The sequence below is a fragment of the Agrococcus sp. Marseille-P2731 genome, assembly GCF_900117395.1.
GTDB lineage: Bacteria > Actinomycetota > Actinomycetes > Actinomycetales > Microbacteriaceae > Agrococcus.
Genome location: NZ_FPEG01000001.1, coordinates 112,952 through 556,366, shown reverse-complemented (window position 1 = coordinate 556,366; position 443,415 = coordinate 112,952). Strand labels below are relative to the sequence as shown.

445 protein-coding genes, 5 tRNA genes, 7 pseudogenes and 1 riboswitch (2 of these 458 only partly in view) are annotated in these 443,415 nt (G+C 71.5%); of the genes and pseudogenes, 208 read left to right on the top strand and 249 right to left on the bottom strand.

Annotated elements, in window-relative coordinates:
- From hpf to BQ6202_RS02745, 7 genes are all read right to left on the bottom strand, one after another.
- A protein-coding gene (gene hpf / locus BQ6202_RS02775; RefSeq protein ID WP_072312944.1) for a ribosome hibernation-promoting factor, HPF/YfiA family crosses the window boundary here: on the bottom strand, positions 1-151 show its beginning. 536 nt of this gene lie to the left of the window's left edge; only the first 151 of its 687 coding nucleotides appear in the window; the start codon lies at positions 149-151; its stop codon lies beyond the left edge, outside the window.
- 60 nt (positions 152-211) lie between these two features.
- Entirely contained in the window at positions 212-916 is a 705-nt protein-coding gene (locus tag BQ6202_RS02770) for a ComF family protein (protein ID WP_072312943.1), read from the bottom strand.
- A gap of 72 nt (positions 917-988) precedes the next feature.
- Positions 989-2,689 (bottom strand): LpqB family beta-propeller domain-containing protein, encoded by a 1,701-nt coding sequence (locus BQ6202_RS02765; protein WP_072312942.1) that lies wholly within the window; start codon positions 2,687-2,689, stop codon positions 989-991.
- Positions 2,686-4,389: an MtrAB system histidine kinase MtrB gene (mtrB, locus tag BQ6202_RS02760; protein WP_072312941.1), complete on the bottom strand. Its 1,704-nt coding sequence runs from the start codon at positions 4,387-4,389 to the stop codon at positions 2,686-2,688. Before mtrB ends, BQ6202_RS02765 begins: the two co-directional genes overlap by 4 nt.
- 7 nt (positions 4,390-4,396) lie before the next feature.
- Positions 4,397-5,083, bottom strand: coding sequence for an MtrAB system response regulator MtrA (mtrA, locus tag BQ6202_RS02755; protein WP_072312940.1), 687 nt, complete (start codon positions 5,081-5,083; stop codon positions 4,397-4,399).
- Positions 5,084-5,209: 126 nt separating this feature from the next.
- Positions 5,210-7,015, bottom strand: a complete 1,806-nt coding sequence (locus BQ6202_RS02750; protein WP_072312939.1) for an ABC-F family ATP-binding cassette domain-containing protein — start codon at positions 7,013-7,015, stop codon at positions 5,210-5,212.
- An 82-nt stretch (positions 7,016-7,097) separates the two neighbouring features.
- The gene (locus BQ6202_RS02745; protein ID WP_072312938.1) at positions 7,098-8,018 is read right to left on the bottom strand and encodes a 4-(cytidine 5'-diphospho)-2-C-methyl-D-erythritol kinase; all 921 of its coding nucleotides are present in this window, start codon (positions 8,016-8,018) and stop codon (positions 7,098-7,100) included.
- A 123-nt stretch (positions 8,019-8,141) separates the two neighbouring features.
- Between BQ6202_RS02745 and BQ6202_RS02740 the strand changes: the two genes are divergently transcribed.
- Positions 8,142-8,531 (top strand): MmcQ/YjbR family DNA-binding protein, encoded by a 390-nt coding sequence (locus tag BQ6202_RS02740; protein WP_072312937.1) that lies wholly within the window; start codon positions 8,142-8,144, stop codon positions 8,529-8,531.
- 28 nt (positions 8,532-8,559) lie between these two features.
- Here the strand turns inward: BQ6202_RS02740 and rsmA are convergent, their stop codons facing one another.
- Positions 8,560-9,492: a 16S rRNA (adenine(1518)-N(6)/adenine(1519)-N(6))-dimethyltransferase RsmA gene (rsmA, locus tag BQ6202_RS02735; RefSeq protein ID WP_234946085.1), complete on the bottom strand. Its 933-nt coding sequence runs from the start codon at positions 9,490-9,492 to the stop codon at positions 8,560-8,562.
- 83 nt (positions 9,493-9,575) lie between these two features.
- Between rsmA and BQ6202_RS14845 the strand changes: the two genes are divergently transcribed.
- Both BQ6202_RS14845 and BQ6202_RS02725 read left to right on the top strand, forming a co-directional pair.
- Positions 9,576-10,607 (top strand): hypothetical protein, encoded by a 1,032-nt coding sequence (locus tag BQ6202_RS14845; protein ID WP_072312936.1) that lies wholly within the window; start codon positions 9,576-9,578, stop codon positions 10,605-10,607.
- Positions 10,608-10,742: 135 nt separating this feature from the next.
- Positions 10,743-11,312 (top strand): hypothetical protein, encoded by a 570-nt coding sequence (locus BQ6202_RS02725; protein ID WP_072312935.1) that lies wholly within the window; start codon positions 10,743-10,745, stop codon positions 11,310-11,312.
- 19 nt (positions 11,313-11,331) lie between these two features.
- Here BQ6202_RS02725 and BQ6202_RS02720 read toward each other — a convergent pair whose 3' ends face one another.
- Positions 11,332-12,273 carry a TatD family hydrolase gene (locus BQ6202_RS02720; RefSeq protein ID WP_083586856.1) on the bottom strand — a complete coding sequence of 314 codons (942 nt, stop codon included), beginning with the start codon at positions 12,271-12,273 and terminating at the stop codon, positions 11,332-11,334.
- A gap of 114 nt (positions 12,274-12,387) precedes the next feature.
- On the opposite strand from BQ6202_RS02720, the gene BQ6202_RS02715 reads away from it, so the two are divergent.
- Positions 12,388-12,927, top strand: a complete 540-nt coding sequence (locus BQ6202_RS02715; protein ID WP_072312934.1) for a hypothetical protein — start codon at positions 12,388-12,390, stop codon at positions 12,925-12,927.
- Positions 12,928-12,949: 22 nt separating this feature from the next.
- Here BQ6202_RS02715 and metG read toward each other — a convergent pair whose 3' ends face one another.
- Together metG and rsmI are read right to left on the bottom strand one after the other, a co-directional pair.
- Positions 12,950-14,488 (bottom strand): methionine--tRNA ligase, encoded by a 1,539-nt coding sequence (gene metG, locus BQ6202_RS02710; RefSeq protein ID WP_072312933.1) that lies wholly within the window; start codon positions 14,486-14,488, stop codon positions 12,950-12,952.
- A gap of 10 nt (positions 14,489-14,498) precedes the next feature.
- The gene (gene rsmI, locus BQ6202_RS02705) at positions 14,499-15,344 is read right to left on the bottom strand and encodes a 16S rRNA (cytidine(1402)-2'-O)-methyltransferase (RefSeq protein WP_072312932.1); all 846 of its coding nucleotides are present in this window, start codon (positions 15,342-15,344) and stop codon (positions 14,499-14,501) included.
- Positions 15,345-15,486: 142 nt separating this feature from the next.
- Between rsmI and BQ6202_RS02700 the strand changes: the two genes are divergently transcribed.
- The gene (locus BQ6202_RS02700) at positions 15,487-17,259 is read left to right on the top strand and encodes a dolichyl-phosphate-mannose--protein mannosyltransferase (protein WP_072312931.1); all 1,773 of its coding nucleotides are present in this window, start codon (positions 15,487-15,489) and stop codon (positions 17,257-17,259) included.
- 30 nt (positions 17,260-17,289) lie between these two features.
- Here BQ6202_RS02700 and BQ6202_RS02695 read toward each other — a convergent pair whose 3' ends face one another.
- Together BQ6202_RS02695 and BQ6202_RS02690 are read right to left on the bottom strand one after the other, a co-directional pair.
- Positions 17,290-17,760 (bottom strand): DUF2695 domain-containing protein, encoded by a 471-nt coding sequence (locus BQ6202_RS02695; protein WP_072312930.1) that lies wholly within the window; start codon positions 17,758-17,760, stop codon positions 17,290-17,292.
- 65 nt (positions 17,761-17,825) lie between these two features.
- Positions 17,826-18,725: a LysR family transcriptional regulator gene (locus BQ6202_RS02690; protein WP_072312929.1), complete on the bottom strand. Its 900-nt coding sequence runs from the start codon at positions 18,723-18,725 to the stop codon at positions 17,826-17,828.
- Between the two features lie 109 nt (positions 18,726-18,834).
- On the opposite strand from BQ6202_RS02690, the gene BQ6202_RS02685 reads away from it, so the two are divergent.
- Positions 18,835-20,283, top strand: a complete 1,449-nt coding sequence (locus BQ6202_RS02685) for an APC family permease (protein WP_072312928.1) — start codon at positions 18,835-18,837, stop codon at positions 20,281-20,283.
- 51 nt (positions 20,284-20,334) lie between these two features.
- On the opposite strand, the gene BQ6202_RS02680 is transcribed toward BQ6202_RS02685, so the two are convergent.
- Positions 20,335-20,922 (bottom strand): TetR/AcrR family transcriptional regulator, encoded by a 588-nt coding sequence (locus tag BQ6202_RS02680; RefSeq protein ID WP_072312927.1) that lies wholly within the window; start codon positions 20,920-20,922, stop codon positions 20,335-20,337.
- Positions 20,923-21,035: 113 nt separating this feature from the next.
- On the opposite strand from BQ6202_RS02680, the gene BQ6202_RS02675 reads away from it, so the two are divergent.
- Entirely contained in the window at positions 21,036-21,638 is a 603-nt protein-coding gene (locus tag BQ6202_RS02675) for an NAD(P)H-dependent oxidoreductase (RefSeq protein ID WP_072312926.1), read from the top strand.
- A 146-nt stretch (positions 21,639-21,784) separates the two neighbouring features.
- On the opposite strand, the gene BQ6202_RS02670 is transcribed toward BQ6202_RS02675, so the two are convergent.
- Positions 21,785-22,627 carry an aldo/keto reductase gene (locus BQ6202_RS02670; RefSeq protein ID WP_072312925.1) on the bottom strand — a complete coding sequence of 281 codons (843 nt, stop codon included), beginning with the start codon at positions 22,625-22,627 and terminating at the stop codon, positions 21,785-21,787.
- Positions 22,624-23,784, bottom strand: coding sequence for a bifunctional 2-methylcitrate synthase/citrate synthase (locus BQ6202_RS02665; RefSeq protein WP_072312924.1), 1,161 nt, complete (start codon positions 23,782-23,784; stop codon positions 22,624-22,626). Before BQ6202_RS02665 ends, BQ6202_RS02670 begins: the two co-directional genes overlap by 4 nt.
- Positions 23,785-24,045: 261 nt before the next feature.
- On the opposite strand from BQ6202_RS02665, the gene BQ6202_RS02660 reads away from it, so the two are divergent.
- Positions 24,046-26,100, top strand: a complete 2,055-nt coding sequence (locus tag BQ6202_RS02660; protein WP_072312923.1) for a BCCT family transporter — start codon at positions 24,046-24,048, stop codon at positions 26,098-26,100.
- A gap of 91 nt (positions 26,101-26,191) precedes the next feature.
- Here BQ6202_RS02660 and BQ6202_RS02655 read toward each other — a convergent pair whose 3' ends face one another.
- The 7 genes from BQ6202_RS02655 to BQ6202_RS02625 all read right to left on the bottom strand — a co-directional run bounded on the left by BQ6202_RS02655 (position 26,192) and on the right by BQ6202_RS02625 (position 33,208).
- Positions 26,192-26,758, bottom strand: coding sequence for a hypothetical protein (locus BQ6202_RS02655; protein ID WP_072312922.1), 567 nt, complete (start codon positions 26,756-26,758; stop codon positions 26,192-26,194).
- 145 nt (positions 26,759-26,903) lie between these two features.
- Positions 26,904-28,067, bottom strand: coding sequence for an acyl-CoA dehydrogenase family protein (locus BQ6202_RS02650; protein ID WP_072312921.1), 1,164 nt, complete (start codon positions 28,065-28,067; stop codon positions 26,904-26,906).
- Between the two features lie 81 nt (positions 28,068-28,148).
- Positions 28,149-29,288 carry an NADH:flavin oxidoreductase/NADH oxidase gene (locus tag BQ6202_RS02645; protein ID WP_072312920.1) on the bottom strand — a complete coding sequence of 380 codons (1,140 nt, stop codon included), beginning with the start codon at positions 29,286-29,288 and terminating at the stop codon, positions 28,149-28,151.
- Entirely contained in the window at positions 29,285-30,199 is a 915-nt protein-coding gene (gene prpB / locus BQ6202_RS02640; protein ID WP_072312919.1) for a methylisocitrate lyase, read from the bottom strand. The genes BQ6202_RS02645 and prpB overlap by 4 nt, the downstream gene beginning before the upstream one ends.
- Positions 30,200-31,708, bottom strand: a complete 1,509-nt coding sequence (locus tag BQ6202_RS02635) for an MmgE/PrpD family protein (protein WP_159433609.1) — start codon at positions 31,706-31,708, stop codon at positions 30,200-30,202.
- A 55-nt stretch (positions 31,709-31,763) separates the two neighbouring features.
- Entirely contained in the window at positions 31,764-32,429 is a 666-nt protein-coding gene (locus tag BQ6202_RS02630) for a class F sortase (RefSeq protein WP_072312917.1), read from the bottom strand.
- A gap of 17 nt (positions 32,430-32,446) precedes the next feature.
- The gene (locus BQ6202_RS02625; protein ID WP_072312916.1) at positions 32,447-33,208 is read right to left on the bottom strand and encodes a hypothetical protein; all 762 of its coding nucleotides are present in this window, start codon (positions 33,206-33,208) and stop codon (positions 32,447-32,449) included.
- Positions 33,209-33,382: 174 nt separating this feature from the next.
- On the opposite strand from BQ6202_RS02625, the gene BQ6202_RS02620 reads away from it, so the two are divergent.
- On the top strand, positions 33,383-34,051 hold the full coding sequence (locus BQ6202_RS02620; protein ID WP_072312915.1) for a hypothetical protein: 669 nt from the start codon (positions 33,383-33,385) through the stop codon (positions 34,049-34,051).
- A gap of 12 nt (positions 34,052-34,063) precedes the next feature.
- On the opposite strand, the gene BQ6202_RS02615 is transcribed toward BQ6202_RS02620, so the two are convergent.
- Positions 34,064-35,902: a DEAD/DEAH box helicase gene (locus BQ6202_RS02615; protein WP_234946084.1), complete on the bottom strand. Its 1,839-nt coding sequence runs from the start codon at positions 35,900-35,902 to the stop codon at positions 34,064-34,066.
- Between the two features lie 104 nt (positions 35,903-36,006).
- On the opposite strand from BQ6202_RS02615, the gene BQ6202_RS02610 reads away from it, so the two are divergent.
- Both BQ6202_RS02610 and BQ6202_RS14840 read left to right on the top strand, forming a co-directional pair.
- A complete protein-coding gene (locus BQ6202_RS02610; RefSeq protein ID WP_072312914.1) occupies positions 36,007-36,942 on the top strand; it encodes a hypothetical protein in 936 nt (311 codons plus the stop codon).
- Positions 36,939-37,172 carry a hypothetical protein gene (locus tag BQ6202_RS14840; RefSeq protein ID WP_072312913.1) on the top strand — a complete coding sequence of 78 codons (234 nt, stop codon included), beginning with the start codon at positions 36,939-36,941 and terminating at the stop codon, positions 37,170-37,172. Before BQ6202_RS02610 ends, BQ6202_RS14840 begins: the two co-directional genes overlap by 4 nt.
- Positions 37,173-37,257: 85 nt before the next feature.
- Here BQ6202_RS14840 and BQ6202_RS02600 read toward each other — a convergent pair whose 3' ends face one another.
- On the bottom strand, positions 37,258-37,731 hold the full coding sequence (locus BQ6202_RS02600; RefSeq protein ID WP_072312912.1) for a cupin domain-containing protein: 474 nt from the start codon (positions 37,729-37,731) through the stop codon (positions 37,258-37,260).
- Positions 37,732-37,872: 141 nt separating this feature from the next.
- Between BQ6202_RS02600 and BQ6202_RS02595 the strand changes: the two genes are divergently transcribed.
- The 3 genes from BQ6202_RS02595 (at position 37,873) to BQ6202_RS02585 (ending at position 41,008) form a co-directional block, all read left to right on the top strand.
- Positions 37,873-38,571 (top strand): GntR family transcriptional regulator, encoded by a 699-nt coding sequence (locus BQ6202_RS02595; RefSeq protein WP_083586850.1) that lies wholly within the window; start codon positions 37,873-37,875, stop codon positions 38,569-38,571.
- Positions 38,572-38,696: 125 nt separating this feature from the next.
- Positions 38,697-40,082: an MFS transporter gene (locus BQ6202_RS02590; RefSeq protein WP_072312911.1), complete on the top strand. Its 1,386-nt coding sequence runs from the start codon at positions 38,697-38,699 to the stop codon at positions 40,080-40,082.
- Positions 40,079-41,008: an ornithine cyclodeaminase family protein gene (locus tag BQ6202_RS02585; protein ID WP_072312910.1), complete on the top strand. Its 930-nt coding sequence runs from the start codon at positions 40,079-40,081 to the stop codon at positions 41,006-41,008. Before BQ6202_RS02590 ends, BQ6202_RS02585 begins: the two co-directional genes overlap by 4 nt.
- 60 nt (positions 41,009-41,068) lie before the next feature.
- Here the strand turns inward: BQ6202_RS02585 and BQ6202_RS02580 are convergent, their stop codons facing one another.
- Together BQ6202_RS02580 and BQ6202_RS14700 are read right to left on the bottom strand one after the other, a co-directional pair.
- A complete protein-coding gene (locus BQ6202_RS02580; protein WP_072312909.1) occupies positions 41,069-41,524 on the bottom strand; it encodes a GNAT family N-acetyltransferase in 456 nt (151 codons plus the stop codon).
- A gap of 265 nt (positions 41,525-41,789) precedes the next feature.
- Positions 41,790-42,794 carry a hypothetical protein gene (locus BQ6202_RS14700; protein ID WP_143143616.1) on the bottom strand — a complete coding sequence of 335 codons (1,005 nt, stop codon included), beginning with the start codon at positions 42,792-42,794 and terminating at the stop codon, positions 41,790-41,792.
- Between the two features lie 223 nt (positions 42,795-43,017).
- Here BQ6202_RS14700 and hrpA point away from each other — a divergent pair, with 223 nt between their 5' ends.
- Positions 43,018-47,139 carry an ATP-dependent RNA helicase HrpA gene (gene hrpA, locus BQ6202_RS02570; protein WP_072312907.1) on the top strand — a complete coding sequence of 1,374 codons (4,122 nt, stop codon included), beginning with the start codon at positions 43,018-43,020 and terminating at the stop codon, positions 47,137-47,139.
- An 88-nt stretch (positions 47,140-47,227) separates the two neighbouring features.
- Complete coding sequence (locus BQ6202_RS02565; RefSeq protein ID WP_268753736.1) at positions 47,228-47,458, top strand: zinc-binding dehydrogenase; 231 nt, start codon at positions 47,228-47,230, stop codon at positions 47,456-47,458.
- A 22-nt stretch (positions 47,459-47,480) separates the two neighbouring features.
- On the opposite strand, the gene BQ6202_RS02560 is transcribed toward BQ6202_RS02565, so the two are convergent.
- Positions 47,481-48,026 carry a hypothetical protein gene (locus BQ6202_RS02560; RefSeq protein ID WP_072312906.1) on the bottom strand — a complete coding sequence of 182 codons (546 nt, stop codon included), beginning with the start codon at positions 48,024-48,026 and terminating at the stop codon, positions 47,481-47,483.
- Between the two features lie 83 nt (positions 48,027-48,109).
- On the opposite strand from BQ6202_RS02560, the gene BQ6202_RS02555 reads away from it, so the two are divergent.
- The 4 genes from BQ6202_RS02555 (at position 48,110) to BQ6202_RS02540 (ending at position 51,125) form a co-directional block, all read left to right on the top strand.
- Positions 48,110-48,445: a DUF6804 family protein gene (locus BQ6202_RS02555; protein WP_072312905.1), complete on the top strand. Its 336-nt coding sequence runs from the start codon at positions 48,110-48,112 to the stop codon at positions 48,443-48,445.
- Between the two features lie 76 nt (positions 48,446-48,521).
- Complete coding sequence (locus BQ6202_RS02550; protein WP_072312904.1) at positions 48,522-49,724, top strand: MFS transporter; 1,203 nt, start codon at positions 48,522-48,524, stop codon at positions 49,722-49,724.
- A gap of 210 nt (positions 49,725-49,934) precedes the next feature.
- Entirely contained in the window at positions 49,935-50,495 is a 561-nt protein-coding gene (locus tag BQ6202_RS02545) for a pyridoxine/pyridoxamine 5'-phosphate oxidase (protein WP_072312903.1), read from the top strand.
- A gap of 24 nt (positions 50,496-50,519) precedes the next feature.
- The gene (locus BQ6202_RS02540) at positions 50,520-51,125 is read left to right on the top strand and encodes a GNAT family N-acetyltransferase (protein ID WP_072312902.1); all 606 of its coding nucleotides are present in this window, start codon (positions 50,520-50,522) and stop codon (positions 51,123-51,125) included.
- 33 nt (positions 51,126-51,158) lie between these two features.
- Here the strand turns inward: BQ6202_RS02540 and BQ6202_RS02535 are convergent, their stop codons facing one another.
- Complete coding sequence (locus tag BQ6202_RS02535) at positions 51,159-52,043, bottom strand: TIGR03620 family F420-dependent LLM class oxidoreductase (protein WP_072312901.1); 885 nt, start codon at positions 52,041-52,043, stop codon at positions 51,159-51,161.
- 155 nt (positions 52,044-52,198) lie between these two features.
- Between BQ6202_RS02535 and BQ6202_RS02530 the strand changes: the two genes are divergently transcribed.
- The 3 genes and pseudogenes from BQ6202_RS02530 to BQ6202_RS02520 form a co-directional block, all read left to right on the top strand.
- Entirely contained in the window at positions 52,199-53,029 is an 831-nt protein-coding gene (locus tag BQ6202_RS02530) for an aldo/keto reductase (protein WP_072312900.1), read from the top strand.
- Positions 53,030-53,033: 4 nt separating this feature from the next.
- Positions 53,034-54,053 (top strand): TetR/AcrR family transcriptional regulator, encoded by a 1,020-nt coding sequence (locus BQ6202_RS02525; protein ID WP_072312899.1) that lies wholly within the window; start codon positions 53,034-53,036, stop codon positions 54,051-54,053.
- 53 nt (positions 54,054-54,106) lie between these two features.
- Positions 54,107-54,643 (top strand): annotated as a pseudogene (locus tag BQ6202_RS02520) (MFS transporter); the annotation flags it as partial.
- A 75-nt stretch (positions 54,644-54,718) separates the two neighbouring features.
- On the opposite strand, the gene BQ6202_RS02515 reads toward BQ6202_RS02520, so the two are convergent.
- From BQ6202_RS02515 to BQ6202_RS02505, 3 genes are read right to left on the bottom strand one after another with little or no spacing between them, the layout of a single operon-like run.
- Positions 54,719-55,954, bottom strand: a complete 1,236-nt coding sequence (locus tag BQ6202_RS02515; RefSeq protein WP_072312898.1) for an RNA polymerase sigma factor — start codon at positions 55,952-55,954, stop codon at positions 54,719-54,721.
- The gene (locus tag BQ6202_RS02510) at positions 55,951-56,328 is read right to left on the bottom strand and encodes a YciI family protein (protein WP_072312897.1); all 378 of its coding nucleotides are present in this window, start codon (positions 56,326-56,328) and stop codon (positions 55,951-55,953) included. Before BQ6202_RS02510 ends, BQ6202_RS02515 begins: the two co-directional genes overlap by 4 nt.
- 49 nt (positions 56,329-56,377) lie before the next feature.
- Entirely contained in the window at positions 56,378-56,959 is a 582-nt protein-coding gene (locus BQ6202_RS02505; RefSeq protein ID WP_072312896.1) for a dihydrofolate reductase family protein, read from the bottom strand.
- A 175-nt stretch (positions 56,960-57,134) separates the two neighbouring features.
- On the opposite strand from BQ6202_RS02505, the gene BQ6202_RS02500 reads away from it, so the two are divergent.
- Entirely contained in the window at positions 57,135-58,130 is a 996-nt protein-coding gene (locus tag BQ6202_RS02500) for a DUF4349 domain-containing protein (protein ID WP_083586844.1), read from the top strand.
- A 136-nt stretch (positions 58,131-58,266) separates the two neighbouring features.
- On the opposite strand, the gene BQ6202_RS02495 is transcribed toward BQ6202_RS02500, so the two are convergent.
- From BQ6202_RS02495 to BQ6202_RS02465, 7 genes are all read right to left on the bottom strand, one after another.
- On the bottom strand, positions 58,267-60,540 hold the full coding sequence (locus BQ6202_RS02495; RefSeq protein ID WP_143143615.1) for a S9 family peptidase: 2,274 nt from the start codon (positions 60,538-60,540) through the stop codon (positions 58,267-58,269).
- A gap of 14 nt (positions 60,541-60,554) precedes the next feature.
- On the bottom strand, positions 60,555-62,291 hold the full coding sequence (locus BQ6202_RS02490; protein WP_072312893.1) for a DUF885 domain-containing protein: 1,737 nt from the start codon (positions 62,289-62,291) through the stop codon (positions 60,555-60,557).
- A gap of 123 nt (positions 62,292-62,414) precedes the next feature.
- The gene (locus BQ6202_RS02485; RefSeq protein WP_072312892.1) at positions 62,415-63,629 is read right to left on the bottom strand and encodes a PucR family transcriptional regulator; all 1,215 of its coding nucleotides are present in this window, start codon (positions 63,627-63,629) and stop codon (positions 62,415-62,417) included.
- A gap of 51 nt (positions 63,630-63,680) precedes the next feature.
- Entirely contained in the window at positions 63,681-64,871 is a 1,191-nt protein-coding gene (gene solA / locus BQ6202_RS02480) for an N-methyl-L-tryptophan oxidase (RefSeq protein ID WP_072313169.1), read from the bottom strand.
- Positions 64,864-66,981, bottom strand: coding sequence for a prolyl oligopeptidase family serine peptidase (locus tag BQ6202_RS02475; RefSeq protein ID WP_072312891.1), 2,118 nt, complete (start codon positions 66,979-66,981; stop codon positions 64,864-64,866). Before BQ6202_RS02475 ends, solA begins: the two co-directional genes overlap by 8 nt.
- Entirely contained in the window at positions 66,968-67,879 is a 912-nt protein-coding gene (locus BQ6202_RS02470) for an alpha/beta fold hydrolase (protein ID WP_083586976.1), read from the bottom strand. Before BQ6202_RS02470 ends, BQ6202_RS02475 begins: the two co-directional genes overlap by 14 nt.
- On the bottom strand, positions 67,872-69,341 hold the full coding sequence (locus BQ6202_RS02465; protein WP_072312889.1) for an MFS transporter: 1,470 nt from the start codon (positions 69,339-69,341) through the stop codon (positions 67,872-67,874). Before BQ6202_RS02465 ends, BQ6202_RS02470 begins: the two co-directional genes overlap by 8 nt.
- Before the next feature lie 184 nt (positions 69,342-69,525).
- On the opposite strand from BQ6202_RS02465, the gene BQ6202_RS02460 reads away from it, so the two are divergent.
- The 3 genes from BQ6202_RS02460 to BQ6202_RS02450 all read left to right on the top strand — a co-directional run bounded on the left by BQ6202_RS02460 (position 69,526) and on the right by BQ6202_RS02450 (position 71,823).
- The gene (locus BQ6202_RS02460) at positions 69,526-69,771 is read left to right on the top strand and encodes a hypothetical protein (protein WP_072312888.1); all 246 of its coding nucleotides are present in this window, start codon (positions 69,526-69,528) and stop codon (positions 69,769-69,771) included.
- Between the two features lie 123 nt (positions 69,772-69,894).
- Entirely contained in the window at positions 69,895-71,241 is a 1,347-nt protein-coding gene (locus BQ6202_RS02455; RefSeq protein ID WP_072312887.1) for a maltokinase N-terminal cap-like domain-containing protein, read from the top strand.
- Positions 71,242-71,487: 246 nt separating this feature from the next.
- Entirely contained in the window at positions 71,488-71,823 is a 336-nt protein-coding gene (locus BQ6202_RS02450; RefSeq protein WP_072312886.1) for a hypothetical protein, read from the top strand.
- A gap of 100 nt (positions 71,824-71,923) precedes the next feature.
- Here BQ6202_RS02450 and BQ6202_RS02445 read toward each other — a convergent pair whose 3' ends face one another.
- Entirely contained in the window at positions 71,924-72,265 is a 342-nt protein-coding gene (locus BQ6202_RS02445; protein WP_072312885.1) for a histone-like nucleoid-structuring protein Lsr2, read from the bottom strand.
- Between the two features lie 165 nt (positions 72,266-72,430).
- Between BQ6202_RS02445 and BQ6202_RS02440 the strand changes: the two genes are divergently transcribed.
- From BQ6202_RS02440 to wecB, 4 genes are read left to right on the top strand one after another with little or no spacing between them, the layout of a single operon-like run.
- Entirely contained in the window at positions 72,431-74,203 is a 1,773-nt protein-coding gene (locus BQ6202_RS02440; protein WP_072312884.1) for a glycosyltransferase, read from the top strand.
- Positions 74,204-74,229: 26 nt separating this feature from the next.
- Entirely contained in the window at positions 74,230-75,243 is a 1,014-nt protein-coding gene (locus BQ6202_RS02435) for an ABC transporter permease (protein ID WP_143143613.1), read from the top strand.
- Positions 75,230-76,081, top strand: a complete 852-nt coding sequence (locus BQ6202_RS02430; protein ID WP_072312882.1) for an ABC transporter ATP-binding protein — start codon at positions 75,230-75,232, stop codon at positions 76,079-76,081. Before BQ6202_RS02435 ends, BQ6202_RS02430 begins: the two co-directional genes overlap by 14 nt.
- A 20-nt stretch (positions 76,082-76,101) precedes the next feature.
- Entirely contained in the window at positions 76,102-77,250 is a 1,149-nt protein-coding gene (wecB, locus tag BQ6202_RS02425) for a non-hydrolyzing UDP-N-acetylglucosamine 2-epimerase (protein WP_072312881.1), read from the top strand.
- Between the two features lie 127 nt (positions 77,251-77,377).
- On the opposite strand, the gene BQ6202_RS02420 is transcribed toward wecB, so the two are convergent.
- From BQ6202_RS02420 to BQ6202_RS02410, 3 genes are all read right to left on the bottom strand, one after another.
- Positions 77,378-78,961: a hypothetical protein gene (locus BQ6202_RS02420; protein WP_072312880.1), complete on the bottom strand. Its 1,584-nt coding sequence runs from the start codon at positions 78,959-78,961 to the stop codon at positions 77,378-77,380.
- A gap of 59 nt (positions 78,962-79,020) precedes the next feature.
- Positions 79,021-80,268: a glycosyltransferase family 4 protein gene (locus BQ6202_RS02415; RefSeq protein ID WP_072312879.1), complete on the bottom strand. Its 1,248-nt coding sequence runs from the start codon at positions 80,266-80,268 to the stop codon at positions 79,021-79,023.
- A gap of 103 nt (positions 80,269-80,371) precedes the next feature.
- Positions 80,372-83,143, bottom strand: a complete 2,772-nt coding sequence (locus BQ6202_RS02410; protein ID WP_072312878.1) for a heparinase II/III domain-containing protein — start codon at positions 83,141-83,143, stop codon at positions 80,372-80,374.
- Between the two features lie 222 nt (positions 83,144-83,365).
- Here BQ6202_RS02410 and BQ6202_RS02405 point away from each other — a divergent pair, with 222 nt between their 5' ends.
- Entirely contained in the window at positions 83,366-84,781 is a 1,416-nt protein-coding gene (locus BQ6202_RS02405) for a glycosyltransferase 61 family protein (protein WP_072312877.1), read from the top strand.
- Positions 84,782-84,862: 81 nt separating this feature from the next.
- Positions 84,863-86,485, top strand: coding sequence for an adenine nucleotide alpha hydrolase family protein (locus tag BQ6202_RS02400; protein WP_072312876.1), 1,623 nt, complete (start codon positions 84,863-84,865; stop codon positions 86,483-86,485).
- 115 nt (positions 86,486-86,600) lie between these two features.
- Here BQ6202_RS02400 and BQ6202_RS02395 read toward each other — a convergent pair whose 3' ends face one another.
- The 4 genes from BQ6202_RS02395 to wecC all read right to left on the bottom strand — a co-directional run bounded on the left by BQ6202_RS02395 (position 86,601) and on the right by wecC (position 94,331).
- Positions 86,601-87,512, bottom strand: a complete 912-nt coding sequence (locus BQ6202_RS02395; protein WP_072312875.1) for a hypothetical protein — start codon at positions 87,510-87,512, stop codon at positions 86,601-86,603.
- Between the two features lie 69 nt (positions 87,513-87,581).
- A complete protein-coding gene (locus BQ6202_RS02390; RefSeq protein ID WP_072312874.1) occupies positions 87,582-89,669 on the bottom strand; it encodes a glycosyltransferase in 2,088 nt (695 codons plus the stop codon).
- Positions 89,670-89,846: 177 nt separating this feature from the next.
- Positions 89,847-93,002, bottom strand: coding sequence for a glycosyltransferase (locus BQ6202_RS02385; protein ID WP_143143611.1), 3,156 nt, complete (start codon positions 93,000-93,002; stop codon positions 89,847-89,849).
- A gap of 93 nt (positions 93,003-93,095) precedes the next feature.
- Positions 93,096-94,331 (bottom strand): UDP-N-acetyl-D-mannosamine dehydrogenase, encoded by a 1,236-nt coding sequence (gene wecC / locus BQ6202_RS02380; protein WP_072313168.1) that lies wholly within the window; start codon positions 94,329-94,331, stop codon positions 93,096-93,098.
- 184 nt (positions 94,332-94,515) lie between these two features.
- Between wecC and BQ6202_RS02375 the strand changes: the two genes are divergently transcribed.
- Positions 94,516-95,289 (top strand): DUF6270 domain-containing protein, encoded by a 774-nt coding sequence (locus tag BQ6202_RS02375; RefSeq protein WP_072312872.1) that lies wholly within the window; start codon positions 94,516-94,518, stop codon positions 95,287-95,289.
- 25 nt (positions 95,290-95,314) lie between these two features.
- Here BQ6202_RS02375 and BQ6202_RS02370 read toward each other — a convergent pair whose 3' ends face one another.
- The 3 genes from BQ6202_RS02370 to BQ6202_RS02360 all read right to left on the bottom strand — a co-directional run bounded on the left by BQ6202_RS02370 (position 95,315) and on the right by BQ6202_RS02360 (position 98,521).
- Positions 95,315-97,189, bottom strand: a complete 1,875-nt coding sequence (locus tag BQ6202_RS02370) for a glycosyltransferase family protein (protein ID WP_083586810.1) — start codon at positions 97,187-97,189, stop codon at positions 95,315-95,317.
- Between the two features lie 81 nt (positions 97,190-97,270).
- Positions 97,271-97,783, bottom strand: coding sequence for a hypothetical protein (locus BQ6202_RS02365; RefSeq protein WP_072312871.1), 513 nt, complete (start codon positions 97,781-97,783; stop codon positions 97,271-97,273).
- A gap of 96 nt (positions 97,784-97,879) precedes the next feature.
- Positions 97,880-98,521, bottom strand: a complete 642-nt coding sequence (locus tag BQ6202_RS02360) for an arsenate reductase/protein-tyrosine-phosphatase family protein (RefSeq protein WP_072312870.1) — start codon at positions 98,519-98,521, stop codon at positions 97,880-97,882.
- Positions 98,522-98,579: 58 nt separating this feature from the next.
- On the opposite strand from BQ6202_RS02360, the gene BQ6202_RS02355 reads away from it, so the two are divergent.
- The 6 genes from BQ6202_RS02355 (at position 98,580) to BQ6202_RS02330 (ending at position 104,683) form a co-directional block, all read left to right on the top strand.
- Positions 98,580-99,164 carry a VanZ family protein gene (locus BQ6202_RS02355; protein ID WP_072312869.1) on the top strand — a complete coding sequence of 195 codons (585 nt, stop codon included), beginning with the start codon at positions 98,580-98,582 and terminating at the stop codon, positions 99,162-99,164.
- Between the two features lie 134 nt (positions 99,165-99,298).
- Positions 99,299-100,888, top strand: coding sequence for a glycosyltransferase (locus BQ6202_RS02350; protein WP_072312868.1), 1,590 nt, complete (start codon positions 99,299-99,301; stop codon positions 100,886-100,888).
- Positions 100,889-100,966: 78 nt separating this feature from the next.
- A complete protein-coding gene (locus BQ6202_RS02345) occupies positions 100,967-102,502 on the top strand; it encodes a hypothetical protein (RefSeq protein ID WP_072312867.1) in 1,536 nt (511 codons plus the stop codon).
- A 52-nt stretch (positions 102,503-102,554) separates the two neighbouring features.
- Positions 102,555-102,986 (top strand): hypothetical protein, encoded by a 432-nt coding sequence (locus BQ6202_RS02340; RefSeq protein ID WP_072312866.1) that lies wholly within the window; start codon positions 102,555-102,557, stop codon positions 102,984-102,986.
- Positions 102,983-103,279 carry a transcriptional regulator gene (locus BQ6202_RS02335; protein ID WP_072312865.1) on the top strand — a complete coding sequence of 99 codons (297 nt, stop codon included), beginning with the start codon at positions 102,983-102,985 and terminating at the stop codon, positions 103,277-103,279. The genes BQ6202_RS02340 and BQ6202_RS02335 overlap by 4 nt, the downstream gene beginning before the upstream one ends.
- 75 nt (positions 103,280-103,354) lie before the next feature.
- Positions 103,355-104,683, top strand: coding sequence for a hypothetical protein (locus BQ6202_RS02330; RefSeq protein WP_072312864.1), 1,329 nt, complete (start codon positions 103,355-103,357; stop codon positions 104,681-104,683).
- A gap of 50 nt (positions 104,684-104,733) precedes the next feature.
- Here the strand turns inward: BQ6202_RS02330 and BQ6202_RS02325 are convergent, their stop codons facing one another.
- Positions 104,734-104,922, bottom strand: coding sequence for a hypothetical protein (locus tag BQ6202_RS02325; RefSeq protein WP_072312863.1), 189 nt, complete (start codon positions 104,920-104,922; stop codon positions 104,734-104,736).
- Between the two features lie 112 nt (positions 104,923-105,034).
- Here BQ6202_RS02325 and BQ6202_RS02320 point away from each other — a divergent pair, with 112 nt between their 5' ends.
- Positions 105,035-105,643, top strand: coding sequence for an NADPH-dependent FMN reductase (locus BQ6202_RS02320; protein WP_072312862.1), 609 nt, complete (start codon positions 105,035-105,037; stop codon positions 105,641-105,643).
- A 21-nt stretch (positions 105,644-105,664) separates the two neighbouring features.
- Here the strand turns inward: BQ6202_RS02320 and BQ6202_RS02315 are convergent, their stop codons facing one another.
- Positions 105,665-106,792 (bottom strand): glycosyltransferase, encoded by a 1,128-nt coding sequence (locus tag BQ6202_RS02315; protein WP_072312861.1) that lies wholly within the window; start codon positions 106,790-106,792, stop codon positions 105,665-105,667.
- A gap of 66 nt (positions 106,793-106,858) precedes the next feature.
- On the opposite strand from BQ6202_RS02315, the gene BQ6202_RS02310 reads away from it, so the two are divergent.
- Genes BQ6202_RS02310 through BQ6202_RS02300 form a run of 3 tightly spaced genes read left to right on the top strand, consistent with a single transcriptional unit; the run spans position 106,859 to position 109,006 of the window.
- On the top strand, positions 106,859-107,344 hold the full coding sequence (locus BQ6202_RS02310; RefSeq protein ID WP_072312860.1) for a hypothetical protein: 486 nt from the start codon (positions 106,859-106,861) through the stop codon (positions 107,342-107,344).
- Positions 107,345-107,396: 52 nt separating this feature from the next.
- Entirely contained in the window at positions 107,397-108,596 is a 1,200-nt protein-coding gene (locus BQ6202_RS02305) for a cysteine desulfurase-like protein (RefSeq protein WP_072312859.1), read from the top strand.
- 35 nt (positions 108,597-108,631) lie between these two features.
- Positions 108,632-109,006, top strand: a complete 375-nt coding sequence (locus BQ6202_RS02300) for a helix-turn-helix transcriptional regulator (protein WP_072313165.1) — start codon at positions 108,632-108,634, stop codon at positions 109,004-109,006.
- On the opposite strand, the gene BQ6202_RS02295 is transcribed toward BQ6202_RS02300, so the two are convergent.
- A complete protein-coding gene (locus BQ6202_RS02295; protein ID WP_072312858.1) occupies positions 109,003-109,530 on the bottom strand; it encodes a hypothetical protein in 528 nt (175 codons plus the stop codon). The genes BQ6202_RS02300 and BQ6202_RS02295 overlap by 4 nt on opposite strands.
- A gap of 95 nt (positions 109,531-109,625) precedes the next feature.
- Here BQ6202_RS02295 and BQ6202_RS02290 point away from each other — a divergent pair, with 95 nt between their 5' ends.
- Entirely contained in the window at positions 109,626-110,033 is a 408-nt protein-coding gene (locus BQ6202_RS02290; RefSeq protein WP_072312857.1) for a VOC family protein, read from the top strand.
- A 56-nt stretch (positions 110,034-110,089) separates the two neighbouring features.
- Here the strand turns inward: BQ6202_RS02290 and BQ6202_RS02285 are convergent, their stop codons facing one another.
- Positions 110,090-110,521 carry a TA system VapC family ribonuclease toxin gene (locus tag BQ6202_RS02285; RefSeq protein WP_072312856.1) on the bottom strand — a complete coding sequence of 144 codons (432 nt, stop codon included), beginning with the start codon at positions 110,519-110,521 and terminating at the stop codon, positions 110,090-110,092.
- Between the two features lies 1 nt (position 110,522).
- Entirely contained in the window at positions 110,523-110,765 is a 243-nt protein-coding gene (locus tag BQ6202_RS02280; protein ID WP_072312855.1) for a hypothetical protein, read from the bottom strand.
- A gap of 90 nt (positions 110,766-110,855) precedes the next feature.
- Here BQ6202_RS02280 and cydC point away from each other — a divergent pair, with 90 nt between their 5' ends.
- Complete coding sequence (gene cydC, locus BQ6202_RS02275) at positions 110,856-114,386, top strand: thiol reductant ABC exporter subunit CydC (RefSeq protein WP_083586807.1); 3,531 nt, start codon at positions 110,856-110,858, stop codon at positions 114,384-114,386.
- 220 nt (positions 114,387-114,606) lie between these two features.
- Here cydC and BQ6202_RS02270 read toward each other — a convergent pair whose 3' ends face one another.
- Positions 114,607-115,413, bottom strand: coding sequence for a M56 family metallopeptidase (locus tag BQ6202_RS02270; protein ID WP_072312854.1), 807 nt, complete (start codon positions 115,411-115,413; stop codon positions 114,607-114,609).
- An 8-nt stretch (positions 115,414-115,421) separates the two neighbouring features.
- Positions 115,422-115,778 (bottom strand): BlaI/MecI/CopY family transcriptional regulator, encoded by a 357-nt coding sequence (locus tag BQ6202_RS02265; RefSeq protein ID WP_072312853.1) that lies wholly within the window; start codon positions 115,776-115,778, stop codon positions 115,422-115,424.
- 208 nt (positions 115,779-115,986) lie between these two features.
- Between BQ6202_RS02265 and BQ6202_RS02260 the strand changes: the two genes are divergently transcribed.
- Positions 115,987-117,603, top strand: a complete 1,617-nt coding sequence (locus BQ6202_RS02260) for a cytochrome ubiquinol oxidase subunit I (protein ID WP_072312852.1) — start codon at positions 115,987-115,989, stop codon at positions 117,601-117,603.
- Between the two features lie 20 nt (positions 117,604-117,623).
- The gene (gene cydB / locus BQ6202_RS02255; protein ID WP_072312851.1) at positions 117,624-118,682 is read left to right on the top strand and encodes a cytochrome d ubiquinol oxidase subunit II; all 1,059 of its coding nucleotides are present in this window, start codon (positions 117,624-117,626) and stop codon (positions 118,680-118,682) included.
- Here the strand turns inward: cydB and BQ6202_RS02250 are convergent.
- The gene (locus BQ6202_RS02250) at positions 118,679-119,308 is read right to left on the bottom strand and encodes an isochorismatase family protein (RefSeq protein WP_072312850.1); all 630 of its coding nucleotides are present in this window, start codon (positions 119,306-119,308) and stop codon (positions 118,679-118,681) included. The two genes, cydB and BQ6202_RS02250, sit on opposite strands and share 4 nt — an antisense overlap.
- A gap of 127 nt (positions 119,309-119,435) precedes the next feature.
- Between BQ6202_RS02250 and BQ6202_RS02245 the strand changes: the two genes are divergently transcribed.
- On the top strand, positions 119,436-120,386 hold the full coding sequence (locus BQ6202_RS02245) for a GlxA family transcriptional regulator (RefSeq protein ID WP_200792177.1): 951 nt from the start codon (positions 119,436-119,438) through the stop codon (positions 120,384-120,386).
- A gap of 5 nt (positions 120,387-120,391) precedes the next feature.
- On the opposite strand, the gene BQ6202_RS02240 is transcribed toward BQ6202_RS02245, so the two are convergent.
- Both BQ6202_RS02240 and BQ6202_RS02235 read right to left on the bottom strand, forming a co-directional pair.
- Complete coding sequence (locus BQ6202_RS02240; RefSeq protein ID WP_072312848.1) at positions 120,392-120,601, bottom strand: hypervirulence associated TUDOR domain-containing protein; 210 nt, start codon at positions 120,599-120,601, stop codon at positions 120,392-120,394.
- A gap of 16 nt (positions 120,602-120,617) precedes the next feature.
- Complete coding sequence (locus BQ6202_RS02235) at positions 120,618-121,280, bottom strand: hypothetical protein (RefSeq protein ID WP_072313163.1); 663 nt, start codon at positions 121,278-121,280, stop codon at positions 120,618-120,620.
- Positions 121,281-121,367: 87 nt separating this feature from the next.
- On the opposite strand from BQ6202_RS02235, the gene BQ6202_RS02230 reads away from it, so the two are divergent.
- Both BQ6202_RS02230 and BQ6202_RS02225 read left to right on the top strand, forming a co-directional pair.
- Positions 121,368-121,664 carry a Dabb family protein gene (locus BQ6202_RS02230; RefSeq protein WP_072312847.1) on the top strand — a complete coding sequence of 99 codons (297 nt, stop codon included), beginning with the start codon at positions 121,368-121,370 and terminating at the stop codon, positions 121,662-121,664.
- A gap of 45 nt (positions 121,665-121,709) precedes the next feature.
- Positions 121,710-122,441 carry a 4a-hydroxytetrahydrobiopterin dehydratase gene (locus BQ6202_RS02225; RefSeq protein ID WP_072312846.1) on the top strand — a complete coding sequence of 244 codons (732 nt, stop codon included), beginning with the start codon at positions 121,710-121,712 and terminating at the stop codon, positions 122,439-122,441.
- Between the two features lie 39 nt (positions 122,442-122,480).
- On the opposite strand, the gene BQ6202_RS02220 is transcribed toward BQ6202_RS02225, so the two are convergent.
- From BQ6202_RS02220 to BQ6202_RS02205, 4 genes are all read right to left on the bottom strand, one after another.
- Positions 122,481-122,553, bottom strand: a tRNA-Ala gene (locus BQ6202_RS02220).
- Between the two features lie 299 nt (positions 122,554-122,852).
- A complete protein-coding gene (locus tag BQ6202_RS02215; protein WP_072312845.1) occupies positions 122,853-124,142 on the bottom strand; it encodes a hypothetical protein in 1,290 nt (429 codons plus the stop codon).
- Between the two features lie 63 nt (positions 124,143-124,205).
- Positions 124,206-124,865 carry a GNAT family N-acetyltransferase gene (locus BQ6202_RS02210; protein ID WP_072312844.1) on the bottom strand — a complete coding sequence of 220 codons (660 nt, stop codon included), beginning with the start codon at positions 124,863-124,865 and terminating at the stop codon, positions 124,206-124,208.
- 10 nt (positions 124,866-124,875) lie between these two features.
- Positions 124,876-127,146, bottom strand: a complete 2,271-nt coding sequence (locus tag BQ6202_RS02205; protein ID WP_072312843.1) for an LLM class flavin-dependent oxidoreductase — start codon at positions 127,144-127,146, stop codon at positions 124,876-124,878.
- 130 nt (positions 127,147-127,276) lie between these two features.
- On the opposite strand from BQ6202_RS02205, the gene BQ6202_RS02200 reads away from it, so the two are divergent.
- Positions 127,277-127,876: a 5-formyltetrahydrofolate cyclo-ligase gene (locus tag BQ6202_RS02200; RefSeq protein WP_072312842.1), complete on the top strand. Its 600-nt coding sequence runs from the start codon at positions 127,277-127,279 to the stop codon at positions 127,874-127,876.
- Positions 127,877-127,881: 5 nt separating this feature from the next.
- A pseudogene (locus BQ6202_RS15110) lies at positions 127,882-127,974 on the top strand (FmdB family zinc ribbon protein); the annotation flags it as partial.
- Positions 127,975-128,036: 62 nt separating this feature from the next.
- Here the strand turns inward: BQ6202_RS15110 and BQ6202_RS15105 are convergent.
- On the bottom strand, positions 128,037-128,225 hold the full coding sequence (locus BQ6202_RS15105) for a hypothetical protein (RefSeq protein WP_234946109.1): 189 nt from the start codon (positions 128,223-128,225) through the stop codon (positions 128,037-128,039).
- Positions 128,226-128,289: 64 nt separating this feature from the next.
- On the opposite strand from BQ6202_RS15105, the gene mscL reads away from it, so the two are divergent.
- Positions 128,290-128,724 carry a large conductance mechanosensitive channel protein MscL gene (gene mscL, locus BQ6202_RS02190; protein WP_072312840.1) on the top strand — a complete coding sequence of 145 codons (435 nt, stop codon included), beginning with the start codon at positions 128,290-128,292 and terminating at the stop codon, positions 128,722-128,724.
- 187 nt (positions 128,725-128,911) lie between these two features.
- On the opposite strand, the gene BQ6202_RS02185 is transcribed toward mscL, so the two are convergent.
- The 4 genes from BQ6202_RS02185 to BQ6202_RS02170 all read right to left on the bottom strand — a co-directional run bounded on the left by BQ6202_RS02185 (position 128,912) and on the right by BQ6202_RS02170 (position 134,598).
- A complete protein-coding gene (locus tag BQ6202_RS02185) occupies positions 128,912-129,106 on the bottom strand; it encodes a hypothetical protein (protein ID WP_072312839.1) in 195 nt (64 codons plus the stop codon).
- Between the two features lie 56 nt (positions 129,107-129,162).
- Positions 129,163-132,885 carry a hypothetical protein gene (locus tag BQ6202_RS14835; RefSeq protein WP_072312838.1) on the bottom strand — a complete coding sequence of 1,241 codons (3,723 nt, stop codon included), beginning with the start codon at positions 132,883-132,885 and terminating at the stop codon, positions 129,163-129,165.
- A 217-nt stretch (positions 132,886-133,102) separates the two neighbouring features.
- The gene (locus BQ6202_RS02175) at positions 133,103-134,164 is read right to left on the bottom strand and encodes a lipid II:glycine glycyltransferase FemX (protein WP_072312837.1); all 1,062 of its coding nucleotides are present in this window, start codon (positions 134,162-134,164) and stop codon (positions 133,103-133,105) included.
- A gap of 143 nt (positions 134,165-134,307) precedes the next feature.
- Entirely contained in the window at positions 134,308-134,598 is a 291-nt protein-coding gene (locus BQ6202_RS02170; RefSeq protein WP_072312836.1) for a DUF4287 domain-containing protein, read from the bottom strand.
- Positions 134,599-134,714: 116 nt separating this feature from the next.
- Between BQ6202_RS02170 and BQ6202_RS02165 the strand changes: the two genes are divergently transcribed.
- Complete coding sequence (locus tag BQ6202_RS02165) at positions 134,715-135,056, top strand: YciI family protein (protein ID WP_072312835.1); 342 nt, start codon at positions 134,715-134,717, stop codon at positions 135,054-135,056.
- A 40-nt stretch (positions 135,057-135,096) separates the two neighbouring features.
- Here BQ6202_RS02165 and BQ6202_RS02160 read toward each other — a convergent pair.
- From BQ6202_RS02160 to BQ6202_RS02145, 4 genes are all read right to left on the bottom strand, one after another.
- Positions 135,097-135,168, bottom strand: a tRNA-Arg gene (locus BQ6202_RS02160).
- A 95-nt stretch (positions 135,169-135,263) separates the two neighbouring features.
- Complete coding sequence (locus BQ6202_RS02155; protein WP_143143609.1) at positions 135,264-136,073, bottom strand: NlpC/P60 family protein; 810 nt, start codon at positions 136,071-136,073, stop codon at positions 135,264-135,266.
- A gap of 101 nt (positions 136,074-136,174) precedes the next feature.
- Entirely contained in the window at positions 136,175-136,975 is an 801-nt protein-coding gene (locus BQ6202_RS02150) for a C40 family peptidase (protein ID WP_072312833.1), read from the bottom strand.
- Between the two features lie 195 nt (positions 136,976-137,170).
- Positions 137,171-137,842, bottom strand: coding sequence for an iron-dependent transcriptional repressor DtxR (locus BQ6202_RS02145; protein WP_072312832.1), 672 nt, complete (start codon positions 137,840-137,842; stop codon positions 137,171-137,173).
- Positions 137,843-137,938: 96 nt separating this feature from the next.
- Between BQ6202_RS02145 and serC the strand changes: the two genes are divergently transcribed.
- Positions 137,939-139,054 carry a phosphoserine transaminase gene (gene serC / locus BQ6202_RS02140; protein ID WP_072312831.1) on the top strand — a complete coding sequence of 372 codons (1,116 nt, stop codon included), beginning with the start codon at positions 137,939-137,941 and terminating at the stop codon, positions 139,052-139,054.
- A gap of 78 nt (positions 139,055-139,132) precedes the next feature.
- On the opposite strand, the gene BQ6202_RS02135 is transcribed toward serC, so the two are convergent.
- Positions 139,133-139,804: a DUF3027 domain-containing protein gene (locus tag BQ6202_RS02135; RefSeq protein ID WP_072312830.1), complete on the bottom strand. Its 672-nt coding sequence runs from the start codon at positions 139,802-139,804 to the stop codon at positions 139,133-139,135.
- Positions 139,788-140,162, bottom strand: coding sequence for a cold-shock protein (locus BQ6202_RS02130; RefSeq protein ID WP_072312829.1), 375 nt, complete (start codon positions 140,160-140,162; stop codon positions 139,788-139,790). Before BQ6202_RS02130 ends, BQ6202_RS02135 begins: the two co-directional genes overlap by 17 nt.
- Positions 140,163-140,256: 94 nt before the next feature.
- Between BQ6202_RS02130 and BQ6202_RS02125 the strand changes: the two genes are divergently transcribed.
- The 6 genes from BQ6202_RS02125 to BQ6202_RS02100 all read left to right on the top strand — a co-directional run bounded on the left by BQ6202_RS02125 (position 140,257) and on the right by BQ6202_RS02100 (position 146,698).
- The gene (locus BQ6202_RS02125) at positions 140,257-140,571 is read left to right on the top strand and encodes a hypothetical protein (protein WP_072312828.1); all 315 of its coding nucleotides are present in this window, start codon (positions 140,257-140,259) and stop codon (positions 140,569-140,571) included.
- Complete coding sequence (locus BQ6202_RS02120) at positions 140,568-142,238, top strand: helicase-associated domain-containing protein (RefSeq protein ID WP_072312827.1); 1,671 nt, start codon at positions 140,568-140,570, stop codon at positions 142,236-142,238. The genes BQ6202_RS02125 and BQ6202_RS02120 overlap by 4 nt, the downstream gene beginning before the upstream one ends.
- A 55-nt stretch (positions 142,239-142,293) precedes the next feature.
- Positions 142,294-143,946, top strand: coding sequence for a DNA repair helicase XPB (locus BQ6202_RS02115; protein WP_072312826.1), 1,653 nt, complete (start codon positions 142,294-142,296; stop codon positions 143,944-143,946).
- A gap of 42 nt (positions 143,947-143,988) precedes the next feature.
- Positions 143,989-144,684: a response regulator transcription factor gene (locus tag BQ6202_RS02110; RefSeq protein WP_072312825.1), complete on the top strand. Its 696-nt coding sequence runs from the start codon at positions 143,989-143,991 to the stop codon at positions 144,682-144,684.
- Positions 144,685-146,280, top strand: a complete 1,596-nt coding sequence (locus tag BQ6202_RS02105) for a sensor histidine kinase (RefSeq protein WP_143143608.1) — start codon at positions 144,685-144,687, stop codon at positions 146,278-146,280.
- A 127-nt stretch (positions 146,281-146,407) separates the two neighbouring features.
- On the top strand, positions 146,408-146,698 hold the full coding sequence (locus BQ6202_RS02100; RefSeq protein WP_072312823.1) for a WXG100 family type VII secretion target: 291 nt from the start codon (positions 146,408-146,410) through the stop codon (positions 146,696-146,698).
- A 336-nt stretch (positions 146,699-147,034) separates the two neighbouring features.
- Here the strand turns inward: BQ6202_RS02100 and groL are convergent, their stop codons facing one another.
- From groL to BQ6202_RS14525, 3 genes are all read right to left on the bottom strand, one after another.
- Complete coding sequence (gene groL, locus BQ6202_RS02095; RefSeq protein ID WP_072312822.1) at positions 147,035-148,654, bottom strand: chaperonin GroEL; 1,620 nt, start codon at positions 148,652-148,654, stop codon at positions 147,035-147,037.
- A 108-nt stretch (positions 148,655-148,762) separates the two neighbouring features.
- A complete protein-coding gene (locus BQ6202_RS02090; RefSeq protein ID WP_072312821.1) occupies positions 148,763-149,320 on the bottom strand; it encodes a LytR C-terminal domain-containing protein in 558 nt (185 codons plus the stop codon).
- Positions 149,317-149,778 (bottom strand): DUF3263 domain-containing protein, encoded by a 462-nt coding sequence (locus BQ6202_RS14525; RefSeq protein WP_083586805.1) that lies wholly within the window; start codon positions 149,776-149,778, stop codon positions 149,317-149,319. The genes BQ6202_RS02090 and BQ6202_RS14525 overlap by 4 nt, the downstream gene beginning before the upstream one ends.
- Positions 149,779-149,864: 86 nt before the next feature.
- Here BQ6202_RS14525 and msrB point away from each other — a divergent pair, with 86 nt between their 5' ends.
- Positions 149,865-150,266 (top strand): peptide-methionine (R)-S-oxide reductase MsrB, encoded by a 402-nt coding sequence (msrB, locus tag BQ6202_RS02080; RefSeq protein ID WP_072312820.1) that lies wholly within the window; start codon positions 149,865-149,867, stop codon positions 150,264-150,266.
- Between the two features lie 13 nt (positions 150,267-150,279).
- Here the strand turns inward: msrB and BQ6202_RS02075 are convergent, their stop codons facing one another.
- The gene (locus tag BQ6202_RS02075; protein WP_072312819.1) at positions 150,280-150,918 is read right to left on the bottom strand and encodes a TetR/AcrR family transcriptional regulator; all 639 of its coding nucleotides are present in this window, start codon (positions 150,916-150,918) and stop codon (positions 150,280-150,282) included.
- A gap of 86 nt (positions 150,919-151,004) precedes the next feature.
- Here BQ6202_RS02075 and BQ6202_RS02070 point away from each other — a divergent pair, with 86 nt between their 5' ends.
- Positions 151,005-152,216, top strand: a complete 1,212-nt coding sequence (locus BQ6202_RS02070; RefSeq protein WP_083586803.1) for an MFS transporter — start codon at positions 151,005-151,007, stop codon at positions 152,214-152,216.
- On the opposite strand, the gene BQ6202_RS02065 is transcribed toward BQ6202_RS02070, so the two are convergent.
- Positions 152,134-153,090 carry a DMT family transporter gene (locus BQ6202_RS02065; RefSeq protein ID WP_083586801.1) on the bottom strand — a complete coding sequence of 319 codons (957 nt, stop codon included), beginning with the start codon at positions 153,088-153,090 and terminating at the stop codon, positions 152,134-152,136. The genes BQ6202_RS02070 and BQ6202_RS02065 overlap by 83 nt on opposite strands.
- A 40-nt stretch (positions 153,091-153,130) precedes the next feature.
- A complete protein-coding gene (locus BQ6202_RS02060) occupies positions 153,131-153,652 on the bottom strand; it encodes a GNAT family N-acetyltransferase (RefSeq protein WP_072312818.1) in 522 nt (173 codons plus the stop codon).
- Positions 153,653-153,727: 75 nt separating this feature from the next.
- Between BQ6202_RS02060 and BQ6202_RS02055 the strand changes: the two genes are divergently transcribed.
- Together BQ6202_RS02055 and BQ6202_RS02050 are read left to right on the top strand one after the other, a co-directional pair.
- Positions 153,728-153,799, top strand: a tRNA-Thr gene (locus BQ6202_RS02055).
- A gap of 93 nt (positions 153,800-153,892) precedes the next feature.
- Positions 153,893-154,126 carry a hypothetical protein gene (locus BQ6202_RS02050; protein ID WP_072312817.1) on the top strand — a complete coding sequence of 78 codons (234 nt, stop codon included), beginning with the start codon at positions 153,893-153,895 and terminating at the stop codon, positions 154,124-154,126.
- A 92-nt stretch (positions 154,127-154,218) separates the two neighbouring features.
- Here the strand turns inward: BQ6202_RS02050 and BQ6202_RS02045 are convergent, their stop codons facing one another.
- Positions 154,219-155,199: a DsbA family protein gene (locus BQ6202_RS02045; protein WP_072312816.1), complete on the bottom strand. Its 981-nt coding sequence runs from the start codon at positions 155,197-155,199 to the stop codon at positions 154,219-154,221.
- Entirely contained in the window at positions 155,199-156,116 is a 918-nt protein-coding gene (locus BQ6202_RS02040) for a DsbA family protein (protein WP_072312815.1), read from the bottom strand. Before BQ6202_RS02040 ends, BQ6202_RS02045 begins: the two co-directional genes overlap by 1 nt.
- A gap of 169 nt (positions 156,117-156,285) precedes the next feature.
- On the opposite strand from BQ6202_RS02040, the gene BQ6202_RS02035 reads away from it, so the two are divergent.
- Entirely contained in the window at positions 156,286-157,359 is a 1,074-nt protein-coding gene (locus BQ6202_RS02035; protein ID WP_072312814.1) for an ABC transporter ATP-binding protein, read from the top strand.
- Between the two features lie 102 nt (positions 157,360-157,461).
- On the opposite strand, the gene BQ6202_RS02030 is transcribed toward BQ6202_RS02035, so the two are convergent.
- Positions 157,462-158,241, bottom strand: a complete 780-nt coding sequence (locus tag BQ6202_RS02030; RefSeq protein WP_072312813.1) for a DsbA family protein — start codon at positions 158,239-158,241, stop codon at positions 157,462-157,464.
- Between the two features lie 34 nt (positions 158,242-158,275).
- On the opposite strand from BQ6202_RS02030, the gene BQ6202_RS02025 reads away from it, so the two are divergent.
- A complete protein-coding gene (locus tag BQ6202_RS02025; RefSeq protein ID WP_072312812.1) occupies positions 158,276-159,580 on the top strand; it encodes a DUF4032 domain-containing protein in 1,305 nt (434 codons plus the stop codon).
- On the opposite strand, the gene rlmB is transcribed toward BQ6202_RS02025, so the two are convergent.
- Positions 159,581-160,555 carry a 23S rRNA (guanosine(2251)-2'-O)-methyltransferase RlmB gene (gene rlmB, locus BQ6202_RS02020; protein ID WP_072312811.1) on the bottom strand — a complete coding sequence of 325 codons (975 nt, stop codon included), beginning with the start codon at positions 160,553-160,555 and terminating at the stop codon, positions 159,581-159,583.
- Complete coding sequence (cysS, locus tag BQ6202_RS02015; RefSeq protein ID WP_072312810.1) at positions 160,552-161,976, bottom strand: cysteine--tRNA ligase; 1,425 nt, start codon at positions 161,974-161,976, stop codon at positions 160,552-160,554. The genes rlmB and cysS overlap by 4 nt, the downstream gene beginning before the upstream one ends.
- 202 nt (positions 161,977-162,178) lie before the next feature.
- Here cysS and BQ6202_RS15100 point away from each other — a divergent pair.
- Positions 162,179-162,502 (top strand): annotated as a pseudogene (locus tag BQ6202_RS15100) (amino acid permease); the annotation flags it as partial.
- Positions 162,503-162,520: 18 nt separating this feature from the next.
- On the opposite strand, the gene ispD reads toward BQ6202_RS15100, so the two are convergent.
- Positions 162,521-163,687: a 2-C-methyl-D-erythritol 4-phosphate cytidylyltransferase gene (ispD, locus tag BQ6202_RS02005; RefSeq protein ID WP_072312646.1), complete on the bottom strand. Its 1,167-nt coding sequence runs from the start codon at positions 163,685-163,687 to the stop codon at positions 162,521-162,523.
- 91 nt (positions 163,688-163,778) lie between these two features.
- On the opposite strand from ispD, the gene BQ6202_RS02000 reads away from it, so the two are divergent.
- Positions 163,779-164,267: a DUF1648 domain-containing protein gene (locus BQ6202_RS02000; RefSeq protein WP_072312647.1), complete on the top strand. Its 489-nt coding sequence runs from the start codon at positions 163,779-163,781 to the stop codon at positions 164,265-164,267.
- Positions 164,268-164,365: 98 nt separating this feature from the next.
- On the opposite strand, the gene BQ6202_RS01995 is transcribed toward BQ6202_RS02000, so the two are convergent.
- Positions 164,366-164,854 (bottom strand): CarD family transcriptional regulator, encoded by a 489-nt coding sequence (locus BQ6202_RS01995; protein WP_072312648.1) that lies wholly within the window; start codon positions 164,852-164,854, stop codon positions 164,366-164,368.
- 196 nt (positions 164,855-165,050) lie between these two features.
- Between BQ6202_RS01995 and BQ6202_RS01990 the strand changes: the two genes are divergently transcribed.
- Positions 165,051-165,512 (top strand): hypothetical protein, encoded by a 462-nt coding sequence (locus BQ6202_RS01990; RefSeq protein WP_072312649.1) that lies wholly within the window; start codon positions 165,051-165,053, stop codon positions 165,510-165,512.
- Between the two features lie 7 nt (positions 165,513-165,519).
- Here BQ6202_RS01990 and BQ6202_RS01985 read toward each other — a convergent pair whose 3' ends face one another.
- Positions 165,520-166,206 (bottom strand): response regulator transcription factor, encoded by a 687-nt coding sequence (locus BQ6202_RS01985; protein ID WP_072312650.1) that lies wholly within the window; start codon positions 166,204-166,206, stop codon positions 165,520-165,522.
- Positions 166,203-167,351 (bottom strand): sensor histidine kinase, encoded by a 1,149-nt coding sequence (locus BQ6202_RS01980; RefSeq protein WP_072312651.1) that lies wholly within the window; start codon positions 167,349-167,351, stop codon positions 166,203-166,205. Before BQ6202_RS01980 ends, BQ6202_RS01985 begins: the two co-directional genes overlap by 4 nt.
- Before the next feature lie 165 nt (positions 167,352-167,516).
- Between BQ6202_RS01980 and phoU the strand changes: the two genes are divergently transcribed.
- On the top strand, positions 167,517-168,212 hold the full coding sequence (gene phoU / locus BQ6202_RS01975) for a phosphate signaling complex protein PhoU (protein ID WP_072312652.1): 696 nt from the start codon (positions 167,517-167,519) through the stop codon (positions 168,210-168,212).
- A gap of 75 nt (positions 168,213-168,287) precedes the next feature.
- Here phoU and BQ6202_RS01970 read toward each other — a convergent pair whose 3' ends face one another.
- Complete coding sequence (locus BQ6202_RS01970) at positions 168,288-169,034, bottom strand: phosphoglyceromutase (protein WP_072312653.1); 747 nt, start codon at positions 169,032-169,034, stop codon at positions 168,288-168,290.
- 33 nt (positions 169,035-169,067) lie between these two features.
- On the opposite strand from BQ6202_RS01970, the gene BQ6202_RS01965 reads away from it, so the two are divergent.
- The gene (locus BQ6202_RS01965) at positions 169,068-169,961 is read left to right on the top strand and encodes an SAM-dependent methyltransferase (protein ID WP_072312654.1); all 894 of its coding nucleotides are present in this window, start codon (positions 169,068-169,070) and stop codon (positions 169,959-169,961) included.
- Between the two features lie 179 nt (positions 169,962-170,140).
- Here BQ6202_RS01965 and BQ6202_RS01960 read toward each other — a convergent pair whose 3' ends face one another.
- The 5 genes from BQ6202_RS01960 to BQ6202_RS01945 all read right to left on the bottom strand — a co-directional run bounded on the left by BQ6202_RS01960 (position 170,141) and on the right by BQ6202_RS01945 (position 173,021).
- Positions 170,141-170,455 (bottom strand): GIY-YIG nuclease family protein, encoded by a 315-nt coding sequence (locus BQ6202_RS01960; RefSeq protein WP_072312655.1) that lies wholly within the window; start codon positions 170,453-170,455, stop codon positions 170,141-170,143.
- Between the two features lie 386 nt (positions 170,456-170,841).
- Entirely contained in the window at positions 170,842-171,900 is a 1,059-nt protein-coding gene (ygfZ, locus tag BQ6202_RS01955; RefSeq protein ID WP_072312656.1) for a CAF17-like 4Fe-4S cluster assembly/insertion protein YgfZ, read from the bottom strand.
- On the bottom strand, positions 171,897-172,514 hold the full coding sequence (locus BQ6202_RS01950; protein ID WP_072312657.1) for a heme-binding beta-barrel domain-containing protein: 618 nt from the start codon (positions 172,512-172,514) through the stop codon (positions 171,897-171,899). The genes ygfZ and BQ6202_RS01950 overlap by 4 nt, the downstream gene beginning before the upstream one ends.
- Before the next feature lie 3 nt (positions 172,515-172,517).
- Positions 172,518-172,640, bottom strand: a complete 123-nt coding sequence (locus tag BQ6202_RS15190) for a hypothetical protein (RefSeq protein WP_268753731.1) — start codon at positions 172,638-172,640, stop codon at positions 172,518-172,520.
- Between the two features lie 60 nt (positions 172,641-172,700).
- A complete protein-coding gene (locus BQ6202_RS01945; RefSeq protein WP_083586761.1) occupies positions 172,701-173,021 on the bottom strand; it encodes a hypothetical protein in 321 nt (106 codons plus the stop codon).
- A gap of 139 nt (positions 173,022-173,160) precedes the next feature.
- Here BQ6202_RS01945 and BQ6202_RS01940 point away from each other — a divergent pair, with 139 nt between their 5' ends.
- Genes BQ6202_RS01940 through BQ6202_RS01925 form a run of 4 tightly spaced genes read left to right on the top strand, consistent with a single transcriptional unit; the run spans position 173,161 to position 177,943 of the window.
- On the top strand, positions 173,161-173,805 hold the full coding sequence (locus BQ6202_RS01940) for a response regulator transcription factor (protein WP_072312658.1): 645 nt from the start codon (positions 173,161-173,163) through the stop codon (positions 173,803-173,805).
- A complete protein-coding gene (gene mshD / locus BQ6202_RS01935; RefSeq protein WP_072312659.1) occupies positions 173,805-174,659 on the top strand; it encodes a mycothiol synthase in 855 nt (284 codons plus the stop codon). Before BQ6202_RS01940 ends, mshD begins: the two co-directional genes overlap by 1 nt.
- Before the next feature lie 39 nt (positions 174,660-174,698).
- Positions 174,699-176,987, top strand: coding sequence for an RNA degradosome polyphosphate kinase (locus BQ6202_RS01930; RefSeq protein ID WP_268753732.1), 2,289 nt, complete (start codon positions 174,699-174,701; stop codon positions 176,985-176,987).
- Entirely contained in the window at positions 176,984-177,943 is a 960-nt protein-coding gene (locus BQ6202_RS01925; RefSeq protein ID WP_072312660.1) for an NUDIX hydrolase, read from the top strand. Before BQ6202_RS01930 ends, BQ6202_RS01925 begins: the two co-directional genes overlap by 4 nt.
- 130 nt (positions 177,944-178,073) lie before the next feature.
- Here BQ6202_RS01925 and BQ6202_RS01920 read toward each other — a convergent pair whose 3' ends face one another.
- From BQ6202_RS01920 to BQ6202_RS01895, 6 genes are all read right to left on the bottom strand, one after another.
- Positions 178,074-178,655 carry a DapH/DapD/GlmU-related protein gene (locus BQ6202_RS01920; protein WP_143143598.1) on the bottom strand — a complete coding sequence of 194 codons (582 nt, stop codon included), beginning with the start codon at positions 178,653-178,655 and terminating at the stop codon, positions 178,074-178,076.
- Positions 178,656-178,720: 65 nt separating this feature from the next.
- Positions 178,721-179,500, bottom strand: a complete 780-nt coding sequence (gene pstB / locus BQ6202_RS01915) for a phosphate ABC transporter ATP-binding protein PstB (RefSeq protein ID WP_072312661.1) — start codon at positions 179,498-179,500, stop codon at positions 178,721-178,723.
- A gap of 6 nt (positions 179,501-179,506) precedes the next feature.
- Positions 179,507-180,589: a phosphate ABC transporter permease PstA gene (gene pstA / locus BQ6202_RS01910; RefSeq protein WP_072312662.1), complete on the bottom strand. Its 1,083-nt coding sequence runs from the start codon at positions 180,587-180,589 to the stop codon at positions 179,507-179,509.
- Positions 180,590-180,592: 3 nt separating this feature from the next.
- On the bottom strand, positions 180,593-181,531 hold the full coding sequence (pstC, locus tag BQ6202_RS01905; protein WP_072312663.1) for a phosphate ABC transporter permease subunit PstC: 939 nt from the start codon (positions 181,529-181,531) through the stop codon (positions 180,593-180,595).
- Between the two features lie 110 nt (positions 181,532-181,641).
- Positions 181,642-182,763 carry a phosphate ABC transporter substrate-binding protein PstS gene (locus tag BQ6202_RS01900; protein ID WP_072312664.1) on the bottom strand — a complete coding sequence of 374 codons (1,122 nt, stop codon included), beginning with the start codon at positions 182,761-182,763 and terminating at the stop codon, positions 181,642-181,644.
- Between the two features lie 397 nt (positions 182,764-183,160).
- On the bottom strand, positions 183,161-183,790 hold the full coding sequence (locus BQ6202_RS01895) for a hypothetical protein (RefSeq protein ID WP_072312665.1): 630 nt from the start codon (positions 183,788-183,790) through the stop codon (positions 183,161-183,163).
- 70 nt (positions 183,791-183,860) lie between these two features.
- Between BQ6202_RS01895 and BQ6202_RS01890 the strand changes: the two genes are divergently transcribed.
- Together BQ6202_RS01890 and BQ6202_RS01885 are read left to right on the top strand one after the other, a co-directional pair.
- Positions 183,861-184,250: an ACT domain-containing protein gene (locus tag BQ6202_RS01890; protein ID WP_072312666.1), complete on the top strand. Its 390-nt coding sequence runs from the start codon at positions 183,861-183,863 to the stop codon at positions 184,248-184,250.
- A 48-nt stretch (positions 184,251-184,298) separates the two neighbouring features.
- Positions 184,299-184,374 (top strand) — tRNA-Lys (locus tag BQ6202_RS01885).
- A gap of 11 nt (positions 184,375-184,385) precedes the next feature.
- Here the strand turns inward: BQ6202_RS01885 and BQ6202_RS01880 are convergent.
- A complete protein-coding gene (locus tag BQ6202_RS01880; RefSeq protein ID WP_072312667.1) occupies positions 184,386-184,583 on the bottom strand; it encodes a three-helix bundle dimerization domain-containing protein in 198 nt (65 codons plus the stop codon).
- A gap of 228 nt (positions 184,584-184,811) precedes the next feature.
- Here BQ6202_RS01880 and BQ6202_RS01875 point away from each other — a divergent pair, with 228 nt between their 5' ends.
- The 3 genes from BQ6202_RS01875 to BQ6202_RS01865 all read left to right on the top strand — a co-directional run bounded on the left by BQ6202_RS01875 (position 184,812) and on the right by BQ6202_RS01865 (position 185,808).
- Complete coding sequence (locus BQ6202_RS01875; RefSeq protein ID WP_143143599.1) at positions 184,812-185,099, top strand: hypothetical protein; 288 nt, start codon at positions 184,812-184,814, stop codon at positions 185,097-185,099.
- Positions 185,096-185,314, top strand: a complete 219-nt coding sequence (locus BQ6202_RS01870) for a hypothetical protein (RefSeq protein ID WP_072312669.1) — start codon at positions 185,096-185,098, stop codon at positions 185,312-185,314. Before BQ6202_RS01875 ends, BQ6202_RS01870 begins: the two co-directional genes overlap by 4 nt.
- Before the next feature lie 203 nt (positions 185,315-185,517).
- Positions 185,518-185,808: a hypothetical protein gene (locus BQ6202_RS01865; RefSeq protein WP_072312670.1), complete on the top strand. Its 291-nt coding sequence runs from the start codon at positions 185,518-185,520 to the stop codon at positions 185,806-185,808.
- Positions 185,809-185,864: 56 nt separating this feature from the next.
- Here BQ6202_RS01865 and BQ6202_RS01860 read toward each other — a convergent pair whose 3' ends face one another.
- Positions 185,865-187,034, bottom strand: coding sequence for an RtcB family protein (locus BQ6202_RS01860; protein ID WP_072312671.1), 1,170 nt, complete (start codon positions 187,032-187,034; stop codon positions 185,865-185,867).
- Positions 187,035-187,323: 289 nt separating this feature from the next.
- Positions 187,324-188,256, bottom strand: coding sequence for an aldose 1-epimerase family protein (locus BQ6202_RS01855; RefSeq protein ID WP_072312672.1), 933 nt, complete (start codon positions 188,254-188,256; stop codon positions 187,324-187,326).
- A gap of 151 nt (positions 188,257-188,407) precedes the next feature.
- On the opposite strand from BQ6202_RS01855, the gene BQ6202_RS01850 reads away from it, so the two are divergent.
- Positions 188,408-189,310 (top strand): NAD(P)H-binding protein, encoded by a 903-nt coding sequence (locus BQ6202_RS01850; protein ID WP_072312673.1) that lies wholly within the window; start codon positions 188,408-188,410, stop codon positions 189,308-189,310.
- Between the two features lie 33 nt (positions 189,311-189,343).
- Here BQ6202_RS01850 and BQ6202_RS01845 read toward each other — a convergent pair.
- The 5 genes from BQ6202_RS01845 to BQ6202_RS01825 form a co-directional block, all read right to left on the bottom strand.
- A tRNA-Leu gene (locus BQ6202_RS01845) sits at positions 189,344-189,417 on the bottom strand.
- 92 nt (positions 189,418-189,509) lie between these two features.
- Positions 189,510-190,553: an iron-siderophore ABC transporter substrate-binding protein gene (locus BQ6202_RS01840; RefSeq protein ID WP_072312674.1), complete on the bottom strand. Its 1,044-nt coding sequence runs from the start codon at positions 190,551-190,553 to the stop codon at positions 189,510-189,512.
- A 19-nt stretch (positions 190,554-190,572) separates the two neighbouring features.
- The gene (locus BQ6202_RS01835) at positions 190,573-191,409 is read right to left on the bottom strand and encodes an ABC transporter ATP-binding protein (protein ID WP_072312675.1); all 837 of its coding nucleotides are present in this window, start codon (positions 191,407-191,409) and stop codon (positions 190,573-190,575) included.
- The gene (locus BQ6202_RS01830) at positions 191,406-192,467 is read right to left on the bottom strand and encodes a FecCD family ABC transporter permease (RefSeq protein WP_234946074.1); all 1,062 of its coding nucleotides are present in this window, start codon (positions 192,465-192,467) and stop codon (positions 191,406-191,408) included. The genes BQ6202_RS01835 and BQ6202_RS01830 overlap by 4 nt, the downstream gene beginning before the upstream one ends.
- Positions 192,464-193,579, bottom strand: a complete 1,116-nt coding sequence (locus tag BQ6202_RS01825) for an iron chelate uptake ABC transporter family permease subunit (protein ID WP_234946075.1) — start codon at positions 193,577-193,579, stop codon at positions 192,464-192,466. Before BQ6202_RS01825 ends, BQ6202_RS01830 begins: the two co-directional genes overlap by 4 nt.
- A 180-nt stretch (positions 193,580-193,759) precedes the next feature.
- Between BQ6202_RS01825 and BQ6202_RS01820 the strand changes: the two genes are divergently transcribed.
- Positions 193,760-195,136: an extracellular solute-binding protein gene (locus BQ6202_RS01820; protein ID WP_072312676.1), complete on the top strand. Its 1,377-nt coding sequence runs from the start codon at positions 193,760-193,762 to the stop codon at positions 195,134-195,136.
- 68 nt (positions 195,137-195,204) lie between these two features.
- On the opposite strand, the gene BQ6202_RS01815 is transcribed toward BQ6202_RS01820, so the two are convergent.
- Entirely contained in the window at positions 195,205-196,161 is a 957-nt protein-coding gene (locus BQ6202_RS01815; RefSeq protein WP_072312677.1) for a carbohydrate ABC transporter permease, read from the bottom strand.
- On the bottom strand, positions 196,158-197,051 hold the full coding sequence (locus tag BQ6202_RS01810; protein ID WP_083586951.1) for a carbohydrate ABC transporter permease: 894 nt from the start codon (positions 197,049-197,051) through the stop codon (positions 196,158-196,160). Before BQ6202_RS01810 ends, BQ6202_RS01815 begins: the two co-directional genes overlap by 4 nt.
- A 285-nt stretch (positions 197,052-197,336) precedes the next feature.
- Between BQ6202_RS01810 and BQ6202_RS01805 the strand changes: the two genes are divergently transcribed.
- Together BQ6202_RS01805 and BQ6202_RS01800 are read left to right on the top strand one after the other, a co-directional pair.
- On the top strand, positions 197,337-197,873 hold the full coding sequence (locus BQ6202_RS01805; protein ID WP_072312678.1) for a gamma carbonic anhydrase family protein: 537 nt from the start codon (positions 197,337-197,339) through the stop codon (positions 197,871-197,873).
- 116 nt (positions 197,874-197,989) lie between these two features.
- Positions 197,990-198,484 (top strand): SRPBCC domain-containing protein, encoded by a 495-nt coding sequence (locus BQ6202_RS01800; RefSeq protein WP_083586765.1) that lies wholly within the window; start codon positions 197,990-197,992, stop codon positions 198,482-198,484.
- A 141-nt stretch (positions 198,485-198,625) separates the two neighbouring features.
- Here BQ6202_RS01800 and BQ6202_RS01795 read toward each other — a convergent pair whose 3' ends face one another.
- From BQ6202_RS01795 to BQ6202_RS01785, 3 genes are all read right to left on the bottom strand, one after another.
- On the bottom strand, positions 198,626-199,513 hold the full coding sequence (locus tag BQ6202_RS01795; RefSeq protein ID WP_072312679.1) for a bifunctional methylenetetrahydrofolate dehydrogenase/methenyltetrahydrofolate cyclohydrolase: 888 nt from the start codon (positions 199,511-199,513) through the stop codon (positions 198,626-198,628).
- On the bottom strand, positions 199,510-200,859 hold the full coding sequence (gene glyA, locus BQ6202_RS01790; protein ID WP_083586953.1) for a serine hydroxymethyltransferase: 1,350 nt from the start codon (positions 200,857-200,859) through the stop codon (positions 199,510-199,512). Before glyA ends, BQ6202_RS01795 begins: the two co-directional genes overlap by 4 nt.
- Positions 200,860-200,909: 50 nt before the next feature.
- Positions 200,910-200,988: riboswitch (ZMP/ZTP riboswitch) on the bottom strand.
- Positions 200,989-201,168: 180 nt separating this feature from the next.
- Positions 201,169-204,684, bottom strand: coding sequence for a proline dehydrogenase family protein (locus BQ6202_RS01785; protein WP_072313138.1), 3,516 nt, complete (start codon positions 204,682-204,684; stop codon positions 201,169-201,171).
- A gap of 139 nt (positions 204,685-204,823) precedes the next feature.
- Between BQ6202_RS01785 and BQ6202_RS01780 the strand changes: the two genes are divergently transcribed.
- Together BQ6202_RS01780 and BQ6202_RS01775 are read left to right on the top strand one after the other, a co-directional pair.
- The gene (locus BQ6202_RS01780; RefSeq protein WP_072312681.1) at positions 204,824-205,762 is read left to right on the top strand and encodes a LysR substrate-binding domain-containing protein; all 939 of its coding nucleotides are present in this window, start codon (positions 204,824-204,826) and stop codon (positions 205,760-205,762) included.
- A 29-nt stretch (positions 205,763-205,791) separates the two neighbouring features.
- Positions 205,792-206,973 (top strand): AI-2E family transporter, encoded by a 1,182-nt coding sequence (locus tag BQ6202_RS01775; protein ID WP_072312682.1) that lies wholly within the window; start codon positions 205,792-205,794, stop codon positions 206,971-206,973.
- 6 nt (positions 206,974-206,979) lie between these two features.
- On the opposite strand, the gene BQ6202_RS01770 is transcribed toward BQ6202_RS01775, so the two are convergent.
- Positions 206,980-208,203 carry an MFS transporter gene (locus BQ6202_RS01770; RefSeq protein WP_072312683.1) on the bottom strand — a complete coding sequence of 408 codons (1,224 nt, stop codon included), beginning with the start codon at positions 208,201-208,203 and terminating at the stop codon, positions 206,980-206,982.
- A gap of 48 nt (positions 208,204-208,251) precedes the next feature.
- On the opposite strand from BQ6202_RS01770, the gene BQ6202_RS01765 reads away from it, so the two are divergent.
- The 4 genes from BQ6202_RS01765 to nagA all read left to right on the top strand — a co-directional run bounded on the left by BQ6202_RS01765 (position 208,252) and on the right by nagA (position 213,544).
- Positions 208,252-208,545, top strand: a complete 294-nt coding sequence (locus BQ6202_RS01765; protein WP_072312684.1) for a DivIVA domain-containing protein — start codon at positions 208,252-208,254, stop codon at positions 208,543-208,545.
- A gap of 10 nt (positions 208,546-208,555) precedes the next feature.
- A complete protein-coding gene (gene purU, locus BQ6202_RS01760) occupies positions 208,556-209,404 on the top strand; it encodes a formyltetrahydrofolate deformylase (protein WP_072312685.1) in 849 nt (282 codons plus the stop codon).
- 211 nt (positions 209,405-209,615) lie between these two features.
- Positions 209,616-212,336: an ExeM/NucH family extracellular endonuclease gene (locus BQ6202_RS01755; protein WP_072312686.1), complete on the top strand. Its 2,721-nt coding sequence runs from the start codon at positions 209,616-209,618 to the stop codon at positions 212,334-212,336.
- 83 nt (positions 212,337-212,419) lie between these two features.
- Positions 212,420-213,544 (top strand): N-acetylglucosamine-6-phosphate deacetylase, encoded by a 1,125-nt coding sequence (nagA, locus tag BQ6202_RS01750; RefSeq protein ID WP_234946076.1) that lies wholly within the window; start codon positions 212,420-212,422, stop codon positions 213,542-213,544.
- A 37-nt stretch (positions 213,545-213,581) separates the two neighbouring features.
- Here the strand turns inward: nagA and BQ6202_RS01745 are convergent, their stop codons facing one another.
- The 13 genes from BQ6202_RS01745 to BQ6202_RS01685 form a co-directional block, all read right to left on the bottom strand.
- Positions 213,582-214,301: a GNAT family N-acetyltransferase gene (locus tag BQ6202_RS01745; protein ID WP_072312687.1), complete on the bottom strand. Its 720-nt coding sequence runs from the start codon at positions 214,299-214,301 to the stop codon at positions 213,582-213,584.
- A gap of 230 nt (positions 214,302-214,531) precedes the next feature.
- Entirely contained in the window at positions 214,532-217,930 is a 3,399-nt protein-coding gene (locus BQ6202_RS01740; protein WP_072312688.1) for an error-prone DNA polymerase, read from the bottom strand.
- Positions 217,931-218,098: 168 nt separating this feature from the next.
- Positions 218,099-219,652 carry a DNA polymerase Y family protein gene (locus BQ6202_RS01735; protein ID WP_083586768.1) on the bottom strand — a complete coding sequence of 518 codons (1,554 nt, stop codon included), beginning with the start codon at positions 219,650-219,652 and terminating at the stop codon, positions 218,099-218,101.
- A gap of 127 nt (positions 219,653-219,779) precedes the next feature.
- The gene (locus BQ6202_RS15095; RefSeq protein WP_143143600.1) at positions 219,780-222,176 is read right to left on the bottom strand and encodes a beta strand repeat-containing protein; all 2,397 of its coding nucleotides are present in this window, start codon (positions 222,174-222,176) and stop codon (positions 219,780-219,782) included.
- An 83-nt stretch (positions 222,177-222,259) separates the two neighbouring features.
- Positions 222,260-223,561 (bottom strand): hypothetical protein, encoded by a 1,302-nt coding sequence (locus tag BQ6202_RS01725; protein WP_072312689.1) that lies wholly within the window; start codon positions 223,559-223,561, stop codon positions 222,260-222,262.
- Between the two features lie 132 nt (positions 223,562-223,693).
- Positions 223,694-224,383: a hypothetical protein gene (locus BQ6202_RS01720; protein WP_072312690.1), complete on the bottom strand. Its 690-nt coding sequence runs from the start codon at positions 224,381-224,383 to the stop codon at positions 223,694-223,696.
- Between the two features lie 96 nt (positions 224,384-224,479).
- Positions 224,480-225,256 carry a glucosamine-6-phosphate deaminase gene (nagB, locus tag BQ6202_RS01715; RefSeq protein ID WP_072312691.1) on the bottom strand — a complete coding sequence of 259 codons (777 nt, stop codon included), beginning with the start codon at positions 225,254-225,256 and terminating at the stop codon, positions 224,480-224,482.
- The gene (locus BQ6202_RS01710) at positions 225,244-226,146 is read right to left on the bottom strand and encodes an ROK family protein (RefSeq protein ID WP_072312692.1); all 903 of its coding nucleotides are present in this window, start codon (positions 226,144-226,146) and stop codon (positions 225,244-225,246) included. Before BQ6202_RS01710 ends, nagB begins: the two co-directional genes overlap by 13 nt.
- The gene (locus BQ6202_RS01705; RefSeq protein WP_072312693.1) at positions 226,143-227,543 is read right to left on the bottom strand and encodes a glycoside hydrolase family 3 N-terminal domain-containing protein; all 1,401 of its coding nucleotides are present in this window, start codon (positions 227,541-227,543) and stop codon (positions 226,143-226,145) included. The genes BQ6202_RS01710 and BQ6202_RS01705 overlap by 4 nt, the downstream gene beginning before the upstream one ends.
- On the bottom strand, positions 227,540-228,391 hold the full coding sequence (locus BQ6202_RS01700; RefSeq protein ID WP_072312694.1) for a carbohydrate ABC transporter permease: 852 nt from the start codon (positions 228,389-228,391) through the stop codon (positions 227,540-227,542). The genes BQ6202_RS01705 and BQ6202_RS01700 overlap by 4 nt, the downstream gene beginning before the upstream one ends.
- The gene (locus tag BQ6202_RS01695; RefSeq protein WP_072312695.1) at positions 228,388-229,335 is read right to left on the bottom strand and encodes a carbohydrate ABC transporter permease; all 948 of its coding nucleotides are present in this window, start codon (positions 229,333-229,335) and stop codon (positions 228,388-228,390) included. Before BQ6202_RS01695 ends, BQ6202_RS01700 begins: the two co-directional genes overlap by 4 nt.
- A 69-nt stretch (positions 229,336-229,404) precedes the next feature.
- On the bottom strand, positions 229,405-230,682 hold the full coding sequence (locus BQ6202_RS01690; protein WP_072312696.1) for an extracellular solute-binding protein: 1,278 nt from the start codon (positions 230,680-230,682) through the stop codon (positions 229,405-229,407).
- A gap of 47 nt (positions 230,683-230,729) precedes the next feature.
- Positions 230,730-231,905, bottom strand: coding sequence for an ROK family protein (locus tag BQ6202_RS01685; protein WP_083586771.1), 1,176 nt, complete (start codon positions 231,903-231,905; stop codon positions 230,730-230,732).
- 187 nt (positions 231,906-232,092) lie between these two features.
- Between BQ6202_RS01685 and BQ6202_RS01680 the strand changes: the two genes are divergently transcribed.
- Both BQ6202_RS01680 and BQ6202_RS01675 read left to right on the top strand, forming a co-directional pair.
- Entirely contained in the window at positions 232,093-233,079 is a 987-nt protein-coding gene (locus BQ6202_RS01680) for a 1-phosphofructokinase family hexose kinase (protein WP_143143601.1), read from the top strand.
- Positions 233,080-233,136: 57 nt separating this feature from the next.
- Positions 233,137-233,583: a GNAT family N-acetyltransferase gene (locus BQ6202_RS01675; RefSeq protein ID WP_072312697.1), complete on the top strand. Its 447-nt coding sequence runs from the start codon at positions 233,137-233,139 to the stop codon at positions 233,581-233,583.
- Positions 233,584-233,656: 73 nt separating this feature from the next.
- On the opposite strand, the gene BQ6202_RS01670 is transcribed toward BQ6202_RS01675, so the two are convergent.
- Entirely contained in the window at positions 233,657-234,469 is an 813-nt protein-coding gene (locus tag BQ6202_RS01670; protein ID WP_072312698.1) for an SDR family NAD(P)-dependent oxidoreductase, read from the bottom strand.
- Positions 234,470-234,535: 66 nt separating this feature from the next.
- Entirely contained in the window at positions 234,536-235,507 is a 972-nt protein-coding gene (locus BQ6202_RS01665; protein WP_143143602.1) for an AEC family transporter, read from the bottom strand.
- 196 nt (positions 235,508-235,703) lie between these two features.
- Here BQ6202_RS01665 and BQ6202_RS01660 point away from each other — a divergent pair, with 196 nt between their 5' ends.
- From BQ6202_RS01660 to BQ6202_RS01625, 8 genes are all read left to right on the top strand, one after another.
- The gene (locus BQ6202_RS01660; protein WP_072312700.1) at positions 235,704-236,729 is read left to right on the top strand and encodes a DctP family TRAP transporter solute-binding subunit; all 1,026 of its coding nucleotides are present in this window, start codon (positions 235,704-235,706) and stop codon (positions 236,727-236,729) included.
- Positions 236,730-236,748: 19 nt separating this feature from the next.
- Entirely contained in the window at positions 236,749-237,249 is a 501-nt protein-coding gene (locus BQ6202_RS01655; RefSeq protein ID WP_083586777.1) for a TRAP transporter small permease, read from the top strand.
- Between the two features lie 3 nt (positions 237,250-237,252).
- Positions 237,253-238,725 carry a TRAP transporter large permease gene (locus tag BQ6202_RS01650; RefSeq protein WP_072312701.1) on the top strand — a complete coding sequence of 491 codons (1,473 nt, stop codon included), beginning with the start codon at positions 237,253-237,255 and terminating at the stop codon, positions 238,723-238,725.
- Between the two features lie 27 nt (positions 238,726-238,752).
- Entirely contained in the window at positions 238,753-239,520 is a 768-nt protein-coding gene (locus BQ6202_RS01645) for an SDR family NAD(P)-dependent oxidoreductase (protein WP_234946078.1), read from the top strand.
- Positions 239,521-239,598: 78 nt separating this feature from the next.
- A complete protein-coding gene (locus tag BQ6202_RS01640) occupies positions 239,599-240,486 on the top strand; it encodes a PCC domain-containing protein (RefSeq protein ID WP_072312703.1) in 888 nt (295 codons plus the stop codon).
- A 36-nt stretch (positions 240,487-240,522) separates the two neighbouring features.
- Complete coding sequence (locus BQ6202_RS01635; protein WP_072312704.1) at positions 240,523-240,750, top strand: lipoyl domain-containing protein; 228 nt, start codon at positions 240,523-240,525, stop codon at positions 240,748-240,750.
- A 4-nt stretch (positions 240,751-240,754) separates the two neighbouring features.
- Positions 240,755-241,744: a thiamine pyrophosphate-dependent dehydrogenase E1 component subunit alpha gene (locus BQ6202_RS01630; protein ID WP_200792170.1), complete on the top strand. Its 990-nt coding sequence runs from the start codon at positions 240,755-240,757 to the stop codon at positions 241,742-241,744.
- Positions 241,741-242,745 (top strand): alpha-ketoacid dehydrogenase subunit beta, encoded by a 1,005-nt coding sequence (locus tag BQ6202_RS01625; protein WP_072312705.1) that lies wholly within the window; start codon positions 241,741-241,743, stop codon positions 242,743-242,745. Before BQ6202_RS01630 ends, BQ6202_RS01625 begins: the two co-directional genes overlap by 4 nt.
- A 28-nt stretch (positions 242,746-242,773) precedes the next feature.
- Here the strand turns inward: BQ6202_RS01625 and BQ6202_RS01620 are convergent, their stop codons facing one another.
- The 7 genes from BQ6202_RS01620 to BQ6202_RS01590 form a co-directional block, all read right to left on the bottom strand.
- Entirely contained in the window at positions 242,774-243,505 is a 732-nt protein-coding gene (locus BQ6202_RS01620) for a FadR/GntR family transcriptional regulator (protein ID WP_072312706.1), read from the bottom strand.
- Positions 243,506-243,573: 68 nt separating this feature from the next.
- Positions 243,574-245,382, bottom strand: a complete 1,809-nt coding sequence (locus BQ6202_RS01615) for an ABC transporter ATP-binding protein (protein WP_072312707.1) — start codon at positions 245,380-245,382, stop codon at positions 243,574-243,576.
- Positions 245,379-247,274 (bottom strand): ABC transporter ATP-binding protein, encoded by a 1,896-nt coding sequence (locus BQ6202_RS01610; RefSeq protein ID WP_072313147.1) that lies wholly within the window; start codon positions 247,272-247,274, stop codon positions 245,379-245,381. The genes BQ6202_RS01615 and BQ6202_RS01610 overlap by 4 nt, the downstream gene beginning before the upstream one ends.
- A gap of 384 nt (positions 247,275-247,658) precedes the next feature.
- Positions 247,659-248,210: a P-loop NTPase family protein gene (locus tag BQ6202_RS01605; protein WP_200792172.1), complete on the bottom strand. Its 552-nt coding sequence runs from the start codon at positions 248,208-248,210 to the stop codon at positions 247,659-247,661.
- 168 nt (positions 248,211-248,378) lie between these two features.
- Complete coding sequence (locus tag BQ6202_RS01600) at positions 248,379-250,175, bottom strand: bifunctional phosphoribosylaminoimidazolecarboxamide formyltransferase/inosine monophosphate cyclohydrolase (RefSeq protein WP_072312708.1); 1,797 nt, start codon at positions 250,173-250,175, stop codon at positions 248,379-248,381.
- Positions 250,172-250,798, bottom strand: coding sequence for a phosphoribosylglycinamide formyltransferase (gene purN / locus BQ6202_RS01595; RefSeq protein ID WP_072312709.1), 627 nt, complete (start codon positions 250,796-250,798; stop codon positions 250,172-250,174). Before purN ends, BQ6202_RS01600 begins: the two co-directional genes overlap by 4 nt.
- A 10-nt stretch (positions 250,799-250,808) precedes the next feature.
- Positions 250,809-252,398, bottom strand: coding sequence for a cell division protein PerM (locus BQ6202_RS01590; RefSeq protein WP_072312710.1), 1,590 nt, complete (start codon positions 252,396-252,398; stop codon positions 250,809-250,811).
- A 194-nt stretch (positions 252,399-252,592) separates the two neighbouring features.
- On the opposite strand from BQ6202_RS01590, the gene BQ6202_RS01585 reads away from it, so the two are divergent.
- A complete protein-coding gene (locus BQ6202_RS01585; protein ID WP_072312711.1) occupies positions 252,593-254,812 on the top strand; it encodes an NADP-dependent isocitrate dehydrogenase in 2,220 nt (739 codons plus the stop codon).
- 134 nt (positions 254,813-254,946) lie between these two features.
- Here the strand turns inward: BQ6202_RS01585 and BQ6202_RS01580 are convergent, their stop codons facing one another.
- From BQ6202_RS01580 to sucC, 5 genes are all read right to left on the bottom strand, one after another.
- Positions 254,947-255,816 carry an endonuclease domain-containing protein gene (locus tag BQ6202_RS01580; protein WP_072312712.1) on the bottom strand — a complete coding sequence of 290 codons (870 nt, stop codon included), beginning with the start codon at positions 255,814-255,816 and terminating at the stop codon, positions 254,947-254,949.
- Positions 255,817-256,057: 241 nt separating this feature from the next.
- Positions 256,058-256,930 (bottom strand): MBL fold metallo-hydrolase, encoded by an 873-nt coding sequence (locus BQ6202_RS01575; RefSeq protein WP_327021575.1) that lies wholly within the window; start codon positions 256,928-256,930, stop codon positions 256,058-256,060.
- Between the two features lie 21 nt (positions 256,931-256,951).
- Positions 256,952-257,122 carry a hypothetical protein gene (locus BQ6202_RS14980; RefSeq protein WP_200792174.1) on the bottom strand — a complete coding sequence of 57 codons (171 nt, stop codon included), beginning with the start codon at positions 257,120-257,122 and terminating at the stop codon, positions 256,952-256,954.
- A gap of 182 nt (positions 257,123-257,304) precedes the next feature.
- Positions 257,305-258,204 (bottom strand): succinate--CoA ligase subunit alpha, encoded by a 900-nt coding sequence (gene sucD / locus BQ6202_RS01570; protein ID WP_072312713.1) that lies wholly within the window; start codon positions 258,202-258,204, stop codon positions 257,305-257,307.
- Positions 258,205-258,215: 11 nt separating this feature from the next.
- On the bottom strand, positions 258,216-259,382 hold the full coding sequence (gene sucC, locus BQ6202_RS01565) for an ADP-forming succinate--CoA ligase subunit beta (protein ID WP_072312714.1): 1,167 nt from the start codon (positions 259,380-259,382) through the stop codon (positions 258,216-258,218).
- Between the two features lie 199 nt (positions 259,383-259,581).
- Here sucC and BQ6202_RS01560 point away from each other — a divergent pair, with 199 nt between their 5' ends.
- Positions 259,582-260,304, top strand: a complete 723-nt coding sequence (locus tag BQ6202_RS01560; protein ID WP_072312715.1) for a VIT1/CCC1 transporter family protein — start codon at positions 259,582-259,584, stop codon at positions 260,302-260,304.
- A 48-nt stretch (positions 260,305-260,352) separates the two neighbouring features.
- On the opposite strand, the gene BQ6202_RS01555 is transcribed toward BQ6202_RS01560, so the two are convergent.
- Genes BQ6202_RS01555 through BQ6202_RS01540 form a run of 4 tightly spaced genes read right to left on the bottom strand, consistent with a single transcriptional unit; the run spans position 260,353 to position 264,230 of the window.
- Positions 260,353-261,342 carry a cation diffusion facilitator family transporter gene (locus BQ6202_RS01555; RefSeq protein ID WP_234946079.1) on the bottom strand — a complete coding sequence of 330 codons (990 nt, stop codon included), beginning with the start codon at positions 261,340-261,342 and terminating at the stop codon, positions 260,353-260,355.
- Positions 261,339-261,833, bottom strand: coding sequence for a transglycosylase SLT domain-containing protein (locus BQ6202_RS01550; RefSeq protein ID WP_072312716.1), 495 nt, complete (start codon positions 261,831-261,833; stop codon positions 261,339-261,341). The genes BQ6202_RS01555 and BQ6202_RS01550 overlap by 4 nt, the downstream gene beginning before the upstream one ends.
- A gap of 58 nt (positions 261,834-261,891) precedes the next feature.
- Positions 261,892-262,548, bottom strand: a complete 657-nt coding sequence (locus BQ6202_RS01545; protein WP_234946080.1) for a response regulator — start codon at positions 262,546-262,548, stop codon at positions 261,892-261,894.
- 11 nt (positions 262,549-262,559) lie between these two features.
- Positions 262,560-264,230 (bottom strand): ATP-binding protein, encoded by a 1,671-nt coding sequence (locus BQ6202_RS01540; protein WP_159433604.1) that lies wholly within the window; start codon positions 264,228-264,230, stop codon positions 262,560-262,562.
- 161 nt (positions 264,231-264,391) lie between these two features.
- Here BQ6202_RS01540 and BQ6202_RS01535 point away from each other — a divergent pair, with 161 nt between their 5' ends.
- From BQ6202_RS01535 to BQ6202_RS01515, 5 genes are all read left to right on the top strand, one after another.
- Positions 264,392-265,438, top strand: coding sequence for a Bug family tripartite tricarboxylate transporter substrate binding protein (locus BQ6202_RS01535; RefSeq protein ID WP_234946101.1), 1,047 nt, complete (start codon positions 264,392-264,394; stop codon positions 265,436-265,438).
- Positions 265,435-265,980 carry a tripartite tricarboxylate transporter TctB family protein gene (locus BQ6202_RS01530; RefSeq protein ID WP_072312718.1) on the top strand — a complete coding sequence of 182 codons (546 nt, stop codon included), beginning with the start codon at positions 265,435-265,437 and terminating at the stop codon, positions 265,978-265,980. The genes BQ6202_RS01535 and BQ6202_RS01530 overlap by 4 nt, the downstream gene beginning before the upstream one ends.
- On the top strand, positions 265,980-267,647 hold the full coding sequence (locus BQ6202_RS01525) for a tripartite tricarboxylate transporter permease (RefSeq protein ID WP_083586780.1): 1,668 nt from the start codon (positions 265,980-265,982) through the stop codon (positions 267,645-267,647). Before BQ6202_RS01530 ends, BQ6202_RS01525 begins: the two co-directional genes overlap by 1 nt.
- A 128-nt stretch (positions 267,648-267,775) precedes the next feature.
- A complete protein-coding gene (locus tag BQ6202_RS01520) occupies positions 267,776-268,207 on the top strand; it encodes a glyoxalase superfamily protein (protein ID WP_268753740.1) in 432 nt (143 codons plus the stop codon).
- Between the two features lie 38 nt (positions 268,208-268,245).
- Positions 268,246-268,434: a hypothetical protein gene (locus tag BQ6202_RS01515; RefSeq protein WP_072312719.1), complete on the top strand. Its 189-nt coding sequence runs from the start codon at positions 268,246-268,248 to the stop codon at positions 268,432-268,434.
- A gap of 22 nt (positions 268,435-268,456) precedes the next feature.
- Here the strand turns inward: BQ6202_RS01515 and BQ6202_RS01510 are convergent, their stop codons facing one another.
- The 3 genes from BQ6202_RS01510 to BQ6202_RS01500 form a co-directional block, all read right to left on the bottom strand.
- Entirely contained in the window at positions 268,457-270,841 is a 2,385-nt protein-coding gene (locus BQ6202_RS01510) for an ATP-dependent helicase (RefSeq protein WP_072312720.1), read from the bottom strand.
- A 294-nt stretch (positions 270,842-271,135) separates the two neighbouring features.
- Positions 271,136-273,214, bottom strand: coding sequence for a lamin tail domain-containing protein (locus tag BQ6202_RS01505; RefSeq protein WP_083586783.1), 2,079 nt, complete (start codon positions 273,212-273,214; stop codon positions 271,136-271,138).
- Between the two features lie 148 nt (positions 273,215-273,362).
- A complete protein-coding gene (locus BQ6202_RS01500) occupies positions 273,363-274,334 on the bottom strand; it encodes a glycerophosphodiester phosphodiesterase family protein (RefSeq protein ID WP_072312722.1) in 972 nt (323 codons plus the stop codon).
- Positions 274,335-274,459: 125 nt separating this feature from the next.
- On the opposite strand from BQ6202_RS01500, the gene BQ6202_RS01495 reads away from it, so the two are divergent.
- A complete protein-coding gene (locus BQ6202_RS01495; RefSeq protein WP_072312723.1) occupies positions 274,460-275,437 on the top strand; it encodes a Bax inhibitor-1/YccA family protein in 978 nt (325 codons plus the stop codon).
- Positions 275,438-275,496: 59 nt separating this feature from the next.
- Here BQ6202_RS01495 and BQ6202_RS01490 read toward each other — a convergent pair whose 3' ends face one another.
- The 5 genes from BQ6202_RS01490 to BQ6202_RS01470 all read right to left on the bottom strand — a co-directional run bounded on the left by BQ6202_RS01490 (position 275,497) and on the right by BQ6202_RS01470 (position 280,272).
- The gene (locus BQ6202_RS01490; RefSeq protein WP_072312724.1) at positions 275,497-275,895 is read right to left on the bottom strand and encodes a VOC family protein; all 399 of its coding nucleotides are present in this window, start codon (positions 275,893-275,895) and stop codon (positions 275,497-275,499) included.
- Positions 275,896-275,991: 96 nt separating this feature from the next.
- Positions 275,992-276,996, bottom strand: coding sequence for a bile acid:sodium symporter family protein (locus tag BQ6202_RS01485; RefSeq protein WP_072312725.1), 1,005 nt, complete (start codon positions 276,994-276,996; stop codon positions 275,992-275,994).
- Between the two features lie 151 nt (positions 276,997-277,147).
- Complete coding sequence (sufU, locus tag BQ6202_RS01480; protein ID WP_072312726.1) at positions 277,148-277,612, bottom strand: Fe-S cluster assembly sulfur transfer protein SufU; 465 nt, start codon at positions 277,610-277,612, stop codon at positions 277,148-277,150.
- The gene (locus BQ6202_RS01475; RefSeq protein WP_072312727.1) at positions 277,612-278,898 is read right to left on the bottom strand and encodes an aminotransferase class V-fold PLP-dependent enzyme; all 1,287 of its coding nucleotides are present in this window, start codon (positions 278,896-278,898) and stop codon (positions 277,612-277,614) included. The genes sufU (BQ6202_RS01480) and BQ6202_RS01475 overlap by 1 nt, the downstream gene beginning before the upstream one ends.
- Positions 278,899-278,985: 87 nt before the next feature.
- Positions 278,986-280,272 (bottom strand): RNA polymerase sigma factor, encoded by a 1,287-nt coding sequence (locus BQ6202_RS01470; protein ID WP_072312728.1) that lies wholly within the window; start codon positions 280,270-280,272, stop codon positions 278,986-278,988.
- Positions 280,273-280,530: 258 nt separating this feature from the next.
- On the opposite strand from BQ6202_RS01470, the gene BQ6202_RS01465 reads away from it, so the two are divergent.
- Positions 280,531-281,901 carry an MFS transporter gene (locus BQ6202_RS01465; RefSeq protein WP_072312729.1) on the top strand — a complete coding sequence of 457 codons (1,371 nt, stop codon included), beginning with the start codon at positions 280,531-280,533 and terminating at the stop codon, positions 281,899-281,901.
- Between the two features lie 100 nt (positions 281,902-282,001).
- Here BQ6202_RS01465 and BQ6202_RS01460 read toward each other — a convergent pair whose 3' ends face one another.
- The 10 genes and pseudogenes from BQ6202_RS01460 to guaB (BQ6202_RS01415) form a co-directional block, all read right to left on the bottom strand.
- Entirely contained in the window at positions 282,002-282,451 is a 450-nt protein-coding gene (locus tag BQ6202_RS01460) for a YciI family protein (RefSeq protein ID WP_072312730.1), read from the bottom strand.
- Between the two features lie 143 nt (positions 282,452-282,594).
- The gene (locus BQ6202_RS01455) at positions 282,595-283,254 is read right to left on the bottom strand and encodes a hypothetical protein (protein ID WP_072312731.1); all 660 of its coding nucleotides are present in this window, start codon (positions 283,252-283,254) and stop codon (positions 282,595-282,597) included.
- Positions 283,255-283,334: 80 nt separating this feature from the next.
- Positions 283,335-284,906, bottom strand: coding sequence for a glutamine-hydrolyzing GMP synthase (gene guaA / locus BQ6202_RS01450; RefSeq protein ID WP_072312732.1), 1,572 nt, complete (start codon positions 284,904-284,906; stop codon positions 283,335-283,337).
- Positions 284,906-285,448, bottom strand: coding sequence for a DUF3817 domain-containing protein (locus BQ6202_RS01445; RefSeq protein WP_072312733.1), 543 nt, complete (start codon positions 285,446-285,448; stop codon positions 284,906-284,908). The genes guaA (BQ6202_RS01450) and BQ6202_RS01445 overlap by 1 nt, the downstream gene beginning before the upstream one ends.
- Before the next feature lie 33 nt (positions 285,449-285,481).
- The gene (locus tag BQ6202_RS01440; RefSeq protein WP_072312734.1) at positions 285,482-286,303 is read right to left on the bottom strand and encodes an SURF1 family cytochrome oxidase biogenesis protein; all 822 of its coding nucleotides are present in this window, start codon (positions 286,301-286,303) and stop codon (positions 285,482-285,484) included.
- Positions 286,304-286,327: 24 nt separating this feature from the next.
- On the bottom strand, positions 286,328-288,112 hold the full coding sequence (locus BQ6202_RS01435) for a glycerol-3-phosphate dehydrogenase/oxidase (RefSeq protein WP_072312735.1): 1,785 nt from the start codon (positions 288,110-288,112) through the stop codon (positions 286,328-286,330).
- Between the two features lie 36 nt (positions 288,113-288,148).
- On the bottom strand, positions 288,149-289,273 hold the full coding sequence (locus BQ6202_RS01430; RefSeq protein WP_072312736.1) for a GuaB3 family IMP dehydrogenase-related protein: 1,125 nt from the start codon (positions 289,271-289,273) through the stop codon (positions 288,149-288,151).
- A 476-nt stretch (positions 289,274-289,749) separates the two neighbouring features.
- Positions 289,750-290,134 (bottom strand): annotated as a pseudogene (locus BQ6202_RS15090) (PadR family transcriptional regulator); the annotation flags it as partial.
- Complete coding sequence (locus tag BQ6202_RS01420) at positions 290,131-291,024, bottom strand: DUF4097 family beta strand repeat-containing protein (protein WP_083586785.1); 894 nt, start codon at positions 291,022-291,024, stop codon at positions 290,131-290,133. The gene BQ6202_RS01420 and the pseudogene BQ6202_RS15090, both read right to left, overlap by 4 nt.
- A 285-nt stretch (positions 291,025-291,309) precedes the next feature.
- Positions 291,310-292,818: an IMP dehydrogenase gene (gene guaB, locus BQ6202_RS01415; RefSeq protein ID WP_072312737.1), complete on the bottom strand. Its 1,509-nt coding sequence runs from the start codon at positions 292,816-292,818 to the stop codon at positions 291,310-291,312.
- Between the two features lie 249 nt (positions 292,819-293,067).
- On the opposite strand from guaB (BQ6202_RS01415), the gene BQ6202_RS01410 reads away from it, so the two are divergent.
- Genes BQ6202_RS01410 through BQ6202_RS01395 form a run of 4 tightly spaced genes read left to right on the top strand, consistent with a single transcriptional unit; the run spans position 293,068 to position 297,202 of the window.
- Entirely contained in the window at positions 293,068-294,396 is a 1,329-nt protein-coding gene (locus tag BQ6202_RS01410; protein WP_072312738.1) for a branched-chain amino acid ABC transporter permease, read from the top strand.
- Between the two features lies 1 nt (position 294,397).
- Positions 294,398-295,414, top strand: coding sequence for a branched-chain amino acid ABC transporter permease (locus tag BQ6202_RS01405; protein ID WP_072312739.1), 1,017 nt, complete (start codon positions 294,398-294,400; stop codon positions 295,412-295,414).
- Positions 295,407-296,420, top strand: a complete 1,014-nt coding sequence (locus tag BQ6202_RS01400) for an ABC transporter ATP-binding protein (protein WP_072312740.1) — start codon at positions 295,407-295,409, stop codon at positions 296,418-296,420. Before BQ6202_RS01405 ends, BQ6202_RS01400 begins: the two co-directional genes overlap by 8 nt.
- Positions 296,417-297,202, top strand: coding sequence for an ABC transporter ATP-binding protein (locus BQ6202_RS01395; RefSeq protein WP_072312741.1), 786 nt, complete (start codon positions 296,417-296,419; stop codon positions 297,200-297,202). The genes BQ6202_RS01400 and BQ6202_RS01395 overlap by 4 nt, the downstream gene beginning before the upstream one ends.
- A gap of 280 nt (positions 297,203-297,482) precedes the next feature.
- On the opposite strand, the gene BQ6202_RS01390 is transcribed toward BQ6202_RS01395, so the two are convergent.
- The 3 genes from BQ6202_RS01390 to groES (BQ6202_RS01380) all read right to left on the bottom strand — a co-directional run bounded on the left by BQ6202_RS01390 (position 297,483) and on the right by groES (BQ6202_RS01380) (position 300,208).
- Entirely contained in the window at positions 297,483-298,778 is a 1,296-nt protein-coding gene (locus tag BQ6202_RS01390) for an ABC transporter substrate-binding protein (protein WP_072312742.1), read from the bottom strand.
- 153 nt (positions 298,779-298,931) lie between these two features.
- Positions 298,932-299,843, bottom strand: a complete 912-nt coding sequence (gene rarD / locus BQ6202_RS01385) for an EamA family transporter RarD (protein ID WP_159433605.1) — start codon at positions 299,841-299,843, stop codon at positions 298,932-298,934.
- Positions 299,844-299,911: 68 nt separating this feature from the next.
- Positions 299,912-300,208 (bottom strand): co-chaperone GroES, encoded by a 297-nt coding sequence (groES, locus tag BQ6202_RS01380; RefSeq protein ID WP_072312744.1) that lies wholly within the window; start codon positions 300,206-300,208, stop codon positions 299,912-299,914.
- A gap of 165 nt (positions 300,209-300,373) precedes the next feature.
- On the opposite strand from groES (BQ6202_RS01380), the gene BQ6202_RS01375 reads away from it, so the two are divergent.
- On the top strand, positions 300,374-301,555 hold the full coding sequence (locus tag BQ6202_RS01375) for a class I SAM-dependent methyltransferase (RefSeq protein ID WP_072312745.1): 1,182 nt from the start codon (positions 300,374-300,376) through the stop codon (positions 301,553-301,555).
- A 148-nt stretch (positions 301,556-301,703) separates the two neighbouring features.
- Positions 301,704-302,630 carry a hypothetical protein gene (locus BQ6202_RS14685; RefSeq protein WP_143143604.1) on the top strand — a complete coding sequence of 309 codons (927 nt, stop codon included), beginning with the start codon at positions 301,704-301,706 and terminating at the stop codon, positions 302,628-302,630.
- Positions 302,631-303,389: 759 nt separating this feature from the next.
- On the opposite strand, the gene BQ6202_RS01365 is transcribed toward BQ6202_RS14685, so the two are convergent.
- The 9 genes from BQ6202_RS01365 to glmS (BQ6202_RS01325) form a co-directional block, all read right to left on the bottom strand.
- Positions 303,390-303,698, bottom strand: coding sequence for a hypothetical protein (locus tag BQ6202_RS01365; RefSeq protein WP_072312747.1), 309 nt, complete (start codon positions 303,696-303,698; stop codon positions 303,390-303,392).
- A gap of 7 nt (positions 303,699-303,705) precedes the next feature.
- Positions 303,706-304,773 (bottom strand): hypothetical protein, encoded by a 1,068-nt coding sequence (locus BQ6202_RS01360; RefSeq protein ID WP_072312748.1) that lies wholly within the window; start codon positions 304,771-304,773, stop codon positions 303,706-303,708.
- A gap of 81 nt (positions 304,774-304,854) precedes the next feature.
- Positions 304,855-305,235, bottom strand: coding sequence for a DUF4190 domain-containing protein (locus tag BQ6202_RS01355; RefSeq protein ID WP_072312749.1), 381 nt, complete (start codon positions 305,233-305,235; stop codon positions 304,855-304,857).
- Positions 305,236-305,335: 100 nt separating this feature from the next.
- A complete protein-coding gene (gene tsaD / locus BQ6202_RS01350) occupies positions 305,336-306,412 on the bottom strand; it encodes a tRNA (adenosine(37)-N6)-threonylcarbamoyltransferase complex transferase subunit TsaD (protein ID WP_072312750.1) in 1,077 nt (358 codons plus the stop codon).
- Complete coding sequence (rimI, locus tag BQ6202_RS15085) at positions 306,409-306,870, bottom strand: ribosomal protein S18-alanine N-acetyltransferase (protein WP_327021576.1); 462 nt, start codon at positions 306,868-306,870, stop codon at positions 306,409-306,411. The genes tsaD (BQ6202_RS01350) and rimI (BQ6202_RS15085) overlap by 4 nt, the downstream gene beginning before the upstream one ends.
- Positions 306,867-307,466 (bottom strand): tRNA (adenosine(37)-N6)-threonylcarbamoyltransferase complex dimerization subunit type 1 TsaB, encoded by a 600-nt coding sequence (gene tsaB / locus BQ6202_RS15080; protein ID WP_234946082.1) that lies wholly within the window; start codon positions 307,464-307,466, stop codon positions 306,867-306,869. Before tsaB (BQ6202_RS15080) ends, rimI (BQ6202_RS15085) begins: the two co-directional genes overlap by 4 nt.
- Positions 307,463-309,400, bottom strand: a complete 1,938-nt coding sequence (gene tsaE / locus BQ6202_RS15075) for a tRNA (adenosine(37)-N6)-threonylcarbamoyltransferase complex ATPase subunit type 1 TsaE (protein WP_072312751.1) — start codon at positions 309,398-309,400, stop codon at positions 307,463-307,465. The genes tsaB (BQ6202_RS15080) and tsaE (BQ6202_RS15075) overlap by 4 nt, the downstream gene beginning before the upstream one ends.
- A complete protein-coding gene (locus BQ6202_RS01330) occupies positions 309,400-309,765 on the bottom strand; it encodes a holo-ACP synthase (protein WP_072312752.1) in 366 nt (121 codons plus the stop codon). The genes tsaE (BQ6202_RS15075) and BQ6202_RS01330 overlap by 1 nt, the downstream gene beginning before the upstream one ends.
- A 60-nt stretch (positions 309,766-309,825) precedes the next feature.
- Positions 309,826-311,673 carry a glutamine--fructose-6-phosphate transaminase (isomerizing) gene (gene glmS / locus BQ6202_RS01325; RefSeq protein ID WP_072312753.1) on the bottom strand — a complete coding sequence of 616 codons (1,848 nt, stop codon included), beginning with the start codon at positions 311,671-311,673 and terminating at the stop codon, positions 309,826-309,828.
- Between the two features lie 33 nt (positions 311,674-311,706).
- Here glmS (BQ6202_RS01325) and coaA (BQ6202_RS01320) point away from each other — a divergent pair, with 33 nt between their 5' ends.
- Positions 311,707-312,639 carry a type I pantothenate kinase gene (gene coaA, locus BQ6202_RS01320; RefSeq protein ID WP_072312754.1) on the top strand — a complete coding sequence of 311 codons (933 nt, stop codon included), beginning with the start codon at positions 311,707-311,709 and terminating at the stop codon, positions 312,637-312,639.
- A 12-nt stretch (positions 312,640-312,651) separates the two neighbouring features.
- Here coaA (BQ6202_RS01320) and BQ6202_RS01315 read toward each other — a convergent pair whose 3' ends face one another.
- On the bottom strand, positions 312,652-313,605 hold the full coding sequence (locus BQ6202_RS01315; protein WP_072312755.1) for an EamA family transporter: 954 nt from the start codon (positions 313,603-313,605) through the stop codon (positions 312,652-312,654).
- Between the two features lie 102 nt (positions 313,606-313,707).
- Here BQ6202_RS01315 and BQ6202_RS01310 point away from each other — a divergent pair, with 102 nt between their 5' ends.
- Together BQ6202_RS01310 and BQ6202_RS01305 are read left to right on the top strand one after the other, a co-directional pair.
- Complete coding sequence (locus BQ6202_RS01310) at positions 313,708-314,241, top strand: CGNR zinc finger domain-containing protein (RefSeq protein ID WP_143143605.1); 534 nt, start codon at positions 313,708-313,710, stop codon at positions 314,239-314,241.
- 109 nt (positions 314,242-314,350) lie between these two features.
- Positions 314,351-315,721, top strand: a complete 1,371-nt coding sequence (locus tag BQ6202_RS01305; protein WP_072312757.1) for an APC family permease — start codon at positions 314,351-314,353, stop codon at positions 315,719-315,721.
- Between the two features lie 69 nt (positions 315,722-315,790).
- Here BQ6202_RS01305 and glmM (BQ6202_RS01300) read toward each other — a convergent pair whose 3' ends face one another.
- From glmM (BQ6202_RS01300) to BQ6202_RS01285, 4 genes are all read right to left on the bottom strand, one after another.
- On the bottom strand, positions 315,791-317,143 hold the full coding sequence (gene glmM / locus BQ6202_RS01300; protein ID WP_072312758.1) for a phosphoglucosamine mutase: 1,353 nt from the start codon (positions 317,141-317,143) through the stop codon (positions 315,791-315,793).
- Positions 317,144-317,146: 3 nt separating this feature from the next.
- Positions 317,147-317,626 carry a 30S ribosomal protein S9 gene (rpsI, locus tag BQ6202_RS01295; protein ID WP_072312759.1) on the bottom strand — a complete coding sequence of 160 codons (480 nt, stop codon included), beginning with the start codon at positions 317,624-317,626 and terminating at the stop codon, positions 317,147-317,149.
- 20 nt (positions 317,627-317,646) lie between these two features.
- Complete coding sequence (gene rplM, locus BQ6202_RS01290) at positions 317,647-318,093, bottom strand: 50S ribosomal protein L13 (RefSeq protein ID WP_072312760.1); 447 nt, start codon at positions 318,091-318,093, stop codon at positions 317,647-317,649.
- Positions 318,094-318,285: 192 nt separating this feature from the next.
- Positions 318,286-319,710: a coiled-coil domain-containing protein gene (locus BQ6202_RS01285; protein ID WP_072312761.1), complete on the bottom strand. Its 1,425-nt coding sequence runs from the start codon at positions 319,708-319,710 to the stop codon at positions 318,286-318,288.
- A gap of 107 nt (positions 319,711-319,817) precedes the next feature.
- Here BQ6202_RS01285 and BQ6202_RS01280 point away from each other — a divergent pair, with 107 nt between their 5' ends.
- On the top strand, positions 319,818-320,477 hold the full coding sequence (locus BQ6202_RS01280; RefSeq protein WP_072312762.1) for an HAD hydrolase-like protein: 660 nt from the start codon (positions 319,818-319,820) through the stop codon (positions 320,475-320,477).
- Here BQ6202_RS01280 and truA (BQ6202_RS01275) read toward each other — a convergent pair.
- Positions 320,467-321,279, bottom strand: coding sequence for a tRNA pseudouridine(38-40) synthase TruA (gene truA, locus BQ6202_RS01275; RefSeq protein WP_072312763.1), 813 nt, complete (start codon positions 321,277-321,279; stop codon positions 320,467-320,469). The two genes, BQ6202_RS01280 and truA (BQ6202_RS01275), sit on opposite strands and share 11 nt — an antisense overlap.
- Positions 321,280-321,336: 57 nt before the next feature.
- On the opposite strand from truA (BQ6202_RS01275), the gene BQ6202_RS01270 reads away from it, so the two are divergent.
- A complete protein-coding gene (locus BQ6202_RS01270) occupies positions 321,337-323,118 on the top strand; it encodes a glycoside hydrolase family 15 protein (RefSeq protein WP_072312764.1) in 1,782 nt (593 codons plus the stop codon).
- 83 nt (positions 323,119-323,201) lie between these two features.
- On the opposite strand, the gene rplQ (BQ6202_RS01265) is transcribed toward BQ6202_RS01270, so the two are convergent.
- The 20 genes from rplQ (BQ6202_RS01265) to BQ6202_RS01170 form a co-directional block, all read right to left on the bottom strand.
- Positions 323,202-323,855 carry a 50S ribosomal protein L17 gene (rplQ, locus tag BQ6202_RS01265; RefSeq protein WP_072312765.1) on the bottom strand — a complete coding sequence of 218 codons (654 nt, stop codon included), beginning with the start codon at positions 323,853-323,855 and terminating at the stop codon, positions 323,202-323,204.
- 36 nt (positions 323,856-323,891) lie between these two features.
- A complete protein-coding gene (locus tag BQ6202_RS01260) occupies positions 323,892-324,881 on the bottom strand; it encodes a DNA-directed RNA polymerase subunit alpha (protein ID WP_072312766.1) in 990 nt (329 codons plus the stop codon).
- A gap of 98 nt (positions 324,882-324,979) precedes the next feature.
- Positions 324,980-325,378 (bottom strand): 30S ribosomal protein S11, encoded by a 399-nt coding sequence (rpsK, locus tag BQ6202_RS01255; protein WP_072312767.1) that lies wholly within the window; start codon positions 325,376-325,378, stop codon positions 324,980-324,982.
- A gap of 22 nt (positions 325,379-325,400) precedes the next feature.
- Positions 325,401-325,778 carry a 30S ribosomal protein S13 gene (rpsM, locus tag BQ6202_RS01250; RefSeq protein WP_072312768.1) on the bottom strand — a complete coding sequence of 126 codons (378 nt, stop codon included), beginning with the start codon at positions 325,776-325,778 and terminating at the stop codon, positions 325,401-325,403.
- A 149-nt stretch (positions 325,779-325,927) separates the two neighbouring features.
- Positions 325,928-326,041: a 50S ribosomal protein L36 gene (rpmJ, locus tag BQ6202_RS01245; protein WP_056734976.1), complete on the bottom strand. Its 114-nt coding sequence runs from the start codon at positions 326,039-326,041 to the stop codon at positions 325,928-325,930.
- 63 nt (positions 326,042-326,104) lie between these two features.
- Entirely contained in the window at positions 326,105-326,326 is a 222-nt protein-coding gene (gene infA / locus BQ6202_RS01240; RefSeq protein ID WP_072312769.1) for a translation initiation factor IF-1, read from the bottom strand.
- Between the two features lie 127 nt (positions 326,327-326,453).
- Positions 326,454-327,356, bottom strand: a complete 903-nt coding sequence (locus BQ6202_RS01235; RefSeq protein WP_072312770.1) for a BtaA family protein — start codon at positions 327,354-327,356, stop codon at positions 326,454-326,456.
- Between the two features lie 6 nt (positions 327,357-327,362).
- On the bottom strand, positions 327,363-328,481 hold the full coding sequence (locus BQ6202_RS01230) for a mannitol-1-phosphate 5-dehydrogenase (RefSeq protein ID WP_072312771.1): 1,119 nt from the start codon (positions 328,479-328,481) through the stop codon (positions 327,363-327,365).
- Entirely contained in the window at positions 328,481-328,912 is a 432-nt protein-coding gene (locus BQ6202_RS01225; RefSeq protein ID WP_072312772.1) for a PTS mannitol transporter subunit IIA, read from the bottom strand. Before BQ6202_RS01225 ends, BQ6202_RS01230 begins: the two co-directional genes overlap by 1 nt.
- A 7-nt stretch (positions 328,913-328,919) precedes the next feature.
- Positions 328,920-330,497, bottom strand: coding sequence for a PTS mannitol transporter subunit IIBC (locus tag BQ6202_RS01220; RefSeq protein WP_072312773.1), 1,578 nt, complete (start codon positions 330,495-330,497; stop codon positions 328,920-328,922).
- Positions 330,498-330,543: 46 nt separating this feature from the next.
- Positions 330,544-330,798 (bottom strand): HPr family phosphocarrier protein, encoded by a 255-nt coding sequence (locus BQ6202_RS01215; protein WP_072312774.1) that lies wholly within the window; start codon positions 330,796-330,798, stop codon positions 330,544-330,546.
- A gap of 79 nt (positions 330,799-330,877) precedes the next feature.
- Positions 330,878-331,633 (bottom strand): hypothetical protein, encoded by a 756-nt coding sequence (locus tag BQ6202_RS01210; RefSeq protein ID WP_143143606.1) that lies wholly within the window; start codon positions 331,631-331,633, stop codon positions 330,878-330,880.
- 47 nt (positions 331,634-331,680) lie between these two features.
- Positions 331,681-332,538 carry an ABC transporter ATP-binding protein gene (locus tag BQ6202_RS01205; protein ID WP_072313157.1) on the bottom strand — a complete coding sequence of 286 codons (858 nt, stop codon included), beginning with the start codon at positions 332,536-332,538 and terminating at the stop codon, positions 331,681-331,683.
- A gap of 29 nt (positions 332,539-332,567) precedes the next feature.
- On the bottom strand, positions 332,568-333,206 hold the full coding sequence (locus BQ6202_RS14675; protein WP_072312776.1) for an ABC transporter ATP-binding protein: 639 nt from the start codon (positions 333,204-333,206) through the stop codon (positions 332,568-332,570).
- A complete protein-coding gene (locus BQ6202_RS14670) occupies positions 333,203-334,303 on the bottom strand; it encodes a hypothetical protein (RefSeq protein WP_072312777.1) in 1,101 nt (366 codons plus the stop codon). The genes BQ6202_RS14675 and BQ6202_RS14670 overlap by 4 nt, the downstream gene beginning before the upstream one ends.
- Positions 334,300-334,698: a hypothetical protein gene (locus tag BQ6202_RS01190; protein ID WP_072312778.1), complete on the bottom strand. Its 399-nt coding sequence runs from the start codon at positions 334,696-334,698 to the stop codon at positions 334,300-334,302. Before BQ6202_RS01190 ends, BQ6202_RS14670 begins: the two co-directional genes overlap by 4 nt.
- Positions 334,686-335,228, bottom strand: coding sequence for a hypothetical protein (locus BQ6202_RS01185; protein WP_072312779.1), 543 nt, complete (start codon positions 335,226-335,228; stop codon positions 334,686-334,688). The genes BQ6202_RS01190 and BQ6202_RS01185 overlap by 13 nt, the downstream gene beginning before the upstream one ends.
- Before the next feature lie 97 nt (positions 335,229-335,325).
- Positions 335,326-335,916, bottom strand: coding sequence for a stage II sporulation protein M (locus tag BQ6202_RS01180; protein WP_072312780.1), 591 nt, complete (start codon positions 335,914-335,916; stop codon positions 335,326-335,328).
- Position 335,917: 1 nt separating this feature from the next.
- Positions 335,918-336,196: an uberolysin/carnocyclin family circular bacteriocin gene (locus BQ6202_RS01175; protein WP_083586794.1), complete on the bottom strand. Its 279-nt coding sequence runs from the start codon at positions 336,194-336,196 to the stop codon at positions 335,918-335,920.
- Entirely contained in the window at positions 336,196-336,480 is a 285-nt protein-coding gene (locus BQ6202_RS01170) for a helix-turn-helix domain-containing protein (protein ID WP_072312781.1), read from the bottom strand. The genes BQ6202_RS01175 and BQ6202_RS01170 overlap by 1 nt, the downstream gene beginning before the upstream one ends.
- Positions 336,481-336,635: 155 nt before the next feature.
- Here BQ6202_RS01170 and BQ6202_RS01165 point away from each other — a divergent pair, with 155 nt between their 5' ends.
- Together BQ6202_RS01165 and BQ6202_RS01160 are read left to right on the top strand one after the other, a co-directional pair.
- Entirely contained in the window at positions 336,636-337,109 is a 474-nt protein-coding gene (locus BQ6202_RS01165) for a helix-turn-helix domain-containing protein (protein WP_072312809.1), read from the top strand.
- Positions 337,054-337,476, top strand: coding sequence for an ImmA/IrrE family metallo-endopeptidase (locus tag BQ6202_RS01160; protein ID WP_072312782.1), 423 nt, complete (start codon positions 337,054-337,056; stop codon positions 337,474-337,476). The genes BQ6202_RS01165 and BQ6202_RS01160 overlap by 56 nt, the downstream gene beginning before the upstream one ends.
- Before the next feature lie 4 nt (positions 337,477-337,480).
- Here BQ6202_RS01160 and map (BQ6202_RS01155) read toward each other — a convergent pair whose 3' ends face one another.
- The 23 genes from map (BQ6202_RS01155) to rpsJ (BQ6202_RS01045) form a co-directional block, all read right to left on the bottom strand.
- Complete coding sequence (gene map, locus BQ6202_RS01155; protein WP_072312783.1) at positions 337,481-338,314, bottom strand: type I methionyl aminopeptidase; 834 nt, start codon at positions 338,312-338,314, stop codon at positions 337,481-337,483.
- Positions 338,311-338,892: an adenylate kinase gene (locus BQ6202_RS01150; RefSeq protein ID WP_072312784.1), complete on the bottom strand. Its 582-nt coding sequence runs from the start codon at positions 338,890-338,892 to the stop codon at positions 338,311-338,313. Before BQ6202_RS01150 ends, map (BQ6202_RS01155) begins: the two co-directional genes overlap by 4 nt.
- On the bottom strand, positions 338,893-340,224 hold the full coding sequence (gene secY / locus BQ6202_RS01145) for a preprotein translocase subunit SecY (protein ID WP_072312785.1): 1,332 nt from the start codon (positions 340,222-340,224) through the stop codon (positions 338,893-338,895).
- A gap of 61 nt (positions 340,225-340,285) precedes the next feature.
- Positions 340,286-340,750, bottom strand: coding sequence for a 50S ribosomal protein L15 (gene rplO, locus BQ6202_RS01140; protein ID WP_072312786.1), 465 nt, complete (start codon positions 340,748-340,750; stop codon positions 340,286-340,288).
- Positions 340,743-340,931 carry a 50S ribosomal protein L30 gene (gene rpmD, locus BQ6202_RS01135; RefSeq protein ID WP_072312787.1) on the bottom strand — a complete coding sequence of 63 codons (189 nt, stop codon included), beginning with the start codon at positions 340,929-340,931 and terminating at the stop codon, positions 340,743-340,745. Before rpmD (BQ6202_RS01135) ends, rplO (BQ6202_RS01140) begins: the two co-directional genes overlap by 8 nt.
- Positions 340,928-341,650 (bottom strand): 30S ribosomal protein S5, encoded by a 723-nt coding sequence (gene rpsE, locus BQ6202_RS01130; protein ID WP_083586796.1) that lies wholly within the window; start codon positions 341,648-341,650, stop codon positions 340,928-340,930. Before rpsE (BQ6202_RS01130) ends, rpmD (BQ6202_RS01135) begins: the two co-directional genes overlap by 4 nt.
- Positions 341,647-342,018, bottom strand: a complete 372-nt coding sequence (gene rplR / locus BQ6202_RS01125) for a 50S ribosomal protein L18 (protein WP_072312788.1) — start codon at positions 342,016-342,018, stop codon at positions 341,647-341,649. Before rplR (BQ6202_RS01125) ends, rpsE (BQ6202_RS01130) begins: the two co-directional genes overlap by 4 nt.
- Complete coding sequence (gene rplF / locus BQ6202_RS01120) at positions 342,018-342,554, bottom strand: 50S ribosomal protein L6 (RefSeq protein ID WP_072312789.1); 537 nt, start codon at positions 342,552-342,554, stop codon at positions 342,018-342,020. The genes rplR (BQ6202_RS01125) and rplF (BQ6202_RS01120) overlap by 1 nt, the downstream gene beginning before the upstream one ends.
- A gap of 6 nt (positions 342,555-342,560) precedes the next feature.
- Positions 342,561-342,959 carry a 30S ribosomal protein S8 gene (gene rpsH, locus BQ6202_RS01115; RefSeq protein ID WP_072312790.1) on the bottom strand — a complete coding sequence of 133 codons (399 nt, stop codon included), beginning with the start codon at positions 342,957-342,959 and terminating at the stop codon, positions 342,561-342,563.
- 81 nt (positions 342,960-343,040) lie between these two features.
- Entirely contained in the window at positions 343,041-343,601 is a 561-nt protein-coding gene (gene rplE / locus BQ6202_RS01110; RefSeq protein ID WP_072312791.1) for a 50S ribosomal protein L5, read from the bottom strand.
- Positions 343,594-343,965 (bottom strand): 50S ribosomal protein L24, encoded by a 372-nt coding sequence (gene rplX / locus BQ6202_RS01105; protein ID WP_072312792.1) that lies wholly within the window; start codon positions 343,963-343,965, stop codon positions 343,594-343,596. The genes rplE (BQ6202_RS01110) and rplX (BQ6202_RS01105) overlap by 8 nt, the downstream gene beginning before the upstream one ends.
- Positions 343,966-343,968: 3 nt before the next feature.
- Positions 343,969-344,337: a 50S ribosomal protein L14 gene (gene rplN / locus BQ6202_RS01100; protein WP_072312793.1), complete on the bottom strand. Its 369-nt coding sequence runs from the start codon at positions 344,335-344,337 to the stop codon at positions 343,969-343,971.
- A gap of 27 nt (positions 344,338-344,364) precedes the next feature.
- Positions 344,365-344,649: a 30S ribosomal protein S17 gene (gene rpsQ / locus BQ6202_RS01095; protein ID WP_072312794.1), complete on the bottom strand. Its 285-nt coding sequence runs from the start codon at positions 344,647-344,649 to the stop codon at positions 344,365-344,367.
- Positions 344,649-344,957 carry a 50S ribosomal protein L29 gene (gene rpmC, locus BQ6202_RS01090; RefSeq protein WP_072312795.1) on the bottom strand — a complete coding sequence of 103 codons (309 nt, stop codon included), beginning with the start codon at positions 344,955-344,957 and terminating at the stop codon, positions 344,649-344,651. Before rpmC (BQ6202_RS01090) ends, rpsQ (BQ6202_RS01095) begins: the two co-directional genes overlap by 1 nt.
- A complete protein-coding gene (gene rplP, locus BQ6202_RS01085; RefSeq protein ID WP_072312796.1) occupies positions 344,957-345,376 on the bottom strand; it encodes a 50S ribosomal protein L16 in 420 nt (139 codons plus the stop codon). Before rplP (BQ6202_RS01085) ends, rpmC (BQ6202_RS01090) begins: the two co-directional genes overlap by 1 nt.
- Positions 345,376-346,119 carry a 30S ribosomal protein S3 gene (gene rpsC, locus BQ6202_RS01080; RefSeq protein ID WP_072312797.1) on the bottom strand — a complete coding sequence of 248 codons (744 nt, stop codon included), beginning with the start codon at positions 346,117-346,119 and terminating at the stop codon, positions 345,376-345,378. The genes rplP (BQ6202_RS01085) and rpsC (BQ6202_RS01080) overlap by 1 nt, the downstream gene beginning before the upstream one ends.
- Positions 346,119-346,487 (bottom strand): 50S ribosomal protein L22, encoded by a 369-nt coding sequence (rplV, locus tag BQ6202_RS01075; protein WP_072312798.1) that lies wholly within the window; start codon positions 346,485-346,487, stop codon positions 346,119-346,121. Before rplV (BQ6202_RS01075) ends, rpsC (BQ6202_RS01080) begins: the two co-directional genes overlap by 1 nt.
- Before the next feature lie 27 nt (positions 346,488-346,514).
- Entirely contained in the window at positions 346,515-346,796 is a 282-nt protein-coding gene (gene rpsS, locus BQ6202_RS01070; protein WP_021010891.1) for a 30S ribosomal protein S19, read from the bottom strand.
- 12 nt (positions 346,797-346,808) lie between these two features.
- Positions 346,809-347,648, bottom strand: a complete 840-nt coding sequence (gene rplB / locus BQ6202_RS01065; protein ID WP_072312799.1) for a 50S ribosomal protein L2 — start codon at positions 347,646-347,648, stop codon at positions 346,809-346,811.
- Positions 347,649-347,667: 19 nt separating this feature from the next.
- The gene (gene rplW, locus BQ6202_RS01060) at positions 347,668-347,967 is read right to left on the bottom strand and encodes a 50S ribosomal protein L23 (protein ID WP_072312800.1); all 300 of its coding nucleotides are present in this window, start codon (positions 347,965-347,967) and stop codon (positions 347,668-347,670) included.
- Positions 347,967-348,698: a 50S ribosomal protein L4 gene (rplD, locus tag BQ6202_RS01055; RefSeq protein WP_072312801.1), complete on the bottom strand. Its 732-nt coding sequence runs from the start codon at positions 348,696-348,698 to the stop codon at positions 347,967-347,969. The genes rplW (BQ6202_RS01060) and rplD (BQ6202_RS01055) overlap by 1 nt, the downstream gene beginning before the upstream one ends.
- 2 nt (positions 348,699-348,700) lie before the next feature.
- A complete protein-coding gene (gene rplC, locus BQ6202_RS01050) occupies positions 348,701-349,351 on the bottom strand; it encodes a 50S ribosomal protein L3 (protein WP_072312802.1) in 651 nt (216 codons plus the stop codon).
- Positions 349,352-349,359: 8 nt separating this feature from the next.
- Positions 349,360-349,668: a 30S ribosomal protein S10 gene (gene rpsJ, locus BQ6202_RS01045; RefSeq protein ID WP_021010896.1), complete on the bottom strand. Its 309-nt coding sequence runs from the start codon at positions 349,666-349,668 to the stop codon at positions 349,360-349,362.
- Between the two features lie 303 nt (positions 349,669-349,971).
- On the opposite strand from rpsJ (BQ6202_RS01045), the gene BQ6202_RS01040 reads away from it, so the two are divergent.
- Complete coding sequence (locus tag BQ6202_RS01040; protein WP_072312803.1) at positions 349,972-350,925, top strand: arginase family protein; 954 nt, start codon at positions 349,972-349,974, stop codon at positions 350,923-350,925.
- 14 nt (positions 350,926-350,939) lie between these two features.
- Here BQ6202_RS01040 and BQ6202_RS01035 read toward each other — a convergent pair whose 3' ends face one another.
- From BQ6202_RS01035 to hutH (BQ6202_RS01010), 6 genes are all read right to left on the bottom strand, one after another.
- Positions 350,940-352,118, bottom strand: coding sequence for an FAD-dependent oxidoreductase (locus BQ6202_RS01035; RefSeq protein WP_072312804.1), 1,179 nt, complete (start codon positions 352,116-352,118; stop codon positions 350,940-350,942).
- Complete coding sequence (locus tag BQ6202_RS01030; RefSeq protein WP_234946083.1) at positions 352,115-352,834, bottom strand: methyltransferase domain-containing protein; 720 nt, start codon at positions 352,832-352,834, stop codon at positions 352,115-352,117. The genes BQ6202_RS01035 and BQ6202_RS01030 overlap by 4 nt, the downstream gene beginning before the upstream one ends.
- 19 nt (positions 352,835-352,853) lie before the next feature.
- On the bottom strand, positions 352,854-353,999 hold the full coding sequence (locus BQ6202_RS01025) for a type III polyketide synthase (RefSeq protein WP_072312805.1): 1,146 nt from the start codon (positions 353,997-353,999) through the stop codon (positions 352,854-352,856).
- An 81-nt stretch (positions 354,000-354,080) separates the two neighbouring features.
- A complete protein-coding gene (gene hutI, locus BQ6202_RS01020) occupies positions 354,081-355,229 on the bottom strand; it encodes an imidazolonepropionase (RefSeq protein WP_234946102.1) in 1,149 nt (382 codons plus the stop codon).
- 61 nt (positions 355,230-355,290) lie between these two features.
- Positions 355,291-356,946, bottom strand: coding sequence for a urocanate hydratase (gene hutU, locus BQ6202_RS01015; protein ID WP_072312807.1), 1,656 nt, complete (start codon positions 356,944-356,946; stop codon positions 355,291-355,293).
- Positions 356,946-358,577 carry a histidine ammonia-lyase gene (gene hutH / locus BQ6202_RS01010; protein WP_083586798.1) on the bottom strand — a complete coding sequence of 544 codons (1,632 nt, stop codon included), beginning with the start codon at positions 358,575-358,577 and terminating at the stop codon, positions 356,946-356,948. Before hutH (BQ6202_RS01010) ends, hutU (BQ6202_RS01015) begins: the two co-directional genes overlap by 1 nt.
- A gap of 92 nt (positions 358,578-358,669) precedes the next feature.
- On the opposite strand from hutH (BQ6202_RS01010), the pseudogene BQ6202_RS15250 reads away from it, so the two are divergent.
- Positions 358,670-359,326 (top strand): annotated as a pseudogene (locus tag BQ6202_RS15250) (IclR family transcriptional regulator); the annotation flags it as partial.
- 42 nt (positions 359,327-359,368) lie between these two features.
- Here the strand turns inward: BQ6202_RS15250 and BQ6202_RS15245 are convergent.
- Positions 359,369-360,058 (bottom strand): annotated as a pseudogene (locus BQ6202_RS15245) (IclR family transcriptional regulator); the annotation flags it as partial.
- A gap of 107 nt (positions 360,059-360,165) precedes the next feature.
- On the opposite strand from BQ6202_RS15245, the gene hutH (BQ6202_RS01000) reads away from it, so the two are divergent.
- The 6 genes from hutH (BQ6202_RS01000) (at position 360,166) to BQ6202_RS00975 (ending at position 367,803) form a co-directional block, all read left to right on the top strand.
- Positions 360,166-361,797 carry a histidine ammonia-lyase gene (gene hutH / locus BQ6202_RS01000; RefSeq protein WP_083586798.1) on the top strand — a complete coding sequence of 544 codons (1,632 nt, stop codon included), beginning with the start codon at positions 360,166-360,168 and terminating at the stop codon, positions 361,795-361,797.
- Complete coding sequence (gene hutU / locus BQ6202_RS00995) at positions 361,797-363,452, top strand: urocanate hydratase (protein WP_072312807.1); 1,656 nt, start codon at positions 361,797-361,799, stop codon at positions 363,450-363,452. The genes hutH (BQ6202_RS01000) and hutU (BQ6202_RS00995) overlap by 1 nt, the downstream gene beginning before the upstream one ends.
- Positions 363,453-363,513: 61 nt before the next feature.
- Positions 363,514-364,662: an imidazolonepropionase gene (gene hutI, locus BQ6202_RS00990; RefSeq protein ID WP_234946102.1), complete on the top strand. Its 1,149-nt coding sequence runs from the start codon at positions 363,514-363,516 to the stop codon at positions 364,660-364,662.
- Between the two features lie 81 nt (positions 364,663-364,743).
- Entirely contained in the window at positions 364,744-365,889 is a 1,146-nt protein-coding gene (locus BQ6202_RS00985; RefSeq protein WP_072312805.1) for a type III polyketide synthase, read from the top strand.
- Positions 365,890-365,908: 19 nt separating this feature from the next.
- Positions 365,909-366,628, top strand: a complete 720-nt coding sequence (locus BQ6202_RS00980) for a methyltransferase domain-containing protein (RefSeq protein WP_234946083.1) — start codon at positions 365,909-365,911, stop codon at positions 366,626-366,628.
- Entirely contained in the window at positions 366,625-367,803 is a 1,179-nt protein-coding gene (locus tag BQ6202_RS00975) for an FAD-dependent oxidoreductase (protein ID WP_072312804.1), read from the top strand. The genes BQ6202_RS00980 and BQ6202_RS00975 overlap by 4 nt, the downstream gene beginning before the upstream one ends.
- Before the next feature lie 14 nt (positions 367,804-367,817).
- Here BQ6202_RS00975 and BQ6202_RS00970 read toward each other — a convergent pair whose 3' ends face one another.
- Positions 367,818-368,771: an arginase family protein gene (locus BQ6202_RS00970; RefSeq protein ID WP_072312803.1), complete on the bottom strand. Its 954-nt coding sequence runs from the start codon at positions 368,769-368,771 to the stop codon at positions 367,818-367,820.
- Between the two features lie 303 nt (positions 368,772-369,074).
- Here BQ6202_RS00970 and rpsJ (BQ6202_RS00965) point away from each other — a divergent pair, with 303 nt between their 5' ends.
- The 23 genes from rpsJ (BQ6202_RS00965) (at position 369,075) to map (BQ6202_RS00855) (ending at position 381,262) form a co-directional block, all read left to right on the top strand.
- Positions 369,075-369,383: a 30S ribosomal protein S10 gene (rpsJ, locus tag BQ6202_RS00965; protein WP_021010896.1), complete on the top strand. Its 309-nt coding sequence runs from the start codon at positions 369,075-369,077 to the stop codon at positions 369,381-369,383.
- An 8-nt stretch (positions 369,384-369,391) separates the two neighbouring features.
- A complete protein-coding gene (gene rplC, locus BQ6202_RS00960; protein WP_072312802.1) occupies positions 369,392-370,042 on the top strand; it encodes a 50S ribosomal protein L3 in 651 nt (216 codons plus the stop codon).
- 2 nt (positions 370,043-370,044) lie between these two features.
- Positions 370,045-370,776, top strand: coding sequence for a 50S ribosomal protein L4 (gene rplD, locus BQ6202_RS00955; protein ID WP_072312801.1), 732 nt, complete (start codon positions 370,045-370,047; stop codon positions 370,774-370,776).
- Positions 370,776-371,075, top strand: coding sequence for a 50S ribosomal protein L23 (rplW, locus tag BQ6202_RS00950; protein ID WP_072312800.1), 300 nt, complete (start codon positions 370,776-370,778; stop codon positions 371,073-371,075). Before rplD (BQ6202_RS00955) ends, rplW (BQ6202_RS00950) begins: the two co-directional genes overlap by 1 nt.
- 19 nt (positions 371,076-371,094) lie before the next feature.
- Positions 371,095-371,934, top strand: coding sequence for a 50S ribosomal protein L2 (gene rplB, locus BQ6202_RS00945; protein WP_072312799.1), 840 nt, complete (start codon positions 371,095-371,097; stop codon positions 371,932-371,934).
- Positions 371,935-371,946: 12 nt separating this feature from the next.
- Positions 371,947-372,228 (top strand): 30S ribosomal protein S19, encoded by a 282-nt coding sequence (rpsS, locus tag BQ6202_RS00940; RefSeq protein ID WP_021010891.1) that lies wholly within the window; start codon positions 371,947-371,949, stop codon positions 372,226-372,228.
- A gap of 27 nt (positions 372,229-372,255) precedes the next feature.
- Positions 372,256-372,624: a 50S ribosomal protein L22 gene (gene rplV / locus BQ6202_RS00935; RefSeq protein WP_072312798.1), complete on the top strand. Its 369-nt coding sequence runs from the start codon at positions 372,256-372,258 to the stop codon at positions 372,622-372,624.
- Entirely contained in the window at positions 372,624-373,367 is a 744-nt protein-coding gene (rpsC, locus tag BQ6202_RS00930; RefSeq protein ID WP_072312797.1) for a 30S ribosomal protein S3, read from the top strand. The genes rplV (BQ6202_RS00935) and rpsC (BQ6202_RS00930) overlap by 1 nt, the downstream gene beginning before the upstream one ends.
- Complete coding sequence (gene rplP, locus BQ6202_RS00925) at positions 373,367-373,786, top strand: 50S ribosomal protein L16 (protein ID WP_072312796.1); 420 nt, start codon at positions 373,367-373,369, stop codon at positions 373,784-373,786. Before rpsC (BQ6202_RS00930) ends, rplP (BQ6202_RS00925) begins: the two co-directional genes overlap by 1 nt.
- Positions 373,786-374,094, top strand: a complete 309-nt coding sequence (gene rpmC / locus BQ6202_RS00920) for a 50S ribosomal protein L29 (RefSeq protein ID WP_072312795.1) — start codon at positions 373,786-373,788, stop codon at positions 374,092-374,094. The genes rplP (BQ6202_RS00925) and rpmC (BQ6202_RS00920) overlap by 1 nt, the downstream gene beginning before the upstream one ends.
- On the top strand, positions 374,094-374,378 hold the full coding sequence (gene rpsQ, locus BQ6202_RS00915; protein WP_072312794.1) for a 30S ribosomal protein S17: 285 nt from the start codon (positions 374,094-374,096) through the stop codon (positions 374,376-374,378). Before rpmC (BQ6202_RS00920) ends, rpsQ (BQ6202_RS00915) begins: the two co-directional genes overlap by 1 nt.
- Before the next feature lie 27 nt (positions 374,379-374,405).
- Positions 374,406-374,774 (top strand): 50S ribosomal protein L14, encoded by a 369-nt coding sequence (rplN, locus tag BQ6202_RS00910; RefSeq protein WP_072312793.1) that lies wholly within the window; start codon positions 374,406-374,408, stop codon positions 374,772-374,774.
- A gap of 3 nt (positions 374,775-374,777) precedes the next feature.
- A complete protein-coding gene (gene rplX / locus BQ6202_RS00905; RefSeq protein WP_072312792.1) occupies positions 374,778-375,149 on the top strand; it encodes a 50S ribosomal protein L24 in 372 nt (123 codons plus the stop codon).
- A complete protein-coding gene (gene rplE, locus BQ6202_RS00900) occupies positions 375,142-375,702 on the top strand; it encodes a 50S ribosomal protein L5 (RefSeq protein WP_072312791.1) in 561 nt (186 codons plus the stop codon). The genes rplX (BQ6202_RS00905) and rplE (BQ6202_RS00900) overlap by 8 nt, the downstream gene beginning before the upstream one ends.
- Positions 375,703-375,783: 81 nt before the next feature.
- Positions 375,784-376,182 (top strand): 30S ribosomal protein S8, encoded by a 399-nt coding sequence (rpsH, locus tag BQ6202_RS00895; protein ID WP_072312790.1) that lies wholly within the window; start codon positions 375,784-375,786, stop codon positions 376,180-376,182.
- Positions 376,183-376,188: 6 nt separating this feature from the next.
- Positions 376,189-376,725, top strand: a complete 537-nt coding sequence (rplF, locus tag BQ6202_RS00890) for a 50S ribosomal protein L6 (protein WP_072312789.1) — start codon at positions 376,189-376,191, stop codon at positions 376,723-376,725.
- Positions 376,725-377,096: a 50S ribosomal protein L18 gene (rplR, locus tag BQ6202_RS00885; protein ID WP_072312788.1), complete on the top strand. Its 372-nt coding sequence runs from the start codon at positions 376,725-376,727 to the stop codon at positions 377,094-377,096. Before rplF (BQ6202_RS00890) ends, rplR (BQ6202_RS00885) begins: the two co-directional genes overlap by 1 nt.
- Entirely contained in the window at positions 377,093-377,815 is a 723-nt protein-coding gene (gene rpsE / locus BQ6202_RS00880; protein WP_083586796.1) for a 30S ribosomal protein S5, read from the top strand. Before rplR (BQ6202_RS00885) ends, rpsE (BQ6202_RS00880) begins: the two co-directional genes overlap by 4 nt.
- Complete coding sequence (gene rpmD / locus BQ6202_RS00875) at positions 377,812-378,000, top strand: 50S ribosomal protein L30 (protein ID WP_072312787.1); 189 nt, start codon at positions 377,812-377,814, stop codon at positions 377,998-378,000. Before rpsE (BQ6202_RS00880) ends, rpmD (BQ6202_RS00875) begins: the two co-directional genes overlap by 4 nt.
- Positions 377,993-378,457 carry a 50S ribosomal protein L15 gene (gene rplO / locus BQ6202_RS00870; protein ID WP_072312786.1) on the top strand — a complete coding sequence of 155 codons (465 nt, stop codon included), beginning with the start codon at positions 377,993-377,995 and terminating at the stop codon, positions 378,455-378,457. Before rpmD (BQ6202_RS00875) ends, rplO (BQ6202_RS00870) begins: the two co-directional genes overlap by 8 nt.
- 61 nt (positions 378,458-378,518) lie before the next feature.
- On the top strand, positions 378,519-379,850 hold the full coding sequence (secY, locus tag BQ6202_RS00865) for a preprotein translocase subunit SecY (RefSeq protein WP_072312785.1): 1,332 nt from the start codon (positions 378,519-378,521) through the stop codon (positions 379,848-379,850).
- Positions 379,851-380,432, top strand: coding sequence for an adenylate kinase (locus tag BQ6202_RS00860; protein ID WP_072312784.1), 582 nt, complete (start codon positions 379,851-379,853; stop codon positions 380,430-380,432).
- Positions 380,429-381,262, top strand: coding sequence for a type I methionyl aminopeptidase (map, locus tag BQ6202_RS00855; RefSeq protein WP_072312783.1), 834 nt, complete (start codon positions 380,429-380,431; stop codon positions 381,260-381,262). Before BQ6202_RS00860 ends, map (BQ6202_RS00855) begins: the two co-directional genes overlap by 4 nt.
- 4 nt (positions 381,263-381,266) lie before the next feature.
- On the opposite strand, the gene BQ6202_RS00850 is transcribed toward map (BQ6202_RS00855), so the two are convergent.
- Positions 381,267-381,689, bottom strand: coding sequence for an ImmA/IrrE family metallo-endopeptidase (locus BQ6202_RS00850; RefSeq protein WP_072312782.1), 423 nt, complete (start codon positions 381,687-381,689; stop codon positions 381,267-381,269).
- Complete coding sequence (locus tag BQ6202_RS14500) at positions 381,634-382,107, bottom strand: helix-turn-helix domain-containing protein (protein ID WP_072312809.1); 474 nt, start codon at positions 382,105-382,107, stop codon at positions 381,634-381,636. The genes BQ6202_RS00850 and BQ6202_RS14500 overlap by 56 nt, the downstream gene beginning before the upstream one ends.
- 155 nt (positions 382,108-382,262) lie before the next feature.
- On the opposite strand from BQ6202_RS14500, the gene BQ6202_RS00840 reads away from it, so the two are divergent.
- The 20 genes from BQ6202_RS00840 to rplQ (BQ6202_RS00745) all read left to right on the top strand — a co-directional run bounded on the left by BQ6202_RS00840 (position 382,263) and on the right by rplQ (BQ6202_RS00745) (position 395,541).
- Positions 382,263-382,547, top strand: a complete 285-nt coding sequence (locus BQ6202_RS00840; RefSeq protein WP_072312781.1) for a helix-turn-helix domain-containing protein — start codon at positions 382,263-382,265, stop codon at positions 382,545-382,547.
- Positions 382,547-382,825, top strand: a complete 279-nt coding sequence (locus BQ6202_RS00835) for an uberolysin/carnocyclin family circular bacteriocin (RefSeq protein WP_083586794.1) — start codon at positions 382,547-382,549, stop codon at positions 382,823-382,825. Before BQ6202_RS00840 ends, BQ6202_RS00835 begins: the two co-directional genes overlap by 1 nt.
- A 1-nt stretch (position 382,826) precedes the next feature.
- Positions 382,827-383,417, top strand: coding sequence for a stage II sporulation protein M (locus BQ6202_RS00830; protein ID WP_072312780.1), 591 nt, complete (start codon positions 382,827-382,829; stop codon positions 383,415-383,417).
- Positions 383,418-383,514: 97 nt separating this feature from the next.
- Positions 383,515-384,057 carry a hypothetical protein gene (locus tag BQ6202_RS00825; RefSeq protein WP_072312779.1) on the top strand — a complete coding sequence of 181 codons (543 nt, stop codon included), beginning with the start codon at positions 383,515-383,517 and terminating at the stop codon, positions 384,055-384,057.
- Positions 384,045-384,443 carry a hypothetical protein gene (locus tag BQ6202_RS00820; RefSeq protein WP_072312778.1) on the top strand — a complete coding sequence of 133 codons (399 nt, stop codon included), beginning with the start codon at positions 384,045-384,047 and terminating at the stop codon, positions 384,441-384,443. Before BQ6202_RS00825 ends, BQ6202_RS00820 begins: the two co-directional genes overlap by 13 nt.
- Entirely contained in the window at positions 384,440-385,540 is a 1,101-nt protein-coding gene (locus BQ6202_RS14665) for a hypothetical protein (RefSeq protein ID WP_072312777.1), read from the top strand. Before BQ6202_RS00820 ends, BQ6202_RS14665 begins: the two co-directional genes overlap by 4 nt.
- Positions 385,537-386,175, top strand: coding sequence for an ABC transporter ATP-binding protein (locus tag BQ6202_RS14660; RefSeq protein WP_072312776.1), 639 nt, complete (start codon positions 385,537-385,539; stop codon positions 386,173-386,175). Before BQ6202_RS14665 ends, BQ6202_RS14660 begins: the two co-directional genes overlap by 4 nt.
- A 29-nt stretch (positions 386,176-386,204) precedes the next feature.
- Entirely contained in the window at positions 386,205-387,062 is an 858-nt protein-coding gene (locus BQ6202_RS00805; RefSeq protein ID WP_072313157.1) for an ABC transporter ATP-binding protein, read from the top strand.
- A gap of 47 nt (positions 387,063-387,109) precedes the next feature.
- Positions 387,110-387,865: a hypothetical protein gene (locus BQ6202_RS00800; RefSeq protein ID WP_143143606.1), complete on the top strand. Its 756-nt coding sequence runs from the start codon at positions 387,110-387,112 to the stop codon at positions 387,863-387,865.
- A 79-nt stretch (positions 387,866-387,944) separates the two neighbouring features.
- A complete protein-coding gene (locus tag BQ6202_RS00795) occupies positions 387,945-388,199 on the top strand; it encodes an HPr family phosphocarrier protein (protein ID WP_072312774.1) in 255 nt (84 codons plus the stop codon).
- A gap of 46 nt (positions 388,200-388,245) precedes the next feature.
- Entirely contained in the window at positions 388,246-389,823 is a 1,578-nt protein-coding gene (locus tag BQ6202_RS00790; RefSeq protein WP_072312773.1) for a PTS mannitol transporter subunit IIBC, read from the top strand.
- A gap of 7 nt (positions 389,824-389,830) precedes the next feature.
- A complete protein-coding gene (locus BQ6202_RS00785; protein WP_072312772.1) occupies positions 389,831-390,262 on the top strand; it encodes a PTS mannitol transporter subunit IIA in 432 nt (143 codons plus the stop codon).
- The gene (locus tag BQ6202_RS00780) at positions 390,262-391,380 is read left to right on the top strand and encodes a mannitol-1-phosphate 5-dehydrogenase (RefSeq protein ID WP_072312771.1); all 1,119 of its coding nucleotides are present in this window, start codon (positions 390,262-390,264) and stop codon (positions 391,378-391,380) included. The genes BQ6202_RS00785 and BQ6202_RS00780 overlap by 1 nt, the downstream gene beginning before the upstream one ends.
- Before the next feature lie 6 nt (positions 391,381-391,386).
- Positions 391,387-392,289 (top strand): BtaA family protein, encoded by a 903-nt coding sequence (locus BQ6202_RS00775; RefSeq protein WP_072312770.1) that lies wholly within the window; start codon positions 391,387-391,389, stop codon positions 392,287-392,289.
- Positions 392,290-392,416: 127 nt separating this feature from the next.
- Entirely contained in the window at positions 392,417-392,638 is a 222-nt protein-coding gene (infA, locus tag BQ6202_RS00770; RefSeq protein ID WP_072312769.1) for a translation initiation factor IF-1, read from the top strand.
- Positions 392,639-392,701: 63 nt separating this feature from the next.
- Positions 392,702-392,815: a 50S ribosomal protein L36 gene (gene rpmJ / locus BQ6202_RS00765; protein WP_056734976.1), complete on the top strand. Its 114-nt coding sequence runs from the start codon at positions 392,702-392,704 to the stop codon at positions 392,813-392,815.
- Between the two features lie 149 nt (positions 392,816-392,964).
- Positions 392,965-393,342 (top strand): 30S ribosomal protein S13, encoded by a 378-nt coding sequence (gene rpsM / locus BQ6202_RS00760; protein WP_072312768.1) that lies wholly within the window; start codon positions 392,965-392,967, stop codon positions 393,340-393,342.
- Between the two features lie 22 nt (positions 393,343-393,364).
- Positions 393,365-393,763: a 30S ribosomal protein S11 gene (gene rpsK / locus BQ6202_RS00755; RefSeq protein ID WP_072312767.1), complete on the top strand. Its 399-nt coding sequence runs from the start codon at positions 393,365-393,367 to the stop codon at positions 393,761-393,763.
- Positions 393,764-393,861: 98 nt separating this feature from the next.
- Positions 393,862-394,851: a DNA-directed RNA polymerase subunit alpha gene (locus tag BQ6202_RS00750; RefSeq protein WP_072312766.1), complete on the top strand. Its 990-nt coding sequence runs from the start codon at positions 393,862-393,864 to the stop codon at positions 394,849-394,851.
- A 36-nt stretch (positions 394,852-394,887) separates the two neighbouring features.
- Complete coding sequence (rplQ, locus tag BQ6202_RS00745; protein WP_072312765.1) at positions 394,888-395,541, top strand: 50S ribosomal protein L17; 654 nt, start codon at positions 394,888-394,890, stop codon at positions 395,539-395,541.
- Between the two features lie 83 nt (positions 395,542-395,624).
- Here the strand turns inward: rplQ (BQ6202_RS00745) and BQ6202_RS00740 are convergent, their stop codons facing one another.
- Complete coding sequence (locus BQ6202_RS00740) at positions 395,625-397,406, bottom strand: glycoside hydrolase family 15 protein (protein ID WP_072312764.1); 1,782 nt, start codon at positions 397,404-397,406, stop codon at positions 395,625-395,627.
- 57 nt (positions 397,407-397,463) lie between these two features.
- Between BQ6202_RS00740 and truA (BQ6202_RS00735) the strand changes: the two genes are divergently transcribed.
- The gene (gene truA / locus BQ6202_RS00735; protein WP_072312763.1) at positions 397,464-398,276 is read left to right on the top strand and encodes a tRNA pseudouridine(38-40) synthase TruA; all 813 of its coding nucleotides are present in this window, start codon (positions 397,464-397,466) and stop codon (positions 398,274-398,276) included.
- Here the strand turns inward: truA (BQ6202_RS00735) and BQ6202_RS00730 are convergent.
- Positions 398,266-398,925: an HAD hydrolase-like protein gene (locus tag BQ6202_RS00730; protein ID WP_072312762.1), complete on the bottom strand. Its 660-nt coding sequence runs from the start codon at positions 398,923-398,925 to the stop codon at positions 398,266-398,268. The genes truA (BQ6202_RS00735) and BQ6202_RS00730 overlap by 11 nt on opposite strands.
- 107 nt (positions 398,926-399,032) lie before the next feature.
- On the opposite strand from BQ6202_RS00730, the gene BQ6202_RS00725 reads away from it, so the two are divergent.
- The 4 genes from BQ6202_RS00725 (at position 399,033) to glmM (BQ6202_RS00710) (ending at position 402,952) form a co-directional block, all read left to right on the top strand.
- Positions 399,033-400,457, top strand: a complete 1,425-nt coding sequence (locus BQ6202_RS00725) for a coiled-coil domain-containing protein (protein ID WP_072312761.1) — start codon at positions 399,033-399,035, stop codon at positions 400,455-400,457.
- A 192-nt stretch (positions 400,458-400,649) separates the two neighbouring features.
- Positions 400,650-401,096, top strand: coding sequence for a 50S ribosomal protein L13 (gene rplM, locus BQ6202_RS00720; RefSeq protein ID WP_072312760.1), 447 nt, complete (start codon positions 400,650-400,652; stop codon positions 401,094-401,096).
- 20 nt (positions 401,097-401,116) lie between these two features.
- Positions 401,117-401,596 carry a 30S ribosomal protein S9 gene (gene rpsI, locus BQ6202_RS00715; RefSeq protein WP_072312759.1) on the top strand — a complete coding sequence of 160 codons (480 nt, stop codon included), beginning with the start codon at positions 401,117-401,119 and terminating at the stop codon, positions 401,594-401,596.
- Between the two features lie 3 nt (positions 401,597-401,599).
- A complete protein-coding gene (glmM, locus tag BQ6202_RS00710) occupies positions 401,600-402,952 on the top strand; it encodes a phosphoglucosamine mutase (RefSeq protein WP_072312758.1) in 1,353 nt (450 codons plus the stop codon).
- A gap of 69 nt (positions 402,953-403,021) precedes the next feature.
- On the opposite strand, the gene BQ6202_RS00705 is transcribed toward glmM (BQ6202_RS00710), so the two are convergent.
- Positions 403,022-404,392 (bottom strand): APC family permease, encoded by a 1,371-nt coding sequence (locus BQ6202_RS00705; RefSeq protein WP_072312757.1) that lies wholly within the window; start codon positions 404,390-404,392, stop codon positions 403,022-403,024.
- Between the two features lie 109 nt (positions 404,393-404,501).
- Positions 404,502-405,035, bottom strand: coding sequence for a CGNR zinc finger domain-containing protein (locus BQ6202_RS00700; protein WP_143143605.1), 534 nt, complete (start codon positions 405,033-405,035; stop codon positions 404,502-404,504).
- A gap of 102 nt (positions 405,036-405,137) precedes the next feature.
- Between BQ6202_RS00700 and BQ6202_RS00695 the strand changes: the two genes are divergently transcribed.
- Positions 405,138-406,091 carry an EamA family transporter gene (locus tag BQ6202_RS00695; protein ID WP_072312755.1) on the top strand — a complete coding sequence of 318 codons (954 nt, stop codon included), beginning with the start codon at positions 405,138-405,140 and terminating at the stop codon, positions 406,089-406,091.
- Between the two features lie 12 nt (positions 406,092-406,103).
- On the opposite strand, the gene coaA (BQ6202_RS00690) is transcribed toward BQ6202_RS00695, so the two are convergent.
- Complete coding sequence (coaA, locus tag BQ6202_RS00690; protein WP_072312754.1) at positions 406,104-407,036, bottom strand: type I pantothenate kinase; 933 nt, start codon at positions 407,034-407,036, stop codon at positions 406,104-406,106.
- 33 nt (positions 407,037-407,069) lie between these two features.
- On the opposite strand from coaA (BQ6202_RS00690), the gene glmS (BQ6202_RS00685) reads away from it, so the two are divergent.
- From glmS (BQ6202_RS00685) to BQ6202_RS00645, 9 genes are all read left to right on the top strand, one after another.
- A complete protein-coding gene (glmS, locus tag BQ6202_RS00685; protein WP_072312753.1) occupies positions 407,070-408,917 on the top strand; it encodes a glutamine--fructose-6-phosphate transaminase (isomerizing) in 1,848 nt (615 codons plus the stop codon).
- A 60-nt stretch (positions 408,918-408,977) separates the two neighbouring features.
- Entirely contained in the window at positions 408,978-409,343 is a 366-nt protein-coding gene (locus tag BQ6202_RS00680; RefSeq protein WP_072312752.1) for a holo-ACP synthase, read from the top strand.
- On the top strand, positions 409,343-411,280 hold the full coding sequence (tsaE, locus tag BQ6202_RS15070) for a tRNA (adenosine(37)-N6)-threonylcarbamoyltransferase complex ATPase subunit type 1 TsaE (protein WP_072312751.1): 1,938 nt from the start codon (positions 409,343-409,345) through the stop codon (positions 411,278-411,280). The genes BQ6202_RS00680 and tsaE (BQ6202_RS15070) overlap by 1 nt, the downstream gene beginning before the upstream one ends.
- A complete protein-coding gene (gene tsaB, locus BQ6202_RS15065) occupies positions 411,277-411,876 on the top strand; it encodes a tRNA (adenosine(37)-N6)-threonylcarbamoyltransferase complex dimerization subunit type 1 TsaB (RefSeq protein ID WP_234946082.1) in 600 nt (199 codons plus the stop codon). Before tsaE (BQ6202_RS15070) ends, tsaB (BQ6202_RS15065) begins: the two co-directional genes overlap by 4 nt.
- On the top strand, positions 411,873-412,334 hold the full coding sequence (gene rimI / locus BQ6202_RS15060; RefSeq protein ID WP_327021576.1) for a ribosomal protein S18-alanine N-acetyltransferase: 462 nt from the start codon (positions 411,873-411,875) through the stop codon (positions 412,332-412,334). Before tsaB (BQ6202_RS15065) ends, rimI (BQ6202_RS15060) begins: the two co-directional genes overlap by 4 nt.
- Positions 412,331-413,407, top strand: a complete 1,077-nt coding sequence (gene tsaD / locus BQ6202_RS00660) for a tRNA (adenosine(37)-N6)-threonylcarbamoyltransferase complex transferase subunit TsaD (RefSeq protein ID WP_072312750.1) — start codon at positions 412,331-412,333, stop codon at positions 413,405-413,407. Before rimI (BQ6202_RS15060) ends, tsaD (BQ6202_RS00660) begins: the two co-directional genes overlap by 4 nt.
- Before the next feature lie 100 nt (positions 413,408-413,507).
- On the top strand, positions 413,508-413,888 hold the full coding sequence (locus BQ6202_RS00655; protein ID WP_072312749.1) for a DUF4190 domain-containing protein: 381 nt from the start codon (positions 413,508-413,510) through the stop codon (positions 413,886-413,888).
- Positions 413,889-413,969: 81 nt separating this feature from the next.
- Positions 413,970-415,037: a hypothetical protein gene (locus BQ6202_RS00650; protein WP_072312748.1), complete on the top strand. Its 1,068-nt coding sequence runs from the start codon at positions 413,970-413,972 to the stop codon at positions 415,035-415,037.
- A gap of 7 nt (positions 415,038-415,044) precedes the next feature.
- The gene (locus BQ6202_RS00645) at positions 415,045-415,353 is read left to right on the top strand and encodes a hypothetical protein (RefSeq protein ID WP_072312747.1); all 309 of its coding nucleotides are present in this window, start codon (positions 415,045-415,047) and stop codon (positions 415,351-415,353) included.
- Positions 415,354-416,112: 759 nt separating this feature from the next.
- On the opposite strand, the gene BQ6202_RS14650 is transcribed toward BQ6202_RS00645, so the two are convergent.
- Positions 416,113-417,039 carry a hypothetical protein gene (locus BQ6202_RS14650; RefSeq protein WP_143143604.1) on the bottom strand — a complete coding sequence of 309 codons (927 nt, stop codon included), beginning with the start codon at positions 417,037-417,039 and terminating at the stop codon, positions 416,113-416,115.
- Between the two features lie 148 nt (positions 417,040-417,187).
- Positions 417,188-418,369 carry a class I SAM-dependent methyltransferase gene (locus BQ6202_RS00635; protein ID WP_072312745.1) on the bottom strand — a complete coding sequence of 394 codons (1,182 nt, stop codon included), beginning with the start codon at positions 418,367-418,369 and terminating at the stop codon, positions 417,188-417,190.
- A 165-nt stretch (positions 418,370-418,534) separates the two neighbouring features.
- On the opposite strand from BQ6202_RS00635, the gene groES (BQ6202_RS00630) reads away from it, so the two are divergent.
- The 3 genes from groES (BQ6202_RS00630) to BQ6202_RS00620 all read left to right on the top strand — a co-directional run bounded on the left by groES (BQ6202_RS00630) (position 418,535) and on the right by BQ6202_RS00620 (position 421,260).
- The gene (groES, locus tag BQ6202_RS00630; RefSeq protein WP_072312744.1) at positions 418,535-418,831 is read left to right on the top strand and encodes a co-chaperone GroES; all 297 of its coding nucleotides are present in this window, start codon (positions 418,535-418,537) and stop codon (positions 418,829-418,831) included.
- A gap of 68 nt (positions 418,832-418,899) precedes the next feature.
- A complete protein-coding gene (gene rarD / locus BQ6202_RS00625; protein ID WP_159433605.1) occupies positions 418,900-419,811 on the top strand; it encodes an EamA family transporter RarD in 912 nt (303 codons plus the stop codon).
- Between the two features lie 153 nt (positions 419,812-419,964).
- Entirely contained in the window at positions 419,965-421,260 is a 1,296-nt protein-coding gene (locus tag BQ6202_RS00620; protein WP_072312742.1) for an ABC transporter substrate-binding protein, read from the top strand.
- Positions 421,261-421,540: 280 nt separating this feature from the next.
- On the opposite strand, the gene BQ6202_RS00615 is transcribed toward BQ6202_RS00620, so the two are convergent.
- The 4 genes from BQ6202_RS00615 to BQ6202_RS00600 are packed head-to-tail and all read right to left on the bottom strand — an operon-like array spanning position 421,541 to position 425,675.
- On the bottom strand, positions 421,541-422,326 hold the full coding sequence (locus BQ6202_RS00615; RefSeq protein ID WP_072312741.1) for an ABC transporter ATP-binding protein: 786 nt from the start codon (positions 422,324-422,326) through the stop codon (positions 421,541-421,543).
- Entirely contained in the window at positions 422,323-423,336 is a 1,014-nt protein-coding gene (locus BQ6202_RS00610) for an ABC transporter ATP-binding protein (RefSeq protein ID WP_072312740.1), read from the bottom strand. The genes BQ6202_RS00615 and BQ6202_RS00610 overlap by 4 nt, the downstream gene beginning before the upstream one ends.
- A complete protein-coding gene (locus BQ6202_RS00605) occupies positions 423,329-424,345 on the bottom strand; it encodes a branched-chain amino acid ABC transporter permease (protein WP_072312739.1) in 1,017 nt (338 codons plus the stop codon). Before BQ6202_RS00605 ends, BQ6202_RS00610 begins: the two co-directional genes overlap by 8 nt.
- A gap of 1 nt (position 424,346) precedes the next feature.
- Positions 424,347-425,675, bottom strand: a complete 1,329-nt coding sequence (locus tag BQ6202_RS00600) for a branched-chain amino acid ABC transporter permease (protein WP_072312738.1) — start codon at positions 425,673-425,675, stop codon at positions 424,347-424,349.
- Between the two features lie 249 nt (positions 425,676-425,924).
- On the opposite strand from BQ6202_RS00600, the gene guaB (BQ6202_RS00595) reads away from it, so the two are divergent.
- From guaB (BQ6202_RS00595) to BQ6202_RS00550, 10 genes and pseudogenes are all read left to right on the top strand, one after another.
- On the top strand, positions 425,925-427,433 hold the full coding sequence (gene guaB / locus BQ6202_RS00595; RefSeq protein WP_072312737.1) for an IMP dehydrogenase: 1,509 nt from the start codon (positions 425,925-425,927) through the stop codon (positions 427,431-427,433).
- A gap of 285 nt (positions 427,434-427,718) precedes the next feature.
- Positions 427,719-428,612, top strand: coding sequence for a DUF4097 family beta strand repeat-containing protein (locus BQ6202_RS00590; protein WP_083586785.1), 894 nt, complete (start codon positions 427,719-427,721; stop codon positions 428,610-428,612).
- Positions 428,609-428,993 (top strand): annotated as a pseudogene (locus BQ6202_RS15055) (PadR family transcriptional regulator); the annotation flags it as partial. The gene BQ6202_RS00590 and the pseudogene BQ6202_RS15055, both read left to right, overlap by 4 nt.
- A 476-nt stretch (positions 428,994-429,469) precedes the next feature.
- On the top strand, positions 429,470-430,594 hold the full coding sequence (locus BQ6202_RS00580) for a GuaB3 family IMP dehydrogenase-related protein (protein ID WP_072312736.1): 1,125 nt from the start codon (positions 429,470-429,472) through the stop codon (positions 430,592-430,594).
- Between the two features lie 36 nt (positions 430,595-430,630).
- Positions 430,631-432,415 carry a glycerol-3-phosphate dehydrogenase/oxidase gene (locus BQ6202_RS00575; protein WP_072312735.1) on the top strand — a complete coding sequence of 595 codons (1,785 nt, stop codon included), beginning with the start codon at positions 430,631-430,633 and terminating at the stop codon, positions 432,413-432,415.
- Between the two features lie 24 nt (positions 432,416-432,439).
- Positions 432,440-433,261 carry an SURF1 family cytochrome oxidase biogenesis protein gene (locus BQ6202_RS00570; RefSeq protein ID WP_072312734.1) on the top strand — a complete coding sequence of 274 codons (822 nt, stop codon included), beginning with the start codon at positions 432,440-432,442 and terminating at the stop codon, positions 433,259-433,261.
- A gap of 33 nt (positions 433,262-433,294) precedes the next feature.
- Positions 433,295-433,837, top strand: coding sequence for a DUF3817 domain-containing protein (locus BQ6202_RS00565; protein WP_072312733.1), 543 nt, complete (start codon positions 433,295-433,297; stop codon positions 433,835-433,837).
- The gene (gene guaA, locus BQ6202_RS00560; protein WP_072312732.1) at positions 433,837-435,408 is read left to right on the top strand and encodes a glutamine-hydrolyzing GMP synthase; all 1,572 of its coding nucleotides are present in this window, start codon (positions 433,837-433,839) and stop codon (positions 435,406-435,408) included. The genes BQ6202_RS00565 and guaA (BQ6202_RS00560) overlap by 1 nt, the downstream gene beginning before the upstream one ends.
- A gap of 80 nt (positions 435,409-435,488) precedes the next feature.
- Positions 435,489-436,148, top strand: a complete 660-nt coding sequence (locus BQ6202_RS00555) for a hypothetical protein (RefSeq protein ID WP_072312731.1) — start codon at positions 435,489-435,491, stop codon at positions 436,146-436,148.
- 143 nt (positions 436,149-436,291) lie between these two features.
- Positions 436,292-436,741: a YciI family protein gene (locus BQ6202_RS00550; protein ID WP_072312730.1), complete on the top strand. Its 450-nt coding sequence runs from the start codon at positions 436,292-436,294 to the stop codon at positions 436,739-436,741.
- A gap of 100 nt (positions 436,742-436,841) precedes the next feature.
- Here the strand turns inward: BQ6202_RS00550 and BQ6202_RS00545 are convergent, their stop codons facing one another.
- On the bottom strand, positions 436,842-438,212 hold the full coding sequence (locus tag BQ6202_RS00545; RefSeq protein WP_072312729.1) for an MFS transporter: 1,371 nt from the start codon (positions 438,210-438,212) through the stop codon (positions 436,842-436,844).
- Positions 438,213-438,470: 258 nt separating this feature from the next.
- Between BQ6202_RS00545 and BQ6202_RS00540 the strand changes: the two genes are divergently transcribed.
- From BQ6202_RS00540 to BQ6202_RS00520, 5 genes are all read left to right on the top strand, one after another.
- Positions 438,471-439,757: an RNA polymerase sigma factor gene (locus BQ6202_RS00540; protein ID WP_072312728.1), complete on the top strand. Its 1,287-nt coding sequence runs from the start codon at positions 438,471-438,473 to the stop codon at positions 439,755-439,757.
- Between the two features lie 87 nt (positions 439,758-439,844).
- A complete protein-coding gene (locus BQ6202_RS00535; protein ID WP_072312727.1) occupies positions 439,845-441,131 on the top strand; it encodes an aminotransferase class V-fold PLP-dependent enzyme in 1,287 nt (428 codons plus the stop codon).
- The gene (gene sufU / locus BQ6202_RS00530) at positions 441,131-441,595 is read left to right on the top strand and encodes a Fe-S cluster assembly sulfur transfer protein SufU (RefSeq protein WP_072312726.1); all 465 of its coding nucleotides are present in this window, start codon (positions 441,131-441,133) and stop codon (positions 441,593-441,595) included. The genes BQ6202_RS00535 and sufU (BQ6202_RS00530) overlap by 1 nt, the downstream gene beginning before the upstream one ends.
- Positions 441,596-441,746: 151 nt before the next feature.
- A complete protein-coding gene (locus BQ6202_RS00525) occupies positions 441,747-442,751 on the top strand; it encodes a bile acid:sodium symporter family protein (protein ID WP_072312725.1) in 1,005 nt (334 codons plus the stop codon).
- Between the two features lie 96 nt (positions 442,752-442,847).
- Positions 442,848-443,246 (top strand): VOC family protein, encoded by a 399-nt coding sequence (locus BQ6202_RS00520; RefSeq protein ID WP_072312724.1) that lies wholly within the window; start codon positions 442,848-442,850, stop codon positions 443,244-443,246.
- Positions 443,247-443,305: 59 nt separating this feature from the next.
- Here the strand turns inward: BQ6202_RS00520 and BQ6202_RS00515 are convergent, their stop codons facing one another.
- Positions 443,306-443,415: the 3' end of a Bax inhibitor-1/YccA family protein gene (locus BQ6202_RS00515; RefSeq protein WP_072312723.1), read on the bottom strand. 868 nt of this gene lie beyond the right edge of the window; 110 of the gene's 978 nt are visible here — the last part of the coding sequence; its start codon lies off the right edge, out of view; it ends in the stop codon at positions 443,306-443,308.

Here is a 443,415-nt window from a genome sequence, read left to right as displayed (position 1 = left end):
CCGAGGTGTGGGGCACGGCGTGGCGAGTGAGCTTCACATCGAGGGCCGTCGCACGGGGCAGGAGCTGCGTGACCTTCGCGAGCTTCTCCTCGGCATATGCCCGGAACCGGTCTGTGATGTCTGCGCCCTTGGCGCCGAACGTGATGTCCATCGTGGCCTCCCGGAGTGATCGGCGTCGGCGCCTGCGGCTGCTGCGCCGACTTGCGTGCCGTCACTCTACCCCCGGGGTGCTGGACGCGAGCCGGTGGCCGTCGACCCGCAGCAGCGTGCGCGCGACCGCGGCGATGCCGACCGGCAGGCACCCCGCGGCACGCAGCGCACGCACGGCCTCGCGCGCCGTCGCGCCGCTCGTGACGACGTCGTCGACCACCACCACGGGCCGCCCGGCGAGCCGACGGGCGACTCGCGGCGGCAGCTCGAGCGAGCCCTCGGCGGCGCGAGCGCGCGCGGTCGCCGAGCGCTGCTTCTGCGCTCCGCCCGCACCAGCCGCGGCCTCGGCAGACGCCCGCGCGCGTCGCAGCGACCAGGAGCGCATCCCCGTCTGGCGCACCACGAGCGCGACCGGATCGAAGCCGCGGCTGCGCTGGCCGACGCGGCTCGGCGGCACCCGCACCAGCTCGGCGTCCGGCAGCGCCGCGAGCGCGAGCGCGAGCCCGGCGCCGAGCGCCCTCGCCTCGGCACGGGCGCCGTGCGCCTTGCACGCGACGACGAGGGCGCGCACCCGGTCGTCGTACTCGGCGGCGGCGACGAGCGGCAGCCCCTCGAGCTCATCGTGAAGCGGCCCCGCGAGCAGCAGCGACCGGCACGCCGAGCAGACGGCGACGTCGCGCGCCCCGCAGCCGGCGCACTCGACCGGCCAGACGACGCTGGCGGCCTCGCGCAGCGCCCGGCGCCACCACTCCCGCCGCTCCCCCACGCAGCGATGATGGCCGTCGGATGCCCGGGTGCGGGCGGCGAGGGCGGCCGGCTGTGGAGGAGCGGTCGCGCGCTACTGCTGCGTGGCGATGAGCGCCACCGGCTCGAGCCCCGCGGCCGGGCTCCAGACGCGGCCGCGCAGCGAGAGCAGGGCGTCGTCGGCGCTCAGCGCCCGCAGCGTCCCGGTGCCGTCGCTGCCGCCGACGATCGCCCGCACGGGCGTGTTGGGGATCGGCAGCTGCTCGGAGACGCCCCCGATGGTCAGGACGGCGATCTGCGACTGGTCCTCATCGGTCGCGAGCACCGCGACCTGCGTCGAGCTGACCCACGTGACGTCGGTGGCCGCGCCGTCGATCGCGGGCAGCGGGTAGGGCTCGCCGAGCGTGACCGGTCGGCCGTCGGCGTCGCGCACGACCGCGAGCACCCACACCGAGCTGCGGCCGCCCTCGCTCGTGACGTAGGCGAGCCGCGCGCCATCGCGCGAGAGCTCCATGGCGACGGGCCTGCCGGCGTCGGCCGGCAGGGTCAGCTCGTTCCGCTCCCCGTCGCGCCAGGTCAGCAGCTGCTGCGGGCCGGTCGTCTCGTGCAGCAGCACCCAGCCGCTGTCGTCGACGGTGGGCACGACCGACGCATCCGCCGAGATCACCACCGGCTCCGCATCCGGCACCACCCACGCGGCGGTCGTGCCCGTGTGCGCGACGCCGCCCTGCTGGCCGACGGTGTAGCTCGTCGCGCCGATGGCGCTCAGCGTCGCGCCGACGTCGGCGGCCGCCGGCGCGCCCCCACCGACCGAGCGCAGCGTCGATCCCTCGAGCACGAGCGGCCGCAGGTCGACCTCCCCGACGTCGATCGCGCCGGCGTCGGCGCTCGAAGCCCCGACTCCCTCGACCCCGTCGATCTGCACGCGCAGCTCGCGCACGCCCGCCTCGCGCAGCGACAGCGCCAGCTGCACCGCGAGCGGTTCGAGGCTGCCGGGCCCCAGCTGCGTCAGCTGCGCGAGGTCCAGGGTCACCGTCATCGTCGTGCCCTCGACGCGCAGCGGCCCGACGCGGCGGGCCTCGACCGAGCCGAACGTGGACACGGCCGGCGAGAGCCAGGTCGAGGGACCCGCGAGCACCGCGTCGATGATGCGCTCGTCGATGGTCGTGGCCGTGCGCTCGAACCAGCGCACCTCCGGCACCGTGCGGGTGCCGTCGGGCGTGAGCCAGTGCAGCGCGTGCGGCTGGAAGAGCGTGTCGAAGGTGGAGGCCGAGAGCACGATGCCGTCCGGCGCGCGCGTGATGCGCCACTCGCCGCCCACCTGCAGCAGCTCGAACTCCAGGATGCGGTCGCCACCGGCGAGCAGCGCCCCGCCGGCGCTCAGCTCCGACTGCGCGGTGAGCGCAGCGCTCGCCGCCGTCTCGTCCTCGCCCGTGAACGAGATCTGCGGCTGCGCGCCCGAGCGCACGATCACGCGCGCATCGGGATCCCAGCTCTCGGCGGCGCCGACGCCGAGGTACTCGCGAGCGATCGCGTAGTCATCAGCCGGGCTGATCGCCGCGCCCAGGAACCCCAGGATGATCTCCTCCTGCGTCGCGCCGGGCTGCGGCTCCTGCGCGAGGAACACGAAGTCGTTCGTCTGCTCGTTGGCATCGACCTGACCCTCGACCACGGGACCGGCATCGGGGATCGCGACGCAGCCGGCGAGCCCGAGCACCGCGAGCGCAGCCACGAGCGCGCGCCGCAGTGGCGAGCGGGTGACCCGCGCCCTGCGCATCGTCGTGGTGCGCGTCATCGCTCGACCTCCTCGGTGCCCAGCTCGACCGTCGGGTCGACGAGCGCGATCGGCGAGCTGTGCAGCTGCTCGGCGGTCGTCGTCGCCGGCTCTGGCGGCATCGCGACCGGCAGGACGAGCGGCTGCGTGTCGTCGGGCGCGAGGTCGATGGGCGAGGCGACGACCCGCGCGCCGGCGCGAGGCAGCGTCAGCCGGAACTGCGTGCCCTCCCCCGGCGCCGACCACACGTCGATCCAGCCGCCGTGCAGCGCAGCGTCGTCGCGGCTGATCGAGAGCCCGAGCCCGGTGCCGCCGGTGCGGCGCTGCCGCGAGGGGTCGGCGCGCCAGAACCGGTCGAAGACGCGGCTCGCCTCCTCGGCCGACATCCCCACCCCGTGGTCGCGGACGGCGATCGCCGCCGCATCCGTCGACGAGTCGACGATCACCTCGACCGGCTTGCCCTCGCCGTGGTCGATGGCGTTGCCCAGCAGGTTCTGCAGGATGCGGCGGATGCGGCGCGGATCGACCTCTGCCTCGAAGTGCCCGCCAGGCGCGATCAGGCGCAGCTCGATGCCGTGCTCGGCGGCGAGCGGCTCGACCGCCTCGATCTCGCGCTCGGCGAGCCGCACGAGGTTCGTGGGCTCGACCTCGAGCTGCGCGGCGCCCGCGTCGAAGCGGCTGAGCTCGAGCAGGTCGGCAAGCAGCTGCTCGAAGCGCTCGATCTGGGTGTGCAGCAGCTCGACCGTGCGGCTCGAGACCGGGTCGAACGACGCGCGCCGGTCGTGCAGCACGTCGCCGGCGAGCCTGATGGTCGTCAGCGGCGTGCGCAGCTCGTGCGAGACGTCCGACACGAAGCGCTGCTGCACGGTCGAGAGCGTCGCGAGCTCGTTGATCTGGCGCGAGATGGAGTCGGCCATGTCGTTGAAGGAACGGCCGAGCTTGGCCATCTCGTCGTCGCCGCGCACGGGGATGCGCACGTCGAGCTCGCCCGCGGCGATGCGCGCGCTCGACTCCGCGGCCGTCTGCACCGGCCCCACGATGAGGCGGGCGACCATCCAGCTGATGAGCCCGATGAGCGCGATGAGCACCAGGCCGCCGATCACCATCGTCAGCTGCATGAAGTCGAGCGTCTCCTGCGTCGACTGCAGGCTCGTCAAGAGGTAGAGCTCGTACTGCCCAGTCAGCGGCACGTCGACCGTCGTGCCGACGACGAGCCCCGGCTCCGTGCCGTTCGCCGACTCGATGCGCACCGATTGGTAGAAGGGCGCGTCGGATGCGTCGGCGACGGCCGTGCGCATCCCCTGCGTCAGCAGTGCGGCGTCGAAGGCCTGCGACTGCACGTCGTTCATCGACAGGACCGTCTCGTCCTGCGCATCGCTGCGGAGCATCGCGTACTCGGTGGTCGACCGGCTCGAGATGATGCCGTCGATGGCGTTGAGCGCGGTGTCCTGCAGCGCATCCACCTCACCGCTCGTGAGGTTCTGCGTCACCGCGTCGTTGAAGATCTGCTGCATCTGGTTGCGGGCCTGCACCGCTTCGACGAGCGCGTCGTCGCGGCGCGTCTCGAAGAGGTTCTGACCGACGGAGGCCGACATGTAGCCGAGCACGCCGACGAGGGCGAGCGTCGAGAGGACCATGCTCGCCGCGACGACGCGCGCCTGCATCGAGCGGCGGAAGACGCCCGTCGCCCACGCCCACAGCGGTCGGCGTCGCGCGGCCACCGCTGGCTCAGCCCTGCGGTGCGCCGGCGCGGTAGCCGACGCCGCGCACGGTCGTCACGACCACGGGGCTGTCGACGTCGCGCTCGACCTTGGAGCGCAGGCGCTGCACGTGCACGTTCACGAGGCGCGTGTCGGCCTTGTAGTGGTAGCCCCAGACCTGCTCGAGCAGCATCTCGCGCGAGAACACCTGGTTCGGCTTCGAGGCGAGCGTCACGAGCAGCTCGAACTCGAGCGGCGTGAGGGGGATCGGGGCCCCGCCGCGGCGCACCTGGTGGCCCTCGACGTCGATCTCCAGGTCGGCGACGCGGAGCGTGCCGGTATCGGCGCTGCGCTGCGGGCGCAGGCGCGTGCGCACGCGGGCGACGAGCTCCTTCGGGTTGAAGGGCTTGACGACGTAGTCGTCGGCGCCGGACTCGAGGCCCACGACCACGTCGGTCGGGTCGCCCTTCGCCGTCAGCATGATGATCGGCACGCCCGACTCGGCGCGGATCTCGGTGCAGATCTGGATGCCGTCCTTACCAGGGAGCATCAGGTCGAGCAGCACGAGGTCGGGTCGCACCTCGTGGAAGCGGCCGAGCGCCTCGGCGCCGTCGGCGCAGTACTCGAGCGCATAGCCCTCGCCTGCGAGCACGATGCCGATCATCTCGGCGAGCGCCGGGTCGTCATCGACGACGAGGATCGTCTGCTCCGACATGGGCGCTCCCTTCGTGGTCCAGCACGGGCGCTGTGGCCTCGGCGCGGCTCCCGCCACTGTATCCGAGCGCGCTCCGGGCGCCGCACCACCCCGCCGCGGCAGCCGCGGCAGCCGCGGCCGAGCGACTCAGCGCTCGAGGCCCTCGTGCGCCTCGAGCCAGGCCTCCTCGAGCGAGGCGATGCGCTCGTCGACCGCGGCGAGCTCGGCCTGCAGCGCGGCGAGCGCGTCGTAGTCGCCGTGGTCGGCGGCCTCGAAGCGCTGCAGCAGCGTCGCGCGCTGCTGCGACGCCTTCGCGAGGCGGCGGTCGAGGCTCGCGGCCTCCTTCTCGAGCGTGCGCCGCTCGGCGCCAGAGAGCGCCGGTGCTCCGCTCCCCTGGGCTGCGGATGCGCCGACCGCCTGCGTCGCCCGCGCGGCCGTGCGCTCGACCGAGCCCTTGCCCGAGAGCTCGAGGTACGCATCCACCCCGCCCGGCATGTGCCGGAGCCCGCCGTCGACGATGGCGAACTGGTGGTCGGTGACGCGCTCGATCAGGTAGCGGTCGTGGCTGACGACGATGAGGCAGCCGGCCCAGGAGTCGAGGACGTCCTCCATCGCGGCGAGCATGTCGGTGTCGAGGTCGTTCGTCGGCTCGTCGAGGATCAGCACGTTGGGCTCGTCGAGCAGGATCAGCAGCAGCTGCAGGCGGCGGCGCTGGCCGCCGGAGAGGTCCTTCACGAGGGTCGAGAGCTCGCCGGAGCGGAAGCCCAGGCGCTCGAGCAGCTGACCCGGCGTGAGCTCCTTGCCGCCGGTGGCATAGCTCGACTTCAGGCTGCCGACGACGGTGCGCACCGGCTCGTCCTCGTGCTGCTTGAGCTCCGCCAGCTCCTGCGTCAGCTCGGCGATCTTCACCGTCTTGCCGGTCTTCACGCGGCCCGCAGTGGGGCGGATGCGCCCGGCGATGAGGGCGAGCAGGGTCGACTTGCCAGCGCCGTTGCGACCGAGGATGCCGGCGCGCTCGCCCGGCGCGATGCGCCAGGTGACGTCGTCGAGGATCGTGCGGCCGCCGAGCTCGACGGAGGCGTCGATGACGTCGACGACGTCCTTGCCCAGTCGCGTGGCGGCGAGCTGCGCGAGCTGGATCGGGTCGCGGGCGGGCGGCTCGTCCTCGATGAGCTGCGTGGCCGCCTCGATGCGGAACTTGGGCTTCGCGGTGCGCGCGGGGGCGCCGCGCCGCAGCCACGCGAGCTCCTTCTTCATCAGGTTCTGGCGCTTCGACTCGGAGGCCGCGGCCATCCGGTCGCGCTCGACGCGCTGCAGGATGTAGGCCGCGTAGCCGCCCTCGAAGGGCTCGACGAGCGTGTCGTGGACCTCCCACGTGCCCGTGCACACCGCATCCAGGAACCACCGGTCGTGCGTGACGGCGACGAAGGCGCCGCGGCCGGTCGCGTAGCGCGCGTTCAGGTGGTCGGCGAGCCAGGCGATGCCCTGCACGTCGAGGTGGTTCGTGGGCTCGTCGAGGAAGAGCACGTCCCAGTCGCCGGCGAGGAGCCTCGCGAGCGCAACGCGGCGGCGCTGGCCGCCGGAGAGGTCACCGACGCGGGCGTGCCAGTCGAGGTCGCCGACGAGGCCGTTCAGGATGTCGCGGATGCGCGCGTCACCGGCCCACTCGTGCTCGGGGCGATCGCCGACGATGCTCTCGCCGATGGTGGTGTCGGGGTCGAGCGTGTCCTGCTGGTCGAGCACCCCGACCTCCAGGCCGCCGCGCCGGGTGATGCGGCCGCTCGTGGGCTCGAGCCGCCCGGCGAGCAGGCGCAGCAGCGTCGACTTGCCGTCGCCGTTGCGGCCGACGATGCCGATGCGGTCGCCATCCTCGAGGCCGAGCGAGATCGACTCGAAGACGACGCGGGTGGGGAAGGCGATGCCGACGCGCTCGGCGCCCAGGAGATGTGCCATATCGCTCCATTCTCGCGCACGGGCCGGGCGCTGCAAGCCGACCGGGGCGGTGACCGGTCGGGGGCGGGATGCGCCGGCGCGGTCAGTCGATGAGGCGCGCGCCGGCCACGGGGCCGGTCACCTTCACCGCGAGCACCTTCGCCGTCGAGAGCGAGATCTGCAGCTCGATCGCCGACTCGAGCCCGTCGCACAGGAAGGCGACGGTCGGGCCGGAGCCGGAGACGATGCCGGCGAGGGCGCCGGAGCGCTCCCCCAGCTCGAGCGTGCCCGCCAGCCGCGGCATGAGGCGGAGCGCCGGAGCCTGCAGGTCGTTCTGCAGCGCCTCGGCGAGCAGCCCCGCGTCGCCCGCGCGCAGCGCCTGCAGCACCCGCGCATCCACCGTCGGCACGTCGTGCGCTGGCGCGATGTCGGCGGCGTGCAGCGCGCGGTGCTCGTCGAGCGCGCGGTAGACGTCGGGCGTCGAGAGCCCGGCCTCTGCGTAGGCGAGCACCCAGTGGAACTGCCCCTTCGCGAGCGCCGGGCTCAGCTGGTCGCCGCGGCCGGTGCCGATCGCGGTGCCGCCCGCGAGCGCGAAGGGCACGTCGGCGCCGAGCTCGCGCGCGATCTCGTGCAGCGCCTCGCGCCCGAGGTGCAGCCCCCAGAGCTCGTCGCACGCCACGAGCGTCGCAGCCGCGTCGGCCGAGCCACCTCCCATGCCGCCGGCGATCGGCACGTGCTTCTCGATGGAGAGCGCGACGCCGCCCGAGACGCGACCTCGACGGGCGAGGGCCATCGCCGCGCGGATCGCGAGGTTGTCGGCACCGGTGGAGAGCTGGCGGTGCGGGATCGGCCCCGAGAAGCGCACCGAGAAGTCGCTCGCCTCGCTCGCCTCGACGAACTCGTAGAGGCTGACGGCCTGGTAGGCGGTGGCGACGTCGTGATAGCCGTCGTCCTGCAGCGCGCCCACGCCGAGGTGCACGTTGATCTTGCCGGGCGCTTTCGCCCGCACCGTGCCACGACTCACGAGAACAACCTACTGCGGGCTCGGGCGCCTCCCTGACAGCGGGCGCCGAGCATCGCGGCCGACGCCCGGCGCCTCGATGTGCGCGGCCGTCGACGCGTCGGAGGCCCGCGCTACCCTCGCCGCATGGCGCATCCGCTCATGTTCGACGCCGATGACCCGCTGCTCGCGCGGCTCCGCGAGCTGGCGCTCGCACTGCCCGGCGCTGCCGAGAAGGTGTCGCACGGCCGCCCCGCGTTCTTCACGACCAAGGTGTTCGCCTACTACGGCGGCATGACGAAGGAGGAGCATCGCGAGGGCGGCAACCCGCCGCGGCTGAGCGTGCTGCTCGACGCCGACGAGCGCCTTGCGCTGCTCGACGAGGGTGCGCTCGTGCCCGCCTACCTCGGGCCCTCCGGATGGGTCGCCATCGACCTCGAGGGCGCCGACTGGCAGCGGGTGGCCGAGCTGCTCGACTCGAGCTTCCGAGTCACGGCGCCGCGGCGGCTGGTCGCCGAGCTCGACGCGCGCGTCTGAGCCCGCGAGGGCGATGCCCGCGGGCAGGTCAGGCGCTCGGCGCGGCGGCTGCCTCGGCGATGCGGATGAAGTCCGGCAGCGAGAGTGCCTCGCCGCGCAGCGTCGGCTCGACGCCGGCGCGCTCGAGCACCTCGGTCGCCGCAGCCGACGAGCCGAACACCCCCGACAGCGCCTGGCGCAGCATCTTGCGCCGCTGCCCGAAGGCACCGTCGATCACCCGGAAGGTGCGGCGCCGCAGCTCCTCGGAGCCGAACGACGGTCCCTTGCGGAAGCCGACGAGCACGCTGTCGACGCCGGGTACCGGCCAGAAGATCTGCCGCGACACGTCACCCTCGAGCGCCCACTGCCCCCACCACGCGACCTTCGCCGACGGTGAGCCATAGGTCTTCGAGCCTGGCCGCGCGGCCAACCGGTGCCCGACCTCCGCCTGCACCATCACGAGGGCGCGCTCGATCGTGGGGAAGCGCTCGAGCAGGTGGATGAGCACCGGCACCGAGACGTTGTAGGGCAGGTTGGCGACGATCGCCTCGGGCGCGAACGGCAGCTCCTCGATCGTCAGCGCATCGTGCTGCACGACCTCGAGCCGGGCATCGGGCTGCTTCCGGGCAACAGTGTGCGGCAGCAGCTCGGCGAGGCGAGGGTCGATCTCGACGGCAGCCACGCGAGCACCCGCCTCGGTGAGGCCGAGCGTGAGCGAGCCGAGACCGGGCCCGACCTCCACGACGTCGCGCCCGGCGACATCCGCCGTTCGCACGATGCGGCGCACGGTGTTCGCGTCGACGACGAAGTTCTGCCCCCAGCGCTTCGTGGGCGTGAGGTCGAGCTCGGCGGCGAGCGCACGGATCTCGGAGGCGCCCAGCAGCGTCTCGGCACTGGGCCTGCCGCCGCTGGGCGTGCCGCCGCCGGGCTTGCCGCCGCTGGGCGTGCCGCCGCTCGGGCTGCCGCCGGTCATGTCGCTCACGCATCGAGCCTATGCCGAGCGCCACCGCACCCCGGCCATAGCCGCGCGCGCGATGATGGGCTCCCCAGCACCGAAGGATCACCATGCGCACCACCGACTCGCACGCCGGGCCTGGCTCCCGTCTCCCGCTCCGCCGAGCCTCGCTCAGCGCCACCTCGCCTCGGTCGCGGATGCTCGCAGCGCTCGCGCTCGTCGGTGCTGCCGCGCTCACGGTCGGCTGCGCGAGCCAGCTCGCTGCGCCCGGGGCGCCCACTCCGAGCGAGAGCACCGCGCGCGCCATCGGAGCCGAACCCGTGCCCATCGAGACGACGCAGCTGGAGGCGATGGGCTTCTTCGAGGAGGTCTCGGAGCGGGGCTACGCCGTGCGATGGGCGGCCGACCCCGAGACGGGCGAGTACGGCGAGTCGATCGTCGTGGTCCTGGGCGGCTCAGGTGGCGGCGGAAGCTGCATCCCGCAGCCGCAGGCGGCACTGCTCGACGGCGGCAGCGCGCCGTCGATCGTCGTGCCCTTCGACCCGATCGATCCCGAGATGATGTGCACGATGGACTTCCGCCTGCACGGCTGGGAGCTCGCGCTGCCGGAGGCGCTCGACATCGAGGCGACCGTGCCCGTGACCCTCGTCGGCATGCAGGGCGAGGATGCCGAGACCGAGCTGGAGCTCACGGCCAGCGATCTGTTCGTGCCCGGCGGCGGCGCCGATCCGCAGCCGAGCGAGGTCGACGAGGCACCGCAGGCGGCGGTCCCCGCCACCCCGTTCGACGCAGCCAGGCTGCCGCAGGCCCAGTCGGTCGTCGAGGGAGCGACGGCGCTGGACGTCTGGTGGATCGAGCCCGGCTCCTCGATCGCCGTGGTCATGAGCGGCTCGGGCACCGAGGCGTGCGTGCCGCAGCCCGTCGGCGCAGCGGCCGCCGGCCCTGGCGCCATCGAGGTCGCCTTCGCACCCGCTGTCGGCGACACCTGCACCGACGACCTGGTGGCCTACGGCTGGCAGCTCGATCTTCCCTCGGCCATCTCTGCCACCTTGCCCGTGCAGGTCACCGTGACCGGCACGAGCGATGCTGGGCCCGCCGTCGAGCGCACGCTCGAGCCCGGCGACGTGCTCGAGCTGCCCTGAGCGCGGCTCGCTCGCGCCCGCTTCCAGACGCGGCTGCCTGCCTGCGCCCAGGCGCCGCCCAGCCCCGTCCGGCACCGTAGGAGGCGCGGAACCACCCGCGAGCTTCGCGGGCCGCGCCCCGAAGGAGTGGACGACATGCGAAGGACCATCCCCCTGGCGCTCGTCGCCGTCATCGCGCTCGCTGGATGCGCATCGGCCGGCGGACCCGTCGACTCGAGCGCGCCTCCAGCCCCTGGTTCGTCCACGCCGACGACCAGCGAGAGCGCCGAGGCACCCAGCGCCGAGCCGAGCGACTCTGCCACCGCCGACCCGCAGCCGAGCGAGCTCTCGGGCGAGCCCTATCGCATCGAGGACGAGGCGATCCTCGGCACGGTCAGCCTCGACGACATCCCGCAGGGCGAGCCGCTCGTCATCTGGTCGGGCGTCGGCAACTCGCTCGTGCACGTCTTCGGCGCGGGCAGCAGCAGCACCGACTGCCAGCCGACGGGCGAATCGGCGGACGTCGACGGCGGCATGCTCGAGATCGACTTCGAGTGGGAGGACGGCGCCGCGGAGGCGATCTGCACCGCCGACATGCGCGTGTTCGGCTGGGCCTTCCCGGTGACGGGCGCGGATGCGTCGGTGACGCAGGCGACCGTCGACGAGTGGACCGACGACGCGGACGAGATCACCGTGGAGATCCAGCCCGCCGAGGGCACGAGCTGATCGAGCGCAGTCCCGGCGCTCAGCGCACCTCGTCCCAGCTGCCGTAGGCCCGCAGCGTGTTCCGGGCCGTCTCGGCCGCGAGCTCGTCGGCGTCGACGCCGAGCCGGTCGGCCATCGAGCGCACCGTGAGCGGCGTCAGGTAGGGGCTGTTGGGGCGGCCCCGGAAGGGCGTGGGCGTCAGGAATGGCGCGTCGGTCTCGACCAGGATGCGGCTGCGATCGGCGACACGAAGGGCCGCATGCAGGTTCTTCGCGCTCGAGAACGTCACGGTGCCCGAGAACGAGAGGTACCAGCCGTGGTCGGCGGCGATCCGCGCGAGGTGCTCATCGCCCGAGAAGCAGTGGAACACCGTGACCTCGGGTGCACCGACGCGCAGCAGCGTCTCGACGACGGCCTCGTGCGCGTCGCGGTCGTGGATCTGCAGGGCGATCCCGTGGCGCTTCGCGATGGCGATGTGCGCCTCGAAGGAGTCGTGCTGCGCCCGCCGGCCGTCGTCGCCGGTGCGGAAGAAGTCGAGCCCCGTCTCCCCCACCGCTCGCACGCGCGGCTGCGTGGCGAGCTCGTCGATGGTCGCGAGCGCGTCATCGAGCGTGCCGGCGCTGGCGTAGCCCGGGGCCTCGTTCGGGTGCAGGGCGACGGCGGCGAGCACGCGCGCATCCTGCGCGGCGAGGGCCGCCGACCACTGCGAGGACTCGACGTCGCCACCCACCTGGATCACGCCGGCGATACCCGCCTGCTCGGCCGCGGCCAGCGCATCCGCGTAGGTGAAGTCGTCGCCGTCCTTGATCTCGAGATGCGTGTGGTTGTCGTAGATCGGCACAGCGAGCGGCTCGGGGATCGGCGGCCGCGTGATGTCGCGCTTGCCGTCGCTGAACCGCTCGCGGATGTACTCGCCGCCGGGCAGCACCGCCTCGCCGGGCGCGTGCGGGATGGGTGCGGTTCCGTGGTGACTGTCGGGCATGGCTCCAGCCTACGAGCGAGCCTCCAGAGCGAAACCTGAGGTATCTTCCAGGTCGGACCATGCATCGGGTGCGAGCATCGATCGCACAGCAACCCACCAGGAGGACGATCCCGCATGCCCCCACGCCTCGCCTTGGCCGCCGCGCTCGGCGCCGCGATCGCGGTGACCGGATGCACGGCCGCGGAGCCGCTCGACACCGGCGAGCAGCCGACCGGTGGCGTGACGACGGAGGTCGACGAGCGCGGGGTCGCCGAGGGCTCTGCTGGCGCTTCGGACGCCGCGACGCTGCAGGCGACGCCGCTCGGCGGGCAGGAGCAGCCGCACGACGGCGAGCCCGGGCTGCCCGTGGACAGCGGGATGTCCATCGATGACGTGCTGCGCACCGGCGCCGTGGCGACGTGGGCCGGGGGCGGCGAGTCGATCGCCATCTCGCTGCCCGCGAGCGCGACGTGCTGGCCGACGGCGGGTGTGCCGACCGTGGTGGACGAGCGGCAGCTGTCGGTCGCGTTCGTGGCGCCCGAGGGGTGCGCCGGGGCCGACTCGGCGCGCACCTACGAGCTGGAGCTGCCCGACGGTGTCGACGCGAGCGGCGAGCTCGAGGTCGGGCTCGACGGGCTGGAGCATAGCTTCACGCTGACGCTGCCCGCGCGGTAGCTCCTCGACCGGTGGAGCGGCATCAGGCCTGCTCGACGCGGGGGAAGAGCGGCGGCACCGTCGTCACGCGCCCCGTGCCGCGCCACTCGTGCGCGCGCTGGATCGGCTGCGCGGCGACCTCGCCCTCGCCGCCGACCGCGGTCCACAGCTTCTGCGCGCTCCCCGGCATGACGGGAGCGAGCATGATCGCCGCCGCGCCGATGCCGTGCACGTTCGAGGCGAGCACCGCCGCGAGCCGCTCGCGCTGCGCCACGTCCTTCGCGAGCACCCAGGGCGCCTGCTCGGTGATGTAGCCGTTCAGGCGCTCGACGATCGACATCGCCGCATCGACCCCGTCGTGGATCTGGAAGGCGTCGATCGCGCTCTCGGCGCGCGCCACCGCATCCGTCACCAGCGTCGCGATGTCGGCATCGATCTCGACGTCGGGCACGACGCCGTCGCAGTACTTGTGCACCATCGCGATCACGCGCGAGGCGAGGTTGCCAAGGCCGTTCGCGAGCTCGGAGTGGTAGCGGGCGTCGAGGTCCTCCCACGAGAACGAGCCGTCGGAGCCGAACGCGATCGCCGACATGAAGTAGTAGCGGAACGCGTCGACGCCGAAGACCTCGGTGATCTGCTTCGGCTCGATGCCGGTCGCCTTCGACTTCGACATCTTCTCGCCGCCGACGAGCAGCCAGCCGTGGCCGAAGACGTGATCCGAGATCTCGATGCCGGCGGCCATCTGCATGGCGGGCCAGATGACGGCGTGGAAGCGCGCGATGTCCTTGCCGACGATGTGGGTCGCCGGCCAGCGGCGGGCGAAGCGCTCCTCGTCGACGCCGTAGCCGTTCGCCGTGATGTAGTTGAGCAGCGCCTCGAACCAGACGTAGACGACGTGCGTCTCGTCCCACGGCACCTTGATGCCCCAGTCGAAGGTGTTGCGGCTGATCGACAGGTCGGTGAGGCCCTGCTTCACGAACTGGCGCACCTCGTTGCGCACGTGCTCGGGCTGCACGTAGTCGGGGCGCTCGTCGTAGAGCGCGAGCAGCCGGTCGCCGAACTCGCTCAGCTTGAAGAAGTAGTTCGCCTCGCGCACCGTCTCGAGCGGCCGCGAGTGGATCGCGCACACCTGCTGGCCCTCGAACTCGCCGGTGCCGGGCACGAGGTCGCCGGGCGTCTTGTACTCCTCGCAGCCGACGCAGTAGTGCCCCTCGAACTCGCCGTGGTAGATGTACCCGGCCTCCTTGAGGCGCTCCAGGAAGATGCGCACGCCCACCTTGTGGCGCTCATCCGTCGTGCGGATGAAGTCATCGTTCGCGATGTCGAGCAGCTCGAGCTGCGGGATCCAGGCGGTCTCGACGAGCCGGTCGGTCCACTCCTGCGGGCTGACGCCGTTGGCGGCGGCGGTGCGCATGATCTTCTGCCCGTGCTCGTCGGTGCCGGTGAGCATCCAGGTGTCGTCGCCGCGCTGGCGGTGCCAGCGCGCGAGCACGTCGGTCGCGACCTCGTTGTAGGCGTGGCCGATGTGGGGCACGTCGTTGACGTAGTAGATCGGCGTCGTCACGGTGAAGCGCTCAGGCATGGGCTCAAGTCTAGGAGCCAGCCCCCGCGTGTGACGACGAGGGTCTCGGTTCCGCGAGCGCGGCCTGGTAGAGCGCGTTGCGCGCGTGCCCTGTCGCCTCGGCAACCTCGGCGGCCGCCTCCTTGAGCCGCATGCCGCCCTCCTTGAGCAGCAGCACCTGCTGGATCGCGGCGGCGAGATCGGTGAGCGCTGGGCGGGCACCCTCGAGCACCAGCACGATCTCGCCGCGCACGCCCTCGCGCGCCCACGGCAGCAGCTCGCCGGCGGTGCCGCGGCGCACCTCCTCGTAGCGCTTCGTGAGCTCGCGGCACACCGCCATTCGGCGCTCAGGCATGACGCGCTCGATCGACTCGAGCGACTCGATCAGGCGGTGCGGGGCCTCGAAGAGCACGAGGGTGCGCTCCTCGCGGGCGACGCCGGTGAGGAAGCGGTCGCGCTCCCCCGCCTTGCGAGGCAGGAAGCCGTCGAAGGCGAAGCGGTCGGTCGGCAGGCCGGAGAGTGCGAGCGCGGTCAGCACGGCGGAGGGGCCGGGCAGGCACGTGACGGCGACGCCAGCGGCGACCGCCGCCTGCACGAGGCGGAAGCCCGGATCGGAGACCGCGGGCATGCCCGCGTCGGTGAGCACGAGCACATCCTCGTCGCGGGCACGCTCGACGAGCGCCGGCGCGGCCGCCGACTCGTTGTGCTCGTGCAGGGCGACGAACTGCGCCTGCGTCTCGACGCCCAGCGCGCGCAGCAGCTGCTTCGTCGTGCGGGTGTCCTCGGCGGCGATCACGGTCGCGCCGGCGAGCGCCTCGCGCAGCCTGGCGCTCGCGTCGCCCAGGTTTCCGATCGGGGTCGCGCCGAGGATGATCACCCGTTCAGCGTATTGCCGCGCCCGCCTGCCCGCAGGTCGCCCCTCGACCGGCTCGGGATCGGGAGCGCGCGGCGCAGCGGCACGCGTCACGAGACCTCGGCGCGGCAGCACCCGCCAGCCGCGAGGTGCGACAATCGCCCGTGTGACCCTGCCGAACGACGCCGCCGCGCTGCGCGACGTCGACGACACACGGCCGGAGGCTCCCGACGCACCCTCCCGCTCTCGCCGCGAGCGCCTCACCGGGGCGTATCTCGGCATCGAGCGGCGCCTGCGCGAACCGCGCATCCGCCGCACCCTCGAGATCGCAGCGCCGGTCGCCATCGTCGGGGTCGCCGCCGTCGCGCGCCTCGCGGGGCTCGGGCATCCGCACCAGCTGGTCTTCGACGAGACGTACTACGTCAAGGAGGGCTGGTCGATGTGGCAGCTCGGCTTCGAGGGCGAGTGGGCCGAGGAGTCGAACGAGGGCTTCGAGGCGGGCGACGCGAGTGGGCTCACGACCGAGGCCGACTACGTGGTGCACCCGCCGCTGGGCAAGTGGATCATCGGCATGGCGATGGCGGTGTTCGGCATCGCCGACCCCTTCTTCTGGCGGCTGCCGAGCGCGCTCGCGGGCGTCGCGCTCGTCGCGCTGACGTATGCGGTGGCCCGCGGCCTGCTGCGATCGGTGGCGTTCGCGTCGCTCGCCGGCCTCTGGATGGCGATCGACGGCTTCGCGATCGTCATGAGCCGCGCGGCGCTGCTCGACGGCGTGCTCGCGGTGTTCGTGCTCGCGGGCGCCGGCGCGCTCCTGCTCGATCGGCGCGGCTCCCCGGCGCGCACGGTGCGGGCGCTCGCAGCGCGACGGCGGCGCTTCGGCGCCGCGATATGGGCGCGCCCGTGGCTCGTGATCGCCGGCATGCTGCTCGGCGCCGCCTGCGCGACGAAGTGGTCGGGGGCCGCCTTCCTCGCCGCCTTCGGCCTGTGGACCGTGCTCATGGATGCGCTCGACCGCCGCAGAGCAGGCTTCGCGCACCCGTGGCTGGGCACGCTGCTCACGCAGGCGCCGACGAGCTTCGTGCTGCTCGTGGGCCCGGCGCTCGCTGTCTACATCGCGAGCTTCGCCGGCTGGTTCGACGGCGGCTGGGGCTCGCAGCTCGCGCTCGAGCGCGTCGACCTGCGCTGGGGCGGGATGCTGGCGTGGGTGCCGCTGGGCCTGCAGTCGCTGTGGATGTATCACGCGCAGCAGCTGGGCTTCCACGTGGGCCTCGACAAGGACCACCCCTACCAGTCGCCAGCGCTCGAGTGGCTCTGGCTCGGCAGGCCGACGGGCTTCGAGATGGGCACGAGCGACGCGGGCGTGTGGTGGATCACCGCGCTGCCCAACGTGCTCGTCTGGTACGCCGCGATCATCGCCGCCGGCTTCCTGCTCTTCCACCTCGGCCGCACCCTCGATCGCACCGCCGGCTTCCTGCTGCTCGCGATCGCGGCGGGCTACGGACCCTGGCTCGCCTTCCCCGAGCGGACGATCTTCCTGTTCTACGCCATCGTCTTCCTCCCCTTCCTCGTGATCGGCCTCGCGTACGCGCTGCAGCTCCTCGTCGGTCGCCTCCGGCCAGCGGTGCCGCGCGGCGCGAAGGGCGCGGCCGGCACGCACGCTGTCGCGGTGGGGGCGGATGGGTCGGCTGCCGACGCGCAGGCACGGCTCGATGCCGACATGGAGTCCGTCGTGCCCTCCCCCGGGCTCGGGCGAGCGCACAGCGACGGCCCCAGGGGGGATGGCGACGTCGAGCGGCGCGCCGCCGGATGGGCAGCGATCCTCGTGCTGCTCGCGGCGAGCATCGCCGTGGCGATCTGGTTCATGCCGGTGGCCTACGGCATCACGCTGTCGGACGCGGCGATGCACCTGCGCTTCTGGCCACCGCGCCTGCCGCAGTAGGCACTCCCGCAGCACGATCCGCCCCGCGCCTCAGTACCAGCCTCGACCTGGCAGCCATCGCGGTCGCCAGAGCGTCGCCCAGTTGCTGCACGGCTGCGTCGAGCCGAGGCGGACGCCCGCACAGCGCGGCATCACGTCGGGCGGCTCAGGCTCGAGCAGCTCGAGCCCGTCGAGCTCGTCACCGTCAGGGCCGTCGTCGTCGATGGCCGCGGGCCGCTGCGGAACGGGCGGCACCCACAGGTGCCGCGCCGGCTCGACGGCGTTCATCAGGAACTCGCAGTCGCAGTGGCCGCCGCTCGCCGCCAGCCGGCGCTCGAGCGCGGTCGCTCGCGGGGCGACGAGGTCGCGATAGCGCTTGGCGAAGCGATGCCCATCGCAGCCGAAGGCGCTGACAGCACGCTGCAGGTAGCAGGCGAGGCACTCGCGCTCGAAGGGCGTCAGCCACTCGTCGAGCAGCGAGCGGACGATGGCTTCGGCCTCGGCGGCGATCGGTTCTTCCATGGGCGCACGGTGGCAGACCGGCGCGCCGCCGCGCGCCGTGCCGGGCCCGGCTGTGGACAGCGCCGCTACGGATGCGCCGCGCGGATCGAGCGCTTCGCCAGCTCGGCGATGATCCTCGTCGCCCGCGAGACCGAGGCGCCCTGCCGGGTCACGAGGGCGATCGTCTCCTCGAAGGGCTCGGCGAAGGGGTAGCTCGTCACGCCGTCCGGCAAGCCTCCCGAGCGCACGATCGACGCGCTCACGAGCGTCGCGCCGACGCCCTGCGCGACGAGGGAGAGCGCGCTCTCGACCTGCTCGACCTCGATCGTGGGGTCGATCCGCAGGCCCGCCGCGTGCGCTCGATCCAGCAGCTGCCGACGTGTGGGGTCGCTCCAGCCGCTGTGCGCGTCGTAGAGCACGACCCCGGCGTCGATCAGGTCCTGGATCGTCGCGGCGCCGCCGCCGGGCGCAGGCCCCGACGTCGCGAAGCGCACCTCGTCGACCACGAGCGGCTCGATCTCCAGCCGCTCGCTCGCGATCGGCAGCACCACGAGCCCCGCCTCCAGCTCGCCCGACTCCACCGCCCGTGCGACGAAGTGGGAGTTGAGCCCGACCATGCGGATGCGCACTCCCGGATGCGCGGCGTGGAAGCGGTGCACGAGCCCGGAGAGGCCGTAGAAGTTGGCGTTGCGCAGGACGCCGAAGGTCGCGACGCCGGTCTCGAGGGAGACGAGCGAGCGCATGGCAGCAGCCGCGTCCTCGGCGGCGCCCAGCGAACGGTGCGCGTACGGGAGCAGCTGCTCGGCTGCCGCGGTCGGCACCAGCTTTCGGGCCCCCCGGACGAAGAGCACCACGCCGAGCTCTGCCTCCAGCCGGCTGACGAGCTCCGACACCGAGGCCTGGGAGACGTCGAGCTCGTTCGCCGCCGCCGTCAGCGTCCCGAGCTCCATCGCCGCGACGAACGCGCGCAGCTGAGCGAGAGTCATAGGGCGACCCTAGTGCAGGTGGCGGCACAGCCCGGATTGCGCTGTCGCTGACCACGCGCGTAGCGTGACCGCAGGCCACCGGCGAGCGCCGGACGACGACAGGAGCCCCATGGACGACAACGCTGCCGATCCACAGTTCAAGAAGACGCTCGGCACGCTCGACGCGTACGCGCTCGGCTTCGGCTCGATGATCGGGTTCGGCTGGGTCGTGCTCACGGGCGGGTGGATCGACAACGCGGGCACGCTCGGAGCGGTGATCGCGATGGTGATCGGCGGCCTCATCATGCTGCTCGTCGGCCTCGTCTACGCCGAGCTGACCGCGGCCATGCCGAAGGCGGGCGGCGAGCACCACTACCTCATGCGCGGGATGGGCCCGCGGTGGGCGTTCGTGGGCTCCTGGGGCATCACCGGCGGATACATCGCCATCGTCGCCTTCGAGGCCGTCGCGCTGCCGCGCACGATCGCCTACATCGTGCCCGAGATCAACCAGATCCCGCTCTGGACGATCTTCGACTCGCAGGTCTACCTCGTGTGGGCGCTGATCGGCACGGTCGCCGCGATCATCATCACCATCATCAACGTCATCGGCATCAAGCTCGCGGGCATCGTCCAGACGTTCGTCGTGCTGTTCCTGCTGGCGGTCGGCGCCATGCTCGTGTTCGGGGCGACCACCAACGGGTCGGCCGCCAACATGGAGCCCTTCTTCACCAACCCGGCGGGTCTCGCGACCGTGCTCATCGTCATCCCCTTCCTCTACGTCGGCTTCGACGTCATCCCCCAGACCGCCGAGGAGCTGAAGCTCAGCCCACGCAAGATCGGCCGCCTCATCGTGGTCTCGGTGCTCATCGCGACCGCCTGGTACGTCATCGTCATCCTCACGACCTCCTCGTCGATGCCCGGCGCGGAGCTCGCGGCGTCCGACCTCGCGACCGCCGATGCGATGGCAGCGCTGTTCAACAGCCCGGTCATGGCCAACGTGCTGCTCGCGGGCGGCATCGCCGGCATCCTCACCTCGTGGATCGCCCTGCTGATCGGCGGTACGCGACTGCTCTACGCGATGGGACGCTCCGGCATGCTGCCGCGCTGGTTCGGGACGCTGCACCCGAGGTTCCGCACCCCGGTGAACGCGATCGTGTTCGTCGGCGCGATCTCGGCCATCGCCCCGTTCTTCGGGCAGGGGATGCTCGGCTGGCTCGTCGACTCGGGCTCGCCCAGCATCGTGATCGCGTACCTGCTGGTCTCGGTGGTGTTCCTGGTCCTCCGGAAGCGCGAGCCCAGGATGGATCGACCGTTCCGCGTGGGCTCGGCCCGCTCGGGCAAGGCCTTCGGCATCGCGGCGATCGTGACGACCGCCGCGCTGCTCAGCCTCTACATCCCCGGCATGCCCGCAGCGATCGCCCCGCAGTCCTACCTGCTGTTCGGGCTCTGGTGGGCACTCGGACTCGTCTTCCTCCTCCGCATCCCCTCGGGCATCGCCCCCGGCGAGGACACCGAGCACCGGCTGCTCGCACGCCTCGCCAGCCGGCGCGGCGAGCGGACCGCGCGCGACGCCGCCTGAGCGCGGCGGCTCGGCAGCCCCCGATCGACCCGCGCACGGGTCGGCCAGGGGCTACCCGTCGCTCGCGACCACGCGATCGAGCAGCGCGTCCACTGCCGACAGCGCGCCTTCCAGCGGCAGGTGCCCGGCCTGCGACAGCTGCGCCAGGCCGTGCACGGTGCCCCACATCGCGGCAGCCATGCTCGCGGCCGCCTGTCCCTCGATCTCCGGCAAGGCGGCGCGCACCGTGTCGGCCAGCAGCGCCTCCTCCGCGGCGATCAACGGCGCCATCGTCTCGGTGGGGCTGCCGGGCACGCAGACGGATGGGTCGTAGATGACCGCGAACACGTGCGGTCTGGCGGAGGCGAAGGTGACGTAGTCGTGGGCGAGCGCCCTCAGGCGCATCGCGGGCGCTCCGTCCCGGGTCGACGTCCGCTGCGACTCGAGCAGCGCGCTCATGCTGCGCTCGGCCAGGACCTTCAGCAACGCCTTGCGGTCACCGAAGTGGTGATAGGGCGCGTTGTGGCTGACGCCCGCCTCGCGCGCCACTGCGCGGAGGCTGATCTCGGCGGCCGGCTGCGTCTCGAGCAGGCCCATCGCGGCGCGCTCGAGCGCCTCCGGCAGGTTGCCGTGGTGGTAGGCCGAGGTCGATCTTGACACGTGCAAGATCCTACGGGACGCTTGGCGGTGTCCAGATAGTTGACACTGCCCAGATCTCGCACCTCGACGCGCGGCCGCCCTGCTCGCGCATCGCTCGCACCGAAGGAGCCCCCATGTCCGCCCTCGTCATCGACGCCCATCCGAACCCCGACTCGCTCGTCTCGGCCCTCGCATCCACCTACGCCGATGCGCATGGCGACGCCCGCATCATCCGCCTGCGCGATCTCGACTTCGACGTGCACCTGCGCTTCGGCTACACGCGGCGCATGCCGATCGAGCCCGATCTCGCCGCTGCGCGCGCCGCCATCCGCGACGCCGACCACATCGTGATCGCGACGCCCGTGTGGTGGCGCTCGACGCCCGCGCTGCTGCGGGGCTTCCTCGACCGGGCGCTGCTGCCGCAGGAGGACTACCGCTACAAGGGCTCCATGCCCGAGGGGCTGCTCGGCGGGCGCACCGGCCGCATCATCGCCACGAGCGACACCCCTGCGTGGCTCGCCGGCGTGCTGCCCGACACGCGGCTCGACCAGCTGCGCAGCGGCACGCTCAGCTTGTGCGGCATCAAGCCCGTGCGGATGCGGCGGCTGGGTCCGGTGCGGCACTCCAGCCCCGAGCAGCGGGCGTCGTGGCTCGCCCTCGTGGCGGCCGATGCGGCGAAGGACCGCGCGCGCTCGGCGCGGCGGGCGCCCCGGCTCGCGACCGCGGTCCCTCGCTAGCCGCGCCGCCCCACTCGCTCGCGTCGGCGGCAGCCGCATGCGAGAACGCGACCCCTTCTGCCACGTGCGACCCGGTGCACCGGGTCGGGTCTGGCAGAAGGGGTCGCGCTCTGCGGCGGAGCTCGCCGCCGGGGCGGAGGCGCGGGCTACGCGACCTCTGCGGGGTCGGCCGAGACGCGGCCAGCCGCGCCCTGGTCGAGCGCGTCGATCGCGGCGATGTCGTCGGCGCTCAGCTGCACCGACGCTGCGGCGAGGTTCTCGACCATGCGCGCCCGGCGGTTCGACTTCGGGAAGACGATGCGGCCGGCAGACAGGTGCCACGCGAGCACGACCTGCGCCCACGAGACGCCGAGGCGCTCGGCGATCGCACCGATCGTGCCGGAGGTGTAGTCGACCTTGCCCTGGCCGAGCGGCCCCCACGCCTCGATCTTGATGTCCTGCTCCGCCGCGAGCGCGGTCGTCGCGCGCTGCTGGAACTGCGGGTGCAGCTCGATCTGGTCGATCGCGGGCCGGAAGCCGGTCTCGAGGATCTCGGGCAGGTAGCGCTCGTCGAAGTTCGAGACGCCGATCGAGCGGGTGAGCCCCTCGTCGCGCATCGCGCCGAGCGTCTCCCACGTCTCGACCGGGCTGCCGTTCGCGGGCGTGGGCCAGTGGATCAGGTAGAGGTCGACGTGGTCGAGCCCCAGCTTCTCGAGGCTCTCGCCGAGCGCTGCGCGCGCCTCGGTCTCGCCGCGGCGGTCGTTCCACAGCTTCGTCGTGATGTAGAGCTCCTCGCGCGCGATGCCGCTCGCCGCGATCGCGCGGCCCACGCCCTTCTCGTTGCCGTAGATGGCCGCGGTGTCGATGTGGCGGTAGCCGGCCTCGAAGGCGTCGAGCACGATGCGCTCGGTCTCGTCGGGGTCGACCTTGAACACGCCGAAGCCGAGCTGCGGGATCATGCGCCCGTCGTTGAGCTGCAGGCTGGGGACGTTGTGGGATGCGGTGGTCATGCGGTCTCCTCGATGGTCGATGTGTCCTGGGGCAGTGCGGATGCGTCGACGCCGTCGACGTGGCGCTCGTCGGGCCCGCTGTAGGCCGAGAGCGGCCGGATGAGCGCGTTGTTGGCGCGCTGCTCGATGATGTGCGCCGTCCAGCCGGTGACGCGGGCGGCGACGAACAGCGGCGTGAAGATCGGCACGTCGAAGCCGATCAGCGCATAGGCCGGCCCCGACGGGAAGTCGAGGTTGGGCTTGATGGGCTTGCGGTCGGCCATCGCCTGCTCGAGCGCCGTGTACATCTCGAGCATGTCGGGCCGCTCGTAGTGCTCGGCGAGCCGCTCGAGCGCCGCGCGCATCGTGGGCACGCGCGAGTCGCCGTTCTTGTAGACGCGGTGGCCGAAGCCCATGATCTTGCGCTTCTCGTCGAGCGCGGACTGCATCCACGCATCCGCCCGGTCGGCGCTGCCGACCTCGCCGAAGACATCCATCACTGCTTCGTTCGCACCGCCGTGCAGCTGACCCTTCAGCGCACCGATCGCCGCGGTGACAGCGGAGTAGAGGTCGGCGAGCGTCGAGGTGACGACGCGGGCGGTGAACGTGGAGGCGTTGAACGAGTGCTCGGCGTAGAGGATCATCGACTGGTTGAAGGCCTCGACGACGAGCGGGTCGGCCTCCTCGCCGAACGACATCCAGAGGAAGTTGGCCGCGTAGTCGAGGTCGTCTCGCGGCTCGACGATCGCGTCGCCGTTCCGGCGTCGCTGCTCGTAGCTGACGATCGCCGGCAGCACCGCGAAGAGGCGGAAGGCCTTGTCGAGGTCGTCGGATGCGTCCTCGGCATTCGGGTCGTTGGCGCCGACGATGCTCACGGCCGTCCGCACGACGTCCATCGGATGCGCGGTCTCGGGCAGCGCATCCATCACTGCCCGCACGTTGTCGGGCAGGGCGCGCAGACCGCGCTCCTTGGCGCGCAGCTCGGCGAGCTGCTCGTCGGTCGGCAGGTCGCCGTGCCACAGCAGGTGGGCGACGGCCTCGAACGACTGCGTCGCCGCGAGCTCCTGCACGGGGTAGCCGCGGTAGAGCAGCGAGTTGGTGTCGGGGTTGACCTTCGAGATCTCGGTGGTGTCGGCGTAGACGCCAGCGAGTCCCTTCTTGATGTCGGGCTCGGCCATGGTGCTCCTGACGTGAACGGACGTGCGTCGTAGGGCGCGGCCGGTGCGGCCATCGCGCCTTCGACTCTAGGGCACGCGACCTGACGAACTCGTTCGTCAGGCGAACGAGCGGCCGCGCCGTCCCGGCTTCGTGCCGGCGGTCACGATGGCGCAACGATGCTGAGGATGATTGCAGCTCTTCCGAGGCGTCGCGGTAGGTTCTCGTCGCGCCCGAAAGGGCTGACCCGAGACGCAGCAGCCTGAAGAGACGAGACGTTCGCCATGCCCGAGAGCACTCCGCCCACGCCGCAGCAGGGACCGCCGCGCAAGCCGCGCACACCGGTCAAGCAGGTGGTGAAGGATCTCGCGGCGCCCCGCGTGCCAGACCCCGTGGTGCACCCCGCCCTCATCCCCGGCATCGGCGTCGAGCGCACCGGGCGCGTGTTCACCACGAACTGGCCGGTGTTCGTCATCGCCTCGGTGTTCGTCATCGGCATCATCCTGTGGGGGGTGCTCGCACCGGCGAACATCGCAGCGGTGGGCGGCGCATCCCTCACCTGGGTCTCGACCAACTTCGGCTGGCTCTTCGGGGCGCTCACGATCGCGGTCGTCGGCTTCATGCTGCTCGTCGGCTTCGGCCGCACCGGGGGCATCCGGCTCGGCGCAGACGATGAGGCGCCCGAGTTCTCGACCGCGTCGTGGATCTCGATGCTGTTCGCCGCGGGCCTCGGCATCGGCCTGCTGTTCTACGGGCCGATGGAGCCGCTCACCTACTTCATGGACCCGCCGCACGGCTTCGACGACGCCCCGCTCAGCCCCGACGCCATGCACTCGGCGATGGCGCAGACGATGCTCCACTGGGGGCCGATGGCCTGGGCGTACTACTCGCTCGTCGGCGGTGCGATCGCCTACGGCGCGTATCGCCGCGGCCGCTCGCCGCTGATCTCCGCCATCTTCACCCCGATCTTCGGGCAGCGGACCGAGGGATGGGCCGGCTCGATCATCGACACCTTCGCGATCATCGTGACGCTCGGCGGCACCGCCATCTCGCTCGGGATCGGCGCCCTGCAGATCGGGCGCGGCGTCGAGGTCGTGACGGGGCTCGGCCCGCTCGGCAACGGCTTCATCGTCGCTGCGATCGCCGTGCTGACGTGCCTCTTCATCATCTCCGCCGTCTCCGGGGTGAAGCGCGGCATCCGGCTGCTGTCGAACACCAACATGCTGCTCGTCGTGCTGCTGGGGCTGTTCGCGCTCGTCACGGGGCCGACGCTGCTGCTGTTGAACCTGATCCCCGCAGCCGCCGTCTCCTATGTCTCGGAGCTCGGCACCATGCTCATGCGCAACGTCACCCACGGCGAGGAGACCGCGAGCTTCATGGCGAGCTGGACGACCTACTACTGGGCGTGGTGGGTGTCGTGGACGCCGTTCGTCGGCATGTTCATCGCGAAGATCTCGCGCGGCCGCACGCTGCGCGAGTTCGTGACCGTCGTCATCCTCGTGCCCTCGGCGGTCTGCCTGGCGTGGTTCACGATCTACGGCGGCACGACGATGTGGATGGAGGCCGAGGGCTTGGCCGTCAGCGAGGCCGGCTCGTCGGAGGCGATCCTCTTCGAGGTGCTCGGCAACCTGCCGTTCGGGACGATCACCTCGGTGATCGCGATGATCGCAGTGATCATCTTCTTCGTGACGGCGGCCGACTCTGCCTCGATCGTCATGTCGTCGATGAGCCAGCGCGGCAAGCCCGAGCCGTCGACCTGGGCGACGGTGTTCTGGGGCCTGCTGCTCGGCGTGACCGCTGCGGTGCTGCTGGTCGGCGGCGGCGAGACCGCGCTCGGCGGCCTGCAGTCGCTCATGGTGGTGACGGCGCTGCCGTTCGCCTTCGTCGTGATGGGCGTCATGGTCGCCTGGTGGAAGGACCTGAGCACCGACCCGTACATCCTGCGCCGACGCTACGCCAAGGCCGCGATCGCTCAGGGTGTGCGGCTCGGCATCGAGGAGCACGGCGACGACTTCGTGTTCGGCTCGAGCGAGGTCGTGGCCGACGACGGCGCCGGCGCCTGGCTCGACACCGAGGATCCGGCGCTCACCGAGTGGTACACCGATGCGACGACCGGGCCGATCAGCTCGGAGGACGTGCTGCGCTCGCTCGAGCCCGGTCGCATCCAGCGCAAGGGCGAGGACCGCCCCGACCACACCGCATCCGGCGACAACGCGCTCACCGTCGGCGAGGAGCGCCGCGACCGCAAGCGGCACGAGCGCGACGAGCGCAGGCATGCGGATGCCTCGGGTGACGCTCGGGAGCGCGGCGACGAGTCGGTCGAAGGGCCGAGGGCCTGACGAGAGCGCGCCGACCGCTCGCGACGACGAAGCGCCCCGCCGGATGGCGGGGCGCTTCGCGTGCGGTGCGGTGCGGTGTGGTCGGCGCTGCTCAGTCGTTCGAGCCCGCGGAGCCCGCCGAGGGAGGCGATGCCGGGCTCTGCGGCGATGCCGGGCTCTGCGGCGACGGCGCCGAGTAGACGGGAGCCGGTGCGCTGGGCGCCGAGTAGACGGGGCTCGGCGCCGAGTGCTGCGGAGCCGGTGCGTAAAAGAGACGGGGGGGGGGGGCAGGGGCGGGCGCCGGCCGGGCCGGAGCCGGCGCCGCCGGGCGCGGCTGCGTCGTGGCGGGCGCAGAGTGCGCCGAGGCGGCTGAGTGCGCGACGACCGGCGATGCGGCCGACTGCGTCGCCGACGGGGCGGCCGCCGACTGGGTGGCCGACGCCGCGGCCGACGCGGCGTCGCTCGCCGAGACGGCCGAGATGATCGAGGCGTGCGTGCCGGTCGTCTTGATCTGCACGGCCCCGCCGGCGAGCACGTCGCCGCGCAGGGAGCCTGCGTCGACGACGCGCCCATCCGCGCCGCGGAGCTCCACCGCGTTGGCGATGCCTGCGGCGCTGGCTGCGATCGCGCCGAGCCCGAGGACTCCGACGGTGCCGATGGCCATCCACTTGGTGTTCATGACTTCCTCCTGCTGGTGCTGTGCTCCGGGACCGGGGCTCTGACTGCTTGAGAGCAACGATCGTCGGCGGCCGTGAGGCAGGGAGGAAGCCCGCGTGAGAGGCCTCTCATGGGGGCCTCTCGCGCCGGGAACGGGCCGGCAGCGCTCAGGCGATGCCGAGCGCGCGCGCGATGACGAGCAGCTGCACCTCGCTCGTGCCCTCGCCGATCTCGAGGATCTTCGAGTCGCGGTAGTGGCGCGCCACCGGGTACTCGTTCATGAAGCCGTTGCCGCCGAAGACCTGCGTGGCGTCGCGCGCGTTGTCCATCGCCGCGTCGCTCGCGGTGAGCTTGGCGAGCGCCGCCTCGGTCTTGAACGGCTTGCCGGCGTCGCGCAGGCGAGCGGCGTGGTGCCACGCCAGGCGCGCGACGTGGACGCGCTGCTGCATGCGCGCGAGCAGGAACTGCATGCTCTGGCGTCCCGCGAGCGGCTCGCCGAAGACCTTGCGCTGCTTGGCGTAGTCGACGGCCGCCTCGAGGCAGCCCTCTGCGGCACCGGTCGACAGCGCCGCGATCGCGATGCGGCCCTCGTCGAGGATGTGCAGGAATCCACCGAATCCGCGCCCGCGCTGGCCGACGAGGTTCGCGGCGGGCACCCGCACGTCCTTGAACGTGAGCGGATGCGTGTCTGAGGCGTGCCAGCCGACCTTGTCGTAGGGGGCCTCGACGGTGAAGCCGGGGGTGCCGTTCGGCACGTAGATCGTCGAGATCTCCTTGCGGCCGTCCGTCTCGCCCGTGACCGCGGTGATGGTGACGAACTTCGTGATCGACGTGCCGGAGTTGGTGATGAACTGCTTCGAGCCGTTGATGACCCACTCGTCACCCTCGAGGCGGGCGGTGGTGCGGGTGGCGCCGGCATCGGAGCCGGCTTCCGGCTCGGTGAGGCCGAAGCCGGCGAGCGCCTCCCCCGAGAGCAGCTGGGGCAGCAGCTCGGCCTGCTGCTCCTGGGTGCCGAAGCGGAAGATCGGCATCGCGCCCAGGCTGACACCGGCCTCGAGCGTGATCGCGATGGACTGGTCGACGCGCGCGAGGGCCTCGATCGCGAGGCAGAGGGCGAAGTAGTCGCCGCCCTGGCCGCCGAGCTCCTCGGGGAACGGGATGCCGAACAGCCCCATCTCCCCCATCTGCGCCACGACGTCCATCGGCAGGGTCTTCGTGCGATCGGCCTCGTAGGAGACGGGTGCCACGACCCGGTCGGCGAAGTCTCGCACCGCCTCGGCGAGCGCCAGCTCGTCGTCGCTCAGCTGATAGGTGTCCAGGTCGATGCTCATGGCGTCTCCCGTCGTTGGAAGCAGATGTGGGTGGCCCTCACGCTCCAGGGGTGGCGGGGCGTGGCGAGGCCGTCTGCGAGCCTATCGCCTCGACACGTGACGGGCCCGCGTGTACTGCGGCGGCCACACCGACGTGGTGACGGCGTCGGATGCGGCGGCGCCGTCCGGCGCGCCGGCCGCGGCGGGCAGGCGGTCGGCGTCGAGCGCAGCCTCGGCCGCGAGCGCCCAGTGGGGGTTGCGGAGCCACGGCCGTCCGAGCATGACCGCGTCGGCATCGCCGTCGACGAGCACCGCCTCGGCCTGCTCGGGCTCGTCGATGAGGCCGACGGCGTTGACCCGCGCGCCCGTCGCCGCGCGCACCGCGCGCGCGAAGGGCACCTGATAGCCCGGTCCGACCGGGATCTCCTGCCGCGGATCGAGCCCGCCGGAGGAGAGGTCGAACCAGTCGGCGCCGGCCTCCATGGCGACGCGCACGTGCTCGACGGTCATGTCGGTGTCGATGCCGCCGGCCACCCAGTCGCTCGCGCTCAGGCGCACCATCAGCGCCGCATCCGGCGCCGCCTCGCGCACCGCCTCGACCACCTGCCGCAGGAGCGCGACCCGCAGGCCGTCGCCGTCGGTGCCCCACGCATCCGCCCTGGTGTTCGACAGCGGCGAGAGGAACTGGTGCAGCAGATAGCCGTGGGCGGCATGCACCTCGACGGCGTCGAAGCCGGCGCTCACCGCACGCCGCGCTGCTGCTGCGAACTGCTCGGGCAGCGCCTCGATCTCCTCCGGCGCCAGCGCGCGCGGCGGGGCGTAGCGGCCGAACGCCGCGGTGCTCGGCGCCACGGTCGGCCAGCCGCCCTCGGCGGCCGGGACCGACCCTCGGCCGCTCCACTCGCGGTACGTCGAGGCCTTGCGCCCCGCGTGCGCGAGCTGGATGGCCGGCACCGCGCCGTGGTCGCGGATGCGCTGGGCGATGGGTGCCCACGCCTCGGCCTGCTGGTCGTTCCAGATGCCGGCGTCCTGCGGCGAGATGCGACCCTCGGCGACCGCGGCGGCCGCCTCGGTCATGACGAGGCCGGCCCCTCCGCGCGCGAAGGAGGCGAGGTGCTCGTGGTGCCACGCGCCCGGCACGCCGTCCTGCTGCTCGCAGGAGTACTGGCACATGGGCGAGACCCAGGCGCGGTTGCGCGCCGAGACGGGCCCGACGTCGACGGGCGAGAAGAGGTGGCTCATGCCTGGCTGTGGCCTTCCGGGACCTCGAAGTTGAACACGCCCTCGTCGAAGGCGCTGTAGGCGGCGTAGTCGTTGAGCTCGTAGAGGCGCGCGCGGGTCTGCATGCGCTCGACGGCGCCGTCGAGGGTGCCGGTGTCGCGCAGCCCGCCGAGCTCGCGCTCGATCGCGCCCATCGCGATGCGCAGCAGCGAGACGGGATGGATGGCGATGTTGACGCCGACGTCCTGCAGCTGCTGGTGGGTGAAGAGGGCGCTCTTGCCGAACTCGGTCATGTTGGCGAGGATCGGCACCCGCACGGCCGCGCGGATGGCCGCGAACTCCTCGAGCGTCGCCATCGCCTCGGGGAAGATGGCGTCGGCCCCGGCAGCCTCGAGCGCCTTGGCACGGTCGATCGCGGCGCCCAGCCCCTGCACGCCGCGGATGTCGGTGCGAGCCATGATCACCAGGTCGGGGTCTCGGCGCGCGCTGACGGCCGCAGCGATGCGCTGGGCGGCCAGCTCTGTCGAGACGACCTCCTTGCCGTCGAGGTGGCCGCAGCGCTTCGGGTTGACCTGATCCTCCAGGTGCAGGCCCGAGACTCCCGCATCCTCGAGCTCGTGCACGGCCCGGGCGACGTTCATCGCCTCGCCGAAGCCGGTGTCCGCGTCGATGAGCGTCGGCAGATCGGTCATGCGCGAGATCTCGCGACCGCGCTGCGCCACCTCGCTCAGCGTCGTCAGGCCGATGTCGGGCAGGCCGAGCTCCGCCGCCATGACGGCGCCGGAGATGTAGACGCCCTCGAAGCCGAGCTGCTGGATGAGCGGACCCGTCAGCGGCGTGAACGCGCCCGGGAAGCGCTGGATCGTGCCCGACGCCAGCCCCGCTCGCAGCGCCTTCCGCTTCTGGTTCGGGGTGACGGTCGTCGAGAGCATCTAGAACAGGCCCTTCGTGGTGCCGACGTCGACGGTGCCGGCCGGCGCGAGCACGTTCAGCTGGCGCACCTCGTCGGCGGTCAGCTCTGGCAGGCGCTCGACGAGCCCGAGGAAGCGGTCGATCTCGTCCGTCTCGATGATGCCCTGCGCGAGCGTGCGCAGCTTCTGCACGTACTCCGCGCGGCCGAACGGGCGCGCCCCGGCCGGGTGCGCATCCGCCACCGAGATCTCGTCCTCGATGACCTCACCGGAGGCGAGCGTGACCACGATGCGACCGCCGAACGCCTTCCTGTCGGGATCGGGGTCGTGGTAGCGCTCCGTCCACACCGGGTCCTCCAGCGTGGTGATCCTGTTCCACAGCGCGACCGTGTCGGGGCGCTGCGCGCGCTCCGGCGCGTAGGAGCTCACGTGGTGCCAGCCGCCGTCCTGCAGCGCCACGGCGACGATGTAGGGGATGGAGTGGTCGAGCGTCTCGCGCGAGGCGGTCGGGTCGTACTTCTGCGGGTCGTTGGCGCCCGAGCCGATCACGGTGTGGGTGTGGTGACTCGTGTGCAGCACGATCGAGGTGACGTTCTCGGGGTCGCGCAGCTCGGGGCGCTCCGCCGAGAGCTTGCGCGCCAGGTCGATCCAGGCCTGCGCCTGGTACTCGGCCGAGTGCTCCTTCGTGTAGGTGTCGAGGATGCCGCGCTTGGGCTCCCCCTGCGCGGGCAGCGGCACGCTGTAGGAGCCCTCCCAGCCGTCGAGCAGCCAGGCGATCACGCCGTCCTCGCCCTCGTAGATCGGCACGGGGCTCGTCTGCCCGCGCATCGCGCGATCGACGGACTCGACCGCCATCTTGCCCGCGAAGGCCGGGGCGTGCGCCTTCCACGTCGAGATCTCGCCCTTTCGGGACTGCCTGGTCGCGGTGGTCGTGTGCAGCGCCTGCCCCACCGCCTGGAAGATCGTCTCGGCCTCGAGGCCGAGCATCGTGCCGATGCCTGCGGCAGCCGAGGGGCCGAGGTGCGCGACGTGGTCGATCTTGTGCTTGTGCAGCGAGATCGCGCGCACCAGGTCGACCTGGATCTCGTAACCGGTCGCGATGCCGCGCACCAGTGCCCTGCCGTCGCAGCCGAGGTGCTGCGCGACGGCGAGGATCGGCGGGATGTTGTCGCCCGGGTGCGAGTACTCGGCCGCCAGGAAGGTGTCGTGGTAGTCGAGCTCGCGCACGGCGACGCCGTTGGCCCACGCCGCCCACTCGGGGCTCACGCGGTCGTCGATGCCGAAGACCGCGGCGCCGGGCTCGTAGGGGTGGCGCTGCGCCTGCTCGCGAGCCGAGATCACCGGGGGGCGGTTGAGCGAGGCGATCGCGACCGACGCGTTGTCGATGATGCGGTTCGCGATCATCTCGACGACGTCGGCCTCGACCTCGACCGGGTCGACGGCGACCTGCGCGATCTTCCATGCCAGCTGCTCCTCGCGGGGCAGGTTCTCGGCGCTCCTGTGGGCTCTGACCTCGTGCTGCTGCATGATTCCGACCCTATCGAGCGGCGCTGACCGGTGGATGCGCCGCGGGTCGGATGCCCTGCTACGCCGCCTCGACCAGCTTCGCGAAGACGATGAAGTTGTTCGGGAAGCCGTCGGTCGTGCCGCCCAGGTTGTCGCACGTGATGAGGCGCAGCTCGGCATCCGACGCCGGGTAGTAGACCTCGCGGGTCGGGAACTCGTCCTTCGCGAACGACTCGACCCGGTAGATCTCGAAGACCGCCGTCGAGCCGTCCTCGCGCTGCACCCGCACCTCGTCGCCGGGGACGAGCGACTGCAGGTCGTAGAAGACGCCGAAGTCGGAGGTGAGGGAGTTGACGTGCCCGAGCAGCACCGAGGTGCCGAGTTCACCGGGCGTGGGCGAGCCGTCGTACCAGCTGGCCGGCGAGCCCTCGGCGTCGGGCGGCACCTCGAGCGTGCGGTCGGCCCGGAGGCCGGTCTGGATCAGCTGCGCGTCGCGCTCGAGCGCCGGGATCTGCACGCTGACGGGCGTCGAGGCCTCCATGGCGAGGGGCGTCGCCTCCGGCTCCGCGCTGCTCGGAGGCTCTGGCGTCGGCGAGGGGCTGGCCGGCGCGGTGCTCGGCGCGACGGCGGATGACTCGGGCGCGGCCGCACCGTCGTCGGCGGTCGCGCAGGCGGTCAAGGACAGCAGGAGGGCCGCCGCCACCGCGGTGAGGCGGAGGCGACGGCCCGATCCGTGAAGCATCATCGATGCAGACTGATGGTTCAGCTGTCGGTCGCGGTGCGGCGACGGACCATGTAGACACCAGCAGAGAGCATGACGACGAGCGCGCCACCAGCAGCGACGGCGCCGAGCTCGACACCGTTCGATCCGGCGGTCACACCGGTGTCGACGCCACCGGCCGGAGCCATGGCGAGGGCACCGCAGAGCGCGGGCGACGTGGCTGCGAGCGGGAGCTCGGGCACCAGGTCGCTCGGCTCGGTCGCGCCCTCAGGCTGCGTGGCCGGGTCGAGACCGTGGACGACGACGACGGCGGTGCCGGCGGCGAGCGCGTCACGCGTCTCGTGGTTCATCTCGAAGGTCTCCTCGTAGGAGATGGTGTCGCCCGAGGGAGCCACCGCGAGGTCGAGGCCGGCTGCCGGGCTCTTGTCGGTGTCGCCGACCGAGAGCGTCGTGCCGATGTCGCCGTACGACGGGCCACCCTCGGTCGTGCTGATGATGCCGTCACCGTTGGTGTCAGCCTCATCCGACGGGCAGACGCCCTGGGCGCCGATGTGGATGTGCTGCACGTGCGGGTAGGCGGCGCCGTCGAACTCGGCTGCGAGGCCCGACGCGTTGATCGTGACGGTGGCCATGTCGCCGTCGACATCGATCCACGCTTCTCCGGTGGCGCCCGAGCTGTTGATCTCGCCGAGGTCCGACCAGTAGGAGCCGGTGACGTCGTGAGCCATCGCGGGAGCAGCGGTGAGCGCGATCATGCCGGCACCGAGGATCGGTGCGGCGAGCAGGATTGACTTCTTCTTCATGCTGATACCTCTTTCGAAGGATCGGGGGAGCAAGGGTTTGCGTCCCGTATGAGGCTCTTCGGCGCCGCCGCGCATCCGGATTGGTCGCGCCCGAGCTTTCTTTGCGGCAGATGCAATCCGTCTCGCGAAGAGCGACGAACGCTTCGTGTACGCATCCCACCGATCGGAGACCTCATGGCCCGCACCACCCGGATCGCGCTGCTCGTCGCCTCAGCGCTGCTGCTGACAGGCTGCGCGACGTCAGCGGCGACGCAGCCGGAGTCGGCGCCCGAGCCCTCGCACACCATGCCGGACGGCACCGTCATGTCGGGCGCGGAGCACGACCACGGCGCGGAGGGCGAGGAGCCCGCCGAGCACGGCGACGCCGAGCACGCCGAGCACGGAGACGACGCCCATGCCGCGAGCGCCGGCGACCCCTCCCCCGCAGCGCAGATGATCTGCGCCGGCCAGGTGGTGAACGCGGTCACGAGCCTGTTCGACCTCGAGGGCGAGGCGGTCGGCACCCCCTCGTGGGACGCCCCGATGTACTCCTGCACCTACGAGATCGACGGCGCACCGCTGCGCCTCTCGGTGCACGACACGGCCGACGTGGCGGCAGGCGAGGCGCACTTCACCGGTCTGCAGAGCACCCTCGCGGGCGCCGAGGAGATCGAGGGCATGCTCGGCCTCGGCCTCCCCTCCTTCTCGACCGGCGAGGGCATCGTGGCCTTCATCCGCGACGGCAAGACGCTGCTCGTGGACGCCACGGCGCTGCCCGACGGCTTCGCCGGATCCATGACGCATGACGGCGCGGCCTACGCCGTCGCATCCGCCGTGCTCAACTGCTGGGTCGAGCACGACTGAGCCCCGGCTGGGTCACCGACCCCGATCCATCACCTTCCGGAGGTAGTGGATCCGGTCGCGCAGCTGCTGCATCGACGCCTGCGCGACCGGCGGTCCGCCGCAGACGCGCCGCGACTCGGCGTGCACGAGCGCGTGCGCCTCGCCGCGGCGCTTCGCCACGATCGCGACGAGCGAGTTGAGCAGCTGCCGCTCCTCGCGCATGGTGCGGTAGAGCGGCTCGGGCGCAGCCTCGACCGGCGGGCGCTCGCGGATGCGCGCGGCCTGCCGAGCGTGCCGGCGCTTCAGCAGCTCGGAGACGTCCTCCGCGTCGAGGAGCCCCGGGATCCCGATGAAGTCGAGCTCCTCCTCGCTCGCGGGCTCGACGAGCTGCCCGAACTCGGCGTCTCCGAAGAGCACGCGGTCGAAGGTCGCGCTCGACTCGAGCGGCTCCCAGGTGAAGGGCGATGCCTCGCGATCGTCGCGGTCGCCCTGCTCGGCCGCGGCCATCAGGTCGTCGTCGAGCAGCTGGTCGTCGGCCTGCTCGCGGTCGAGCGCGTGGTCGCGCTGCCGCTCGAGCTCTGCGGCGAGCACCAGCAGCGGGGGCACCGAGGGCAGGAAGACCGTCGCGATCTCGCCGCGGCGGCGGGAGCGCACGAAGCGACCGATCACCTGCTGGAAGAAGAGCGGCGTGGATGCGTTGGTGGCGTAGACGCCGACCGCGAGCCGCGGCACGTCCACCCCCTCGGACACCATCCGCACCGCGACCATCCAGCGGGCGTCGCCGTCGGAGAAGGTCGCGATGCGATCAGAGGCGCCGGCGTCGTCGGACAGCACAATCGTGGGCGCCTCGCCCGAGATGGCGTGCAGCAGCTGCGCGTACTGCCTCGCCTGTGCCTGGTCGGTCGCGATCACGAGGCCGCCCGCATCCGGCACCGTCTGCCGCACGTGCGTCAGCCGCACGTCGGCCGAGCGCAGCACCTGCTGGATCCAGGCGCCGCCCGGGTCGAGCGCCGTGCGCCAGGCGCCGTTCGTGATGTCCTTCGTGTCGCCGTGGCCGAGCGTCGCCTTCATCTCGTCGCCCATGGAGGTGCGCCACTGCATCGTGCCGGCGTAGGCCATGAAGACGACCGGACGCACGACGTGGTCGCGCAGCGCCGCGTCGTAGCCGTAGGCGTAGTCGGTGCGCGAGGTGCGGATGCCGCGCTCGTCGCGCACGTACTCGACGAACGGGATCGGCGAGGTGTCGCTGCGGAACGGCGTGCCCGTCAGGGACAGGCGACGGGCTGCGGGGCCGAACGCCTCGAGCACCGCGTCGCCCCAGCTGAGCGCGTCGCCCGCGTGGTGCACCTCGTCGAGGATCACGAGGCTGGGAGCAGACCGCGTGATGCGCTCGTGCACGGATGCGCGGGCCGCGACCTGCGCGTAGGTCACGACGACGCCGTGGTACTGCCGCGGGTAGTCGCCGTCGGCGTTGGCGAAGTCGGGGTCGAGCCTGACGCCGGCGCGGTGAGCTGCGTCGGCCCACTGCTGCTTCAGGTGCTCGGTGGGGGCGACGACGGTGATGCGGTGCACGGCGCCGCGGCGCAGCAGCTCGGAGGCGAGGCGCAGGGCGAAGGTGGTCTTGCCTGCACCGGGGGTCGCGGCGGCGAGGAAGTCGCGCGGCTCGGTGCGGAAGTACTGCTCGAGCGCCTCCTGCTGCCAGGCGCGGAGCGGCTGGGCGGTGCCCCACGCGGCGCGCTCCGGATAGGCGGGCGAGAGGTGGTCGGCCGCCCAGGTGCCGAAGCCGGGGTGGGGGGCGTGCGGCCCGCCGGCGGAGGCGTGACCTGCGGCCTGGTGCCCGGAGGCTGGAGGCTGGGTGGTCTGGCTGGTCACTCGCTCCATCGTAGGCGCGAGCGCCCACTCGCCGCCCGCTGCGCGTGTCGCCCTGTGGGCCCGCATCCGATGCGCTTCGCAGGGCGTGCGCCTAGGCTGACCGCATGCTCTCCCTGCTCGGTCTCGCGGCACTCGTCCTCGGCGCGATCATCGCCACGCGCCGCACCCGGCCCACGTGGTTCGTGGTCACGACCTGCGTGCTGGTCGTCCTCGGCGGCCTGCTGGCGATCCTCAGCTACACGCGCGTCACCGACCCGCTCGGCGTCATGCCCAACAGCGTCATCGGCTGGGTCTACGTGGGCCTCTCGATCATCACCATGTTCAGCGCGATCTTCGTGCTCGAGCGACGCGGTGCGCGGGGCGAGGAGCTGCCCCCGCTGATCGGCGACAACCCCTTCGACGGCGACACCGACGATAGCGACGACCCTGCGCGCGGCACCGCGCCGGACCAGGCGTCCGCCGCCGCCGCTGGGCGCGACTGGGCTGCCGCCGGCGGGCGCGACGCCGCTGCAGCAGCCGTCCTGGGCGGTGCCGCAGCGACCGGCGCGGCCGGCGCGGCTGCGGCAGGTGCTCCTGCGAGCGCGAGCCTCGGCGCGGCAGGCACCGAGTCGTTCGCAGCGGAGGCAGCCAGCGAGCGCGCCCGGGTCTCGGCCGATGGCGAGGCCGCGCTCCACTCCGGCGACACCGCCCCGCACGCCAGCGCGGAGGAGCTGCACGCCAACGACGTCGGCACCGGCAGCGCCGACACCACAGCCACACCGAAGGAGGCAGGCATGACCAGGAGCGACGCAGGTCAGATCCCCGACGACCGGGTGCCAGAGGACCAGGCGCGCGAGTTCGGCGACCCCACGGGAGCGGACGCGAACCCCGCGATGGATGCAGGGCTGCGGGCCGCCCTCGGCGCAGGCGGCGGCGACCCGGGCGCCCACACCGACGAGCGCCCGGCCGAGCAGGAGCACGACGTGCCCGCAGCGAGCGACCCCGGCCCCGGCAGCGACGACCCCACCGCGTCCGACCTCGAGCAGGAGGGTCCCCGATGAGCGACTCGAACGACGGCCGCCCGGGCCCGAGCGAGCATGCCGACGACGGCACCACGGTGATCGGCGCCGACCCCGACATGGCGACCGACCCCGCGGACACCGACGTCGAGGCGTCGCCCGAGGGCGGCACCGAGGATCAGCGCGCGAGCGACGTCGGCGACCACGGCGCCGACGCCGACCGGGCCGGCGACCACTCTGCCGACGACCACCACGGGGCTTCGCGAGCCTGACGCATCCGCTCGTCTGCGCAGCTGCAGACACGACGACGCCCGCCGGATCGACCGGCGGGCGTCGTGCGCTGCGAGGCTGGTGGCGTCAGGCCTTCTCCTCGCCCTGGGTGTCGATCTCCTCCGCCCAGGTCGGCGGCTCGTCGCGACCGGCCTCCTCGTCCTCATCCGCGGCCTCGGGCGTCTCCTGCACGATGCCCGCCGCGTGGTGGGTGGGCGCGTAGATGGCGTAGAGCCGCATCGGCTCGTCGCCGGTGTTGATGACGTCGTGCCACGTGCCCGCTGGCACCTGGATGGCCCAGCCGTCGGTGACGTCCTGCTCGAAGGGCAGGTCGTCCTTCGAGGGGCCCATGACGACGCGGCCCCTGCCGGCGTCGAGGCGCAGGAACTGGTCGGTGCCGTTGTGCACCTCGAGGCCGATCGAGCGGCCCGGCTCGATCGACATGAGCGTCACCTGCAGGTGCGCCCCCGACCAGGCGACGGTGCGGTAGTTGGTGTTCTCGCGCGTCGCGGTCTCGATGTCGAACGCGTTGCGCTGCGGTCCGTTGTCGTGGATCTCCATGCTTCGCATCCTGCCCGGACCGCCTGGGTATCGCTAGGGAGCCGTGCCTCGTGTCGCGTGCGGAGCCTGCGGCTGCGGCGCGGAGGCGGCTGGGTACGCTGAGCGAGCCGACCGCGACGGGCGCCGGCACGGGGAGGCCGGATGACGAAGCGCGCAGGAGTCGATGGCGCCGGGCTCGAGCCCGTCGTGGCATCGCTCACCGCGCACTCGAGCCTGCGCGCGCAGGTGACCGAGGCGTTGCGCGAAGCGATGGTCGCCGGCACGATGGTGCCCGGCACCGTCTACTCGGCGCCTGCGCTCGCGCAGATGCTCGGGGTCTCCGCGACGCCGGTGCGCGAGGCGATGATCGACCTGTGCCGAGACGGGCACGTCGAGGCCATGCGCAACCGCGGCTACCGCGTCGTGCCCATCAGCGACGAGGAGCTCGACGACGTCGTCGAGCTGCGCGCGCTGATCGAGGTGCCGACGATCGAGCGGGTCGCTCGCGTCGCGAGGCCGGAGGACATCGCGGCGCTGCGACCGCTCGCAGCCGAGCTGGATCGCACGGCCGCCGAGGGGCTGCTGCGGGAGTTCATCACCGCCGACAACGCCTTCCACCTCGGCCTGCTCGCGCTCGCGGGCAACCGCGCGATCGTGCAGGAGGCCCGCCGCCTGCGAGGCCTCACGCGCCTCTCCGCCCTGCAGCAGCTGCACCGCGAGGGCCGGCTGACGCAGAGCGCGGCCGAGCACGGCCAGCTGCTCGATCTCATCGAGGCGGGCGATGCTCATGGGGCCGCCGCACTGATGGCGACGCACCTCGCGCATGCGCGCGGGGTCTGGGCAGGCAAGCCCGAGGACTGACCTCGTAACCGGGCCGCAACATCCCGGGAATCCCGCCGCATTCGGGCGGTGCAATTGTACGTTGTACTGTGGCAGACGCGTCGCTTCTGGCGCCGAGCGCAGTCAACGACGACGAGGAGTCCCCCATGGCCACCAAGACCGCCCCGCCCGGAACACGCGTCACCAACCGCAGGGTGCTGCTCGGCAGCCTCAGCGGCAGCGCCATCGAGTGGTTCGACTTCTTCCTCTACGCCACTGCCGCGGCGCTCATCTTCGACAAGCAGTTCTTCCCCACCGACGATCCCGCGCTGTCGCTGATGCTGTCGTACGTCACGCTGTCGCTCACCTTCTTCATCCGCCCCTTCGGCGGCATCGTCTTCTCGCACATCGGTGACCGCATCGGCCGCAAGAAGACGCTCGTGATCACGCTCTCGCTCATGGGCGGCGCCACGGTCGCGATCGGGCTGCTCCCGACCTTCGAGCAGGTGGGCGTGCTCGCGCCGATCCTCCTGCTGCTGTGCCGCGTGATCCAGGGCCTGGCGATCGGCGGCGAGTGGGGTGGCGCACTGCTGCTGGCCTACGAGTACGCGCCGAAGCACCGCCGCGGCTTCTTCGGCTCGGTGCCGCAGACGGGCATCACGATCGGCATGCTGCTCTCGACGATCGCGTTCGCCCTCGTCAGCATGCTGCCGGTCGACGCCTTCGACTCGTGGGGATGGCGCATCCCGTTCATCGCCAGCATCGTGCTCGTCTTCGTCGGCCTGTGGATCCGCAAGGGCCTCGCCGAGACGCCCGCCTTCCAGGAGGCGAAGGACTCCGGCAACGTCGCCAAGCTGCCCATCGCCGAGACGCTGCGCGACCACTGGCGCTCGGTGCTCGTCGCGATCGGCGCGAAGGTCGTCGAGACCGCTCCGTTCTACATCTTCGCCACCTTCGTGGTCAGCTACGCGACGGGCACGCTCGACTTCGAGCGCTCGACGGTGCTGAACTCGGTCAGCGCCGGCGCGTTCGTCAGCACGATCGCGATCCTGCTGATGGGATCGCTCTCGGATCGCTTCGGCCGTCGCCGCGTCTTCCTCGCCGGCGCCGTGCTCATCGGGCTCTTCGCGGCGCCGTTCTTCCTGCTGCTCGACCTGGGCATGGACTGGGCCGTCTACGCCGCCGTCATCATCGGGCTCGGCATCGTCTGGCCGCCGGTCACCGCGACGCTCGGCACCCTGATGTCCGAGATCTTCTCGACCCGCGTGCGCTACACCGGCATCACCCTCGGCTACCAGATCGGTGCGGCGCTCGCCGGCGGCACGGCACCGCTGCTCGCCACCTGGCTGCTCGTGACGTTCGGCGGCTCGTGGGTGCCGATCGCGATCTACCTCATCGCGGTCGCGATCATCTCGATCGTCGCCGTGACGCTGTCGCCCCGGGCGACGCGGCGCGAGGCGCAGCTCCTGGCCGCGCGCGGGCTCGACGACGGCTCGCTGGTCGCCGCGCAGCCCCGCGAGCGCGCCGCCGCTGAGGGCCGGGACAAGGCATGACGGATGGCGACGCAGCGCCGCTGACCTTCTCGGGCGATGCCGTGCGCGCCCGCATCTCGCCTCGGCGTGCGCGGCACCTGGTGGCACGGGCGCTGACCTCCGGCTTCTCCCCCGCCGACGATGCGCCCCGGAGCAGCGTCGACGCGGGCGGCGGGCACCTGCTGCTCATGCCGTCGACCATCGGCGAGTGGACGGGCGTGAAGGTCGCCTCCGTCGCGCCCGGCAACCCCGAGCGCGGGCTGCCGCGCATCCAGGCCACCTACCTGCTGCTCGACACCGCGACGCTGAGCACCGCCGCCATCATCGACGGCGTCAGCCTGACGTCGCTGCGGACCCCCGCGGTGTCTGCCGTGGCGGCGGATGCGCTGGCCGCGCCGGGCGCAGCACGTCTCGTGGTGTTCGGCAACGGCCCGCAAGCGATCGAGCACGCGATCGCCATGGCAGACGTGCGCCAGCTCACGAGCGTGCGGCTCGTGGGGCGCAACCCCGAGCGGGTCGAGGCGGCGTGCGCTGAGCTGCGCGCGCGCGGCGTCGACGCCGAGCCGGGCTCGGCCGGTGATGTCGCCGACGCTGACATCGTCGTCTGCGCGACGTCGGCGCAGGAGCCGCTGTTCGACGGCTCGCTCGTGCGCGACGGAGCCTGCGTGATCGCGATGGGCTCGCACGAGCCCGACCGGCGCGAGCTCGACGCCTGGCTCATGGGGCGCTCGCTCGTCGTGGTCGAGGAGGTCGGCGCGGCGATGCGCGAGGCGGGTGACGTGATCCAGGCCGTGGACGCAGGCGTCCTCGAGGCATCCGCCCTCATCGGCATCGACGCGCTCGCGCGCGGCGAGGTGGTGCGGGCGACCGACCGCCCGAACGTCTTCAAGGGCACCGGGATGTCGTGGGAGGACCTCGCGGTCGCGATCGGCGTCGTCGAGGACTGACGCGGGTGGTGGTGCGGGCGCGGCGTCAGCCAGGTGCGGCCGCCGCGTCGGCGCGCCGATTCAGCGTGGCGCGGGCGCCGCGTCGTAGGTCAGCCAGCGCGTCTTCGTCGCGACGCGGTCGTAGAGCCGCTGGGCGGTGCGATTGTCGTCGGCGGTGATCCAGCGCACGACCGAGGCGCCCTCCTCAGCCGCGATCTGCTGCAGCCGCACGACCAGGGCGTGCCCGACGCCGAGGCCGCGGGCGGATGCGTCGGCGAAGAGATCGTCGAGGTAGATGCCGGTCTGCCCCACCGATGGGCGCTCGAAGCGGCGCCAGTGGGCGAAGCCGACGATCCTGCCGTCAACCTCGGCGACGAGCGCGTTGGTCTGGTGCGCCGGGTCGAGCACCCAGCTCCAGACGCGGTCGGCGACGGCGACGTCGCGGGGGTTCTCGTAGAAGGTGCGGTAGCCGTGGAAGAGCTCCTCCCAACGCTGCCGGTCGTCCGCCGTCGCTGCCCGCACGCTGATCTCGCTCATGCGGCCACCGTACTGGCGCGATCGAGTCTGCGGCATGCTCCCGAGCGGCTCCCTCCGTGCCCTGACGGCTGCCGGGTGGCGCAGCCCTCACCCCGCATCCGCCCGATCCCCCCGATCCGCCCGTATCCGCCCTCCCGCGTGCGCCCCGTGGCGCAGCCTCCCGCGGCGCAGCCGCTCGCACGGAACGCCGACCCCTCGCGCCGATGCCGACCCGGTGCACCGGGTCGGCATCGGCGGGAGGGGTCGGCAATCGTTGTCCGGGCGGTCATGTCAGGCTCTCCAACGACGGTCGGATGCGCGGCACGCGGTACGCGGTGAGGATGCGCTCGAGCCTCTTCGGCCGCAGCACGTCGATCCACACCCAGTGCGCTGGATCTCCGACGAAGAGCAGGTCGTCGTCGCGCGCCTTCTCCTCGCTCAGCGCCTGCGCGCCGGTCTGCCCACCCTGCTGCGCCAGCGCGCCGTACTTGTGCGCACCGTCGAACTCGCCGAAGACGGGACGCCCGCCAGGGGTGCGCCAGAGCATGTCGACTCGATACCGCTTGCCGCTTCGCCCCGTCACCCAGACCTGCAGCTCCGGCGCGGCGAACCCGAGCTGGTGGATCCGCACGCGGCTCCAGGACTCGCCGACCGACTCTGCCGCCGCATCCGCGAATGCCACCGCCCACGCAGCCCGACGACGGCCGTGACTTCCCTGCCGGCCGAGCGCATCGAGCATCTGCGACTTCGAGACGACTCCCTTGCGCAGCGCCTCGTCGATCGCCGAGACGGCGGTCTGAGGATCGCGCTTCCGCGCGACCTCTGCGAGTGCGTAGGGCAGCGAGCACACGCGAATTCCACCCAGCATCACGATGTCGGCCGGGTCGAGCTCCACAGCGCTGTGCGCGATGCCGGCCTTCTTGCCCGCTGTCTTCGCGTGGCCCGTCGTGTAGACGACATCTGGCGGTATCCCGTAGGGGATGCCGTGGAGCGCCAGCGCGGACTCGCGCGCGAAGATCGGCTGCTTCCGCGCGGCATCCACAGCACGGATGCGGAGCAGGTAGCCGGCGTCGCGCGCGGCCGGGTCGGTGTCCGCTCCGCCACCGCCGACGCCCGAAGCGCCTGCACCGCCAACGATGCCGGACGCTGCGGCATCACCAGCGGGACGATCGGCGTAGACGCCTCGACGCATCCGCGTGAGCTGCGGCTCGCGATCAGGGCGGAGGCCGGGTGACCGGGCCGTGAGGTCGCGCGTGTGCCACAGCTGCGAGGGGTCGGGCGTCCGCTGCATCGGCGCACCATGGCAGGTGCGGCACCTGCTGCCGGGCGTGCCGTCGCGCGGCTGTGCACAGCCGATGACGCAACTGCGGACGCCGCGCACGATGCGCGACCCGTCGCGCCAAGGGCGACCCGGTGCACCAGGTCGGTCTTGGCGGGAGGGGTCGGCGAACCCGATGGCGGCGGCAGCGGGCGCGCGGGCGGCACCGCCGCCAGCGGTGCGCGAGAATGGCGGGATGCGCATCGAGTACCCGGCCGAGCTCCCGGTCAGCGAGGCGCGCGACACGATCATGGCGGCGATCCGCGACCACCAGGTGGTGATCGTCGCGGGCGCCACGGGTTCCGGCAAGACGACTCAGCTGCCCAAGATGCTGCTCGAGCTCGGCCGCACCAGCATCGGTCACACGCAGCCGCGCCGCCTCGCCGCCCGCACCATCGCCGAGCGCCTCGCGGAGGAGCTCGAGGTCGAGATGGGCAGCGAGGTCGGCTACAAGGTGCGCTTCACCGACCACGTGAGCGCCCGGACCCGCATCAAGGTGATGACCGACGGCATCCTGCTCGCCGAGATGCATCGCGATCGCGATCTCAAGTCCTACGACACGATCATCATCGACGAGGCCCATGAGCGCAGCCTCACGATCGACTTCCTCATCGGCTACCTCAAGCGCCTGCTCCCTCGCCGTCCCGACCTCAAGGTCATCGTCACCAGCGCCACGATCGACCCGGAGTCGTTCTCGAAGCACTTCGACGACGCCCCGATCATCGAGGTGTCGGGCCGCACCTTCCCCGTCGACATCCGCTACCGCCCGCTCGTCTCCGAAGGACAGGGGGCGGATGCGCCGGGCCGCGCAGGCGGGCCGGGCGGCACCGCAGGCGGCTCGGGCGGCAGCGACGACGACCGCGATGACGAGGACGCCCACGTCGACCTCGATCCGATCGACGGCATCGCGGCGGCGCTCGCCGAGATCGCGCGCGACGACACCGGCGACGTGCTGGTGTTTCTGCCGAGCGAGGCCGACATCCGCGACGCGCAGTCGGCGCTCGAGGGGCGGCTCGGCCCGACGACCGAGATCCTCCCGCTCTACGGCCGCCTGAGCGCCGCCGACCAGCACCGGGTCTTCGAGCGCAGCTCGCGCGCGGGCATCCGCCGCCGCGTCGTGCTCGCGACCAACGTGGCAGAGACCTCGTTGACCGTGCCGGGCATCCGCCACGTGATCGACACGGGCACGGCCCGCATCTCGCGCTACTCGGTGCGCAGCAAGGTGCAGCGGCTGCCGATCGAGGCGATCAGCCAGGCGAGCGCCAACCAGCGCGCCGGCCGCGCGGGACGCGTGGCGCCGGGCATCGCGATCCGGCTCTACAGCGAGGCCGACTTCGAGAAGCGGCCCGAGTTCACCGACCCCGAGATCCTGCGCACGAACCTCGCGGCGGTGATCCTGCAGGCCTCCTCGCTCGGGCTCGGGCCGCTCGCCGAGTTCCCGTTCCTGCAGCCGCCGTCCGCGCGCGACATCAAGGACGGCAACGACCTGCTGCTCGAGCTCGGCGCGATCTCGAAGACCGGCGGCATCACGAAGATCGGGCGCGAGCTGGCCCGGCTGCCCGTCGACCCGAGGTTCGGGCGGATGGCCGTGGCCGGCAGGGACGCGGGCGTCGCCCACGAGGTCGTCGCGATCGTCGCGGGGCTGACGATCCAGGATCCGCGGGAGCGGCCGCTCGAGCGGCGCGAGGAGGCGGATCGCTCGCACGCGCGGTTCGCCGACCCGACGAGCGACTTCATCACACTGCTGGCGCTGTGGCGGTATCTGCAGGAGCAGCAGGCGCGACTGTCCGGCAACCAGTTCAGGAAGCTGTGCAAGGCGGAGCACCTGTCGTTCCTCCGGGTGCGCGAGTGGCAGGACGTGGTGCGACAGCTGACGAAGGCGCTCGGGCTGCAGCGGGAGGCGCGGGGCGCGACGGACACTCCGGTCGCCCTTCGACAGGCGCAGGAACCGGAGCGCGCGGGCGCAGCCCGCTCGCGTCACGAGACCAAGGGGGCCGACCGGTCTCGTGACGCGACGCCGCTGCGCGACGGCGCTCCTCGACCTGCAGAGGGGCGCGACGGCGCTCCTGGAACTGCGAAGGGGCGCGACGGCGCTCCTCGACCGGAGGGCGTCAGCGTCGACGCGGTCGCCGTCCACAAGGCGCTACTCGCGGGGCTCCTCGGCCGCATCGGCGTCATCGACGAGACCGCCAAGCCGCAGCAGTCGCGCCCGGGCGAGAGCGCTCGCCAGCAGAGCCGGCGCACGCGCCAGCGCGCCGAGTACCTGGGTGCGCGCGGCGCCCGCTTCCAGGTCTTCCCCGGCTCAGCGCTCGCCAAGCAGCCGCCGCGCGCCGTCATGGCCGCCGAGCTCGTCGAGACGAGCCGGCTCTTCGCGCGCAACGCCGCATCCATCGACCTCGCGTGGGCCGAGCCGCTCGCGGGCGAGCTCGCCAAGCGCCAGGTGAGCGAGCCGCACTGGGAGCGCAAGCAGGGCGCCGTCGTCGCCTTCGAGCGGGTGACGCTGTTCGGCGTGCCGATCGTCGAGCGCCGCCGCATCCAGTTCTCGCGCATCGACCCGGAGCATGCGCGCGAGCTCTTCATCCGGCACGCGCTCGTCGACGGCGAGTGGGATTCGCCGCAGGACTTCGACCGCAGGAACCGCGAGCTGCGGCGCGAGATCGAGCGCCTCGAGGAGCGCCAGCGGCGCCGCGACCTGCTCGTCGGCGACGAGGCGGTGTTCGAGTTCTTCGACGCGCGCATCCCGGCCGACGTCGCCTCGACGCGCAGCTTCGAGGGCTGGTGGCGCACGGCCCGCGAGACGACGCCCGAGCTGCTGACGATGACGCGCGAAGACCTCACGGGCGAGGATGCGCGGGTCGACCACGAACTGTTCCCCACCAAGTGGCAGCAGGGCGAGCAGCGCCTGCGGCTGAGCTACCGCTTCGAGCCCGGCACGGCCGATGACGGCCTGACGGTGCACGTGCCGCTCGCGGTGCTGCCGCGGCTGAGCGAGGCGGGCTTCGACTGGCTGGTGCCCGGCATGCGCGAAGAGCTGCTGACGGCGATGATTAAGAGCCTGCCCAAGCACGTGCGCAAGCACGTCGTGCCCGCGGCAGACTGGGCGCGCGGGATGCTCGCCGAGCTGCCCGCGCAGCCGGCGGCGACCGGTGCCGCCGGCCCTCGCTCGCTCGCCGAGGTGCTCGCGACCCGCATCAGCCGCACCGCCTACGTGCAGGCCACCGACACCGACGTCGATTGGGGACGCATCCCCGAGCACCTCAAGCCCACCTTCGCCGTCGAGGACGCCCGCGGTCGGCGCCTCGGGCATGGCAAGGATCTCGAGGCGCTCAAGCGGCGCTTCGGCGCGCAGGCGACGGCGCAGGTCGCGAAGGTCGCCGTCAAGGTGACGAGCGACCTCGAGCGCGACGAGGTGGCGAGCTTCGAGCTCGAACTGCCGGCGCACATCGATGTCAAGCAGGGTGGCAACACCGTGCGGGCCTACCCGGGGTACGCGATCACCGGCCCTGCCAAGGCTGGCGGGGCCAAGGCCTCAGGCCCGAGCGTCGGCATCCGCCTGGCCAGCACGCGCGAGACCCAGCAGCGCGACCAGCGCGCCGCCGTGCGGCAGCTGCTGCTGCGGCAGGTGCCGAGCCCCGGCCCCTACGTGCAGTCGAACCTCACCGGTGCCGAGAAGCTGGCGCTCGGCGCGAGCCCCTACGCCTCGACCGACAGGCTCTTCGACGACCTGATGCTCGCGATCATCGACGCCGAGCTGGGTGGCGGCGCGCCGCCGGCGTCGGTCGCGGAGTTCGAGGCGCTGCGCTCGCGCGTCGCCGATGGCCTCGTCGACCGCCTGTTCGGGCTCGCGAGCCAGGTGGCGCGCATCCTGACCGCTGCTCGGAACGCCGACCGCGCGATCCGCGAGGGCGCGAGCCTCGCGCACATGGCGGCCCTCGCCGACGCCCGCGCGCACCTCGACCAGCTGATCTTCGACGGGTTCGTCAGCCGCACGGGGCTCGAGCGCCTGCCGCGCCTCGAGGTCTACGTGCGCGCGATCGAGCACCGCGTGAAGCGACTGCCGGAGACCGCCAACCGCGACCGCACCTGGATGACCGAGGTCGAGCAGGCCACTGCCCTCTTCACGGCGGCGGGCGGTGCGCTGCCGCTGCCGCAGGCGGTGACGGATGCGGTGCCCGGCACCGAGGGCGCGGCGAGGGCCGAGCGACTGGTCACCGCCCGCTGGCTGCTGGAGGAGCTGCGCGTGAGCCTCTTCGCGCAGCAGCTCGGGACCTCGGGCCCCGTGTCGACCCAGCGCATCCGCAAAGCACTGACCGCGTAGCGGACCCCACGCGCGTTCGACATCGTGATCGACACCGTCTCGACCGCCAGCGTGGCGGTGCTCGGGCGGATGCTCGCACCGGCCGGCCGTGTCGTCACGGTGGTCAGCACCAGCACCGGGAAGCTGCAGGGTCGACGCGCGGGCGATGCTCGCAGCCGCGCGCGCCACCGACCTCGAGCACGTGGCCGCCGAGCTGGCCGCAGGCAGGCTGCGCCCTGTGATGGAGCGCACCTATCCGCTGACCGAGAGCGTCGATGCGCTGCGCACGCTCGAGGCCGGTCGCGTGCAGGGCAAGCTCGTGGTGCGCGTCGGCGAGTGAATGCCGCGGTGCATCGGCGCGCTCAGCAGTACTGGTGCTGGAACAGCAGGACGGACAGCTTGACGGCCGCCTCCGACTGCCTGCCCTCCGTCCATGCGCCGTAGACGGCGATGACGTCGCGCGCGTTCGCGGCCATGGAATAGCCGCTGTGCAGGGAACCCGCGACGTCGGCGACGCGCTGGAAGCCGTCCGCCGTCTCCGTGGGCAGCTGCCCGGCAGCGACCTCGACCGCGAGCCCGCAGGCTTGCGAGATCGCCCAGTAGCCGTCCGGATCGCTCCACACCTCATCGCGGGCCGCGGCGGCATCGTCGAAGAGCTGCGGATGCGTGGCGCGCAGATCGACGAGGACGTCGTCCGTCACCTGGCGCAGCTGGGCAGGGGTCGGCGACTGCCGCAGCACGTCGTCGCCCGCTCGCGCCACGCCCCCGGAGACGATCCGGATCGCATCGTCGGCGGCCGAGCATCCGGCCATCGAGAGCGCGGCGCTCGCGACGACGATGGCTGCGGCGATGCCGCGTGCGCGGCGCGGACGAGGCGGATGCTGTCGGTTGGAGGGATGCGTGCGCACGATCGGTGCTCCTCGCTGCTTGGCCGAACCATAGACCCGGTGAGCACGCTCCGCCAGCCCCGTCCTCGTAGGCTGGGAGCACCATGGACGACAAGCGATACGGCCCCGCCTTCCAGCGCAACGCGCTCGCCCCCGGCATCCTCGCCGCGATCGCGCTGGTGGTGTCGCAGGCCTGGCTCGCCGGCACCTGGGATGAGCCGATGCGCTACGTCGTCGCGATCCTGGCGCTGATCGTCGCGTGGTTCGCGATCCAGGCGAAGCACTGGTGGTGGGTGCCGGTCTTCGTGGCGATCGCCGTCGCCTGGAACCCGGTCGCCCCGTTCGCGTTCGAGGGCACGATCTGGGCGGTCTCGCACTTCGTCGCGGCGCTCGTCTTCCTGGCTGCCGGGCTGCTGATCAAGACGCCGCGCACCGACTGACGCGCGACGCGCCGCCGCGCATCCGCCGCGTCGGCGCGACATCGCGCACGTCACTCGCTGGCCATAGGATCTGCTGGTGCATGCGTACGGCGAGGTCCTGAGGGTTCCGGGGCTGGCGCGCATCATCTTCGCGCAGCTCGTCGCCCGCTTCCCCGCCGGCATGTACTCGCTCGGCATCCTCATGCACATGGAGCACCAGCACGGCTCCTACACGGCCGCCGGTCTCGTGCTCGCGGCGTTCTCCGTCGGCATGGCCGTCGCCGGCCCCTTCGTCTCGCGCCTGATGAGCCGCTTCGGCACCGTGCAGGTGCTCGTCGTGACGACGCTCGTCTCGATCGCGGCGCTGCTGGCGATGTCGGTGCTCGAGGTGCCGCTGTGGGCCGACGTGCTCGCGGGCATCGTCGCGGGCGCCGCGATGCCGCCTGTCGTGCCGACGGTGCGCACGCTCTACCCGCGCATGGTGCCGCAGCGGCTGCTCTCGCCGCTGTTCTCGTTCGACGCGGCGCTGCAGGAGATCATCTGGGTGTTCGGGCCGGTGCTGCTGACGCTGCTGGTGTCGATCATGGGCACCGGTCCCACGCTGCTCGTGACCCTCGGCATCCAGTTCTTCGGCGCATTGCTGTTCATCGTCTCGCCCGAGGTGCGCAAGCTGCGCATCCCGCCGACGACCCGCAAGCTCGGCCGCGTGCTGCGCAAGCCGCCCGTGCTGCTGTCGGTCGTCGTGTCGGCGATGTTCATCGGCGGCTTCTCCGCCGTCGAGGCGGGCGTCGTCGCGACCTTCGGCGAGGGCGCGCTCGAGGCCGGCCTGGTGCTCGGCGTCTCGGCGCTCGGCTCGCTGATCGGCGGCTTCGCGCTCGGCGGCAAGGCCATCACGCCCTGGTCGGTCGCGATCCGCCTGTCGATCGTGCTGCTCGGCATGGCCATCGCGCTGCCGATGACCGAGGTCGTCGGGCTCTCGATCGCGCTGTTCATCGCCGGCGTCGGCACCGCGCCCGCGCTCGCGGCGTTCTCGGCGATCATCGCCGGCACCGTGAAGTTCGCCGACACCCCAGAGGCCTACGCCTGGATCGGCACCGGCCAGCTGCTCGGCGCGGCGCTCGGCTCTGCCGCCGCCGGCGTCGCGATCGACGCGGTCGGCAGCGTCGGCGCGATCTGGGTCGCGGTCGCGATGGTGGCGGTCGCGACCGCGATCGCTGCGGTGTTCCGTCGCCACCAGCCCGACCTGCGGCACGGCATCGGCGAGCCGCCGGACACGGCGCCGGTCGAGCTGCCTCGCTGAGCCGCGCCGGTCGCTCACCCGCAGATTGCCGACCCCTTGCGCCACGGGCGACCCGGTGCACCAGGTCGCGCTCTGCGGGAGGGGTCCGACTTCGCGGGCGGCGGGCTGCGGGCAGCGAGCGGCGGGCTGCGGGCAGCGAGCAGCGGGCTGTGGGCAGCGAGCGGCGGGCAGCGAGCGGCGAGCGGCGAGCGGCGGCGTAGGGTGGCGGGCATGAGCGAGCTCCGCGAGCGCCTCCGCGCGCTGCCCACGTTCCCCGAGACCATGCCGAGCTTCGACGCCGAGGGCGTGCCGACGCATCCGCTCGACCTCTTCACCCACTGGCTCGACGACGCGATCGCCAGCGGCGAGCGCCAGCCCAGCGCGTTCACGCTCAGCACGATCGGCGACGACGGAGCGCCGGCGAGCCGCACGCTCATCGTCAAGGACGTCGACGAGCGCGGCCTGCAGTTCTCGTCGAACCGCGGCTCGCGCAAGGCGGGCGAGCTCGAGGCGCGCCCCGTCGCCACAGCGCTGTTCTTCTGGCGCGCGCTCGGCCGCCAGGTGGAGGCCTCGGGCTTCGTGACCGATCTGGGTCCGGATGCGTCGCAGGCAGACTGGCAGGAGCGCCCGAGCTACGCAGGCGAGCAGAACCCCGACTGGGTGCTGTGGGCGCTGGACGCGACACGGTTCGTGTTCCTGCAGGCGACACTCGACCGGAAGCACGTGCGGGTGGAGTACCTGCGCGACGGCGACGGCTGGACCCACCGGCAGCCGACGACACCGGCCGGCTGAGCGCTCACGAGCCGAAGGACCGCCATGCCCGACGCCACCATCACGGTGCAGCGCGGCGACGCGCTCGGCGAGCCCTACCGCCGCCGCATCACCGAGGTCTACGTGCGCGCCTTCGCCGACGACTTCGCGGGCTTCTCCCGCGACACCTCGAAGCTCGCCGACGCCTTCGAGCACATGCTGCTGCTCGAGCGCTTCTTCGTCGCGCTCGTCGACGGCGAGCCCGCCGGCCTCGCCTCGCTCACCTCCGGCGCCGAGACGCTCTTCGACCCTCGCCCCGCCGAGATCAGGCGGCACCTCGGCCCGGTGCGGGGCCGCGTCGCGGCAGCGGTGATCCAGCGCTGGTTCATGCCGCCGGCGAAGGACCAGCGGCCGCACGTCGCCGAGATCGGCTTCGTCTCGACCGAGCCGGCGTTCCAGGGGCGAGGGGTCGCGACCGCGCTGCTGCGACACCTGCTCGCGCTGCCCGCCTACAGCGAGTACGTGCTCGCCGAGATCAAGGACACCAACGCCGCAGCCCTCGGGCTCTACGCGAAGCTCGGCTTCACGATCGACGAGCGACGCCCGATGCGGTTCGCGCGGCAGGCCGGGTTCCGCGAGCTCATCTCGATGCGGCTGGTGCAGGAGTCGTGAGTCCGGGCGATCGCTCGCGCGAGCGACGCCGCGTCAGCGCAGGCTGAGCTCCGTCGCGAGCGCCTCCAGGCCCGCCATCGGATCGTCGCGCTGCGGCAGCAGCTGCACGCAGACGTGATCGGCGCCGGCATCGAGCTGCGCCTCCACCGCCACGGCCAGATCTGCGGCCGTGCCGTGCGGTGCGAGCGCGTCGACAGCCTCGTCCGTCGCACCGTCGTCGAGCTCTGCAGCGGTGAACCCGTGGGACTCGAGCGTGCGGCGATAGTTCGCGAGCGCCAGGTAGCGCTCGAGGAATCCGCGCGCCGCCTCGCGCGCCGCCACTGCATCCGTGCCCAGCACGAGCCGCTGCTCTGGCGCGACCAGCGCCTCCGGACCGATCGTCTCGCGGGCGAAGCGCGTGTGCGTGGGGGTCGTCATGTACGGATGCGTGCCCGCAGATCGCGCGGCGGCCAGCTCGAGCGTGCGCGGGCCGAGGGCCGAGATCACGCGCCGCTCGGCTGGCACGCCCTCAGCGTCGAGGGTGTCGAGGTACTCCACGAGTGCAGCGAAGGGCTTCTGGTAGCGGTCGCCGATCGCCTCGCGGTGACCGATGCCGACACCGAGCAGGAAGCGACCGGGATGCGCCAGCTCGAGCCGGTGGAAGGAGGCGGCCACCTCGGTTGCAGGCGACGACCAGATGTTGACGATGCCGGTGGCGACCGTGACGTGCTCGGTGGCTTCCAGCAGCCGCTCGGCGATCTGCAGGTCGGCGGCGGGCGAGCCGCCGATCCAGATGGTGCCGTAGCCGAGCCGCTCGACCGCCGCCGCCAGCTCGGGCGTGAGGAGCGGGCCGCTGCGCCAGAGGCCGACGCGCCCGAGCTGCGGCGTGGTCGGGGCCGCGCTGCCGGAGGTCTGAGGGCTGGGAGCAGCAGACGTCATCGTGGTTCCAATCGCCGAGCGGTGTGATCGAGCGTGCATCGCCACCGTATCGGGGCAGCATCACCGCGGCATCGGTGCGCCCGCGGGCCGTCGCGGGCCGCCGCGAGCCGACCGCGACACCACGCGCCCGTCCGTCGCCTGACACAATCGACGGCATGCCCCGCACCCTCGAGCTCGACGACGGCAGCGGCAGCATCCCGGCGCTCGGCTTCGTGCTGTACAAGGTCGCGCCAGAGGAGACCGAGCGCGTCGTCGCGGCCGGGCTCGAGGCGGGCTACCGACTCATCGACGGCGCCGAGTTCTACGGCAACGAGGCGGCGCTCGGCGCGGCGCTCGCACAGGCGGTCGACGACGGCATCGACCGCGAAGCGCTGACGGTCACGAGCAAGTTCTGGGGCGACCCCGAGCAGACCCCGGAAGCGGCTCGCCGCGCCTTCGACGCCAGCGAACGAGCGCTCGGCACCCGCATCGACGTCTACATGATCCACTGGCCGCGCCCCGCCCGCGAGCGCTACGTCGACGTCTGGCGCGAGCTCGTCGAGCTGCAGCGCGGGGGCCGCGTGCGCACCATCGGCGTCAGCAACTTCACCGAGCAGCACGTGCAGCGCCTCATCGACGAGACCGGTGTCGCGCCCGCCATCAATCAGGTCGAGTCGCACCCCTGGCTGCCGCAGCACGCGCTGCGCGCCTTCCACGCACAGCACGGCATCATCACGCAGGCGTGGAGCCCGCTCGGCCGAGCCCGCGTGCTCCAGGACTCGACGATCGGGCAGATCGCGGGACGCCACGGCGTGAGCCCCGCGCAGGCGGTCATCCGCTGGCACCTGCAGCTCGGTGGCGCCCTCATCCCCAAGTCGACGCATCCGCACCGCCTCGCCGAGAACCGCGACGTCGAGGGCTTCAGCCTCACCGACGACGACATGGCGCAGATCGCCGCGCTCGAGACCGGCGAGCGCACCGGCACGCACCCCGACGATCGCCAGTGAGCGCATGACCGACCCTCGACACCCGGCCGACCTGCACCTGCCGATCGACGCCGCCAGCGTGGCCGATCCCGACCAGCATCCCGACACCCCCGCCCTCCCCCACGCCCACGCGGTGACGTGGGGCGTCGCCGCGCTGCCGCACCGCGGCCCCAAGCGGGAGCTCAGCACCGAGCGCATCGTCGAGGCCGCGATCGAGCTCGCCGACGCGGACGGGCTGGATGCGGTCAGCATGGGCAAGGTGGCGGCCAAGCTCAACGCGGCGCCGATGAGCCTCTACCGCTACGTCACCGGCAAGGACGATCTGCTGCTGCTGATGTTCGACACCGCGAGCGAGGTGACGGTGCCGGGCGCCGGCAGCACGTGGCGCGAGCGCCTCACCGAGTGGGCGATGTTCGTGCGCACGACCTACGACGCGCATCCGTGGCTGGCCGACCTGCCGCCGTCGTCGACGCCCACGACCCCCAACCGGCTCGCGATCATCGAGGACGGCCTCGCCGCGCTCGAGGGCGTGCGCATGCCCGACGCGGGCAAGCTGCCGACGCTGCTGCTGCTGCTCGGCTACATCGGCCTCTACGCGAAGGCGTCGAGCAACGCCGCCGTCGACGACGCGGTGCGGCAGGCGCTGCCGGCGCTCGTGACCGACGAGCGGTTCCCGCTGCTGGCGCCCGCCGTGCGCGCCGGCGTCTTCGAGTACCGCGAGACCGACGCCGACGTGGGCTTCGGCTTCGGCCTCCGGCGCCTGCTCGACGGCGTCGAGCGCTGGCTCGAGCGCAACGAGCAGGACGACCCGATCCATGCCCTGCCGACCGCGATCGCGAGCGACAAGCAGGTGCGCGAGGCGGCGAAGCTCGTCGAGCGGGCGCGCATCGAGCTGCGGCAGGCAGAGGCGAAGGCGGCGGATGCGGTGGCGAAGGCCACGGAGCGGCTGCGCGCGATCGACGCGAAGGCCGAGGCGACCGCCGAGCGCGATGCCGCCAGGGCTGCCCTCAAGGCCGCGAAGGCGGAGGCGAAGGCGCGGAAGTAGGGGCTTGGCCGCCCGCTTGACCCCGACGCGACGTCAGCGTGTGCAGTGGGGGCATGCACCCTCTCGCCATCGCCTACCTCGGCTCCCACTTCCTCTCGCTGCTCGGCAACGGCATCGCCGCGATGGCGCTGCCGCTCATCGTCCTGCAGGTCACCGGCAGCCCGCTCAGCATGGGGGTCATCGCCGCGTCGACGGCGGTGCCCGCCGTGCTGATCGGGCTGGTCGCCGGCTTCGTGCTCGACCGGTGGAACCGGCGCAACCTCTCCGTCGCATCCGATCTGATCTCGGCCGGTGCCATCGCGGCCCTGCCCGTGGTCGACGTGCTGTGGGGGCTCGAGCTCTGGTGGTTCGTGGTGCTCGGCATCATCGGTGCGTTCGGGGATGTGCCGGGAGCCACCGCGCGCGAGGTGCCCGTGGCGTCGGTGGTGCGGCGCAGCGGCGTCTCGCTCGATCGCCTGGTGGGGGTGCGCGAGACGCTCACCGCGGTCGGGCTGATCCTCGGGCCCGCGCTCGCGGGCACGTTCGTGGCGCTGCTCGGGCCGAGCGCGGTGTTCTTCATCACCGCGGGCACCTCGGCGGCCGCGGCAGTACTCACGCTCGTGATCCCTCGCGAGGCGGGGTGCGTCGAGCCGAGCGCCGAGGCGGCGTCCGCTTTTGTACACACATCACCGCGTACGCGTCTGCCCCGAGCGCGATCGCAGGTGTGCCGCCACTGCCGGGTCCCCCGCGAGCGCCGCCGCTCGCTCGTACGCAGCCGACGCATCCGCCCCCGATGCGGCGAGCAGGGCCGCGCGTGCGGCCCAGCAGGGCTGGAAGCCCTTGGCGTCCGCGGGCAGTGCCGCGAGGCCAGCCTCCGGCCCGTCGAGGTGCCCCGCGACGACCGCCGCCGCGACCTGAGCGCCCAGGCTCGGCGCCACCGCCAGCAGCGCGGCGTAGAGCACGCGCAGCGCGGCCCAGTCAGTCACCCCCGTGCGCACCCGATCGCAGTGCACCGCCTGGATCGCCGCCTCCAGCTGGAAGCGCCCGGGCGGCGCGGCCGCGCGGCCACTGGCAGCAGCGCCCGACATCCCCGCGCCCGACGCCCGCCGCAGGTACGACTCCCCCTCGGCGATCAGCGCCGCATCCCACGATGCCGGATCCTGCTCGTCGAGCGGCACGAACAGTGCTCCACCCGCGCCCGGCAGCCGCCGCGCCAGCATCAGCGTCGTCAGCGCCGCGAGCCCCCACGCCTCCGATTCGCACTCGAGCATCGTCGCGAGCGTCACCGCCAGGTACTGCGCCTCGCCCGCGAGCGAGGCCGCATCGCCCCGCCACGACAGCGCCGCGCAGCCATAGATCGCTTCGAGCACCGCGGGCAGCCGCTCGGGCATCGCCCGCCGGTCGGGCACGGCGAACGGGATCCGCGCATCCTTGATGCGCCGCTTCGCCCGCACGAGCCGCTGCGCCATCGTCGCGGGCGGCACGGCGAACGCGCGGGCGATGTCGGCGGCATCGAAGCCGAGCGCCGCCTGCAGCATGAGCGGCGTGCGCGCCGCCGCGTCGATCGCCGGGTGCGCGCAGACGAACAGCAGCTCGAGTCGCCGCTCGCCGATCGCGAGCGGGTCGTGCTCGGCGAGCGGGTCGACGTGCGCGCTGGCTTCGAGCAGCGGGGCGGATGCGCGCACGGCCGACGACTTCCACACGTCGCGCTGGGCGTTGCGAGCCACGGTGAGCAGCCACCCCTCCGGGTTGTCGGGCACGCCGTCGACGGGCCAGCGCGTGAGCGCCCGCTCGAAGGCGCTCGCCAGGGCGTCCTCGGCCAGCGCGAGGTCGCCGGTCGACGCCGCGAGCACCGCGACGAGCCGGCCATAGGAGGCCCGCGCCGCGCGCTCTGCGGCGACGCGGGCCTCCGCCGCGGTCATGCGTTCGGCACCCAGACCCCGTCCACCGCGAACACGGCGCCCGGGCGGATCTCGACGGTGCCCCAGTGCACGGGCGGCGCTTCGCGCGCGGCGGCGATCGCCGCATCCAGGTCTGGCACGTCGATCACGACCGTGCCGCCGAGCTGCTCCTTGGTGTCGGCGAACGGGCCGTCCTGCACCTGCAGGGCCCCGTCGCGCATCCGCACCGTCGTGCTCGCCGTCGAGGGCTGCAGCACCTCGGCGGCCACCAGCACGCCCGCAGCATGCAGTGTCGCTGCGTAGCTCGCGAACGCAGCCTGCCCCTCGGCCATGGTCTCGTCGCCGAGCGACTCGGTGTCGTGCTCCTCGTAGTGCAGCAGCAGTGTGTAGCGCATGGGTGCCTCACCTCTCGCGTGCAGCGCCAGTCGCAGTCAGACGGCGATGTCAGGCCACAGCGTACTGAGCGATGATCACGCCCGTGCCGGTCGGGATGCTGCGCTCGAGCCGTAGGTCGGTGCGGTCGCCCTCACCGAAGAGCCGCGTGCCCGAGCCGAGCACGATCGGGTGCACCTGCAGCACGTAGCTGTCGATCAGTCCGGCCGCGTGCAGCGCACGGGTCAGCTCGCCGCTGCCCATGATCGTGAGGTCCTCTCCCCCTTCGGACTTCAGCGCCGCGACGGTCTGCGCCCCCTCGCCCACGTGCAGCGCGGTGTTCGGGTAGGCGGCGGTCGCCTCGCGGTCGCGTGTCACGACGTGCTTCGTCGACTGCACGAGCACGTCGGTGAAGGGGTTCGGCTGGTCGAAGCTCGTCCAGAAGCCGAGCAGATCCTCGTAGGTGCGGCGGCCGAAGAGCAGCGCGCCGCCGCCGGCCATGCCCTCGGCAGCGAACTGCATCGACACCTCGTCCTGGTAGCCGTTGCCCCAGCCGCCGTGCGCGAAGCCGCCGCGGGTGTCCTCGTCGGGACGCCCCGGCGCCTGCATGACGCCGTCGAGGGTGATGCTCTGGAAGGCGGTGATGGTGGTCATGGTCGTTCCTCTCGTGGGGTGCCGGTGTGGCTCGTCGCAGTGATGACGAGCGGATGCGCGCACGATCGACACGGAGGACGGAGGAGTTCGATCATGGCTGGACCAGGCACCCCGACGCTCGAGTCGCAGCAAAGGTTGGGCTGTGCTTCGGGCGTCTCGCGCGCACGCTGGAAGCATGACCCGCAGAACCCTCTCGATGGCCGGCATCGTGATCGCCGGCACCGTCCTCCTCGCCGGCTGCACCGCCACGGGTGGCGGGCCGGGCGTGGCCGAATCCGCATCCTCACCCGACTGGGGCGGCGTGAGCCCCGAGCAGGCCCCAGGCGGCGACGCCGAGTCGAGCGCGCAGGACGCCGGCGCGGGCGACACCGGCGCGGCGGGCGCCCCTGGCCTCCCCGGCGCGGCCGTCGAGGATCGCGCCGTCATCGTCACCGGCAGCGTCGAGATGCGGGCTGGCGAGCCGCTGCGGGTCGCCGACGCCGTCAGCGACGCCGCGGAGGCTCGCGGCGGCACCATCGACCGGCGTGCCGAGGGTGCCTCGACCGACTTCGAGCCCGCCTGGGCGATCCTCACCGTGCGGGTGCCGGCCGCCGAGGTCGAGGCGATGCTCGACACGCTGCGCGGCCTCGCCGACGTCACGACGCTCGACCTCGGCGAGGAGGTGGTCACCAACCAGGTGCGCGATCTCGAGGTGCGGGTGAATGCCTCCCGCGCATCCGTCGAGCGACTCACCGAGCTGCTCACCACTGCCGCCGACACCGAGACGCTGCTCGAGGTCGAGGCGCAGCTCACGCAGCGCACCTCTGAGCTCGAGAGCCTGCTGTCGCAGCAGCGCGCGCTCGACGAGCTGGTGTCGATGTCGACGATCGAGGTGCGGATCAGCTCGACGACCGTGGAGGGACCGACCGGCACGCCGAGCTTCTGGGATGGCCTCGTGGCCGGCTGGCAGGGCTGCCTCGCCTGGGGCGCGACCTTCCTCTATGGCCTCGGCCAGTCGATGCCGGCGCTCGTCGTGCTCGCGGTGATCGGCCTGATCGCCTGGCTGGTGCTGCGCCGCATCATGCAGCGGATGCCGTCCCGGACCGAAGGGGGCCGGGCCGCGGCAGCGCAGGGCGCGGCTATCGTCAACCCGGTCGCCGACCGCGCAGCAGCACCGACCTCGGAGCGCTGACCTCCGCCTCGCAGCATGGAGCCGGAAGGCGGACCCTTCCCGCCAATGACGACCCTGCGCACCAGGTCCTTCGTGGCGCAAGGGGTCCGGCATCAGGGCGGCCGGCGGCAGGGCCGCCCGGCGGGACGGCAGCTCGTCAGCTCGGCGCGAAGCCCCGCGGCGGCCGCTCGTCGAGCAGGCTCCGCACGAGGTGATCCCAGAAGGTCATGCGCGCGTAGGCGTCGATGCGGTAGTGGTCGACGCCCGGCCAGATGCGCAGGTCGAAGCGCTTGCCAGCATCCATGAGGGCGCGGGCGAGCGCGAGCGAGTGGTCGACGGTCGCGTTCTCGTCGATCTCGCCGCACGCGATCAGCAGGTCTCCCTCGAGCCGGTCGGCGAGGTGCAGGTTGCCCAGCTCGCGGTACTCGGCGGATGCGCGGTCGGGCCCCGCACCCAGGTGCCAGTCCCAGGCGCCGAAGCGCATCTTCGCGGGGTCGTGCACGCCGGCGCTGCTGACAGCCGCGCGGTAGTCGTCGGGGAAGCGCAGCAGCAGGCGGGCGGCGTTGTAGCCGCCGTAGGAGTGGCCGACGGCGCCGACGCGCGTGCGATCGAGGCGCGGATCGGCATCTGCGAGCGACGCGATCGCCGTCACGTGATCCTCGAGCCCACGACTCGTGTGGCCCTGGCGGTGCGTCCACTGCCGGAAGGCGCGATCCCTGCCGGGGGTGCCGCGGCCGTCGACCATCACGGCGGCGAAGCCGAGCGCCGTGTAGGCGGGCAGGTTGCCCTGACGGCTCGACATGCCGCTCGCGCCGAGGTAGGCGTGCGGGGCGTGCGCGATCTGGAAGCCCGCGTAGACGTCCTCGACGATCGGGATGCGCTGCGCATCGTGCGGATGCTCGGGCATCGCGATGACACCCCAGAGCTCGGTCACGCCGTCGTCGGCGATCGCCCGGAAGGCGCGCGGGGCGACGTAGCCCGCGTCGAGCAGCGGCTGCACGTCGGTGCGCTCGAGCTCGAGCACGATGCGGCCGCCCTGCTCGGCGTCGCGCAGCACGATGACCGGCGGCTGGTCGACGGTCGAGACGTGGTCGACGAAGAAGCGGCCGGAGGGGCTCACGGGCTCGACCGGCGGGCGCCCCTTGCCGAAGACCAGGTGGAAGAACTGCGGCTGCGGCCCGGCGACGTCGTGGTCTGCGGGCTCGGGCGTCAGCAGTCGCTGCGTGCCGCCGTCGAGGCCGGCGCGGTAGACGCGGCGCCACAGCGGGTGCCAGCCGTCATCGGCGCCGCCGGCGACGAAGGTGACCTCGCGGCGCTCGACGTCGACGTGCAGGATGTCGCGCACGACGATGTCGCCGTCGGTGACGCGGTGCAGGCACTCGCCGCTGGCGAGGTCGTAGAGGGCGAGGTGCCCCCAGCCGTCGCGCTGCGAGAACAGCAGCGCCTCGCCCGACTCCGGCAGCACCCGCACGAGCGGCAGGTGGTACAGGAACTGGTTCGGCTCGTAGAGCGGCCCTTCATCGAGCACGACGGCGTCGCGGCGCTGCCCCGTCGCCACGTCGACCTCGACGATCACGGCTCCCGCGTCGCCCGGCGCGCAGCGCAGCAGGTAGAGGCGCGTCTCGTCGGCCGACCAGGTGACCTCGCTCGTGCCGTTGACGACGACGCGCGAGCCCAGCTCGTCCGTCACGTCGACGTCGACCGCGGTGCCGCTGTCGAGGTCGAGGATCCGGCACTCGCTCGGCGGCGGTGCACCTTCATCCTCGAGCTGCAGGCGCCACTCGTGGCACTCGGGGCGCGCCCCACCGCCCGGCGCGACGCTCTCGACCATGTGCTTCACACGCATCCGCCGCTCGTCGACGCGCATCGTGAGCGCGCGCCGACCGGAGGGCGAGTGCACGGTGGCGACGGGCGGCAGGTCGAGGCCCATGCGGCGGAAGGGCACGACCATGTTGGAGTCGGACGGCAGCGCTCCCCACGCGAAGCCCTCCTCGCCGTCGCTCGTCAGCCGCGTCTCGGCGTCGCCGTCGAGCAGCCAGAGGTCGTGGTCGCGGCGGCGCAGGCCGCGGCCGTCGGGCCCGAGCAGCACGCCGGCGGGCGCTGCAGCGATGTCGGGCTCGCGCACGCCGAGCGCAGCGAGCGAGGGGGCAACGGCGCGCGTGCCGGCGACAGGGTCGATGAGCACGCACTCCTCGACGCCGTCCTCGCACTGCCGGGTGTAGGTGAACGCATCGCCCTCGCCGAGCCAGGTCGGCTCGACGCGTCGGTTGTGCATGAGCGCGGGCAGGCGGTCGGGCGCGAGGGATGCGGCGAGGCGGTAGCGCTCGAGCATGGTCGGCGGCGTCGTGGCTGAGGACTGCTCGGTCGGCGACTGCTCGGTCGGCGAGGTCTCACTCGGCGACAGCATTGGCGACAGCACGGGCTCAGGCACGGGCTCCTGCACCATCAGGCCGCGAGCTCGCGACGCACGTGCTCGGCCACGAACGGCAGCGGCAGCCCCGCCGCGGCCAGCACCGCCTCGTGGAACGCGCGCACGTCGAAGCCGTCGCCGAGCGCGGCGCGCAGCTCCTCGCGCAGGTCGAAGAAGAAGTCGTCGCCCAGCTTGTAGGCGAGCGCCTGGCCGGGGATGTCGCAGGAGTAGCGCAGGGTCTCGGAGGCGATCTCCGCCTCGCCGAGGAACGCGTGCTCGCGCATGTAGTCGCGGGCGCGCTCGAGCTCCCAGCCGAGCGCGTTCATGCCGGTGTCGACGACGAGCCTCGAGGTGAGGAACGCATCCATCATCAGTCGCCCGAAGCGCTCCTCGGGCTCGACATACATGCCGATCTCGCCCGCGTAGCGGGCCGCATACTCGGCCCACCCCTCGCTGAAGGCGCTCAGCGACAGGTGCTGGCCGAGCGCGTGGCGGCCCGTCGACTCCTGCTTGCCCGCGATGTCGAGGTGGTGGCCCGGCATGAGCTCGTGGTAGGTCAGCGCCGCGATGTGCGGCAGCGCGGCCTTCGCCAGGTGTCGCGCGTTGAAGAGGTAGACGCCGACCTCGCGGTCGGGCTGCGGCGCCGCGTAGTAGCCGAAGGTCATCGAGCCCGCGACGGCATCGGGCACGGCGTCGACCGCGTAGGGCGCGCTCGGCAGCCTGCCGAAGTGGGCGGCCAGCTCGGGCTCGATGCGATCGATGGCCCGCTGGAAGTGCGCCGCGATGCCCTCAGCGTCGTGGGCCCTCCAGGCGGGGTCGTCGGCGAGGCGCTCGAGGTACTCCTGCGGCGTGCCGTCGAAGCCCTGGCTCGACATGAGCTCCCGCATCTCGCCGAGGATGCGCGCCATGCGCGCCAGCCCGCGATCGTGCACCTCCTGCGCCGAGAGGTCCTGCGTGGTGTGGATGCGCACGGTGCGCTCGTAGGCGTCGTGACCGCCCGGGAACTGACCGAGCCCGACGCGCTCGGGTGCCCGCGCCGCGTAGTCGGGCGCCTCGAGCACGGCGAGCACTGCGGCGAAGGCTGCGTCGACCTCTGCGACCGTGCGCTCCTCGATCTGCGCGAGGGATGCCTCCGACAGCGAGGCGCGCGACCGCTCCACGACGCCGTCGAGCACCGCCCGCCCCGCCTGCTGCAGCGCCTGCACGAGCGGGATGGCCGTCGCGAGCTGCCGGGCAGGCATCACGATGCCGCGCTCGGCCTGGCCGGCCGTGCGATCCGCGAGCTGCCGCACCAGGCGGCCGTAGTCGGCGAGCAGCCGCACGTGGCGCGCGACGTCGGCGTCGCCATCGATCGACGCGCGCGTCAGCGTCTCGTGCACGCTGCCGAGCAGGAACCCGCCGGAGTATGCCGACGGCGCGAACATGCTGGGGAAGCCGATGCCCATCGGGTCGAAGGTGAGCCAGTAGTCGTCGTCGTCGACATCCCAGCGCTCTGCCATCGCCGCCGCGGCCGCGAGGTCGAGCGAGAGCGGCATCGGCAGCGACGCGGGATCGACCTCGGCGATCCGGGCCAGGAGCGCCCGCGCCGCGCGCGCGCGCCGCGCGACCGCCTCCGGCCCGACGTCGGGGATCGTGAGCTCGACGTGGCCCTCGGCGGCACCGGGGTCGACGATGCGCCAGGCGTCGTCGAGGATCGCGCGGGCCTCGGCCTCCTGCGCGGTCCCGGCCACCGCATCCGCTCGCTGCTCGGTCGTGCCCGGTGCTGCAGCCATGCGCGTGCCCCTCGTCGTGCCGTCGGTGTGCCTCCGAGCACGCTATCGACGGGCACCGCGCGCACTCCTCCGCGAATCGTCGAGCATCCGGCCTGGCGATTGCGACAGATGGACGAACGCGCGTCAGTCGCGGGCGCCGATGCCGAGCAGGTCGGCGATCTTCAGCGTCAGGTGGGCGCGCAGCCGGTCGTCGCCGCTGGCGAGGTCGAGACCTGTGAGCTCCTGGATGCGCCGCAAGCGGTAGTAGAGGCTCGTGCGGTGGGCGAAGAGCAGCTCGGATGCGGCGCGAACGTCGCCAGCGGTGTCGAGGAAGACCTCGAGGGTGCGCACGAGGGGGTCGCCGCGGCGCTCGTCGGCGATGAGGGCGAGCAGCCGCGGGTTGGCGATCGCGCGCAGCGCGTCGTCGGGCACGTGGTCGAGCAGGGCGTAGACGCCGGTGCCGTCGATCGAGGCGATGGGCCCGACCGCGTCGACGCGCCGGCAGATGCGAGCGGCACGGCGAGCCTCGTGGGCAGCCTCCGCTGCCTGCGCCAGGTCGGTGCGCACGCGCGCGATGCCGACCCAGCAGCGCTCGGCTTCGGTCGCGCGCAGCACGTCGGTGCGGAGCGCCTCGCCGAGCGCGAGGAACGCCTCCTCGGCAGCGTCGGGCTGCGCCTCGGCGACGAGCAGCACCGCGTGGTCGCGGTGCTCCATCGAGAGCACGTCGTGAGACGCTCGCCTGCTGCGCGCCGCCGCGATGGCCGCGGCGAGCGCGATCGGATCCTCCTCGGCCGTCGGCTCGCCGCCGCGGTCGATCTCGACGTGCAGCACCGCGTAGGGCGACCCGGCGAAGAGTCCCTCGGCGCGCAGCGCGACGGCGGCAGCGGCCCGCTCCCCTGAGTCGGCGCCGAGCAACCGCTCGACGAGCTCGCGCTCGCGATCGCGCGATGCGGTCGCGCGCAGGAACTCGCCGTGGATCAGCACGCTCGCCTCGGCGGCAGCGCCCTCCAGCGCCGCGAGCTGCGCCTCGTCGATCGGCCCTTCAGAGGCGAGCAGCCACACGAACCCCAGCAGGGTCTCCTGCTGCAGGATCGGCTGCCCCACGCGCGGGTCGAGCAGGCCGAGATCCTCGCGCGGTGTGACGAGGTAGCGACCGGTGGCGTCGTCGCGACAGGCGTGCACGTGCTCCACGACCCCCGGTGGCACCGCGCGCCGCAGGATCGACTCGGCGCGGATCGGGTCGACGTCGCCGCGGTGCGAGCTGTGCGCGAGCAGCCGCAGTCGAGCATCGTCGATCGCGACGGAGCGGTCGAGCCGGAGCGCCAGCGACTGCACGAGCTGCTGGAGGTCGGCCGCCATGCTCGGAAGCATACCGACGCGCGCCTGCCCGGCCCGAGGCATCGACGGCGATCAGGCGGGCTGCGCGCGCAGCCTGAACACCGGCTCGAAGTCGGGATCGACGATCGCCGGCCGCGTGAGCCGGAAGGCGCCGATGTCGTGCGGTGTCGCCCCGACGGTGAGCAGGTCGGCGAGGATGCTGCCGACGAGGCTCGCGAACTTGCCCGCGTGCCCCGCGCCGTTGAATACGGCGACGTGCGGATGCCCCGGCAGGGTGTCGAGCACGAAGTCGCGGTCGGCGGGCATGTCGTAGACGCAGGTCTTGCTCATGAGCAGCGAGCCCGCAGCACCCGGCAGGTGCTGGGCGAGGAACGCGTGCAGCCGTCGCGGCTCGTCGTCGTCGCCCACGAAGACGCGCTGGTCGCTGTCGATGAAGTGGCCGCGCATGTCGCGCGCCACCTTCACGGCGGCCTCGCCGTAGACCGGGAAGCCGTAGTGCACGGCCTCCTCGCCGTGGTGGATCCAGATGGGGAACCGATCGGGGGCGAAGTCGGCCAGGTTCGGGCCGGAGAAGTAGCCGACCTGCTCCTGCGACAGCGTCAGCCGGAAGCGCAGGCCGAGATCGGGCATGAGGTCACCGAGCCACGACGCGGCCGCGACGACGAGGTGGTCGGCGTCGATCGGCCCGTCCGCGGTCTCGACGGTGACGCCGCGATCGCGCAGCCGCACCCCCGTCACCCGCGTGCGCGGGCGGAGCTCCACACCGGCCGCCATCGCGAGCGAGGTGTGCGCCGACACCGACCGGCGGATGTCGAGGATGCCGCCGTCGACCTGCGAGAGACCGACGACGTCGTCCTCGACGCGCCACTGCGGGTGGCGCTCGCGCACGTCGTCGACACCCAGGCGCTCGTAGCCGATGCCCGCCGCATCCATCGCCCGGGCGTAGCCGTCGAGCTCGTCGGCGCCGTGCGTGCCGGCGGCCGCGAGGTCGATGCCGCCGGTGCGCAAGTAGACCGGCAGCGCCGAGCGCTCCTCGACGTGCGCCCAGGCGTCGAACATGGCGTCGGTCAGCCGCGTGTAGGCCTCGTGGTGATAGGCGCGGCGGATGATGCGCGAGTGGTCGCCGGAGGAGCCGAGCGTGTGCACGAGGTAGAACTGCTCGAGCACGAGCACCCGCTCGGCCCCGGCCTCCGAGAGCCAGTAGGCGGCGGCCGAGCCGACGGCGCCCGCGCCGATGACGATGTGCGAGTAGCCCTCAGCCATGGTGACCGGCTTCTGCATGCGCGCCGACGGCGCTGGGCTCATCGTGGAGCCCCGTGTGGTGGGCGACGAAGGCGAGCCAGTCGGCATGCCGTGCCGACTCATCGCTGACGCCCGCGGCGCCGTGGCCCTGCCCGTCGTAGACGCGCATGAGCGGGCGGGCCGTGCCCTGCTGCGCGCGCTCGACAGCATCCACGAAGACGCGGATGTGCCACACGGGGCAGCGCGGATCGTTCGCGCCGCCCGTCATCAGCAGCGGCGAGTAGTCGGCGTCGACGACGTGGTGCACGGGGCTGACGGCACGCAGCCACTCCCGCTCGACGGGGTCGAGGGGGTCGCCGTACTCCTCGCGGCCGATCGCGTAGGTGATCGGGTCGCGGTGGTATTCGAGCAGGTCGGTGACGGGCACGTCGCTGACGACGGCGGCCCACAGCTCCGGCCGCTGCACGAGCGCTGCGGCGGTGAGGAGCCCGCCGTTGCTCTCGCCCTTCACGGCGAGGCGCTCCGGCGTCGTCCACCCCTCGGCGACGAGGCGCTCGGCGACGGCGTAGAGGTCGTCGAAGGTGCGCTGCTTCACCTCGCGGCGACCGCCGAGCCACCAGTCGGCGCCGAGCTCGCCGCCACCGCGCAGGTGCGAGAGCACGAAGATGCCGCCGGCGCGCACCCAGGCGGTGTTCGCGGCGTCGAGCGAGGGCAGGTAGCCGACGTGGAACCCGCCGTAGCCCCACAGCAGGGTCGGCTGCGGCTGCGAGCGGTCGAGGTCGGCGCGGTGCACCACGTGGGCGAGCACCTCGGCCCCGTCGCTGGAGGTGGCGCTGATCGTCGTGACCGTGAGGTCATCGACGGCGACGTGTGCGGGCTCGACGACCTCGAGCCGGCGCTCGCTCACGACGTAGCGGTAGGTCGCCCACGACGAGCGGAACGTCGAGTGCACGAAGGAGATCTCGTCGTCGCTGAAGACGAACATGGCGAGCGCCGGGTGGGATGCCCCGACGGGGTGCTCGCCGATGCTGCCGGGCTCGATGTCGATGTCGCCGAGCGGGCCGCCGTCGAGGTCGAGCAGCCGCAGCTGCGCCGCGGCGTCGCGCAGGAAGCCGAGCACGATGACGTCGCCGACGACCGCGACGGTGCGCAGCACGTCGTCAGACTCCGCGACGAGTTCGACCCAGGTCGACGCATCCGCAGCCGTCGCGATGGGGATCCGCACGAGTCGTCCGCGCGGGGCGCCGTCGTCGACGACCGCGAGCAGCGCATCGCCGTGGAGCACGCCGGTGCATCCGCCCGGCACGTCGCGCAGGAAGGGCACGAGCTCGCCGTCGGCGATGAGCCAGTCGAACCGCTGCGCGGTGTTGCCGGCCCGCAGCGCCGTGTGCCGCCCGTCGGGCGAGACGACGATCGCAGGCGAGATGACGCCGGCGGGCACGGCGATCGGCTCGGGGGCGGGCGCATCGAGCAGGTGCTGCCGGAGCAGGAAGGCGAGCGCGCCCTCGCGCACCTCGGCGGTCGTGAACCAGAAGCCCGTGGAGTCGGGCAGCCAGACGATGCCGAGCGCGTTGCCCGGCACGTCGATGGGAGTCGCGGTGCCGGTCTCGACGTCGACGACCGTGAGCGAGGCCTGCTCTGTGCCTGCCTCAGCGGCCGCGTAGGCGAGCATGCGCCCGTCGGGCGAGGCGCTGACGTCGACCAGGGTCACCATGGTGCCGCGCTCGGCGCTCAGGGCGTTCGGATCCACGAGCACCCGCGGCGCTCCCGTGGGGGCATCGCGCACGACCACGACGGGCTGGTCGTCGGAGTCGCGGACCGAGGCGCGCTGGAACCAGCGGCCGCCACGGCGCACGAGCGGGTGCCGGTGCGTGTCGGCCAGGTGCGCGGCGACGCTGCGCACGAAGCCCTCGCGGGCGGGCAGCTCGGCGAGCGCGGCGTCGGCGAGCGCGACGCGCTCCTGCTGCCAGGCGATCGTCTCTGGCGTGTCAGCGGTGAGATCCATGGCGATCCCTCTCTTCTCGGTCGGTCGGGTCTGGTCGGTCGGCCGGGGCTGCTCGGTCGGTCGGTGCTCGTCGGCCGGTCGGTCGCCGCCGACGTCAGCGCCGGCGGGTCGGTCAGGCGTCGGCACGGGCGAGCAGCGTCTCGACGATGCGGCGACGCGCATCGGGGTGCGAGAAGCCGTGGTGGCCGTAGGCGAAGGAGTGGAAGCGCGCGTCGGGGTTGCGCTCGGCCAGCACGCGCGCGAACGGCGCCTGCACATCCTGCTCACCGCAGAAGAGATCGAGCGGCGCGCTGATGCCGTAGTGGTCGAAGCCCCACGGCCGGCCCGCCAGGCGCAGCTCGGCGAGCAGCGCCTCCTTGCCGGCGCGCTCCGCCAGCATGCGGCGGTGCAGCGCCGCGACGTCGGGTTCCGTGCCCGGCGGCGGCCCGACCAGGTCAGGGTCGGCGAACCTGCTCGAGCGCTCGTCCGCTCCCCCACCTCGGCTGGCTCGCGCATCCATCGCCGCCAGCAGACCGGGCGCATGGCGCAGCAGCCGGTAGGCGAGCGCGGTGCTGCGCGAGGAGACCCGACGTGCGGCGGGGTCGAACCACGGCAGGGTCGGGTTGATGGGGGCGGCGCTCGCCACGTGATCGGGGAGGCCGGAGGCCACCACCATCGTCATCAGTCCGCCGTTCGACTCCCCGAAGCACGACATCCGCTCGACGCCGAGGTGGTCGAGCACCTGCGCGACGTCGTCGGCGTAGGCGATGGCGGGCCGCCCCGGTGCGAGCGTCGAGCCGCGCGCGCCGGGCCGGTTCGTGGCGATGAGCCGCACGCCGTGGTGCACGGCCTCGCGGTGGAAGATGCCGCCCTCGATGCTCGTCGAGCCGCCCCCGTGCAGGTACAGCACGGGCCGGCCGTCAGCGACGCCGAACTCCTGCCACGTCGTGCGGCGGCCGTCAGCGAGCACCATGGAGCGCTCGGGTGGATCGATGAGGGGCACGTCGGCGGTCGCCCCGTCAGCGGCGTCGCGCGCGTCAGGCATCGCGCGTCCCACCGGTGACCTTCGGGATCGCCGCGGTCGCACCCGCCCCTGACGCCTCGACGGCCTCGACGGCCTCGAGCCCCGCCTGCACCTCTGCCATCGCCGCGCGGTCGAGCGGGTACCGCCAGATGATGGCCGCGGCGGCGAGCAGGCCGAGGGCGGGCGCGATCGAGAACCCGAACGTGATGCCGACGACGGCCGCGGTGGTCTGCACGCCGCCCTCGGCGTCGAATCCGAACGCGCCGACGAGCCCGAGCCCCAGCGCCCCAGCGACGCCCAGGAGCGACTTCTGCAGGAACGCGAACATCGAGCCGTAGAGCCCACCGTGGTCGCGGCCGGTATGGAGGCGGCCGTAGTCGACGACGTCCGCGGACATCGTGTAGACGACGACGGATCCAGAGAGCACGAGCGTGACGATCGGGAACAGCAGGATGCAGCCGAGGAACGCGCCGGGGCCCGGCTGCACGAGCACGAAGGACGCGCACGCGATGGCGCCGAGGATGAGGGCGACGGCCCAGACGCGGTGGCGCTCGAAGCGCGCTGAGAGCGCGGTCCAGATCGGGATGCCGATGATGCTCGTCACGAGCGACGTCGCGAGCACCGCCGGCAGCTCGGCACTGAGCCCGAGGTAGACATCCATGTAGAGATAGGCGAGGCCGCCGCTCATGCCCGCGAGCAGGTTGACGGGCAGGAAGGCCGCGAGCAGGCGCATGAGCGGCGGGTTGCCGCGCAGCGCGCGCAGGGTCTCTCGCGCTCGCGAGCGCAGCGTCGCCGAGACGGACTCGGCCGTCGTCACCGCGCCGGAGGGCACCACGAGCAGCATGACCGCAGCCGCGACGGGCATCGCGACGAGGGCGATCACAGCGAGCACCCCGAGGCTGCGGAAGTCGATCTCGGTGGAGTCGGAGACGCCGAGCCCGAACGCGAGGGCAGGCACGAAGAAGAACAGCAGCTGGCCGACGACCTGGCCCATGCCGCGCCAGCCCTGCACGCGGGCGCGCTGCGCGTGGTCGGCGCTGAGGTTGTAGCTCCACGCCTGCAGCGGGATCTCGACCGTCTTCCACCCGAGGTACAGCACCGACATGCTGACGCCGAAGTAGACGACGGTCGGCTCGGCCGGCGGGTGCAGCAGCGCCCACATGCCGACGACCGAGATGATCGTGCCGCCGATGATCCAGCCGCGTCGCGACCCGGTGCGGGCATAGGTGCGGTCGGAGAGGCTGCCGATCAGCGGGTAGGTGATGGCGTCGAACATCTTCGTCACCAGCAGCGCGATCGCGAGGCCGCCGAGGGCGAGGCCCGCGTGCTTGGCGTAGACGCCTTGGATGACGCCTTCGGGGCCGTGCATGATGCCCAGCACGATCGTGGGGAGCGTGAAGGCGATGAGCACGCTGCGCGGGATGCGGGTAGTGCCCACTGCCTCCGCACCGCGAGGGCGCCTGCGGCGGATGGACTTCAGCATGGTTCTCCCTCGTGCTGCGGCGCAGCGTGCCGTCAGCGTACGAGCGCCCTCAGTGCCGAGGTGCGCGCGACGGTCGAAGACATCAGCCACCCGTTTCGACTGCTGTCGAAGAGCGCCGTCCAAGACCCGGATGACTCGGCAACCTCCCAGCCATCTGGGGGACAAATCGGGGTACATTCCGGAGATGCAGAAGGACCTCCCGAGAACCCAGCTCTACAGCAGTGCCGACATCGCCGCCGTGCTCTCCGACCTCCAGGCGAGCGTCTCCGGCTCGACCAGCCTCCATCGATGGTCGGCCACCACCGATCTGCCGCTCGACAGCGTCGTCGCCGGCAACGACCTCACCTACATCACGCTCTCCGCGCACGACGAGCTCGGCGCCCCCATCGTGCTGATGCTGCGCGACGGCGTGTGGCAGCGCGCCATCTGATGCAGCACGTCGACCGATGGCGGCGCAGCGATCGCAGCACGCCGATGACGACGAGCGGATGCGCGCACGCGCGGCGAGGAAGACGCAGAGCCAGCGTGCATCTGCACGCGGCATAGTGGCCCCATGAGCGCACCCACCGAGACCGACGCGCCCGCCTACGACGACGCATCAGTCATCGACGCGATCGCCGCGTGGATGCCGACCACCCGCTGGTACCCGCTGAAGGACCAGCAGGTGGACGTGACGCTCGAGCACGCCTACGACCTGGGCGACGCGGCGATCCTGCTGCTGCGCGCCGGCGACACCCTGCTGCAGGTGCCCGTCGCCTGGCGCGACGAGCGCACCGCCGCACCCATCGCGCAGCTCGGCGAGCGCTGGCTCGTCGACGCCTGCGCCGACAAGGCCGTCGTGCAGGCGCTCGTCGACGTCGCCACCGGCGCGCGCTCGGTCGACGGCCTCGAGGGCGACGCCACCGCCGAGCCCGCCCCCGCCGGCCACATCCACGTCATCACCGGCGAGCAGTCGAACACGTCGATCATCGGCGGTTCCGGCACCTCGGACGAAGACACCTGGATCGCCAAGGTCTTCCGCGTCGTCTCCCCCGGCGACAACCCCGATGTCCTCGTCACGGGAGCCCTGACCCGGGCCGGCAGCACGAGCGTCCCGAGCCTCCTCGCATCCATCACGGCCACCTGGCAGGCGGGCGAGGCGAGCGTCACCGGTCATCTGCTCGCCGTCTCCGAGTTCGTCGCGGGCGCCGACGACGCCTGGGACCTGTATCGCCGTCACGCTCGCGCGACGCTCCGCGGCGACGCGAGCCCCGTGCCCGACACCCGCGCGCTCGGGGCGACCGTCGCATCCGTGCACCAGGCGCTGGCGGATGCGATGGGCACGGCCCAGGCGCAGGACACCGACACGCTGCGGTTCGTGAGCGGCCTCGAGCAGCGCCTCGGCTGGGCTCGGCAGGAGGCCGCCGGAGCGCTCACCGGCCTCGAGGACGAGCTCGCCGACGCGGGTGAGCGTCTGCGCGCGATCGACTCGATCGGCGAGCTGCAGCAGATCCACGGCGACCTGCACCTGGGCCAGGTGCTGCGCGCCGCCGACGGCAAGTGGCGGGTGCTCGACTTCGAGGGCGAGCCGCTGCGGCCGATGCACGAGCGCATGGTGCGGGAACCGCGGCTGCGCGATGTCGTCGGCATGCTGCGCTCGTTCGACTACGCCGCAGGCTCCGCGCTGCAGCAGGAGCCCGAGGCGGACGGCACGGTCGCCGGCGAATGGGTGCAGGCTCGGCAGGCCGAGTTCCTCGAGGGCTACGCGGATGCGCTGGGTCCGGTCGACCCGCAGGACCCGGTGTTCCGGGCGCTGCTGCTCGACAAGGCGCTCTACGAGGTCGTCTACGAGCTGCGCAACCGCCCGGACTGGCTCCCCGTCCCCCTCGAGGCGGTCCGGGCCCTGCTCACGACCCCGTAGGTCGAGGAGCGCGCGTGCGAACCCCGTAGGTTGAGGAGCGCGCGGGCGCAGCCCGCACGCGTCACGAAACCGAAGGACCCGCGAATGTCCCGCCGCCTCATCACCCTCACCGCGATCGCGGCGGCCTTCTTCGTCCTGATCCTGACGATCGTCCTGCCCTCGCTCGCTGGTTGAGGAGCGCGCGGGCGCAGCCCGCTCGCGTCTCGAAGCCGCCCCGCGTCAGCGGCAGCCCTTACATTCGCTCGCATGACCCTCCGCCCCACCGAGTGGGATGTCCTGCACCCGCTCTCGGGGCAGCCGCTCGCGATCATCCGCCTGCTCTGGCTCGGCCCGAGGCGCGAGCCGTACTACCGCGCCGTCACTGCCAATCCGAGGCGTGAGCTCCGCAAGCTCGTCGGCTACTGGGGCACCCTCGACGACGCGCACACCGCGTGCTTGGCGATGCACGAGCGGGCCGCGGGTCGATCGGTCGATGGCGGCGATCGAGCACCGACGCTGCAGGTGCCGGCGCAGAAGCCACCACCCGCGACGCAGAGACCGGGCATGGCGGCGCGCCCGCAATTGCATTCGTCGCGCGCCTGAGACCGACAGCGACAGCCAGATCTGTGAGCAGAATTCGTACCCCAGAATGAGAGAAGCGCCGCCCCGACTCATGCGGGGCGGCGCTTTCGTGTGCTGTGGTTCAGCGGTTCTTGTACTGCTCCACGATGTCTGCGGGAATGCGGCCGCGGGTCGCGACCTTCATGCCCTGCGACTCAGCCCACTCACGAATTGCCGCGGTCTCCGAGTTTCCGCCGCTGGTGCGACCGGTGGTGGTTCCGCCGGTCTTGCGGCGCCCAGAGACGCGGCGCGATGCGCGCACGAAGCGCTCGAGCACGTCCGAGAACTCCTCGACGTGCTCGTTGGTCAGGTCGATCTCGTACTCGGCTCCATCGAATGCGAAGCGAATCGTGCGGCCTTCACCGTCAGCGATGCTTTCGCCCGAGAAGTCGTCGACGAGCTGAACGAGGGTCTTCTTAGCCATGACGAGGAATCTATCGCACCATCCGCTCGAATCCCGCATCCCATTCCGCGCAATTGCGACGAGAGCCAGGCAATCGCACAAATGCAAATGTGCGCGATCTTCACCTTTCCTCGGCGAATCCGCGCGAGCGGCGCACGCCGACAGCGAGGTGGGATGATTGCACGCATGCCCGCAGACGCCGACCGACGCCATGCAGCGGCCGAGATCCTCGGGCGCGCGCCCCGCCTGATCGGCAACGCGAGCATGGCCGCGACCACCGCAGCGCGCTCGGTCCTCGACGATCCGCTGACCTTCGGCATCCAGCTGGCCCGTCGCTTCCCGGCCGCCCGCGGACCGCTGCTCGCGGCTGCCCTAGCAGCGCGTGGCGCGGACCGTCGACTCGTCGAGACGTGGCTGTCCGGCGACATGGCTGCCACGCGCGCCCAGCTCGACGAGACGGCGCTGCGCGGCAGCCTCAGCCGGCTCGCGGCCGAGGTCGCGCAGGCCGCGGGACGCCCCGAGCTGGTCGTCGATGACGAGCGAGTGCACGCCGTCGCGCGGGCGCGCGCCGCCTGGCAGATCGGCGAGGCGACGCTGGCGATCTCCCTGCTCGAGCGCCACGCGCCCGGCTCGCGGCTGCACCGCGCCCTGCGCGCCGAGCTCGCGCTCATGACACCCGGCACCCGCCTGCGCTGGACGCCCCGGGGTGACGCAGCGCCGCTGGCCGCGGGCCGCGGCGTGCTCCACCTGCTGACGAACTCCCTCCCCCACACCCAGTCCGGCTACACCGTCCGCTCCCACGAGGTCCTGCGGGCGCAGCGCGCAGCCGGCCTCGATCCCGTCGCGATGACCAGGGTCGGCTACCCGGTCGTCGTCGGCGGGCTCGGCGCCGCCGCGGTCGACGTCATCGATGACATCGCGTACCACCGGGCGCTACCCGCCCGCCTCGCACCGACGCCTGACGGCCGCCTCGGTCAGCAGGCGGATGCGCTGGCGGCACTCGCGGGCCGGGTCCGGCCCGCGGTCCTCCAGACCACCACTCACTACCCGAACGCGGTCGTCGTGCGCGAGGTCGCCGATGCGCTGCGCCTGCCGTGGGCGTACGAGGTGCGCGGCATGCTCGAGCAGACCTGGGTCGCGGGCCTCGGCAGCGACGCGGCCCGCGAGCGCGCGACGCAGAGCGAGCGGTTCCGCCTGACCCGCGAGCGCGAGGCCGAGCTCGCGAGCGCGGCCGACGCGGTCTTCACGCTGTCCGGCAGCATGCGCGACGACCTGGCGGGTCGCGGGGTGCCGCGGGAGCGCGTGCACCTCGTACCGAACGGGATCGACCAGCGACTCCTCCAGCGCAGGTCGCCCACACCCGCGGCGGCCCGCGCATCCCTCGGGCTGCCCAGCGAGGGCTTCTGGGTCGGCTCCACGTCCTCCCTCGTCGACTACGAGGGCTTCGACGTCCTGCTCGATGCAGTCGCAAGTGCGCGCGCGGACGGCCACGACGTGCGCGCGTTGCTCGTCGGGGACGGCGCGTCGCGCCAGGCGCTCGAGTCGAGGGCGCGCAGCCGCGGCCTCGCAGAGCACGCGGTCTTCACTGGTCGCGTCGCTCGCGACGAGGTCGTCAACTATCGGGATGCGCTCGACGTCTTCGTGGTGCCCCGCCACGATCGCGAGGTGACGCGAACCGTCTCGCCGCTGAAGCCGATCGAGGCGATGGCCAGTGGCAGGCCGCTCGTCGTGAGCGCGCTCCCTCCACTCATCGAGACCATCGGCGACGCGCTCGTCGAAGCCGGCTTCACGGCTCCGCCGGGTGACGCCGACGCGTTGGCGCGACGTCTGGTGGAGCTGATGCACGACGAGCCCGCCCGGGCAGCCGCCGTCCGACTCGGACGGGCCCGCGCGGCAGAGCGAACCTGGGGTGCCATTGGCGCCACCTATCGCGCGCAAATCAATGCCGCCTCCGCATGATGCGTAGTGTGGGAACATAAACTCAGGTGCGGTTCACGCGCCGACGCCCCGCTCCCTCACAGATTGCTCAGCACCGCATGACATCAACGTCGCAGCGACCTGAGTCTCGAGGTCTTCGGACGCAGTGGCGACGTGCATGGTCCACCCGACGAGCAGGCGCTTCTGCGCTCTCTGCCCCGATGCGCCAGCAGCTCGAGACCAAGTACGGCGATCTGACGCACTTGCGCCGCGTCGGCACGCGGCCTCCGCTGCGAGAGTACTTCACCGAGCTCTTGGATCGCCGGCACTTCATCTGGGCCGCGGCCCGAGGCGAAGCAGTGACGCGCTACTCGAACGAGCGCCTGGGCGTCGCCTGGTATGTCTTGCGGCCGCTCCTCGATGCGGCGTTCTACGGCGTCGTCTTCGGCCTGATCCTCCAGGTATCGCGGGGCGTCGACAACTTCATCGCCTTCATCATCATCGGCGTCTTCATGTTCCAGCTGTCGTCGCGCGCGATCACCGGCGGCGTCACGCTCATCCGGAGCTCCAAGGCGATGATCCGGGCCTTCGCGTTCCCCCGAGCCGCGCTGGCCATCTCCATGGTCCTGCGTGAACTGATGAGCTCGATGCCAGCCATCGGCCTCATGTTCATCCTGATCATCGCGATCCCTCCGCACGAAGCGCCGAATGTGGCGTGGTCGCTGTTCCCGCTGATCCTCGCCTTGCAGCTCACCCTGAGCCTCGGCTTCGTCCTCCTGTTCGGGTGGCTGGGCTCGCGTGTCCCCGATCTGGCGCAGGCGATGAGCTTCGTCTCGCGGTTCCTCATGTACGGCTCGGCCGTCATCTTCCCGATCGAGCGCTTCCTCGATCACCCGACGATCCTGGCGATCATCCAGGCGAACCCGATCTACGTCGTGCTCAACATGTACCGAATGACGCTCATGGACGGCCAGGTGCCGTCGCTCGAGAACTGGCTGCAGCTGGCGGCATGGGCCTTCGGGGTCCTCGTGATCGGTTTCACGCTCTTCTGGTCGGATGAGGAGCGCTATGGCCGCGAATGAGCCCGAGATGGGCTGGCGACTGAGCGGTGAGCCGAAGGTGACGATCGCAGCCGAGAACATCAGGCTGCGCTACACGGTCAACCGCTCGAGCCGAGGTGCCTGGTGGCGCCGCGGCAGCAACAAGTCGGTCACCGGCCCAGTCCTGCGCGGTATCTCGATGGCTGCGCGTGAGGGCGAGATGATCGGGCTCGTCGGGCTCAACGGCTCAGGCAAGAGCTCGCTGCTGCGGGTGCTGGCGGGTCTGCAGCCTGCGACCTCCGGCAGCGTGGTCGCATCCGCGCAACCGCAGCTGCTGGGCGTCAGCGCCGCGCTCGTTCCCGAGCTCTCCGGCGAGGAGAACATCTGGCTCGGAACGCTCGCGATGGGCATGACGCCCGATGACGCGTACTTCGCCAAGGAGCGCATCGAACAGCTCGCAGGCATCGGCGATGCCATCAAGCAGCCGATGAACACCTACTCATCGGGCATGGGCTCCCGGCTCCGCTTCGCGATCTCTGTGGCGGCAGACCCCGAGATCCTCATGATCGACGAAGCGCTCTCGACAGGCGACGCATCCTTCGCAGAGCGCTCGAAGGAGGCCATGCATGGGCTCATCACGCGAGCCGGCACGGTCTTCCTCGTCAGCCACGCGGCGAAGACGATCGAGGACATGTGCACGCGAGCCATCTGGCTCGACGCGGGCCAGCTCATCGCCGACGGCCCGGCCGACGAGGTCGCGAACATGTATCGCTACTACGCGCACAGCATCGCGCTCGGCAAGGACGAGGCAGCGAAGAACGCGCTGCTCAGCGCCACCGAGTCCCATCCCCCTGCACTCAGCACCAACCGCGAGCACTGAAGCATCGGAACGGAGCACACATGGCACAGCACAAGGTCATGACGGTCTATGGCACCCGGCCGGAGGCGATCAAGGTCGCCACCGTCATCGAAGCGCTCGAGCAAGACGAGCGCTTCGAATCGATCCCCGTGGTCACAGGGCAGCACCGCGAGATGCTCGACCAGGTGAACACGATGTTCGGCATCACACCGAAGCACGACCTCAACCTCATGAAGCCCGGCCAGGCGCTCAACGGCATCGTGTCGCGTGCGATCGCAGGCATCGATGAACTCATCGTCGCCGAGCAGCCCGACGTCGTGATCGTGCAGGGCGACACCTCGACGGCGATGGCGGCGGCGATCGCCGCATTCAACCGGCAGGTGACGGTCGTCCATCTCGAGGCCGGGCTTCGTACGGGCAACATCGACTCGCCATTCCCGGAAGAGGCGAATCGCAAGCTCATCGGCCAGGTCGCGAAGCTGCACCTCGCCCCCACGCGCGGCTCTCGCGACAATCTCTTCCACGAGTCGGTGGAGCCCTCGACGATCGTCGTCACGGGCAACACGGTGATCGACGCCCTGCTCGAAGCAGCGACGTGGGACACCGTGCCGGGTGATCCTGCTGTCGCAGCGGCCGTGGCCAGTGGCCGCCCGATCATCCTCGCCACCACCCACCGACGCGAGAACCTCGGCGACAGCATGGATGCGATCGGTCGTGCCCTCGCAACCATCGCCGAGCAGCACAGCGACCACATCGTGATCCTTCCCGTGCACCGCAATCCGATCGTGCGAGAGTCGGTGCTGCCGCATCTGGAGGGCAAGGAGAACATCGTCGTCACCGAGCCGCTCCCGTACGCGGAGTTCACCAAGGTGATGGCTGCTGCCCGCATCGTGCTCACCGACTCCGGCGGCGTGCAGGAGGAAGCGCCGAGCCTCGGCAAGCCGGTGCTCGTAATGCGAGAGAACACCGAGCGCCCCGAGGCTGTCGATGCCGGCACCGTGCGCCTCGTGGGCACCGACTACGACCGCATCGTGTTCGAGGCGAATCATCTCCTCGAGGATGCTGACGCGTACGCGGCGATGGCGAACGCGGTCAACCCTTACGGCGATGGCCATGCCTCGGCCCGCTCGGTCGCGGCGATCGCCGAATTGCTCGGCGTCGGGACTCGCGAGGCGGACTTCAGCGTGTGATGTACGCCCTCGTTGCGACCCTGAGGTCGTACCCTCGGCCTAGAGTCGCTCTCGTGCGGGGCTGACGGTAGCGTCCTGAACCTCTCGACCTTCGCTTCGCGACAACGGACAGCTGCTCATCGCGGACCTAGCCGCGCACGATGAAGTCCGCTGCCAGTGCGAAGGACGCTGCGAGCAGCTCTTTGTCGTGGGCATGCGATCGGCGCTGGTCCTCTTGGAAACCTCGGACGGCAGATGCAGCCTTCGCTACCGCGTCAGCACCGAGGACGGCGCGAACCTCATCTCGGCGCAGTGCCCTCGCAACATCCTCGATCCAGATCCCATACGGGTCCTCGAGAGCGAGCGGACCGGAGACTCCTTGCGGCTCGCCGAAGACGCGCCCTGGAGTGGGTGTCTCAAGATCCACCACCGTGAGGTCACGGACGTTGGCCTGGGAGGGAGACTTGCTCGGGTCATCGAACGGCAAGTCCTTGAGGCCCGGCGCGAGCGACTCCATGACATCGAAGTAGATCTGCCGACCGTCCCGATGGTCTTGCCGATCTGTCACCGCATCGGTCAAGGCAGATTCCAGCGGTGAGAACACGATGCTGTGATGGGGCAGGTGTCCGAAGTGGAAGCGATTCCGGAATTCCCTGTAGTGCAACGTGAGCGGGTGCACGGCGGGCCTCGCCGCTTCGAGGACGCGGGAACTTGCGCTCACCGCTTCGCTCCACTGCTCGTAGTGTTCCGGCGACATCGACGCTCGTGCACGTCTGACCTGGTCACCTGCGCTGCTGCCGCTGTAGTACGGACGGAAGTTTCCCCCGCCCGCCCCATGCGCGTGCACAGCAGCCAGGTCGAGCGTCGTGCTGTGGAAGTACAGCGGCAAGTACATTCCAAGAGAGTCCTGCCGCCACGCGCGACGGGCGCGCAACGGTTCCGCGGCCCGTCGACCGGGCTGGGGTTGCTCCTCGAGGGTCAAGTCGTAGGCGCACGCCACCTGGGTCGCTACCTCGAGATCGAGCAGCTTCGAGGCGTTGGAGACCACTGAGACCCGAGGATGCTTCGGTGAGTACTCCTTACTGGCGAGGAGGAAGGCCAGGACGGTCCGCGAGTCGATGCCCCCGCTCAGGTCGACCTGCATCGAGACTCGGGAGTCGGCGAGCAGCGTCGAGAGCCGCCCGCGCCACACATTGACGTAGGTGTGCAGCGCCTCTTCGTACGACGGGTCACCTGCCATCGCTGCCATCTCGATCTCCGCTCCGCTGGCTTCCAGGACGACGGAGGCGAATGAGGGGACGAGTGTGATGTCTGCGATCGGGGTGGTGGAACTGGCGAGCTGGTCCGTGAAGCCGCGAGGAACGCCGAACGCGGCGACCAGCGCTAGCTCGCTGCGAAGCACCACGCCGCGTGCTCGGAGGTGCTCGACGAGATCGTGGAACGACGAGCTGATGACCCATGCGCCCGCTCGTCGGAAGAGAAACAGGCGTGCGAGCCCTCTCGAATCCGTCCCAACTCGAAACCCCGCCGCGGTCTGTTCCACGACGGTGTAGCAGCCGTCTCTCCCGCGCCCGACGCGCTCGCCGGTGCGGCGCTCGTAGTCGTCCGCCCCGTGCTGGCCGACCACGAGATCCGAACCCATCCAGCAGTACCCCCGGAACTGGGCCTCGGGAGGCAAGCCGAACGACGAGATCAGCAGCGTCGTGGGCGCTTGCACCCCCGGGTCGAGCATGGGCCTCGCGGATGCGGACCGCCTCGGCCCGCCGCCCAGAGCGCGCGCTCGAAACTGCATCAGCGCGGCGCTGGGGAAGGACGGACGGCCGACTGCAGCACTGCGAGATAGCGGTTGGCGATCGCGTCGTAATCTGCGTTTCGCGCCGCCCACGCCCGTCCTCGGTCGCCGACATCGAGCCGGCTCCCGTCCGCCTGCAACCGTCGCCACAGCTCGACAAGCGACTGCACATCACCCGGAAGCACGATGTCGCCGCTGCCTGCCTCCCGCACGAGCTGCGCACTCTCACCGGCGACGATCGCTGTCATGTGACGCCCTGAGGCCATGAGCTCGTACAGCTTCGATGGGACTGTCCAGGCAAACGGAGCCCAATCCCTCAACGAGACGATGCACGTGTCCGCCCAGGCGTAATGCTCGACCACCTCGGAACCCGGCACGCCTCCGAGGATCTCTACCGGATTGCCGAGAGCCCGGTTGAGCTCTCGAAGTCGTGGGAGCGCGACGCCGTGACCGACCAACCGCACCTGCAGCGGAACACCGGCGTCGCGCAAGCGCGCAGCCGCCCGAACGACGACCTCGAGACCCTGACTCCTGCCGATCGTGCCCATGTACAGTGCGCGCAGCTCGGGATGCCCAGTGGACCGCTCGGGCACTCCGCGATAGCGTGCGACGCTCGTGCCGTTGCGAATCACCGCAACTTCTGTCACGCCTCTCTCCAGCAAGACGGCCGCGAAGCTCTCCGTCGTCGTGACCACCCTCGCTGCATCCCGCTGCAGCCCTGTGATCTGTTCGTGAACCACGCGCTTGAGCGCCTGCACGAGTCCGCGCTTCGGAGTGAACCCAGCGACGTGCGAGACCAAGTCCGGCCAGGCGTCTCGCATCTCAGCGACCAGGGGGATCGAGTAGCGGCGAGCGAGCGCTCTGCCTGCGACCAGCGAGGGCAGCGCCGGCGCGGTCGCAACGATGACGTCCGGCGCGATGGCTCCCGAATCGATCAGGCGCCGCGCTCGTCGCGCGGTGGCAGCCGCGACCCAGACGTGGTCGAGCGTCCTCGTGTGCATCCGCCCGTCGTGGCGCAGGAAGGAGACCCGGAAGACACGCGCACCCGCCTCGTCTCGCTCTACCGACCCGGGCCCGTGCGCTTCTCTCATCTGCGGATCCAGTCGCCCGCTCGGGTAATGAGGCGGCGGGCAGATGACGTCGACCTCGTGGCCGGCAGACGTGAAGCGCTCGATGAGCGCACTCCACCGTCGTTGGGGCGCACTGTTCTCGGGAGCGTAGTAGTGAGTCAGCAGAAGGATCTTCATGGAGTCGCACCTCGCGCCGGGGAGTCGTCTCGTCGCATACCCCATCCTCTCGCGAGCGCCGCCCGCCCAGACCCCTCCCGTCGTCGACTGCGCGGGGCCCGCATCAAGCGCCCCTCGTCGCCGACGAGGCTCCGGCGCGATCGGTCGAAGCATCGCTGCTGATGGAGAAGCAGGTGACGAACGTGTGCTCGCTGCGTGCGGTCACGTGATACCCGAACGACCACGCCGGCGTGAGTTCGAAGTCCGAACGCGATCGCCAGCCTCGAAGAGGTTCGCGCTGCCCTCGCACCGGGGATTCCAGTGCGGCGTCGGACAGGCCCTCGACCGTCATCTCACCACCGTTCTCGAGCCTGAAGGCGACGACCCCCGGACGCGGCTCGGTCGGATCATCGAGTGTTCCCGGAAGGTTCCACCACACGTTGAAGTCGTGCAGCTCGCCATCCAAGCTGCGCACTTCGTCCTCGACTCGAAGACTCGAACCCGGAACGAGATGTATCCGTCGCTCGTGCCGCCAGTGACCGTGATCCACAGCCCCGGAGAGCCGGAACGCCCCGCCGATGGCGGCAGCCTCCTTGATCGCGGAGCCATAGGGAGCCCGACGGCGGCGCTCATGATCCTGCCGGTCGGCCTGCGCGGTGTTGTGCGCGACAGTTCCCTCGACGTACTGCCGCTCGGGGCGGCTGTAGAAGAAGCCCTTCTCGCGCAGGGGCGAATCGGCGGGCAGCGGGTCGAGATAGCCGAAGCGCCCAGCATCGATGAGAAGCTCTTGGCCGGCGTCGAACCAGGTGATCGAGAGATCGTCGCAGTGCTTGTGCGTCCGAGAGTGGAATCCGCCCATGAAGCTCAGATAGGCAGCCGATCTGTGGTCACCCCGTTGCTGTGGCTGCGGTGATCGCACGAAGGCATAGCCCGACTGCGGGAGCAGCATCAGCTCGACGGCGTTCGGCTCTCCGGCCGCCCCGCCCGAGCTGAGGAACCGCGTGTGCGGAGTTGCGCCGGGAGACGCTCTGCTGCTCTCCCGCTCAGGGGAGTCACCGATCTGCACCAGGCGACGGTCCGGCTGGATGAACCAGCCGAGCACCTCGCCCGCTCGCTCGAGCCTCTCACCCACCTCGGGATCATCGAGAAGTCCGTCATCCGTGGCGTCCTTGAACGACGACAAGAGCATGCGGTGGTAGTCGGGCGAATGTTCGAGATGGCCACCGTCGGCGGCGAACTGCGTCGTCACGACTTCACGAAGGCGCAAGGTGCCCTGGTCGGTGAGTACGCCCATCCCCGGAAGCGCATGAAGACGCTTCGCGAATGCGAGCTGACCGACGGCGGTGTAGAAGCCGTGGTTGGTGCGCGGGTTGAACGCCGCCGGCTCGAAGAGCTTCCGTTGATGGACGAGCGCGACGTCGATCAAAGGCTGCACGATGTCGTCCGCCAGACCTTCGAGCAGCGCCTCCTGCAGGAGGTAGGCCAGTCGAGGTGCCCGCAGACCCATGGCCATGTCGTACCAGGCCATCGTTCCGTGCGCGGCCCCGTCGAGGAAGGTCCTCGACCAATCTGCGGCGCGGCTCAGGCACCAGACGAGAGCATCGCGGTTCTCGTCCTGATCCCACGACTCGAGCAGGGGGACCATGAAGTCCCACGCGTGCAGCCTGAACCCCTGGGATCTGTTGTCACGGCACGCGAGGATCCAGTCGAACGGCGATGTGATCGCAACCGGTGGGAGCTTGCCGTCACGCCAACCCTCGCCCATGATGTCGTCGGCGGTGGCAGAGCCACCGCCCATCGCCGCGACCTTGCCGAGACCGCGCTCAGACCCGTCGAGGAGTGCCCGCGCGTGCCCAGCCTCGATGCCGCTTCGACCTACCCGAACCAGTTCTGCACCACCGCGCGGCATGACCCCTAGGTGTTCGAGGACCGCCAAGACCGCAGCGCCGTCGGTCGGGTCCTCGAGCAGATAGACGTCCGCACCAGGCTGCGCCGAGCGCTGCGCTCGCTCCAACAGCGCCTCGGTCGACGCGACGACGAAGTCGGCCTCAGAGACGAGCTCATCCTCGCGCTCGCCGCGCAGCCGCCAGACATCCGGAGGCCCCCATCTCGCCGGTACCTGCTCACCTGACCACCCGTACTTGTCGCGCTGGCGCTCCAGCCACGAATCCTGCCAATAGCCGCGGACGTCGTAGACGAACGGGATTCCGTACGCTCTGCATACCTCGCGCGCAGCCATCCCATTGAGGAAGTCTGAGGTAGCGATGATCGCCGAGGGGCGCACCTTGCGAACGACCGCTGCAAGTCTTGTCGTGGCGATGCGCAACCACTCGTCCAGCATGACCGAACCACGCAACGGGCCAGGCACCCGGTGATACGAGACCCCATCGACCGTGTCGATGTCGTAACCGGCGGCCTGCCCGAATCCCATCTGTGTCGCGACCGCGACCCGAGCACCCAGCTCCTGCGCCTGGGCGACGAGCGCGTGCGTGCGCCGCGTGAAGGTCGAGTCGACCTCAGGGAGCGAGGAGCCGACCACAACGAGGAGGCGGCCGGGCTCAGCCTTGTAAGGAGGCGTCAACGGATCCACCCGCAGTCCAGGATCGCCTCTCAGGACCGCCAGTTCTGCTGCCATGGAGGCAGCTCCGCTGACTGGCCGTTCCGGCTCGCGCTCTGCGACGACAGAGCCCACCGAGGCCGCCCGATCCAGATAGCCCTGCGCTCGCAAGAGAGCGGCAAGCTGACGCAGCTTCGCAGTCGGCCACTCAGTGATCAGACCCGTTGCCTGCAGCAACTCGTGCAACGGCACACCCTGCTCACTGGAGAGGAGTCCATCCACGATTTCCGGAAGCCATTGCTCCACCGCGAAGCGGTCATTGCCCTCGACGACGGTCAAGACGCTTCCCTTCCAGTTGCCACATTCCGCGCGGAACCCTGGCGAACGCGCGCAAGCGCGAGCACTCCGCCTCCTGCACCATATCTGGATCGCGCGGCCACCTCCTGCTGCGGGAGCACCCGCTCCCGGAGTCGGGAACGAGATTCCTGGGCCGAGTGCGAGCTGCACCCTGCTGGTCTTCGCGCAAAGCCCATTCATGACGGTGTTGCTAAGGTCATCTTCATGTCGCCAGCCGTCGAGGAAGTCCTGCCCGGCGACCGGGTGAACTTCGAGCGTCTGACGCCGACCGACTGGGGAGTCGACAGCGAATGCTTCGTCGAGCTGGAAGAGACCAAGTCCAAGACCGTTCGCTTGCGAAAGCGCGCAGAGGCAGGCTCGACGATCGAATGGCAGCACGACAACTCTGGTGAGAAGCTTCAACTCACCTTCCGACGCATCGGTCCGCATGGACAAGTCGGAGGCATGATCGGCTCGGCACACCGCTGGGTGCCAAGCGCTCTGCGTGCGCCGGTGCCACCCGAGGCAGAGGGTCACGGCGACACGCTCCAAGCCAGTCACCACCGGGAAGTCACCCTTGCGCCGTATGTCCGCAGCTACCTGGGGAGCGGAGTGTTCTCCACTCGGGGGTATGTCGGCGCATGGTCCAACGATTCGCCGGCGATCGAAATACTGGACTTCGCTCTCGGGCGCCAGTACTACAACCTGAGGCCACCCGTCGATGCCGCGCACAGACGCTCGGGGACCGTCATCTACCTCGGCCCGCCGCAGCGCGGTTGGGGCCATTTCCTGACCCAAGGACTCTCTCGTCTCTGGTATGCGCTGGAGCACCCGGAGACCCCGGTGCTGTGGGACGCGCCCGGATTGCTGCCCTATCAACAGCGAGTCCTCGAAGTCCTCGGAATGAGGAACGAGCAACACTTCCTGACGGAGCCGGTGGAATGGGAGCACGTGATCTTCCCGTTCCCTGGGCTGTGCATCGGAGAGTTCGCCTCTCGGCAGCACACGGACATCATCGGGCGCGTCCCGCCTTCGCCTCAGATCCCCGGCAGACGGGTATTCGTCTCTCGTTCGGGGTTGAAGGAAGAGATCTCCGATGATGAGCGAAGTCTCGACGACCTCGTGACGCGTCACGGCTTCACCGTGTTCCGGCCGGAGCAGCACTCGATTGCAGAACAGCTCGACGTCCTTTCCTCAGCGGAGGTGGTGCTGGGACTAGAGGGTTCCGCACTGCACACTCCTCTCCTCCTGCAAGATCCGATCGTGACCCGGTTCTGGGCCCTGACGCGGCACCGAGCGGGCGCCGGAGTCTTCGAACACATCCGTAGCGCGAAGCAGCTCCGATACGAGACGCTGAACTTCCTTCGCTCGTCCACCCGAGGCGGGCACAAGTCGCCGTTCGACCTCGACCTCGCCGCGTTGGACGACGCTCTGCGGCGCACGAGCGGGCTCACGGAGAACCTCGAGGAGCTCCAGGGGCGCATCGAGCACCCTTGGACTGGGCGCACCTCGTACGCGACGCACCTCCGCCATGCCCAGGTGCACTCGAGTGCGGACGAGGAGGTCATCGCTCGAGCGCATCTCGCGCTGCTCGAGCACGATGAGAAGACGGCCATCAAGCTCCTGAGGCTCGGGATATAGTCCGCTCGAGGACCCTTCCCGCATTCAGGACGGCGAAGCGCAGAGAGAACGAACCCTCGAGATCTAGCGGAAGCGGCTCATGTGAATGCCATCGATGAAGACAGCTCAGCAGACGATGCGCTGACGTTCCTCTTCTCAAGCTTCACGCGGCTTCCGCGGTCGTTCTTCCAGGGCTACGCCTTCTCCGGCCCTGATCTCGTCATCGGTCAAGAAGGCGCCCGGGCCTTTCTCGCCGAGCATGGTCAGCACGTGCTTCCCGGTGAGGACGGGTGCTACGTCAGTATCGTCCCGAGTGCTGATGGGCCTGTGATCGGAGTGGATCACGCCGGGTTCAAGAAGCTCTTCTGCTATGCCGCTGACGGCGTCTGGTGCGTATCGAACTCGCTCAGTCAGATGGCAGATCACCTTCGGTCTCACGGCGTGGCGCTCGCTCCTCACTCGGCGCAACTCGCCGCGCTCCGACTCCGAAGTACCTTCGTCGAGCAGTTGAGCACGCCAACCACCGTCTTCGCAGACATCCGTCTGATCCCGCGCGACACGATGCTGGTCCTCACTGAGCGCGGGCCGCGCACGACTCCGGCTCCGTCTCCGCCGCCTCCAGCCACCTACTCCGATGCGCTGCTCGCCTATATCGACGCATGGAGGGCCCGACTGCTGACGCTGATCAACGATCCGAGCATCGACGTCAGCGTCGACCTCTCGGGCGGGCTCGACTCTCGGGTGGTGTTCGCCCTCGCGGCAAGCGCCGCAGGCGATCGCCCCCTCGATGAGAGCATGCGGCTCATCTCGGGGAAGTCCGTCGCTCAACGGCCGGATTTCGTCGTCGCCCGCCAGATCGCTGATCGATACGGCGCCAAGCTGAACCGACCATCCCCCGGGTCCACCCCGAGCTACAGCCCGGCAGAGTCGTTCAAAGCCTGGCGAGATCTGTGCTTGGGGGTCTACCTGCCGATCTACATACCCAAAGCGCCGATCTCGCCGAGGCACGCGAACCTCTCTGGTCTCGGCGGTGAGAGCCACCGCACCTTCTACCCGCAGCAGCCTTCCCGGTCATTCGTGGAGTCGATCCCAGGGGACGCGGACCCTGAGTCCCTCGAGCTCTGGCGTTCCGATGTGACGTCGCTTCTCGAAGGATGGCGCCTGAGCGACTCGACTCGGCATCCCCTCGTCCGTCACTATCAAGAGTTTCGCGCGCGCTTCCACGGCGGACTCTTCGCGCAGACGAAGATCAACCTCACCCCGCTCGCCAGCAAGCTCCTGGACCCCCTCGCCCGCGCCTCCTTCCCCGAACGACGCTTCTACTTCGAGATTCTTGAGAACACGCTTCAGGGTCTGATGGACATGCCCTTCGACGTCGAAGCGAAGGCGGCCACTGCCAGCGAGAGGAACAGTCTCGTCCGGGTGTCTGCGGCCGACGAGATCGTTCCCGGGCGCGTCTTCTCGGGCGAGATGCCTCTCTCCGCGACGGAAGGTGGCGGCCCGACGCCACTTGAACGAATCGCCGACGAGTTCGAGGATGCAGCGTCGCCGTCCGTTCGTGAACTGCTCGGTCACCGGCTCGTCGAGGATGCGTCGTCGCTGCTCCAAGCCTCGGCAGAGACCGGCTCGTTTGGCCACGCTCGCCGAGCGAGCGATGTCAGCCGCGTGCTCACAGCGGCGATGGTGCTACACGATCGTGTGGGCCGCGCGCCGCAGCTCGATTAGAGGCGCATCCTCCCGCGGGCAGTCACCGAGCTCTCGGCTGCGCAGCCCACGTCAGCGGGCTCGTGCGCATCCCGAGGCGGGTCCTCTGCCCATGGCGCCGGCGGCCGCGCATGACCTAGGGAGTGGTGCCTTCGCGGCGCGCACGTTCCAGCGCACGGACGGACTCAGCGGTGGGTCCACGCAGGAAGTCCCGTGCGGCTAACGCTGCAGGCCAATCGCCGCCGGCGTCAGCGGCCATCGCGAGCAGGTCTCTGGTCGTCTCCGATGGCGGCGGCCTATGGCCCTCGCCCCACTCGCCGAGCAGCGTCCACACCTGTGCGCGGTCCTCCCCGAGCGTCTCCAACCACGGCTTCATGTGGTTGTCGAGGTGATTCGCGTCGCCGAGGTTCTGCACGTACGCGATCGTCGATCTGACCCCGCTTGCGTGAGCGGCAGCGCATGTGATGAGCGCTGGGACTTCCTGCACCGTCGACACCCCGGGCCACGCTGCTCCCACGTATTCTCTGACAGCAACTGGATAGAAGCGGCTGATGTCGGTCTGGGGGTTCAGCACGAGCGCCAGCGAATCCGGGAAGTGGGCCGAATACACGATGCTCGCGAAGCCGCCACCGGATGCGCCGAACAGCACAAGATGCTGCCGGCCGGTCGAGGCGGCGCGAAAGTGTCGGATGACGGCGGGCAGGTCCTGCTGCAGCGGCTGCGCCTCGTTGCCGACGTGCCAGCCGAGTCGCACCCCGCGATCGAGAGAGGGATCGGAGATGGAGAGCACGTTCGCGTTGAGGTTCGCGGTCGCGCCTACAGCGTTGAACACGGGCATGGTCGATACGCTCTGCGCTACCGCAGCGTGAAACACGACGATCGTGGTCTCGGCTCCGCGATCGAGGAAGAGGATGTCGAGAGGGCCGCCGTTGTAGCCGATGGTCGAGACCCCGCCCCGCGGCGGCGTCGCGAGGAGTGCTCCCAGAGAGTCGAACTCGTGGACGGGGTACTTGGCGAATCTCGAGAGATCTCGGACGAGTGGATCCACGCGACTCACCTTACTGCCGGGCGAACGCCGCTCACATGACCGCAGAGCTTGCCGCCCGCCGCGAGGGCACTAGCCGAGGAGCTCCCCGTACGTCCTGGAGATCGTCTGCGCGAGGACTCGCCAATCTCGATTCTCGACCACCCAATCTCGGGCGAGCGTACCTGTGCGCTCGACGAGCTCTCGATCATCGAGCAACTGCTCCAGCTCGAGCCGAAGACTGCCCGCGTCGCCCTTCTGGTGCAAGAAGCCGTTGGTTCCTGGGATGACGAACTCTGCAAGCGCGTTGACGTTCGCGGCGACGACAGCCTTGCCCATGGCCATCGCTTCGAAGGGCTTCAGGGGCGAAACCATCTCGCAGACAGGCAGAGGCAAGCGCGGGAACGGCGCGATATCGATCACCGAGTAGTAGCGCTCGACTTCTTCGTGCGGAACGCGTCCGGTGAACGTGATCACGCTTTCGAGCGAGAGGCCCTCCACCAGTGCCCGCAGCCTCTCCAGCTCGGATCCGTCTCCCACGATCAGCACGTGGAAGTCATCGCGCGAGCGCGCAAGGTCTGCTGCGGCCGAGATGATGAGATCGATGCCCTCGTAGTCCAGCACAGAACCGACGTAGCCGATCACGGTCTTACCAGTCACTCCCAGATCAGCCGCCAGCTGCTCATCGCGTCGCATGGGCACGAAGCGCTCGGTGTCGACGCCGTTGGGGACGATCTCGATCTTGCCCTCGTCGACACCCCTCGCGACGAGCTCCTCCTTGAGCGCTCGGGTGATCGTCAAGACGCGGGTAGCGCCCATCGCGGCCTCGGTCTCCATGCGCGCCATGAACTGGTAGCCGCTTCCGCGCGTCCACTCCGGGTCGCGGGATGCTCGAGTCACTTCCCAGAGACCCCGAACCTCGTAGATCGAAGGGATGCCCAGCTCCCGGGCCGTGCGCACCGCAGTGAGCCCGTTCCAGTGGTTGGAGGCGGCATGCAGCAGAGCGGGTCGCAGCTTCATCGACAGCTCGCGAAGGGAGCTCCCATACCGTTCGGTGTAGGGCAGGAGGGGATTCTTCTTCTCGATCTCGCGCGACTGCAGCAGCCTGCGATAGGTCACGTCACCGATCGTCTCCGCGATCGGGACATCAGGGATCGTCGCCTTCCCTGGCATGTCGTACGGATACCCGAGACGAGTGACGCCGTCGACGACCCAGCCTGATCGATTCAGCTCGGACAGCAACCCATGGGTCCGTGTCGCGTAACCCGCCGAGTGGTGCGGGAGCGAGTTGTGGAGCAGATAGAAGACGTGGTCGTTCTCAGGCGAGTAGCTGGTCGTCGCGCTGAGGGGAGGGAACGGATAGCCGGTCCTCAGGAGCTTGGCGTTGCTGTCGGCGTCCCGCCGATAGCCCGCTCGCAAGCCGCGCGCCCATGCATCCTCCGGCTGGATGCGCAGATAGGCGTCCAGGTACTGGATGGCTCGCTGGTCATGACCGCCCGCGCGTGCCCGTCGGATCGCACGCCGAAGCGCGTTCATCGGCACGGCCCGCACATCCGCCTCGGCCAAGAGACGGGTCGCGACGTCTCGGTTCCCTCGGGCGAGCAGCACGGTCAAGTGCGCGCGCATCAGATCGTTGGGCTTCAGCGTCGGCTGGAACGACTGCAGGAACTCGTCGGTGACGCGCTTCTCGTCGTACGCAGCGTTGATCTGCACGGCAGCCTGGCTCACCGGGTCCGAGTCAGATGCGATCGCGGCGAGGACAGTCTTCAACTTGTACGGAATCGCGTAGTCCAGTGCCGCCCGATGGGCGCCGGGATTGGCTGCGATGCTGTCGCTCAGGCGGGCCAGAGCCCAGGAGACCCGCCGCGACGACAGCTCCAGTTCCCTGACGAGCTCGAGGTACAGCTCGAGCGCATCGATCCTCGAGCCATCGCGGGCGAGCAGCTGCGCGAGCACTTCCTCCGCCGCGCCACCCTTCGAGTGCGTCACCAGGAACCGTGCGTACTCGAGAAGGACCTTCGGATCCGCTTGACCGTGCGCGATCGCCTCGCGATACGCGGCGAGAGCCTGCTCGAACCGACCCTTCGACGTCGCCAACGTCCGCGCGCGCTTCAATTCGTCGCTCACAGAGGACACGCTTTGCTCTGTCCGCTCATTACGCTTCAGTTCGAACTTCGCCATGATTCCCAATCATAGGTGTTGGATGTCTGCACCCGTCACCCGCTCCGGGCGACCGAGCGCCAGGACAACCATCATCCGTTCGTGGGCGAGCCGTCCACGACGCAGCAAGAGCACGATCCGCACCCCATTCGAGGTCCGGAGGCCATTCGGGCTGATACCGATCGCGCCCTCACCAGCTCAGGCGATGGAGGGCCGGACCCCGAGGGTCTCGTAGAGCGCTAGATACTTCCGCGCGTTGAGATCCCAAGTCCTCTCACTCCGCACCCATTCCGCTCCGGCCTGAGCCATCGACGCACGACGCTCGGGACTGGCGAGCAGTTCAGCGATCTTCAGCGCGAGATCGTGCTCGTCGCCGGCATGGAAGAGCTCTGCGGCTCCACTCTCGCCCGCGATCTCGGCCAGCGCATCGACATCCGAGAAGATGCACGGACGTCCGGTAGACATCGCCTCGAACGGCTTGAGCGGCGTGACGAGGTCGGTCACCGCTGCCCGCTTCCGAGGAACGACGAACAGGTCGATCGCTCCGTAGTAGTCGAGTACACGCTCGTGCTCGACGCGACCCGTGAAGGTGCACCTGTCGAGGCCCAGTTCGGCCACCAGCCGCTCGAGCGGCTCGCGCTCAGCGCCATCACCGACGATCAGCAAGCGGATCGGAGCGTCGCCCAATGCACGGGCGACTGCGATCAGCTCCTCGGCACGATCGCGCGCCTGGTCGCCTCCGAGCTCCGGATGCAGCGTCCCGATCTGTTGACGGAGGAACGCCGATGGCTCGAGAGCGCCCACGCCAGCAGGAGCGATCTCCGACGACGGATCGGCGTCCGGCTCGAGCGACCCGTCGCCCGCCTCTTCGATGGTCGCGGCTGCATCGAGGGCTGCGCGCGCCAGCTGCAGCTCGAACATCGCCCTGACGAGCGTGTCGATTCCTTCGTACTCGACGATCGAAGAGATGTAGCCGACGACGACTTCGTCGGCGCCGATACCGAGCTCACGTCGCGAGTCCTCATCGCGCACCATCACGGGGAACAGGCTCGGGTCGACCGCGTTCGGAGCCAGGCTCACCGACGGGACCGGATGGCCGCTGCGGCTGGCGACTTCCTTGATGTGCTTCTCCATCACCTGAGCGAGGGTGACGACAGCTTGCGACTCACCGCGGAACTGCGCTTCTCGATCGGCCCGCAACGTATACATCTCAGGCAGCCCGAACCTTGCGTCGAGGGCTTCGATGTCGTCCCAGCCGAGCGCTCGTGCAGTTCGAGAGAGCCAGCTCTCCTCCCAGAAGCCACGGGTCTCGTTGACGACCGGGATTCCGTAGGCTCGCGCGACCGGCAGGGCGATCATCGCGTTCATGAAGTCAGAATGCACATGCAGAAGCGATGGGCGAACGATGCGCACGACTTCGGCCAGCGCGTGGACGTTCGCTTCGAGCCAGGCATCCCACGCCACCGCGCCTCGCTGCGGACCGCCGATCAAGTAGTAACGAATGCCGTCGTGGGTGTACGTCTCCGTGTGTGCGTGCTCGCGCCCGCTCGCGCCGCTCTGGGCGACGACGACCGGTGTCACCCCAGTGCGTCTCTGAGCCTCGACCGTGTACTGCGTGCGCAGCGTGTACCCGGTCTGCGTCTCGGGCAGGGCCTTTCCGACGATGTGAAGGACGACGTCGGGCTCCGACGAATCCGTCATCTCGGGCAGCTCGAACTCTTGTTGGAGCTCCGCTCGGTAGAGCGCCAGCTCGCTCGCTCGGACTTCTGCTGCATGCAGGTCCGAGGCCTCCTGCGTTCGAGCAGCGATGCTGGAGACGAGGGAGAGAGACTCCGTCAGGTAGCCCGCGGCCCGGAAGGCCTTCGCGAGTCCCCTGCTCTGCGCGATCGGAAGGTCCTCGATCGCTGCTGGGAACGCACGTACGAACGGCAGCGCGTCGAGGGCTCGATCTCCGGCGCTCGCCGAACGGACTCTCGCTCCGGCTCGCTGGGGATCCACGACGCTCTCCAGGCGAGCGCCCAACTTGCGAGCAAGCGAGGCAACTGCGTCGAGGTTCCCGTCGGCCACGACCTCCAGCCGCACGCTCTGGTCCTCGAGCGCGGCAACGTGAGCTTGTAGCGTGAGCAGCTCTTCAGGGATGGCAGGGCCCGCTGCTGCGACTTCGACAGTCGCAAGGCGGTCTGCTACCTCCTGCAGCCGGGACATGGACGCTGCAAGGAGCGCATCGACGCGCAGCTTGTCCGCCGAACCGGCGTCGGCCGAGGACTCCAACGCAACCTCGACCGCCTGCAGGTCGCTGGCCTCGGCCTTCGACTCCTCCAGCTCCGAGACACGCATGACGAGCTGATTGACATCTCCGCTTCGAGTGTCCTCGATCTCGGTGATCCGCAGCGCCAGATCGACGAGCTCGCTCGACCGCGCCGACTCGAGCGCGACGATGCGAGTGTCGAGCACGCCAACCTCAGAAGCATGGCCGTCGCGGGAGTCTTCGAGGCCGGTCGCGCGCTCGTCGAGGCGTTCCAGGCCATCGACCACTCTCTCGCGAAGCTCCTCGAACGCTTCGAGCCGAGCACGCAGGCGGGCGGCGTCGTCAACCGCTTCCGACAGCGAGGATTCCAGCTCGGAGAGTCGGGCATCGAGCGGCTCGACGTCCCGCACGCGTGCATCTTCCAGTTCCGCGAGACGCATGACGAGCTGGTTGAGACCGCCGGCCCCCGCATCCTCCAGCTCTCGCACCGACTCCGCGAGTCGTTGCCGGTCCTCGACATCGATTCGACCGGCGACTTCCAGGTCCTGCAGTCTGTCGCTCAGCGCACTCAGCGCTGCAAGCGCGTCGGCGAGCTGGGTGCGCTCGTCCTCCTCCGGGCTGAGCCGCTCGACTGCATTCAGCCGGTCGGCGAGCTCGGGCAGCTCGCTCACACGTGCTTCGACACCAGCGATCGACCGCGCCAGCTCGGGCAGCTCGCTCACACGTGCTTCGACACCAGCGATCGACCGCGCCAGCTCGGGCAGCTCGCTCATGCGTGCTTCGACACCAGCGATCGACCGCGCCAGCTCGGGCAGCTCGCTCATGCGTGCTTGGACACCAGCGATCGACCCCATCAGCTCGGGCAGCGGTCCGACGCGAGCTTCGACGCCAGCGTTTGCTTCGGCAAGAGCGCCGAGGCGACGCTCGATGTTCTTGACCCGAGTGGCGCTGGCCCGCAACTGCGCCCGGTACCACCGGATGGCGAGCAAGGCGGTGGCCGCCAGCCCAAGAACACCCGCGCCCAAGCTCAGACCGAGCCAGATCAGGAGCGCCCTCTCCCCCGTCGCCAGATAGGTGAAGAGGAGGACGGCCGCGACGGCGAGCACAGCGATGAGCAGAACTGCGGCAGACACGAGCAGCCGCCGAGCGAGGTGTCTTGGCATGAGGTGGGGAGTTCCCTTCGAAGCTCGCTCAGTCCCTCAGCGCCAGAGGCCCTTGGTGTCGACGACGATCTTCTCGTGCAGCAGATCGCGGTCGATCAGCTTGAAGGGGTCGTGGTCGACGAGCAGCAGCACGATGTCGGCACGCTCGATGCCGTCTTCGAGGCTGACGAGCTCGACGTTGTCGCGCTCGGCCAGCTCCTTCGGCAGCTCGTCGACGTTCGGCTCGACGACGAGCACCGTGCCTCCCTCGAGCCGCTCAGCGAGCGCGCCGGCGATGTTCCGACTGGGCGACTCGCGCAGGTCATCGATGTTGGGCTTGAAAGCGATGCCCAGGGCGGCGACCGTGGGCGCCTTGAAGCGTGCTGCGCGCTCCAGCACCTTCTCGATCACGATCTCGGGCTTCGAGTCGTTGACGTTGCGCGCGGTAGCGATCAGCTTCGAGAACTCTCGATCGGCGGAGACGATGAACCACGGGTCGACGGCGATGCAGTGGCCGCCGACGCCCGGGCCGGGCTGCAGGATGTTGACGCGCGGGTGGTGGTTCGCGAGCTCGATGAGCTCCCAGACGTCGATGCCCTGACGCTCAGCGATGATCGAGAGCTCGTTCGCGAAGGCGATGTTGACGTCTCGGAACGCGTTTTCGGTGAGCTTGGCCATCTCGGCCGTCTTTGCGTCGGTGACGAGCAGTTCACCGTTGCAGAAGCTGGCGTAGAGCTCGCGCGTCATCTCGGACGCCTCGGCCGTGGTGCCGCCGATGATCCGGTCGTTCTCGACCATCTCAATCATGATGCGACCTGGCAGCACACGCTCGGGGGCGTGGGAGAAGTAGAGGGAGTTGGCCCGCCCGGGCTCATCGGTGAGGTCCGTGCGCTCCTTCAGGATCACCGCGGCCATGTGCTCGGTGGCCCCGGGAGGGGACGTCGACTCGAGGACGACGAGCTCGCCGCCCTTCAGCTTGGGCGCGATGCCGCGTGCAGCCGCCTCGATGTACGAGAGGTCCGCCTCGTGGTCGCCCTTGAACGGAGTCGGCACGGAGACGATGTAAGCGTCAGCCTCGGGCGTCTCGGTCTGTGCACTGAGCTTGCCCTGCGCGACGGTGCCGGCGACGACCGTCTCGAGGCCCTCCTCGACGAAGGGCACGCGTCCGGCGTTGATGGCGTCGACGTTCGCCTGCTTCACATCGACACCGATCACGGTCTTTCCCGCTTGCGCCAGCACCGCGGCTGTGGGAAGCCCGATGTAGCCCAATCCGATGACGCTGACAGTCTGCATGGGCGTGCTCGTGCTCACCGAGGTGCTCCTTGAGTTCGGAAATTTTGCGCTTTCTCTCACAGCGTATCGCGCGAGGTGGCGCGACCGAGTCCGCGGACCCACGCCTCTTGGCGGCTCAGATGGGACGTCGAGTAACCTGGGACGCCTGATCGCGCCAGCGAGCGCACGACCGCCTTGGAGTTCCGTGCCTGATCCTGCTTCGCCTGCCCCCCGCGTTCTTGTCTATGGCAGCTGCGTCGCACGCGACACCATCGAGTTCGCGGAGGCGGACACCGTCGACCTGCGCGGGTACGTCGCTCGCCAGTCGCTGATCTCCGTAGGGAGCGACGCTTCGGCGCACCTGCCGACGCTCGACGACGTGTCGTCGAAGTTCCAAGGGCGGATGATCCAGGCCGACTTCGCGGGCAGCCTGCCCGATCGACTGGACAAGCTCGCGCCCGAGGTCGACGTGCTGCTCTGGGATCTCGCAGATGAGCGGCACGGCGTGCACCGATTCCCTGACGGCACGGTCGTCACGCGCAGCATCGACACCATGAAGGTCACGTCGGTGTCAGCGGCGCTGGATGGGGCCGTGCTGGTCCCGTTCGGAACCGACGAGCACTTCGCGCTGTGGCGCGAGCGCGTCGAAGCGTTCACGACGCAACTGCGCGGTCTCGGCCTCTTCGACCGCACGGTCGTGCTCGACGTACCCTGGGCGATCCGCACCACCGAGGGCGACCCCGCACCGTGGAGCATGGGCGTGCGCGCGGGCGACGCCAACAAGCGGTACCGCCGCTACTACGACGAGCTGCGCCTGCGGGGGTTCCGCATGGTCGAGCTGCCGGAGGAGGTCGTGCTCGCCGATCCTCAGCACCGCTGGGGCCTCGCGCCGTTCCACTACTCCCCTGACGTCTACCGCGAGGTGCTGCGGCAGCTGCGTGAGGTGCACGGGTTCGACGGATTCGCCGAAGCGTCGTAGCCGCGCGCGAGTCATACGGCGTCGCTCAGACCCGCACGTGCTCCTCGGCCAAGCCGAAGCTCAGCACGTCGCTGTTCGCGAGGATCCGCTCGTCGTCCGTGTGCCAGGTGTGGCCCGCTCGGGCGCCGCGCAGCTGGATGAAGTTGAAGCGGTCGGCGCTGTAGATGCCACCCCCGCCGGCGAGGATCGCGCGCTGGAAGGTGGTGTCCTCCCCCAGCGTGCGGTCCTCGAACGGCGTCGACTCCCATGTCGCCCGCGGGCCGACCATCGTCGGACCGCCGACGAGGTCCGACCAGCGGTGCTCGCCGTGCGGGTTCTGCAGCACGGTCGCGTCGAACGCGGCGAGGTGGAGGTAGCGGGCTTCCTTGCCGACGAGCTCAGCGGCCGAGTAGTCGAGCGCGAAGCAGGAGTCGAGCAGGTAGTGGTCGCCGTAGATGTCGTCGTCGTCGAGCTTGGCGATCACGTCGCCGTCCGCCGCATGCACGAGCCGGTTCAGGTTCGCGCCCAGCGACGTCTCGCGGTCAGCGCGCAGCACGATGAGCTCGGCGATGCCCGCCGCACGCGCGAGCGCCTGCAGCTCGGTCTCGTCGGCATCGAACCCGTGCAGCATCAGCGCGAGCTGCACGTCGACGTCGACCTGCCGGCCGGCGGTCGCGATGATGCCCGGCACCAGGTGCGGGCGGATGGTCGGTGCGATGATGCTGACCTTCGGACGGCGCCACGCGGCAGGGTCGGCGAGGCCGACGGACTCGAGCACCTGCGTCGCGCGACGAGAGAAGGTGTGCTCGCGCCAGATGCGCCGCTGCGCCAGGTGCACCTGGCGGTCGCGCAGCTCTGGCGACCGCACGAGCGCGCGCAGCACGAGCGCCGCCTCCTCCTGGTCGTCGACGATCGAGATCTCGCTGTCGTCGAACCAGTGCTCGACCGCGGGGCTGCGGGTCGTCACGACCGGCGTGCCGCTCGCCAGGATCTCGAAGACGCGGCGCGCGAGCATCGTCGGGCTGTCGACCACCGAGTTCACGTTGAGCATCACCTTGTGCGCGCGATAGCCGGTGAGCATCTGGTCGTAGTCGAGCGAGCCGCGCACGAAGCCCTCGAACGCCTCCGGGAAGCGGTACTTCGGATCGTTCTCGAAGCGCGAGTAGATGTCGAAGCCGATCCCCCGGCGCTCCGCCACCTCGGCGGCCGCTCCGAGCAGCAGCTCCATCTGCGCCTGCCGCTCGGGGAACTTGTGCGACCAGTAGCTGCCGCCGAAGCCGATGTCGCGCACCTGGTGCAGCCCCTTCTGCCGCATCGGGTGGTGCAGGGCCGGCTGCGCAGCGAAGCCGAGCACGTCGATGCGGTCGTGCCCCAGCACCTCGCGGTAGCGCTCGACCATGTTCGCGTCGGTGGTGAACACGCGGTCGAACAGGCGCGCCGTCTCGAGGAAGTCCTCGAAGTGGGGCGGGTCCTCCTTGTTCCAGAAGACGGCGGGGATGCCCAGGTCACGGCAGTGCGCGACGAGCGCCCGCAGCGACTCGGGCGGCGCCTTCGGCCCGCTGAGCTGGAACTTCCACGCCCCGCGCGAACCCGACCAGGCCGACTCGACGAGCAGCAGGTCGATCGGCTGCTGCTCGAGCTGCTCGAGCCACTCCTTCGGCTTCAGCTCGACCACGTCGAACTCGTAGCCCCAGGCACTCGCCGAGAAGGTGTCCATGATCGTGCCGACGCGGATGCCCGCGCGGCGCGTCGGGCGCTCGGCGACCGGCCACGCGGGCATCGCGGTCGCGAGGCTCGTGGGCGGGGTCACAGCGCTGTTGCGCGCGGCGACGCCGCGGCGCTTCGACCACGACCGCAGCTGCCGCACACCGCCTCTGCGGAAGTGCCACAGGCCGGTTCGGAGTGTCTGCAGGGGCTTCACGCCCCTATCCTCTCGCGACCGTGCGCAGGGACCTGCGCGCCCGACCCGGCGGGGTCCCTGGCGTCGGCCCGGAGCTGCGGCTCACGCCGCCCAGGCACGACCGATCAGCAGCTCGCTGAGCACTCGCCCGAGCCTCGGCCCATACTGCTCGGTCGTCGCAGCGCGATGGCGTCGGCCCGAGTGCACGCCGGTCGGCACGAGCACTCGCGCAGTGCACGCGGCCGCGACCACGCTGCGCGAGAACGCCGCGTAGCCGCGCTCCCAGACCGAGACGAGCGCACCGGCACCCGTCGCCCGGGCGACGTGCTCGAGCGTGAGCGTGAGCTCTTCGAGCGTGAAGACGCGCTGGCGCCGCAGCAGCGGCACCGCGAGCCGTCGGAGGTGCTCGCGGTCGATGCCGATGATGATCTCGGCGGCTCGGGACTGCTCGCGGTGCACACGTCGAGACGGCTCGCGCGAGATGTCGAGCACTCGCAGCTGCACTGCAGAAGCGAACTCCTCGGCTCCCAGCGCATCCTCCACCTCACCGACGACGAGTGCGATCAGCCGGCGCGAGGCATCGGCATCGCCGTCGAAGACGACGAGCACGCGCACGGCGTGCTGGTCGGAGCGCGGCCATGCGCGTGGGCGAAGAGAGGAAGGCATCTCGATCTCGAATGTATCTCAACACCAGATCGGGAGCCCGCGCCCCTAGCCTCTCGCGAGCGCGCCGAGCGCGGTCGCGAGGCGATCCACGTGCTCGGCCACCGCATCCGCTGATCGCCTGTAGTGGTCGGGCGATCGACCGTAGGGGTCATCGATGTCGATGTCTTCGGATGCGCCGGGTGGCAGGAGCCCGCGGGAGCGTCCCGCGGCGCCGACGACCCGTCGCAGGAATGCGGGCACGTCTGGGCCCGCGGGCTCGATCGCTGGCCCGGAGCGCTCCGCCAGCCACTCGACCACGCGCGTCAGCTCGATGAGGGTGAACACGCGGTGGTTCGCCCGCGGCAGCGCCCGCACGACCGCGCTCCGGTGGTCACGTGCGAGCGCGAGCACCAGGTCTGCTTGCTGCACCTGATCCGGCAGCAGGCGACGCGCGACGTGGGCGGCGGAGTCGGTGATGCCGAGGCGCCGTGCTTCCGCCACGGCGAGCGCTTCCATCTCGGCGCCGTCGACCGCGATGGTGCCGGCGCTCGTGACCTCGATGGCGCCCGCCTCCGCGCCCAGCGCCCGCGGCAGGCGGGCGCGCAGCAGCTGCTCGGCCTGCGGCGAGCGGCAGATGTTGCCGGTGCAGACGGCGAGGATGCGGAAGGCGGCATCGCGCGCGGGCTCGAGCCTGGCGTGCTGGGGCATGGCTCGAACCTAGCGCCGACACTGGGCGCGTCACAGGGTGCCGCGGGAGGATCGACGCATGAGCGCCCTCGACCACGACGTGCCGGCGCGCGTCGAGCGAGGCGCGCCCCGCGCATCCGCACTCGCTGCGCCACGCCGCGGCGCCGCGCCGCTGCGTCGCGTCGGCATCGTCGGCCTCGCCGCTGCGGTGCCGGTCATCGCGCTCATCACGCTGTGGCCCACGCACTTCCTGCTGCGGATCAAGCCGCGGGTGGTGCAGGGCATCGAGTGGCTGCACGCCCGCGACATGTTCGAGTGGATCTACTGGACGCGGCTCGAGGTGCTCGCCAACGTCGCGATGTTCGTGCCGCTCGCGCTGCTGCTGGCCTTCGTGCTCGGCGCCCGGCGGTGGTGGCTCGCGCTCGTGCTGTGCCTCGCGGTGACCGTGGGCATCGAGGCGACGCAGCACTTCATGCCGGGGCGCGTGGCCTCGATGCGAGACATCGTCGCGAACGGCGCGGGGGCCGCGATAGGGGTCGCACTCGCTGCCCTGGTTGAGGGAACCTTAAGATTTGAACGACGTGTCGCGTCCAATCCGCTGAGGCTCGGACGACGTTCAGACGAACCTGGGGTTTCCTCAGGTGCAAACCCGCGCTCGCATTGATGCGCCAGACGTAAGTTTTCCTCACCGGAGCACCGGGCGACACAGGGTCGCGCTGAGACGCCCGGGAGGCAACGTCGTCGACGAGTCGGGTTCACGTCCCGGCTCGCTTCGCCGTGCCCGGAAAGGCACACCCAATGAGCGCACTCGCGAGCATCGCGGCCGCATCGGCGTCGACGGCGATCGACGCCTCGGCGACCACTCCGGCGACCATCGTCGATGCGACCTCCATCGCCTCGGCCGCCTGGAACCCCTACGGCGGCCTGCCGCTGCCCGTGCAGCTGGCGCTGCTCGGTCTGCTGCTCGTCGCGCTGATGGGCCTCGTGATGGTCACCGTGCTGCTGGTGCAGAGCGCTCGCGAGCGCCGCCGACAGGCGCGCGCGGTCGAGGGTGCCGACGAGTCGGGGTTCCTGTGGGTCTACGTCGTGCCCGCGCTCGACGAGGAGGTCACGATCCGCGACAGCGTGACACGCCTGGCCGCGGTCGAGGCGAGCAACAAGATCGTGCTCGTGATCGACGACGGGTCTGAGGACTCGACGCCGACGATCCTGGCAGCGCTCGCGCGCGAGATGCCCGGGCTGCACGTGCTGCGCCGCACCATGCCGAACGCCCGCAACGGCAAGTCGGCCGGGCTCGACGACGCATGGCGGCACCTGCACGAGGACGTGCTGCTGCGGCCCGAGTACCGCCGCTGGAGCACCGACCGCGTCATCATCGGCGTGGTCGACGCCGACGGCCGGATCGCCCCCGACTCCCCGCCCGCCATCGCCGCGGCGTTCGCCGACGAGCGGGTCGGCGGCGTGCAGTCGCTCGTGCGCATCTACAACCGTCGCCACGCGCTGACGTGGGCGCAGCACATCGAGTTCGCCATCACCGCGCACGTCTTCCAGCTCGGGCGCTCGCGCTGGGGCACCGCCAACATGGGCGGCAACGGGCAGTACGTGCGGCTCGCAGCCCTCGACGACGTCGTGGCCGAGGATCACCTGCCGCGCGAGATCGACCGTGGCCCGTGGCGCGATCGCCTCACCGAGGATCAGGACATCGGCATCCGGCTCGTGCGCGCTGGATGGCGCGGTGCGCAGACCGTGCTGACCGCCGTCGAGCAGCAGGGTGTGACCAGCCTGCGTCGCCTGTGGCGCCAGCGCATCCGCTGGGCGCAGGGCGCCTGGCAGTCGGTGCCGATGCTGCGCGGCGCCGGTGCGATGGATGCGTCCGTCGCGGCCCGCGTCGACCACGCCCACTACCTCCTCACGCCCGTGCTGCAGGTGGTGATGAGCCTCGGTCTCGTCGGCTCGCTGTGGCTGTTCGTGGTCGAGGGGGTGCCGTGGGCCGGTGGCGGCATGTGGTTCGTCGTCGCGTTCGTGGTGCTCGCGACAGCGCCGGTGTATGCCGCGCTCGTGACGATCGCGCCAGCCGGCGTGCTGCGGCCGCTCGTGGCGCTCGGCTACCTGCTCCCCTACCTCGCCTACACGTGGGTGCTGTGGCCGGTCTTCGCGATCAGCCTGGCGCGCGAGGCCGTGGGCGTGCGCAGCTGGGCGAAGACGGCGCGCGAGCCGCTCGACGCGCACCTGTCGGGGGTCGAGCACGACTTCGCGACCGGAGCGCTCGCGCTCGGTGCCGGGGTCGCTGCGACGGCCGCCGCGGCTGCCGTCGGGGCTGCGGCAGAGGCTGCGGCCGGTGCTGCCAGCGGTGCCCGCGCCGCCGCGCGCCCCACGAAGCTCGCCTGATCCGGCCCCGGCCGGGCACTCGTCTACGCTCGGAGGTGACGCGGCCGCCTGGCCCTCGCACCACCACCGGGAGCCCCCATGCTCGACGCCCTGCTCGGCAATCGCCACGAGCGCCGACGCCGGCAGGCGGTCGCTGACTTCCACCGCCGCGAGCAGCAGCTGCGCCCCGGCTACAAGGTGTGGGGCTACAAGAACGTCTTCGCGAAGGGCTTCGTCGTCACCGACGGGCCGACGCCCTTCACGCCCCGCGAGGGCTGGGACCACCTGACCGTCGGCCGTTGGCACGTGCGCCTCGACCCGGTGCTCGAGCGGCAGCTCGCGCGCTCGGCCGTCGGCGAGGTGCTCGTGCTCGGCCAGGCCTTCGACGACGCCGGCCCCAAGCGGCGCGACCGCGTCGCCGAGCGCATCCTGCAGGCGATGTCGCGAGCGCAGGGCTCCGAGGCGCAGACGGATGCGCTCGACGAGTCGATCGCGTGGGTCTCGGGCAGGTACGTGGTGCTGGTCGCCCGCGGCGAGCGCCTCGACGTCTACGGCGACCCGCTGGCCTCGCGCTCCGCCTTCTTCCACCGCGGCGCCGAGGGGGTCGCCCTTGCCTCGCACACCGAGATCCTGTCGCAGCTGGCCGGCGGGCTCGACAGCTCGCGCAAGCGCTGGGTCGCCGCGCACCCCGACTACCAGGATCCGGCGGGCAAGTGGCTGCCCGGCCTCATCACCGGCCACGACGACGTCGGCCAGGTCTTCGCCAACGCCCGCCTCAGCATCCGCGGCACCGACGTGCAGCACGAGCGCTTCTGGCCGCGCGCCGACCGCGTCGAGCTGCCGCCGCGCGAGGCTGCGGTGGCGTTCCGCGACGAGCTCGGGCAGCAGGTGCGCAACTGGATCTCGGTCGCCGACGTGACGGTGCTGACGCTCACCGCCGGGCGCGACTCGCGCGCCGTGCTCGAGGCGGGCCTGCTCGACCTGCGCGAGGCGGGCGCCGTCGCGCTGACCTATCACGCGCTGCACCGCCCGGAGAAGTCGACGCGCGACGACCTGCTCGCCGCCGACCGCATGGCCGCATCCGCCGACCTGCACCACATCACGCTCGACGTGCCGCAGCTGTCGCCGAAGTCCGAGTTCGCGAACCTCTACCACACGACCTTCCCCACCTGGCAGCGCTATGCGAACCTCGCGAACGCGATGTACCTCGCCGCGCCCGCGAAGGCCGCGACGATCTTCGGCGTCGGCGGCGCGATCATCACCGGCATGTTCCGCAACACCGACGACCGCGACCTGCGGCCAGCGCTGCTCGCGCGCAAGTTCACGTCCTCGTCGTTCGGGGAGGACCCGGAGCTGATCGCCGAGCTCGGGCGGTGGATGGCGTTCTGCGACTTCTCGGTCGAGGCGCTGCGCGGATATGACTTCTACGACCTGTTCCACTGGGAGCACCGGATGTCGAAGTGGGGCGCCGCGGGCTACTCGGAATACGACCTCGCGACGACCCCCGCGCCCGTGCTCTCGTCTCGGCGACTGCTGGTGGCGGCGCTGTCGCTGCCGAAGCAGCAGCGTGTCGACGCGCTCGTCTATCGGTTCATCGCGGAGGGCGAGGCGGCGTTCGCGGACTCCCCCGCCTGATCCGACGCGGAAGTAGTTGCCACGCCGGAAACGATCGCGTATGGTTTCCGACATGGAAACCATCGAGCAGACGCCCGACCCTCGTGATGCTGCCGCCAGGCTCGCCGCCGCCGCCGACGCGCAGCGCGCCGTGCGCGACCGCCCCTGGCCCATCTGGCTCTACCCGGCCAACGCGCTCCTCCTCGGTGGCGTGGCGCTGGCCGGGCTGATCCCCTCGTCGATGGTCGGGGCGATCGCCGTGCTGATCATCGCGAGCGCCATGGCCGCCCTGAACCTCTTCGCCGGCCGACGCATCGGCACCCCGTTCGCCATCCCGACGAGCCGCGGCTTCCGCATCCTCGTCACCGCATCCGCAGCCTTCGTGATCGGGGCACTGCTGGCGCGCGCGGCCGAGGTGGAGTGGGCGATCATCGCGTGCGCCGTCGCGGCGATGCTCAGCTACGCCATCGCCTCGGTGCTGCACCACCGGAGCACGCGCGCGTGACCGGCCAGCTCGATCCCGTCATCCACCCGACCCATCGCCTCAAGATCTGCGCGATGCTCGACGCCGGTGCCGAGGTGGAGATGGCGGTCGTCAAGGACGCGGTCGGCCTGAGCGCCTCAGCGCTCAGCAAGCAGGTCGCCGCGCTCGTCGATGCCGGCTACGTGGCGCAGGAGCGCGCGCAGCGGGATTCGCGCCGCATCTGGCTGACGCTGACGCCGCAGGGCAAGCGGGCGTATCGCGGCCACGTGCTTGCCCTGCAGGAGATCGTGGCGGGGGCCGCGCTGCCGTCGTGACGTCGGCGCTCCGCCCGCTCGGCGCGGCAGGTGCGCTCTCGAGCCGTCTGCCAAGATGCAGGCGTGGGAACGCTGATGCGCGAGATGCAGTCGCGGCTCGACTACCTCTGGTTCATCTACCGCAGCGAGCTCAGCTGGCTCGTCGCCCTCGGGCTCTTCGCGCTGTCGCTGCCGTTCGCGTGGCTGCCGGTCGAGCTGGTGACCGTCGGCGCGATCATCGGTGCCGCGGCCGCACTGGTCGGACTCGTCGGTGCAGGGCGCTCGATCTTCGTCACCTGGCGCCGAGCGAAGCTCGAGCAGATCGCGAGGCCCATCAGGGGCGATGTCGTCGCCGAGTGGACCCCTGAGGGAGGGCACAGCGCGATCGTGCAGCACGCGGGCGCCGACCGGACCGCCTTCTGGTGGGATCGCGACGTCAATGACGCGCTGCGCTGGCGATCGATCGGCCACGACCCCGTCGTCGGCCGCGTGCGCGCAGGCCGCTACCGCCTCCCCACCCGCCTGCAGGAGATCGCCGGCCGAGGGCTGCGCTACGGCAAGGTCGCCGGCAAGGCCCGCCGAGAGAATCGCAAGCTGCCCATCCGCTTCAACGGCCGACTCCTGCGGCTCGCCTCCGAGCCGACCGTCGAGGCGATCGAGCGCGGGGTGCTCGACTTCGAGCGCGTCACCTACTTCGACGGGGAGTGCAGCAACGAGCTGTGGACCGCCCGCGCTGTCGTGCCCGGCTGGAGCAGCGCAGCAGGCGGCGACGAGGCGCAGGGCGTGGTCGACCGCTACGCGTGCGACCGCGCGGGCCGGATGCTGGCGCTCGACTACGCCAACGTCGCCAACATCGTGGGCATCTCGGTGCTGGCAGTGACCACCGACGGCCACGCGGTGCTCGTGCGGCAGAGCGCCGGCAACTCCGTCGCTCCGAGCGCGTGGGCGTCGAGCGGCTCCGGCTCGCTCGAGCGGCGCGACCTGCACGCCGCAGGCTCAGCGGGCCACGCCGCTGAGGAGACGGTGAGCCATCCTTTCAACGCCGTGGGGCTCATCATCAGCGGCATGCTGCGGGAGCTGCGCGAGGAGTCACTCCTGACCGAGGAGGAGATCGACCCGGTGAGCGCTCGCATCACGGCCTACTGGCGCTGGGCGGAGCGCGCGATGAAGCCGGAGTTCGCAGGCATCGTGCGCCTGAAGGTCAGCGCCGCCGACCTCGACCGGCGGAAGCATCGCGGCACCGAGCGCGCCTTCAGCGCCCAGGTCGTGGCCACGCCGCTGCAGCCGCTCCTCGACGGCGTCGGGCGGGGCGAGAGCCCGCTCCATGGGCCCATGAGCCCGAGCTGCGAGGTCGCGATCCTCGCCGCTGCCGACTTCCTCGCCAGCCCAGAGGGCGTCGCCTGGAGGTCAGAGCCCACGGCCTGACCGGGCACGACCCTCCCGTAGCGATCGGTGGTGCGGGGTGCACCCGGCGCTCAGGCCGCGTGCGTCGACTTCGTCGTCACGGAAGCGCGCGCCGTCATCGGCGTCTCGCGCCACATCATGTCGCAGCTGCTGCAGTGCAGCAGCCCGTCCCAGGCGCGCACGCGGGGTGCCTCCAGCTCGCACAGCGGGCACTCCGCCACCTCGTACTCGACCCCGTTGTCGAGCGTGTAGATCGTCATGCGCTCATTGTGATCCTCGACCCTTGCGATGCCCTTGCGACACACTCCACGCCTGTGGAGAATCGGAGCCTCCGGTCACGGCGCACCCAGGTCGCCGGTGCATGCTGGCCACATGGCTGACACCTACCACCACGAACCCCCGTACACGATCGGCGTGATCTGTGGCAGCATCGCGGCCTCATCGATCAACCGCCGCCTCGCCAACGCGCTGATCAAGCTCGCGCCCGAGAGCCTCGAGCTCAGCTTCATCGAGATCGACACGCTCGCGCTCTACGACCGCGAGCGCGACGACGACTACCCGCCCGAGGCGGTCGCCCTCAAGCAGTCGATCTCGGCCGCCGACGGCATCCTCATCGTCACCCCCGAGTACAACCGGTCGATCCCCGGCGCGCTCAAGAACGCCATCGACTGGGCCTCGCGGCCCTACGGCGAGAACGCCCTGAGCCACAAGCCGGTCGGCATCATCGGCACCTCGCCCGGCGCGATCGGCACAGCCGTGGCCCAGCAGCACCTGAAGTCGATCATGTCGTTCTGCAACGCCCCGATCATGAACGAGATCGAGGCCTACATCCAGTTCACCGACGACCTCCTCGATGACGACGACTCCGTCGCGAACGAGTCCTCGAAGGAGTTCCTCACCACCTGGATGCAGACCTATGACGAGTTCGTGCGCCGCGTGCTCACCGTCATCCCGAAGCCCGACGGCTCCACCGCCGCATAGCGCGGCCCGCCGGCGCCGACCTCACAGCTCGTCGCGCGCCTCGGGCGGCAGCAGCTCCTCGATGAGCGCTGCCGCCCGCGGCGCACCGCCGTGCGCACGCAGCTCCGCGCCGACCGCGCGCGCCCGCTCTCCGAAGCCCGCCTCGCGCACCACCTGCCGCACGGCATTCCTCAGCCGGATGGGTCGCGGGCGTCCCGTGCGCAGGTCGACCCCCGCTCCCGCGCGCTCGACGCGCGCTGCGACCGCCGCCTGCTCCGGCGTCGCGCCGGCCACGACCAGCGGCACCCCCTCTGCGAGGAGCTCGAGCACTCCCTGCCAGCTGCCACTGGTCACCGCGACCGCTGCGTGCGGCAGCACAGCCGCCAGCGGCAGCGCTTCGGCCAGCCGGGCGTTCGGCGGCACTCCATCGCCCACGTCCTCGCCGGCCGTCATCCCAACGACGCGCACCTGATCGATCGCCAATGCGTCGAGCGCGGTCTGCAGCAGGTCGGCGCCGCCCTCCGCGGGCAGGTCGTGCGCGACGAGCACGACCGGCCGCGGCTCGTCGGCCAGCGTCTCGATCCAGAGCGGCGGCGCATCGTCATCGTGCCGCTCGTCGCGCAGCACGCCGACGAACACCACGGGCGCGGGCACCGCGTCGCGATCGAGCTCCAGCATCGGCGACCCGGTCGCGATGAGCGCGTCCGCTGCCGCGAGCGCCTCGCCGAGCAGCGCGGCTGCTGCCGTCGAGCGCCGATCGACGCGCACCTCGAGCAGCGCGCGCAGCCACGCGACCGCGCGCTGCGAGGCGCGCGTCGCTGCGGCGCCCGCGCGCGGCATCGGCGACGGCATCGGTTCGAGCACGACCGCCGCCCACGGCAGCCGCAGCTGCGCCGCCGCGAGCGCGGCCCCGGGCGTCGCCGCGTCCGTCACGAGCGCGTCGAGGGATGCGGCGGCGTGCACCGCGGCGATCACGTCGAGGGTCGCTCGCGGCTCGTGCTGGCCGTCCAGCCGCACCACTTCGCACCCGAGGCGGGCGAGCGCATCCGCCCCCTGACCCGTCGCGAGCGCCGTCACGCGGTGGCCACGCTCGAGCAGCGCCTCGGCCACGGCCACCATCGGCGGCACGTGGGCGAGATTCGCGGGAGCGGTCACGAGCAGGTGCGCCACCGCGCCACCGTACTGCCGCCACGTGGATGCTTGAGCGAAATTGCACAACGCTGTTACGATTCCTGAGTGACGCGCTCACTCCGGGTGCCCTTCCGCCCTGTCGCCGCATCGCCGCGCAGCCTCCCCGTGGCGCTCGGCGTCGCCGGCGCACTCCTCGGCCTCGCGCTCGGGGCCGTGATAGCGGTGGTCTGGCAGCCCTGCCTGGGCGTCGCGCCGCCGATCGACCCGCTCACCACTCCACGCTCGTGCGTCGAGGTCACGAGCGGCGGCAACACCGCGTGGATCAGCATGCTCATGTGGCCGCTCGCGCTCGGGCTCTGCGGGTTCGCCATCGCGCGGCTGCTGCGGCGCGGCGGCAGCAGCGCGCTCGTCATCGCGATCGCGCTCGGCCTGCTGGCGCTCCTCGCGAACCCGCTGTCGGAGTATGCGCTGCTCAACGCGTGGGCGCAGTCCTGGGACGAGCCGCCGGGCACCGGCGCGCTGACCGCCGCATCGCTCGTCTGCGGCGGCATCGTGCTGCTGGGCAGCGAGTGGCGCACGCGCGCGAGGTGAGAGAGTGGCAGCACCCGGCCCGAACCGAACGAGCCGCTGCCGAAGGAGCACCGTGAGCCTCGACGTCGCAGCACTGCGCGCCCAGTTCCCCTCGCTCGAGTCAGGGCTCGCGCACTTCGACGGGCCGGGTGGCACGCAGACGCCAGCAGTGGTCGGCGAGGCGATCGCCCGCACCATCACCGCGCCGCTGTCGAACCGCGGCGCCGTGGCGCCCAGCGAGCGCAACGCCGACGCAGCGGTCGCCGGCTTCCGCAGCGCCTACGCGGATCTGCTCGGCGCCGACCCCGGCGGCATCGTCTACGGCCGCAGCGCCACGCAGCTCACCTACGACCTCTCGCGCGCGCTCGCGAAGACCTGGCGCGCCGGCGACGAGGTGGTCGTGACGCAGCTCGACCACGACGCGAACATCCGCCCATGGATCCAGGCCGCCGAGCGCGTCGGCGCGGTCGTGCGCTGGCTGCCGCTCGATCCCGCGAGCGGCGAGCTCGACCTCTCGGCGCTCGACGACATCGTCAACGACCGCACGCGCCTCGTGGCCGTCACGGCCGCATCCAACCTCATCGGCACCCTGCCGCCGGTCGCTCGCATCGCGGCTCGCGCCCACGAGGTCGGCGCGCTCGTGCACGTCGATGCCGTGCACTACGCGGCGCACGCGAGCGTCGACATGGCGGCGCTCGGCGCCGACCTCCTGGTCTGCTCGCCCTACAAGCTCTATGGCCCGCATTGCGCCGCGCTCGCCGCAGCGCCGGCGCTGCTCGAGACGCTCGAGCCAGACAAGCTGCTGCCCTCGACGAACGCCGTGCCCGAGCGCTTCGAGCTCGGCACCCTGCCCTACGAGATCATGGCCGGCGCCACGGCGGCGGTCGACTTCATCGCGAGCCTCGGCGAGGGCGGCACCCGCCGCGAGCGACTCGAGAGCGCCAACGAGGCGGTCGAGCAGCACGAGCTGCGGCTGCGCGGGCGCATCGAGGAGGCGCTCTCCGGCTTCGGCGATCGCGTCGCGCTGCACTCGGTCGCGCGCGACCGCACGTCCACGCTGTTCTTCACCTTCGCCGACCGCGACCCCTTCGACGGCTACCGCTTCCTCGCCGAGCGCGACATCGTGGCGCCCGCCGGCAGCTTCTACGCCCACGAGCCCTTCTCTGCGCTCGGGCTCGACGTCGACGCCGGCATGCGCGTGGGCCTCGTGCCCTACAACGACGACGCCGAGATCGATCGGCTGCTGACGGGTCTGGCCGACTTCCTCGCGTGAGCGTCGACGAACGCCGTTTGCGCGACATCGTCGCGATGCGACGGGTGCGCGATCGGATCGACCGCGATTTCGCTCAGCCGCTCGACGTCGAGGCGCTCGCGCGCGGCGCGCACGTGTCCGCCGGGCAGCTGAGCCGCGAGTTCGTCCGCATCTACGGCGAGTCGCCCTACAGCTACCTCATGACCCGTCGCATCGAGCGCGCGATGACACTGCTGCGGCGCGGCGACCTGAGCGTCACTGAGGTGTGCTTCGCCGTCGGCTACGCCTCGCTGGGCACCTTCAGCACGCGCTTCACCGAGCTCGTCGGCGTGCCGCCGAGCGCCTACCGGCGCGACCACTCGCAAGCGGCCGCCGGCATCCCCGCGTGCCTCGCGCGGCAAGTGACGCGGCCGGTGCGCGAGCGCTCCTAGCTGCCGCCCTGCACTGGCTCGCTGGTGCCCCGCGCCCCCGCTTCCACGTCGGCGAGCTCGCCCTCGAGCGCATCCAGCAGCAGGTCGACGAGGCGCTCGCCGACGGTCGCGGCGGGCGTCGCCACGGCGTCGATGATCTTGGCGAGGATCCGCTCCACGGCGTCGACCCCCTCGTCGAGCACCTGCACGGTCGCTGCCGAGCCGTCGGCGGCGACGGTGACGACCACGTTGCCCGGCAGCGCGCTGTCGCGCGAGACGTTCCGCACCGCATCCGCCCTCATGTCGATGATCAGGCCCGGCTGCGCCTCGCGCCACCAGCGGTGCAGCAGCTTCGCGAGCGCGAGTACCCCGCCGACGATGAGGAGCGTCTCGGCGATGAACGCCTGGTTCGGGCGCCCGCCCCCGGGCATCGTCGTGACCTGCACCTCGTCGGGGGCGAGCGCTCCTCGGCCCTCGAGGTCGCGTCGCGCGTCGTCCAGCGCGCGGTGCTCGGCATCGTCGAGGGTCAGGCTGATCTGCTCCATGTCGCCCAGCCTCACCCTTGCGCATCGCGAGCGCAACGCCGGAGCCCGTCAGGGATCGAGGAGTGCGAGCCGCGGCCGGGTCTAGCGTTGCGGCCATGGACATCAGCATCCACTACGCCTTCCTGCCCCACACCGACGGCGAGGCCGCGCTCGGCTTCTACCGCGACACGCTCGGCTTCGACGTGCAGCAGGATGTCGGCTACCAGGACATGCGCTGGATCACCGTGGCACCGGCCGGCTCGCCCACCGCGATCGTGCTGCACCCGCCGGTGGTCGACCCCGGCGTCACCGACGAGGAGCGCGCCGTCGTGCTGGGCCTGATGGCCAAGGGCGTCTACACCGCGGTGACGCTCGCCACCGACGACCTCGACGGGCTGTTCGACCGCGTGCAGGCGGCGGGGGCGGATGTCGTGCAGGAGCCGACCGACCAGGACTACGGCGTGCGCGACTGCGCGTTCCGCGACCCGGCCGGCAACCTGATCCGCATCAACCAGCGCGCCTGAGGGCTGGGAGCGCTCGCGCGGAAGCGTCCGCCTGGCGGCTTCGCACGAGCGTCGGTTCAGCCCGCCGTGGGGTCGAGGGTGCGGACGTCGTATCTGGCGAAGCCGCGATCAGCCGTCACGACGGTGGCGCCCTGCTCGAGCGCGACGGCGGCGTAGTAGGCATCTGGCACGTCGTTGCCCCGCAGGCGGCGCTCGGCCACCAGCTCGCTGAATATCTGCCAGTGCCGAGCGCCGGGGCGGACGACCACGACCTGGGGCGATGCAAGCAGGGCTTCGGCGAACGCGAGCGCCTGCGCCGGCGTCGACGGCTGCTCGAAGACACGCGGATGAGTGACGATGCGAACCATCGCGCTCAGCGCGAGCTCGCTCACGCCGATCGCCTCGTGACCGGCCAGCGCTCCCTCGAGCCACGCGCGCATGGGCTTGCTGTGCGGCGCATCATCAGCGCGCTGCGCGCCCACCAGCACGTTGACGTCGAGGAACAGCACGTCAGCGGCTCTGCTCGCCGAGGATCGCAGCCATCGCATCCCGGTCGTGGAGGTCGACGCCCGGCATCAGCCCCCCGCTGTACCCGAAGTCCGGAAGCTCGGCAGGTTCGCTCGACGCGCCCTGCTCCCGCAGCGCGCGGCGCAGGGCGTCCTCGATCACCGCTCCGATCGTCTGATGCGTGCTCGCGGCGCGCAGCTTCGCCGCGGCCAGCAGCTCGGCATCGATGTTCACGGTCGTGCGCATGGCGGCACCATAGCATCAGCACGCAAACATCGATACATCACTCTTGGCGAGGGGGGGGAGGCGCATAGTCTCGGGTGAGACGATGGATGCGTGCGTCGCCCTCGGTCCGAGACTCCCGTCGACCAGATCGCAGCGCAGCAGCCGAGCCGCGACCCGTGGGTGATCGAAGCGGAGCGCACCGCGGCTGCACCCGGCTTCCGCAGGCCCGCGCTCGGGCCCGTGCCGCGCATCCGCATCTATGTGCTCGGAGTGCTCTCGGCCCTGCGCGCTGCCGGTCTCGTGCTGATCGCCGAGGCGATCGCGCGGGGCATCGCGGGGCTCGCCGCGGCCGACGCGAGCGCCCAGACCGGCTTCGGGCTCAGCGCGGAGGTGATCCGCCTCGTGGTGGCCCTCGGCATCGCCGGCGCACTGCTGCGGGCCGGTGCCGAGTGGGGCACCTCCGTGCTCGCGCGACGCATCGCCACCGATGTCAAGCGCGGCATCCGCGGGCGGCTGTGGCGGCAGATCGTGACCGGCGACCGAGCTGACGCCGCGACCGGGAGGGCCAGCGGCACCATCACCGGCGGCGGCACCGCCGTCCTCGCCGCTGACGGCCTCGACGACCTCGACGACTACTACGTGCAGACCATCCCGGCGGTCATCGCTGCGGCGGTCGTGCCGATCCTCGTCGGCATCCGCATCCTCGGCGCCGACTGGGTGAGCGCGCTCATCATCGTGCTCACCGTTCCGCTCATCCCCTTCTTCATGGTGCTGATCGGCAAGCACACGCAGCAGCGCACCGACGAGGCGCTCGGGGCCCTCACCCGGCTCGCCGACCACCTGGCCGAGCTCGCCCGGGGACTTCCCGTGCTCGTCGGGCTCGCGCGCGTCGACGAGCAGGCGAAGGCGCTGGAGCAGCTGCAGCGCGGCTACCGCGAGCGCACCCAGCAGACGCTGCGGTGGGCGTTCCTCTCGGCGCTGGCGCTCGAGCTGATCGCCACGATCTCGGTCGCGATCGTCGCGGTCTTCCTCGGACTGCGACTGCTGAACGGCACCATGACGCTCGAGCCTGCCCTGCTCGCGCTGATCCTCGCGCCCGAGGCGTTCAACGCGCTGCGCCAGGTCGGCACGGCCTTCCACGCCTCGCAAGATGGCCTCGCCGCCCTCGACCGCTCGCAGGCGATCATCGACCGCCCGGCGCGCGCCGACGTGCGCGCCCACCCGCCGGTCGAGGAGCGCGCCCACCCGCCGGTCGAGGAGCGCGCCCACCCGCTGGTCGAGGAGCGCGCCGCAGGCACGCGTCTCGAGACCACCCCCATCCGCCTGCACGCCCTCACCGTCCGCTACCCCGGGCGCGACACCCCCGCGCTCGCGCCCGTCACCGCCGACCTCACCGGCATCGTCTCCATCGCCGGCCCGTCCGGCGCCGGCAAGTCGACCCTGCTCGCCGCCCTCACGGGAGCCCTGCCCGACGACGCTGAGATCGGCGGCCGCATCACGGGCGTGCAGGCGGATGCGGTGGCCTGGGCCCCGCAAGCACCGCGCGCGTTCGAGACCACGCCCCGCGCCGAGCTGGCGCTCTACGGTGCCGACCCGCTCTCCGCGCTCGACGAGCTGGGGCTGCGTCGCGTCGCCGACAGCGCCGTCGCCGAGCTGAGCCCCGGCGAGCTGCGGCGGCTCGCCGTCGCGAGAGCGCTCGCCCGCTCGGACGCCGGCGCGACCCTGCTCGTGCTCGACGAGCCGACCGCGCATCTCGACCGCGCATCCGCCGACCTCGTGCGCGCCGCGATCGTGCGCCGCTCCGAGCGCGCCGTCGTGGTGCTGGCCAGCCACGAGCCAGAGACGACGGCCCTCGCGACGCTGACCATCCCCGTCGCCCCCGCCCCGCCGGTCGAGGAGCGCGCCGACGCAGTCATCCCGCCGGTCGAGGAGCGCGCCGACGCAGTCATCCCGCCGGTCGAGGAGCGCGCCGACGCAGTCGGTGATGAGCCGATCGGCATAGCGGCCCACCGAGCGGAAGATCCCGAACGCCCGCACCTCCCCCGCTGGCTCGCCTCGATCTCGCTCGCCGCCATCGCCGTCTCGATGGGCCTCGCGCTCACGGCGGTCTCGGGCTGGCTGATCGTGCGCGCGACCATCGAGGAGCACATCATGGTGCTGATGGTGGCGATCGTCGGGGTGCGGGCGTTCGGGATCTTCCGCTCGGTGGGCCGCTATGCCGATCGGCTCATCACGCACGACGCGGCGTTCACGGTGGTCGACGCGCTGCGGCTGCGGCTGTGGCGCTCGATCGCGGCGCGCGGCGCCGGCTCGCGCCGCCTGCTCGAGGGCGGCGCGCCCCTCGACTACCTCGTGACGCTCGCCGACGAGCTGCGCGACCAGCTGCCGCGCACGCTGCCGCCCATCGCGGTCGGCGTCGTCGTGATCGCCGGCACCGTCACCACCACCGGCTTCGTCGCGCCGCAGCTCACGGCGTTCGTCGCGATCGTGCTCGTGCTCGCCACCGCCGTCGCGGCGGCCGTCGCGATCGCCTCCGAGCGCGGCGCTGCCGCCGAGCGCATCGGTGCGCGCTCCGAGCTCGTGCGCGGCACTGCCGCCCTGGCCGCCTCGGCCGCCGACCTGCGCGGCAACGGCGTCGCCGAGAGCGCCCTCGCTCGGCTCGACGCAGCTGCAGGACGGCTCGCGAGCGCCGAGCGCCGCGCCGCCTGGGCGGCGGGCCTCGGCACCGCTGTCGTCACCGCTGCCGTCACGACGCTCGCCGTGCTCGTGCCGGTGCTCTCCTCGGTGCTGCCGCCCGGACTCTCCGGCGAGGGTGCCGCCGTCATCGCGCTCCTCTGCCTCGCCCTGCTCGAGCCGCTCACCGACCTCGTCACCGCCGTGCACCGCATCCCCGCCATGCGCGCCGTCCTCGCACGCCTCGGTCCGGTCCTCCGCCCCGCGCCGCAGCCGGCGTGGGGCGAGGCGACCCCCGCATCCCCCGTCACGCGGGCCGAGCTCGACGACGTCGCCGTGCGCTACCCCGGCATGTCGGCGCCAGCCGTCGAGGGCGTCTCAGGCGCGGCGTCGACGCAGCGCTGGCTCGTGCTCGAGGGCCCGTCGGGCTCTGGCAAGTCGACGCTGCTCTCGACCGTGATGGGGGCGCTGCCGGTCGAGCGGGGCGAGATCAGGATCAGTGGCGACGGCGGCGCGACACCGATCACCCACCTCGACGAGCGGGCCTGGCGCTCGCGCGTCGCGTGGTGCCCGCAGGATGCCTACGTCTTCGACTCGACCCTGCGTGGCAACCTGCAGCTCGCCCGCGCGCGCGACGACGCCGCAGACGACGCCGAGCTGCGCGCCGCGCTCGAGCGCGCCGGGCTGGCCACGCTGCTCGACACCCTCGCCGACGGTCTCGACACCCGCGTCGGCGCCGGAGGCTCCGCGCTCTCGGGCGGCGAGCGCCAGCGACTGGCCGTCGCCCGCGCGCTGCTCACGCGCGCCGATCTCATCCTGCTCGACGAGCCGACGGCGCACCTCGACGCGCCCACCGCATCCGCCATGATGGCCGACGTGCGGGCCGCCACCGCCGACCGCGTGGTGCTGCTCGTCTCGCACCGCGCCGACGACCGGCACGCGACGGATGCGGTGGTGCGGCTGCGCTGACCCGCCCGGCTCTTGACGCTCAACCGGCCATGCGGCACGCCGAGCCCCCACAGCGCTCCGCGCACCGCCCAGCCGGTTGAGCGTCGCCCCACCCGCCCACAAGGCCGCGGCGGCGCAGGCTCGCTGACCCGCCCGGCTCCCGACGCTGAACCGGCCATGCGGCACGCCGAGCCCCCACAGCCCTCCGCGCACCACCCAGCCGGTCGAGCGTCCCGCGCGCCTACGCCACGAGGCGCCGGAAGCGGTCGCTGCCCCGGCTCGAGCCCGCCGCGTCGCGCTCCGCCCCGGGCACACCGCTCGCACCGACCTGCAGGATCGCTCGCGCGAGCACCTCGTCGCGCACCTCGCGCCGCGCGTGATCGTCGGCCAGCATCTCGACGAGCGCAGCGACCTCGGCATCCGCGAGCGCCGCGACCGGGAACCACGGCAGCGCCGACCGCCAGGCCCGGAACGCCAGCAGCAGGATGTCGTGCCGCTGCTCGACGTGCGCCCGCTCGTGCGCGATCACCGCGACCAGCTCGTCGGCGTCGAGCCGGTCGAGCAGCCCCTGCGACAGCACCGTCACCGAGCCGGCCCCGCGCGGCAGGCAGTAGGCCACGGGCACCGCGTCGTCGAGCACCCGTGTGCGGGCGCGGGTCGGATGCGGTGCGCTCAGCAGGTCGAGCAGGCTCAGGTGGCGATGCCGCTGGCGCGTGACCTGCACGATCGTGACGCCCAGGTGCGTGAGCAGGTAGACGGCGAAGAGCAGCGCAGGCAGCAGCACGACCCACGGATGCGCGAGGCGCTCCGGCAGCGCCGGCGCGGCCGCGAGGCCGGTGAGCGCGAGCGCGCCGATCATCGCGAAGCCTCCGGCGAGGCCCACGCCCTGCCACACGAGCAGCGCGAGCACGGGCGAGCGCATCGGCCACTCGGCGCGCGACAGCCACACGGGCACCGGCCAGGCGAGCAGCAGCGACGCGAGCCACAGCAGCGCCGCCGCCCACACGAGTGCCACGTGCGGGATCACGAGCGCGCCGTCGAGCGGCATGGCTCGGCTCAGCTTCCGTCGCGCAGCAGCGAGCGCAGCAGCTCGGCGTCCTCGCTCGAGACGCTGCCGACGAAGCGCTCGAGCACCGCCGTGCGGTCGCGCGACTCCCCCAGCACCGAGTGCATGAGCTCGGCGACATGATCGGCGCGCGAGCCCACAGCGGCATAGCGGTAGGGGCGCACCGAGCGATCCGAGGCGACGAAGCCCTTCTTCTCGAGGCGCGAGAGCACGGTCAGCAGCGTCGTCGCGGCGAGCGTGCGACCGCTGCCCTCGAGCTGCTCCTGCACGTCGTAGGCCGTCAGCTGCGCCGGTGCATCCCACACGGCATCCATCACCGTGCGCTCCAGCTCACCGAGCGTTCCCATCACTGCCTCCGAGTCCTCGCGGGCCGAGCGCGCGACGCGCGCCGACCCATCCGTCTCGCCATTCTACCGGGTGTCGAACTTCTTCTACGCCCCACGAACTTCTTCTATCGGGTGTCGAACTAGTTCTACATGCCGTAGAATTGCAGCAGGCGGACACCCCGCCAGGAGCCCTCCGAGGAGCGCTCGCCCGCTGCGAAGGAGTGCTCGCGTGGAAGTCCTGGACATCGCACGGTGGCAGTTCGGCATCACGACCGTCTACCACTTCATGCTCGTGCCGCTCACGATCGGGCTCGGCATGGTCATCGCCATCATGCAGACGATCTGGGTGCGCACGGGCGACGAGCGGTTCCTCCGCATGGTGAAGTTCTGGGGCAAGCTCTTCCTGATCAACTTCATCCTCGGCGTCGCGACCGGCCTCGTGCAGGAGTTCCAGTTCGGCATGGCGTGGAGCGAGTACTCGCGCTTCGTCGGCGACGTCTTCGGCGCCCCGCTCGCGCTCGAGGGGCTGCTGGCGTTCTTCGCCGAGTCGACCTTCATCGGCATCTGGATCTTCGGCTGGGGCCGCCTGCGCAAGGGCCTGCACCTCGCGGCCCTGTGGTGCGCCGTGATCGGCTCGTGGTTCTCGGCCTACTTCATCATCGTCGCGAACTCGTGGATGCAGCACCCCGTCGGCGTCGAGCTCGGCCCCGACGGCCGGCCCGTCATGACCGACGTCTGGGCGGTGCTCACCAACAGCACCGCGCTCGCCGCCTTCACGCACACGATCTTCGGCGCCCTCATCGTCGCCGGCATGTTCCTGATCGGCATCAGCTGGTACCACCTGTGGCGGCGGCGCCACGACGAGATCGACACGACGGATGCGTCGGGCCGCGTCGTCGTCGGCGAGGCACCGAGCGTCGTCGGCCGCGACCGCACCGACCACGGCGTGTGGCTCTGGTCGCTGCGCTTCGGCGCGGTGCTCGGCATCGTCGCCTTCGGCGGCCTCACGCTGACGGGCGACTGGCAGGGCAAGCTCATGTACGAGCAGCAGCCGATGAAGATGGCCTCCGCCGAGGCCGCCTGCCACACCGGCTCGTCGTTCTCGATCCTGTCGCTCGGCGACCCGGGCACCACCGACTGCACGCAGGTCGTGACGCTCATCGAGGTGCCGGGCCTGCTCGGCTTCCTCGGCACCGGCGAGTGGGGCGCCGACATGCCCGGCATCTCCGACCTCGAGCCCGTCTACCAGGATCAGTACGGCGAGACGATCCCCGACGAGGCGCTCTACGGCTCCTTCGCCGGCAGCGAGGTGCAGTACGTGCCGCCGATGTGGGTGACCTACTGGGGCTTCCGACTCATGATCGGCCTGGGTGGCATCACGGCCTTCGGCGCGCTCGTGGCGCTGTGGCTGACGCGCAAGGGCACCGTGCCCTCCTCGCACTGGATCATGCGGCTCGCGATCCTCGGCATCCTCGCCCCCTTCGCCGGCAACATCGCCGGCTGGATCTTCACCGAGATCGGCCGCCAGCCCTTCGTGGTCGCCCCGAACCCCGACCCCTCCGGCATCGACGGCGTCTTCATGTTCACCGCTGCCGCCGTCTCCCCCGGTGTCACCGTCGGCGAGCTGCTCTTCTCCGTCATCACGCTCACCGCCATCTACGCCGCGCTCATGGTCGTCGAGCTGACGCTGCTCGTGAGGTATGTGCGCGGCGGGGTGGCGAGCGCGATGCCAGAGCTCGACCCCGCCCACGGCCGTGGGCACGGCGGCGACGATGACGACCACGACGCATCCGACGACCCCGACGGCCGCGGCCGCCGCGACGACGTGCTGTCGTTCGCCTACTAGCCCAGCGACGAGGAGCACCCATGGAACCGCTCGCCATCACCTGGTTCGTGCTGATCGCCGTGCTGTGGATCGGCTACCTGCTGCTCGAGGGCTTCGACCTCGGGGTGGGCATGCGGATGCTGTTCAGCAGTCGCGATGAGCGCGAGCGTCGCGTCATGCTCAACACGATCGGGCCGGTCTGGGACGGCAACGAGGTGTGGCTGATCACCGCGGGCGCCGGCACCTTCGCGGCGTTCCCCGAGTGGTACGCCTCGCTGTTCTCGACCCTCTACGTGCCGCTGACCTTCGCGCTCGTGGGCCTCATCATCCGCGCCGTCGCCATCGAGTGGCGCGGCAAGGTGCACACGCAGCGCTGGCGCTCGCTCTGGACGGCGTGCATCGGCCTCGGCTCGCTCATCGCCGCGTTCTGCGTCGGCGCGATGCTCTCGCTCACGTCGCTCGGGCTGCCGATCGACGGCAACGGCGACCGCGTCGGCGGGCCCTTCGCCTGGCTCGGGGCGCCGGCGATCATCGGTGGGCTCGCGGTCGTGGGCTTCGCGCTCGCGCACTCGGCGACCTTCCTGGCGCTGAAGGCCGACGGCCCGGTGCGCGAGCGCTCGGCGCGGTTCGCCGCGACGTGGGCGCCGTTGTGCCTCGCGCCGGCGGCCATCTGGGCCGTGTGGGTGCAGCTCGAGCACGGCGGCTCGATGCTCTCCTGGGGGCTCGTGCTCCTCGCGGTCGTCGGCGCGGTCTTCGGCTTCGCGCAGGCGCGCCGCCGCAAGGAGGGGCTCGCGTTCATCGGCTACGCCGCGTTCGGCCTCTTCGGCAGCGGGGCGGTCTTCGCGGGCATGTTCCCGCGCCTGCTGCCCTCGACCGTCGACCCGGCCTTCGACCTCACGCTCATGAACGCGGCGAACAGCCCGTACACGCTCGGCGTGATGACGATCGTGGCGGCCGTGAGCCTGCCGATCATCCTCGGCTACCAGGCGTGGAGCTACTGGATCTTCCGCCAGCGCGTGACGCCCGGAATGATCCCCGACGCGCACATCGTGCTGCCGGCGATCCTGCGCGACAAGGATGCGGGGGCGACGCGGGTTTAGTGCTGCTGGGCGCCGGCGACGGCCGAGCTGCCGAGATCGCTGCGCCGCATCGGCTCGCCCGCCTCGAGCGCTGCCACCCACTCCTCGACGGCGCCGACCGCGGCCCAGTTCGAGGCGAGGAGCGTCATGAGCGTGGTGTGGACCGTCTGCGCGTCGACAGCACCGACGTGGTTCGCGAGGTGCACCGCTCCGGTCGCGTCGGCGAGCACCTCGGTCTTCAGGCCGAGCCCCTCGCCCTCGACGGCCGAGGCCAGCACGCAGTTGTTGGTCATGTAGCCGACGAGGGTCACGGTGTCGACCTGCTGCTCCTGCAGCCACTGCGCGACGTCGGTGTCCGCGTAGACCGATCCGAAGCGCTTGACGACCGACTTCCATCGGTCGGTGCGTCGCTCCTCGACCGCGGGGTGGAGGGCGAAGCGCGGCCCCTCCGGATCGAAGACCGGCGCTCCGGCGCCCGCCGTGTGCTGGATCACCGCGACCGGGACGCCCGCGGCGTTCGCGGCGTCGATCGCGCCCACGATGCGCGGCAGCGAATCGCTGTGCGCCGGGTATCCGATCTCGAGCGGACCGCCGAAGTACTCCTGCTGGACGTCGATGACGACGAGGGCGCGGCGAGGCGAGGTCATGGCATGCTCCTTGGGCTGTCGACCGCCCGTGCGGCGGCCTCCCTCCATCGTCGCCCGCGACCCTCACCGGCACCAGTGGCCTGCACGCCGCCCTACGATGAGATCAGGCCAATCACGGGAGGCACGTGTGCGCATCGCGATCCACGCGTTCCCAGGGGTGACGATGTTCCACCTCTCGGTGCCGCAGATGGTCTTCGACGAGGTGGCGAGGCAGGGCCTCGCCGAGTGGGAGACGCAGGTGTTCGCCGAGCGGGCGGGACCGGTGCGCACCGCGGAGGGGCTCACGGTGGGCGGCGCACGGGGTCTTCGCGCGATGGAGGAGGCCGACCTGATCGTGCTGCCCTCCTGGCATGAGGACGGGCGCGAGACCAGCGCACGGCTCACCGCGGCGCTCGCACGCGCGCATCGACGCGGAGCGGTGGTCGTGGGCCTCTGCCTCGGCGCGATCCCGGTGGCCGACGCGGGGCTGCTGGCCGGCCGGCGAGCGGTGACGCACTGGCAGGCCTCCGATCTGCTCGCGAGCCGGCACCCCGACGTCGAGCTCGACCAGCAGGTGCTCTACGTCGACCACGGCGACGTGCTGACCTCGGCGGGCACGGCCTCCGGCCTCGATGCCTGCCTGCACGTCGTGCGGCGCAGGCTGGGTGCCGATGCGGCGAATCGCGTCGCTCGGAGCCTCGTGATCGCACCGCACCGCGAAGGCGGTCAGGCGCAGTTCATCGATCGGCCCCTGCCGGCGCGCTCCGCCGAGGGGCCGATCGCAGGCGTGCTCGAGTGGGCGCTGCAGCACCTGGGCGAGCCGCTGCGCGTCGACGACCTGGCGCGTCGCGCGCAGCAGAGCCGGCGCACGTTCCTGCGCGCGTTCCGAGCCACGACGGGCACCACCCCGGCCGCATGGCTCCGCGCGCAGCAGCTCGATGCAGCACGGCGGATGCTCGAGTCCAGCGATGCGCCGATCGAGCGCGTCGCCGCCGAGTGCGGGTTCGGCAGCGTCGTGACCTTCCGGCAGGCGTTCGCGGCCGCCTTCGGCACCACGCCCTCGTCGTACCGGCGGCGCTTCGACGCCCGGAGGGCGTGAAACGGTCAGCGCTTGCGGAGCGCCGAGCCCTTGTGCGCGGCCTTCGCGTCGGTCTTGTCGCTCTGCACCTCGTACTGCGGCTCGTCGTCGCTCGCGCGGCGCGTGCGACCGAGGAACTCGAAGTCGCTCGTGTGCACCTTCGTCACTTCGCCGGAGACGCGGCCGCCCTCCGAGTTCCAGCTGACCTTGTCGCCCACCTTGTAGTCGTCGCTCATGCGGCCATCCTGCCCGCTACTCCTCGCCCTCGAACAGTCCCCCGTCGAGCAGCCAGTGGTAGCGCAGCCGCAGCGCGCGCTCCGAGCTCGCGACGAGCGCGCCCACGACGAGCGCGACGTTGGCCCACGCGGGCAGGAGCAGCGGGCTCTCGAAGGTGCCGATCCGCTCGGCGATCGGCGGGATGCTCGTGAGCTGCTCGATGAGCTGCGGCACGCCGAGCACGAGCGCGACGAGGAGCACGAGCACCGAGAGCGCGCCGATCGTGCGGCTGAGGCCAGGACGCGTGCGGTGCAGGCGCAGGCGCCGCCCCTCTGCCGTCGCCGGGTCGGGCGTCAGCTGGCGCGCGTTGCCGGCCTCGTCCACGAAGTGGCAACGGCGCAGCCCGTAGCCGCTCGCCGCGACCTCGATCGCACCACCCGGCACCGGGAAGGCAGCTGGCAGCTTCGAGACGGCCTGGTTCACGCCGTCGCGATAGAGCTTCGCCGCGACGTCGCCATCGCTGTCGCCCCAGAGCGCGACGTCGACGCTCCAGGTCTCGACCGCACCGGTCTCTCCGCGCATCCGCGCGTGGAAGAGCGTGCGCGAGAGCAGCTGCCACCAGCGGAAGGGCTTGAGCTGGTGCCCGTCGCCGGGCTTCACCCGTCGTTCGGCTCGGCGTCGTTTGCGGTTGGCGCTCATCGGGTGCGTCTCCTGCATCGGCGTCGGTGGACCCGGCCAGGGTATCGAGCGCGGTCGGCCGCGACCTTGCGCGGATAGCCTGAGCCCATGATCCGTCACACCGTCGCCTTCACGCTCGCCCACGCTCCCGGCTCCGACGAGGAGCGCGACTTCCTGACCGCTGGCCCCGCGGTGCTGCGGGCGATCCCGGGCGTCGAGGACTTCACCGTCAGCCGCCAGACGAGCGAAAAGAGCGGCTACGCCTTCCAGTTCGCCATGACCTTCGCCGACGAGGCGAGCTACGCGGCGTACGACGCGCATCCGCACCACCAGGAGTTCGTCGCCACCCGCTGGGCGAACGAGGTCGTCGCGTTCGAGGAGCTCGACTTCACGCCCTATCGCTGAGCGCCCGCGCCGTGAGACGGTGTCGGCGACGAGAGGCTGCCGCACATGGACATGCTGTCAGGCACGAAGATCGCAGACGCTGAGCTCACCGACTGGCGCAAGCTGGCCCAGGGCCTCCACGCCCGCTACCGGGTGCACGACTTCGCTGCTGCCGCGCGCTTCGTCGCGGCGATCGGCGAAGCCGGCGATGGGCTCGGCCACCACCCCATCGTGGCGATCGGGCCGGGCTACGTCGACCTCAAGCTGATCAGCGATGACGCCGTCTATCGCGAGGCGCCGGGGGTCGAGCACATCGTCTCCTGGGTGACACAGCTCGACCTCGACGTCGCTTCCCGCATCACCGAGCTCGCCGCCGAGCATGGGCTCGAAGCCGACCCGGAGGCAGTGAGCGTCATCGAGCTCGGGCTCGACACCGCGCGCTCGGCGGTCATCGCGCCGGTGTGGGCCGCCCTGCTGACGGGGGACCCCGCCTCGCAGGGGCACGGGTCGCCGAGCGACGAGATCCGGGATGCGTCGGGACGGGTGCCGAACCTGTGGTTCGGGGATGCGGTGGAGACCGCGGATGCGGCAGGCACGTCAGATGCGGCGGTGCGGCAGCGCTTCCACGTCGAGGTCTACGTGGCGGCGGAGGTCGCGCCACGGCGGATCGCAGCGGCGCTGGCAGCGGGCGGCGCGGTCGTCGACGACAGCCAGGCGCCGGCGCTGACGGTGATCGCGGATCAGGACGGCAACCGGGCCGTCGTGTGCGTCGACACGTCGGCGGTCACGCAGTCCTGAGCAGCAGGAGAGCCCCGCCGAGGCGGGGCTCTCCGAGGGTGGACCCGGGGGGAATCGAACCCCCGACCTTCTCATTGCGAACGAGACGCGCTACCAACTGCGCCACGGGCCCGGACCGGATGATGCTATCCGACGCGGCCGGGTTCTGCGAAATCGCGCTCCTCGACACGCCCCTTCGACACGCTCTGCGCCTGCGGCGCGGAACGGCTCAGGGAGCAGCCGAGGCGCCTGCGGCGCGGAACGGCTCAGGGAGCAGCCGAGGCGCCTGCGGCGCGGAGCGGCTCGGAAGCAGCCGAGGCGCCTGCGGCGCGGAGCGGCTCAGGGAGCAGCCGAGTCGCCTGCGGCGCGGAGCGGCTCGGAAGCAGCTGCCCGCTGAGCCGGTGCGCGCGCAGCGCACACCGTGTCGAAGCGTCAGCCCACGCGTCGGCGGAAGGCAGCGACCACGTCGACACCGGAGAGGTCGTCGGCGACGACGCCCATCGATGCGAACCTCGAACCGGCGGCGGCCGGCTCGGCCGCTCGCGGCGCGACGCGGTGCTCGTCGGGCGCCGTCTCGATCGGGGCAGCGACGCGCTGCACGTCGAGCGCCTCGGCGGCCGCCACGCCCCGGCTGCGCTGCAGCTCGCGGATCGGCAGCGCCGGCTGGGTCTGCGCGAGGCGGCGCTCCTGATCGGTCAGCTCGGCGCGCTCATCGCCGCCGATGATGTCCTCGAAGCTCGGCTCGAGCTGCGTCACGCGGGCGAGCGGGCCCGAGATCGCGCGGCGATCCTCGGCGAGCTGCCGGCGGGCCCGGGCGAGCAGGTCGTCGCTCGGGTGCCGCGCCGGCTCGTACTGCGCAGGCAGGCGCTGCTCTGGCAGCGGGCGCGGCGTCCAGGCGCGAGAGGCGAGCACCTCGTCGGTGCGCTGCCCCGCGCCGCGACCGGCGCCGTGCGCGTTGCGCTGGCCGGCATCGTGGGCTGAGCGCTGCGTCACGCCGTGCTCTGCGCGCTGCGGAGCGCCGGCGCGCAGCTCGCGGCCCGCGCCGACGACCTCGCCGGTGCGCTGCGCGCTGCGCGCCACGACCTGCTCGGCCATGCGCGCCTCGGTCGCGACCGCCTCTGCGGCGACCTCGCGCGCCTCGACCAGATCGTGCACGCGGGGTGCGGTCGCCTCGGCGACCCGACGCATCCGCGTCGCCGACGCGTTGACGGCCACGAGCCCCGCGACGCTCAGCGCTGCCACCGCGGCGCCCAGCGCCAGCAGCACCTGCAGCCCCGGCACCAGTGCACCGGCGACGACCGCGGCGACGCCCAGCAGCACGAGCGCGAAGCAGGCGAGGCGCGTGCGGCGGAGGCGCTGCGCGCGCGACACGCTCGACTTCACGGCCGCGCGCACCTCGCGCTCGACCGCCTTGATCTGCTCGTCGAGCTCACGTGCGCGGGCGACGGCCTTCGCGTGCTCCATGGCCTGCTTGAGGCGCGCCTCCTTGGCGACCGCCTTCTGCTGCACGGCGACCGTGCGCGAGTCGGCCTCGATCTGCACCTCTGCCGGAGCCTCTGCCGACTCAGCCATGATGCGCAGCGTCTGCTGCAGGCGGATCGCGTTGCGCTCGGTCGCGAGGTACTCGCGCTTGCGGGTCCAGACCGGCACGAGGTACGCGATCCAGAGCACGACGGCGACGATGAGGAGGAGCGACGTCCCGAGACCTGCGAACTCTGGCATGTCCTGCACGGTAGTGGCGCGCGCAGCCCGATCATCGGAGGCCGCGCGGCAATTCGCTCACCCTCAGGTCGAAGTCGCACCGCGAGGGTCGCCGCCGACCTCGACCGGGTAGACCGAGCGGTCGAAGGGCGGCACACGGCCCGCCAGGAAGCGGTCGAGCACCGGCTCGGCGAGCTCCTCCCGCACGAGCGCGAAGCACAGGTGATCGCGCCAGTCGCCGTCGATGTGGATGTAGCGACGGCGGCAGCCCTCGTAGCGGAAGCCGAGCTTCTCGGCCACGCGAAGGCTCGCGGCGTTCTCGGGCCGGATGCACACCTCGACGCGGTGCAGCCCCATGCCGAGCATGAGGTGGTCGGTCGCGAGCGCGACCGCGGTCGTCGTCGCTCCCCTGCCGGCGAAGCGCCGGGCGATCCAGTAGCCGAGCGTCGACGAGGCGAGCGCCCCGCCCGTGATCGCGGCGACGTTCAGCTGCCCGGCGAACTCGCCGTCGACCTCGATCGCGAAGGCGAGGCCGGTGCCGGCGCGATCGGCGTCGAGCAGCGAGCGGATCGACGAGCGCGTGTCGAAGCGCCCGCTCGGCCGCGTGCCCGGCAGCGTCGCCTCCCAGCGCTCGAGCCACGGCCGGTTGACCTGCAGCTCGGTCTCGAGGGTCTTCGCGTCCCGCAGCTTGATGCCCCGGATGGTGACGTCGCCGTGGGAGAGGCGGGGGGCGCTGTCGAACACGAGGTCGAGCCTAGACGGCCGCGGGTGTCGCCTCGACGACGCTGAAGTTGTCGCGCAGCAGGTTGTCGGGGTCGACCCGCTGCTTGAGCGCCCGCAGGCGCGCGAGCGTCGCCGGCGGGAAGGCCTCGGTGAGGCGCTCCGGCCGCCGGTCGGTCTCGAACGACAGGTAGAGGCCGGATGCGTGAGGCGCGACGAGCGCATCCCACGCGGCATCGAGGCGCGCGCGGTGCGAGCCGAGCGCGACGACCGAGAACAGCGCCTCGCGGTGCGCGAATGCGGTGGCGTCGCTGGCGACGTCGCCGATGGCGCCGCCCATCGCGCGGATCTGGAAGAAGTGGTGCACGCCGGCGTCGAGGAAGGCCGCGAGCGCCGCCGCGACCTCCGGCGTGATCGAGCCGATGAGCGCCGAGCGCGTGGTCGGCTCGCCGTGCCCGCGGTGCGGGCCGCCGGCTGCGTTGTCGATGACGCCCGTGTAGCGCGTCTGCACGACCTGCTGCCCGACGAGCGGCCCGACCGCGGCGAACGGCTGCAGGTGCTCGACGATCGCCTCTGCATCGGGCTCGTCGACGGCGATCATCGCCTGCGCGACCCGGGGTCGGCCGCGCTGGTCGCCGCCGAGCAGCAGGAAGGGCGTGACCGCCCGGTCGCTCGCCTCGGTCGTCGCGCCCCAGCGCTCCAAGAAGTCGGCGGTGTCGCTCGCGTCGAACGCGAGCTGCGCGAAGCCCATCGTGCCGACCTCGTGCGCGACGAGCTCGAAGGCGACCGCCACTCCCAGGTTGGCGCCGGCGCCGCGCATGCCCCAGAAGAGCTCGGGCTCCTCGTCGCGGCTCGCGCGCACGAGCGAGCCGTCGGCGAGCACGAGGTCGATCAACTCGATGTGGTCGATCGTCAGGCCGTGCTCGCGGCCGAGGAAGCCGACGCCGCCCGCGGTCGCGAGCCCGCCGACTCCGACCCCGCCGTAGTCTCCCGAGCTGATCGCCCAGCCGTGCTCGTCGAGCGCCCGCGCCACCTGACCCCACGTCGCGCCCGCGCCGATGCGCACGAGGCGCCGCGAGGCATCCACCACGTCGATGCGATCGAGCGCACCCAGGTCGATGACGATGCCGCCCTCGTTCGTCGAGCGGCCCGAGATGCCGTGGCCCGCAGACCGGATGCCGAGCGGCACGCGGCCGCCGTCGGCACCCGCCGCGCCCTGCGAGCGCGCGTAGGCGAGCGCGTCCGCGACCTGCGCGGGGCTCGTCGGCCGCAGCACCACGCCCGGCGCGCCGCCGCGCAGGTAGGTGTGCTGGCGCTCGGCGTACTCCCACGAGCCGGGCTCGACGGCGCTCGCGCGCAGGCTGTCGGGGATCGCGTCGTAGTCGAGTGCCGGCGCGCGGCGTGCGATCGCCGCCGCGGCGAGTCGCGGCGCGACGGCGGTGCCCCGCTCTCCCCGCTCGGCGGCCACCCGCTCGCGCACCGCCGGAGCGACCTCCGCCATGAAGCGCTGCATGACGCCCGGGTCGTCGGTCGCGACGATGAACGTGCCGATGCCGTCCTCGATGGCCAGCTCGAGCATCCGCTCGACGCCGTCTGCGTCGGCCAGGTCGGCGCCGACGTTGAGCATGCGCCGGATCTCGTGCGGGGCGCGGTCGACGCGCGCTGCCGCCTGATCGATGGCGTCGTTGCCGCGTGCGAGGTCGCCGGGCTGCAGGTAGCCGAGGCTCGGCAGCCAGCCGTCGCCGAGCTCGCCCGTGAGGCGCAGCATGCGCGGCTTGTAGGCGCCGACGTGGATGGGGATCGGATGCGCGGGGCGCGGCCCGCGCTTGGCGCCGGCCGCGCGGTGGTGCTGCCCGTCGACGCGCACGCCGCCGCGCTCGCTCGTGTCCCAGATGCCGCGGATGATCGTGATCGCCTCCCGCAGCGCGTCGACGCCTTGGCCGGGTGTGAGCTTCGTGCCGCCCATCCCCTCGATCGCATCCCAGAAGCCGCCCGCGCCGAGGCCGAGCTCGACGCGGCCGCCGGAGAGCAGATCGAGGCTCGCAGCGGAGCGGGCGAGCACGGCGGGCGGTCGCAGCGGCACGTTGGCGACGTTGGGCGAGAGCCGGATGCTGCTCGTCTGCGCCGCCACCCAGCTCATCAGCGTCCACGTGTCGAGGAAGGCGGGCTGGTAGGGGTGGTCCTGGAACGTCGCCAGGTCGAAGCCGACGCGCTCGGCGAGCTGCGCGAGCTGCACGGGCTGCTGCGGCTGCTGGTTCGTCGGCGTGATGAAGACGCCGAACTCGATGTCGTGCCCGTAGTCCATCGCCGTGCCTCCCGGTCTGCGCCGCGTCGCCGTGCTGCGTCGCTGAGTGCAAGCGCGCCGGCGCGCGGAACATTCCGCCGAGCCCGGTGGCCCGGCTCCCCTCTCACGCGGAGCCGCTAGATTCCGGGCTGTGACCGACCATGAGACGACCATCGAGGACGCCAAGCGACAGCTGCGCCGCGAGCTCCGCGGCGCGCGCGCCGCGCGAGGCACCGGCTTCGCGGCAGAGCGCGCCGCCGGCATCGCCGCGAGCCTGCAGGAGCTCGTCATCTCGCTCGGCGCGAGAACGATCTCGGCCTACCTCTCGACGCCCGACGAGCCCGACACCCGACGCTTCCTGGCGTGGGCGGGCGAGCAGCGCATCCGGGTGCTGCTGCCCGTGATCCGCGAGGACGGCCTGCTCGACTGGGCCGAGCACGACGGCACCGAGACGGTCGAGTCGACGCTCGGCATGCCGGAGCCCACGGCCGACGCGCTGCCACCGACCGCGCTCGACGAGGTCGACCTCATGCTGATCCCCGCCACCGCGATCGGTCGCGACGGCTCACGGCTCGGCGGCGGGCGGGGATTCTTCGACAAGACGATGGCCGCCATGGCAGACTGTCCTCCGGTCTATGCGGTCGTGCACGACGAAGAGCTCTTCGACAGCGTGCCCCACGCCGACTACGACCAGCCCGTCGACGGCGTCGTCACGCAGTCCGGGGTCACCCGCATCATCACCAGGAGCTGAACGCCATGCCCGTCTATGCCTATGCCTGCACCGCGTGCGGCAACGCATTCGACGCCCGTCAGGGCTTCGACGAGCCGGCGCTGACCGTGTGCGAGAGCTGCGGCGGCGCGCTGCGCAAGCAGTACGGCTCGATCGGCGTGACCTTCAACGGCACGGGCTTCTACCGCACCGACTCGCGAGCGGCGGCCGGGAAGGGGCCGGGGTCGTCGTCGAGCGACTCGAAGCCTGCCTCCTCGAAGTCGAGCGAATCGAAGCCCGCGGCGTCGAAGCCCGCCGCCTCCAGCTCTGGCGCATCGAGCTCGTCCGGCTCCGGCTCCAGCTCGGGCTCCTGAGCTCCGGTCAATCCCACCACCACATCCGGTTCGTCCGCCTCAGCGCGACCTTCCACCACCACTCATCCTGAGGAGGGCCCCATGGAGGGCTTCAAGAAGTTCCTGATGCAGGGCAACGTCGTCGAGCTCGCCGTCGCCGTCGTCATCGGCACCGCGTTCACCGCGATCGTCGGCGCGTTCACCACTGCGATCATCAACCCGCTGCTCGAGCTGGCCTTCAACGCCAACGAGCTCGCGGCGGCGAAGGTCGGCATCTTCCCCGTCGGCGTCCTGATCGCGGCGATCATCAACTTCCTGATCATCGCGGCCGTCGTGTACTTCGTGCTCGTGCTGCCGATGGCCAAGATGAAGGAGCACCACGACCGTCGCCGTGGCATCCTGCCCGAGGAGCCCGCCGAGACCGACGTCGACATCCTCCACGACATCCGCGACCTGCTGCGTGCGCAGGCCACGAACGCCCAGCCTGGCAGCGGCCAGGGCGGCACGACCGCCGGCGGCACTCCCCCGGCGCTCTGACGCTGCGACGTGGAACGGGCGGCCCCGCGGGGCCGCCCGTTCTGCGTCTGCGCGAACCGCGTGGCACTCCCGCGCGCTCGGCGTCGCGAACGGAGGATCGATTCGAGATCGGTCTCCAACAGAGGACGCATCGCCCTCTCGCCACGCGAGCTCCTCGTCTCGCGTCAGCGCGAGCCGCGGCCGGGCGTCAGCCCCAGTGCGGGGGCACGTCGGCCCGCAGCCGCGCGTCGTTGTCGTTCGACTGCTGCCGCTCCTGCGGCGGCTCACCCGTGTAGCCGGGCGGCGGCTCCGTGGAGACGCGGCGACCGCGCCGATGGATCACGAGAGGCGGATGCGCGGCGTCGCCCGCGGCGGCGTCCGTCGCCTCCGCGGCGTCCTCCACGCGCGCTCCGTCAGCCGTCCCCGCCTCCGGCCCGACCGCGGCCGGGCCCCGCCCGCTCACGGCGTCGACGCATCCGCCCCGACGAGCTCGGCGATGCGGTCGGCGACGCCCTCGGGGTCGGTGAACAGCTCGAAGGCGTGCACGCGCATCGTGTGCCAGCCGAAGCGGCGCAGCACCTCTGGGCGCAGGCGCAGCGCCTCGCGCAGCGTGCGGTCGCCATCGTCGTGGTCGGCCTCGATCGCGGCGCAGACGCCGCCGTTCGCGACCACGAGCGGCAGTTGACCGTCGTAGGAGACGTCGGCGCGCAGCCCGCGGCGGCGCAGGCGCGTCGCGAGGTCGATCATGAGCGGGTCGCCGCCGTGATAGGTGTGCGGGCGGGCCCCGGCAGCCGCGTCGAGCAGGATCTCGCGCAGCTGCGAGGCGCCGTGCTCGAGCTTCTCGGGATCGAGCGCCGCCGCGTCGAACGCCGTGACGATCTGCAGCGCCTTGCGGGCACGCGTCATCGCCACCGCCAGCATCCGCTCACCGCCCGGCGCGCCGAGCGAACCGAAGTCTACGTTCCTGCCGTGCCTGGTGTGGCCGTAGCCGACCGAGAAGATCACCCGGTCGCGACTGAGCGCGCTCGCGTGCGTCACGTCGACGATCACGAAGGGCTCCTCGCGCTCGGCGACCACGAAGTCGGTCAGCGAGCTGTTCGTCGCGAGCGCCGCCATCACGGCCTGCTGCAGGCGCACCTCGTGCTTCTCGTTGGCGGTGACGACCATGAGCGAGTCGTGCGGGCGCTGGCGCGCGTGCTGGGTGACGAGCTGCACGACGCGATCCACCTCGGCGTCAGGGCTCTCGACCGTCGCCGCCCCCTGCTCGGGGAGGCCATAGGCGCCCTGCACGACCTGCGTCGTGAGCGAGGCGTGGCCGAGGTAGGCGCCTGCCCACGGCAGCGCCTCGATGCGGCCGCCGTAGAAGCGCTCGTTGACGGCCGTCACGAGGTCGGCACCGCCCGTGCGGTAGGAGCGGGTCAGGCGCATCGTCGGCAGCACGCCCGCGAGGCGCGAGAGCGCCGACTCGGCGTGCAGCTCGTCGGGCGTGGCGAGCTCCTCGCTCGGCCGCACGCCGAGCGTCGAGATGCCCACGTCGAAGGGCGACGGCGTCTGCGTCACCGAGTCGCCGACAGCGATCACCTGGCGCGCGCGGCTGATCGCACCCGCGGCCTCCGCCATCGTGACGGCTCCGGCGTCGGCGATGATCACGGTGTCGAAGGGGATGCGCTTGGGCACCCGGTGCAGGTCGTAGGGCGACGAGAGCCACACGGGCGCGATCGATCGCGTCAGGTGCGGCGCGACGCGCTGCAGCTCGTCGGCGTCGACCGGACCCGCCTTGATGAGCTGCTTGAGCGCATCCGCCTCGTTCGCGTGGTCGTCGATCGCGAGCCGCCACTGCTGCGCGAGCTGGTGCGCGAGCCGGGCGCTCGAAGCGTCGACGTGCGCCTCGTCGACGAGCGCGAAGTCCTGCTCGAGGCGGCGCAGCACGTCGGTGTTGCCGCGCAGCAGCGCGCGCTCCTTCGTCAGCATCGTCTGCAGCGCCGACTGCCACCAGGCGAGGTCGAGCTCGTGCTCGACCTGGTCGTCGGCGACGTGCCGATCGGCGAGGTCGGTGAGCAGCGCGTCGAGGCCGAGGCGCTCGATCGAGGCCATCAGCTCGGCGCGCTCCTGGATGTTCTGGAGCGCGTCGCTGGGGGCGGCGAGCTCGGCGATGCGCTCGGTCAGGTCGGCGAAGGGCAGGTCGACGCTCTTCGTGGAGGGGCTGAGCGCCGCGTCGAGCTTCGTGAGCCGCGCGGTGACGTCGCGCAGGCGGGCGTCGAGCGCCGCGAGGCCCGCCGGCACGGTCGGGATCGAGCCGTCGGGCGCGAACTTCGCCCACAGGCGCCGCTGCTGCTGCGCGGCGATGAGCACGTCGTGCAGGTCGGGCACGTGCGCGCCGGGCCGCACGTACTCCTCGGCGAGCTTGCGCAGCCGTCGGCGCTGCATGCCGCCGAGCGACTGCAGCGCCTCGCGGCGCGGGCCCGTCGCGGTGATGAGCTCGCCGAGCGGGCGGTCGTAGATCGACGGCGTCATCACGTCGAGCGTCGCGCGCACGTCGGTGAGCAGCGCCACCTGGATCTCGAGCTCCGAGAGCGTCGACGCGGGCCGCAGCTTCGTGTCGCCGATCACCTTCTTCGCATCCGCCTGCAGCGCGTGCAGATCGGTCGCGGCGAGCGCCTTCGCATCCTCGAAGGCGGCGGATGCGTCGTTGCTGGTGGCGAACGCGGCCCCGTACCAGGGGGTGTCGCCGGGGCCGTACTTGAACTGGCCGAGCGCGGCGGCCTTGCCCATCGTCGCGGCGACGCGCGGGCGATCGGTCGCGAGCTTGCGGGTGGCGTCCTCGCTGAGGCGCGCGCGGGTCGAGGGAGCGACGGGCAGCATCGCGAGGCGCGAGAGCTCCTTGAGCGCGTCGAGCACGCTCACCTGCAGCTCGGGGTCGACGCGTCGGAGGGCCGCGCGGTAGTCGAGCAGCACCTTGCGCAGGCGCAGCATCGCCTCGTCGATCTCGGTCGTCTCCGGTCGCTTCGAGCCCTCGATGCGGCGGATGGCGGCGATCAGGTCACGGCGCAGCGTCGCCTCGGAGACGGCGAGGGACTGCAGCTTGGTGGCGGCGAAGCGGTCCGCGATGTCGCGCAGCGCAGCGCGGCGGGGGCTGACGACGAGCACCCGCCGGTCGTCGCTGACGAGCGCGGCGACGAGGTTGACGATCGTCTGCGTGAGGCCCGTGCCGGGCAGCGCCTCCACCACGACCGAGTTGCCGGCCGCGGCCTCGGCGATCACCGCGTCCTGCTCGGCGTCGGCGTCGAGCACGAGGCGGTCGATCTCGGGATCGCGCTTGTCCTGGGGGGTCTCGTCGACGCCCGTGCGCCCCTCGCGCAGCCGCCACGCGGCCTGCTCGTCTCCGCGCACGGCGTCGAGCACGTCGTGCTCCTGCTGCTGCAGGTCGGCGGCCATGGGCTCGCCGACGTCGGCGAAGGTGGAGGCGAGCAGCCGTGCCTCCACGCTGAACCCCGGCACGTGCGCGGCTGCCTGCCGCAGCGCATCCAGCACCGCGTTGGGCGTGAAAGTGCCCTCGCCCGAGCCCAGCTGCACCAGCTGGCGCTCGTCGAGGCGCACGCCGTGGTTGGCGCGCAGGATGCTCGCGAGGCGCGGGTTGACGAAGGGGCGGCCGAGCAGCTGCAGCTCGAAGTCGCGGCCGCGGCGGCGCACCACGAGCGGGCGCAGCAGCACGGGGCCGTAGACGTCGCCATCGCCGTGCGGGAACCGAGCCATGCCGATCCCGAGGTGCACGGCGTCGATCGAGCGGGCGGCGGCGAGCTCGATGCCCTTCGAGGCGATCGCGGCGGCGGCGGAGCGGGCTGCGCGCAGCGCGAGGTCGTCCCGGATCAGGCTCGACAGTGCCGTCGGCCGACCGGTGATGAACTGCGCGAGACCACCCGGATGCGTCGTCGACAGCTCGATGCGGGTCGCGGTGGTGTCGATGAAGTCGGTGAGCGGGCTGCGGCCGCCGACGCGCCGGAGCGCCTCCGCCCATGCCTCCCACTCGCCCTCGCGCTTGGCGCGGCGAGCCTCGGGTGCGGGCACCGAGGGGTTGCCGGTCATCGAGCGCGGGCTCTGCGGCGCGCCCGCGACGTCGTCGACGACGTCGGCATCCTCGTCGACGGAGCCGTCTCCCTGGGTCTCGGTCTCGTCATCACGCACACCGCGAGGATAGTCACCGCACGGCGACCCGGCCCCGTGACACCACGGGAACCCGCAGAATCTCGCGGATCTGCATCCGTGACACCACCAGATCTTCGCCCTGCTCGCCGCGCCCCGGAGGATCTCGCCCTGAGCGCGCCCCCGCGTGGACTATCCAGCCGGAGGCGCGCTCACGCCTGCATCTTCCGGGCCGCGGCGCGAGAGCGGAGCAGGCGACTCAGAACCAGGCGTCGCCAGTGCGCCGCGTGTAGACGGCGCGCAGCCAGCGGCCCGCCTTCTGCCAGAGCGCGTAGCGGCCGGTCAGCGGCAGCTCGAAGGTCGGCATGTACTTGACCGGCTCCGGCGCCCACGCGGTCTTGAACGTGTAGAGCCCGCGGATGTCGCTCGTCTCCCACTCGGCCGGGTCGGGGATGTTCGCGAGCTCGTACATCGTGACGCCTTGGCTCTGCAGATCCTGCATGATCTTCCACTGCATGAGGTAGGGCGCGAAGATCTTCGCGTTCTCGCGGATCGAGCCCGCATCCTTGTACCAGGCGGTGTCGCCGAAGCGCATCACGAACGCCATCGACTGCACCTCGCCCTCGTAGTGCGCGACGTAGAAGTGCCCCTGGCCGACGGTCTTGTAGACGTCCCAGATGCGCTGGAAGTACTCCGGGTGCCGGAAGTAGCCGCCGGAGCGCACCTTCGTCTCGCCGATCAGGCGGTGCATCTCCGCCTCGTTCTCGGGAGTCATCTCGACCTTCGTGACCGTGACGCCGAACTTGTTCTCCGCCGCGCGGTAGGAGTTGCGCGCGCGCTTCTTGAATCGAGCGGCCACCTCGTCGAGGCTGCCCGTCAGGTCGACGGCGACCGCGTGCTGGTACTGGCTCGATGCGGCGCGCACCCAGCCGTTGCGCTCGAACGCCGCGATCAGCTCAGGATCCTCCGTCTGGAAGGTCTCCATCTTGAGCCCGAACCAGCGCTTCGGGTAGGCCTTCGCGTGCGCGGTGATCGCGTCGACGGCGGAGGGGTCGATGCCTGCCACCCGCGGCAGGAAGAGGATGCGGCCGGCGAGCGGCGCCGAGCGCTCGAAGAGCTGGATCGGCAGCTCGCGCGTCCCACCGCCGGTCGTCGGCACGGTGACGGTGTCGCGCAGCGCCCTCCAGGGGCTCGCCTCACGGGTCCTGGCCCACGCATCCGACTGCATGTAGTGCGCGCGCGGTTGCCCCTCGAGCACCTGCGCATCCCACGCGGCCCCGTCGGTCGCCTTGGCGGGCTTCGGCTCACGGGAGGTGCTCATGCGCTCGCTCTCTCATCATGGCGACGCTCGTTCGCTCGTGAACGTCGGGGGCGGATGCGGTGGCTCGCGCACCAGGGCACGGCACCGCCCTCGATGGTACCGGCGCGGCCGGCGCTGGTGCTTCCGCGCCGAGCGTTGCCGGATCAGACGGGCTTCGTGGCCTGTCCGTCGAGCCAGAGCGTGTCGCTCGCGTCACCGTGCGAGCCGGCCGAGCCGACGTGCTTCGCGGCGATCTGCGGACCCTTCTTGATGACGTGGACGAGCGCCATGCCGTGCCCGCGGCCGAGCCCGTAGTCGGCCTGCAGCCACGCCAGGATCTCGCCGGCCTTCACCTTCTCGTCGTCCAGGCCGCGCTGCTGCGCCTCGTCGATCAGCTCGCGGGGGGTCTTGCCGGTCTTCGTCTCGATCGCGTCGAGGTACGCCTGGAAGGACATGGCAGGAGCCTATTCCGCTCGAGGCGCTTCGGGAGGAGGATCGTCGCGAGCTCGCGACGCGGCGCGCTGGACGACGCCGGCGCCGAGCGGATGCGCGGCAGGACGAGGAGAGCACCATGACGAAGTTCCTGATCACGTTCCCGCCGAGCGCCATGCAGGTCACCCCCGAAGAGCTGCCGGCGGTGTCCGAGGCCTCGCACGCGGTGATCCGCGAGCTGAAGGCGGCGGGGGTCTACGTCTTCGGCGGCGGCATCGATGAGGCGGTCGCGCCCGTGCGGGTCGCGGGCGACGGCACGGTGACGGACGGTGGCCATGCCGAGACCTCGAGCCTCGCGGGCGGCTTCCTCGTGATCGAGGCGGCGACGCGCGAGGACGCGCTCACGTGGGCGGCCAAGGTGGCAGAGGGATGCCGCTGCCCGCAGCAGGTGCAGGAGTTCATGTACGACGCCGAGTCGTGAGCGGCACGGTCGGGCGAGCTGCGCCGTGACGACGCATCGGTGCCCCTGGAGGGACTCGAACCCCCAACCAGCTCCTTAGGACGGAGATGCTCTTCCATTGAGCTACAGAGGCCAGGCTCCACGAGTCTAACGCGCACCAGACGCGGAAGCGCCCGCCCTCGCGAGGAGGACGGGCGCTTCGCGTCGATCGAGCCGCGGGGGCTCAGATCACGTGATGTCGATGAAGACCGGAGCCGAGCCGCCGATGTTGACGCCCGCGACCACGGTGTTGTAGCCGGACCAGCCGCCGTGCACCGCACGGCCGCCGCCGATGTAGATCGCGACGTGGGCGCTGCCGGTGCCGCCGTTGGCGTAGTAGATGATGTCGCCGGGCGAGGCCTGTGCCATCGAGATGGTCGGGCCGAGGTTGAAGAGGTTGCCCATCCCCGAGTAGCCGAGGCCGACCGCGGCGATCGAGCGGCGCACGAGGGCGGTGCAGTCCTGCGCGACGCCGATCTGCGCGAGCGCGGCGTTGGCGACGGCGCTGCCGGAGACACCGGCGGAGCCCGCGGACGACGCGGAGGCCGACGACGACGACGCTGCCGAGGAGGAGGAGGAGGAGGAAGAAGAAGAAGACGAGGACGACGACGAGCCGCTGTTCGCAGCGGCCGCGGCAGCGGCCTCAGCCTCGGCCTGCTGCTCAGCGCGCTCCTCAGCGGCTGCGGCCTCGAGCTCGGCGAGGATCTGCTCGAGCTCCTCGGGCGTCGTGGCCTGCACGTCGAGGCGGTCGGCGCTGAGGCCGCTCTCGCCCGCGGTCACCACACCGGAGACCTGCTGCGCGTCGCGAGCCACGAGGGCCGAGAGCGACTCCTGCGAGTCGGCGCCCGACGAGTTGGCGAAGGCGGGCAGGGCCAGGGGGGTCGCGAGCGCCGCGGCGACGGCGATCACGCCGACCCGACGGGCGTTGCGCACGACGGAGGCGCGGGTGAAGCGCTTCGCGCCGGGCTCGTTGCCGGTCATCTCGGGGGAAGTCGTCACAGGTAGATGCTCCAAAACTTGTGTTGCGTCGATGTGTCGCCGGGGCGGCACATCGGCCTACGTTATCAAATCGTTATCGGTTTGTCACCAAGTTCAGAGGATCAGCCGAAGCGGCGAACCTCAGGGGTGCCGAACGCGGCGACCATCGCCGAGTAGCTCGAGTACTTGACGGGCTTGCCGCTGGTGGCGGCGTGGATGATCTGGCCGTTGCCAGCGTGCACGGCCACGTGACCGTTCCAGACCAGCAGATCGCCCGAGGCGACCTGCGAGGCGGGCACTGGCGTGCCGTAGCCCGCCTGGGCGCCCGACGAGTGCGGGAGGTAGTGGCCGGCCTGGCCGAAGACCCAGGCGGTGAAGCCCGAGCAGTCGAAGCCGGTCGACGGGCTCGAGCCGCCCCAGACATAGGGCGCGCCGAGCTGCGACTGGGCGATGCCGGCGATGCCGCTGTTGGCGGGGATGTTGACGGCGGCCGCTGCGGGGGCAGCGCTCGTGCCGGCCGCCGCGGCCGTCCCGGGTGCGCTCGCCTCGGCGTTCGCCGCTGCCGCCTCGCGCGCCTCGGCGAGCTCGGCCTGACGGGCCTCCTCCGCCTCGGCGGCTGCGGCACGGAGCTCCTCGAGCTCGGCAGCGGTGGTGCCGGAGATGCCGTCGCGGGCGACGGCGTCGATGCGCGCATCGGCTTCGACCGTCACGGTCTGCGAGTTCTCGGCGACGATGCTCGCGAGCTCGTCCTGCGTGAACTCCGGACCCTGCTGCGTGAACGCGGCGGCCGGCAGCGAGAGCGCGCCGACGAGGGCTGCGGCGATGGTGACGACGCCGACGCTCTTGGCGCCGCGACGCAGGGACCCGGTCGCGCTGCGAGCGGGGCTCGGCGAGACGGCGACGGCCGTGGTGTGGTGCTTCATGAAGTCGGTGTTCCCCCAGGACTTTCCTTCAGGCCCCCGCACCGCGATGTGCGGGGCTGACCTCGTGACAGTACCCGACCGTTACCAATTCGTCACAATCGCACCGCAGGGTATCGGCGAGCCTGCACGCGACCTGGACGGACCCTGGACGCAGGAGCCGCCGAGGCCGCGCTCGGCCAGCGCGGCGGGGCTTGCTCAGGCGTCGAGGTAGACGTGCTGCGCGAGCTCCGCGGGCAGATCGATCGCTGCGCCGCCGACGACGGCGAGCCGGATGCGCGTCCCGGCCTCGCTCACCTCGACGACCGCGCCCGGCAGCACACCCGCGGCCTGGAGCTCCGAGAGCCCTTCGATGTCGCCTTGGATCGGCTCCCCGAGCCTGCGCACGACCCGCGTGCCTCGCACATACGTCGCTGGCACGACGCCGTGCAGGAAGGCCTCTGCGGAGTCGAGGCCGAGCTCGGCGAGGCCCGGGATGGGCGTGCCGTAGGGCGACTCCGTGGGGTTGCCGAGCAGCGTGAGCAGCCGTCGCTCGACCTGCTCGCTCATCACGTGCTCCCAGCGGCAGGCCTCGTCGTGGGCGAGGCTCCAGTCGAGCCCGATCACGTCGGTCAGGAGCCGCTCGGCGAGGCGATGCTTGCGCAGCACGCGGGTCGCCAGGACCCTGCCCTCCTCGGTGAGCTCGAGGTGGCGGTCGGGCGCGACGACGACGAGGCCGTCGCGCTCCATGCGGGCGACCGTCTGCGACACCGTCGGGCCTGAGTGGTGCAGCCGCTCCGAGATGCGGGCCCGCAGAGGCGTGATGCCCTCCTCTTCGAGGTCGAGGATCGTGCGGAGGTACATCTCGGTCGTGTCGACGAGATCGGTCATCCGCACCCCCTTCTCCTGCGCGCACCGGCGTGAGCCGGCCGGGCACCCGCCCGACTGTGGCTCCACCTTATTGGCCCGCGCTCCTAGGATCGTCCTGTGAGCGACATCGTGATCCCCAGCGACCTCCTGCCCGCCGACGGACGCTTCGGCTGCGGCCCGTCGAAGGTGCGGCCCGAGCAGATCGAGCGCCTGCGGTCGAGCCTCGACCTGCTCGGCACCAGCCACCGCCAGGCGCCCGTCAAGTCGCTCGTGCGCTCCGTGCGCGAGGGGCTCTCCGAGCTGTTCTCCCTGCCGGAGGGCTACGAGGTGCTGCTCGGCAACGGCGGCTCGACCGCGTTCTGGGATGCTGCGGCGTTCGGCCTGATCGAGCGTCGCTCGCACCACCTCACGTTCGGCGAGTTCGGCGCGAAGTTCGGCAAGGCCGCAGCCGCTCCCTGGCTCGAGGCGCCGAGCATCGCCACGGCCGAGCCCGGCTCCCGGCCCGTGCTCGAGCCCGTCGAGGGCGTCGACGTCATCGCCTACCCGCACAACGAGACCTCGACCGGCGTCTTCCACCCCGTGGTGCGAGGCGCCACGGCAGCGGGGTCGGATGCGCTGACGGTCGTCGACGCGACCAGCGCGGCGGGCGGTCTGGCCGTCGACGTCGCCGAGACCGACCTCTACTACTTCGCGCCGCAGAAGAACTTCGCGGCCGACGGCGGGCTGTGGCTCGCGCTCGCCTCGCCGGCGGCCATCGAGCGCATCGAGCGCATCGCGGCATCCGACCGCTACATCCCGGACTTCCTGTCCCTGCAGCAGGCGGTGACCAACTCGCGCCTCGACCAGACGCTCAACACGCCCGCCCTCGCGACGCTGCTGCTGCTCGACGAGCAGATCCAGTGGATGCTCGCCGGCGGCGGGCTCGACGCGATGGCCGCGCGCACGGCCGAGTCATCGGCGTCGCTCTACGCGTGGGCGGAGCAGCGCGCCGAGGCCACGCCGTTCGTGGCGAACCCCGAGCACCGCTCGAACGTCGTCGTCACGATCGACTTCGACGAGACGGTCGACGCCGCGGCGCTGGCCAAGGCGCTGCGCGCCAACGGCATCGTCGACACGGAGCCCTACCGCAAGCTCGGCCGCAACCAGCTGCGGGTCGCGACCTTCGCGGCCATCGAGCCGAGCGATGTCGTGCAGCTGACGCGCTGCCTCGACCACCTGCTCGACGCCCGCTGAGCACTCCTCAACCGGGCAGCTGGACAGCCGACGCGCGTCGCGCGATCCGCGACCAGCTGGCCGGTTGAGCTGCGGGGGTCAGTCGCGGTCGGCGTCGGCGTCGTCGTCGGTGTCGGCGTCCTCGACGTCGAAGTCGTCGTCGAAGTCGTCCTCGAGGTCGGCCTCGAGATCCGAGTCGAGCTCCTCGTCGTCGTCGACATCGTCGCCCTCGAGGCCGGCGTCCTTCGCCGCGAGGTAGTCGGCGAGGCGCTCCGACCACGGCACCCATGCGGGCGCCAGCAGCGAGGTCTCACCGGGCAGCAGCGCCACCTCGAGCACGGTCGGGCCGCCCTCGAGCCCGCGCGAGAGCAGTACGGTCCACGACCAGTCCGGGTAGCCGGCGAGCTGCGAGGCGTGACGGATCGCCACCACCTGCGCCTGTCCGTGCGCGCCGCCCGTGGCCAGGGCATCCTGCACCTCGCCGACCGCCCCGGAGGGCGCGATCTCGTCGAGCGCTGCGAGCGCCAGCTCGAGCTCCTGCATGGTGGGGGTCGTCGGCACGGGAGCCTCGCGGTCGGCCGTCGCGATCTCCGCGGTCTCCGCAGTCTCGTGCTCGGCGGCCTCCGACTCGGCGGTTCCCGACTGCGCGGTCTCCGGCTCGGCGGTCATCGGCTCGGCGGTGACCGGCGGCCCGGATGCCGGCTCGGGCACCTCGCCCTCGCCGGCCTCGGGCTCCGGGATCTCGTGCTGGCTCTCAGGCATCGAGGTCATCGGCGACCCTCCGCAGCATCTGCGCGACCGTCGAGCCGTGCGCAGCGCTCGGGTAGCGGCCCCGTCGCAGGTCGTTGCCGATGGTGTCGAGCAGGCGCACGAGGTCCTCGACGATGATCGCCATGTCCTCGGTGTCGCGGCGCGCGGCCTTCACCGCGGTCGGACCGACGACGCGCACCGACAGCGCCTGGGGCCCGCGCCGCCCCTCGGCGACCCCGTAGTCGACCTTGGCGCCGGGCTTGATCACGACGCCCTCTGGCACCGCGGAGGCGTGGAGGAACACCTCACCGCCGTCATCACCGGCGATGAAACCGAAGCCCTTGGCCTCGTCGAAGAACTTCACCCTGCCCGTCGGCATGGCACCCTCCTGCTGCAGCTCACGCGCGGCGACCTGCCGCTCGCCCCAGGGTAGTGGGCACCGGCTGAGCCGTTCGCCGCGATATCCTGGCCGGATGCCGAAGGCCAGCACCAACCCGACGCAGCGCCCCAAGAAGCGCGCGACGCAGACCGCGCCCGAGCCGCGCTCGAAGCGCGACGCGTTCGAGCGCATCCTCGCCGTCCTGGTCGTGGTCTTCGCGGGCATCGCGGTGCTGGGCTTCGCGGCATCCCTCCTCCGCATCGCCTTCCAGCAAGGCAACGCGTTCTTCGACGGCATCGTCTGGCAGTACGCGTTCTGGCTGCCGCTCGTCTCCCTGCCGCTCATGATCGTCTGCGTCGTGGTCCTCGTCATCTCGAGCGTCCGCGGCAAGTCGCGCGACCGCCGATGAACGTCGTCGAGCTCGCCGCACGCATCCAGGCGATGCCGGACGACGCGCTCGACACGCTCGTCGTCGAGCGCCAGGTGCCGCCGCAGCTCGCCTCCACGTTCGACCTCGCCGAGCACCTGGTGGCGGATGCCTCCATCGCGCAGGCGCTCCGATGGCGGTCGGCGGCAGAGCTGGCGGCGCTCCGCGACGGCGGCTCCACGCCGAGGCTCGAGCAGCTGCTGCTGGCCGTCGACGGCGCTGCGCTGCCGCAGGTGCGGGCGCTCGCGACCAGCGCGCTCGCCGATTCGCCCAGCGCGAGCGCGGCGGCGGAGCGCGCGCAGCACCGAGCGCCCCCGCTCGAGAGCAGCACGGCGCCGCAGGCCGCGATCGACGAGACCATCAAGGTGGCAGAGCTCGTGCACCGGGTCGCCGATGCGCCGATCGTGCTGCGCAGCCGCTCGCAGATGCCCGCAGCGACCGGGCGCGACCTCGCTGCCGCCGTCGACGCCGACCCGGCACAGCTCGACGAGCGCCTCGAGCCGGCGCTGCTCGCTGGCCTGATCGATCGGCGCGACGGGCGCCTGCGCGCCACCGTCGACGCCGACGCCTGGCTCGCGGCGCCCGTGCCGGAGCGCTGGCTCGCGATCGCCAGCGCCTGGCTCGACGCGACGCCCGACGGCGATGCGGTCGCCGGCGACCCGCGCGAGCGCTTCCCGCTCGCCGATGCCGCAGTGCTGGCCGTGCGCGAGCGGCAGCAGCGGCAGGCCGAGCGCCTCGGGCTCGCCGACCGCGGCGCCCGCACCGCCCTCGCGGCCGATCTGCGCGAGCGCCCGGACGACGCGCTCGCGGCGCTCGCCGCCCACGTGCCTCCTGCCACCGCATCCGTCTACCTGCAGCCCGACCTGTCGGCCGTCGCGCCCGGCCCCCTCGAGGCGGCGGTCGAGGGGCGACTGCGGCGCATCGCGCGCATCGAGCGCGCTGGCATCGCCTCGCACTGGCGCATCTCGGCGCAGTCGGTCGCGGCGGGGCTCGCTGCCGGCGACGAGGTCGACGAGGTGCTGCGGTTCCTGGACGAGATCTCGCTCACGGGCCTGCCCCAGCCGGTCACCTACCTGGTGCGCACGACCGCCGCGAAGTTCGGCTCGCTGCGAGTGCGGCCGGTCGATCCGGTGGCGGAGGGCGGTGCGCGGTCGCAGGCGCGCAGCGACGACGAGCAGCTGATCCGCACGATCGCGGTCGACCGCGCGCTGATCAGCGCAGGGCCGCTGCAGACCGGGCCGCACCGGGTCACGTTCCGCACCAGCGCCGAGGAGGCGCTCGCTGCGCTGCTCGAGGAGCGCTACCCGGCAGTGCTCGAGGATGCGGCCGGCGAGCTCGTGCGGCGCGTCGCCGAGCGCGCGCCGCGGCCCGTGCGCGAGCGGCACCGCCTCGTCGCCCGGCTGCGGGATGCCGGCTTCGAGGTCGGTGAGCAGGAGCGCACCTGGCTCGAGCGGCAGCTGCAGGGAGCGATCCGCGACCGCGTGCCGGTGCGGCTGACCGTGACGACCGCGACCGACCCGGTCGACATCGAGCTCGTGCCGCTCGCGGTGGCGAACGGCCGGCTGCGCGCGAGGGATGCGAACCGCGACGTGGAGCGCACGCTCCCCCTCAGCGCCATCACGAAGGTCGCGGGGCTCGGCGCCGCCTGACGCCCGTCGGCCGCCGCCCCCACGAGTCCAGCCCGGGCCACTAGGCTGGAACGCTATGACTTCTCCAGGCCCGCTCATCGTGCAGTCCGACCGGACGGTGCTGCTCGAGGTCGCCCACCCCGACGCCGCGGCCGCCCGCCAGGCGCTCCAGGTGTTCGCCGAGCTCGAGCGCGCGCCCGAGCACATCCACACCTACCGCGTCACGCGCCTGGGCCTCTGGAATGCCCGCGCCGCCGGCCACACCGCCGACGAGATCGTCGGCACCCTCGACACCCACGCCAAGTTCCCCGTGCCCGCGGGCGTCTCCCACGACATCCGCGAGACCATCGGCCGCTACGGCCGCCTCGTCATCGAGCGCGACGACGAGGGCCTCGTGCTGCGCAGCGACGACCGCCCCGTGCTCGAGGAGGTGCGGCGCGCGAAGAAGATCCAGCCGCTGCTCGGCGGCCCCGTCGAGGGCGGCATCCGGGTCATCGACTGGGCGCGCGGCGAGCTGAAGCAAGAGCTCGTCAAGCTCGGCTGGCCGGCAGAGGACCTCGCCGGCTACACCCCCGGCACCCCGCTCGAGATCGACCTGGTCGAGGACGGCTGGAGCATGCGTCCCTATCAGTCGGATGCGGTGTCGCACTTCGCCGAGGCCGGCTCGGGCGTCGTCGTGCTCCCGTGCGGCGCCGGCAAGACCATCGTCGGTGCCGCCGCCATGGCCGCGACCGACACCACGACGCTCATCCTCGTGACGAACACCGTCTCGGCGCGGCAGTGGCGGGCCGAGCTGCTCGCCCGCACGAGCCTGACGGAGGATGAGATCGGCGAGTACTCCGGTCAGTCGAAGGAGATCAAGCCGGTCACCATCGCGACCTACCAGATCCTGACGGTCAAGCGCGGGGGCGAGTACGCGCACCTGGGCGTGCTCGATGCCCTCGACTGGGGCCTCATCGTCTACGACGAGGTCCACCTGCTGCCCGCCCCGGTCTTCAAGCTCAGCGCCGATCTGCAGGCGCGTCGCCGCCTGGGCCTCACCGCGACGCTCGTGCGCGAGGACGGCCGCGAGTCGGATGTCTTCAGCCTCATCGGCCCGAAGCGCTTCGACGCGCCGTGGAAGGAGATCGAGCAGCAGGGCTTCATCGCGCCCGCGGAGTGCTACGAGGTGCGCATCGAGCTCGACGAGGACGAGCGGCTCGAGTACGCCGCCTCCGGCGACCGCGATCGCTACCGCATCGCCGCCTCGAGCCCGCGCAAGATCGACACCGTCAAGCGCGTGCTCGCGCAGCACCCCGACGAGCCGACCCTCGTCATCGGGCAGTACCTCGACCAGCTCGACGACCTCTCAGCCGCGCTCGACGCACCGCTCATCACCGGCGAGACGCCGGTGTCCGAGCGAGAGGTGCTGTTCCAGGCGTTCCGCGAGGGTCGCGAGCGGGTGCTCGTCGTCTCGAAGGTGGCGAACTTCTCCGTCGACCTGCCGGATGCGTCCCTCGCCGTCCAGGTATCCGGCTCGTTCGGCTCGCGGCAGGAGGAGGCGCAGCGGCTGGGTCGCCTGCTCCGCCCGAAGGGTGGCCGCACGGCCAGCTTCTACACGATCGTGGCGCGCGACACCGTGGATCAGGAGTTCGCGCTCGGCCGCCAGCGCTTCCTCGCCGAGCAGGGCTACGCCTACACGATCCTCGACGAGCACGAGATCGGGACGACCGAGCACGCGTCTGCATGAGACGCTCAGGAACCTCTCAGCGCACGATCAGAGACTGATCGCATGACTGAGCCGAACGCCAAGGTCCTCGTCGTCGACGACGAGCCGCACATCCGTGACCTGCTGACCACGAGCCTCCGCTTCGCGGGCTTCGACGTGCGCGCCGTGGGCGCGGGCGCCGCCGCGATCTCCGCCGTCCTCGAGGACGAGCCCGACCTCATCCTGCTCGACGTCATGCTCCCCGACATCAGCGGCTTCGGCGTGACCAAGCGGCTCCGCGCATCCGGCTTCACCTCGCCCATCCTCTTCCTCACCGCGAAGGACGACACCGAGGACAAGATCACCGGTCTCACGGTGGGCGGCGACGACTACGTGACGAAGCCCTTCTCCCTCGACGAGATCATCGCCCGCATCAAGGCGATCCTGCGGCGCACCATGGCCGAGACCGATGACGCGACCATCCACGTCGGCGACCTCGCCATGAACCAGGACACGCACGAGGTCTCGGTCGGTGGCGAGGACATCGAGCTCTCCCCCACCGAGTTCAAGCTGCTGCGCTACCTGATGCTGAACGCGAACCGCGTGCTGTCGAAGGCGCAGATCCTCGACCACGTCTGGGAGTACGACTTCAACGGCGACGTCGGCATCGTCGAGTCCTACATCTCGTACCTGCGTCGCAAGATCGACGACCGCGTGAGCGAGCCCATGATCGTCACCAAGCGCGGATTCGGCTACATGCTGAAGACGCCGAAGTCGTAGGTGCGCAGGGGGCTCACCCGTCTGCTCGGCCGCATGTCGCTGGCCGGGCGCATCACCGCACTCATCGTCATCGTGATGACGTTCGGGCTGGCGCTGGCGGGCATCGGCACGCTGTCGATCATCCGCGACGCGCAGGTCACCGACGTCGACCGCCAGCTCGACCAGGCCATGCGCGCGTTCACGAGCGAGCAGGTGACGCGATCGGATTCTCCTGAGCAGTGCGACCTGGCGCAGCGCATGCCGAACACGTACTACCTGGGGCTGGCGGATGCGTCGGGCCTCGTGCTCTGCGACAACAAGCTGCCGGGGCCGGGCAACCCCGACCTGAGCGGGATCTCGCTCGGCACGATCGCGCAGGAGGACGGCGCGTTCACCCTCGAGTCGGTCGACGGGCAGACGCGCTGGCGCACGCTCGTCTCGCCGAGCACCGTGGAGGGCACGGGCGAGCTGCTGGTCTCGATCGTCGCCTCCGACCTCACGGCGAGCGAGGCGAGCTCCGCCACCTTCACGCTCGTCTTCGCGGGCTTCTCGCTGCTCGCGGTGGTGCTCGGCGCGGCCATGACGCGCATCCTCGCCGTGTCGACCCTGCGCGGCCTGCGCCAGACGGCGGCCGAGGCGCAGCGCTTCGCGGAGGGCAGCTTCGACACCCGCCTCACCGGCGAGCACCCGCGCACCGAGGTCGGTTCGCTGCAGCTCTCGCTCAACACCATGCTCGACCGCATCGAGGCCGCGCTCGAGCAGCGCGACGCCTCGGTCGCGCAGATGCGGCAGTTCGTGGGCGACGCAAGTCATGAGCTGCGCACCCCGCTCGTGGCGGTCCGCGGCTATGCGGAGCTCTACCGCATGGGTGCGATCACAGCCCCCGACGACGTCAAGGGCGCGATGGAGCGCATCGAGGGCGAGGCGAAGCGCATGGCGCGCCTGGTCGAGGACCTCCTGCAGCTCGCTCGCCTCGACGAGCGTCGCCCGCTCGACCTGCAGCCGCTCGACCTCGGGCCATTGCTCAACGACGCCGCGAACGACACCCGCGTCGGCACCCCTGATCGCCGCATCACCGTCATCGCGATCGATGCGGATGCGGTGGGCGCGGTCGAGGGCGTCGACGACGACGCCACGGAGCCCTCTGGCGTCTTCACGCCGCCGCCGCTGCTGCCGCCGGCGATCGTGGAGGGCGATGAGCACACCTTGCGGCAGCTGCTGTCGAACCTCATCGGCAACGCCACCCGCTACACACCGGACGGCACGCCGATCGAGCTGGGCCTCGGCGTCTCGGCGCGGCGCCGCGAGGCGGTCATGCTCGTGATCGACCACGGCGACGGCATCCCCGCCGAGCTGCGCGAGCGCGTCTTCCAGCGCTTCTTCCGCGCCGACTCGTCGCGCACCCGCGACACCGGCGGCTCGGGTCTCGGGCTCGCGATCGTGCGCGGCATCGTCCGCGCGCACTCCGGTCGGCTCGACGTCGTCGACACCCCCGGCGGCGGCGCGACCTTCCGCATCGCCCTGCCGCTCGCGGGCGAGGCGTCGGTGATGGCGCTCAGCCAGCGCCTGCGCGCCGACTCCACGGCGACCACCACGGGCGGCCGCACGCGGGGGTAGGTCGCGAGCTTGCGTGGTGGGCCGTGCGGCGCCCTCCACAGGGGGCGCCTCGCGGTGACCCCGATGCCTCCGGCTCCCCTACCTTCCCCCCACGAGCGCGGATGCTCCGCGCGGGAGTGAGGGGATCATGACCAGGTACGTCGTCGACGCCGACGCCATCCACAAAGCGCACATCGCGGTGCGGGGCACCGCCAGCAGGGTGCAGGCCGAGGTCTCGGCCATGCACAGCCACCTGCAGGCGCTGCAGGACTCGTGGAGCGGGCAGGCCTCCGTCGCGTTCCAGGGGGTCGTGCAGGAGTGGCGGGCCACGCAGGTGCGCGTCGAGGAGTCGCTCGCGAGCATCAACGAGGCGCTCGCGCACGCTGGCCGCCAGTACGACGAGGTCGAGCAGGGCAACCTGCGGATGTTCGCCGCGTAGCGCGGGCGCCGTCGCGAACGGAGGACGCGGGCCCGTGGATGCGCCGATCCGTCCTCCGCTCGGGACTGTGCGGCGCATCCGTCCTCGTCTCGCGACACCCGGCCGGTCGAGGAGCGCGCGAGCCGCAGGCTCGGGCTCCCGTCGGTCGAGGAGCGCGCGAGCCGCAGGCTCGCACGCGTCACGAGACGCGGGAACGACGAAGGGCCCCAGCATCGCTGCTGGGGCCCTTCGCGCGATGGAGCTCTGGGTCTCGTGACGCGAGCGGCTGCGCCGCGCGCTCCTCGACCCTGATGCCTCCGCGCTCAGGTCCGCGGTGCGGACCTGAGCGCTACGGCATCAGAAGTCCATGCCACCCGTGGGGTCGGCCTGCATGGGCGCCGACTTCTCGGGCTTGTCGGCGACGACTGCCTCCGTGGTGAGGAAGAGGCCAGCGATCGACGCGGCGTTGGCGAGCGCCGAGCGCGTCACCTTCACCGGGTCCGAGATGCCCGCAGCGAGCATGTCGACGTACTCGCCGGTCGCGGCGTTGAGGCCGAAGCCGACCTCGAGGCCACGCACCTTCTCGACGACGACGCCCGGCTCGAGGCCAGCGTTGAGCGCGATCTGCTTCAGCGGAGCGTCGACGGCCACCTTGACGATGTTCGCGCCGGTCACCTCGTCGCCCGTGAGCTCGAGGTGCTCGAAGGCGGTCTTCGCAGCCTGGATGAGCGCGACGCCACCACCGGCGACGATGCCCTCCTCGACAGCAGCCTTCGCGTTGCGCACTGCGTCCTCGATGCGGTGCTTGCGCTCCTTGAGCTCGACCTCGGTCGCAGCGCCGGCCTTGATGACGGCGACGCCACCGGCGAGCTTCGCGAGGCGCTCCTGGAGCTTCTCGCGGTCGTAGTCGCTGTCGGTGTTGTCGATCTCCGAGCGGATCTGGCGCACGCGGCCGGCGATGGCGTCGGCCTCGCCGGCGCCCTCGACGATCGTGGTCTCGTCCTTGGTGATGACGACCTTGCGCGCACGGCCCAGCATGTCGAGCGTCGTGTTCTCGAGCTTGAGGCCGACCTCCTCGGAGATCACCTGGCCGCCCGTGAGGATCGCCATGTCAGCGAGCATGGCCTTGCGGCGGTCGCCGAAGCCGGGGGCCTTGACGGCGACCGACTTGAAGATGCCACGGATCTTGTTCACGACGAGCGTCGCGAGCGCCTCACCGTCGACGTCCTCGGCGATGATGACGAGCTGCTTGCCCGCCTGGATCACCTTGTCGACGACCGGGAGGAGGTCCTTGATGTTCGAGATCTTGGAGTTGACGATCAGGACGTACGGGTCCTCGAAGACCGTCTCCTGGCGCTCGGGGTCCGTCACGAAGTACTGCGACAGGAAGCCCTTGTCGAAGCGCATGCCCTCGGTGAGCTCGAGCTCGGTGCCGAAGGTGTTCGACTCCTCGACGGTGACGACGCCCTCCTTGCCGACCTTGTCGATGGCCTCTGCGATCAGCGCACCGATCTCAGGGTCAGCGGCCGAGATCGAAGCCGTGGCGGCGATCTCCTCCTTGGTCTCGACCTCCTTGGCGTTCTTGAGCAGCTGCTCGGACACCGCGGCCGAGGCCTTGTCGATGCCGCGCTTCAGGCTGATCGGGTCGGCGCCTGCCGCGACGTTGCGCAGGCCCTCGCGGACCAGCGCCTGTGCGAGGACGACCGACGTGGTCGTGCCGTCACCGGCGACGTCGTCGGTCTTCTTCGCGACCTCCTTGACCAGCTCAGCGCCGATCTTCTCGAACGGGTCCTCGAGCTCGATCTCCTTGGCGATCGAGACACCGTCGTTCGTGATCGTGGGGGCGCCCCACTTCTTCTCCAGCACGACGTTGCGGCCACGCGGGCCGAGGGTCACCTTCACCGCGTCGGCGAGCTGGTTGAGTCCACGCTCGAGCCCGCGGCGGGCCTCTTCGTCGAATGCGATCATCTTTGCCATAGCAGTCTGGTCCCTCCTGGACGCCAGTACGTTCAATTGGCACTCCACCTGAGTGAGTGCCAATGCCAAGTCTGGCACTCGTACGGGTCGAGTGCAAGCAGCGCAGGGCTACGGAGCGGGAGTCTCGCTCGTCGGCGCGTGCTCGAGCTCGCCGTCGTCGCGCGGCTCGACACTCGGGGCGACGCCCACCGCATCCGCCGCCACCACGATCGTGATGGGCGTGCCGGAGAGCCGACCCTCGGAGAGCTGTACCTCACCGACGCCCAGCTGCGCAGCGAGGCCGCGCGCGACGGGCGCGAGCTCCTCGCTGTCGAACCACACGACGGTGCGCTCGCCCTGCTCCGAGCTCGTGGCGGTCGCGACGACATCCCACCCGGCGTCCGAGAGCGCCTGCCCGATGCCCGCTGCGAGGCTCGGCTCGGGCGAGGCGTCGAGCACGGTGATGGATGCGTCCAGCGCGGGGTCGATCGCGGCCGGGTCGGTCACGGTCTCTGCCGCGGCGGTCTCAGCCGGGACGACCTCGCGAGGCCGGAGCGTGTCGAGCGCGAAGAGGCCGACGGCGGTGAGCACGATGGCCGCGGCGAGCGCCGCCAGCAGGATGCCCCAGCGCGGCCAGCCTCCGCGCGCGGTCGAGCGATGCGCCCCGACGCGGTGCGAGCGCCTCATCGACCCTCGCGCAGGCGCAGCAGCCGGCGCACGAGCATGGGGTCGTGGCGCACCGCATCCTGCGTCTCGAGCAGGCCGTCGAGCACCTGGTAGTAGCGGGTGGTCGACCAGCCGAACTCGGCGCGGATCGCGCGAGCCTTCGCGCCGCCGTGCTTGACCCAGTCCGCCTCGAAGTCGAGCACGCGGCGGATGCGCTGCGCACGATCGTCGGCGGCCTGCGGTGCCGGGGCGGAATGCGCGCGCGCGTCGTGGCCGGGCGCATCGGGTGCCGACGCATCCCTCGTCTCGTCGGACCGCCCGGGAAGCGCTGCCACGGGCGCGATGTCGGTGGCCTGATGCACACTCGTGCGCGGAGCGGCAGCATCCTGCCCCTCGGTGCGCGACTCGGCGGTCGCGAACGCGAGGGCAGCCGCCTCGTCGGCGGAGCCCTGCCTGCGAGGCCGCGGCTGAGTGGACATGCTGTCGATCCTACGACTGCGCGCGGCGGCGCCTGTCGCGAAACGCCTGGAGCGAACAGGCGCGCCAGCGGTCGTACCCTGGAGTCATGAACGAGCGCATCGAACGGTCCGACTCCGAGTGGCGCGAGTCCCTCTCGCCCGAAGCCTTCAAGGTGCTGCGCGAAGCGGGCACGGAGCGACCGTGGACGGGCGCGCTGCTCGACGAGCAGCGCCAGGGCGTCTACACCTGCGGCGCGTGCGGGAACGAGCTGTTCCGCGACGAGACGAAGTTCGACGCCGGCTGCGGCTGGCCGAGCTTCTACGAGACCGTGCGCGAAGACGCGGTCGAGCTGATCGAGGATCGCACGCTCGGCATGGTGCGCACCGAGGTGCGGTGCGCGAAGTGCGGCAGCCACCTGGGCCACATCTTCGACGATGCACCGCAGACGCCGACGGGCGACCGCTACTGCATGAACTCCCTCGCGCTGAACTTCACCCCCGAGAGCTGAGCGACCCAGAGGGTCAGCTCTCGGCCTGCGCAGCGATGGCCGCTCGCGCGAGCCGTCGGCCGACGGCGATCGGATCCGCCGGCGTGCCGCGCAGGAACGCCGCGAGGGTGCCCGAGTAGGCCAGCTGGACGGCGTCTGCCAGATGCTGCGGGTCGCTCGCGAGCGGGCGGGCGAGCTGCAGGAGCCGCTCGCCGAGCAGCGCCGTGTCCTCTGCGAGCGCCGCGGCGATGGGTTCCGATGCGTCGCGCAGCTCAGCGCTCGCCGCGAGGAACGCGCACCAGCGCGCCGGCTGGTGCGCTGAGGGCTGCTCGGAGCGCTGCTGCTCGGAGCGGGGCGACTCGGTGCCCGCGACGCGGCGATCCCCGCCTCGGTAGTCGGCGAGCGCGTCGAAGATCGCGAGCAGTCGACCGGTGTCGTCGTCAGCCGCCAGCACCCGGCGATCCCAGACCTCGCGCCAATCGCGCAGGCGCGCCTGGAGCGCGGCCGCGACCAGGCCGTCCTTGGTGCCGAAGTGGGCATAGAGCGTCGCGGCTGCGACCTCGGCCTCGCGCAGCACCTCGTCGACGGGCGTCGCACGGATGCCGCGGTCGAAGAGCAGGCGGTCGGCGGCGAGCAGCAGTCGCTCGCGGGCGGCTGGTCGATCGACGTTCACGCTGCCACTGTAACGAGCGTTGCACTGCAACGTGCGTTCTGGTCTACTGAAACGCACGTTGCAGTCATCGAAGGAGAGGGGCTCGGATGCGCGGGCTCATCCTGAGCGGCATGGCGCTCATCGCGGCCACCTACGGGCTCGCGCGCTTCGGCTACGGCCTCTTCCTGCCGCAGCTGGGCGCCGCCTTCGCCCTCTCCCCTGCTGTCGCGGGCGTCGTGCAGTCCGGCAGCTTCCTCTCCTACTGCTTCGCCGCCGCGCTCGCCGCGCGCCTCGCGCCGCAGCCCCGCTGGACCATCGTGGCCGCTGGAGCCACCGCCGCTGCGGGTTCCGTCGGCATCGCGCTCGCGCAGAGCCCGGTCGCCCTGGCGGTGAGCGTCATCGTCGCCGGCGCCGGCGCGGGCTTCGCGAGCCCTGCGCTCGTCGCGCTCGTGCAGCGCGCGGTCCCCGCGGCGCGCGAGGAGCGCGCGCAGACGACCGTCAACGCGGGCACCGGGGTCGGCATCCTCGCCGCCGCACTGCTGCTCGTCGCGGCCGGCGACCACTGGCGCGCCGCCTGGGCAGGCATCGCGCTCCTCTCGGCAGGCGCGACCGTCGCGGTGCTGCTCACCGGCCGCCGCGCCGCGTCCGTCGGGCGACCGACGCCCGGGTCGCGACGCGGTGGTGCGGGCCTCGTGCGCGCCCTGGCCGCTCCGATCGCCGCCGCGCTGCTCGCCGGGGCGTCGAGCGCGGCGATCTGGACCTTCGGCAGCACCCTGCTCACCGACACCGCGCCGCTCGGCCCCGGCTCAGCCGTCCTGGCCTGGGCCATCCTCGGTGCCTTCGGTGCCGCGGGGGCGTGGGCGGCCCGCGTCGTGCAGGCGTGGAGCCTGCGAGTCGCGTGGGTCGCCACCACCCTCACGATGGTCGGCGCGACCCTCGCGCTCGGGCTCGGCCTCGGCTTCAGCGCAGACCCGGGCGTGCTCCTCGGCGCGGTGGCGCTCGTGGGTGTCGCGGCGTTCGGTGCCGGCTACACGGCGCTGAGCGGTGTGCTCATCGTGTGGGCGGCGCGGATCGACGCCCCGCGCGCTGCGCAGGGCACGGTCGTGCTCTTCATCGCGCTCGCGGTCGGCCAGTCGCTCGGCGCCGCGATGATCGGCGCGCTCATGGAGCCGCTCTCGCCCGCGGGTGCGTTCGCCGTCGCGAGCGCGCTGGGCGCCGCTGCCCTGCTGCCGGCGATCAGGCCCGGCGGGGGCGTCGGATCGCCGACACCGCTACCGCCAGGATCGTCAGGGCGGCGCCGAGCAGCGACCACGTCGTGACGGGGTGGTCGGCAGGCATGACGAGATCGAGCACGACCGAGGCGACGACCTGGCCGCAGATGGTCGCGAGGCCGAGCGCGAGCACGCCGAGGTGGTGCACCGCGACCGAGACGATCGCCATCACGATCACGCCCAGCACGCCGCCGACGTAGAGCCACGGCTCGGTCGGCAGCGGCTGCGCCTCGACGCCCGCGAGCGCCTGCACCCCGACGATGACCGCCAGCAGCGCAGTGCCGACCACGAAGTTCTGCGCGCTCTGCGCCACCGCTGATCCGGAGTGCCGCTGGACGAGGCCACCCATCGCCTGCTGCAGCGCCTGCAGCAGTCCCGCCACGAAGGGCAGCACGACGAGCCACACCGCGTCGACCTCGCCGGTCGAGACGAGCGCGAGCCCGACGGCCACGAGCGCGAGCAGCGCGCCGACGACCCGCGGCACGGTGATGGGCTTGCGCGCGAGGCCGCCGAAGGCCAGTCGGTCGACGGCGAGGCCGCTGATCGTCTGGCCGGCGACCTGCCCGACCGTGAACAGCGCGATGCCGATGATGCCCGCTGCGATGCCCTGCGAGGCGACGACGAAGGCCCCGATGCAGCCGGTGGTGAGGTACCACCACGGCATCGAGCCGTCGCGCACGACGGCGACGAGCCTGATGACGCCCGCGCGCGACTTCGGCGACACCAGCATGATGACCGAGAGGAAGGCGCAGCCGATCAGGAACGAGACGAGCGCCGCCAGCATGCCCTGGTCGAGCCGGACACCGAGCTCGCCGTTGACGCGCCCCTGGGTCGCGAGACCCGCGCCGGCGAGCACCGCGATGAGCGTCCACAGCAGGGGCCGGCGCGCGGCGGGCTGGTCGGTGCGTGGGATCTGGCTCACCGAGCAAGCCTAGAGCGGTATCAGACCCCTCGCGAGTGCGTCAGAGGGGTGGCAGCGACGGTGCCGGGTCGCTCGCGAGCCGCGCGAGCCGCACGACGTCGAAGCGCTCCGCGCGCCCGTGCCCGTCGACGTAGCGCAGCCGCTCGCGCTCGACGCCCTCCCGCACGAAGCCGGCGCGCTCGGCCACCGCGATCGAGGCGGGGTTGTTCGCACGCGCACCGAGCTCCAGCCGGTGGAAGCCCTCGGCGAAGAGCCGCCGCGAGAGGGTGTCGAGCGCGCGGCTCGCGAGCCCCGCGCCACGCGCGGCGGGAGCGAGCCAGTACGACATCCACGCGGTGCCGTGGCGGGCATCCCGCTCGGCTGCCATGACGCATCCGACCGCCTCGTCGTCCAGGGCGATCGCGAGCGCCTCGCCCGCGATCGCGGCGAGGTAGCGGCGCGCGTCGTCGACCGTCTCGAGCGGCGGCGCCTGCCGATGCAGATCGGCGGATGCGTGGAAGGCGGCGAGCACGGCGCCCGCGTCGCGCTCGGGCTGCCAGGGGCGGAGGCTCGGCGTCGGCACGGCTCCATCCTGCCAGCGCTGCGTGCACCGCCATCGGGCCTCGGTCGTAGGATCGAGGGGTGCCGCGAGGCACGCGCCTCCTTAGCTCAGTGGTAGAGCAACGCTCTTGTAAAGCGTAGGTCGTCAGTTCGATCCTGACAGGGGGCTCTGGGGCAGCGCGATGACGACGCACAGGGCCGGCGGCGTCCAGCTGGTCGGCGGGCCTCGCCCTCAGCGCGGTCGCGATGCAGACTGAGTCGCATGACGCAGCACGCTGGCGATGAAGACCCGGGTTCCTTCTGGCACCGCAGGAGACACGGGATCCGCTACCTGTACTCCGCTGCAGCAGCTGCAGGCGGCATCCTTCTCGCCGTGCGATACGCGAGCAGCGATGGCCCTGACGGCGAGTGGATGCTCGTCTGCGCACTGGTCCTCATCGGTCTCGGCGTCGTGTCTGTCCCGTTGTTCTGGTGGATGGACAAGCGCGGGCTGTGATCGAAGGGCGTGAACGCTGCCGAGTCAGCGTCAGCCGCACGACAGGTCGCGCCGGTGACCGCCTGGTGCTCAACGAGCCCGATGCTGCTCGACTACGAGGGGTTCGCGATGAAGGCCGCGAGCGCGTCAGGATCGCTGACGTCGCCCGCGAAGGTGATGCCGCCGACGATCACCGAGGGTGTGCCGCGCAGCGGCTCCGCGCCCTGCAGCGGCTGCTCGATCGCGCGCACCGTCGCCTGTCGCACCCACCACGCGAACTGCGCCGACTCGACGCACGTGCCGACGTCTGCGCCCTGCTCGGCCGCGAGCGCCGAGACCTCTGTCGCCTCGAAGGGGTGCCCCTGCAGGTGCGCGACGAGCGCGCTCTGGAACGGGCGGTAGGCCGCGGGGGCCGCATCGGCGACGCACGCGAGCGCGTTCGCACCGAGCGTCGACGCGTAGCCGCTGTCGATGGAGTCGCCAAGAGCCACCGGCAGGTAGGCGACGCGCGCCTGACCGCTGTCGGCCAGCTCGGTGAGCAGCTCGCCGCTCGCCTGCAGCAGCCGGTCGCAGTACTCGCACTGCGCGTCGATCACGACGAGCACCGCCCGCACGTCACCGTCGCGCGGAGCCGGCGACGGCTCGCCCGCAGCGGGCACCGGGTCGACCTCGACGACGCCCTCGCCGTCGAACGCGATGGCGTCGGCCATGTTGGCCGGCCCGTCGGCCGCGGCGAGGGTGACGATCTGCCCGCCGAGCCGCTGCTGGATGCCCTCGAGCTGCGGGTCGCGGATCACCCAGCGGCCCGAGACGAGCACCGTCTGCTCCTGCAGCTGGCGCTCGGTCGCGATCGCCTGCGCCTGGTCGGCGTCGGCGGCGAGGATCAGCTCGGTGTCGCTGCCGCACTGCGCGACCACCGGCGAGTCCTCCGTCTCGCGGTACTGCTCGACGAGCTCCGCGCATCCGCCCCCGGCCTCGAGGTAGGCAGCGCCCAGCTCACCGATCGTGGTGATCTGCGGCGCCGGCTGCGACGCGCACCCGGCCAGCAGGGTCAGCGCGAGCAGCGCGACCCCGACCGGCCGGGCGGCGCGCATCAGCCCTCGTCTGCGGGCTCGGTGGTCTCGGCCGGAGCCTCGGTCTCGGCGGGCTCCTCGCCCGTCTCACCGCTCTGCTGACCGGCTGCCGCCGTGACGAAGGCCGAGAAGCCTGCGGCGTCTGCCGCTGCGCCCGGGTACTGCTGACCGTTGACCAGCACCGTCGGGGTGCGGTCGGCGACGACGCCGTCCGTGCCAGGCAGCGGCTGCGTGCCCGCGCGCGTCGTGGCCTCGGTGACCCAGCTCATGAAGCGGCCGTCGTTGATGCACTCGGCGATCCCCGTCGTGGTGTCGATGCCCGCAGCCTCGGTGACGGCGATGATCTCGTCGTTCGAGAGGCCGGAGGAGGCCTCTGCCGGCTGGTTGTCGAACATCGCGGCGTTGAAGTCCCAGAAGCTGTCGGGCGCGAACTCGGCCACGCAGGCCGCAGCGGCGCCCGAGCGCGTCGAGAACTTCGTGCCGAGCGACGCGCGGTCCAGGATGGAGATCGGGTGGATCTCGACGGTGGCGGCACCGGTGCTGAGCAGCTGCTCGAGAGTGGCGGCGTTCGCCTCGTCGAAGTCACCGCAGATCGGGCACATGTAGTCCTGGTAGATCTCGATCTGGATGATGTCCTCGCGCGGCTCCGTCGGGGTCGGCTCCCCCTCCGCAGGGGTGGCGGCGGTGCGCTCGGCGACGAAGTCCTGGCCGATCACGATGCCGTTCGAGGCCATGTTCTCCGGCCCAGGCCCTGCGGGGCGGATGCTGTTGACGATCACGATGGCGACGATGGCGACGATCGCGACCGCGGCGACGATGATGCCGCCGATGGTGAGGCCCTTCTTGACGCGCTCCTTGCGGCGGCGCTCCTCCTGCATCTTGCGGGCCTGGTCGCGCGCCTGCGCGCGGCGCTCGTTCTTCGTCAGCTTGTCGCTCATGCGTCCTTGTCCTGTGTCGGCCGGGATCCGGCAGGAGACGCGATCCCATCACGCGCCATCTTCTAGGGTACCGGGCCTCGGGCATGCCAAGATGTCCCCGCGGGCGACGTCGCCCGCACCTGACACAACGGATCGTCCGGCACGTACCTGCCGGTGGAAGGAATCGACAATGGCGTCTGTGACGTTCGACAAGGCTTCCCGCGTCTACCCGGGCAGCACCAAGCCCGCCGTGGACCAGATCGACCTGGAGATCGCCGACGGGGAGTTCCTCGTGCTGGTCGGCCCCTCCGGCTGCGGCAAGTCCACCACCCTGCGCATGCTCGCGGGCCTCGAAGAGGTCAACGACGGGCGCATCATGATCGGCGACCGCGACGTCACCGACATGCCACCGAAGGATCGCGACATCGCGATGGTCTTCCAGAACTACGCGCTCTACCCGCACATGACGGTCGCCGAGAACATGGGCTTCGCGCTCAAGATCGCCGGCATCTCGAAGGAGGAGCGGGCGAAGCGCGTCGAGGAGGCGGCCAAGCTGCTCGACCTCGAGGCGTACCTCGGCCGCAAGCCCAAGGCGCTCTCCGGTGGTCAGCGCCAGCGCGTCGCGATGGGCCGCGCGATCGTGCGCCAGCCGCAGGTCTTCCTCATGGACGAGCCGCTGTCGAACCTCGACGCCAAGCTGCGCGTGCAGACGCGCACGCAGATCGCGTCGCTGCAGCGCCGACTCGGCGTCACCACGGTCTACGTCACGCACGACCAGACCGAGGCCCTGACGATGGGCGACCGCATCGCCGTGCTCAAGGACGGCCTGCTGCAGCAGGTCGGCACGCCGCGCGACCTGTACGGCGAGCCTGCGAACGTCTTCGTCGCCGGCTTCATCGGCAGCCCGGCCATGAACCTGATGGAGCTCAGCCGCCACGACCGCGGCGTGCACTTCGGCGACCACATCGTCGAGATCCCCCGCGACCAGATCTCGGGCGCGAAGGACGGCATCATCGTCGGCGTCCGCCCCGAGGACGTCTCGGTGGCCGAGCAGGGCCCCGGCCTGCCGGTGACGGTGGACCTCGTCGAGGAGCTCGGCGCCGACGGCTACCTCTACGGTCACGCAGACGTCGAGGGCAAGCGCGTCGACATCGTGGCTCGCGTCGATGGCCGCAACCACGCGAAGCTGGGCGACACCGTCTTCATCACGCCCGACCCGACGCACCTGCACGTCTTCGACAAGGAGACCGGCCAGCGCCTCTGAGGCGCAGACCGCTGCACCAGAGCGGCCCCGGGCTTCGGCTCGGGGCCGCTCTGGTGTCTGCGACGCAAGGCTCAGGGCGGATGCGCGAGTCGCGCGGGCGCGTCAGCGCTGCGACGCGATGAAGTCGGCGATCGCGCCGGGCTCACCGAGCCCATCCTCGAAGCGCTCGCCGTCGAGGTAGAAGGCTGGCGTGCCGGTGGGCGCGGGGACCTCGTCGACGACCGGGAGCGAGCGGTTCGACTCCCCTGCCGCCGCCGTGAAGGCGCGCAGCTCCACCCCCTCGACGCGCGCGGTGAGCTGCGCAGAGCTCGCCCCCGCCCCCGCGGCGATCTCGAGCAGCTGCGCGTCGGTGAGCCCCGGCTCGCCCGGCGCCGGCTGCGCCTCGAGCAGCGCTCGGTGGAACGCCCAGGCGGCCTCGGGGAACTCGTCGGCGACCGCCGCGAGCGCGTTCGCAGCTCGGGTGGAGTGCTCACCGGTCGAGGTGCTGTCGAGGAACGTGAGCGGGCGGACCTCGAGCGCGACCTCGCCCGCCGACACCGCGGCCTCGAGCTCGTCGCCGTGCGCGCTCATGAACGTGGCGCAGTGGGGGCACTGGTAGTCGACGTAGAGGATCGCGTGCGGCGCTTCGACGTCGGCCTCGACGCGCTCGGGGGCGGCCGCGGGCGTCTCCAGCACGCCGTCCGCCGTGAAGACCACGCCATGGCTGGCCATGTTGCGAGGCCAGACGAACCCGGTCGCCTCACCCGATGCATCCGGGCCCTGGCCCTGCTGCGCCTGCGGGGCACCGACCTCCGGCAGCGGCGGCGGCGTGATGCAGCCGGTGAGTGCGACCGCGATGACCGCGATCGTGGCGAGCGGGGCGAGAGAGACGAGGCGACGCATGGGATCAGGCTAGCGACGCGCCTACGATGGCGGCATGGCCTCTGACCTGCGGATCACCTCGTCGCTCATGGACGCCACGCTGCTCGACCTGCCGTGGGACCTGCCGCTCGACCAGTGGACCGACGACGACGTCGTGCAGCTGCCGAAGGGCATCTCGCGCCACCTCGTGCGCTTCGCGCGGCTCAGCGGCCGCGTCGTCGCGATCAAGGAGACGACGGCCGAGATGGCCAACCGCGAGTACGCCATGCTGCGCACGCTGCAGCGCCTCGACGTGCCCTGCGTCGAGCCGCTCGCCGTGATCGCCGAGCGCACCGACGCCGAGGGCGAGCCGCTCGCGGCAGTGCTCGTCACGCGGCACCTGCGCTTCTCGCTGCCCTACCGCGCGCTCTACTCCTCCTCGATGAAGGAGTCGACCGCCGAGCGGCTCGTCGACGCGCTCGCCGGCCTGCTCGTGCGCCTGCACCTCGTCGGCTTCTACTGGGGCGACGTGTCGCTGTCGAACACGCTGTTCCGGCGCGACGCCGGCGCCTTCGCGGCCTACCTCGTCGATGCCGAGACGGGCACGCTCGAGCAGGGCGGCCTCTCGGACGGCAGGCGCCTCGACGACCTCGAGGTGGCGCGCGTCAACATCGCCGGCGAGCTGCTCGACCTCGCCGCCGGTGATCGGCTGGACGAGTCGATCGACCCCGTCGCGGTGGCCGGCTCGATCGTCGCCAAGTACACCTCGCTCTGGCACGAGCTGCACAGCGACCAGGTGCTCCCGGCGGGCGAGCGGCATCGGATCCGCGAGCGCATCGAGCGCCTGAACGCGCTCGGCTACGACATCGGTGAGCTCTCGATCAGCACCGGCGACGGCGGCACGACGGTGGCGATCCGGCCGAAGGTCGTCGACCCCGGTCACCACCACCGGCGGCTGCAGTCGCTCACCGGCATCGACGCCGAGGAGAACCAGGCCAGGCGCATGCTCAACGACCTCGACGAGTACGTCGCGGTGCATCGCGACCAGCGGCCGAACGTCGGTGACGAAGCGCTCGCGAACGAGTGGTTCGAGCAGGTCTTCGCGCCGATCGTCCAGTCGATCCCGATCGAGCTGCGCGGCAAGCTCGAGGGCCCGGAGGTCTTCCACGAGGTGCTCGAGCACCGCTGGTACCTCTCGGAGCAGCGCCGCTGCGAGGTGTCGCTCGAGGAGGCCGCGGCCAGCTACATCGAGACGCAGCTCGCGTTCAGGCGCGACGAGGCCGCGCTGCTCGACGTGCCGCTCACCATGACGATGCCCGTCGTGACGCTGCAGGACAGCGACGACGAGGAGGACGAGCCGGACTGGCGCGACCTCGTCTGATCAGCGGGAGGCGCGGCGCTTCGCGACCTCGTACAGGGTGACGGATGCGGCGATGCCGGCGTTGAGGGACTCGGTCATCGACTCGATGGGGATCGAGACGATCGCGTCGCAGGTCTCCGCCACGAGGCGCGAGATGCCCTTGCCCTCGCTGCCGACCACCACGACGAGCGGGCCGTCGGCGAGCTCGAGCTCGTGGAGCGGCACGTCGCCGTCGCCGTCGAGGCCGATCACGAACATCCCCTCGCCCTTCAGCTCCTTGAGGGTGGCGGTGAGGTTCGAGGCCATCGCCACCGGCACGCGCGCTGCGGCGCCGGCCGAGGTCTTCCAGGCCGAGGCGGTGACGCCCACCGAGCGACGCTGCGGCACGATGACGCCCTGCGCGCCGAAGGCGGCGGCCGAGCGGATGATCGCACCGAGGTTGCGCGGGTCCGTGACGCCGTCGAGCGCGACGAACAGCGGGTTCTGGCTGCGGCTGCGCACGGTCTCGAGCAGGTCGACGGGGTGCGCGTACTGGTACGGGGGCACCTTGAGCGCGACGCCCTGGTGGACGGCGTCGTGGCCGGAGATGCGGTCGAGCTCTGGCCGCATCACCTCGAGCACCGGCACGCCGCGCTTGTTCGCGAGCGACAGGATCTCCTTGACGCGGTCATCCATCTCGAGACGCGCGGCGAGGATCAGCGAGGTCGCCGGGATCTTCGCCTTCAGCGCCTCGAGCACCGAGTTGCGGCCGGTGACCAGCTCGGAGTCGTCCTTCGCCGATGAGGGTTTGCGGTGGCGGGGCGGCTCGGGGCGACGGCCGCTCTTGCTCGAGGCGGCCTCGTAGCGCTCGCGCGCGGCCTTCCGCTGCCCAGCGGGGTGCCAGGAGCGATCCTCCGCCTTCGGCGTCGGACCCTTGCCCTCGAGCGACTTGCGGCCGTGCCCGCCGGTGCCCTTCAGCGGGCCCTTCTTGCGCGGGGGACGCTGCTGCTTGCTCATGCGATGCTCCAAGTGGTGGTGTCTCTGCCGTCCTCGACGAGGATCCCGGCTGCCGCGAGCGCGTCGCGGATGCGGTCTGAGGCGGCGAAGTCCTTCGCCGCGCGTGCCTCGCGGCGCTCCGCCAGCAGCGTCTCGACCAGGCTGGCCAGTGCGAACGACTGCGGTGCAGCGCGCTCGGCCGACACCCCAGACTGCCACACCGCGTCCTCCGGGTCGAGCCCCAGCACCTGCAGCATCGCCCGCACCTCCCCGGCGCGAGCGAGGGCGGCGGTGGTGTCGCCCGCGTCGAGGGCGACGTTGGCCGCCCTGGTGGCCTCGTGCAGCACCGCCACCGCCTGCGGGGTAGACAGGTCGTCGTCCATGGCCGCGCCGAACGCATCCGGCACCGGAGCGGCAGCGATGTCGCCCGCCCTCGCGGCCCGCTCGAGCAGCGACTCGATGCGACCGAAGGCGACCCCGGCCTCGGCGAGCGAGCCGCCCTCGAGGCTGCCCCCGTCGGTGCGCAGGTCGATGGTCGAGCGGTAGTGGCTCGCGACCAGGAAGTAGCGGGCGACGATCGGCCGCACCGAGCCGAGCAGATCCGCCGCGAAGATCGAGTTGCCGAGCGACTTCGACATCTTCTCGCCGTCGACGTTGACGAGGCCGTTGTGGCTCCAGACCTGCGCGAAGCCCAGCCCGGCCGCGCTCGACTGCGCCAGCTCGTTCTCGTGGTGCGGGAACCGCAGGTCGAGGCCGCCGCCGTGGATGTCGAAGGCATCGCCGAGGTACGTGCGGGCCATCGCCGAGCACTCGATGTGCCACCCGGGCCGGCCCGCGCCCCACGGCGACTGCCAGCTCGCCGATGCGGGCTCCTCGAGCTTCGCGGCCTTCCAGAGCGCGAAGTCGCGCGGGTCGCGCTTGCCCCGCGGGTCGGCGTCGGCGGCGGGCTCCATCTTGTCGATCGACTGCCGGGTGAGCGCGCCGTAGCGCTCCCACGAGCGCACGTCGAAGTAGACATCCGCCGAGCCGTCGAGCGCCGGGTAGGCGTGGCCGCGCTCGATGAGCAGGGCGATGAGCGCGTGCATCGCCGGCACGGATGCGGTGGCGCGCGGCTCGTAGGTCGGGGCGAGCACGCCGATGCTGCGGTACGCGGCCGTGAACTCGAGCTCGATGCGGTAGGCCAGCGCCCACCACGGCTCGTCGACCGCGTTGACGAGCACCTTGTCGTCGATGTCGGTGACGTTGCGCACGAAGGTCACGCGGTGACCCCGGTGCGTCAGCCAGCGGCGCCACACGTCATAGGCGACGGCGCTGCGCACGTGGCCGACGTGCGGCGACGACTGCACGGTCGGCCCGCAGACGTACATCGAGACCTCACCGGCATGCAGCGGCTGCAGGTCGACGACGGCCTGCTGCTTCGAGTCGTAGATGCGCACGGTCACGGTAGCCAAGGCTACTTGGCGCGCCGGGCCGGCCCCGTGCGGCCGCCCGGTGCGCTCCCCCGCCGCGCCGGCTGGTCGCCCTCGCACATCACGCGAACTCCGACCCCTCCCGCCAAATCCGACCTGGTGCACCGGGTCGGGCTCGGCGGAACGGGTCGGGAATCCGCAGGAGCGCGAGCGGGAGGCGGCGGGGACGCGGNACGCGCTCGGCTTCGGCTCGATGATCGGGTTCGGCTGGGTCGTGCTCACGGGCGGGTGGATCGACAACGCGGGCACGCTCGGAGCGGTGATCGCGATGGTGATCGGCGGCCTCATCATGCTGCTCGTCGGCCTCGTCTACGCCGAGCTGACCGCGGCCATGCCGAAGGCGGGCGGCGAGCACCACTACCTCATGCGCGGGATGGGCCCGCGGTGGGCGTTCGTGGGCTCCTGGGGCATCACCGGCGGATACATCGCCATCGTCGCCTTCGAGGCCGTCGCGCTGCCGCGCACGATCGCCTACATCGTGCCCGAGATCAACCAGATCCGCGGGAGCGGGAGAGCGCTAGTGCGCGCGGCGGATGAGCGCCGTCGCGACCGCCTGCACGCCCTCGCCACGGCCGATCGCGCCGAGCCCGTCGGTCGTGGTGCCGGAGACGCTCACGGGCGCGCCGACCATCGCCGACAGCGCCGTCTGCGCCTCGTCGCGGCGGGTGCCGATGCGGGGCCGGTTGCCGAGCACCTGCACCGAGACGTTCACCGGGGTCCAGCCGTGCTCGGCCAGCAGCTCGAGCGCCGCCCGCACGAAGACCGATCCTGCCGCGCCGGCGTGCTGCGGGTCGTCGACGCCGACGAGCCCTCCGATGTCACCGAGCCCGGCGGCGCCGAGCAGCGCGTCGACGATCGCGTGGCAGACGGCATCCCCGTCGGAGTGCCCGGCGAGCCCCTGGCCCTCCCACTCGAGCCCCGCGAGGCGCAGCGGCGCGTCGCCGCCGAAGCCGTGCACGTCGACCCCGACGCCGGTCCTGATGTCCATCGCTGCCCCCTTCGCCGATCCCCGCTCGCCCAGCAGCGATGCCGCTCGATCCGCGTCGGCCGCGGTCGTGATCTTGAACGCGAGCTCGTCGCCCGCCACCGGCACGACCTGCTCGCCGAGGGCCTGCACGAGCTGCGCGTCGTCGGTCGACGCGCCCCGCGCATCCGCCGCCGCCTCGTAGGCGCGTCGCAGCACCGCCGCCTCGAAGCCCTGCGGCGTCTGCATCGCGCGCAGCACCGAGCGGTCGACGATCGCGCCGAGCCCCGCGTCGCTCGCCTCGCGGATCGTGTCGACGACCGGAAGCACGGGCACGACCGCGAGCGCGCCCTCGCGCAGCGCCGCGCGCACGCGCTCGACCTGCGCAGGCGGCGTCAGGGCGCGCGCGGCGTCGTGCACGAGCACCCAGCGCGCGTCGCCCGCCGCAGCGAGGCCGGCGGCGACCGAGTCGGCTCGGGTCGCTCCCCCGGCGACCACTGCGGCGCCGACTCCGGCGCGCGCGGCGATCGCCGACGCATCCGCCTCGAACCCGACCGGCACGACCACGACGACGGATGCGGTGGACCCGGATGCGGCGAGCCCACGCAGCGCGTGCTCGAGGATCGTCGCGCCCGCGAGCTCGGCGAAGGCCTTCGGCACGCCACGGCCGAGCCGGGTGCCGCTGCCCGCGGCGACGACGATGATGGCGGTGTCGGTCACAGCGACAGCCTAGGTGGACGGCCGCGAGCGCGAGGCGACGGCGGTGCGGAGGCGCGCGCAGCTCGAGAGGCGGCCTCTAGGCTCGAGGGCGATGACCCGAGCAGCTCGCCCCGCCCGCACCTATGCCACGGGTGCGCTCACGCGGGTGACGCGCGGCATCGCACTGCTCGGCAGCGCCGCGACCGCCGCGTGGCTCGTGCTGCAGTACCCCTCGCTGCCCGACGTCATCCCGACGCACTTCGGCCCGGGCGGCGAGCCCGACGCCTGGGGCAGCAAGGCGAGCGTGCTGTGGCTCGCGGGCGTGGCGCTCGCGCTGGCTGCGCTCGTCGGCTGGATCTCGACGCGTCCGCGGTCGTTCAACTTCCCGGTGCCCGTCACAGAGCAGAACGCGCAGCGCCTCTACCGCGAGGGCGAGCGCACGCTGGTGTGGCTGCTGGCCGCGCTGACGCTCGTGTTTGCCGGCCTCGCGCTCATGGTGACCGGCGCCGGCGGTGTGGCACTGCTCGTCGTGGGGCTCGCCGGCACGATGGCGAGCACGCTCGTCGGCCTCGTGCGCCTGATGATCGTCACCGGCAGGTAGCGCAGGCACGCAGAGAGGCACCCGCCCTTGGGGAGCGGGTGCCTCAGCCCTGCACCGGATCGCTGCGGCAGCTCGCGCTGCGCGACGACCGGAGTGCGTCAGACTGCGGGCGCGAGCGCCTCGTCGAGGCGCGCGGCTGCGGCATCCTCATCGGTCTTCTCAGCGAGCGCGAGCTCCGAGACCAGGATCTGGCGCGCCTTCGCGAGCATGCGCTTCTCACCGGCCGAGAGGCCGCGGTCCTGATCGCGGCGGCTCAGGTCGCGCACGACCTCGCTCACCTTGATGACGTCGCCGGAAGCGAGCTTCTCGACGTTCGCCTTGTAGCGGCGCGCCCAGTTGGTGGGCTCCTCGGTGAAGTCTGCGCGCAGCACCTCGAAGACCCGGTCGAGGCCCTCCTCGCCGATCACATCGCGCACGCCCACCATGTCGACGTTGGCAGCGGGGACCTCGATCGTGAGGCCGCCCTGTGCGACGTTGAGCTTGAGGTAGGTCATCTCGACGCCCTTGACCTTGCGCACCTTGACCTCGGTGATCGTCGCAGCGCCGTGGTGGGGGTAGACGACTGTCTCTCCGACCTCAAAGTTCATCGAATGCTCCTCGTCATAGCCAGAACCTTGATTTTATCACAGCGTGTCGCTCGCCAGCGCCCGCCGACCGTGGTTGAATCACGCCCTTCTCGCGCCGGGCTGCGCCCCTTCGCGAGCGCGAAGCGGCCCGTACTAGACTCATCCAGACGGCGCCACCCGCACCTGATCGGCGTTCGTCACTGTCGAAAGGGTCCCCGTGCAGCCTCGCATCGCCGCCGCAGCAGCCGCAGCCGTCGTCGTCGCCTTCGCAGCGACCGGCTGCAACCTCCTCACGCCGCAGGCGACGACGATCGACTACGACCCGTCCGACGGCGTCTCGGGCCTGACGGGCACGGTCGAGATCCACAACGCGATGCTCATCGGCGAGCCCGGCGGCGACGCGCTGAGCCTCTCCACCACGTTCACGAACGCCGGCGAGGCGACCTTCGTCGAGGTGCGCTTCGAGGATGCGGTCGAGCAGGTGCGCGTCGCGGAGGGCGTCACGACCTACGGCTTCCCCGAGCAGCAGCTGGTGCTGCCCGCGCCGAGCGAGCTGACCTTCGGATCGCTCCACAACGTCTCGTTCACGGCTGACGGCGCCGAGCCGGTCGGCCTCGAGGTGCCGTCGATCTCGACCGAGGTCGTCGGCTACGAGACGCTCGCGCCCGTCGCCGAGTAGCAGCGGCTCAGCGCTCGAAGCGATACCCCAGCCCGCGCAGCGTCACGACGCGCGTCGGGTTCGAGGGGTCCTCCTCGATCTTCGCCCGCAGGCGCTTGACGTGCACGTCGAGCGTCTTCGTGTCGCCGAAGTAGTCGCTGCCCCACACCCGGTCGATCAGCTGCCCGCGCGTCAGCACGCGGCCGGCGTTGCGCATCAGGTACTCGAGCAGCTCGAACTCGCGCAGCGGCATCGCGACCTCCTCGCCGTCGACGTGCACGGTGTGGCTGTCGGCATCGAGCCGCACGCGGCCGATCTCGACCACGGAGTCGTCCTCGCCCTCCTCGTCGACCGCGCGGCGGCGCAGCACGGCGCGGATGCGCGCGATGAGCTCGCGGGTCGAGTAGGGCTTGGTCACGTAGTCGTCGGCGCCGAGCTCGAGCCCCACGATCGTGTCGACCTCGCTGTCCTTCGCGGTCACCATGATGATCGGCACCTGCGAGGTCTGGCGGATGTGCCGGCACACCTCGGTGCCGCTGCGACCGGGGAGCATGAGGTCGAGCAGCACCAGGTCGGCGCCCTGCTGCTCGAACATCTGCACCGCCGCGTTGCCGTCGGGCGCGTGGGCCGTCTCGTAGCCCTCGCGCTCGAGCAGGTAGGCCAGCGGCTCGGCGAGCGCCGTCTCGTCCTCGACGATCAGGATGCGCGTCGTCATGCAGTCTCCTTGTGGACAGGGGCGTGCGCGGCGGGGAGCCGCAGGGTGAAGGTCGAGCCCTGAGCAGGGCGCGACCAGAGCGTGACCTCGCCGCCGTGACTGACGGCGACGTGCTTCACGATACTGAGGCCGAGGCCGGTGCCGCCCGTCACGCGGCTGCGCGCTGGGTCGATCCGGTAGAAGCGCTCGAAGACGCGCTCCTGCTCCTCCGCCGCGATGCCGACGCCCTTGTCGGTCACGGCGATCTCGATGACGTCGTCGACGACGCGCACACCGACGCCCACGTGCGTGGCCTCCGGCGAGTACTGGACGGCGTTCGAGATGAGGTTCTGCACGGCCATCGTGACGAGCTCCTCCGAGCCGATCACCTCGGCCTCGTCGAGCACTCGGGGCATGATGCGGATGCGTTTGGCGTCGGCGAGCACGTGGTTGCGATCCACCGCCACGTCGACGATGCGCGAGATCGGGAAGCGCTCGGCCTCCTCGAGCGGGTCGTCGGCCTGGATGCGCGAGAGGTCGATGAGCTCCTTGGTCATGCGGCCGAGCCGGTCGGCCTCGACCTGCATGCGCTGCGAGAACGCCCGCACCCGCTCCGGATCCTCTGCTGCCGCCTCGATCGCCTCTGCGAGCAGCGCGAGCGCACCGATCGGGGTCTTCAGCTCGTGGCTGATGTTGGCGACGAAGTCCCGCCGCACCCCCGCGAGCCGCAGCTCTTCCGTGCGGTCGGCGACGAGCACGAGCATGAAGCGGTTGCCGAGCGGCGCGACGCGCGTGCGCAGCTGCATCTCGGTGCCGATCCCGATGCGGCCACGACGGTAGGTGAGGTCGAGCACCTCCGACTCCCCGGTGCGCCAGACGCGTCGCACCGCATCCGCCATCTCTCGCATGCGCAGCTCGCGGCCGTCGACGAGGTCGAGGGCGTCAGCGCCCGGCGACGACAGGATCACCTGGTTGGAGCCGTCGAGGACGATGCCCGCCGATTCGAGCACGTTGACCATCGCGACGATGCCGTCGGGGATCGGCTCGCTCGCGATCGCCATCACCTGGCGCCCTCGCTGCGCGGCGAGCCCCAGCAGATGCACGGAGCCGGCACCGAACGCGAAGCCGAGCAGGAGTGCGAGCAGCACGTACCAGGACGCATCCACCTGTCGATCGTATCCGGGCGGCGCGGCGCGAACCTCCCATCCGCACTGCCGCCCCCACAGGTTCAGGCGATGGACACTCGGCGGTAACCTGAGCGGGGAAGACTCGGAGTTCGACTCGTGCCCGGTCCCCCCGATGCAGCGAGGCACACCACAAGGAGCAGAAGCATGCGCGACGTATTCCAGCAGGAGCTCGCCGAGGTGCAGAACCGCCTCGTCGACATCGCCAACCACGTCGTGGTGTCGATCGAATCCGCCGTGCGCGCGTTCGGCGACTCGAACGTGCAGCTCGCCGAGCAGGTCATCGCGACCGACCCGGTGATCGACGACAAGGCCTCGTCCCTCGACGAGCTCGCGATCGACATCATCGCCCGCCAGTCGCCCGTCGCGCGCGACCTGCGCATCGTCGTCTCGGCGCTGCGCATCTCGGCCTCGCTCGAGCGCATGGGCGACCTCGCCCGCCACATCGCGATGCTCGCGCGCTACCGCTTCCCGATGCAGGTGGTTCCCGAGTCGCTGCAGCCGACCTTCGCCGAGATGGGCGCGCGCGACATCGAGATCGCCAAGATGCTGCGCGACCTGCTGGAGACGCAGGACCTCACGCTGGCCGAGCGCCTGCAGGACGCCGACGAGGTCGTCGACCAGCTGCACCGCGACGTCTTCGCGCACGTGCTCGGCACCGAGTGGGAGGGCGCGGCGCACACGACCGTCGACGCGACGCTCGCCAGCCGCTACCACGAGCGCTTCGCCGACCACGCGGTCGGCATCGCCAAGAAGGTGCAGTACCTCGCGACCGGCGACTGGGTCGGCGACGAGGATGCGCGGGCCGAGCTGGCATCGGAGCCGGTGCAGCCCGCCTCGTGACCTGACGGTCGCACGACCGACGACGAGGGCCCCGCAGCGCTGCGCTGCGGGGCCCTCGTCGTCGGTGCGAGCGGCTCAGTGCTTGCCCTGGTTCGCCACGGCGGCGGCGCCGGCTGCGGCGGCCTCGGGGTCGAGGTACTCCCCCGGGCCGAGCGGCATGTTGTCGTCGCCCAGCTTGTAGACGAGCGGGATGCCCGTGGGGATGTTGAGCGCGGCGATGTCGTCGTCGGAGATGCCGTCGAGGTGCTTGACGAGCGCGCGCAGCGAGTTGCCGTGCGCGGTGACGAGCACGGTCTTGCCGGCGTCGAGGTCCTCGGTGATCGTCGACTCCCAGTAGGGCAGGAAGCGGTCGATGACGTCCTTCAGGCACTCGGTCTTCGGCACCTCGCCGTCGATGTCGGCGTAGCGCGGATCGTCGGCCTGCGAGTACTCGTTGTCGTCGCTGATGGGCGGCGGGGGCGTGTCGAACGAGCGGCGCCAGATCATGAAGCGCTCCTCGCCGTACTGCTCGAGGGTCTCTGCCTTGTCCTTGCCCTGCAGGTCGCCGTAGTGCCGCTCGTTGAGGCGCCACGAGCGGTGCACCGGGATCCACGAGCGCTCGGCCGCGTCGAGCGCGATGTTGGCGGTCTGGATCGCCCGCGCGAGCAGCGAGGTGTAGAGCACGTCGGGCAGCAGGTCGCGCTCGCGCAGCAGCTCGCCGCCGCGCTTCGCCTCCTCTTGGCCCTTCTGGGTGAGACGGACGTCGACCCAACCGGTGAAGAGGTTCTTCTCGTTCCAGTCGGACTGGCCGTGGCGGAGCAGGATGAGGGTGCGCTCGGTCATGCGGCCAGCATAGTCAGCGCGCGTGGCGGGAGAATGGATGCCGTGGGCAGGGCTGGGAGCGCAGGAGCGAGTGTCGCGGGCACGCCGCAGGGGCGCATCACGCGCGGCACGACCGGCGTGAACCGGCTGCGGCGCGTCGACCGCTGGATCGCCGCGCACGCTGCGGCGCGCGTGCCCGGCTGCCTCGTGGTCGACCTCGGCTACGGCGCGAGCGCGACGACGAGCCTCGAGCTGCACGAGCGGCTCTCGCGCGCGAACCCCGCGGTGGAGGTGCTCGGGCTCGAGATCGATCCGGCGCGGGTCGCGCTCGCGACGGCCCAGCTCGCCGAGGCGCGCCTGGCCGGGCCGACGCGCTATGGGCGCGCCATCGCATCCGACGCCCGTGTCTCGTTCGCGCTGGGCGGCTTCGAGGTGCCGGCGCCGCGGCGGCCGCAGGTGATCAGGGCGATGAACGTGCTGCGGCAGTACGACGAGCACGAGGTCGCGGGGCACTGGGCGACGATGCTCGGGCGGCTCGGGCCCGGAGGTCTGCTCGTGGAGGGCACGTCCAACGAGGTGGGGCGCGTGTGCTCGTGGGTGGCGCTCGACGCCGAGGGGCCTCGGTCGCTGACGATCGCGCTGAAGGTCGACGAGCTGGGCAGCGACGCGATGGAGGCGCCGTCGGTCGTGCGCGAGCGGCTCCCGAAGGCGCTGATCCACCGCAACGTGCCGGGCGAGCGCATCCACGAGCTGCTCGCGGAGCTCGACAGGGCGTGGGCGATCGAGGCGCCGCTGGCCGACTTCGGCGCGGTGCAGCGCTGGGTGGCGACGGCGGGGCGGATGCGCGCGGCGGGCTGGCCGGTCACCGGAGGCCCCGCGCGCTGGCGGCTGGGCGAGCTGACGGTCGCGTGGTCGGCGGTCGCGCCCGCGCCCAGTCCCGCAGGTTGAGGAGGCCGCGGGCCGCAGGCCCCCGCAGCACCCCGCAGGTTGAGGAGGCCGCGGGCCGCAGGCCCCCGCAGGTTGAGGAGGCCGCGGGCCGCAGGCCCGCAGCCGTCACGAAACCGGAGCGCACCCCTCACGAGTTCGGCCTCATGACACGTGCGGGCTCCGCCCGCGCGCTCCTCGACCTACGTCACCCCGGGAGGCAGAGCGCGTTCCTCCCGCGCCCGCGCCCGCGACCCCGAGCCCGGGAGCGCATCCGCTCGCCCATCGATGAGCATCTGCCGCTTCCTGCGGCTCCAGCCCTGCACCTGCTTCTCTGCGGCGTACGCCTCGTCGATCCGGTCGAACCATGCGGCATAGACGAGCTCGACCGGCCGTCGTCGCTTCGTGTACTTCGCACCGGTCCCGGCGTTGTGCTCAGCGAGCCTGCGCTCGGCGTTCCAGGTGCTGCCGACGTAGAACGAGTCGTCAGCGCAGCGGAGGATGTACATGTAGGGCATGAGCGGAGGAAAGCGGATGCTCGGGGGCGCGCGCTCGTCGGGAGGGCGCGCTGTGGATGGGCGTCGTGCGGGCGCGGTCGGTCTCGTGACGCGTGCGGCTGCGCCGCGCGCTCCTCGACCTACGGAGAGCCCCGCAGGTTGAGGAGGCCGCGCGCCGCAGGCACGCAGCCGTCACGAAACCGGAAGCCTGCCGCTCCGGGTCCGGTCTCGTGACGCGTGCGGCTGCGCCGCGCGCTCCTCGACCTACAGAGAGCCCCGCAGGTTGAGGAGGCCGCGCGCCGCAGGCACGCAGCCGTCACGAAACCGGAGGGGTACCGCTCCGGGTTCGGTCTCGTGACGCGTGCGGCTGCGCCGCGCGCTCCTCGACCTACGGGGTGGGCGTCGGACTACGGGGTGGGCGCCGGGCGCTTGACGGCGCCGAGGCGCGGCAGGCGCGGAGGGCGGTTGACGTGCCCGGCAGACGGCGGCACCAGCAGCTGCTGCGCCGCCGCGACCGCGATCCCGTCAGCCGCGGTGACCACCAGGTCGCCATCGGCCGGCGCCGAGCGCTTCACGACCGCGAGGGCGATGGGGCCCAGCTCGTGGTGCACGGCCGAGGACGTCACCTGCCCGACCGCCTGGTCGCCCGCCAGCACCTGGTCACCGGCGGCGACCTGGCCGTTCTCGCTGCCGTCGAGGTGCAGCAGCACGATGCGACGGGGCGGTGCGCCGAGGTTGTGCACCTTCGCGACCGTCTCCTGCCCGCGGTAGCAGCCCTTCGAGAGGTGCACCGCGGTCGTCAGCCAGTCGAGCTCATGCGGGATCGTGCGGTCGTCGACCTCGGCGAGCGAGGGCCGCCCGGCCGCGATGCGCAGCGCATCCGCCGCCAGGCTGCCGACGAAGCGGTCGGGCGCGATCGCCGCCGCCTGGTCGGGGGTGAGGATGGCCTCGGACCACGCCCAGGGCTCGCCCGTCGGCTCGCCGTAGCGGGCGCCGCCCGGCGATACCTCCGGCCAGCCGTCGACCCAGGTCGGCGCGAGCGGGGCGACGCCCGCGGTGCCCACGACGACCACCTCCGGCCGCTCGATCTCGACCTGCTTGTAGAAGCGCATCCGCGTCAGCCACGTCTCGAGCGCGTCGCCCGTGCCCGCGTCGACGAGCACCCAGAGCGCGTCGCCCTCGCGCAGCAGGCGCAGCACGTGCTCGATGCGGCCCACCGGGGACAGCACGAGCGTCTCGGTGGAGGCGCCGTCGTCGAGCTGCTCGACGGCCTGGCTCGTGATCGAGTCGAGCCACGGCAGCGTGTCGGGCCCGCTCAGCCGCAGCACGTCGCGCGGCAGCAGCACGAGCCCACCGGCAAGCAGGCGGCGCTGCTCGGCGACGGGGTTGCCGACGTGCAGCGGCAGCCCGGAGGCTTCGTCGAGCACGGCGTCGGGGATGCGGGAGGCCAGCTCGGGCGCGGTCACGTCGCGCTCGCCTCGCTGCGCGTCTGGCGCCCGAGGCGCGCCGAGGCATGGCTCTCGAGCCCGCGGCCGAGGGCTGCGAGATCCCACGCCCACAGCAGGTGGTTCTCGACCAGGCCGTACATGCGGGTGGAGGCACTGTGATCCTTGGCGCCCGCGCCGCGCAGGACTGCGTCGGTCGCGAGGTCGATCCGCGGGCCGTCGATCGTGCCGAGGTAGAGCTCTGCGACTCCGGTCGGATGCGAGATGAGCGCCTGCAAGTCGAAGGCACCATCGGGGCGGCGCAGCCCCTCGACCGCATCGGCGTCGCCGAACGCGGGCGCGCCCTGCGCCGGCAGCATGCCCGGCCCCGCGTCTGCCTCGTGCGAGGGGCGCGCGAGGCGCCAGAAGCCGCTCTCGGCAGCCAGCGGTGTCAGCTCGTCGTCGAGCTGCCACGCGTAGGCCTGGTAGCTGAGGTAGGGGTGCCCGTGGTGCTCGAACGAGATGCGCTGGCCGAACTCGCGCTCGACGGTGCTCTCGCCGTCGGGGAAGGAGAGGACGCCGGTGCCCTCCCACGTGCCGATCAGCCACTGGAGCGGCCCCAGCTCGGCCGGGAGCGTCGGGTCGAGCTCGAGCATCGCTTAGCGCTGACCCCGGAAGAGGTTGCGGATGACGACGAACGAGGTGCCCAGGATCGCGAGCATCGCGAGGCCCAGCAGACCGGTGAAGAAGATCTCGAGTGCGACGACGGGGATGGCATCCATGGCTCGATCCTACCGCCTCGCGCACGCCACCGCCCGGGGACGAGCGGCAGGTCGGGGGCCTCAGAGCACGGTGAGCGGCACGAGGATCGCGCTCGCCACCGCGAGCACCACCACCGAGCCGAAGATCGCCGACGCCAGCCGCCCCACGAGACCCGGGACCGTCGGCCCACCGAGCTGGATCCCGAAGGCGACCAGCGTGCAGGCGCCCAGCACGATCGGCAGCCAGACGATGCCGTCGCTCGGCTGCAGCACACCGACCACCGCGGCGCCGATCGCTGCCAGCAGCCAGACCGGCCACACGCTCGCCCACCGCCAGGACAGCGCGCCGCCAGCGACGCCCCGGGAAGGAGCGTCGCCGCTGACGGCGGCGTCGTCGCTCACGACCGACCTGCAGTGCTCATGGCCAACATCATGGCGCAGGTGCGGTGCGCGCGCCCTGGGGGTGTCGGATGCGCCGCCGCGCAGGCGGAGCGGTCGCGGCGGGTATCAGACCGGCTTAGGATCGAGATCGGGAGGTTGGATGGCGCACGTCGTGGTCTTCACCCGCCGAGCCGAGGACGTGCTGCCCAGCCTGGAGCTCCTCGAGCACCGCGTGAGCACACTGCCGGTCTCGGCGGAGGCTGCCGCGCGCGCTCCCGAGGGCGACCTGCTCGTCGTCGACGGCGCTGTCGAGCTCGCCGCGGCGAAGGCCCTGTGCCGCCTGCTCGAGCACGACCCCTCCCCCGTGCTGCTGGTGCTGAGCGACGGCGGCTTCGCCGCGGTCACCGCCGAGTGGTCGGTGGCCGACATCGTGCTCGACTCCGCCGGTCCCGCTGAGCTCGAGGCGCGCATCCGCCTCGCCCTCGCGAGCGCCGCGCGCAGCGCCGAGCCCGTCTCGACGAGCGGCCTCACGATCGACGAGGCGAGCTATCAGGCCAAGGTCGACGGCAAACCGATCGACCTGACGTACAAGGAGTTCGAGCTGCTGCGGTTCCTCTCCGCGCACCCGGCGCGGGTCTTCACGCGCGAGCAGCTGCTGAGCGAGGTGTGGGGCTACGACTACTTCGGCGGCACCCGCACGGTCGACGTGCACGTGCGGCGCCTGCGCGCCAAGCTCGGCGACCTCGAGCGGCTCATCGGCACGGTGCGCGGGGTCGGCTATCGCTTCGAGCGGGAGGACGACTGATGGAGGCTGCGCGCGCGATCGAACTCGCCGAGGCACTGGGCGCCGCGAGCCTCGCCGCTGACGGCGTGCCGCCCTTCAACGACCAGGCGCTCGTCGAGCTGCGGCGCGGCGCCCGGTGCGCGATCGGCGACGCCGAGGCCCTCGCTGTCGTCAGCGACGCCGAGCGCGAGGTCGAGCTCGCCGTGCACCCCGCGCACCGCCGCCGGGGTCTCGGCAGCGCCCTCGCGGCGCGCGTCACCGACGAGCTCGGCGAGCTCGAGGCCTGGGCGCACGGCGACCTGCCCGGCGCCCGCGCGATCGCCGAGCGGCTCGGCATGCGGCGGGTGCGCACGCTGCTGCAGCTGCGCGCGCCGGTGCCGCCCGCGGGCGAGAGAAGCGACCGCCTGCCCGATGGGACCCGCGCGTTCGAGCGGGCCGACGCATCCGCCCTGCTCGCCCTCAACGCCGCAGCCTTCGCCTCGCACCCCGAGCAGGGCCGCATGAGCGCCGACGACCTGGCATCGCGCTTGGCCGAGCCCTGGCACGACGACGCGAACCTCGTGGTCGCGCCGGGCGACCACGGCCTCGACGCCTTCACCTGGGTCAAGCCCGCGACCGGCGAGGGCGAGGGCGATGTCGCCGAGCTCTACGTGCTGGGCGTCTCGCCAGAGCGGCAGGGCGCGGGTCTCGGTCGGCGGATGCTCGAGGCCACCTTCGTGCGGATGCGCGCGGTCGGCGCGACCACGGCGCACCTCTACGTCGAGGGCGACAACGACGCGGCGCTCGCGCTCTATCGCCGAGCCGGCTTCGAGCAGTGGGCGATCGACGTGCGGTGGCAGCGTGCTGCGACGACGGGCAGCAGCGACGCGCGATGACGTCGCGCGCCGTTCACCCGCAGTTGACACAATGACGGCATGACCGACGGCACTGCGAGCGACGCTCGCGCGATGGACACCGGCTCGACCGACACCGGCTCGATCGAGGAGCTGCGCCCCGAGCGCACCGCCCGCACGCTCGAGCAGGAGCGCACCTTCCACGACGCCAACGAAGCCGACTTCGACGGCGACGACTTCGACGAGGAGATCGCCTGGTCTGCAGAGATGCAGGGCGTCGAGACCGAGGACGGCCTGCCCGCCGACCGGTTCCTCGACCGCGAGCTCTCCTGGCTCGAGTTCAACCAGCGAGTGCTCGAGATGGCGGAGGACCCCGCGACGCCGCTGCTCGAGCGCGCAAACTTCCTCGCGATCTTCGCCTCGAACCTCGACGAGTTCTTCATGGTGCGCGTCGCCGGCCTCAAGCGCCGCATCGCCACCGGGCTCGCCGTGCCCACGAACGTCGGCATGGCGCCGCAGCAGCTGCTCGACGAGATCGTGCAGCGCGCGCACGACATGCAGCTGCGGCACGCCCACAGCACGCAGGACTCGTTCCTGCCGGCCCTGCACGAGGCAGGCATCACCGTCGTGCGCTGGGACGAGCTGAGCGACAGCGAGCGCGAGACCATGTCGCAGCGCTTCGACGACGACATCTTCCCCGTGCTGATGCCGCTCGCGGTCGACCCCGCGCATCCCTTCCCCTACATCTCCGGCCTGTCGCTGAACCTGGCGGTGCGCGTGCGGGTGCCCGGCGACGACGACGAGCAGTTCGCTCGGCTCAAGGTGCCGGCGGTGCTGCCGCGCTTCGTCGAGGTCGCGCGCAACGGCACGTCGCAGCGCTTCCTGCCCCTCGAGGACCTGATCTCGAACAACCTCGACGAGGTGTTCTCAGGGATGGAGATCGTCGAGCACCACGTCTTCCGCGTCACGCGCAACGAGGATGTGACGATCGACGAGGACGACACCGAGAACCTCATCAAGGCGCTCGAGCACGAGCTCTCGCGTCGCAAGTTCGGCCCGCCCATCCGGCTCGAGGTGTCGGAGGACATGGACGACGACACCCTCGAGCTGCTCGTCGACGAGCTCGGCATCACCGACAGCGAGGTCTACAAGCTGCCGGGGCTGCTGGACGCGACCGGTCTGTTCCAGGTCGCCGGCATCGACCGCCCTGACCTGCACTACACGAAGCGCGTGCCCGTCACCTCGCCTGCGTTCCTGCCGACCGACCAGGACGAGGAGACCGACTTCTTCCAGGCGATCACGCGCAAGGACGTGCTCGTCCACCACCCCTACGAGTCGTTCGCGACGAGCGTGCAGGCGCTGCTCGAGCAGGCCGCGGGCGACCCCGACGTGCTCGCCATCAAGCAGACGCTCTACCGCACCTCGGGCGACTCGCCCGTGGTCGCCGCGCTCATCCGCGCCGCTGCCGCCGGCAAGCAGGTGCTCGCCCTCGTCGAGGTGAAGGCGCGCTTCGACGAGCAGGCGAACATCCGCTGGGCGCGGCAGCTCGAGCGCGCCGGCGTGCACGTCGTCTACGGCATCGTGGGCCTGAAGACGCACTGCAAGCTGATGATGATCGTGCGGCGCGAGAACGGCAGGCTGCGCAACTACTGCCACATCGGCACCGGCAACTACAACCCCAAGACCAGTCGCATCTACGAGGACTTCGGCCTCTTCACCGACAACGACCAGGTCGGTCGCGACATCACGCGCCTGTTCAACGAGCTCTCCGGCTACGCCAAGGAGAAGTCGTTCCAGCGGCTGCTCGTCGCGCCCAGGCACCTGCGCAAGGGGCTGCTCAGCCGCATCGAGCGCGAGACGCAGGCCGCGCTCGCCGGCCGCCGCGCGCGCATCCGCCTGAAGGTGAACTCGATCGTCGACGAGCAGATCATCGACGCGCTGTACCGCGCGAGCCGCGCGGGCGTCGAGGTGCAGCTCTGGGTGCGCGGGATCTGCTCGATCAAGCCGGGCGTGCCGGGGCTGAGCGAGAACATCGTGCTGCGCTCGATCGTCGGGCGCTACCTCGAGCACTCGCGGGTCTTCGTCTTCTGGAACGACGGCGACGAGGAGGTCTTCATCGGCTCGGCCGACATGATGCACCGCAACCTCGACCGGCGCGTCGAGACGCTCATCCAGCTCACCTCCTCCGAGCACATGCGCGACATCCAGCAGCACTTCGACAAGGCGATGTCGGCGCAGACCGCGGGCTGGTGGGGCGAGCCCGACGGCACCTGGACGCGCCGCTTCGAGGCGGAGGACGGCACGCACCTCGACGACCTGCACCGCGACCGCATGATCCAGATCCAGCGCAGGAAGCGGTCGTCGCGATGAGCGCCGCGGCCCCCGTGCTCGCCGCCGGAGCACTGGTCTGGCGCCGCGTCGACGACGAGGTGCTCGTGCTGCTCGTGGAGCGCACGCAGCACCGCGACTTCTCGCTGCCGAAGGGCAAGCTCGACCCGGGCGAGACGCTGCCGGAGTGCGCCGTGCGCGAGATCGAGGAGGAGACGGGGCTTCGGATCGCGCTCGGCGCTCCCCTGCCGCAGAGCGAGTACCGGCTGCCCGACGGCCGCGACAAGGTCGTCTACTACTGGCAGTCGAAGGTCGACGAGGCCGAGGCCGCGGTCGCCGCGTCGCGCTTCGCGTCCAACGACGAGATCCTCGCGCTCGAGTGGCTGCCGATCGCGGAGGCCAAGCAGCGCTGCTCCTACCGCCACGACGTCGCCGTGATCGAGCGCTTCGAGGAGCGGCTCGCGGCCGGGCACGCCGAGACCTTCCCGATCATCGCGCTGCGGCACGCGAAGGCCACCAGCCCCTTCGACTGGGAGGGCACGGATGCGTCGCGCGCGCTGACGACGCGGGGCGAGCGGCAGGCGAAGCAGGCGGCGCCGGGCATCGCGGCCTTCGCGCCCGCGCGCATCCTCACCTCAGACGCGACGCGCTGCCTGCAGACCGTCGAGCCGCTGCGCCGCCTCACGGGCATCGAGCCGAAGGCGCGCGCCGAGATCAGCCAGGACGCGCACGAGCTCGACCACGGCAGCCTGCGCAGCGCGATCGAGCGCCGCGTCGCGAAGGCCGTGCGCAAGCGCCGCGGCACCGTGCTCTGCAGCCACGCGCCCGTCATCCCCGAGATCGTCACCGCGGTGGTGCATGCGGCGGATGCGCTGGAGTCGGAGCGCACGCACCGCGCGTCGATGCTGCACACGGCCGAGTTCACCGTCATGCACATCTCGGCGGGCGAGACGCCCGCGCTCGTGGGCCTCGAGACGCACGCACCGCGCGAGCCGTAGCCGCGCATCCGCCGCTGCCGGTGTCCTCAGCAGAGGACGGATGGGTGGCAGCGACCGATCCGTCCTCTGCTGCGTGACGCTTCGCCCATCCGTCCTCGATCCGGGACGGCTGGCAGCAGGAGCCGAGCGCCTACGACGCGCGGAAGCCGGTCTCGCGGATCACCCGCGCCGGCACCCCGGCCACGATCGTGTCGGCAGGCACGTCCTTCGTCACGACCGCACCGGCGCCGACGATCGCGCCGTCACCGATGGTGACCCCCGGCACGACCGTCACGCTGGCCCCCAGCCACACCTTGCGCCCGATCACGATCGGTGCGGGCTGCATGTCGCCGCGGTGCGCTGGATCGACGCCGTGGTCGAGCGTCGCGAGGGTCGAGCCGTGACCGATGAGCGAGCCGTCGCCGATCGTGATGCCACCGGTGTCCTGGAAGCGGCAGCCCATGTTGATGAAGACGTCGACGCCGAGGTGCAGGTTCTTGCCGAACTCCGAGTAGAACGGCGGGAACACCGTCACCGACGCATCCACTGCCCGGCCGGTGAGCTCGCCCAGCAGCTCGCGCACCTCGTCGGCGCTGCGGTAGGCGCCGTTCAGCGCAGCGGTGATGCGCAGCGCCTCCTGCGCGAGGTCGTGCATGAGCGCGTGGTGCGGTGACCCGGCGACGATCGTCTCGCGGCGGCCGACGTGCTCGAGGAACTCCTGCAGTGCGATCATGCGAGCACCCTACGCGCCGCGGGGGCGGCGAGCAGGGTGCTCAGCAGGACGATCGCCAGCGCGGATCAGCCGAAGCGGCCCGAGACGTAGTCCTCGGTGGCCTGCACGGTCGGGTTCGAGAAGATCTTCGTCGTCTCATCGAACTCGATGAGCTTGCCCGGCTTGCCGGTTCCGGCGATGTTGAAGAAGGCCGTCTTGTCGCTCACGCGGCTGGCCTGCTGCATGTTGTGGGTCACGATCACGATCGTGTACTCGGTCTTCAGCTCCTCGATGAGGTCCTCGATCGCGAGCGTCGAGATCGGGTCGAGGGCCGAGCAGGGCTCGTCCATGAGCAGCACGTCGGGGCTGACGGCGATGGCGCGCGCGATGCAGAGGCGCTGCTGCTGGCCGCCGGAGAGGCCCGAGCCGGGCACGCCGAGGCGGTCCTTGACCTCGTTCCAGAGGTTGGCTCCCCGCAGCGAGCGCTCGACCAGGTCGTCCTGGTCGCTGCGCGACATGCGGCGGTTGTTCAGCAGCACGCCCGCCAGCACGTTCTCGCGGATCGTCATGGTCGGGAACGGGTTGGGGCGCTGGAACACCATGCCGATCTGGCGGCGCACGTTCACGGGGTCGACGCCCTGGCCATAGAGGTTGGCGCCGTCGAGCAGCACCTCGCCGTCGACCCATGCACCCGAGATGACCTCGTGCATGCGGTTGATGGAGCGGAGCACTGTGGACTTGCCGCAGCCCGAGGGGCCGATGAACGCGGTGACCGCGCGGGGCTCGATGTCGACGGAGACCCCCTCGACGGCCTTGAAGGCGCCGTAGTAGATGTCGAGGTCGTTGATCTCGATGCGCTTGGACATGCTGCGTTACCTTCCAGACTTCGGCGCGAAGAAGTGCGAGATGACGCGCGCGCCGATGTTGAGGATCATGACGATGAGGATGAGCACGAGAGCGGCCGACCAGGCTCGGTCGAAGTAGGCCTGCTCCTGCACTCCGGGGCTGATGTACTGGTTGAAGGCGAACACCGGCAGCGTCATCATGCGGCCGTCGAACACGTTGTAGTTCATGTTCGTCGTGAAGCCGGCGATGATGAGCAGCGGCGCCGTCTCTCCGATGACACGGGCGATGGCGAGCGTGACGCCGGTGACGATGCCGGCGAGTGCCGTGGGGAGCACGACCTTCCAGATCGTCAGCCACTTCGGCACGCCGAGCGCGAGCGATGCCTCGCGCAGGTCGTTCGGGACGAGCTTCAGCATCTCCTCCGTCGACCGCACGACGGTGGGGATCATGAGGAGGCTGAGCGCGACCGCGCCGCCGAAGCCGCTGCGCACGCCCTCGCCCGCGAACAGGGCGAACAGGGCATAGGCGAACAGGCCGGCGACGATCGACGGGATGCCGGTCATCACGTCGACGAAGAACGTGATCGCCTTCGCCAGCGCGCCCTTGCCGTACTCGACCAGGTAGATGGCGGTGAAGATGCCGACCGGCACCGAGATGATCGCGGCCCAGAGGGTCACGAGCACGGTGCCGACGATGGCGTGCAGCACGCCGCCGCCCTCGCCGACCACGTTGCGCATCGTGTACGTGAAGAACTCGATGTCGAAGCGGGCCAGGCCGTTGGCGACGACCGTGATGATGAGGGAGACCAGCGGCACGAGCGCGAGCAGGAAGGCCCCGATCACGAGCCCCGTGACGAAGCGGTCGGTGGCCTTGCGGCCGCCCTCGATGAGCTGGCTGACGACCGTCACGGCCACCAGGTAGAGCACGTAGCCCAGGAGCGCGACGATGACGATGCTGAAGCTGGAGCCGGATGCGCCGGCGATGAGGCCCGCGACGGCGGCGCCGACAGCGATGCAGACGCCGAGCAGTGCCCAGGGGGCCCAGGCGGGCAGCTGGCCCGCGGTCAGCGGGTTCTGGGCCTGGCGGGTGGGAGCGATGGTGGTGGTCATGGCTCAGCGACCTCCGTCGACGGTCGTCTTGGCGATGATCAGGCGCGAGATGGCGTTCACGAGCAGCGTGATCGCGAACAGCACGAGGCCCGATCCGATGAGCATGTTGACGGTGATGCCGTGCGCCTCCGGGAAGCGGAGCGCGATGTTGGCAGCGATCGTCGAGGGGTTCTGCGAGCCGATCAGGACGAAGCTGACGGCGCCGGAGGAGGCGAGCACCATCGCGACGGCCATCGTCTCGCCCAGCGCACGACCGAGGCCGAGGATCGACGAGGCGATGATGCCCGAGCGGCCGTGCGGGAGGACGGCCATCGTGATCATCTCCCAGCGGGTGGCGCCGAGGGCGAGCGCGGCTTCCTCGTTGAGGCGCGGCGTCTGCAGGAAGATCTCGCGGCAGAGCGCCGTGATGATCGGCAGCACCATGACGGCGAGCACGATGGATGCGGTGAGGATCGTGCGGCCCGTGCCGGAGGCGGGCGGGGAGAACAGCGGGATCCAGCCGAGGTTCTGCGCGAGCCAGGCGAAGCCGGGCAGCAGGAACGGTGCGAGCACCGTGATGCCCCAGAGCCCGTAGATGACCGAGGGGATGGCGGCGAGCAGGTCGACCAGGTACCCGAGGAACTGGGCCAGCCTGCGGGGCGCGAAGTGTGTGATGAACAGCGCGATCGAGACGGCGAGCGGCACGGCCATCACCATCGCGAGGAACGCGGACCAGAGCGTGCCGAACGTCAGCGGCCAGACCCAGGTCCAGAAGCTCGAGCCCTCGGACTCGGGGATCGGCCCGATGATCGCGGGAACGGCCTGGGCGACCAGGAAGATCGCGACGCCACCGAGCGCCAGCAGGATGAGCACGCCCGCGGTGGTCGAGATCGCCTTGAAGACGATGTCGGCGGGCCTGTTCCTGACGGCGGACTTTGGCGCAGCCGGTGCAGCGGTAGTCATGAGGCTCCCTGCGAGCTCGGAGGACCGGATGAATGGGTCCGGCCGGGGCGATGAGACGCCCCGGCCGGACGGTGCGCGCCGTCAGCGGCGCGCGAGGTTCCGAACCAGTATTACTGGATCAAGTCGACGACGCTGAGGATCTCCTCGCGCAGCTCGTCGGAGATGGGCGCGTTGCCCGCGTTCTCGGCGCCGGCCTGCTGGCCCTCAGCCGAGGCGATGTAGCTCAGGTAGCCCTTGACGAGCTCGGCCTGAGCCTCGTCCTGGTACTCCGTGCAGGCGATCGCGTAGGAGATGAGGACGAGCGGGTAGACGCCGGCCTCGGTCGACGTGCGGTCCAGGTCGACCGCGATGTCACCCTCGTGACGGCCCTCGACGCGCGGCGACGCGTCGACGGCGGCCGCTGCGGCCTCCGCCGTGAAGGGCACGTACTCCTCGCCGACCTGCAGGGCGACGGTGCCGAGGTCACCGGCGCGCGAGGCGTCGGCGTAGCCGATCGTGTTCATGCCGTTGGTGACCGCGTCGACGACGCCCGAGGTGCCCTGTGCGCCCTCGCCGCCGTAGGAGGCAGGCCACGTCTCGAAGACGCCCTCGGTCCAGTCCGACTCAGCCGTCGCAGCGAGGTACTCGGTGAAGTTCTCGGTGGTGCCCGAGTCGTCCGAGCGGTGCACGGCGGTGATGTTGGCGTCCGGCAGCGTCGCGTCCGGGTTCTGGTCGGCGATCGCCGGGTCGTTCCAGTTGGTGATCTCGCCCGAGAAGATCTGGGCGATCGTCGCGGCGTCCATGTTGAGCGAGTCGACGCCCTCGACGTTGAAGATGATGGCGATCGGCGAGATGTAGATCGGCAGGTCGACCGGCAGCGTGTCGGCGACGCAGGCGCCGAACGAGCCCTCGAGCTCGTCGTCGCCGAGGTAGGCGTCCGAGCCAGCGAAGGCGACGCCGCCGGCGATGAACTGCTCGCGGCCAGCGCCCGAGCCTGCGGGGTCGTACGTGATGTTGACGTCTTCGTTCTGCGTCTGGAAGCCTGCGATCCAGGCCTCCTGTGCAGCACCCATCGACGAGGCGCCGGCGCCGGCGAGGTCGCCCGAGAGCGTGGACTCGGGAGCGGTGGACTCGCCACCGGTCTCGCCCGCAGGGGCCTCGGTGGCGGCGGGCTCGTTGGCAGCGCAGGAGCTGAGCAGGAGTGCGCCTGCAGCAGCGACGACCGCAGCGCGGCCGAGCTTCGTGAACTTCACGGATGGTTCCCTTCGGAATGATTCGGTGCAGGGCGCATCAGCGGCCTGGATTCGGCGCGAACGAGCGCGCCGGAGATCACGCTAGGGAAGCCGGGTGGCGGCGAGGCCCCGCACAGGTGAACAGCGGGTGAACACGGCAGCGGGCCGGTCGAGGCCGCTGCGCTGGCCTCGGTGGAGGCGCGAGATCGGCGCCGAAGCGGGGCCTAGACATGCGAGTGCCGGGCCGCGAACGCCTCTCGGCGGAAGGCCGCTCGCAGCGGCGAATAATGGAGCCCGGGGTTACGCGGCCCGGCCCCACCAATGTACCGAGGCGCGAGCCGACACGCAGGCGGGTGCGCTCACCGCGAACGCGGGAATGGGCGCGCCGGTGGGCGGCTCGGCGGCCCTCGGTGACCGCTCAGTCGAGCGAGTCGGCCCGCCACATGCGAGCGCTGATCAGGAGGTCGGCGGCGATGTCGGTCAGGCGCGCTGCGAGGCGGGTGCGGTCGCTCGCGCGCTCCGGGTTCGTCGCCTCGTCGGCGTGCGCCACCTGCACGGCGCCCGCGGCGGTCACGGTGGCGAACGCCGCCGCGCGCTCGAGCGCCATCGCGAAGTCGCCCGAGAAGACGCCGCGCAGGATCGTCTCCGAGAGCGAGCGCAGCTCCTCCGGCGTCGCCGGGGCGGGCACTCCCGCGACGACGGGCGCGGCCGTGTGCAGCGCATCCGCCCCCGCCTGGTAGAGGTGCGCGGTCTCGTCGGCGCGCTGCGTCACGAGCGCGTGCAGCAGGTGCACCCGCCAGAGCGTGCCGGGCAGCGAGTGGGCGCGGGCGTGCGACCAGAGCTCTGCGACGGTGTCGATGCCGTCCTCGCGCGCGACCTGCAGGATGCGCTCGACGACCTGCGGGTCGGCACCCGAGCGCACGCGGGCGAGCAGCGCCTGCGCCGTCTCGCTCGCGAGCTGGAGCCGCACGACCGGATCGACGTCGCCCTCCACCCGCTCGAACCAGTCGTTCGAGAAGCGGGTGGGGCGGTGGAAGTCGTCAGCCATGGGTTGCAAGTCTCCCACGCGCGGATGGGCGCGGATCGAGACAGCGGCGGCCGCGCCTAGGGTTGGCCGCATGGACGAGACGATCTCGGTCGAGGTGCGCATCGTGCCGCAGCGGCTCACGGTGCTGCCGGGTGAGCTCGCCATCGTGCAGACGGGTGACGAGGGCGCGGCCGACCCGGGCCAGGTGATGGCGCGGGTCGCGGCGCCTGATGGCGTGACGCTCGTCCGACGCGCTCGGGAGGGCGACGCGGAGCGGTTCGTCGCGCTCTTCTCCGGCGGCACCGCGCACGGCCTCGAGGCGCCCGGCATGACCGCCTCGCTGCTGGCGCCGCTCGCCGCGGCGGGCATCGGCGCGTTCGTCGTCGGCACGGCGACGGCCGATCTGCTGCTCGTGCCAGTGACCTCGATCGACGTCGCGACCGAGTCGCTCGCCTCGGCCGGCCACGCGATCGAGCGCTGAGCGCCAGGCGTCGCTCCCGGCCCGATCGCGCTACTACCCTGGAGGCACGGGCCTGTAGCTCAGTCGGTAGAGCGTCGGACTTTTAATCCGCTGGTCGTGGGTTCGAGCCCCACCGGGCCCACCACGACGCCGTCGCTACGACCGCTTGAGCCGCTTCTTCGTCGCCCGCTCCGTCAGCACGGTGAGGAAGTCCGTCACCGGGCTGTCGGAGATCGCGTCGAGCTCCTCGCTCGCCACCCGCTGGATCTCCGCGGCGTCCCACTCAGGGCGCGCGGCCGCCAGGCGGGCCGTCACCTGGGCGATGATCTCGTCGCGGTCGAAGTTCGTGGTCATGCTCTCAGTATCGAGCGCCCGGCGGGACCGCCGCCACGATGGTGCTCCGAATGGTGTGAACAGCGCCTATGAGAGCGGGCTCGGCCATATGGACCCCTTGCGCACCTCGGAGAAGCGCGTACCCTCAGCCCCACACGGGTTCCGGCTGAGCTCCGCGATGCACGCACATCCCGCGCCCCAGGCATCGCAGGCCGAAGCTCCCGACAGCGGACAGCGAAACGACCACACATGTCCGAATCCGCAGCCCGCGACGCCCATCGCTCACGGCAGGTGCCCATCGTGAAGCCTGCGCTCCACGCCCACAGCGTCATCGCCATCGACGAGCTCCTCGCCGAGCTCAACGTGCATGTGCGCGACCGCGCGCAGCTGCAGCCCTGGATCGAGCGGTCCGACATCCAGATGGCCCGCATCGTGAACGTCCCGAGCCTCACCTACATCCGCCTCACCCATCGAGATGAGCAGCATGTCCCGATCGTCGTCATGCTCGTCGACGGCATCTGGGAACGCGCGCTGTGACCGTCGGCGATCCCCTCCCCGGCAGCTCAGAGCAGGCGACGCGACTTCGCGAGCTCCTCGACGACCTCGCGAGATACCCGACCGGAACGCTCGCGGCAGACCCCGACCCCGCCGAGCTCGCCCTCTGCGCAGAGATCCAGGCCATCGTGCACGCGAGGCGCAGAGCGCGCGCGGCCGGGCAGGACAGCGAGCTCCGGCCCGGCGACCCCGCGTAGTCGAGCGCGCTCCGCGTCTCCGACGGGGATGAGCCGCGCGCAGGACCGACCGCCGTATCCTGGTGCGCAGCATCCGATCGATCGACGAGGCGGGCGATGGCCGACAAGGTCGACTACACGAAGGCGCTCGACCCCTACCGCGCCACGCGCGGCGAGCTGGTGCGAGCCGAGGCCACGACGGAGAAGCCAGCGCCGGTGACGGGGTGAGCGCCGGGCGCGCACCCGAGCCGCCCCACCGTTGGAGCGACAGCGCCGGCGAGTGGTCGCTCGTGCTCGGCATCATCGCGATCGCCTGCGCGTTCGTGCCGGTGATCGGCGACGTCATCACGCTGCCCTTCGCGGCCGGCGCGGTCGCGCTCGGCTTCGTCGGCATCCGCGCGGCCCACGGGCGGCGCGCCTGGCGATCGGTGCTCGCGATGCTCGGCGTCGCGCTCGGCGCGGCCGCGATCGCCACGGTCGTCGTGCTGCTGATCGCCACCTCGCACACCGGCTGACCCCGCACCCCTCCGCGCTGGTGGCGCAGGAGAGGTGCGAGGTCAGGCGTCAGCCGTCAGTCGCCCTTCACGTTGACGATCTGACGCAGCGTGTGCCGCACGCGCACCAGGTCTGACGCATCCGCCATCACCTCGTCGATCGGCTTGTAGGCCTGCGGGATCTCGTCGATGAAGGCGTCGGTGTCGCGGTACTCGATGCCCACCATCGCCGCGCGCAGCTCGTCGCGGGAGAAGGCCCGACGGGCGGCGCTGCGGGAGAGCCTGCGCCCGGCACCGTGCGGCGCCGAGTTGAGCGAGACCGGGTTGCCGAGCCCCTCGACCACGTAGGACGCGGTGCCCATCGAGCCCGGGATCAGCCCCGGCCGACCCTCGTCGGCCATGATGGCGCCCTTGCGCGACACCCACACCTGCTTGCCGAAGTGGCGCTCCGACTCGGTGAAGTTGTGGTGGCAGTTGATGCGCTCGAGCTCCTGGATCTCGGCCCCGACGAAGCGGCCGAGCTGGTTCGCGACGCGATCCATCATCTCCTCGCGGTTGAGCAGCGCGAACCGCTGCGCCCAGCGCAGCTCGGTGATGTAGCGGTCGAACTCCTCCGTGCCCTCGACGAGGTAGGCCAGGTCGGGGTCGGGCAGGTCGATCCACCACTGCTGCGCGAGGCGCTGGGCGACCTTGATGTGGTGGCCGGCGATCCTGTTGCCCACCCCGCGCGAGCCGGAGTGCAGGAACATCCACACTGCTCCCGCCTCATCGAGCGACACCTCGATGAAGTGGTTGCCGCTGCCGAGCGAGCCCAGCTGCAGCCGCCACTGCTTCGCGTAGGACGCGGGGTCGAAGTCGCCGTCGGACGCCAGCTGCTCGAGCTCGGCGATGCGCGGCTCGGCGGTCGCCTGCAGCTTGCGGTTGGCGTGACCCGCCGAGAGCGGGATGCTGCGCTCGATCTGCTGGCGCAGCTCGCCGAGCTCGCGACCCTCGAGGTCGCTGCGCTGCAGCTGGGTGCGCACGGCGATCATGCCGCAGCCGATGTCGACGCCGACGGCGGCCGGCATGATGGCGCCGAGCGTCGGGATGACCGACCCGACCGTCGCGCCGCGCCCGAGGTGGGCGTCGGGCATCAGTGCCAGGTGCGGGTGGATGAACGGCATCCGCGACGCGGTGCGAGCCTGCTCGAGGGTGTGGTCCTCGATGATGCTCGCCCACGACACGAGCCGCTTGGAGATGGTCTCCATGGTTCCTGTTCCTTGTGAGTTGCGATGACTGCCACAGGGTGCGGGCAGCCGCTCACGAGGAGGCGTCGTCCCGAACCCTGACGGTGCGGGACGCGAAGCGGATGGGCTACGCGGCGAGCGCCGGAGGGCATGGCGTGGGGAGGTTCGAGTGATCCCGAACCTCTGCCTGTCGTTCGCGCTTGACGCTCACGATCGCCACCTTCTCGACTGCCTGCCGTGCGGGGTGCACAGCCTTGCGACGCTATGCCATGCGGCGCGGGGCGTCAATGGGTGCGCGCGGGGATCCGCCTCAGAAGCCGACCGGGTCGATGCCCCAGTGGCCGACCCAGCGCTCCCCCGGCTCGAGCCAGACGAGGCCGGTGCCGCTGTTGAGAGCATTCGCGGGCGCCGACATCGGCTCGACGGCGGCGACGTGCTTCGGGCCGACGGCCGCCGGGAAGTCGCGGGGCGTGAACACGACCGCGAAGGGGAACGCGGAGTCCTGCCAGAGCTCGGCCCCGCGGCCGGTGTCGTCGATGAGCGACGAGGTGACCACGCCGTCCTCGAGCTCGAGCCCGGAGTAGTTGTGGTCGATGTCGAGCTCTGCCAGCCGACGGCCGCCGCGCAGGTCTGGCGCCGTCGCATCCATCGCATCGACCAGGGTCTCCTCGGTCGGGATGAGCCCTTCTGCGTTGAACACGCGCGCTGCCGGCACGGTGAGCGTGAGGCGCTCGGCCGGTGTGTCGCCGACGGAGAGATACGGATGCGCGCCGCACGACCACGGCGCCCGCTCCGTCCCGACGTTGACGGCCTCGTGGGTGACGAGCAGGCCATCGTCGGTGAGCTCGTAGGTGACGGAGGTGTCGAGCAGGAACGGGAAGCCGGTCTGCGCGTGGATGGTCGCCTGCAGCACGACCTTCGAGTCGGTGTGCTCGAGCACGCGGTATGGCGCGAAGCGCAGCAGGCCGTGGCTGGCGTTGCCGAGGTCGCGCTCGGTGATGGCCAGCTGCTGGCGCTTGCCGTCGAGCTGCCAGTCGCCGCGGGCGACGCGGCCGCCCCACGGCGCCAGCACGATGCCCTGCGCCTTGGCCGGGCGGGCCTCCTCCGGGAACGGCTCGACGAGGTCGACGCCATCGAAGACGAGCTCGCGCAGCCCCGCAGCGACCTCCGTGATCGTCGCGCGCAGCTGCTTGCCGTCGACGGTGCCCGAGAGGGAGAACTGCTGGCCGGTGGGTGCGCGCATGCCGCGAGCCTACTGAGGTCTGAGGTCTGAGGGCTGACGCAGGGTTCCCTGAAGCAGCCCGCGCACGGCACGGCGAGCGGCTTCGGCGTCGTATCGTCGAGAGTCCAGCATTCGGGAGTCGACCGGCCCCAGCCACCCAGGAGAGACACGCATGACCGAGGCCCCCGCACTGGCTGATGGAGCGCTGCCCGATGGCGCGCGCTCAGCCGCTGCGCCGGCGCTTCCCGAGCTCGCGATCACCGGCGCGACCGGCACGGTCGGGCGGCTGACGGCAGAGGAGCTCGCACGGGGCGGTGCGGCGCTGCGGCTGCTCGCCCGCGACTCGGCCAGGGCCCCGCAGCTGCCGCGCGCCGCGATCATGGCCTGCACCTACTGCGACGACGAGCTCGCGCGGGCTGCGCTCGTCGGCGTGCGCACCCTGCTGATGGTGTCGGCCGACGAGGAGCCCCAGTGGCTCGAGCAGCAGCTCGGCTTCGTCGCCGCCGCCGTCGACGCCGGCGTCGAGCACATCGTCTACCTGTCGACCCAGGGCGCCTCGGCGACCTCGACCTTCACCTTCGGCCGCTCGCACTTCGCGACCGAGGAGGCGATCCGCGCGAGCGGCATGGCCTGGACCATCCTGCGCAGCGCCTTCCCTCTCGACCTCGTCGCCCTGCTGCCGGGCGCGGACGACACCGTGCAGGGCCCCGCGGGAGAGGGCCGAGTCGCGGCCGTCGCCAAGCTCGATGTCGCCCGAGCTGCAGCTGCCGTCCTGCGGGATCCCGCAGCGCATGCCGGCCGCACCTACGAGCTGACCGGGCCGCGAGCGCTCTCGTTCCACGAGATCGCCGCGACCCTCACCGCGGCGACCGGCCGACGCATCCGCTATCTCGACGAGACCGTCGAGGAGGGCCGTCGCTGGCGAGCGGCGACGGGAGCGAGCGAGATGCGCGTGGAGGCCTGGGTCTCGACCTACACGGCGATCGCTGCGGGCGAGAACGAGCATGTAAGCGGCGACGTCGAGCTGCTCACCGGCCGCCCGCCGGTCGCGCTCGAGGAGCTCGTCGGGCTCTGAGCCCCTCGCGGCCGAGGCCGCCCGGGCGACGCGTGCCCCCGCTGGGGTTCGAACCCAGACTGCGCGGAGTTTAAGTCCGCTGCCTCTGCCGATTGGGCTACGGGGGCCGGGCGCTCGCCCGCCACTACGGTACGCCGAAGGGCGGGGCGCCGAGGCGCACCCGCCCTTCGAGGCGCTGCCGAGATGGCAGACGTCGCGGTCAGAGCTTCGCAGCGGCCTCCGCCAGCTGCGGCACCAGCTCGTCGAGCACGACCGGGATGCTGAGCGCGCTCGCCGCACCCCATGCGCCGGCGAGGTCGGAGGCGGGGTCGATGAAGACCGCCCGGCCGTCCTGCACGACGCTCAGCGACGAGAGCAGCGCATCCTGCTCGGTCTCCTCGAGCGTGTAGCCGATGGGCAGGATGACCGCCGTATCGGCGTCGAAGGCAGCGACGCTCTCGGCAGAGGCATTGGCGAAGAAGCCGGAGGACTCGAGGTCGGCGATCGCCGGGTTGTTCTCGAAGCCGAGCTCTGCGAGCAGGTCGAAGCGGCCGTCGCCCGGGAGGTAGGCGCCGTAGGCGTCGCCGAACTTGGCGACGGATGCCGTGGTCAGGCCCGCGAACTCGGGGTTGGCCTCGGCGGCCGCGGTGATCTCGCCCTCGACCTCCTCGATGAGCGCCTGCGCCTCGTCGGCCTTGCCGAGCGCCTCGCCGACGAGCGTCAGCTGGTCCGTCCACTCGGTCGCGAACGCACCAGCGCCCTCGGGTCCGTAGATGGTGGGGGCGATGTCGCTGAGGTTCGTGAACTCCGCCTCGTCGTTGCCTGAGCGGGTGTTGAGGATCACGTCGGGGTCGAGGCCGAGGATCTGCTCGTAGTTGAGCGACTCGTCGCCGCGCTCGATGAGCACCGGCTCCTCATCGCCGAAGAGCTCGGCCGCCCAAGGTCCGACGCCGTTGCTCTCGGCGCCGAAGCCCTGCCAGTCGAAGACGGCGACCGGCGTGACGCCGAGGGCGAGCGCCATCTCGGCATCCGACCAGCCGAGCGCGACGACGGTGAGCTCGCCGTCCTCGGGCTGCGGCACCTCGACGGCGCCGAACATCGTGTCGACCGTCGCGAGGGGGCCGTCACCCGCGGGCGCCTCGCTGCCGGTGGGCTCTGTGGAGACCTCGGGCGTGGAGGCCGAGCAGCCGGCGAGCAGGCCGATGGCCAGCGCGCCGGCGATCGCTGCGGTGGCCGCGCGAGCGCGGCGAGTGCGGAGTGTCATGGGTTTCCTTTCGGTGGGTTCAGTCGCCCGCGGCCTGCGGCATCGCCGAGACGGCGCCGTGGGCGAGGGGAACGATCATGGGCGTGTGCGACTCGGGGTCATCGAGCACGCGGCTGCGCACGCCGAACACGCGCTCGACGAGCTCGACGGTGACGACCTCGGCGGGCGTGCCCTCGGCGACGATCGCGCCGTCGCGCATCGCGATCAGGTGCGTGGCATAGCGCGCGGCCTGGTTGATGTCGTGCAGCACGGCCACGAGGGTGCGCCCCTCGTGGTGCAGTCGGCGGCACAGCTCGAGCAGCTCGATCTGGTGCGCGATGTCGAGGAAGGTGGTGGGCTCGTCGAGCAGCACGAGCGGGGTCTCCTGCGCGAGCACCATCGCGATCCAGACGCGCTGCCGCTGCCCGCCGGAGAGCTCGTCGACGCGACGCTTCGCGAGATCCTCGGTCGACGTCGCCTGCAGTGCCGCGCGCACGGCCTGCTCGTCCTCCGCCGACCACTGCTGCAGCAGCCCCTGGTGCGGGTACCGGCCGCGGCTCACGAGGTCGACGACCGTGATGCCCTCGGGTGCGATCGCGGTCTGCGGCAACAGGCCGATGGTGCGGGCCACCTCGCGCGTGGGCTTCGAGCGGATGTCGTCGCCGTCGAGCACGATCTGCCCGTGCGTGGGCGGCAGCAGCCGGGCGAGCGAGCGCAGCAGCGTCGACTTGCCGCACGCGTTCGGGCCGATGATGACCGTGAACGAGCCGTCCGGGATCGCGACGTCGAGCCCGTCGATCACGTGGCGGTCGCCGTAGCCGATCGAGGCGCCGCGGGCCTCGAGGCGGGAGCCGCCGTCGGCGGGGTGCACAGTCATCGCTGCTCCTTCATGCCGCGCGAGAGCAGCCAGACGAGGTAGGCGCCGCCGAGGCACGCGGTGATGACGCCGACGGGGTACTGCGAGGGCGCGATGACGCGCTGCGCGAGCACGTCGCTCGCCAGCAGCAGCAGCGCGCCGACGAGCGCCGACGCCATGAGCGCAGGGCCCGTGCCGCGCACGAGCCGCTTGGCGATCTGCGGTGCCGCGAGCGCGACGAAGGTGATGGGCCCGGTGATCGCGGTGACGATCGAGACGAGCCCGACGCCCACGACGAGCAGCATGATGCGCGTCGGCTCTGCCCGCACACCCAGCATGCGGGCATGGTCGTCGCCGAGCTCGAGCACCGTGAGCCGCCGCGAGAGCAGCATGCACGCGGGCGTCAGCACTGCGAGCGTCGCGATCACCGGCAGCACCTCCGGCCAGCGCGCCTCGTTGAGCGTGCCGGCGCCCCAGATGGCGGCCGTCACGGCCTGCTCGAGGCTCGCCCGCACGAGCAGGTAGGCGTTGACCGCGCTCAGCACCGCGCTCACCGCGATGCCGACCACGATGAGCCTGAAGCCCTGCACTCCGCGCTTGAAGGCGAGCGCATAGACCGCGAGCGCCGTCGCGAGGCCACCGATGAAGGCGCCGACGGACACGGATGCGGCGCTCGCGCCGAGCACGAGGGTCACCACGAGCGCGCCCGTGTAGGCGCCGGTCGAGAAGCCGATGATGTCGGGGCTGCCGAGCGGGTTGCGCGTCATCGACTGGAAGATCGCTCCGGAGATCGCCAGGCTCATCCCCCCGACGATCGCGAGCACCACGCGCGAGAGCCGCCACTCCCGCACCACGCGCACGGTGCTGTCGTCGCCCTGCCCGAGCAGCGCCGCGAGCACCTGGGGCACCGAGAGGTCGGAGTCGCCGAAGGTGAGCGCGAGCGCCGAGAGCGCCGCGATCGCGACGAGCAGCGCCGCGCACACCGCGAGCGCTCGTCCGTCGAGCAGCAGCCGGATCCCGGCGGGGCCGCGAAGCATCCGGACGCGCGAGGGCCACAGCGCCATGCTCGCGCCGCTCACAGCGACCGCATCCTCGTGCGGCGCACGAGCGCGATGAGCACGGGCGCACCCACGAACGCCGTGACGACCCCGACGGGCAGCTCGCTGCCCACGAGCACGCGACCGAGGACATCCGACAGCAGCACGAGCGCAGGACCGGCCACGAGGCTGAAGGCGATGATCCAGCGGTGGTCGACGCCGACCGTGAACCGCGCGACGAACGGCACGACGAGGCCGACGAACGTGATCGGGCCGACCGCCGCCGTCGCGGCGCCGCACAGCAGCGTGATGGCCACGAAGCCGACGCCGCGCACGAGCGGGATGTTCGTGCCGAGCGCTCTCGCGACCTCCTCGCCCATCGTGAGCGCGTTGAGCGAGCGAGAGAGCAGCAGCACGGCGACTGCGGCGACGACGATGAGCAGCCAGACGGCGTGCACGCTGTCGAACTGCCTGCCCTGCAGCGAGCCGGCCGACCAGAAGCGCACGCGGTCGAAGACCGTGGGGTTCGCGAACGTGATCGCCTGGCTGAAGCCAGAGAGGACGGCCCCGATCGCGACACCCGCGAGCACCAGCTTGACGGGCGTGCCCGCCGCCGGCCCGGTCGTGCCGACCAGGTAGACGACGGCTGCGGCGATGCCGGCGCCCACCACGCCCCAGACGATCTGGCCGGATGCGATGCCTGCGCCGAAGAAGCCGGTGCCGACGACGACGGCGAAGTAGGCGCCGGCGTTGACGCCGAGCAGGCCGGGGTCGGCGAGCGGGTTGCGCGTGAGGGCCTGCATGACGACACCCGCGAGGCCGAGCGCGAGCCCGGCGAGCACGGCGAGGATCGTGCGGGGCACGCGGTAGTCGCGCACCAGCAGGTCGTTGGTGGTGGTCCCGTCGCCCATGAGCGCGTTCAGGACGATCTGAGGAGAGAGGTCGCCCGAGCCGACGAAGAGGCTGAGCGCCGACGAGGCCGCGAGCAGGAGGAGCGACGCCACGACGGCGAGGACGCGGGTGCGGGTGCTGCGGCGACGACCGGTGCGGCGACGGCCGGCAGCGAGCGCGTCGGCGCTCGCATCCGGTCGTGCGGTCGAGGTGTCAGGCAGGAGGGGGCTCCACGGTCGGGCCAGGCGATCGTGGAGGACCACGGTGCCGAAGTAAGGCGAGCCTAACCTGTCTGCGCCTGCGCGTGCACGCCGCGCATCCGCCCGCGCTCGTCGACGGAGGAGGAGAACCTGAGAAGTGGCCGATACCCGCGGGGTACAAAGGGGCGTACCGTCCGCGAGAGGAGCGGTCGTATGGTGACCGCTGCAGGAGAGAGGGTTGACATGCGATCACGCTTGGGCGCCGCTGGCGCCGCTGCGGCTGCGACAGCACTGCTGCTGACCGGCTGCGGAGGAGGCGGCACGCCTGCCGCGGAGGCCGACTTCGGCGCTGAGCCGACCGGCACGCTGAGCGGCTGGGGCTTCGAGAACACCGATGACGTCGGGCAGGCTCGACTCGATCACGCGGCTGGAGCGCTCGAGGGCGTCACCGTCGAGCTCGACCAGACCGCGTTCGACGCGCAGAAGTTCACCACCCTCTCGGTCTCGGGCGGCATGGCCGACGTCGTGCAGATGGATCGCCAGTTCGTGCCGACCTATGCCGCGCAGGGGCTCATCATGCCGCTCGACGCGTGCTTCGAGGCCAACGACCTCGACCCGCAGTCGCACTGGTACCCGCAGGTGACGAGCGACATCACCTATCAGGATCAGATCTGGGCGGTGCCGCAGTTCTACCAGCCGCCCGCCATCCTCACGAACGCGCGCGTCATGGAAGAGGCCGGCGTGAGCGCCGAGGATCTCGATCTGAGCGACCAGGAGGCGATGATCGCCGCCGCGGAGGCGATGACCGTGATGGAGGGCAACAGCGTGACGCGCGTCGGCTTCGACCCGCAGGGCGTGCCGAAGGCCAACCAGTGGATGCTCGCGTTCGGCGGCGGCACCGTCGACGAGGAGGGCGCACCGACGCTCGACCGCGCCGAGAACGTCGAGGCTGTCGAGTTCCTGCAGGAGCTCTACGAGGTGCAGGGCGGCTACGCCGAGGTGAGCGGCTTCGTCGACTCGATCGACATCTTCGGCGACGGCAACAGCTATGCGAACGACACCGTCGGCGCCGCGGTCTTCGACCAGTGGTACCTCAACGTGCTGACGCCCTACGCCGACGACGTCGAGATCGGCGCCATCCCGATGACGACGACCGAGGGCGAGCCCTTCTCCGCCACCGGAGGATCGGCGTTCGTGATCCCGGCGGGCGCGCAGAACCCGGCTGCCGCGTGCGCCTGGGCGCTCGAGCTGACCAGCGAGGAGGCCTGGACCGCAGCTGCCGACGCCCGCGCGGCGACGACCGAGGAGGACGAGGGTCGCAACGGCATCAACACGGGTCTGTTCACCGGCTCGCCCGCGGCCGACGAGATGATCCGCGACGAGTATGCCGCGGCCGACGGCTACGAGGGCTTCGAGCAGGCCATCGACGTCTACTACGACGTCGCGGCAGAAGGCGCCTCGCTCGGCGGCTCGGCCGCTGGGCAGCAGATCCGTGGCGAGCTCGAGAGCGCCGTCACCTCTGCCCTGCTCGGCGAGTCCTCGCCGGCTGACGCGCTCGCGGAGGCGCAGCAGGCGGCGATGTCTGCGTACGAGCAGGCGGCCGACGTCAACGAGGGCTGAGCCAGGCACTCACCTGACGCACACGAGAGCGGGGGCGGCTTCGGCCTCCCCCGCTCTCGCGTGCCGCCTCAGCCGGTCTTGCCAGAGGTGGCGATGCCGTGGATGAACGAGCGCTGCCCGAAGGCGAAGAGGATCAGCATCGGCAGCGTCACGATCAGCGCTGCGACCATGACGTACTGGTAGTCGCCGTGCCCGCCGGACTCCGGTGCGTACTTCGTCATCGCGCTGGCGATGCCGAGCGGCACGGTGTACCCCTCGGCCGACCCGGTGTTCAGGTAGATGAGCGCCCCCTGCAGGTTGTTCCAGCTCGCCTGGAACTCGAAGAGGAACACGATGACGAACGACGGGAGCGACAGCGGGAACGCGATGCGCCAGAACTGCCCCCACGCGCTCAGCCCGTCGACGCGCGCCGCCTCGAACAGCTCCTTCGGCAGCCCGAGGAAGAACTGCCGCAGCAGGAAGATGTAGAAGGCCGAGCCGAAGAGGTTGGCGCCCCACAGCGGCACGTTCGTGCCCACGAAGCCCAGCTGGTTCCAGATCAGGAACTGCGGCACGAGGGTGACCGCGCCCGGCAGCATCATCGTCGCGAGCAGCACACCGAAGAGCACCTTCCTGCCCGGGAAGCGGAACCGAGCGAAGCCGAACGCCACCATGGCGCTCGCGATCGTCACGAACCCTGCGGCCAGCACGGCGATCAGCACGCTGTTGCCGAGCCACGAGAGCAGCGGCAGCTCGTTGAAGACGTCGACGTAGTTCTGCGGCACCCAGGTCTCGGGGATCAGGCGGTTGTCGAACACCTCGCCACGCGGCTTGAGGCTCGCGGAGACCAGCCACACGAGCGGGTAGAGGAACAGCGCGCTGCAGCCCAGCAGCAGCAGCCAGCGCACCACCTGGCCGGCCCAGCCCCATGCCGAGAGCCGCGGCCCGCGATCGCGCGAGGGCTTGGCTGCCGCCTTCGCGAGGTCGCCAGAGGTCATCGGGGCAGCCGCGGCCGCCTTCGCGCTGACGTCGGTCGAAGCGGTCATCGCTCATCCCCCTCGTAGTAGACGAATCGGTTGCCGACCCGCATCTGGATCATCGAGATGATGAGGATGATCAGGAACAGCAGCCACGCCATGGCGGCTGCGAAGCCGAAGTTGAACTGCCGGAAGGCCTGCTCGAACAGGTAGATCGCATAGAACAGCGATGCATCCGTCGACCCGGTCCCCGTGGTCCGATGGAAGAGCAGGAAGGCCTGATCGAAGATCTGGAAGGCCGCGATCGTGAGCACCAGCACGTTGAAGAGCACCGCCGGAGAGATCAGCGGCAGCGTCACGTGCCAGAAGCGGCCCCACGGCCCGGCGCCGTCGATCGACGCCGCCTCGTAGAGCTCCTTCGGCACGTTCTGCAGCGCGGCGAGGAAGATCACCATCGTGCCGGCGACGCCCCAGATGGTCATCAGCACGATCGACGGCTTCACCCAGTCCGGGTCGAGCAGCCAGTCGGGCCCGTCGATGCCGATGGATGCGAGGCCGCGGTTGATCGCACCCGTCGAGCCGTTCAGCAGCAGCAGGAAGACGGATGCGGTGGCGACCGTCGGCGTCATCTTCGGGAGGTAGAAGATGGTGCGGAAGAAGCCGGCGCCGCGCCGAACGCTGTTGAGCAGCAGCGCGAGCCCCAGCGCGAGCGCGATCTCGAGCGGCACAGCCAGTACGGCGTAGAAGAGCGTGTTGCCGAGCGCCGTCGCAATCTTGGGGTCGGTGATCAGCGACTCGTAGTTCGCGAAGCCCGCGGGCCGCGCGGTGTCGGTCGCCAGCTGGTAGTAGCTGAAGGAGATGACGAGGCTGTAGATCATCGCGCCGAGCGTGAAGATCAGGAAGCCCAGCACCCACGGCGAGATGAACAGGTAGCCGGCGAGCGCCTCGCGCCGCCGCATCGGGCTCGCGCGCTTGCGCTCGCGTGGGCGCCCGCGCTTGCCGCTCGCAGGCAGGTCGTCTGCTGATGCCGACGGGTCCACGGGCGGTGCGGCAGCTGCAGACGAGTTCGACACCGATGTCCTCCATTCGAGCGATCCGGGAGAAGCGCTGCTCTCCTTGTACCCCCTTTCTCTGAGAAGCGCATCCCGTTCTTCTCCAGCGGCGCGCGTGCGGGGGCTGCAGCGTGCAGCGCATCCGCTCGCGCTGACCGCGCCATCAGCGGAGTCCCGGCGTACGCTGACCCCATGACCGTCCACGAGCGAGCCACGATCATCCCGCTGCCCGACCGGGTGCCGCACCTGCCCAAGTCGGCGCTCGTGATGCCGGGCGTCGTGATCGCCGGGGCCGTCTCGCTCGGCGAGCGCGTCGGGATCTGGCCGGGCGCCTCGCTGCGCGCCGAGGAGGAGGCCGTCGTGATCGGCGACGACTCCAACGTGCAGGACTCCTGCTCGCTGCACGTCGACCACGGCTCGCCGCTGACGATCGGTGCGCGCGTCTCGATCGGCCACAACGCCGTCGTGCACGGCTGCACCGTCGAGGACGACGTGCTCATCGGCATGCACGCGACCGTCATGAACGGTGCCGTCATCGGCTCGGGCTCGATCATCGCCGCCGGAGCGCTCGTCACCGAGGGCACCGTCATCCCCGAGCGCTCGCTCGTCGCCGGCGTGCCCGGCAAGGTGCGGCGAGAGACGACCGACGACGAGGTGCTCGCGATCGCCCGCAACGCCGAGACCTACGCGAAGCGCATCCGCCTCTACGTCGACGCGATCGGGCGCTGAGGCAGCAGCGGGAGGCGCTGAGGGCGCCAGCTCGCGGCGCAGCGCCGGCCGGTGACGCCACCCTGGCGGTGCACGGGTGCGGATGCGTAGGCTCGGCTGCACCGGGAGGAGACCGCATGGGCATCGAACGGACGGGCAGCGTGACCGAGCACGGGCAGATGTGCGAGCTGACCCTGGAGCGGCAAGTGACGGCCGACGCGATCGCGGTGTGGCCGTTCCTGTCGGAGTCGCGGGAGCTGGGTCTCTGGTTCGCCACCTACGTCGGCGACCCCGACTCGGGCGAGGTCGTGCTGGCGATGACCGCCGAGGAGGGCGACGCGACGAGCGCCGTCGAGATCATCGACTGCACGGCCCCCGAGCACCTGGTCGTGCAGACGACGGATGAGGCCGGCAGCTGGAGCCTCGAGGTCGAGCTGGTGGATGGCGGGCGCGAGCCCGGCTCCGGCACGCTGATCCGCTTCACGCAGCACGAGCTGCCGCTGACGATGCTGCCCGACGTCGCCGCGGGCTGGGAGTGGTACCTCGACCGCCTCGTCGCCGCGATCGGAGGCCAGCCCATGCCGGAGTGGGACGACTACTACCCGGCGCTCCGCGACGCCTACACGGCCTGACCCGGCGCTTCGACACGGTGAGCGCCTTCGGCGCGCACCGGCTCAGCGGGCTACTGCTCCCTGAGCCGCTCTGCGCCCGAACGGCTCCCAGCCGTCCCCTGAGCCGCTCCGCGCCCGAAGGGCGCAGAGCGTGTCGAAGGGTCAGCGCGAGCGCACCGACTTCTCTGCCATCTGCACGACGTTGTCGAGCAGCATGACGCGCGTCATCGGGCCCACGCCGCCGGGCACGGGCGAGACCCAGCCAGCGACCTCGCGCACACCGGGGTCGACGTCGCCCAGCAGCTTCACCTTGCCCGTCTCGGCCGAGAGGCCGCGCGTGATGCCGACGTCGAGCACCGCGGCACCGGGCTTCACCCAGTCGGCCGTGATGAGCCCCGGCACGCCCACAGCTGCCACCACGATGTCGGCCTCGCGCACCTGCGCGGCCAGATCGGGCGTGCGGGAGTGGCAGAGCGTCACGGTCGCGTCGATGCCCTTGCGGGTCAGGAGCAGCCCGAGCGGACGGCCGACCGTCAGCCCGCGGCCGACCACCGCGACGGTGGCGCCGGCGATCGCGATGTCGTGGCGGCGCAGCATCTGCACGATGCCCGCCGGGGTGCACGGCAGCGGCGAGTCGATGGGGCCGTCGACGCCCAGCACGAGCCGGCCGAGGTTGGTCGGGTGCAGGCCATCGGCATCCTTGTCGGGGTCCATCAGCTCGAGCATCGCGTGCTCGTCGTGCCCGGGCGGCAGCGGCAGCTGGATGATGTAGCCGGTCACCTCTCGCGCCGAGTTGAGGTCCTCGATCGCCGTCCGCACGTCGGCGCTCGACGCGTTCGCCGGCAGGTCCACGCGGATCGACTCGATGCCCACCTCGGCGCAGTCGCGGTGCTTGCCCTTCACATAGGACTGGCTCGCCGGGTCCTCGCCCACCAGCAGCGTGCCGAGGCCCGGGTGCACGCCCTTGGCGCCGAGCGCATCCACTCGCTCCTTGAGCTCGAGCTTGATGGCCGCCGCGGTCGCGTTGCCGTCGAGCAGGCGCGCCGTCATCGGGCGGAGCCGCTGCCGTCGACCGACGAGCCGAGCTCGTGCACCGCCTCGGGCTGCCCCGAGGGGCCGAAGCCCGCGTAGAGCGGGAAGGCGTCGGCGAGCTTCGCGACGCGGGCGCGCAGCGGCTCGAGGTCGGCCTCGGCTGCATCGGCGCCGAGCTGCAGCGCGAGCGCGATCACGTCGGCGACCTCGGTGAACTCGGTGTCGCCGAAGCCGCGGGTGGCAAGCGCCGGCGTGCCGATGCGGAGGCCCGACGTGACCATCGGAGGCCGCGGGTCGTTGGGCACGGCGTTGCGGTTCACGGTGATGCGGATCTCGTGCAGGAGATCCTCGGCCTGCTTGCCGTCGATCGCGGCGTCGCGCAGGTCGACGAGCACCAGGTGCACGTCGGTGCCGTTCGAGCGCACGGTGATGCCCGCATCCGCCACATCCTGCTGCATGAGGCGGTCGGCGAGGATGTGCGCGCCGCGCAGGGTGCGCTCCTGGCGCTCCTTGAACTCGGCGGAGGCCGCGAGCTTGAAGGCGGTCGCCTTCGCCGCGATCGCGTGCATGAGCGGGCCGCCCTGCTGGCCGGGGAAGACGCCGGAGTTGATCTTCTTCGCGATGTCGGCGTCGTTCGTCAGGATGAAGCCCGAACGGGGGCCGCCGATGGTCTTGTGCACCGTGGACGAGACGACGTGCGCGTGCGGCACCGGGCTCGGGTGCACGCCGGCGGCGACGAGGCCCGCGAAGTGGGCCATGTCGACCCACAGCAGCGCGCCGACCTCGTCGGCGATGGCGCGGAAGGCCGCGAAGTCGAGCTGGCGCGGGTAGGCCGACCAGCCGGCGACGATCACCTTCGGCTTGTGCTCGATGGCGAGGCGGCGCACCTCCTCCATGTCGACGCGGCTCGTCTCGGCGTCGACGCCGTAGGCGACGATGTCGTAGAGCCGGCCGGAGAAGTTGATCTTCATGCCGTGCGTGAGGTGGCCGCCGTGGTCGAGCGAGAGGCCGAGCACCGTGTCGCCCGGGCGCGCGATCGCGTGCAGGACGGCGGCGTTGGCGGTGGCGCCCGAGTGGGGCTGCACGTTGGCGAACTCGGCGCCGAAGAGCGACTTGGCGCGGTCGATCGCGAGCTGCTCGGCGACGTCGACGTACTCGCAGCCGCCGTAGTAGCGGCGGCCCGGGTAGCCCTCTGCGTACTTGTTGGTCAGCACGCTGCCGGCGGACTCGAGCACCGCGACCGGCACGAAGTTCTCGCTCGCGATCATCTCGAGGAAGTCGCGCTGGCGGTTCAGCTCCTGCTGCAGGACCTCGGCGATCTCGGGATCGACCTCGGCGAGGGGCGAGTTGAACGTGCTGGGCATGCGGTCGGTCACGGGTGCTCCTTCGCTGATGCGCTCGCGCGCGTCGCTGGCGGTGTCGCCCAGGCGCGCGGCTCGAGATCGGCCGCTCCCCGGTGGTGCTCCACCTGTGCGCCAGTCACGGCCTCCCACCATGATATCTCGCGACCGCTCCCCCCGCGCCTCCGCACAGGGACCCCTTCTGCCATCGGGGACCCCGTGCGCCGGGTCCCTCGTGGCGGAAGGGGTCCCCACGAACGAGGACCCCTTCTGCCATCGGGGACCCGGTGCACCGGGTCCGCGATGGCGGAAGGGGTCCTTCGCTGGCGTGCGCTAGATCAGCGCGTCGGTCAGGTGGTTCGGCGTGCCGAAGCGGTGCGCCGTGATGGCGATCGCCTGCTCGCGCAGGAACGGCAGCATCTCGACCCGGCCGGCCTCGACGAGTGCGTGCGACACGATGGCGAGGTCGGGGCGCCCGTCGACCGCCTCGGCGAGCGCGCGCACGCCTTCGGCGACGGCGTCCTCTGCCGCGAGATAGCGGATGCGCCCCTGGCCCAGGCCCGCAGCAGCGCGCCGGAAGGCGGCGTCGTCCTGCACCTCGACCGGCACGTTCGCCGCGGCGAGCGCAGCCCGCACCGCGGGTGCCGGCTCGATCGCCGTCGAGACGCGCACCGAGGCTCCGGCGCGCAGCGCTGCGACCACCGATCGCGCGAGCTGCACGATGCGGCCGCCCTCCGCGAGGCGGATGGTGACGCCCGGCATCGGCAGGTGCCGCAGGATGTCGCGCTCGGCCAGCAGCTGCTGCTCGTCGCGCGCCACGCCCAGGTCGGTCGCCCACACCTGCTGGTCGGAGCCGGCCGACCGCCACAGCGCCGCGGCCTCGGCGACCGTCACCGACGCATCCGCCGACCTCGCCAGCGACTCGATGGCGTCGACGACCGTCTGCACCGACAGCAGCTCGATCGGCGCGAGCTGCGCAGCCTCGGCGCTCACCCACTCGACGAGCGGCATGAGGTAGCTCGGGCCGCCGGCCTTCGTGGTCGGGCCGACGACCGAGCGCTTCCAGCCGCCGAAGGGCTGGCGCTGCACGATCGCGCCGGTGATGCCGCGGTTGACGTAGAGGTTGCCGGCCTCGATGGTGTCGAGCCACCGGCCGATCTCTGCCGGGTTGAGCGAGTGGATGCCGGAGGTGAGGCCGTAGTCGACCTCGTTGACGATCGCGATCGCCTCCTCCAGCGTCTCGACGCGCATGATGCCGAGGATCGGCCCGAAGTACTCCGTCAGGTGGTACTCGCTGCCGCGCTGCACGCCTGCGCGCAGGCCCGGCGTCCACAGCTTGCCCTCGTCGTCGAGCTGCTTCGGCTCGACGATCCACGACTCGCCCTCGCCGAGCGTCGTCAGGCCGTCGAGCAGCTTGCCCTCGGCGGGCGCGACGATCGGGCCCATCTGGCTCGTGGCCTCCCACGGGTAGCCGACCTCGAGCGAGCGCACGCCGTCGACGATCTGGTTGTGCAGGCGCTTCGAGCGGCCGGCCTGGCCGACGAGGATCACCAGCGAGGCCGCCGAGCACTTCTGGCCGGCGTGGCCGAAGGCGCTCGAGACGATGTCCTTCGCCGCGAGGTCGAAGTCGGCGGAGGGGGTGACGATGATGGCGTTCTTGCCGCTCGTCTCGGCCAGCAGGCTGAGGTCGGGGCGGATGCGTCGGAAGGCCTGCGCGGTCTCGAAGCCGCCGGTGAGGATCACGCGGTCGACGCGCTCGTCTCCGATGAGCTGGTCGCCGAGCGAGCGCTCGCCGAGCTGCACGAGCTGCAGCACGTCCTTCGGCACACCGGCGGCCCAGAGCGCCTCGACCATCGTGGCTCCGGTGCGCGCGGTGGCGCGGGCGGGCTTGATGATGACGGATGCGCCGCTCGCGAGGGCTGCGAGGGTCGAGCCCGCGGGGATGGCGATCGGGAAGTTCCACGGCGGCGTGACGACGATCAGCCGCGAGGGCACCGCGGTGGCGCCGTCGACGCGGTCGAGGTCGCGCGCGCGCTCGGCGTAGTAGTGCGCGAAGTCGATCGCCTCGGAGACCTCGGGGTCGGACTGGTCGAGCGTCTTGCCCGCCTCGCTCGCGGCGACCTCCATGAGCTCTGCGCGGCGCACCTCGAGCTCGTGACCGACGCGGTGCAGGATCTCGGCGCGCTCGGCGCCCGAGAGCGAGCGCCACGCGTCGTTGGCGGCGATGCCGGTCTCGATCACGGCGTCGAGCGCTGCGGCGTCGTGCAGGGTCGCGGCAGCGACGGCGTCTGCGCCCAGGCTCGAGCCCTGCGCGCGCTCGCGGATGCCTGCTGCCCAGGCCTGGTTGGCGGGCAGCGAGGGGTCGGTGTCGGGCGCGTTGTGGAACGCGTCGGTCGCTGCCGGCTCCGGCGCCTGCGTGCGGTCCTGCACGCGGTGCGTGCCGGGCGCCTGCGCGGCGAGCGCGTCGAGCGACGCGAGGAAGCGGTCGCGCTCGCGGTCGAAGAGGCCGCGGTCGTTCGCGAGCTCGAAGACGGCCGACATGAAGTTCTCGCGGCTCGCACCCTCCTCGAGGCGGCGGATCAGGTAGGCGATCGCCACGTCGAACTCGGCCGGGTGCACGACCGGGGTGTAGAGCAGCAGGCCGCCGACGTCGCGGCGCACGACCTCTGCCTGGCCCTGCGCCATGCCGAGCAGCATCTCGAACTCGAGCCCCGCGGTGATGCCGCGCTGCTTCGCGAGCAGCCACGCGAAGGCGACGTCGAAGAGGTTGTGGCCGGCGACGCCGAGCTCGACGTTGCCGATGCGCTCAGGCGTCAGCGACCAGGCGAGCACTCGCTTGTAGTGCGTGTCGCTGTCCTGCTTCGTGTGCCAGGTCGCGAGCGGCCAGTCGTGGATCGAGGCCTCGACGCGCTCCATCGGCAGGTTCGCGCCCTTGACGAGGCGCACCTTGACGCCTGCCCCGCCCTGCGCGCGGCGCTCGGCGGCCCACACCTGCAGGCGCTGCATCGCGGGCAGCGCGTCGGGCAGGTAGGCCTGCAGCACGATGCCGCCGCGGTACTGCTCGAGGCCCGGCGTCTCCAGGATCCGCGTGAAGACCGCCATGGTCATCTCGAGGTCCTTGTACTCCTCCATGTCGAGGTTGATGAAGGTCTTCGTCTCGGCTGCGCGGCGATAGAGCGGCAGCAGCCGCTCGATCACGTGCTCGACGGCGGCGTCGAAGCCGAACGCCTGGTGCGGCGCGGTCGTGGCAGAGACCTTGATCGAGACGTAGTCGACGTCGTCGCGCTCGATGAGCGCCATGGTGCCCTCGAGGCGGCGCTTCGCCTCGCGGTCGCCGAGCACGGCCTCGCCGAGCAGGTTGACGTTCAGACGGGCGCCGGTGGCGCGGATGCGCTTGATCGCGGCACCGAGGCGGGCGTCGGTCGCGTCGATGATGAGGTGGCCGACCATCTCGCGCAGCACGCGGCGCGCGATCGGGACGACGACCTGCGGGGCGAGGGGCGCGACGCCGCCGCCGAGCTTGAGCGCCTGGCGCATCGGCCAGGGGAGGAACGAGGGCGCATCCCCGGCGATCTCGCGCAGCGTGCGCGCAGCGACGTGGACGTCCTCGGGGCGCACGACGCCGTCGACGAAGGCGACCGCGAAGTCAAGGCCCTTCGGGTCGCGCAGCACGCCGGCGAGCTGCTCGGCGCTCGAGTCGGAGGGGATCTGCTCCGCCTGCTCGAGCCAGGTGCGCACCTGCTCGACGATCTGCGGCGCGAGCGCCTGGAGCTCTGCGAGCTCGGCCGCGTCCACGGTCGTCTCGGTGCCGGTGATCTCGGCGTGCTTCGGGGTGGCGGCTGCGCCCATGCTGCTGCCCTTTCCTGCGGTGATGGAGGTGCGCACGACGGTGCGCGCAGCGCCAGTCTGCACCCATCCACCATTCAGGTACAGTGACGGTTGGCGACGAGTATCCGTCGCTTTTCGCGATGCTTCTCGAAGGGCGCGCATGCTCGACATCCGACGGCTCAGACTGCTGCGCGAGCTGCGCCTGCGTGGCACGATCGCAGCGGTCGCCACAGCGCTCGCCTACGCGCCGAGCGCCGTCTCCCAGCAGCTCTCGGCGCTCGAGCGAGAGGTCGGCGTGCCCCTCACGCGCAAGCAGGGGCGGCGGCTCGCACTCACTCCGCAGGGTGAGCTGCTCGCCCAGCACGCCGAGGGCATCCTCGCCCAGCTCGAGACGGCCGAGCGCGCCGTCGCGGTGTCGCTCGGTCGCCCGATCGGCACCGTGCGCATCGCCGTCTTCCAGTCGGCGGCGCTGTCGCTCGTGCCCGGCATGCTGCGGATCCTCGCGGAGACCGCTCCGGAGGTGCGCATCGAGATGGTGCAGCGCGAGCCCGAGACCGCCCTCTACGACACGCACGTGGGCGACTTCGACCTCGTCGTCGCCGAGCAGTACCCGGGGCACGCGGCCCCGCAGCACCTCGGGCTCGACCGCGAGGTGCTCATGACGGATGCGCTGCGACTGGCGGTGCCACCCGGCAGCCGCATCGGCTCGCTCGCCGACGCATCCGCCCACCCCTGGGTCATGGAGCCGCAGGGCGCCGCATCGCGGCACTTCGGCGAGCAGCAGTGCCGCATCGCCGGCTTCGAGCCCGACGTGCGCTTCGCGACCGCCGATCTGCAAGCGCAGATGCGGCTGATCGAGACCGGGCACGCCGTCGGGATCATGAACGACCTCACCTGGGTCGGCACGCCCGTGCGGTTCCGCGCGCTGCCGCTGCCGGGGGCGCCCCGGCGCGAGGTCTTCACGGCCGCCCGGTCGGCCTCGAGCGGCTCGCCCGCGATCACCGCCGTGCGCGAGGCGCTGCGCGGCGCGGTGCCAGCGGATGCCGCGGCCGACGAGCGAGCGCCCACGGCGCCGTCGCTCCCAGCCGCCGATCGGTAGGTTTGGGCGCACGCTTCGGAGGGGGAACCATGGGCCTGTTCACACGCACGCAGCCGACACCCGTCGCTCAGCGGCCCGTCCGGCCACCGTGGTCGCTGTGGGCCGACTCGTTCGGCCGACTCGCGACGCGGGCCCTCCAGATCATCCTGGTGCTGCTGGTCGTCGCCGGGCTCGTCTACGCCATGACGCAGCTCACGCTCGTCATCATCCCGGTGATCCTCGCGCTCATCCTCGCCTCGGCCTTCGCTCCCCTGATGCGCTGGATGCGCCGCAAGGGCGTGCCGTCGGTGCTCGCGACGGTGATCTCGCTGCTCGCCATCGTCGTGGTGCTCGGCGGCGTGGTCTGGCTCATCGTCAACGCGGTGCGCGACCAGTTCGGCGAGCTCGCGGAGCAGGCGCAGGAAGGATTCGACCGGGTGCTCGAGTGGGTGGCCACCCTGCCGTTCGCCCCCACCGACGAGCAGATCACCGAGGCGCGCGACGCTGTGATCGACTTCGTCACGAGCGCCCAGTTCGGCTCCGGCGCGCTCGCGGGCGTCAGCGCCGCCGCGAGCTTCCTCACCGGGCTCGTGCTGATGATCGTCGTGCTGTTCTTCTTCCTGAAGGACGGCCCGCGCATCTGGGAGTTCCTGCTGCGGCCCTTCGAGGGCGAGTCCTACGCCCGCGCCGAGCGCATCGGCGACCGCACCGTCGACACGCTGGGCGGATACGTTCGCGGCACGGCCACCGTCGCGCTCGTCGACGCCGTCGGCATCGGCGTGGTGCTGTGGATCCTCCAGATCCCGCTCGCCCTGCCGCTCGCGGTCCTCGTCTTCCTGCTCGCCTTCATCCCGCTCGTGGGCGCCACCCTCGCTGGCATCCTCGCCACGCTCGTGGCGCTCGTGTCGACCGGCGAGGTCGTGACCGCCCTGATCGTGCTGGGCGCCGTCATCGTCGTCAACCAGCTCGAGGGCAACTTCCTGCAGCCGGTCGTGATGGGTCGCTCGCTCAAGCTGCACGCGCTCGTCATCCTCATCGCCCTGACCATCGGCACCGTCCTCGGTGGCGTTGTCGGCGCCGTGCTCTCGGTGCCCGTCGCCGCGGTCGCGTGGGGCATCGTGCAGGTGTGGGACGGCGAGGACACCCCCGCGCGGATGTTCCGGCAGAAGCGGCCGGAGGTCGTGGAGACGGGTGCGGCTGCGCGCGCGTCGCAGCGGCGCCACCGCCGCTGAACCGCGTCAGCGGGCCGTGAGGTCGCGGCGGTGCAGCGCCGCGTCGACCGCGACGAGCACGAGGGCGACGACGAGCCCGGCGCACAGCGCCCAGGGCAGGAACGCGACGCCGATCGAGTCGAGCACGAGCGCGCCCAGCAGCGCGCCGGCACCGATGCCGACGTTGAAGCCCGTCGTGTACCAGGCGGTGGCCTGCTGCAGCAGCCGCTCGGGCGTCGCCTGCAGCTGCCTCGTCTGCAGCAGCGCCGGCAGGGCGCCGAGCGCGAAGGCCCACACCAGCACCGCGGCGATCGTGAGCAGCGCGAGCTGCGAGAGGCCCAGCAGCACCATCGCCACGATGCCGGCGAGCATCATCGCGAGCGTCGACGCGGTGGGGCGCTTGCCGAGCCAGAGCGCGATCGCGAGCACCGCGACGATGCCGACGACGCCGTAGCCGAGCAGCGCGCCCGAGAGCCACGACTCGGGCACCCCCGCGTGCTGCACGAGGAAGGGCGAGATGTAGGTGTACAGCGCGTAGTGGCCGAGCATCACGAGCGTGGTCGAGATGATCGCGAGCGCCACGCCGCGCAGGCTCTTCCCCGGCTCGGGGCTCGGCAGCGCGATGGATCCCGTGGAGGTGGTCGCCTGGTCCCGCAGGTGATCGACGGGCGGCAGCATCCGCCAGACGGCCACGGCGACCACGATGCAGACGGCACCGAAGAGCGCGAACGACCAGCGCCATCCGATCACCTGCCCGAGCAGGGTGGCCAGCGGCAGGCCGAGCACGTAGGCGAAGGAGCCGCCCGCTGAGGTGAGCGCGACGGCGCGCGCGAGCTGGTGGGGCGGCACGAGGTAGGCGGCGTACGCGCCCACGACCGTCCAGAAGACACCGTGTGCGAGGCCGCCGAGCACGCGGAAGGCGATCATCCACTCGTAGGTCGGCGCCAGCGCCGAGCCGAAGCAGCTGACGGCGAAGACCGCGAGCACGGTGAGCACGAGCAGGTGCCTGGGCACGCGGCGCGTGAGGCGGATGAGCGTGGTCGACGAGGCGACGACCGTGAACGCGAAGATCGTCACCAGCAGGCCGATGGCGCTCTCGCTCACGGCGAGCTCGCGGCTCATCGGCAGCAGCAGCCCCATGGGCAGCATCTCGACGGAGATGTTGGTGAAGATCGCCAGCGCGAGCACGAGCAGCGGCGCCATCGGGAAGGACCGGGCGGCGGATGCGTGGGGTGCGGTGGGGGCTGACATGGTGCGGCGCAAGCCTAGTGCTGGCGCCGCCCGCCCTAGGATCGGCGCATGCTGACACCGCAGGAGATCGTGACGAAGCACTTCTCGATGACGCGGTTCGCGCCGGGCTATGAGGCCGACGAGGTGGACGACTACCTGGATCGCATCGTGCTGACGCTCCGCGGATACCTCGAGGGCGACGGTGCAGCGATCGAGCTCCTCTCCGACGACGTCGCCGCCGCGCGATTCGCGACCACGCGGTTCCGCGAGGGCTATGCGGCCGGGGAGGTCGACGCCTTCCTCGACGAGGTGCGCGCGACGCTCCGCTCGCACGAGCAGTCGGCCGGGCTCGCCCCCTCCTAGACTCGACCGGGTGAGCAACCACTGGATCCTGTCGTTCGTCTGCGAGGACCGGCCGGGCATCGTGCACGCCATCTCCGGTGCGATCGTCGCCAGCGGCGGCAACATCACCGAGTCGCAGCAGTTCTCCTCTGCCGACACCGACCGCTTCTTCATGCGGCTGCAGGTCGAGGCCGACGCCGAGCGCACCGACTTCGAGTCGCGGCTCGCACCGATCGTCGAGCGCTACGGCATGCAGTGGCAGCTCGACGACGTCGGCCGGCCACTCAAGACGCTCGTATTGGTGTCGAAGGCTGCGCACTGCCTCAACGACATGCTCTTCCGGCAGCGCGCGGGGCAGCTCTCCGTCGACATCCCGCTCGTCATGTCGAACCACGCGGAGCTCGGTTCGCTCGCCTCCTTCTACGACGTGCCCTTCGAGCACTCGCCAGTCGTCGACGCTGGATCGAAGGCCGCGTTCGAGCGCCGGATCCTCGAGGTCGTCGAGGCGGAGGGCATCGAGCTCGTCGTGCTCGCCCGATACATGCAGATCCTCTCCCCCGAGCTGTGCGACGCGCTCGCCGGGCGACTGATCAACATCCACCACTCCTTCCTGCCGGGCTTCAAGGGCGCCAACCCCTATCGGCAGGCGCACGCGCGCGGCGTCAAGCTCATCGGCGCGACGGCCCACTTCGTGACGAGCGACCTCGATGAGGGCCCGATCATCGAGCAGAACGTCGTGCGCGTCGATCACGCGCACTCCCCCGCCCAGCTGATCGCGATCGGGCAGGACGAGGAGTCGCGCACGCTGTCGCGCGCGGTGCAGTGGTTCGCCGAGGATCGCGTGCTGCTCGACGGGCAGCGCACCATCATCTTCCGCTGACCTCCGCTTCGGCACGGTGTGCGCATCCGGCGCGCACCGGCTCAGCGACCCACGTTCCCTGAGCCGCTCCGCGCCGGCAGGGCGCTGAGCGCGTCGAAGGGTCGCGACCCTTGCGCCGTTCGTCACCCGATGTTCAACTGAGGCCCCGGGCGCGCCGTGGGTGGCCTTCACTACCGTCGGCAGTGTCCCTGCACCTCAACGGAGTGGAACCATGCGCGCACGCACCATGCTCGGCACCGCCACCATCGCGTCCCTCGCCCTCGCCGGCCTGGTCGCGACGCCGGCGATGGCGGCTGACCATCCGGTCATCGACGAGTCCTCGGCGAACATCGACCTCAGCTGCGAGTCGCAGGCGATGGCGATCGGCGCCGTGCAGGGCAGCGGCGAGGCGACCCCGCTCGCCGGCCAGACCGTGGTCGTGCGCGGCACGGTCGTGGGCGACTGGCAGGTCGGAGGCTTCAACGGCTTCACCGTGCAGGACGCCGGCGACGGCGACGCCGCGACGAGCGACGGCATCTTCGTCTACGCACCCGGTGCAGCGGAGGTCGCCGAGGGCGACGCGGTGACCGTCAGCGGCGTCGCGGGCGAGCACTTCGGCATGACGCAGCTCTCGAGCGCCACCGTGCTCGCCTGCGGCGAGGGCGCGATGCCGGCCGCGACCGAGCTCGAGCTGCCGATCGACGACCACGAGCGCTACGAGAGCATGCTCGTCACGCTGCCGCAGGATCTCGCGATCCTCGAGTACTTCAACTACGGCCGCTACGGCGAGGTCGTCGTCGGCACGGAGCGCCAGATGCAGCCCACCGCCGTCGCGGCGCCGGGGTCCCCCGAGGCGGCAGCGATCCGAGAGGCCAACGCGATGAACCGCCTCACCATCGACGACAGCCGCACGGCGCAGAACGCCGACCCGGCCATCCACCCCGGCAACCTCGAGGAGTTCACGCTCGAGAACACCTTCCGCGGAGGCGACCTCATCACCGGCATCACCGGTGTGCTCGACTACCGCTTCGACCTCTGGCGTCTGCAGCCGACCGAGGCGGGCACCTTCACGTCGGTCAACAGCCGCGGACCGGCACCCGAGATCGCCGGCGCGACGCTCGAGGTGACCTCGTTCAACGTGCTCAACTACTTCACGACGCTCGGCAGCCGCGGCGCGCAGACCGCTGAAGAGCTCGCGCGCCAGGAGGCGAAGATCGTCGCCGCCCTCACCGAGCTCGACTCCGCCATCATCGGTGTGAACGAGATCGAGAACAACGACGGCGAGGCGCTGGATGCGCTGGTCGCCGCGCTCAACGAGGCCGCCGGTCCGAACGACGACGGCTCGGCTCGTTGGGCGGGCATCGACACCGGCACCGTCGGCACGGACGAGATCACGACCGCACTGCTCTACCAGCCCGCCCTCGTCACCCCCGAGGGCGAGCACGCCGTGCTCGACGAGACCGTCGACGCGCGCTTCGACACCTCGGCCAACCGCCCCGCGATCGCGCAGTCGTTCGTCGACACCGCGACCGACCGCGTCATCACCGTCGCCGTCAACCACCTGAAGTCCAAGGGCTCGGCGTGCGAGGGCGACACCGGCACGCCCGAGCAGGGCAACTGCAACGAGGTGCGCACGGATGCCGCGGCCGCGCTCGCCGACTGGATGGCGAGCGAGCCCACCGGTGTGGAGGCTGACGGCTCGCTCATCATCGGCGACCTGAACTCCTACGACCACGAGGATCCGATCACCACGCTCGAGGCCGCAGGCTGGAGCGACCTGCTCGAGCAGTTCCAGGGCGAGGAGGCCTACACCTACGTCTTCGACGGTCTGCTCGGCTACCTCGACTACGGTCTGGCCGATCAGGCGCTGCAGCCGCACGTCGTGGGCGCCGCCGCATGGCACGCGAACGCGGACGAGCCGAGCATCATCGACTATGCGATGGCCTTCAAGGCCGACGCGCAGGATGCGCTCTTCGCACCCGACCCCTACCGGTCGAGCGACCACGATGCCGTCGTGATCGGGCTCGCGCTCGAGGCCGCCCCGCCGACCGAGACGGTGGTCGAGACCTACGCCGGCGCGAACCGCTTCGAGACGAACGCCGAGACCTCGCGCGCCACCTTCGCGGCTGGCACCGACGTGCTGCTGGCCTCCGGCGAGCTGTTCCCGGATGCGCTGGCCGCAGGCCCCGCGGCGGCGAGCGTCGACGCGAGCCTCCTGCTGACGCGCGCCTCGGTGCTGCCCACCGCGACGGCCGAGGAGCTCGAGCGCCTGCAGCCCTCGACCGTCACGATCGTCGGCGGCGCCCCCTCGATCTCGCCCGCCGTCGTCGCGCAGGTGCTCGACATCGTGCCCGGCGCGACCGTCGAGCGCATCGCGGGTGCCAACCGCTACCAGACGGCGGCCGAGCTGGCCGAGCGCTACTTCGGCGACGCCACCACCGCGTTCGTCGCCAGTGGCCAGGTGTTCGCCGACGCCGTCTCTGCCAGCGGCACGGCTGCAGCGCTGGGCGACATCCCCGTGCTGCTCACGCCGCGCGATCGATCCGACGAGGCGACGCTCGAGGCGTTCGAGTCACTGGGCATCGAGTCGGCGACCGTGCTGGGCGGACAGCCCTCGGTCTCGGACACCGCGTTGCGCGCCTACCGCGCGACGGGGGCGACGGTCACCCGCATCGCCGGCTCCGACCGCTACGCGACCAACGCCATGCTGATCGACGCCTACATCACGCCGGGCGACGAGCAGGCGATCGCCGTCGCATCGGGGCAGAACTTCCCCGATGCGCTCTCGGCCTCCATGGTCGCCGGTGCGCACAGCGCCCCGGTGGTGCTCGCGGTGCGCAGCTGCGTGCTGCTCTCGGTGGAGGAGCAGATCGCGAAGCTCGCCCCGACGGCTGTCTACAACGTCGGCGGCCTTCCCTCGCTGCACCCGGAGGCCTGGCGCACGAGCTGCTGATCGGATCCTGATCGGCCGCAGGGGCCCGTGCTCGAGTGCTGCTCGAGGCGGGCCCTCTGCGTCCTCCGCGTAGGCTGACGAGCGTGACGGAGCGCATGCTGCTGACGGTCGACCGGGCTCTGGCCGAGGGCGTCCTGGTGCCGGATGCGTGGGTCGAGACGGCAGACGGCATCATCACCGCAGTCGGGCAGGGAGCGCCGCCGCGCGCCCCCGATCTCGAGCTGCGAGGCGTCACGCTCGTGCCCGGCTTCGTCGACCTGCACTGCCACGGCGGCGGCGGCTCGGCGTTCGACGACGGGGCACCCGACTGGGAGGCCGTCGACCGCTTCCACGGCGAGCGCGGCAGCACCAGCAGGGCGGTCTCGCTCGTGACGGCTCCGCTCGACGAGCTGCTGCCGCGCGTCGCCGCCGCCGCCCGTCGCTGTGCGGTCGACCCATCGCTGCTCGGCATCCACCTCGAGGGCCCGTTCCTCGCCGACAGCCACCGCGGCGCCCACGACGCCTCGGCGCTGCGCGCGCCGACGCCCGATGCGGTCGAGCAGCTGCTCGACGCCGGCGAGGGCCGCATCCTGCAGGTCACGATCGCGCCCGAGCTGCCCGGGGCGCTCGACGCGATCGGCAGCTTCGCAGATGCGGGCGCGCGCGTCGCCGTCGGCCACACGGGCGCCGATGCAGCCACCGCTCGCGCCGCGTTCGATGCTGGCGCGACGCTCCTGACGCACGCCTGCAACGCCATGCCGCCGTTGCACCACCGCGCCCCTGGCCCGCTGGCTGCAGCGCTCCTCGACGAGCGCGTGACGCTCGAGGCGATCGCCGACGGCCACCACGTCGCCCCCGAGATGCTCGCGCTGCTGCTGCGCTCGGCGCCGGGCCGCATCGCGCTCGTCACCGACGCGATGGCGGCCGCGGGCATGCCCGACGGCGACTACCGCATCGGTGCGCTCGACGTGCGGGTCGTGGGCGGGCTGCCGCGCCTGGCGGCAGATGGCACGATCGCCGGCTCGACGCTCACGCTCGACCGGGCGGTGCGGGTGCTCGTCGCTGCCGGCGTGCCCTTCGAGGTCGCCGTCGATGCGGCGACGCGAGCACCGGCGAATGCAGTGGGTCGCGACGACCTCGGCCGCATCCGGGTGGGTGCCCGAGCCGATCTCGTGGCGCTCGACGCGCGGCTCGAGGTCGTCGGGGTGTGGCGCGCTTCGACACGATGAGCGCCTGCGGAGCGCACCGGCTCAGCGAGCCGCAGGTCTAGTCCTCGTCAGGCTCGGCGACGACGTCCCACGTGCCGAAGCACGCCAGCCCCGCCGAGCGCGCGAGCGCGATGGAGGCTCCGTTGTCGAGCTGGCAGCGGTACTGCGGCTCGTAGCCGAGCGAGAGCGCATGGGCGCTCATCGCCCGCACCGTCTGCCGGGCGAGTCCGCGGCCCCGGAATCGCGGCAGCGTCAGCACCCCCAGGTCGGCGAGCGCCGTCTCGGGCCACGGGTACATGCTGGCGGCGCATGCGAGCTCGTCCTCCACGAAGGCGCCGAACACGAGCCAGTGATCGAGCTCGACGAAGGCGTCGTCGAGGTCGCTCTCGGGGGCCTCTCGCTCGAACGCCGCGAAGGCCGTCGCGTCGGCGACGGTGAGCTGCCGCACGTGTGACGGCGCGGTCGCCTGCACGAGCAGCTCATGCCCCTCGGCGGGCAGGTAGAAGAGCGCATCGGCGCCGTGCAGCGAGAGGTCCGCCCGCTGCAGCGCCGCCGCGAGCTGCGCCGAGCCGACGGTGCCGCCGTGCACGAGGCCGAGCGCGCGCGCGATCGAAGGAGTGGCGGAGACGATGCCGGCACCGTCGGTGGGCTCGAGCACCGCCAGGCGCCGATTCTGCGGCAGGGTCTCGTCGACGACCACGCCGAGCTCGCCGTTCGAGACGGGTGTGGCATCCGCAGACAGGGGCAGCCAGTACTGGGTGACAGTGCTCGAGAACATGGGTTCGCCTCCGATGTGCGGGGGATGCCGACCACGCAGCACCGCAGGGTATCGGTGGTGTGACGGGCGCACGCTTCGACACGGTGAGCGCCTGCGGCACGCACCGGCTCAGCGACCGCGCTTCGACACGGTGAGCGCCTGCGGCACGCACCGGCTCAGCGACCACGCTTCGACACGGTGAGCGCCTGCGGCACGCACCGGCTCAGCGACCCGTCGCCAGCTGAGCCCGCCTAGCGGAAGTCGCGCGACCCCGAGCTCGGCACCTCGAAGCGCTCGAGCCGATCGGCGAGCAGCGCGATGACCCCCTCGGGCGTCCGCTGCAGCATGCCTTGCACGATGAGCGCTGGCGAGTGCCGCGCGACCTGCCGCGAGTGCGCCCACAGCCCCTTCGAGATGATGACGTTCAGCATGCCCGTCTCGTCCTCGAGGTTCATGAAGGTGACGCCCTGCGCCGTGCTCGGCCGCTGCCGGTGCGTGACGACGCCCGCCGCCTGCACGCGCCGGCCGGGCTCTGCCTCAGCGAGCGCCGCGATCGGCAGCACGCCGCGGCCGTCGAGCATCGCGCGCGCGTGCCGCACCGGATGATCATCCGTCGCGACACCCGTCGACCAGATGTCGAGCGCCACCTGCTCGGAGGCCGACAGCATCGGCAGCAGCGGCGGCTGGATGACCAGCTGCGAGCCCTCGAGCTGATCCTCGCGCTCCGCCGACGCGGGGCCCGCGAGCCACAGCCCCTCCCGCCGGCTGACGCCCAGCCCCTCGAGCGCGCCAGCGGTCGCGAGCGCCTCGAGCTCGCCGCGGTCGAGGTCGGCGCGGCGCGCGAGGTCGTGGATGTCGCGCAGCGGCGCCGCCTCGCGCGCGGCGACGATGCGCTCGGCGGCCGCCTCGCCCACGCCCGCGACGCTCGTGAGCCCCATCCGCACGGCGAAGCCCGCGTCGCGCCGATGCCGGTCGCGCATCGCGAGCGTCTCTGTCGCGACCTTCGGCACGGGCGGCTGCTCCCGCTCGAGGCACGCGTCGACGCCTGGCCTGCGCTCGCCGTGCCGCTCGAGGCCAGCGACGATGCCCGACCGCGCCACGTCGGGGCGCAGCGTCTCGACGCCGTGCCTCGAGGCATCCTTCACGAGCGTCTGCGGGGACCAGAACCCCATGGGCTGGCTGCGCAGCAGCCCAGCGAGGAACGCCGCCGGGTAGTGCAGCTTGAGCCACGACGAGGAGTAGACGAGCTTGCCGAACGCGAGCGAGTGCGACTCGGCGAAGCCGAAGCCCGCGAAGGCCTCGATCTTGCGGTAGATCGACTCGGCCGTCTCGTCGTCCACACCGTTCGCGGCCATGCCCGCGAAGAGCTTCGCCTTGAGCGCCTCGATGCGCTCCCGCGATCGCTTCGAGCCGATCGCGCGGCGCAGCTGGTCGGCCTCGCCGGCGTCGAAGCCGCCGACCGCGACCGACATCTGCATCAGCTGCTCCTGGAACAGCGGCACCCCGAGGGTGCGCTCGAGGACCGGCACGAGCAGCGCGTGCGGATAGGTCACCGGCTCGGCACCGGTGCGGCGGCGGATGTAGGGGTGCACCGCACCGCCCTGGATGGGGCCGGGGCGGATGAGCGCGATCTCGATCACCAGGTCGTAGAAGCTGCGCGGCTTCAGCCGCGGGAGGGTGGCCATCTGCGCGCGCGACTCGACCTGGAACACGCCCACCGCATCCGCCTCGCACAGCATGTCGTAGACCCCCGCCTCCTCGGCGGGGATCGACCCGATCGACCACTCCTCGCCGAGGTGCTCGCGCGCGAGCTCGAGGGTGTGCGACATGGCGCCGAGCATGCCGAGGCCCAGCAGGTCGAACTTCACCAGGCCCATCCACTCGCAGTCGTCCTTGTCCCACTGCAGCACCGTGCGATGCTCCATGCGCGCGGGCTCGATGGGGCAGACCGTGCCGACGGGCTGCTCGGTGAGCACCATGCCACCCGAGTGGATGCCGAGGTGGCGGGGCGCGTGCAGGAACTCGCCGGCGAGCAGCGCGACCGGCTCGGGGATGCCGCTGTCCTCGTCGATGCGCGAGTAGGACTCGACCGACTTCGACCAGGCGTTCTGCTGCCCGACGGCATAGCCGAGCGCCTTCGCCGCGTCGCGCACCGCCGACTTCGGGCGGTAGGTGATGACGTTGGCGACCTGCGCGGCGTTGCGGCGGCCGTAGCGCTCGTAGACGTGCTGGATCACCTCTTCGCGCCGGTCGGCGTCGAAGTCGATGTCGATGTCGGGCTCCTCGGTGCGCATCATCGAGATGAAGCGCTCGAAGGGCAGGTCGTAGCGGATGGGGTCGACGGCGGTGATGCCGAGGATGAAGCAGACGGCGCTCGCGACGGCCGAGCCGCGGCCCTGGCAGAGGATGCCGCGGCTGTGGGCGAACTCGGCGATCTCGAACACGATGAGGAAGTAGCCGGCGAAGCCCTTCTCGTCGATGAGGCGCAGCTCGTGGTCGAGCCGCCCCCGCACCGAGGGGCTGGGTGCGCCGTCTGCGCCGGTGTCGTAGACGCGCGGCAGCCGCTCGTCGACGAGCGCCCGCAGCCAGCTCATGGGGGTGTGCCCCGGTGGCACCTCGGTCTTCGGCAGGGCGGGGGATGCGGCGCGCAGGTCGAAGGCGAGGTCGCGCCCGAGCGCCGCGGCCGTGTCGACGGCGCCGGGGAACGCGCGGAAGCGACGGGCCATGACGGCGCCCGAGCGCAGCGACGGCACGCCGCCGGCGGGCAGCCAGGCGTCGAGCTCGTCGATCGAGCGGCGGGCGCGCACGGCCGCGACCGCGTCGCCGAGCTGCTGCCGGGCGGGGCTCGCGATGTGGGCGTTGGTGGTCGCGATCATCGGCAGCCCGCGGCGCTCGGCGAGGTCGGCGAGCACCCGGTTGCGCTCGTGGTCGCGCGGGTCGCCGATGTCGCTCAGCTCGACCACGACGCGATCCCGACCGAAGAGCGACGCGAGCCGGTCGAGCTCGTGACCGGCGGCATCCGCCCCGTCTGCGTCGGCACCGAAGCGGTCGAGCGCCTGGCGCACGGTGCCCTTGCGGCAGCCCGACAGGATCATCCACTCGCCGCGCGCGGTCTCGGCGAGCCGCTCGAGCTCGAAGATGGGCCGCCCCTTCTCGCCCGGCCGGCCGCGGCTGTCGGTCGAGAGGTAGCCGTCGGTGAGCGCCGAGGCGAGCGCCGAGTAGCCCGTCGGGCCGGTCGCGAGTGCGACGAGGTGGCTGCCGTCGGGGTCGGGGATGCCGTGCTGCGGGGTCTCGAGGCCGAGCGAGAACTCGGTGCCGAAGACGGTGGGCAGCTGCGCCTCTGCGGCGGCCTCGGCGAAGCGCACCGCGCCGTAGAGCCCGTCGTGGTCGACGAGCGCGAGCGCCTCGAGGCCGAGCCTGCGCGCCTCGTTCACGAGCTCTGCCGGGCTCGAGGCGCCGTCGAGGAAGGAGTAGTGCGAGTGGGCGTGCAGCTCGGCGTAGGGCGTCGAGGCGCTCGGCACGCGGATGCGCGGGCGCCGCGCCTCGTCGAGCTCCTCGGCGCGCGGGGTCTTGCCCGCCCCGACGTCGCGGTCGCTGAGGATGCCCTCGAGCTCGCGCCACGGCATCGCCGGGTTGTTCCAGCCGGCCATCGCTCCCCCTTCCCCTGCTGCTGCGCCTGCCTGCGCCTGCCTGCGCCTGCCTGCGCCTGCCTCGTCCGCCTCATCCGCCGTTCTTCAACCGGTCTCCCGGTGGTTCGACCGGGCTATCCGGTCGAACCCCCTCCATGCCGGTTGACGGTCGCCGGCGTGCTGCGCCCCTCACGCATAACGGCCCTCGGCGAGCCAGGCGCCGTCGGCGTGCAGCAGTACCCAGGCCTCGCCCTCGCCGTCGAGCAGCTGCAGCCGGTGCACGACGTCGCCGAGCTCGCGCCGCCTGATCGGCCACGGCCCCGCCCACGTCACCACCCGCCGCCGCGGCGCGGCGGGCGGCGAGAAGACGGCGGGGGATGCCTCGCGCACGTCGAGCGCGCTGGGCTCGACGGCGAGACCGGCGGCATCGACGAGCAGCACCGGCAGCGGCGGGCGGAAGACGACGGAGGGCCGCGGTGCGGGCAGCGCGCCCGGCCAGGGTCCGACCGGCTGCGGCGGTGCGGCGTCGCCCCACGGGGTGAGCACGCCGCGCTCGGCCAGCAGCCTGCCGCCGCCGGTCGCCGCGGTGAGCACTGCCTCGCGCCCCAGCATGCTCTGCAGCCGCTCGAGCGCGTGCTTCGTGCGGTCGTCGATGTCGCCGCCGCCCCACAGCCCCGGCATGTGCTCGGTGTCGGCGTCGAGCCGCTCTGGCAGCGCCTCGACCTCGACGAGCGCCGAGCCGAGGTCGCTCTCGGCGAGCTGCCAGCGCATCCGGTCGACGATGTCGCTCGCGCGCAGGAAGCCAGGCTGCCGCCAGAGGCGCTCGCTCACCCGCCCCTCCTCGGCGCGCAGCAGGATGCGGATCTCGCTGCACACGAGCCGCTGCTCGGCCAGCTGCCGCACGAAGCGCTCGACCGGCTCGCGCACCGCGAGCGCCAGCTCTGCCACGCCCTCGATGCCGGGCTCGAACACGAGCCGCAGCACGCGCTCCTCCCCCAGCCCCGCCTCGTCGACGCGGCGGTCGTCGAGCCCGCGAGCACGGGAGAGGGCGATGAGCCCCGCGGCGCCGAAGCGATCGCGGATGCTCGCCTCCGGCAGCTGCGCGAAGTCGCCCAGCGTGTGCACGCCGAGCCGGTGCAGCATGCCCGGCAGCTCATCGTCGCCCAGCACCCCGACGGGCAGCGCGCTCAGGAACTCCTGGCTGCGCCCCTCGGGCACGATCGTGTCTGCGGCCGCGGCGAGCTCGGCGGTGAAGCGATCATCGGCGACGCCGAACGCCGCCGTCAGCCCCAGCGCCGCGAGCGCCGAGCGCACCGCCTCGATCGCGCGCGGCTCCGAGCCGTAGAACCTGCTGGCCCCCCGCATCCGGAACGCCAACGCCCCGTCGCCGATGGGCTGCGCGGCGGGCACGACCGCGAGCACCGCGCGCACGACCTGCTCGAAGGCGAGCGCCTCGCCCACCGGGTCGGCGGGCGCGAGCGCGAGCATGGGCGAGGCCGACTGCGCGTCGCGCACCCGCATGCCGACCCGCACGCCATCGGCTCGAGCCCCTGCGTCGCAGGCGACGACCCGCAGCGCGTGGGTGATCGCGCCCGGCACGCCGGCCTCGCCGCCAGCGGGCAGCGCGCCGGTCTGGCGCGCGACGACGACCGCCCAGTCGGGCACGCGCAGCACGCCGATGCGGCTGTCGCGCTGCGGGGTGGCGCGCGACTGCGCGCCCCGCTCCATCGTCTGCTCTGCCATGCATCCATGATCGAACACACGTTCGAACGCAGTCAAGCGGATGCGGTGTGTCGCGATCAGCCTGCACCGCACGCGGGCATGCGGAGGTGCGGGACGCTGTCGTACGCGCCCCGCACCTCCCTGCACATCACTGCATGCTGCGGACGCGACGTGCGCCCAGCATCAGCAGTGCACCGAGCGCCAGCAGACCGAGCGCCATCAGCAGGGCTGCGGAGTGCTCCGCGCCCGTCTGCGGCAGCATCGCCGCCGAGCCGCCCGCGGCCGACGGGTTCGCCCCGTCGTCCGCCGGGCGGTCGATCACCGGGAGGTCGGCCTTGCCGTCGTCGCCCGGAGTGCTGGGCTCACCGGGCATGTTCGGCTCGCCAGGGGTGCCCGGCTGGCCGGGGGTTCCCGGCTCACCCGGGGTGCCCGGCGTACCCGGCTCACCCGGCGTACCAGGCTCACCCGGGGTACCCGGCTCACCCGGCGTACCAGGCTTACCCGGGGTACCCGGGGTACCCGGGGTACCCGGGGTACCCGGGGTACCCGGGGTACCCGGGGTACCCGGGTCACCCGGCGTACCAGGCTCACCAGGCGTACCAGGCTCACCCGGGGTACCAGGCTCACCCGGGGTACCCGGCTCACCCGGGGTACCCGGCTCACCCGGGGTACCCGGCTCACCTGGGGTTCCCGGGCCCGTCACCGCGCTGCAGTCGCTCGACGACGCATCGCCGATGAGGCCGATCGCGTTGCAGGAGACGTTCACCGGCACCGAGACGCCGATGCTGCCGAGCAGGCCCGAGAGCAGCCCGTCGTCACCGGAGGTCGAGCCGTTGCCCGACCCAGTGGTCGCGGAGGAGTCGACCGTGGACCCCTCGCTCGTCGCGTCGCCCAGCACGGCGATCGCGTTGCCACCGACAGCCACGGGAACCGCGGCCTCGATGACGGTCTGCAGACCGCCCAGCAGGCTGTCGTCACCGGAGGTCGACGGAGCATCCGACGAGCCGGAGCCCGTCGTCGCGCCAGCGTCCGAACCGGTGCTCGTCGCGTCACCGACGACGCCGACAGCGTTGCCGCCAGCGACGATCGGCGCCACGACATCAGCGACCACCTGCGTGCCACCCAGCAGGCTGTCATCACCGGAGGTCGACGGAGCATCCGACGAACCGGAGCCCGTCATCGCGCCAGCGTCCGAACCGGTGCTCGTCGCGTCACCGACGACGCCGACAGCGTTGCCGCCAGCGACGATCGGCGCAACCACATCAGCGACCACCTGCGAACCACCCAGCAGGCTGTCATCACCCGAGGTCGACTCGGCAGCATCCGACGAACCGGAGCCCGTCATCGCCCCAGCGTCCGAACCGGTGCTCGTCGCGTCACCGACGACGCCGACAGCGTTGCCACCAACGACGATGGGCGCCACGACATCAGCGACCACCTGCGTGCCACCCAGCAGGCTGTCGTCACCGGAGGTCGACGGAGCATCCGACGAACCGGAGCCCGTCATCGCCCCAGCGTCCGAACCGGTGCTCGTCGCGTCACCGACGACGCCGACAGCGTTGCCGCCAGCGACGATGGGCGCCACGACATCAGCCACCACCTGCGTGCCACCCAGCAGGCTGCCGTCACCGGAGGTCGACTCGGCAGCATCCGACGAACCGGAGCCCGTCATCGCCCCAGCGTCCGAACCGGTGCTCGTCGCGTCACCGACGACGCCGACAGCGTTGCCGCCAGCGACGATGGGCGCCACGACATCAGCCACCACCTGCGAACCACCCAGCAGGCTGTCGTCTCCCGAGGTCACCGGCGCATCCGACGAACCGGAGCCCGTCATCGCCTCAGCCGACGAGCCCTCGCTGTGCGCGTCACCGCCCACACCGACAGCATTGCCGCCCGTGATCACGGGCGCTGCGACGTCGTAGACCTCCTGCGTGCCGCTGCCGACACCGTCGTCACCCGAGGTGGCAGCAGGAGCGCTCGCTCCTGCATCCCCGGTCGACGCGGTGCTGCTCGAGTCGGTGCTCGTCGCATCGCCCAGCACCGCGACCGCGTTGCCCGAGATGTTCACCGGCACCGAGACGTCGCCGAGCAGCTGGGTGCCGCTCAGCACGCTGTCATCACCGGACGTCGATGCCGCCGCGGCGTCGCCGCCGCCTGAGCTCGTCGTCGCGGTCGAGCCCTCGCTCGTCGCGTCGCCGAGCACGCCGACCGCATTGCCTGCGATCGTCACCGGCAGGTCGACGTCCACGAGCGCCGTCGTGCCCGAGAGCACGCCGCCGATCCCGGAGGTCGAGACGCCGGCCGACGGCGCTTCCGCCGACGAGTCCGACGTCGTGTGCGCATCCGTCGACTCGGCATCGCCGAGCAGACCGAGGGATGTGCCGCTGATCGTCACCGGCAGCGAGACATCCACCACCGCCTGGTTCCCTGCACCGAGGCCGTCTGCGCCCTCGGTCTCTGTCGCACTGGCGATGCCAGTGCCTGCGGCCCACAGGCCGCCCGCGACCGCTGCTGTGCACAGCGCTCGCCACATGAGCTTGTTCATTGCTCTGCCTTTCCTGATTGGAGTGATCCGCCATCCCGCTCCGGGACGGCTGTGCATGCCGCGCGAGCGCGGCAGGGGATCGCTCAATCAGGACTTGCGGTGTGCTCCTCGACGATCGAGGCGGGGGCGCGATCGTTCGCGATCGCGCCAGCCTGCCCGCCCGAGAGCTCGGGCAGCAGGTGGTCATGGGTGTCCGCCACAGCGGCGGCGGCTCCGGCGGCAGCGCCGCTCGCGCCAGCCGGCGCAGCCGGCGCGACCGCGGGAGCAGCGGGCGCCTCGATCGGCACGGCGCGCTCGCCGACCGTGGGCAGCGCTCCAGGCTGCGGAGCCTCGACCGTCGTGACGGCGGCAGGCATCGGCGCGAAGGTGAGTGCCGCCATCACGCGGAGCGCGAGGGTGTCGGCAGCGTCGGGGGCGTCGGATGCGTCCACGGCGCTCGCGTCGTCGGCCTGCGTCGTCGGGGCGGGAGCCGGGGTCTGGAGGATCGGCGCTGCGGGTGCCGGCGTAGCGGGGATCGGCTGCGGCGACGGGCTCGGGACTGCGGGGGTCGGGACTGCGGGGCTCGGGCTCGAGGGGACCGGCACCACAGGGTTCGGAGCTGCGGGGCTCGGGTTCGGCGTGACTGCCTCGACCACGTCCACGACCGGGTCGAGCACCGGGTCCAGCGCCTCTTCGACGACGTCGACGACGGGCTCGGTCACCGGCTCCAGCGTCTCCTCGACGGCGTCGACGACCGGCTCGGTCACCTCAGTGACCAGATCGCCGACGGGCTGCGTCACCTCGGTCACCAGATCGCCGACCGGCTGCGTCACCTCGGTCACCAGATCGCCGACCGGCTGCGTCACCTCGGTCACCAGATCGCCGACCGGCTGCGTCACCTCGGAGACCAGATCGCCCACCGGCGCCGTCACCTCGGAGACGACATCGCCCACCGGCACCGTCACCTCGGAGACCAGGTCGCCAACAGGCGCCGTCACCGCAGAGACCAGATCGCCGGCCGGCTGCGTGACCTCGGTGACCGGCTCCGCCACCGCTGCGACCACGTCGCCGACGGGCGCTGCCATGTCGCCGACGAGATCTCCCGCAGGCTCCGCGACCTCTTCGACGAGGTCGCCGACCGGCTCCGCCACTCCGCCGACCAGCTCGCCGACGGGCTCCGTGACCTCTCCGGCCAGGTCGCCGACCGGCTCCGTCACACCACCGACCAGGTCGCCGAGGTCCTGCACGAGCCCTGTGGTGGATCCGCCGACCGCCTCATCACCGGCCGCATGCGCAGGCATCCCGCCTGCGAAGAGGAACAGCGCCGCGGCTCCGATCGTCGCGGTGCCGCTCGCGAGCGCGAGGCGCAGCAGGCGGGGCTGCCTGCGCGGTGCGCTCGCGTCCATTGCGGTCCTCCGAAGTCATGCCTTCTCGGGTGTTCTCTGGTCACGCTAGGCCGCTGGCATGGGAGAAGCGAGGAATCTCAGAGCATTCACAGCAATTCTGCTCGCCTCCCAGTTCTGCGGAGTGTGAAAGATTCACGCGGCCGATCTGCGCGCTTCCACCGCCCGCATCCCCGGCCCACCCGTCCTGTCGATGGGGATCCTCGCGAAGCTCGGAGCCCCGCCGGTCGCCACCTCGACGACGAGGCCGCCGGCAGCGATCCGCCCGTCGCCGTCGGCGAGCCCCTGCCACTCGGCGCGCACGCTGCGCACCACGGTCGCTGCCCCATGCCACGGCCCCGCGATGAGCAGCGTCGACGAGGCCTGCCGCAACCGCGCGGCGAGCCGAGCAGCATCCGTCGGCGTCACCCTGCCGGGCGAGGCGGCGAGCACCACCGGCATCGCCTCGGCCAGGCTCGCCACCACATCGAGCCACGAGCGGCCCGGATGCGGCACGAGCGCCACGCGGTCGATGGGCACCCCGAGGTCGCGGGCCGCCTCGATGCCGAGATCGGGGAGTCCGACGATCGCGCCCCAGGCACCTGCCGGCATCACCGCCCCCAGGCACGCGAGCGCGAGCCCTCGCGACTCGATGCTGTGCACGGCACCCGCACGCAGGCGCCGCACCACCTCGTCCAGGCCCTCCAGCATCGACTCGTCGGGCACCGGCGCCTGCTGCGTGGTGGCCTGCTGCATGCCGCGGAGCCGCGCGCGCAGCGCTTCGACCGTCGCCGTGCGGTCGTCTCCCGTGCGGCGCTCGAGTCGTGCTGGAACCCGTGTGCTCACACTCCATGATCGAACGTGTGTTCGATCGCTGTCAATCGCGCGCGGCGTGTCGCCACGGCCTCGCCGACGGCCTCCGCCGGCCGCAGCGCGCGCGCATCAGCGCGCTCGCAGCGCCTCGCTCGCAGCAGCCGCCTCGCGGTAGTAGTCCTGCATCCGCAGCCCGCCGGCCGCCGCCTCGTCGACGATCACGGTCGCCCGCCGATGCAGCTGCAGCACCGATCCCGGCCACATCGCCGACAGCGACCCCTCCACCATCTGCGCCACCGCCTCCGCCTTCCGCTCCCCCGTCGCGACCAGCAGCACGCGGTCGGCATCCAGGATGGTGCCGAGCCCCTGCGTGATGCAGTGCGTCGGCACGTCGTCGGCGCTCGCGAAGAAGCGCGCGTTGTCCGCCCGCGTGCGCACCGACAGCGACTTCACCCGCGTTCGTGAGCTGAGTGACGAGGTCGGCTCGTTGAACCCGATGTGCCCGTTCGCCCCGATGCCGAGCAGCTGCAGGTCGATGCCGCTGATCGCGATCCGCCGCTCGTAGCGCGCGCACTCCGCCGCGAGGTCGGCGGCGTCGCCCTTGGGCACGTGCACTCGCGCGGGATCGAGGCCGAGCGGCGCCGTCACCTCCCTCGCGATCACCTCGCGGTACGACTCCGGGTGCCGCCTGGCCAGCCCGACGTACTCGTCGAGCGCGAACGCCGACACGCGCGAGAGATCGAGGCCCGCCTCCCTCCTGGCGGCGAGCGCGCGGTAGGTCGCGAGGTGGCTCGAGCCGGTCGCGACGCCCAGCACCGCATCGGGCATGGCCTCCACGACCTCGGCGACCCGCGCGGCGGCGAGATCGCCGGCAGCTGCGGCGTCCGCGACGATCACGACCTCCATGCGGCGCTCCCCATGATGGCGGCGCCCACAGCACCCGGCTGCGCACCGGGTGGCAGCAGGCGGATGCGCGCGGGCACGTCGAGCGCGCCCAGCAGCGGCGAGTCCTCGGCCCAGGCGGCGATCCGCCCCTGCACCCCGTCGAGCAGCGGGGCGCCGAGCCCGCTGATCCCGCCGCCGATCAGCACGGCGTCGACGCCGGTCGTGAGCACGAGGCTGCGCACCGCGTGCGCGATCCCGTCGATGAACGCCCGCCACTCGCGCTCGCCCCGCTCCTGGCCGCGCTCGGCGGCGGCCAGCATGGCGGCGGCGGGGATATCGCCCGCCCAGCGCTGTGCGAGCGACCAGCCGGAGGCGAGCGTCTCGAGGCAGCCGAGCTGCCCGCAGCGGCATCGGCTGCTCGCACCCGGCACGGGGATGTGACCGATCTCGCCCGCCATGCCGCTCGCGCCGCGCAGCACGCGGTCGCCGAAGGCCAGCCCTGCGGCGATGCCGGTGCCGAGCCCGACGTAGGCGATCACCGCAGCGGGCTCTGCCATCAGGTGCCGGGCGCCGAGCACCGCGGCGCGCACGTCGTTGTCGACCGTGACCGCGACGCCGAGGCCCTCGCTCACCGCGCTGCCGATGTCGAGTGCCTCGATGCCGAGGTTGACGGCGCCGCGCACGAGCGTGCGGTCGTCGCCGACGATGCCGGGCACCCCGAGACCTGCGCCTTCGAGCGCCGAGCGCTCGACGCCGGCGACCGCGAGCGCCTCGCGCGCCGCCGCGACCGCAGAGGCCACGACGCCGTCGCCGCGACGCGTCGCCACCTGGTGCGAGCCGAGCACGCGCCCATGCTCGAGCACGACGGCGACCGTCGTGGTGCCGCCGATGTCGATGCCGAGCGCGCTCATCGCGCGAGCATCTCGCGCAGCGCGAGCCCGCAGGCGCGCGAGGCGCCGAAGGTCGCGACGTCGGCGAGGCGGCCGGCAGACCACCCCGCGTCGACGACGAGCAGGTCGTGCCGCTCGCGCAGCGCCGCGATGCTCGCGGCTGACTCCGGCCCGCGCTCGAGATCCTTGCCGAGCACGATGACGGGCCCTGCTTGCAGCTGCGGCACGGCGCCCGGCTCGACGACGACCGATCCTTCGAAGGGATCCCACGGCACCGCGCCCGCGGCGATGTTCGCGGCGCGCTCGAGCCGCACCACCGCTGCCTCGCCGCGATGCTGCGCGATCCACCGCAGCGCCTCCTCGGTCACGGAGAAGGTCGAGCGGATGCGCGCCAGGTCGTCGGCGGTCGCGTCGCCGAGCGCGCTCAGCGGCAGGGGCGGCGGCGCAGCGGCCGCCCGGGCGCGCGTGCGACGGGCGGCGTCGCGCACCCGCTCGGCGTCGAGCCTGCCCTCCTCCACCGCGGCGAGCACGGCGCGCTCGATCGCGGCGATGCCCTCGGCGCCCGTGGCCGTGCCGAGGCACAGCAGGTCGCAGCCCGCCGTGAGTGCGCGCACCGCGGCCTCCGGGATGCCGATCTCGGCACTGGCCCCCGCCATGTCGAGCGCGTCGGAGACGATGAGCCCCTCGTAGCCGAGCTCGCCGCGCAGCAGCTCGGTGAGGATCGCCCGCGAGTGCGTCGCGGGCACCGCATCGATCGCCGGGACCAGGATGTGCGAGGTCATGATGGCTGCGGCTCCCGCCGCGATCACCGCGCGGAACGGCTCGAGCTCGCGGGCGCGCAGCAGTGCGACGTCGGCGTGCACGACGGGCAGCCCGACGTGCGAGTCGACCGCGGTGTCGCCGTGGCCGGGGAAGTGCTTCGCGGTCGCGGCGACGCCCACGCCCTGCGCGCCCTCGACCCACGCGGCCGCGTGGCGCGCCGCGAGCTGCGCATCCGCGCCGAAGCTGCGCACCCCGATGACCGGGTTGTCGGGGTCGACGTTGACGTCGGCGACGGGCCCGAAGGTCATCGTGGCGCCGACGGCGCGCACGTGCTCCCCCACTCGTGCAGCGATCGAGCGGGTCCAGTCGAGATCGTCCGCGCGGCCGAGCACCGCGGCGCCCGGGAAGGGCGAGCCGGTCGCGTAGTGCACGCGGGTCACGTCGCCGCCCTCCTCGTCGAGCGCGACGATCGCGTCCGCGCGCACGGCGCGCACCGCATCCGACAGCCGGCGCAGCTGCTGCGGGTCGACCACGTTCTCTCCGTAGAGGCAGCAGGAGACGAGGCCCTCGGCGAGCAGGCCGGCCATCCAGGCCGGCAGCTCGGTGCCGACGAAGCCCGGCATGAGCGTGGCGCGTGCGTCTGCGAGCAGGCTCATCCCTTCACCGCCCCGCCTGCGAGGCCGCTGGCCATGCGGCCCTGGATGAGGAGGAAGAACACCACGACCGGGATCGCCATGAGCGTGGAGCCGGCCATGATCGCCGCCCAGTTGGTCGTGCCGTTGAGCGTGAGGAAGGTGCGCAGCCACACGGGCAGCGTCATGAGATCGGGTCGGGTGTTGACGATCAATGCCATCAGGAACTCGTTCCAGGCCTGGATGAAGGCGAAGACGCCGGTGGCCACGAGGCCGGGCGCGAGCAGCGGGAAGGTGATGCGGAAGAACGCGCCCACGCGCGAGCAGCCGTCGATCTGCGCAGCCTCCTCGAGCTCGATCGGCAGCCCGTCGACGAAGCCGCGCAGGGTCCAGATCGTGAAGGGCACGACCGTCGCCGAGTAGATCAGGATGAGCGCGATGGCCGTGTTGAGCAGCTGCCAGGCGTCGAGCACGCGGTAGAGCGAGACCATCATCGCCTCGAGCGGCAGCATCTGGATCGCGATGATCGCGACGATGAAGCCCTTGCGGCTGCGGAAGCGGAAGCGCGAGATGGCGACCGCGGCGAAGAACGAGAGCACCGCGGCGACCAGCACGGTCGCGAGGGTGACCACCAGCGACATCCCGAGCGCCGGCAGGAACGGCGTGCGGCCCGGATCGAAGAGCACGGTCTCGTAGTTGCGCAGGGTGAACGACTCCGGCCACAGCTGCAGCTCGCGCGAGCGCACCTCGTTGTTGGGCTGGAAGGAGGTCTTGACCATCCAGTAGACGGGGAACGTGGAGCAGACGAAGACGAAGACCGCGACGGCGCACCACAGGACGGTCGCGGCGCGGCGCCGCTGCTTGTGCCTCACGACTCGCTCCTGAGCATGTTCCGCATCAGCGGGAAGGCGAGCACGAGCAGCACGAGCATCGTGATGATGGCGAGCGCGCCGCCGATGCCGAACTCGCCGCCGGCGATCGCGGTCTGGTAGATGTACACGCCGAGCGTCGAGGTCTCGGAGCGGATGCCGCCGATGTCCTGCAGGGCGAAGATCTGGGTGAAGACCCGCAGGTCCCAGATCAGCTGCAGGATCGTGGCGATCACGAGGATCGGCGCGAGCTGCGGCAGCACGATCGACGAGAAGCGCCGCGCGGGGCCCGCGCCGTCGAGCGCGGCCGCCTCGAGCTGCTCCTCCGGCACCTGCGTGAGCCCGGCGAAGACCATGAAGGTCACGAACGGCACGGCGCCCCAGACGATGATGATCGTCGCGACGGTGAAGAAGCCCATCGGGTCGATGAGCCACGAGCGGCGGTCGAACTCGCTCAGCCCCAGCACGTCGCGCAGCAGCGAGTTCACGACGCCGTACTCGGTGTCGAACATCCACCCCCAGACGATCGTGGCGGTGAGGGCCGGCATCGCCCAGGCCAGCAGCAGCCCGACGCTCATGAGCACCCGGAACGGCTTCGGCAGCCGCTGCATGAGCAGCGCGAGCGCGATGCCGATGAGCATCGCCGACACCACGCACACCAGCGCGAAGGCGACCGTGCGCCCGAGCACCGTCCAGAACTCGCCGTCGCCGAGCACGGTGACGTAGTTGTCGAACCACACCCACTCGGCCGGCTGGCCGAAGACCTGCGCGCGGCCGAACTCCTGGAAGGAGAGCAGCGCCAGCTGCACGAGCGGCCAGCCGATGACGACGGCGACGATGGCGGTCGCCGGTGCCAGCAGCACGAGCGGCAGCACGGTCGCGCGCCGCCTGGGGCTTCGCCGCGGCGTGGGCAGCGCTGCCTGCGCTGCGGCCTCAGCCTCGATCATGGGGTCTCCTCGGTGTGGAGGCACGGCGGGTCGTGACCGGCGCGGATGCGTCGGTCACGACCCGGCGCGTCAGCCGTTCAGGATGGATTCGATCTGGGCATCGGCAGCCTCGGCGAGCGAGCGCACGTCGCCGCCCTGCGCGATGCTGACGAAGAGGTCCTGCAGCAGGCCGGAGGCCTCGACGTCGGCCCAGCGGGGCGACGCGGGGGTCAGGCGGGCGTTGGCGGCCGCCTCGGTCGTCGCCTGCGCCACGGCATCGGTGCCGAGGGTGTCCGCGAGCGAGACGCGAGCGGGCACGAGCCCGTTCTGGCCATAGATCGTCTGGAACTCGTCGCCCAGGATGATCTCGAGCGCATCGACCGCGAGCTCGGGGTGCTCGCTCGCCGCCGAGATGGCGATGTTCGAGCCGCCGGCGAAGACCTGCGCCGCGCCGCCGTCCATGCCGGGCAGCGCGTACACGCCCAGCGTCTCCTCGGCCCCCGGGCAGCCCGGCGTCTCAGCATCGGCCGGTGCCAGGATCGACCACTTCACCCAGCTGGGGGCCGAGAGCTGCAGGCTGGTGCCGTCGCAGTAGCCCACCTGCGGGTTCGTCTCGTTGCCGTCGATCGGTGCGCGCGAGGCCTCCTGCATCACCTGCTGCACCTGCTCGAGGCCCGCGACCGAGGCGTCGCTCGAGAGCTGCGCATCCCATCCCTCGCCCTCGGGCACGGCGATCTCGCCGCCGTGCTCCCAGATGAAGGGCAGGCCGTTGTACCAGTCCTGCCCCGGCCACCAGAGGCCGGAGGCGTCGGGGTTCGCCTCCGCGAGCGCGGTGGCGTTCGAGACGTACTCGTCGAGCGTGGTGGGCGCCTCGAGCCCCGCCTCCTCGTAGACCGCCGTGTCGTAGAAGACGAGGCGCGAGCCCGAGTAGAGCGGCGGGGCGTAGAGCGCGCCGTCGGCCGTGCCGATCTCGACGAAGCCGGGCAGCAGGTCGTCTGCCTGCAGCCGCTCGGCGTGCTCGGTGAGGTCGAGGAAGGCGCCGGCGGTCGTGAAGGCCGGTGCCTGCGTGTTGCCGATCTCGACGATGTCGGGGCTGTCGGAGCCAGACAGCGCCGTCGTCAGCCGGTCGACGAGCCCGTCCCACGACTGCTCCTCGATGATGAGGGTCGAGCCCGGGTGCTCGTCCTCGAAGGTGTCGATCAGCAGCTGCCGAGCGTCGTCGGGCGTGTCGGTGCCGACCAGCCAGACGCGCAGCTCTGCGCCCTCTGCCGCCGGCGACTCGGTCTCGCCGTCACCGGCTGCGGCGCTGCAGCCCGTGATGGCGAGCACTCCCACGGCGCCGAGCGCCGCGATCGCGTTCTTCTTCATGGATGATCCTCTCCTCGGCGACGGCGGCGCCGTCGCGGTGTCCGGGGCTACGAGACCCCGAGCTCTCCGGTGCGCACCAGCAGCGCAGCACCACGCACGACGACGTCGTCGCCGTGCTCGGTCATGGCGACCACCAAGCCGTCGCCCTCGTCGAGCGTGCGCTCGCGCAGGGTGGCGGCCGTGGCCTCCAGCAGCGGTCCCTCGATCAGCGCTGGCGGCCCGCTCATGACGATGCGTCGCACGTCGATCGCGCCGACGATCGGCGCGACCGCGATGCCGAGGCGGCGACCCGCCTCCTCCAGCACGCGCTCGCGACCGGCCTCGCCCGCCGCGTCGATCGCGGCGCGCAGCCGGGGCGCGGCGAGCCAGGCCTCCAAGCAGCCGTCGCGGCCGCACGCGCAGCGCGGACCCCCGTCGGTGCCGATGGTGACGTGGCCGATCTCGCCCGCGGCGGAGCGATCGCCGCGCACGGGAGCGCCCGCGACCGCCACGCCGGCGCCGACGCCGAGGCCGATGCGCACGACCAGCAGGGTCTCGGCACCGGAGCTCGAGAGCTCGGCCAGCAGCGCGATGTTGGCGTCGTTCGCGACGTGCACGGGCAGCTCGAGCGCGTCGGCGAGGCGATCGCGCAGCGGCAGCTCGTGCCAGCCGAGGTTCGGCGCCTGGTGCACGACGCCTGCCGCGTCGACGATGCCGGGCGTGCCGACGCCGACGCCGAGCACCACGCGATCGGCGCGCGCCACGAGCGCGCGGGCGAGCTCGATCGCGTGCTCGAGCGCCGCATCCCCCGTCGCCTCGCCGATCTCGCGCTCGAGCCGCTCGACCACCGTGCCGTCGAGCCGCACGATGGCGCCGCGGAACCGGTGCGGCTCCGAGAGGTCGAGCCCGACGAGCTGGAAGGTGTCGTGCGCGAGGTCGAGCAGCGTGGCGGGCTTGCCCGGCCGGGCGCCGTCGCGAGGACCGAGCTCGACGAGCAGGCCCTCCTGCAGCAGCTCGGCGACGAGGTCGGAGACGGTGACGCGCGTGAGCATCGTGGCGCGGGCGAGGTCGGCGCGCGAGCCGGGGCCGTCGTCGAGCAGGGTCTGCAGCACCAGGGTGCGGTTGTGCGCTCGCGCGTGCTCCGGCAGGACCTTCTGCCGTCGCCTCGCCCCCATCGCGAAGGCATCGTGGGGCAGCGCGATCGCTGCATCCCTCCGCGCCCGCGGCTGCGTCCCCATCGACATCGGCATGTTTGTTAGTACACCTTCCAAACAATCAAACCGCAAGGCTTGGCCGATCACGAAACGGTAACGATGGCCGGGCGTCGCGTCTCCCGCCACGATCCGGTCGGCGAGCGCGAGCGGATGCGTGAAGAATGTCAGCAGTCACGGCGCGACCGCGCAGGGCGGTCGCGGCATCGAGGGGTGGAGCATGAGCGGAGCGGACGGCGAGGGGGCTGCTCGGGAGCGCGAGCCCGGCGAGCGCGGCGTCGGTGGGCGCAGCTCCTCCCCCATCCTGTGCGTGACGACGAACCCCGCGATCGACATCACCTACGCCATGGAGGAGCTGCGCCCCGGCACGAGCCACCGCGTCGAGACCGGCCTGGCCAGGGCCGGCGGCAAGGGCGTCAACGTCGCGCGCGTGCTGCACCAGCACCACGAGCCCGCCGTGGTGATCGCACCGATCGGCGGTCCCGTGCGCGTGCTCTTCGTGCACGACCTCGAGCGCTCCGGGATCCCCCACCGCCTCGTCGAGGTCAGCGCGCCGACGCGTCGCACCACCGCGATCGTGACGCCGGCCGGCACCACCAACCTCAACGAGCGCGGCCAGGCGATCGGCGCCGACGACTGGCAGCGGCTGCTCGAGATCGTGCGCGCCGAGGCTCCCGCATCCCGCATCATCGTCTCCTCGGGCTCACTGCCGCCCGAGACCCCGTTCGGCTTCTGCGCCAGCGTCGTCGACGTGGCGGTCGCCGCCGGCAGGCCCTGCATCATCGACGTCGGCGGCGAGCAGCTGCGCGCCGCCATGGCCGCCGGCGCGACCGCGGTCAAGCCCAACCGGCACGAGCTGCTCGAGGCGATGGGCGGCACCGACCCGCTCGACGCCGCCCGACGGCTCGCCGCCGCCGGCACCGGCACCGTCTTCGCCTCGCTTGACATCGAGGGCATGCTCGCGGTGCTGCCCGACGGCCGCGCGTGGCACGCGCAGCTCGACCGAGTGCTCGACGGCAACCCGACCGGCGCCGGCGACGCGGCGGTCGCCGCCCTCGCGCTCACCATCGCCGAGGGCGAGACCCTCGAGGCGCAGCTCGCGCGCGCGGCGGCGTGGTCGAGCGCCGCCGTGCTCGCCCCGCAGGCGGGCTCGATCGTCGATCCCGCCGAGCTCGAGCCGCGCATCCGCATCACCCCGATCGGCTGATCGCGGGGCCGCCCAACGTTCATTCTGGCTGGCGGGATGCGCTGGTACGGTGTGCGCATGGAGAACCTGCGCCTCGAAGAGCTGTCCGCCGCGAACGTCGTCGCAGCCAACGGCATGACGCTCAAGCGCGGCCAGGAGGCCTTCCTCGCGGCCAATGCCCGACTCGAGGAGTTCGTCAACACGCAGAGCGCGTGGCAGCGGGTCGTCTTCGACGCCGACGAGCCGGTCGCCTTCGTGATGGCCAACTTCGACCCGGAGGTCGATCGCGACGAGTACCGCTCGAGCATCCTGCGGATGTACGTGGCGGGCACCGCGCAGCGTCGCGGCGTCGGCACCTTCACCGTCCACCAGGTCGCCGAGGAGGCGCAGCGCAGGGGCTTCGACAGCGTCTACGCCGTGTGGGAAGAGGGCGACCAGGGACCCGGCAGCTTCTTCCAGGCAGTCGGGTTCGAGGTCATCGGCGAGAACGAGTATGGCGAGGCCATCGGGCGCAAGACGCTCTGAGCCGGCCGCGACCGCGACGTCGTGGCGCTCGACTCCCTCGACCGCCTCGCGCGCCCCTAGCCCGGCGCCGCCATCAGTGCGCGACGGGCGCCGCCGCCTGCTGCACGAGGCCGCCGTCGACGGGCAGGTTCACGCCGTTGACGTACTTCGCCTCATCCGAGGCCAGGAAGAGCGCGGCGTGCGCGACGTCGAAGGGCTCGCCCATCCGCTTGGTCGGTGACAGCGCGTTGCGCGCTGCGAGCATCTCCTCCACGGAGGCGTAGCTGCCGCTGATCTGCTCGTGGATCATGGGCGTCTCGATGTAGCCGGGCGAGACGCAGTTGGCCCGGATCCCCTGAGCGGCGTACTCGAGGGCGAGGTTCTGGGTGAACTGGACCAGTGCCCCCTTCGTGGCCGAGTAGCTCGGGTAGTTGTAGCCGATGTAGCGCATCCCGCCGACCGACGCGACGTTCACGATCGCGCCGCGGCCGCGCCCGAGCATCCCCGGCAGGACGTGCTTGCAGGTGAGGAAGACGCTCGTGAGGTTGACGCGGTGCACCAGGTCCCACTCCTCGAGCGTCATCTCCATCGGGCCGCCCATGCGGGCGATGCCGACGTTGTTGTGCAGCACGTCGATGCCACCGCCGAAGGCCTCTGCCTCCTGCACCGCGGCCGCGACGCTCTCGGGGTCCGTCACGTCGCCGACGACACCCAGCACCTCGGCGGATGGCTGCAGCTCGCGCACTCGAGCGGTGGCGTCGGCCACCGCGTCGGCGTCGCGATCCACGATCGTCAGCGCCGCAGCCTCACGGGCATAGACGATCGAGGTCGCGAGCCCGTTGTTGAGCCGCGCGCCCTTCGATCCTCCACCGAAGACCACCACCGACCGATCTGCCAGCCTGCCCATGCCGCGCTCCCATCCGCGCGACCCGGTCGCCGCGCGGGATCAGCCTCTGGTATTACCAGGCCGAAGTCAAGCCAGCAGGGCCATGCAGAGCGCAGCGATCGCCGGAACGGAGAGCATCGAGATCGCGTTGGTCGCGAGCGTGACCGTCGCGACGGACTGGCGATCGACGAGCGTCCCGACGAGCGCGAAGGCGCTCGCCGACGTCGGCATCGCGGCGAGGATCACGAGGCCGACGACCCAGACCGAGTCGAGGCCCGGTGCGAGCGCGATTGCCAGCAGCGCGGTGACGAGCGGCAGCAGCACGATCTTGCCCACCGCGGCGATGGCGACCGGGCCGATCGCCGCGACCCCCTGCCGCAGCGCCCCGAGGGCGCCGCGGAGCGTCAGCCCGATGGCGAACAGCGCTGCCGGGGCTGCTGCGGCTGCGAACGTGCCCGTCACCTCCGTCACGAGGGCCGGCAGCCGGATGCCCAGCAGGTTGACGGCGGCGCCCGCCGCGACGCTCCACAGGAGCGGGCTCTGGAGCGTCGAGCGGCGGATCGCCGCCCCGATCCCCTCGGACCCTCCTTCACCCGCGCGGGCACGAGCGAGCAGCACAGAGGCCATCACCGGGTAGGCCACGAGGAACACCAGGTTGTGCACGAGCTGTCCCACCACAGCGATGAGACCTGCGGTCGGCCCCAGCACGCCCAGCACCACGGGGATGCCGAGATAGGCGACGTTGCCGAAGCTCCCCGCCATGGCGAGGTGCATGGGCGAGCCCGGCCGGCGTCGCATGCTCAGCCGCAGCGCGGCGCCGAGCAGGCCCATGACGATGCCGAGCGAGAGGACGATCGTGACGACGAACTGCCAGGGGACGCCCTCGGCGAGCTCGGACTCCGCCGTCAGCGTGAACAGCAGCGCAGGCAGCGCGACGTAGAAGACGAACGCCGTGATGCCCGGCTCAGCGGTGCGGAAGGGGCGCGCCCAGCTGGCCGCGAAGCCGAGCGCCATGCCGAAGAACAGCGGCAGCGTCTGCCCCACGACCTCGATGAACATCGTCCCCACTCACGTCCCACTCGATCACCCGAGCCCCCATCATGCACGGCGGCGCGACGCGCGCAGCCCGCCGCGCTCGACTTGACACGATCCTGGTACTACCAGATGATTGCTCCGTCAGGCGTGATCTGATCTCGGCACCCACAGGAGCCGACCTCACCATCACGGACCTGTTGCTCACTTCAAGGAGGAAGTCATGAAGCATCGATCCACACTGCTCGCACTCGGGGCAGTCTCGCTCCTGGCACTCACCGCCTGCTCGGGCGGGACCGGCGGAGCAGGCGGCGGCGACGACGCCGCGGCAGGCGAGACCTACGAGTGGGACATGACCATCACGGTCAGCGACACGTCGAGCTGGTACATGGGCGCCGAGGTGTTCGCCGAGCAGCTCGACGAGCTCTCCGACGGCCGCATGCAGCTGAGCATCTACGCGAACGAGCAGCTCTCCGGCGGCGACCCTGCCGCCGGCGTCGAGCAGCTCATGAACGGCGACAAGACGTTCTCGTACAACTCGACGATCATCTACTCCGGGATCGACCCGCGCTTCGGCGCGATCAACGCGCCCTTCCTCTACGACTCGTACGAGCAGGCTGAGGCCGCGATCGAGGCAGGCGGGCTCGAGGCCTACACCGAGCTCTCGCGCGAGCACGGGGTCGAGCTGCTCGGGTTCGGCGAGTCCGGCTTCCGCCAGGTCACGACGAGCTCCACCCCCATCAGCGGCCCCGCGGACCTCGCCGGGCTCAAGATCCGCGTGCCCGGCTCATCGCTGTTCCTCGACATCTTCACGGAGCTCGGTGCCGACCCGATCACGATGAACTTCGCAGAGGTCTTCACCTCGCTGCAGAGCGGCACGATCGACGGCCAGGAGAACCCGTACGACGTCATCTACTCCAACGGCCTCACCGAGGTCCAGGACTACATGTCGGTCTGGAACTACGTCTACGACCCGCTCATGCTCGGCATGAACCAGGCGACCTTCGATGGCCTCTCGCCCGAGGACCAGGAGATCGTGCGCCAGGCCGCAGCGGCAGCCAACGAGGCGCAGATCACCGAGAACCGCGAGCGCGGCGAGGAGCAGCTGGCCGAGATGCGCGAGGAGATGACCGTCTCCGAGCTCACGCCCGAGCAGACGACCGACTTCCGCGAGACGATGGAGCCGATCTACTCGAAGTACGAGTCGATCTGGACCACCGAGCTGCTCGACGCCGTCCGCCCCGAGTAGTCGAGACGGACTGCCGCTCGTGTTCGACAAGCTCCTGACCCGCGCCGAGAACGTCCTCGTGGCGACGACCTTCGCCATCATGACGATCGTCGCGTTCGTCAACGTCGTCAGTCGCTACGCGCTCCACGGGTCCCTCTCCTGGACCGCTGAGATCGTCACGGCGCTCGCCGTGTTCATGATCATGATCGGCACGAGCGCCGCAGTCCGCCTCGACATCCACCCCGGTTTCACCCTCGTGCGGGACACCGCACGAGGGTGGGCCCGAGCGGTGGTCGTGATCGCCATCGGCGTCCTCACGCTCGCCTTCTTCGTGCTGCTGGCATGGCTGGGGCTCGATCAGGTCACCACGCAGATGGGCCAGGGGCGAGCGACCCCCAGCCTCGCCCTCCCCCAGTGGACGCTCTCCCTCGCGATCCCCATCGGGGCGACGCTCGGCGCGATCCGCGTCATCCAGAACACCATCGCGACCGTTCGCACCCCGGCTCCCGCCGTCGTCGACGCCCAGACCAAGGAGGCCTGAACCATGGTCGAGCTCGTGCTCCTCGGGAGCTTCGTCGTCTTCCTCTTCCTCGGGGTGCCCATCGCCTTCTCGATGGGCCTGTCGGCGATGCTGACCATCGTCACCGAGCAGAGCGTCACCGCCCTGTTCCCCACGACCGGCATCATGTTCGCCTCGATGGCGTCCGAGACGCTGCTGGCGATCCCCTTCTTCATCCTCGCCGGCGTCATCATGGAGATGACCGGCATATCGACGCGGCTGGTCGCCTTCGCGGATGCGCTGTTCGGACACCGCAAGAGCGGCATCGCGCTCACCACGATCATCGCCGCGATGGTGTTCGCCTCCATCTCGGGATCCGGCCCGGCCACCGTCGCGGCGCTCGGCGGCATCCTGATCCCCGCCCTGGTGCGCCACGGATACTCGAAGCGCCACGCCGCATCGCTCATGGCGAGCGCGGGCGAGATGGGCATCATCATCCCGCCCAGCATCGCGTTCATCGTCTTCGCGGTCGTCGCGAGCGACTACGAGCGCGTCTCGATCACCCGGCTCTTCGCCGCGGGCGTGGTGCCCGGGATCCTCCTGGCGGTCGCCTTCTACCTGGTGGCCCGCTACCTCCCCCGCCACACGCAGGCCGTGGCGGAGAACGCGAAGCACCACCTGACGACGGCCGCCGATCGTCTGGGAGTCGGACCCTCGGCGAAGCAGCGAGCGATGTCCATCGACTCGCGCGCCGACGACGTCCCCGCAGGTGCGCACGAGGCGGCCATCGACCTGCTCGATCACCCGGACGAGTCCGACGTCCGAGTCGGCGTCCGCACCCAGCGCGCATCAGGCGGCGAGATCTGGCGCGCCTTCGTCAAGGCCCTGCCCGGCCTCATCATGCCGGTCATCATCCTCGGCGGCATCTACGGCGGCATCTTCACGCCGACCGAGTCGGCTGCCGTCGCCGTGGTCTACGCGCTCGTCGTGGGGATCTTCCTCTCCCGCGAGATCAAGTTCGGTGACTTCTTCCGCATCTTCTCGGCAGCCGGCGCGCAGTCGGCGCGCATCATGTTCATCATCGCGACGGCCTCGCTGTTCGCGTACGTGATCACGAAGTACCGCATCGCGTCCACCATCACCGACGGCATCCTCTCGATCACCGACAACGCGATCGTGATCATGCTGCTCGTGAACGTCGTGCTCCTGATCGCCGGCATGTTCCTCGACGCGGTGAGCGCGTTCTACCTCTTCGTGCCGCTGATCGTGCCGCTGCTCCTGGAGGTCGGCTACGACATCACCACGATCGGCGTGTTCATGACGATCAACCTGGCGCTCGGCCTCGTGACGCCACCCGTCGGGCTCGACCTCTTCGTCGCCGCCGGCATCGCGAAGATCAGCTTCGGCGAAGCCGTCAAGGGCATCTGGCCCTTCCTCGGCACCGGCGTCGCCGTCCTGCTGCTAGTCGCCTTCGTGCCCGCGATCAGCAACTTCCTGCCCGATCTCATGGGCCTCTAGCCCCGTGCCCGACGAGAGGAACCTCCCGTGACACTCCCCATGCAGGGCCAGGTCAGCATCGTGACCGGCGCCGCGCGCGGCATCGGCTTCGCCGTCGCCCAAGAGCTCGCTCGGCAGGGCTCCCACGTCGTCATCGTCGACATCATCGACGGAGCCGACTCTGCGGCCGAGATCGAGCGGGATGCGGGCGGCGGCGTCCGTGCGATCGCGAAGGTCGCCGACGTCCGCTCCCCCGAGCAGGTGCAGGCGGTCGTCGACCAGACCGTCGAGGAGCTCGGTCGGCTCGACGTCCTCGTCAACAACGCCGGCACCGTCGGCCGCATCGACCTCGAGTCCATGGACGACGAGACGTGGGAGCGCGACCTCGCGACGAACCTCCGCGGCACGTACCTGTTCACCAAGGCCGCGATCTACCCGCACATGCGCGACGCCGGCTACGGCCGAGTCGTGAACGTGAGCTCGATCTCCGGCATCATGGGCGGCCCATTCGCGGCCGGGGACGGCGGTGGCCGCAGCGGGCCGGCGTACGCGGCCTCGAAGGGCGGCGTCATCGCCTTCACGAAGTGGGTCGCGAAGGAGGTCGGTGAGCTCGGCATCACGGTCAACACCGTCGCTCCCGGCCCGATCGCGACGCCGATGACGGATGCCATGACCTACTCGTTCGACGCGCAGGCGATCAAGCGGATGGGCACCCCGGAGGACATCGCGGGCGCCGTCGGCTACCTCGCCTCTCCTCGCACCGGCTTCGTGACCGGCGAGACGCTCAAGGTGTGCGGCGGGGCTGCCATCGGCTGAGCAGCGCACGCCCCGTCTCCATCAGCCGACGCGCCACCCCTGCCGACGCTGATCCAGCCACAAGCTGAAAGGACCACCATGCCGCTGCCCAGCATCGTGCCCACCATCCACCACTTCGGCCCTGCGCACCCCGAGCGACTCATCGCCGTCGAGGCCGGTGCCGAGGGCCACCTGATCCGGTTCGAGCGCACCATGCCGCTCGGGGAGGCGCTGCACGACGCCCTCCGCGCACGCGGCGCGTCGAGCGGCTTCGCCGAGCTGTTCGGCATCCGGCTGGCATCCGTCCGCTTCGTCCACCCCTCCATCGGGGACACGGTCCGGCGCGCCGTCAGCTTCAGCGCGGCGCAGCGGCAGGACGCCGTCGAGCTCGTGCAGGCGTCGGCCGTGATCGGCTCGCGCTTCGGCGAGGACTTCACCCACTGCCACGCGATGTGGCGTGACCGCGACGGCGCCCTGCACGGCGGCCACCTGCTGCCCGACACCCTCGTGGAGCCCGGCAGCGGCTACGCCATCCTCAACACCGTCTTCGGCGCCGAGCTCGTCAGCGACGACGACGCAGAGACGCTCATGCCCACCTTCACCCCGCACGCATCCGACCGAGCCCGGTCGGGATCGGAGGCGCTCGTGCCCACCATCATCGCCCGTGTCCTGCCCAACGAGGACCTCACCGAGGCCGCCATCGCGCTGACGCGCAGGGCAGGCTTCGCCAGGGCCGTCGTCAGGGCGGGCACCGGCTCGCTCATCGGCGCGGACTTCGCTCCCGTCGACGGCGGCCGCCGCCGCATCGTCGACGGCCCCGCGACCGAGGTGATCTCGGTCAACGGCGTCGTGGATGCGGAGGCGCGGACCGCGGCGCTGACCGCGACGCTCGTCGACCGGCAGGGCCAGCTGCACGCAGGCGTGCTGACCGCGGCAGCCAATCCCGCCGCCGTCACCTTCGAGCTCGTCCTGCAAGAGATCCGCTGACGCGGCACCCAGACCATCAAGAGAGAAGGAAGCACCATGGACATCGCACTCAACGCAGAGTTCCTCGGCGACGAGGAAGAGGCAGACCTGGTGGAGTGGCTCGTCGAGGACGGCAGCGCCGTCGAGCAGGGAGCCCCCATCGCGCAGTTCGAGACGTCGAAGCTCGTCAGCGAGTTCGTCGCCCCGGCTGCCGGCACGATCACCCGGAAGGCGGGCGAGGGCGATGTCGTGAACCTCGACGACGTCTTCGCGACGATCGCGTAGCCCCATGACGACATTCGACCTCACCGAGCACGGGCTGCCGGCCCTGGAGCTCATGGCGCGCATCCGCGAGTTCGAGCGGCGCATGCCGCTGCTGTCCGAGGAGGGGCTGATCCGCGGATCCACCCACCCCTCGGTCGGCATGGAGGCGGTCGCCGTCGGCGTCTCGATGACGCTCGACGCGAAGGACGCGATCGCCAGCAACCACCGCGGCCACGCGCACACCCTCGCCAAGGGCGCCGACTTCGGCCGCACGATGGCGGAGATCCTCGGACGTGCCGACGGCTACTGCGGCGGCAAGGGCGGCTCGATGCACATCGGCGTCAAGGAGCTGGGGGTGCTCGGCACCAACGGCATCGTCGGCGCCGGCATCGGGCTGGCGACGGGCTCGGCGCTGGCGGCGAAGACGCTCGGCGACGGCTCCGTCGCGGTCGCGTACTTCGGCGACGGTGCCGCGAACCAGGGTGTGCTGGCCGAAGCCTTCAACCTCGCCGCGATCTGGAACCTCCCGGTCATCTTCGTGTGCGAGAACAACCACTACGCGCAGTCCGCCTCCTTCGAGCAGATGACGGCGCAGACCGATCTCACGCAGCGCGGCATCGCCTACGGCGTGCCGAGCGTGGACGTGAACGGCATGGACGTCGCCGAGGTCTACGAGGCGTCCGCGGCAGCCGTGGCCCGCGCACGGGCGGGTGAAGGACCGACGTTCATCGTCGCCGACACCTACCGCTACCTCGGGCACATGGCGGGCGACACCGAGATCTACCGCTCCGCTGAGGAGGTGCAGCAGTGGCGCGACCGCGACCCGATCGCGAAGATCGCCGCTCGCCTGATCGACGCGGGCGTGCTGACGCAGGAGCAGTTCGAGCAGCTCGAGCTCGACATCGTGGCGGACGTCGATGCCGCCGAGCAGTTCGCTCGCAGCTCACCCTTCCCCGAGGTCGCGACCGCGTTCGTCGACGTCTACGCAGCCCAGACCCAGGAGGCCATCCGATGACTGCCACTGCCACCGGCACCGCCACGAAGAGCATGACCACGTGGCGCGCGGTGAACACTGCGCTGCACGACATCCTGGCGGACACCCCCGAGGCGTTCGTCATCGGCGAGGACATCACGACTTGGGGCACGGGCGGCGGCATCTACGGCGTCACGCGCAAGCTGGTCGACGCCTTCGGCCGCGACCGCGTGCTCGACACCCCGATCAGCGAAGAGGTGCTCATCTCGGCCGTGGCTGCTGCCGCGGCACGGGGTGCGCGCCCGATCCTGGAGATCATGTACTCGGACTTCAGCCTGCTGGGGTTCGACGGCATCATCAACCAGGCGGCGAAGTCGCGCTACATGTTCGGCGGTCAGTTCGACGTGCCGCTGGTGATCCGGTCGAACGGCGGCTCGGGCATCGGCAAGGCCGCCCAGCACTCCCAGTCGCTCGAGACCCTGTTCGCGCACATCCCCGGCCTCGAGGTGGTGCTGCCGGGAACGCCGGGCGATGCGTACGGCCTGCTCCGCACCGCGGTCCGCTCCGACAACCCGACGATCTTCCTGGAGCACAAGAACCAGTACTACGACAAGGGACCGGTGGACTTCGAGCCGATCCCCTTCGGGCAGGCTCGCGTCGCCCGCGAGGGCGACGACGTGACCATCGTGGCGACGCAGCTCATGACCGCCCGTGCGCTGGAGGCGGCTGTCGAGCTCGAGAAGGACGGCATCAGCGTCGAGATCGTCGACCCCCGCACGCTCTACCCGTTCGACATGGAGTCGGTGCATCGCTCGGTCAAGAAGACGCGCCACCTCCTCGTCGCTCACGAGGCGGTGCGGGACTACGGCTGGGGTGGCGAGTTCGTCGCGCAGGCGGTCGAAGCCGCGTGGGACGACCTGGACGCCGCGCCAGCGCGACTGGGTGCGGCGCGCACGCCGATCCCGTACTCCGCAGATCTGGAGAGCGCCGTCGTGCCGCAGGCGACCGACATCGCAGCGGCGGTGCGCAAGCTGCGCTCCTAGCGCTCGGGATGCTGGAGGGGGCGGGGGCTCAGCGCTCCCCGCCCCCTTCTGCTGCGCGGAGCTCCTTGAGCCAGTCGAAGTGCAGATCCATCGCGCGCACCGCCGCTTCGACGTCGCGCGCGAGGATCGCATCGTAGATCGCCTGGTGCCGCTCTCGCAGCACCACCCGATCGTTGCTGAGCGAGACCTGCTGCAGCGTGCCGCGCAGGACGGCGTGGAGCATCCTCGAGAAGAACACCAGGCCCTGGGATCCCGACGCGGCGAAGATCGCGCGGTGGAAGGCGTTGTCAGCCTCGAAGAGCTCGAACCCGTCGTCGGACTCGTGCATCCTGCGGACCGCGACCCCCAGCTGCTCGAGCGCCTCCGCATCCGTCGTCGCGCACGCGTCGATCGCCGCCTGTCGTTCGAGCGCGGTGCGGACCGAGACCAGCGACTCGATCGTCATCTGCTCCGAGAGCATCGCGAGCACCAGGACATCGCTGACGGCCTCCGGCTTGATGCCGCTGAAGAAGGTGCCCTCGCGCTCGCGTCGCTCGAGCACGCCGAGCGAGACCAGCTGACCGATGCGATCCCGCAGCGCCGTGCGCGAGACGCCGAGCTGCTGCGCGAGCTCGCGCTCCGACGGCAGACGGGTCCCCGGTTCGATGTCGCCGAACAGCTCGAGCAGCTCGCTGAACGCGTTGTCGTTGAGCAGCTGCGTCACGAAGTGGTGCTCGGACACCGCACCGCCCGGCGCGATCTTGGATCGGATCCCGGCCACAGGCCCCCCTCGTCGACGTCCTTCAGCCTAACCCGCGACCCAGCCACCGGCCGCGCGGCCGGCGGCGGCTACACGAGCGAGTCGCGCCAGGCCCGATGCAGCGAGGCGAACTTCCCGCCCTGTGCGATCAGCTCGTCAGGGCTGCCGTCCTCGATGATGCGCCCGTGCTCCATCACCAGCACCCGGTGGGCGATCGCCACGGTCGAGAGGCGGTGCGCGATGATGATCGCCGTGCGGTCGGCGAGCAGCGTCGTCAGTCCCTCCTGCACCAGGCGCTCCGACGGGATGTCGAGCGAGGCGGTCGCCTCATCGAGGATCAGCACGCGCGGGTCGGCCAGGAAGGCGCGCGCGAACGACAGCAGCTGCCGCTGGCCGGCGCTCACGCGCCCGCCGCGCTTGGCGACGTCGGTGTCGTAGCCATCGGGCAGCGCCGTGATGAACTCGTGCGCACCGACCGCGCGGGCCGCCTGCTCGATCTCCTCGGCGGTCGCGCCCGGCCTGCCGAGCGCGATGTTGTCGGCGACGGTGCCGGAGAACAGGTAGGCCTCCTGCGTCACCATCACCACCGCGCGGCGCAGGTCGTCGTTGGCCAGCTCGCGCAGGTCGACGCCGTCGAGCCGCACGACGCCGGCGCTCGGGTCGTAGAAGCGCGAGATGAGCTTCGCGAGCGTCGACTTGCCGGCGCCCGTGGTGCCGACGAGCGCGATCGTCTGGCCGGAGGGGATGTGCAGCTCGAAGTCGGGCAGCACGACCTTGCCGGATTCGTAGGCGAAGCGCACGTCCTCGAAGTCGATCTGCCCGCGCGAGGTCGGCAGCGCCTTGGGGCTCGCCGGCTCACGCACCGTGGGCTCCTCCTCGAGCACGCCCGAGATCTTCTCGAGCGCTGCGGAGGCCGCCTGGTAGCCGTTGAAGAACATGCCGATGCCCTGGATGGGCTGGAAGAAGCTGCGAGCGTAGAGCGCGATGCCCAGCAGCGCACCGATCTCGAGCGAGCCGTCGACGACGCGGAGCCCGCCGACCAGCACGAGCGTCGCGAGCGTGACCGCGCCGATCGCCATGATGCCGGGCTCGTAGATGCCGAAGATGTTGATCGTGCGGAAGTTCGCGTCGCGGTAGTCGTCGACGCGCTGGTCGAACTCGCGCTGGTTCGCCGGCTCCTTGCGGAACGCCTTCACGGCGCGGATGCCCGTCATCGTCTCGACGAAGTGCACGATCATGCGCGCGCTCGTCGTCCGCGTCTCTCGGAACAGCTTCGTCGAGCGCACCTGGAACCAGCGGGTCAGGATGACCGCGGGGATCAGCGCGAGCGCCACGATCAAGCCCGACAGCGGGTCGAGGATCGTCATCGCGACCGCGGTGAAGCCCATGAAGAGGATGCCTCGCACGAGCTCGTTGAGGCCCTGGTCGAGCAGGTCGCGGATGGATTCGAGGTCGCTCGTCTGGCGTGCGATGATGCGGCCGGAGGTGTAGCTCTCGTGGAACTCGAGGCTGAGCCGCTGCGAGTGGTCGAAGAGCCGACGGCGCAGGTCGAACAGCACCGTCTGGCTGATGCGGGCGACGCTCACCGTGTAGAGGAACATCAGGACGCCCGACAGGATCGCGGCGGCGATGTAGACGATCGTCGCGCCCCACAGTGGCATCCAGTCGGCCTGCTCCATGATCGCGGGCAGAGCCTGGTCGATGCCGAAGGCGATGATCATCGGGCCCGCGATGCTCGCGGCGACCGAGACGACGACGAGCAGCATCGTGAGCACGACGCGACCGACGTGCGGCCGCAGGAGGGAGCCGAGCAGGCGCCGCGAGCGGGCGCGGATCTGCCGCGACTCCTCCTTCGTGTAGTCGGAGCGGTCTTCGCCCTGCACACCGGTGACGGTCATCGGGACACCTCCTCGTCGTCGTGCTGCTCGTGGCTGCCGAGCGCATCCACGTCGACCACCTGCATCGTGCCCGTGACCGCCTCGATGCTCTGGCGGCCGCGCTCGGTCTCCTCGAGGCTCGAGATGACGAAGCGGTAGTGCTCGTTGCGCGCCAGCAGCTCGGAGTGGGTGCCGACGTCGTCGATGCGGCCGTCCCGCATGAGCGCGACGCGGTCGGCGAGCTGCACCGTGCTCGGCCGGTGCGCCACGATGAGCGCGGTGGTCGTCCCGAGCACGCTGCGCAGCGCCTCCTCGACGAGCGCCTCCGTCTCGACGTCGAGCGCCGAGAGCGGGTCGTCGAGCACGAGCACCGCGGGCGCAGCGGCGACGGCGCGAGCGAGCGCGAGGCGCTGTCGCTGGCCGCCCGAGAGCGAGAGGCCCTCCTCGCCGATCTCGGTGTCGAGGCCCTTCGGGAGGTCGCGCGCGAAGCCCGCCTGCGCGATGGCGAGCGCGCGCTCCAGCGCCTCCTCCGACGCTTCCGGCGCGCCGAGCAGCACGTTGTCTCGCACGGAGGCGGAGAACAGCGTCGCGTCCTCGAAGGCCATCGCCACGTGGGTGCGGAGCTCCTTGAGCGTGAGGTCGCGCACGTCGACGCCGTCGAGCAGCACGCGGCCGCCCGTCACGTCGTAGAGCCTCGCCGGCAGCGCGGTCAGCGTCGTCTTGCCGGAGCCGGTGATGCCGATGAGCGCCATCGTCTCGCCGGGCTCGAGCGCGAGCGTGGCGCCGTCGACGAGGTCGCGCTCGTGGGGCTGCGCGTCCTGGTAGCGGAACCGCACGTCCTCGAAGACGAGCGAGCCGTGCGGGCGCGCGATGGTGGTGGGCTCCTCGGGGTCGACGATGGTGTTCTCGGAGTCGGTGATCTCGTGGAAGCGGCGGGACGCGTTCGAGGCGTCGATCAGGAACGCGAAGAGGAAGCCGATCGACTCGATCGGCCAGTTCAGAACCATCGCGATGGCGAAGAACGCGGCGAGCGTGCCGACCGAGAGCTGCCCGTCCGCGGCCAGGCCGACGCCCACGAAGAGGCACACGGCATAGGAGATGTAGGGCACGATCGTGAGCCACATCCACAGGTGGCCGTCCATGCGGGCCTTGTCGATCTCGGTCTCGCGCAGCCTCGATGCCTGCTTCGTGAAGCCCTCGAGCGCGTGGCGCCCGCGGCCGAAGGCCTTCAGCACGCGGATGCCGTGGATCGACTGCTCGACGGTCGTCGCGAGGTCGCCGGCCTGGTCCTGGGCCGAGCGCGACACCAGGTGGTAGCGCTGCTCGAAGCGCAGTGCGACGAACGCGATGGGCGCAGAGAGCACGACGAAGATGCCGGCGAGCAGCGGGCTCCAGAAGAAGAGGATGACGATGCCCACGACGAGCGTGATCGAGTTGACCACGAGCAGCGGTGCGCCGAAGGCGGCGAAGCGCCGCAGCATGCCGAGATCCTGCACGGCGCGGCTGAGCAGCTGGCCCGACTGCCAGCGGTCGTGGAACGCGACCGGGAGCGCCTGCAGCTTGCGGTAGAGCGCGCTGCGCATCGTCGCCTCGACCTGGGTCGACGGCAGCGTGACGAGGAAGCGGCGCAGGAAGACGAAGAAGGCCTCGCCGAGCGCGAGCACGAGGATCAGCGCCGCGACGGGCCACACGGCGGCGGCGTCTGCGTCGGCGAGCGGACCGTCGACGAGCGCGCGCATCACCATCGGCGTCGCGAGGCTCAGCAGCGCGGACAGCAGCGCGGCCAGGGTGCCGAAGAGGAAGCGCGGCAGCACGGGCCGGATGTACGGCAGCAGCCTGCTGAGCGCGCGCAGGTGGCCGATCGGCCGCTGGTCGGGGGCGGTGGGCGAGTCCTGGTGGGACGTCGAAGACATGACGGGATCCTTCTGGCCGCCGACGACGAGCCGGCGGTGGGAGCGGGACGACTGCGGTGTCGCGAGGTGCTGGTGGTGCTGCGGCACGGATGCCGCTGGTCGATGCTCGGTGCTGCCACCGACATGCGAGGCGCGAGCGAGGCTCGCGGGCTGCGTCGCTAGCTGGCGGCCGGACGCCCGGAGCGCGCGAGGAGGCCGGCAGCAGCGATCGGTGTGGTCGTCGTCGTGCTCATGGCATCCTCCTCGGTCGGCCGCTCCCCTGCGGTGCGGACAGCCTTCGAGTCTAAGCAGAGGCCCGTCGCGGCGTCTAGCCCTGATCGAAGATTCTCAATCACTTTTGCTTTGTCCCCCAAGCGCCCTCGCTCGGGGACCCGCCCGCCGACCTCAGGATCCGAGCTGCGCCAGCAGGGCCTCGGCGTCGCGAGGCATCGGGAGGACGAGCACGGGCGGTGCCGACGCATCCGCGTGCCAGCGCCGGATTCGCTCGCGCTTCGAGCGCCACGAGCGGATGTGCCACCACAGGATCGAGTCGCGGGCGAGCGTGCGGCCGAGCGTCTCGACGTTGCCGTTGCAGACCGCCTCACGGGTGCGGATGCGCTGGGCGCTGCGACGCAGGAGCCGCGCGAACGAGGTGAGGCGCGGGTAGTCGAGCGCGACGATCACGTCGACGCGCTCGAGCGCGAGGTGGTTGTGGATGCCGTAGACCGAGTCGAGCACGTAGGCGTCGCGCTCCAGCACCGGCAGGATGCGCCGGTCGAGCTCATCGCGCGGCGGCTGCACCCAACCCGGCTCCCAGCACAGCTCGTCGATGAGCACGAGGGGCAGGTCGAGGCGCTCGGCGAGCGCTGCGGCGAGCGTCGACTTGCCCGAGCCGGTGACGCCGAAGCACAGCACGCGGCTGGCCGCTCGCACGTCGTCGATGCTCCCGGCGCTCACGCGAGCGAGCGTAGCGGCTCGCCCGCGGCTTCCGCAGCGGCTCTGCACAACGCAAGTCCGCGCGCCTCGAGACGCGGCGGAACGCGAGCTGGACACCGGAGCGCCGCAGCCCTCGCGCGCCGGGCTTGCGTTGTGCTCGGCGCGGGCGCCGCAGCGGCGCGGCGCGCGTCAGTGCGCGAAGTGGCGCTCTCCGGTGAAGTACATCGTGACGCCCGCGGCGTTCGCGGCCGCGATGACCTCCTCGTCGCGCACCGACCCGCCCGGCTGCACGACCGCCTGCACACCCGCGTCGAGCAGCACCTGCAGGCCGTCGGCGAAGGGGAAGAACGCATCCGACGCCGCCACGGAGCCGGCCGCCCGGTCGCCTGCGCGCGCCACGGCGAGGCCGCACGAGTCGACGCGGTTGACCTGGCCCATGCCCACGCCGACCGATGCCCCGCCGGAGGCGAGCAGGATCGCGTTCGACTTGACCGACCGCACCGCCCGCCACGCGAACTCGAGGTCGGTGAGCACCGCATCCGACACGTGCGAGCCCGAGACGCGGCGCCACGTGTGCGACGAGAAGCCGTCGAAGGTGTCGGGCTGCTGCACGAGCACGCCGCCGGAGACCTGGCGCAGCTCGCTGGCCTCGCGCGCGTAGCCCTCCGGCAGGCGCAGCAGGCGGATGCTCTTCTTGGCCGTCAGCAGCTCGAGCGCCTCGGGCTCGAAGTCGGGCGCGACGACGACCTCGGTGAAGATCTCCTTCACCGACTCCGCCATGGCGCGAGTGACGACGCGGTTCGCGGCGATGACCCCGCCGAAGGCCGACACCGGGTCGCAGGCGTGCGCGCGCTGGTGCGCCGAGGCGATCGCATCGTCGGCACCCGGTGCCGCGATCGCGATGCCGCAGGGGTTCGCGTGCTTGATGATCGCGACCCCGGGCTCCGTGAAGTCGAAGGCGGCGCGCAGGGCCGCGTCGGCGTCGACGTAGTTGTTGAACGACATGGGCTTGCCGTGCAGGAGCTCGGCCTGCGTGATCCCCCTGCCGCCCGGCAGACCGAAGATCCCCGCCTGCTGGTGGCTGTTCTCGCCGTAGCGCAGGCCCTGCACGAGGGTCGCGGCGCCGACGGCGCGCAGCAGGCCCGTGGCGCTCGAGGTGTCGGGCACGGCGGATGCGGCGGCGGGCTCGGGAGCGGCGGGTGCGGTGGTCTCGTGACGCGTGCCGCCTGCGGCGGCGCGCTCCTCGACCGTCGAGGCGGAGGCGGCGGCGCGCTCCTCGACCGGCGAGGCGGGGGCGGCGGCGCGCTCCTCGACCGGCGAGGTCGGCGTGGCGGCGGCGGCCGCAGCCGACACCTCGTCGACGGGCTCGCCCGCGAACCAGCGCGCGACGGCGCGGTCGTAGCCGGCGGTGTGCGCGAAGGCGTCGCGCGCGAGCGCACGCCGCTGCATGAGCGAGAGTCCCGTCGCCGCAGCCCGCTCGATCAGGGGGTAGACGCGCGGATCGGTGACGATCGCCACGTTCGCGTGGTTCTTGGCCGCAGCGCGCACCATGGCCGGGCCGCCGATGTCGATCTGCTCGACCACGTCGGCATCGGCGGCGCCGGAGCGCACCGTCTCGACGAAGGGGTAGAGGTTGACGACGACGAGCTCGAACGGCGCGATGCCGAGGTCAGCGAGCTGCGCCTCGTGGTGCTCGAGCCGCAGGTCGGCAAGCAGGCCGGCGTGGATCGCCGGGTGCAGGGTCTTCACGCGGCCGTCCAGCGCCTCCTGGAACCCCGTCACCGAGGCGACCTCGGTGACCGCCAGCCCCGCATCTGCCAGCATCTTCGCCGTCGAACCGGTCGAGACCAGCTCGACGCCGGCCGCGGCGAGCGCCGTGCCGAGCTCGACGATGCCGGACTTGTCGCTCACCGACAGCAGCGCGCGCCGGAACGGCACCTGCTCGCGCTCGCGGTAGAGGCTCGGGTCGTGCTGGGGTCCGCTCACTGTGCTGTCCTTGGGGTGTCGGGGCGGTCGAGGCGGTGCTCGAGGCCGTGGTCGGCGAGGTCGATGGTGCCGTCGGCGATGTCGGTGATGACGCTCGCGAGCAGCTCGCGCTCGACCAGCTTGATGCGGTCGTGCAACGCGTCCGGGCTGTCGTCGGGCTCGATCGGCACGCGCTGCTGCGCGAGGATCGGCCCGGTGTCGACGCCGCTGTCGACGATGATGACGGATGCGCCCGTCTCGGTCACGCCCGCGGCGAGCGCGTCGCGCACGCCGTGGGCGCCGGGGAACTCCGGCAGGAAGGCGGGGTGGGTGTTGAGCAGCGCCGGCTCGAAGCGGGCGACGGCCTCGGGCGACAGCAGGCGCATGAAGCCCGACAGCACGACGAGGTCGGGCTCGAAGGCCGCGACGCGGTCGGCGACGCGGCGCGACCACGCCTCACGGGGCGCCGAGAAGGGCTCGACGAAGGTGGGGATGCCGGCTGCCGCAGCCGTCTCGATGCCGCCGCACGCGCGGTCGGCGCCGACGGCGATGATCTCGGCGGGCACGCGCCCGGCCTTCGTGCGCTGCAGCAGATCGGCGAAGTTGGTGCCGCTGCCGGAGACGAGGACGACGAGACGCAGCACGCCGTCCAGCCTACCGAGGGTCGCGGGGCGAGTCGGTGCCGGATGCCTCGGGCGACGCCGCGCCGACCGCGGTCGGCCCGCCGTGGTCGCCCGTCGCGCCGCCCGGCGCAGCGGCGCCGTCGGGTGCAGCGGCCTCGCCGGGTGCAGCGGCTTCGTCGGAGCCAGCGGCAGCGGTTGGTGCAGCGGACTCGGCGGGCGGGCTCGCATCGTCGCGGTCGTCGCCGTCGTCGTCGCCCACGACCTCGCCGACCGCCCCGGCCTCGGCGTCGTCCTCGTCCGACTCGTCGGGCTCGCGATCCGCCGCCGCTCCCCCTCCGCCGCCGAAGCCGAAGAAGTCGCGGATCCTCGACCCCTCGCCCTCCGCCGCGAGCGGCAGCGCGAAGCCGCCCGCGAGCGCGCCGACCCCCTTGCCGCCGGCCAGCATGCCGATGAGCAGGCCGACCCCGACCTCGAGCGCGCCCCACGCCGCGACGAGCACCGCATCCGGCCCCGTCACCGCCAGGCGTCCGGGTCCGATCGCGCCGGCCGAGAGCATGGCGGCGATGCCCAGCAGCGCGCCGGCGAGCACGCCACCGCCGACCGCGGTGATCGCGAGCTCCCACCAGTGCACCGGCCGGGCAGCGCTGCCCGCGAGCAGGCTCTGGCGCACGAAGACGCCGACGAGCACGGCGGCCAGCACCGGCAGCACGACGACGGCGGCCATCCAGGGCTGCGCCTCCGGGTCGATCGCGGCCAGCAGCGGCAGCGCGGGCACCGGGCCGAGGTCCGTGCCGAGCGGCGAGACGCTCGAGCCCTGGCCGATCATGAAGCCGGGCCCGACGGCCCAGGACGCGCCCCAGACGATCGCGGTCGGCGCGAGGGCGAGCTGCACCAGGAAGATCGCGATGACGCCGACGGCGGTGACCCCGAGCGACTCCAGCAGCAGCAGGCCGTCCGTGAACCGCAGGAGCAGGCCGAGGCCGACGAGCCCCGCGCCGACGCCCAGCACGCCGACGAGCCCCGCGAACCCGGCGCGGAACGCCGCGCGGATCGAGCGCAGCCACCGCTCCTCGACCGTGAGCGCGGCGGCGATTGCGAGCAGCCAGCGGTGCTTGTGGGCGGCGAGCACCGCGGCGCCCATGCCGAGCAGCGCGACGAGCGCTGGCAGCACGGCCGCCTGCGCGAGGTCGGGGCTCGCGACCCCGTGCTGCGCGCTCGAGCCGACCAGCAGGCCGATGGTGCCGGTCGCGACCGCGCCGAGCAGGATCGCGATGGACGTGTCGAGCAAGGGCAGCGTGGCGAGCCTCCCGCCGCTGCGCCAGTGCAGCCAGAAGGTGATGAGGCCGATGCCCCACGCGCCTGCCGAGAGCACCCACGAGCGCCCGGCCTCCTCGAGGCCCACGGCGAGCACGGTCTCGCGGCCGGGCGTGATGCCGATGTCGACGCCGTGCCCGAGCAGCCAGGCGTCCGCCGCGATGCGCCACTGCACCAGGGGGTCGCCGCCGAAGCCCTGATCGATGCCCCAGACGGCGACGCAGACGAGCGCGCACAGCACGATGCCCGCCGCCGCGATGGCTGCGGACTCGACTGCCTGGCCGATGCCGGCCCATACGCGACGCACGGCAGGCACTGTATCGACGCATCCGCCCCCGAGGCCGTCGCCTCGCCGGGCAGCACGAGGTGCCCGGCGCCGCTCGAGCGGCGCTGGGATCGCGCACCGCCGACGGGCGAGACGGTAGGTTGGACGGGCACGGCGCGGCCCGCGCACCGATCGTGGCCGCCCTCCATCACTTCACTGCGAGAGGTTCGAGCCGCATGGCCAAGATCATCTACACGTACACCGATGAGGCGCCGATGCTCGCGACGCACTCGTTCCTGCCGATCGTGAGCGCGTTCGCCGCCGCGGCCGACGTCGAGGTCGAGCGCCGCGACATCTCGCTCGCCGGGCGCATCGTCGCCGCGTTCGCCGACCGCCTGCCCGCCGACCAGCAGGAGCCGGATGCGCTGACCGAGCTGGGCGAGCTGGCGAAGACGCCAGAGGCCAACATCATCAAGCTGCCGAACATCTCGGCATCCGTCCCGCAGCTGAAGGCCGCCGTCGCCGAGCTGCAGCAGCAGGGCTTCGACCTGCCCGACTACCCGGACGAGGTCACGACCGACGAGGAGCGCGACATCCGCGCCCGCTACGACTCGGTCAAGGGCTCCGCCGTCAACCCGGTGCTGCGCGAGGGCAACTCCGACCGCCGAGCGCCGCGCTCCGTGAAGGAGTTCGCCCGCAAGCACCCGCACTCGATGGGCGCGTGGGCCGATGACTCGAAGACCGCTGTCGCGACGATGAGCGCAGGCGACTTCCGCTCGAACGAGCAGTCGGTCACCATCGCCGCCGATGATGCGCTGCAGATCCGCTTCGTCGGCACCGACGGCGAGACGACCGTGCTGAAGGACGGCCTGGCCGTGCTCGAGGGCGAGATCGTCGACGCGACGTTCATGTCGGCGAAGGCGCTCGACGCGTTCCTCGCCGAGCAGGTGCAGCGAGCCCGCGACGAGCAGGTGCTCTTCTCCGCCCACCTCAAGGCGACCATGATGAAGGTCTCCGACCCGATCATCTTCGGCCACGTCGTGCGTGCGTTCCTGCCCGAGGTCTTCGAGCAGTACGGCGCCCAGCTCGAGGAGGCCGGGCTCTCTCCCGAGAACGGCCTCGGCTCGATCCTCTCGGGCCTGTCGGAGCTCGACGAGCCGACCGCCGCCGGCGTCCGCGCCGCGGTCGAGCAGGGCCTCGCCGACGGCCCGCGCCTCGCCATGGTGAACTCCGACAAGGGCATCACGAACCTCCACGTGCCCTCCGACGTGATCGTGGATGCGTCGATGCCGGCCATGATCCGCCAGTCCGGTCACATGTGGGGCCCGGATGGCGAGGAGGCCGACACGCTCGCCGTGATCCCCGACTCGTCCTACGCCGGCATCTACCAGGTCGTCATCGAGGACTGCCAGGCCAACGGCGCCTTCGACCCGACCACGATGGGTTCCGTGCCGAACGTCGGCCTCATGGCGCAGAAGGCCGAGGAGTACGGCTCGCACGACAAGACCTTCCGCATCGAGCGGGCCGGCCGGGTAGAGATCGTCGACGGTGCCGGCGCGGTGCTCACCTCGCACGAGGTCGAGGCGGGCGACATCTGGCGCGCCTGCCAGACGAAGGACGTGCCGGTGCGCGACTGGGTGAAGCTCGCGGTCACGCGCGCCCGCGCCTCCTCGACGCCCGCGATCTTCTGGCTCGACAAGACCCGCGCGCACGACGCCGAGCTCATCAAGAAGGTCGAGCAGGAGCTGCCGAGCCACGACACCGAGGGCCTCGACATCCAGATCCTCAGCCCCGAGGAGGCGACGAAGGTGTCGATCGACCGCATCCGCCAGGGCCTCGACACCATCTCGGTGACCGGCAACGTGCTGCGCGACTACAACACCGACCTGTTCCCCATCCTGGAGCTCGGCACGAGCGCGAAGATGCTGTCGGTCGTGCCGCTGCTGAACGGCGGAGGCCTGTTCGAGACGGGTGCCGGCGGCTCGGCCCCGAAGCACGTGCAGCAGCTGGTGGAGGAGAACCACCTGCGCTGGGACTCGCTCGGCGAGTTCATGGCGCTGGCCGAGTCGTTCCGCCACCTGTCGGTGACGACGGGCAACGACCGCGCCGGCGTGCTGGCCGAGACGCTCGACGCCGCGACCGGCTCGTTCCTCAACGAGAACAAGTCGCCATCGCGCCGCACGGGCGAGCTCGACAACCGCGGGAGCCACTTCTGGCTCGCGCGCTTCTGGGCCGAGGAGCTCGCGGCGCAGACCGATGACGCCGACCTGGCCGAGACGTTCGGACCGGTGGCCGAGCAGCTGGTCGCGCAGACCGAGACGATCGAGCGCGAGCTGCTCGCGGTGCAGGGCAGCCCGGTCGACCTGGCCGGCTACTACCGCGTCGACGCCGACCTCGCGGACGCCGCGATGCGCCCGAGCGCCTCGCTGAACGCGATCCTCGCGCCGCTGCGCTGACCCTTCGCCGCCGCTGGGTTGACCCCCAGAGGCGGGCGCAGCACGAAGGGCCCGGCTCCGGCCGGGCCCTTCGTGCTGCCGGAAGATCTCCGGACCTCAGCGCATCCGCTGGGACTATCCCGCTGGCACACGGCTCAGGCAGAGATCTTCCGGCGCCGCGGCACTCGGTGCCCGCCGCGACGCACGATCGCGAGGATGTCCTGCTCGATCTCTGCCCACTCGTCGTGGATCTGGCGGTAGCTCAGCCGCAGCACGACGAAGCCGCGGGCGGTGAGCCGGCGGTCGCGGCGCCTGTCGCTCTCGTAGGCCTCCGCGGCCGTGTGGTGCTCCTTGCTGTCGCACTCGATGATCAGGCGCTCGCCGACGAGCAGGTCGACGCGCACTCCCTCCGTGACCCGCACCTGGATGCGCGTGGCGACCTGCAGCGAGCGCAGCCGCAAGCGCACCATCGACTCGCTGCCGGATTCCGAGCGGCCGTCGGCGAGGTCGAGCAGCGTTCGCACCGCGAGCGGCGCATCTCGCGCCCACCGCTCGAGCGCGGCCCGGCTGGCGAGGCGCCGCTGCAAGATCGAGTCGATGATCACGACGATCTCCTCACGACTACCGCATCGCAGCGCGCAGCGGAAGGCGACCTCGAGGTCGTCGGCCGCCGCGGTGATCGGCGCCTCGAGCCCGAAGGAGCGACAGCTGGGCAGCCGAGCGCCGCGCGTGCCATCGGGCCGAACCTTGCGTCGCCGCCGGTGCTCGGGCAGGCGCACGTGCGCGCCCTTGCCCTCCGGCACCCAGACGCCATGCAGGCGAAGCGCGCTGAAGCAGGAGAGGCAGCCGCCGGCCGCGACAGCCGCGCGCGCCGATGCGTCCGATGCAGAGGTCGCGAACCAGCCTGGTCGCACGCGAATGAGCTCACCGAGCTTCAGCGACACCTCGATCTGCCACCTGGTCGCACCTGCGGCCATGAGCTGTGCGGCAGACACGATCCCCAGCTGCTGCGTCAACGTCTCCATCGGCGCACCGTGCCACGTGCCAGGGCGGCCTGGCGCCGCAGCTCGAGCGGCTGTGGAGAGCCGTCCATCCTCACGCGGCGGAGGCCCGCGCACTGCCTATCCGGGAGTTCCCAGAAATTCCCCGACCCTGAGCGCATCCGCCCGGATTATCCAACCCGAGCCGCCCACAACCGGAGATCCTCCGGCGCCACACCGCTGATCAGCCGCCCCACCGCCGATCAGGCCCGGCCTGTGCCAACGCTCAGGTCAGGTCGTCGTGCTCGCCGGTCACCCAGGCGATGTGCCGGTCGGCCGAGCGAGCGACGGCGCCCGGGCCGTCCTCGACGAGCTGCCCAGGGATGTTGCCGTAGAGGCGGCGGAACCTGAGCGTCGCGGCATGATCGGCGAGCCGACGCACGACGCCGGCGGAGAGCGGGATGTTGTTCGGGTACGAGCGCATGAAGGCGACGCTCGCGCGGTCGGGCTTCGGCTGGATCGTGTCGCCCGCGAGCAGCGAGCCCGCGCCGCCGCTCCCCTGCTCCCAGAGCACCACCGCCGCACCCGGGAAGTGACCGCCGAAGCGGATGAGCCGCACGCCCGGCAGCAGGTCGACCTCGTCGTCCCACAGCTCGATCCGCGCGTGCTCGCGCTGGATCCAGGATGCGTCGCGCGCGTTGACGAGCACGCGCGCGTCCAGCGCATCCGCCCACGCGCACTGCACGCCGAACATGTGCGGATGCGAGGCGACGACCGCGCTCAGCCCACCGAGCTCGCGCACCTGCTCGACCGCGGCATCCGTGATCGTGCCCAGGGGGTCCCAGAGCAGGTTGCCCTCGGCGGTCTGCACCAGCAGCGCTCGCTGCCCGATGCCGACCGCCGGCTCAGAGGTGAGCGCCCAGAGCCGCGGCTCGAGCTCGACGACGTCGATGCGCATGCCCTCGCGCTGCTGCACGTCGACCGAGGTCCAGCGCTGGCCGTGCAGGGGTACCCACTGCCGCTCGTCGGCGCAGATCGGGCAGGTCTCCGGGAGCGGCTCTTGGCTCTCGACACCGCAGGTCGCGCACAGCACGGTCATGCCAGGACCCGGCGCACCCGCATCCGGCATGCCCGCCACCACCGCGCCCGCATCCACCACGATCAGCTCGACGTCGCGACCCTACTGGCCGTCCTCGTCGCTCGCCTCGTCCTCCTCGGGCTCGAAGGTCGAGGCCTCGTCCGTGGTCGTCGCGCCCAGGCCATCGGGGTCGGCGGGGATCGTGCCGTCCTCGCCCAGGCCGCCGGGCTTCTGCGTGCCCTCGGAATCGTGCTGCTGCTCGTGCTCGCTCATCGCGTCCTCCTGATCAGCGTCCGGCCTCGCGGAGGGCCGGAGCGTGCCGCCACGATAGCCCCGCCAGCCCTGAGCGAGCCGAGTGCGACGAGCGGATGGGACGGGCACGATCGCGGTGCCCGCGCGACGACGAGACGGGCCCCGGCCGAAGCCGGGACCCGTCTCGAGGCGATGCGCTCCGATCAGAGCGACTCGATGATCTCCCGCATGAGGCGAGCGGCCTCGGTCGGCGTCTTGCCGACCTTGACGCCGGCGGCCTCGAGGGCCTCCTGCTTGGCCTCGGCCGTGCCCGACGAGCCCGAGACGATGGCGCCTGCGTGGCCCATCGTCTTGCCCTCGGGCGCCGTGAAGCCGGCGACGTAGCCGACGACCGGCTTCGTCACGTTGGCCTTGATGAAGTCGGCCGCGCGCTCCTCGGCGTCGCCACCGATCTCGCCGATCATGACGATGGCCTTGGTCTCGGGGTCGGCCTCGAAGGCCTCGAGCGCGTCGATGTGCGTCGTGCCGATGACCGGGTCGCCGCCGATGCCGATGGCGGTCGAGAAGCCGATGTCGCGCAGCTCGAACATCATCTGGTACGTCAGCGTGCCCGACTTCGACACGAGGCCGATCGGGCCCTTGCCCGTGATGTTCGCCGGAGTGATGCCGACGAGCGACTCCTCGGGCGTGATGATGCCGGGGCAGTTCGGGCCGATGATGCGGGTCGTGCCCGCAGCCTTGGCGTGCGCCCAGAACTCGGCGGAGTCCTGGACGGGGATGCCCTCGGTGATGACCACGAGCAGGCCGATGCCTGCGTCGACGGCCTCGATGACGGCGTCCTTAGCGAAGGCCGGCGGCACGAACACGATCGAGGTGTCGGCGCCGGTGGCCTCCATGGCCTCGGCGACCGAGCCGAAGACCGGCAGCTCGACCTGCGAGCCGTCCTTCGCGACGTGCGAGACGGTCGTGCCGGCCTTGCGGGCGTTCACGCCGCCGACGACCTGGGTGCCGGCCGCGAGCATGCGGGCGGTGTGCTTCGAGCCCTCACCGCCGGTGATGCCCTGGACGATGACCTTGCTGTCCTTGTTGAGGTAGATCGACATCTCTTGCTCCCTTACGCCGCAGCCAGCTCGGCGGCCTTGTCGGCGGCCTCGTCCATCGTGTCGACGACCGTCACCAGCGGGTGCGCGGCGTCAGCGAGGATCTTGCGACCCTCCTCGACGTTGTTGCCGTCGAGCCGCACGACCAGCGGCTTCGTGGCGGTGTCGCCGAGGATCTCGAGCGCCTGCACGATGCCGTTCGCGACGGCGTCGCACGCGGTGATGCCGCCGAACACGTTCACGAACACGCTCTTGACGTCCTCGTCGTTCAGGATGACGTCGAGACCGGCAGCCATGACCTGGGCGGATGCGCCGCCACCGATGTCGAGGAAGTTGGCCGGCTTCACGCCGCCGTGGCGCTCGCCCGCGTAGGCGACGACGTCGAGCGTCGACATGACGAGGCCCGCGCCGTTGCCGATGATGCCGACCTGGCCGTCGAGCTTCACGTAGTTGAGGTCCGACTCCTTGGCCTTCGCCTCGAGCGGGTCTGCGGCAGCCTTGTCCTCGAGCTCGGCGTGGCCGGGCTGGCGGAACTCGGCGTTCTCGTCGAGCGAGATCTTGCCGTCGAGCGCGACGATGTCGCCGCCCTCGGTGAGCACGAGCGGGTTCACCTCGACGAGCGTGGCGTCCTCCTTGACGAAGACGTCGTACAGCTTCACGAGCACGGGAGCGATCTTTGCGACCAGCTCCTCGGGGAAGCTCGCGGCGCGAACGATCTCGTCAGCCTTCTCGGCGGTGATGCCGACGGCGGGGTCGACCTCGACCTTCGCGAGCGCCTCGGGGCGCTCCTCTGCCAGCTGCTCGATCTCCATGCCGCCCTCGTACGAGCACATGGCGAGGTAGGAGCGGTTCGCGCGGTCGAGCAGCACGGAGAAGTAGTACTCCTCCTTGATGGCGGCGCCTTCAGCCACCATCACGCGCTGCACCGTGTGGCCCTTGATGTCGAGCCCGAGGATCGCGGAGGCCGCGTCCTTCGCCTCTGCAGGGCTCTTCGCGACCTTCACGCCGCCCGCCTTGCCTCGTCCGCCGGTCTTGACCTGTGCCTTCACGACGACGACAGCGCCACCGAGCTCCGCGGCTGCTGCCTCGGCCTGCTCGGGGGTGTCGGCGGTGATGCCTCGCAGCACGGGGACGCCGTGCTGCTCGAAGAGGTCTCTTGCCTGGTACTCGTAGAGATCCACGCGTCATCCAATCGATGTCTGGTGAGCCATGTGTGGTGTGGGATTCGCCGCGTCAAGCCTAGCCCTGCCACCGATGCACCCCCGTGCGCTTTCGGCCCGCCGAACCGCCAAGATTCGGCTTTCTTGCGGCTTTCGCACGAGCCTCGCCTTGCTTGCGGCGGCCCCTGCGAGCACCGACCATGGTGGCAGGAGGAACTCCATGGATCCCGCACTGCAGCGTCGGCCAGACCTGCCACCGCCGGTCGAGTCGATGACCTCGAAGCTCAACTGGCTGCGCGCCGGCGTGCTCGGCGCGAACGACGGCATCGTCTCGACCTCCGCCCTGATGGTCGGCGTCGCGGGCGCCGGAACCTCTGCCGCCGGGATCCTGACCGCGGGTGTCGCGGCGCTCGTCGCCGGCGCGTTCTCGATGGGCGTCGGCGAGTACGTCTCGGTCTCGTCGCAGCGCGACAGCGAGCGAGCGGCGATCCGCCGCGAGCAGGTGCTGCTCGACGCCGCACCGGACGCCCAGGTCGACCAGCTCGCCCACATGTACGAGCTGCGCGGCCTCACCCCGCGCACGGCGCACCTGGTGGCCGTCGAGCTCACCGACGCCGATCCCCTGCGCGCGCACCTCGACGTCGAGTACAAGCTCGACCCCGAGGACCTGAACGACCCGTGGTCGGCGGCCGGCGCATCCGCCCTCGCCTTCACGCTGGGCTCGCTCGTGCCGCTGCTCGCAGCGCTCCTCTCCCCCGCCGCGTGGATGCCGTGGCCGATCGTGGTCGCCACCGTCCTCGCGCTGGTCGCGACCGGCGTGGTCTCCGCGCGCATCGGGGCCTCGAGCAAGCGCGCCGCCATGGTGCGCGTGCTGCTCGGCGGCGGCATCGCCCTCGCGGCGACCTGGGCCATCGGCTCGCTCATCGGCACACCGGTCCACTAGCGCTCGGTCCTCGGGCAGGCCCGCGAGCAGGATGGCGCCGCGGCCACGTCAGCGGCGACCTCGCCGCTGCTCCTCCTCGTCGGGCAGCGCCAGCTCGGTGACGACGGTCACCGAGACATCCTGCACGCGCCAGTCGACCTCCTTGAGATCCTCGATCATGCGCTCGACATCCGTCACCCGCACCTTCGCGCGCTTCGGCACGACGTGCGCGTCGACGTGCAGCACCTGGCCCTCGTCGCGGATGCGGCTGGCGGCCTCGCGCACCCAGCGGCGTCGGCGCATGGCATCGTCGATGCGCCCCTGCACGGGGTCGGGCTCGGACTGGTCGACGACGGTCGCGCGCATGTCCATCAGGTCGAGCACCGCCGCCCGGGTGTTCTTCAGCCCGTCCTTCAGGATGCCGAGCGAGATGAAGAGGGCGGCAGCGCCATCGAGCCACCACAGGCCCATGCCGATGCCGAGCACACCGACGATCGAGCCGACGTTCGTGGTCCAGTCGGCCTGCGCCATGTCGGCGTCGGCGTAGAGCAGCTTGCTGTGCAGCTGCTTCGCGAGCTGCATCTTCATGCGTCCGTAGATGAGCGGACCGATGACGATCACCGACATCACCGCGATCATGGCCCAGCCCTGCCAGAAGGTGATGCCGAACAGCTGCATCGTGCCGATCGGAGGGTGCTCCTGCTTGACGAGGCCGCTGATCGCCTCGAAGCAGAGCGAGCCACCGACGCCCAGCAGCGCGACGCCTGACACGAGGTGCCCGATCCCCATCGCCCGGTGGTAGCCGTAGGGGTGCTTCGCGGTCGCCGATCGGCGGATGAAGGGCAGCGCCACGAGGAAGGCGATCTGCGGGATCGTCGACAGCAGGTCCTCGAACCAGGCCGTGCGCATCGCCTGCGAGCTGCCCATCACGAGCGCCACCAGCACGATCGTGCAGGTGGTGAAGCCCAGCACGGCCCACTCGAGGTTGCGCGCCTTGCGCAGCGCCCGCGCCTGCTCCTCGGGCATCGGCCGGCCACCGATCTCGTGCACGCGGCTCACTGCGCGACCGCCGTCTCCGCGTCGAGGTGGCGCTCGAGCGCCGTGAGGAACGCGTTCTCACCCAGTGGCGCGAGCATCACGAGGCCCGCCGTCGAGCCATCGGGCTGCACTGCCTGCGCATAGCTGCGCGTGACGGCCGCGCGGTCGACCCAGGGCGTCGCATCCGAGATGCCGCCGATCACCAGGTCGAGCTCGCCCGCTTCGAGCAGCCCGACGAGCTGCTCCTCGCTGCCCTCGGTCCACTCCACGCGCGCACCGATCGACTCGGCGAAGGAGGTCACGAGCGCGGGTTCGGTGCCGGTCGGATGCGTGCCGCCCGTCTCCGCATGCGGCGGGTTGGGCGTCACCCCGGCCTCGAGCACGCCACCGGAGACCCGCTCCAGGGTGCCGTCGGGGTCTGCGGGGATGGTGATGCCGCACCCCGCGAGCGCTCCGACGACGAGCGATGCCGCCGCGCCTGACGCGAGCGCGCGCCCCCACCGCTTCACCATGCGGGCATCGTAGCCACGGGAGCGCACGGCGGCCTGACAAGTGGCGCCGCGCGCTGACTCAGCGAGCGCTGTAGCGCAGCTCTGGCCGCCCGGTGCCGCCATAGCGGGGCGCGACGGCCGCGCGCCCCTCCACCACGAGGCGGTCGAGGTAGCGGCGAGCGCTCACGCGCGACATCCCCAGCCGCTCCCCGACCTCGGCCGCGCTCACGGTCTCGTCGACCGCCGCGAGCAGCGAGGCCACGCGGTCGAGTGTCAGCTGCGAGCCGGCGGAGCCAGGCTTCTGCCGCTCGCTCGGCTGCAGCATCGCATCCACCGCGCGCTGGTCGAGCGGCTGCGTCGCCAGGTGCTCCACCTGCGCGAGCTCGGCGCGGATCGCCTCGAGGCGCTCGCGCATCGCCTCGAGCCCGAACGGCTTGACGAGGTAGTGGCGCACGCCGAAGGTGCGCGCCGCCCGCACGGTCTCGAGGTCGCGGGCGGCGGTCACGGCGACCACCTCGCCCGCGAAGCCGCGCGCGCGTGCGACCCGCAGCACCTCGATGCCGGATGCGTCGGGCAGGTGCACGTCGAGGAGCACGAGGTCGGGGCGCACGGCCTCGATCGCCTCGAGGGCGTCGCGCCCGGTGCCGGCCTCGCCGACGACCGCGAAGGCGCCGTGGCGCTCGACGAAGCCGCGGGTGACGATCGCGACGGCCTTGTCGTCCTCGACGATCAGCACGCGCAGCAGCCTCACGGCAGCGCCCCCCGGTCACCGGCTGACGCCGGTGCGCGCACGGTGCCGGCGGTTCCCGCGCCGAGCACCGCATCCGCGTCGGCCGCGACCGGCAGTCGGGCGATGAAGCGCGCGCCTCCGAGCGGGGATCGCTCGACCGTCGCCGAGCCGCCGAGGCGCTCCGCGACGCGACGCACGAGCGTCAGCCCGTAGCCGCGCGCGCCCCCGGCCGGGCGCTGCTTCGTCGAGAACTCGACGTCGAAGATCGAGTCGCGCAGCTCCTCCGGCACGCCCTCGCCGTCGTCGTCGACTGCGATCGTGACCACCCTGCCCGCATCCGTCTCCGCGTCGCGCAGCGCGATCTCGACCCTGCCGCCTGCAGTCGCGTCGAGGGCGTTGTCGATGAGGTTGCCCAGCACCGTCAGCCAGTCTCCGGCGACCTCGACCGACGGTGCCGGCTGCAGCGACGCATCCGCCGCCACCACCAGCTCGACGCCGCGCTCGCGCGCCTGCGCGCGCTTCGCGAGCAGGAGTGCCGAGACCTCGAGCTCGAGGATGGCGGAGGTGCCCGAGGCGGGCTCGAGCGCGTCGAGCGCACCGCCGGCGCCGGCGCGGCGGATGACGCCCATGGCGGCCTCGGTCTCGCCCAGCTCGAGCAGCCCGCCGAGCGTGTGGAGCGTGTTCGCGAACTCGTGCTGCTGCGCGCGCAGCGTCTCGGTCGAGCCCTTGGCCCCGGCGAGGTCGCGCAGCGCCGCGTCGAGCTCGGTGCGGTCCCGCAGGATCAGCACGGTGCCGACGTCGCGGCCGTCGACCACGACGGGGTCGGCGCGCACGACGAGCACGCGCTCGCCCGCGAGCACCAGCTGCTGCTCGCCCGCGTCGGCCAGCAGCGGCTCGACCTGCGCGTCGAGCACCTCGGTGACCGAGACCCCGGCGAGATCCTCGCCCTCGCGCCCCAGCAGTCGCAGCGCCGCGTCGTTGCAGAGCACGATCGCGCCTCGCTCGTCGAGCACCACGAGGCCCTCGCCGATGCCGTGGAGCGTGGCGTTGCGCGTCTCGAGCATCGCCTTGATCTCGTCCGGCTCCACGCCGTGGATCCTGCGCCGCACGACTGCGGCGGCCCACGTGGCCAGCAGCACCCCGACGATCGCCGCGACGGCGAGGCACAGCGCGAGCACCCAGATGTTGGCCGCCCACTCGGCGTGCAGCTCCGACTCGAGGATGCCGACCGAGACCTGGCCGATGATCTCGCCCTCCGCGCCGAACACCGGCACCTTCGCCCGCCACGACGTGCCGAGGGTGCCCGTCTGCGTGTCGGTGAACAGGCCCCCGGTGATGACCGCATCCGCCGGCGTCGAGGCGACCTCGCCGATGCGGTCGGGGTTCGGATGGGAGAAGCGGATGCCGCCGACGTCGGTGACGACGACGTAGGTGACGTCGGATGCGCTCCGGACGGTCTCGGCGATCGGCTGGATGACGATCGACGGATCGCGGTCGTCGAAGGCGTTGATGACGGTGGGCAGCTGCGCGACCGAGTAGGCGACGCCGACCATGCGGTCCTGGTAGGCGTCGCGGATCGCGCGCTCCTGCAGCCAGGCGGCAGCGATGCCGGAGCCGACGATGACGACGAGCATGATGGCGCTCTGCAGCAGCACCAGCTGCGTGCGCAGCCTCATCGCTCGTCTCACGGCCCCATCGTAGGCCGCCGGCCGTCCCTCCGACGCTGACCGAAACGACCGAAACGCTCCCTTTCGACCACAACGGCACCGCGGCGGCGGCCTGCGACTACGGTCGCCACAGATCGTGACCCGGCATGGAGCCGGGCGCTCAAGGAGGAGACGTGCGATCCATGCACCCGAGCACCACGCGCAGCACGCGCACGCAGACCATGTTCCGAATCGGCCTGGCGGGCGCAGCAGCCCTGACCCTCGCCGCATGCTCGACGGGCGGCACCGCTCCGGCGGGCTCCGAGGGCGCAGAGGGCGGGGCACCCGCGGCGATCAGCGCCGTCAACGTCATCGCACCGGCCGACCCGGGCGGCGGCTGGGACCAGACCGCCCGCACCCTCGGCCAGGTGCTCACGGAGACCAGCCTCGTCGGTTCGGCACCGGTGTCGAACATCGGCGGCGCCGGCGGCACCGTCGGCCTCGCCTCGCTCGCGACGGAGACCGACCCCAACACGCTGATGATCACGGGCTCCGTGATGGTCGGCGCGGTCGAGACCAACGCATCCGAGAACCGCATCGAGGACATGACGCCGATCGCGAAGCTCACCGAGGAGCCGCTGGTCATCGTCGTGCCCGCCGACTCGGAGTACCAGACGCTGCAGGACCTCGTCGACGCGGTCGTCGCCGAGGGCCAGGGCGTCGCGGTGACGGGCGGCTCGGCCGGCGGCATCGACCACATCCTCGCGGGCCTGCTCCTCACCGAGGCGGGCGTCGCCCCGGCCGAGGTGCCGGGGACCCTCAACTACGTCGCCAACTCCGGCGGCGGCGAGGCGCTCACGATGCTGCTCGGCAACACCGTGCAGGCCGGCATCTCCGGCGTCGGCGAGTTCTCGGAGTCGGTGCTCTCGGGTGACCTGCGGGCGCTCGCCGTCTCCAGCGACGAGCCCGCCGAGGCGCTGCCCGACGTGCCGACCATCCAGGACGAGGGCATCGACATCACGCTGACCAACTGGCGCGGCATCATCGCGCCGGGGGACATCACCGACGAGGAGCGCACCGCGCTGGTCGACCTCGCCACGCAGCTGCACGACCAGGACGCCTGGGCCGAGCAGCTCTCCACCAAGGGCTGGACGGACGCGTTCATGCCGGGCGACGAGTTCGACGCCTTCCTCACGGAGGACATCTCGCTCACGCAGGAGACCCTGCGCACGATCGGCCTGATCGAATGACCGCCTCGACGACCGCCGGTGCACCCTCGGGTGCGCCGGCGGCGTCGCGTTCCCTGCGCATCGAGTCGATGGCCTTCGTCGGGCTGCTCATCGTGCTCTCGATCGCCGTCCTGATCGCGACGACCACCATCCGCGAGCCTCCCGGCTCGACGAACACGCTCGGCGCACGCGTCGTGCCCTACGCCGTCGGCGGCCTGATGCTGCTGAGCGCGATCGCGGTGCTCATCGGCCAGCTGCGCGGGCGCTACGGCCACGCGGAGGAGGGCGAGGATGTCGACCTCGAGCACGGCACCTCCTGGGGTGTCACGGGCATCATCGTGCTGAGCTTCCTCTCCCTCATGCTCACCATCCCGCACCTGGGCTGGCCGCTCGGCGTGGCCATCCTGTTCACGGGCGCCTCGCTCGCGCTCGGTGCGAAGCGCTGGTGGGTCGCCGCCCTGATCGGGCTCGCCATGGGCGTCATCACGCAGATCGTGTTCGGCACCCTGCTCGGCCTGACGCTGCCTCCCACCGGCACCCTGACCTCCTGGATCGGCATCTGATGGACACCTGGTCCCTGCTGCTCGACGGCTTCGCCACCGCCCTCCAGCCCATCTACCTGCTGTACGCGCTGCTCGGCGTGCTGCTCGGCACCGCCGTAGGCGTGCTGCCAGGCATCGGCCCGGCCATGACGGTCGCGCTGCTGCTGCCCATCACCTACGTGCTCGAGCCGACCGCGGCGTTCATCGTCTTCGCCGGCATCTACTACGGCGGCATGTACGGCGGCTCGACCACGTCGATCCTGCTGAACACGCCCGGTGAGTCCGCGTCGATCGTCACCGCGCTCGAGGGCAACAAGATGGCGCGCGCCGGTCGCGGCGCAGCCGCGCTCGCGACCGCGGCGATCGGCTCGTTCGTCGCCGGCACGATCGCGACCGTGCTGCTGACGCTGCTCGCTCCGCTCGTCGCGCGATTCGCGGTCGGCCTCGGTCCCGCCGACTACTTCGCGCTGATGGTGATCGCCTTCCTCACGGTCGGCGCGCTCCTGGGCGACAGCATGTGGCGCGGCATGGTCTCGCTCTCGCTCGGCCTGTTCGTCGGGCTCATCGGCGTCGACACCCTCACCGGTCAGACCCGCTTCACCCTCGGCATCCCGCAGCTGGGTGACGGCATCGACGTCGTGCTGGTCGCGGTGGGCCTGTTCGCCCTCGGCGAGGCGCTCTACGTCGGCTCGCGCCTGCGCGGCGGCGAGCTGCCGATCATCCCGATCACGCGCGGCTGGCGCACCTGGATGCGGCGCTCCGACTGGGCGCGCTCCTGGAAGCCGTGGCTCCGCGGCTCCTTCATCGGTTTCCCGATCGGCTCGATCCCCGCTGGCGGTGCCGACGTCGCGACGTTCCTGTCGTACGCGACGGAGCGGAGCCTCGCGAAGCCCGAGTACCGCAAGCAGTTCGGCAAGGGCGCCATCGAGGGCGTCGCCGGCCCCGAGTCGGCGAACAACGCGGCGGCCGCGGGCGTGCTCGTGCCGCTGCTGACGCTCGGCATCCCGACCACGGCGACGGCGGCGATCATCCTGAGCGCCTTCCAGGGCTACGGCATCCAGCCGGGCCCCCGCCTGTTCGAGAACCAGCCGGAGCTCGTGTGGGCGCTCATCGCGAGCCTCTACATCGGCAACGTGCTGCTGCTCGTGCTCAACCTGCCGCTCGTCGGCATCTGGGTGAAGCTGCTGCAGATCCCGCGCCCCTACCTCTACGCGGGCATCCTGGTCTTCGCGGGCCTGGGCGCGTACGCGGCGAACTTCACGGTGTTCGACATCGGCGTGCTGCTGGTGCTCGGCGTGCTCGGCTTCTTCATGCGGCGCCTCGGGTTCCCGATCGCGCCGCTCGTGGTGGGGGCCATCCTCGGTCCGATGGCCGAGGAGCAGCTGCGCAAGGCGATGCAGATCGGGCAGGGCGATCCGACCTACCTCGTGCAGAGCCCGTTCTCGATCGTCGCCTACGCGGTGATGCTGCTGATCATCGTCGGTGCGATGTGGCTCAAGCGCCGCCGCGCGCGCTACGAGGCTTCGCTGCCGTCGCTCGAGACGACCGCGATCGCCGCGCTCGACGAGGAGATCGAGTCGCAGGAGCCGCACCCAGAGCTCGACCGCGGTCGTCTCTCGACGACGGCGCTGCCGAAGATCCGGGGCGACGGCCCGAACCACCCGGAGGGGCCGAGCGTCGGCGAGTAGCACCGCCTCGTCGGCACCGACCACGCACACGACGGATGCCGTCCCGCGCACTGCGGGACGGCATCCGTCGTCTCCGGGGGGTACCGCGAGCACCACCGCATCGTCGCGTGTCGGTGCCCGGGCGTAGCATCGCGCGCAGCGCGCTCGACGGCGAGCGCTCGACGATGGGAGCAGTCATGGAGTACCGCATCGAGCTGATCTTCGTGCCGGTGAGCGACACGGATCGAGCCAAGGCGTTCTACGGCGAGCGGCTCGGCTGGCGCGTCGACCACGACCAGACCGTGCAGGAGGGCCTGCGGTTCGTGCAGGTGACGCCGCCGGGCTCGGCGTGCTCGATCGCGTTCGGCGAGGGACTGACGGAGGATGCGCCCGGCAGCCTGCGCAACGTGCAGGTCGTGATCGACGACGCCGACGCCGCTCACGCCGAGCTGCGCGCTGCCGGCATCGAGGCGAGCGAGGTCGACGAGCAGGCGTGGGGCCGCTTCGTCGGGTTCTCCGACCCGGACGGCAACCGCTGGACCTTGCAGCAGCTGCCCGACTACAGCAGCGCCACCTCGTAGCGCGTGACGGATGCGCCGGCGCGTGACAGGCTGGGGGCATGCAGGAGCAAGAGCGTGGGCACAGCCGCGAGCAGGACGCCGTGCCACCGGAGCTCGATCCGTGGTTCGACCGCTACGACGACGACAGGCCGCCGCGCACGCTGCGGCGCCGTCTTCAGCCGGTCATCTGGCTCGTCGGCGCGGTGACGCTCGTCGCGATGGTGCTGCTGGTGACGCCCGGCCTCTGAGCCGGCTCGCTCGTCGCTCCCGCTAGAAGCTGATCTTCTCGATCGGCGCGATCTTCACGAGCAGCCGCTTGCGGCCGACGCCGTCGAAGAGCACCTCGGCGACGCGCTTCTTGTCGACACCGGTGATGGCCTGCACGCGGCCCTCGCCGAAGTCCTTGTGGCGGATGCGGTCGCCTGGTTCGAGCACCATGGCGCTGTTGTCGCGCACCTCGGTGATCATGTTGGCGAACACCTTCTTGGGCCCCTTGGGCAGCGGCTTCGGCGCGTCGCGGAAACCGGTCACGAAGGACTCGCGCGGCTCGTCGCGCCAGCGGCCGCCGAGCGCGCGCGGCTGCGCGCCGCGGGTCGCGGTCGGCGGCGTGCGCCAGTCGATCAGCTCGGCCGGGATCTCCTCGAGGTAGCGGCTGGGCGCAGCGGGCGACACCTCGCCGAACTGCGCGCGCGTCATCGCGAGCGAGAGGTGCAGCCGCTGGCGCGCTCGGGTGATGCCGACGTAGAACAGGCGGCGCTCCTCGGCCGGCCCGCCGGGCTCCATCGCCGCCATCCGGTGCGGCAGCAGCTCCTCCTCGACGCCGGTGATGAACACCGCGTCGAACTCGAGGCCCTTCGCCGTGTGCAGGGTCATGAGCGAGACCTGGCCGCCGGAGCTGTCGAGCTCGTCGGCCGCGGCGACGAGCGCCGTCTCGGTGAGGAAGTCGATCAGGGTGCCCGAGGGGTTCTGCCGGCGGTACTCGCGCGTCACCGCCACCAGCTCCTCGACGTTCTCGAGCCGCGCGGCATCCTGCGGGTCGGGCGAGCGCCGCAGCTGGTCGGTGTAGCCCGAGCGGCTCATCAGCTCGCGCAGCACCTCACCGGGGTCGGCGTCGGGCCGGGCGCTCCACTCGTCGAGCAGCGTCGCGAGGTCCTTGATCGCTGCCGCCACCTTCGGGCCGAGCGCGATCTCGTCGACGCGACGCATCGCATCCCGCAGCGTCATCTGGTGCTCGTCGGCGAAGGCCTGCAGCGCGGCCTCGGTCGCGGGGCCGATGCCGCGCTTGGGCACGTTCATGATGCGGCGGAGGCTCAGCGAATCAGCGGGGTTGGCCACCGTGATCAGGTAGGCCATCGCATCCTTGATCTCGGCGCGCTCGTAGAACTTGGTGCCACCGATCACGCGGTAGGGCACCGCCGTGCGGATCAGCACCTCTTCGAGCGCTCGGGTCTGCGCGTTCGTGCGGTAGAAGACGGCGATGTCGCTGTAGGACATGCCGCCGCTCGTGAGCTCGACGATCTCGTCGGCGACGAACTGCGCCTCGTCGTGGCCCGAGTAGCCGGTGAAGCCGATGATCTTCGCGCCGTCGCCCGAGTCGGTCCAGAGGTTCTTGGCCCGCCGGTCGAAGTTGTTGCCGATGACGGCGTTCGCCGCCGAGAGGATGTTCTGCGTCGAGCGGTAGTTCTGCTCGAGCATGATCACCCGGGCGCCCGCGAAGTCGCGCTCGAAGTCGGTGATGTTGCGGATGTCGGCGCCTCGGAACGCGTAGATCGACTGATCGGAGTCGCCCACGACCGTCAGCGATGCGCCGGGCAGGTCGCTGCGCAGATCGGGCAGCTGCATGCGGGTGACGGGCTGCGTGAGCTCGCGGATGAGGGCGTACTGCGCGGCGTTGGTGTCCTGGTACTCGTCGACCAGCACGTGGCGGAAGCGCTTGCGGTACTGCGCGGCCACGTTCGGGAAGGCGCGCAGCAGGAAGACGGTCTGCGAGATGAGGTCGTCGAAGTCGAAGGCGTTCGCGCGCCGCAGCTCGGCGTCGTAGTCGCGCCACAGCTCGAGGAAGGCCGCGTCGAGCGGGTTCTCGAGGCTCGCGGTGCGGGCCCAGGAGTCGACGTCGTGCAGCTCGTTCTTCGCCTTCGAGATGCGGGCGGAGACCCCGCCCGGCGTCAGCCCCTGGATGTCGGCGCCGCGCTGCTTGATGAGCCGCTTGATGAGGGCCCGCACGTCGCCGGAGTCGTAGATGGTGAAGGACTGCTTGAAGCCGAACTCCTCGGCCTCGCGGCGCAGGATGCGCACGCACGCGGAGTGGAACGTCGAGATCCACATGCCGCGCGATTCCTCGCCGATGAGGTGCTCGACGCGCTCGCGCATCTCGGCCGCGGCCTTGTTGGTGAAGGTGATGGCGAGGATCTGGCTCGGCCACGCCTCGCGGGTGGCGAGCAGGCCGGCGATGCGGTGGGTGAGGACTCGCGTCTTGCCGGAGCCGGCGCCGGCGACGATCAGCAGGGCCGGTCCGCGGTGCTCGACGGCCTCGCGCTGCGGCGGGTTCAGGCCAGCCAGCAGGTGCTCCGGGATGCCGTCGCCGCGCGGCCCGGTCGGGCCGGGACGCTGCACCGCTTCGAAGCCGTCGTCGCCCAGCCCCCACAAGTCGCTCATCACCCCGATTCTACGTGCGCCCGCCGACACGCGCCGTCGGTCCTCCGCCGGTCGAGGCCTCCCTTGGTCGAGGAGCGCGCGGCCGCAGGCCGCACCCCTCCGTCGGTCGAGGAGCGCGCGGCCGCAGGCCGCACCCCTCCGTTGGTCGAGGAGCGCGCGGCCTCGGGCCGCACGCGTCTCGAGACCTCGGCCATGGTTTCGTGACGCGAGCGCCTGCGGCGCGCGCGCCTCAACCAGCGGGTGACGCGAGCGCCTGCGGCGCGCGCTCCTCAACCAGCGGGTGACGCGAGCGCCTCAGGCGCTGCGGCGTCGACCGAGCACGAGGCCCGCACCCGCGAGCAGCAGGAGCAGCGCGCCGGCCATCAGCATGACGGGCGCGTCGGCGCCGGTCTGCGGCAGCGTGCCGTCGCCGCCGACCTGGCCGCCCGACGAGCCTGCGCCCTGACCGTCGTCGCCCTGACCGTCGTCGCCCTGGCCCGCGCCGGGGTCGGTCGGCTCGCCGGGCGCCGTCGGCTCGGCCGGCTCAGCCGGCACCGTCGGCTCGCCGGGCTCGGTCGGGTCGACCGGTGCCACCGCCGCGCACTCGTCGCCCGCCGCGATCCGCAGCGAGACACCCTCATGCGCTGTGTCCGAGATCCACGCGACCGTCGGCACCGCGGCCGGGTCGGTCTCGCACCAGTCGATCGCGAGGCCCTCGTTGGTGTAGCCGGCCTCCATGGTCGGCGCCGCGTGCACGGCGCGCTGCGCCGTCAGCTGACCATCGACGAAGGCGAGCTCCGCGTGGCGGTTGTCGCACGCCTCGTCGCACAGCGCCCACAGGGCATTGCCGCCCGCGGCCCAGTCGAGGCCCATGACGACCTCGAGCGCCGCGCCCGGGTCGGCCTCCTGCAGCAGCGTGATCTCGCCCGATGCCTCGAGCACCGCGACGTAGACCATGCCGGTCTGCTCGACCGCGAAGGCGAAGACGCCGCCGGAGTGCTCGCCGTAGGCGTCAGGGTCATACGCAGCGCCGGATGCGTCGAGCACGCCCAGTCGGGTCGCGTCGGCGTCCGAGATCCACTCGATCGCCTCGGGCCCGAGGTTCGCGCCCAGCTCGCCCAGCACCGAGGTGAGGTTCCACTCGTGCGTCGTGGTCGAGGTGCCGTCGGCGCCGAGCTCGACGCGCAGGATCGACGGGCGGCTGACGCTCTTGGCCGCGTTGTCGCGCTCCGTCGCCAGGAAGATCGCGCCGTCGCCGGCGACCGAGATGCCCTCGGCGTCGGGCTGCCCCGACCCATCCGCGTAGGTCGGGATCCAGGACTGCGCGATCGAGAAGACGCCGTCAGCGCCCTCGGTCAGCTCGAAGATCTCGGCGTTGTCGTTGTTCACGGCGAACAGCGTGCCGTCGGCCGCGTAGTCGAGGCCCGACATGTCGTCACCCCACGTGCCGGCGGCCACCGCATCCGTCACCGTCTGGGCGAACGGCCACGGCTCGGCCTCGACGACCGGCTCGTCGACCGTCGAGCAGTCGTTGACGAGCTCGAAGGTCGACGTCGCCGCCTGCACGAAGCCGCCGGTCATGTCGGCGCAGCGCGCGTAGGTGACGTCCGCGTGCGACTCCCAGCTGAACTGGTCGACGACCGCGCCAGCAGCGTCGCGCAGGGTCACGGAGTCGCCGCCGCCGAGGCCGAAGTCGGTGGTGTAGGCGGTGCCGTCGGTGATGATCGCGCGGTAGCCGCCCGACTCGATCGTCGCGCCCTCCGGCAGCACGATCGGCTCGTGCTCCGGGTCGCCGTCGACGAGCGTCCAGCCAGAGAGATCGACCGTGTTCACGGTGTCGGTGTTCGCGAGCTCGACCCAGTCGCCGCGCGCGTCGCCGTTCGACTCGACCTCGTTGATCACGATCGGCGACGCGGCGAAGCGCGCGACGTTCGCGGCGCCGGGCGTCGGCTCGGTCGGGCCGAAGGCGCCGGTGCCATCGGGCACGCGCCCCTCGCTGATCACATGCTCGCTCCAGGTGTGCTCGGCGACGAGCGTGCCGCTCGCGGTGAAGATGCGCACCGCGTCCTGCTTGCCGAGGCCCATGCCTGCGAGCGTGTCGGGCTCGAAGGCGACGATCTCGCCGGGCTCGATCACGGTGCCGGCCGGGAGCTCGACGAACTCGGCGTCGGGCGCATCCTTGCTGTCGCGCGCGATCCAGCCCGACATGTCGACGGGCGCGGAGCCGATGTTCGTCAGCTCGAAGAAGTCGGGGGCGCCCTCAGCGCTGTTGGACTGCACCTCGTTGATGACGATGTCGGTGTCGGCCGCGGATGCGGCGGGGGCGATGAGGAGGGATGCTGCGAGCGCCGCGGGGATCGCGGCGGCGAGCATGGCTGGGGTGCGACGGCGCATGGGGTTCCTTCGATGGGTGGGACCCGCTCAGCCAACGCGTGCCGGACGACGTGCAGGTGCTCCCCGGCGAACGCCAGGTGAACGCGAGATGGCAAGTCGTCGTGCAGTGTCCCCCGCCGTGGCAGCGGGTGCCGCCCATCGCAGGACCTCAGCGCTGGATCCGCCGCCACAGGTCGGGGTGGTCGGCGAAGACCGCCTCCAGGCCGAGCTCGGCGAGCATCCCCCACTCCTGCTGCCAGTTCCCCCACGCGGCCGGATGCTCGCCCAGCCGATGCTCGGGCTCGAGGAAGGCGTTCTCGGGCCGCAGCGTCCAGGTGATCGTGCCGAGGCCAGCCGCGCGCGCACGCTCGACCACGTCGCTCGTGCGCAGCTCGCCGCCGCTGCGGTCGAAGAGCACCGACTTCGCGACGCTGATGGCGTCCACCCGGGCACCGAGCGCAGCGAGGCCCGCGTCGCTGCGCTGCTCGGCATAGGTGGTGGATGCGGAGGGCCCGTCGACCAGGTCGGCGGCGGTGCCGTCCTCCTCCATGAGGTAGACCAGCCGGGCCTCGACCCCGGCTGCGCGCACCTCGTGCAGCGCCGCCTCCTCGAACGACTCGACCGTCAGCGCGCCGGGCGTCGCCCACCGGGTGCCGGCCACCGCATCCGCCACCATCGCCGCGAGCGGCAGGCCGATCGCTGCGTGATGGCTGGCGTGCTTGAGCTCGGCGACGACATCGAGCCCGGTCTGCTCGGCGATCGCGAGCAGCTCGGTGAAGCGCAGGATGCCCTCAGCGCCGTCGCGTCGCGCGCTCGCCGGTCGCAGCGCCGGCAGTCGCTCGCGAGCGCGGAGCGTCGCCACCTCCGACCACGCGAAGTCCTCGACGAACCAGCCGGTGAGCCGGGTGCCGTCGATCACCTCGGTGCGACGCCGATCGGCAAACTCCGGCCGACTCGCGACGTCGGTCGTCTCGCCGAGCTCGTTGTCGTGGCGCACGACGAGCACGCCGTCACGCGTGGCGACGAGATCGGGCTCCACAGCATCAGCGCCCAGCTGCGCTGCGAGGCGCACCGCCGTCTCGGTGTGCTCGGGCGCCCAGCCGGAGGCGCCGCGGTGGGCGATGACGCGCGTCGGATGCACGGGGCCAGGCTAGCGGCGGTGCGCGGTGGGCGAACGGCCCGTGATCCACAGCAAAAACCGACGGTCGCTCGATACGCTGACCGTGTCCGTCATCACGACGGCCACACCATCTTGGAGGAAACCCCTTGGCAGGCAACCCGGCGTTCCGCAATTCCCCCGCGTTCAGCGAGAATTCTCAGCGCGCTGCACAGGCCACCCCCGGTGGCCAGCAGGCTCCCTACGGCCAGGCTCCGTATGGACAGGCGCCCTACGGCCAGCAGCAGTTCGGGCAGCAGCCCAGCGGCCAGCAGTCCTACGGCCAGGCGCCGTACGGTCAGCAGCAGCCCGGCGTGCCCACCCCCGAGCAGCTGAACCAGCAGTTCAACGCTCCGGCGGCGGGCCCGGTCGAGACCGAGCGCCTGACCTACGACGGCGTCATCATGAAGACGGCGCTCACGCTCGGCGTGACTGCGGTCGGCTTCCTCATCACGCTCGGCATGGTGATGCTGCAGGGCACTACGACGCCCTTCTTCGTGCTCACCTACGGTGGCGCGCTCGTCGGCTTCGTGCTCGCGCTCGTCAACATCTTCAAGAAGGAGCCGAGCCCCGCGCTCATCCTCGGCTATGCCGCGGCGCAGGGCCTGTTCCTCGGCGGATTCTCGGGCATGCTCGAGTTCGGCATGCAGCTCGACGGCATCATCTTCCAGGCGCTGCTCGCCACCGCCTGCGTGATCGGTGTCACGCTCGCCGGCTACGCGTTCCGCATCTTCCGGACGTCGCCGAAGCTCAACAAGATCTTCTTCATCGCGATCATCGGCTACGGCGTCTTCTCGCTCGTGAACTTCGGCATGATGCTCTTCGGCGCGACCGGCGACCTCGCCTTCGGCATGCGCTCGGCCCCCAGCCCGCTGTTCGGCATCCCGTGGGGCGTGCTCCTCGGTGGTCTCGCGGTGCTGCTGGGTGCCTACTCGTTGGTCATGGACTTCGAGGGCATCGAGATGGGCGTCAAGCGCGGCGTGCACAAGAAGTACGGCTGGTCCGCTGCCTTCGGCCTGGTGCTGACGATCATCTGGCTCTACGTCGAGATCCTGCGCATCATCGCGATCGTACGAGGCAACAACTAGCTCGAATCCTCACGACAGAGGGCCCCGGCATCGCGCCGGGGCCCTTCGTCGTCGCAGCGCTACACCTCGCGCGACGAGAGCACGCAGAACTCGTTGCCGTCGATGTCGGCGAGCACCGTCCAGCTCACGTCGGGCCCCTGGCCGACGTCGATGCGCGTCGCACCGAGCGACTCGAGGCGCGCGATCTCCGCATCGCGGTCATCGCTCGTGTGCGGGGCGAGATCCATGTGGATGCGGTTCTTGGTCTGCTTCTGGTGGTCGACGCGCACGAACACGAGGCCCGGCGGCACCTGGTGGAACTCGAGCTTCGCGCTCAGCTCGCGTGCCCACTTCGGCACGATGACGACCTCGTCGGCCGCCTCGTACATGACCTCCCAGTCGAGCGCGGCGGCCCACCAGCGGGCGAGCCTCGACACATCCGTCGTCTCGATCACGTTCGAGTACCAGCGCAGCGCCATCGCCGCCTCCCCACTTCGGTTGCAGCAGACGATACGCCCCGCCGCCCACGCGCTGCAGCAGCACGGGGTGACGGGGCGCGACCGGCGCGGTGAGGATCAGCTGACGACGGCCTCCGGCGCGTCGTCCGCCACGGCGTCCTTCGGCGGGCGCCGCGACCAGAACGAGGCCAGCAGGGCACCCGAGACGTTGTGCCAGACGGAGAAGATCGCAGCGGGCAGCGCCGCCTCCGGTGAGAAGTGCGTGCGAGCGAGACCGGCGGCAAGGCCCGAGTTCTGCATGCCGACCTCGATCGCCACAGCGCGCTGCGCCGAGGTGTCGAGCCCGACCGACTTCGCGGCGAGGAAGCCGAGACCGTAGCCGACGCCGTTGTGCAGGATCACGACGAGGGCGACGAGCAGGCCCACCGACAGGATCGTCGCCGCCGAGCCCGCGACCACCGCGAGCACGACGAGCGTGATGCCCGTGACCGACACCAGCGGCAGCCACGGCAGGACGGCCGCCACGACCTTCGGGAGCAGCAGGCGCAGCACGACGCCTGCGATCACCGGCAGCAGGACGATGAGGATGATCGACTGGAAGAGGGCCCAGGCATCGACCGGCAGGTAGGAGCCGGCGAGCCACAGCACCAGCAGCGGCGTCAGCACCGGCGCGAGCAGCGTCGAGGCGGTGGTCATGGCCACCGAGAGCGCGGTGTCGCCCTTCGCGAGGTAGACCATCACGTTCGACGAGGTGCCACCCGGCGCGGAGCCGACGAGCACGACGCCGACGAGCAGGGCGGGCGGCAGCTGGAACAGGGTGGCCAGACCGATGGCGGCGAGCGGCATGACGACGTACTGCGCCACGACACCGATGACGAACGCCTTCGGCTTCTTCGCGATCACCGCGAAGTCCACGGGCTGCAGCGTGAGCCCCATGCCGAGCATGATGACGCCGAGCAGCACGTTGATCCACGGCCCGAGCGGCAGGAACACCTGCGGCACGGCGATCGCGATCGCGCCGGCGACGAGCACGACGAGCGGGAACCACGTGCCGGCGACGCGACCGATGCGCTCGCCGATCGGCGCTGTGGTGGGCTCGCTGCTCGGGCTGGTGCTCGACATATCTGACCTCCTGGGTGACGGAACCCATCCCATCACAGCGGGCATGCCGGATGCGTCGGTGCAGTCAGCGAGCGGTGCTGGTGCGCCCGAGTGGTGCTGGCATGCCGGCACCGCTCACACGCAGCAGCACCGGTCGGCTCGTGCGCGGGGGTCAGCGCTCGGGCTCGGCGAGCGCCTCGACGAGCGCCTCCTCGAGGGCGACCCACGCGAGCATCGCGCACTTCACCCGCATGGGGAACCTCGCGACGCCGGCGAAGGCGACGGCGTCGCCCAGCAGCTGCTCATCGGGCTCGATCGCACCGCGCGCGCGCAGCAGCTCGCGCAGCGCCTCGATGCGCTCGCGGACCGCCTGGACGGTCAGCCCCGGCGCCTCCTCAGCGAGCACCGACGCGGACGCCTGCGAGATCGAGCATCCCTGCCCGATCCAGCCGAGCGCATCCACGACCGGTCCCTCACCCTCGCCGCCGAGGCGCACGCGCAACCGGATCTCGTCGCCGCAGGTGGGATTGCGCAGGAACCGCTCGGCGTCGAACGGCTCGAGCTCGCCCTCCCCAGCGCGCCGCTTCGCGTGCTCGAGGATCAGCTCCTGGTAGAGGCCGGCGAGCGGGTCTGCCATCACGCGGCCCCGAAGTAGGCGCGCACGCCGGCGAGCGCGTCGAGGAAGCGGTCGACCTCGTCGTCGGTCGTGTACAGGTAGGCGGATGCGCGGGTCGTCGCGGCCACACCCAGGCGGCGGTGCAGCGGCTGCGCGCAGTGGTGGCCGACGCGCGCGGCGATGCCCTGCGCGTCGAGCACCTGGCCGACGTCGTGCGCGTGCACCCCGTCGACGATGACGCTGGCGATGCCGGCGCGCTCCTGCCCGGGCGGCGGGCCGACCAGGCGCACGCCATCGATCGAGGCGGCGCCGGCCGCGAGCCGCTGCCCGAGCACGAGCTCGTGCTGCTCGATCGCGGCCATGCCCACGCCCTCGAGGTAGTCGACCGCGGCGGCGAGGCCGACGATGGCCCCCACGGGCTGCGTGCCCGCCTCGAACTTCTGCGGTGCGGGCAGCCACTCGTGCTCGGTCATCGTGACCGTCGTGATCATCGATCCGCCGACGCGCGCGGGCGGCAGCGCTGCCCCGAGCGCCTCCGCGAGGTAGAGCACGCCGATGCCGCCGGGCCCGAGCATCTTGTGGCTCGAGAAGGCAGCCGCGTCCACCCCGAGCGCACGCAGGTCGACCGGGCGGTGCGGCACCGACTGGCAGGCGTCGAGCACGACGAGCGCGCCCACCGCGTGCGCCGCCTCCACCACCGCAGGGACATCGGCGATGAGCCCCGTCACGTTCGAGACGTGTGCGAGCGCGACGACGCGCGTGCGCTCCGTGATGAGCGCGCGCAGCGCATCCGTCGACCACACGCCGTCGTCGTCGACCTCGACCCAGCGCAGGCGCGCGCCGGTCTCGTCGGCCAGCCGCTGCCACGGCAGCAGGTTGGCGTGGTGCTCGGCCTCCGTGACGACGATCTCGTCACCCGCGAGGATGCGGAGCGCCGGGTCGACGGCGCCGGCGCGGTTCGCCGCCGCGAGCGACAGCGCCACGGTGTTGAGCGCGTCCGTCGCGTTCATCGCCCAGGAGATCTCGGTCGGGCGGGCGCCGACGAAGCGGGCGATGCGCTCGCGCGCGCTCTCGTAGTCGTCGGTCGCGAGCGCCGCGAGGGTGTGCGCGCCGCGGTGCACGGCGGCGTTGCGCTGCGTGCGGAACGCCCACTCGGCCTCGAGCACCTGCCGCGGCTGCTGGCTCGTCGCGCCCGAGTCGAGGTAGACGAGCGGCACGCCCCCGGGCTGCTCGGCGAGGATCGGGAAGTCGTCGCGCAGCAGCCGGATGCGGTCCTCGGTCAGGGCGTGCTGGGTCGCGGTCGTCACTCCTCCAGGGTAGTAGCCCGTGCGATCACCCCCATATGCGAGGGTGTCAGCGCGAACCGGCGACGCGTGAGCTCGACCGCGCGTCGCTCAGCGTCCGGCCGCGGCACGAGCCAGCAGCACAGCGCGCTCTCGGGCGTTCCCGGTGCGCGCTGCCGCGAGCGCGAAGGCCGCGCTGGCCTCCGCGTCGCGCCCGAGGCGGGCGAGCAGCTCACCGCGCACCGAGGGCAGCAGGTGGCCGACCGCCAACGACCTCTCGCCCGCCAGCGCATCCACGATCGCGAGCGCCGCAGCCGGGCCGCGCCCCTCGCCCGCCGCCATCGACACCGCGACGGCACGGTTGAGGGCCACGATCGGCGATGGCGCGATCTGCGCGAGCCCGTCGTAGGCGGCGATGATGCGCTCCCAGTCCGTCGATGCGAGGTCGGGTGCGTCGGCGTGCGTCTCGGCGATCACCGCCTGCAGCGCGTAGGGGCCGAGGCCGCGACCGAAGCCCTCGGCCCGCCGGAGCGCCGCTCTCCCCCGCCGGATGGCGCCGCGATCCCAGCGGCGGCGATCCTGGTCGGCGAGCAGCACCGGCTCGCCGCGCTCATCGACGCGGGCGGGGAAGCGCGCCGCGGTGAGCTCGAGCAGCGCCAGCAGGCCGTGCACCTCTGGCTCGTCCGGCTGCAGCGCCGCGAGGATGCGCGCGAGCCGGATCGCCTCGCGCGAGAGCTCTGGCCGCATCCAGTCGTCGCCGGCAGTCGCTGCGTGCCCCTCGGTGAAGATCAGGTAGAGCACCGCGAGCACAGCACCGATGCGCTGCTCGCGCTCGGCTCGCGGCGGCGTCTCGAAGGGCACCCGCGCGTCGGCGAGCGCCTGCTTCGCGCGCACGATGCGCTGCTGGATCGTCGCGACCGGCACGAAGAAGAGCCGCGCGATCTCGGCGGACTCGAGGCCGCCCACCACTCGCAGCGTCAGTGCCACGCGAGCCTGCGGGCTGAGCACGGGATGGCATGCGGTGAAGACGAGCCGCAGCACGTCGTCGTCGACCTCGTCCGGATCCCAGGGCACCGCATCCCCTGCAGTCGCCTGCTCGCGCTCGAGGTCCTGCCCCATCGCCTCGAGCCGCTCGGCGAACCGCTCCTGGCGCCGCCAGCCGTCGATCGCCTTGCGCTTCGCGACAGCGGTGAGCCAGGCGGCGCCGTTGCGCGGCACGCCCTGCGCGGGCCACTGGGCGAGCGCGTCGGCGAGCGCGTCCTGCGCCACGTCCTCGGCCAGCGCGAAGTCGCGGGTGAAGCGGGTGAGCGTCGCGACGATGCGAGCGGATTCGATGCGCCAGACCGCGACGACGGCGCGCCGGGCGGAGTCGGTCTGACTGCTGTCGTCGCGCGCCACCTCTGCACCCCTCCCGCTCCTGCCCGATCGACCCTACGCGGCGCGTCGCGGCCGCTCGTCGCGCGTCCGGCTCGCGCGCCGAGGCAGTGTGGTGCCACCCCACTGAGATGGCATCGCGATGGCGCAGACGCCCATCGCCTCACCACGCCCACCCTGCGACGCTTGCCCACGGGCCTGGCTGCCTCGCTCGGGAGCCTGCAAGGCCGGCCCAGCACCGCACGCACCGCACGCACCGAACGCACCGCACGAAGGAGTGCCATGAACATCGCCATCGCCGACGACATCGACCGCTCGGGGCTCGATTCCCGCACGCAACGACGGCGAGCGGTCATCGGCAGCTCGGTCGGCACGATCATCGAGTGGTACGACTTCACGCTCTACGGCCTCGCCTCGGCGCTCGTCTTCGCCCCGCTCTTCTTCCCCGGTGCCGGCGAGTTCGCCGGCCTGATGGGCGCCTTCGCGGGCTTCGCTGTCGGCTTCGGCGCCCGCCCGATCGGCGGTCTGATCTTCGCCCACTACGGAGACCGCGTCGGCCGCAAGGCGACGCTGCTGGCGACGCTCCTCATGATGGGCATCGCGACGACCGTCATCGGACTGCTGCCCACCGCCGAGTCGATCGGCATCTGGGCGCCGATCCTGCTCATCGTCCTGCGCATCTTCCAGGGCGCCGGCGCTGGTGCCGAGTTCGCCGGCGCGATGACCATGGCGAGCGAGTCCGCGCCGGCTCGCAACCGCGCGTTCGTCGCAGGCTTCCCCGGCGCATCCGTCTACGTCGGCATGGCGCTCGCGACCACGGCGTTCGCGCTCATCAGCCTCATGCCCGTCGAGCAGTTCCAGGCTTGGGGCTGGCGCGTCCCGTTCATCGCGAGCATCGTCATCGTCGCCTTCGCCCTCTTCTTCCGCCTGCGGGTCAAGGAGACCGCGGCGTTCGAGAGCGCCGAGCGCCAGGGCGAGGTGCAGCGCGCGCCGCTCGCGCAAGCCGTGCGCTCGCACTGGCGAGTGCTGCTGGCTGGCATGGCGCTGTTCGTGTTCGCGCTCCCGTGGGTCTACGTCGTCCAGACCTTCTCGGTCTCGTACACGACCGGCACCCTCAGCGTCGACCCGACGCATGCGCTCGTCGCGCTCATCGTCGCCGAGCTGCTGACGATCCCCGCAACCCTCGGCTTCGGGCGACTGGCCGACCGCATCGGCCGCAAGCCCGTGCTGATGGGTGCGGCGCTGTTCGGGGTCGCCTTCGCGTTCCCGATGTTCATGCTGTTCACCACCGAGCAGACGATCCTGGTCGCCATCGGCCTGATCCTCGGTCTCGCCGTGATCCAGGGGGCCACGATCGGCGTGAGCGCCGCGCTGCTGGCCGAGCTCTTCCCTACCCGCATGCGCTGGAGCGGCATCGCGATCTCGCGCGAGATCCCCGCGGCGCTCGTCGGCGGCACGGCGCCGCTGGTCGCGACCGCGCTCGTCGCGGCGACGGCCGGCACGCCGTGGCTCGTCGCCGGCTACCTCGTGGCGCTGAGCGTCATCGGCGTCGTGGGCATCGCCTGCCTGCCGGAGACCCTGCATCGCGCGAGCGTCGACGCCGACGAGGGGGCAGCGGTCGGCACCACTGACGAGTCGACCGTCTCGGTCTGACGGAGCGCCGCCCTCGCCCGCCGGCTGCAGCGCCGCGGTCTGCTCGCGCCCGCGGGCGCGCCGAACCTCCTCGGAGTCGGCGCACCCGCGGCGCCGCGCCTCAGCCCGCGGTACCGCCGGGGCTCTCCGCGGCCGTCTTGGCGGCCTGCTCCTCGCGCCAGCCCTCTTCCTTCTGCACCCACTCGTTGTCGGCCGGGAAGTCCTCCGGGCCTGTCACCCGACGCACCTCGAGCTTGGAGCCCGGGCCCAGCGGGCAGCGCTTCGCCCACTCCGCCGCCTCCTCCTTCGAGGCGACCTCGAGGATCCAGAAGCCGTTGAACAGCTCCTTCGTCTCGCCGTAGGGGCCGTCGGTGACGAGCGGCTGGTCGGTGCTGAAGTCGACGACGAAGCCCTCGCTCGCGTCGCTGAGGCCCTCGCCCGCGATGAGCACGCCGGCCTCCATCATCGACTCGTTGTACTTCCCCATGGCTTCGATGACCTGCTCGAAGGGGAGCTCCTGGTAGGCCGCGACAGCCTCGTCGTTCGAGCGCATGATGAGCATGTACTGCATGATCGTCCTCCTTGCCTGCGGGGTCGCTGCTCGACCCTCTCACTCAGGACGTCGAACGGGGACCGGCCGGATCGACATCGCGGCAGCAATCTCTCACATCGCGACTTCGGACTCCATCGATGGCACCGAGCCGGCGCGCCCGGTCAGCGCGATCTGGCGGGCCACGCACCTGCGGCGATGCGCCAGCCGGCAAGGATGGCGGCGGCAGCGGCGATGCCGGTCGGCAGCGTGCCGAACGAGGATGCCGCGGCTGAGACCACGAGCAGCGCGAGCGCCGCGGCGAACGTGACGAACGCGGCCCTGCGTGGGCGGCCGCCGGCGCGCATCCGCAGCGCCGAGCCCGCCAGCATGCCGGCGGTCGCCGTCATGAGCGCAGCGACCATGGCCCGCTCGACCCACATCGACACGCGACTGTCGTCGTGCGCGACACCGACGGCGTCGCTCAGGATGGCGTCGCCGAGCAGCCATGCGAAGAGGATGAGCGAGGGCAGCACCGCGATCAAGGCGATGAAGCCGAAGCGCTCGGCGCGGAGCCTCGCGCGATCCCAGGTCGCGCGCACGATGAGCGCGACGGCACCGAGCGCGAGCCCGCCGAGCACCGCGCTGCTGACGCCGGCCGCCACGAGCGCGGCTCCGCCGTCGCAGGCCCAGACACCCGCCTCCAGCACGCAGCCGAAGCGCAGCCGCTCCTGCAGCCACCCCGCGGGCACGAGCGCCAGGAGCGCCGCCGCGGCGAAGCCGCCGACCAGCGTCCAGAGTGCTGCGGTGCGCGCCGCTCGCTCGCGGGAGACCTGCGGTGCCATGCGCCCATCATCCACCCGATCGGCTGAGCCACGATGTCGTTCGCGGCGGCCGAGGCTGCGACGCGCTCAGTGCGCTGCGCTCACTCCCACTCGATGGTGCCCGGCGGCTTCGACGTGACGTCGAGCACGACGCGGTTGACCTCAGCCACCTCGTTCGTGATGCGGTTCGAGATGCGGGCGAGCACGTCGTACGGCAGGCGCGTCCAGTCCGCCGTCATCGCGTCCTCCGAGGAGACCGGGCGCAGCACGATCGGGTGGCCGTAGGTGCGACCATCGCCCTGCACGCCGACCGAGCGCACGTCGGCCAGCAGCACGACCGGGCACTGCCAGATCTCGCCGTCGAGGCCGGCCGCAGTGAGCTCGGCGCGCGCGATCGCGTCGGCGCGGCGCAGGATGTCGAGCCGCTCCTCCGTCACCTCGCCGATGATGCGGATGCCGAGCCCGGGTCCCGGGAACGGCTGGCGCGAGACGATCACGTCAGGCAGCCCGAGCTCGCGGCCGATCGCGCGCACCTCATCCTTGAACAGCGCCCGCAGCGGCTCGATGAGCTGGAACTGCAGGTCGTCCGGCAGCCCGCCCACGTTGTGGTGGCTCTTGATGTTGGCGGTGCCCGAGCCCCCACCCGACTCGACGACGTCGGGGTAGAGCGTGCCCTGCACGAGCCAGCGGATGGGCTCGCCCTCCTCGGCGGCCTCGAGCGCGAGCTCGCGCTCTGCCTGCTCGAAGGCGCGGATGAACTCGCGCCCGATGATCTTGCGCTTCTCCTCCGGGTCCGTGACCCCGGCGAGCGCCTCCATGAATCGCTGCCGCGCATCCACCGTCACGAGCCGCACGCCGGTCGAGGCGACGTAGTCCTGCTCGACCTGCTCGCGCTCGTCCTGCCGCAGCAGCCCGTGGTCGACGAAGATGCAGACGAGCTGGTCGCCGATCGCCTCGTGCACCAGCGCCGCCGCGACCGCCGAGTCGACGCCGCCCGAGAGGCCGCAGATGACGCGATCGGTGCCGACCTGCTCGCGGATGCGCGCGACCTGCTCCTCGATGATGGAGCCGGAGTCCCAGTCGCCCGGGAGGCCGGCGATCTCGTGCAGGAACGACTCGAGCACGCGCTGGCCGTGCTCGGAGTGCCTGACCTCCGGGTGCCACTGCACGCCCGCCATCTTCCGCTCGCGATCCTCGAACGCGGCGACGGGCGTGTCAGCGGTGCCCGCGAGCACCGTGAACCCCGCCGGTGCCTCCGCGACCGAGTCGCCGTGGCTCATCCAGACCGTCTGCGCGCTCGGCTGACCGTCGAGCAGCGTGCCGGACGCGCCCACCGTCACCGCCGTCGAGCCGTACTCGCGGTTGCCGGTCTGCGCGACGGTGCCGCCGAGCTGCGCGGCCATCACCTGGAAGCCGTAGCAGATGCCGAAGGTCGGGATGCCGAGCTCGAGGATGCCCTCGTCGAGCCGCGGCGCGCCCTCCGCGTAGACGCTCGAGGGGCCGCCCGAGAGCACGATCGCGGCGGGATCCTTCGCGCGCACCTCGTCGGCCGAGATCGTGGAGGGCACGATCTCGCTGTAGACGTCGGCCTCGCGCACGCGGCGAGCGATCAGCTGCGCGTACTGCGCACCGAAGTCGACCACGAGCACTGGCCGCTGAGCGGTGTCGGACATCAGGCCTCCTGAGGCGTGGTGGCGGTGGTGGATGCGTCGGCTCGAGTCGCCGAGGAGCGCTCGGCCCGCTCGGCCTCGAGTCGGGCGACGTCGGCGACCGCGGCGCGGTGCATCGGGCGCTCGACGAAGAAGGAGAGGAAGGGCACGACGCCGCCGAGCGCCATCGCGACCAGCCGCTTGAAGGGCCAGCGGAGCAGGCTCCAGAGACGGAAGCTCGCGAACAGGTAGACGACGTAGATCCAGCCGTGCACGATCAGGATCGTCAGCGAGACGTTGAAGCCCTCGCCGAGCGAGACGATCTCGCAGCCCATGCCGCCGGGCACGAACATGGAGTACCACTGGCAGCCGGCCGCGGGCACGACCGCTTCGAGCGCGAGCGGGCCGCTCGCGCCGAAGGCGAAGACCTCGACGTGGGTGGGCGAGTACTTCAGCACCATCTCGGCGACGAGCAGCAGCAGGAAGATGCCCGTGATCCACGACATCACGCGGTAGAAGGAGGTGGCGGTTCGGATCTGCGGCAGCTGCTCGATGGGGCGGGGCACGGGCACCAGTCTATCGGCGCGGCTCGACGCGCCTCAGACCGCTGCCGCCTCGGCGTCCTCGATCGCCTCGACCTCGCGCTCGAGCGCGTCCTTCACCAAGCGATACCAGAGGTAGAACGCGAACACCATGAAGGCGACCCACTCGACGGCGTAGAAGACGTTGAGCCAGTTGAGCTGGGTGTCGGTCACCGGGCGCTCGTGCACGATCGGCTCGTCGCCCGGCACCGTCGCGCCACCCTCGGCGACGACGGTCGGGTCGAAGACGAGGTAGCCGCTGTAGACGAGCCCGTTCCAGTCCTGCCACTCGTTGATGAGGGCAGCCACCGACATCGCTTCGCGCTCGCGCTCGCGCACGTCGCCCTGCGTCGGCGCCTCCGTCGGCATGTAGCGCCCGCCGAGCTCGGCCTGACCCACGGTGGCCGCGTCGGCGCGCAGCGCCTCGACCGCTGCGTCGGCGCGCTCCTGGGTCGCGCTCCACGACAGCGCGACGGCGAGGGATGCGTCGCGCCCGTCCGGCTCCGCGACGAGCACGCGCCCGATGACCCACCAGCCGAGCCGGCCGTCCTGGTTGCGACCGGCGAGCGTGCGGTAGTCGGCCGCCACGTCGTCACCGGACACGGTCACCATGCGGCCTCCCGCATCCGACAGCATCGGCTCGCCCGGCGTCGCCACCGACCGGAGCGGCACGGCGGTCTCGGTGTCGCGCTCGTCTGCCTGCCCCTGCTCGACCGCGCGGTCGATCTGCCACTGGCCGAGCAGGGCGAAGACGGCGGCGACGAGCAGGCAGAGCGCGAGCACGCCGATCCAGCGCGGTCGTCTCGCGACCTGCTTGAAGGTTGGCGTGGGGGTGCTCATGGGCACCCCCAGCCTACCGTCGCCTCAGGCAGCCGGCTCGGGGCGCGTGCCGACCGTGTCTGCCGTCGGCAGCGCGTTCAGCGACACGATCTCGGGCGCCTCGAGTCGCGCGCGGTCCGCCGATTCGTCGTCGGGCAGCTCCTGGCTCTGCAGCTCGGCGGCGACGCGCTTGTTGTAGGTGTTGATCTCCTTCTCGACCCGCGCGTCGTCCCAGCCCAGCGCATCCGCCATGATGCGCGCGGCCACGGGGGCAGCCGCCACGCCGCGATCCCAAGCCTCGATCGAGATGCGCGTGCGGCGAGCCAGCACGTCGTCGAGGTGGAGCGCGCCCTCGTGGGTGCAGGCGTAGCGCACCTCGGCGCCGATGTAGTCGTCGGCGCCCGGCAGCGGCTCGGCGAGCGTCTCATCGTTGCGGATCATGTCGAGCAGCTCGTCGGTCAGCACGCCGTAGCGGTTCAGCAGGTGCTCGACGCGGTGCTTGTGCAGGCCGAAGGCGCGGGCGATCTTCGATCGCTTGTTCCACGCCGCGCGGTAGCCGGTCGCGCCGAGCAGCGGGATCTGCTCCGTGCACGACTGCGGCACCTTGCCGTCCATGGCGCTGACGGCCTCGTCGATGGCGTCCTTGGCCATGACGCGGTACGTCGTCCACTTGCCACCCGCGACGAGCACGAGGCCCGGCACGGTGTGCGAGACGTGGTGCTCGCGCGAGAGGTTCGCGGTCGACGAGCCGTCGCCCGCGGCCAGCAGGGGACGCAGGCCCGCGTAGACGCCTTCGACGTCGGCGCGCGTCAGCTTCGTGGCCAGCACGCTGTTGACGTGGTCGAGGATGTAGTCGATGTCTGCCGCGGTCGCCGCGGGGTGGGCCAGGTCGAGGTTCCAGTCGGTGTCGGTCGTGCCGAGGATCCAGTGGCGGCCCCACGGGATGACGAAGAGCACGCTCTTCTCCGTGCGCAGCAACAGGCCCATCTCCGAGTGGAACCGGTCGCGCGGCACCACGAGGTGCACGCCCTTGGACGCGCGCACCTTGAACTCGCCGCGCTCCCCGACCATCGCCTGCGTCTCGCCCGTCCAGACACCGGTCGCGTTCACGACCTGCTTCGCTCGGATCTCGAACTGCTCGCCGGTCTCGTAGTCGTGCGCCTGCACGCCGACCACGCGCTCGCCGACCTTGAGGAAGCCCTCGGCGCGCACGCGGCTCGCGACGTGCGCACCGTAGAACGAGGCCGTGCGCGCGAGCTCAGCGACGTAGCGCGCGTCGTCGACCTGCCCGTCGTAGTAGGTGAGCCCGCCGACGAGCGCGTTGGGGTCGAGCGAGGGGATCTGCTTCAGCATCTGCTTCTTGGACAGGTGCCGATGCATCGGCACTCCCGGCCGCATGAAGCCCGTGTAGCTGAAGGCGTCGTACATCGCCATGCCTGCGCCGATGTAGGCGCGCTCGACGACCGGCGTGGTGAGCGGGTAGAGGAACTTGACGGGCTTCACCAGATGCGGAGCGAGCCGCTGCAGCAGCAGGCCACGCTCGAGCAGCGCCTCGCGCACGAGGCCGAAGTTCAGCTGCTCGAGGTAGCGGATGCCGCCATGGATGAGCTTCGACGAGCGGCTCGAGGTGCCGGAGGCGAAGTCGCGCGCCTCGATGAGTCCGACGCGCAGGCCGCGCGTGACCGCGTCGAGCGCTGCGCCGGCACCGACGATGCCGCCGCCGATCACGAGCACGTCGACCTCGCGGTCGCGCATGCTGGCGATCGCTGCCGCGCGCTCCTCAGGGCCGAGCTTCCTCGACCGGCTCACGTTGTTGGTGGTCTCAGCCATGGATCCTCCTTCAATGCGCCGCCCGGCGTGGGCGGTCTAGCGCGGGGGGTTCGCCTCGACGACCACGTCGATCCGCTGGAACTCCTTGAGATCCTTGTAGCCGGTCGTCGACATGGCCTTGCGCAGCGCGCCCATGATGTTCGCCGTGCCGTCAGCGACGGGCGACGGACCGTTCAGCACCACATCGAGCGGGCCGACCTGGTCGACCTGCACGCGGTTGCCGCGCGGCAGCTTCTGGTTGTGCGCCTCGGGGCCCCAGTGCCAACCGCGGCCAGGCGCGTCCGTCGCTCGCGCGAGGGCGGTGCCGAGCATCACGCCGTCGGCGCCGCACGCGAGCGACTTCACGACCTGACCGGAGGTGCCGAGCGAACCGTCGGCGATGACGTGGACGTAGCGGCCGCCGGACTCGTCGAGGTAGTCGCGGCGCGCGGCGGCGACGTCGCTGACCGCGGTCGCCATCGGAGCTGCGACCCCGAGCACGCGCTCGCTGGTCGAGGCTGCTCCGCCGCCGAACCCTACGAGCACGCCCGCCGCACCGGTGCGCATGAGGTGGAGTGCCGCCGTGTAGGTCACGACGCCGCCGACGACGACCGGCACGTCGAGCTCGTAGATGAACTGCTTGAGGTTGAGGGGGGTGCCCGCCTCGGCCGAGACGTGCTCGGCGCTGACCGTCGCGCCGCGGATCACCATGAGGTCGACGCCAGCGGCGAGCACGGTCTCGTAGTGCTGCTGCACGGCTTGCGGGCTGAGGCTCCCGGAGACGACCACGCCCGCGTCGCGCACCTGCGCGAGGCGGTCGCGGATGAGCTCAGGCTTGATCGGCTCGGCGTAGATCTCGCGCATGCGGCCGGTCGCCTCGACAGCGGGGAGCGCCGCGATCTCGGCGAGCAGCGGCTCGGGGTCGTCGTAGCGCGTCCAGACGCCCTCGAGGTTGAGGACACCCAGGCCCCCGGCCTTGCCGAGCGCGATCGCGGTCGAGGGGCTCATGACCGAGTCGGTCGGTGCGCCCATCACGGGGATCTCGAACTTGAACGCATCGATCTGCCACTGCAGGGACACCAGGTCGCTGTCGCGCGTGCGGCGCGAGGGGACGATGCTGATGTCGTCGAAGCCATAGCCCGTGCGGGCGCGCTTGCTGCGGCCGATCTCGATCTCCGTCACGGTGTCAGCCTATCGCCGCCTCGCCCGGCCGCCGCTCAGACTGTCCACACGCGAGCGGCGTCGACAGGCTCGTCGACAGGCTCAGAACAGGCTCTTGATGCGCAGCAGGGCCGCCTCGAGCTCCTGCCGCACCGTCGCCGCCTTCGCCGGGGTCATGTGCTCGGCACGCTCCCGACGCACCGCCTCGCGCACCTGCTGCCGGAAGTCGCTGAGCGCCAGGTCGATGTCGTGCACCGCCATCCGCGCCGCCGCCTTCGGAGCCGGTGACGCACTCTGCGCAGATGACGCATCCGGTGCCGATGGCGCCCCAGGCGCCGCCGGCCACTCGGGTCCCGCCGCCCACTCCAGCTCCTCCGGTCGCGTCGCCGGCTCCGCCCACTCCGCCTGCTCCGCCTGCTCCGCCCACTCCGCAGCCGCAGTGGTCTCGGGCGCCGGGGGACGCGACGCGCTCGGCGTCGCGGGTCGCGCGCTCGATCGAGCATCGCGCTCCGCCGCCGCCAGGTCTGCGCGCAGGGCCTGCATGGCCGACTTCACGCCCGCCCGGACATCCGAGGCCAGGCGCCGCACCGAATCCGTGATCTCGGCCTCGAGCGAGTGCAGCTCGCCCTCGCGGGCGCGCAGCTCGGCGCGGCCCGCCTCGGTGATCGCGTACGTGGTCTTGCGCCCGTCGACCGCCTTGGTGAGGAGGCCCTCCTCCTCGAGCTTCGACAGCCGCGGGTAGATGGTGCCCGCGCTCGGCGAGTAGGTGCCGCCGAAGCGGTGCTCGAGCGCCTGCATGAGCTCGTAGCCGTGCCGCGGGGCCTCGGCGAGCAGGCTCAGCAGGTAGAGGCGCAGCGCGCCGTGACCGAAGACGGGTGTCACTCGCCCCTCCGCACGACCGTGATGTCGCCAGAGACCGTGCTGGCACTGAAGTCGAAGGCGTTCGCACCGTCGACGACCTCGCGCCCGCCGCGCTTGGGCATCGCGACGCCTGCGATGGCCCCGCGCCCGGAGACCGTGCGCGTGGTCGCGCGCACGCCCTGGCCGGCGTCGATGCGCACGGTGACGTCGCCCGAGACCGAGTTGGCCGAGATGCTGCGGGGCGAGCCGTGCACGTCGAGCAGCACGTCGCCGCTGACGGTGTCGATGCCGATCGCCTCCAGTGCCCCGGAGGCGGTGACGCTCGCCGAGACGCCGTGCACCGAGAGCCGGCCGGCGCCGCCCGAGACCTCGATGTCGCCCGAGACGGTGTTCAGGTCGAGGTCGCCCGTGTGCGACTCGACCTGGATCGCACCCGAGACGGTGCCCAGGCTCGCGCGATCGCGCAGCCCGGTGACGAGGGCGGATGCGCCCACCTGGCCCAGCGAGAGCGCCACCTGCCTGGGCACGACGATGCTCAGCTCGACCCGGGCGCGGACGCCCACCAGGGCCTTCACCGATTCCCACACGTCGTCCCAGCTGACCTTCGGGTGCGAGATCGAGAGGCGCCCCTGCTCGAGCGTCACCGTGAGGTCGCGCCCTTCGACGCGGTGCACCTCGACGCGCGCGGTCGGCTCGTCGTGGCCGATGATGTCGACGCTGCCGCCGACGATGCCGACGCGCAGCGCCCGCACCGCGTCGATGTCGATCACGCGGCTCTCGCCCTCGCCGATCGTCCAGCGCTCGGTGATGCTGTCGGCGCCCGATGCCGCCGCCCCAGAGGCGCTGCGCGGCTTCGCGCTCTCCGATGCGTCGACGCCCTCAGCCTCGCCGCTTCCCCACTGCTGCTCCATGGTCGCTCCTCGGATCGTCGCGGCGACCCGGCGCCACCGCTCGCGATATATCGCGTCTTGTGCGACACACGCTATATCGCGTCTGAGCGGAGTGCAAGAGGCCAGCGCGGTGACGACGAGACGTGGTGCGGGCGTGCGCAGAGCGGCGGCTCAGCGCGACAGTTGCTGGCGCTCGTGCTCGCGTTCACGCCCGGAAGATCTCCGGCTCAGCGGCCTTCCGCGTGGACTATCCCGTTGGGTGGGCGGAGGGAGAGAAGATCTCCGGGACGCTCCCGAGCAGCGCGCTCAGCGGCGGTAGTTCGGCGCCTCGACCACCATCTGGATGTCGTGCGGGTGCGACTCCTTGAGGCCCGCTGCGGTGATCTGCACGAAGCGGCCCTTCTGCTGCAGCTCCTCGATCGTGCGCGCGCCGGTGTAGAACATCGACTGGCGCAGGCCGCCGACGAGCTGGTAGGCGACCGTGCCGAGCGGGCCGCGATAGGGCACCTGGCCCTCGATGCCCTCGGCGATCAGCTGCTCGTCGCTCGGCACATCCGCCTGGAAGTAGCGGTCGCGCGAGTAGGAGGTCTTCTTGCCGCGGGTCTGCATCGCGCCGAGCGAGCCCATGCCGCGGTAGGTCTTGAACTGCTTGCCGTTGACGAGCACCAGGTCGCCGGGGCTCTCGTTCGTGCCGGCGAGCAGCGATCCGAGCATCACCGACGAGCCACCGGCGACGAGCGCCTTCGCGATGTCGCCCGAGTACTGCAGGCCGCCGTCGGCGATGATCGGGATGTCGGTGCCCGCGTCGTGCGCGGCGCGCGCGGCGTCGTAGATGGCCGTGACCTGCGGCACGCCCACGCCGGAGACGACGCGCGTGGTGCAGATCGAACCCGGCCCGACGCCGACCTTCACCGCGTCGACACCCGCCTCGATCAGCGCAGCCGCGCCCTCGTACGTCGCGACGTTGCCGCCGATGATGTCGATCTCCTCGAAGCGCGCGTCGCCCTTGAGCTTCGCGACCATGTCGAGCACGCCCTGGCTCTCGCCGTTGGCGGTGTCGACGACGATGACGTCGACACCGGCCTCCGCGAGCGCCTCCGCGCGCTCGAAGGCGTCGCCGAAGAAGCCGATCGCCGCGCCGACGCGCAGGCGACCGTGCGCATCCTTCGTCGCGTTCGGGTACTGCTCGACCTTGTCGAAGTCCTTCACGGTCATGAGGCCGCCGAGGCGCCCCTGCTCGTCGATGAGCGGCAGCTTCTCGAGCTTCGTCTGCTCGAAGAGCTTGAAGGCCTCCTCGCGCGAGATCCCGACGCGCGCCGTCTTCAGCGGCGACGGCGTCATCACGTCGCGCACGAGCGTCGTCGCGAACTCCTCGCGCGGCACGAACCGCATGTCGCGGTTGGTGACGATGCCGACGAGCACGCCCTCCTCGTCGACGACCGGCAGGCCGGAGACCTTGAACTCGCCGCAGATGCGGTCGACCTCTTCGATCGTCGCATCCGCGTGCGTCGTCACCGGGTCGGTGATCATGCCCGACTCCGAGCGCTTGACGCGATCGACGATCGAGGCCTGGTCGGCGATGGAGAGGTTGCGGTGCACGATGCCGATGCCGCCCTGCCTCGCCATCGCGATCGCCATGCGATCCTCGGTCACGGTGTCCATGGCGCTCGAGACGAGCGGGATGGACAGGCGGATGCGGCGCGAGAGCCGCGTGCCGGTGTCGGCCTCGCTCGGGATCACGTCCGTGCGGCCCGGCAGCAGCATGACGTCGTCGTAGGTGAGTCCAACAGGTCCGAACGGATTGCGCATTTCCATCGCCTCCATCGTATCTATTCGGTAACGGTCCCGCGCCAACCCGGTGAATTCGGCTCAGTTGTCGCCCGATCGGGCCTGAGCCGCCCGCCGTGGCCGCTACTGTGGCACCACCGATGTAACGGGCACGGTGCACGCGGCATTCCCAGGGCAGTGCTGCCCCCCTGACATGGAGGACATGTGAAGACGTCCAGCAGACCTCGACGGAGAGGGCTGCGGCGAGCGATCGCGGTCGCTCTCGCTGTCCTCGGCATGGTCGGCGGTGGAGCAGTCGCGGCCAACGCCGCAGACCTCGCGCTGACGGAGCAGCCGGCTCCCTTCAACTTCAACGGCATCGTCAAGGACGGCCAGGAGCCGATCGAGGGCGTCGAGATCACGGTCTCGGGCAACGGCGTCGACGAGACGGTCGCGACCGGCGAAGACGGACGCTGGATGGTCGGGGTCCCCGAGCAGGGCACCTACACGGTGTCGATCGACACCGCGACGCTGCCCGAGGGCGTCACGCTCCGCGATCCCTCGTTCGAGAGCCGAGAGCTCACGATCGCGACGTCGACCTCGCAGGGCGTGCTGTTCCCCTTCGGCTCCCCGGCTCCCGCCCCGAGCGAGGGTGCGGGCGGCGACACCGGCGGCGAGGGCACCACCCCGCCGCCCGGGTCCGAGCCCACCGGCGCAGGCGCAGGCGCCTCGAGCAACGACTTCGGGGCTCAGGTGCTCGCGCGACTGATCTCCGGCCTCAGCTTCGGCCTCCTGCTCGCGCTCGCGGCCATCGGCATCACGCTGATCTTCGGCACCACGGGCGTGAACAACTTCGCGCACGGCGAGCTGCTGACCTTCGGCGGCGTCATCTTCTACGCCACCACGACCCTGATGGCCTGGCCCGCCTGGATCGCGGTGATCGTCACCCTCGTCGCCTCCGCCGTCTTCGGCTGGTTCCACGACTGGGCGATCTTCAAGCCGCTGCGCCGGCGCCGAGTCGGCCTCGTGCAGGTGCTGATCGTGACGATCGGCCTGTCGATCGCGCTGCGCTACTTCTTCCAATTCCTCATCGGAGGCGGCACCGAGGGCCTGGCCGTCGACCGCGGCCCGGTCGTCCAGGTGGGACCGGTCGCGATGACGACGTCGAACATCGTGAGCACGGCGATCGCGGCCGTGGTCCTGCTCGCCGTCGGCTGGTTCCTCACCCGCACGCGCATCGGCAAGGCCACGCGCGCGGTGAGCGACAACGCGAGCCTCGCCTCGGCCTCCGGCATCGACGTCGACCGCGTGATCCGCATCGTCTGGGTGCTCGCGGGCCTGCTGACCGGCGGCGCCGGCATCCTTTACACCTACTTCATCGGCGGCAACATCAAGTGGGACATGGGCTTCACCATCCTGCTGCTGCTGTTCGCCAGCGTCACCCTCGGCGGGCTCGGCAGCGCATTCGGCGCGCTCGTCGGCGCCGTCTTCGTGGGCCTCGTGACCGAGTTCTCGACGCTCTTCATCGCACCTGACCTGCGCTACGCCGTCGCGCTGCTGCTGCTCATCCTCGTGCTGCTCTTCCGACCGCAAGGCATCCTCGGTCGCCGGGAAAGGATTGGTTGACATGGACTTCCTCGCGATCCTGAACAACGCCGCGGGCGAGATCCTCTCCCCCACCACGGCCGCCTTCGCATTGGCGACCATCGGGCTGAACATCCACTTCGGCTACTCCGGCCTGCTGAACTTCGGCCAGGCCGGGTTCATGGCCGTCGGCGCCTACGCCTTCGCGATCTTCACGATGATGGTCGACCCGACCGCCACGCTCGGCTGGCCCGTCTGGCTGTCGTTCGTCTCGGCGATCCTCGTCGCGATCGTCGCCGCGGTGATCTTCGGACTGATCCTCGGCATCCCGACCCTGCGGCTGCGCGGCGACTACCTCGCCATCGTGACGATCGCGGCGGCCGAGATCATCCGCTTCACCGTCCGCACGCAGGACCTGACGGAGATCACCGGCGGCTCGCAGGGCCTGACGGGCCAGAGCTACAAGGGCGACATCACCGCCCTCAACCCGCTCACCGGCACCACCTACGGCTTCGGCCCGTGGACGGCGACCGCCTACGACACCTGGGTGCGCATCATCGCCTGGTCGATCGTCGTCGTCGCGCTCATCCTCGTCTGGCTGCTCATGCGCAGCCCGTGGGGCCGCGTCATCAAGGGCATCCGCGAGGACGAGGATGCCGTGCGCTCGCTCGGCAAGAACGTCTACAGCTACAAGATGCAGGCGCTCGTGCTCGGCGGCACCATGGGTGCGCTCGCCGGCGTGCTCTACGTGCTGCCGCGAGCCGTGCAGCCCGACAACTTCGCGACCACGATGACGTTCTACATCTGGACCGCGCTGCTGCTGGGCGGTGCAGCGACCGTCTTCGGCCCGGTGCTGGGCTCCATCCTCTTCTGGGTGCTGCTCTCGTTCACCGGCGGCGTCATCAACGGCCTGCACTCGATGGGCGTCTTCGGCGACATCTCCGGCTCGCAGGCCGGCCAGCTGCGCTTCGTGATCGTCGGACTCGCCCTCATGGCGCTCGTGATCTTCAGACCACAGGGCATCCTCGGCAACAAGAAGGAGCTGTCGTTCAATGTCTGAGACGGCCACCCCGCAGGCGACACCGCCCGCCACCCATCCCCTCGTCGACGGCCAGGTCGGCCCCGGATGCGCGAAGGTCGATCCGATCGTCGTCGCAGACGGCGTGATCCGGCAGTTCGGCGGCCTGACCGCCGTCGACGTCGCGCACGTCGAGATCCCGCGCGGCAGGATCACCGCGCTCATCGGACCGAACGGCGCCGGGAAGACCACGTTCTTCAACCTGCTCACCGGCTTCGACCGGCCCAACAAGGGCACCTGGTCGTTCGAGGGACAGTCGCTCGCGCACGTGCCCAGCCACAAGGTGGCGCGCCGCGGCATGGTGCGAACCTTCCAGCTGACGAAGTCGCTCGGTCGCCTGACGGTGCTGCAGAACATGCTGCTCGGCGCGCGCGACCAGCGCGGCGAGGGCATCTTCGCGGCACTCATCAAGCCGCTGTGGAAGGCGCAGGAGCAGGCGAACATCGAGAAGGCCGACGCGCTGCTCGCGCGCTTCAAGCTGGATGCGAAGCGCGAGGACTACGCCGCGTCGCTCTCCGGCGGCCAGCGCAAGCTGCTCGAGATGGCGCGGGCGCTCATGAGCGACCCGACGCTCGTGATGCTCGATGAGCCGATGGCCGGTGTCAACCCGGCCCTCACGCAGTCGCTGCTCGACCACGTGCGAGGCCTGAAGGACGACGGGATGACCGTGCTGTTCGTCGAGCACGACATGCACATGGTCCGTCACATCTCCGACTGGGTGATCGTGATGGCGGAGGGCAAGGTCGTCGCAGAGGGCCCGCCCGAGACGATCATGCAGAACCAGGCGGTCGTCGACGCCTACCTCGGTGCGCACCACGACACCGACCTGGGCACGCTGACCAACCAGCAGGTGGCGCAGATCCACGAGGACGCGGAGGAAGAGGTGCCGATCGACCCCGATGCATCCGCCCCCGCCGAGGCACGGGCCGACGCTCAGGACGACGCTGCTCCCACCGCGCGCTCGACCGACCGAGAGGATGAGCGATGACCCCCACCCCAGTGCTCGAGACGAAGGACCTTGTCGCGGGCTACCTGCCTGGCGTGAACATCCTGAACGGCTGCTCGATCGTCGCCAACCAGGGCGACCTGATCGGCATCATCGGCCCGAACGGCGCGGGCAAGTCGACGCTGCTGAAGGCGGTCTTCGGCCAGGTCGGCATCCGCGAGGGCAGCGTGCTGCTGCACGGCGAGGAGATCACGGGGCTGAAGGCCGACCGGCTGGTCGGCAAGGGCGTCGGCATGGTGCCGCAGAACAACAACGTCTTCCCATCCCTCACCATCGAGGAGAACCTCGAGATGGGGCTCTTCCAGCAGCCCAAGCTGTTCCGGGAGCGCTTCGAGTTCGTCGGCGGCCTCTTCCCCGAGCTCGTGAAGCGGCGCAAGCAGCGCGCGGGCAGCCTCTCGGGCGGTGAGCGCCAGATGGTCGCGATGGGCCGCGCCCTCATGATGGACCCCGCGGTGCTGCTGCTCGACGAGCCGAGCGCCGGCCTCAGCCCGGTGCGGCAGGACGAGACCTTCCTGCGCGTCGCCGAGATCAACAGCCACGGCGTGACCATCGTGATGGTCGAGCAGAACGCGCGCCGCTGCCTGCAGATCTCGCACCGGGCGTACGTCCTCGATCAGGGCACGGATGCGTACACGGGCACGGGCCGCGAGATGCTCAACGACCCGAAGGTGATCCAGCTCTACCTCGGCACCCTCGCGACCGACGTCGAGGAGAAGGCTCGCACCGAGTCGCAGCCGACGGTGCAGCCGCCAGCGGGCGTCTAGCCGGGCACAGCAGCGCGGGCCTCTCCTCGGAGGGGCCCGCGCTGCTTGGTCTCGTGACGGCAGCGCGCTGCGCGCGCGGCCTCCTCGACCAGCGGAAGGATGACAGCGCGCTGCGCGCGCGGCCTCCTCGACCAGCGGAAGGACGGCAGCGCGCTGCGCGCGCGGCCTCCTCGACCAGCGGAAGGACGGCAGCGCGCTGCGCGCGCGGCCTCCTCGACCAGCGGGCACACGCGAAGAGGGCCCCGCCGCAGCGGGGCCCTCCTCGGTGTGATGCGTCAGGTCACTCGACGAGCGAGCCGAACTCCGTCGTCACGAGCGAGTAGGTGTTGTCGGCGCCGTACTGGTAGATGCCGATGTACGCCTCCGACGGGTCGCCGTTCTCATCGAAGGTGATGGGGCCGGAGTAGCCGTCGTAGTCGATGTCCTCGCCAGCCTCGATCAGCTCGAGGCAGTCGGCGATCGTCGTGCACTTCTCACCCTCGGCAGAGACCGACTGCAGGTTGTCGCGGATGGTGATCGCGTCGGCGCTGCCGCCCTGCACAGCGGCGAGCGCTGCCAGCACGACGGCGTCGTACGACTCGGGAGCGTACGAGAAGTCGTCGAGGTCGGGGTTGATCGCGAGCAGGCGCTCACGGAAGTCATCCTCGGCCGTGTTGCCCGGCAGGGTGCCGTACGCGCCCTCGAGCGCGCCGGGGGCGAGCGTCGTGTAGCTGTTCGACAGGTTGCCGTCAACGAAGTACATCCCCGTGCCGGGGAAGCCGTTCGTGATGAGCTCCGGCAGGATCTGCGCCGTCTCGGCGAAGGCGAGGATCGCGATCGCGTCGGGGTTGCCAGAGACGAGGTCGGCCACCTGGCCCGAGAAGTTCGAGTCGCCCGGGTTGTAGAGCACGCTGCCCGTGACCTCGCCGCCGTTCTCCACGAAGGTGTCGGTCACGTAGCCCTCGAGGCCCGTGCCGTACGGGTCGTTGAGCGTGATGAAGCCGACCGAGGTCGCACCGTTGGCGAGGATCTGGTTCGCGAGCACGCGGCCCTGGAGCGCGTCGTTCGGAGCGGTGCGCCAGTAGAACCCGTCGTCCTCGTACTCGATGAAGTCGGAGGCCGTGTTCGCGGGCGAGATCTGCACGACCTGCGCGTCGATCAGGCGGTCGATGAACGTGAGCGAGACGCCCGACGATGCCGCGCCGATGATGGCGTCGGCGCCGAGACCGATCAGCTCGTCCGCCGACTGCGTGGCGATGTCGGTCGTGGTGTCACCGGAGTCACGGTGCTCGAGCGTGATCTCGAACTCGAGACCTGCCTCCTCGAGCTCCTGCACCGCGAGGTCGACACCGGCGAACTCGGGCGGGCCGAGGTACTCGAGGTTGCCCGTCTGCGGCAGGATCGTGCCGATGACCAGGCTCGTGTCGGTCTCGCCGCCGCCTTCAGCGGGAGCGCTCTCGGAGGCGCCGGTCGACTCGGACGGCGCCGGGGTGCCGCCACCGCTGCAGGCGGCGAGCAGCAGCACACCCGCGGTCGCTGCGCCGAGCGCCGCGAGCCTGCGGGGGCTGCGCCCCTTGGTGCGAATGAAGGACTGCATTGTGCTCCTCAGTTGCATGGATGCACGCTGGCGCGTGCGTTGTTGCAACAGTAGGCGAGGAAGGCCCACTTTTCTGCCGTTCCGCGTCACGACCTTGTAACGGTCTTGCGTCAAACGCCCCCCGCCATACCCGGGGCATGACGGCGGATGCGCTCAGGCAGCAGGCGGGATCGGCCGGTGCCGACGGAGCTGGCGGCCGAGGAGGTCGGACGAGACCAGCAGCACCGACGCCCACACGCACGCGAAGCCGATCCACCGCTCGAGCGGCATCGGCTCGTGCATGACGAAGGCACCGAACAGGAACGTCATGCTCGGTGCGAGGTACTGCGTGAAGGCGACCCAGGTGAGCGGGATGCGACGGGTCGCGGCCGCGAAGGCCAGCAGCGGCACCGCGGTGACGACGCCGAAGCCGGCGGCGCCCAGGATGCCCGTGAGCCCGTTCGCACCCAGCGTCACCCCGTGGGCTGCGAAGGCGAAGGCCATCATCGCCAGGGAGGCGGGCAGCACCGCGACGGTCTCGATCGTGAAGCCCGACAGCGCATCCACCGAACCCCCGACGCGCTTCTTGATGAGGCCGTAGGTGCCGAACGAGAACGCCACGAGCAGGCCGACCCACGGCACCTCGCCGTAGCCGACGATCATGACGCCGACCCCGACTGCGCCGAGGCCCACCGCGATCCACTGCAGCACCCGCAGGCGCTCCCCGAGGAAGATGACGGCGAGCACGACGCTCACGAGCGGGTTCAGGAAGTAGCCAAGGCTCGTCTCGAGCACGCGGTCGGAGAGCACCCCGATGACGAAGGCCGTCCAGTTGACGAGCACCGCGTGGCCGGCGGCCACGAGCGTCCAGGTGTCGCGGCGGCTGCGGAGCACCTGGCGCATGCGTGCCCAGCCGCGCGTCATGGCGACGAGCGCGAAGGCGACCACGACCGACGAGATGACGCGCCAGCCGATGAGCTCGAACCCCTCGATGCCGCGGGTGAGCTGCAGGTAGATGGGGAGGAGGCCCCAGACGAAGTAGGCGAACAGCGCATAGCCGAGACCGGCGCGAGCGAGCTGCCCCATCATCCCTCCCTGGAAGATGCGAAGGCGGCTCCCCTGTGCAGGGGAGCCGCCAGTGCGTCAGTGGTGCGTCAGCGCTCCACGATGGCGAGCACGTCGCGCGCCGAGAGCACCAGGTACTCGTCGGCGCCGTACTTGATCTCGGTGCCGCCGTACTTCGAGTAGAGCACCCGGTCGCCGACCGACACGTCCATCGGGACGCGGTTGCCGTTGTCGTCGATGCGGCCGGGGCCGACGGCGACGACTTCGCCCTCCTGGGGCTTCTCCTTGGCGGTGTCAGGGATGACGAGACCGCTTGCAGTGGTCGTCTCAGCCTCGACCTGCTGGATGACGATGCGGTCCTCGAGCGGCTTGATGGAAACCGACACGGTTGCCTCTTTCTGTCAGACTTTGGGGTCCGTCCGGACGGGCCGGACAACACCCCAAGCCTAGGCGCTCGATTGGCACTCGGTCAACATGAGTGCCAGCCGTTCGCCTCCGGCGGACCTCCGGCGGCCATCGGCGTCCGGTTCGCGCGGTGCTTGACTGGAGCCATGGATGCCGATGCCCTGCGACTGCTGCTGTCGACCGAGGGGCTCGCGCTGCTCGAGCGCGTCGAGGCGGGCGATGGCGATGGCATCGAGGGGCGCGACGACGTCGTGCGCGCCGTCTCGCGCCTGCGGGCGGAGGGTCACGACGCCCAGCTCGTGGCCGCCGTGCTCACGCAGCTGCGACTGCGCCGCCGCGCCCGCGCGAAGTTCGGCGAGTTCGCGAGCGGCATGCTCTTCACCGAGGCGGGCCTCGAGCAGGCGACGCGGCTGCGCGTCGCCGCGCACCATGCGGGGCGGATGCGCGAGGCCGGCATCGCGTCGGTCGCCGACCTGGGCTGCGGCATCGGCGCCGACGCGCTCGCGTTCGCGACGCTCGGGCTCGAGGTCACGGCGGTCGAGCGCGACGAGGTGACCGCGGCGGTCGCGTCGTACAACCTGGCGCCGTGGAACGCATCCGTGGTGCACGGGGATGCCCTCGAGACCGCAGTCGACGTCGAGGCCCTGTGGTTCGACCCCGCCCGCCGCGACGAGCGGAAGCGGCTGAGCGACCCCGGCGACTGGTCGCCCGCGCTCGACGCGGTGTTCGCGCGCGCGACGGAGCAGCCGGCCGGCATCAAGCTGGCGCCCGGCATCGATCGGGCGCTGCTGCCTGCGGATGCGGAGCACCAGTGGGTCATGGACGGGCTCGAGACCGTCGAGGCCGTGGTGTGGACGGGGCGGCTCGCGCGCGCGGGCGTGGCCCGCAGCGCGCTGGTGCTGAGCGACGCCGGCGCGGCGGAGCTGACGGGCGACCCCTCGCACCCCGAACCGGGCGAGCTGGGCGCGTTCCTGTACGAGCCGGCGGGGGCGGTGATCAGGGCAGAGCTGATCGGTGCGCTCGCAGAGCGGCTGGGCGCGACGGGCGTGAGCGAGGGCATCGCCTATCTGAGCGGGCCGGCGCACGTCACGACGCCGCTCGCGCAGGCCTTCCGCGTGCGCGAGACGCTGCCGCTCGACGAGCGCGGCATCGCGCGGCGGCTGCGCGAGCTCGGCATCGGCGAGCTCGAGATCAAGAAGCGGGGGGCCGACATCGACCCGGCCGCGTTCCGGAAGCGGTTGAAGCTCGCGGGCTCCGAGCGGGCGACGCTCTTCGCCACCCGCATCAGCGGGCGGCACCGGGCCGTGCTCGCCGACCGGGTGCCGTAACACGGACGCTTGTTGCCCGATTGTCACGCCTATTGCATCACAGCACAGGCTCTGCTTGCCTTTGATCCCCTAGCAACGTAGCAACGGAGTTGACGTCATGAGAGCAACACCTCTTCTGGTCCTGCCACTGTCCGCGAGCTTAGCCTTATTGCCGACACCCATCTTTCCTGAGGCGGACTCAGTCCTCTCGTCGATCGAGGCCGTCCACGCGGTCGCTCCTTCACTTTGGGACGTTGTGCCGTTCGACGAACGATTGGATGGCGCCGCGGGCGAAAGCCAGAGTTCCTCTGTCACTGCAGGCTCCGACGTCAGCGTCACGTCGGATCACGAATCAGTAACTATCGGCTTGGACTACGGTGCCGCTCCAACCGAGATAGTGGTTGCCACGCCGATTGCAGCCGCGAGTGACGCGGAATTTGACCTGAACTCCGGTGCCTCGGTCAGCCAGAGTGACGAGCTCGCAATCGATCAGGTGACTGAAGCGACGGAATCTAGCGTGCGCATGACTTCGGTGCTCGACAATTCGAGCGCTCTCGATCGCCTGCAGTACACATTTGAAGGCGCGGTGCTGTTCGAGGCCGAAGACGGCTCAGTCGAAGTCGGTCTTGCGGGAGATGAAGTGGGCGCACTCATCATCGGGCAAGTCGAGCAGCCGTGGGCAATCGACGCCAACGGAACTCCCCTCGATACACATTACTCTGTCGACGGAGACAACCTTACCCAACACGTGGAGCTGCAGGCTGACACTGCGTTCCCGGTAGTCGCCGATCCGCATTTCGTGTGGACAAACAACACGAACAACTTTGAGATCAAATGGACACGATCGGAGACTGTGGCACTAGCCAACGGGGGCTACGGGCCCGCTATCGACTTCGCGGCCTCATGCGGCGCCTTCAAGTTCCTGCCCCCGGCTGTGAGGGGCGCATTGTTTGCCACCTGCCTAGACGCGTACGCGAGATTCGTGACTGCCGCCAAAATTCAGAAGGCTAGCGGTATCGGGTGCATCAAGATCAACGGAGACACGTCACCTGTTTGGGTGTTAGGGCCACTTCCGTACACCTGCGTCAAGTCGTGAACTTACCCGCCTGACCCGTGCCCGCCTGACCCCTTCCTGCTGCCTGTCGGAGGGGAACTGTCTCGCCTTGAGGTCGCCTCCGTCAGGTCTTCAGCGGTGACGCGGCTTGGACATGGCCGGCCTAGTGGATTTGGTGGTTCCGCCTCGCTCAGCTCAGAGGCTTGTACGACACAGCGATGCTCGGCCGTCGTAAGTGACGACTACTGCGGTTTCGATGGGGCTTACTGAGGCGCGAGAGGGCGAGCGTCGCCACCATGTGACCAGCAAGAACAGCATGGGTAGTGTTGTCAGTCGACCATGGTGCAGGCGCATCAACGAGGTGCCATCGTGAGGTTCTGACTACGCTCCGTTAGTCAAAGACCTCGCGTAACCCGCCACGGTAGATGTCCTGGCAGCATCAGGAGGTCGCTGGCACTCGCACCCGACAGCGCCGACCGGGCCTATCGCCAGCGATCGAGGGTTTCTTGCGCATGCTGGAACACCTCAGGCTTTGCAGAGTGGCCGCGAGATGCGAAGCAGCGCGACACTGCTGCCAAACACCCTAGGTTCAAGGCCTTGCTCTCACAGCAGTGAGTTCGGTTCAAGCGGCGCACTGTCGAGACGGGCCCGACAGCCTCTCGCCCGCACGAGTGCGCTCCGAGCTCCGAGCGCAACGTCCATCGCAACGTACAACGGCGTCCGGTACTCGATCTTGGCGATCAACGGCGTGCGGCTGAAGTTTGCGTGGGCCTCGCGGTGATCGCTGCAGCTCGGGCGCGCTCAGGCTGCGAGCAGCTGCGGCAGCCAGATGTTCGCGGCGATGATCAGGTGCACGACGGCGATGACCGTCGCGACGGCGCCGATGATGGTCGCGATCAGCGGCCATGGCCGCGCCTGGCGGTCGCGGCGGAGCGCCACGGCACCGCAGGCGATGCCCGCGATCGCCGCTGGAAGGCCGAGCCCGCTCGCGAAGGCGAAGAGGAGCCCCAGCGCCGAGAAGAGCACCGAGGCCCAGGTGACGGTGCTCCATGCCTTGTGCGCGACGGCACCCGACCCGGTGGGATCGGGCGCCGTCGCGCCATCCGTCATCACCGGATCACAGTCCCGCGTACTGGATCCAGGCGATGACGCTCGAGACGTTGAAGATGAACAGCGCCAGCGAGGCGACCGCCGCGATCGCACCCACGATGCCCAGGATCAGCGGCCAGGGCTTCGCCTCGGGGTTCTTCTTCATCGCGACGAAGCCGAGGATCGAGCCCGCGGCCGCCGGCAGGAAGCCGAGCCCGAAGACGAACGTGAGCAGGACGCCGAGGCCGGTCAGCACCATCGACCAGATCGTGATGCTCTTGAGCTTCTTCTCGCCCGGCTGGCCGTACGGCGCCTGCGCGTAGCCCGTCTGCTGGCCGTAGCCGCCCGCGTTCGCGTCGCCGTACTGCTGCTGCGCCTGCTGGCCGTAGGCGGGCGGCTGCCCGTAGGCCTGCTGGCCGTACGCCTGCTGGCCGTAGCCGGCGTCAGCCGGAGCGCTCGCCTGGCCGTAGGCCTGCTGGCCATAGCCGGCATCAGCCGGAGCGCTCGCCTGGCCATGGGACTGCTGACCATAGCCGGCATCAGCCGGGGCGCTCGCCTGCGGCTGGCCGTACGCCTGCTGCTGGCCATAGGGCTGCTGCTGACCGTAGGGCTGCTGCTGTGCGTAGGGATCCTGGCCCTGGCTCGCCTGCTGACCGTATCCAGCCTGCTGACCGTAGGAGGGAGCGCTCTGGCTCTGCGCGCTCTGTCCATATCCGGTCTGCTGCCCATAGGGCTGCTCGGCGCCGGCCTGCTGACCATATGACGGGGCGTCAGCCTGCTGGCCGTATGACGGCGCGCTGCCCTGCTGCCCATACGACGGCGCATCAGCCTGCTGGCCGTACGAGGGCGTATCCTGCTGCTGCCCGAACGCGGGCGCCTGCTGGTCGCTGAAGCTCGCGGCGGGAGCCTCGTGCGCCTGACCGAACGACGGCGCCTGCTCGGCCTGCTGACCGAAGTCGGCGGTCGGCGCCTGACCGAAGTCTGCGGCGGGCTGCTGGGCATCCCCGTGCTGGGCATCGCCGCTCTGGGCGCCGTCCTGCTCGGGCTGATCGGGCCGACGGAAGCGGTCGTCGGCAGGCGGGAACTGGTCGCTCACGGGATCCTCCTTGCGAAGCGCGGATGCGCGCACCCACCGTACCGCCCGGCAGGCGGCGGAAGGCTGAGATCTGAGGGAGCGTCAGAAGCCAGGCAGGCTCTGCACGAACGACGCGAAGGCGCTCACCCCGAGCACGATCATCGCGAGCAGCGCGACCAAGGTCACCCCGCCGAGCACGATCCCCCAGATCGCGAGCAGCTTGCCGTCGTCGCCCGTGCGCTTGATCTGCGCGAGCGCGATGCAGCCCAGCACGATCGCCGCGATCGACCCGAGCCCGAGCAGCACCGTGGTGCCGGCGGCGGCGGCGCCGATCGCGAGCAGCGCCATCAGGTTGGTCTTCGGTCCCGGATGCGTCGGCGCGCTCCAGGCAGGCGGCTGCGCGAAGGCGGGCCGGGGCGGGAAGGCGGGCTGGCCCTGCTGCGGAGCGCTCCACCCCTGCTGGGGGTATGCGGTCGCGTTCATGCCGTGCCTCCCTGGCGTCGCTGGTGTCGCTGGCGAACTGGGCGCGGCCGGTGGCTCGCGATCCCACTCCGATCCTGCCAGGCCGACCTGGGCATCCGACTCAGCCCGTGACCTGCACGACGCTCGCCTCGAGGGTCGACTCGGCGGCGAAGCCGGGCAGGCTCGGGGCGTCGCCGCGAGCGACGAGCATCGCACCGACAGCGGCGATCATCGCGCCGTTGTCGGTGCACAGCTGGAGCGGCGGGATGCGCAGCGTCACGCCCGCCGCGGCGCAGCGCTCGGCAGCGACCTCGCGCAGGCGCCGGTTCGCCACCACTCCGCCACCCAGCAGCAGGCGCGGGATGCCGTGCTCGGCGCAGGCGTCGAGCGCCTTCGCCACGAGCACGTCGACGACCGCTTCCCGGAAGCTCGCGGCGACATCGGCGATCGGCAGCTGGATGCCCGCCGCCTCCGCTCGTTCGACGTGGCGGGCGACCGAGGTCTTGAGCCCCGAGAAGGAGAAGTTGAAGCGGTGCTTGGCGCGATCCTTCGGCGCCGTCAGCCCGCGCGGGAAGGCGATCGCCGCGGGATCGCCGCCGACTGCCGCCGCGTCGATCGAGGGCCCGCCCGGGTAGCTGAGCCCGAGCAGCCGCGCCGTCTTGTCGAACGCCTCGCCAGCCGCGTCGTCGATCGTCTCCCCCAGCAGCTCGACATCGCCGGCGAGGTCGCGCACCAGCAGCAGCGAGGTGTGGCCGCCGGAGACGAGCAGCGCGATCGTCGGCAGCGCCAGCGGCTCGCCCGAGAGCACGTCGGCCGCGACGTGGCCGACCAGGTGGTTGACGCCGTAGAGCGGCAGCTCGCGAGCGGTCGCGAGGCCCTTGGCCGCGCCGATGCCGACCATGAGCGCGCCAGCGAGCCCGGGCCCTGCCGTGACGGCGATCGCGTCGATGTCGTCGAGGGTGAGGGATGCGTCGTCGAGCGCCGCGCGGATCGTCGGCTCCATCGCCTCCAGGTGCGCGCGGGCGGCGATCTCTGGCACCACGCCCCCGAACCGGGCGTGCAGCTCCATCGACGACGCGATGCGGTTGGCGAGCATCTCGGTGCCGCGCACGATGCCGACACCGGTCTCGTCGCAGCTCGTCTCGATGCCGAGCACCACCGGCGCCTCGCTCCCCCGACCCGCGCTCGCCCAGCTCATCGCTCCGCCTCCCGCTTCATGACCACCGCATCCACGTCCTCCGGCTGGTAGTAGCGCGCCCGCACGCCGATCTCTGCGAAGCCGACCGAGGCGTACAGCGCACGAGCCGTCGGGTTGTCGGCGCGCACCTCGAGGAACAGCTCGCGCACTCCGCGGCGCTCGGCCTCGGCCAGCAGCTCGGCCAGCAGCGCGCGCCCGATGCCGCGCCCGCGCGCCTCGGCCGCCACCGCGATCGTCTGGATGTCGCCCTCCACGCCGACGGCGCGCAGCCCCGCGTAGCCGAGCGCCCGTCCTTCGGCGTCCTCGGCGAGCACGTAGCGGCCCCACTCGCTCGCGATCTCGGCGCGCATCGTCTCGCGCTCCCAGGCGCTCGGGCCGAAGGCGGCGTGCTCCAGCCCCATGATGGCGTCGAGGTCGGATGCGCCGGCAGTCCTGATCGCGGGGGTCCCGTCGGTCACGTCTGGCTCACCCGCTTCTGGCGGGCCGACGGCACCGCGTCGGCCTCGCGCAGGTAGAGCGCCTGGACGACCTCGGCCGCTCCGCGGGATGCGGCGAGGGCGAGCAGCGCGGCGTCCACCGCGTCCGCGTCGATGCGCTCGAGGTCGGCGTGCGCACCGCTCGCGCCGGCCTGCGCGGGCGGCGGCACCGCGTCGGCGGCGGCGAGGAAGGGGCCATCGACGACGAGCCCGTCGAGCACGATGCTCCACGCGCGCTCGCGACGCCGCACATCCGTCGTCACCTGGGCGCTGCCCCTCGTGACGCCGGCGTGGCTCGCGATGCCCCGGCACGGCACGCCGAGACCGAGCGCGGCGGCCCGCGCGGCAGCGATGCCCACGCGCAGCCCCGTGAAGGCGCCGGGCCCCATGCCTGCGACGACCAGTCCGATCGACGCGCGTCGACCCTCGAGCGCGCGGGCGAGCATGCCACCGAGGTGCTCGGCGTGCCGACGGGTGTCGGCGGCATGCTCGCGGAAGACGATCGCCTCGCCGTCGACCACGGCCACCGAGGTGCCGAGCGAGGTGTCGATCGCGAGGATCAAGGGCCGATCGGTCATGCCGTTCCCTCCTCTGCCTGCGCAGCAGGTGCCGATGCCGTCGCGCTCGCGAGCGCACGCACGCGCGCCGCCGGCCACCCTGGCCCGTGCCCGCTGATGCGCACGGCGCGCGGCGACTCGAGCGCATCCGGGTCGTCGTCCGCGTCGCCTCCCGCAGGGGTACCCCGATCGATCTCGACCCGCAGCCATGACTCGAGCGCGTGCTCGAGCGGCGCGCCCCACTCGGCGACGGTGATCGCGCCGTCGAGGTCGAGGTCGAGGTCGTCGAGCTCGGCCTCGTCGTCGGCATCGGCGAGCAGCCGGTAGGCGTCGACGTGCTGCAGGTCGGGCCCGGCCGCCGTGCGGTGGGTGCGCGCGAGCACGAAGGTCGGGCTCTGCACGGTGCCGCGCGCACCGAGCGCCGCGCCGATGCCGCGCGTGAGCGTGGTCTTGCCTGCGCCGAGCGACCCGATGAGCAGCACGGCGTCGCCCGCGCGCAGGCCTCGGCCGAGCCTCGCGCCGAGCGCCTCCATCGCATCCGCGTCAGGCACCGAGCCGGCCAGCTCGACCGCCACGCGCGCACCGAGCATGCCGGTGAGCTCGGGGGCGGACGCGTGCGCGAGCTCCACGGGATCGCCGACGGCGGCGTCGTGGTCGCCGAGGTCGAGCACGAGCTGATCCATCGCCACGCGACCGCAGATCGGCAGCGCCTCGCCGCGCAGCATCACCGAGCGCCCGGTCGTAGCGCGGGCGACCCCGTCGGCGTAGCCGAGCGCCACGAGCGCGAGGCTCGTCGGTCGATCGGTGACGTACTCCCCGCCGTACGAGACGGCCAAACCCGCCTCCACGCGCTTGACGCCCACGACCTCTCCGCGCAGCCGCTGCGGCGTCCCGTCGAGCCCCAGCTCGAGCACGCGGCGTGGCGCGCTCGCATCGGGGGTCGGCACCGCGAGCTGCTCCGCCACCCGCTCGTCGGCGTCGAATCGCCGCACCGCGCCCATCCGCGTGACCGTCTCGTAGCCGATGGTGCCCGCGGCCAGCGCCCACGCGTCGGCGCTCGGCTCCCCCTCGGCCGGGTCGCCCCACAGCACCCCGTCGCCCGACCGTGGTGGCTCGATGCGCAGCCGGCCCGCCTCGATCGCGACGACGCGCGCCGCCTCGCCCGCGACGAGCACCGGTGCGCCCGGCGCGGGCAGCAGTCCGTCGTCGAGCCCGATCGCGGCGATGCCGCTGGTGAAGCGCGCCGCGACGCGCATGGCCGGCACCAGCCCGAGCGCCGCAGCTGCCGATCCGTCGCCAGCGCCCGGGCCGTCGGGATCGATGCCGTAGGCCGCCATGCCGAGCCGCACCATGTCGAAGCGGGCCTCCGGCAGCGCCAGGGCGCCCTGCGAGTTCGCCAGGTGGCGCGTCAGGGCCCCGATGGGTGCGGCCTCCACGAGCGCCGCCGCGAAGTCGGCCAGCTGCGCCAGGTCGGCCTCTCGCGAGGTGCCCGCGAGGTGCGACATGATGCCCCGGATGCGCGCACCGGCGCGCGCGAGCTCGATCGCGCGCGCGAGCACCGCGGCGCGATCGCCGCGTGCCACGCCGTTGCGGCCGAGCCCGGTGTCCAGCTTCAGGTGGACCGGGGCGCCCGCGCCCGCGGCGGCCTCGAGCTGCGCGAGCGACGAGACCGCGACCTCGATGTCGTGCGCGGCGGCGAGCGAGAAGTCGGTGCGCGCACCGTGCAGCCAGGCGAGCACGGGCGCGTCGATGCCGGCGCGCCGCAGCGAGAGCGCCTCCGCGAGGTCGACGACGCCGAGCATCGCAGCACCGCCATCCAGCATCGCCTCGGCCGCGCGCACCATGCCGTGTCCGTATCCGTCTGCCTTCACGACGCCGCAGACGGGCACGCCGAAGCGCGCGGCGAGCGTGCGGACGTTCGCGGCGATCGCCGCGCTGTCGATGTCGATGCGCATCAGGACTCCGCGATGACGGTCGCGGTCGCGACGCCGGCGTCGTGGCTCATCGAGACGTGCAGCCGCGTCGCGCCGATGGCTGCCGCGCGCTCAGCGGCCGCTCCGCGCAGCTCGAGCGAGGGCTTGCCGTCGGCGGCCTGCAGGACGACGTAGTCGACCCAGCGCGCACCCGCGGCGGTGCCGATCGCCTTCTGCGCCGCCTCCTTGGCGGCGAAGCGAGCGCCGAGCGACGCGAGCGAGCGCGGTTGACCGTCGGCGAGCAGCTCCTCGCGCGCGAAGAGTCGCTCGCGCAGGCGCGGCGTGCGCGTGATGGCGCGCTCGAAGCGCGCGAGGTCGACGACGTCGACACCGAGCCCGACGATCACGCCCGGCTCGTCTCGCCCGGCCCGGCCACGCTCGCCTCGGCCACGATCAGACCGACGGGCTCACTCGACCGTGACGGACTTCGCCAGGTTGCGCGGCTGGTCGACGTCGAGCCCCTTCGCGGTCGCGAGCTCGAGCGCGAAGATGTGCAGCGGCACGACCTGCAGCACGGGCTCGAGCATCGGCAGCGTGAGGGGCACCCGCAGCACCTGGTCGGCGTACGGCATGACCGCCGCGTCGCCCGCCTCGGCCACCGCGATGACGCGGGCGCCGCGAGCGCGGATCTCCTGGATGTTGCTGATGATCTTCGAGTGCAGCAGCGGCTCGTTGCGCGGGCTCGGCACCACGACGAAGACGACCTGGCCGGGCTCGATGAGCGCGATCGGGCCGTGCTTCAGCTCGCCACCGGCGAAGCCCTCCGCGTGGATGTAGCTGATCTCCTTCAGCTTGAGCGCGCCCTCGAGCGCGACGGGGTAGCCCACGTGGCGACCGAGGAACAGCACCGAACGGGTGTCGCTCATCCAGTGCGCGAGCTCGTGCACCGCCGCCTGCTCCGAGAGCACCTGCTCGAGCTCCTCGGGCAGCTCCTTGAGCTCGCGCACGACCTCGGCGATCGCCTCGTCGGTCATCGTGCCGCGCACCTTGGCCAGGTGCAGGCCGAACAGCAGCTGGCCGATGACCTGGGCGAGGAAGGCCTTCGTCGAGGCGACCGCGACCTCGGGGCCGGCGTGCGTGTAGAGGACCGCCTCCGACTCGCGCGGGATGGTCGCGCCCTGCGTGTTGCAGATCGAGAGCGTGCGGGCGCCCTGCGCCTTCGCGTGCTGCACGGCCATCTTCGTGTCCATCGTCTCGCCGGACTGCGAGATCGAGATGACGAGGGTGCTGGCGTCGAGCACGGGGTCGCGGTAGCGGAACTCGTGGGCCAGGTCGACCTCGACCGGCACGCGCGACCAGGTCTCGATCGCGTACTTGCCGACGAGGCCCGAGTAGTTCGCGGTGCCGCACGCGACGATCACGATGCGGGAGATGCCCCGCAGCGCCTCGTCGTCGAGCACGCCGAGCTCACCCAGGTCGACGCCGGTGTCGGTCAGGCGGCCGCGGAGCGTGTTCGCCACGGCCTCCGGGCCCTCGGAGACCTCCTTCGCCATGAACGACGACCAGCCGCCCTTGTCTGCGGCCGAGGCGTCCCAGTCGACCTCGAAGCGCTTGGGCTCGACGGGCTCGCCGTCGAAGTCGGTGACGGATGCGCTGTCGGCGGTGATCGTGACGATCTTGTCGTTGTCGAGGGCGGCGGCGCTGGGGGTGAACTTGACGAACGCGCTCACGTCGCTGCCCAGGAAGTGCTCGCCCTCGCCGTAGCCGACGAGCAGCGGCGAGTTGTGGCAGGCGCCGACGACGACGCCCGGCTGCTCTGCGTGCACGGCGAGCAGCGTGAACTGGCCCTCGAGGCGCTGCACGACGCGGCGCATGGCTTCGGTGAGGTCACCGGTCTCGCGGAACGCGCGGCCAACGAGCTTGGCGGCAGCCTCGCTGTCGGTCTCGCTCAGGAAGGTCTCGCCGTCGGCCTCGAGCTCGGCGCGCAGCGCCGCGAAGTTCTCGATGATGCCGTTGTGGATGAGCGAGAGCCTGCCGTCGTCGCCCAGGTGCGGATGCGCGTTCTCGTCGGTCGGGCCGCCGTGCGTCGCCCAGCGGGTGTGGCCGATGCCGGCGCCCTCGTCGGGCAGCGGCGCATCCTCCAGGCTGCCCCGCAGCACGGCGAGCTTGCCGCCCTTCTTGCGCAGCGCGACGCTGTCGCCGTCGAGCACCGAGATGCCCGCGCTGTCATAGCCGCGGTACTCGAGCCTGCTGAGGCCTTCGAGCAGCACCCCTACGGTGCCGCGCTGACCCGTGTACCCGACGATTCCACACATGCCGATGATCCTACCGGCGGTAGGCTCCCACCCGTGTCACACCCCATCCAGTCGCCGTTCGTCGAGATCGAGCGGGCCGACTGGGCTCGCCTCTCGCCGCGCACCCCGAACCCGCTCACCGAGGATGAGGTGCGCAGGCTCCGCGGTCTCGGCGACCGGCTCGAGCTGCGCGAGGTGGCAGAGGTCTACCTGCCGCTGTCGCGGCTCGTGAGCCTTTACCAGGAGTCGGCCGCGCGCCTCCACCGCGACACCTACGGCTTCCTGGGCGCGACCGCGCATCCGACCCCCTTCGTCATCGGCGTGGCCGGCTCGGTCGCGGTCGGCAAGTCGACCACGGCCCGGCTGCTCGAGGAGCTGCTGCGGCGCTGGGAGGGCTCGCCCCGCGTCGAGCTCATCACCACGGACGGCTTCCTGCACCCGAACCGCGTGCTCGAGGAGCGCGGGCTGATGGAGCGCAAGGGCTTCCCCGAGTCCTACGACCGACGAGCGCTGCTGGGCTTCGTCTCGCGGGTGAAGTCGGGCGAGGCCGAGGTGCGGGCTCCGGTCTACTCCCACCTCACGTACGACATCGTGCCGGGCGACGAGATCGTGGTGCGCCGGCCCGACATCCTGATCGTCGAGGGCCTCAACGTGCTGCAGCCGCCGCCCGCGGGCTCGCACCTGGCCGTCAGCGACCTGTTCGACTTCTCGATCTACGTGGATGCGCGCACGAGCGCGATCAGGGAGTGGTACATCGACCGCTTCTGGGCGCTCAAGCAGAGCGCGTTCCAGGATCCGCAGTCGTACTTCCACCGCTTCGCGGACATGTCTCGCGAGCGCGCGCGGATCCACTCGGAGGACATCTGGGACTCGATCAACGGCCCGAACCTCGTCGAACACATCCTGCCGACGAGGCCGCGGGCCGACCTCGTGCTGCGCAAGGCCGACGACCACACCATCCGCTCGGTCCTGCTCCGGAAGCTGTGATCGCGACGGCCCCTAGGCTGGCGGGATCCCTCCGACGGTAGCGGGCCCGCGCGTCCGCCGCGGCCTCCCGACCTGCCCGAGCCGCACGAGCAGCACGCCCGCGATGATCGCCGCGGCGCCTGCCCACTGCATCCCCGTCGGGAGGATGGCGAGCAGCAGCGCGGTCCAGAGGATGCCGAACATCGGCTCCGAGTAGCCGACGAAGCTCGCGAGGGTCGCGCCGAGCCGCCGCGCGCCGAGGATGCCGAGCACGTACGAGAAGGCGGTCGCGAGCAGCACGAGCATCAGCATCGCCGCCCACCACGGCACCGTCGCGCCCGCGAGCACCACCGGCGAGGCGTTGGCGGCGAAGGGCAGCAGCCCGGTCGCCGAGGCGAGCCCGAGCACGACCGCGCCCACGATGAGGCCGAGCCCGGCGAGCGCGATGGGCGGCAGCTCCGAGTCGGCCTTGGAGGCGGCGGACCAGTAGCCGGCGTTGCCGACGGCTGCGCCGAGGGCGAGCAGCACCCCGAGCGGGTGGAGCGCTTCGCCGCCGATGCCGGAGACGAGCCCGAGGCCGATGAGCGCCACACCGGCGCCCGCCAGCGTGAGCATCGCGGGCGCCCGGCGAGTGGTCGCCCAGGTGAAGAAGACGAGCAGCACCGGGCCGAGGAACTCGATCAGCAGGGCGAGCGAGGGATCGATGTAGGCGACCGCGGCGAAGAACGCGAGCTGGCAGACAGCGACGGCCAGCACGCCGAGCACCACCACCTCCTTCCACGACCGCAGCACCGCATCCCACCTGCCGCGCAGCAGCAGCAGGGTGGGCGCGAGGAGCACGAGCGCGCCACCGCCGATGCGCAGGAGCGTGACCGCGCCAGCGCTCCAGCCTGCGTCGAGGAGCGCGGACGCGAAGATGCCCGAGAGCGCGAAGGAGGCCGCGCTCGCGAGCGCGAGCGCGAGGCCGACGGGGCGACGAGACGGCATGGTGACCCGCTACTGAGGACGACTACGATCGTGCTCACCACGTCGGGGCACGTTGTCACGACCGTATGGCTTGACGGCCATGAGCACAACCGAGGACGATCCGTGACGCTTCCCCACCCCCGAGAGCTCGTGCGCACCCTGGAGTTCACCGCCGCGCTGTGCAATCGGCGCCGCGAGGGAGCGCTCGACACCGTCGCGGCGCTGAAGGCGATGTGCGCCGACTACCGCTTCCCGGGCGCGAGCGGTGCGACGAGGGCGGATGCGGCGGCCGCCTGGGCGCACCTGCGCACCCTCGAGGCGATGTGGGACGCGGATCGAGACGAGATCGCAGCCACGGCGAACCGGGTCTTCAAGCAGTGCGACGCCCGCCCGCACCTCGTGCGCCACGACGACTTCGACTGGCACCTGCACGGGCTGCCGGCGGGCGCGCCGATCGCTGACGCGATCGCCGTGAACGCGGCCATGGCCCTCGCGGATCTCGTGCGCACCGAGGACACCGCCCGGCTCAAGCGCTGCAGCGACGATCGCTGCCTCCGGATGTTCTTCGACCTCTCGCGCAACCGCTCTCGACGCTTCTGCTCCACGACGTGCCAGTCGCGCACCAACGTCGCCGCCTTCCGGGCCAGGCAGGCCTGACGCCGCGGGGCCCGGCTGCGCGGTGGGTTCGGCACGCTCACGGCCCGGGTCGCGAACCTGTGGAATCGATAGGCGCGCGCTCAGCGAAGCCGTGCCACTCTTAGCGACTATGGCGCAGTCCACAGTCGCAGAACCATCGCCCTCCGGCACGAAGCTCAAGCGCGGGATCACCACCCTCCTGCTCTTCTTCTTCATCGTCGGTGACACGCTCGGCGCAGGCATCTACACACTCGTCGGCACCATCGCGCAGGACGTCGGCGGCGTCATCTGGCTCCCGCTCGGCCTCGCGCTCATCCTGGCGCTGCTGACCGCTGGCACCTACGCCGAGCTGATCACGAAGTACCCGCACGCGGGTGGCGCGGCCAGGTTCGCCGAGCGCGCGTTCAACAAGCCCTTCGTGACCTTCCTCATCGGCTTCCTCATGCTGTCGTCGGGCATCACGACCTCCGCCGCACTGGCCAACGCGTTCGCCGGCGACTACCTGCAGGCGCTGGTGCCGGGCATCCCGACCATCCCGGTCGCGATCGGCTTCATCGCGCTGCTCGTCATCATCAACCTGCGCGGCGTGCGAGAGTCGCTCATCGCCAACGTCGGCGCGACCGTGATCGAGATGACCGGTCTCATCATCATCATCGCGGTCGCCGCGATCGTGTTCGGCTCCGGCGGCGGCGACCCCTCTCGCCTCACGACCTTCGCCGAGGGCGTGCCGCCCATGACGGGCGCGTTCGCAGCCACCATCACCGCCTTCTTCTCGTTCCTCGGCTTCGAGGCTGCGGCGAACATGGCCGAGGAGGTCAAGGACCCCAGCCGCTCCTACCCCCGCGCGCTCTTCGGCGCGATCCTCACCGCGGCGGTCGTCTACCTGGCCATCGCGCTGGGCGCGGCGATCGTGGTGCCGCTCGACCAGCTCGCCAACTCCGAGGGTCCGCTGCTCGAGGTCATCGAGGCCTCCGGCCTCGCCTTCCCGCCGTGGCTCTTCGCCATCATCGCGCTGGTCGCGATCGGCAACGGCGCCCTGCTGTTCATGGTGATGGCATCGCGCGCCACCTACGGCCTGGCCGAGGCCAAGCTGCTGCCGCGCGCCTTCGGCGCGGTGCTCCCGAAGCGCCGCACGCCGTGGGTCTCGATCGTCGTGGTCGGCGTCGTGACGATGGCGATGTCCTTCGTCGGCGACGTCGGCACGCTCGCCGACACCACCGTGCTGCTGCTCGTGCTCGTGTTCATCTCGGCGAACATCTCGGTGCTCGTGCTGAAGAAGGACAAGGTGGCGCACAAGCACTTCACGGCGCCCCGCATCGTCTCGGTGCTCGCGCTCATCGCCTCGGTGGCGCTGCTCACGCAGCAGAGCCTCCAGACCTGGCTGATCGCCGGGTGCTACGTGGTGGTCGGCAGCGTGCTGTTCATCATCGCTCGCGTCGCGCGGCAGCGCGCGATCCGCGCCGGCACCAACGAGCCGACGCGCAGCATCCCGCTCGAGTGATGCACGCAGCGAGAGGGGCGGGGATCCAGTGGATCCCCGCCCCTCTCGTCGTTCGCTGCGAAGTCGTGCTCAGGCGCTGACGCTCAGCTCAGCTCGCACGAGGTCGGCGAGCTCGTCGGCGATGGTCTCGGCGATGTGCTGCTCGGAGGCCTCGACCATGACGCGCACGATCTTCTCGGTGCCCGAGGGGCGCAGCAGCACGCGGCCCTGCTCACCGAGCTCAGCCTCCGCGCGCGCGACGGCGTCGGCGATCGGCTGGTTGCCGCGAAGGCCGAGCCTGTCGACGCCGGTGACGTTGATGAGCACCTGCGGGAAGACCTGCATCACCGCGGCCAGCTCGCTGAGCGACTTGCCGGTGCGCGCCATCTCTGCGGCGATCTGCAGGCCGGTGAGGATCCCGTCGCCCGTGGTGGCGTGCGCCGAGAAGATGATGTGGCCCGACTGCTCGCCGCCGAGCGAGAGGTCGTACTCACGGAGCGCTTCGAGCACGTAGCGGTCGCCGACGGCCGTCTGGACGAGCGAGATGTCGTGCTCGTCCATCGCGACCTTCAGCCCCAGGTTCGACATCACGGTCGCGACGAGGGTGTCGTCGGCCAGCAGGCCGCGCCGCTTGGTCGCGACGGCGAGGATCGCCATGATCTGGTCGCCGTCGACGACGGTGCCCTGCGCGTCGATCGCCAGGCAGCGGTCGGCGTCGCCATCGTGGGCGATGCCGAGGTCGGCGCCCGACGAGACGACGAGCTCGCGCAGCTGCTCGAGGTGGGTCGAGCCGACCTCGCGGTTGATGTTGATGCCGTCGGGGTCGTTGCCCATCACGGTCACCCGTGCCCCGGCGTCGGCGAAGGCCTGCGGGCTCACGCCCGCAGCCGCCCCGTGCGCGCAGTCGAGCGCGACGTGCAGCCCCTCGAGGCTGACGTCGAGCGTGCCGAGCAGGTGCACGAGGTAGCGGTCCTCGGCGTCGGCGAAGCGACGGATGGTGCCGACCTCGCTGCCGATCGGGCGCAGCGGAGGCCCGCCGAGCGCCGTCTCGATCTCGTCCTCGACCGCGTCGGGCAGCTTGCGGCCGCCCGTCGCGAAGAACTTGATGCCGTTGTCCGGCGCCGGGTTGTGCGAAGCCGAGACCATGACGCCGAAGTCGGCGTGGATGCTCGCCACCAGGTAGGCGGCGGCCGGCGTCGGGATCACCCCGGCGTCGAGCACGTCGACACCGCTCGAGGCGAGGCCCGCCGAGACGGCGGCGGCGATGAACTCACCCGACACGCGCGGATCGCGCGCGACGACGGCAACAGGGCGCCGCCCATCCTGCCGGGCGTGACGCCCGAGCACGAGAGCGGCGCCCTGTGCGAGCGCCATCGCCGATTCCGCCGTGATGTCGAGGCCTGCCAGACCCCGAACCCCATCCGTGCCGAACAGGCGCGACATGGATCAGCGCTTCGAGTACTGCGGCGCCTTGCGAGCCTTCTTGAGGCCGGCCTTCTTGCGCTCGATGACGCGAGCGTCGCGCGAGAGGAATCCGGCCTTCTTGAGCTCCGGGCGGTTGTTCTCGACGTCGATCTCGTTGAGCGCACGAGCGATGCCGAGACGCAGCGCGCCGGCCTGGCCCGAGGGGCCGCCGCCCGAGATGCGGGCGATCACGTCGTAGCTGCCCGTGAGCTCGAGGAGCGTGAACGGGTCGTTGATCAGCTGCTGGTGCAGCTTGTTCGGGAAGTAGTCCTCGAGCGAGCGGCCGTTCACGGTGAACGAGCCGGAGCCGGGGCTCAGGCGCACGCGGGCGATGGCCTGCTTGCGACGGCCGACGGCCTGGCCGCCGATGTTGACGACGCGGGGCGCCTTGGGAGCCTCAGCTGCCGGCGTCTCGGTCGAGAAGCTCTCGGGAGCCTCGATGGAGTCTGCGATCTTCGCCATGTCTGGTGTCTCCTCGCGCCCTACTGGGCGACCTGGTCGAACGTGTAGGGGGTCGGCTGCTGCGCCGCGTGCGGGTGCTCGGGGCCTGCGTAGACCTTGAGCTTCTTGATCTGAGCGCGGCCGAGCGAGTTCTTCGGCAGCATGCCGCGGATCGCCTTCTCGACGGTGCGCACAGGCCAGCGCTCGAGCATCTCTGCGTAGTTGGTGGCCTTGAGGCCGCCCGGGTAGCCCGAGTGGCGGTAGGCGACCTTCTTGAGCAGCTTCTGGCCCGTGAGCGCCACCTTGTCGGCGTTCACGATGATGACGAAGTCGCCCATGTCCATGTGGGGGGCGAACGTCGGCTTGTGCTTGCCGCGGAGCATGGCAGCCGCGTGGCTTGCCAGGCGGCCGAGCACCACGTCGGTGGCGTCGATGACGATCCAGTTGTGCTGGACGTCCGCCGCCTTGGGCGAATACGTGCGAGTCATTGATGCCTCACTGATCGAATGGATGGTCGTGAATCCCACTCCGAGGTGTTCTGCTCGCGATGCGGCGAGAACGATCCGGTGGAGGGCTCATTCGGGCACGCGCAGGCTGCACGCACCAAGGATCGAGCATACTCGCGCGGAACCGCGGCGGTCAAGCCCCGAACCACGGCGATCCGGGTCCGAGGGGCGGGATCAGCGGTCGATCGAGGGGTCGTAGGCCTCGTCATCCTCGTGCCACACGACCTCGATGACCTCCTCGCGCGTCGCCGGCTCCTCGACCGGCTCGCCCTCGAGCGCCTGGTCGACCTGCAGGGTGAGATCGGCGAGCGGATCCTCGTCAGCGGCGGATGCGCTGTGCGAGTCGGGGACGACGACGCGGTCCTCGGCGGCCACAGCGGGCACGCCCGCCCCTGCCGGCTCCTCCCCCGAGCGCTGCCCGTCGGGGGCCGCCGCGCCGGGCGTCGCAGCGCCCGCCGCGCCCGCGGAGGACCAGGTGCGCGGGTCGGCGGCGTCCGCGACGTGCATGAGCGACTGCACCTCCGCCATGAAGCCGTTCAGCTGCGTCTGCTGGTAGCGCAGCGACCGCGTGCGGTCCTCGGCATCGCGCAGCACATCCTTCGTGTGCTTCGTCACCGCGTCGACGATGGCCTGCGAGCGCTGCCGCGCCTCGTCGAGCATCGACGACGCGCGCGCCTTCGCGCTCGCCTCGATCTGCGCCGCCTGCGCCTTCGACAGCTGCTCGTAGGCCTCCGACTGCTCGGCGACGTGCGTGGCGTGCGCGAGCGCCGACGCGACCTTCTCGTTGGCGTCGGCCGTGATGCGCTCCGCGTGCGCGACCGCCTGGCTGTGCAGGCGCAGGAACTCCTGCTGCGCGTCGTCCTGGCGGCGCGTGATCGCGGCGTCGAGCTCGATCCGCCGCGCCTTCGCCTCGCGCACGATGCGGTCGGCGTCGAGCTTCAGGTCGTCGGTCTCGCGCTGCACCTGCGCGCGCATCGCGGCGGCTGCGCGCTCGGCCTCGCCCAGCAGCACCTGCGCCTCGCGGTCGGCCTGCGACACCTTCTCGCCCAGCGAGCCGAGCTCGATCTCGACGCGCGCCCGGTGGGCGGTCTGCTCGGTCTCGCTGCGGCGGCGGGTGAGCTCCGCCTCGTGCTGCGCCTCCTGCAGCACGCGAGCCGCCTCCTCCTGCGCATCCCGGCGGATGCGGTCGCGCTCCTCGTTGGCGTCGTCGAGGATCCGCTCCGATGCGTTCGACGCGTTCGTGACGAGCGTCGAGGCCTGATCCTCGGCGACCCGCAGGATCTCGGCGAAGCGCACGCGTGTCTGCCGGCCCTCCTCCGCATCCCCCGCATCCGTCGCCTCGTCGTCGCCCTCCTCGTCGAGGGTCTGCACCTGCTGCGCGAGGCGCAGCATGCGGGCCTCTGCCTGATCGGCGCGCGCGATGGCCGCGTCGAGGTCCTCGGAGAGGTGCTGGATGCGCGCCTCGGTCGCGATCGCCGCGGCCGAGCTCGCCTGCTCGGCCTGGTCGAGCTCCGCCCGCAGCCCTGCGAGGGCGCCGTCGACCTGCTCGCGGTCGTAGCCGCGGAAGACCTGGTCGAATGCGGGCTGCTGCTCTGACACGTCGTGACCTCCGGCTCGTCGCCGCGCTCCCCGTCGGCGGCGTCCAGTCTAAGCCGCGGGCGAAAGGCCTGGCCAGGCCGATCAGACATCTGGGACGATGGAGGGACATGAATCCCAGCGGCATCATCTTCGACCTCGACGGCACCCTCACCGACTCCAAGCGCGGCCTGCTCGCCAGCCTGCGGCACATGCACGACGCGGTCGGGTGGGAGCAGCCGACGGAGGACGTGCTGCTGCGCTGGCTCGGCCCGCCGCTCGTGACGGTGCTCGCCGAGGAGGGGCGCACCCCCGACGAGATCGACACGGCGCTCCTCGCCTTCCGGCGCAGGATGGCCGACGGCGGCCTCGTCGACTCCACGCTCTACCCGGGCATCGCGCAGCTCATCGCCGAGCTCGACGAGCGAGGCACGCCGCTCGCGGTGGCGACCCACAAGATCCAGCGCGACGCGGAGGCGGTCGTCGAGCACTACGCGCTGCGCCCGCGCTTCCGCGGCGTGCACGGGCGCCTCGACGGCGAGGCCGGCCACTCCAAGGCCGAGGTCATCGCCCGCGCCGCGGCGTCGATCGACCTGCCGCACGCGCAGCTCGTCATGGTCGGCGACCGGGTGAACGACATCGCCTCTGCGCACGAGCTCGGCATGCCCTCGATCGGCGTCGCCTACGGCTACGGCGGGCGCGACGAGCTCGAGGCGGCAGGCGCGACCCGTGTGGTCGACTCCGTCGACGAGCTCGCGGCACTGCTGGCCGGCGAGCGCGTCAGCGGCTGAGGTCGGATGCGCTGCGGCGCGCTCTGGCGCGCTCGGCCTGCAGCGCGAGCTCGGCGTCGGGCGGATAGCCCACCGCCACGAGCGTGAGGCCGTGCGCCGGCATGAGCCCCGTGAGCGCTGAGCGCCGCCGCTCCTCCAGGAGCGCGATCGCCTGCGCGAGCCCGAGCCTGCCCTCCCCCACCCGCACGCACGCGGCGACGAGCGCGCGCACCATCGAGTGGCAGAACGCGTCGGCGGTGAGCGAGGCCGTCAGCACCTCGCCCTCCTCCGCCCACGCGAACGCGCGCAGATCCCGGATCGTCGTCGCACCCTCGCGCGGCTTGCAGAACGCCGCGAAGTCGCGCAGCCCGACGAGTGCTGCCGCCGCTCGCCGCATCGCCTCGACGTCGAGCGCCTGCGGCACGTGCGCCGCGGTGCGCCGCTCGAGCGGGTCACCGGCGGGGCTCGCGACGATCCGGTAGCGGTAGGAGCGCGAGACGGCCGAGAAGCGGGCATCGAACCCCTCTGGCGCCGCGCCCACCTGCCGCACCACGAGGTCACCCTCCGGCGCCGCGAGCCTCGACAGCCGGCGCGCGAGCTGCGGCACGATCGCGATGCGCTCCGGCACGTCTGCGTGGGCCACCTGACCGCTCGCGTGCACCCCCGCATCCGTGCGCCCCGCGACCGTCACCCGCACCGGCTCGCGCGCGATCGTCGACAGCGCCCGCTCGAGCTCGCCCTGGCAGGTGCGGAGCCCCGGCTGCACCGCCCAGCCGGCGAACCCGCCGCCATCGTAGGCGAGGTCGAGGCGCATGCGAGGCATGCCGCAAGCCTATTGATGCGGAGACTGCGCCCAGCCCGCGCGGCTAGCCTCGCCGGGATGCCTACTCCCACTCCCATCGAGGACTACGCCCTGATCGGCGACCGCACCACCGCTGCGCTCGTCGGTCGCGATGGCTCGATCGACTGGCTCTGCCTGCCGCACTTCGACTCCCCCGCGTGCTTCGCCGCACTGCTCGGCGACCGCGAGCACGGCCACTGGCGCATCGGCCCCATCGGGCCGGCGACGTCGACCCGCCGCTACCTGCCCGGCAGCCTCGTGCTCGAGACGACGCACGAGACGCCGACCGGCACGGTGACGGTGACGGATGCGATGCCCACGGGTGATGGGCGCGCCGACGTCGTGCGCGTCATCACCGGCGTCAGCGGCGAGGTCGAGCTCGAGCAGAGCCTCGTGGTGCGCTTCGGCTACGGCAGCGTGCCGCCCTGGTTCCGCCGCATGGAGGAGGACGGCGCCGAGATCCTCGTCGCCATCGCCGGCCCGGACCGCCTGGTGCTGCGCGGGCCGCAGCTGCCCCTCGCCGACGACCACCGCCACCGCTCGAGCTTCACCGTGCGCGAGGGCGACCGCGTCGTGCTCGACCTGGCCTGGCAGCACTCCTGGCTGCCGCTCGCTGCGCCGGTGGGAGAGTCCGAGATCGTCGCGACCACCATCGCCGAGTCGTCCGAGTGGCTGCGCGCCCTCGAGTACGACGGCCCCTACCTCGAGGCGGTGCGCACGAGCGTGCTCGTGCTGCGCGCGCTCACCGACGAGGTCACTGGCGGCATCCTGGCGGCGCCGACGACCTCGCTGCCGGAGGACCCCGGTGGCGAGCGCAACTGGGACTACCGCTTCACGTGGCTGCGCGACGCATCCCTCACCGTCGACGCGATGCTCGCGGTGCGCCTGAGCGGCAAGGTCGCGCTGTGGCGCGACTGGCTGCTGCGCGCGATCGCCGGCGACCCGCAGGACATGCGGATCATGTATCGCCGCGACGGCGGCCGCGAGCTGCCCGAGCTCGAGCTCGACCACCTCCCGGGGTACGGCGGCGCCCGGCCGGTGCGCGTCGGCAACGGCGCGGCGGAGCAGCGCCAGCACGACGTGCTGGGGCAGCTGATGCTGACACTGCAGCGTCTGCGGCAGCTCGGCCTCGACGACTCCCAGGACTCCTGGAACATGCAGCGCGCGCTCCTCAACGAGCTCGCCACGCACTGGCAGAAGCCCGACCAGGGTTTGTGGGAGATGCGCGGCGAGCCGCAGATGTTCACCCACTCGCGCGCGATGATGTGGGCCGCCTTCGACTGCGGCGTGCGAGCCGTCGAGCAGGACGGCTGCCATGCCGACACCGAGCAGTGGATCCAGATCAGGGATGCGCTGCGCGAGGAGGTGCTGACGCGCGGCTTCGACGAGACCACCGGCTCGTTCCGACAGCACTACGCCACCAGCGAGGTGGATGCCTCGCTGCTGCAGCTCCCGACCATCGGCATCGTCGCGGCCGACGATCCGCGCTTCCTCGGCACCATCGCTCGCATCGAGCAGGAGCTGCTCGTCGACGGCATCCCGCTGCGCTACCGCACGACGGGTGTCGACGGGCTCTCCGGCGACGAGCACCCGTTCGTCCTGTGCGGCTTCTGGCTCGTCACCGCCTACGCTCAGGCGGGCCGGCTCGACGACGCGACCGCGCTCATGGATCGCCTGGTGGCGCTCAGCAACGACGTGGGTCTCTTCGCCGAGGAGGTCGACCCGGCCACCGGCCACCACTGGGGCAACTTCCCGCAGGCCTTCTCGCACCTGGGCTTGGTGCTCGCGGCGACCGAGATCGCCAAGGCCTCAGCCGCCTGATCCGGTGCGCGGTCCGCGACCGGACGCGACACGACGAAGGGGCTCCGCGCGATGCGGAGCCCCTTCGTCGTCAGGCGACGTGCTTACTTGCCGTCGCGCTGCGTGTTCTCGGTCGAGGCAGCCTGGGTCGCGGCGTCCTGCGCCACGTCCTGTGCCTCTGCGGCCTCGGCGTTCGCGGCCTCGGCAGCGGCCTCGTCGGCCGCGACCTCTGCCTCGGGCGCCTGCTCGGTGACCTCGGTCTCCGTGGCCTCCGTCTCAGCCTCGGGCGCCTCGGTCTCCTCGACCTCGGCGTCAGCGGCCGTGGCCTCAGCGGCCTCCTGGTCGGCAGCAGCCGACTGCGCAGCAGCGGCGGCCTTCGACTTCGACGCCTTCTTCTGCACCGGCTCGAGCACGAGCTCGATCTGCGCCATGGGGGCGTTGTCGCCCTTGCGGAAGCCGAGCTTCGTGATGCGGGTGTAGCCGCCCTCGCGCTCGGCGACGAGCGGAGCGATCTCGGTGAAGAGCTCGTGCACGACGCCCTTGTCGCCGATCACGGCGAGCACGCGACGACGAGCGTGCAGGTCGCCGCGCTTGGCGAAGGTGACGAGGCGCTCAGCGATCGGGCGGAGGCGCTTGGCCTTCGTCTCGGTCGTCTTGATCGACTTGTGCGTGAAGAGCGCAGCCGCGAGGTTCGCGAGCAGCAGGCGCTCGTGCGCAGGACCGCCTCCGAGGCGGGGACCCTTGGTGGGCTTGGGCATGGTTCGTATCCCTCTAGTTCTTCAGTCGGCCCGCGTTCAGCGAGCGTCCTCGTCGTAACCGCTGTAGAAGTGGGCGCCGTCGAAGCCGGGCACCGCGTCCTTGAGGGACAGGCCGAGCTCGACGAGCTTGTCCTTGACCTCGTCGACCGACTTCTGGCCGAAGTTGCGGATGTTCATCAGCTGCGTCTCGCTCAGCGCCACCAGCTCGGACACCGTGTTGATGCCCTCGCGCTTGAGGCAGTTGTACGAGCGCACGGACAGGTCGAGCTCCTCGATCGGGGTCGCGAGCTCGCCGGAGCCGATGGCCTCGGCCGGAGCCTGACCAATCTCGATGCCCTCGGCCTCGGCGTTCAGGTCGCGCGTCAGGCCGAACAGCTCGACGAGCGTGCGGCCGGCCGAAGCGATGGCGTCGCGCGGCGTGATCGACGGCTTCGCCTCCACGTCGACGACGAGCGAGTCGAAGTCGGTCCGCTCACCGGCACGCGTCGCCTCGACGCGGTAGGTGACCTTGAGCACGGGCGAGTAGATCGAGTCGATCGGGATGACGCCGGCCTCGGCGAACTCGTCGCGGTTCTGCGCTGCAGAGACGTAGCCGCGGCCGCGCTCGATCGTGAGCTCCAGCTGCAGCTTCGCCGAGTCGTTCAGCGTCGCGAGCACGAGCTCGGGGTTGTGGAGCTCGACACCGGCCGGAGCCGTGATGTCGGCGGCCGTCACCGTGCCCGCGCCCTGGCGCGAGAGGTAGGCGACGACGGGCTCGTCGTGCTCGGACGAGACGACGAGGCGCTTGATGTTCAGGATGATCTCGGTGACGTCCTCCTTGACACCGGCGATCGTCGAGAACTCGTGGAGCACGCCGTCCAGGCGGATGCTGGTGACAGCAGCGCCGGGGATCGACGAGAGGAGGGTGCGGCGGAGCGAGTTGCCGAGGGTGTAGCCGAAGCCAGGCTCGAGCGGCTCGATCGTGAACCGCGAGCGGTGCTCGGAGACGATCTCCTCGGTGACAGTGGGGCGCTGGGCGATCAGCACGTGTCGGTTCCTTTCGGTCGCGAGTCCGCTATATGACTCGCGTGTTCAATGACGGCGGATGGCCGGGCAGGGGTGAGCCCCCTGCCCGGCGGGAACGACTAGTTGCGGCGCGGCTTCGGCGGGCGAACGCCGTTGTGGGCCTGCGGCGTCACGTCGTGGATCGCGCCGATCTCGAGGCCAGCGGCCTGGAGCGAGCGGATCGCCGTCTCACGGCCCGAGCCTGCGCCCTTGACGAAGACGTCGACCTTCTTCATGCCGTGGTCCTGCGCCTGGCGAGCGGCCGACTCGGCGGCGAGCTGAGCGGCATACGGGGTCGACTTGCGCGAGCCCTTCATGCCGACGCCGCCACCCGAGACCTGCGAGACGACGGCCCCGGTGGTGTCGGTGATCGAGACGATCGTGTTGTTGAACGTCGACTTGATGTGGGCGTGGCCCACGGCGATGTTCTTCTTGTCCTTCTTGCGCGGCTTGCGGACCGCGGACTTGGGAGCTGCCATGTTGTTCTACCCTCCACGCGGCCTAGCGGCCGGCCTTCTTCTTGCCGGCGACCGTCTGCTTCTTGCCCTTGCGGGTGCGCGCGTTCGTCTTGGTGCGCTGGCCGCGGACGGGGAGGCCGCGGCGGTGGCGGATGCCCTCGTACGAGCCGATCTCGACCTTGCGACGGATGTCGGCGGTCACCTCGCGGCGGAGGTCGCCCTCCACCTTGAACGTGCCCTCGATGTGGTCGCGGAGCGTGACGAGCTGCTCGTCCGTGAGGTCCTTGACGCGAGTGTTGCGGTCGATGCCGGTGGCCTCGAGCGTCTGGATCGACCGGGTGCGGCCGACGCCGAAGATGTACGTCAGTGCGATCTCCACGCGCTTCTCGCGCGGGATGTCGACACCTGCGATGCGTGCCATCGTGTGTCTCCTAAGGAGTGGATGAGAGGTATGGAGCAGCGGAGGTGCCTGGGCCTCTCCCCAAGGTGTCGCCCTCTTCCGAGGACTCTGACCGCTGCTGTGTGCTGTTGTTCAGTTGTGTCCCGCGCCGGTGGCGCGAGCGCCGGGCGTCAGCCCTGGCGCTGCTTGTGGCGGGGGTTCTCGCAGATGACCATCACGCGACCGTGCCGGCGGATCACCTTGCACTTGTCGCAGATCCTCTTGACGCTGGGGTTGACCTTCATGTTCTCTTCCTCGCTGGCCTCGTGCTCGCGCGGCGCGCGAGCCGTTCCTTGTCCAGCAGCCGGTTACTTGTAGCGGTAGACGATGCGTCCGCGACTGAGGTCGTAGGGGCTGAGCTCCACGATCACTCGGTCCTCCTGGAGGATGCGGATGTAGTTCTGCCGCATCTTGCCGGAGATGTGCGCGAGCACAACGTGTCCGTTCGAGAGCTCGACGCGGAACATCGCATTGGGGAGCGCCTCGATCACCGTGCCTTCGATCTCGATGACGCCGTCTTTTTTGGCCATAGCCTTCTTCTGCAAGTTTCTCGGTTGCCGGTCATGCGAGTGACGTGCGCAGAGGGCGCACGACACCAACGGTCAACTCTACGCGTATCCGGCGCTGACGTGCAAGCCGGGCGTGTCGAGGCGTCGCTCAGCCGGTCGAGCGCTGCACGACGATGCTCCCCCAGAGCATCGCGCGATCGCGCCGCGCGCGCTTCGCCGCGTCGTCATCCATCGTGGTCGCGAAGGAGCGCGCGATCACCGGCCCGCCCGGCACGACGGCACGCAGCGCCGCCTTCCGGAGGTCTCGCACCCAGCGCTCGTCGGCGCCGTCGATGACGTTCGAGAGCGTCACGGCGTCGTAGGCGCCGTGACCGACGCGCTCGAGGTGCTCGAGCAGCGGCTCCTCGATCCAGGTGATCGCGTCGGGCGACACCCTGGGCGGCTGGTGCCCCGGCATCTCCTCGCCGAGCAGCAGCCTCCAGGCGAAGGGGTTCTCCTTCGGCGCGTGCTTGCGCAGCGCTCGGGCGATCCGCCCTCGGATCGCCTCGTCGAAGTGCGGCGGGATCGGCGTGGCGAAGTCGCGCAGGACGAGCGCCGAGAGCGTGCCCGCCGGCCCGAGCATCGTCTTGAGGATCGACGCGAGGGTGCGGTTGTCGAGCCTCGTCTTCCACGCCTCCGCCGCCTTGAGCGGATCGCCCTCCTGCAGGAACTGACGCATCCGCCGCCGCGCCCAGGCCGGGCTCGCCGCCTTGATCATGCCGCGTCCGAGGTCGATGAGGCGCTCGGCGGCGCCCGGCTCGAAGTCCGCGCCCGCGACGCGGCGCCGCGCGTACTGCAGCTGATGGTGGTTGGAGCCGATCGCCGTCACCCGGTGGCCGGCGTCGGCGAGGGCTGCCGCCAGCTCGCCTGCGCCGCCGGAGACGAGCACCCGGCTGGCTGGCGCGAGCTCCTCCAGCTCGATGCGGGGGTCCGACCAGTCCCAGCCGTGCAGCAGTCGCTGCCGGGGGCGCGCGCTCGAGCGCCCCCGGCTCCGAGTGCCGCGGCTCAGCACGCTCGGCTAGCCCTTGGCGGCGGCGACGAGCGCCGTCAGCTCGTCGTGCAGCGCGCCCGGCTCCACGCCGCTCACCTGCTCGACGAACGCGCCCGGCTCGAGCTCGGCGAGCAGCCGCTGCAGCTCGAGGGCCTGCTCGTCGTCGGCGGCATCGAAGCGCAGCGCGGCGGCGTAGGCGGCGACGAGACCGTCGGCGCGCTCCCCGCGCTCGAACAGCTCGACGGCCGGCTGCACGAACCGCTCGTTGCGCGAGAGCTTGCGCAGGGGCTGCCGCCCGATGCGCTCGCAGGTGTCGGGCAGTGCCGGGTTCTCGAAGCGCTCGATCGCGCGCGCCACGTAGGCGGCATGCTCGGCGGCGTCGAAGCCGAACTTCGCCAGCAGCAGCCGGCTGGTGTCGGCGAGCGCTGCCTCGACGGCGGCGCGGATCTCTGGCTCCTGCAGCGCTTCGGCGATCGTCGGGACACCGGCGTTCCAGCCGGCGTATGCGGTCGTCGCGTGACCGGTGTTGACGGTGAAGAGCTTGCGCTCGATGAAGGGGGCGAGGTCGTCGACGAAGTGCGCGTCCGGGATCGTCGGCGCCGCGCCGGCGAACGGCGTGCGGTCGATGGACCACTCGAAGAAGTCCTCCACGACGACGTCGAGACCGGCGGGGTCCTGCGGCGGGATGATGCGGTCGACCGCGGTGTTGGCGAACACCGCGCGCTCCGCCAGCTCCGGCGCTCCTTCGAGCACCCAGTCCCGCAGGGTGTCCGTCGCGCCGATCGCGTTCTCGCACGCCATGACCGCGACCGGGTCGCCCGTGCGCTGCGCGAGCCCCGCTCGGATGACCGGCGCGATGAAGCGCATGACCGTGGGGCCGACGGCGCACGTGACGACGTCGGCCTCAGCCACGGCTCGCGCGGCGCCCTCCGGATCGGCGCTGGAGTCGATGCCGGTGAAGCCCGTGACCGTGTGCACGGTCGCATCCGGCCCGACCTCGCGCACCTGGTACGCATCCGCCGTCTGCAGCATCTCGATCAGCGCTGCGTTGACGTCGACGAAGGTGACCTCGTAGCCGGCGCGGTGCAGGATCAGCCCGACGAAGCCGCGGCCGATGTTGCCCGCGCCGAAGTGGACGGCCCGCATCACTCGTTGACGTCGCCGAGCAGCTCGAGGATCGCTGCGGGATCGGCCGCCTGCTCGAGCTTCGCCACCTCGTCCTCGTCGGCGAACACGATCGCGATCTTGGACAGGATCTCTAGGTGGCCGCCGTCCTTGCCTGCGATGCCGATCACGAACTTCACCGGGTTGCCGTCCCAGTCGATCGGCGTCTCGTAGCGAGCGACGGACAGCGCCGAGTCGAGGATGGAGTCCTTCGACTCGTTCGTGCCGTGCGGGATGGCGAGCAGGTTGCCCATGTACGTGGACACGCTCTGCTCGCGCTCGCGCATGGCGTCCGCGTACTCCGGGGTCACGGCGCCCGCGGCGACGAGCATGTCGGCCGCCTCCTGGATCGCCTCGTCCTTCGTCGAGGCCTTCGGGGTCGTGGTGATCTGCTCGAGGGTGAGGACGGCCATGGTGCTCCTATTCGCTCTGGTTCGACTCGCCGACGAGCTTGACGACGTCGTCGTACTTCGGGCTGTTCATGAAGTTGTCGACCGACACGTGGGTGGCGTGGTCGTTGCGCTGACGAGCGCGGGCGGTGAGGTCCTGGTGCGTGACGATCAGGTCTTCCGTGCCGTCGAGGTTCGCGATCGAGACGTTCGTCACGTCGACGCCCTCGATGCCCGCCTTCTTGATCTTGCTGCGCAGCACGCTCGCGCCCATCGCGCTCGAGCCCATGCCTGCGTCGCACGCGAAGACGATCCTGCGGATCGGCTCGGCCGCGACCGCGGGCTCGTTCGTCTCGACCGCCGTGGCTGCCGCCGCGCCGCCGGCGGCAGCGCCACCCGCCGCGAGGTTCGAGAGGTGCTCGGACTTCCGGCCCTTCGCCGCCTCGGTCTTGGCGATGGCCGCCGAGAGGTCACCGGCGCCCTCGCGCTCGAGGTCCCGCTTGCGCGAGGCGCGCAGGATGACGGCCGCGACCGCGAAGGTGACGGCCGTCGCGATGACGACCGAGAGCAGCACGCCGACGAGGTTGCCGCCGCCGACCAGCGCTGCCTGGACGCCGACCGCGAAGATGCTGCCAGGGGCGGCCGGGCCCGCGAGGCCCGTGCCGAGCAGCATGTTCGTCGCGACGCCCGAGGCGCCGCCGAGCACGAGCGCGATGATGAGCGTCGGCTTCATCAGCGCGTAGGGGAAGTAGACCTCGTGGATGCCGCCCGCGAACGAGATGATCGCGGCGCCCGGTGCGGTCGCCCTCGCTGCTCCGACGCCGAAGACGGCGAAGGCGAGCAGCAGCCCCAGGCCCGGGCCGGGGTTCGCCTCGAGCAGGAACAGGATCGACTTGCCGTCGGTGGCGACGTCGGTCGTGCCCAGTGGCGTGAGGACGCCGTGGTTGATGGCGTTGTTGAGGAAGAAGACCTTCGCGGGCTCGATCAGCAGGGACGCGATCGGCAGCAGGCCCGTCTCGACCAGCCAGCCGACTGCCCCGCCGACGACCGTCATGATCCAGTTGACGACCGGAGCGACGACGTAGAAGCCGAACAGGCCCATGAGGAACGCCACGATGCCGGCCGAGAACATGTTGACGAGCATCTCGAAGCCGGCCTTGACCTTGCCGTCCCACAGCTTGTCGAGCTGCTTCATGACCCAGGCCGACAGCGGGCCGAGGATCATCGCGCCGATGAACATGTGGACCTGGCCGAGCTCCGCGGCACCCTCAGCGGGCGGGTTGGCCTCGTTGAAGGCGGCGATGAGCAGGTCGGAGCCCGCGATCGCGCCCATGACGGCGAACGCGCCGACAACGGCGCCTCGCGTGTCGTACACCATCCGGCCACCGGTGCCGGCGATCAGGATCGGCAGCAGGTAATGGATCGTCGGGCCGACGATGGAGGCGAGGTCGGCGTTCGGGAACGGACCGACATCGATGAAGAGCGCCGTGATGATGCCCCAGGCGATCAGCGCGGGGATGTTGGGCATGATCATGCCAGAGAGGAACGTGCCGAACTTCTGGATGGCGACGCGAGCGCCACCCGAGGTCGGTGCTGCCGTGGTGGTCATCGATGACTCCGTGCTGGGTGGGTGATGCGGGGTGATGCCGAGGTGGTCAGGCGTCGTGGTCGGTCGCGAGCAGCTGCTCGAGCTCGTCGAGCGCCGACTCGTCGTCGGAGTCGATCGTGACCGTGTCGCCCTTGCTGACGCCCAGCGAGATGACCGAGAGGATGCTGGCCGCGTTGACCTGCTTCTCGCCCTTCGTGATCGTGACGGGGCTGCCGGCCTTCGCCGCCGCCTGCGCGAACAGCGAAGCAGGGCGTGCGTGCAGGCCGTTGGCAGACTCGACGGTGACGGTGCGCTCAGCCATGGTGCTCCTTCGAAGATCAGGGCCGGGCGGCCCGTAGTGCGAGTCACGCTACCACCGGCGGGGGTGCGATCCGGTCAACTCAGCGCGGCTGAGCAGCGCGCATCCGGAGCCCCGCCGCGAGCGCCGCCGCGAGCGTGCAGATGGCGATGGTCGCGACGGCGATCGCCAGGGCCTGCGCGGAGATCGGCAGCAGCAGCGCCCCGCCTCCGGCACCCGCCTCGCCGACCGCTCGCAGCGCCTGCCCCGGCAGCGCCCAGCGCGCTGGATCGAGCTGCAGCTGCGCCAGGAGCCCGGCGAGCGCCGGCTCGACAACGACGGGCATGCCCACGCCGACAGCGATCGTCAACAGGGGTGAGCGCGTGGCGTGCGCGAGGCACAGCATCCACAGGCCCCAGATCGCCGTCACGACGACGTGCGCGCTCGCCGCCAGCGCGAACGAGCCTGGGTCGAAGCCTGCGAGCGCTCCCGCGCTCACCGCGGCGACGGTGGCCGCGAGCAGGCCGAGGAGGACGCTCGCCCCGAGCATCGGCACCCCGCCCGCCAGCGCTCGCGGCAGCGCGCGCGGCTCGCTCAGCACCGGCTGCAGCCACCCGCCATCGCGATACGGGCCGGCGATCGCGACCGCGGCGAGCAGCGCCACCGCGATCGGTGTGGCTGCGCCCCTCGAGATGCTCATGGTCGAGAGCTCGAGCGGTTCGACGCCGGAGAGCTGCGTGGCGATGCCGCCGCTCGTGATGCCCCCTGCCAGCGAGCCGACGACGGCGAACACCAGGACCCAGCCCTGCCGTCGCCCCCGCAGCAGGCCGCGCAGCTCGGCCGTCATGCTCGCGCGCATCCTGCGCCACCTCGGCCTCCCAGCCCGGCCGTCGTGCGAGCCCGCGCTCACGGCGCCGCCTCGATCGCCGTCGCGAACGCCGCGCTCAGCGTCGTGCGCCTGGGAGTGAGCTCGGTGACCAGCACTGCGGCGTCGGACGCCACCCTCGCGATCTGCTCGGGTGTCAGCGCCCGGACGGCGACGGCTCCTGATGCGCGCGACCGGACCGTCGCGCCAGCGGCGCGCAGCGCATCCGCGAGCCGGGCTTGATCGAGCGAGCGGACGATCGTGACCTCCGCGGCGCCCGCTCGCAGGAACGGCTCGGCCGCCCCGGCATACCGCACCCTGCCCTCGTGCAGGCACACCACACGATCGAGCAGGGGCTCGATCTCGTCGAGTGCATGGGCAGACAGCAGCACCGCGCCGCCGTCGTCGGCATGCGCGCGCAGCAGCTCGGCCAACCATCGCCTGCCCTCGGGATCGAGCCCGTCGAAGGGCTCGTCGAGCACCAGGATGCCGGGGCTCGCCACGAGTGCTCCGGCGATCGCGAGCCTTCGTCGCATGCCGAGCGAGTAGGCGCGCACCGGCTGGGACACCGCGGTGAGGCCGACGCTCTGGAGCACGCTCGCTGCTGCGGTCGCGTCAGCACCCGCGCGGAGCGCGAGCGTGCGGATGTGCTGCTGCGCGGTCACCCACGGGGCCGCCCCGAGCGAGTCGGGGCAGAACCCGACGGTGCGCAGAGGCTCGTCGAGCTCTGCGTACGGGACGCCCGCCATCCGCGTGCGTCCTCCACCGCGCTCGAGGCCGAGCATGCATCGGATCGTCGTGGTCTTGCCAGAGCCGTTCACACCGATGAAGCCCGTCACCGCGCCCCAGGGTGCGTGGAACGACACCTCGTCGAGGACGACGCGATGGTCGTAGCGCATGCTGAGCTCCTCCACCTCTATCGCCGGTCTCACGCGTGCCCTCCTGCGCTCGGCGACGAGGCTGGCTCCGGCATGGCCACTCGGATAGGCCGCGCACGCCACGAGCGCTGCGCATGATCGACGAGCAGCACGACGCGGGTGGCCGACCATGCCTCGATCCTCGCCGCGAGCCGTGCAGCCGCGGCGGAGTCGAGGCCGAGGAACGGCTCGTCCAGCAGCAGCACGCGCCGGTCGCCCAACGTGGTGAGCGCGTTCCACGCCCGCCGGGCCTCTCCGGTCGACATCCGCCCCGCAGGCTCAGCCAGCAGCGGCCGCAGACCCTCCAGGTCGAGGGCCTGGATCGCCGCGCCCGCTGAGACCCCTGCTGCTCGCGCGAAGAGACCGGCGTGCACGCGAAGCGTCACGGGAGCGAGGAACGAGACGGCGCAGCGAGTGACGGCCCGAGCGCGACGCGCCTCGTCGCTCCCCGCGGGCCAGCCGCCGACGCGGACCGAGCCGGCGCGCGGCAGGAGGGAACCCGCGAGCACATCGATGAGCGTGGACTTCCCCGAACCGTTCAGGCCTTCGACGAGCACGAGCCCCGGCGCGTCGACGCGCAGGTCGGGCAAGGCGACCGCGCGCGCTCGCCCTGGCAGGGTTCCCGCGCCCTGCACCTCGAGCTCGCTCACCGCAGCCGCCGGACGAGCACGACGTGCACGGCGCCCACCAGGACCGCGAGCACCAGCAGCTGGAGCGCGTCTGGCACCTGCTGCGTCGCGACCACCAGCGCGGGCGTCGCGCACGCACCGTAGACGAGCAGCCGCGCGAGCGCGTCCGTCGGGACGGGTTCGAGGATCACCGCGATGCCAGCGGCGAGCAGCGCGCAGCTGACGATCGCACCCGACGGCCACGCGAGTTCCTCGTCGAGCACGCCGCCCAGCACCGCACCGACCGCTGCCCCGACCGGCACCGCGATCAGCAGCAGCCCACCGACGGCGCTCGCGCTCAGCACCCACGGCCGTGCTCCCACCGAGCAGAGCGCCCGGCCGAGCCTGAGGCCGGGCCTCCCATCGAGGAGCAGGACATCGCCGCTGCACCAGACGGCGATCGCGAAGACCGCGAGGTGGACCGCTTGGGCAGGCACAGCCGGAGCGGCCAGCGACTCCTGCACCGCGACCCCAGCGCCGCACAGCGCACACACCGCCGCCAGCTTGGTCGCCGCCCGGACGAGCGGCCGTCGCGCCCATGCGGTTCGCGCGAGTGCTCGAGCCAGGGCGACGGCGGCCAGTGCGCCGACGAGGGTCGCGGAGAGGACGGTCAGCGACGCCGACGACGCACCGCGCACGCCCAGCACGAGGGATGCGAGCAGCCCGACCAGGGCGGCCAGGAGCGCACCGGGTGCCGCTGTGAGCAACGACGCGCGTCGCTCTATCCCGCGCTCGAGGCCGAGCGCGTGCAGCAGCGCGCGCTCCCTCAGCAGCGCAGCGGCCAACCCTGACGGACCGCCGAGCAGCTGGCACAGGCTCGGCAGCACCGCGACCGCCGCGCCCACTGCTGCTGCCACCGCTCCTGCACCCCACGCGCGGGTCGCGGTGTCGAGCGCGACGGCGACCAGGAGAGCGACTCCGCCGCCACCCGTGACGGCAGCGACGACGATCGGCGCGCGGAGCTGCCACAGCAGGGCCGGAGGCAACCATGCGGGCATCGTGCTCACGAGGATGACCTCGACCGTGCGCGCGGCCTCGCCCTGTCGCCATGGGACCCGCATGAGGCCGGGCGCCGTCATCGGCTCGAGCGAGCGGGTCTGCGCTCCCAGCCCATGCCGTGGTAGACGACCGTGAGGATCGAACCGAGGAAGAGGAAGCCCGCGCAGGCCGTCGCCCACTCCACGAGCCCCAGACCGATCGCGGCGGATGCCACGAGGCTGAGCGCCATCGTGGGGATGCCGGTGCCGATCAGGCGCAGCCGGCCGCTGACGATCGCCGGCAGCGCGGCGGCCAGCGCGAGCGCGCCCAGCGCGATCGACAGCGCGGTCGCGAACCAGACGCGACCAGCGGGCAGGTCGGACACCGCGATGCCGGCGAGCACGGCCGCGCTCAGGACGAGGGAGCCCGCCGCCAGCAGCCTGACGCCGGTCGCGGTGTACGGGAAGAGGCCGAACAGCTTGGCTACCCGAGGCACAGCAGCCCCCCGATGATGATCCCGGGAACCGCGGCTCGCAGGTACGCGCGCCACGAGGAGCGCGCAGCGCTGAAGGCAGCAGGGGCCGCCGCGGCGACCACGAGCGCGATGATCCAGAGCGGCCAGGATCGTTCCACGGCCACGACGCCGGACGCCAGGGCCCACGCCTGCTGACCGAGCACGAGGGCACCGTAGACGATCCCGGCGACACCCACTCGAAGCCTTCCACCGATGGCGGCTGGGCCGAGCAGCCGCTCGAGCACGCTCGCGAGCACCGCCAGCAGGACCAGGACGAACAGCTGCAGCGCGAGGGCTCCGACAGCGCCCATGGAGACCGCCATGCCAGCCATGGCCGGATCGTCGAGCTCGGTCACCTGCTCGCTCAGCAGGGTCTCCGCCATCGCGATGGCCGCCGGCAACCGCAGCAGCAGCAGCGCTGCCGCGATGCCGAGGATGATCGCCCAGGCGCCGGCGGACGTCGTTCGCCTGCGCGCGATGGGCTGCGCTTGGGACAGGTGGTCGGTGATCATGGTCCTCCTCAGGAAGGGCACGCGAGGGCGTGCCCTGTACGGGTCGGTCTCGGTCGGATCGGAGCTGCACGGCAGCCGCGCGCCAGCTGGGCCGTCATCAGGTGAGTGCGGAGATTGCCGCGGTCTCGATCGCGGCGCCGAGCAGGATGAGCGCTGCGCCGATCAGCCCGACGCCGAGCGCAGGCGGGATGGCGACGGTGTACCCGTGGGCGAACCGCGCCCGAGGCCGGCCCAGCACCTGGCGGCATGCGTGCACCGTCGGCAGCACGCCTGCCGTCGCTGCCATCACGATGCCGGCGAGCTCGAACACGATGTACGCACTCACGCGATCGAGGGTCAGCGGGAGGCCCAGCGACGCGACGACCGACGCCCCGGTGAAACCGACGATCATCGCGCTGACCGGCAGCGAGAGCAGCGTCGGTATGCCCAGCAGCGGGATGCCTGCGGTCAGCAGCCCCGCGACCGACAGGTTGCGCGCGGCGATGCCCAGGAACGATGGGTCTTCGACCAGCGGGCCGATGTCGACGTCGCCAGCCGCGACTGCCGCGACGTTCAGCGACGTCAGCGCTCCCGATGCCAGCCATGCGACGCAGGCGACGCCGGCGAGCAGCCCGGTCACGAGCGCGGCCGACAGCGCGATCGATCCGCGCATCGTGCGCGCCTTCTCCCCGCCGTCGACCGCGTCCATGTCAGGCGATCGCCACTGCGCGCAGCTTCTTCCTCAGGTATGCGGCCACCACCCCGGCGATTGCGCTGATGACGCCGCCACCGAAGATGGCGATGACGACGGCGAGCGCCGCCCCGCCGATCTCGATCGCCCTGACGATCTGCGACGCTGCCGCGCCGGAGATCCCGAGCGATCCAGCCACCCACGCGAGCGAGAATCCCGCGATCGCGATGCCGACGATGCTGACGGCTGCGGAGGCGCTCCAGACCGCGGCGCGCCCCTTCTTGGTCTTGATCTCCATCATGCTCCTTCTGTGTCTCGCCCGAGCGTCGGGCGCTCGCTCCGCTCGGAGCGAGGTCGGTGCGCGTCGCGTGCGACGGCGGCCTCATCTGCATCCCGCAGGCTGGTCGCGAGGATGCCTGTCAGTCGGGCGACGAGCTCGGGCGACGGGACGACCGCCCCCTGCTCGATGCTGTGCACGATCGATTCCGGGAGCGCGGCTCGCTGGGCGAGCTCGGCTGCGCTGACTCCGGCGCTGCGCCGAAGCGCGGCGAGCGAGGCACCGATGCGCGATTCGACCGTCATGTCGGAAACAGTGCCACGTTTTCCACGCACGCGCCAGGAGTTCTCCACAGTTGGCTCCAGATATCACGGCGTTATGTCGAAGATCTGTCGAAGAGTGCCCGCGGACACCCATCAGCGTGCGGATAACCTAGGCACGAGAGAGACGAGGCTGACGGATGTCCATCCACCTACGGGGCGCGAGCGCAGCCGAGCGCGCCCACTACGCAGCCCTCGTCCGGCCCGCGCGGCTTCGACGCGGCCTCAGCCAGAAGGCGCTCTCGGAGCTCGCCGGCGTCGATCGCACGACGGTCAGCAACATCGAGCGCGGGGCGGGTGCTCCGCAGGAGGACGTCCTGCGCCGCCTCTTCTCCGCGCTCGGGCTCGCGACCGACGCGCAGCAGCTCGATCCCGAGATCGAGCTGTGGACGGCGGTCATGGCCGAGCTGCTCTCGCACGTGCCGGGCGATCGCAGGCACCTCGCAGCGGATGCGGCGATCGCGACGCTCGCAGCGCACGTGCGCGCCGGCGCGGTGTCACCGGGTGGGGCTACGGTGACCGCCATCCACCAGGAAGGCATCAGCGAGGAGGACGTCCGTGGACTTGCGGCTCGGCGTGGCGTCCCTCGACGGGAGCAGCCCCACGCTGACTGAGCTGCTGCGGCTGTGCCGTCAGCTCCAGGTCGATGTCACCTGCGCTCCCCTGCCGGCCGACTGGCTCGGCGCCTACGACCACCCGCGCCGACGCATCCTGCTCGCCCGCGGCCTGACTCCCATCGAGCAGCGCTCGGTGCTGGCGCACGAGCTCGGCCACGCCGTGTTCATGCATGCTGGCACCTCCGCGGCAGGCGAGCGGGCCGCGGAGCGCTTCGCGGCGCGCGTCCTCATCGACCCGCAGCAGCTGGCTGCAGCGTGCACGTGGGCGCACGATGATCAGGAGCTCGCGGAGGAGCTCGGCGTGACGGCCGACGTGCTCCGCGCCTATCGCGATCTCGTGCTGGGAGGTCGTACCGCGGCGTAGTCGCTCAGCGCTCGGGGATCGGCACCGGCACGATCCCGTAGGGCGCGAGGCCCGCCAGGCCGCCGTCGAGCGCCGTGAGCACCCAGATGCCGTCGCTGTGGACCGCGACGGAGTGCTCCCACTGGCAGGCGTCGCTGCCGTCGGCGGTCCGCACGGTCCAGCCGTCCGCATCCGTCGCCGATCCCGTGGAGCCGGCGTGGATGATGGGTTCGACCGCGACGCACAGGCCAGGCTTGACCGCGGGACCCACGACCCGCGTGCGGTAGTTGAAGACCGGCGGCTCCTCGTGCATCGCCCGCCCGATGCCGTGGCCGATGTAGTCGTCGCTGATGCCGAAGTCGCTGTTCGCCTCGACGTGATCCTCGACCGCGGCGCCGACGGCGCCGAGCTGCTTGGCAGAGGCCAGGGCGGCGATCCCGTCCCAGAGCGCCCCCTCGGTGACCTCGCTCAGGTGGGCGCGCGCATGCGCGACCGCTGGGTCGCCCCCGGGCACGAGCACGGTGATGGCAGCGTCGCCGTGGAAGCCGCCGATCGTGGCGCCGCAGTCGACGGTGACGAGATCGCCCGGCTCGATGGGGCGCGCATCCGGGATGCCGTGCACCACCACATCGTTGATGTTGACGCAGAGCGTGTGCTGGTAGCCGGGTTCGAGCTGGAAGTTCGGCACCGCGCCGTGCTCGCGGATCACGCGCTCCGCGAGCGCGTCCAGCGCGAGCGGCGTGACGCCCGCAGCGATCTCGCGCTCGACGGCTGCGAGCGCCAGTGCGGTGATGCGCCCGGGCTCGCGCATCGAGGCGAGCTCGCGGCGCGACTTGTAGAGCCCGCGTCGGAGCATCAGGCGGAGATGCCTCGCTCGGCGAGGCCGGCGAGGATGCGCTCGGTCACCTCGTCGACGGCACCGATGCCGTCGACCTCGACGACGAGGCCGCGCTCGCCGAAGATGGCGATGAGGGGCGCCGTCTCGCGCTCGTAGACCTCGAGGCGGTGGCGGATGACCTCTTCGCTGTCATCGCTGCGCCCCTGCTCCTGTGCTCGCGCCAACAGGCGGCGCACGACCTCGTCGGTGTCTGCGACCAGGCGCACGACGCCATCGAGCTGCTCACCGCGACGCAGGTTGACGCCGTCGAGGAACTCCACCTGACCGGCAGTCCGGGGGTAGCCGTCGAGCAGGTAGCCACCCTCAGCGTCGGTCTGCGCGAGGCGGTCGTCGATCAGCTCGTTCGTCAGCGAGTCGGGCACGTACTCCCCCGCATCGAGCATGGCGGAGACGCGCTGACCGAGCTCGGTCTGCTCCTTGATGTTCTGGCGGAAGATGTCGCCGGTCGACACGGCGGGGATCCCGAGCGTGTCGGCGATCCGAGCGGCCTGCGTGCCCTTGCCAGCCCCGGGCGGGCCCACGATGAGGAGGTTCGGCATCTAGCGGATGAGCCCTTCGTAGTGGCGCTGCTGCAGCTGCGCGTCGATCTGCCGGACCGTCTCGAGGCCCACGCCGACGATGATGAGGATCGAGGCACCGCCGAACGGGAAGTTCTGGTTCGCGCCGACCGTCGACAGCGCGATCAGCGGGATGAGCGCCACGATGCCGAGGTAGAGCGAGCCCGGCAGCGTGATGCGCGTCAGGACGTAGTCGAGGTACTCAGCGGTCGGGCGACCTGCGCGGATGCCGGGGATGAAGCCGCCGTACTTCTTCATGTTGTCGGCCACCTCCTCCGGGTTGAAGGTGATCGCCACGTAGAAGTAGGTGAAGCCGACCACGAGCAGGAAGAACACCAGCATGTAGAGCGGCGCGTCGCCGGACGTGAGGTTCGCCTGCACCCACAGGACCCACTCGGGGGGTGCGGTGCCGTCGGTCGGCGTGCTGAACTGCGCGACGAGCATCGGCAGGTAGAGCAGCGAGGAGGCGAAGATCACGGGGATGACGCCGGCCATGTTGACCTTGATGGGGATGTACGTCGACTGCCCGCCGTACATGCGTCGACCGACCATCCGCTTCGCGTACTGCACGGGGATGCGGCGCTGGGACTGCTCGACGAACACGACGGCGGCCATGATGATGACGCCGACGACGAGCACCATGGCGAAGGTGTTGGGGCCCTCGGTCTGGAAGATCTGACCGAGCGCCGTCGGGAAGGTCGCGGCGATCGAGGTGAAGATCAGCAGCGACATGCCGTTGCCGATGCCTCGCTCGGTGATCATCTCGCCGAACCACATGATGAGGCCGGTGCCGGCGGTCATGGTGAAGATCATCAGCGTGATCGACCACCAGGAGTCGTTCGTCAGCAGGTTCTGGCACTGCGGGAGCGCCGTGCCGCCGGTCTGGGAGAACAGCGCACCGGAGCGGGCGACCGTGATCAGCGTCGTGGACTGCAGCACGGCCAGCGCGATCGTCATGTAGCGCGTGTACTGCGTCAGCTTGGCCTGACCCTGCTGGCCCTCCTTGTGGAGGGTCTCGAAGTGCGGGATCACCACGCGCAGCAGCTGCGTGATGATCGACGCGGTGATGTAGGGCATGATGCCCAGCGCGAAGATGCTCAGCTGCAGCAGGGCGCCGCCCGAGAAGAGGTTGACGAGCTGGTAGAGACCAGTCGCCGTCTGGTTGGCTGCGATGCACTCCTGCACGTTGCCGTAGTCGACGAACGGCGCGGGGATGAACGACCCGAACCGGAACAGCGCCACGATGGCGAGCGTGAAGAGGATCTTCCGACGCAGATCGCGCGTCTTGAAGATCCTTGCGATGGCACTGAACACGTGCAGCCTTCCAGAGAATGGCAATCGGGGCGGTCCGCGCACGGACCGCCCCTCAGCCTACTTACTTGACCGAGCCGCCTGCGGCCACGATCTTCTGCTCAGCCGCGGCCGACACCTTGTCGACCGTGATCGTGAGCGCCACCGTGAGCTCGCCACCGGCGAGCACCTTGACCAGCTGGTTCTTGCGGACCGCGCCCTTGGCGACCAGATCCGCGACGGTGACCTCGCCGCCGCCGGGGAACAGCTCGCTCAGCTGGCCCACGTTGACGACCTGGTACTCGGTGCGGAACGGGTTCTTGAAGCCGCGCAGCTTCGGAGCGCGCATGACGCTCGTCAGCTGGCCGCCCTCGAAGCCGGGACGCACGGAGTAGCGGGCCTTCGTGCCCTTGGTGCCTCGACCGGCCGTCTTGCCCTTCGATGCCTCACCGCGACCGACGCGCGTGCGGGCGGTCTTCGCGCCCGGCGCCGGCCGGAGGTGGTGGACCTTGAGCGACGGCAGCTCGGCCGACTCGTTCTTGTCAGTCATTCTCGATCTCCTCGACCTTGACGAGGTGCCGCACCGTGTTGACGTAGCCGCGGTTCTGCTGGTTGTCCTCGCGCTCGACCGACTGGCCGATGCGCTTGAGGCCCAGCGAACGCAGCGTGTCGCGCTGGTACTGCTTCTCGCTGATCACGGACTTCGTCTGCGTGATCTTCAGCTTGCTCACTTGGATGCCGCCTTCGCGATCTCGGCCTCGTGCTTCGTGTGCTCCGCCTCGGCACGGAGCAGGCGCTCCGGCACGACGCGGTCCACGTCGAGACCACGACGGGCAGCGACGGCGCGCGGCTCTTCGAGCATGCGCAGCGCCTCCACCGTCGCGTGGACGATGTTGATGGAGTTCGACGAGCCCAGCGACTTGCTCAGCACGTCGTGGATGCCGGCGCACTCGAGGACGGCGCGGACCGGGCCGCCCGCGATGACGCCGGTACCGGCGGCAGCGGGACGCAGGAGCACGACGCCAGCGGCGGCCTCGCCCTGCACCGGGTGCGGGATCGTCTTAGCGATGCGCGGAACGCGGAAGAAGTTCTTCTTCGCCTCCTCGACGCCCTTCGAGATGGCCGTCGGGACCTCGCGCGCCTTGCCGTAGCCGACGCCGACCATGCCGTCGCCATCACCCACGACCACGAGGGCCGTGAAGCTGAAGCGGCGACCGCCCTTAACGACCTTCGAGACGCGGTTGATCGTCACGACGCGCTCGAGGAACTGGTTCTCCGTGCGGTCGTCGCGACGGCCGCGCTCGTTGCGCGTGCCGCGGTCGCGGCTGCCGCGACGCTGCTCGCGGGGCTCGTCGCGGTGGTCGGCCGACTGGCCGGCCTCAGCCGCGGGAGCACCAGCAGCCTGCTGCGTGGTGTCCGTCACCTGCGTGTCCTTGTTCTCTTCGCTCACAGTCCCAGCCCTGCCTCTCGTGCGCCGTCGGCGATCGCGGCGACGCGACCGGCGTAGCGGTTGCCGCCGCGGTCGAAGACGACCGACTCGACGCCTGCAGCCTTCGCACGCTCAGCGATGAGCTCGCCGACGCGCTTGGCCTTGGCCGTCTTGTCGCCGTCGTGTCCGCGGAGGTCAGCCTCCATGGTCGACGCCGAGGCGACGGTGATGCCCTGCGAGTCGTCGACGACCTGCACGAAGACGTGACGTGCCGAACGGGTGACGACCATGCGCGGCACCACAGCGGTGCCGACGACCTTCTTGCGGAGGCGTGCGTGACGACGGCCGCGGGCAGCCGACTTGCTCTTGCCTCGGGTACCGATGCCCATCACTTACCAGCCTTTCCAGCCTTGCGGCGGATCTGCTCGCCTGCGTAGCGAACACCCTTGCCCTTGTAGGGCTCGGGCTTGCGCAGCTTGCGGAGATTCGCGGCCACTTCGCCGACGGCCTGCTTCGAGATGCCGCTGACGGTGACCTTGTTGTTGCCCTCGACCACGAACGTGATGCCGGCAGGCGGCTCGACGTTGATCGGGTGCGAGTAGCCGAGCGCGAACTCGAGGCCCGTGCCCTTCGCCGCCACGCGGTAGCCGGTGCCGACGACCTCGAGCGACTTCGAGTAGCCGTCCGTCACGCCGACGATGTCGTTGGCGATCAGGGTGCGGGTGAGGCCGTGCAGCGAACGCGACTCGCGCTCGTCGTCGGGCCGGGTGACCTGCACCTGGCCGTCGGCGACCTCGACCTGGATCGGCTTCGCGATGCGGGTCGTGAGCTCGCCCTTGGGGCCCTTGACGGTGACGACGTCGTCGTTCACCGAGATGTCGACACCCGAGGGGATGTCGATGGGGAGACGTCCGATTCGTGACATGTCAGATCACCACACGTAGGCGAGGACTTCCCCGCCCACGCCCTTCTGCTCGGCCTCACGGTCGGTGAGGAGCCCAGAGCTCGTGGACAGGATGGCGACGCCGAGGCCGCCGTGCACCTGGGGGATCTCGGTCGATCGCGCGTAGACGCGCAGACCGGGCTTCGAGACCCGCTTCAGGCCGGCGAGCGCGCGCTCGCGGTTCGGGCCGTACTTGAGGTTCAGCGTCAGCGACTTGCCGACGCGAGCGTCCTCGATCTTCCAACCCGAGATGAAGCCCTCGCGCTCGAGGATCTCGGCGATGCTCGCCTTGAGGTTCGACGACGGCAGCGTGACCTCGTCGTGCATCGCCGTGTTGGCGTTGCGCAGACGCGTCAGCATGTCGGCGACCGGATCGGTCATCGTCATGGTGTTCTCCGTTCTGGTTTCGCTGCCCGTTCCGCGGGCAGCGACCTTGAATTCAGCTCGGCGCCGGCGGCGCCGATGGGGTCAGGACTTGAAGGGGAAGCCGAGCGCCTTGAGCAGCGCGCGACCCTCGTCATCCGACTTCGCCGTCGTGACGACGGTGATGTCGAAGCCGCGGACGCGGTCGATCTTGTCCTGGTCGATCTCGTGGAACACCGACTGCTCCGAGAGGCCGAACGTGTAGTTGCCGTTGCCGTCGAACTGCTCGGGGCTCAGGCCGCGGAAGTCGCGGATGCGCGGGAGCGCGAGCGTCAGCAGACGGTCGAGGAACTCCCACATGCGGTCGCCGCGCAGCGTGACGTGCGCGCCGATCGGCATCCCGTCGCGCAGCTTGAACTGCGCGATCGACTTCTTGGCGGCCGTGACCTTCGGCTTCTGGCCGGTGATCAGCGTGAGGTCGCGCACAGCGCCCTCGATCACCTTCGAGTCGCGCGCGGCCTCACCGACGCCGGTGTTGACGACGATCTTGGTCAGGCCGGGCACCTGCATGACGTTCGAGAAGCCGAACTCCTCCTGGAGCTGCTTCAGGACCGTCTCGCGGTACTGCTGCTTGAGCCTCGGCAGGCGCACTGCGGTGTCAGTCATTGCTCTTGATCTCCTTGCCCGACTTCGTCGCGACGCGGACCTTCTGCGGGATCGAGACGCCGTTCTTCTCGACGGTCTTGACCTCGGCGCGGACGCGCGTGGGCTTCTTCGACTCGGGGTCGACGAGCGCGACGTTCGACACGTGGATCGGGGCCTCGTGGGTCTCGATGCCACCCGTGCGGGTGCCGCGGTTGGTCTGGCCGACCTTGATGTGCTTGGTGACGAGGTTGACGCCCTCGACGATCACGCGGTTCTGCTCGCGCAGGACCTCGATGACGCGACCGGTCTTGCCCCGGTCGCCGCCGCGCGACTCGCGCGCTCCGGCGATGACGACGACGAGGTCGCCCTTCTTGATGCTGGCCATGGGTCAGATCACCTCCGGTGCGAGCGACACGATCTTCATGAAGCGCTTGTCGCGGAGCTCGCGACCGACGGGTCCGAAGATGCGAGTGCCGCGAGGGTCGCCATCCGTCTTCAGGATGACGGCTGCGTTCTCGTCGAACTTGATGTACGAGCCGTCGGGACGGCGCGTCGACTTCACCGTGCGGACGACGACGGCCTTGACCACGTCGCCCTTCTTCACGTTGCCGCCGGGGATGGCGTCCTTGACCGTGGCCACGATGGTGTCACCGAGGCCGGCGTAGCGACGGCCGGAGCCGCCGAGCACGCGAATGGTCAGGAGCTCCTTGGCGCCGGTGTTGTCGGCCACCTTGATGCGGGATTCCTGCTGGATCATTGTCTAGATCTCCTTCGAGGCCGAGGCCTACTTGGCCTTCTCGAGGATCTCGACGACGCGCCACCGCTTGGTGGCGGACGTCGGACGGGTCTCTGCGATCAGGACGCGGTCGCCGATGCCGGCGGCGTTCTGCTCATCGTGGGCCTTCACCTTCGAGGTCTTGCGGAGCACCTTGCCGTAGAGCGGGTGCTTGACGCGGTCCTCGACCTCGACGACGACGGTCTTCTCCATCTTGTCGGAGGTGACGTAGCCGATGCGCGACTTGCGGTAGCCGCGCTGGACGGTCTCGTCCTTGGGCTGCTCAGTAGCCATCAGTTGTCCTCAGCCTTCTCAGCCTTCTCGGCCTGGTCGGCCTTCTTCGACTTCTTCTTGTCCGCAGCCTTCTCGACCGGCGCCGGCGAGGCGCTGATGCCGAGCTCGCGCTCGCGGATCACGGTGTACAGCCGCGCGATGTCGCGCTTGACAGCCCGCAGGCGGCCGTGCGACTCCAGCTGGCCGGTGGCCGACTGGAAGCGCAGGTTGAACAGCTCTTCCTTGGCCCGCTTCAGCTCGACGACGAGACGCTCGTCATCCAGGGTGGCGAGCTCGGCGGGCATGAGCTCCTTGGAACCGATCGCCATTATGCGTCAGCCTCCTCGCGCTTGATGATGCGTGCCTTGAGCGGCAGCTTGTGGATGGCTCGCGTCATCGCCTCACGCGCGAGCTGCTCGTCGACACCGGCGACCTCGAAGAGGACGCGGCCGGGCTTGACGTTCGCGACCCACCACTCGGGCGAGCCCTTGCCGGAACCCATGCGGGTCTCAGCGGGCTTCTTCGTGAGGGGACGGTCGGGGTAGATGTTGATCCACACCTTGCCGCCGCGCTTGATGTGGCGCGTCATGGCAATACGTGCGGCCTCGATCTGACGGTTCGTGACATAGGCAGGCGTCAGGGCCTGGATGCCGTACTCACCGAACGACACCGCCGTGCCGCCGGTGGCCTGGCCACGGCGCTTCGGGTGGTGCTGCTTGCGGTGCTTGACTCGACGGGGAATGAGCATTACTTCGCCTCTGATCCTGCTGCGGCCGGAGCTGCGTCGCGACGGGGTCCACGACGCTCGCGCTGCGGCGACTTCTGGTTCGCCTGCTCGCGAGCGAGCTCGCGGTTGGTGAGCTCACCGTTGTAGATCCAGACCTTGACACCGATGCGACCGAAGGTCGTGCGGGCCTCGTAGAAGCCGTAGTCGATGTTCGAGCGCAGCGTGTGCAGGGGCACGCGGCCCTCGCGGTACTGCTCGCTGCGGCTCATCTCGGCGCCGCCGAGGCGACCCGACACCTTGATCTTGACGCCCTTGGCGCCGGCGCGCTGCGCCGACTGCAGGCCCTTGCGCATCGCGCGGCGGAACGCCACGCGAGCGCTGAGCTGCTCGGCGATGCCCTGCGCGACGAGCTGCGCGGAGCCCTCGGGGTTCTTGACCTCGAGGATGTTCAGCTGGATCTGCTTGCCGCTGAGCTTCTCGAGGTCGGCACGGATGCGCTCGGCCTCGGCGCCGCGGCGGCCGATCACGATGCCCGGACGGGCGGTGTGGATGTCGACGCGCACGCGATCCTTGGTGCGCTCGATCTCGATGCGTGCGACGCCTGCGCGGTCGAGGCTGGTCGTCAGCATCTTGCGGATGCGGATGTCCTCAGCCACGTAGTCGGCGTAGCGCTGTCCCGGCTTCGTCGACTCGGCGAACCAGCGCGACACGTGGTCGGTGGTGATGCCGAGGCGGAAGCCGTACGGGTTGACCTTCTGTCCCATTACTTCTCGTCCTCCGTGGTCGGCGTCGCGAGCACGACGGTGATGTGGCTCGTCCGCTTGTTGATGCGGAACGCGCGACCCTGTGCACGCGGTCGGAACCGCTTGAGCGTGGTGCCCTCATCGACGAACGCGCGGGCCACGTACAGGTCCTGCTCGTCGAGGAACTCGTTCGCAGCGTCTGCCTTGACCCGAGCGTTGGCCACCGCCGAGGCGACGAGCTTGTACACGGGCTCCGAGGCGCCCTGCGGGGCGAACTTCAGGATCGCGAGGGCCTCTTCGGCCTGCTTGCCGCGGATCATGTCGACGACACGGCGGGCCTTCTGAGGGGTCACGCGGATGTGACGAACGCGAGCGATCGACTCAACCATTGCCTTCTCCTTCTTCCGTCACCGCGCTTAGCGGCGACGGCCCTTCTTGTCGTCCTTCACGTGGCCGCGGAAGGTGCGGGTGGGCGCGAACTCGCCCAGCTTGTGGCCGACCATCGTCTCGGTGACGAAGACCGGGATGTGCTTGCGACCGTCGTGGACGGCGATCGTGTGGCCGAGCATGGCCGGCACGATCATCGAACGGCGCGACCACGTCTTGATGACGTTCTTGCTGCCGGCCTCGTTCTGCCGAACCACCTTGGTGAGGAGGTGGTCGTCGACGAACGGACCCTTCTTGAGGCTGCGGGGCATCGGACTCTCCTACTAGCGCTTCTTCTTGCCGGTCGAGCGGCGACGGACGATGAGCTTGTCACTCGGCTTGTTGGGGCGGCGGGTGCGACCCTCTGCCTGACCCCACGGGCTGACGGGGTGGCGGCCACCGCTCGTCTTGCCCTCGCCACCACCGTGCGGGTGGTCGACCGGGTTCATCGCGACACCGCGGACGGTCGGGCGAACGCCCAGCCAGCGCTTGCGGCCAGCCTTGCCCCAGTTGATGTTCGACTGCTCGGCGTTGCCGACCTCGCCGATCGTGGCGCGGCAGCGCGCGTCGACGTTGCGGATCTCGCCCGACGGCAGGCGGAGCTGCACATAGGGGCCGTCCTTGGCGACGAGGCGCACCGAGGCGCCGGCCGAACGAGCCATCTTCGCGCCACCGCCCGGGCGGAGCTCCACACCGTGGATCACCGTTCCCGTGGGGATGTTGCGCATCGGCAGGTTGTTGCCAGGCTTGATGTCGGCGCCAGCACCGGACTCCACGACGTCGCCCTGCTTGAGCTTGTTCGGAGCCAGGATGTAGCGCTTCGTGCCGTCCTCGAAGTGCAGCAGCGCGATGCGCGCCGTGCGGTTGGGGTCGTACTCGATGTGCGCGACGCGGGCGTTCACGCCGTCCTTGTCATTGCGACGGAAGTCGATGACGCGGTACTGGCGCTTGTGGCCACCGCCGATGTGGCGGGTGGTGATGCGTCCCGTGTTGTTGCGGCCACCGGTCTTGGGCAGCGGGCGCAGCAGGGACTTCTCGGGCGTCGATCGGGTGATCTCAGCGAAGTCTGCGACGGACGAGCCGCGACGACCCGGGGTCGTCGGCTTGTACTTGCGAATAGCCATGTTCTCGTTCCTTCAGTCCTCAGCCGACAGCCGTGAAGATGTCGATCGAACCGGACTTCAGCTTCACGATGGCGCGCTTGGTGTCCTTGCGCTTGCCAGTGCCGAAGCGGGTGCGGCGCGTCTTGCCGACGCGGTTGAGGGTGTTGACGCGCTCCACCTTGACGCCGAAGATCTTCTCGATCGCGAGCTTGATCTCGGTCTTCGAGGCGCGGGGGTCGACCTCGAAGGTGTAGCTGCCCATGTCGATGAGCGCGTAGCTCTTCTCGGACACGATCGGTCGGATGATGATGTCGCGAGGGTCCTTGTTGTAGCCGCTCATCAGTTGTCCTTCTCTGCCTTCTCGGCCTTCGGTGCCTTGGCGGGCTTCTCAGCCTTCGCCGGCTTCTCAGCCTTGGGCTCCTCGGAGACGACCTCGACCGTCGAACCCGTCTTCGCGGCGACGAACGCCTCGTAGGCCGGCTTCGAGAACACGATGTCGTCGCTCACGAGCACGTCGTAGGCGTTGAGCTGGTCCCAGGGCAGCACGTGGACCTCGGGGAGGTTGCGCACCGACAGCAGCGCGGTCTCCTCGGAGCGGTCGAGCACGAGCAGCACGTTCTTGGCCACGCCGAGCACCGCGAAGGTGTCGACCGCGACGCGAGTGCTGGGAGCATCGGCCGGGAACGCCTCGATGACGTGCAGGCGGCCACCGCGAGCGCGGTCCGAGAGCGAGCCGAGCAGCGCTGCGGCGATCATCTTCTTGGGGGTGCGCTGCGAGTAGTCACGCGGCGTCGGGCCGTGGACGATGCCACCGCCGGTCATCTGGGGTGCGCGGATCGAGCCCTGACGGGCGCGGCCCGTGCCCTTCTGCTTGAAGGGCTTGCGGCCGGCGCCGGAGACCTCGCCACGACCCTTGGTCGAGTGCGTGCCCTGGCGTGCAGCTGCGAGCTGCGCGACGACCACCTGGTGGATCAGCGGAACGTTCGTCTGGACGTCGAAGATGCTGGCGGGCAGCTCGACCGAGCCTGCCTGCTTGCCCTTCGCGTCGACGATGGCGACCTGTGCAGTCATGCTCAGGCTCCCTTCACAGCGTTGCGGACGTACACGAGACGACCGCGAGCACCGGGGACGGCGCCCTTGACGAGCATGAGACCCTGCTCGACGTCGATCGAGTGGATCGTGAGGTTCAGCGCCGACACGCGGTCGGTGCCCATGCGGCCGGCCATGCGCATGCCGCGGAAGACGCGGCTGGGCGTGGACGAGGCACCGATCGAGCCGGGCTTGCGGTGGTTGCGGTGCGCACCGTGCGATGCCGAGACACCAGCGAAGTTGTGGCGCTTCATGACACCTGCGAAGCCCTTGCCCTTCGAAGTGCCGACGACGTCGACCTTCTGGCCGGCGGCGAACAGGTCGACCGCCAGCTCCTGGCCGAGCTCGTAGGCATCGGCGTTGTCGGTGCGGACCTCGGTGAGGTGGCGGCGCGGCGTGACGCCAGCGGCCTCGAAGTGACCGGCTGCCGGCTTGTTGACCTTGCGCGGGTCGATCTGGCCTGCGGCGATCTGGATGGCTGCGTAGCCGTCCTTCTCGGGCGTGCGGATCTGCGTGACCACGTTCGGCGTGATCTCGAGCACCGTGACGGGGACGAGCTTGTTCTGCTCATCCCACACCTGGGTCATCCCGAGCTTCTTGCCGAGCAGGCCGCGAGTCGTCGTGATCTTCGACATGGCGTTCCTTAGAGCTTGATCTCGATGTTGACGTCAGCGGGCAGGTCGAGGCGCATGAGCGAGTCGACTGCCTTCGGCGTCGGGTCGATGATGTCGATGAGTCGCTTGTGCGTGCGCTTCTCGAAGTGCTCGCGGCTGTCCTTGTACTTGTGAGGTGAACGGATCACCACGACCACGTTCTTCTCGGTCGGCAGCGGCACAGGGCCCACCACCGTCGCGCCCGCACGGGTCACGGTGTCGACGATCTTGCGCGCCGACGAGTCGATGACCTCGTGGTCGTACGACTTCAGTCGGATGCGGATCTTCTGTCCCGCCATGGCTGACTCTCTTCCTGTCGACGCAGCCGTTCTAGGCTGCTCGCAACGCACTCTCGAGTGCACCGCTGTTCTTCTGTCAATGCCCGCATGGGGCGCGCACCGACGTCGCGCACGGCGATACCGCGCTCGGCTTCGGTGAAGTTCTGTTGGAGCTGCCCGCGGCCCAGGATCGATCTCGAACCTGTGCACAGCCAGAGCAGTGAGCGACGTGGAATCGTCGCGTTTGCAACCTGAAGAGTCTCTCACGGATGTCGACACCCGTGCAACCCGGGCGTGTCGCGCCGCGCTTGCTAGCGTCGCGGCATGGCTCCCTCGTCGTCCTCCGTCCCCTCCGGGGGCCTCCCGCATGACCCGTCCTGGCCGCGCAGCGGTGACTGGCCGAGCCTGGCGGATGCGCCTGGTCGCCTCGACGCGGTGCTGGTCGGGCTCGGCACCCACGAGACCTCGCTCAGCCCGACGAGCGCACACACGACACCCGCTGCGGTGCGGGAGGCGCTGCGCCGCTCCTCGCCGCACGCCTACGCCACGGCCGCGCCGGTCGGCGGACTGCGCGTCGCCGACGCCGGGGACGCATCCGACCCCGACGGCGACGAGGAGGGCGCCACTGCGCTCGTCGCCCGCGCCGCCGCTCGCGCGCGGTTCGTGATCGTGCTCGGCGGCGACAACGCGGCCACGGTGCCCGCGGCGCTCGGCAGCTGGGGAGCGTCGATCGAGACCGCCGGACTGATCACGCTGGATGCGCACCACGACCTGCGCGACGGCCGCTCGAACGGCTCGCCCGTGCAGCGGCTGCTCGACGCCGGCCTGGACGGCTCGCGAGTGGCGCAGATCGGGATCCAGGACTTCGCGAACTCCCGCGCCTATGCCGAGCGGGCGCGGCAGGCGGGGATCAGCGTGTTCCTGCGCGACGACCTCGAGCAGCGTGGCCTGCACGAGGTCGCTGCCGAGGCCGTCCAGGTCGCGCGGGCGGCCGGCGGGCCCGTGCACCTCGACGTCGACGTCGACGTCTGCGACCGCTCGGTGGCGCCCGGCTGCCCCGCCTCGGTGCCCGGCGGCATCAGCGCGTGGCAGCTGCGGGCGCTGATCCGCGCCATCGTCGCCTACGACGAGGTCACCTCCATCGACTTCACCGAGGTCGACGCCGCGGCCGACGCGGCCGACGGTCGCACCGTGCGGCTGACGGCCCTCGGCGTGCTCGAGGCGCTCGCAGCGCTCGCCGATCGCGACGACCGCTTCCCCAAGCTGCGGGCGGTCTGACGCGGCCGCTGCGCTCAGAGCCCGCGCATCGTGAACGCTGCGACGAGCGCTGCCCTGCTCGGCGGCAGCACGAGGGTGCGCGCGAGCGTCAGCCGAGCGGCGTGCAGCACAGGGCCCGCCGGTGCGCCCATCGCCATGTTCCACGCGGCGCGACGCATCGCGAGGGCGGCGGCGCGGCGACGCTCCCTCGCATAGCGGCCGAAGGGCGCTGGGACGTCGTCGACCCACGCGTCGGCGATCGCTCGGTCGAGCGCGAGGGCGTCCAGCCAGCCGAGGCTCATGCCCTGGCCCCCGATCGGGCTCACCTCGTGCGCGGCGTCGCCCGCGAGCGCCACCCGGCCGCTCTCGAACCGCTTCGCCATGCGCTGCCGAGCGCGGAAGGCGCTGGGCACCGTGCCCTCCGGCAGCCGCTCGACCGCCCGCCCGCCACCCGGCATCGACAGCCGCTCGCCGAGGATCTGCTCGAGCCGTCCCGCCGACACCTCTTCCTCGGGCGATGCGAGCCGCGCCACCCACCGTCGCCGACCCCCCGGCAGCGGCAACGACTCGATGACGCCGCCGGGCTCCAGGTGCAGCAGCGCGGAGGCCCCGGTTGGATCCGCGTCCCCAGCGGCTTCGGGCGCGTCGACATCGGCCATCGCATAGCCAGCGCCCCCGCGCCGCTCGGTGCGCTCGATGTGCAGCAGGTCGCGGACCCGGCTGTGCACGCCATCGGCGCCGACCGCCCAGCGCGCATCGACGCGTCCGCCCGACGCCAGTGCCAGCTCGACGCCCCGGGGGTGCTGCTGCAGCGCGGTGACCTCGGCGCCCGCGCGCAGCGCCGCGGGCGCGAGCGCCGCCAACCGCTCCCGCAGCAGCGCCTCCGTGCGCTCCTGCGGGAGCGCGTGGATGGCGCGGTCGCCGAAGTCGAGGCGCCCCAGCCGGCGGCCGCCGCTGAGCGCCGCACCCGATCGGATCACGAGCGCCTCCGCCCGCACCGCATCGCCGACGCCGGCGGCGTCGAGCGCCAGCATGCCGGGCGGGTGGATGCCGAACGCGCGCGAGACCGATGCGGGCTCGGTGCGGCGCTCGAGCACGACGACGTCGAGCTGGCGCTGCGCGAGCAGGCAGGCCAGCAGCAGGCCGACCGCACCGGCACCGACGATCGCGACATCGTGCCGCGAGGCCGGCGCGCTCGCGCGCCGGCCCGTCACGGCGCGCGCCAGCTGAGCTCGAGGCGCGCCGGCGGTCGCGAGCGCGCCGTCCAGCCAGGCGGCATGGCCGGCGCGAGCTCCGCCGCCGTGTGGCTGCGCCGGATGGACGCGAGCCCGTCGACGCGGATGAGCGTGTCGCGCAGCAGCGTGGGCTGCAGCGGCAGCGTCGCCGCGGCGAAGGCCGCGTACGCGAGCGGCGAGCGCGCGATGTCGCCGTGCACGACCGCGCCACCGGGCGCCGTCAGCCGCTCGGAGTCGACCAGGATGCTGCCGAGCTCTGCTGCCGTCAGGTGATGCAGCACGTGGTTCGAGACGACGAGGTCGAAGCGCTCGCCGGTCGCGACGAGCTCGCGGGTCGAGACCCGGCGCAGCTCGAGCCCCGCGAGCGGCGGCTGCGCGCGAGCAGCGGCGATCGCACGCTCATCGGGATCGATGCCGACCGCCGTCAGCCCGCCGCCGTCTCGCTCGGCCCAGCGCAGCATCCGACGCGGGAGGTCGCCGCCCCCGGTGCCGACGTCGAGCAGGCGGAGGGCCTCGCCGCCCCTCAGCCGCGGCCGGATCCAGCGACGGTACAGCGAGCGCTGGTCGGAGACGACCGCGTTCACGATCGCGAAGCGGTCGAAGGTGCGGGCGAGCGTCACGGGGTCGCAGTCCGCGTCGTCCATCAGCTCGTGCGCGCCCGGGTCGCGCTCCCGCAGGCTCGACAGCATCCGCATGCCCGAGAGCATCGCCAGCTCAGGCCCGGACGGTCAGCAGCGCCGACTCGACGGTGAGCCCCGGCCCGAAGGCCATCGCCGCCACCCGGTCGCCGTCCTGCGCGGACTCGTCGCTCAGGATGCGCTGCAGCACGAACAGCACGGTGGCGCTCGACATGTTGCCGTAGTCGCGGAGCGTCTCGCGGGCGGGCACGAGCTGCGCCTCGGTGAGGCCGAGCGTCGCCTCCACCTTGTCGAGGATGCTCCGGCCGCCCGGGTGGATCGCCCAGTGCTCGATCGGCTCGCCCGCGCGACCCTCGGCGAGCGCGGCGCTCAGCTGCGGCTCTGCCTCGAGCAGCGGCGCGATCGCACCGGTGACGTGCTCGCCGATGAGCGACGGCACGGCGTTGGAGAGCACCATCTCGAAGCCGTGGTCGCCGATCTTCCACGCCATGTCGCCCTCGCCCCGGGGCGTCGTGCGGGTCGCGAACCCGTCGAGCTGCAGCGCGCGCTCCCCGTCCTGCGGCGGCCGCGCGGTGACCAGGGCCGCGCCGGCGCCGTCGCCGAAGAGCGAGGTCGCGACGATCGTGTCGGGGTCGTTCGACGTGCGCAGGTGCAGCGTGCACAGCTCGACGCTGATGACCAGCACCACCGCCGCGGGATCGGCTTCGCAGAGCTGGCTCGCCAGGCGCAGCGCAGGCAGCGAGGCGTAGCAGCCCATGAAGCCCAGGTGGTAGCGCTGCACGCCGGGGCGCAGGCCCAGGTCGCGCGCGACCACGAAGTCGGGACCGGGCGCGTAGAAGCCGGTGCACGAGACGGTGATGACGTGCGTGACGTCCTTGGCCGCCACATCCGGCACCGCATCGAGCGCCGCGCGACCGGCGCCGACGTAGAGCTTGGTCGCCTCGAGCGCGTAGCGGTCGTTGCGCAGGCGCGTGCCCGGATCGAGCAGCAGGCCCGACTCGCGGTCGAAGAACTCGGGCTCGGAGGCCACGGGCCCGTCGAAGGTCAGCTCGTCGATCACCGTGTAGCGGCGCTCGATGCCCGAGACGCCGAAGGACGTGCTCACGAGTCGCTGCCCGAGCCGGGTGAGCCCCGGCTGCGCGGCGAACACCTCCGCGACCTCGGGCTGCGAGAGCCCCGTCGTAGGCACCAGCGTCGAGAGGCCTCGGATCGTCACCGTCATGAGGCGAGGCTATTGGGGGACACTGTGCGTTTCCCACAGCGCGGCCCCTCCGCGGCGCCGCACCGCGAGGTGGACGAGCGCTCAGAACGCACGCGCACCTGCGCGCCACACCGCGTGCACGAGCGGCACGCCGGGGCGATAGGCCAGGTGCGAGACCGAGGGCGCGTCGAGCACCTGCACATCGGCCCTGGCACCGGGTCGGATGCGCCCCACCGGCAGCAGGGCACGTCCCGATCGGTCGGTGCTCGGCTCGTCGAGGCCGAGCGCGATCGCGCCGCCCAGCGTCGCGGCGCGCACCGCCTCCTCGATCGTCAGGCGCATCTGCAGCACGGCGGTCGCGACGCAGAACGCCATCGACGTCGTGTAGCTCGTGCCGGGGTTGCAGTTGGTGGCGATCGCGACGACAGCGCCGGCGTCGAGCAGGCGCCGCGCCGGCGCGAGCGGCATGCGCGTCGAGAGGTCGCACGCGGGCAGCGCGGTGGCGACCGTGCCACGTCGGCCCGCCGCCGCGCCGTCCCAGGTCGCCGCGAGCATCCGCACCTCGTCGTCGTCGAGGAACGCGACGTGATCGACGCTCGCCGCGCGCAGCTCGACGGCGAGCCGCACGCCCGGGCCGGGCCCCAGCTGGTTGCCGTGCACGCGCAGCGCCAGTCCGCGGGCCCGCGCCGCCTCGAGCACCCTGCGCGACTGCGACTCGTCGAACGCGCCGCGCTCGCAGAAGACGTCGACCGCGTCGACGTGCGGCTCTACCGCGTCGAGCATGTCGCCGGTCACCAGGTCGAGGTAGTCACCGGGCTCGGAGCCCTCCGGCACGAGGTGCGCGCCGAGGAACGTGACCGAATCGGCGCGCGCGCCGGCGAGCCGGGCGCTCCGCAGCTCGTCGGCGACGGTCAGCCCGTAGCCCGTCTTCGTCTCGAACGCGGTCGTGCCGCCGCGCAGCATCTCATCGGCCAGGCGATCGAGGTTGGCCGCGAGCGCCTCGTCGCTCGCCGCTCGCGTCGCGGCGACCGTCACCCCGATGCCGCCGGCGGCATAGGGCTCGCCCGCCATGCGCGCCTCGAACTCGGCGGAGCGATCGCCGGCGAAGAGGAGGTGCGTGTGGCTGTCGACCCATCCGGGCAGCACCGCCCGCCCGCCCACGTCGACCGAGACGTCGGCGGCCGGGGCGGCCCTCGCCTCGCCGACCCACGCGATCGCGTCGCCCTCCATGACCAGCGCGGCGCCGTGCATCCGCCCCCGGTCGTCGTTCGTCGTGAGCTCGCCGATGCCGGTGAGCAGCGTGGACGCCACCTCAGCCCCGCCGCATGGGGATCGCCACGTCGTGGGCCTCGGCGAAGGCGGTCGCCTCGTCGTAGCCGGCGTCCACGTGGCGGATCACGCCCATCTCCGGATCGTTCGAGAGCACGCGCGCGAGCTTCTCGGCGGCGAGCGGCGTGCCGTCGGCCACCGTCACCTGGCCGGCGTGGATCGAGCGGCCGATGCCGACGCCCCCGCCGTGGTGCAGCGACACCCAGCTCGCGCCGGACGCCGTGTTGACGAGCGCGTTGAGCAGCGGCCAGTCGGCGATCGCGTCGGAGCCGTCGCGCATCGCCTCGGTCTCGCGGTATGGGCTCGCGACCGAGCCCGAGTCGAGGTGGTCGCGGCCGATCACGATCGGCGCGCTCAGCGTGCCGTCGGCGACCATCTCGTTGAAGCGCAGGCCCGCGCGGTGGCGCTCGCCGGCGCCCAGCCAGCAGATGCGGGCGGGCAGGCCCTGGAACTGCACGCGCTCCTGGGCAAGGCGGATCCAGCGGTGCAGGTGCGCGTCGTCGGGGAAGAGCTCGAGGATCGCCTCGTCGGTGCGACGGATGTCCTCGGGGTCGCCGGAGAGCGCCACCCAGCGGAAGGGACCCTTGCCCTCGCAGAAGAGCGGGCGGATGTAGGCGGGCACGAAGCCGGGGAAGGCGAAGGCCTCGTCGAAGCCGCCGAGCTTGGCCTCTGCGCGGATCGAGTTGCCGTAGTCGAAGACCTCGGCCCCCGCCGCCTGGAAGCCCACCATCGCCTCGACGTGGCGCGCCATCGATGCTCGAGCCCGCTCGGTGAAGCCGTGCGGATCGCGCTCGCGCTCGGCGTGCCAGTCGTCGAAGGCGACGCCGCTGGGCAGGTACGCCAGCGGGTCGTGCGCGCTCGTCTGGTCGGTCACGATGTCGATCGGCGCACCCATCGCGAGCAGCTCCGGCACGACGTCGGCCGCGTTCGCGTGCAGGCCGATGCTCAGCCCGCGGCCCGCGTCCCGCGCCTCGACGGCGCGCGCCAGCGCATCCGCCACGTCGCTCGCCTCGACGTCGAGGTAGCGGTGCTCGATGCGCCGCTGGATGCGGCTGCGGTCGACCTCGACGCAGATCGCGACGCCGTCGTTCATGGTGACCGCGAGCGGCTGCGCCCCACCCATGCCGCCGAGGCCCGCGGTGAGCGTGATGGTGCCGGCGAGGCTCTCGCGGCCGAGCTTCGTGGCCACCGCCGCGAAGGTCTCGAAGGTGCCCTGCAGGATGCCCTGCGTGCCGATGTAGATCCAGGAACCGGCGGTCATCTGTCCGTACATGGTGAGGCCAGCGGCTTCCAGCCGCCGGAACTCGGGCCACGTCGCCCAGTCGCCCACGAGGTTCGAGTTCGCGATCAGCACGCGCGGTGCCCACGGGTTCGTGCGCATGACGCCCACCGGGCGACCCGACTGCACCAGCAGCGTCTCGTCGTCCTCGAGGTCCCTGAGCTCGCGGACGATGGCCTCGAAGCTCGCCCAGTCGCGCGCCGCCTTGCCGGTGCCGCCGTAGACGACGAGCTCGTCGGGGTGCTCGGCGACCTCGGGGTCGAGGTTGTTCATGAGCATCCGCAGCGCGGCCTCCTGCTGCCAGCCCTTCGCCGTCAGCTCGCTGCCGCGCGCTGCGCGGACGGTGCGTGCGCCTTCCATCATCGGTCTCCTTCGGTCTGCGCCGACGACGTCGTCGTCTCGGCGGTGTGCGTGCGGTCGCGGCGAGCGGCCCAGGCCTCGACGGTGTCGAGCAACCCCGCCTCGATGAGCGCAGCCCCGCCGACGGTGAAGGCGAGGGATGCCTCGATGTCGCGGGCGAGGAACCGGTCCGGCCCGATGCCGGGCACCAGCGCGCGCAGGCCCGCGATCACGCGTCCCGTGCGGGGGCCCGGTGGTGCGTCGCGCAGCTCGATGCCGCGCGCCGCCGTCATCAGCTCGATCGCGAGCACCCGGCCGAGCCCGTCGACTGCGCGGCGCAGCTTGCGGGCGGCGCCCCAGCCCATCGACACGTGGTCCTCCTGCATGGCGCTCGAGGGGATCGAGTCGACCGATGCCGGTGCCGCGAGCCGCTTGAGCTCTGAGACGATGCCGGCCTGCGTGTACTGCGCGATCATGAGTCCGGAGTCGACGCCCGGGTCGTGGGCGAGGAACGGCGGCAGGCCGAAGCTGCGGGCCGGGTCGAGGAAGCGGTCGCTGCGGCGCTCGCTCATGGAGGCGACGTCCGCGATCGCGATGGCCAGGAAGTCGAGCACGGCCGCGATGGGCGCGCCGTGGAAGTTGCCGTTCGAGACCACCCGGCCGTCGGCGAGGACGACGGGGTTGTCGATGGCGCTCGACAGCTCGATCTCCGCCACGCGCGCCGCGTGCGCCGCGGTGTCGCGGGCGGTGCCGTGCACCTGCGGGGCGCAGCGGAGCGAGTAGGCGTCCTGCACCCGGGTGTCCTGCGGACCCTTGTGGCTCGCGACGATCGGGCTGTCGGCGAGCAGCGCTGCGATGTTCGCCGCGCTGGCGACCTGCCCGGGGTGTGGCCGCAGCGCCATGAGCTCCGGCGCGAAGGGCGCATCCGTGCCGAGCAGTCCCTCGACGCTCATCGCGGCGGTGAGGTCGGCGGTGTCGAGCAGCTTGTCGAGGTCGGCGAGCGCGAGGCACAGCATCGCGAGCATGCCGTCGGTGCCGTTGACGAGCGCGAGGCCTTCCTTCTCGGCGAGCACGACCGGCGTGAGGCCGGCCTCCGCGAGCGCCGTGGCCGCATCCATCGTCACCACCTCGCTCGTGCCGGGCTCCGCGCCCGCGCGGTCGACCTGCACGATGCCCTCCCCCATCGCCGCGAGCGCGACGTGCGAGAGGGGCGCGAGGTCACCGGAGCAGCCGAGCGAGCCGTACTCCCCCACGATGGGCGAGATGCCGGCGTTGAGCATGCCGGCGTAGAGCTCAGCCGTCGCGCGGCGGATCCCCGTGCGGCCCGTCGCGAGCGTCTGCAGCCGCAGCAGCATGAGGCCTCGCACGACCTCGCGCTCGACCGCCTCGCCGCTCGAGGCGGCGTGCGAGCGGATGAGCGACTGCTGCAGGCGGGTGCGGTCGGCGGGAGCGATCGCGGTGTTCGCGAGCGCACCGAAGCCGGTCGAGATGCCGTAGTGCGGATGCGGGTCGGCGGCGAGCCCGTCGATCACCCGACGTGCGTCGTCGATGCGGGCGAGCGCGGTGGCACTGAGCTCGACGCGCGCGTCGAAGCGTGCCACCTGCACCACGTCGTGGCGGGTGAGCGGGGAGTCTCCGATGACCACTGGCATGGCCCCATTCCACCGCTCGGGCCGTGCCGACGCATCCGCCTGCGCCATACTCATGTCTGAGATCTCAGACGAGGCGGACGAGGGGCGGGCGCATGGCGGTGCCGCGGATGCCCGCAGCGCGCAGCGCACTGCGGGTGCTGTCGCTGCTGGCGGAGCAGGCGGGGCCGGTGCGCGCCTCGACCATCGCGCGCGAGCTCGGGCTGCCGCGCTCGAGCGCCTACCAGCTGCTGCAGGTCATGCGGGACGAGGGCTTCCTGGTGCACTACCCAGAGCTGGGGGCATGGGGCCCGAGCGCCCGCGTGCAGCAGATCGGCTCGCGCGTCGCCGCCGCGACGAGGCTCGAGCGGCTCGCCCAGCCCGTGCTCGACCGGCTCGTGCGAGCGTCGCCGGTGCCGGCCACGAGTCATCTCGCCGTGCTCGCCGGCAGCGACGTCGCCTATGCGGGGCGCGGCGCCGGGCCACGCTCCCCGGCGACCGTGTCGCGCGTCGGGGTGCGGCTCCCCGCGGTGCGCACCGCGACGGGCAGGGCGATGCTCGCAGCGCTCGGGCCCGACCAGGTGCGCGCGCTGATCCCCCACGACCGCGACCTGGTGGGTGAGCAGCCCTCGACGCGCGCCGCGCTGGCGTCGATGCTCGCCGCCGCGCGCCGCCGCGGCTGGGCGGTCGAGGACGGCGAGGTGGATCCCGCCTACGCGTCGGTCGCGGCCGCTGCTCGTGACGCCGCGGGCCAGCCGGCCGCAGCGATCGGACTGACGTTCCGCATCGCGGACCTCGCGCCCGACGCGCGCGCCGAGCTCGGCGCGCGCGTCGGGCGCGAGGTCCGCGATGCGGAACGTCAGTCCGATCGCTGCGGCCGGCTGGCCCGCGGCGTCACGAGCAGCGGCCGCGACCGACGCGTAGGCGGGATCCACCTCGCCGTCCTCGACCGCCCAGCCGCGGCGGCGCGCGGCGGCGAGCATCGACGCCAGCGCGGCGCGCGTCGAGGGCTGCTCACCCACCAGGTCGCGGTCGTGGGGGATCAGCGCGCGCACCTGGTCGGGCCCGAGCGCTGCGAGCATCGCCCTGCCCGTCGCGGTGCGCACCGCGGGGAGCCGCACCCCGACGCGCGACACGGTCGCCGGGGAGCGTGGCCCGGCGCCGCGCCCCGCATAGGCGACGTCGCTGCCGGCGAGCACGGCGAGATGACTCGTGGCCGGCACCGGCGACGCTCGCACGAGCCGGTCGAGCACGGGCTGGGCGAGCCGCTCGAGCCTCGTCGCGGCGGCGACGCGCGAGCCGATCTGCTGCACGCGGGCGCTCGGGCCCCATGCCCCCAGCTCTGGGTAGTGCACCAGGAAGCCCTCGTCCCGCATGACCTGCAGCAGCTGGTAGGCGCTCGAGCGCGGCAGCCCGAGCTCGCGCGCGATGGTCGAGGCGCGCACCGGCCCCGCCTGCTCCGCCAGCAGCGACAGCACCCGCAGTGCGCTGCGCGCTGCGGGCATCCGCGGCACCGCCATGCGCCCGCCCCTCGTCCGCCTCGTCTGAGATCTCAGACATGAGTATGGCGCAGGCGGATGCGTCGGCACGGCCCGAGCGGTGGAATGGGGCCATGCCAGTGGTCATCGGAGACTCCCCGCTCACCCGCCACGACGTGGTGCAGGTGGCACGCTTCGACGCGCGCGTCGAGCTCAGTGCCACCGCGCTCGCCCGCATCGACGACGCACGTCGGGTGATCGACGGGCTCGCCGCCGACCCGCATCCGCACTACGGCATCTCGACCGGCTTCGGTGCGCTCGCGAACACCGCGATCGCTCCCGCCGACCGCACCCGCCTGCAGCAGTCGCTCATCCGCTCGCACGCCGCCTCGAGCGGCGAGGCGGTCGAGCGCGAGGTCGTGCGAGGCCTCATGCTGCTGCGGCTGCAGACGCTCGCGACGGGCCGCACGGGGATCCGCCGCGCGACGGCTGAGCTCTACGCCGGCATGCTCAACGCCGGCATCTCGCCCATCGTGGGGGAGTACGGCTCGCTCGGCTGCTCCGGTGACCTCGCGCCCCTCTCGCACGTCGCGCTCGCGGCGATGGGGGAGGGCATCGTGCAGGTCGACCGCGCGGGCGCGGAGCCCGGCACGAGCGAGGTGGTGACGATGGATGCGGCCACGGCGCTCGCGGAGGCCGGCCTCACGCCGGTCGTGCTCGCCGAGAAGGAAGGCCTCGCGCTCGTCAACGGCACCGACGGCATGCTCGCGATGCTGTGCCTCGCGCTCGCCGACCTCGACAAGCTGCTCGACACCGCCGACCTCACCGCCGCGATGAGCGTCGAGGGACTGCTCGGCACGGATGCGCCCTTCGCGCCGGAGCTCATGGCGCTGCGGCCACACCCCGGGCAGGTCGCCAGCGCGGCGAACATCGCAGCGCTGCTCGCCGACAGCCCGATCGTCGCGAGCCACAAGGGTCCGCAGGACACCCGGGTGCAGGACGCCTACTCGCTCCGCTGCGCCCCGCAGGTGCACGGCACCGCCCGCGACACCGCGGCGCACGCGGCGCGCGTGGCGGAGATCGAGCTGTCGAGCGCCATCGACAACCCCGTCGTCCTCGCCGACGGCCGGGTGGTCTCGAACGGCAACTTCCACGGCGCGCCCATCGCGGCCGTGCTCGACTTCCTGGCCATCGCGATCGCGGACGTCGCCTCCATGAGCGAGCGCCGCAGCGACCGCTTCCTCGACCCGGCCCGCAGCTTCGGCCTGCCGCCGTTCCTCGCCCACGACCCGGGCGTCGACTCCGGACTCATGATCGCGCAGTACACGCAGGCCGGCATCGTCTCAGAGCTCAAGCGGCTCGCGGCACCGGCATCGGTCGACTCGATCCCCTCGAGCGCCATGCAGGAGGACCACGTGTCGATGGGCTGGGGCGCCGCCCGCAAGCTGCGCCGCGCAGTCGACGGGCTCGGCCGGGTGCTCGCGATCGAGCTGATGACGGCGGCGCGCGGCATCGAGCTGCGCGACGCACCACCGGGCCCCCGCACGGGACGCGTGATCGCGGGCCTGCGCGCGCTGGTGCCCGGCATCGGGCCGGACCGGTTCCTCGCCCGCGACATCGAGGCATCCCTCGCCTTCACCGTCGGCGGGGCTGCGCTCATCGAGGCGGGGTTGCTCGACACCGTCGAGGCCTGGGCCGCTCGCCGCGACCGCACGCACACCGCCGAGACGACGACGTCGTCGGCGCAGACCGAAGGAGACCGATGATGGAAGGCGCACGCACCGTCCGCGCAGCGCGCGGCAGCGAGCTGACGGCGAAGGGCTGGCAGCAGGAGGCCGCGCTGCGGATGCTCATGAACAACCTCGACCCCGAGGTCGCCGAGCACCCCGACGAGCTCGTCGTCTACGGCGGCACCGGCAAGGCGGCGCGCGACTGGGCGAGCTTCGAGGCCATCGTCCGCGAGCTCAGGGACCTCGAGGACGACGAGACGCTGCTGGTGCAGTCGGGTCGCCCGGTGGGCGTCATGCGCACGAACCCGTGGGCACCGCGCGTGCTGATCGCGAACTCGAACCTCGTGGGCGACTGGGCGACGTGGCCCGAGTTCCGGCGGCTGGAAGCCGCTGGCCTCACCATGTACGGACAGATGACCGCCGGTTCCTGGATCTACATCGGCACGCAGGGCATCCTGCAGGGCACCTTCGAGACCTTCGCGGCGGTGGCCACGAAGCTCGGCCGCGAGAGCCTCGCCGGCACCATCACGCTCACCGCGGGCCTCGGCGGCATGGGTGGGGCGCAGCCGCTCGCGGTCACCATGAACGACGGCGTCGCGATCTGCGTCGAGGTCGACCGCAGCCGCATCCAGCGGCGCATCGAGCACCGCTACCTCGACGTCGAGGCGAGCGACGTGGCGGATGCGCTGGCGCGCGCCGTCGAGGCGCGGGACGCGGGCCGCGGGCTGAGCATCGGCCTGCACGCGAACGCGGCCGACGTCGTGCCGGAGCTGCTCGCGATGGGTGCGCCGATCGACATCGTGACCGACCAGACGAGCGCGCACGACCCGCTGGCGTACCTGCCCAGCGGCGTCGCCTTCGACGACTGGCACGCCGAGCGCGAGCGCGATCCGCACGGCTTCACCGAGCGGGCTCGAGCATCGATGGCGCGCCACGTCGAGGCGATGGTGGGCTTCCAGGCGGCGGGGGCCGAGGTCTTCGACTACGGCAACTCGATCCGCGCAGAGGCCAAGCTCGGCGGCTTCGACGAGGCCTTCGCCTTCCCCGGCTTCGTGCCCGCCTACATCCGCCCGCTCTTCTGCGAGGGCAAGGGTCCCTTCCGCTGGGTGGCGCTCTCCGGCGACCCCGAGGACATCCGTCGCACCGACGAGGCGATCCTCGAGCTCTTCCCCGACGACGCGCACCTGCACCGCTGGATCCGCCTTGCCCAGGAGCGCGTGCAGTTCCAGGGCCTGCCCGCCCGCATCTGCTGGCTGGGCGCCGGCGAGCGCCACCGCGCGGGCCTGCGCTTCAACGAGATGGTCGCCGACGGCACGCTGAGCGCGCCGATCGTGATCGGCCGCGACCACCTCGACTCGGGCTCGGTCGCGAGCCCATACCGCGAGACCGAGGCGATGCGCGACGGCTCCGACGCGATCGCCGACTGGCCGCTGCTCAACGCGCTCGTCAACACGGCGTCCGGCGCGAGCTGGGTGTCGCTGCACCACGGCGGGGGCGTCGGCATCGGCCGCTCGATCCACGCCGGCCAGGTGACGGTGGCCGACGGCACGCCGCTCGCCGCCGAGAAGCTCGCGCGCGTGCTCTCGAACGATCCGGAGATGGGCGTGATCCGCCACGTGGACGCCGGCTACGACGAGGCGACCGCCTTCGCCGAGGCCCACGACGTGGCGATCCCCATGCGGCGGGGCTGAGGTGGCGTCCACGCTGCTCACCGGCATCGGCGAGCTCACGACGAACGACGACCGGGGGCGGATGCACGGCGCCGCGCTGGTCATGGAGGGCGACGCGATCGCGTGGGTCGGCGAGGCGAGGGCCGCCCCGGCCGCCGACGTCTCGGTCGACGTGGGCGGGCGGGCGGTGCTGCCCGGATGGGTCGACAGCCACACGCACCTCCTCTTCGCCGGCGATCGCTCCGCCGAGTTCGAGGCGCGCATGGCGGGCGAGCCCTATGCCGCCGGCGGCATCGGGGTGACGGTCGCCGCGACGCGAGCGGCGAGCGACGAGGCGCTCGCGGCCAACCTCGATCGCCTGGCCGATGAGATGCTGCGCGGCGGCACGACCGCGTTCGAGACGAAGACGGGCTACGGGCTGACCGTCGCCGACGAGCTGCGGAGCGCCCGGCTCGCCGGCGCGCGCGCCGATTCGGTCACGTTCCTCGGCGCGCACCTCGTGCCGGAGGGCTCCGAGCCCGGTGACTACCTCGACCTGGTGACCGGCGACATGCTCGACGCGGTAGAGCCGCACGTCGACGCGGTCGACGTCTTCTGCGAGCGCGGCGCGTTCGACGAGTCGCAGTCGCGCAGGGTGCTCGAGGCGGCGCGGGCCCGCGGACTGGCGCTGCGCGTGCACGGCAACCAGCTGGGGCCCGGCCCGGGCGTGCGGCTCGCCGTCGAGCTGCGCGCGGCGAGCGTCGATCACGTCGCGTTCCTCGACGACGACGAGGTGCGGATGCTCGCGGCGACCTGGGACGGCGCGGCGGCGGGCCGACGTGGCACGGTCGCCACCGCGCTGCCCGCGTGCGACCTCTCGACGCGCATGCCGCTCGCGCCGGCGCGGCGCCTGCTCGACGCCGGCGCTGTCGTCGCGATCGCCACCAACTGCAACCCCGGCACGAGCTACACGACGTCGATGGCGTTCTGCGTCGCGACCGCCGTGCTGCAGATGCGCCTGACGATCGAGGAGGCGGTGCGCGCCGCGACGCTGGGCGGCGCGATCGCGCTCGGCCTCGACGAGCCGAGCACCGACCGATCGGGACGTGCCCTGCTGCCGGTGGGGCGCATCCGACCCGGTGCCAGGGCCGATGTGCAGGTGCTCGACGCGCCCTCGGTCTCGCACCTGGCCTATCGCCCCGGCGTGCCGCTCGTGCACGCGGTGTGGCGCGCAGGTGCGCGTGCGTTCTGAGCGCTCGTCCACCTCGCGGTGCGGCGCCGCGGAGGGGCCGCGCTGTGGGAAACGCACAGTGTCCCCCAATAGCCTCGCCTCATGACGGTGACGATCCGAGGCCTCTCGACGCTGGTGCCTACGACGGGGCTCTCGCAGCCCGAGGTCGCGGAGGTGTTCGCCGCGCAGCCGGGGCTCACCCGGCTCGGGCAGCGACTCGTGAGCACGTCCTTCGGCGTCTCGGGCATCGAGCGCCGCTACACGGTGATCGACGAGCTGACCTTCGACGGGCCCGTGGCCTCCGAGCCCGAGTTCTTCGACCGCGAGTCGGGCCTGCTGCTCGATCCGGGCACGCGCCTGCGCAACGACCGCTACGCGCTCGAGGCGACCAAGCTCTACGTCGGCGCCGGTCGCGCGGCGCTCGATGCGGTGCCGGATGTGGCGGCCAAGGACGTCACGCACGTCATCACCGTCTCGTGCACCGGCTTCTACGCGCCCGGTCCCGACTTCGTGGTCGCGCGCGACCTGGGCCTGCGCCCCGGCGTGCAGCGCTACCACCTGGGCTTCATGGGCTGCTACGCCTCGCTGCCTGCGCTGCGCCTGGCGAGCCAGCTCTGCGAAGCCGATCCCGCGGCGGTGGTGCTGGTCATCAGCGTCGAGCTGTGCACGCTGCACCTGCGCACGTCGAACGACCCCGACACGATCGTCGCGACCTCGCTCTTCGGCGACGGCGCCGGCGCGGCCCTGGTCACCGCGCGGCCGCCGCAGGACGGGGAGCGCGCGCTGCAGCTCGACGGGTTCGCGACCCGCACGACGCCCCGGGGCGAGGGCGACATGGCGTGGAAGATCGGCGACCACGGCTTCGAGATGGTGCTCTCCAACGCCGTGCCGTCGCTCATCGGCGAGCACGTCACCGGTGCGATCGCGCCGCTGCTCGAGGCAGAGCCGCAGCTGAGCGCCGCGCTCGCCGAGGGTCGCGCGGGCGAGCCGATCGAGCACTGGGCGATCCACCCGGGCGGCCGGAGCATCCTCGACAAGGTGGAGGCGACGCTCGGCCTCACCGAGGCGCAGCTCGTGCCCGCCCGCGAGACGCTCCGCGACTACGGCAACATGTCGAGCGCCACCGTGCTGTTCGTGCTGCAGCGCATCCTGAGCGACGAGTCCGCGCAGGACGGCGACCGGGTGGCGGCGATGGCCTTCGGGCCGGGGCTCACCGTCGAGTCGGCGCTGCTGACCGTCCGGGCCTGAGCTGGCGATGCTCTCGGGCATGCGGATGCTGTCGAGCCTGCGGGAGCGCGACCCGGGCGCGCACGAGCTGATGGACGACGCGGACTGCGACCCCGTGACGCTCGCCCGCACCTTCGACCGCTTCGCGATCGTGAACGCGGTCGTCTCCGACCAGCGCTCGCTGTACCGTCGCTGGATCCGGCCGCGGCTGAGGGGCGGCGAGGCCCTCCGCCTGCTCGACGTCGGCACCGGGGGCGGCGACCTCCCGCGTCGGATGCTGCGCTGGGCCGAGCGAGACGGCGGCGGGCTGACGGCGGTCGGCATCGATCCCGATGAGCGTGCGATCGCCGCTGCTCGCGCGCAGCCGCCGCTCGCGGGGCTCGAGCTGCGCCGGGTCTCGACCCGCGAGCTCGTCGCGACCGGCGAGCGCTTCGACCTCGTCGTCTCGAACCACGTGCTGCATCACCTGACGGCAGCAGAGCTCGGCAGCATCCTGGTCGACTCCGAGCGGCTGACGGCGCCCGGTGGCGCGGTCGTGCACGGCGACATCGCGCGCTCGCCGCTCGCGTACGCGGCCTTCGCCGCGGCGACGCTGCCGCTGCAGCCCACGCTGCTGCGCGACACGCTCATCCGCGTCGACGGGCTCGCGTCCATCCGGCGCAGCCACACGGCGGCGGAGCTCGCGCCGGCCATGCCGCCTGGCTGGACGGCGCGCTCGCGACCGCCGGCGCGCCTCGAGCTCAGCTGGCGCGCGCCGTGACGGGCCGGCGCGCGAGCGCGCCGGCCTCGCGGCACGATGTCGCGATCGTCGGTGCCGGTGCGGTCGGCCTGCTGCTGGCCTGCCTGCTCGCGCAGCGCCAGCTCGACGTCGTCGTGCTCGAGCGCCGCACCGAGCCCGCATCGGTCTCGCGCGCGTTCGGCATCCACCCGCCCGGCATGCTGGCGCTCGACGCCGCCGGCGTCGGCGATGCGGTGCGGGCGGAGGCGCTCGTGATCCGATCGGGTGCGGCGCTCAGCGGCGGCCGCCGGCTGGGGCGCCTCGACTTCGGCGACCGCGCCATCCACGCGCTCCCGCAGGAGCGCACGGAGGCGCTGCTGCGGGAGCGGTTGGCGGCGCTCGCGCCCGCGGCGCTGCGCGCGGGCGCCGAGGTCACCGCGCTGCAGCAGCACCCCCGGGGCGTCGAGCTGGCACTGGCGTCGGGCGGACGCGTCGATGCGCGCTGGGCGGTCGGCGCCGATGGCGTGCACAGCCGGGTCCGCGACCTGCTGCACATCGAGCGCACCGAGCGGCGCGGGGGCGCTGGCTATGCGATGGCCGATGTCGACGCGCCCGAAGCCGCTGGGGACGCGGATCCAACCGGGGCCTCCGCGCTGCTGCACCTGGAGCCCGGCGGCGTCATCGAGTCGTTGCCGCTGCCGGGGGGTCGGCGACGGTGGGTGGCGCGGCTCGCATCGCCCGAGGAAGAGGTGTCGGCGGGACGGCTCGAGCAGATCCTCGGCGAGCGGCTGTCGATGCCGGGTGGCGGGCGGGCGGTCGAGCGGCTGCCGGAGGGCACGGTGCCCAGCGCCTTCCGCGCTCGGCAGCGCATGGCGAAGCGGTTCGAGAGCGGCCGGGTGGCGCTCGCGGGCGACGCCGCGCACGAGGTGAGCCCGATCGGGGGCCAGGGCATGAGCCTCGGCTGGCTGGACGCCCTCGCGCTCGACCGAGCGATCGCCGACGCGTGGGTCGACGACGTCCCAGCGCCCTTCGGCCGCTATGCGAGGGAGCGTCGCCGCGCCGCCGCCCTCGCGATGCGTCGCGCCGCGTGGAACATGGCGATGGGCGCACCGGCGGGCCCTGTGCTGCACGCCGCTCGGCTGACGCTCGCGCGCACCCTCGTGCTGCCGCCGAGCAGGGCAGCGCTCGTCGCAGCGTTCACGATGCGCGGGCTCTGAGCGCAGCGGCCGCGTCAGACCGCCCGCAGCTTGGGGAAGCGGTCGTCGCGATCGGCGAGCGCTGCGAGCGCCTCGAGCACGCCGAGGGCCGTCAGCCGCACGGTGCGACCGTCGGCCGCGTCGGCCGCGGCGTCGACCTCGGTGAAGTCGATGGAGGTGACCTCGTCGTAGGCGACGATGGCGCGGATCAGCGCCCGCAGCTGCCACGCGCTGATGCCGCCGGGCACCGAGGCGGGGCAGCCGGGCGCCACCGAGCGGTCGCAGACGTCGACGTCGACGTCGAGGTGCACGGGCCCGCCGGCCGCCCGCGCGACCTGGACGGCCTCGGCAGCGACCTCGTGCAGGCCACGCTGCTCGAGGTCGTCGCGCAGGAACACGCTGATCCCCGCCTGCCGCGCCCGCTCGGCATAGGCGCGGGAGTTCGCGAAGTCCTGGATCCCGATCTGCGCCACTCGCGAGCCGTCCAGGCCGGCGTCGAGCAGCCGCTGCACGGGCGAGCCGTTCGAGCGGCCGTCGCGCAGGTCGTGGTGCGCATCCAGCGTGATCAGTCCGGCGGTCTCGATCGACGCTCCCCAGCTGCCGAGCGCCGCGGGCACCGTGGCCGCGTTGTCGCCGCCGAGCACGATCACGAACCGCGCGCGAGCGGCGGCGCGGGCGACGAGCGCAGTGGCGCCCTCCTCGTCGCCGTCGGGGTCGGATGCGTCCCCGGCGTCGGCGACGCGCAGTCCGCCGACCGGCGCGGCCGTGGCGTAGGCGTGCGGCGAGGAGCGGCGCAGCGCCTCCCGCACCGCAGCGGGTGTCGTGTGTGCGCTCGTCGGGCTGAGCGAGGTCTCGTGGGTGCCGAGCCCGACCAGCACCGCGTCGAGGCGACCAGGCGCATCCGCCAGGCTCGGCCAGTCACCGCTGCGCGGCCAGGACGGGTCATGCGGGAGGCCCCCGGAGGGGACGGAGGACGACGAGGGAGCCATGCCGCGACGCTAGCAAGCGCGGCGCGACACGCCCGGGTTGCACGGGTGTCGACATCCGTGAGAGACTCTTCAGGTTGCAAACGCGACGATTCCACGTCGCTCACTGCTCTGGCTGTGCACAGGTTCGAGATCGATCCTGGGCCGCGGGCAGCTCCAACAGAACTTCACCGAAGCCGAGCGCGGTATCGCCGTGCGCGACGTCGGTGCGCGCCCCATGCGGGCATTGACAGAAGAACAGCGGTGCACTCGAGAGTGCGTTGCGAGCAGCCTAGAACGGCTGCGTCGACAGGAAGAGAGTCAGCCATGGCGGGACAGAAGATCCGCATCCGACTGAAGTCGTACGACCACGAGGTCATCGACTCGTCGGCGCGCAAGATCGTCGACACCGTGACCCGTGCGGGCGCGACGGTGGTGGGCCCTGTGCCGCTGCCGACCGAGAAGAACGTGGTCGTGGTGATCCGTTCACCTCACAAGTACAAGGACAGCCGCGAGCACTTCGAGAAGCGCACGCACAAGCGACTCATCGACATCATCGACCCGACGCCGAAGGCAGTCGACTCGCTCATGCGCCTCGACCTGCCCGCTGACGTCAACATCGAGATCAAGCTCTAAGGAACGCCATGTCGAAGATCACGACGACTCGCGGCCTGCTCGGCAAGAAGCTCGGGATGACCCAGGTGTGGGATGAGCAGAACAAGCTCGTCCCCGTCACGGTGCTCGAGATCACGCCGAACGTGGTCACGCAGATCCGCACGCCCGAGAAGGACGGCTACGCAGCCATCCAGATCGCCGCAGGCCAGATCGACCCGCGCAAGGTCAACAAGCCGGCAGCCGGTCACTTCGAGGCCGCTGGCGTCACGCCGCGCCGCCACCTCACCGAGGTCCGCACCGACAACGCCGATGCCTACGAGCTCGGCCAGGAGCTGGCGGTCGACCTGTTCGCCGCCGGCCAGAAGGTCGACGTCGTCGGCACTTCGAAGGGCAAGGGCTTCGCAGGTGTCATGAAGCGCCACAACTTCGCTGGTGTCTCGGCATCGCACGGTGCGCACCGCAACCACCGCAAGCCCGGCTCGATCGGTGCCTCGTCCACGCCCAGCCGCGTCTTCCGCGGCATGCGCATGGCCGGCCGCATGGGCACCGACCGCGTGTCGGCGCTGAACCTCACGATCCACTCGATCGACGTCGAGCAGGGTCTCATGCTCGTCAAGGGCGCCGTCCCCGGTGCTCGCGGTCGTCTCGTGTACGTCCGCAACGCTGTGAAGGGAGCCTGAGCATGACTGCACAGGTCGCCATCGTCGACGCGAAGGGCAAGCAGGCAGGCTCGGTCGAGCTGCCCGCCAGCATCTTCGACGTCCAGACGAACGTTCCGCTGATCCACCAGGTGGTCGTCGCGCAGCTCGCAGCTGCACGCCAGGGCACGCACTCGACCAAGGGTCGTGGCGAGGTCTCCGGCGCCGGCCGCAAGCCCTTCAAGCAGAAGGGCACGGGCCGCGCCCGTCAGGGCTCGATCCGCGCACCCCAGATGACCGGCGGTGGCATCGTCCACGGCCCGACGCCGCGTGACTACTCGCAGCGCACCCCCAAGAAGATGATCGCCGCAGCGCTGCTCGGCTCGCTCTCGGACCGCGCTCGCGGTGGCCGCCTGCACGTCATCGAGGCGTTCCCGGCCGATGCTCCCAGCACTCGCGTCGCGGTCGACACCTTCGCGGTGCTCGGCGTGGCCAAGAACGTGCTGCTCGTGCTCGACCGCTCCGAGGAGACCGCGCTGCTGTCGGTGCGCAACCTCCCCGAGGTCCACGTGCTGCCCTGGGACCAGCTCAACGCCTACGACGTGCTCGTGAGCGACGACATCGTGTTCTCGAAGCCGGCCTACGAGGCGTTCGTCGCCGCGAAGACGGGTTCGACGGTCGAGGTCGTCTCCGAGGAGCCCAAGGCTGAGAAGCCGGCGAAGGCTGAGAAGCCCGCCAAGGCACCGAAGGCCGAGAAGGCAGAGAAGGACAACTGATGAGCGGCTACAACAAGGACCCTCGCGACATCATCATCCGACCGATCGTGTCCGAGAAGAGCTACGCGCTCATCGACATGGGCAGCTACACCTTCGAGGTCGACCCCCGCGCCTCGAAGACCGAGATCAAGCTCGCGATCGAGAAGATCTTCGGCGTCAAGGTGGAGCGCGTCAACACCCTCAACCGCGTCGGCAAGACGCGCCGCACCCGCTTCGGCACTGGCAAGCGCAAGGACACCAAGCGCGCCATCGTGAAGCTGAAGTCCGGTTCGATCGACATCTTCACGGCTGTCGGCTGAGGACTGAAGGAACGAGAACATGGCTATTCGCAAGTACAAGCCGACGACCCCGGGTCGTCGCGGCTCGTCCGTCGCAGACTTCGCTGAGATCACCCGATCGACGCCCGAGAAGTCCCTGCTGCGCCCGCTGCCCAAGACCGGTGGCCGCAACAACACGGGACGCATCACCACCCGCCACATCGGCGGTGGCCACAAGCGCCAGTACCGCGTCATCGACTTCCGTCGCAATGACAAGGACGGCGTGAACGCCCGCGTCGCGCACATCGAGTACGACCCCAACCGCACGGCGCGCATCGCGCTGCTGCACTTCGAGGACGGCACGAAGCGCTACATCCTGGCTCCGAACAAGCTCAAGCAGGGCGACGTCGTGGAGTCCGGTGCTGGCGCCGACATCAAGCCTGGCAACAACCTGCCGATGCGCAACATCCCCACGGGAACGGTGATCCACGGTGTGGAGCTCCGCCCGGGCGGTGGCGCGAAGATGGCTCGTTCGGCCGGCGCCTCGGTGCGCCTCGTCGCCAAGGACGGCCCCTATGTGCAGCTCCGCCTGCCGTCGGGCGAGATCCGCAACGTCGACGCGCGCTGCCGCGCCACGATCGGCGAGGTCGGCAACGCCGAGCAGTCGAACATCAACTGGGGCAAGGCTGGCCGCAAGCGCTGGCTGGGCGTTCGCCCGACCGTCCGCGGTGTCGCGATGAACCCGGTCGACCACCCGCACGGTGGTGGCGAGGGCAAGACGAGCGGTGGCCGCCACCCCGTCAGCCCGTGGGGTCAGGCAGAGGGTCGCACCCGCCGCCCCAACAAGCCGAGTGACAAGCTCATCGTCCGTCGCCGCTCGACCGGCAAGAAGAAGCGCTAGTAGGAGAGTCCGATGCCCCGCAGCCTCAAGAAGGGTCCGTTCGTCGACGACCACCTCCTCACCAAGGTGGTTCGGCAGAACGAGGCCGGCAGCAAGAACGTCATCAAGACGTGGTCGCGCCGTTCGATGATCGTGCCGGCCATGCTCGGCCACACGATCGCCGTCCACGACGGTCGCAAGCACATCCCGGTCTTCGTCACCGAGACGATGGTCGGCCACAAGCTGGGCGAGTTCGCGCCCACCCGCACCTTCCGCGGCCACGTGAAGGACGACAAGAAGGGCCGTCGCCGCTAAGCGCGGTGACGGAAGAAGGAGAAGGCAATGGTTGAGTCGATCGCTCGCGTTCGTCACATCCGCGTGACCCCTCAGAAGGCCCGCCGTGTCGTCGACATGATCCGCGGCAAGCAGGCCGAAGAGGCCCTCGCGATCCTGAAGTTCGCCCCGCAGGGCGCCTCGGAGCCCGTGTACAAGCTCGTCGCCTCGGCGGTGGCCAACGCTCGGGTCAAGGCAGACGCTGCGAACGAGTTCCTCGACGAGCAGGACCTGTACGTGGCCCGCGCGTTCGTCGATGAGGGCACCACGCTCAAGCGGTTCCGACCGCGTGCACAGGGTCGCGCGTTCCGCATCAACAAGCGGACGAGCCACATCACCGTCGTGCTCGCGACGCCGACCACGGAGGACGAGAAGTAATGGGACAGAAGGTCAACCCGTACGGCTTCCGCCTCGGCATCACCACCGACCACGTGTCGCGCTGGTTCGCCGAGTCGACGAAGCCGGGACAGCGCTACGCCGACTACGTGGCTGAGGACATCCGCATCCGCAAGATGCTGACGACCAGCCTCGACCGCGCAGGCGTCGCACGCATCGAGATCGAGCGCACCAAGGATCGCGTGCGCGTCGACATCCACACCGCCCGTCCGGGCATCGTGATCGGCCGCCGCGGCGCCGAGGCCGAGCGCATCCGTGCCGACCTCGAGAAGCTCAGCGGCAAGCAGATCCAGCTGAACATCCTCGAGGTCAAGAACCCCGAGGGCTCCGCGCAGCTCGTCGCGCAGGGCATCGCCGAGCAGCTCAGCGCTCGCGTGGCGTTCCGCCGCGCGATGCGCAAGGGCCTGCAGTCGGCGCAGCGCGCCGGCGCCAAGGGCGTCAAGATCAAGGTGTCGGGTCGCCTCGGCGGCGCCGAGATGAGCCGCAGCGAGCAGTACCGCGAGGGCCGCGTGCCCCTGCACACGCTGCGCTCGAACATCGACTACGGCTTCTACGAGGCCCGCACGACCTTCGGTCGCATCGGTGTCAAGGTCTGGATCTACAACGGTGAGCTCACCAACCGCGAGCTCGCTCGCGAGCAGGCGAACCAGAAGTCGCCGCAGCGCGAGCGTCGTGGACCCCGTCGCGACGCAGCTCCGGCCGCAGCAGGATCAGAGGCGAAGTAATGCTCATTCCCCGTCGAGTCAAGCACCGCAAGCAGCACCACCCGAAGCGCCGTGGCCAGGCCACCGGCGGCACGGCGGTGTCGTTCGGTGAGTACGGCATCCAGGCCCTGACGCCTGCCTATGTCACGAACCGTCAGATCGAGGCCGCACGTATTGCCATGACGCGCCACATCAAGCGCGGCGGCAAGGTGTGGATCAACATCTACCCCGACCGTCCCCTCACGAAGAAGCCCGCTGAGACCCGCATGGGTTCCGGCAAGGGCTCGCCCGAGTGGTGGGTCGCGAACGTCAAGCCCGGCCGCGTCCTCTTCGAGGTCGCCGGTGTCGACGAGCAGCTCGCGCGTGAGGCGATGACGCGAGCCATCCACAAGCTGCCGCTCAAGGCACGCATCATCAAGCGCGAGGAGGCTGACGCATAATGGCGATCGGTTCCAAGGAGCTCATGCCCGCCGAGCTCGCCACCCTGGATGACGAGCGTCTCGTCGTCGAGCTGAAGCGGGCCAAGGAAGAGCTGTTCAACCTGCGCTTCCAGTCGGCCACCGGCCAGCTGGAGTCGCACGGCCGCCTGCGGGCTGTCAAGCGCGACATCGCGCGGCTGTACACCGTGATCCGCGAGCGCGAGCTCGGCATCAGCGCCTCGCCGGCGCCGGTCGAGAAGGCTGCGGACAAGAAGAAGTCGAAGAAGGCCGACCAGGCCGAGAAGGCTGAGAAGGCTGAGGACAACTGATGGCTACTGAGCAGCCCAAGGACGAGACCGTCCAGCGCGGCTACCGCAAGTCGCGCATCGGCTACGTCACCTCCGACAAGATGGAGAAGACCGTCGTCGTCGAGGTCGAGGACCGCGTCAAGCACCCGCTCTACGGCAAGGTGCTCCGCAAGACCTCGAAGGTGAAGGCCCACGATGAGCAGAACGCCGCCGGCATCGGCGACCGCGTCCTGATCGCAGAGACCCGTCCGACGTCCGCCACCAAGCGGTGGCGCGTCGTCGAGATCCTCGAGAAGGCCAAGTAGGCCTCGGCCTCGAAGGAGATCTAGACAATGATCCAGCAGGAATCCCGCATCAAGGTGGCCGACAACACCGGCGCCAAGGAGCTCCTGACCATTCGCGTGCTCGGCGGCTCCGGCCGTCGCTACGCCGGCCTCGGTGACACCATCGTGGCCACGGTCAAGGACGCCATCCCCGGCGGCAACGTGAAGAAGGGCGACGTGGTCAAGGCCGTCGTCGTCCGCACGGTGAAGTCGACGCGCCGTCCCGACGGCTCGTACATCAAGTTCGACGAGAACGCAGCCGTCATCCTGAAGACGGATGGCGACCCTCGCGGCACTCGCATCTTCGGACCCGTCGGTCGCGAGCTCCGCGACAAGCGCTTCATGAAGATCGTGTCGCTCGCACCGGAGGTGATCTGACCCATGGCCAGCATCAAGAAGGGCGACCTCGTCGTCGTCATCGCCGGAGCGCGCGAGTCGCGCGGCGGCGACCGGGGCAAGACCGGTCGCGTCATCGAGGTCCTGCGCGAGCAGAACCGCGTGATCGTCGAGGGCGTCAACCTCGTCACCAAGCACATCAAGGTCGGCCAGACCAACCGCGGCACCCGCACGGGTGGCATCGAGACCCACGAGGCCCCGATCCACGTGTCGAACGTCGCGCTCGTCGACCCCGAGTCGAAGAAGCCCACGCGCGTCCGCGCCGAGGTCAAGACCGTCGAGAAGAACGGCGTCTCGATCCCGCAGAAGGTCCGCGTCGCGACGAAGTCGGGCAAGGAGATCAAGAGCAATGACTGACACCGCAGTGCGCCTGCCGAGGCTCAAGCAGCAGTACCGCGAGACGGTCCTGAAGCAGCTCCAGGAGGAGTTCGGCTTCTCGAACGTCATGCAGGTGCCCGGCCTGACCAAGATCGTCGTCAACACCGGCGTCGGTGAGGCCGCGCGCGACTCGAAGGTGATCGAGGGCGCTGTGCGCGACCTCACGCTGATCACCGGCCAGAAGCCGAAGGTCACGGCCGCCAAGAAGTCGATCGCGCAGTTCAAGCTGCGCGACGGGATGCCGATCGGCGCGCACGTCACGCTGCGCGGCGACCGCATGTGGGAGTTCCTCGACCGTCTGCTGACGCTCGCGCTCCCGCGCATCCGCGACTTCCGCGGCCTGAGCCCCGAGCAGTTCGACGGCAACGGCAACTACACGTTCGGCCTCTCGGAGCAGTCGGTGTTCCACGAGATCGACCAGGACAAGATCGACCGCGTCCGCGGCTTCGACATCACCGTCGTCACGACGGCGAAGTCGGATGACGAGGGTCGCGCGCTGCTCAAGGCGCTCGGCTTCCCCTTCAAGTCCTGACCCCATCGGCGCCGCCGGCGCCGAGCTGAATTCAAGGTCGCTGCCCGCGGAACGGGCAGCGAAACCAGAACGGAGAACACCATGACGATGACCGATCCGGTCGCCGACATGCTGACGCGTCTGCGCAACGCCAACACGGCGATGCACGACGAGGTCACGCTGCCGTCGTCGAACCTCAAGGCGAGCATCGCCGAGATCCTCGAGCGCGAGGGCTTCATCTCGGGTTGGAAGATCGAGGACGCTCGCGTCGGCAAGTCGCTGACGCTGAACCTCAAGTACGGCCCGAACCGCGAGCGCGCGCTCGCCGGCCTGAAGCGGGTCTCGAAGCCCGGTCTGCGCGTCTACGCGCGATCGACCGAGATCCCCCAGGTGCACGGCGGCCTCGGCGTCGCCATCCTGTCCACGAGCTCTGGGCTCCTCACCGACCGTGAGGCCGAGCAGAAGGGCGTGGGCGGGGAAGTCCTCGCCTACGTGTGGTGATCTGACATGTCACGAATCGGACGTCTCCCCATCGACATCCCCTCGGGTGTCGACATCTCGGTGAACGACGACGTCGTCACCGTCAAGGGCCCCAAGGGCGAGCTCACGACCCGCATCGCGAAGCCGATCCAGGTCGAGGTCGCCGACGGCCAGGTGCAGGTCACCCGGCCCGACGACGAGCGCGAGTCGCGTTCGCTGCACGGCCTCACCCGCACCCTGATCGCCAACGACATCGTCGGCGTGACGGACGGCTACTCGAAGTCGCTCGAGGTCGTCGGCACCGGCTACCGCGTGGCGGCGAAGGGCACGGGCCTCGAGTTCGCGCTCGGCTACTCGCACCCGATCAACGTCGAGCCGCCTGCCGGCATCACGTTCGTGGTCGAGGGCAACAACAAGGTCACCGTCAGCGGCATCTCGAAGCAGGCCGTCGGCGAAGTGGCCGCGAATCTCCGCAAGCTGCGCAAGCCCGAGCCCTACAAGGGCAAGGGTGTTCGCTACGCAGGCGAGCAGATCCGCCGCAAGGCTGGAAAGGCTGGTAAGTGATGGGCATCGGTACCCGAGGCAAGAGCAAGTCGGCTGCCCGCGGCCGTCGTCACGCACGCCTCCGCAAGAAGGTCGTCGGCACCGCTGTGGTGCCGCGCATGGTCGTCACCCGTTCGGCACGTCACGTCTTCGTGCAGGTCGTCGACGACTCGCAGGGCATCACCGTCGCCTCGGCGTCGACCATGGAGGCTGACCTCCGCGGACACGACGGCGACAAGACGGCCAAGGCCAAGCGCGTCGGCGAGCTCATCGCTGAGCGTGCGAAGGCTGCAGGCGTCGAGTCGGTCGTCTTCGACCGCGGCGGCAACCGCTACGCCGGTCGCGTCGCCGCGATCGCCGACGGCGCACGAGAGGCAGGGCTGGGACTGTGAGCGAAGAGAACAAGGACACGCAGGTGACGGACACCACGCAGCAGGCTGCTGGTGCTCCCGCGGCTGAGGCCGGCCAGTCGGCCGACCACCGCGACGAGCCCCGCGAGCAGCGTCGCGGCAGCCGCGACCGCGGCACGCGCAACGAGCGCGGCCGTCGCGACGACCGCACGGAGAACCAGTTCCTCGAGCGCGTCGTGACGATCAACCGCGTCTCGAAGGTCGTTAAGGGCGGTCGCCGCTTCAGCTTCACGGCCCTCGTGGTCGTGGGTGATGGCGACGGCATGGTCGGCGTCGGCTACGGCAAGGCGCGCGAGGTCCCGACGGCCATCTCGAAGGGCGTCGAGGAGGCGAAGAAGAACTTCTTCCGCGTTCCGCGCATCGCTAAGACGATCCCGCACCCGGTGCAGGGCGAGGCCGCCGCTGGCGTCGTGCTCCTGCGTCCCGCTGCCGCCGGTACCGGCGTCATCGCGGGCGGCCCGGTCCGCGCCGTCCTCGAGTGCGCCGGCATCCACGACGTGCTGAGCAAGTCGCTGGGCTCGTCGAACTCCATCAACATCGTCCACGCGACGGTGGAGGCGCTGCGCATGCTCGAAGAGCCGCGCGCCGTCGCTGCCCGTCGTGGTCTCGACGTGGACCGCGTCGTGCCGGAGCGCCTGCTCCGTGCCGAGGCGGAGCACACGAAGCACGAGGCCGAGATCGCGAAGGCGGCATCCAAGTGAGCAAGCTGAAGATCACGCAGACGAAGTCCGTGATCAGCGAGAAGCAGTACCAGCGCGACACGCTGCGTTCGCTGGGCCTCAAGCGCATCGGCCAGTCGGTCGAGCGCGAGGACAACCAGCAGAACCGCGGCTACGTCAACACGGTGCGGCACCTCGTCAAGGTCGAGGAGATCGAGAATGACTGACAAGAACGAGTCGGCCGAGCTGCCGTCGCTCAAGGTCCACCACCTCCGGCCGGCGCCGGGCGCGAAGACCGCCCGCACGCGCGTCGGTCGCGGTGAGGCATCGAAGGGCAAGACGGCCGGTCGAGGCACCAAGGGCACGAAGGCCCGCTACTCCGTGCGTCCCGGCTTCGAGGGCGGCCAGCTGACGAGCGTCATGCGCGCTCCGAAGCTGCGCGGCTTCAAGAACCCGTTCCGCACCGAGTACCAGGTCGTCAACGTGGGCCAGCTGAGCGAGCTGTTCCCCGGCGGCGGCGAGGTCACCGTCGCGGATCTGGTCGCCAAGGGCGCGGTCCGCAAGAACCAGCTGGTCAAGGTGCTCGCCGGTGGCGAGCTCACGGTGGCGCTCACGATCACGGTCGACAAGGTGTCGGCCGCGGCTGAGCAGAAGATCGTGGCCGCAGGCGGCTCGGTCAAGTAAGTAGGCTGAGGGGCGGTCCGTGCGCGGACCGCCCCGATTGCCATTCTCTGGAAGGCTGCACGTGTTCAGTGCCATCGCAAGGATCTTCAAGACGCGCGATCTGCGTCGGAAGATCCTCTTCACGCTCGCCATCGTGGCGCTGTTCCGGTTCGGGTCGTTCATCCCCGCGCCGTTCGTCGACTACGGCAACGTGCAGGAGTGCATCGCAGCCAACCAGACGGCGACTGGTCTCTACCAGCTCGTCAACCTCTTCTCGGGCGGCGCCCTGCTGCAGCTGAGCATCTTCGCGCTGGGCATCATGCCCTACATCACCGCGTCGATCATCACGCAGCTGCTGCGCGTGGTGATCCCGCACTTCGAGACCCTCCACAAGGAGGGCCAGCAGGGTCAGGCCAAGCTGACGCAGTACACGCGCTACATGACGATCGCGCTGGCCGTGCTGCAGTCCACGACGCTGATCACGGTCGCCCGCTCCGGTGCGCTGTTCTCCCAGACCGGCGGCACGGCGCTCCCGCAGTGCCAGAACCTGCTGACGAACGACTCCTGGTGGTCGATCACGCTGATGATCTTCACCATGACCGCCGGCACCGGCCTCATCATGTGGTTCGGCGAGATGATCACCGAGCGAGGCATCGGCAACGGCATGTCGCTGCTGATCTTCACCTCGATCGCCGCGACCTTCCCGACGGCGCTCGGTCAGATCTTCCAGACCGAGGGCCCCAACACCTTCGCCATGGTGCTCGTCGTCGGCGTCATCATCATGGCCGCCGTCGTGTTCGTCGAGCAGTCCCAGCGCCGCATCCCCGTGCAGTACGCGAAGCGGATGGTCGGTCGACGCATGTACGGCGGGCAGTCGACGTACATCCCCATCAAGGTCAACATGGCCGGCGTCATCCCCGTGATCTTCGCCTCCTCGCTGCTCTACCTGCCGATGCTCGTCGCGCAGTTCAGCACGCCGACCGACGGCACCGCACCCCCCGAGTGGGTCCTGTGGGTGCAGGCGAACCTCACGTCCGGCGACGCGCCGCTCTACATGCTGGTGTTCTTCCTGCTCGTGGTCGGCTTCACCTACTTCTACGTGGCGATCACCTTCAACCCGGAGGAGGTGGCCGACAACATGAAGAAGTACGGCGGCTTCATCCCCGGCATCCGCGCAGGTCGCCCGACCGCTGAGTACCTCGACTACGTCCTGACGCGCATCACGCTGCCGGGCTCGCTCTACCTCGGCATCGTGGCGCTCATCCCGCTGATCGCGCTGTCGACGGTCGGCGCGAACCAGAACTTCCCGTTCGGCGGTGCCTCGATCCTCATCATCGTCGGCGTGGGCCTCGAGACGGTCCGGCAGATCGACGCGCAGCTGCAGCAGCGCCACTACGAAGGGCTCATCCGCTAGATGCCGAACCTCCTCATCGTGGGCCCGCCCGGGGCTGGCAAGGGCACGCAGGCCGCTCGGATCGCCGACACGCTCGGGATCCCCGCCGTGTCGACCGGCGACATCTTCCGCCAGAACATCAAGGAGCAGACCGAGCTCGGTCAGCGCGTCTCCGCCATGCTCGATGCGGGGGAGTACGTGCCCGACTCGCTGACGAACGAGCTGATCGACGACCGCCTCGCGCAGACCGACGCTGAGGGTGGCTACCTGCTCGACGGCTACCCCCGGACTGCCGGTCAGGTGGAGTTCCTCGACGGCGTCAACCTGCGTCGCGGTGAGCAGCTCGATGGCGTCGTGCGCCTGGTCGCAGACACCGACGAGGTCGTGCGCCGCCTGTTGGCGCGAGCACAGGAGCAGGGGCGCAGCGATGACAGCGAAGAGGTCATCCGCCACCGCCTCGAGGTCTACGAGCGCGAGACGGCGCCCCTCATCGCCATCTTCGGCGAGCGCGGCCTCGTCGTCGAGGTCGACGGCATCGGTGCCGTCGACGAGGTGACCGAGCGCATCCTCGCCGGCCTCGCCGAGCGAGGCATCTCCGCCTGATGCTCCGACGCGGGCTCTACAAGTCGCGCCGCGAGCTCGCCTCGATGCGCGAGCCCGGGCGCATCACCGCACTGGCGCTCGCAGCCGTCGAGCGCGAGATCGCTGCGGGCGTCACGCCGCTCGCGCTGGACGCGCTCGCGGAGCGCGTGATCCGCGAGCACGGCGCGGTGCCGAACTTCCAGCTCGAACCCGGCTACCAGCACACGCTCTGCGTCAACATCAACGATGTGGTGGTGCACGGCATCCCGGATGCGCGCCCCATCGAGCCGGGCGATCTCGTCACCGTCGACTGCGGCGCCACGATCGGCGGCTTCCACGGCGACGCTGCCATCACCGTGCTCGTGCCCGGGGGCGACCCAGCGGTCGCGCATGCGCGCGCCCACCTGAGCGAGGTCACCGAGGGGGCGCTCTGGGACGGGATCGCCGCCCTGGCCTCTGCCAAGCAGCTCGGCGCCGTCGGCGCCGCGGTCGAGGATCACGTCGAGGCGAACAGCGACTTCGGCATCAGCGACGACTACATCGGCCACGGCATCGGGCGGGCGATGCACGAGGAGCCGCCGGTCTTCAACTACCGCACGCGGGTCGTGGGTCCCGCGGTCAAGCCTGGCCTGTGCGTCGCGGTCGAACCCATCATCCACGCCGGCTCCACGGGATCGGCGACGGATGCGGACGGCTGGACCGTGCGGACCGCCGACGGCAGCGACGCCTGCCAGTGGGAGCACTCCGTCGCGGTCCACAGCGACGGCATCTGGGTGCTCACGGCGCTCGACGGCGGCCTGGCGGGCCTCGCGCCCTACGGGATCGTGCCGGTGCCGATCCCCGAGCGCTGAGCGACTACGCCGCGGTACGACCTCCCAGCACGAGATCGCGATAGGCGCGGAGCACGTCGGCCGTCACGCCGAGCTCCTCCGCGAGCTCCTGATCATCGTGCGCCCACGTGCACGCTGCAGCCAGCTGCTGCGGGTCGATGAGGACGCGCGCCGCGAAGCGCTCCGCGGCCCGCTCGCCTGCCGCGGAGGTGCCAGCATGCATGAACACGGCGTGGCCGAGCTCGTGCGCCAGCACCGAGCGCTGCTCGATGGGAGTCAGGCCGCGGGCGAGCAGGATGCGTCGGCGCGGGTGGTCGTAGGCGCCGAGCCAGTCGGCCGGCAGGGGAGCGCAGGTGACATCGACCTGGAGCTGACGGCACAGCCGCAGCAGCTCAGTCAGCGTGGGGCTGCTCCCGTCGAGGGACGCCACGCCGAGCCGCAAGTCCACGGACGTCCTCCTCGCTGATGCCTTCCTGGTGGATGGCGGTCACCGTAGCCCCACCCGGTGACACCGCGCCGGCGCGCACGTGCGCTGCGAGCGTCGCGATCGCCGCATCCGCTGCGAGGTGCCTGCGATCGCCCGGCACGTGCGAGAGCAGCTCGGCCATGACCGCCGTCCACAGCTCGATCTCGGGATCGAGCTGCTGCGCGTCGGTCGCGAGCCCGAGCGCGGAGAAGAGGCGGCGCAGGACGTCCTCCTGCGGAGCACCCGCCCCGCGCTCGATGTTGCTGACCGTCGTGCGATCGACGCCGGCGAGCTCCGAGAGCGCCTTCTGGCTGAGGCCGCGTCGAAGCCGCGCGGGCCGGACGAGGGCTGCGTAGTGGGCGCGCTCGGCTGCGCTCGCGCCCCGTAGGTGGATGGACATCCGTCAGCCTCGTCTCTCTCGTGCCTAGGTTATCCGCACGCTGATGGGTGTCCGCGGGCACTCTTCGACAGATCTTCGACATAACGCCGTGATATCTGGAGCCAACTGTGGAGAACTCCTGGCGCGTGCGTGGAAAACGTGGCACTGTTTCCGACATGACGGTCGAATCGCGCATCGGTGCCTCGCTCGCCGCGCTTCGGCGCAGCGCCGGAGTCAGCGCAGCCGAGCTCGCCCAGCGAGCCGCGCTCCCGGAATCGATCGTGCACAGCATCGAGCAGGGGGCGGTCGTCCCGTCGCCCGAGCTCGTCGCCCGACTGACAGGCATCCTCGCGACCAGCCTGCGGGATGCAGATGAGGCCGCCGTCGCACGCGACGCGCACCGACCTCGCTCCGAGCGGAGCGAGCGCCCGACGCTCGGGCGAGACACAGAAGGAGCATGATGGAGATCAAGACCAAGAAGGGGCGCGCCGCGGTCTGGAGCGCCTCCGCAGCCGTCAGCATCGTCGGCATCGCGATCGCGGGATTCTCGCTCGCGTGGGTGGCTGGATCGCTCGGGATCTCCGGCGCGGCAGCGTCGCAGATCGTCAGGGCGATCGAGATCGGCGGGGCGGCGCTCGCCGTCGTCATCGCCATCTTCGGTGGCGGCGTCATCAGCGCAATCGCCGGGGTGGTGGCCGCATACCTGAGGAAGAAGCTGCGCGCAGTGGCGATCGCCTGACATGGACGCGGTCGACGGCGGGGAGAAGGCGCGCACGATGCGCGGATCGATCGCGCTGTCGGCCGCGCTCGTGACCGGGCTGCTCGCCGGCGTCGCCTGCGTCGCATGGCTGGCATCGGGAGCGCTGACGTCGCTGAACGTCGCGGCAGTCGCGGCTGGCGACGTCGACATCGGCCCGCTGGTCGAAGACCCATCGTTCCTGGGCATCGCCGCGCGCAACCTGTCGGTCGCGGGGCTGCTGACCGCAGGCATCCCGCTGCTGGGCATACCGACGCTGCTCTCGCTGCCGGTCAGCGCGATGATCGTCGGTTTCACCGGGGCGTCGGTCGTCGCGTCGCTGGGCCTCCCGCTGACCCTCGATCGCGTGAGTGCGTACATCGTGTTCGAGCTCGCCGGCATCGTGATGGCAGCGACGGCAGGCGTGCTGCCGACGGTGCACGCATGCCGCCAGGTGCTGGGCCGGCCTCGGGCGCGGTTCGCCCACGGGTACACCGTCGCCATCCCGCCTGCGCTCGGCGTCGGGCTGATCGGCGCAGCGCTCATCCTGCTCGGCGCCGCGATCGAGACCGCGGCAATCTCCGCACTCACCTGATGACGGCCCAGCTGGCGCGCGGCTGCCGTGCAGCTCCGATCCGACCGAGACCGACCCGTACAGGGCACGCCCTCGCGTGCCCTTCCTGAGGAGGACCATGATCACCGACCACCTGTCCCAAGCGCAGCCCATCGCGCGCAGGCGAACGACGTCCGCCGGCGCCTGGGCGATCATCCTCGGCATCGCGGCAGCGCTGCTGCTGCTGCGGTTGCCGGCGGCCATCGCGATGGCGGAGACCCTGCTGAGCGAGCAGGTGACCGAGCTCGACGATCCGGCCATGGCTGGCATGGCGGTCTCCATGGGCGCTGTCGGAGCCCTCGCGCTGCAGCTGTTCGTCCTGGTCCTGCTGGCGGTGCTCGCGAGCGTGCTCGAGCGGCTGCTCGGCCCAGCCGCCATCGGTGGAAGGCTTCGAGTGGGTGTCGCCGGGATCGTCTACGGTGCCCTCGTGCTCGGTCAGCAGGCGTGGGCCCTGGCGTCCGGCGTCGTGGCCGTGGAACGATCCTGGCCGCTCTGGATCATCGCGCTCGTGGTCGCCGCGGCGGCCCCTGCTGCCTTCAGCGCTGCGCGCTCCTCGTGGCGCGCGTACCTGCGAGCCGCGGTTCCCGGGATCATCATCGGGGGGCTGCTGTGCCTCGGGTAGCCAAGCTGTTCGGCCTCTTCCCGTACACCGCGACCGGCGTCAGGCTGCTGGCGGCGGGCTCCCTCGTCCTGAGCGCGGCCGTGCTCGCCGGCATCGCGGTGTCCGACCTGCCCGCTGGTCGCGTCTGGTTCGCGACCGCGCTGTCGATCGCGCTGGGCGCGCTCGCGCTGGCCGCCGCGCTGCCGGCGATCGTCAGCGGCCGGCTGCGCCTGATCGGCACCGGCATCCCCACGATGGCGCTCAGCCTCGTGGCATCCGCCGCGATCGGTCTGGGGCTCGTGGAGTGGGCGACGGCCTGCGCGGGCTTCCTCTTCCTCGGTTCGATCCTCACGGTCGTCTACCACGGCATGGGCTGGGAGCGCAGACCCGCTCGCTCGAGCCGATGACGGCGCCCGGCCTCATGCGGGTCCCATGGCGACAGGGCGAGGCCGCGCGCACGGTCGAGGTCATCCTCGTGAGCACGATGCCCGCATGGTTGCCTCCGGCCCTGCTGTGGCAGCTCCGCGCGCCGATCGTCGTCGCTGCCGTCACGGGTGGCGGCGGAGTCGCTCTCCTGGTCGCCGTCGCGCTCGACACCGCGACCCGCGCGTGGGGTGCAGGAGCGGTGGCAGCAGCAGTGGGCGCGGCGGTCGCGGTGCTGCCGAGCCTGTGCCAGCTGCTCGGCGGTCCGTCAGGGTTGGCCGCTGCGCTGCTGAGGGAGCGCGCGCTGCTGCACGCGCTCGGCCTCGAGCGCGGGATAGAGCGACGCGCGTCGTTGCTCACAGCGGCACCCGGTGCGCTCCTGGCCGCCCTGGTCGGGCTGCTCGCATCCCTCGTGCTGGGCGTGCGCGGTGCGTCGTCGGCGTCGCTGACCGTCCTCTCCGCGACCCTCGTCGGCGCACTGGCCGCCGTCGCCCTGGCTCGAGCACTCGCGCGAACCGCATGGGCGCGACGGCCGCTCGTCCGGGCGGCGACCAAGCTGGCGGCGGTGTGTGCGCTGTGCGGCGCTGGGGTCGCGGTGCAGGAGTCGCTGGCCGCTCCGGCTGTGCCTGCCCAAGCGGTCCACCTCGCGGTCTTCGCGATCGCCGTCTGGTGCAGCGGCGATGTCCTGCTCCTCGATGGGAGGCCCGGCCTCAGGCTCGGCCGGGCGCTCTGCTCGGTGGGAGCACGGCCGTGGGTGCTGAGCGCGAGCGCCGTCGGTGGGCTGCTGCTGATCGCGGTGCCGGTCGGGGCAGCGGTCGGTGCGGTGCTGGGCGGCGTGCTCGACGAGGAACTCGCGTGGCCGTCGGGTGCGATCGTCAGCTGCGCGCTGCTCGCCGCTGGCATCGCGGTGATCCTCGAACCCGTCCCGACGGACGCGCTCGCGCGGCTGCTCGTCTACGGTGCGTGCGCGACGCCCGCGCTGGTGGTCGCGACGCAGCAGGTGCCAGACGCGCTCCAGCTGCTGGTGCTCGCGGTCCTGGTGGGCGCCGTGCACGTCGTGCTCGTCCGGCGGCTGCGGTGAGCGAGCTCGAGGTGCAGGGCGCGGGAACCCTGCCAGGGCGAGCGCGCGCGGTCGCCTTGCCCGACCTGCGCGTCGACGCGCCGGGGCTCGTGCTCGTCGAAGGCCTGAACGGTTCGGGGAAGTCCACGCTCATCGATGTGCTCGCGGGTTCCCTCCTGCCGCGCGCCGGCTCGGTCCGCGTCGGCGGCTGGCCCGCGGGGAGCGACGAGGCGCGTCGCGCTCGGGCCGTCACTCGCTGCGCCGTCTCGTTCCTCGCTCCCGTGACGCTTCGCGTGCACGCCGGTCTCTTCGCGCGAGCAGCAGGGGTCTCAGCGGGCGCGGCGATCCAGGCCCTCGACCTGGAGGGTCTGCGGCCGCTGCTGGCTGAGCCTGCGGGGCGGATGTCGACCGGAGAGGCCCGGCGGGCGTGGAACGCGCTCACCACGTTGGGCGACCGGCGCGTGCTGCTGCTGGACGAGCCGTTCCTCGGCCTCGACTCCGCCGCGGCTGCACGGCTCGCGGCGAGGATCGAGGCATGGTCGGCCACCCGCGTCGTGCTGCTCGTCGATCATGCGCAGCGCTCGTGGCGTGCGCGGCCTATCCGAGTGGCCATGCCGGAGCCAGCCTCGTCGCCGAGCGCAGGAGGGCACGCGTGAGACCGGCGATAGAGGTGGAGGAGCTCAGCATGCGCTACGACCATCGCGTCGTCCTCGACGAGGTGTCGTTCCACGCACCCTGGGGCGCGGTGACGGGCTTCATCGGTGTGAACGGCTCTGGCAAGACCACGACGATCCGATGCATGCTCGGCCTCGAGCGCGGTGGAGGACGCACGCGGATGGCGGGCGTCCCGTACGCAGAGCTCGACGAGCCTCTGCGCACCGTCGGGTTCTGCCCCGACTCGCTCGGGGCGGCCCCGTGGGTGACCGCGCAGCAGCACATCCGCACGCTCGCGCTCCGCGCGGGTGCTGACGCGACCGCAGCAGCGAGCGTGCTCCAGAGCGTCGGCCTCACCGCGGTGTCCCAGCCGGTGCGCGCCTACTCGCTCGGCATGCGACGAAGGCTCGCGATCGCCGGAGCACTCGTGGCGAGCCCCGGCATCCTGGTGCTCGACGAGCCCTTCGACGGGCTCGATCCCGAGGGCAGGCGATGGTTGGCCGAGCTGCTGCGCGCGCATGCCGACGACGGCGGCGCGGTGCTGCTGTCTGCCCATGCACTCGACGAGATCGAGCCCCTGCTCGATCGTGTGGTGTGCCTGCACGAGGGCAGGGTGCGGTATGCCGGGGCGGCCGAGCCGTTCCTGCGAGCGGGCGCCGCGGAGGTCACGATCGTCCGCTCGCTCGATCAAGCCCGGCTCGCGGATGCGCTGCGCGCCGCTGGCGCGACGGTCCGGTCGCGCGCATCAGGAGCCGTCGCCGTCCGGGCGCTGACACCCGAGCAGATCGCGAGGGTGGCGTCCGACGCCGCAGTGCTGGTCACCGAGCTCACTCCCAGGCGCACGACGCTGAGCGCGGCGTTCGCGACGGCGATCGAGGCGGCGCCGTGAGCGCGGGCTCGCACGACGGCCGGGCTGGGAGGCCGAGGTGGCGCAGGATGCGCGCGAGCATGACGGCCGAGCTGCGCGGCCTGCTGCGGGGGCGACGGCAGGGCTGGGTCCTGGTGTTCGCCGTCGTCGGCTCGCTGGCAGGGGGCATCACGAGCGGCGGCATCGCCACGCAGCTCTCCGGCGTCGAACCGCTCGAGCTCTCGACCATGAGCATCTCGAGGGGCGCAGCCACACCGATCGCGGTGGCGCTGCTCGCCGCGGTCGCGATCGCCGGCCCGTATCGCGATGGCGGGTGGCTGCAGCCGGTGCTGAGCGAGCCGCGCGCGCTGCCGCGAGCGCTGGCGGGCGGGGTGCCGATGCTCGGGGCGAGCGTCCTCCTCGGCCTGCTCGCGGCCACCGTCGCCGCGGTGAGCGCGGGAGCGCTCGCAGGCTTCGACCCAGGCTCGTTCGCGCTGGCGGCGAGCGCGCACGTCGTCGTGACGGCGATCTGGGGCCTGTGGATGCTGTGCCTCGCGCACGCCACGCGCTCACCCCTGTTGACGATCGCTGTCGGCGTGGGCATGCCCGTCGTTGTCGAGCCGGCGCTCGCCGGGCTCCTGGCGCAGCTGCAGCTCGATCCAGCGCGCTGGGCGCTGCCGGGGCAGGCGCTGCGAGCGGTCGGCGAGGCGGGTGCCGGAGGCGGGGCGCTGCTGCTGCCGATCTCCGCGCAGGCCCTGGCGATCGCCGTCGCGACCATCGCCATCTGCACGCTCGCGGCGGCGCTCGCGGCGGGGCTCCGGATGCGCGCTGCTCAGCCGCGCTGAGTTGACCGGATCGCACCCCCGCCGGTGGTAGCGTGACTCGCACTACGGGCCGCCCGGCCCTGATCTTCGAAGGAGCACCATGGCTGAGCGCACCGTCACCGTCGAGTCTGCCAACGGCCTGCACGCACGCCCTGCTTCGCTGTTCGCGCAGGCGGCGGCGAAGGCCGGCAGCCCCGTCACGATCACGAAGGGCGAGAAGCAGGTCAACGCGGCCAGCATCCTCTCGGTCATCTCGCTGGGCGTCAGCAAGGGCGACACGGTCACGATCGACTCCGACGACGAGTCGGCGCTCGACGAGCTCGAGCAGCTGCTCGCGACCGACCACGACGCCTGACCACCTCGGCATCACCCCGCATCACCCACCCAGCACGGAGTCATCGATGACCACCACGGCAGCACCGACCTCGGGTGGCGCTCGCGTCGCCATCCAGAAGTTCGGCACGTTCCTCTCTGGCATGATCATGCCCAACATCCCCGCGCTGATCGCCTGGGGCATCATCACGGCGCTCTTCATCGATGTCGGTCCGTTCCCGAACGCCGACCTCGCCTCCATCGTCGGCCCGACGATCCATTACCTGCTGCCGATCCTGATCGCCGGCACCGGTGGCCGGATGGTGTACGACACGCGAGGCGCCGTTGTCGGCGCGTTCGCCGTCATGGGCGCGATCGCGGGCTCCGACCTGCTCATCGCCGCCTTCAACGAGGCCAACCCGCCCGCTGAGGGTGCCGCGGAGCTCGGCCAGGTCCACATGTTCATCGGCGCGATGATCCTCGGCCCGCTGTCGGCCTGGGTCATGAAGCAGCTCGACAAGCTGTGGGACGGCAAGGTCAAGGCCGGCTTCGAGATGCTCGTCAACATGTTCTCGGCCGGCATCGTGGCGTTCCTCATGGGCCTGTTCGGCTTCTACGTCGTCGCTCCGGTCGTCAACTGGATCATGACGGTCGTCGGCGGGGCAGTCGGCTGGCTGGTCGAGACGGGCCTGCTGCCGATCGCGTCCCTGCTGATCGAGCCCGCGAAGGTCTTCTTCCTCAACAACGCCATCAACCACGGCGTCCTCACGCCACTGGGCACGACCGACGTCGCCACCGACGGCAAGTCGATCCTGTTCCTGCTCGAGGCGAACCCCGGCCCGGGCCTGGGGCTGCTGCTCGCCTTCGCCGTCTTCGGCGTCGGAGCAGCGAGGGCGACCGCACCGGGCGCCGCGATCATCTCGTTCGCGGGCGGCATCCACGAGGTCTACTTCCCCTACGCGCTGATGAAGCCGACGCTCATCATCGCGCTCGTGCTCGGCGGCGCCTCGGGCGTCGCGACGAACATGCTGCTCGGCACGGGCCTCGCGGGCCCGGCCGCCCCTGGCAGCATCTTCGCGGTCGGCGTCCAGGCAGCGCTGGTCGGCGGCGGCAACCTCGTCGGCGTGCTGCTCTCGGTCGTCATCGCGACGGCCGTCACCTTCGCGGTCGCGGCCGTCATCCTGCGCGCCTCGCGCAAGCGGGACCTCGAGCGCGAGGGCGCCGGTGACCTCTCGGCGGCCATCGCCAAGACCGAGGCGGCGAAGGGCCGGAAGTCCGAGCACCTCTCGAACCTCGCGGCGGGTGGCGCTGCCGCCGGCGGCGCGGCGGCAGCCACGGCGGTCGAGACGAACGAGCCCGCGGTCGCGGCCGAGCCGATCCGCAGGATCGTCTTCGCGTGCGACGCAGGCATGGGCTCGAGCGCGATGGGCGCGAGCGTGCTGCGCAGCAAGATCAAGAAGGCGGGCATCGAGGGCGTCGACGTGACGAACGTCTCGATCGCGAACCTCGACGGCACGGAAGACCTGATCGTCACGCACCAGGACCTCACCGCCCGCGCTCGTCAGCGCAACGACCACGCCACCCACGTGTCGGTCGACAACTTCATGAACAGCCCGAAGTACGACGACGTCGTCAAGCTCGTCGGCGAGTCGAACCAGAGCGAATAGGAGCACCATGGCCGTCCTCACCCTCGAGCAGATCACCACGACCCCGAAGGCCTCGACGAAGGACGAGGCGATCCAGGAGGCGGCCGACATGCTCGTCGCCGCGGGCGCCGTGACCCCGGAGTACGCGGACGCCATGCGCGAGCGCGAGCAGAGCGTGTCCACGTACATGGGCAACCTGCTCGCCATCCCGCACGGCACGAACGAGTCGAAGGACTCCATCCTCGACTCGGCGCTGTCCGTCGCTCGCTACGAGACGCCGATCGACTGGGACGGCAACCCGGTGAAGTTCGTGATCGGCATCGCAGGCAAGGACGGCGGCCACCTAGAGATCCTGTCCAAGATCGCGATCGTGTTCGCCGACGAGGACGAGGTGGCGAAGCTCGAGCAGGCGGCCGATCCCGCAGCGATCCTCGAGCTGCTCGGCGACGTCAACGAGTGATGCGGGCCGTCCACTTCGGCGCGGGCAACATCGGCCGCGGCTTCGTCGGGCTGATCCTGCACCGCGCCGGCTACGAGGTCACCTTCGTCGACGTCAACGCAGCGCTGATCGAGATGCTGCAGACGGCGGATGCGTACCAGGTGCGCGAGGTCGGGCCGGATGCGACCGTGCACACGGTCACGGGCTTCACCGGCATCGACTCCAGCGCCGATCCGGAGGGCGCCGCGCGAGCCGTGGCTGAGGCCGACGTCGTCACGTGCGCCGTCGGCCCCACGGTCATGCGCTTCATCGCGCCGGTCATCCGAGCGGGGCTCGCGCAGCGCACGGGCGACCCGGTCGCGGTCATGGCGTGCGAGAACGCGATCGGCGCGACGGACACCCTGCGGGACTGGGTGCTCGAAGGAGCGCCGGAGCTGGCGGAGCGCGCGGTGTTCGCCAACACCGCGGTCGACCGCATCATCCCGCCGCAGGACCCCGCCGGTCTCGACGTCGTCGTGGAGGACTTCTTCGAGTGGTCCATCGACCGCACGCCGTTCGCCGGCGCGGCGCCGACGATCCCGGACGCGCACTTCGTCGACGACCTCGCCCCCTTCATCGAGCGCAAGCTCTTCACCGTCAACACCGGTCACGCGACGACCGCATACGCCGGCTGGAACGCCGGTGTCCCGACGATCGCCGAAGCGCTGCAGGAGCCAGAGATCCGCGCCGCCGTCGAGGCAGCGCTCGCCGACACCAGCCGGCTGCTGCTGGCGAAGTTCGGCTTCGACGCCGCCGAGCATGCCGCCTACGTGGCGCGCGCGATCGAGCGCTTCGAGAACCCGGCACTGCCCGACACCTGCGAGCGCATCGGGCGGCAGCCCCTGCGCAAGCTCTCGCGCAACGAGCGGTTCGTGCAGCCGGCCGTCGAGCTGTTCGAGCGCGGGGAGCGCGCCGACGGTCTCGTCGCCGCCTACGCCGCCGCGCTGCGCTTCGATGCCGCCGACGACGAGCAGGCCCTCGAGCTGCAGCGGCTGCTCGCCGAGCTCGAGCCGGGCGCGTTCGTCGAGCAGGTGAGCGGCGTGGAGCCGGGCGCGCTGCACGACGAGCTGACGGCGCTCGTCGCCGCCGCCAAGGGCTAGCCGAGCGTGCTGAGCCGCGGCACTCGGAGCCGGGGGCGCTCGAGCGCGCGCCCCCGGCAGCGACTGCTGCACGGCTGGGACTGGTCGGACCCCCGCATCGAGCTGGAGGAGCTCGCGCCAGCCAGCCGGGTGCTCGTCTCCGGCGGCGCAGGCGAGCTGGCGGCAGCCCTCGCCGACGCCGGCCACCGGGTGACGGCGATCGGCTCCAACCACCATCAGCTGCAGTACGCGCGGCGCCGCGTCGCGGGCGCGGACTTCGAGCCGGGCGCCGCCGAGCGCCTCATCGACCTCGGACGCGGCATGATCAAGGCGGCGAGCCCGGCCTGGGCGCGGCGGCGGATGCGTCAGTTCCTGCAGGAGGGCGATCCGCTCAAGGCGGCGGAGGCGTGGAAGACGAGGCTCGACAACCGCACCCTCGCGTCGATCCTCAAGACGATGCTCGGGCCGGCGGGCACGCTCTCGGCGCTCGTCCTGCGCGACTTCGCCACGCCGATCCCGCCGCACTTCGACGAGGCGATCCGAGGGCGGATCGCCCGAGCGCTGCGCAAGCACGCGCCGAAGGAGAACCCCTTCGCCTGGAGGCTGCTGCTCGGCGAGGAGATGCCGGGGCACCAGCCGCCCAGGGTGTCGCCCGACGCGATCACCTGGATCGAGGAGCCGCTGCTCGAGCACCTCGAGCGCGTCGGTCACGGCGCCTACGACGCCGTGACGCTCTCGAACGTCATCGACGGCGCCGACGAGCGCTGGGTGCGAGACCTCCGGAAGGCGGCGCTGCGTGCCGTCGTGCCGGGCGGGCCGGTGATCGCGCGCTCCTTCGCGACCACGATGGATGACGACGCGGCGAAGCGCGCGCGGCGCGATCGCGCGATGCTCTGGGGGAGCATCGTCGTGCAGCGCTCGACCGGCTGAGCGACGCCTCGACACGCCCGGCTTGCACGTCAGCGCCGGATACGCGTAGAGTTGACCGTTGGTGTCGTGCGCCCTCTGCGCACGTCACTCGCATGACCGGCAACCGAGAAACTTGCAGAAGAAGGCTATGGCCAAAAAAGACGGCGTCATCGAGATCGAAGGCACGGTGATCGAGGCGCTCCCCAATGCGATGTTCCGCGTCGAGCTCTCGAACGGACACGTTGTGCTCGCGCACATCTCCGGCAAGATGCGGCAGAACTACATCCGCATCCTCCAGGAGGACCGAGTGATCGTGGAGCTCAGCCCCTACGACCTCAGTCGCGGACGCATCGTCTACCGCTACAAGTAACCGGCTGCTGGACAAGGAACGGCTCGCGCGCCGCGCGAGCACGAGGCCAGCGAGGAAGAGAACATGAAGGTCAACCCCAGCGTCAAGAGGATCTGCGACAAGTGCAAGGTGATCCGCCGGCACGGTCGCGTGATGGTCATCTGCGAGAACCCCCGCCACAAGCAGCGCCAGGGCTGACGCCCGGCGCTCGCGCCACCGGCGCGGGACACAACTGAACAACAGCACACAGCAGCGGTCAGAGTCCTCGGAAGAGGGCGACACCTTGGGGAGAGGCCCAGGCACCTCCGCTGCTCCATACCTCTCATCCACTCCTTAGGAGACACACGATGGCACGCATCGCAGGTGTCGACATCCCGCGCGAGAAGCGCGTGGAGATCGCACTGACGTACATCTTCGGCGTCGGCCGCACCCGGTCGATCCAGACGCTCGAGGCCACCGGCATCGACCGCAACACTCGCGTCAAGGACCTCACGGACGAGCAGCTCGTCACGCTCCGCGACCACATCGAGGGCACGTTCAAGGTGGAGGGCGACCTCCGCCGCGAGGTGACCGCCGACATCCGTCGCAAGGTCGAGATCGGCTCGTACGAGGGCATCCGCCACCGCCGCGGCCTCCCCGTCCGCGGCCAGCGCACCAAGACGAACGCGCGCACCCGCAAGGGCAAGAAGCAGACGGTCGCCGGCAAGAAGAAGGCCGGCCGCTAGGCCGCGTGGAGGGTAGAACAACATGGCAGCTCCCAAGTCCGCGGTCCGCAAGCCGCGCAAGAAGGACAAGAAGAACATCGCCGTGGGCCACGCCCACATCAAGTCGACGTTCAACAACACGATCGTCTCGATCACCGACACCACCGGGGCCGTCGTCTCGCAGGTCTCGGGTGGCGGCGTCGGCATGAAGGGCTCGCGCAAGTCGACCCCGTATGCCGCTCAGCTCGCCGCCGAGTCGGCCGCTCGCCAGGCGCAGGACCACGGCATGAAGAAGGTCGACGTCTTCGTCAAGGGCGCAGGCTCGGGCCGTGAGACGGCGATCCGCTCGCTCCAGGCCGCTGGCCTCGAGATCGGCGCGATCCACGACGTGACGCCGCAGGCCCACAACGGCGTTCGCCCGCCGAAGCCGCGCCGCAACTAGTCGTTCCCGCCGGGCAGGGGGCTCACCCCTGCCCGGCCATCCGCCGTCATTGAACACGCGAGTCATATAGCGGACTCGCGACCGAAAGGAACCGACACGTGCTGATCGCCCAGCGCCCCACTGTCACCGAGGAGATCGTCTCCGAGCACCGCTCGCGGTTCACGATCGAGCCGCTCGAGCCTGGCTTCGGCTACACCCTCGGCAACTCGCTCCGCCGCACCCTCCTCTCGTCGATCCCCGGCGCTGCTGTCACCAGCATCCGCCTGGACGGCGTGCTCCACGAGTTCTCGACGATCGCCGGTGTCAAGGAGGACGTCACCGAGATCATCCTGAACATCAAGCGCCTCGTCGTCTCGTCCGAGCACGACGAGCCCGTCGTCGCCTACCTCTCGCGCCAGGGCGCGGGCACGGTGACGGCCGCCGACATCACGGCTCCGGCCGGTGTCGAGCTCCACAACCCCGAGCTCGTGCTCGCGACGCTGAACGACTCGGCGAAGCTGCAGCTGGAGCTCACGATCGAGCGCGGCCGCGGCTACGTCTCTGCAGCGCAGAACCGCGACGAGTTCGCCGAGGCCGGCGTCATCCCGATCGACTCGATCTACTCGCCCGTGCTCAAGGTCACCTACCGCGTCGAGGCGACGCGTGCCGGTGAGCGGACCGACTTCGACTCGCTCGTCGTCGACGTGGAGGCGAAGCCGTCGATCACGCCGCGCGACGCCATCGCTTCGGCCGGCCGCACGCTCGTCGAGCTGTTCGGCCTGACGCGCGACCTGAACGCCGAGGCCGAGGGCATCGAGATTGGTCAGGCTCCGGCCGAGGCCATCGGCTCCGGCGAGCTCGCGACCCCGATCGAGGAGCTCGACCTGTCCGTGCGCTCGTACAACTGCCTCAAGCGCGAGGGCATCAACACGGTGTCCGAGCTGGTGGCGCTGAGCGAGACGCAGCTGATGAACATCCGCAACTTCGGCCAGAAGTCGGTCGACGAGGTCAAGGACAAGCTCGTCGAGCTCGGCCTGTCCCTCAAGGACGCGGTGCCCGGCTTCGACGGCGCCCACTTCTACAGCGGTTACGACGAGGACGCTCGCTGAACGCGGGCCGACTGAAGAACTAGAGGGATACGAACCATGCCCAAGCCCACCAAGGGTCCCCGCCTCGGAGGCGGTCCTGCGCACGAGCGCCTGCTGCTCGCGAACCTCGCGGCTGCGCTCTTCACGCACAAGTCGATCAAGACGACCGAGACGAAGGCCAAGCGCCTCCGCCCGATCGCTGAGCGCCTCGTCACCTTCGCCAAGCGCGGCGACCTGCACGCTCGTCGTCGCGTGCTCGCCGTGATCGGCGACAAGGGCGTCGTGCACGAGCTCTTCACCGAGATCGCTCCGCTCGTCGCCGAGCGCGAGGGCGGCTACACCCGCATCACGAAGCTCGGCTTCCGCAAGGGCGACAACGCCCCCATGGCGCAGATCGAGCTCGTGCTCGAGCCGGTGCAGAAGAAGGCGTCGAAGTCGAAGGCCGCCGCTGCTGCGCAGTCGGCTGCTGCCGACCAGGAGGCCGCTGAGGCCACGGCCGCTGACGCCGAGGTCGAGGAGACCGAGGCGCCCGAGGCTGAGACGGAGGCCACGGAGACCGAGGTCACCGAGCAGGCGCCCGAGGCAGAGGTCGCGGCCGACGAGGCCGCTGCCGAGGCCGCGAACGCCGAGGCCGCAGAGGCACAGGACGTGGCGCAGGACGCCGCGACCCAGGCTGCCTCGACCGAGAACACGCAGCGCGACGGCAAGTAAGCACGTCGCCTGACGACGAAGGGGCTCCGCATCGCGCGGAGCCCCTTCGTCGTGTCGCGTCCGGTCGCGGACCGCGCACCGGATCAGGCGGCTGAGGCCTTGGCGATCTCGGTCGCCGCGAGCACCAAGCCCAGGTGCGAGAAGGCCTGCGGGAAGTTGCCCCAGTGGTGGCCGGTGGCCGGGTCGACCTCCTCGGCGAAGAGACCCACGTCGTTGCTGAGCGCCACCAGGCGATCCATGAGCGCGGTCGCGTCGTCGAGCCGGCCCGCCTGAGCGTAGGCGGTGACGAGCCAGAAGCCGCACAGGACGAACGGGTGCTCGTCGCCGGAGAGCCCGTCGACACCCGTCGTGCGGTAGCGCAGCGGGATGCCGTCGACGAGCAGCTCCTGCTCGATGCGAGCGATGGTGCCGAGGAAGCGCGGATCGTCGGCCGCGACGATGCCGATGGTCGGGAGCTGCAGCAGCGAGGCATCCACCTCGCTGGTGGCGTAGTGCTGTCGGAACGAGCCGGTGGTCTCGTCGAAGCCGCGCGTCAGCACCTCCTCGCGCAGCGCATCCCTGATCTGGATCCACTGCTCGGTGTCGGCATGGCAGCCGTCCTGCTCGACGGCTCGCACGCCGCAGTCGAAGGCGGCCCACATCATCGCGCGCGAGTGGGTGAACATCTGCGGCTCGCCGCGCATCTCCCACAAACCCTGGTCGGGCTTCTGCCAGTGCGTGGCGAGCTCGTTGAGGAGCGCGCGCTGCATGTTCCAGGAGTCCTGGGAGTCGTCGAGGCCGAGCTGCCGCAGACGCTGCAGTGTCAGCATCAGCTGCCCCAGCACGTCGTGCTGGCGCTGCTCCGCCGCGCCGTTGCCGACGCGCACCGGCCGGGCGCCGCCGTACCCCGGGAGGTGGTCGAGCTCGAGCTCGGGCAGCTCGCGGCCGCCGTCGCGGCGATACATGATCCGCATGTCCTGCGGGTCGCCGGCGATCGCGCGCAGCAGCCAGTCGCGCCACAGCGCGACCTTGCCGCTCAGGCGCACCGCGAGCATCGCGTCGACGGTGAGGGATGCGTCGCGCAGCCACGTGAAGCGGTAGTCCCAGTTGCGCTCGCCACCGGGGTCCTCCGGCAGCGAGGTCGTCGGCGCCGCCAGGATGCCGCCAGTGACCTCGTCGGTGAGCGCGCGCAGCACGAGCACGCTCGTGCGCACCGCCTCGAGGTAGGGGCCGTCGTACTCGAGGGCGCGCAGCCACTCGGACGACTCGGCGATGGTGGTCGCGACGATCTCGGACTCTCCCACCGGCGCAGCGAGCGGCAGCCAGGAGTGCTGCCAGGCCAGGTCGAGCACGACGCGGTCGCCCTCGCGCACGGTGAAGCTCGAGCGGTGGCGGTGGTCGTCGGCGAGGGGCAGCTGCGGCCCGCGCAGCACCAGGCGGTCCGGGCCGGCGATGGCGACGAGGATCTCGGCGCCGTCCTCCTCCATGCGGCGGAACCAGGGCGGCACGCTGCCGTAGCCGAAGCGCACCACGAGGCTCTGCTCGAGCTCGACCTCGCCGCTGACGCCGGTGATGACGCGCACGACGTCGGCGCGCCCATCACCCGTGGGCATCGCATCCGTCACCGTCACCGTGCCGGTCGGCGTCTCGTGCGTCGTCTCGAGCACGAGGCTGCCGGGCAGGTAGCGGCGGGTCGACGTCGCCGGCCCGATGGGGCCGATGCGCCAGTGGCCGTGCTCGCGGTCGCCGAGCAGTGCGGCGAAGCACGCGGGGGAGTCGAAGTGCGGCAGGCAGAGCCAGTCGATCGAGCCATCGCGACCGACGAGCGCAGCGGTGGTGCGGTCGCCGATCAGGGCGTAGTCCTCGATGGGAGTGGGAGTAGGCATCCCGGCGAGGCTAGCCGCGCGGGCTGGGCGCAGTCTCCGCATCAATAGGCTTGCGGCATGCCTCGCATGCGCCTCGACCTCGCCTACGATGGCGGCGGGTTCGCCGGCTGGGCGGTGCAGCCGGGGCTCCGCACCTGCCAGGGCGAGCTCGAGCGGGCGCTGTCGACGATCGCGCGCGAGCCGGTGCGGGTGACGGTCGCGGGGCGCACGGATGCGGGGGTGCACGCGAGCGGTCAGGTGGCCCACGCAGACGTGCCGGAGCGCATCGCGATCGTGCCGCAGCTCGCGCGCCGGCTGTCGAGGCTCGCGGCGCCGGAGGGTGACCTCGTGGTGCGGCAGGTGGGCGCGGCGCCAGAGGGGTTCGATGCCCGCTTCTCGGCCGTCTCGCGCTCCTACCGCTACCGGATCGTCGCGAGCCCCGCCGGTGACCCGCTCGAGCGGCGCACCGCGGCGCACGTGCCGCAGGCGCTCGACGTCGAGGCGATGCGGCGAGCGGCGGCAGCACTCGTCGGGCTGCGCGACTTCGCGGCGTTCTGCAAGCCGCGCGAGGGTGCGACGACGATCCGGGATCTGCGCGCGTTCGCGTGGGCGGAGGAGGGCGAGGTGCTGACGGCCTCGCTCACCGCCGACGCGTTCTGCCACTCGATGGTGCGCGCGCTCGTCGCCGCGTGCGTGCGGGTGGGGGAGGGCAGGCTCGGGCTCGCGCAGGCGATCGCGCTCCTGGAGGAGCGGCGGCGCTCAGCGCTCACGGGGCTCATGCCGGCGCACGGCCTCACGCTCGTGGCGGTGGGCTATCCGCCCGACGCCGAGCTCGCGCTGCAGGCCGAGCGCGCCAGAGCGCGCCGCAGCGCATCCGACCTCAGCCGCTGACGCGCTCGCCGGCCAGCAGTGCCGCGAGCTCGTCGACGGAGTCGACCACACGGGTCGCGCCTGCCGCCTCGAGCTCGTCGCGCCCGCCGTAGCCGTAGGCGACGCCGATCGAGGGCATGCCGAGCTCGTGCGCAGAGGCGATGTCGTTCACCCGGTCGCCGACCATGACGAGCTGCGCGTGCGGCAGGTCGATCGACGCCGCGGCGCGGGCGATGACCTCGGCCTTGGAGTGGCCGGCCTCGCCGTCGAGGCGCCCGTGCACGCCGCGGAAGCGCGGGCGCAGCGCGTAGTGCTCGACGACCGCCTCCGCGTCGCGCTGGATCTTGTGGGTCGCCACCGCGAGCGGCGTGCCTCGCTCGTCGAGCTCGGCGATGAGCTGCGCGATGCCCGGGTAGAGCGTGGAGTCGACGAGGCCGCCGTCGGCCATCCTGCGCCGGAAGGCGAGGAGCGCCGTGTCGATCTCGTCGGGGGTGCGCCCCTCCTCGGCGAGCACCGTCACGAGCGGCGGGCCGAGCCAGCGCAGCAGCACGTCCTCCGTCGGCTGCTCCCACCCGACCGCGTCGTGCATGTGCCGCAGGCTGGCGAGCAGGCCGCGCTTGGAGTCGGTGAGGGTGCCGTCGAGGTCGAAGATGATGCCGCTGGGATTCATGTCCCTCCATCGTCCCAGATGTCTGATCGGCCTGGCCAGGCCTTTCGCCCGCGGCTTAGACTGGACGCCGCCGACGGGGAGCGCGGCGACGAGCCGGAGGTCACGACGTGTCAGAGCAGCAGCCCGCATTCGACCAGGTCTTCCGCGGCTACGACCGCGAGCAGGTCGACGGCGCCCTCGCAGGGCTGCGGGCGGAGCTCGACCAGGCCGAGCAGGCGAGCTCGGCCGCGGCGATCGCGACCGAGGCGCGCATCCAGCACCTCTCCGAGGACCTCGACGCGGCCATCGCGCGCGCCGATCAGGCAGAGGCCCGCATGCTGCGCCTCGCGCAGCAGGTGCAGACCCTCGACGAGGAGGGCGACGACGAGGCGACGGATGCGGGGGATGCGGAGGAGGGCCGGCAGACACGCGTGCGCTTCGCCGAGATCCTGCGGGTCGCCGAGGATCAGGCCTCGACGCTCGTCACGAACGCGTCGAACGCATCGGAGCGGATCCTCGACGACGCCAACGAGGAGCGCGACCGCATCCGCCGGGATGCGCAGGAGGAGGCGGCTCGCGTGCTGCAGGAGGCGCAGCACGAGGCGGAGCTCACCCGCCGCCGCAGCGAGACCGAGCAGACCGCCCACCGGGCGCGCGTCGAGATCGAGCTCGGCTCGCTGGGCGAGAAGGTGTCGCAGGCCGACCGCGAGGCGCAGGTGCTGCTGGGCGAGGCCGAGCGCGCAGCCGCCGCGATGCGCGCGCAGGTGCAGCGCGAGACCGACGACCTGAAGCTCGACGCCGACCGCATCGTGCGCGAGGCGAAGGCGCGGCGGATCGAGCTCGACGCCGCGATCACGCGCCGCCAGGACGACGCGCAGCAGGAGTTCCTGCGCCTGCACAGCCAGGCGGTCGCGCACGCGGAGCGCATCACGGCCGACGCCAACGAGAAGGTCGCGTCGGCGCTCGCGCACGCCACGCACGTCGCCGAGCAGTCGGAGGCCTACGAGCAGCTGTCGAAGGCGCAGGCGGCGCAGATCGAGGCGAGCGCGAAGGCGCGCGCGTCGTCGATGCTCGACGAGGCGCGGCAGCGCTCGCAGGCCATCGTCGACGCGGTGACGAAGCACACGAAGGATGTGCTGCGCGATGCCGAGGACCGCACGCGGTCGCTGCGCTACCAGCAGACGCAGCTGAACGGCTTCATGGCGGAGGTGCAGTCGCTCATGCACGTCGCGGACGCCGCCGACCCGCGCACCTGGTCCTCCGCGGGCGCGGCGGGCGCTGCGACGCCCGGCGCGGCGGCCCCCGACGGGCAGCGCTCGGGGGAGGAGCCGGCAGGGGCGGGCGTGCCCGCTGTGGCCGCCGAGGACCGCGTCGTCGTCCCCGACTCGCACAGCGCATCCGCCGCTGACGAGGATCCGCTCGCCGATCTCACCCTGCAGGTCGACCAGGCGCTCGAGGGCGAGCCGGTCGAGGAGCCGGCGACGCGCGAGGAGGTCATCGAGGTCGTGTGGCACGAGGATGACGAGGCCTACGACCCCTCGATCGACCGCTGATCCCGCCCCTCGGACCCGGATCGCCGTGGTTCGGGGCTTGACCGCCGCGGTTCCGCGCGAGTATGCTCGATCCTTGGTGCGTGCAGCCTGCGCGTGCCCGAATGAGCCCTCCACCGGATCGTTCTCGCCGCATCGCGAGCAGAACACCTCGGAGTGGGATTCACGACCATCCATTCGATCAGTGAGGCATCAATGACTCGCACGTATTCGCCCAAGGCGGCGGACGTCCAGCACAACTGGATCGTCATCGACGCCACCGACGTGGTGCTCGGCCGCCTGGCAAGCCACGCGGCTGCCATGCTCCGCGGCAAGCACAAGCCGACGTTCGCCCCCCACATGGACATGGGCGACTTCGTCATCATCGTGAACGCCGACAAGGTGGCGCTCACGGGCCAGAAGCTGCTCAAGAAGGTCGCCTACCGCCACTCGGGCTACCCGGGCGGCCTCAAGGCCACCAACTACGCAGAGATGCTCGAGCGCTGGCCTGTGCGCACCGTCGAGAAGGCGATCCGCGGCATGCTGCCGAAGAACTCGCTCGGCCGCGCTCAGATCAAGAAGCTCAAGGTCTACGCAGGCCCCGAGCACCCGCACGCGGCGCAGCAGCCGACCCCCTACACGTTCGACCAGGTCGCCCAGTAGGGCGCGAGGAGACACCAGACATGGCGAAGATCGCAGACTCCATCGAGGCTCCCGAGAGCTTCTCGACCGAGACGCCGGCAGCTGAGGCTCCCAAGGCGCCCCGCGTCGTCAACATCGGCGGCCAGGCCGTCGGCCGTCGCAAGCAGGCCATCGCCCGCGTGCGCCTGAGCCCCGGCTCCGGCTCGTTCACCGTGAACGGCCGCTCGCTCGAGGACTACTTCCCGAACAAGCTGCACCAGCAGCTGATCAACGACCCGTTCACGCTCCTCGAGCTCACGGGCAGCTACGACGTGATCGCCCGCATCTCGGGCGGCGGCCCCTCGGGCCAGGCCGGCGCGCTGCGTCTCGGCATCGCTCGTGCGCTCAACGAGATCGACGTCGAGAACAACCGCCCGGAGCTCAAGAAGGCCGGATTCCTCTCGCGCGACGCTCGCGTCATCGAGCGCAAGAAGGCCGGCCTCAAGAAGGCTCGCAAGGCGCCGCAGTACTCGAAGCGCTGATCCATGTCGCGCCTGTTCGGCACGGATGGGGTTCGGGGTCTGGCAGGCCTCGACATCACGGCGGAATCGGCGATGGCGCTCGCACAGGGCGCCGCTCTCGTGCTCGGGCGTCACGCCCGGCAGGATGGGCGGCGCCCTGTTGCCGTCGTCGCGCGCGATCCGCGCGTGTCGGGTGAGTTCATCGCCGCCGCCGTCTCGGCGGGCCTCGCCTCGAGCGGTGTCGACGTGCTCGACGCCGGGGTGATCCCGACGCCGGCCGCCGCCTACCTGGTGGCGAGCATCCACGCCGACTTCGGCGTCATGGTCTCGGCTTCGCACAACCCGGCGCCGGACAACGGCATCAAGTTCTTCGCGACGGGCGGCCGCAAGCTGCCCGACGCGGTCGAGGACGAGATCGAGACGGCGCTCGGCGGGCCTCCGCTGCGCCCGATCGGCAGCGAGGTCGGCACCATCCGTCGCTTCGCCGACGCCGAGGACCGCTACCTCGTGCACCTGCTCGGCACGCTCGACGTCAGCCTCGAGGGGCTGCACGTCGCGCTCGACTGCGCGCACGGGGCGGCTGCGGGCGTGAGCCCGCAGGCCTTCGCCGACGCCGGGGCACGGGTGACCGTGATGGGCAACGACCCCGACGGCATCAACATCAACCGCGAGGTCGGCTCGACCCACCTCGAGCAGCTGCGCGAGCTCGTCGTCTCGTCGGGCGCCGACCTCGGCATCGCCCACGATGGCGACGCCGACCGCTGCCTGGCGATCGACGCGCAGGGCACCGTCGTCGACGGCGACCAGATCATGGCGATCCTCGCCGTCGCGACCAAGCGGCGCGGCCTGCTGGCCGACGACACCCTCGTCGCGACCGTGATGTCGAACCTGGGGCTGAAGGTCGCGATGGACGAGCACGACATCTCGCTCGTCCAGACGGCCGTCGGCGACCGCTACGTGCTCGAAGCGCTCCGTGAGTACGACCTCTCGCTCGGCGGCGAGCAGTCGGGCCACATCATCTTCTCGGCGCACGCCACCACGGGCGACGGGATCCTCACCGGCCTGCAGATCGCCGCAGAGATGGCGCGCACCGGCAAGTCGCTCAGCGAGCTGGCCGCGGTGATGCAGGTCTTCCCGCAGGTGCTCATCAACGTCACCGGCGTCGACAGGCTCGGCCTTCGCGGCAACCAGCCGATCGCCGACGCCGTCGCGCGCGCGGAGGCTGAGCTCGGTGAGCAGGGCCGCGTGCTGCTGCGCCCCTCGGGCACCGAGAAGATCGTGCGCGTCATGGTCGAGGCCTCCGAGCAGCACATCGCCGAGACCATCGCCGACGAGCTCGCCGACCTCGTGCGAGCTGAGCTGAGCGTCAGCGCCTGAGCACGACTTCGCAGCGAACGACGAGAGGGGCGGGGATCCACTGGATCCCCGCCCCTCTCGCTGCGTGCATCACTCGAGCGGGATGCTGCGCGTCGGCTCGTTGGTGCCGGCGCGGATCGCGCGCTGCCGCGCGACGCGAGCGATGATGAACAGCACGCTGCCGACCACCACGTAGCACCCGGCGATCAGCCAGGTCTGGAGGCTCTGCTGCGTGAGCAGCGCCACCGAGGCGATGAGCGCGAGCACCGAGACGATGCGGGGCGCCGTGAAGTGCTTGTGCGCCACCTTGTCCTTCTTCAGCACGAGCACCGAGATGTTCGCCGAGATGAACACGAGCACGAGCAGCAGCACGGTGGTGTCGGCGAGCGTGCCGACGTCGCCGACGAAGGACATCGCCATCGTCACGACGCCGACCACGACGATCGAGACCCACGGCGTGCGGCGCTTCGGGAGCACCGCGCCGAAGGCGCGCGGCAGCAGCTTGGCCTCGGCCAGGCCGTAGGTGGCGCGCGATGCCATCACCATGAACAGCAGGGCGCCGTTGCCGATCGCGACCAGCGCGATGATGGCGAAGAGCCACGGCGGGAAGGCGAGGCCGGAGGCCTCGATGACCTCGAGCAGCGGACCCTCGGAGTTGGCGAGCTGGTCGAGCGGCACCACGATCGCCGCGCCCAGCGCGATGGCCAGGTAGACGACCGCCGCGGTGAGGATCGCGCCGAAGAGCGCGCGGGGGTAGGAGCGGCTGGGGTCCTTGACCTCCTCGGCCATGTTCGCCGCAGCCTCGAAGCCGAGGAACGAGAAGAAGGCGGTGATGGTGGCTGCGAACGCGCCCGTCATGGGCGGCACGCCCTCGGCGAAGGTCGTGAGGCGAGAGGGGTCGCCGCCGCCGGAGCCGAACACGATCGCGGCGACCGCGATGATGATGATGAGACCGGTCATCTCGATCACGGTCGCGCCGACGTTGGCGATGAGCGACTCTCGCACGCCGCGCAGGTTGATGATGACGAGCAGCGCGATGAAGCCGATCGCGACCGGGATGGTCGGGATGCCCGGCACCAGCGCCTGCAGGTAGTCGCCGGCGAACGCGTTGGCCAGTGCGGCGGAGGTCGTGATGCCCGACGACAGCATGAGGAAGCCGATGAGGAAGGTCACGAAGGGCTTGTTGAACGCGCGCTCGGCGAACCTGGCCGCGCCACCCGCGTGCGGGTACTTCGTGATCAGCTCGGCGTAGGTGCCAGCGGTCAGCAGCGCCAGGATGAGCGCGAGGCCGAGCGGGAGCCAGATGACGCCGCCGACGTCCTGCGCGATGGTGCCGACGAGTGTGTAGATGCCTGCGCCGAGCGTGTCACCGACGATGAAGAAGAAGAGCAGGAGGGTGGTGATCCCGCGCTTGAGCTTCGTGCCGGAGGGCGATGGTTCTGCGACTGTGGACTGCGCCATAGTCGCTAAGAGTGGCACGGCTTCGCTGAGCGCGCGCCTATCGATTCCACAGGTTCGCGACCCGGGCCGTGAGCGTGCCGAACCCACCGCGCAGCCGGGCCCCGCGGCGTCAGGCCTGCCTGGCCCGGAAGGCGGCGACGTTGGTGCGCGACTGGCACGTCGTGGAGCAGAAGCGTCGAGAGCGGTTGCGCGAGAGGTCGAAGAACATCCGGAGGCAGCGATCGTCGCTGCAGCGCTTGAGCCGGGCGGTGTCCTCGGTGCGCACGAGATCCGCGAGGGCCATGGCCGCGTTCACGGCGATCGCGTCAGCGATCGGCGCGCCCGCCGGCAGCCCGTGCAGGTGCCAGTCGAAGTCGTCGTGGCGCACGAGGTGCGGGCGGGCGTCGCACTGCTTGAAGACCCGGTTCGCCGTGGCTGCGATCTCGTCTCGATCCGCGTCCCACATCGCCTCGAGGGTGCGCAGGTGCGCCCAGGCGGCCGCCGCATCCGCCCTCGTCGCACCGCTCGCGCCCGGGAAGCGGTAGTCGGCGCACATCGCCTTCAGCGCCGCGACGGTGTCGAGCGCTCCCTCGCGGCGCCGATTGCACAGCGCGGCGGTGAACTCCAGGGTGCGCACGAGCTCTCGGGGGTGGGGAAGCGTCACGGATCGTCCTCGGTTGTGCTCATGGCCGTCAAGCCATACGGTCGTGACAACGTGCCCCGACGTGGTGAGCACGATCGTAGTCGTCCTCAGTAGCGGGTCACCATGCCGTCTCGTCGCCCCGTCGGCCTCGCGCTCGCGCTCGCGAGCGCGGCCTCCTTCGCGCTCTCGGGCATCTTCGCGTCCGCGCTCCTCGACGCAGGCTGGAGCGCTGGCGCGGTCACGCTCCTGCGCATCGGCGGTGGCGCGCTCGTGCTCCTCGCGCCCACCCTGCTGCTGCTGCGCGGCAGGTGGGATGCGGTGCTGCGGTCGTGGAAGGAGGTGGTGGTGCTCGGCGTGCTGGCCGTCGCTGTCTGCCAGCTCGCGTTCTTCGCCGCGGTCGCCTACATCGATCCCTCGCTCGCCCTGCTGATCGAGTTCCTCGGCCCGGTGCTGCTCGTCTTCTTCACCTGGGCGACCACTCGCCGGGCGCCCGCGATGCTCACGCTGGCGGGCGCCGGTGTGGCGCTCATCGGCCTCGGGCTCGTCTCCGGCATCGGCGGCGAAGCGCTCCACCCGCTCGGGGTGCTGCTCGCCCTCGGCGCAGCCGTCGGCAACGCCGGCTACTGGTCCGCCGCCTCCAAGGCCGACTCGGAGCTGCCGCCCATCGCGCTCGCCGGGCTCGGCCTCATCGTGGGCGCGGTCGTGCTCGGGCTCGCCTCGGCGACCGGGCTGCTGCCCTTCGCCGCCAACGCCTCGCCGGTGGTGCTCGCGGGCGCGACGGTGCCGTGGTGGGCGGCGATGCTGATGCTCGTGCTGCTCGCGACCGCCTTCTCGTACGTGCTCGGCATCCTCGGCGCGCGGCGGCTCGGCGCGACCCTCGCGAGCTTCGTCGGCTACTCGGAGCCGATGTTCGGCATCCTCTGGACCGCGCTGCTGCTCGCCATCCTCCCGACGGGGATGCAGTGGGCAGGCGCCGCGGCGATCATCGCGGGCGTGCTGCTCGTGCGGCTCGGGCAGGTCGGGAGGCCGCGGCGGACGCGCGGGCCCGCTACCGTCGGAGGGATCCCGCCAGCCTAGGGGCCGTCGCGATCACAGCTTCCGGAGCAGGACCGAGCGGATGGTGTGGTCGTCGGCCTTGCGCAGCACGAGGTCGGCCCGCGGCCTCGTCGGCAGGATGTGTTCGACGAGGTTCGGGCCGTTGATCGAGTCCCAGATGTCCTCCGAGTGGATCCGCGCGCGCTCGCGAGACATGTCCGCGAAGCGGTGGAAGTACGACTGCGGATCCTGGAACGCGCTCTGCTTGAGCGCCCAGAAGCGGTCGATGTACCACTCCCTGATCGCGCTCGTGCGCGCATCCACGTAGATCGAGAAGTCGAACAGGTCGCTGACGGCCAGGTGCGAGCCCGCGGGCGGCGGCTGCAGCACGTTGAGGCCCTCGACGATCAGGATGTCGGGCCGGCGCACCACGATCTCGTCGCCCGGCACGATGTCGTACGTGAGGTGGGAGTAGACCGGAGCCCGCACCTCGGCCTCGCCCGACTTCACCCGCGAGACGAAGCCCAGCAGCGCTCGTCGGTCGTAGGACTCGGGGAAGCCCTTGCGCTCCATCAGCCCGCGCTCCTCGAGCACGCGGTTCGGGTGCAGGAAGCCGTCCGTGGTGATGAGCTCGACGCGGGGCGAGCCCTCCCAGCGCCGCAGCAGCTCCTCGAGCAGCCGGGCCGTGGTCGACTTGCCGACCGCGACCGAGCCGGCCACGCCGATGACGAAGGGGGTCGGATGCGCGGTCGCGCCCAGGAAGCCGTAGGTGTCGCGGTGGAGGCGCGCGGCCGACTCCTGGTAAAGGCTCACGAGCCGCGACAGCGGCAGGTAGACCTCTGCCACCTCGCGCAGCTCGAGCCGGTCGCCGAGACCGCGGAGCCTGCGCACCTCATCCTCGGTGAGCGGGTTCGGGGTGCGCGGCGAGAGGCGAGCCCAGTCGGCCCGCTCGATCTCGACGAACGGCGACTGGATGGGGTGTGACACGGGTGGGAGCCTACCGCCGGTAGGATCATCGGCATGTGTGGAATCGTCGGGTACACGGGTCAGCGCGGCACCGTAGGGGTGCTGCTCGAAGGCCTCAGCAGGCTCGAGTACCGCGGCTATGACAGCGCGGGCATCTCGGTGCTCGACGGCGACAGCGTCGCGCTGCGCAAGAAGGGCGGCAAGCTCGCCGTGCTGCGGGGCAGCCTGGAGGATGCGCCGCTGCCCGACGAGGGCGCCGGCATCGGCCACACCCGCTGGGCGACGCACGGCGGCCCGACCGACGAGAACGCGCATCCGCACCTGGGCGACGACGGCAGGCTCTCGCTCATCCACAACGGCATCATCGAGAACTTCGCGGCGCTGCGCGCCGAGCTCGAGGCCGACGGCGAGACCTTCCTGAGCGAGACCGACAGCGAGGCTGCCGCCAAGCTCGTTGGCCGCGCGTTCCGCGAGACCGGTGACCTCACCGAAGCCATGCGCCGCGTCGTGCAGCGCCTCGAGGGCCAGTTCACGCTGCTCGCCGTGCACGCAGAGCAGCCGGGCGTCGTCGTCGGCGCCTGCCACAACTCGCCGCTGCTCGTCGGCTACGGCGAGGGCGAGCACTTCCTGGGCAGCGACGTGAGCGCGTTCGTCAAGTTCACCCCCAGCGCCGCCGCCCTCGACAACGACAAGATCGTCACGATCACCGCCGACAGCGCATCCGTCACCGACTTCGACGGCGAGCCCGTCGAGCCCAAGCGCTTCGAGGTCGACTGGGACGCCTCGGCCGCAGACAAGGGCGGCTGGTCGTCGTTCATGGCGAAGGAGGTCTCCGAGGGCCCGGAGGCCGTGGCGAACACGCTCCGCGGCCGCCTGACCGACACCGGCGTCGACCTGGGTGAGCTCGGCGTGCTCGACGACGAGGCGCTGCGGGGCATCTCCCGCATCGTGATCGTCGCGTGCGGCACCGCGAACTACTCGGGCCTCGTCGGCAAGTACGCGATCGAGACCTGGTCGCGCGTGCCGGTCGAGGTCGACCTGGCCCACGAGTTCCGCTACCGCGACCCCGTGCTCGACGCCAGCACCCTCGTCATCTCGATCTCGCAGTCCGGCGAGACGATGGACACGAAGATGGCCGTGCAGCACGCGAAGGCGCAGGGCGCCCGCACGCTCTCGATCTGCAACACGCAGGGCGCGACCATCCCGCGCGAGTCGGAGGCGGTCCTCTACACGCACGCCGGCCCCGAGGTCGCGGTCGCCTCGACGAAGGCCTTCCTCGCCCAGGTCATCGGCCAGCTGCTGTTCGGCCTGCACCTGGCCAAGGTGCGCGGCACGATGACCGACGAGGCGATCGCCGAGGTCGTGCGCGAGCTCAAGGAGCTGCCCGAGGAGCTCGAGCAGGTGCTCTCGGAGCAGGCGGCGGTGCACGAGCTCGCGCACTGGATGAGCGACACCCGTTCGGTGCTGTTCCTCGGTCGCCACGTGGGCTACCCCGTCGCGCTCGAGGGCGCGCTCAAGCTGAAGGAGATCAGCTACATCCACGCGGAGGGCTTCGCCGGTGGCGAGCTGAAGCACGGCCCGATCGCGCTCATCGAGCCCGGCCAGGTCGTCTTCGTCGTGGTGCCGAGCCCGCGCAACGAGCCGCTGCTGCACTCGAAGATCATCAGCAACATCCAGGAGATCCGCGCTCGCGGCGCCCGCGTCATCGCGGTGGCCGAGGCGGGCGACGCGGCGGTCATGCCGTACGCCGACCAGGTGCTGCGGGTGCCCCTCACGCTGCCGATGCTCGAGCCCGTGCTGCAGGTCGTGCCGCTGCACATCTTCGCGCTCGAGCTCGCGACCGCGAAGGGGCTCGACGTCGACCAGCCGCGCAACCTGGCGAAGTCCGTCACGGTCGAGTGAGCCCGTCGGTCTGATCGTGGCCGAGGCGAGCGTGGCCGGGCCGGGCGAGACGAGCCGGGCGTGATCGTCGGGCTCGGTGTCGACGTCGTCGACCTCGCGCGCTTCGAGCGCGCCATCACGCGCACGCCGCGCCTGCGCGAGCGACTCTTCGCGCGCGAGGAGCTGCTCGCCGACGGTCAACCGCGCTCGCTCGCGTCGCTCGGCGCTCGCTTCGCCGCCAAGGAGGCGGCGCAGAAGGCGATCGGCACCGCCGCGGGTGCGCGCTGGGTCGACTACGTCGTCCTGCAGGCCGCCGACGGCAAGCCCTCGCTCGAGCTGCGCGGAGCGGCCGCTGAGCGCGCGGCAGCCATCGGCGCGACGCGGCTGCACGTCTCGATGAGCCACGACGCCGGCGTCGCGACCGCGACCGTCATCGCGGAGTCCTGATGCGCATCGACATCGACAGCGCGGCGATCGCCGCGAACGTCCGCACGCTCGCCGCGCGCTTCGGCGTGCCCGTCTGCGGCGTCGTGAAGGCAGACGGATACGGACACGGCATGGTGCGCGCGGCCGAGGCGATGCTGGATGGCGGTGCTGCGATGCTCGGCGTCGTCGACCTCGCGGAGGCGCTCTCGCTGCGGCGCGCCGGCATCGACGCGCCCGTGCTCGCCTGGCTGCACGGTGCGCGCACCGACTTCTCGCTCGCCGCCGCGCACGACATCGAGGTCGCGGTCTCGTCGCTCGCGCAGCTCGAGGCCGCCGCGGGCGCGGGCGCCCCGGTCCACCTGAAGCTGGACACCGGGCTCGGCCGCAACGGCGTGGCACGCGGCGATCGCGCCGCGGTGCTCGCGCGCGCGATCGAGCTCGCGCGCGCCGGTGCGCGCATCCGGGGCATCATGTCGCACCTCGCGGGCACCTCGCGAGAGGCCGACCTGGCGCAGCTGGCCGACTTCGCGGCGGCGCTCGTGGAGGCCGCACCCATCGGGGCCCTGACGCGCCACCTGGCGAACTCGCAGGGCGCCCTGGCGCTGCCGGAGGCCCGCTTCGACATGGTGCGGCTCGGCATGGCGGCCTACGGCATCGATCCCGACGGCCCGGGCGCTGGCGACGGATCGGCAGCTGCGGCGCTCGGGCTGGTGCCGGCCATGCGCGTCGCGGCGCGCTTCACCAGCGGCATCGCCGCGATCGGGCTCGACGACGGACTGCTGCCCGCGCCGGGCGCACCGGTGCTCGTCGCGGGCGAGGCGGCGCGCGTCGTCGCGATCGAGGCGGGCCGGCTGCGCATCGAGCCACCACGGTCGGGCGACGGGGTGCTGTGGGGCGACCCGGCCGAGGGGGAGCCGAGCGCCGACGCGTGGGCGCTGGCCGCGGGCACCATCGGCTACGAGACGGTCACGCGGATGGGCGCGGTGCGGCGATTCGACGCCGACGAGCGGGTGGCGGAGCAGCTCGCGGTGCCGACCCCCGATGCGAGCGCGCCACGCCGCGTGCTCGAGCTGGGGCTCGACGGGACGCCGCAGCGGCTGCGCGGAGAGGTCGTGGGCGTCAAGCGCGTGGAGGCGGGTTTGGCCGTCTCGTACGGCGGGGAGTACGTCACCGATCGACCGACGAGCCTCGCGCTCGTGGCGCTCGGCTACGCCGACGGGGTCGCCCGCGCTACGACCGGGCGCTCGGTGATGCTGCGCGGCGAGGCGCTGCCGATCTGCGGTCGCGTGGCGATGGATCAGCTCGTGCTCGACCTCGGCGACCACGACGCCGCCGTCGGCGATCCCGTGGAGCTCGCGCACGCGTCCGCCCCCGAGCTCACCGGCATGCTCGGTGCGCGCGTGGCGGTCGAGCTGGCCGGCTCGGTGCCTGACGCGGATGCGATGGAGGCGCTCGGCGCGAGGCTCGGCCGAGGCCTGCGCGCGGGCGACGCCGTGCTGCTCATCGGGTCGCTCGGCGCAGGCAAGACCACGCTCACGCGCGGCATCGGCGCGGCGCTCGGTGCGCGCGGCACCGTGCAGAGCCCGACCTTCGTGCTCGCGCGCACCCACCGCACGGCGGCCGGGCCCGACCTGCAGCACGTCGACGCCTACCGGCTGCTCGCCGATGCCGACGACGAGGCCGAGCTCGACGACCTCGACCTCGACCTCGACGGCGCGATCACCGTCGCCGAGTGGGGCGCGCCGCTCGAGCACGCGCTCGAGTCATGGCTGCGGGTCGAGATCGATCGGGGTACCCCTGCGGGAGGCGACGCGGACGACGACCCGGATGCGCTCGAGTCGCCGCGCGCCGTGCGCATCAGCGGGCACGGGCCAGGGTGGCCGGCGGCGCGCGTGCGTGCGCTCGCGAGCGCGACGGCATCGGCACCTGCTGCGCAGGCAGAGGAGGGAACGGCATGACCGATCGGCCCTTGATCCTCGCGATCGACACCTCGCTCGGCACCTCGGTGGCCGTGGTCGACGGCGAGGCGATCGTCTTCCGCGAGCATGCCGCCGACACCCGTCGGCACGCCGAGCACCTCGGTGGCATGCTCGCCCGCGCGCTCGAGGGTCGACGCGCGTCGATCGGACTGGTCGTCGCAGGCATGGGGCCCGGCGCCTTCACGGGGCTGCGCGTGGGCATCGCTGCCGCGCGGGCCGCCGCGCTCGGTCTCGGCGTGCCGTGCCGGGGCATCGCGAGCCACGCCGGCGTCACGAGGGGCAGCGCCCAGGTGACGACGGATGTGCGGCGTCGCGAGCGCGCGTGGAGCATCGTGCTCGACGGGCTCGTCGTCGATGGCCCCTTCCTCGCCGCCGCCGACGCGGTGCCGCCGCCCGCGCAGGCCGGCGCGAGCGGTGCGCACGCCGACCTCGAGCGCATCGACGCGGACGCGGTGGACGCCGCGCTGCTCGCCCTCGCCGCATCCCGCGGAGCGGCCGAGGTCGTCCAGGCGCTCTACCTGCGCGAGGCCGACGCGGTGCCGTCGGCCCGCCAGAAGCGGGTGAGCCAGACGTGACCGACGGGACCCCCGCGATCAGGACTGCCGGCGCATCCGACCTCGACGCCATCATGGGGCTGGAGCACGCCGCCTTCGGCCCGAGCGCCTGGGAGCGCGAGACGATGCGCGCCGAGATCGCGAGCGAGTGGGGCCGCTACGTGCTCGCCGAGGACGCCGAAGGACGGGCGCTCGGCTACGCGGGGCTGCGCGCCGTCGGCGTGGAGGGCGACATCCAGACGATCGCGGTGGCGGCCGAGGCGCGCGGGCGCGGCATCGGGCGCGCGCTGCTGGCCGAGCTGCTGGCCGAGGCCGAGCGCCGCGGAGTGCGCGAGCTGTTCCTCGAGGTGCGCGCCGACAACCCGACGGCTCGTGCGCTGTACGCCTCGGTCGGCTTCGCAGAGATCGGCGTGCGGGCGCGCTACTACCAGCCGGAGGACGTGGATGCGGTGGTCATGAAGCGGGAGGCGGAGCGATGAGCTGGGCGAGCGCGGGTCGGGGGAGCGAGGCGCCGGTGGTGCTCGGCATCGAGACGAGCTGCGACGAGACCGGTGTCGGCATCGTGCGCGGCACCGAGATGCTCGCCAACCGCATCGCGTCGTCGATGGAGCTGCACGCCCGGTTCGGGGGCGTGGTGCCAGAGATCGCCGCCCGCGCGCACCTGGAGGCGATGGAGCCGACGATCCGCGCGGCGCTCGACGACGCATCCCTCACCCTCGACGACATCGACGCGATCGCCGTCACGGCAGGGCCCGGGCTCGCTGGCGCGCTCATGGTCGGCATCGGCGCGGCCAAGGGCCTCGCGACCGCTCGCGAGCTGCCGCTCTACGGCGTCAACCACCTGGTCGGCCACGTCGCGGCCGACGTGCTCTCGGGCGAGCCGCTGGCGCTGCCGACGATCGCGCTGCTCGTCTCCGGCGGCCACACCTCGCTGCTGCTGGTGCGCGACCTCGCCGGCGATGTCGAGCTGCTGGGGGAGACGATCGACGACGCGGCTGGCGAGGCGTTCGACAAGACGGCGCGGCTGCTCGGGCTCAGCTACCCGGGCGGGCCCTCGATCGACGCGGCGGCAGTCGGCGGCGATCCCGCGGCGATCGCCTTCCCGCGCGGGCTGACGGCGCCGAAGGATCGCGCCAAGCACCGCTTCAACTTCTCCTTCTCGGGGCTCAAGACCTCGGTCGCCCGCCACGTCGAACGAGCGGAGGCGGCGGGCATCCAGCTGCCGATCGCCGATGTCGCCGCGAGCTTCCGGGAAGCGGTCGTCGACGTGCTCGTGGCGAAGGCGCTCGACGCCTGCGCCGAGCACGGCATCCCGCGCCTGCTGCTGGGTGGCGGAGTGGTGGCGAACCGGCGCCTGCGCGAGGTCGCTGCCGAGCGCTGCGCCGCGGCGGGCGTGACGCTGCGCATCCCGCCGCTCCAGCTGTGCACCGACAACGGCGCGATGATCGCCGCTGTCGGTGCGATGCTCGTCGCTCGCGGCGACGCCCCGAGCCTGCCCGGCTTCGCCGCCGAGTCGACCCTCGAGGCGAGCGTCGTGCAGGTCACGGGCTGAGTCGGATGCCCAGGTCGGCCTGGCAGGATCGGAGTGGGATCGCGAGCCACCGGCCGCGCCCAGTTCGCCAGCGACACCAGCGACGCCAGGGAGGCACGGCATGAACGCGACCGCATACCCCCAGCAGGGGTGGAGCGCTCCGCAGCAGGGCCAGCCCGCCTTCCCGCCCCGGCCCGCCTTCGCGCAGCCGCCTGCCTGGAGCGCGCCGACGCATCCGGGACCGAAGACCAACCTGATGGCGCTGCTCGCGATCGGCGCCGCCGCCGCCGGCACCACGGTGCTGCTCGGGCTCGGGTCGATCGCGGCGATCGTGCTGGGCTGCATCGCGCTCGCGCAGATCAAGCGCACGGGCGACGACGGCAAGCTGCTCGCGATCTGGGGGATCGTGCTCGGCGGGGTGACCTTGGTCGCGCTGCTCGCGATGATCGTGCTCGGGGTGAGCGCCTTCGCGTCGTTCGTGCAGAGCCTGCCTGGCTTCTGACGCTCCCTCAGATCTCAGCCTTCCGCCGCCTGCCGGGCGGTACGGTGGGTGCGCGCATCCGCGCTTCGCAAGGAGGATCCCGTGAGCGACCAGTTCCCGCCTGCCGACGACCGCTTCCGTCGGCCCGATCAGCCCGAGCAGGACGGCGCCCAGAGCGGCGATGCCCAGCACGGGGATGCCCAGCAGCCCGCCGCAGACTTCGGTCAGGCGCCGACCGCCGACTTCGGTCAGCAGGCCGAGCAGGCGCCGTCGTTCGGTCAGGCGCACGAGGCTCCCGCCGCGAGCTTCAGCGACCAGCAGGCGCCCGCGTTCGGGCAGCAGCAGGATACGCCCTCGTACGGCCAGCAGGCTGATGCGCCGTCGTATGGGCAGCAGGGCAGCGCGCCGTCATACGGCCAGCAGGCTGACGCCCCGTCATATGGTCAGCAGGCCGGCGCCGAGCAGCCCTATGGGCAGCAGACCGGATATGGACAGAGCGCGCAGAGCCAGAGCGCTCCCTCCTACGGTCAGCAGGCTGGATACGGTCAGCAGGCGAGCCAGGGCCAGGATCCCTACGCACAGCAGCAGCCCTACGGTCAGCAGCAGCCCTATGGCCAGCAGCAGGCGTACGGCCAGCCGCAGGCGAGCGCCCCGGCTGATGCCGGCTATGGTCAGCAGTCCCATGGCCAGGCGAGCGCTCCGGCTGATGCCGGCTATGGCCAGCAGGCCTACGGCCAGGCGAGCGCTCCGGCTGACGCCGGCTACGGCCAGCAGGCGTACGGCCAGCAGGCCTACGGGCAGCCGCCCGCCTACGGCCAGCAGGCGCAGCAGCAGTACGGCGACGCGAACGCGGGCGGCTACGGCCAGCAGACGGGCTACGCGCAGGCGCCGTACGGCCAGCCGGGCGAGAAGAAGCTCAAGAGCATCACGATCTGGTCGATGGTGCTGACCGGCCTCGGCGTCCTGCTCACGTTCGTCTTCGGGCTCGGCTTCCTGCCGGCGGCCGCGGGCTCGATCCTCGGCTTCGTCGCGATGAAGAAGAACCCCGAGGCGAAGCCCTGGCCGCTGATCCTGGGCATCGTGGGTGCGATCGCGGCGGTCGCCTCGCTGGCGCTGTTCATCTTCAACGTCTCGAGCGTCATCGCCTGGATCCAGTACGCGGGACTGTGATCCGGTGATGACGGATGGCGCGACGGCGCCCGATCCCACCGGGTCGGGTGCCGTCGCGCACAAGGCATGGAGCACCGTCACCTGGGCCTCGGTGCTCTTCTCGGCGCTGGGGCTCCTCTTCGCCTTCGCGAGCGGGCTCGGCCTTCCAGCGGCGATCGCGGGCATCGCCTGCGGTGCCGTGGCGCTCCGCCGCGACCGCCAGGCGCGGCCATGGCCGCTGATCGCGACCATCATCGGCGCCGTCGCGACGGTCATCGCCGTCGTGCACCTGATCATCGCCGCGAACATCTGGCTGCCGCAGCTGCTCGCAGCCTGAGCGCGCCCGAGCTGCAGCGATCACCGCGAGGCCCACGCAAACTTCAGCCGCACGCCGTTGATCGCCAAGATCGAGTACCGGACGCCGTTGTACGTTGCGATGGACGTTGCGCTCGGAGCTCGGAGCGCACTCGTGCGGGCGAGAGGCTGTCGGGCCCGTCTCGACAGTGCGCCGCTTGAACCGAACTCACTGCTGTGAGAGCAAGGCCTTGAACCTAGGGTGTTTGGCAGCAGTGTCGCGCTGCTTCGCATCTCGCGGCCACTCTGCAAAGCCTGAGGTGTTCCAGCATGCGCAAGAAACCCTCGATCGCTGGCGATAGGCCCGGTCGGCGCTGTCGGGTGCGAGTGCCAGCGACCTCCTGATGCTGCCAGGACATCTACCGTGGCGGGTTACGCGAGGTCTTTGACTAACGGAGCGTAGTCAGAACCTCACGATGGCACCTCGTTGATGCGCCTGCACCATGGTCGACTGACAACACTACCCATGCTGTTCTTGCTGGTCACATGGTGGCGACGCTCGCCCTCTCGCGCCTCAGTAAGCCCCATCGAAACCGCAGTAGTCGTCACTTACGACGGCCGAGCATCGCTGTGTCGTACAAGCCTCTGAGCTGAGCGAGGCGGAACCACCAAATCCACTAGGCCGGCCATGTCCAAGCCGCGTCACCGCTGAAGACCTGACGGAGGCGACCTCAAGGCGAGACAGTTCCCCTCCGACAGGCAGCAGGAAGGGGTCAGGCGGGCACGGGTCAGGCGGGTAAGTTCACGACTTGACGCAGGTGTACGGAAGTGGCCCTAACACCCAAACAGGTGACGTGTCTCCGTTGATCTTGATGCACCCGATACCGCTAGCCTTCTGAATTTTGGCGGCAGTCACGAATCTCGCGTACGCGTCTAGGCAGGTGGCAAACAATGCGCCCCTCACAGCCGGGGGCAGGAACTTGAAGGCGCCGCATGAGGCCGCGAAGTCGATAGCGGGCCCGTAGCCCCCGTTGGCTAGTGCCACAGTCTCCGATCGTGTCCATTTGATCTCAAAGTTGTTCGTGTTGTTTGTCCACACGAAATGCGGATCGGCGACTACCGGGAACGCAGTGTCAGCCTGCAGCTCCACGTGTTGGGTAAGGTTGTCTCCGTCGACAGAGTAATGTGTATCGAGGGGAGTTCCGTTGGCGTCGATTGCCCACGGCTGCTCGACTTGCCCGATGATGAGTGCGCCCACTTCATCTCCCGCAAGACCGACTTCGACTGAGCCGTCTTCGGCCTCGAACAGCACCGCGCCTTCAAATGTGTACTGCAGGCGATCGAGAGCGCTCGAATTGTCGAGCACCGAAGTCATGCGCACGCTAGATTCCGTCGCTTCAGTCACCTGATCGATTGCGAGCTCGTCACTCTGGCTGACCGAGGCACCGGAGTTCAGGTCAAATTCCGCGTCACTCGCGGCTGCAATCGGCGTGGCAACCACTATCTCGGTTGGAGCGGCACCGTAGTCCAAGCCGATAGTTACTGATTCGTGATCCGACGTGACGCTGACGTCGGAGCCTGCAGTGACAGAGGAACTCTGGCTTTCGCCCGCGGCGCCATCCAATCGTTCGTCGAACGGCACAACGTCCCAAAGTGAAGGAGCGACCGCGTGGACGGCCTCGATCGACGAGAGGACTGAGTCCGCCTCAGGAAAGATGGGTGTCGGCAATAAGGCTAAGCTCGCGGACAGTGGCAGGACCAGAAGAGGTGTTGCTCTCATGACGTCAACTCCGTTGCTACGTTGCTAGGGGATCAAAGGCAAGCAGAGCCTGTGCTGTGATGCAATAGGCGTGACAATCGGGCAACAAGCGTCCGTGTTACGGCACCCGGTCGGCGAGCACGGCCCGGTGCCGCCCGCTGATGCGGGTGGCGAAGAGCGTCGCCCGCTCGGAGCCCGCGAGCTTCAACCGCTTCCGGAACGCGGCCGGGTCGATGTCGGCCCCCCGCTTCTTGATCTCGAGCTCGCCGATGCCGAGCTCGCGCAGCCGCCGCGCGATGCCGCGCTCGTCGAGCGGCAGCGTCTCGCGCACGCGGAAGGCCTGCGCGAGCGGCGTCGTGACGTGCGCCGGCCCGCTCAGATAGGCGATGCCCTCGCTCACGCCCGTCGCGCCCAGCCGCTCTGCGAGCGCACCGATCAGCTCTGCCCTGATCACCGCCCCCGCCGGCTCGTACAGGAACGCGCCCAGCTCGCCCGGTTCGGGGTGCGAGGGGTCGCCCGTCAGCTCCGCCGCGCCGGCGTCGCTCAGCACCAGCGCGCTGCGGGCCACGCCCGCGCGCGCGAGCCGCCCCGTCCACACCACGGCCTCGACGGTCTCGAGCCCGTCCATGACCCACTGGTGCTCCGCATCCGCAGGCAGCAGCGCCCGATCGATGCCGGGCGCCAGCTTGATGCCGGCCGGCTGCTCCGTCGCGCGCGCGAACACCGCGTCGAGCGCGGGCGACCAGTCGCCGGGGTCGCTCAGCCGCTTCCGCTCGTCGCGGCGGGCGGGGTCGAACCACAGGGCCTCGACGTCGACTGCGGTCTCGAGGGCATCCCCGTGCACCACGGATGCGTTCCACGGCGCCAGGTTGTACGACGCGACCGCCGCGGTCACCTCGTCGCGCTCGACCGCCGTGACCTCGAGCCCGAGCGTCGCGAACGCGAGCGCGTCGGCGCCGATGCCGCAGCCCAGGTCGGCGACCGACGCGATGCCGGCCTCGCGCATCCGCCCCGCATGGTGCGCGGCGACGCGCAGCCGCGTCGCCTGCTCGAGGCCCGCCTCGGTGAAGAGCATGCCGCTCGCGAACTCGCCGAACTTCGCGCGGGCGCGGCGGCGCAGTCGCAGCTGCGTGAGCACGGCGGCCACGAGCTGGGCGTCGTGACCCTCCGCCCGCAGGCGCGAGACGGCGCGCACGACGTCGTCGCGCCCCTCGATGCCATCGCCATCGCCCGCCTCGACGCGCTCGAGCAGCGCGAGCCCCTCGGTCGACAGCAGCAGTCGCAGGGCATCGGCATCCATGGCTCCAGTCAAGCACCGCGCGAACCGGACGCCGATGGCCGCCGGAGGTCCGCCGGAGGCGAACGGCTGGCACTCATGTTGACCGAGTGCCAATCGAGCGCCTAGGCTTGGGGTGTTGTCCGGCCCGTCCGGACGGACCCCAAAGTCTGACAGAAAGAGGCAACCGTGTCGGTTTCCATCAAGCCGCTCGAGGACCGCATCGTCATCCAGCAGGTCGAGGCTGAGACGACCACTGCAAGCGGTCTCGTCATCCCTGACACCGCCAAGGAGAAGCCCCAGGAGGGCGAAGTCGTCGCCGTCGGCCCCGGCCGCATCGACGACAACGGCAACCGCGTCCCGATGGACGTGTCGGTCGGCGACCGGGTGCTCTACTCGAAGTACGGCGGCACCGAGATCAAGTACGGCGCCGACGAGTACCTGGTGCTCTCGGCGCGCGACGTGCTCGCCATCGTGGAGCGCTGACGCACCACTGACGCACTGGCGGCTCCCCTGCACAGGGGAGCCGCCTTCGCATCTTCCAGGGAGGGATGATGGGGCAGCTCGCTCGCGCCGGTCTCGGCTATGCGCTGTTCGCCTACTTCGTCTGGGGCCTCCTCCCCATCTACCTGCAGCTCACCCGCGGCATCGAGGGGTTCGAGCTCATCGGCTGGCGCGTCATCTCGTCGGTCGTGGTCGCCTTCGCGCTCGTCGCCATGACGCGCGGCTGGGCACGCATGCGCCAGGTGCTCCGCAGCCGCCGCGACACCTGGACGCTCGTGGCCGCCGGCCACGCGGTGCTCGTCAACTGGACGGCCTTCGTCATCGGGGTGCTCTCCGACCGCGTGCTCGAGACGAGCCTTGGCTACTTCCTGAACCCGCTCGTGAGCGTCGTGCTCGCCGTCATCTTCCTCGGGGAGCGCCTGCGGGTGCTGCAGTGGATCGCGGTGGGCCTCGGCGCAGTCGGGGTCGGCGTCATGATCGTCGGCTACGGCGAGGTGCCGTGGGTCGGCCTGCTCGTGGCGTTCTCGTTCGGCACCTACGGCCTCATCAAGAAGCGCGTCGGGGGTTCGGTGGATGCGCTGTCGGGCTTCACGATCGAGACCGTCGCGGTGCTGCCCGCCTCCCTGGCGATGATGGCCTTCGCCTTCGCAGCCCACGGGGTGACGCTGGGTGCGAACGGGCTCACGGGCATCCTGGGCGCCGCCGGCTTCGGCGTCGTCACCGCGGTGCCGCTGCTGGCCTTCGCGGCCGCGACCCGTCGCATCCCGCTCACCTGGGTCGCCTTCACGCAGTACCTCGCACCGAGCATGACGTTCCTGTTCGGTGCCTTCGTCATGCACGAGCCGATGCCGCTCGAGCGGTGGATCGGCTTCGCGTGCGTGTGGGCGTCGGTGCTGCTGGTCTCGTCCGACCTCCTCGGCCGCCAGCTCCGTCGGCACCGGCCGATCCCGCCTGCTGCCTGAGCGCATCCGCCGTCATGCCCCGGGTATGGCGGGGGGCGTTTGACGCAAGACCGTTACAAGGTCGTGACGCGGAACGGCAGAAAAGTGGGCCTTCCTCGCCTACTGTTGCAACAACGCACGCGCCAGCGTGCATCCATGCAACTGAGGAGCACAATGCAGTCCTTCATTCGCACCAAGGGGCGCAGCCCCCGCAGGCTCGCGGCGCTCGGCGCAGCGACCGCGGGTGTGCTGCTGCTCGCCGCCTGCAGCGGTGGCGGCACCCCGGCGCCGTCCGAGTCGACCGGCGCCTCCGAGAGCGCTCCCGCTGAAGGCGGCGGCGAGACCGACACGAGCCTGGTCATCGGCACGATCCTGCCGCAGACGGGCAACCTCGAGTACCTCGGCCCGCCCGAGTTCGCCGGTGTCGACCTCGCGGTGCAGGAGCTCGAGGAGGCAGGTCTCGAGTTCGAGATCACGCTCGAGCACCGTGACTCCGGTGACACCACGACCGACATCGCCACGCAGTCGGCGGACGAGCTGATCGGTCTCGGCGCCGACGCCATCATCGGCGCGGCATCGTCGGGCGTCTCGCTCACGTTCATCGACCGCCTGATCGACGCGCAGGTCGTGCAGATCTCGCCCGCGAACACGGCCTCCGACTTCATCGAGTACGAGGACGACGGGTTCTACTGGCGCACCGCTCCGAACGACGCGCTCCAGGGCCGCGTGCTCGCGAACCAGATCCTCGCCAACGGTGCGACCTCGGTCGGCTTCATCACGCTCAACGACCCGTACGGCACGGGCCTCGAGGGCTACGTGACCGACACCTTCGTGGAGAACGGCGGCGAGGTCACGGGCAGCGTGCTCTACAACCCGGGCGACTCGAACTTCTCGGGCCAGGTGGCCGACCTCGTCTCTGGCAACCCCGACGCGATCGCGATCCTCGCCTTCGCCGAGACGGCGCAGATCCTGCCGGAGCTCATCACGAACGGCTTCCCCGGCACGGGGATGTACTTCGTTGACGGCAACCTGTCGAACAGCTACACGACGCTCGCCCCCGGCGCGCTCGAGGGCGCGTACGGCACCCTGCCGGGCAACACGGCCGAGGATGACTTCCGTGAGCGCCTGCTCGCGATCAACCCCGACCTCGACGACTTCTCGTACGCTCCCGAGTCGTACGACGCCGTCGTGCTGGCAGCGCTCGCCGCTGTGCAGGGCGGCAGCGCCGACGCGATCACCATCCGCGACAACCTGCAGTCGGTCTCTGCCGAGGGTGAGAAGTGCACGACGATCGCCGACTGCCTCGAGCTGATCGAGGCTGGCGAGGACATCGACTACGACGGCTACTCCGGCCCCATCACCTTCGATGAGAACGGCGACCCGTCGGAGGCGTACATCGGCATCTACCAGTACGGCGCCGACAACACCTACTCGCTCGTGACGACGGAGTTCGGCTCGCTCGTCGAGTGACCTGACGCATCACACCGAGGAGGGCCCCGCTGCGGCGGGGCCCTCTTCGCGTGTGCCCGCTGGTCGAGGAGGCCGCGCGCGCAGCGCGCTGCCGTCCTTCCGCTGGTCGAGGAGGCCGCGCGCGCAGCGCGCTGCCGTCCTTCCGCTGGTCGAGGAGGCCGCGCGCGCAGCGCGCTGTCATCCTTCCGCTGGTCGAGGAGGCCGCGCGCGCAGCGCGCTGCCGTCACGAGACCAAGCAGCGCGGGCCCCTCCGAGGAGAGGCCCGCGCTGCTGTGCCCGGCTAGACGCCCGCTGGCGGCTGCACCGTCGGCTGCGACTCGGTGCGAGCCTTCTCCTCGACGTCGGTCGCGAGGGTGCCGAGGTAGAGCTGGATCACCTTCGGGTCGTTGAGCATCTCGCGGCCCGTGCCCGTGTACGCATCCGTGCCCTGATCGAGGACGTACGCCCGGTGCGAGATCTGCAGGCAGCGGCGCGCGTTCTGCTCGACCATCACGATGGTCACGCCGTGGCTGTTGATCTCGGCGACGCGCAGGAAGGTCTCGTCCTGCCGCACCGGGCTGAGGCCGGCGCTCGGCTCGTCGAGCAGCAGCACCGCGGGGTCCATCATGAGGGCGCGGCCCATCGCGACCATCTGGCGCTCACCGCCCGAGAGGCTGCCCGCGCGCTGCTTGCGCCGCTTCACGAGCTCGGGGAAGAGGCCGCCGACGAACTCGAAGCGCTCCCGGAACAGCTTGGGCTGCTGGAAGAGCCCCATCTCGAGGTTCTCCTCGATGGTGAGGGATGGGAAGACGTTGTTGTTCTGCGGCACCATGCCGACGCCCTTGCCGACCAGCCGGTCGGCCTTCAGCCCCGTGATCTCCTCGCCGTGCAGCAGCACGCTGCCCTCGCGGATGCCGACCTGGCCGAAGACCGCCTTCAGCAGCGTCGACTTGCCCGCGCCGTTCGGGCCGATGATGCCGATCAGGTCGCCCTGGTTGGCGACGATCGAGCAGCCGTTCAGGATGTTCACGCCAGGCAGGTAGCCCGCGACAAGGTCCTTCGTCTCGAGCACTGGGGTGGGGGTCATCGCTCATCCTCTCGGTCGGTCGAGCGCGCGGTGGGAGCAGCGTCGTCCTGAGCGTCGGCCCGTGCCTCGGCGGGGGCGGATGCATCGGGGTCGATCGGCACCTCTTCCTCCGCGTCCTCGTGGATCTGCGCCACCTGCTGGTTGGTCAGCGTGCCCAGGTCGGTGTCGTGGTGCGCACCGAGGTAGGCGTCGACGACCGCCTGGTTCTGCATGATCGTCTCGGGCGGGCCCTCTGCGACGACCTTGCCCTCCGCCATCACGATCACCCAGTCGGAGATGTGACGGACCATGTGCATGTCGTGCTCGACGAACAGCACGGTCATCCCGTCGTCCTTCAGGCCTCGCACGTGGTCGAGCAGCGACTGCGTGAGGGCCGGGTTGACACCGGCCATCGGCTCATCGAGCATCACGAGCGTCGGGTCGCTCATGAGCGCCCGCGCCATCTCGAGCAGCTTGCGCTGGCCGCCGGAGAGCGACGCGGCGTAGTCCTCGCGCTTCGCATCCAGCTTGAAGCGCGCGAGCAGCGCGTCGGCCTTCTCGATGTTCGCCTGCTCCTGCGCCTTCCACAGCGGCTTGATGAGTGCCGCGAAGATGCCCTCGCCGCGCTGGTCGCGCGCGCCGAGCAGCATGTTCTGCAGCACCGTCAGGCGACCGAGCGACTTCGTCAGCTGGAAGGTTCGCACCATGCCGCGGCGCGCCACCTTGTGGCTGGGCACGTGCGCGAGCGACTGTCCCTCGAACGACCAGGTGCCCTTGTTGGGCCGGTCGAAGCCGGTGAGCAGGTTGAAGAACGTGGTCTTCCCGGCGCCGTTCGGTCCGATGAGCGCGGTGATCCTGCCGCGCGGGATCTCGACGTGCGCGACGTCGACGGCGGTCAGGCCGCCGAACTGCCGGATCACGCCGTCTGCGACGACGATCGGATCGACCTTCGCGCATCCGGGGCCGACCTGGCCGTCGACGAGGGGATGGGTGGCGGGCGGTGTCGCCTGCGGGGTGGCCGTCTCAGACATTGAACGACAGCTCCTTCTTGTTGCCGAGGATGCCCTGTGGTCTGAAGATCACGAGCGCCATGAGGGCGAGTCCGACGATCACGAAGCGCAGCTGGCCGGCCTGCGAGCCGGAGATGTCGCCGAAGACGCCCATCGAGTGCAGGCCGTTGATGACGCCGCCGGTGAACGAGAGCAGCACCCAGAAGAGGATGGAGCCCAGCACCGGGCCGAAGACGGTCGCTGCACCGCCCAGCAGCAGCGCGGTCCAGATGTAGAACGTCATCGTGGTCGCGAAGTTGTCGGGCTGCACGGCTCGCGGCAGCACGTAGAGCACGCCGGCGAGCGCACCCATGGTGCCGCCGAGCACGAGCGCCTGCATCTTGTAGCTGTAGACGTTCTTGCCGAGCGAGCGCACGGCATCCTCGTCCTCGCGGATGCCCTTGATGACGCGGCCCCACGGGCTGCGCATGAGCAGCCAGACGAGGATGAGCGCGACGACGACGATCGACCAGGCGATGATGCGCACCCAGGTGTCGTAGGCGGTCGCCGTCCACGGGCCGAAGCCGTAGGTGGTGCCGGTGAGCGGGTTGAGGGCGGTGATGTCGCCCTTGTAGCTCTGGCCCGTCAGGCCCTGCGAGCCGCCGGTGATCTCCGTCAGGTCCTGCGTGCGGACGGTGAAGCGGATGATCTCGGCCGCCGCGATCGTCACGATGGCGAGGTAGTCGCCGCGCAGCCGCAGGGTCGGGATGCCGAGGATCAGTCCGAAGATCACCGCGGCGACGATCGCGACGAGGATCGCCGAGACGAACGACAGCCAGACGGGCCAGCCGAGCGTGGCGGTCGGGTCGACCATCATCGTGAAGATCGCGAAGGCGTAGGCGCCGACGGCCATGAACCCGGCCTGGCCGAAGTTCAGCAGGCCGGAGTAGCCGAAGTGGATGTTCAGCCCGATGGTCGCCAATGCGAAGGCGGCCGTGGTGGGGGAGAGGATCTCGCCCGCGGCGTTGTTCAGGATCGCGAGGAAGTCCATGTCAACCAATCCTTTCCCGGCGACCGAGGATGCCTTGCGGTCGGAAGAGCAGCACGAGGATGAGCAGCAGCAGCGCGACGGCGTAGCGCAGGTCAGGTGCGATGAAGAGCGTCGAGAACTCGGTCACGAGGCCCACGAAGACGGCGCCGACGAGCGCGCCGAATGCGCTGCCGAGCCCGCCGAGGGTGACGCTGGCGAACAGCAGCAGCAGGATGGTGAAGCCCATGTCCCACTTGATGTTGCCGCCGATGAAGTAGGTGTAAAGGATGCCGGCGCCGCCGGTCAGCAGGCCCGCGAGCACCCAGACGATGCGGATCACGCGGTCGACGTCGATGCCGGAGGCCGAGGCGAGGCTCGCGTTGTCGCTCACCGCGCGCGTGGCCTTGCCGATGCGCGTGCGGGTGAGGAACCAGCCGACGGCGAGCAGGACCACGGCCGCGATCGCCGTGCTCACGATGTTCGACGTCGTCATCGCGACCGGTCCCACCTGGACGACCGGGCCGCGGTCGACGGCCAGGCCCTCGGTGCCGCCTCCGATGAGGAATTGGAAGAAGTAGCGCAGCGCGATCGACAGGCCGATCGTCACGATCAGCACCTGCACGAGGCCGACTCGGCGCCGGCGCAGCGGCTTGAAGATCGCCCAGTCGTGGAACCAGCCGAAGACGGCGGAGGCGACGAGGGTGACGATCACCGCGATCCAGGCGGGCCAGGCCATCAGGGTCGTGGTGGCGTAGAAGATGACGCCGCCGAAGGTCAGCAGCTCGCCGTGCGCGAAGTTGTTCACGCCCGTGGTGCCGAAGATCAGCGTGATGCCGATGGCCGCGAGCGCGAGCAGGAGGCCGAAGCTGAGGCCGGAGATCAGTCGCGCGAGCACCTGAGCCCCGAAGTCGTTGCTCGAGGCGCCTGCGCCTGCGCCGGTGGGCTCGGACCCGGGCGGCGGGGTGGTGCCCTCGCCGCCGGTGTCGCCGCCCGCACCCTCGCTCGGGGCGGGAGCCGGGGAGCCGAAGGGGAACAGCACGCCCTGCGAGGTCGACGTCGCGATCGTGAGCTCTCGGCTCTCGAACGAGGGATCGCGGAGCGTGACGCCCTCGGGCAGCGTCGCGGTGTCGATCGACACCGTGTAGGTGCCCTGCTCGGGGACCCCGACCATCCAGCGTCCGTCTTCGCCGGTCGCGACCGTCTCGTCGACGCCGTTGCCCGAGACCGTGATCTCGACGCCCTCGATCGGCTCCTGGCCGTCCTTGACGATGCCGTTGAAGTTGAAGGGAGCCGGCTGCTCCGTCAGCGCGAGGTCTGCGGCGTTGGCCGCGACTGCTCCACCGCCGACCATGCCGAGGACAGCGAGAGCGACCGCGATCGCTCGCCGCAGCCCTCTCCGTCGAGGTCTGCTGGACGTCTTCACATGTCCTCCATGTCAGGGGGGCAGCACTGCCCTGGGAATGCCGCGTGCACCGTGCCCGTTACATCGGTGGTGCCACAGTAGCGGCCACGGCGGGCGGCTCAGGCCCGATCGGGCGACAACTGAGCCGAATTCACCGGGTTGGCGCGGGACCGTTACCGAATAGATACGATGGAGGCGATGGAAATGCGCAATCCGTTCGGACCTGTTGGACTCACCTACGACGACGTCATGCTGCTGCCGGGCCGCACGGACGTGATCCCGAGCGAGGCCGACACCGGCACGCGGCTCTCGCGCCGCATCCGCCTGTCCATCCCGCTCGTCTCGAGCGCCATGGACACCGTGACCGAGGATCGCATGGCGATCGCGATGGCGAGGCAGGGCGGCATCGGCATCGTGCACCGCAACCTCTCCATCGCCGACCAGGCCTCGATCGTCGATCGCGTCAAGCGCTCGGAGTCGGGCATGATCACCGACCCGGTGACGACGCACGCGGATGCGACGATCGAAGAGGTCGACCGCATCTGCGGCGAGTTCAAGGTCTCCGGCCTGCCGGTCGTCGACGAGGAGGGCGTGCTCGTCGGCATCGTCACCAACCGCGACATGCGGTTCGTGCCGCGCGAGGAGTTCGCGACGACGCTCGTGCGCGACGTGATGACGCCGTCGCCGCTGAAGACGGCGCGCGTCGGGATCTCGCGCGAGGAGGCCTTCAAGCTCTTCGAGCAGACGAAGCTCGAGAAGCTGCCGCTCATCGACGAGCAGGGGCGCCTCGGCGGCCTCATGACCGTGAAGGACTTCGACAAGGTCGAGCAGTACCCGAACGCGACGAAGGATGCGCACGGTCGCCTGCGCGTCGGCGCGGCGATCGGCTTCTTCGGCGACGCCTTCGAGCGCGCGGAGGCGCTCGCGGAGGCCGGTGTCGACGTCATCGTCGTCGACACCGCCAACGGCGAGAGCCAGGGCGTGCTCGACATGGTCGCGAAGCTCAAGGGCGACGCGCGCTTCGAGGAGATCGACATCATCGGCGGCAACGTCGCGACGTACGAGGGCGCGGCTGCGCTGATCGAGGCGGGTGTCGACGCGGTGAAGGTCGGCGTCGGGCCGGGTTCGATCTGCACCACGCGCGTCGTCTCCGGCGTGGGCGTGCCGCAGGTCACGGCCATCTACGACGCCGCGCGCGCCGCGCACGACGCGGGCACCGACATCCCGATCATCGCCGACGGCGGCCTGCAGTACTCGGGCGACATCGCGAAGGCGCTCGTCGCCGGTGGCTCGTCGGTGATGCTCGGATCGCTGCTCGCCGGCACGAACGAGAGCCCCGGCGACCTGGTGCTCGTCAACGGCAAGCAGTTCAAGACCTACCGCGGCATGGGCTCGCTCGGCGCGATGCAGACCCGCGGCAAGAAGACCTCCTACTCGCGCGACCGCTACTTCCAGGCGGATGTGCCGAGCGACGAGCAGCTGATCGCCGAGGGCATCGAGGGCCAGGTGCCCTATCGCGGCCCGCTCGGCACGGTCGCCTACCAGCTCGTCGGCGGCCTGCGCCAGTCGATGTTCTACACCGGCGCGCGCACGATCGAGGAGCTGCAGCAGAAGGGCCGCTTCGTGCAGATCACCGCAGCGGGCCTCAAGGAGTCGCACCCGCACGACATCCAGATGGTGGTCGAGGCGCCGAACTACCGCCGCTGAGCGCGCTGCTCGGGAGCGTCCCGGAGATCTTCTCTCCCTCCGCCCACCCAACGGGATAGTCCACGCGGAAGGCCGCTGAGCCGGAGATCTTCCGGGCGTGAACGCGAGCACGAGCGCCAGCAACTGTCGCGCTGAGCCGCCGCTCTGCGCACGCCCGCACCACGTCTCGTCGTCACCGCGCTGGCCTCTTGCACTCCGCTCAGACGCGATATAGCGTGTGTCGCACAAGACGCGATATATCGCGAGCGGTGGCGCCGGGTCGCCGCGACGATCCGAGGAGCGACCATGGAGCAGCAGTGGGGAAGCGGCGAGGCTGAGGGCGTCGACGCATCGGAGAGCGCGAAGCCGCGCAGCGCCTCTGGGGCGGCGGCATCGGGCGCCGACAGCATCACCGAGCGCTGGACGATCGGCGAGGGCGAGAGCCGCGTGATCGACATCGACGCGGTGCGGGCGCTGCGCGTCGGCATCGTCGGCGGCAGCGTCGACATCATCGGCCACGACGAGCCGACCGCGCGCGTCGAGGTGCACCGCGTCGAAGGGCGCGACCTCACGGTGACGCTCGAGCAGGGGCGCCTCTCGATCTCGCACCCGAAGGTCAGCTGGGACGACGTGTGGGAATCGGTGAAGGCCCTGGTGGGCGTCCGCGCCCGGGTCGAGCTGAGCATCGTCGTGCCCAGGCAGGTGGCGCTCTCGCTGGGCCAGGTGGGCGCATCCGCCCTCGTCACCGGGCTGCGCGATCGCGCGAGCCTGGGCACCGTCTCGGGTGCGATCCAGGTCGAGTCGCACACGGGCGACCTCGACCTGAACACCGTCTCGGGCGACATCGAGGTCTCGGGCGGCGCCGGCCGGCTCTCGGTGCACGGCGTCTCGGCGAGCGTCACCGCCTCCGGGGCACTGGAGGCGATCGGCATCGACACCGTCAGCGGCGACGTGCTGCTCGACGTGCACGGCTCGCCCCGCAGCATCTCGGCCAACTCGGTCTCGGGCGACGTCACCGTGCGCATCGACGCCGGCCAGGGCGTGCGCGCGACCACGCGCACGGTCTCCGGGCGCGGGGCCATCGCAGGCGTCGCGATGCCCAAGCGCGGCGGGCGCGAGGTCGTCGACGGTGCGAACGCCTTCGACTTCAGTGCCAGCACGGTCTCTGGCGACATCACGGTCGTGCGGAGGGGCGAGTGACACCCGTCTTCGGTCACGGCGCGCTGCGCCTCTACCTGCTGAGCCTGCTCGCCGAGGCCCCGCGGCACGGCTACGAGCTCATGCAGGCGCTCGAGCACCGCTTCGGCGGCACCTACTCGCCGAGCGCGGGCACCATCTACCCGCGGCTGTCGAAGCTCGAGGAGGAGGGCCTCCTCACCAAGGCGGTCGACGGGCGCAAGACCACGTACGCGATCACCGAGGCGGGCCGCGCCGAGCTGCGCGCCCGCGAGGGCGAGCTGCACTCGCTCGAGGCCGAGATCACGGATTCGGTGCGGCGCCTGGCCTCGGATGTCCGGGCGGGCGTGAAGTCGGCCATGCAGGCCCTGCGCGCAGACCTGGCGGCGGCGGAGCGCGATGCTCGATCGAGCGCGCGACCCGCGACGCCGAGCGCGTCGCGTCCCCCGGCGCCCGAGACCACTGCGGCTGCGGAGTGGGCGGAGCAGGCGGAGCAGGCGGAGTGGGCGGAGCCGGCGACGCGACCGGAGGAGCTGGAGTGGGCGGCGGGACCCGAGTGGCCGGCGGCGCCTGGGGCGCCATCGGCACCGGATGCGTCATCTGCGCAGAGTGCGTCACCGGCTCCGAAGGCGGCGGCGCGGATGGCGGTGCACGACATCGACCTGGCGCTCAGCGACTTCCGGCAGCAGGTGCGCGAGGCGGTGCGTCGGGAGCGTGCCGAGCACATGACCCCGGCGAAGGCGGCGACGGTGCGGCAGGAGCTCGAGGCGGCCCTGCTGCGCATCAAGAGCCTGTTCTGAGCCTGTCGACGAGCCTGTCGACGCCGCTCGCGTGTGGACAGTCTGAGCGGCGGCCGGGCGAGGCGGCGATAGGCTGACACCGTGACGGAGATCGAGATCGGCCGCAGCAAGCGCGCCCGCACGGGCTATGGCTTCGACGACATCAGCATCGTCCCCTCGCGCCGCACGCGCGACAGCGACCTGGTGTCCCTGCAGTGGCAGATCGATGCGTTCAAGTTCGAGATCCCCGTGATGGGCGCACCGACCGACTCGGTCATGAGCCCCTCGACCGCGATCGCGCTCGGCAAGGCCGGGGGCCTGGGTGTCCTCAACCTCGAGGGCGTCTGGACGCGCTACGACGACCCCGAGCCGCTGCTCGCCGAGATCGCGGCGCTCCCCGCTGTCGAGGCGACCGGCCGCATGCGCGAGATCTACGCCGAGCCGATCAAGCCTGAGCTCATCCGCGACCGCCTCGCGCAGGTGCGCGACGCGGGCGTGGTCGTCTCCGGGAGCCTCAGCCCGCAAGCCGTGCAGCAGCACTACGAGACCGTGCTCGCCGCTGGCGTCGACCTCATGGTGATCCGCGGCGCGACGGTCAGCGCCGAGCACGTCTCGGCCGAGGCGGGCACCCCCCTCAACCTCAAGCAGTTCATCTACGAGCTCGACGTGCCGGTCGTCGTCGGCGGCGTCGTGACCTACACGGCGGCACTCCACCTCATGCGCACCGGTGCGGCGGGCGTGCTCGTAGGGTTCGGCGGCGGAGCAGCCTCGACCAGCGAGCGCGTGCTCGGGGTCGCAGCTCCGATGGCGACCGCGGTCAGCGACGTCGCCGCCGCGCGCCGCGACTACCTCGACGAGTCCGGCGGCCGCTACGTCCACGTCATCGCCGACGGTTCGCTCGGCACCTCCGGTCAGGTCGTGAAGTCGCTCGCGTGCGGCGCCGACGGCGTGATGCTCGGCACCGCCCTCGCGCGAGCGACGGACGCGCCTGGCCGCGGTTGGCACTGGGGCCCCGAGGCGCACAACCAGAAGCTGCCGCGCGGCAACCGCGTGCAGGTCGACCAGGTCGGCCCGCTCGATGTGGTGCTGAACGGTCCGTCGCCCGTCGCTGACGGCACGGCGAACATCATGGGCGCGCTGCGCAAGGCCATGTCGACGACCGGCTACAAGGATCTCAAGGAGTTCCAGCGGATCGACGTGGTCGTCGAGGCGAACCCCCCGCGCTAGACCGCCCACGCCGGGCGGCGCATTGAAGGAGGATCCATGGCTGAGACCACCAACAACGTGAGCCGGTCGAGGAAGCTCGGCCCTGAGGAGCGCGCGGCAGCGATCGCCAGCATGCGCGACCGCGAGGTCGACGTGCTCGTGATCGGCGGCGGCATCGTCGGTGCCGGCGCAGCGCTCGACGCGGTCACGCGCGGCCTGCGCGTCGGACTCATCGAGGCGCGCGACTTCGCCTCCGGCACCTCGAGCCGCTCGTCGAAGCTCATCCATGGCGGCATCCGCTACCTCGAGCAGCTGAACTTCGGCCTCGTGCGCGAGGCGCTGCTCGAGCGTGGCCTGCTGCTGCAGCGGCTCGCTCCGCATCTGGTGAAGCCCGTCAAGTTCCTCTACCCGCTCACCACGCCGGTCGTCGAGCGCGCCTACATCGGCGCAGGCATGGCGATGTACGACGCCTTCAGCTACACGGGCTTCATGCGGCCGGGAGTGCCGATGCATCGGCACCTGTCCAAGAAGCAGATGCTGAAGCAGATCCCCTCGCTCGACCCCAACGCGCTCGTCGGCGGGCTCACCTACTACGACGGGCAGGTCGACGACGCGCGCTACGTCGCTGAGCTCGCGCGCACGGCCTCGTTCTACGGTGCGCACGTCGCGAGCCGCGTGCGCGCCGAGGGCTTCCTCAAGGTCGGCGAGCGCGTGGTCGGCGTGCAGGCGCACGACTACGAGACCGGCGAGCAGTTCGAGATCCGAGCGAAGCAGGTCGTGAACGCGACCGGTGTCTGGACGGGCGAGACGCAGGCGATGGTCGGGGAGCGCGGCGAGTTCAAGGTGCGCGCGTCCAAGGGCGTGCACCTCGTGGTGCCGCGCGACCGGTTCCACTCGGAGATGGGCCTGTTGCTGCGCACGGAGAAGAGCGTGCTCTTCGTCATCCCGTGGGGCCGCCACTGGATCCTCGGCACGACCGACACCGACTGGAACCTCGACCTGGCCCACCCCGCGGCGACCGCGGCAGACATCGACTACATCCTCGACCACGTCAACAGCGTGCTGGCCACGAAGCTGACGCGCGCCGACGTCGAAGGCGTCTACGCGGGCCTGCGTCCCCTGCTGGCCGCGGGCGACGGCTCGTCGACCGCGAACCTCTCGCGCGAGCACCACGTCTCGCACACCGTGCCGGGCCTCGTGCTCGTCGCGGGTGGCAAGTGGACGACGTACCGCGTCATGGCCAAGGACGCCATCGACGAGGCCGTCAGCGCCATGGACGGCAAGGTGCCGCAGTCGTGCACGGAGCAGATCCCGCTGCTCGGCGCGACCGGCTACCGCGCGGCGTGGAACAAGCGATCGAAGATCGCCCGCGCCTTCGGCCTGCACAAGCACCGCGTCGAGCACCTGCTGAACCGCTACGGCGTGCTGACCGACGAGCTGCTCGACATGATCCGCAACGATGAGACGCTCGCCGAGCCGCTGCCGGGCGCCGACGACTACATCGGCGCCGAGGTGCGCTACGCCTGCACCCACGAGGGCGCGCTCCACCTCGACGACGTGCTGGCTCGCCGCACGCGCATCTCGATCGAGGCTTGGGATCGCGGCGTGGCGGCTGCCCCCGTGGCCGCGCGCATCATGGCGGATGCGCTGGGCTGGGACGACGCGCGGGTCGAGAAGGAGATCAACACCTACAACAAGCGCGTCGCCGCCGAGCTGCAGAGCCAGGAGCTGCCCGACGACGAATCGGCGGACCGCGCGCGACTCGAGGCGCCCGAGATCGTGTCGCTGAACGCGCTGCCGACGGCAGACACGGTCGGCACGCGCCCCGAGCCGGCTGCCTGAGGCGACGGTAGGCTGGGGGTGCCCATGAGCACCCCCACGCCAACCTTCAAGCAGGTCGCGAGACGACCGCGCTGGATCGGCGTGCTCGCGCTCTGCCTGCTCGTCGCCGCCGTCTTCGCCCTGCTCGGCCAGTGGCAGATCGACCGCGCGGTCGAGCAGGGGCAGGCAGACGAGCGCGACACCGAGACCGCCGTGCCGCTCCGGTCGGTGGCGACGCCGGGCGAGCCGATGCTGTCGGATGCGGGAGGCCGCATGGTGACCGTGTCCGGTGACGACGTGGCGGCCGACTACCGCACGCTCGCCGGTCGCAACCAGGACGGCCGGCTCGGCTGGTGGGTCATCGGGCGCGTGCTCGTCGCGGAGCCGGACGGGCGCGACGCATCCCTCGCCGTCGCGCTGTCGTGGAGCGCGACCCAGGAGCGCGCCGACGCAGCGGTCGAGGCGCTGCGCGCCGACGCGGCCACCGTGGGTCAGGCCGAGCTCGGCGGGCGCTACATGCCGACGGAGGCGCCGACGCAGGGCGACGTGCGCGAGCGCGAGCGCGAAGCGATGTCGGTGGCTGCCCTCATCAACGAGTGGCAGGACTGGAACGGGCTCGTCTACAGCGGCTACCTCGTCTTCGACCCGACCGTCGTCGCCGAGGGTGGCGCGACGGTGCCGGGCGACGAGCCGATCGTGCACGAGCGCCCGGTGACCGACACCCAGCTCAACTGGCTCAACGTCTTCTACGCCGTCGAGTGGGTCGCCTTCATGGTGTTCGCGTTCTACCTCTGGTATCGCTTGGTGAAGGACGCGCTCGAGCGCGAGGTCGAGGCGATCGAGGACGCCGAGGCGGCAGCGGTCTGAGGCGCGTCGAGCCGCGCCGATAGACTGGTGCCCGTGCCCCGCCCCATCGAGCAGCTGCCGCAGATCCGAACCGCCACCTCCTTCTACCGCGTGATGTCGTGGATCACGGGCATCTTCCTGCTGCTGCTCGTCGCCGAGATGGTGCTGAAGTACTCGCCCACCCACGTCGAGGTCTTCGCCTTCGGCGCGAGCGGCCCGCTCGCGCTCGAAGCGGTCGTGCCCGCGGCCGGCTGCCAGTGGTACTCCATGTTCGTGCCCGGCGGCATGGGCTGCGAGATCGTCTCGCTCGGCGAGGGCTTCAACGTCTCGCTGACGATCCTGATCGTGCACGGCTGGATCTACGTCGTCTACCTGTTCGCGAGCTTCCGTCTCTGGAGCCTGCTCCGCTGGCCCTTCAAGCGGCTGGTCGCGATGGCGCTCGGCGGCGTCGTGCCCTTCCTCTCCTTCTTCGTCGAGCGCCCGATGCACCGCGCCGCGGTCGCCGACGTCGCCCGACTCGAGGCCGAGCGGGCCGAGCGCTCCTCGGCGACTCGAGCCGACGCATCCACCACCGCCACCACGCCTCAGGAGGCCTGATGTCCGACACCGCTCAGCGGCCAGTGCTCGTGGTCGACTTCGGTGCGCAGTACGCGCAGCTGATCGCTCGCCGCGTGCGCGAGGCCGACGTCTACAGCGAGATCGTGCCCTCCACGATCTCGGCCGACGAGGTGCGCGCGAAGGATCCCGCCGCGATCGTGCTCTCGGGCGGCCCCTCGAGCGTCTACGCGGAGGGCGCGCCGCGGCTCGACGAGGGCATCCTCGAGCTCGGCATCCCGACCTTCGGCATCTGCTACGGCTTCCAGGTGATGGCCGCGCAGCTCGGCGGCACCGTCGCGCAGACCGGCAACCGCGAGTACGGCTCGACGGCGGTGACGGTGGGCGCGTCCGGCACGCTGCTCGACGGTCAGCCGAGCGCGCAGACGGTCTGGATGAGCCACGGCGACTCGGTCGCGGAGGCACCGGCGGGGTTCACGGTGCTCGCGGGCACCGCTGACACGCCCGTCGCCGCGTTCGAGGATCGCGAGCGGAAGATGGCGGGCGTGCAGTGGCACCCGGAGGTCAGGCACTCCGAGCACGGCCAGCGCGTGCTCGAGTCGTTCCTGCACGAGATCGCCGGCCTCCCGGGCGACTGGGACTCCGGCTCCATCATCGAGGAGCAGGTCGCGCGCATCCGCGAGCAGGTCGGCACCGATCGCGTCATCTGCGGCCTCTCGGGCGGCGTCGACTCGGCGGTCGCGGCGGCGCTGGTGCACGAGGCGATCGGCGACCAGCTCGTCTGCATCTTCGTCGACCACGGGCTGCTGCGGCAGGACGAGCGCGAGCAGGTCGAGCAGGACTACGTCGCCTCGACCGGCGTGCGGCTCGTGACGGTGGATGCGCGGCAGCGATTCATGGAGGCGCTCGCCGGGGTCACGGACCCGGAGGAGAAGCGCAAGATCATCGGGCGCGAGTTCATCCGCGCCTTCGAGCAGGCAGAGCGCGAGCTCGCGCTCGAGGCCGCCGAGGAGGGCGAGCCCATCCGCTGGCTCGTGCAGGGCACGCTCTACCCCGACGTCGTCGAGTCGGGTGGGGGCTCGGGCACCGCCAACATCAAGAGCCACCACAACGTGGGCGGGCTGCCGGACGACCTGCAGTTCCAGCTCATCGAGCCGCTGCGGGCGCTGTTCAAGGATGAGGTGCGCGCGATCGGCCGCGAGCTCGGGCTGCCTGACGTGATCGTCTCGCGCCAGCCGTTCCCGGGACCCGGGCTCGGCATCCGCATCATCGGCGAGGTGACGGAGGAGCGGCTCGACATCCTGCGCCGCGCCGACGCGATCGCGCGCGCCGAGCTCACTGCGGCCGGCCTCGACGGCGAGATCTGGCAGTGCCCGGTCGTGCTGCTGGCCGACGTGCGCTCGGTCGGCGTGCAGGGCGATGGTCGCACCTACGGCCACCCGATCGTGCTGCGCCCGGTCTCCTCGGAGGACGCGATGACGGCGGACTGGACGCGCCTGCCGTACGACGTGCTCGCCCGCATCTCGAACCGCATCACGAACGAGGTGGCTGAGGTCAACCGCGTCGTGCTCGACGTCACGTCGAAGCCGCCGGGCACCATCGAGTGGGAGTGAGCGCAGCGCACTGAGCGCGTCGCAGCCTCGGCCGCCGCGAACGACATCGTGGCTCAGCCGATCGGGTGGATGATGGGCGCATGGCACCGCAGGTCTCCCGCGAGCGAGCGGCGCGCACCGCAGCACTCTGGACGCTGGTCGGCGGCTTCGCCGCGGCGGCGCTCCTGGCGCTCGTGCCCGCGGGGTGGCTGCAGGAGCGGCTGCGCTTCGGCTGCGTGCTGGAGGCGGGTGTCTGGGCCTGCGACGGCGGAGCCGCGCTCGTGGCGGCCGGCGTCAGCAGCGCGGTGCTCGGCGGGCTCGCGCTCGGTGCCGTCGCGCTCATCGTGCGCGCGACCTGGGATCGCGCGAGGCTCCGCGCCGAGCGCTTCGGCTTCATCGCCTTGATCGCGGTGCTGCCCTCGCTCATCCTCTTCGCATGGCTGCTCGGCGACGCCATCCTGAGCGACGCCGTCGGTGTCGCGCACGACGACAGTCGCGTGTCGATGTGGGTCGAGCGGGCCATGGTCGCTGCGCTCATGACGGCGACCGCCGGCATGCTGGCGGGCTCGGCGCTGCGGATGCGCGCCGGCGGCCGCCCACGCAGGGCCGCGTTCGTCACGTTCGCCGCGGCGCTCGCGCTGCTCGTGGTCTCAGCCGCGGCATCCTCGTTCGGCACGCTGCCGACCGGCATCGCCGCTGCCGCCGCCATCCTTGCCGGCTGGCGCATCGCCGCAGGTGCGTGGCCCGCCAGATCGCGCTGACCGGGCGCGCCGGCTCGGTGCCATCGATGGAGTCCGAAGTCGCGATGTGAGAGATTGCTGCCGCGATGTCGATCCGGCCGGTCCCCGTTCGACGTCCTGAGTGAGAGGGTCGAGCAGCGACCCCGCAGGCAAGGAGGACGATCATGCAGTACATGCTCATCATGCGCTCGAACGACGAGGCTGTCGCGGCCTACCAGGAGCTCCCCTTCGAGCAGGTCATCGAAGCCATGGGGAAGTACAACGAGTCGATGATGGAGGCCGGCGTGCTCATCGCGGGCGAGGGCCTCAGCGACGCGAGCGAGGGCTTCGTCGTCGACTTCAGCACCGACCAGCCGCTCGTCACCGACGGCCCCTACGGCGAGACGAAGGAGCTGTTCAACGGCTTCTGGATCCTCGAGGTCGCCTCGAAGGAGGAGGCGGCGGAGTGGGCGAAGCGCTGCCCGCTGGGCCCGGGCTCCAAGCTCGAGGTGCGTCGGGTGACAGGCCCGGAGGACTTCCCGGCCGACAACGAGTGGGTGCAGAAGGAAGAGGGCTGGCGCGAGGAGCAGGCCGCCAAGACGGCCGCGGAGAGCCCCGGCGGTACCGCGGGCTGAGGCGCGGCGCCGCGGGTGCGCCGACTCCGAGGAGGTTCGGCGCGCCCGCGGGCGCGAGCAGACCGCGGCGCTGCAGCCGGCGGGCGAGGGCGGCGCTCCGTCAGACCGAGACGGTCGACTCGTCAGTGGTGCCGACCGCTGCCCCCTCGTCGGCGTCGACGCTCGCGCGATGCAGGGTCTCCGGCAGGCAGGCGATGCCCACGACGCCGATGACGCTCAGCGCCACGAGGTAGCCGGCGACGAGCCACGGCGTGCCGGCCGTCGCCGCGACGAGCGCGGTCGCGACCAGCGGCGCCGTGCCGCCGACGAGCGCCGCGGGGATCTCGCGCGAGATCGCGATGCCGCTCCAGCGCATGCGGGTAGGGAAGAGCTCGGCCAGCAGCGCGGCGCTCACGCCGATCGTGGCCCCCTGGATCACGGCGAGACCGAGGATCAGGCCGATGGCGACCAGGATCGTCTGCTCGGTGGTGAACAGCATGAACATCGGGAACGCGAAGGCGACCCCGAACAGCGCCGCACCCATCAGCACGGGCTTGCGGCCGATGCGGTCGGCCAGTCGCCCGAAGCCGAGGGTTGCGGGGATCGTCAGCAGCTCGGCGACGATGAGCGCGACGAGCGCATGCGTCGGGTCGACGCTGAGGGTGCCGGTCGTGTACGAGACCGAGAAGGTCTGGACGACGTAGACCCACGGGAGCGCGAACACGAACAGCGCCATGCCAGCCAGCAGCACTCGCCAGTGCGAGCGCACGGCTTGCGCGAGCGGCGCGCGCTGCACCTCGCCCTGGCGCTCGGCGCTCTCGAACGCCGCGGTCTCCTTGACCCGCAGGCGGAAGAAGAGGGCGAAGGCGACGATGACGATGCTCGCGATGAACGGGACGCGCCAGCCCCAAGCCTGGAACTGCTCGACGGGCATGAGGCTGATGAGCGCGAACGCCGTGGTCGCGAGCGCCATGCCGACGTAGACGGATGCGCCGGGGAAGCCTGCGACGAACGCGCGGTTGCGAGCCGGCGCGGACTCGCTCGCCATGGTCATCGCGCCGGCGAACTCGGCACCAGCGCCGGCGCCCTGGAAGATGCGCAGGACGATGAGCAGGATCGGCGCCCAGATGCCGATCGACTCGGCGGTGGGCAGCAGTCCGATGACGGTCGTCGCGATGCCCATCATGAGGAGCGTCGCCAGCAGCGTCGCCTTGCGGCCGACGCGGTCTCCGTAGTGGGCGAAGATCAGACCGCCGATCGGGCGGGCGCCGAAGCCGACAGCGAAGCCCGCGAAGGCGCCCATCAGGCCGGCGAACTCGCCGGCACCGGGGAAGAAGAGCGGGGCGAAGACGAGCGCCGAGGCGAGGCCGTAGAGCGTGAAGTCGTACCACTCGATGATCGTGCCGACCGAGCTGCCGATGACCGCTCGCCGTCGTTGCGTGCGGGAATCGAGCCCCGAGCGGTCGATGTCGTCGGCGATGGCGATGTTCATGGCACTCCTTCGTGCGGTGCGTTCGGTGCGTGCGGTGCGTGCGGTGCTGGGCCGGCCTTGCAGGCTCCCGAGCGAGGCAGCCAGGCCCGTGGGCAAGCGTCGCAGGGTGGGCGTGGTGAGGCGATGGGCGTCTGCGCCATCGCGATGCCATCTCAGTGGGGTGGCACCACACTGCCTCGGCGCGCGAGCCGGACGCGCGACGAGCGGCCGCGACGCGCCGCGTAGGGTCGATCGGGCAGGAGCGGGAGGGGTGCAGAGGTGGCGCGCGACGACAGCAGTCAGACCGACTCCGCCCGGCGCGCCGTCGTCGCGGTCTGGCGCATCGAATCCGCTCGCATCGTCGCGACGCTCACCCGCTTCACCCGCGACTTCGCGCTGGCCGAGGACGTGGCGCAGGACGCGCTCGCCGACGCGCTCGCCCAGTGGCCCGCGCAGGGCGTGCCGCGCAACGGCGCCGCCTGGCTCACCGCTGTCGCGAAGCGCAAGGCGATCGACGGCTGGCGGCGCCAGGAGCGGTTCGCCGAGCGGCTCGAGGCGATGGGGCAGGACCTCGAGCGCGAGCAGGCGACTGCAGGGGATGCGGTGCCCTGGGATCCGGACGAGGTCGACGACGACGTGCTGCGGCTCGTCTTCACCGCATGCCATCCCGTGCTCAGCCCGCAGGCTCGCGTGGCACTGACGCTGCGAGTGGTGGGCGGCCTCGAGTCCGCCGAGATCGCGCGGCTCTTCTTCGTGCCGGTCGCGACGATCCAGCAGCGCATCGTGCGCGCGAAGCAGGCGCTCGCCGACGCGCGGGTGCCCTTCGAGACGCCGCCGCGAGCCGAGCGCGAGCAGCGCATCGGTGCTGTGCTCGCGGTGCTCTACCTGATCTTCACCGAGGGGCACGCAGCGACTGCCGGCGACGACTGGATGCGGCCAGAGCTCTCGCGCGAGGCGATCCGGCTCGCGCGCATCCTCGCGGCGCTGCAGCCGGACGAGCCAGAGGTGCACGGCCTGCTGGCGCTGCTCGAGCTCACCGCGGCGCGCTTCCCCGCCCGCGTCGATGAGCGCGGCGAGCCGGTGCTGCTCGCCGACCAGGATCGCCGCCGCTGGGATCGCGGCGCCATCCGGCGGGGGAGAGCGGCGCTCCGGCGGGCCGAGGGCTTCGGTCGCGGCCTCGGCCCCTACGCGCTGCAGGCGGTGATCGCCGAGACGCACGCCGACGCACCCGACCTCGCATCGACGGACTGGGAGCGCATCATCGCCGCCTACGACGGGCTCGCGCAGATCGCGCCATCGCCGATCGTGGCCCTCAACCGTGCCGTCGCGGTGTCGATGGCGGCGGGCGAGGGGCGCGGCCCGGCTGCGGCGCTCGCGATCGTGGATGCGCTGGCGGGCGAGAGGTCGTTGGCGGTCGGCCACCTGCTGCCCTCGGTGCGCGGTGAGCTGCTCGCCCGCCTCGGGCGCGACGCGGAGGCCAGCGCGGCCTTCGCGCTCGCGGCAGCGCGCACCGGGAACGCCCGAGAGCGCGCTGTGCTGCTGGCTCGTGCCGCGGCCGGACGCTGAGCGACGCGCGGTCGAGCTCACGCGTCGCCGGTTCGCGCTGACACCCTCGCATATGGGGGTGATCGCACGGGCTACTACCCTGGAGGAGTGACGACCGCGACCCAGCACGCCCTGACCGAGGACCGCATCCGGCTGCTGCGCGACGACTTCCCGATCCTCGCCGAGCAGCCCGGGGGCGTGCCGCTCGTCTACCTCGACTCGGGCGCGACGAGCCAGCAGCCGCGGCAGGTGCTCGAGGCCGAGTGGGCGTTCCGCACGCAGCGCAACGCCGCCGTGCACCGCGGCGCGCACACCCTCGCGGCGCTCGCGACCGACGACTACGAGAGCGCGCGCGAGCGCATCGCCCGCTTCGTCGGCGCCCGCCCGACCGAGATCTCCTGGGCGATGAACGCGACGGACGCGCTCAACACCGTGGCGCTGTCGCTCGCGGCGGCGAACCGCGCCGGCGCCGTCGACCCGGCGCTCCGCATCCTCGCGGGTGACGAGATCGTCGTCACGGAGGCCGAGCACCACGCCAACCTGCTGCCGTGGCAGCGGCTGGCCGACGAGACCGGCGCGCGCCTGCGCTGGGTCGAGGTCGACGACGACGGCGTGTGGTCGACGGATGCGCTGCGCGCGCTCATCACGGAGCGCACGCGCGTCGTCGCGCTCGCACACGTCTCGAACGTGACGGGGCTCATCGCCGATGTCCCTGCGGTGGTGGAGGCGGCGCACGCGGTGGGCGCGCTCGTCGTGCTCGACGCCTGCCAGTCGGTGCCGCACCGCCCGGTCGACCTGCGTGCGCTCGGGGTGGACGCGGCTGCCTTCTCGAGCCACAAGATGCTCGGGCCCGGCGGCATCGGCGTGCTCTACCTCGCGGAGGCGCTCGGGGCAGCGCTGCCGCCCGCGCGCGTCGGCGGATCGATGATCACGACGGTCACGATGACCGAGCACGAGTGGCTGCCCGCACCGCAGAAGTTCGAGGCGGGCACGCAGCCCGTGGGGGCCATCGTCGGCCTCGCCGCCGCGGTCGACTACCTCGAGGGCGTGGGCATGGCCGCGATCGAGCAGCACGAGCTCGTGCTCGGGCAGCGGCTCGCGGCCGGCGCCGCCTCGATCGATGGCGTGCGCCTGGTCGGCCCGCCGCCCGGGCAGGAGCGCGCCGGCATCGCCAGCGTCATCGTCGACGGGGTGCACGCGCACGACGTCGGCCAGGTGCTCGACGCGCAGGGCATCGCCGCGCGCGTCGGCCACCACTGCGCGCAGCCGCTGCACCGCCGCCTGGGTGTGGCCGCGACGACCCGCGCATCCGCCTACCTGTACACGACCGACGACGAGGTCGACCGCTTCCTCGACGCGCTCGCCGGCGTGCGCGCCTACTTCGGGGCCGCGTGATGGCAGACCCGCTCGCCGGCCTCTACCAGGAGCTGATCCTCGAGCACGCGAAGCGGCGCGCTGGGGAGGGCGAGCTCGAGCCGTTCGACGCCGAGCGGTTCCTGCGCAATCCCACCTGCGGCGACGAGATCCGGTTGCGCGTGCGCCTCGGCGGCGAGGGTGAGGGACCGGTCGTGGATGCGCTCGGCTGGATCGGGCAGGGATGCTCGATCTCGCAGGCGTCCGCGTCGGTGCTCGCTGAGGAGGCGCCGGGGCTGACCGTCCAGGCGGTCCGCGAGCGCATCGAGGCGCTGCGCGAGCTGCTGCGCGCGCGCGGTGCGATCGAGCCCGATGAGCAGCTGCTGGGCGACGCCGTCGCCTTCGCCGGCGTCGCGAGGTTCCCCATGCGGGTGAAGTGCGCGATGCTCGCGTGGGTCGCCCTCGAGGAGGCGCTCGTCGAGGCGCTCGCCGAGCCCGAGCGCTGACCCCCGCGCACGAGCCGACCGGTGCTGCTGCGTGTGAGCGGTGCCGGCATGCCAGCACCACTCGGGCGCACCAGCACCGCTCGCTGACTGCACCGACGCATCCGGCATGCCCGCTGTGATGGGATGGGTTCCGTCACCCAGGAGGTCAGATATGTCGAGCACCAGCCCGAGCAGCGAGCCCACCACAGCGCCGATCGGCGAGCGCATCGGTCGCGTCGCCGGCACGTGGTTCCCGCTCGTCGTGCTCGTCGCCGGCGCGATCGCGATCGCCGTGCCGCAGGTGTTCCTGCCGCTCGGGCCGTGGATCAACGTGCTGCTCGGCGTCATCATGCTCGGCATGGGGCTCACGCTGCAGCCCGTGGACTTCGCGGTGATCGCGAAGAAGCCGAAGGCGTTCGTCATCGGTGTCGTGGCGCAGTACGTCGTCATGCCGCTCGCCGCCATCGGTCTGGCCACCCTGTTCCAGCTGCCGCCCGCCCTGCTCGTCGGCGTCGTGCTCGTCGGCTCCGCGCCGGGTGGCACCTCGTCGAACGTGATGGTCTACCTCGCGAAGGGCGACACCGCGCTCTCGGTGGCCATGACCACCGCCTCGACGCTGCTCGCGCCGGTGCTGACGCCGCTGCTGGTGCTGTGGCTCGCCGGCTCCTACCTGCCGGTCGATGCCTGGGCCCTCTTCCAGTCGATCATCCTCATCGTCCTGCTGCCGGTGATCGCAGGCGTCGTGCTGCGCCTGCTGCTCCCGAAGGTCGTGGCGGCCGTCCTGCCGTGGCTGCCGCTGGTGTCGGTCACGGGCATCACGCTCGTCGTGCTCGCGGTGGTCGCGGGCTCGGCGGCGACGATCCTGTCGGTGGGCCTGCTCGTCGCCCTCGTCGTGATCCTGCACAACGGCGTCGGCTACGGTCTCGGCTTCCTCGCCGCGAAGTCGGTCGGGCTCGACACCTCGGCGCAGCGCGCTGTGGCGATCGAGGTCGGCATGCAGAACTCGGGCCTTGCCGCCGGTCTCGCTCGCACGCACTTCTCACCGGAGGCGGCGCTGCCCGCTGCGATCTTCTCCGTCTGGCACAACGTCTCGGGTGCCCTGCTGGCCTCGTTCTGGTCGCGGCGCCCGCCGAAGGACGCCGTGGCGGACGACGCGCCGGAGGCCGTCGTCAGCTGATCCTCACCGCGCCGGTCGCGCCCCGTCACCCCGTGCTGCTGCAGCGCGTGGGCGGCGGGGCGTATCGTCTGCTGCAACCGAAGTGGGGAGGCGGCGATGGCGCTGCGCTGGTACTCGAACGTGATCGAGACGACGGATGTGTCGAGGCTCGCCCGCTGGTGGGCCGCCGCGCTCGACTGGGAGGTCATGTACGAGGCGGCCGACGAGGTCGTCATCGTGCCGAAGTGGGCACGCGAGCTGAGCGCGAAGCTCGAGTTCCACCAGGTGCCGCCGGGCCTCGTGTTCGTGCGCGTCGACCACCAGAAGCAGACCAAGAACCGCATCCACATGGATCTCGCCCCGCACACGAGCGATGACCGCGATGCGGAGATCGCGCGCCTCGAGTCGCTCGGTGCGACGCGCATCGACGTCGGCCAGGGGCCCGACGTGAGCTGGACGGTGCTCGCCGACATCGACGGCAACGAGTTCTGCGTGCTCTCGTCGCGCGAGGTGTAGCGCTGCGACGACGAAGGGCCCCGGCGCGATGCCGGGGCCCTCTGTCGTGAGGATTCGAGCTAGTTGTTGCCTCGTACGATCGCGATGATGCGCAGGATCTCGACGTAGAGCCAGATGATCGTCAGCACCAGGCCGAAGGCAGCGGACCAGCCGTACTTCTTGTGCACGC

Excerpts from the sequence above, each read along its gene's own strand:
- BQ6202_RS02170 (WP_072312836.1), bottom strand. The coding sequence starts at position 134,598 with ATGTCCTTCCAGGCGTACCTCGACGCGATCGAGACGAAGACCGGCAAG.
- rpsS (WP_021010891.1), top strand. The coding sequence starts at position 371,947 with ATGCCCCGCAGCCTCAAGAAGGGTCCGTTCGTCGACGACCACCTCCTC.
- BQ6202_RS00615 (WP_072312741.1), bottom strand. The coding sequence starts at position 422,326 with ATGACCCCCACCCCAGTGCTCGAGACGAAGGACCTTGTCGCGGGCTAC.
- BQ6202_RS01440 (WP_072312734.1), bottom strand. The coding sequence starts at position 286,303 with ATGAGCACCCCCACGCCAACCTTCAAGCAGGTCGCGAGACGACCGCGC.
- BQ6202_RS02050 (WP_072312817.1), top strand. The coding sequence starts at position 153,893 with ATGACGCAGCACGCTGGCGATGAAGACCCGGGTTCCTTCTGGCACCGC.
- BQ6202_RS01770 (WP_072312683.1), bottom strand. The coding sequence starts at position 208,203 with ATGTCAGCCCCCACCGCACCCCACGCATCCGCCGCCCGGTCCTTCCCG.
- mscL (WP_072312840.1), top strand. The coding sequence starts at position 128,290 with ATGGAGGGCTTCAAGAAGTTCCTGATGCAGGGCAACGTCGTCGAGCTC.
- BQ6202_RS02445 (WP_072312885.1), bottom strand. The coding sequence starts at position 72,265 with ATGGCTAAGAAGACCCTCGTTCAGCTCGTCGACGACTTCTCGGGCGAA.
- BQ6202_RS01535 (WP_234946101.1), top strand. The coding sequence starts at position 264,392 with ATGCACCCGAGCACCACGCGCAGCACGCGCACGCAGACCATGTTCCGA.
- BQ6202_RS01850 (WP_072312673.1), top strand. The coding sequence starts at position 188,408 with ATGACCGAGGCCCCCGCACTGGCTGATGGAGCGCTGCCCGATGGCGCG.
- BQ6202_RS00705 (WP_072312757.1), bottom strand. The coding sequence starts at position 404,392 with ATGGCGCAGTCCACAGTCGCAGAACCATCGCCCTCCGGCACGAAGCTC.
- rplF (WP_072312789.1), top strand. The coding sequence starts at position 376,189 with ATGTCACGAATCGGACGTCTCCCCATCGACATCCCCTCGGGTGTCGAC.
- BQ6202_RS00570 (WP_072312734.1), top strand. The coding sequence starts at position 432,440 with ATGAGCACCCCCACGCCAACCTTCAAGCAGGTCGCGAGACGACCGCGC.
- BQ6202_RS00860 (WP_072312784.1), top strand. The coding sequence starts at position 379,851 with ATGCCGAACCTCCTCATCGTGGGCCCGCCCGGGGCTGGCAAGGGCACG.
- BQ6202_RS02505 (WP_072312896.1), bottom strand. The coding sequence starts at position 56,959 with ATGACCACCATCACCGCCTTCCAGAGCATCACCCTCGACGGCGTCATG.
- BQ6202_RS01855 (WP_072312672.1), bottom strand. The coding sequence starts at position 188,256 with ATGCGCGCACCCACCGGCCAGCAGTTCTCCCTCTCGGGCACCGTCGAC.
- BQ6202_RS02205 (WP_072312843.1), bottom strand. The coding sequence starts at position 127,146 with ATGGACTACGGGCACGACATCGAGTTCGGCGTCTTCATCACGCCGACG.
- nagB (WP_072312691.1), bottom strand. The coding sequence starts at position 225,256 with ATGGAGGTCGTGATCGTCGCGGACGCCGCAGCTGCCGGCGATCTCGCC.
- glmS (WP_072312753.1), bottom strand. The coding sequence starts at position 311,673 with ATGTGTGGAATCGTCGGGTACACGGGTCAGCGCGGCACCGTAGGGGTG.
- BQ6202_RS00605 (WP_072312739.1), bottom strand. The coding sequence starts at position 424,345 with ATGGACTTCCTCGCGATCCTGAACAACGCCGCGGGCGAGATCCTCTCC.
- BQ6202_RS01890 (WP_072312666.1), top strand. The coding sequence starts at position 183,861 with ATGGACGAGACGATCTCGGTCGAGGTGCGCATCGTGCCGCAGCGGCTC.
- BQ6202_RS02030 (WP_072312813.1), bottom strand. The coding sequence starts at position 158,241 with ATGCGTCGCCTCGTCTCTCTCGCCCCGCTCGCCACGATCGCGGTCATC.
- rplE (WP_072312791.1), top strand. The coding sequence starts at position 375,142 with ATGACTGACACCGCAGTGCGCCTGCCGAGGCTCAAGCAGCAGTACCGC.
- BQ6202_RS01560 (WP_072312715.1), top strand. The coding sequence starts at position 259,582 with ATGGATCCCGCACTGCAGCGTCGGCCAGACCTGCCACCGCCGGTCGAG.
- BQ6202_RS01550 (WP_072312716.1), bottom strand. The coding sequence starts at position 261,833 with ATGGTGAAGCGGTGGGGGCGCGCGCTCGCGTCAGGCGCGGCGGCATCG.
- rplN (WP_072312793.1), bottom strand. The coding sequence starts at position 344,337 with ATGATCCAGCAGGAATCCCGCATCAAGGTGGCCGACAACACCGGCGCC.
- BQ6202_RS02650 (WP_072312921.1), bottom strand. The coding sequence starts at position 28,067 with ATGAGCATCGACCTGGACACCTATCAGCTGAGCGACGACGAGCTGGCG.
- BQ6202_RS02630 (WP_072312917.1), bottom strand. The coding sequence starts at position 32,429 with ATGATGCTTCACGGATCGGGCCGTCGCCTCCGCCTCACCGCGGTGGCG.
- tsaB (WP_234946082.1), bottom strand. The coding sequence starts at position 307,466 with ATGACCGATCGGCCCTTGATCCTCGCGATCGACACCTCGCTCGGCACC.
- rpmJ (WP_056734976.1), top strand. The coding sequence starts at position 392,702 with ATGAAGGTCAACCCCAGCGTCAAGAGGATCTGCGACAAGTGCAAGGTG.
- BQ6202_RS01280 (WP_072312762.1), top strand. The coding sequence starts at position 319,818 with ATGAATCCCAGCGGCATCATCTTCGACCTCGACGGCACCCTCACCGAC.
- BQ6202_RS01420 (WP_083586785.1), bottom strand. The coding sequence starts at position 291,024 with ATGGAGCAGCAGTGGGGAAGCGGCGAGGCTGAGGGCGTCGACGCATCG.
- phoU (WP_072312652.1), top strand. The coding sequence starts at position 167,517 with ATGCGCGACGTATTCCAGCAGGAGCTCGCCGAGGTGCAGAACCGCCTC.
- BQ6202_RS02540 (WP_072312902.1), top strand. The coding sequence starts at position 50,520 with ATGCCCGACGCCACCATCACGGTGCAGCGCGGCGACGCGCTCGGCGAG.
- rpsQ (WP_072312794.1), bottom strand. The coding sequence starts at position 344,649 with ATGGCTACTGAGCAGCCCAAGGACGAGACCGTCCAGCGCGGCTACCGC.
- BQ6202_RS00525 (WP_072312725.1), top strand. The coding sequence starts at position 441,747 with ATGTCGAGCACCAGCCCGAGCAGCGAGCCCACCACAGCGCCGATCGGC.
- BQ6202_RS01025 (WP_072312805.1), bottom strand. The coding sequence starts at position 353,999 with ATGACGGTGACGATCCGAGGCCTCTCGACGCTGGTGCCTACGACGGGG.
- BQ6202_RS14525 (WP_083586805.1), bottom strand. The coding sequence starts at position 149,778 with ATGTCCACTCAGCCGCGGCCTCGCAGGCAGGGCTCCGCCGACGAGGCG.
- BQ6202_RS01920 (WP_143143598.1), bottom strand. The coding sequence starts at position 178,655 with ATGATCGCACTGCAGGAGTTCCTCGAGCACGTCGGCCGCCGCGAGACG.
- BQ6202_RS02145 (WP_072312832.1), bottom strand. The coding sequence starts at position 137,842 with ATGACCGATCTCGTCGACACGACCGAGATGTACCTCCGCACGATCCTC.
- hutU (WP_072312807.1), bottom strand. The coding sequence starts at position 356,946 with ATGGAAGGCGCACGCACCGTCCGCGCAGCGCGCGGCAGCGAGCTGACG.
- rarD (WP_159433605.1), top strand. The coding sequence starts at position 418,900 with ATGGGGCAGCTCGCTCGCGCCGGTCTCGGCTATGCGCTGTTCGCCTAC.
- BQ6202_RS00610 (WP_072312740.1), bottom strand. The coding sequence starts at position 423,336 with ATGTCTGAGACGGCCACCCCGCAGGCGACACCGCCCGCCACCCATCCC.
- BQ6202_RS02405 (WP_072312877.1), top strand. The coding sequence starts at position 83,366 with ATGTCGCCAGCCGTCGAGGAAGTCCTGCCCGGCGACCGGGTGAACTTC.
- hrpA (WP_072312907.1), top strand. The coding sequence starts at position 43,018 with ATGCGCATCGAGTACCCGGCCGAGCTCCCGGTCAGCGAGGCGCGCGAC.
- BQ6202_RS00780 (WP_072312771.1), top strand. The coding sequence starts at position 390,262 with ATGCGGGCCGTCCACTTCGGCGCGGGCAACATCGGCCGCGGCTTCGTC.
- tsaD (WP_072312750.1), top strand. The coding sequence starts at position 412,331 with ATGAGCTGGGCGAGCGCGGGTCGGGGGAGCGAGGCGCCGGTGGTGCTC.
- pstC (WP_072312663.1), bottom strand. The coding sequence starts at position 181,531 with ATGACTACCGCTGCACCGGCTGCGCCAAAGTCCGCCGTCAGGAACAGG.
- BQ6202_RS01875 (WP_143143599.1), top strand. The coding sequence starts at position 184,812 with ATGTCCGAATCCGCAGCCCGCGACGCCCATCGCTCACGGCAGGTGCCC.
- rplE (WP_072312791.1), bottom strand. The coding sequence starts at position 343,601 with ATGACTGACACCGCAGTGCGCCTGCCGAGGCTCAAGCAGCAGTACCGC.
- BQ6202_RS01895 (WP_072312665.1), bottom strand. The coding sequence starts at position 183,790 with ATGGCTGACGACTTCCACCGCCCCACCCGCTTCTCGAACGACTGGTTC.
- BQ6202_RS01170 (WP_072312781.1), bottom strand. The coding sequence starts at position 336,480 with ATGACGGTCGAATCGCGCATCGGTGCCTCGCTCGCCGCGCTTCGGCGC.
- BQ6202_RS02350 (WP_072312868.1), top strand. The coding sequence starts at position 99,299 with ATGAGCGCACTCGCGAGCATCGCGGCCGCATCGGCGTCGACGGCGATC.
- BQ6202_RS01745 (WP_072312687.1), bottom strand. The coding sequence starts at position 214,301 with ATGTTCTCGAGCACTGTCACCCAGTACTGGCTGCCCCTGTCTGCGGAT.
- BQ6202_RS01180 (WP_072312780.1), bottom strand. The coding sequence starts at position 335,916 with ATGGACGCGGTCGACGGCGGGGAGAAGGCGCGCACGATGCGCGGATCG.
- glyA (WP_083586953.1), bottom strand. The coding sequence starts at position 200,859 with ATGCCCAGCACGTTCAACTCGCCCCTCGCCGAGGTCGATCCCGAGATC.
- rpsI (WP_072312759.1), top strand. The coding sequence starts at position 401,117 with ATGGCGAAGATCGCAGACTCCATCGAGGCTCCCGAGAGCTTCTCGACC.
- rplC (WP_072312802.1), bottom strand. The coding sequence starts at position 349,351 with ATGTCGAAGATCACGACGACTCGCGGCCTGCTCGGCAAGAAGCTCGGG.
- BQ6202_RS01660 (WP_072312700.1), top strand. The coding sequence starts at position 235,704 with ATGAAGCATCGATCCACACTGCTCGCACTCGGGGCAGTCTCGCTCCTG.
- rplP (WP_072312796.1), bottom strand. The coding sequence starts at position 345,376 with ATGCTCATTCCCCGTCGAGTCAAGCACCGCAAGCAGCACCACCCGAAG.
- BQ6202_RS02235 (WP_072313163.1), bottom strand. The coding sequence starts at position 121,280 with ATGAGCGCCAACCGCAAACGACGCCGAGCCGAACGACGGGTGAAGCCC.
- BQ6202_RS02415 (WP_072312879.1), bottom strand. The coding sequence starts at position 80,268 with ATGAAGATCCTTCTGCTGACTCACTACTACGCTCCCGAGAACAGTGCG.
- BQ6202_RS02470 (WP_083586976.1), bottom strand. The coding sequence starts at position 67,879 with ATGCCTGACGCGCGCGACGCCGCTGACGGGGCGACCGCCGACGTGCCC.
- rpmC (WP_072312795.1), top strand. The coding sequence starts at position 373,786 with ATGGCGATCGGTTCCAAGGAGCTCATGCCCGCCGAGCTCGCCACCCTG.
- BQ6202_RS01150 (WP_072312784.1), bottom strand. The coding sequence starts at position 338,892 with ATGCCGAACCTCCTCATCGTGGGCCCGCCCGGGGCTGGCAAGGGCACG.
- rpsH (WP_072312790.1), top strand. The coding sequence starts at position 375,784 with ATGACGATGACCGATCCGGTCGCCGACATGCTGACGCGTCTGCGCAAC.
- BQ6202_RS02125 (WP_072312828.1), top strand. The coding sequence starts at position 140,257 with ATGCCGAAGGCCAGCACCAACCCGACGCAGCGCCCCAAGAAGCGCGCG.
- BQ6202_RS00825 (WP_072312779.1), top strand. The coding sequence starts at position 383,515 with ATGATCACCGACCACCTGTCCCAAGCGCAGCCCATCGCGCGCAGGCGA.
- rplR (WP_072312788.1), bottom strand. The coding sequence starts at position 342,018 with ATGGGCATCGGTACCCGAGGCAAGAGCAAGTCGGCTGCCCGCGGCCGT.
- BQ6202_RS01695 (WP_072312695.1), bottom strand. The coding sequence starts at position 229,335 with ATGATCGAGGCTGAGGCCGCAGCGCAGGCAGCGCTGCCCACGCCGCGG.
- BQ6202_RS02430 (WP_072312882.1), top strand. The coding sequence starts at position 75,230 with ATGGCCGCGAATGAGCCCGAGATGGGCTGGCGACTGAGCGGTGAGCCG.
- BQ6202_RS01390 (WP_072312742.1), bottom strand. The coding sequence starts at position 298,778 with ATGCAGTCCTTCATTCGCACCAAGGGGCGCAGCCCCCGCAGGCTCGCG.
- BQ6202_RS00520 (WP_072312724.1), top strand. The coding sequence starts at position 442,848 with ATGGCGCTGCGCTGGTACTCGAACGTGATCGAGACGACGGATGTGTCG.
- BQ6202_RS14840 (WP_072312913.1), top strand. The coding sequence starts at position 36,939 with ATGAGCGACTCGAACGACGGCCGCCCGGGCCCGAGCGAGCATGCCGAC.
- BQ6202_RS00805 (WP_072313157.1), top strand. The coding sequence starts at position 386,205 with ATGCGCTACGACCATCGCGTCGTCCTCGACGAGGTGTCGTTCCACGCA.
- mtrA (WP_072312940.1), bottom strand. The coding sequence starts at position 5,083 with ATGTCGGAGCAGACGATCCTCGTCGTCGATGACGACCCGGCGCTCGCC.
- BQ6202_RS01165 (WP_072312809.1), top strand. The coding sequence starts at position 336,636 with ATGTCCATCCACCTACGGGGCGCGAGCGCAGCCGAGCGCGCCCACTAC.
- guaB (WP_072312737.1), bottom strand. The coding sequence starts at position 292,818 with ATGGAAATGCGCAATCCGTTCGGACCTGTTGGACTCACCTACGACGAC.
- BQ6202_RS02715 (WP_072312934.1), top strand. The coding sequence starts at position 12,388 with ATGCCCCCACGCCTCGCCTTGGCCGCCGCGCTCGGCGCCGCGATCGCG.
- BQ6202_RS02265 (WP_072312853.1), bottom strand. The coding sequence starts at position 115,778 with ATGGGAACGCTCGGTGAGCTGGAGCGCACGGTGATGGATGCCGTGTGG.
- BQ6202_RS01210 (WP_143143606.1), bottom strand. The coding sequence starts at position 331,633 with ATGCGCGCGAGCATGACGGCCGAGCTGCGCGGCCTGCTGCGGGGGCGA.
- BQ6202_RS01485 (WP_072312725.1), bottom strand. The coding sequence starts at position 276,996 with ATGTCGAGCACCAGCCCGAGCAGCGAGCCCACCACAGCGCCGATCGGC.
- solA (WP_072313169.1), bottom strand. The coding sequence starts at position 64,871 with ATGGCTGAGGGCTACTCGCACATCGTCATCGGCGCGGGCGCCGTCGGC.
- BQ6202_RS02460 (WP_072312888.1), top strand. The coding sequence starts at position 69,526 with ATGCAGAAGGACCTCCCGAGAACCCAGCTCTACAGCAGTGCCGACATC.
- rplV (WP_072312798.1), top strand. The coding sequence starts at position 372,256 with ATGGTTGAGTCGATCGCTCGCGTTCGTCACATCCGCGTGACCCCTCAG.
- BQ6202_RS01965 (WP_072312654.1), top strand. The coding sequence starts at position 169,068 with ATGGATGCCGTGGGCAGGGCTGGGAGCGCAGGAGCGAGTGTCGCGGGC.
- glmS (WP_072312753.1), top strand. The coding sequence starts at position 407,070 with ATGTGTGGAATCGTCGGGTACACGGGTCAGCGCGGCACCGTAGGGGTG.
- BQ6202_RS02240 (WP_072312848.1), bottom strand. The coding sequence starts at position 120,601 with ATGAGCGACGACTACAAGGTGGGCGACAAGGTCAGCTGGAACTCGGAG.
- BQ6202_RS01775 (WP_072312682.1), top strand. The coding sequence starts at position 205,792 with ATGGGCCTGTTCACACGCACGCAGCCGACACCCGTCGCTCAGCGGCCC.
- guaA (WP_072312732.1), top strand. The coding sequence starts at position 433,837 with ATGTCCGACACCGCTCAGCGGCCAGTGCTCGTGGTCGACTTCGGTGCG.
- BQ6202_RS02440 (WP_072312884.1), top strand. The coding sequence starts at position 72,431 with ATGCCCGCAGACGCCGACCGACGCCATGCAGCGGCCGAGATCCTCGGG.
- rplR (WP_072312788.1), top strand. The coding sequence starts at position 376,725 with ATGGGCATCGGTACCCGAGGCAAGAGCAAGTCGGCTGCCCGCGGCCGT.
- BQ6202_RS02610 (WP_072312914.1), top strand. The coding sequence starts at position 36,007 with ATGCTCTCCCTGCTCGGTCTCGCGGCACTCGTCCTCGGCGCGATCATC.
- BQ6202_RS00645 (WP_072312747.1), top strand. The coding sequence starts at position 415,045 with ATGACGGATGGCGCGACGGCGCCCGATCCCACCGGGTCGGGTGCCGTC.
- BQ6202_RS02490 (WP_072312893.1), bottom strand. The coding sequence starts at position 62,291 with ATGGCTGCAGCACCGGGCACGACCGAGCAGCGAGCGGATGCGGTGGCC.
- BQ6202_RS02110 (WP_072312825.1), top strand. The coding sequence starts at position 143,989 with ATGACTGAGCCGAACGCCAAGGTCCTCGTCGTCGACGACGAGCCGCAC.
- BQ6202_RS01225 (WP_072312772.1), bottom strand. The coding sequence starts at position 328,912 with ATGGCCGTCCTCACCCTCGAGCAGATCACCACGACCCCGAAGGCCTCG.
- rplB (WP_072312799.1), bottom strand. The coding sequence starts at position 347,648 with ATGGCTATTCGCAAGTACAAGCCGACGACCCCGGGTCGTCGCGGCTCG.
- BQ6202_RS01860 (WP_072312671.1), bottom strand. The coding sequence starts at position 187,034 with ATGGAGACCATCTCCAAGCGGCTCGTGTCGTGGGCGAGCATCATCGAG.
- rpsJ (WP_021010896.1), bottom strand. The coding sequence starts at position 349,668 with ATGGCGGGACAGAAGATCCGCATCCGACTGAAGTCGTACGACCACGAG.
- BQ6202_RS01525 (WP_083586780.1), top strand. The coding sequence starts at position 265,980 with ATGGACACCTGGTCCCTGCTGCTCGACGGCTTCGCCACCGCCCTCCAG.
- BQ6202_RS01635 (WP_072312704.1), top strand. The coding sequence starts at position 240,523 with ATGGACATCGCACTCAACGCAGAGTTCCTCGGCGACGAGGAAGAGGCA.
- BQ6202_RS01395 (WP_072312741.1), top strand. The coding sequence starts at position 296,417 with ATGACCCCCACCCCAGTGCTCGAGACGAAGGACCTTGTCGCGGGCTAC.
- BQ6202_RS00575 (WP_072312735.1), top strand. The coding sequence starts at position 430,631 with ATGGCTGAGACCACCAACAACGTGAGCCGGTCGAGGAAGCTCGGCCCT.
- wecB (WP_072312881.1), top strand. The coding sequence starts at position 76,102 with ATGGCACAGCACAAGGTCATGACGGTCTATGGCACCCGGCCGGAGGCG.
- BQ6202_RS01355 (WP_072312749.1), bottom strand. The coding sequence starts at position 305,235 with ATGAACGCGACCGCATACCCCCAGCAGGGGTGGAGCGCTCCGCAGCAG.
- BQ6202_RS02590 (WP_072312911.1), top strand. The coding sequence starts at position 38,697 with ATGGCCACCAAGACCGCCCCGCCCGGAACACGCGTCACCAACCGCAGG.
- BQ6202_RS02070 (WP_083586803.1), top strand. The coding sequence starts at position 151,005 with ATGCGCGGGCTCATCCTGAGCGGCATGGCGCTCATCGCGGCCACCTAC.
- BQ6202_RS01650 (WP_072312701.1), top strand. The coding sequence starts at position 237,253 with ATGGTCGAGCTCGTGCTCCTCGGGAGCTTCGTCGTCTTCCTCTTCCTC.
- BQ6202_RS02175 (WP_072312837.1), bottom strand. The coding sequence starts at position 134,164 with ATGAGCACCTCCCGTGAGCCGAAGCCCGCCAAGGCGACCGACGGGGCC.
- wecC (WP_072313168.1), bottom strand. The coding sequence starts at position 94,331 with ATGCAGACTGTCAGCGTCATCGGATTGGGCTACATCGGGCTTCCCACA.
- BQ6202_RS02045 (WP_072312816.1), bottom strand. The coding sequence starts at position 155,199 with ATGCGCGCCGCCCGGCCGGTCGGGGTCGCGCTGCTCGCGCTGACCCTG.
- BQ6202_RS01815 (WP_072312677.1), bottom strand. The coding sequence starts at position 196,161 with ATGACCGCTTCGACCGACGTCAGCGCGAAGGCGGCCGCGGCTGCCCCG.
- BQ6202_RS02325 (WP_072312863.1), bottom strand. The coding sequence starts at position 104,922 with ATGACGATCTACACGCTCGACAACGGGGTCGAGTACGAGGTGGCGGAG.
- rplN (WP_072312793.1), top strand. The coding sequence starts at position 374,406 with ATGATCCAGCAGGAATCCCGCATCAAGGTGGCCGACAACACCGGCGCC.
- BQ6202_RS00635 (WP_072312745.1), bottom strand. The coding sequence starts at position 418,369 with ATGGATGCCGATGCCCTGCGACTGCTGCTGTCGACCGAGGGGCTCGCG.
- hutI (WP_234946102.1), bottom strand. The coding sequence starts at position 355,229 with ATGCACGGCGCCGCGCTGGTCATGGAGGGCGACGCGATCGCGTGGGTC.
- guaB (WP_072312737.1), top strand. The coding sequence starts at position 425,925 with ATGGAAATGCGCAATCCGTTCGGACCTGTTGGACTCACCTACGACGAC.
- BQ6202_RS14670 (WP_072312777.1), bottom strand. The coding sequence starts at position 334,303 with ATGACGGCGCCCGGCCTCATGCGGGTCCCATGGCGACAGGGCGAGGCC.
- mshD (WP_072312659.1), top strand. The coding sequence starts at position 173,805 with ATGGAGGCTGCGCGCGCGATCGAACTCGCCGAGGCACTGGGCGCCGCG.
- BQ6202_RS01490 (WP_072312724.1), bottom strand. The coding sequence starts at position 275,895 with ATGGCGCTGCGCTGGTACTCGAACGTGATCGAGACGACGGATGTGTCG.
- BQ6202_RS01665 (WP_143143602.1), bottom strand. The coding sequence starts at position 235,507 with ATGTTCATCGAGGTCGTGGGGCAGACGCTGCCGCTGTTCTTCGGCATG.
- BQ6202_RS01735 (WP_083586768.1), bottom strand. The coding sequence starts at position 219,652 with ATGGCAGAGCAGACGATGGAGCGGGGCGCGCAGTCGCGCGCCACCCCG.
- BQ6202_RS15095 (WP_143143600.1), bottom strand. The coding sequence starts at position 222,176 with ATGAACAAGCTCATGTGGCGAGCGCTGTGCACAGCAGCGGTCGCGGGC.
- BQ6202_RS02300 (WP_072313165.1), top strand. The coding sequence starts at position 108,632 with ATGCGACGGGTGCGCGATCGGATCGACCGCGATTTCGCTCAGCCGCTC.
- rplM (WP_072312760.1), bottom strand. The coding sequence starts at position 318,093 with ATGACTCGCACGTATTCGCCCAAGGCGGCGGACGTCCAGCACAACTGG.
- BQ6202_RS02655 (WP_072312922.1), bottom strand. The coding sequence starts at position 26,758 with ATGAACACCAAGTGGATGGCCATCGGCACCGTCGGAGTCCTCGGGCTC.
- BQ6202_RS00620 (WP_072312742.1), top strand. The coding sequence starts at position 419,965 with ATGCAGTCCTTCATTCGCACCAAGGGGCGCAGCCCCCGCAGGCTCGCG.
- BQ6202_RS00555 (WP_072312731.1), top strand. The coding sequence starts at position 435,489 with ATGGCACCGCAGGTCTCCCGCGAGCGAGCGGCGCGCACCGCAGCACTC.
- BQ6202_RS01765 (WP_072312684.1), top strand. The coding sequence starts at position 208,252 with ATGCTGACACCGCAGGAGATCGTGACGAAGCACTTCTCGATGACGCGG.
- BQ6202_RS02040 (WP_072312815.1), bottom strand. The coding sequence starts at position 156,116 with ATGAGCGACAAGCTGACGAAGAACGAGCGCCGCGCGCAGGCGCGCGAC.
- BQ6202_RS02270 (WP_072312854.1), bottom strand. The coding sequence starts at position 115,413 with ATGCCGCTCGACGGCGCGCTCGTGATCCCGCACGTGGCACTCGTGTGG.
- infA (WP_072312769.1), top strand. The coding sequence starts at position 392,417 with ATGGCCAAAAAAGACGGCGTCATCGAGATCGAAGGCACGGTGATCGAG.
- BQ6202_RS02025 (WP_072312812.1), top strand. The coding sequence starts at position 158,276 with ATGGCCTCTGACCTGCGGATCACCTCGTCGCTCATGGACGCCACGCTG.
- BQ6202_RS02100 (WP_072312823.1), top strand. The coding sequence starts at position 146,408 with ATGACCAGGTACGTCGTCGACGCCGACGCCATCCACAAAGCGCACATC.
- tsaB (WP_234946082.1), top strand. The coding sequence starts at position 411,277 with ATGACCGATCGGCCCTTGATCCTCGCGATCGACACCTCGCTCGGCACC.
- BQ6202_RS01615 (WP_072312707.1), bottom strand. The coding sequence starts at position 245,382 with ATGACCGTCACCGGTGTGCAGGGCGAAGACCGCTCCGACTACACGAAG.
- BQ6202_RS00790 (WP_072312773.1), top strand. The coding sequence starts at position 388,246 with ATGACCACCACGGCAGCACCGACCTCGGGTGGCGCTCGCGTCGCCATC.
- tsaE (WP_072312751.1), bottom strand. The coding sequence starts at position 309,400 with ATGCGCATCGACATCGACAGCGCGGCGATCGCCGCGAACGTCCGCACG.
- BQ6202_RS01220 (WP_072312773.1), bottom strand. The coding sequence starts at position 330,497 with ATGACCACCACGGCAGCACCGACCTCGGGTGGCGCTCGCGTCGCCATC.
- BQ6202_RS02135 (WP_072312830.1), bottom strand. The coding sequence starts at position 139,804 with ATGACCTCGATGCCTGAGAGCCAGCACGAGATCCCGGAGCCCGAGGCC.
- BQ6202_RS02450 (WP_072312886.1), top strand. The coding sequence starts at position 71,488 with ATGACCCTCCGCCCCACCGAGTGGGATGTCCTGCACCCGCTCTCGGGG.
- BQ6202_RS02515 (WP_072312898.1), bottom strand. The coding sequence starts at position 55,954 with ATGACCGCGGCGGAGGCCCGCGTCGCCGCAGAGCGCGCGGCGCGGGCC.
- glmM (WP_072312758.1), bottom strand. The coding sequence starts at position 317,143 with ATGTCGCGCCTGTTCGGCACGGATGGGGTTCGGGGTCTGGCAGGCCTC.
- BQ6202_RS01840 (WP_072312674.1), bottom strand. The coding sequence starts at position 190,553 with ATGACACTCCGCACTCGCCGCGCTCGCGCGGCCACCGCAGCGATCGCC.
- BQ6202_RS02530 (WP_072312900.1), top strand. The coding sequence starts at position 52,199 with ATGCCCCGCACCCTCGAGCTCGACGACGGCAGCGGCAGCATCCCGGCG.
- rpsQ (WP_072312794.1), top strand. The coding sequence starts at position 374,094 with ATGGCTACTGAGCAGCCCAAGGACGAGACCGTCCAGCGCGGCTACCGC.
- BQ6202_RS01705 (WP_072312693.1), bottom strand. The coding sequence starts at position 227,543 with ATGAGCCTGCTCGCAGACGCACGCGCCACGCTCATGCCGGGCTTCGTC.
- BQ6202_RS02485 (WP_072312892.1), bottom strand. The coding sequence starts at position 63,629 with ATGGCGGCCGACCTCCAGCAGCTCGTGCAGTCGCTGGCGCTCCGGCTC.
- BQ6202_RS01710 (WP_072312692.1), bottom strand. The coding sequence starts at position 226,146 with ATGAGCGCGCTCGGCATCGACATCGGCGGCACCACGACGGTCGCCGTC.
- BQ6202_RS02120 (WP_072312827.1), top strand. The coding sequence starts at position 140,568 with ATGAACGTCGTCGAGCTCGCCGCACGCATCCAGGCGATGCCGGACGAC.
- BQ6202_RS02525 (WP_072312899.1), top strand. The coding sequence starts at position 53,034 with ATGACCGACCCTCGACACCCGGCCGACCTGCACCTGCCGATCGACGCC.
- rplQ (WP_072312765.1), top strand. The coding sequence starts at position 394,888 with ATGCCCAAGCCCACCAAGGGTCCCCGCCTCGGAGGCGGTCCTGCGCAC.
- rpsC (WP_072312797.1), bottom strand. The coding sequence starts at position 346,119 with ATGGGACAGAAGGTCAACCCGTACGGCTTCCGCCTCGGCATCACCACC.
- BQ6202_RS02345 (WP_072312867.1), top strand. The coding sequence starts at position 100,967 with ATGCTCGACGCCCTGCTCGGCAATCGCCACGAGCGCCGACGCCGGCAG.
- BQ6202_RS01580 (WP_072312712.1), bottom strand. The coding sequence starts at position 255,816 with ATGGAGACGTTGACGCAGCAGCTGGGGATCGTGTCTGCCGCACAGCTC.
- BQ6202_RS01400 (WP_072312740.1), top strand. The coding sequence starts at position 295,407 with ATGTCTGAGACGGCCACCCCGCAGGCGACACCGCCCGCCACCCATCCC.
- hutH (WP_083586798.1), top strand. The coding sequence starts at position 360,166 with ATGCCAGTGGTCATCGGAGACTCCCCGCTCACCCGCCACGACGTGGTG.
- rplW (WP_072312800.1), top strand. The coding sequence starts at position 370,776 with ATGAGCGGCTACAACAAGGACCCTCGCGACATCATCATCCGACCGATC.
- BQ6202_RS01970 (WP_072312653.1), bottom strand. The coding sequence starts at position 169,034 with ATGACCGAGCGCACCCTCATCCTGCTCCGCCACGGCCAGTCCGACTGG.
- BQ6202_RS01740 (WP_072312688.1), bottom strand. The coding sequence starts at position 217,930 with ATGGCCGGCTGGAACAACCCGGCGATGCCGTGGCGCGAGCTCGAGGGC.
- BQ6202_RS02720 (WP_083586856.1), bottom strand. The coding sequence starts at position 12,273 with ATGCCCGACAGTCACCACGGAACCGCACCCATCCCGCACGCGCCCGGC.
- BQ6202_RS01985 (WP_072312650.1), bottom strand. The coding sequence starts at position 166,206 with ATGACGACGCGCATCCTGATCGTCGAGGACGAGACGGCGCTCGCCGAG.
- BQ6202_RS01630 (WP_200792170.1), top strand. The coding sequence starts at position 240,755 with ATGACGACATTCGACCTCACCGAGCACGGGCTGCCGGCCCTGGAGCTC.
- BQ6202_RS02625 (WP_072312916.1), bottom strand. The coding sequence starts at position 33,208 with ATGAAGAAGAAGTCAATCCTGCTCGCCGCACCGATCCTCGGTGCCGGC.
- BQ6202_RS02510 (WP_072312897.1), bottom strand. The coding sequence starts at position 56,328 with ATGCGCTACACACTGCTGCTGCACTACGAGGAGCACGACACCGAGTCG.
- rpsC (WP_072312797.1), top strand. The coding sequence starts at position 372,624 with ATGGGACAGAAGGTCAACCCGTACGGCTTCCGCCTCGGCATCACCACC.
- hutH (WP_083586798.1), bottom strand. The coding sequence starts at position 358,577 with ATGCCAGTGGTCATCGGAGACTCCCCGCTCACCCGCCACGACGTGGTG.
- BQ6202_RS01780 (WP_072312681.1), top strand. The coding sequence starts at position 204,824 with ATGCTCGACATCCGACGGCTCAGACTGCTGCGCGAGCTGCGCCTGCGT.
- BQ6202_RS00545 (WP_072312729.1), bottom strand. The coding sequence starts at position 438,212 with ATGAACATCGCCATCGCCGACGACATCGACCGCTCGGGGCTCGATTCC.
- BQ6202_RS02685 (WP_072312928.1), top strand. The coding sequence starts at position 18,835 with ATGGACGACAACGCTGCCGATCCACAGTTCAAGAAGACGCTCGGCACG.
- BQ6202_RS02690 (WP_072312929.1), bottom strand. The coding sequence starts at position 18,725 with ATGACTCTCGCTCAGCTGCGCGCGTTCGTCGCGGCGATGGAGCTCGGG.
- BQ6202_RS14665 (WP_072312777.1), top strand. The coding sequence starts at position 384,440 with ATGACGGCGCCCGGCCTCATGCGGGTCCCATGGCGACAGGGCGAGGCC.
- BQ6202_RS02660 (WP_072312923.1), top strand. The coding sequence starts at position 24,046 with ATGCCCGAGAGCACTCCGCCCACGCCGCAGCAGGGACCGCCGCGCAAG.
- hutU (WP_072312807.1), top strand. The coding sequence starts at position 361,797 with ATGGAAGGCGCACGCACCGTCCGCGCAGCGCGCGGCAGCGAGCTGACG.
- rplD (WP_072312801.1), top strand. The coding sequence starts at position 370,045 with ATGACTGCACAGGTCGCCATCGTCGACGCGAAGGGCAAGCAGGCAGGC.
- rpsM (WP_072312768.1), bottom strand. The coding sequence starts at position 325,778 with ATGGCACGCATCGCAGGTGTCGACATCCCGCGCGAGAAGCGCGTGGAG.
- rpmC (WP_072312795.1), bottom strand. The coding sequence starts at position 344,957 with ATGGCGATCGGTTCCAAGGAGCTCATGCCCGCCGAGCTCGCCACCCTG.
- BQ6202_RS01040 (WP_072312803.1), top strand. The coding sequence starts at position 349,972 with ATGGCTCCCTCGTCGTCCTCCGTCCCCTCCGGGGGCCTCCCGCATGAC.
- BQ6202_RS02230 (WP_072312847.1), top strand. The coding sequence starts at position 121,368 with ATGATCCGTCACACCGTCGCCTTCACGCTCGCCCACGCTCCCGGCTCC.
- BQ6202_RS02670 (WP_072312925.1), bottom strand. The coding sequence starts at position 22,627 with ATGACCACCGCATCCCACAACGTCCCCAGCCTGCAGCTCAACGACGGG.
- BQ6202_RS01455 (WP_072312731.1), bottom strand. The coding sequence starts at position 283,254 with ATGGCACCGCAGGTCTCCCGCGAGCGAGCGGCGCGCACCGCAGCACTC.
- BQ6202_RS02000 (WP_072312647.1), top strand. The coding sequence starts at position 163,779 with ATGACCCGAGCAGCTCGCCCCGCCCGCACCTATGCCACGGGTGCGCTC.
- tsaD (WP_072312750.1), bottom strand. The coding sequence starts at position 306,412 with ATGAGCTGGGCGAGCGCGGGTCGGGGGAGCGAGGCGCCGGTGGTGCTC.
- rpsI (WP_072312759.1), bottom strand. The coding sequence starts at position 317,626 with ATGGCGAAGATCGCAGACTCCATCGAGGCTCCCGAGAGCTTCTCGACC.
- BQ6202_RS01820 (WP_072312676.1), top strand. The coding sequence starts at position 193,760 with ATGCGATCACGCTTGGGCGCCGCTGGCGCCGCTGCGGCTGCGACAGCA.
- BQ6202_RS00600 (WP_072312738.1), bottom strand. The coding sequence starts at position 425,675 with ATGGTCGGCGGTGGAGCAGTCGCGGCCAACGCCGCAGACCTCGCGCTG.
- BQ6202_RS01880 (WP_072312667.1), bottom strand. The coding sequence starts at position 184,583 with ATGACCACGAACTTCGACCGCGACGAGATCATCGCCCAGGTGACGGCC.
- hutI (WP_234946102.1), top strand. The coding sequence starts at position 363,514 with ATGCACGGCGCCGCGCTGGTCATGGAGGGCGACGCGATCGCGTGGGTC.
- BQ6202_RS02675 (WP_072312926.1), top strand. The coding sequence starts at position 21,036 with ATGTCCGCCCTCGTCATCGACGCCCATCCGAACCCCGACTCGCTCGTC.
- sucD (WP_072312713.1), bottom strand. The coding sequence starts at position 258,204 with ATGTCGATCTACCTCAACAAGGACAGCAAGGTCATCGTCCAGGGCATC.
- BQ6202_RS02215 (WP_072312845.1), bottom strand. The coding sequence starts at position 124,142 with ATGCCAGAGTTCGCAGGTCTCGGGACGTCGCTCCTCCTCATCGTCGCC.
- BQ6202_RS02330 (WP_072312864.1), top strand. The coding sequence starts at position 103,355 with ATGCGCGAGATGCAGTCGCGGCTCGACTACCTCTGGTTCATCTACCGC.
- BQ6202_RS00740 (WP_072312764.1), bottom strand. The coding sequence starts at position 397,406 with ATGCCTACTCCCACTCCCATCGAGGACTACGCCCTGATCGGCGACCGC.
- BQ6202_RS01610 (WP_072313147.1), bottom strand. The coding sequence starts at position 247,274 with ATGTCTTCGACGTCCCACCAGGACTCGCCCACCGCCCCCGACCAGCGG.
- rplX (WP_072312792.1), top strand. The coding sequence starts at position 374,778 with ATGGCCAGCATCAAGAAGGGCGACCTCGTCGTCGTCATCGCCGGAGCG.
- BQ6202_RS01365 (WP_072312747.1), bottom strand. The coding sequence starts at position 303,698 with ATGACGGATGGCGCGACGGCGCCCGATCCCACCGGGTCGGGTGCCGTC.
- guaA (WP_072312732.1), bottom strand. The coding sequence starts at position 284,906 with ATGTCCGACACCGCTCAGCGGCCAGTGCTCGTGGTCGACTTCGGTGCG.
- BQ6202_RS02740 (WP_072312937.1), top strand. The coding sequence starts at position 8,142 with ATGGCGCATCCGCTCATGTTCGACGCCGATGACCCGCTGCTCGCGCGG.
- BQ6202_RS02600 (WP_072312912.1), bottom strand. The coding sequence starts at position 37,731 with ATGGAGATCCACGACAACGGACCGCAGCGCAACGCGTTCGACATCGAG.
- BQ6202_RS01680 (WP_143143601.1), top strand. The coding sequence starts at position 232,093 with ATGAGCGGAGCGGACGGCGAGGGGGCTGCTCGGGAGCGCGAGCCCGGC.
- BQ6202_RS01175 (WP_083586794.1), bottom strand. The coding sequence starts at position 336,196 with ATGGAGATCAAGACCAAGAAGGGGCGCGCCGCGGTCTGGAGCGCCTCC.
- BQ6202_RS02580 (WP_072312909.1), bottom strand. The coding sequence starts at position 41,524 with ATGAGCGAGATCAGCGTGCGGGCAGCGACGGCGGACGACCGGCAGCGT.
- cydB (WP_072312851.1), top strand. The coding sequence starts at position 117,624 with ATGGAACCGCTCGCCATCACCTGGTTCGTGCTGATCGCCGTGCTGTGG.
- rplB (WP_072312799.1), top strand. The coding sequence starts at position 371,095 with ATGGCTATTCGCAAGTACAAGCCGACGACCCCGGGTCGTCGCGGCTCG.
- BQ6202_RS02320 (WP_072312862.1), top strand. The coding sequence starts at position 105,035 with ATGGCTGACACCTACCACCACGAACCCCCGTACACGATCGGCGTGATC.
- BQ6202_RS02535 (WP_072312901.1), bottom strand. The coding sequence starts at position 52,043 with ATGACGTCTGCTGCTCCCAGCCCTCAGACCTCCGGCAGCGCGGCCCCG.
- BQ6202_RS01270 (WP_072312764.1), top strand. The coding sequence starts at position 321,337 with ATGCCTACTCCCACTCCCATCGAGGACTACGCCCTGATCGGCGACCGC.
- BQ6202_RS01995 (WP_072312648.1), bottom strand. The coding sequence starts at position 164,854 with ATGAACTTTGAGGTCGGAGAGACAGTCGTCTACCCCCACCACGGCGCT.
- rpsK (WP_072312767.1), bottom strand. The coding sequence starts at position 325,378 with ATGGCAGCTCCCAAGTCCGCGGTCCGCAAGCCGCGCAAGAAGGACAAG.
- BQ6202_RS02765 (WP_072312942.1), bottom strand. The coding sequence starts at position 2,689 with ATGACGCGCACCACGACGATGCGCAGGGCGCGGGTCACCCGCTCGCCA.
- BQ6202_RS01800 (WP_083586765.1), top strand. The coding sequence starts at position 197,990 with ATGGGCATCGAACGGACGGGCAGCGTGACCGAGCACGGGCAGATGTGC.
- rarD (WP_159433605.1), bottom strand. The coding sequence starts at position 299,843 with ATGGGGCAGCTCGCTCGCGCCGGTCTCGGCTATGCGCTGTTCGCCTAC.
- BQ6202_RS14700 (WP_143143616.1), bottom strand. The coding sequence starts at position 42,794 with ATGCAGCGGACGCCCGACCCCTCGCAGCTGTGGCACACGCGCGACCTC.
- BQ6202_RS02500 (WP_083586844.1), top strand. The coding sequence starts at position 57,135 with ATGACCCGCAGAACCCTCTCGATGGCCGGCATCGTGATCGCCGGCACC.
- BQ6202_RS02420 (WP_072312880.1), bottom strand. The coding sequence starts at position 78,961 with ATGCTCGACCCGGGGGTGCAAGCGCCCACGACGCTGCTGATCTCGTCG.
- infA (WP_072312769.1), bottom strand. The coding sequence starts at position 326,326 with ATGGCCAAAAAAGACGGCGTCATCGAGATCGAAGGCACGGTGATCGAG.
- BQ6202_RS02130 (WP_072312829.1), bottom strand. The coding sequence starts at position 140,162 with ATGCCGACGGGCAGGGTGAAGTTCTTCGACGAGGCCAAGGGCTTCGGT.
- BQ6202_RS01230 (WP_072312771.1), bottom strand. The coding sequence starts at position 328,481 with ATGCGGGCCGTCCACTTCGGCGCGGGCAACATCGGCCGCGGCTTCGTC.
- BQ6202_RS02355 (WP_072312869.1), top strand. The coding sequence starts at position 98,580 with ATGAGCGCCCTCGACCACGACGTGCCGGCGCGCGTCGAGCGAGGCGCG.
- BQ6202_RS02620 (WP_072312915.1), top strand. The coding sequence starts at position 33,383 with ATGGCCCGCACCACCCGGATCGCGCTGCTCGTCGCCTCAGCGCTGCTG.
- rplD (WP_072312801.1), bottom strand. The coding sequence starts at position 348,698 with ATGACTGCACAGGTCGCCATCGTCGACGCGAAGGGCAAGCAGGCAGGC.
- BQ6202_RS01675 (WP_072312697.1), top strand. The coding sequence starts at position 233,137 with ATGGAGAACCTGCGCCTCGAAGAGCTGTCCGCCGCGAACGTCGTCGCA.
- BQ6202_RS01805 (WP_072312678.1), top strand. The coding sequence starts at position 197,337 with ATGACCGTCCACGAGCGAGCCACGATCATCCCGCTGCCCGACCGGGTG.
- BQ6202_RS01435 (WP_072312735.1), bottom strand. The coding sequence starts at position 288,112 with ATGGCTGAGACCACCAACAACGTGAGCCGGTCGAGGAAGCTCGGCCCT.
- BQ6202_RS02585 (WP_072312910.1), top strand. The coding sequence starts at position 40,079 with ATGACGGATGGCGACGCAGCGCCGCTGACCTTCTCGGGCGATGCCGTG.
- BQ6202_RS00835 (WP_083586794.1), top strand. The coding sequence starts at position 382,547 with ATGGAGATCAAGACCAAGAAGGGGCGCGCCGCGGTCTGGAGCGCCTCC.
- BQ6202_RS01465 (WP_072312729.1), top strand. The coding sequence starts at position 280,531 with ATGAACATCGCCATCGCCGACGACATCGACCGCTCGGGGCTCGATTCC.
- truA (WP_072312763.1), top strand. The coding sequence starts at position 397,464 with ATGCCTCGCATGCGCCTCGACCTCGCCTACGATGGCGGCGGGTTCGCC.
- BQ6202_RS01315 (WP_072312755.1), bottom strand. The coding sequence starts at position 313,605 with ATGCCGTCTCGTCGCCCCGTCGGCCTCGCGCTCGCGCTCGCGAGCGCG.
- rpmJ (WP_056734976.1), bottom strand. The coding sequence starts at position 326,041 with ATGAAGGTCAACCCCAGCGTCAAGAGGATCTGCGACAAGTGCAAGGTG.
- sufU (WP_072312726.1), bottom strand. The coding sequence starts at position 277,612 with ATGGCAGACCCGCTCGCCGGCCTCTACCAGGAGCTGATCCTCGAGCAC.
- BQ6202_RS01585 (WP_072312711.1), top strand. The coding sequence starts at position 252,593 with ATGGCCAAGATCATCTACACGTACACCGATGAGGCGCCGATGCTCGCG.
- BQ6202_RS01670 (WP_072312698.1), bottom strand. The coding sequence starts at position 234,469 with ATGGGCAGGCTGGCAGATCGGTCGGTGGTGGTCTTCGGTGGAGGATCG.
- BQ6202_RS01460 (WP_072312730.1), bottom strand. The coding sequence starts at position 282,451 with ATGCAGTACATGCTCATCATGCGCTCGAACGACGAGGCTGTCGCGGCC.
- BQ6202_RS01925 (WP_072312660.1), top strand. The coding sequence starts at position 176,984 with ATGAGCGCCGCGGCCCCCGTGCTCGCCGCCGGAGCACTGGTCTGGCGC.
- rplO (WP_072312786.1), bottom strand. The coding sequence starts at position 340,750 with ATGACTGACAAGAACGAGTCGGCCGAGCTGCCGTCGCTCAAGGTCCAC.
- rpsH (WP_072312790.1), bottom strand. The coding sequence starts at position 342,959 with ATGACGATGACCGATCCGGTCGCCGACATGCTGACGCGTCTGCGCAAC.
- groL (WP_072312822.1), bottom strand. The coding sequence starts at position 148,654 with ATGGCAAAGATGATCGCATTCGACGAAGAGGCCCGCCGCGGGCTCGAG.
- BQ6202_RS02360 (WP_072312870.1), bottom strand. The coding sequence starts at position 98,521 with ATGCCCCAGCACGCCAGGCTCGAGCCCGCGCGCGATGCCGCCTTCCGC.
- BQ6202_RS00655 (WP_072312749.1), top strand. The coding sequence starts at position 413,508 with ATGAACGCGACCGCATACCCCCAGCAGGGGTGGAGCGCTCCGCAGCAG.
- BQ6202_RS02595 (WP_083586850.1), top strand. The coding sequence starts at position 37,873 with ATGACGAAGCGCGCAGGAGTCGATGGCGCCGGGCTCGAGCCCGTCGTG.
- BQ6202_RS01375 (WP_072312745.1), top strand. The coding sequence starts at position 300,374 with ATGGATGCCGATGCCCTGCGACTGCTGCTGTCGACCGAGGGGCTCGCG.
- BQ6202_RS02645 (WP_072312920.1), bottom strand. The coding sequence starts at position 29,288 with ATGAGCCACCTCTTCTCGCCCGTCGACGTCGGGCCCGTCTCGGCGCGC.
- BQ6202_RS14980 (WP_200792174.1), bottom strand. The coding sequence starts at position 257,122 with ATGAGCGAGCACGAGCAGCAGCACGATTCCGAGGGCACGCAGAAGCCC.
- pstB (WP_072312661.1), bottom strand. The coding sequence starts at position 179,500 with ATGTCCAAGCGCATCGAGATCAACGACCTCGACATCTACTACGGCGCC.
- BQ6202_RS15190 (WP_268753731.1), bottom strand. The coding sequence starts at position 172,640 with ATGGATGCCATCCCCGTCGTCGCACTCGAGATCTTCTTCACCGGTCTG.
- rlmB (WP_072312811.1), bottom strand. The coding sequence starts at position 160,555 with ATGAGCAAGCAGCAGCGTCCCCCGCGCAAGAAGGGCCCGCTGAAGGGC.
- BQ6202_RS00590 (WP_083586785.1), top strand. The coding sequence starts at position 427,719 with ATGGAGCAGCAGTGGGGAAGCGGCGAGGCTGAGGGCGTCGACGCATCG.
- BQ6202_RS02165 (WP_072312835.1), top strand. The coding sequence starts at position 134,715 with ATGACGAAGTTCCTGATCACGTTCCCGCCGAGCGCCATGCAGGTCACC.
- BQ6202_RS00970 (WP_072312803.1), bottom strand. The coding sequence starts at position 368,771 with ATGGCTCCCTCGTCGTCCTCCGTCCCCTCCGGGGGCCTCCCGCATGAC.
- BQ6202_RS00550 (WP_072312730.1), top strand. The coding sequence starts at position 436,292 with ATGCAGTACATGCTCATCATGCGCTCGAACGACGAGGCTGTCGCGGCC.
- BQ6202_RS01930 (WP_268753732.1), top strand. The coding sequence starts at position 174,699 with ATGACCGACGGCACTGCGAGCGACGCTCGCGCGATGGACACCGGCTCG.
- BQ6202_RS02465 (WP_072312889.1), bottom strand. The coding sequence starts at position 69,341 with ATGCTGAAGTCCATCCGCCGCAGGCGCCCTCGCGGTGCGGAGGCAGTG.
- BQ6202_RS01940 (WP_072312658.1), top strand. The coding sequence starts at position 173,161 with ATGGCGCACGTCGTGGTCTTCACCCGCCGAGCCGAGGACGTGCTGCCC.
- BQ6202_RS01795 (WP_072312679.1), bottom strand. The coding sequence starts at position 199,513 with ATGACGGCGCGCCTGCTCGACGGCAACGCGACCGCGGCGGCCATCAAG.
- BQ6202_RS02455 (WP_072312887.1), top strand. The coding sequence starts at position 69,895 with ATGAGCGCACCCACCGAGACCGACGCGCCCGCCTACGACGACGCATCA.
- BQ6202_RS01030 (WP_234946083.1), bottom strand. The coding sequence starts at position 352,834 with ATGCGGATGCTGTCGAGCCTGCGGGAGCGCGACCCGGGCGCGCACGAG.
- rplO (WP_072312786.1), top strand. The coding sequence starts at position 377,993 with ATGACTGACAAGAACGAGTCGGCCGAGCTGCCGTCGCTCAAGGTCCAC.
- BQ6202_RS00985 (WP_072312805.1), top strand. The coding sequence starts at position 364,744 with ATGACGGTGACGATCCGAGGCCTCTCGACGCTGGTGCCTACGACGGGG.
- BQ6202_RS00785 (WP_072312772.1), top strand. The coding sequence starts at position 389,831 with ATGGCCGTCCTCACCCTCGAGCAGATCACCACGACCCCGAAGGCCTCG.
- BQ6202_RS02035 (WP_072312814.1), top strand. The coding sequence starts at position 156,286 with ATGGCGTCTGTGACGTTCGACAAGGCTTCCCGCGTCTACCCGGGCAGC.
- BQ6202_RS01835 (WP_072312675.1), bottom strand. The coding sequence starts at position 191,409 with ATGACTGTGCACCCCGCCGACGGCGGCTCCCGCCTCGAGGCCCGCGGC.
- rpsJ (WP_021010896.1), top strand. The coding sequence starts at position 369,075 with ATGGCGGGACAGAAGATCCGCATCCGACTGAAGTCGTACGACCACGAG.
- BQ6202_RS02290 (WP_072312857.1), top strand. The coding sequence starts at position 109,626 with ATGGACATCAGCATCCACTACGCCTTCCTGCCCCACACCGACGGCGAG.
- BQ6202_RS01515 (WP_072312719.1), top strand. The coding sequence starts at position 268,246 with ATGCAGGAGCAAGAGCGTGGGCACAGCCGCGAGCAGGACGCCGTGCCA.
- BQ6202_RS01530 (WP_072312718.1), top strand. The coding sequence starts at position 265,435 with ATGACCGCCTCGACGACCGCCGGTGCACCCTCGGGTGCGCCGGCGGCG.
- BQ6202_RS00980 (WP_234946083.1), top strand. The coding sequence starts at position 365,909 with ATGCGGATGCTGTCGAGCCTGCGGGAGCGCGACCCGGGCGCGCACGAG.
- BQ6202_RS01690 (WP_072312696.1), bottom strand. The coding sequence starts at position 230,682 with ATGAAGAAGAACGCGATCGCGGCGCTCGGCGCCGTGGGAGTGCTCGCC.
- BQ6202_RS02280 (WP_072312855.1), bottom strand. The coding sequence starts at position 110,765 with ATGCGCACGACCGTGAACATCGATGCCGAGCTGCTGGCCGCGGCGAAG.
- BQ6202_RS01950 (WP_072312657.1), bottom strand. The coding sequence starts at position 172,514 with ATGCTCGAGCTCGACCCGACGCTCCCGGCCGAGCTGGGGCCGCTCCAG.
- BQ6202_RS00840 (WP_072312781.1), top strand. The coding sequence starts at position 382,263 with ATGACGGTCGAATCGCGCATCGGTGCCTCGCTCGCCGCGCTTCGGCGC.
- BQ6202_RS01510 (WP_072312720.1), bottom strand. The coding sequence starts at position 270,841 with ATGAGCGACTTGTGGGGGCTGGGCGACGACGGCTTCGAAGCGGTGCAG.
- rplM (WP_072312760.1), top strand. The coding sequence starts at position 400,650 with ATGACTCGCACGTATTCGCCCAAGGCGGCGGACGTCCAGCACAACTGG.
- pstA (WP_072312662.1), bottom strand. The coding sequence starts at position 180,589 with ATGACCACCACCATCGCTCCCACCCGCCAGGCCCAGAACCCGCTGACC.
- BQ6202_RS02340 (WP_072312866.1), top strand. The coding sequence starts at position 102,555 with ATGGAAACCATCGAGCAGACGCCCGACCCTCGTGATGCTGCCGCCAGG.
- BQ6202_RS02750 (WP_072312939.1), bottom strand. The coding sequence starts at position 7,015 with ATGGCACATCTCCTGGGCGCCGAGCGCGTCGGCATCGCCTTCCCCACC.
- BQ6202_RS02225 (WP_072312846.1), top strand. The coding sequence starts at position 121,710 with ATGGACATGCTGTCAGGCACGAAGATCGCAGACGCTGAGCTCACCGAC.
- BQ6202_RS02150 (WP_072312833.1), bottom strand. The coding sequence starts at position 136,975 with ATGAAGCACCACACCACGGCCGTCGCCGTCTCGCCGAGCCCCGCTCGC.
- BQ6202_RS01625 (WP_072312705.1), top strand. The coding sequence starts at position 241,741 with ATGACTGCCACTGCCACCGGCACCGCCACGAAGAGCATGACCACGTGG.
- BQ6202_RS01685 (WP_083586771.1), bottom strand. The coding sequence starts at position 231,905 with ATGTCGATGGGGACGCAGCCGCGGGCGCGGAGGGATGCAGCGATCGCG.
- BQ6202_RS02250 (WP_072312850.1), bottom strand. The coding sequence starts at position 119,308 with ATGACCTCGCCTCGCCGCGCCCTCGTCGTCATCGACGTCCAGCAGGAG.
- rplV (WP_072312798.1), bottom strand. The coding sequence starts at position 346,487 with ATGGTTGAGTCGATCGCTCGCGTTCGTCACATCCGCGTGACCCCTCAG.
- BQ6202_RS01725 (WP_072312689.1), bottom strand. The coding sequence starts at position 223,561 with ATGGACGCGAGCGCACCGCGCAGGCAGCCCCGCCTGCTGCGCCTCGCG.
- BQ6202_RS02295 (WP_072312858.1), bottom strand. The coding sequence starts at position 109,530 with ATGGAGCAGATCAGCCTGACCCTCGACGATGCCGAGCACCGCGCGCTG.
- BQ6202_RS01410 (WP_072312738.1), top strand. The coding sequence starts at position 293,068 with ATGGTCGGCGGTGGAGCAGTCGCGGCCAACGCCGCAGACCTCGCGCTG.
- rplF (WP_072312789.1), bottom strand. The coding sequence starts at position 342,554 with ATGTCACGAATCGGACGTCTCCCCATCGACATCCCCTCGGGTGTCGAC.
- BQ6202_RS14500 (WP_072312809.1), bottom strand. The coding sequence starts at position 382,107 with ATGTCCATCCACCTACGGGGCGCGAGCGCAGCCGAGCGCGCCCACTAC.
- BQ6202_RS00800 (WP_143143606.1), top strand. The coding sequence starts at position 387,110 with ATGCGCGCGAGCATGACGGCCGAGCTGCGCGGCCTGCTGCGGGGGCGA.
- BQ6202_RS00730 (WP_072312762.1), bottom strand. The coding sequence starts at position 398,925 with ATGAATCCCAGCGGCATCATCTTCGACCTCGACGGCACCCTCACCGAC.
- BQ6202_RS02725 (WP_072312935.1), top strand. The coding sequence starts at position 10,743 with ATGCGAAGGACCATCCCCCTGGCGCTCGTCGCCGTCATCGCGCTCGCT.
- BQ6202_RS01640 (WP_072312703.1), top strand. The coding sequence starts at position 239,599 with ATGCCGCTGCCCAGCATCGTGCCCACCATCCACCACTTCGGCCCTGCG.
- BQ6202_RS02390 (WP_072312874.1), bottom strand. The coding sequence starts at position 89,669 with ATGGCGAAGTTCGAACTGAAGCGTAATGAGCGGACAGAGCAAAGCGTG.
- BQ6202_RS00795 (WP_072312774.1), top strand. The coding sequence starts at position 387,945 with ATGGCTGAGCGCACCGTCACCGTCGAGTCTGCCAACGGCCTGCACGCA.
- rplW (WP_072312800.1), bottom strand. The coding sequence starts at position 347,967 with ATGAGCGGCTACAACAAGGACCCTCGCGACATCATCATCCGACCGATC.
- glmM (WP_072312758.1), top strand. The coding sequence starts at position 401,600 with ATGTCGCGCCTGTTCGGCACGGATGGGGTTCGGGGTCTGGCAGGCCTC.
- BQ6202_RS01810 (WP_083586951.1), bottom strand. The coding sequence starts at position 197,051 with ATGCGGCGGCGCGAGGCGCTCGCCGGCTACCTGTTCATCTCGCCGTGG.
- rpsK (WP_072312767.1), top strand. The coding sequence starts at position 393,365 with ATGGCAGCTCCCAAGTCCGCGGTCCGCAAGCCGCGCAAGAAGGACAAG.
- BQ6202_RS02545 (WP_072312903.1), top strand. The coding sequence starts at position 49,935 with ATGAGCGAGCTCCGCGAGCGCCTCCGCGCGCTGCCCACGTTCCCCGAG.
- BQ6202_RS00695 (WP_072312755.1), top strand. The coding sequence starts at position 405,138 with ATGCCGTCTCGTCGCCCCGTCGGCCTCGCGCTCGCGCTCGCGAGCGCG.
- rpsS (WP_021010891.1), bottom strand. The coding sequence starts at position 346,796 with ATGCCCCGCAGCCTCAAGAAGGGTCCGTTCGTCGACGACCACCTCCTC.
- BQ6202_RS02115 (WP_072312826.1), top strand. The coding sequence starts at position 142,294 with ATGACTTCTCCAGGCCCGCTCATCGTGCAGTCCGACCGGACGGTGCTG.
- BQ6202_RS02555 (WP_072312905.1), top strand. The coding sequence starts at position 48,110 with ATGGACGACAAGCGATACGGCCCCGCCTTCCAGCGCAACGCGCTCGCC.
- BQ6202_RS02090 (WP_072312821.1), bottom strand. The coding sequence starts at position 149,320 with ATGAGGCGCTCGCACCGCGTCGGGGCGCATCGCTCGACCGCGCGCGGA.
- BQ6202_RS00830 (WP_072312780.1), top strand. The coding sequence starts at position 382,827 with ATGGACGCGGTCGACGGCGGGGAGAAGGCGCGCACGATGCGCGGATCG.
- truA (WP_072312763.1), bottom strand. The coding sequence starts at position 321,279 with ATGCCTCGCATGCGCCTCGACCTCGCCTACGATGGCGGCGGGTTCGCC.
- BQ6202_RS14845 (WP_072312936.1), top strand. The coding sequence starts at position 9,576 with ATGCGCACCACCGACTCGCACGCCGGGCCTGGCTCCCGTCTCCCGCTC.
- BQ6202_RS01405 (WP_072312739.1), top strand. The coding sequence starts at position 294,398 with ATGGACTTCCTCGCGATCCTGAACAACGCCGCGGGCGAGATCCTCTCC.
- BQ6202_RS02665 (WP_072312924.1), bottom strand. The coding sequence starts at position 23,784 with ATGGCCGAGCCCGACATCAAGAAGGGACTCGCTGGCGTCTACGCCGAC.
- BQ6202_RS01505 (WP_083586783.1), bottom strand. The coding sequence starts at position 273,214 with ATGCGCCGTCGCACCCCAGCCATGCTCGCCGCCGCGATCCCCGCGGCG.
- rpsM (WP_072312768.1), top strand. The coding sequence starts at position 392,965 with ATGGCACGCATCGCAGGTGTCGACATCCCGCGCGAGAAGCGCGTGGAG.
- BQ6202_RS01185 (WP_072312779.1), bottom strand. The coding sequence starts at position 335,228 with ATGATCACCGACCACCTGTCCCAAGCGCAGCCCATCGCGCGCAGGCGA.
- BQ6202_RS01305 (WP_072312757.1), top strand. The coding sequence starts at position 314,351 with ATGGCGCAGTCCACAGTCGCAGAACCATCGCCCTCCGGCACGAAGCTC.
- BQ6202_RS01205 (WP_072313157.1), bottom strand. The coding sequence starts at position 332,538 with ATGCGCTACGACCATCGCGTCGTCCTCGACGAGGTGTCGTTCCACGCA.
- tsaE (WP_072312751.1), top strand. The coding sequence starts at position 409,343 with ATGCGCATCGACATCGACAGCGCGGCGATCGCCGCGAACGTCCGCACG.
- sufU (WP_072312726.1), top strand. The coding sequence starts at position 441,131 with ATGGCAGACCCGCTCGCCGGCCTCTACCAGGAGCTGATCCTCGAGCAC.
- BQ6202_RS01215 (WP_072312774.1), bottom strand. The coding sequence starts at position 330,798 with ATGGCTGAGCGCACCGTCACCGTCGAGTCTGCCAACGGCCTGCACGCA.
- BQ6202_RS01785 (WP_072313138.1), bottom strand. The coding sequence starts at position 204,684 with ATGGGCGCAGCCGCCACCCCGAAGCACGCCGAGATCACCGGCACCGAG.
- rplP (WP_072312796.1), top strand. The coding sequence starts at position 373,367 with ATGCTCATTCCCCGTCGAGTCAAGCACCGCAAGCAGCACCACCCGAAG.
- rplC (WP_072312802.1), top strand. The coding sequence starts at position 369,392 with ATGTCGAAGATCACGACGACTCGCGGCCTGCTCGGCAAGAAGCTCGGG.
- prpB (WP_072312919.1), bottom strand. The coding sequence starts at position 30,199 with ATGCTCTCGACGACCGTCACCCCGAACCAGAAGCGGAAGGCGCTGCGA.
- BQ6202_RS01755 (WP_072312686.1), top strand. The coding sequence starts at position 209,616 with ATGCGCGCACGCACCATGCTCGGCACCGCCACCATCGCGTCCCTCGCC.
- BQ6202_RS01960 (WP_072312655.1), bottom strand. The coding sequence starts at position 170,455 with ATGCCCTACATGTACATCCTCCGCTGCGCTGACGACTCGTTCTACGTC.
- BQ6202_RS02695 (WP_072312930.1), bottom strand. The coding sequence starts at position 17,760 with ATGGAAGAACCGATCGCCGCCGAGGCCGAAGCCATCGTCCGCTCGCTG.
- metG (WP_072312933.1), bottom strand. The coding sequence starts at position 14,488 with ATGCCTGAGCGCTTCACCGTGACGACGCCGATCTACTACGTCAACGAC.
- rplQ (WP_072312765.1), bottom strand. The coding sequence starts at position 323,855 with ATGCCCAAGCCCACCAAGGGTCCCCGCCTCGGAGGCGGTCCTGCGCAC.
- rplX (WP_072312792.1), bottom strand. The coding sequence starts at position 343,965 with ATGGCCAGCATCAAGAAGGGCGACCTCGTCGTCGTCATCGCCGGAGCG.
- msrB (WP_072312820.1), top strand. The coding sequence starts at position 149,865 with ATGAACGAGCGCATCGAACGGTCCGACTCCGAGTGGCGCGAGTCCCTC.